This window comes from Streptomyces sp. P9-2B-2, assembly GCF_030406865.1.
In the GTDB taxonomy this organism is placed as follows: Bacteria; Actinomycetota; Actinomycetes; order Streptomycetales; family Streptomycetaceae; genus Streptomyces; species Streptomyces platensis.
In genome coordinates this window covers 7,085,625-7,546,997 of sequence record NZ_CP129126.1, presented here as the reverse complement: position 1 = coordinate 7,546,997, position 461,373 = coordinate 7,085,625, and the positions used below count along the sequence as shown (strand labels likewise).

At 71.0% G+C, this 461,373-nt stretch carries 388 protein-coding genes, 2 tRNA genes and 30 pseudogenes (2 of these 420 running past the window's edge); 197 read left to right on the top strand and 223 right to left on the bottom strand.

Annotated elements, in window-relative coordinates; genetic code table 11:
- The 3 genes in view from QT196_RS33185 to QT196_RS33175 are tightly spaced (at most 15 nt apart) and all read left to right on the top strand, a layout consistent with a single transcriptional unit that may run on beyond the window.
- Positions 1–285, top strand: the 3' end of a protein-coding gene (locus tag QT196_RS33185) for an aldehyde dehydrogenase family protein (protein ID WP_266732280.1). It extends 1,185 nt beyond the left edge of the window; only the last 285 of its 1,470 coding nucleotides appear in the window; the start codon falls outside the window, past its left edge; its stop codon occupies positions 283–285.
- On the top strand, positions 282–1,856 hold the full coding sequence (locus tag QT196_RS33180) for an amino acid permease (protein WP_266732278.1): 1,575 nt from the start codon (positions 282–284) through the stop codon (positions 1,854–1,856). Before QT196_RS33185 ends, QT196_RS33180 begins: the two co-directional genes overlap by 4 nt.
- 15 nt (positions 1,857–1,871) lie before the next feature.
- A complete protein-coding gene (locus QT196_RS33175) occupies positions 1,872–3,434 on the top strand; it encodes a GMC oxidoreductase (protein WP_266732276.1) in 1,563 nt (520 codons plus the stop codon).
- Positions 3,435–3,731: 297 nt separating this feature from the next.
- Here QT196_RS33175 and QT196_RS33170 read toward each other — a convergent pair.
- Positions 3,732–3,819 (bottom strand) — tRNA-Leu (locus QT196_RS33170).
- Positions 3,820–3,924: 105 nt separating this feature from the next.
- Between QT196_RS33170 and QT196_RS33165 the strand changes: the two genes are divergently transcribed.
- Positions 3,925–5,259 (top strand): DUF2254 domain-containing protein, encoded by a 1,335-nt coding sequence (locus tag QT196_RS33165; RefSeq protein WP_266732274.1) that lies wholly within the window; start codon positions 3,925–3,927, stop codon positions 5,257–5,259.
- A 34-nt stretch (positions 5,260–5,293) separates the two neighbouring features.
- Here the strand turns inward: QT196_RS33165 and QT196_RS33160 are convergent, their stop codons facing one another.
- The 5 genes from QT196_RS33160 to QT196_RS33140 form a co-directional block, all read right to left on the bottom strand.
- Positions 5,294–6,883, bottom strand: coding sequence for an aldehyde dehydrogenase family protein (locus QT196_RS33160; protein ID WP_168484150.1), 1,590 nt, complete (start codon positions 6,881–6,883; stop codon positions 5,294–5,296).
- 599 nt (positions 6,884–7,482) lie between these two features.
- Positions 7,483–7,914 carry a hypothetical protein gene (locus QT196_RS33155; RefSeq protein WP_168482384.1) on the bottom strand — a complete coding sequence of 144 codons (432 nt, stop codon included), beginning with the start codon at positions 7,912–7,914 and terminating at the stop codon, positions 7,483–7,485.
- 797 nt (positions 7,915–8,711) lie between these two features.
- Positions 8,712–9,089, bottom strand: coding sequence for a DUF6415 family natural product biosynthesis protein (locus QT196_RS33150; RefSeq protein WP_168482383.1), 378 nt, complete (start codon positions 9,087–9,089; stop codon positions 8,712–8,714).
- 286 nt (positions 9,090–9,375) lie between these two features.
- Positions 9,376–10,569 (bottom strand): helix-turn-helix transcriptional regulator, encoded by a 1,194-nt coding sequence (locus QT196_RS33145; protein ID WP_290356249.1) that lies wholly within the window; start codon positions 10,567–10,569, stop codon positions 9,376–9,378.
- 108 nt (positions 10,570–10,677) lie between these two features.
- Positions 10,678–11,319, bottom strand: a complete 642-nt coding sequence (locus tag QT196_RS33140; protein ID WP_168482381.1) for an HAD family hydrolase — start codon at positions 11,317–11,319, stop codon at positions 10,678–10,680.
- Positions 11,320–11,380: 61 nt separating this feature from the next.
- Between QT196_RS33140 and QT196_RS33135 the strand changes: the two genes are divergently transcribed.
- Complete coding sequence (locus QT196_RS33135; protein WP_290356248.1) at positions 11,381–11,707, top strand: hypothetical protein; 327 nt, start codon at positions 11,381–11,383, stop codon at positions 11,705–11,707.
- A gap of 23 nt (positions 11,708–11,730) precedes the next feature.
- On the opposite strand, the gene QT196_RS33130 is transcribed toward QT196_RS33135, so the two are convergent.
- Positions 11,731–12,117: a chorismate mutase gene (locus QT196_RS33130; RefSeq protein WP_290356781.1), complete on the bottom strand. Its 387-nt coding sequence runs from the start codon at positions 12,115–12,117 to the stop codon at positions 11,731–11,733.
- Between the two features lie 475 nt (positions 12,118–12,592).
- On the opposite strand from QT196_RS33130, the gene QT196_RS33125 reads away from it, so the two are divergent.
- Together QT196_RS33125 and fdhD are read left to right on the top strand one after the other, a co-directional pair.
- Positions 12,593–13,900, top strand: coding sequence for an FAD-dependent monooxygenase (locus tag QT196_RS33125; protein WP_290356247.1), 1,308 nt, complete (start codon positions 12,593–12,595; stop codon positions 13,898–13,900).
- A gap of 322 nt (positions 13,901–14,222) precedes the next feature.
- Positions 14,223–15,125 carry a formate dehydrogenase accessory sulfurtransferase FdhD gene (fdhD, locus tag QT196_RS33120; protein ID WP_168482379.1) on the top strand — a complete coding sequence of 301 codons (903 nt, stop codon included), beginning with the start codon at positions 14,223–14,225 and terminating at the stop codon, positions 15,123–15,125.
- Between the two features lie 33 nt (positions 15,126–15,158).
- Here fdhD and QT196_RS33115 read toward each other — a convergent pair whose 3' ends face one another.
- A complete protein-coding gene (locus QT196_RS33115) occupies positions 15,159–15,602 on the bottom strand; it encodes a MarR family winged helix-turn-helix transcriptional regulator (protein WP_266732262.1) in 444 nt (147 codons plus the stop codon).
- A 135-nt stretch (positions 15,603–15,737) separates the two neighbouring features.
- Between QT196_RS33115 and QT196_RS33110 the strand changes: the two genes are divergently transcribed.
- Together QT196_RS33110 and QT196_RS33105 are read left to right on the top strand one after the other, a co-directional pair.
- Positions 15,738–16,679: a zinc-binding dehydrogenase gene (locus QT196_RS33110; protein WP_266732260.1), complete on the top strand. Its 942-nt coding sequence runs from the start codon at positions 15,738–15,740 to the stop codon at positions 16,677–16,679.
- Positions 16,680–16,937: 258 nt separating this feature from the next.
- Entirely contained in the window at positions 16,938–18,884 is a 1,947-nt protein-coding gene (locus tag QT196_RS33105; RefSeq protein ID WP_290356246.1) for a sialidase family protein, read from the top strand.
- 80 nt (positions 18,885–18,964) lie between these two features.
- Here the strand turns inward: QT196_RS33105 and QT196_RS33100 are convergent, their stop codons facing one another.
- On the bottom strand, positions 18,965–20,026 hold the full coding sequence (locus tag QT196_RS33100) for a bile acid:sodium symporter family protein (protein ID WP_290356245.1): 1,062 nt from the start codon (positions 20,024–20,026) through the stop codon (positions 18,965–18,967).
- A 233-nt stretch (positions 20,027–20,259) separates the two neighbouring features.
- Between QT196_RS33100 and QT196_RS33095 the strand changes: the two genes are divergently transcribed.
- The 5 genes from QT196_RS33095 to QT196_RS33075 all read left to right on the top strand — a co-directional run bounded on the left by QT196_RS33095 (position 20,260) and on the right by QT196_RS33075 (position 26,257).
- Positions 20,260–21,123 (top strand): LysR substrate-binding domain-containing protein, encoded by an 864-nt coding sequence (locus QT196_RS33095; RefSeq protein WP_290356244.1) that lies wholly within the window; start codon positions 20,260–20,262, stop codon positions 21,121–21,123.
- A 254-nt stretch (positions 21,124–21,377) separates the two neighbouring features.
- Positions 21,378–23,204, top strand: a complete 1,827-nt coding sequence (locus QT196_RS33090; RefSeq protein ID WP_211117481.1) for an AMP-dependent synthetase/ligase — start codon at positions 21,378–21,380, stop codon at positions 23,202–23,204.
- A gap of 108 nt (positions 23,205–23,312) precedes the next feature.
- On the top strand, positions 23,313–24,383 hold the full coding sequence (locus QT196_RS33085; protein ID WP_290356243.1) for a hypothetical protein: 1,071 nt from the start codon (positions 23,313–23,315) through the stop codon (positions 24,381–24,383).
- A 41-nt stretch (positions 24,384–24,424) separates the two neighbouring features.
- Positions 24,425–25,258 carry an aldo/keto reductase gene (locus QT196_RS33080; protein ID WP_168482374.1) on the top strand — a complete coding sequence of 278 codons (834 nt, stop codon included), beginning with the start codon at positions 24,425–24,427 and terminating at the stop codon, positions 25,256–25,258.
- A 207-nt stretch (positions 25,259–25,465) separates the two neighbouring features.
- Positions 25,466–26,257: a VOC family protein gene (locus QT196_RS33075; RefSeq protein ID WP_168482373.1), complete on the top strand. Its 792-nt coding sequence runs from the start codon at positions 25,466–25,468 to the stop codon at positions 26,255–26,257.
- Positions 26,258–26,393: 136 nt separating this feature from the next.
- On the opposite strand, the gene QT196_RS33070 is transcribed toward QT196_RS33075, so the two are convergent.
- Positions 26,394–27,290: a class I SAM-dependent methyltransferase gene (locus QT196_RS33070; RefSeq protein ID WP_168482372.1), complete on the bottom strand. Its 897-nt coding sequence runs from the start codon at positions 27,288–27,290 to the stop codon at positions 26,394–26,396.
- A 114-nt stretch (positions 27,291–27,404) separates the two neighbouring features.
- On the opposite strand from QT196_RS33070, the gene QT196_RS33065 reads away from it, so the two are divergent.
- The 3 genes from QT196_RS33065 (at position 27,405) to QT196_RS33055 (ending at position 30,972) form a co-directional block, all read left to right on the top strand.
- On the top strand, positions 27,405–28,484 hold the full coding sequence (locus QT196_RS33065) for a DUF1266 domain-containing protein (RefSeq protein WP_168482371.1): 1,080 nt from the start codon (positions 27,405–27,407) through the stop codon (positions 28,482–28,484).
- Positions 28,485–28,561: 77 nt separating this feature from the next.
- The gene (locus QT196_RS33060; RefSeq protein WP_266732245.1) at positions 28,562–29,941 is read left to right on the top strand and encodes a deoxyribodipyrimidine photo-lyase; all 1,380 of its coding nucleotides are present in this window, start codon (positions 28,562–28,564) and stop codon (positions 29,939–29,941) included.
- Positions 29,942–30,027: 86 nt separating this feature from the next.
- Positions 30,028–30,972, top strand: coding sequence for a YihY/virulence factor BrkB family protein (locus QT196_RS33055; protein WP_168482370.1), 945 nt, complete (start codon positions 30,028–30,030; stop codon positions 30,970–30,972).
- Between the two features lie 12 nt (positions 30,973–30,984).
- On the opposite strand, the gene QT196_RS33050 is transcribed toward QT196_RS33055, so the two are convergent.
- Complete coding sequence (locus QT196_RS33050) at positions 30,985–31,296, bottom strand: 4a-hydroxytetrahydrobiopterin dehydratase (RefSeq protein ID WP_168482369.1); 312 nt, start codon at positions 31,294–31,296, stop codon at positions 30,985–30,987.
- A gap of 273 nt (positions 31,297–31,569) precedes the next feature.
- On the opposite strand from QT196_RS33050, the gene QT196_RS33045 reads away from it, so the two are divergent.
- A complete protein-coding gene (locus QT196_RS33045; RefSeq protein WP_266732242.1) occupies positions 31,570–32,385 on the top strand; it encodes a helix-turn-helix transcriptional regulator in 816 nt (271 codons plus the stop codon).
- Between the two features lie 22 nt (positions 32,386–32,407).
- On the opposite strand, the gene QT196_RS33040 is transcribed toward QT196_RS33045, so the two are convergent.
- The 3 genes from QT196_RS33040 to QT196_RS33030 all read right to left on the bottom strand — a co-directional run bounded on the left by QT196_RS33040 (position 32,408) and on the right by QT196_RS33030 (position 34,412).
- On the bottom strand, positions 32,408–32,821 hold the full coding sequence (locus QT196_RS33040) for a nuclear transport factor 2 family protein (protein ID WP_168482367.1): 414 nt from the start codon (positions 32,819–32,821) through the stop codon (positions 32,408–32,410).
- A gap of 323 nt (positions 32,822–33,144) precedes the next feature.
- Positions 33,145–33,807 carry an HAD family hydrolase gene (locus QT196_RS33035; RefSeq protein ID WP_168482366.1) on the bottom strand — a complete coding sequence of 221 codons (663 nt, stop codon included), beginning with the start codon at positions 33,805–33,807 and terminating at the stop codon, positions 33,145–33,147.
- A gap of 107 nt (positions 33,808–33,914) precedes the next feature.
- Positions 33,915–34,412 (bottom strand): lamin tail domain-containing protein, encoded by a 498-nt coding sequence (locus tag QT196_RS33030; RefSeq protein ID WP_168482365.1) that lies wholly within the window; start codon positions 34,410–34,412, stop codon positions 33,915–33,917.
- A 697-nt stretch (positions 34,413–35,109) separates the two neighbouring features.
- On the opposite strand from QT196_RS33030, the gene QT196_RS33025 reads away from it, so the two are divergent.
- Both QT196_RS33025 and QT196_RS33020 read left to right on the top strand, forming a co-directional pair.
- A complete protein-coding gene (locus tag QT196_RS33025; protein ID WP_168482364.1) occupies positions 35,110–35,574 on the top strand; it encodes an SseB family protein in 465 nt (154 codons plus the stop codon).
- Between the two features lie 288 nt (positions 35,575–35,862).
- On the top strand, positions 35,863–36,912 hold the full coding sequence (locus QT196_RS33020) for an acyl-CoA desaturase (RefSeq protein ID WP_168482363.1): 1,050 nt from the start codon (positions 35,863–35,865) through the stop codon (positions 36,910–36,912).
- On the opposite strand, the gene QT196_RS33015 is transcribed toward QT196_RS33020, so the two are convergent.
- Both QT196_RS33015 and QT196_RS33010 read right to left on the bottom strand, forming a co-directional pair.
- Positions 36,842–38,254, bottom strand: a complete 1,413-nt coding sequence (locus QT196_RS33015) for an amino acid permease (RefSeq protein ID WP_266732237.1) — start codon at positions 38,252–38,254, stop codon at positions 36,842–36,844. The two genes, QT196_RS33020 and QT196_RS33015, sit on opposite strands and share 71 nt — an antisense overlap.
- A gap of 85 nt (positions 38,255–38,339) precedes the next feature.
- On the bottom strand, positions 38,340–40,472 hold the full coding sequence (locus QT196_RS33010) for a phage holin family protein (RefSeq protein WP_266732991.1): 2,133 nt from the start codon (positions 40,470–40,472) through the stop codon (positions 38,340–38,342).
- Positions 40,473–40,741: 269 nt separating this feature from the next.
- Between QT196_RS33010 and QT196_RS33005 the strand changes: the two genes are divergently transcribed.
- Positions 40,742–41,521 carry an MBL fold metallo-hydrolase gene (locus tag QT196_RS33005; protein WP_290356242.1) on the top strand — a complete coding sequence of 260 codons (780 nt, stop codon included), beginning with the start codon at positions 40,742–40,744 and terminating at the stop codon, positions 41,519–41,521.
- A complete protein-coding gene (locus QT196_RS33000; RefSeq protein WP_168482361.1) occupies positions 41,521–42,156 on the top strand; it encodes a VTT domain-containing protein in 636 nt (211 codons plus the stop codon). Before QT196_RS33005 ends, QT196_RS33000 begins: the two co-directional genes overlap by 1 nt.
- A gap of 55 nt (positions 42,157–42,211) precedes the next feature.
- Here QT196_RS33000 and QT196_RS32995 read toward each other — a convergent pair whose 3' ends face one another.
- The 3 genes from QT196_RS32995 to QT196_RS32985 form a co-directional block, all read right to left on the bottom strand.
- Positions 42,212–43,435, bottom strand: coding sequence for an MBL fold metallo-hydrolase (locus tag QT196_RS32995; protein ID WP_290356241.1), 1,224 nt, complete (start codon positions 43,433–43,435; stop codon positions 42,212–42,214).
- Between the two features lie 82 nt (positions 43,436–43,517).
- On the bottom strand, positions 43,518–44,732 hold the full coding sequence (locus tag QT196_RS32990) for an aminotransferase class I/II-fold pyridoxal phosphate-dependent enzyme (protein WP_290356240.1): 1,215 nt from the start codon (positions 44,730–44,732) through the stop codon (positions 43,518–43,520).
- A gap of 127 nt (positions 44,733–44,859) precedes the next feature.
- Positions 44,860–45,309 (bottom strand): GNAT family N-acetyltransferase, encoded by a 450-nt coding sequence (locus tag QT196_RS32985; RefSeq protein ID WP_290356238.1) that lies wholly within the window; start codon positions 45,307–45,309, stop codon positions 44,860–44,862.
- Positions 45,310–45,444: 135 nt separating this feature from the next.
- Between QT196_RS32985 and QT196_RS32980 the strand changes: the two genes are divergently transcribed.
- The 3 genes from QT196_RS32980 to QT196_RS32970 all read left to right on the top strand — a co-directional run bounded on the left by QT196_RS32980 (position 45,445) and on the right by QT196_RS32970 (position 48,728).
- Positions 45,445–46,926 carry a bifunctional phosphatase PAP2/diacylglycerol kinase family protein gene (locus tag QT196_RS32980; RefSeq protein ID WP_266732227.1) on the top strand — a complete coding sequence of 494 codons (1,482 nt, stop codon included), beginning with the start codon at positions 45,445–45,447 and terminating at the stop codon, positions 46,924–46,926.
- 226 nt (positions 46,927–47,152) lie between these two features.
- Entirely contained in the window at positions 47,153–48,331 is a 1,179-nt protein-coding gene (locus QT196_RS32975) for a CapA family protein (RefSeq protein WP_168482357.1), read from the top strand.
- 37 nt (positions 48,332–48,368) lie between these two features.
- Positions 48,369–48,728: a VOC family protein gene (locus QT196_RS32970; protein ID WP_168482356.1), complete on the top strand. Its 360-nt coding sequence runs from the start codon at positions 48,369–48,371 to the stop codon at positions 48,726–48,728.
- Between the two features lie 144 nt (positions 48,729–48,872).
- Here the strand turns inward: QT196_RS32970 and QT196_RS32965 are convergent, their stop codons facing one another.
- Together QT196_RS32965 and QT196_RS32960 are read right to left on the bottom strand one after the other, a co-directional pair.
- Positions 48,873–49,796 (bottom strand): NADP-dependent oxidoreductase, encoded by a 924-nt coding sequence (locus tag QT196_RS32965; protein ID WP_266732223.1) that lies wholly within the window; start codon positions 49,794–49,796, stop codon positions 48,873–48,875.
- A 109-nt stretch (positions 49,797–49,905) separates the two neighbouring features.
- Positions 49,906–50,652 (bottom strand): helix-turn-helix transcriptional regulator, encoded by a 747-nt coding sequence (locus QT196_RS32960; protein WP_266732221.1) that lies wholly within the window; start codon positions 50,650–50,652, stop codon positions 49,906–49,908.
- A gap of 88 nt (positions 50,653–50,740) precedes the next feature.
- Here QT196_RS32960 and QT196_RS32955 point away from each other — a divergent pair, with 88 nt between their 5' ends.
- Complete coding sequence (locus QT196_RS32955) at positions 50,741–51,886, top strand: aminotransferase class I/II-fold pyridoxal phosphate-dependent enzyme (protein WP_168482353.1); 1,146 nt, start codon at positions 50,741–50,743, stop codon at positions 51,884–51,886.
- A gap of 79 nt (positions 51,887–51,965) precedes the next feature.
- Here QT196_RS32955 and QT196_RS32950 read toward each other — a convergent pair whose 3' ends face one another.
- The gene (locus QT196_RS32950; protein WP_266732219.1) at positions 51,966–53,993 is read right to left on the bottom strand and encodes a DUF5107 domain-containing protein; all 2,028 of its coding nucleotides are present in this window, start codon (positions 53,991–53,993) and stop codon (positions 51,966–51,968) included.
- 108 nt (positions 53,994–54,101) lie between these two features.
- Positions 54,102–55,007 (bottom strand): arginase family protein, encoded by a 906-nt coding sequence (locus QT196_RS32945; RefSeq protein ID WP_266732217.1) that lies wholly within the window; start codon positions 55,005–55,007, stop codon positions 54,102–54,104.
- Between the two features lie 108 nt (positions 55,008–55,115).
- Here QT196_RS32945 and QT196_RS32940 point away from each other — a divergent pair, with 108 nt between their 5' ends.
- Positions 55,116–55,451, top strand: a complete 336-nt coding sequence (locus QT196_RS32940; RefSeq protein ID WP_266732215.1) for a DUF6204 family protein — start codon at positions 55,116–55,118, stop codon at positions 55,449–55,451.
- Here QT196_RS32940 and QT196_RS32935 read toward each other — a convergent pair.
- The 4 genes from QT196_RS32935 to QT196_RS32920 form a co-directional block, all read right to left on the bottom strand.
- Complete coding sequence (locus QT196_RS32935) at positions 55,432–55,845, bottom strand: glyoxalase superfamily protein (protein WP_168482349.1); 414 nt, start codon at positions 55,843–55,845, stop codon at positions 55,432–55,434. The genes QT196_RS32940 and QT196_RS32935 overlap by 20 nt on opposite strands.
- Before the next feature lie 13 nt (positions 55,846–55,858).
- Complete coding sequence (locus QT196_RS32930; protein WP_266732213.1) at positions 55,859–56,431, bottom strand: GNAT family protein; 573 nt, start codon at positions 56,429–56,431, stop codon at positions 55,859–55,861.
- 106 nt (positions 56,432–56,537) lie between these two features.
- Positions 56,538–58,022, bottom strand: a complete 1,485-nt coding sequence (locus tag QT196_RS32925; RefSeq protein WP_266732211.1) for a CoA transferase — start codon at positions 58,020–58,022, stop codon at positions 56,538–56,540.
- A gap of 28 nt (positions 58,023–58,050) precedes the next feature.
- Positions 58,051–58,944, bottom strand: coding sequence for a DUF2867 domain-containing protein (locus tag QT196_RS32920; RefSeq protein ID WP_266732209.1), 894 nt, complete (start codon positions 58,942–58,944; stop codon positions 58,051–58,053).
- Between the two features lie 45 nt (positions 58,945–58,989).
- Here QT196_RS32920 and QT196_RS32915 point away from each other — a divergent pair, with 45 nt between their 5' ends.
- The 3 genes from QT196_RS32915 to QT196_RS32905 all read left to right on the top strand — a co-directional run bounded on the left by QT196_RS32915 (position 58,990) and on the right by QT196_RS32905 (position 61,189).
- A complete protein-coding gene (locus QT196_RS32915) occupies positions 58,990–59,628 on the top strand; it encodes a TetR/AcrR family transcriptional regulator (protein WP_266732207.1) in 639 nt (212 codons plus the stop codon).
- 143 nt (positions 59,629–59,771) lie between these two features.
- Positions 59,772–60,959: a cytochrome P450 gene (locus tag QT196_RS32910; protein ID WP_290356237.1), complete on the top strand. Its 1,188-nt coding sequence runs from the start codon at positions 59,772–59,774 to the stop codon at positions 60,957–60,959.
- 35 nt (positions 60,960–60,994) lie between these two features.
- Positions 60,995–61,189, top strand: coding sequence for a ferredoxin (locus QT196_RS32905; protein WP_085922650.1), 195 nt, complete (start codon positions 60,995–60,997; stop codon positions 61,187–61,189).
- A 115-nt stretch (positions 61,190–61,304) separates the two neighbouring features.
- Here QT196_RS32905 and QT196_RS32900 read toward each other — a convergent pair whose 3' ends face one another.
- From QT196_RS32900 to QT196_RS32880, 5 genes are all read right to left on the bottom strand, one after another.
- Positions 61,305–63,119, bottom strand: a complete 1,815-nt coding sequence (locus tag QT196_RS32900) for a CocE/NonD family hydrolase (protein WP_290356780.1) — start codon at positions 63,117–63,119, stop codon at positions 61,305–61,307.
- Between the two features lie 208 nt (positions 63,120–63,327).
- Positions 63,328–64,260, bottom strand: a complete 933-nt coding sequence (locus tag QT196_RS32895) for an LD-carboxypeptidase (protein WP_290356236.1) — start codon at positions 64,258–64,260, stop codon at positions 63,328–63,330.
- The gene (locus QT196_RS32890; RefSeq protein ID WP_290356235.1) at positions 64,257–66,272 is read right to left on the bottom strand and encodes a prolyl oligopeptidase family serine peptidase; all 2,016 of its coding nucleotides are present in this window, start codon (positions 66,270–66,272) and stop codon (positions 64,257–64,259) included. The genes QT196_RS32895 and QT196_RS32890 overlap by 4 nt, the downstream gene beginning before the upstream one ends.
- 43 nt (positions 66,273–66,315) lie before the next feature.
- Positions 66,316–67,680: a M20/M25/M40 family metallo-hydrolase gene (locus QT196_RS32885; RefSeq protein WP_290356234.1), complete on the bottom strand. Its 1,365-nt coding sequence runs from the start codon at positions 67,678–67,680 to the stop codon at positions 66,316–66,318.
- Entirely contained in the window at positions 67,673–68,506 is an 834-nt protein-coding gene (locus QT196_RS32880; RefSeq protein WP_168482340.1) for a M55 family metallopeptidase, read from the bottom strand. The genes QT196_RS32885 and QT196_RS32880 overlap by 8 nt, the downstream gene beginning before the upstream one ends.
- Positions 68,507–68,965: 459 nt before the next feature.
- Between QT196_RS32880 and QT196_RS32875 the strand changes: the two genes are divergently transcribed.
- From QT196_RS32875 to QT196_RS32865, 3 genes are all read left to right on the top strand, one after another.
- Positions 68,966–69,769, top strand: coding sequence for a PucR family transcriptional regulator (locus QT196_RS32875; protein ID WP_248001414.1), 804 nt, complete (start codon positions 68,966–68,968; stop codon positions 69,767–69,769).
- Positions 69,770–70,010: 241 nt separating this feature from the next.
- On the top strand, positions 70,011–70,886 hold the full coding sequence (locus QT196_RS32870; RefSeq protein ID WP_168482338.1) for a serine hydrolase: 876 nt from the start codon (positions 70,011–70,013) through the stop codon (positions 70,884–70,886).
- Between the two features lie 403 nt (positions 70,887–71,289).
- Entirely contained in the window at positions 71,290–72,225 is a 936-nt protein-coding gene (locus tag QT196_RS32865) for a class I SAM-dependent methyltransferase (protein ID WP_168482337.1), read from the top strand.
- On the opposite strand, the gene QT196_RS32860 is transcribed toward QT196_RS32865, so the two are convergent.
- The 3 genes from QT196_RS32860 to QT196_RS32850 all read right to left on the bottom strand — a co-directional run bounded on the left by QT196_RS32860 (position 72,216) and on the right by QT196_RS32850 (position 76,080).
- Complete coding sequence (locus QT196_RS32860; protein ID WP_266732193.1) at positions 72,216–72,539, bottom strand: alpha/beta hydrolase; 324 nt, start codon at positions 72,537–72,539, stop codon at positions 72,216–72,218. The genes QT196_RS32865 and QT196_RS32860 overlap by 10 nt on opposite strands.
- 67 nt (positions 72,540–72,606) lie before the next feature.
- On the bottom strand, positions 72,607–75,054 hold the full coding sequence (locus QT196_RS32855) for an MFS transporter (RefSeq protein WP_290356778.1): 2,448 nt from the start codon (positions 75,052–75,054) through the stop codon (positions 72,607–72,609).
- Positions 75,055–75,636: 582 nt separating this feature from the next.
- Complete coding sequence (locus QT196_RS32850) at positions 75,637–76,080, bottom strand: SRPBCC family protein (RefSeq protein WP_168482336.1); 444 nt, start codon at positions 76,078–76,080, stop codon at positions 75,637–75,639.
- A gap of 157 nt (positions 76,081–76,237) precedes the next feature.
- Between QT196_RS32850 and QT196_RS32845 the strand changes: the two genes are divergently transcribed.
- On the top strand, positions 76,238–77,284 hold the full coding sequence (locus tag QT196_RS32845; protein WP_168482335.1) for an Rv2578c family radical SAM protein: 1,047 nt from the start codon (positions 76,238–76,240) through the stop codon (positions 77,282–77,284).
- A gap of 14 nt (positions 77,285–77,298) precedes the next feature.
- Here the strand turns inward: QT196_RS32845 and QT196_RS32840 are convergent, their stop codons facing one another.
- Both QT196_RS32840 and QT196_RS32835 read right to left on the bottom strand, forming a co-directional pair.
- On the bottom strand, positions 77,299–77,658 hold the full coding sequence (locus tag QT196_RS32840) for a MerR family transcriptional regulator (protein WP_168482334.1): 360 nt from the start codon (positions 77,656–77,658) through the stop codon (positions 77,299–77,301).
- Between the two features lie 125 nt (positions 77,659–77,783).
- Positions 77,784–78,584 carry an SDR family oxidoreductase gene (locus QT196_RS32835; protein ID WP_168482333.1) on the bottom strand — a complete coding sequence of 267 codons (801 nt, stop codon included), beginning with the start codon at positions 78,582–78,584 and terminating at the stop codon, positions 77,784–77,786.
- Between the two features lie 179 nt (positions 78,585–78,763).
- On the opposite strand from QT196_RS32835, the gene QT196_RS32830 reads away from it, so the two are divergent.
- Positions 78,764–79,312: a GNAT family N-acetyltransferase gene (locus tag QT196_RS32830; protein WP_168484143.1), complete on the top strand. Its 549-nt coding sequence runs from the start codon at positions 78,764–78,766 to the stop codon at positions 79,310–79,312.
- On the opposite strand, the gene QT196_RS32825 is transcribed toward QT196_RS32830, so the two are convergent.
- Entirely contained in the window at positions 79,309–79,773 is a 465-nt protein-coding gene (locus QT196_RS32825) for a VOC family protein (RefSeq protein WP_168482332.1), read from the bottom strand. The genes QT196_RS32830 and QT196_RS32825 overlap by 4 nt on opposite strands.
- Before the next feature lie 137 nt (positions 79,774–79,910).
- On the bottom strand, positions 79,911–80,597 hold the full coding sequence (locus QT196_RS32820) for a HEAT repeat domain-containing protein (protein WP_168482331.1): 687 nt from the start codon (positions 80,595–80,597) through the stop codon (positions 79,911–79,913).
- A 387-nt stretch (positions 80,598–80,984) separates the two neighbouring features.
- Here QT196_RS32820 and QT196_RS32815 point away from each other — a divergent pair, with 387 nt between their 5' ends.
- The 9 genes from QT196_RS32815 (at position 80,985) to pssA (ending at position 92,065) form a co-directional block, all read left to right on the top strand.
- Positions 80,985–82,808, top strand: a complete 1,824-nt coding sequence (locus QT196_RS32815; RefSeq protein ID WP_290356233.1) for a 3-hydroxybutyryl-CoA dehydrogenase — start codon at positions 80,985–80,987, stop codon at positions 82,806–82,808.
- 139 nt (positions 82,809–82,947) lie between these two features.
- Positions 82,948–83,748 carry a TetR family transcriptional regulator gene (locus QT196_RS32810; RefSeq protein ID WP_211117479.1) on the top strand — a complete coding sequence of 267 codons (801 nt, stop codon included), beginning with the start codon at positions 82,948–82,950 and terminating at the stop codon, positions 83,746–83,748.
- Positions 83,749–84,304: 556 nt separating this feature from the next.
- Positions 84,305–85,642, top strand: a complete 1,338-nt coding sequence (gene ccrA / locus QT196_RS32805) for a crotonyl-CoA carboxylase/reductase (protein ID WP_266732184.1) — start codon at positions 84,305–84,307, stop codon at positions 85,640–85,642.
- 39 nt (positions 85,643–85,681) lie between these two features.
- Positions 85,682–87,694: a protein meaA gene (locus QT196_RS32800; protein WP_266732182.1), complete on the top strand. Its 2,013-nt coding sequence runs from the start codon at positions 85,682–85,684 to the stop codon at positions 87,692–87,694.
- Complete coding sequence (locus QT196_RS32795; RefSeq protein ID WP_168482326.1) at positions 87,691–88,662, top strand: CoA ester lyase; 972 nt, start codon at positions 87,691–87,693, stop codon at positions 88,660–88,662. The genes QT196_RS32800 and QT196_RS32795 overlap by 4 nt, the downstream gene beginning before the upstream one ends.
- A 5-nt stretch (positions 88,663–88,667) precedes the next feature.
- The gene (locus QT196_RS32790; protein WP_168482325.1) at positions 88,668–89,192 is read left to right on the top strand and encodes a MaoC family dehydratase; all 525 of its coding nucleotides are present in this window, start codon (positions 88,668–88,670) and stop codon (positions 89,190–89,192) included.
- Between the two features lie 2 nt (positions 89,193–89,194).
- Positions 89,195–90,400 carry an acyl-CoA dehydrogenase family protein gene (locus QT196_RS32785; RefSeq protein ID WP_266732179.1) on the top strand — a complete coding sequence of 402 codons (1,206 nt, stop codon included), beginning with the start codon at positions 89,195–89,197 and terminating at the stop codon, positions 90,398–90,400.
- Positions 90,401–90,570: 170 nt separating this feature from the next.
- Complete coding sequence (locus QT196_RS32780; RefSeq protein ID WP_168482323.1) at positions 90,571–91,218, top strand: phosphatidylserine decarboxylase; 648 nt, start codon at positions 90,571–90,573, stop codon at positions 91,216–91,218.
- Positions 91,205–92,065, top strand: coding sequence for a CDP-diacylglycerol--serine O-phosphatidyltransferase (gene pssA, locus QT196_RS32775; RefSeq protein ID WP_211117478.1), 861 nt, complete (start codon positions 91,205–91,207; stop codon positions 92,063–92,065). The genes QT196_RS32780 and pssA overlap by 14 nt, the downstream gene beginning before the upstream one ends.
- Positions 92,066–92,160: 95 nt before the next feature.
- Here pssA and QT196_RS32770 read toward each other — a convergent pair whose 3' ends face one another.
- The gene (locus QT196_RS32770; protein ID WP_290356776.1) at positions 92,161–93,309 is read right to left on the bottom strand and encodes a glycerate kinase; all 1,149 of its coding nucleotides are present in this window, start codon (positions 93,307–93,309) and stop codon (positions 92,161–92,163) included.
- A 206-nt stretch (positions 93,310–93,515) separates the two neighbouring features.
- Here QT196_RS32770 and QT196_RS32765 point away from each other — a divergent pair, with 206 nt between their 5' ends.
- Complete coding sequence (locus QT196_RS32765) at positions 93,516–94,028, top strand: NUDIX hydrolase (protein WP_290356232.1); 513 nt, start codon at positions 93,516–93,518, stop codon at positions 94,026–94,028.
- Between the two features lie 40 nt (positions 94,029–94,068).
- Positions 94,069–94,878: a nucleotidyltransferase domain-containing protein gene (locus tag QT196_RS32760; RefSeq protein ID WP_290356231.1), complete on the top strand. Its 810-nt coding sequence runs from the start codon at positions 94,069–94,071 to the stop codon at positions 94,876–94,878.
- A gap of 16 nt (positions 94,879–94,894) precedes the next feature.
- On the opposite strand, the pseudogene QT196_RS32755 reads toward QT196_RS32760, so the two are convergent.
- The 8 genes and pseudogenes from QT196_RS32755 to QT196_RS32720 all read right to left on the bottom strand — a co-directional run bounded on the left by QT196_RS32755 (position 94,895) and on the right by QT196_RS32720 (position 104,894).
- A pseudogene (locus QT196_RS32755) lies at positions 94,895–95,724 on the bottom strand (IS5 family transposase).
- Positions 95,725–95,917: 193 nt separating this feature from the next.
- Positions 95,918–96,451 (bottom strand): methylated-DNA--[protein]-cysteine S-methyltransferase, encoded by a 534-nt coding sequence (locus QT196_RS32750; protein WP_290356774.1) that lies wholly within the window; start codon positions 96,449–96,451, stop codon positions 95,918–95,920.
- A gap of 19 nt (positions 96,452–96,470) precedes the next feature.
- Positions 96,471–97,943, bottom strand: a complete 1,473-nt coding sequence (locus QT196_RS32745; protein ID WP_290356230.1) for a DNA-3-methyladenine glycosylase 2 — start codon at positions 97,941–97,943, stop codon at positions 96,471–96,473.
- 164 nt (positions 97,944–98,107) lie between these two features.
- Positions 98,108–98,635, bottom strand: a complete 528-nt coding sequence (locus QT196_RS32740; protein WP_266732172.1) for an O-acetyl-ADP-ribose deacetylase — start codon at positions 98,633–98,635, stop codon at positions 98,108–98,110.
- Positions 98,636–98,664: 29 nt separating this feature from the next.
- Entirely contained in the window at positions 98,665–100,293 is a 1,629-nt protein-coding gene (locus QT196_RS32735) for an ISAzo13 family transposase (RefSeq protein ID WP_168476530.1), read from the bottom strand.
- 167 nt (positions 100,294–100,460) lie between these two features.
- Positions 100,461–101,873, bottom strand: a complete 1,413-nt coding sequence (locus QT196_RS32730) for an NAD(P)/FAD-dependent oxidoreductase (RefSeq protein WP_290356229.1) — start codon at positions 101,871–101,873, stop codon at positions 100,461–100,463.
- Between the two features lie 49 nt (positions 101,874–101,922).
- A complete protein-coding gene (locus QT196_RS32725; protein ID WP_290356228.1) occupies positions 101,923–102,849 on the bottom strand; it encodes an inositol monophosphatase family protein in 927 nt (308 codons plus the stop codon).
- A 179-nt stretch (positions 102,850–103,028) separates the two neighbouring features.
- Positions 103,029–104,894 (bottom strand): gamma-glutamyltransferase, encoded by a 1,866-nt coding sequence (locus tag QT196_RS32720; RefSeq protein WP_290356227.1) that lies wholly within the window; start codon positions 104,892–104,894, stop codon positions 103,029–103,031.
- Between the two features lie 245 nt (positions 104,895–105,139).
- On the opposite strand from QT196_RS32720, the gene QT196_RS32715 reads away from it, so the two are divergent.
- Positions 105,140–106,099, top strand: coding sequence for a hypothetical protein (locus tag QT196_RS32715; RefSeq protein ID WP_168482315.1), 960 nt, complete (start codon positions 105,140–105,142; stop codon positions 106,097–106,099).
- A 37-nt stretch (positions 106,100–106,136) separates the two neighbouring features.
- On the top strand, positions 106,137–106,901 hold the full coding sequence (locus tag QT196_RS32710; protein ID WP_168482314.1) for a Sir2 family NAD-dependent protein deacetylase: 765 nt from the start codon (positions 106,137–106,139) through the stop codon (positions 106,899–106,901).
- Positions 106,902–106,952: 51 nt separating this feature from the next.
- Here QT196_RS32710 and QT196_RS32705 read toward each other — a convergent pair whose 3' ends face one another.
- From QT196_RS32705 to QT196_RS32695, 3 genes are all read right to left on the bottom strand, one after another.
- Positions 106,953–108,071 carry a protein-L-isoaspartate(D-aspartate) O-methyltransferase gene (locus QT196_RS32705; RefSeq protein WP_290356226.1) on the bottom strand — a complete coding sequence of 373 codons (1,119 nt, stop codon included), beginning with the start codon at positions 108,069–108,071 and terminating at the stop codon, positions 106,953–106,955.
- A 337-nt stretch (positions 108,072–108,408) separates the two neighbouring features.
- Positions 108,409–108,567: a hypothetical protein gene (locus QT196_RS32700; RefSeq protein WP_168482312.1), complete on the bottom strand. Its 159-nt coding sequence runs from the start codon at positions 108,565–108,567 to the stop codon at positions 108,409–108,411.
- A 163-nt stretch (positions 108,568–108,730) separates the two neighbouring features.
- Positions 108,731–108,988 carry a hypothetical protein gene (locus tag QT196_RS32695; protein ID WP_168482311.1) on the bottom strand — a complete coding sequence of 86 codons (258 nt, stop codon included), beginning with the start codon at positions 108,986–108,988 and terminating at the stop codon, positions 108,731–108,733.
- 459 nt (positions 108,989–109,447) lie between these two features.
- On the opposite strand from QT196_RS32695, the gene QT196_RS32690 reads away from it, so the two are divergent.
- From QT196_RS32690 to QT196_RS32680, 3 genes and pseudogenes are all read left to right on the top strand, one after another.
- A complete protein-coding gene (locus tag QT196_RS32690) occupies positions 109,448–110,683 on the top strand; it encodes a helix-turn-helix transcriptional regulator (RefSeq protein ID WP_290356225.1) in 1,236 nt (411 codons plus the stop codon).
- Positions 110,684–110,879: 196 nt separating this feature from the next.
- A complete protein-coding gene (locus QT196_RS32685; RefSeq protein WP_168482309.1) occupies positions 110,880–111,230 on the top strand; it encodes a hypothetical protein in 351 nt (116 codons plus the stop codon).
- 102 nt (positions 111,231–111,332) lie between these two features.
- A pseudogene (locus tag QT196_RS32680) lies at positions 111,333–112,576 on the top strand (IS701 family transposase).
- A gap of 114 nt (positions 112,577–112,690) precedes the next feature.
- Here QT196_RS32680 and QT196_RS32675 read toward each other — a convergent pair.
- A pseudogene (locus QT196_RS32675) lies at positions 112,691–113,520 on the bottom strand (IS5 family transposase).
- A gap of 101 nt (positions 113,521–113,621) precedes the next feature.
- Here QT196_RS32675 and QT196_RS32670 point away from each other — a divergent pair.
- The gene (locus QT196_RS32670; RefSeq protein WP_266732154.1) at positions 113,622–114,806 is read left to right on the top strand and encodes an IS701 family transposase; all 1,185 of its coding nucleotides are present in this window, start codon (positions 113,622–113,624) and stop codon (positions 114,804–114,806) included.
- A 305-nt stretch (positions 114,807–115,111) separates the two neighbouring features.
- Here QT196_RS32670 and QT196_RS32665 read toward each other — a convergent pair whose 3' ends face one another.
- The 4 genes from QT196_RS32665 to QT196_RS32650 form a co-directional block, all read right to left on the bottom strand.
- A complete protein-coding gene (locus QT196_RS32665; protein ID WP_168482307.1) occupies positions 115,112–116,287 on the bottom strand; it encodes a protein-L-isoaspartate(D-aspartate) O-methyltransferase in 1,176 nt (391 codons plus the stop codon).
- Between the two features lie 224 nt (positions 116,288–116,511).
- A complete protein-coding gene (locus tag QT196_RS32660) occupies positions 116,512–116,727 on the bottom strand; it encodes a hypothetical protein (protein WP_266732152.1) in 216 nt (71 codons plus the stop codon).
- Between the two features lie 163 nt (positions 116,728–116,890).
- Positions 116,891–117,148, bottom strand: a complete 258-nt coding sequence (locus QT196_RS32655; protein ID WP_168482305.1) for a hypothetical protein — start codon at positions 117,146–117,148, stop codon at positions 116,891–116,893.
- The gene (locus tag QT196_RS32650; RefSeq protein WP_168482304.1) at positions 117,145–117,324 is read right to left on the bottom strand and encodes a hypothetical protein; all 180 of its coding nucleotides are present in this window, start codon (positions 117,322–117,324) and stop codon (positions 117,145–117,147) included. The genes QT196_RS32655 and QT196_RS32650 overlap by 4 nt, the downstream gene beginning before the upstream one ends.
- Positions 117,325–117,665: 341 nt before the next feature.
- Between QT196_RS32650 and QT196_RS32645 the strand changes: the two genes are divergently transcribed.
- The 5 genes from QT196_RS32645 to QT196_RS32625 all read left to right on the top strand — a co-directional run bounded on the left by QT196_RS32645 (position 117,666) and on the right by QT196_RS32625 (position 121,900).
- On the top strand, positions 117,666–118,343 hold the full coding sequence (locus QT196_RS32645; protein WP_323139132.1) for a DUF5753 domain-containing protein: 678 nt from the start codon (positions 117,666–117,668) through the stop codon (positions 118,341–118,343).
- Complete coding sequence (locus QT196_RS32640; protein WP_168482302.1) at positions 118,340–118,549, top strand: DUF397 domain-containing protein; 210 nt, start codon at positions 118,340–118,342, stop codon at positions 118,547–118,549. Before QT196_RS32645 ends, QT196_RS32640 begins: the two co-directional genes overlap by 4 nt.
- Positions 118,550–118,649: 100 nt before the next feature.
- Complete coding sequence (locus tag QT196_RS32635) at positions 118,650–119,924, top strand: transcriptional regulator (protein ID WP_266732149.1); 1,275 nt, start codon at positions 118,650–118,652, stop codon at positions 119,922–119,924.
- Between the two features lie 388 nt (positions 119,925–120,312).
- Positions 120,313–120,786 (top strand): cupin domain-containing protein, encoded by a 474-nt coding sequence (locus QT196_RS32630; protein WP_266732147.1) that lies wholly within the window; start codon positions 120,313–120,315, stop codon positions 120,784–120,786.
- Between the two features lie 676 nt (positions 120,787–121,462).
- Positions 121,463–121,900: a GNAT family N-acetyltransferase gene (locus tag QT196_RS32625; RefSeq protein WP_168482300.1), complete on the top strand. Its 438-nt coding sequence runs from the start codon at positions 121,463–121,465 to the stop codon at positions 121,898–121,900.
- Positions 121,901–121,924: 24 nt separating this feature from the next.
- Here the strand turns inward: QT196_RS32625 and QT196_RS32620 are convergent, their stop codons facing one another.
- Positions 121,925–122,926: a TIGR03842 family LLM class F420-dependent oxidoreductase gene (locus tag QT196_RS32620; protein ID WP_190838270.1), complete on the bottom strand. Its 1,002-nt coding sequence runs from the start codon at positions 122,924–122,926 to the stop codon at positions 121,925–121,927.
- Between the two features lie 11 nt (positions 122,927–122,937).
- Positions 122,938–124,344: a dihydropyrimidinase gene (hydA, locus tag QT196_RS32615; RefSeq protein ID WP_266732142.1), complete on the bottom strand. Its 1,407-nt coding sequence runs from the start codon at positions 124,342–124,344 to the stop codon at positions 122,938–122,940.
- A gap of 384 nt (positions 124,345–124,728) precedes the next feature.
- Between hydA and QT196_RS32610 the strand changes: the two genes are divergently transcribed.
- Positions 124,729–125,613, top strand: coding sequence for an ABC transporter substrate-binding protein (locus QT196_RS32610; protein ID WP_168482298.1), 885 nt, complete (start codon positions 124,729–124,731; stop codon positions 125,611–125,613).
- Positions 125,614–125,726: 113 nt separating this feature from the next.
- Here the strand turns inward: QT196_RS32610 and QT196_RS32605 are convergent, their stop codons facing one another.
- A complete protein-coding gene (locus tag QT196_RS32605; RefSeq protein WP_168482297.1) occupies positions 125,727–127,040 on the bottom strand; it encodes an aspartate aminotransferase family protein in 1,314 nt (437 codons plus the stop codon).
- Positions 127,037–127,879, bottom strand: a complete 843-nt coding sequence (locus QT196_RS32600; protein ID WP_266732139.1) for a nitrilase-related carbon-nitrogen hydrolase — start codon at positions 127,877–127,879, stop codon at positions 127,037–127,039. The genes QT196_RS32605 and QT196_RS32600 overlap by 4 nt, the downstream gene beginning before the upstream one ends.
- A gap of 192 nt (positions 127,880–128,071) precedes the next feature.
- Here QT196_RS32600 and QT196_RS32595 point away from each other — a divergent pair, with 192 nt between their 5' ends.
- A complete protein-coding gene (locus QT196_RS32595) occupies positions 128,072–128,503 on the top strand; it encodes a MarR family transcriptional regulator (RefSeq protein WP_168482295.1) in 432 nt (143 codons plus the stop codon).
- 142 nt (positions 128,504–128,645) lie between these two features.
- Positions 128,646–129,035: pseudogene (locus QT196_RS32590) on the top strand (isochorismatase family protein); the annotation flags it as partial.
- Positions 129,036–129,109: 74 nt separating this feature from the next.
- Here the strand turns inward: QT196_RS32590 and QT196_RS32585 are convergent.
- Positions 129,110–130,543, bottom strand: coding sequence for an amidase (locus tag QT196_RS32585; RefSeq protein WP_248001692.1), 1,434 nt, complete (start codon positions 130,541–130,543; stop codon positions 129,110–129,112).
- A 226-nt stretch (positions 130,544–130,769) separates the two neighbouring features.
- A complete protein-coding gene (gene ggt / locus QT196_RS32580) occupies positions 130,770–132,602 on the bottom strand; it encodes a gamma-glutamyltransferase (protein ID WP_168482293.1) in 1,833 nt (610 codons plus the stop codon).
- A gap of 229 nt (positions 132,603–132,831) precedes the next feature.
- Between ggt and QT196_RS32575 the strand changes: the two genes are divergently transcribed.
- On the top strand, positions 132,832–133,575 hold the full coding sequence (locus QT196_RS32575; protein ID WP_266732136.1) for a hypothetical protein: 744 nt from the start codon (positions 132,832–132,834) through the stop codon (positions 133,573–133,575).
- Positions 133,576–133,636: 61 nt separating this feature from the next.
- On the opposite strand, the gene QT196_RS32570 is transcribed toward QT196_RS32575, so the two are convergent.
- Both QT196_RS32570 and QT196_RS32565 read right to left on the bottom strand, forming a co-directional pair.
- On the bottom strand, positions 133,637–135,541 hold the full coding sequence (locus tag QT196_RS32570; protein WP_266732976.1) for an APC family permease: 1,905 nt from the start codon (positions 135,539–135,541) through the stop codon (positions 133,637–133,639).
- Between the two features lie 407 nt (positions 135,542–135,948).
- Positions 135,949–136,686, bottom strand: coding sequence for an SDR family oxidoreductase (locus QT196_RS32565; RefSeq protein ID WP_168482291.1), 738 nt, complete (start codon positions 136,684–136,686; stop codon positions 135,949–135,951).
- Positions 136,687–136,905: 219 nt separating this feature from the next.
- Here QT196_RS32565 and QT196_RS32560 point away from each other — a divergent pair, with 219 nt between their 5' ends.
- From QT196_RS32560 to QT196_RS32540, 5 genes are all read left to right on the top strand, one after another.
- Positions 136,906–137,541: a class I SAM-dependent methyltransferase gene (locus QT196_RS32560; RefSeq protein ID WP_168482290.1), complete on the top strand. Its 636-nt coding sequence runs from the start codon at positions 136,906–136,908 to the stop codon at positions 137,539–137,541.
- Positions 137,542–137,667: 126 nt separating this feature from the next.
- Positions 137,668–139,986, top strand: coding sequence for an MMPL family transporter (locus QT196_RS32555; RefSeq protein ID WP_168482289.1), 2,319 nt, complete (start codon positions 137,668–137,670; stop codon positions 139,984–139,986).
- 77 nt (positions 139,987–140,063) lie between these two features.
- Positions 140,064–141,035 carry a non-homologous end-joining DNA ligase gene (gene ligD, locus QT196_RS32550; protein ID WP_168482288.1) on the top strand — a complete coding sequence of 324 codons (972 nt, stop codon included), beginning with the start codon at positions 140,064–140,066 and terminating at the stop codon, positions 141,033–141,035.
- A 134-nt stretch (positions 141,036–141,169) separates the two neighbouring features.
- Positions 141,170–142,315 (top strand): glutathione S-transferase C-terminal domain-containing protein, encoded by a 1,146-nt coding sequence (locus tag QT196_RS32545; protein WP_290356223.1) that lies wholly within the window; start codon positions 141,170–141,172, stop codon positions 142,313–142,315.
- Between the two features lie 125 nt (positions 142,316–142,440).
- Positions 142,441–142,740, top strand: a complete 300-nt coding sequence (locus QT196_RS32540) for a hypothetical protein (RefSeq protein ID WP_168482286.1) — start codon at positions 142,441–142,443, stop codon at positions 142,738–142,740.
- A 34-nt stretch (positions 142,741–142,774) separates the two neighbouring features.
- On the opposite strand, the gene QT196_RS32535 is transcribed toward QT196_RS32540, so the two are convergent.
- Entirely contained in the window at positions 142,775–144,103 is a 1,329-nt protein-coding gene (locus QT196_RS32535) for a PLP-dependent aminotransferase family protein (RefSeq protein WP_290356222.1), read from the bottom strand.
- 121 nt (positions 144,104–144,224) lie between these two features.
- Here QT196_RS32535 and QT196_RS32530 point away from each other — a divergent pair, with 121 nt between their 5' ends.
- The 3 genes from QT196_RS32530 (at position 144,225) to QT196_RS32520 (ending at position 147,477) form a co-directional block, all read left to right on the top strand.
- The gene (locus QT196_RS32530) at positions 144,225–145,037 is read left to right on the top strand and encodes an alpha/beta fold hydrolase (RefSeq protein ID WP_290356220.1); all 813 of its coding nucleotides are present in this window, start codon (positions 144,225–144,227) and stop codon (positions 145,035–145,037) included.
- A 232-nt stretch (positions 145,038–145,269) separates the two neighbouring features.
- Entirely contained in the window at positions 145,270–146,874 is a 1,605-nt protein-coding gene (locus QT196_RS32525; RefSeq protein WP_290356219.1) for a CocE/NonD family hydrolase, read from the top strand.
- A 147-nt stretch (positions 146,875–147,021) separates the two neighbouring features.
- A complete protein-coding gene (locus QT196_RS32520) occupies positions 147,022–147,477 on the top strand; it encodes a pyridoxamine 5'-phosphate oxidase family protein (protein WP_266732127.1) in 456 nt (151 codons plus the stop codon).
- 21 nt (positions 147,478–147,498) lie between these two features.
- Here the strand turns inward: QT196_RS32520 and QT196_RS32515 are convergent, their stop codons facing one another.
- The 5 genes from QT196_RS32515 to QT196_RS32495 form a co-directional block, all read right to left on the bottom strand.
- Positions 147,499–148,362, bottom strand: a complete 864-nt coding sequence (locus QT196_RS32515; protein WP_168482282.1) for an amino acid ABC transporter permease — start codon at positions 148,360–148,362, stop codon at positions 147,499–147,501.
- Positions 148,359–149,003, bottom strand: a complete 645-nt coding sequence (locus QT196_RS32510; protein WP_290356218.1) for an amino acid ABC transporter permease — start codon at positions 149,001–149,003, stop codon at positions 148,359–148,361. Before QT196_RS32510 ends, QT196_RS32515 begins: the two co-directional genes overlap by 4 nt.
- A 19-nt stretch (positions 149,004–149,022) precedes the next feature.
- Positions 149,023–149,952 (bottom strand): glutamate ABC transporter substrate-binding protein, encoded by a 930-nt coding sequence (locus tag QT196_RS32505; RefSeq protein WP_266732125.1) that lies wholly within the window; start codon positions 149,950–149,952, stop codon positions 149,023–149,025.
- Positions 149,953–149,966: 14 nt separating this feature from the next.
- On the bottom strand, positions 149,967–150,710 hold the full coding sequence (locus QT196_RS32500) for an amino acid ABC transporter ATP-binding protein (RefSeq protein ID WP_168482280.1): 744 nt from the start codon (positions 150,708–150,710) through the stop codon (positions 149,967–149,969).
- 174 nt (positions 150,711–150,884) lie between these two features.
- Positions 150,885–151,325 (bottom strand): DUF6278 family protein, encoded by a 441-nt coding sequence (locus QT196_RS32495; protein ID WP_168482279.1) that lies wholly within the window; start codon positions 151,323–151,325, stop codon positions 150,885–150,887.
- 202 nt (positions 151,326–151,527) lie between these two features.
- Between QT196_RS32495 and QT196_RS32490 the strand changes: the two genes are divergently transcribed.
- Positions 151,528–153,342 carry an SGNH/GDSL hydrolase family protein gene (locus QT196_RS32490; RefSeq protein ID WP_290356216.1) on the top strand — a complete coding sequence of 605 codons (1,815 nt, stop codon included), beginning with the start codon at positions 151,528–151,530 and terminating at the stop codon, positions 153,340–153,342.
- Positions 153,343–153,414: 72 nt separating this feature from the next.
- Here the strand turns inward: QT196_RS32490 and QT196_RS32485 are convergent, their stop codons facing one another.
- The 8 genes from QT196_RS32485 to QT196_RS32450 form a co-directional block, all read right to left on the bottom strand.
- Entirely contained in the window at positions 153,415–154,200 is a 786-nt protein-coding gene (locus QT196_RS32485) for an exodeoxyribonuclease III (protein ID WP_168482278.1), read from the bottom strand.
- Between the two features lie 38 nt (positions 154,201–154,238).
- Positions 154,239–154,880: an MBL fold metallo-hydrolase gene (locus QT196_RS32480; protein ID WP_168482277.1), complete on the bottom strand. Its 642-nt coding sequence runs from the start codon at positions 154,878–154,880 to the stop codon at positions 154,239–154,241.
- A gap of 20 nt (positions 154,881–154,900) precedes the next feature.
- Positions 154,901–156,184, bottom strand: coding sequence for a 4-carboxymuconolactone decarboxylase (gene pcaC / locus QT196_RS32475; protein ID WP_168482276.1), 1,284 nt, complete (start codon positions 156,182–156,184; stop codon positions 154,901–154,903).
- Between the two features lie 308 nt (positions 156,185–156,492).
- On the bottom strand, positions 156,493–156,882 hold the full coding sequence (locus QT196_RS32470) for a transposase (protein WP_356948490.1): 390 nt from the start codon (positions 156,880–156,882) through the stop codon (positions 156,493–156,495).
- Positions 156,883–157,050: 168 nt separating this feature from the next.
- Entirely contained in the window at positions 157,051–157,467 is a 417-nt protein-coding gene (locus QT196_RS32465) for a YeeE/YedE thiosulfate transporter family protein (RefSeq protein ID WP_109893874.1), read from the bottom strand.
- On the bottom strand, positions 157,467–158,123 hold the full coding sequence (locus tag QT196_RS32460) for a YeeE/YedE thiosulfate transporter family protein (RefSeq protein ID WP_168482275.1): 657 nt from the start codon (positions 158,121–158,123) through the stop codon (positions 157,467–157,469). Before QT196_RS32460 ends, QT196_RS32465 begins: the two co-directional genes overlap by 1 nt.
- 2,640 nt (positions 158,124–160,763) lie before the next feature.
- On the bottom strand, positions 160,764–161,168 hold the full coding sequence (locus QT196_RS32455) for a hypothetical protein (RefSeq protein ID WP_168482274.1): 405 nt from the start codon (positions 161,166–161,168) through the stop codon (positions 160,764–160,766).
- Between the two features lie 12 nt (positions 161,169–161,180).
- A complete protein-coding gene (locus tag QT196_RS32450; RefSeq protein WP_211117474.1) occupies positions 161,181–162,221 on the bottom strand; it encodes an aldo/keto reductase in 1,041 nt (346 codons plus the stop codon).
- A gap of 144 nt (positions 162,222–162,365) precedes the next feature.
- Here QT196_RS32450 and QT196_RS32445 point away from each other — a divergent pair, with 144 nt between their 5' ends.
- From QT196_RS32445 to QT196_RS32415, 7 genes and pseudogenes are all read left to right on the top strand, one after another.
- Positions 162,366–163,196: a helix-turn-helix transcriptional regulator gene (locus tag QT196_RS32445; RefSeq protein ID WP_323139131.1), complete on the top strand. Its 831-nt coding sequence runs from the start codon at positions 162,366–162,368 to the stop codon at positions 163,194–163,196.
- A gap of 142 nt (positions 163,197–163,338) precedes the next feature.
- Positions 163,339–163,731 (top strand): hypothetical protein, encoded by a 393-nt coding sequence (locus tag QT196_RS32440; RefSeq protein ID WP_290356215.1) that lies wholly within the window; start codon positions 163,339–163,341, stop codon positions 163,729–163,731.
- Positions 163,697–164,269 (top strand): GNAT family N-acetyltransferase, encoded by a 573-nt coding sequence (locus tag QT196_RS39450; RefSeq protein WP_356948506.1) that lies wholly within the window; start codon positions 163,697–163,699, stop codon positions 164,267–164,269. The genes QT196_RS32440 and QT196_RS39450 overlap by 35 nt, the downstream gene beginning before the upstream one ends.
- Positions 164,169–164,465: pseudogene (locus QT196_RS32430) on the top strand (transposase); the annotation flags it as partial. The gene QT196_RS39450 and the pseudogene QT196_RS32430, both read left to right, overlap by 101 nt.
- A gap of 17 nt (positions 164,466–164,482) precedes the next feature.
- Positions 164,483–164,632 carry a hypothetical protein gene (locus tag QT196_RS32425; RefSeq protein WP_290356214.1) on the top strand — a complete coding sequence of 50 codons (150 nt, stop codon included), beginning with the start codon at positions 164,483–164,485 and terminating at the stop codon, positions 164,630–164,632.
- Positions 164,629–165,357 carry an IS3 family transposase gene (locus tag QT196_RS32420; protein ID WP_356948505.1) on the top strand — a complete coding sequence of 243 codons (729 nt, stop codon included), beginning with the start codon at positions 164,629–164,631 and terminating at the stop codon, positions 165,355–165,357. Before QT196_RS32425 ends, QT196_RS32420 begins: the two co-directional genes overlap by 4 nt.
- Before the next feature lie 182 nt (positions 165,358–165,539).
- Positions 165,540–166,517: pseudogene (locus QT196_RS32415) on the top strand (transposase family protein).
- 446 nt (positions 166,518–166,963) lie between these two features.
- Here QT196_RS32415 and QT196_RS32410 read toward each other — a convergent pair.
- From QT196_RS32410 to QT196_RS32400, 3 genes are all read right to left on the bottom strand, one after another.
- The gene (locus QT196_RS32410) at positions 166,964–167,458 is read right to left on the bottom strand and encodes a hypothetical protein (protein ID WP_159475483.1); all 495 of its coding nucleotides are present in this window, start codon (positions 167,456–167,458) and stop codon (positions 166,964–166,966) included.
- Between the two features lie 912 nt (positions 167,459–168,370).
- Positions 168,371–168,529 (bottom strand): hypothetical protein, encoded by a 159-nt coding sequence (locus QT196_RS32405; RefSeq protein WP_211117471.1) that lies wholly within the window; start codon positions 168,527–168,529, stop codon positions 168,371–168,373.
- A 926-nt stretch (positions 168,530–169,455) separates the two neighbouring features.
- Positions 169,456–170,325, bottom strand: coding sequence for an alpha/beta hydrolase (locus tag QT196_RS32400; protein WP_168482272.1), 870 nt, complete (start codon positions 170,323–170,325; stop codon positions 169,456–169,458).
- Positions 170,326–170,647: 322 nt separating this feature from the next.
- Here QT196_RS32400 and QT196_RS32395 point away from each other — a divergent pair, with 322 nt between their 5' ends.
- Positions 170,648–171,160 carry a CGNR zinc finger domain-containing protein gene (locus tag QT196_RS32395; protein ID WP_248001410.1) on the top strand — a complete coding sequence of 171 codons (513 nt, stop codon included), beginning with the start codon at positions 170,648–170,650 and terminating at the stop codon, positions 171,158–171,160.
- A gap of 745 nt (positions 171,161–171,905) precedes the next feature.
- Here the strand turns inward: QT196_RS32395 and QT196_RS32390 are convergent.
- On the bottom strand, positions 171,906–172,676 hold the full coding sequence (locus tag QT196_RS32390; RefSeq protein WP_168484132.1) for an MBL fold metallo-hydrolase: 771 nt from the start codon (positions 172,674–172,676) through the stop codon (positions 171,906–171,908).
- A gap of 86 nt (positions 172,677–172,762) precedes the next feature.
- Between QT196_RS32390 and QT196_RS32385 the strand changes: the two genes are divergently transcribed.
- Positions 172,763–173,374, top strand: a complete 612-nt coding sequence (locus QT196_RS32385) for an ABATE domain-containing protein (RefSeq protein ID WP_290356211.1) — start codon at positions 172,763–172,765, stop codon at positions 173,372–173,374.
- Between the two features lie 268 nt (positions 173,375–173,642).
- Here QT196_RS32385 and QT196_RS32380 read toward each other — a convergent pair.
- The 5 genes and pseudogenes from QT196_RS32380 to QT196_RS32360 form a co-directional block, all read right to left on the bottom strand.
- Positions 173,643–173,872 (bottom strand): annotated as a pseudogene (locus QT196_RS32380) (carboxylase); the annotation flags it as partial.
- Positions 173,873–173,879: 7 nt separating this feature from the next.
- Positions 173,880–174,070, bottom strand: a pseudogene (locus tag QT196_RS32375) (IS701 family transposase); the annotation flags it as partial.
- A gap of 411 nt (positions 174,071–174,481) precedes the next feature.
- A complete protein-coding gene (locus QT196_RS32370; RefSeq protein ID WP_168482268.1) occupies positions 174,482–175,462 on the bottom strand; it encodes a polysaccharide lyase in 981 nt (326 codons plus the stop codon).
- Positions 175,463–175,836: 374 nt separating this feature from the next.
- Positions 175,837–176,739, bottom strand: a complete 903-nt coding sequence (locus QT196_RS32365) for a dihydrodipicolinate synthase family protein (protein ID WP_290356210.1) — start codon at positions 176,737–176,739, stop codon at positions 175,837–175,839.
- Positions 176,739–177,536, bottom strand: a complete 798-nt coding sequence (locus QT196_RS32360) for an aldolase (RefSeq protein WP_290356209.1) — start codon at positions 177,534–177,536, stop codon at positions 176,739–176,741. Before QT196_RS32360 ends, QT196_RS32365 begins: the two co-directional genes overlap by 1 nt.
- A 171-nt stretch (positions 177,537–177,707) precedes the next feature.
- On the opposite strand from QT196_RS32360, the gene QT196_RS32355 reads away from it, so the two are divergent.
- Complete coding sequence (locus QT196_RS32355) at positions 177,708–178,280, top strand: XRE family transcriptional regulator (protein ID WP_168482265.1); 573 nt, start codon at positions 177,708–177,710, stop codon at positions 178,278–178,280.
- A 1,148-nt stretch (positions 178,281–179,428) separates the two neighbouring features.
- Positions 179,429–179,565, top strand: a pseudogene (locus QT196_RS32350) (IS3 family transposase); the annotation flags it as partial.
- A gap of 266 nt (positions 179,566–179,831) precedes the next feature.
- On the opposite strand, the gene QT196_RS32345 reads toward QT196_RS32350, so the two are convergent.
- The 3 genes and pseudogenes from QT196_RS32345 to QT196_RS32335 all read right to left on the bottom strand — a co-directional run bounded on the left by QT196_RS32345 (position 179,832) and on the right by QT196_RS32335 (position 183,198).
- Positions 179,832–181,700: an Ig-like domain repeat protein gene (locus QT196_RS32345; RefSeq protein WP_290356207.1), complete on the bottom strand. Its 1,869-nt coding sequence runs from the start codon at positions 181,698–181,700 to the stop codon at positions 179,832–179,834.
- A 457-nt stretch (positions 181,701–182,157) separates the two neighbouring features.
- Positions 182,158–182,304: pseudogene (locus QT196_RS32340) on the bottom strand (IS256 family transposase); the annotation flags it as partial.
- A 402-nt stretch (positions 182,305–182,706) separates the two neighbouring features.
- On the bottom strand, positions 182,707–183,198 hold the full coding sequence (locus QT196_RS32335) for a transposase (RefSeq protein WP_290356206.1): 492 nt from the start codon (positions 183,196–183,198) through the stop codon (positions 182,707–182,709).
- Between the two features lie 2,086 nt (positions 183,199–185,284).
- On the opposite strand from QT196_RS32335, the pseudogene ureA reads away from it, so the two are divergent.
- From ureA to QT196_RS32305, 6 genes and pseudogenes are all read left to right on the top strand, one after another.
- Positions 185,285–185,581: pseudogene (ureA, locus tag QT196_RS32330) on the top strand (urease subunit gamma); the annotation flags it as partial.
- Positions 185,582–185,649: 68 nt separating this feature from the next.
- Entirely contained in the window at positions 185,650–186,012 is a 363-nt protein-coding gene (gene ureB / locus QT196_RS32325) for an urease subunit beta (protein ID WP_168482263.1), read from the top strand.
- Positions 186,005–187,762 (top strand): urease subunit alpha, encoded by a 1,758-nt coding sequence (locus tag QT196_RS32320; RefSeq protein ID WP_168482262.1) that lies wholly within the window; start codon positions 186,005–186,007, stop codon positions 187,760–187,762. Before ureB ends, QT196_RS32320 begins: the two co-directional genes overlap by 8 nt.
- A gap of 55 nt (positions 187,763–187,817) precedes the next feature.
- Positions 187,818–188,492 (top strand): urease accessory UreF family protein, encoded by a 675-nt coding sequence (locus tag QT196_RS32315; protein WP_168482261.1) that lies wholly within the window; start codon positions 187,818–187,820, stop codon positions 188,490–188,492.
- 42 nt (positions 188,493–188,534) lie between these two features.
- Positions 188,535–189,230 carry an urease accessory protein UreG gene (gene ureG, locus QT196_RS32310; RefSeq protein ID WP_290356205.1) on the top strand — a complete coding sequence of 232 codons (696 nt, stop codon included), beginning with the start codon at positions 188,535–188,537 and terminating at the stop codon, positions 189,228–189,230.
- Entirely contained in the window at positions 189,227–190,021 is a 795-nt protein-coding gene (locus QT196_RS32305; protein WP_290356204.1) for an urease accessory protein UreD, read from the top strand. Before ureG ends, QT196_RS32305 begins: the two co-directional genes overlap by 4 nt.
- 354 nt (positions 190,022–190,375) lie before the next feature.
- Here the strand turns inward: QT196_RS32305 and QT196_RS32300 are convergent, their stop codons facing one another.
- The 8 genes and pseudogenes from QT196_RS32300 to QT196_RS32265 form a co-directional block, all read right to left on the bottom strand.
- Positions 190,376–190,885 (bottom strand): hypothetical protein, encoded by a 510-nt coding sequence (locus QT196_RS32300; RefSeq protein ID WP_168482258.1) that lies wholly within the window; start codon positions 190,883–190,885, stop codon positions 190,376–190,378.
- 506 nt (positions 190,886–191,391) lie between these two features.
- Positions 191,392–192,633 (bottom strand): PP2C family protein-serine/threonine phosphatase, encoded by a 1,242-nt coding sequence (locus tag QT196_RS32295; protein WP_168484131.1) that lies wholly within the window; start codon positions 192,631–192,633, stop codon positions 191,392–191,394.
- Between the two features lie 576 nt (positions 192,634–193,209).
- On the bottom strand, positions 193,210–193,800 hold the full coding sequence (locus tag QT196_RS32290) for a DUF5994 family protein (RefSeq protein WP_168482257.1): 591 nt from the start codon (positions 193,798–193,800) through the stop codon (positions 193,210–193,212).
- 289 nt (positions 193,801–194,089) lie between these two features.
- The gene (locus tag QT196_RS32285; RefSeq protein ID WP_168482256.1) at positions 194,090–194,506 is read right to left on the bottom strand and encodes a YjbQ family protein; all 417 of its coding nucleotides are present in this window, start codon (positions 194,504–194,506) and stop codon (positions 194,090–194,092) included.
- Positions 194,507–194,611: 105 nt separating this feature from the next.
- Positions 194,612–194,884 carry a hypothetical protein gene (locus QT196_RS32280; protein ID WP_168482255.1) on the bottom strand — a complete coding sequence of 91 codons (273 nt, stop codon included), beginning with the start codon at positions 194,882–194,884 and terminating at the stop codon, positions 194,612–194,614.
- Between the two features lie 568 nt (positions 194,885–195,452).
- Positions 195,453–196,143 (bottom strand): annotated as a pseudogene (locus QT196_RS32275) (ribonuclease BN).
- Positions 196,144–196,198: 55 nt separating this feature from the next.
- Positions 196,199–196,684, bottom strand: coding sequence for a transposase (locus QT196_RS32270; RefSeq protein WP_290356202.1), 486 nt, complete (start codon positions 196,682–196,684; stop codon positions 196,199–196,201).
- A complete protein-coding gene (locus QT196_RS32265) occupies positions 196,606–197,244 on the bottom strand; it encodes a transposase (RefSeq protein ID WP_290356201.1) in 639 nt (212 codons plus the stop codon). The genes QT196_RS32270 and QT196_RS32265 overlap by 79 nt, the downstream gene beginning before the upstream one ends.
- Positions 197,245–197,882: 638 nt before the next feature.
- On the opposite strand from QT196_RS32265, the gene QT196_RS32260 reads away from it, so the two are divergent.
- The gene (locus QT196_RS32260) at positions 197,883–198,191 is read left to right on the top strand and encodes a transposase (RefSeq protein ID WP_168477819.1); all 309 of its coding nucleotides are present in this window, start codon (positions 197,883–197,885) and stop codon (positions 198,189–198,191) included.
- Positions 198,188–199,060: an IS3 family transposase gene (locus tag QT196_RS32255; RefSeq protein WP_168478147.1), complete on the top strand. Its 873-nt coding sequence runs from the start codon at positions 198,188–198,190 to the stop codon at positions 199,058–199,060. Before QT196_RS32260 ends, QT196_RS32255 begins: the two co-directional genes overlap by 4 nt.
- Positions 199,061–199,097: 37 nt before the next feature.
- Here the strand turns inward: QT196_RS32255 and QT196_RS32250 are convergent, their stop codons facing one another.
- Both QT196_RS32250 and QT196_RS32245 read right to left on the bottom strand, forming a co-directional pair.
- The gene (locus QT196_RS32250; protein WP_290356200.1) at positions 199,098–200,570 is read right to left on the bottom strand and encodes a tetratricopeptide repeat protein; all 1,473 of its coding nucleotides are present in this window, start codon (positions 200,568–200,570) and stop codon (positions 199,098–199,100) included.
- A gap of 149 nt (positions 200,571–200,719) precedes the next feature.
- Positions 200,720–201,676, bottom strand: a complete 957-nt coding sequence (locus QT196_RS32245; protein WP_266735611.1) for an IS481 family transposase — start codon at positions 201,674–201,676, stop codon at positions 200,720–200,722.
- A 181-nt stretch (positions 201,677–201,857) separates the two neighbouring features.
- Between QT196_RS32245 and QT196_RS32240 the strand changes: the two are divergent.
- Positions 201,858–202,630: pseudogene (locus QT196_RS32240) on the top strand (transposase); the annotation flags it as partial.
- Here QT196_RS32240 and QT196_RS32235 read toward each other — a convergent pair.
- Positions 202,564–203,244, bottom strand: a complete 681-nt coding sequence (locus tag QT196_RS32235) for a LysR family transcriptional regulator (protein WP_290356199.1) — start codon at positions 203,242–203,244, stop codon at positions 202,564–202,566. The pseudogene QT196_RS32240 and the gene QT196_RS32235 sit on opposite strands and share 67 nt — an antisense overlap.
- A gap of 147 nt (positions 203,245–203,391) precedes the next feature.
- On the opposite strand from QT196_RS32235, the gene QT196_RS32230 reads away from it, so the two are divergent.
- Both QT196_RS32230 and QT196_RS32225 read left to right on the top strand, forming a co-directional pair.
- A complete protein-coding gene (locus QT196_RS32230) occupies positions 203,392–204,354 on the top strand; it encodes an NADP-dependent oxidoreductase (RefSeq protein ID WP_168482253.1) in 963 nt (320 codons plus the stop codon).
- Between the two features lie 112 nt (positions 204,355–204,466).
- Positions 204,467–204,640, top strand: a pseudogene (locus tag QT196_RS32225) (IS5/IS1182 family transposase); the annotation flags it as partial.
- 27 nt (positions 204,641–204,667) lie between these two features.
- Here the strand turns inward: QT196_RS32225 and QT196_RS32220 are convergent.
- Entirely contained in the window at positions 204,668–205,393 is a 726-nt protein-coding gene (locus tag QT196_RS32220) for a nitroreductase (protein ID WP_168482252.1), read from the bottom strand.
- A 102-nt stretch (positions 205,394–205,495) separates the two neighbouring features.
- On the opposite strand from QT196_RS32220, the gene QT196_RS32215 reads away from it, so the two are divergent.
- The 3 genes and pseudogenes from QT196_RS32215 to QT196_RS32205 form a co-directional block, all read left to right on the top strand.
- A complete protein-coding gene (locus tag QT196_RS32215) occupies positions 205,496–206,089 on the top strand; it encodes a TetR/AcrR family transcriptional regulator (RefSeq protein ID WP_290356197.1) in 594 nt (197 codons plus the stop codon).
- 204 nt (positions 206,090–206,293) lie between these two features.
- Positions 206,294–207,271: an IS481 family transposase gene (locus QT196_RS32210; RefSeq protein ID WP_168478185.1), complete on the top strand. Its 978-nt coding sequence runs from the start codon at positions 206,294–206,296 to the stop codon at positions 207,269–207,271.
- A 793-nt stretch (positions 207,272–208,064) separates the two neighbouring features.
- Positions 208,065–208,621, top strand: a pseudogene (locus QT196_RS32205) (IS5 family transposase); the annotation flags it as partial.
- Between the two features lie 14 nt (positions 208,622–208,635).
- Here QT196_RS32205 and QT196_RS32200 read toward each other — a convergent pair.
- The 3 genes from QT196_RS32200 to QT196_RS32190 are packed head-to-tail and all read right to left on the bottom strand — an operon-like array spanning position 208,636 to position 211,562.
- Positions 208,636–209,136, bottom strand: a complete 501-nt coding sequence (locus QT196_RS32200; RefSeq protein ID WP_290356196.1) for a hypothetical protein — start codon at positions 209,134–209,136, stop codon at positions 208,636–208,638.
- A 27-nt stretch (positions 209,137–209,163) separates the two neighbouring features.
- Entirely contained in the window at positions 209,164–210,792 is a 1,629-nt protein-coding gene (locus QT196_RS32195; RefSeq protein ID WP_168476530.1) for an ISAzo13 family transposase, read from the bottom strand.
- Between the two features lie 53 nt (positions 210,793–210,845).
- Positions 210,846–211,562, bottom strand: a complete 717-nt coding sequence (locus QT196_RS32190; protein ID WP_290356195.1) for a Vps62-related protein — start codon at positions 211,560–211,562, stop codon at positions 210,846–210,848.
- A gap of 675 nt (positions 211,563–212,237) precedes the next feature.
- Between QT196_RS32190 and QT196_RS32185 the strand changes: the two genes are divergently transcribed.
- Complete coding sequence (locus QT196_RS32185; protein WP_290356193.1) at positions 212,238–212,882, top strand: LysE family translocator; 645 nt, start codon at positions 212,238–212,240, stop codon at positions 212,880–212,882.
- Positions 212,883–213,128: 246 nt separating this feature from the next.
- Here the strand turns inward: QT196_RS32185 and QT196_RS32180 are convergent.
- A pseudogene (locus QT196_RS32180) lies at positions 213,129–213,269 on the bottom strand (alcohol dehydrogenase); the annotation flags it as partial.
- A gap of 99 nt (positions 213,270–213,368) precedes the next feature.
- On the opposite strand from QT196_RS32180, the pseudogene QT196_RS32175 reads away from it, so the two are divergent.
- Positions 213,369–213,605: pseudogene (locus QT196_RS32175) on the top strand (LysR family transcriptional regulator); the annotation flags it as partial.
- Between the two features lie 203 nt (positions 213,606–213,808).
- On the opposite strand, the gene fxsT reads toward QT196_RS32175, so the two are convergent.
- The 3 genes from fxsT to QT196_RS32160 all read right to left on the bottom strand — a co-directional run bounded on the left by fxsT (position 213,809) and on the right by QT196_RS32160 (position 217,367).
- On the bottom strand, positions 213,809–215,878 hold the full coding sequence (gene fxsT / locus QT196_RS32170; RefSeq protein ID WP_290356192.1) for an FxSxx-COOH system tetratricopeptide repeat protein: 2,070 nt from the start codon (positions 215,876–215,878) through the stop codon (positions 213,809–213,811).
- Positions 215,879–215,930: 52 nt separating this feature from the next.
- Positions 215,931–216,287 (bottom strand): hypothetical protein, encoded by a 357-nt coding sequence (locus QT196_RS32165; RefSeq protein WP_168482246.1) that lies wholly within the window; start codon positions 216,285–216,287, stop codon positions 215,931–215,933.
- A gap of 351 nt (positions 216,288–216,638) precedes the next feature.
- The gene (locus tag QT196_RS32160; protein WP_290356191.1) at positions 216,639–217,367 is read right to left on the bottom strand and encodes a TetR/AcrR family transcriptional regulator; all 729 of its coding nucleotides are present in this window, start codon (positions 217,365–217,367) and stop codon (positions 216,639–216,641) included.
- Between the two features lie 89 nt (positions 217,368–217,456).
- Here QT196_RS32160 and QT196_RS32155 point away from each other — a divergent pair, with 89 nt between their 5' ends.
- Together QT196_RS32155 and QT196_RS32150 are read left to right on the top strand one after the other, a co-directional pair.
- Complete coding sequence (locus QT196_RS32155) at positions 217,457–218,317, top strand: SDR family oxidoreductase (RefSeq protein ID WP_168482244.1); 861 nt, start codon at positions 217,457–217,459, stop codon at positions 218,315–218,317.
- 533 nt (positions 218,318–218,850) lie between these two features.
- A complete protein-coding gene (locus tag QT196_RS32150) occupies positions 218,851–221,130 on the top strand; it encodes a serine/threonine-protein kinase (RefSeq protein WP_266732045.1) in 2,280 nt (759 codons plus the stop codon).
- 139 nt (positions 221,131–221,269) lie between these two features.
- Here the strand turns inward: QT196_RS32150 and QT196_RS32145 are convergent, their stop codons facing one another.
- The 8 genes from QT196_RS32145 to QT196_RS32110 form a co-directional block, all read right to left on the bottom strand.
- On the bottom strand, positions 221,270–222,526 hold the full coding sequence (locus QT196_RS32145; RefSeq protein WP_168482242.1) for a protein-glutamine gamma-glutamyltransferase: 1,257 nt from the start codon (positions 222,524–222,526) through the stop codon (positions 221,270–221,272).
- Between the two features lie 845 nt (positions 222,527–223,371).
- Positions 223,372–224,139, bottom strand: coding sequence for a hypothetical protein (locus tag QT196_RS32140; RefSeq protein ID WP_290356190.1), 768 nt, complete (start codon positions 224,137–224,139; stop codon positions 223,372–223,374).
- 806 nt (positions 224,140–224,945) lie between these two features.
- Positions 224,946–226,613, bottom strand: coding sequence for a DUF6531 domain-containing protein (locus QT196_RS32135; protein WP_290356189.1), 1,668 nt, complete (start codon positions 226,611–226,613; stop codon positions 224,946–224,948).
- Positions 226,614–226,638: 25 nt separating this feature from the next.
- Positions 226,639–227,337 carry a hypothetical protein gene (locus QT196_RS32130; protein ID WP_168482239.1) on the bottom strand — a complete coding sequence of 233 codons (699 nt, stop codon included), beginning with the start codon at positions 227,335–227,337 and terminating at the stop codon, positions 226,639–226,641.
- Between the two features lie 32 nt (positions 227,338–227,369).
- Complete coding sequence (locus QT196_RS32125) at positions 227,370–227,684, bottom strand: hypothetical protein (protein WP_266732030.1); 315 nt, start codon at positions 227,682–227,684, stop codon at positions 227,370–227,372.
- A gap of 76 nt (positions 227,685–227,760) precedes the next feature.
- Positions 227,761–228,060, bottom strand: a complete 300-nt coding sequence (locus tag QT196_RS32120; protein ID WP_168482238.1) for a WXG100 family type VII secretion target — start codon at positions 228,058–228,060, stop codon at positions 227,761–227,763.
- Between the two features lie 133 nt (positions 228,061–228,193).
- On the bottom strand, positions 228,194–228,751 hold the full coding sequence (locus QT196_RS32115; RefSeq protein ID WP_168482237.1) for a DUF3291 domain-containing protein: 558 nt from the start codon (positions 228,749–228,751) through the stop codon (positions 228,194–228,196).
- Positions 228,752–229,094: 343 nt separating this feature from the next.
- On the bottom strand, positions 229,095–230,657 hold the full coding sequence (locus QT196_RS32110) for an alkaline phosphatase D family protein (RefSeq protein ID WP_290356188.1): 1,563 nt from the start codon (positions 230,655–230,657) through the stop codon (positions 229,095–229,097).
- Positions 230,658–231,415: 758 nt separating this feature from the next.
- Between QT196_RS32110 and QT196_RS32105 the strand changes: the two genes are divergently transcribed.
- Positions 231,416–231,562: a hypothetical protein gene (locus QT196_RS32105; RefSeq protein ID WP_168482235.1), complete on the top strand. Its 147-nt coding sequence runs from the start codon at positions 231,416–231,418 to the stop codon at positions 231,560–231,562.
- 91 nt (positions 231,563–231,653) lie between these two features.
- Here QT196_RS32105 and QT196_RS32100 read toward each other — a convergent pair whose 3' ends face one another.
- Positions 231,654–232,703, bottom strand: coding sequence for a hypothetical protein (locus tag QT196_RS32100; RefSeq protein ID WP_266732024.1), 1,050 nt, complete (start codon positions 232,701–232,703; stop codon positions 231,654–231,656).
- Between the two features lie 347 nt (positions 232,704–233,050).
- On the opposite strand from QT196_RS32100, the gene QT196_RS32095 reads away from it, so the two are divergent.
- Entirely contained in the window at positions 233,051–233,260 is a 210-nt protein-coding gene (locus tag QT196_RS32095) for a DUF6243 family protein (RefSeq protein WP_030069632.1), read from the top strand.
- A 623-nt stretch (positions 233,261–233,883) separates the two neighbouring features.
- Complete coding sequence (locus tag QT196_RS32090; protein WP_168482233.1) at positions 233,884–234,717, top strand: PIG-L family deacetylase; 834 nt, start codon at positions 233,884–233,886, stop codon at positions 234,715–234,717.
- Positions 234,718–235,102: 385 nt separating this feature from the next.
- Here the strand turns inward: QT196_RS32090 and QT196_RS32085 are convergent.
- Positions 235,103–235,216: pseudogene (locus QT196_RS32085) on the bottom strand (transcriptional regulator); the annotation flags it as partial.
- Positions 235,217–235,227: 11 nt separating this feature from the next.
- On the opposite strand from QT196_RS32085, the gene QT196_RS32080 reads away from it, so the two are divergent.
- A complete protein-coding gene (locus QT196_RS32080; RefSeq protein ID WP_168482232.1) occupies positions 235,228–235,629 on the top strand; it encodes a RidA family protein in 402 nt (133 codons plus the stop codon).
- Between the two features lie 146 nt (positions 235,630–235,775).
- Here QT196_RS32080 and QT196_RS32075 read toward each other — a convergent pair whose 3' ends face one another.
- The 3 genes and pseudogenes from QT196_RS32075 to QT196_RS32065 all read right to left on the bottom strand — a co-directional run.
- Positions 235,776–236,759 carry a glycine betaine ABC transporter substrate-binding protein gene (locus QT196_RS32075; RefSeq protein WP_168482231.1) on the bottom strand — a complete coding sequence of 328 codons (984 nt, stop codon included), beginning with the start codon at positions 236,757–236,759 and terminating at the stop codon, positions 235,776–235,778.
- Positions 236,759–236,943, bottom strand: a pseudogene (locus QT196_RS32070) (ABC transporter permease); the annotation flags it as partial. The gene QT196_RS32075 and the pseudogene QT196_RS32070, both read right to left, overlap by 1 nt.
- 110 nt (positions 236,944–237,053) lie before the next feature.
- Positions 237,054–237,274: pseudogene (locus QT196_RS32065) on the bottom strand (ABC transporter permease); the annotation flags it as partial.
- Between the two features lie 206 nt (positions 237,275–237,480).
- Between QT196_RS32065 and QT196_RS32060 the strand changes: the two are divergent.
- Positions 237,481–238,599 carry a hypothetical protein gene (locus QT196_RS32060; RefSeq protein ID WP_168482229.1) on the top strand — a complete coding sequence of 373 codons (1,119 nt, stop codon included), beginning with the start codon at positions 237,481–237,483 and terminating at the stop codon, positions 238,597–238,599.
- 188 nt (positions 238,600–238,787) lie between these two features.
- Here QT196_RS32060 and QT196_RS32055 read toward each other — a convergent pair whose 3' ends face one another.
- Positions 238,788–239,177: a helix-turn-helix domain-containing protein gene (locus tag QT196_RS32055; protein ID WP_168482228.1), complete on the bottom strand. Its 390-nt coding sequence runs from the start codon at positions 239,175–239,177 to the stop codon at positions 238,788–238,790.
- A gap of 122 nt (positions 239,178–239,299) precedes the next feature.
- Between QT196_RS32055 and QT196_RS32050 the strand changes: the two genes are divergently transcribed.
- Complete coding sequence (locus QT196_RS32050) at positions 239,300–240,133, top strand: enoyl-CoA hydratase/isomerase family protein (RefSeq protein WP_168484129.1); 834 nt, start codon at positions 239,300–239,302, stop codon at positions 240,131–240,133.
- Positions 240,134–240,270: 137 nt separating this feature from the next.
- Here the strand turns inward: QT196_RS32050 and QT196_RS32045 are convergent, their stop codons facing one another.
- The 5 genes from QT196_RS32045 to QT196_RS32030 all read right to left on the bottom strand — a co-directional run bounded on the left by QT196_RS32045 (position 240,271) and on the right by QT196_RS32030 (position 247,773).
- A complete protein-coding gene (locus tag QT196_RS32045; protein WP_266732967.1) occupies positions 240,271–243,645 on the bottom strand; it encodes a pyruvate carboxylase in 3,375 nt (1,124 codons plus the stop codon).
- Between the two features lie 80 nt (positions 243,646–243,725).
- A complete protein-coding gene (locus QT196_RS32040; RefSeq protein ID WP_290356187.1) occupies positions 243,726–245,942 on the bottom strand; it encodes a SpoIIE family protein phosphatase in 2,217 nt (738 codons plus the stop codon).
- A gap of 241 nt (positions 245,943–246,183) precedes the next feature.
- The gene (locus tag QT196_RS39445) at positions 246,184–246,303 is read right to left on the bottom strand and encodes a helix-turn-helix domain-containing protein (protein ID WP_323139129.1); all 120 of its coding nucleotides are present in this window, start codon (positions 246,301–246,303) and stop codon (positions 246,184–246,186) included.
- 8 nt (positions 246,304–246,311) lie between these two features.
- A complete protein-coding gene (locus QT196_RS32035) occupies positions 246,312–247,214 on the bottom strand; it encodes a VCBS repeat-containing protein (protein ID WP_248001404.1) in 903 nt (300 codons plus the stop codon).
- Positions 247,215–247,494: 280 nt separating this feature from the next.
- Positions 247,495–247,773, bottom strand: coding sequence for a type II toxin-antitoxin system Phd/YefM family antitoxin (locus QT196_RS32030; RefSeq protein ID WP_168482226.1), 279 nt, complete (start codon positions 247,771–247,773; stop codon positions 247,495–247,497).
- Between the two features lie 123 nt (positions 247,774–247,896).
- Between QT196_RS32030 and QT196_RS32025 the strand changes: the two genes are divergently transcribed.
- The 15 genes and pseudogenes from QT196_RS32025 to QT196_RS31960 all read left to right on the top strand — a co-directional run bounded on the left by QT196_RS32025 (position 247,897) and on the right by QT196_RS31960 (position 272,657).
- Complete coding sequence (locus tag QT196_RS32025) at positions 247,897–248,757, top strand: thioesterase domain-containing protein (RefSeq protein WP_266732014.1); 861 nt, start codon at positions 247,897–247,899, stop codon at positions 248,755–248,757.
- A gap of 115 nt (positions 248,758–248,872) precedes the next feature.
- The gene (locus tag QT196_RS32020) at positions 248,873–249,529 is read left to right on the top strand and encodes an ATP-dependent Clp protease proteolytic subunit (RefSeq protein WP_248001403.1); all 657 of its coding nucleotides are present in this window, start codon (positions 248,873–248,875) and stop codon (positions 249,527–249,529) included.
- Between the two features lie 49 nt (positions 249,530–249,578).
- Complete coding sequence (locus QT196_RS32015; protein WP_323139128.1) at positions 249,579–249,944, top strand: hypothetical protein; 366 nt, start codon at positions 249,579–249,581, stop codon at positions 249,942–249,944.
- Positions 249,945–251,097: 1,153 nt separating this feature from the next.
- Positions 251,098–251,310 (top strand): annotated as a pseudogene (locus QT196_RS39440) (acyl carrier protein); the annotation flags it as partial.
- 118 nt (positions 251,311–251,428) lie between these two features.
- On the top strand, positions 251,429–257,386 hold the full coding sequence (locus QT196_RS32010) for a type I polyketide synthase (RefSeq protein WP_290356186.1): 5,958 nt from the start codon (positions 251,429–251,431) through the stop codon (positions 257,384–257,386).
- The gene (locus QT196_RS32005) at positions 257,383–262,944 is read left to right on the top strand and encodes a type I polyketide synthase (protein ID WP_290356185.1); all 5,562 of its coding nucleotides are present in this window, start codon (positions 257,383–257,385) and stop codon (positions 262,942–262,944) included. Before QT196_RS32010 ends, QT196_RS32005 begins: the two co-directional genes overlap by 4 nt.
- Entirely contained in the window at positions 262,941–266,129 is a 3,189-nt protein-coding gene (locus QT196_RS32000) for an amino acid adenylation domain-containing protein (protein WP_290356184.1), read from the top strand. Before QT196_RS32005 ends, QT196_RS32000 begins: the two co-directional genes overlap by 4 nt.
- 85 nt (positions 266,130–266,214) lie before the next feature.
- On the top strand, positions 266,215–266,979 hold the full coding sequence (locus QT196_RS31995; protein WP_290356183.1) for an alpha/beta fold hydrolase: 765 nt from the start codon (positions 266,215–266,217) through the stop codon (positions 266,977–266,979).
- A gap of 52 nt (positions 266,980–267,031) precedes the next feature.
- Entirely contained in the window at positions 267,032–267,250 is a 219-nt protein-coding gene (locus tag QT196_RS31990; RefSeq protein ID WP_290356182.1) for an MbtH family protein, read from the top strand.
- The gene (locus tag QT196_RS31985) at positions 267,247–268,236 is read left to right on the top strand and encodes a class I SAM-dependent methyltransferase (protein WP_168482219.1); all 990 of its coding nucleotides are present in this window, start codon (positions 267,247–267,249) and stop codon (positions 268,234–268,236) included. Before QT196_RS31990 ends, QT196_RS31985 begins: the two co-directional genes overlap by 4 nt.
- 219 nt (positions 268,237–268,455) lie before the next feature.
- A tRNA-OTHER gene (locus QT196_RS31980) sits at positions 268,456–268,527 on the top strand.
- A 243-nt stretch (positions 268,528–268,770) separates the two neighbouring features.
- Positions 268,771–269,898, top strand: coding sequence for an FAD-dependent monooxygenase (locus tag QT196_RS31975; RefSeq protein ID WP_266732002.1), 1,128 nt, complete (start codon positions 268,771–268,773; stop codon positions 269,896–269,898).
- A 356-nt stretch (positions 269,899–270,254) separates the two neighbouring features.
- Positions 270,255–270,710 (top strand): annotated as a pseudogene (locus QT196_RS31970) (oxidoreductase); the annotation flags it as partial.
- A 147-nt stretch (positions 270,711–270,857) separates the two neighbouring features.
- The gene (locus QT196_RS31965; RefSeq protein ID WP_266732000.1) at positions 270,858–271,832 is read left to right on the top strand and encodes an AraC family transcriptional regulator; all 975 of its coding nucleotides are present in this window, start codon (positions 270,858–270,860) and stop codon (positions 271,830–271,832) included.
- Positions 271,833–271,928: 96 nt separating this feature from the next.
- Positions 271,929–272,657, top strand: coding sequence for a DUF6333 family protein (locus QT196_RS31960; RefSeq protein ID WP_266731998.1), 729 nt, complete (start codon positions 271,929–271,931; stop codon positions 272,655–272,657).
- Positions 272,658–272,717: 60 nt separating this feature from the next.
- Here QT196_RS31960 and QT196_RS31955 read toward each other — a convergent pair whose 3' ends face one another.
- Positions 272,718–273,920: a hypothetical protein gene (locus QT196_RS31955; protein WP_266731996.1), complete on the bottom strand. Its 1,203-nt coding sequence runs from the start codon at positions 273,918–273,920 to the stop codon at positions 272,718–272,720.
- 499 nt (positions 273,921–274,419) lie between these two features.
- Between QT196_RS31955 and QT196_RS31950 the strand changes: the two genes are divergently transcribed.
- Positions 274,420–275,346 carry a nuclease gene (locus QT196_RS31950; RefSeq protein WP_168482215.1) on the top strand — a complete coding sequence of 309 codons (927 nt, stop codon included), beginning with the start codon at positions 274,420–274,422 and terminating at the stop codon, positions 275,344–275,346.
- A 31-nt stretch (positions 275,347–275,377) separates the two neighbouring features.
- Here QT196_RS31950 and QT196_RS31945 read toward each other — a convergent pair whose 3' ends face one another.
- Positions 275,378–275,839, bottom strand: a complete 462-nt coding sequence (locus QT196_RS31945) for a MarR family winged helix-turn-helix transcriptional regulator (protein ID WP_168482214.1) — start codon at positions 275,837–275,839, stop codon at positions 275,378–275,380.
- Between the two features lie 82 nt (positions 275,840–275,921).
- Between QT196_RS31945 and QT196_RS31940 the strand changes: the two genes are divergently transcribed.
- Together QT196_RS31940 and QT196_RS31935 are read left to right on the top strand one after the other, a co-directional pair.
- Positions 275,922–276,293, top strand: coding sequence for a VOC family protein (locus QT196_RS31940; protein ID WP_168482213.1), 372 nt, complete (start codon positions 275,922–275,924; stop codon positions 276,291–276,293).
- Between the two features lie 3 nt (positions 276,294–276,296).
- Entirely contained in the window at positions 276,297–277,265 is a 969-nt protein-coding gene (locus tag QT196_RS31935; RefSeq protein WP_266731992.1) for a DNA-3-methyladenine glycosylase 2 family protein, read from the top strand.
- A gap of 47 nt (positions 277,266–277,312) precedes the next feature.
- Here QT196_RS31935 and QT196_RS31930 read toward each other — a convergent pair whose 3' ends face one another.
- The 7 genes from QT196_RS31930 to QT196_RS31900 form a co-directional block, all read right to left on the bottom strand.
- The gene (locus QT196_RS31930) at positions 277,313–277,885 is read right to left on the bottom strand and encodes a hypothetical protein (protein WP_168482211.1); all 573 of its coding nucleotides are present in this window, start codon (positions 277,883–277,885) and stop codon (positions 277,313–277,315) included.
- Positions 277,882–279,003, bottom strand: a complete 1,122-nt coding sequence (locus tag QT196_RS31925) for an ROK family glucokinase (protein WP_168482210.1) — start codon at positions 279,001–279,003, stop codon at positions 277,882–277,884. Before QT196_RS31925 ends, QT196_RS31930 begins: the two co-directional genes overlap by 4 nt.
- Positions 279,004–279,232: 229 nt before the next feature.
- A complete protein-coding gene (locus tag QT196_RS31920) occupies positions 279,233–280,042 on the bottom strand; it encodes an ATP-binding cassette domain-containing protein (RefSeq protein WP_085927837.1) in 810 nt (269 codons plus the stop codon).
- Positions 280,039–281,106 carry an ABC transporter permease gene (locus tag QT196_RS31915; RefSeq protein ID WP_168482209.1) on the bottom strand — a complete coding sequence of 356 codons (1,068 nt, stop codon included), beginning with the start codon at positions 281,104–281,106 and terminating at the stop codon, positions 280,039–280,041. The genes QT196_RS31920 and QT196_RS31915 overlap by 4 nt, the downstream gene beginning before the upstream one ends.
- Positions 281,103–282,116, bottom strand: coding sequence for a sugar ABC transporter substrate-binding protein (locus QT196_RS31910; RefSeq protein ID WP_229894367.1), 1,014 nt, complete (start codon positions 282,114–282,116; stop codon positions 281,103–281,105). Before QT196_RS31910 ends, QT196_RS31915 begins: the two co-directional genes overlap by 4 nt.
- Positions 282,117–282,298: 182 nt before the next feature.
- Complete coding sequence (locus QT196_RS31905; protein WP_290356181.1) at positions 282,299–283,303, bottom strand: sugar ABC transporter substrate-binding protein; 1,005 nt, start codon at positions 283,301–283,303, stop codon at positions 282,299–282,301.
- A 211-nt stretch (positions 283,304–283,514) separates the two neighbouring features.
- Positions 283,515–284,291: a GntR family transcriptional regulator gene (locus QT196_RS31900; protein ID WP_168482207.1), complete on the bottom strand. Its 777-nt coding sequence runs from the start codon at positions 284,289–284,291 to the stop codon at positions 283,515–283,517.
- Positions 284,292–284,548: 257 nt separating this feature from the next.
- Between QT196_RS31900 and QT196_RS31895 the strand changes: the two genes are divergently transcribed.
- Entirely contained in the window at positions 284,549–284,923 is a 375-nt protein-coding gene (locus QT196_RS31895) for a VOC family protein (RefSeq protein ID WP_168482206.1), read from the top strand.
- A gap of 27 nt (positions 284,924–284,950) precedes the next feature.
- Here QT196_RS31895 and QT196_RS31890 read toward each other — a convergent pair.
- The 4 genes and pseudogenes from QT196_RS31890 to QT196_RS31875 all read right to left on the bottom strand — a co-directional run.
- Positions 284,951–285,163: pseudogene (locus QT196_RS31890) on the bottom strand (hotdog domain-containing protein); the annotation flags it as partial.
- A 25-nt stretch (positions 285,164–285,188) separates the two neighbouring features.
- Positions 285,189–286,016, bottom strand: a complete 828-nt coding sequence (locus QT196_RS31885) for a transporter substrate-binding domain-containing protein (RefSeq protein WP_168482205.1) — start codon at positions 286,014–286,016, stop codon at positions 285,189–285,191.
- Between the two features lie 299 nt (positions 286,017–286,315).
- Positions 286,316–286,975 (bottom strand): bifunctional 4-hydroxy-2-oxoglutarate aldolase/2-dehydro-3-deoxy-phosphogluconate aldolase, encoded by a 660-nt coding sequence (eda, locus tag QT196_RS31880; RefSeq protein WP_168482204.1) that lies wholly within the window; start codon positions 286,973–286,975, stop codon positions 286,316–286,318.
- A gap of 435 nt (positions 286,976–287,410) precedes the next feature.
- Entirely contained in the window at positions 287,411–287,860 is a 450-nt protein-coding gene (locus QT196_RS31875; RefSeq protein ID WP_168482203.1) for a ribonuclease domain-containing protein, read from the bottom strand.
- Positions 287,861–288,200: 340 nt separating this feature from the next.
- On the opposite strand from QT196_RS31875, the gene QT196_RS31870 reads away from it, so the two are divergent.
- From QT196_RS31870 to QT196_RS31855, 4 genes are all read left to right on the top strand, one after another.
- Positions 288,201–288,827 carry an XRE family transcriptional regulator gene (locus tag QT196_RS31870; RefSeq protein WP_168482202.1) on the top strand — a complete coding sequence of 209 codons (627 nt, stop codon included), beginning with the start codon at positions 288,201–288,203 and terminating at the stop codon, positions 288,825–288,827.
- 34 nt (positions 288,828–288,861) lie between these two features.
- Positions 288,862–289,053 carry a DUF6126 family protein gene (locus QT196_RS31865; RefSeq protein ID WP_290356180.1) on the top strand — a complete coding sequence of 64 codons (192 nt, stop codon included), beginning with the start codon at positions 288,862–288,864 and terminating at the stop codon, positions 289,051–289,053.
- A 159-nt stretch (positions 289,054–289,212) separates the two neighbouring features.
- On the top strand, positions 289,213–291,900 hold the full coding sequence (locus tag QT196_RS31860) for a beta-N-acetylglucosaminidase domain-containing protein (protein WP_290356179.1): 2,688 nt from the start codon (positions 289,213–289,215) through the stop codon (positions 291,898–291,900).
- A 205-nt stretch (positions 291,901–292,105) separates the two neighbouring features.
- On the top strand, positions 292,106–292,786 hold the full coding sequence (locus tag QT196_RS31855; protein ID WP_168482199.1) for a transcriptional regulator: 681 nt from the start codon (positions 292,106–292,108) through the stop codon (positions 292,784–292,786).
- 96 nt (positions 292,787–292,882) lie between these two features.
- Here the strand turns inward: QT196_RS31855 and allB are convergent, their stop codons facing one another.
- The 3 genes from allB to QT196_RS31840 form a co-directional block, all read right to left on the bottom strand.
- A complete protein-coding gene (gene allB, locus QT196_RS31850; protein ID WP_290356178.1) occupies positions 292,883–294,226 on the bottom strand; it encodes an allantoinase AllB in 1,344 nt (447 codons plus the stop codon).
- Positions 294,227–294,384: 158 nt separating this feature from the next.
- Positions 294,385–295,932 carry an NCS1 family nucleobase:cation symporter-1 gene (locus QT196_RS31845; protein WP_290356177.1) on the bottom strand — a complete coding sequence of 516 codons (1,548 nt, stop codon included), beginning with the start codon at positions 295,930–295,932 and terminating at the stop codon, positions 294,385–294,387.
- 51 nt (positions 295,933–295,983) lie between these two features.
- On the bottom strand, positions 295,984–296,772 hold the full coding sequence (locus QT196_RS31840; protein WP_290356176.1) for an aspartate/glutamate racemase family protein: 789 nt from the start codon (positions 296,770–296,772) through the stop codon (positions 295,984–295,986).
- 267 nt (positions 296,773–297,039) lie between these two features.
- Between QT196_RS31840 and QT196_RS31835 the strand changes: the two genes are divergently transcribed.
- Positions 297,040–297,840, top strand: a complete 801-nt coding sequence (locus QT196_RS31835) for an IclR family transcriptional regulator (protein WP_168482195.1) — start codon at positions 297,040–297,042, stop codon at positions 297,838–297,840.
- Between the two features lie 142 nt (positions 297,841–297,982).
- On the opposite strand, the gene QT196_RS31830 is transcribed toward QT196_RS31835, so the two are convergent.
- A complete protein-coding gene (locus tag QT196_RS31830) occupies positions 297,983–298,273 on the bottom strand; it encodes a DUF5955 family protein (RefSeq protein WP_168482194.1) in 291 nt (96 codons plus the stop codon).
- Between the two features lie 343 nt (positions 298,274–298,616).
- On the bottom strand, positions 298,617–300,512 hold the full coding sequence (locus QT196_RS31825; protein ID WP_290356175.1) for a serine/threonine-protein kinase: 1,896 nt from the start codon (positions 300,510–300,512) through the stop codon (positions 298,617–298,619).
- A 302-nt stretch (positions 300,513–300,814) separates the two neighbouring features.
- On the opposite strand from QT196_RS31825, the gene QT196_RS31820 reads away from it, so the two are divergent.
- The 5 genes from QT196_RS31820 to QT196_RS31800 all read left to right on the top strand — a co-directional run bounded on the left by QT196_RS31820 (position 300,815) and on the right by QT196_RS31800 (position 306,310).
- Entirely contained in the window at positions 300,815–301,039 is a 225-nt protein-coding gene (locus QT196_RS31820; protein WP_168482193.1) for a hypothetical protein, read from the top strand.
- A gap of 158 nt (positions 301,040–301,197) precedes the next feature.
- Complete coding sequence (locus QT196_RS31815) at positions 301,198–301,776, top strand: nucleotidyltransferase family protein (RefSeq protein WP_290356771.1); 579 nt, start codon at positions 301,198–301,200, stop codon at positions 301,774–301,776.
- Positions 301,777–302,054: 278 nt separating this feature from the next.
- Positions 302,055–303,683, top strand: coding sequence for a malate synthase A (gene aceB / locus QT196_RS31810; protein WP_290356174.1), 1,629 nt, complete (start codon positions 302,055–302,057; stop codon positions 303,681–303,683).
- A 142-nt stretch (positions 303,684–303,825) separates the two neighbouring features.
- A complete protein-coding gene (locus tag QT196_RS31805) occupies positions 303,826–304,746 on the top strand; it encodes a MurR/RpiR family transcriptional regulator (RefSeq protein WP_290356173.1) in 921 nt (306 codons plus the stop codon).
- Positions 304,747–304,861: 115 nt separating this feature from the next.
- Positions 304,862–306,310, top strand: a complete 1,449-nt coding sequence (locus tag QT196_RS31800; protein ID WP_168482191.1) for an APC family permease — start codon at positions 304,862–304,864, stop codon at positions 306,308–306,310.
- 50 nt (positions 306,311–306,360) lie between these two features.
- Here QT196_RS31800 and QT196_RS31795 read toward each other — a convergent pair whose 3' ends face one another.
- Positions 306,361–307,026: a transposase gene (locus QT196_RS31795; RefSeq protein WP_290356172.1), complete on the bottom strand. Its 666-nt coding sequence runs from the start codon at positions 307,024–307,026 to the stop codon at positions 306,361–306,363.
- Positions 307,027–307,269: 243 nt separating this feature from the next.
- On the opposite strand from QT196_RS31795, the gene QT196_RS31790 reads away from it, so the two are divergent.
- The 4 genes from QT196_RS31790 (at position 307,270) to rocD (ending at position 312,303) form a co-directional block, all read left to right on the top strand.
- Positions 307,270–308,664: a glutamine synthetase family protein gene (locus QT196_RS31790; protein WP_290356171.1), complete on the top strand. Its 1,395-nt coding sequence runs from the start codon at positions 307,270–307,272 to the stop codon at positions 308,662–308,664.
- Positions 308,654–309,802, top strand: coding sequence for an amidohydrolase family protein (locus QT196_RS31785; RefSeq protein ID WP_168482189.1), 1,149 nt, complete (start codon positions 308,654–308,656; stop codon positions 309,800–309,802). Before QT196_RS31790 ends, QT196_RS31785 begins: the two co-directional genes overlap by 11 nt.
- Positions 309,799–310,974: a M20 family metallopeptidase gene (locus QT196_RS31780; protein ID WP_266731961.1), complete on the top strand. Its 1,176-nt coding sequence runs from the start codon at positions 309,799–309,801 to the stop codon at positions 310,972–310,974. Before QT196_RS31785 ends, QT196_RS31780 begins: the two co-directional genes overlap by 4 nt.
- Positions 310,975–311,055: 81 nt before the next feature.
- The gene (gene rocD / locus QT196_RS31775) at positions 311,056–312,303 is read left to right on the top strand and encodes an ornithine--oxo-acid transaminase (protein WP_266731959.1); all 1,248 of its coding nucleotides are present in this window, start codon (positions 311,056–311,058) and stop codon (positions 312,301–312,303) included.
- A 25-nt stretch (positions 312,304–312,328) separates the two neighbouring features.
- Here rocD and QT196_RS31770 read toward each other — a convergent pair.
- Positions 312,329–312,454, bottom strand: a pseudogene (locus QT196_RS31770) (FAD-dependent oxidoreductase); the annotation flags it as partial.
- Positions 312,455–312,527: 73 nt separating this feature from the next.
- Between QT196_RS31770 and QT196_RS31765 the strand changes: the two are divergent.
- Both QT196_RS31765 and QT196_RS31760 read left to right on the top strand, forming a co-directional pair.
- Complete coding sequence (locus tag QT196_RS31765; protein ID WP_168482186.1) at positions 312,528–313,082, top strand: TetR family transcriptional regulator; 555 nt, start codon at positions 312,528–312,530, stop codon at positions 313,080–313,082.
- Positions 313,083–313,113: 31 nt separating this feature from the next.
- A complete protein-coding gene (locus QT196_RS31760) occupies positions 313,114–313,989 on the top strand; it encodes a chitosanase (RefSeq protein ID WP_266731955.1) in 876 nt (291 codons plus the stop codon).
- A gap of 124 nt (positions 313,990–314,113) precedes the next feature.
- On the opposite strand, the gene QT196_RS31755 is transcribed toward QT196_RS31760, so the two are convergent.
- The 8 genes and pseudogenes from QT196_RS31755 to QT196_RS31720 all read right to left on the bottom strand — a co-directional run bounded on the left by QT196_RS31755 (position 314,114) and on the right by QT196_RS31720 (position 320,500).
- Complete coding sequence (locus QT196_RS31755) at positions 314,114–315,535, bottom strand: nucleobase:cation symporter-2 family protein (RefSeq protein WP_266732962.1); 1,422 nt, start codon at positions 315,533–315,535, stop codon at positions 314,114–314,116.
- Positions 315,536–315,837: 302 nt separating this feature from the next.
- Positions 315,838–317,241 (bottom strand): 8-oxoguanine deaminase, encoded by a 1,404-nt coding sequence (locus QT196_RS31750; RefSeq protein ID WP_266731953.1) that lies wholly within the window; start codon positions 317,239–317,241, stop codon positions 315,838–315,840.
- Positions 317,242–317,430: 189 nt separating this feature from the next.
- A pseudogene (locus QT196_RS31745) lies at positions 317,431–317,607 on the bottom strand (purine permease); the annotation flags it as partial.
- Between the two features lie 85 nt (positions 317,608–317,692).
- The gene (pucL, locus tag QT196_RS31740; RefSeq protein WP_168484121.1) at positions 317,693–318,616 is read right to left on the bottom strand and encodes a factor-independent urate hydroxylase; all 924 of its coding nucleotides are present in this window, start codon (positions 318,614–318,616) and stop codon (positions 317,693–317,695) included.
- An 88-nt stretch (positions 318,617–318,704) separates the two neighbouring features.
- The gene (gene uraH, locus QT196_RS31735; protein ID WP_266731951.1) at positions 318,705–319,136 is read right to left on the bottom strand and encodes a hydroxyisourate hydrolase; all 432 of its coding nucleotides are present in this window, start codon (positions 319,134–319,136) and stop codon (positions 318,705–318,707) included.
- Complete coding sequence (uraD, locus tag QT196_RS31730) at positions 319,133–319,642, bottom strand: 2-oxo-4-hydroxy-4-carboxy-5-ureidoimidazoline decarboxylase (protein ID WP_266732959.1); 510 nt, start codon at positions 319,640–319,642, stop codon at positions 319,133–319,135. The genes uraH and uraD overlap by 4 nt, the downstream gene beginning before the upstream one ends.
- A gap of 211 nt (positions 319,643–319,853) precedes the next feature.
- Positions 319,854–320,234 carry a helix-turn-helix domain-containing protein gene (locus tag QT196_RS31725; protein WP_168482181.1) on the bottom strand — a complete coding sequence of 127 codons (381 nt, stop codon included), beginning with the start codon at positions 320,232–320,234 and terminating at the stop codon, positions 319,854–319,856.
- Entirely contained in the window at positions 320,231–320,500 is a 270-nt protein-coding gene (locus tag QT196_RS31720; RefSeq protein ID WP_168482180.1) for a hypothetical protein, read from the bottom strand. The genes QT196_RS31725 and QT196_RS31720 overlap by 4 nt, the downstream gene beginning before the upstream one ends.
- Positions 320,501–320,634: 134 nt before the next feature.
- Here QT196_RS31720 and QT196_RS31715 point away from each other — a divergent pair, with 134 nt between their 5' ends.
- From QT196_RS31715 to QT196_RS31695, 5 genes and pseudogenes are all read left to right on the top strand, one after another.
- Positions 320,635–321,477, top strand: coding sequence for a TIM barrel protein (locus QT196_RS31715; RefSeq protein ID WP_168482179.1), 843 nt, complete (start codon positions 320,635–320,637; stop codon positions 321,475–321,477).
- 30 nt (positions 321,478–321,507) lie between these two features.
- Positions 321,508–322,403 (top strand): annotated as a pseudogene (locus tag QT196_RS31710) (2-hydroxy-3-oxopropionate reductase).
- A gap of 311 nt (positions 322,404–322,714) precedes the next feature.
- Positions 322,715–324,172 carry a catalase gene (locus QT196_RS31705; protein WP_290356767.1) on the top strand — a complete coding sequence of 486 codons (1,458 nt, stop codon included), beginning with the start codon at positions 322,715–322,717 and terminating at the stop codon, positions 324,170–324,172.
- Between the two features lie 460 nt (positions 324,173–324,632).
- Positions 324,633–325,376, top strand: a complete 744-nt coding sequence (locus QT196_RS31700) for a hypothetical protein (RefSeq protein ID WP_290356170.1) — start codon at positions 324,633–324,635, stop codon at positions 325,374–325,376.
- A gap of 108 nt (positions 325,377–325,484) precedes the next feature.
- Positions 325,485–326,021, top strand: a complete 537-nt coding sequence (locus QT196_RS31695; RefSeq protein ID WP_290356168.1) for a GNAT family N-acetyltransferase — start codon at positions 325,485–325,487, stop codon at positions 326,019–326,021.
- 9 nt (positions 326,022–326,030) lie between these two features.
- Here QT196_RS31695 and QT196_RS31690 read toward each other — a convergent pair whose 3' ends face one another.
- From QT196_RS31690 to QT196_RS31675, 4 genes are all read right to left on the bottom strand, one after another.
- On the bottom strand, positions 326,031–326,366 hold the full coding sequence (locus QT196_RS31690; protein ID WP_168482176.1) for a sulfurtransferase TusA family protein: 336 nt from the start codon (positions 326,364–326,366) through the stop codon (positions 326,031–326,033).
- Complete coding sequence (gene nadC, locus QT196_RS31685) at positions 326,363–327,238, bottom strand: carboxylating nicotinate-nucleotide diphosphorylase (RefSeq protein WP_168482174.1); 876 nt, start codon at positions 327,236–327,238, stop codon at positions 326,363–326,365. Before nadC ends, QT196_RS31690 begins: the two co-directional genes overlap by 4 nt.
- Positions 327,239–327,570: 332 nt before the next feature.
- A complete protein-coding gene (locus tag QT196_RS31680) occupies positions 327,571–327,792 on the bottom strand; it encodes a hypothetical protein (protein WP_290356167.1) in 222 nt (73 codons plus the stop codon).
- On the bottom strand, positions 327,792–327,998 hold the full coding sequence (locus tag QT196_RS31675) for a hypothetical protein (RefSeq protein ID WP_266731939.1): 207 nt from the start codon (positions 327,996–327,998) through the stop codon (positions 327,792–327,794). Before QT196_RS31675 ends, QT196_RS31680 begins: the two co-directional genes overlap by 1 nt.
- Positions 327,999–328,267: 269 nt before the next feature.
- Between QT196_RS31675 and QT196_RS31670 the strand changes: the two genes are divergently transcribed.
- From QT196_RS31670 to QT196_RS31660, 3 genes are all read left to right on the top strand, one after another.
- On the top strand, positions 328,268–329,329 hold the full coding sequence (locus QT196_RS31670) for an XRE family transcriptional regulator (protein ID WP_168482167.1): 1,062 nt from the start codon (positions 328,268–328,270) through the stop codon (positions 329,327–329,329).
- 14 nt (positions 329,330–329,343) lie between these two features.
- Positions 329,344–329,922 (top strand): HD domain-containing protein, encoded by a 579-nt coding sequence (locus tag QT196_RS31665; protein ID WP_168482165.1) that lies wholly within the window; start codon positions 329,344–329,346, stop codon positions 329,920–329,922.
- A 102-nt stretch (positions 329,923–330,024) separates the two neighbouring features.
- On the top strand, positions 330,025–330,405 hold the full coding sequence (locus QT196_RS31660; protein ID WP_168482164.1) for an MmcQ/YjbR family DNA-binding protein: 381 nt from the start codon (positions 330,025–330,027) through the stop codon (positions 330,403–330,405).
- Between the two features lie 76 nt (positions 330,406–330,481).
- On the opposite strand, the gene QT196_RS31655 is transcribed toward QT196_RS31660, so the two are convergent.
- Positions 330,482–332,131, bottom strand: coding sequence for an AMP-binding protein (locus QT196_RS31655; RefSeq protein ID WP_168482162.1), 1,650 nt, complete (start codon positions 332,129–332,131; stop codon positions 330,482–330,484).
- Positions 332,128–333,831, bottom strand: a complete 1,704-nt coding sequence (locus tag QT196_RS31650) for an AMP-binding protein (protein WP_290356166.1) — start codon at positions 333,829–333,831, stop codon at positions 332,128–332,130. The genes QT196_RS31655 and QT196_RS31650 overlap by 4 nt, the downstream gene beginning before the upstream one ends.
- Positions 333,832–333,900: 69 nt before the next feature.
- On the opposite strand from QT196_RS31650, the gene QT196_RS31645 reads away from it, so the two are divergent.
- A complete protein-coding gene (locus QT196_RS31645) occupies positions 333,901–334,800 on the top strand; it encodes a LuxR family transcriptional regulator (protein ID WP_290356164.1) in 900 nt (299 codons plus the stop codon).
- Positions 334,801–334,899: 99 nt separating this feature from the next.
- Here QT196_RS31645 and dmpI read toward each other — a convergent pair whose 3' ends face one another.
- Together dmpI and QT196_RS31635 are read right to left on the bottom strand one after the other, a co-directional pair.
- On the bottom strand, positions 334,900–335,130 hold the full coding sequence (dmpI, locus tag QT196_RS31640; RefSeq protein WP_266732956.1) for a 4-oxalocrotonate tautomerase DmpI: 231 nt from the start codon (positions 335,128–335,130) through the stop codon (positions 334,900–334,902).
- Between the two features lie 125 nt (positions 335,131–335,255).
- Positions 335,256–336,185, bottom strand: coding sequence for a LysR family transcriptional regulator (locus QT196_RS31635; protein ID WP_290356163.1), 930 nt, complete (start codon positions 336,183–336,185; stop codon positions 335,256–335,258).
- Between the two features lie 118 nt (positions 336,186–336,303).
- On the opposite strand from QT196_RS31635, the gene QT196_RS31630 reads away from it, so the two are divergent.
- Both QT196_RS31630 and QT196_RS31625 read left to right on the top strand, forming a co-directional pair.
- Entirely contained in the window at positions 336,304–336,939 is a 636-nt protein-coding gene (locus QT196_RS31630) for a GNAT family protein (RefSeq protein WP_290356162.1), read from the top strand.
- A 4-nt stretch (positions 336,940–336,943) separates the two neighbouring features.
- Positions 336,944–337,222: pseudogene (locus QT196_RS31625) on the top strand (GNAT family N-acetyltransferase); the annotation flags it as partial.
- A gap of 88 nt (positions 337,223–337,310) precedes the next feature.
- Here the strand turns inward: QT196_RS31625 and QT196_RS31620 are convergent.
- From QT196_RS31620 to QT196_RS31590, 7 genes are all read right to left on the bottom strand, one after another.
- Positions 337,311–337,880, bottom strand: coding sequence for a DinB family protein (locus QT196_RS31620; RefSeq protein ID WP_290356161.1), 570 nt, complete (start codon positions 337,878–337,880; stop codon positions 337,311–337,313).
- An 84-nt stretch (positions 337,881–337,964) separates the two neighbouring features.
- A complete protein-coding gene (locus QT196_RS31615; protein WP_290356160.1) occupies positions 337,965–339,224 on the bottom strand; it encodes a GNAT family N-acetyltransferase in 1,260 nt (419 codons plus the stop codon).
- A gap of 97 nt (positions 339,225–339,321) precedes the next feature.
- Entirely contained in the window at positions 339,322–340,563 is a 1,242-nt protein-coding gene (locus tag QT196_RS31610) for an XdhC/CoxI family protein (protein WP_266731922.1), read from the bottom strand.
- 38 nt (positions 340,564–340,601) lie between these two features.
- Positions 340,602–342,059 carry an NCS2 family permease gene (locus QT196_RS31605; RefSeq protein ID WP_290356159.1) on the bottom strand — a complete coding sequence of 486 codons (1,458 nt, stop codon included), beginning with the start codon at positions 342,057–342,059 and terminating at the stop codon, positions 340,602–340,604.
- A gap of 268 nt (positions 342,060–342,327) precedes the next feature.
- Complete coding sequence (locus QT196_RS31600) at positions 342,328–344,739, bottom strand: molybdopterin cofactor-binding domain-containing protein (RefSeq protein ID WP_168482144.1); 2,412 nt, start codon at positions 344,737–344,739, stop codon at positions 342,328–342,330.
- Positions 344,740–344,744: 5 nt separating this feature from the next.
- Positions 344,745–345,341: a (2Fe-2S)-binding protein gene (locus tag QT196_RS31595; protein WP_085923897.1), complete on the bottom strand. Its 597-nt coding sequence runs from the start codon at positions 345,339–345,341 to the stop codon at positions 344,745–344,747.
- Positions 345,332–346,219 carry a xanthine dehydrogenase family protein subunit M gene (locus QT196_RS31590; RefSeq protein WP_168482139.1) on the bottom strand — a complete coding sequence of 296 codons (888 nt, stop codon included), beginning with the start codon at positions 346,217–346,219 and terminating at the stop codon, positions 345,332–345,334. Before QT196_RS31590 ends, QT196_RS31595 begins: the two co-directional genes overlap by 10 nt.
- 260 nt (positions 346,220–346,479) lie before the next feature.
- Between QT196_RS31590 and QT196_RS31585 the strand changes: the two genes are divergently transcribed.
- From QT196_RS31585 to QT196_RS31575, 3 genes are all read left to right on the top strand, one after another.
- Entirely contained in the window at positions 346,480–348,147 is a 1,668-nt protein-coding gene (locus QT196_RS31585) for a PucR family transcriptional regulator ligand-binding domain-containing protein (protein ID WP_168482137.1), read from the top strand.
- A gap of 307 nt (positions 348,148–348,454) precedes the next feature.
- A complete protein-coding gene (locus tag QT196_RS31580; RefSeq protein ID WP_248001398.1) occupies positions 348,455–349,327 on the top strand; it encodes a hypothetical protein in 873 nt (290 codons plus the stop codon).
- Positions 349,328–349,721: 394 nt separating this feature from the next.
- Entirely contained in the window at positions 349,722–350,597 is an 876-nt protein-coding gene (locus QT196_RS31575) for a hypothetical protein (protein ID WP_248001397.1), read from the top strand.
- 18 nt (positions 350,598–350,615) lie between these two features.
- Here QT196_RS31575 and QT196_RS31570 read toward each other — a convergent pair whose 3' ends face one another.
- Positions 350,616–351,311, bottom strand: coding sequence for a GntR family transcriptional regulator (locus QT196_RS31570; RefSeq protein ID WP_290356158.1), 696 nt, complete (start codon positions 351,309–351,311; stop codon positions 350,616–350,618).
- Positions 351,312–351,485: 174 nt separating this feature from the next.
- On the opposite strand from QT196_RS31570, the gene QT196_RS31565 reads away from it, so the two are divergent.
- Positions 351,486–352,325, top strand: coding sequence for a (2Fe-2S)-binding protein (locus tag QT196_RS31565; protein WP_290356157.1), 840 nt, complete (start codon positions 351,486–351,488; stop codon positions 352,323–352,325).
- A 255-nt stretch (positions 352,326–352,580) separates the two neighbouring features.
- Positions 352,581–353,666 carry a DUF2637 domain-containing protein gene (locus tag QT196_RS31560; protein ID WP_290356156.1) on the top strand — a complete coding sequence of 362 codons (1,086 nt, stop codon included), beginning with the start codon at positions 352,581–352,583 and terminating at the stop codon, positions 353,664–353,666.
- A 39-nt stretch (positions 353,667–353,705) separates the two neighbouring features.
- Here the strand turns inward: QT196_RS31560 and QT196_RS31555 are convergent, their stop codons facing one another.
- Complete coding sequence (locus QT196_RS31555; RefSeq protein ID WP_356948489.1) at positions 353,706–354,071, bottom strand: ATP-binding protein; 366 nt, start codon at positions 354,069–354,071, stop codon at positions 353,706–353,708.
- 382 nt (positions 354,072–354,453) lie between these two features.
- Between QT196_RS31555 and QT196_RS31550 the strand changes: the two genes are divergently transcribed.
- On the top strand, positions 354,454–357,588 hold the full coding sequence (locus tag QT196_RS31550) for a glycoside hydrolase family 38 C-terminal domain-containing protein (RefSeq protein ID WP_290356155.1): 3,135 nt from the start codon (positions 354,454–354,456) through the stop codon (positions 357,586–357,588).
- Between the two features lie 404 nt (positions 357,589–357,992).
- Here the strand turns inward: QT196_RS31550 and QT196_RS39435 are convergent.
- A pseudogene (locus QT196_RS39435) lies at positions 357,993–358,226 on the bottom strand (chaplin); the annotation flags it as partial.
- 268 nt (positions 358,227–358,494) lie between these two features.
- Between QT196_RS39435 and QT196_RS31540 the strand changes: the two are divergent.
- A complete protein-coding gene (locus tag QT196_RS31540) occupies positions 358,495–359,583 on the top strand; it encodes a M20 family metallopeptidase (protein ID WP_168484114.1) in 1,089 nt (362 codons plus the stop codon).
- Between the two features lie 204 nt (positions 359,584–359,787).
- Here the strand turns inward: QT196_RS31540 and QT196_RS31535 are convergent, their stop codons facing one another.
- Positions 359,788–360,183, bottom strand: a complete 396-nt coding sequence (locus tag QT196_RS31535) for a nuclear transport factor 2 family protein (RefSeq protein WP_168482125.1) — start codon at positions 360,181–360,183, stop codon at positions 359,788–359,790.
- A gap of 93 nt (positions 360,184–360,276) precedes the next feature.
- On the opposite strand from QT196_RS31535, the gene QT196_RS31530 reads away from it, so the two are divergent.
- Positions 360,277–360,720, top strand: coding sequence for a MarR family winged helix-turn-helix transcriptional regulator (locus QT196_RS31530; protein WP_168482123.1), 444 nt, complete (start codon positions 360,277–360,279; stop codon positions 360,718–360,720).
- Positions 360,721–360,813: 93 nt separating this feature from the next.
- Here QT196_RS31530 and QT196_RS31525 read toward each other — a convergent pair whose 3' ends face one another.
- The gene (locus QT196_RS31525) at positions 360,814–362,442 is read right to left on the bottom strand and encodes an ISAzo13 family transposase (RefSeq protein WP_168476530.1); all 1,629 of its coding nucleotides are present in this window, start codon (positions 362,440–362,442) and stop codon (positions 360,814–360,816) included.
- Between the two features lie 54 nt (positions 362,443–362,496).
- A pseudogene (locus tag QT196_RS31520) lies at positions 362,497–362,972 on the bottom strand (hypothetical protein); the annotation flags it as partial.
- 1,381 nt (positions 362,973–364,353) lie between these two features.
- Between QT196_RS31520 and QT196_RS31515 the strand changes: the two are divergent.
- Positions 364,354–365,097, top strand: a complete 744-nt coding sequence (locus tag QT196_RS31515; protein WP_248001395.1) for a helix-turn-helix domain-containing protein — start codon at positions 364,354–364,356, stop codon at positions 365,095–365,097.
- 189 nt (positions 365,098–365,286) lie between these two features.
- Here QT196_RS31515 and QT196_RS31510 read toward each other — a convergent pair whose 3' ends face one another.
- The gene (locus tag QT196_RS31510) at positions 365,287–367,029 is read right to left on the bottom strand and encodes a pyruvate dehydrogenase (protein WP_290356153.1); all 1,743 of its coding nucleotides are present in this window, start codon (positions 367,027–367,029) and stop codon (positions 365,287–365,289) included.
- A 172-nt stretch (positions 367,030–367,201) separates the two neighbouring features.
- A complete protein-coding gene (locus QT196_RS31505; RefSeq protein ID WP_290356152.1) occupies positions 367,202–368,458 on the bottom strand; it encodes a protein phosphatase 2C domain-containing protein in 1,257 nt (418 codons plus the stop codon).
- A gap of 308 nt (positions 368,459–368,766) precedes the next feature.
- Here QT196_RS31505 and QT196_RS31500 point away from each other — a divergent pair, with 308 nt between their 5' ends.
- Complete coding sequence (locus QT196_RS31500) at positions 368,767–369,249, top strand: DUF456 domain-containing protein (protein ID WP_211117465.1); 483 nt, start codon at positions 368,767–368,769, stop codon at positions 369,247–369,249.
- Between the two features lie 4 nt (positions 369,250–369,253).
- On the opposite strand, the gene QT196_RS31495 is transcribed toward QT196_RS31500, so the two are convergent.
- From QT196_RS31495 to QT196_RS31480, 4 genes are all read right to left on the bottom strand, one after another.
- The gene (locus QT196_RS31495) at positions 369,254–370,963 is read right to left on the bottom strand and encodes an AlkA N-terminal domain-containing protein (protein WP_290356151.1); all 1,710 of its coding nucleotides are present in this window, start codon (positions 370,961–370,963) and stop codon (positions 369,254–369,256) included.
- A gap of 112 nt (positions 370,964–371,075) precedes the next feature.
- Positions 371,076–372,251 carry a ribosome small subunit-dependent GTPase A gene (gene rsgA, locus QT196_RS31490; protein ID WP_168482115.1) on the bottom strand — a complete coding sequence of 392 codons (1,176 nt, stop codon included), beginning with the start codon at positions 372,249–372,251 and terminating at the stop codon, positions 371,076–371,078.
- Between the two features lie 364 nt (positions 372,252–372,615).
- The gene (locus QT196_RS31485; protein ID WP_211117464.1) at positions 372,616–373,143 is read right to left on the bottom strand and encodes a DinB family protein; all 528 of its coding nucleotides are present in this window, start codon (positions 373,141–373,143) and stop codon (positions 372,616–372,618) included.
- 113 nt (positions 373,144–373,256) lie between these two features.
- A complete protein-coding gene (locus QT196_RS31480) occupies positions 373,257–374,780 on the bottom strand; it encodes a long-chain fatty acid--CoA ligase (protein WP_168482113.1) in 1,524 nt (507 codons plus the stop codon).
- Between the two features lie 210 nt (positions 374,781–374,990).
- Here QT196_RS31480 and QT196_RS31475 point away from each other — a divergent pair, with 210 nt between their 5' ends.
- Together QT196_RS31475 and QT196_RS31470 are read left to right on the top strand one after the other, a co-directional pair.
- Entirely contained in the window at positions 374,991–377,636 is a 2,646-nt protein-coding gene (locus QT196_RS31475) for a SpoIIE family protein phosphatase/ATP-binding protein (protein WP_290356150.1), read from the top strand.
- 129 nt (positions 377,637–377,765) lie between these two features.
- Complete coding sequence (locus QT196_RS31470; RefSeq protein ID WP_168482108.1) at positions 377,766–378,251, top strand: hypothetical protein; 486 nt, start codon at positions 377,766–377,768, stop codon at positions 378,249–378,251.
- 148 nt (positions 378,252–378,399) lie between these two features.
- Here the strand turns inward: QT196_RS31470 and QT196_RS31465 are convergent, their stop codons facing one another.
- Positions 378,400–379,674, bottom strand: a complete 1,275-nt coding sequence (locus QT196_RS31465; RefSeq protein WP_248001394.1) for an alpha/beta hydrolase — start codon at positions 379,672–379,674, stop codon at positions 378,400–378,402.
- Between the two features lie 36 nt (positions 379,675–379,710).
- On the opposite strand from QT196_RS31465, the gene QT196_RS31460 reads away from it, so the two are divergent.
- Complete coding sequence (locus tag QT196_RS31460; protein WP_168482106.1) at positions 379,711–380,295, top strand: helix-turn-helix domain-containing protein; 585 nt, start codon at positions 379,711–379,713, stop codon at positions 380,293–380,295.
- Between the two features lie 72 nt (positions 380,296–380,367).
- On the opposite strand, the gene QT196_RS31455 is transcribed toward QT196_RS31460, so the two are convergent.
- Entirely contained in the window at positions 380,368–380,823 is a 456-nt protein-coding gene (locus QT196_RS31455) for a DUF4118 domain-containing protein (RefSeq protein ID WP_248001393.1), read from the bottom strand.
- A gap of 293 nt (positions 380,824–381,116) precedes the next feature.
- Here QT196_RS31455 and QT196_RS31450 point away from each other — a divergent pair, with 293 nt between their 5' ends.
- Together QT196_RS31450 and QT196_RS31445 are read left to right on the top strand one after the other, a co-directional pair.
- A complete protein-coding gene (locus tag QT196_RS31450) occupies positions 381,117–383,087 on the top strand; it encodes an amino acid transporter (protein WP_290356149.1) in 1,971 nt (656 codons plus the stop codon).
- 127 nt (positions 383,088–383,214) lie between these two features.
- Positions 383,215–384,015 (top strand): maleylpyruvate isomerase family mycothiol-dependent enzyme, encoded by an 801-nt coding sequence (locus tag QT196_RS31445; RefSeq protein WP_290356148.1) that lies wholly within the window; start codon positions 383,215–383,217, stop codon positions 384,013–384,015.
- Between the two features lie 108 nt (positions 384,016–384,123).
- On the opposite strand, the gene QT196_RS31440 is transcribed toward QT196_RS31445, so the two are convergent.
- Positions 384,124–384,345, bottom strand: coding sequence for a hypothetical protein (locus QT196_RS31440; protein WP_168482101.1), 222 nt, complete (start codon positions 384,343–384,345; stop codon positions 384,124–384,126).
- Positions 384,346–384,527: 182 nt separating this feature from the next.
- Here QT196_RS31440 and QT196_RS31435 point away from each other — a divergent pair, with 182 nt between their 5' ends.
- Positions 384,528–385,298: a TetR/AcrR family transcriptional regulator gene (locus tag QT196_RS31435; protein ID WP_290356147.1), complete on the top strand. Its 771-nt coding sequence runs from the start codon at positions 384,528–384,530 to the stop codon at positions 385,296–385,298.
- 27 nt (positions 385,299–385,325) lie between these two features.
- Here QT196_RS31435 and QT196_RS31430 read toward each other — a convergent pair whose 3' ends face one another.
- A complete protein-coding gene (locus QT196_RS31430) occupies positions 385,326–386,516 on the bottom strand; it encodes an acyltransferase (protein ID WP_248001391.1) in 1,191 nt (396 codons plus the stop codon).
- Complete coding sequence (locus QT196_RS31425; protein WP_290356146.1) at positions 386,513–388,903, bottom strand: glycosyltransferase; 2,391 nt, start codon at positions 388,901–388,903, stop codon at positions 386,513–386,515. Before QT196_RS31425 ends, QT196_RS31430 begins: the two co-directional genes overlap by 4 nt.
- A gap of 654 nt (positions 388,904–389,557) precedes the next feature.
- Between QT196_RS31425 and QT196_RS31420 the strand changes: the two genes are divergently transcribed.
- Positions 389,558–390,283 carry a transcriptional regulator gene (locus QT196_RS31420; RefSeq protein ID WP_248001389.1) on the top strand — a complete coding sequence of 242 codons (726 nt, stop codon included), beginning with the start codon at positions 389,558–389,560 and terminating at the stop codon, positions 390,281–390,283.
- Between the two features lie 87 nt (positions 390,284–390,370).
- On the opposite strand, the gene QT196_RS31415 is transcribed toward QT196_RS31420, so the two are convergent.
- Positions 390,371–391,909: a nucleobase:cation symporter-2 family protein gene (locus QT196_RS31415; protein ID WP_266731882.1), complete on the bottom strand. Its 1,539-nt coding sequence runs from the start codon at positions 391,907–391,909 to the stop codon at positions 390,371–390,373.
- A gap of 389 nt (positions 391,910–392,298) precedes the next feature.
- Here QT196_RS31415 and QT196_RS31410 point away from each other — a divergent pair, with 389 nt between their 5' ends.
- From QT196_RS31410 to QT196_RS31400, 3 genes are read left to right on the top strand one after another with little or no spacing between them, the layout of a single operon-like run.
- A complete protein-coding gene (locus QT196_RS31410) occupies positions 392,299–394,683 on the top strand; it encodes an FHA domain-containing protein (RefSeq protein ID WP_290356145.1) in 2,385 nt (794 codons plus the stop codon).
- A 16-nt stretch (positions 394,684–394,699) separates the two neighbouring features.
- Positions 394,700–395,428 (top strand): hypothetical protein, encoded by a 729-nt coding sequence (locus QT196_RS31405; protein ID WP_290356144.1) that lies wholly within the window; start codon positions 394,700–394,702, stop codon positions 395,426–395,428.
- Positions 395,425–396,468, top strand: coding sequence for a serine/threonine-protein kinase (locus tag QT196_RS31400; protein ID WP_168482092.1), 1,044 nt, complete (start codon positions 395,425–395,427; stop codon positions 396,466–396,468). Before QT196_RS31405 ends, QT196_RS31400 begins: the two co-directional genes overlap by 4 nt.
- A 44-nt stretch (positions 396,469–396,512) precedes the next feature.
- On the opposite strand, the gene QT196_RS31395 is transcribed toward QT196_RS31400, so the two are convergent.
- Together QT196_RS31395 and QT196_RS31390 are read right to left on the bottom strand one after the other, a co-directional pair.
- Positions 396,513–397,601 (bottom strand): hypothetical protein, encoded by a 1,089-nt coding sequence (locus QT196_RS31395; protein WP_168482090.1) that lies wholly within the window; start codon positions 397,599–397,601, stop codon positions 396,513–396,515.
- Between the two features lie 213 nt (positions 397,602–397,814).
- Positions 397,815–399,146: a streptophobe family protein gene (locus tag QT196_RS31390; protein ID WP_211117462.1), complete on the bottom strand. Its 1,332-nt coding sequence runs from the start codon at positions 399,144–399,146 to the stop codon at positions 397,815–397,817.
- Between the two features lie 373 nt (positions 399,147–399,519).
- Here QT196_RS31390 and QT196_RS31385 point away from each other — a divergent pair, with 373 nt between their 5' ends.
- Together QT196_RS31385 and QT196_RS31380 are read left to right on the top strand one after the other, a co-directional pair.
- Entirely contained in the window at positions 399,520–400,794 is a 1,275-nt protein-coding gene (locus tag QT196_RS31385; RefSeq protein ID WP_290356143.1) for a DUF6777 domain-containing protein, read from the top strand.
- A gap of 263 nt (positions 400,795–401,057) precedes the next feature.
- Positions 401,058–402,200, top strand: a complete 1,143-nt coding sequence (locus tag QT196_RS31380) for an Ig-like domain-containing protein (protein ID WP_290356142.1) — start codon at positions 401,058–401,060, stop codon at positions 402,198–402,200.
- Positions 402,201–402,283: 83 nt separating this feature from the next.
- On the opposite strand, the gene QT196_RS31375 is transcribed toward QT196_RS31380, so the two are convergent.
- Positions 402,284–403,342 carry an aldo/keto reductase gene (locus tag QT196_RS31375; RefSeq protein ID WP_168482080.1) on the bottom strand — a complete coding sequence of 353 codons (1,059 nt, stop codon included), beginning with the start codon at positions 403,340–403,342 and terminating at the stop codon, positions 402,284–402,286.
- Between the two features lie 174 nt (positions 403,343–403,516).
- Entirely contained in the window at positions 403,517–405,574 is a 2,058-nt protein-coding gene (locus QT196_RS31370; RefSeq protein WP_266731865.1) for a phosphocholine-specific phospholipase C, read from the bottom strand.
- A gap of 226 nt (positions 405,575–405,800) precedes the next feature.
- On the opposite strand from QT196_RS31370, the gene QT196_RS31365 reads away from it, so the two are divergent.
- The gene (locus tag QT196_RS31365; RefSeq protein WP_290356141.1) at positions 405,801–406,703 is read left to right on the top strand and encodes a class I SAM-dependent methyltransferase; all 903 of its coding nucleotides are present in this window, start codon (positions 405,801–405,803) and stop codon (positions 406,701–406,703) included.
- An 80-nt stretch (positions 406,704–406,783) separates the two neighbouring features.
- Here QT196_RS31365 and QT196_RS31360 read toward each other — a convergent pair whose 3' ends face one another.
- From QT196_RS31360 to QT196_RS31325, 8 genes are all read right to left on the bottom strand, one after another.
- The gene (locus QT196_RS31360; RefSeq protein ID WP_168482075.1) at positions 406,784–408,079 is read right to left on the bottom strand and encodes an MFS transporter; all 1,296 of its coding nucleotides are present in this window, start codon (positions 408,077–408,079) and stop codon (positions 406,784–406,786) included.
- Complete coding sequence (locus tag QT196_RS31355) at positions 408,076–409,269, bottom strand: PLP-dependent cysteine synthase family protein (protein ID WP_290356140.1); 1,194 nt, start codon at positions 409,267–409,269, stop codon at positions 408,076–408,078. Before QT196_RS31355 ends, QT196_RS31360 begins: the two co-directional genes overlap by 4 nt.
- A gap of 750 nt (positions 409,270–410,019) precedes the next feature.
- Entirely contained in the window at positions 410,020–410,472 is a 453-nt protein-coding gene (locus QT196_RS31350; RefSeq protein WP_290356139.1) for a hypothetical protein, read from the bottom strand.
- 166 nt (positions 410,473–410,638) lie between these two features.
- On the bottom strand, positions 410,639–411,193 hold the full coding sequence (locus QT196_RS31345; RefSeq protein ID WP_168482070.1) for an ATP-binding protein: 555 nt from the start codon (positions 411,191–411,193) through the stop codon (positions 410,639–410,641).
- 140 nt (positions 411,194–411,333) lie between these two features.
- The gene (locus QT196_RS31340; protein ID WP_290356138.1) at positions 411,334–413,487 is read right to left on the bottom strand and encodes a xanthine dehydrogenase family protein molybdopterin-binding subunit; all 2,154 of its coding nucleotides are present in this window, start codon (positions 413,485–413,487) and stop codon (positions 411,334–411,336) included.
- A 66-nt stretch (positions 413,488–413,553) separates the two neighbouring features.
- Complete coding sequence (locus QT196_RS31335) at positions 413,554–414,549, bottom strand: xanthine dehydrogenase family protein subunit M (protein WP_168482067.1); 996 nt, start codon at positions 414,547–414,549, stop codon at positions 413,554–413,556.
- Positions 414,546–415,139: a 2Fe-2S iron-sulfur cluster-binding protein gene (locus QT196_RS31330; RefSeq protein WP_168482064.1), complete on the bottom strand. Its 594-nt coding sequence runs from the start codon at positions 415,137–415,139 to the stop codon at positions 414,546–414,548. The genes QT196_RS31335 and QT196_RS31330 overlap by 4 nt, the downstream gene beginning before the upstream one ends.
- Before the next feature lie 108 nt (positions 415,140–415,247).
- Positions 415,248–415,634, bottom strand: a complete 387-nt coding sequence (locus QT196_RS31325; RefSeq protein ID WP_168482062.1) for a hypothetical protein — start codon at positions 415,632–415,634, stop codon at positions 415,248–415,250.
- Between the two features lie 239 nt (positions 415,635–415,873).
- Here QT196_RS31325 and QT196_RS31320 point away from each other — a divergent pair, with 239 nt between their 5' ends.
- The gene (locus QT196_RS31320) at positions 415,874–416,692 is read left to right on the top strand and encodes a lipase family protein (RefSeq protein ID WP_266731856.1); all 819 of its coding nucleotides are present in this window, start codon (positions 415,874–415,876) and stop codon (positions 416,690–416,692) included.
- Positions 416,693–416,853: 161 nt separating this feature from the next.
- Here the strand turns inward: QT196_RS31320 and QT196_RS31315 are convergent, their stop codons facing one another.
- Positions 416,854–417,243, bottom strand: coding sequence for a VOC family protein (locus tag QT196_RS31315; RefSeq protein WP_266731854.1), 390 nt, complete (start codon positions 417,241–417,243; stop codon positions 416,854–416,856).
- 597 nt (positions 417,244–417,840) lie between these two features.
- On the opposite strand from QT196_RS31315, the gene QT196_RS31310 reads away from it, so the two are divergent.
- Positions 417,841–419,034, top strand: coding sequence for a serine hydrolase domain-containing protein (locus QT196_RS31310; RefSeq protein WP_168484102.1), 1,194 nt, complete (start codon positions 417,841–417,843; stop codon positions 419,032–419,034).
- Positions 419,035–419,143: 109 nt separating this feature from the next.
- On the opposite strand, the gene QT196_RS31305 is transcribed toward QT196_RS31310, so the two are convergent.
- Complete coding sequence (locus QT196_RS31305) at positions 419,144–419,959, bottom strand: alpha/beta hydrolase (protein ID WP_266731852.1); 816 nt, start codon at positions 419,957–419,959, stop codon at positions 419,144–419,146.
- 36 nt (positions 419,960–419,995) lie between these two features.
- Here QT196_RS31305 and QT196_RS31300 point away from each other — a divergent pair, with 36 nt between their 5' ends.
- On the top strand, positions 419,996–420,616 hold the full coding sequence (locus QT196_RS31300; protein ID WP_168482053.1) for a TetR/AcrR family transcriptional regulator: 621 nt from the start codon (positions 419,996–419,998) through the stop codon (positions 420,614–420,616).
- Between the two features lie 281 nt (positions 420,617–420,897).
- Complete coding sequence (locus tag QT196_RS31295; RefSeq protein WP_042160019.1) at positions 420,898–421,149, top strand: hypothetical protein; 252 nt, start codon at positions 420,898–420,900, stop codon at positions 421,147–421,149.
- A 29-nt stretch (positions 421,150–421,178) separates the two neighbouring features.
- On the opposite strand, the gene QT196_RS31290 is transcribed toward QT196_RS31295, so the two are convergent.
- The 6 genes from QT196_RS31290 to QT196_RS31265 all read right to left on the bottom strand — a co-directional run bounded on the left by QT196_RS31290 (position 421,179) and on the right by QT196_RS31265 (position 427,602).
- Complete coding sequence (locus QT196_RS31290) at positions 421,179–422,507, bottom strand: hypothetical protein (RefSeq protein ID WP_290356761.1); 1,329 nt, start codon at positions 422,505–422,507, stop codon at positions 421,179–421,181.
- 226 nt (positions 422,508–422,733) lie between these two features.
- A complete protein-coding gene (locus QT196_RS31285) occupies positions 422,734–424,164 on the bottom strand; it encodes a cellulase family glycosylhydrolase (protein ID WP_290356136.1) in 1,431 nt (476 codons plus the stop codon).
- 188 nt (positions 424,165–424,352) lie between these two features.
- Positions 424,353–425,075 carry a methyltransferase domain-containing protein gene (locus tag QT196_RS31280; RefSeq protein WP_266731841.1) on the bottom strand — a complete coding sequence of 241 codons (723 nt, stop codon included), beginning with the start codon at positions 425,073–425,075 and terminating at the stop codon, positions 424,353–424,355.
- Entirely contained in the window at positions 425,072–425,740 is a 669-nt protein-coding gene (locus tag QT196_RS31275) for a DUF2064 domain-containing protein (RefSeq protein WP_266731839.1), read from the bottom strand. Before QT196_RS31275 ends, QT196_RS31280 begins: the two co-directional genes overlap by 4 nt.
- A complete protein-coding gene (locus QT196_RS31270; RefSeq protein WP_266731837.1) occupies positions 425,737–426,456 on the bottom strand; it encodes a glycosyltransferase family 2 protein in 720 nt (239 codons plus the stop codon). The genes QT196_RS31275 and QT196_RS31270 overlap by 4 nt, the downstream gene beginning before the upstream one ends.
- A gap of 84 nt (positions 426,457–426,540) precedes the next feature.
- On the bottom strand, positions 426,541–427,602 hold the full coding sequence (locus QT196_RS31265; RefSeq protein WP_168482043.1) for an NAD-dependent epimerase/dehydratase family protein: 1,062 nt from the start codon (positions 427,600–427,602) through the stop codon (positions 426,541–426,543).
- 331 nt (positions 427,603–427,933) lie between these two features.
- Between QT196_RS31265 and QT196_RS31260 the strand changes: the two genes are divergently transcribed.
- Complete coding sequence (locus QT196_RS31260) at positions 427,934–428,938, top strand: PP2C family protein-serine/threonine phosphatase (RefSeq protein ID WP_168484101.1); 1,005 nt, start codon at positions 427,934–427,936, stop codon at positions 428,936–428,938.
- A 7-nt stretch (positions 428,939–428,945) separates the two neighbouring features.
- On the opposite strand, the gene QT196_RS31255 is transcribed toward QT196_RS31260, so the two are convergent.
- From QT196_RS31255 to QT196_RS31225, 7 genes and pseudogenes are all read right to left on the bottom strand, one after another.
- Positions 428,946–430,133 (bottom strand): 4-hydroxybenzoate 3-monooxygenase, encoded by a 1,188-nt coding sequence (locus QT196_RS31255; protein ID WP_168482042.1) that lies wholly within the window; start codon positions 430,131–430,133, stop codon positions 428,946–428,948.
- On the bottom strand, positions 430,130–431,002 hold the full coding sequence (gene pcaD, locus QT196_RS31250) for a 3-oxoadipate enol-lactonase (RefSeq protein WP_290356135.1): 873 nt from the start codon (positions 431,000–431,002) through the stop codon (positions 430,130–430,132). The genes QT196_RS31255 and pcaD overlap by 4 nt, the downstream gene beginning before the upstream one ends.
- Positions 430,999–432,462: a 3-carboxy-cis,cis-muconate cycloisomerase gene (gene pcaB / locus QT196_RS31245; protein ID WP_290356758.1), complete on the bottom strand. Its 1,464-nt coding sequence runs from the start codon at positions 432,460–432,462 to the stop codon at positions 430,999–431,001. The genes pcaD and pcaB overlap by 4 nt, the downstream gene beginning before the upstream one ends.
- Positions 432,463–432,523: 61 nt before the next feature.
- Positions 432,524–433,186, bottom strand: coding sequence for a protocatechuate 3,4-dioxygenase subunit alpha (pcaG, locus tag QT196_RS31240; RefSeq protein WP_290356134.1), 663 nt, complete (start codon positions 433,184–433,186; stop codon positions 432,524–432,526).
- The gene (pcaH, locus tag QT196_RS31235; protein WP_290356133.1) at positions 433,186–434,085 is read right to left on the bottom strand and encodes a protocatechuate 3,4-dioxygenase subunit beta; all 900 of its coding nucleotides are present in this window, start codon (positions 434,083–434,085) and stop codon (positions 433,186–433,188) included. The genes pcaG and pcaH overlap by 1 nt, the downstream gene beginning before the upstream one ends.
- Positions 434,086–434,242: 157 nt before the next feature.
- Complete coding sequence (locus QT196_RS31230; RefSeq protein ID WP_266732947.1) at positions 434,243–435,004, bottom strand: CoA-transferase; 762 nt, start codon at positions 435,002–435,004, stop codon at positions 434,243–434,245.
- 201 nt (positions 435,005–435,205) lie between these two features.
- Positions 435,206–436,006 (bottom strand): annotated as a pseudogene (locus tag QT196_RS31225) (CoA transferase subunit A); the annotation flags it as partial.
- A 175-nt stretch (positions 436,007–436,181) separates the two neighbouring features.
- Here QT196_RS31225 and QT196_RS31220 point away from each other — a divergent pair.
- Positions 436,182–437,873: an IclR family transcriptional regulator C-terminal domain-containing protein gene (locus QT196_RS31220; protein ID WP_290356132.1), complete on the top strand. Its 1,692-nt coding sequence runs from the start codon at positions 436,182–436,184 to the stop codon at positions 437,871–437,873.
- A 16-nt stretch (positions 437,874–437,889) separates the two neighbouring features.
- On the opposite strand, the gene QT196_RS31215 is transcribed toward QT196_RS31220, so the two are convergent.
- The 3 genes from QT196_RS31215 to QT196_RS31205 all read right to left on the bottom strand — a co-directional run bounded on the left by QT196_RS31215 (position 437,890) and on the right by QT196_RS31205 (position 442,433).
- Positions 437,890–439,566, bottom strand: a complete 1,677-nt coding sequence (locus tag QT196_RS31215; protein ID WP_266731824.1) for a CocE/NonD family hydrolase — start codon at positions 439,564–439,566, stop codon at positions 437,890–437,892.
- Positions 439,567–439,735: 169 nt separating this feature from the next.
- Entirely contained in the window at positions 439,736–441,088 is a 1,353-nt protein-coding gene (locus QT196_RS31210; protein ID WP_290356131.1) for an MFS transporter, read from the bottom strand.
- 205 nt (positions 441,089–441,293) lie between these two features.
- Positions 441,294–442,433: a YihY/virulence factor BrkB family protein gene (locus QT196_RS31205; protein ID WP_266731820.1), complete on the bottom strand. Its 1,140-nt coding sequence runs from the start codon at positions 442,431–442,433 to the stop codon at positions 441,294–441,296.
- Positions 442,434–442,451: 18 nt separating this feature from the next.
- Here QT196_RS31205 and QT196_RS31200 point away from each other — a divergent pair, with 18 nt between their 5' ends.
- Positions 442,452–444,095 (top strand): acyl-CoA dehydrogenase family protein, encoded by a 1,644-nt coding sequence (locus tag QT196_RS31200; protein ID WP_266731818.1) that lies wholly within the window; start codon positions 442,452–442,454, stop codon positions 444,093–444,095.
- Between the two features lie 183 nt (positions 444,096–444,278).
- Here the strand turns inward: QT196_RS31200 and QT196_RS31195 are convergent, their stop codons facing one another.
- Positions 444,279–444,701, bottom strand: a complete 423-nt coding sequence (locus tag QT196_RS31195) for a hypothetical protein (protein WP_168482029.1) — start codon at positions 444,699–444,701, stop codon at positions 444,279–444,281.
- Positions 444,702–444,969: 268 nt separating this feature from the next.
- On the opposite strand from QT196_RS31195, the gene QT196_RS31190 reads away from it, so the two are divergent.
- Together QT196_RS31190 and QT196_RS31185 are read left to right on the top strand one after the other, a co-directional pair.
- Positions 444,970–446,259, top strand: a complete 1,290-nt coding sequence (locus QT196_RS31190) for a GAF domain-containing protein (RefSeq protein WP_168482027.1) — start codon at positions 444,970–444,972, stop codon at positions 446,257–446,259.
- A 241-nt stretch (positions 446,260–446,500) separates the two neighbouring features.
- Positions 446,501–447,361: an LLM class flavin-dependent oxidoreductase gene (locus QT196_RS31185; protein WP_266731813.1), complete on the top strand. Its 861-nt coding sequence runs from the start codon at positions 446,501–446,503 to the stop codon at positions 447,359–447,361.
- A 150-nt stretch (positions 447,362–447,511) separates the two neighbouring features.
- On the opposite strand, the gene QT196_RS31180 is transcribed toward QT196_RS31185, so the two are convergent.
- From QT196_RS31180 to QT196_RS31165, 3 genes are all read right to left on the bottom strand, one after another.
- On the bottom strand, positions 447,512–448,306 hold the full coding sequence (locus tag QT196_RS31180; protein ID WP_290356130.1) for a hypothetical protein: 795 nt from the start codon (positions 448,304–448,306) through the stop codon (positions 447,512–447,514).
- Positions 448,307–448,313: 7 nt separating this feature from the next.
- Positions 448,314–449,192 carry a radical SAM protein gene (locus QT196_RS31175; RefSeq protein ID WP_290356129.1) on the bottom strand — a complete coding sequence of 293 codons (879 nt, stop codon included), beginning with the start codon at positions 449,190–449,192 and terminating at the stop codon, positions 448,314–448,316.
- A gap of 1,012 nt (positions 449,193–450,204) precedes the next feature.
- Positions 450,205–450,399 carry a hypothetical protein gene (locus QT196_RS31165; RefSeq protein ID WP_290356128.1) on the bottom strand — a complete coding sequence of 65 codons (195 nt, stop codon included), beginning with the start codon at positions 450,397–450,399 and terminating at the stop codon, positions 450,205–450,207.
- Between the two features lie 118 nt (positions 450,400–450,517).
- Between QT196_RS31165 and QT196_RS31160 the strand changes: the two genes are divergently transcribed.
- The 14 genes from QT196_RS31160 to QT196_RS31100 all read left to right on the top strand — a co-directional run.
- Positions 450,518–451,342 carry a helix-turn-helix transcriptional regulator gene (locus tag QT196_RS31160; RefSeq protein WP_290356126.1) on the top strand — a complete coding sequence of 275 codons (825 nt, stop codon included), beginning with the start codon at positions 450,518–450,520 and terminating at the stop codon, positions 451,340–451,342.
- Positions 451,339–451,533, top strand: coding sequence for a DUF397 domain-containing protein (locus QT196_RS31155; protein ID WP_290356125.1), 195 nt, complete (start codon positions 451,339–451,341; stop codon positions 451,531–451,533). The genes QT196_RS31160 and QT196_RS31155 overlap by 4 nt, the downstream gene beginning before the upstream one ends.
- 297 nt (positions 451,534–451,830) lie before the next feature.
- Positions 451,831–452,520: a class F sortase gene (locus QT196_RS31150; RefSeq protein ID WP_168482023.1), complete on the top strand. Its 690-nt coding sequence runs from the start codon at positions 451,831–451,833 to the stop codon at positions 452,518–452,520.
- A 155-nt stretch (positions 452,521–452,675) separates the two neighbouring features.
- Complete coding sequence (locus QT196_RS31145; protein WP_168482021.1) at positions 452,676–453,275, top strand: GNAT family N-acetyltransferase; 600 nt, start codon at positions 452,676–452,678, stop codon at positions 453,273–453,275.
- A gap of 92 nt (positions 453,276–453,367) precedes the next feature.
- Positions 453,368–453,451, top strand: coding sequence for a putative leader peptide (locus QT196_RS39430; protein ID WP_350257049.1), 84 nt, complete (start codon positions 453,368–453,370; stop codon positions 453,449–453,451).
- 212 nt (positions 453,452–453,663) lie between these two features.
- Positions 453,664–455,361 (top strand): nitrite/sulfite reductase, encoded by a 1,698-nt coding sequence (locus tag QT196_RS31140; RefSeq protein WP_168482018.1) that lies wholly within the window; start codon positions 453,664–453,666, stop codon positions 455,359–455,361.
- Positions 455,358–455,546, top strand: coding sequence for a hypothetical protein (locus QT196_RS31135; RefSeq protein WP_148591000.1), 189 nt, complete (start codon positions 455,358–455,360; stop codon positions 455,544–455,546). Before QT196_RS31140 ends, QT196_RS31135 begins: the two co-directional genes overlap by 4 nt.
- The gene (locus QT196_RS31130; RefSeq protein WP_290356124.1) at positions 455,543–456,244 is read left to right on the top strand and encodes a phosphoadenylyl-sulfate reductase; all 702 of its coding nucleotides are present in this window, start codon (positions 455,543–455,545) and stop codon (positions 456,242–456,244) included. The genes QT196_RS31135 and QT196_RS31130 overlap by 4 nt, the downstream gene beginning before the upstream one ends.
- Positions 456,245–456,264: 20 nt before the next feature.
- A complete protein-coding gene (cysC, locus tag QT196_RS31125; protein ID WP_085923821.1) occupies positions 456,265–456,798 on the top strand; it encodes an adenylyl-sulfate kinase in 534 nt (177 codons plus the stop codon).
- The gene (gene cysD, locus QT196_RS31120; RefSeq protein ID WP_290356123.1) at positions 456,795–457,730 is read left to right on the top strand and encodes a sulfate adenylyltransferase subunit CysD; all 936 of its coding nucleotides are present in this window, start codon (positions 456,795–456,797) and stop codon (positions 457,728–457,730) included. Before cysC ends, cysD begins: the two co-directional genes overlap by 4 nt.
- A 2-nt stretch (positions 457,731–457,732) precedes the next feature.
- Complete coding sequence (locus tag QT196_RS31115; protein ID WP_290356122.1) at positions 457,733–459,088, top strand: GTP-binding protein; 1,356 nt, start codon at positions 457,733–457,735, stop codon at positions 459,086–459,088.
- 212 nt (positions 459,089–459,300) lie between these two features.
- Positions 459,301–460,410 (top strand): aliphatic sulfonate ABC transporter substrate-binding protein, encoded by a 1,110-nt coding sequence (locus QT196_RS31110; RefSeq protein WP_168482010.1) that lies wholly within the window; start codon positions 459,301–459,303, stop codon positions 460,408–460,410.
- Between the two features lie 41 nt (positions 460,411–460,451).
- Positions 460,452–461,258 (top strand): ABC transporter ATP-binding protein, encoded by an 807-nt coding sequence (locus QT196_RS31105; RefSeq protein ID WP_266731804.1) that lies wholly within the window; start codon positions 460,452–460,454, stop codon positions 461,256–461,258.
- Positions 461,245–461,373, top strand: the 5' portion of a protein-coding gene (locus QT196_RS31100) for an ABC transporter permease (protein ID WP_168482005.1). Its footprint extends 780 nt past the window's final position; only the first 129 of its 909 coding nucleotides appear in the window; its start codon is at positions 461,245–461,247; its stop codon lies off the right edge, out of view. Before QT196_RS31105 ends, QT196_RS31100 begins: the two co-directional genes overlap by 14 nt.

The following is a 461,373-nucleotide window of genomic DNA, read 5'->3' as shown; positions in this document are numbered from 1 at the left end:
CGCGACGAGGAAGAGGCGGTCTCGCTCGCCAACGACACGGTGTACGGGCTGGCCGGGGCGGTGTGGACGCAGGACAGCGAGCGGGCCCACCGGGTCGCCGCCCGGCTGCGCGCGGGCACGGTGTGGATCAACGACTTCCATCCGTATGTGCCACAGGCGGAGTGGGGCGGGATGAAGCAGTCCGGCGTCGGCCGCGAGCTGGGGCCGGCGGGGCTGGCCGAGTACCAGGAGGCCAAGCACGTCTGGCGCAACACCGCGCCACGGCCCCAGAGGTGGTTCGAGTGACCGGCCCCGAGTCCCCCCGCCCCGGCACCCGGGCCGACGGTTCGCACGACGACGACTCGCTCACCGAGCTCGGCTACAAGCCGGAACTCAAGCGCACCCTGGGCAACTTCCACACCTTCGCCGCCGGCATCAGCTATATCTCCATCCTGACCGGCACCTTCCAGCTGTTCTACTTCGGAATCGCCCACGGCGGACCGGCGTACTGGTGGTCCTGGCCGATGGTCTTCGCCGGACAGCTGATGGTGGCGCTGTGCTTCTGTGAACTGGCCGCCCGCTATCCGGTGGCCGGCTCGGTCTACAACTGGGCCAAGAAGCTCGGCGGCCCGCACATCGGCTGGCTCGGCGGCTGGATGATGGTGACCGCGACCATGGTCTCGCTGTCCGCGGTGGCGCTGGCCTACCAGGTGACGCTGCCGCAGATCTCGTCGTGGTTCCAGTTCATCGGCGACGGCACCGGGAAGTCCGCGGCCGAGAACGCCGTCCTGCTCGGCACCGTGCTGATCGCGTTCACCACGCTGGTCAACGCCTTCGGCGTCAAGCTCATGGCACGGATCAACTCCGCGGGCGTGGCGATCGAGCTGATCGCCGCCATCGTCCTGATCCTGCTGCTCGCCGCGCATGTCACCCGCGGCCCCGACGTCGTGACCGACACCTTCGGTCTGGGCGCGGGCGACAACCTCGGCTACTTCGGTGCGTTCCTGACCGCGTCGCTGGCCTCGGCCTATGTCATGTACGGCTTCGACACCGCCTCGTCACTCGGCGAGGAGTCCAAGGACCCCGGCCGCAACGCCCCCCGCGCGATCCTCCGGGCGCTGATCGCGTCCTTCCTCATCGGCGGTCTGATCCTGCTGTTCGCCCTGATGTCCGTGCCCGATCTCCAGGCCGAACAGCTGAAGGTGGACGGTCTCCAGTACGTGGTGCTCTCCACGCTCGGCTCGACCATCGGGCAGATCGTGCTCTGGTGTGTGGTCATCGCGATCACCGTGTGCGAACTGGCGGTGCACACCGCCGGTATCCGCCTCGCGTTCGCGATGGCCCGGGACAACAACCTCCCGGCCGCCTCCCTGCTCGCCAAGGTCAGCCCGCGCTTCCAGACGCCGGTGCTGCCGGCCGTCATCATCGGGCTGGTGGCGATCGGCATCCTCGTCATCAACGTCAACCAGCCGCAGATCTTCTCGGTGATCACCAGTATCGCGATCATCATGATCTATCTGGCCTATCTGTCGGTCACCCTGCCGATGCTGATCCAGCGGCTGCGGGGCAACTGGACCCCGGCCGAGGGCAAGTTCTCGCTCGGCAAATTCGGCATCCCGGTGAACATCCTGGCGGTGTGCTGGGGCATCGCGATGTCCCTGAACCTCGCCTGGCCGCGTGCCGCCGTCTACAACGCGACCGGCCCGCAGCACTGGTATCTGCGCTGGGGCGCCTTCCTCTTCATCGGCGTCGTGGCGCTCGGCGGCTTCGCCTACTACTGGTTCGTCCAGCGCAAGAAGACGGGCGTCCTCGCCATGCACGCCGCCGTCCACCCGGACCGCGGCACCCCGGGCGACACCGGCAACCCCACCCCCTGATCTGGAGACGGCACGATGTCCCAAGAGGCTCCTGTGGACGAGTTCGACTATGTCGTGGTCGGCGGCGGCACGGCCGGCGCCGTCGTGGCGGCCAGGCTCAGCGAGGACCCGGCGGTCACCGTCTGCCTGCTGGAGGCCGGCCCGTCCGATGTCGGCGACGAGAACGTGCTGCGCCTGGACCGCTGGATGGGGCTGCTGGAGTCCGGCTACGACTGGGACTATCCGGTCGAGCCGCAGGAGAACGGCAACAGCTTTCTGCGGCACGCCCGCGCCAAGGTGCTCGGCGGCTGCTCCTCGCACAACTCCTGTATCGCCTTCTGGACCCCGGCCGAGGATCTCGACGAGTGGGCCGCGATGGGCTGTACGGGCTGGAGCGCGGCCGACTGCTTCCCGCTCTTCCAGCGGCTGGAGAACAACGACGGCCCGGGTGACCACCACGGCCACGACGGCCCGGTCGTCCTGCGCACCGTCCCGCCCGATGACCCGTGCGGAGTGGCTCTCCTGGAGGCGTGCACGGCGGCCGGCATTCCGACCGCGGCCTTCAACACCGGCAAGACCGTCATCCGGGGCGCCAACTGGTTCCAGATCAACTGCCGCCCCGACGGCACCCGTTCCTCGGCCTCGGTGTCCTATCTCCACCCCGTCATGGGCACCCGCAAGAACCTCGACGTACGCACCGGCCTCCAGGCCAGGCGCCTGAACTTCGACTCCTCACGGCACTGCACCGGCGTGGACTACCTCGCCCCCGACCTGATCCACACCCGCACCGTCAATGCCCGCCGCGAGACCGTCGTCTCCTGCGGCTCCATCGACTCCCCCAAGCTCCTGATGCTCTCCGGCATCGGCCCGGCCACCCATCTGCGCGCCACCGGCATCGACCCGATCGTGGACTCCCCCGGCGTCGGCTCCAGCCTCCAGGACCACCCGGAGGGCGTGATCATGTGGGACGCCAAGCAGCCCATGGTCCGCTCCTCCACCCAGTGGTGGGAGATCGGCATCTTCGCCGACACGGAGCCGGGTCTGGACCGCCCGGACCTGATGTTCCACTACGGCCAGGTGCCCTTCGACATGAACACCTACCGCCGCGGCTACCCGACCTCGGAGAACGCCTTCTGCCTCACCCCGAACGTCACCCGCGCCCGCTCCCTGGGCACCGTACGGCTGCGCACCCGCGACTTCCGTGACAAGCCCAGGGTCGACCCGCGCTACTTCACCGATGAGCACGACATCCGCGTGATGACCCACGGGCTCCGGCTCGCCCGGGAGATCGTCGCCCAGCCCACGATGGCCGACTGGGCGGGCACCGAACTCGCCCCGGGCCCCTCCGCCCGTTCCGACTCCGAGCTCCTCGACTACATCCGCACCACCCACAACACCGTCTACCACCCCGCCTGCACGGTCCGGATGGGTGCCACCGACGACCAGGCCACCCCGCTCGACCCCCAGCTGCGGGTCAAGGGCGTGACGGGTCTGCGGGTGGCCGATGGTTCGGTGATGCCGTTCCTGCCGGCGGTGAATCCGTGCATCACGACGATGATGATCGGGGAGAAGTGCGCGGACATGATGCGGAGCGCATGACCGGGGCAGGCAAAGACCTACGAGGTGGGCTCCCTTCGCCGGCATTGTCCGGATCAGGTGCTTGGGGGTCGCCGTCCGGTCTTACGACCTTTCGGCCTCTCAGCCCGACCTTTCCTCTTGTCCTCGGCGAGAGCCAGAACTCCCTTCCCCGAGGCCAGTCCGGTCGAACTCCCTCGCTCGCCCCGTAGGCCGGTCTTCAGGATACTCCCAAACAAAGGGTATGGAACAGGCAATTTGGACATCTCTTGCCCCGCTCCCCGGAAATGCAGAAAACCCCTGCTCAGCAGGGGTTTTCGTTGGTGTCCGAGGGGGGACTTGAACCCCCACGCCCGATAAAGGGCACTAGCACCTCAAGCTAGCGCGTCTGCCATTCCGCCACCCGGACTAGGTGTGATCTTCACGGGGCGTTCCCCGCGGCGACATGGACAACAATACCAAGGTTTCGGAGTGCCCTTCACCTGCATATCCGCTGCCCACATAACCTCGTTTTATGGGCAATGAGGGACAAGTCGCGCATATCACTGGTCCCCGCAGGCCACGTGCGCTGTCGCCGCTACGGGAGCATCTGCGGGACACCTTCTGGTTCGCGCCGTCGGCGGGGCTGGTGTGTGCCGGGCTGCTGTGGTGGGGTGCGTCGACGCTCGATCTTGAGATCGTCGCGCTGCTCCAGCGGGAGAAGGCGTACGCGGCACTGCGGGAGCTGGTCTCGATCGCCGAGGACACCAGGACGATCGTGACGACGATCAGCTCGGCGATGATGACCTTCATCGGGGTGGTCTTCAGCATTTCGCTGGTCGCGGTGCAGATGGCCAGCGGTCAGCTCACCCCGCGGGTGGTGCGGATCTTCATCCGGAGCCGGATCAGCAAGCTCACGCTCAGCGTCTTCCTGGCGACCTTCCTGTTCTCGCTGCTGGTGCTCACCTCGTACGAGAGTGAGACCGACATCCGGCGGGTCACCTCGGTGCCCGTGGTGCAGAGCCTGCTGACGATGGTCCTGGTGGTGCTCAGTCTGGTGCTGTTCATCGCGTATGTGTCGGCCACGCTGCGGCTGATGCAGGTGGGTCCCGTGGTCGACCGGATCACCCGGGAGACGCTGCGGATGCTGGCGCGGCAGGGCACGGGCAAGGAGGGCTCGGAGGACGGCGGCTCCCTGGCGGCCGAGACGGGGCGGGTCGCGCACACCGGCCGGGCCGGGGTCGTACGGGATGTGTATGTGGCGCGGCTGGTGCGGGTGGCACGGCGGCAGGGGGTCGTGCTGCGGCTGCTGCCGCGGATCGGGGATTTCGTGCTGCCGGGGACGCCGGTACTGGCCGTGCACGGCGAGACGGTGCCGCCCCGGTGGGCGTTGCGGCGCACGGTGTCGGTGGGGGTGGAGCGCACCTTTCACCAGGATCTCGGGCTCGGGCTGCGGCAGTTGTCGGACATCGCGCTGCGGGCGCTGTCGCCCGCGGTGAACGATCCGACCACGGCCGTGCAGTGCCTGGACCGGATCGTGCAGATCCTCGCGGCGGTGGTGGGGCGACCGCTCGGGGCGGTGCACCACCGGGACCGCCGGGGTGCGGTGCGGCTGGTGCAGAACGTTCCGGCCTGGGCCGATCTGGTGGACCTGGGGCTGACCGAGATCCGGGCGGCCGCGCCGCACAGCCCGCAGGTCACCCGGCGGATGCTGGCCGGGATCGACGATCTGCTGCGGCTCGCACCGGAGCCACGGCGGGAGCCGCTGCTGCGGCACCGCACGCTCCTGCTGCAGGCGGTGGAGCGCGCGGTACCGGCGGCCCCGGACCGGCGGTTCGCCTCGTCCCCCGACCGGCAGGGGATCGGCTGACGCCGGTCCTGGGCGCCGGCTACGGCATCACCGGCTACGGCATCAGGTGGTAGTCGGGGAAGTTGCCCGGCAGACGTTCGGGCTCCGGGCCTTCGGTGACCGCGCGGACGAGGAGTTCTCCGCCGACGAAGGCACCGCTCCAGGAGTTGCCGAAGCCGCCGAAGAGCTCATCGCGGTCGCCCCGGGAACGCGGTTTGCCGTGGCCGACCTTGAAGGCGCGGATCTGCGGTGCGAGGCGGTCGTAGGTCTCCTGGTCGTCACAGGACAGGCTGGCCACCAGGGCGCCGTTGCTGGCGTTCATGGCGGCGAGGAGCTCCGCCTCGGTGTCGACGAGGACGAGGGTGTCGACGGGGCCGAAGGGCTCGGCGTGGTGGAGCGGGGAGGACGGGGGCGGGGCCAGGAGCGTGGTGGGCGGGAGGTAGGCCGAGGTGTCCTGGGACGGCAGGAAGTGACCGTCCGCCAGGCTGCCGCGGTGCAGGGGGACCGCGCCCCGGGAGATCGCCTCGTTGGTGAGGTCGGCGAGTTCCTTGGCCTTGGCGGCGTTGATCAGCGGGCCGAAGTCGAGTTCGGGGAGCGGATCGGCGGGGTCGGCGACGGCCAGGGGGTGGCCGAAGCGGACGCTGCGGACGGCCGGGAGGTAGGCGGCGAGGAAGTCGGCGAAGGCCTCGCGCTGGACGACGAAGCGGGGGTAGGCGGTGCAGCGCTGCTTGGCGTAGTCGAAGGTCTTGCGGAGCAGCGGCGTCAGGGCCGGCCAGTCGGTGAAGTTCCAGATGCCCCAGGTGTTGAGGCCCTCTTGTTCGAGGATATGGCGTTTGCCGAGGTCGGCGACGGCGGTGGCGACCCGGGCGCCGGTGTCCCGGCCACCGACGAACGACACACAGCCGATCTCGGGCGAGCGGACCAGCGAGGGTGAGAGCTCCTTGCCGCTGCCGCTCACGAGGGTGGCCGGGACGCCCTCCCGGGCGGCCAGCGCGCAGGCGAGGGTGAGACACACCAGACCGCCGTCGGTGGGCGTCTTGGCGATCACCGCGTTCCCGGCCAGCGCCTGCACCAGCATCGCGTGGATCAGGACCGACATCGGGTAGTTCCAGCTGGCGATGTTGCTGACCGGGCCGGGCAGCGGGGTGCGGTCGACGAGCATCCGGTCGATCTCGTCGACGTACCAGCGGACCCCGTCGATGGCCCGGTCGACGTCCGCCTGCGCGAGCTTCCAGGGCTTGCCGATCTCCCAGACCAGGAGCAGGGCGAGCAGTTCACGGTGCTCGGTCAGCGCGTCGAGGGTGGCGGAGATCCGGGCCTTGCGTTCGGCCAACGGGACCTGACGCCAGGCCCGGTGCTGGTCGAGGGAGGCGCGTACGGCATGCAGCGCGGCGGCCGCGTCGAGCCGGGGCGGGCCGGCGACCGGGCTGCCGTCGACGGGGCTGGTGGCGGGCAGCGGGTGGCCGTCCGGATGCCAGGTGGCGCCCCAGAGGTTGAGGGCCTGGTCGTCGCGGAACGCCTCGGGGGCCACGGCCAGGCTGCGCTGCCAGGCGTCCTGCCAGGACGTACCGGGCTTGAGTATGAGCGTCGGGGCGGGGCGATCGCTCCGCGCCGGGTCGGCGGGGGATGCGGGGGTGGTGGCCATCATGTGTCTCCGCTCTCGGTGCACGGCCGGAGGGGCAGGGTGGTGGCGCTCGGTCGGCTCCCGGAGGAGCTGTGTTACTGGACGGTAGTGGGCGCGGCGACACTGCGAGACGGTCCGGCGTCAGGTATGGCGAGTGTCACTCCGCTGGGGCGGCGGGGCCAGCTGGGTGAGGCGACCGTGGGGCCGGACGGTCAAGGAGGAGCTGCGCCATTCTTCGGGTGGAGCGTGCCCCGGGGCGGCCATCGAGGGGCCTCCGGGGGTGGTGCGTCATGGCGGGAACGCCACGACCCTCGTCACCAGGAGCCGCGCTCTTCGGGGTGGGCCCTGCGCGCCGCACCGGAGACGAGGACGCCCACGCGGATCGTTGCCGCGCGGGCGCTGCCATGCCGTCCGGTGGGACGTACGGGGCTCAGCCCGCCGCCGGTCCCGCTGCTTCCGCCGTCGCCTCTTCGTGCGTACGGTCGTCGATCGCCCGGTGGTGGCGGACGACCTCGCCGATGATGAAGGCGGCCCCGGGATTCGTAGCGAAGCCCCGAGCGGAATGGTGCGACGAAAGTGCCCCGTCCGTTCGCCCGGGCGGGACCCATTTCGGGGCAGGACTAAGCCGGCTGCAACTGCTCCATCACAGACAGGCCCGTGCGAGCGAGCACCCCCTCGGCCTCGGCCATCAGCGCCGGGTCCGTCAACCGGAACGCGCCGACGTGCACATTGACGTGGCCATAAACGGACTTGGCTGTGGTCCCCTGAGGCTGCAAATTGCGGACCGACTGGTGCACGTCCAGTTCCCAGCTGGCCGTCGGGATGTTGAGCTGCCCCCGCTTCGGTGTCACCCGGGCGCTCCAGCCGAGGCAGGCGAGCCAGGAACCGTATGCATTGGGGCCCTTGGGGCCGTAACCGCTGGGCTCGTGGCGTGCCGCCACATCCATGAGCGACGGAGTGCCGTCCACCAGGTCAGGCCGCAGGACCACCCCGAGAACGGCGTCCACTCCACCCTCACCCGATTCGGCATACGCGACGATGCACCGGCCCATCGGTCCATTGTGCAGCTCTGACCAGCGGTGCAGTAGCGGAAATACCGTAACCCGACTGGTGTCGGACATGCCCCGTGCCATGTGTGCTCCTCCTTGGAAGGCCCCGCGCCAGTCTTCCGGCGCGGGGCCGATTCACCTACTCGATCAACGGGCGTGCCAGATGATCAGTTGTCGCCACAGCCCTGCGAGGGGTTCCCCTCCTGGCCGTCAGAGCCGGAACCGGTCTCGCCCTGCGAGTTCTCCTCATCACCGTGCTTGACCACGTCGAGGCGGTACCGCATGCTGCACCTCCAGGTGCTTGATCGGCGCGGGGTCCATCCCCGCGTCGGTGTGCACTTGCGGGGCCTCCAGCGGAGGCCCGACCCGTCCCGGCCGAGCAGTCCGGCCAAGGAAGATTCGGCCGGGGCGGGGGTCTTGGGGCCGGCCACCGCGGTGAGGTGCGCGGCGGCCGGCGGGCCCGCGGCGCCGACGACGGGGGACGTCTACGCCGCGGGGTCTCAGGGGCGAAGCCGTCTCGGCTCGCCGGGGGAACGAACGCCGGCGCGTCGTGCGAGCACGCGTGCGACGCCGTCTGGGATTGATGGCCCGGCCGGGAAATGGGCGCAGGCACCGCAGCACGTGACCGTCCTCGCGGGCCCGGTCGCGGTGTCGACCTCCACGACACGCAGGTTGAGGGTGGAGCCGCAGGCGCACTGGCTATCCACAGCCGTCACCACCCGCGATGCTGCCGACGACAATCACGAAGGAGATCGCGACGAGCCACGTCCAGTACACGAGGATGCGGCGCTGGCGGGGCGTCACGGGGCCGTCGCCGCGGTGTGCATGGCCAGCAGGTACTGACAGTCACGGGCGGTGCCGGCCACCTGTGAGTGGGCCGCGAGCGTGTCAGGTCGTAGCGACTGTCCCGCCCGCTCGGCGATCCCGACCAGCCGGGCGGCCACCATGTGCGTGAGACCGCTGTCCTGCGGCAGCCGGGCCTGATCCGCACGCACCAGAGGGAGAAGGAGCGCGATGTGCCCCCGCAGGTCCTCCTGTGCGGCGGCGAGTTCGTCCAGCTCGGGCCGGGCGGCACCAAGGCTCAGCGCCCGACGGATCGTCGCGCTGATGGTCTCGGCGTCGATCGGAAGAGTGGGTGCAAGCCGCTGTTCGGCGCCCGGTTCGGCGCGCGAAATCACTGCGGCCTCCGGTCCCGGTGCGACAGACAAGCCACGATGAACCAGACGCGAATGCCGCCACGATCATCGACCGGAGTGGCAACTGACCCAGCTGGCGTGAGAGTGCTGTGAGCTGCGCCGCACCAATAGCACGCCTCGCCATGCAGCCGGACGATACTCACGTCGGGGTCTGCAAGCGGGATGTCAGGCGGAGCGTTCGTTACAGTCACGGTCTCTCCCTGCCGGTGGGCTCAGGAAGAGACTCGCCCCACGGGTACCCCTCAAGTACCCCTGTGAGGGGTACCTCTCAGGCACCCGCCCCGGCGTGACACCACTCGGCGAAGTTCGACAAGCTCTCAGCATCCGCGCGCTTCAGCCGACGCAGAGTGGCCGCGTCCTCCCGAACCCACCGATGTTCCCGGGCGTGCTGCGGAGCAATCCGACGCGCTACCTTCAGCGACTCGAACGCCGCATCCGGCCGGCCTGACCACAGCTGCGCCCGTCCCAGCTCGATATAGAAACCCGACCGCCGCTCGGCCGGCAGGTCCCGCGGTGGCGCCCACTCGCGTGCCAACTTCAGTGCCCTGCCCAGGTGGTCATCCCCGAGGCTGACCGCCACAGATACCTCGTGGATGCGGACACTGTCCGGGCCGAAGGCCGTGCCGCTGTACACGCCCTCCGCAACCTCATCGCCGAGGACGCGTGCGGCGTCGAGGTGCGTCTCTGCCGAGTCGCCGTCACCAGCCCTGCCCGCGATCACAGCAGCACGCATGTGCAGGGCGCCACGGGCAGCAACGGCCTCCGGCGCCGAAGTCCTCAGCGCCTGTTGGTCCACGGCGAGTTCGAGGGCTCGCAACCCAGCAGCATGCGCCCTGGCGGCAAAGAATGTTTCCGTCCGAACATACGCCGTCGTCGCGTCCACCACCGGGTCGTCCGCCTGCTGGGCAGCCCACCGCATCACGTCGATCAGGCGGGCCGACAGGTCTCGGGCGCCATACTTATAGGCGACCGCGTCCGCGGCCCGGCATGCGTCCACCAACAACCGGGCGACGGCGGGGCGGTCGCCCGGTGCTGCTCCCTGCAACGCACGGCACAACTCAGCCAGCAGATCCGGCACAGCACGAGCCACGCGCACATACTGTGCACCGAGCCGCCACGCGACGACTGAGGCGACCGCCTCAGTGAGGGTCGGCAGTGAGCGGCACGGCCCGTCGCCGGGTACGTCATAGGTCGCAAGTACCGAGGAGAGCCCCGGCATGGCCCGGTGTACGCGCTCGTCGGGGCGCTCCTTGTCGGGCAGCAGACGGGCCGGGTCGATGTCGAGCGCGTCAGCGATGGAATCCAGGACGGCGTCGGATACGCCGCGTTCACCGCGCTCGATCTTCCGGATGGTGCCCAGACCGACGCCGGCCGCGCGTGCCAGGTCGGCCTGGGTGAGGCTGGCGATGCGGCGTTCGTAGGCGATGCGGGGGCCTACCCCGCGATACACGATGCTGGGCATACTGGTCTCCGTTCGGTGCAGCCACTCCGAAACGTACCCGCGCCGTCACGGTCCGGGAACGCAGACGGCCCCGCCCGCATCTCGTGGGCGGGGCCGTCCCGTTGACGCCTACAGGGAGTGCACCACGTCCACCAGGTCTGTCAGGCTCGTGACTCGGGCGTCAGCAGCCTGCGCGTCCTCGCTGTCCGCCCACAGATGCCCGAGCGGGCCACGGCGCAGGTGGGCCGTACGGAGCCCGGCGCGAGCCGCTGGCAGCACGTCATTCTGCGGGTGATCGCCGACGTACAGCACCTCGCCCGCCGGGACCTGAGCCAGCTCGATGATGCGCGTGAAGAACGCCTCTGCCGGCTTGGCCACGCCCCACTCCCCAGACGTCGCGACGGCATCCACCGGCAAGTCGAGGGCCCGCAGCAACTCGCCGGCCCGCACCGTCTGGTTGCCGGCCACGACAACACGAACCCCGGCGCGTCGAAGAGCAGCCAGCGCTGGACGGACGTCGGGGTACAGGTCCGACTCTTCCAGGCACTCGCCACGGCCTGCCCGTTCCATCGCTACCCGCTCAGCCTCCACATTGATGCCCGGACGGACGAGCCGGAGCGCATCGGCGTTGTCCCGGCCCTGCGCCACGACCGCTCCGACCAGAGCCGACAGCGTGTGCCTGTGCACGCCGAGCCAGTCGGCCCACGCGCCCCACCCGCGGTCATCGCTGATCAGCGTCTCCCCAATATCAAAGGCAACTGCACGGATCATGCGAGCAGCCTACGGCCCGATCTGTGTGCGCTTGCCGGCCCCCGGCCATAGGATTCGCCCCATGGCGACCACCTGCGTCTCCGACGCCACCGCCGAGTCCAACCGTGCGATGCGCGAATTCATGGCCGCCCGCACCGGACGCCCCCTCTTTGCGGAGGAGCAGGACGCTTACGAACGGCTGCTCGCAGCGTGGGCCGCCGCGAGTGCGACGGCCCATACCTGTCAGGCCTCGACGATCTCCTTCGCCCGCCCGCGCCAGCGACGCCACCGAAAATGCGCCAGCAACGCCTTGACGGCCTGCAAGAAATCTTCGAGCAGGCAATGCGTAATCTCGGTTGGCGCCCTTTGGGAGTCGGAAGACTCGGCGAAGTTCGCCTCACAAAGTTGATCTCCCAGGTGTCTCCCAGATGATCACTCAGCGGGAGCTTGAGCCTCTTCGCTCCGCTCATCGTTGCTGGTAGAAGCCTGGTGAGCGATGGCTTTGTGGTGTCGAACCACTTCTCCGATGATGAAGTTCAGGAACTTCTCGGCGAAGGCCGGGTCCAGCCTGGCGTCCTCGGCCAGCCGGCGCAGCCGCTCGATCTGCGCGGCCTCCCGGGCCGGGTCGGCGGGCGGCAGGCTGTGCCGGGCCTTGAGTTCGCCGACCTGCTGGGTGCACTTGAAGCGCTCGGCGAGCAGATGCACCAGGGCGGCGTCGAGGTTGTCGATACTGCCGCGCAGGTAAAGCAGCCGCTCACGGGCCGCCTCGTCGGCAACGGAGGCCGCTTCGCCGGCCGCCGGTGCGGTCCCTTCGCTCATGTGCGTCTCGCCATTCATGGTCGGTCCGGTGCCCGGTGCGGTGTCCTGCTTCGGGTACGTCATGCCTGATCGGCTGCACATTACCCGGATGAAGGCCGGTGACCTGGGCTGGTCTCGCAGATCGGACCGAATGGCCGGGGTCGGGACGGGCGGTGACTGCGCTACGCCCGGTAGCGGGATCCCCCACAGATCCCGCCACCGGGCCGATTCGCGCGGGGCCACGGCAATGGCCGGCCCCGGATGCGGGGCGCTGATCCGTCCCCGGCTCAAGCACCTACCCACACCGGGGCCCGGCCATCCCTCCGTCTTCCCTTGATTCGTGCTGTTCTTTCCTGCTCTGCCGTCCGGGGGCGACCCGCCGCCCCGCCGCACGCATCCTGTCCGGCCAGGGACAACTCCTGTGAGAATGTGCCCCGTCGACCGCAGCGCGCCGACCGACCACCGGCCGCCGGACAGTGCAGGGGGCACGCACCGTATGAACACGGATCACATTCGGATCGCAGGGGCCGAGGTCGCCGTCGTGGGCGGCAGTATCGCCGGTTGCGCCACGGCACTGGCCGCGCATCGCGCCGGCGCGGGCCGGATCACCGTCCTTGAGCGCACCACCGGGCGCCTCGCGGACCGCGGCGTCGGCCTGGCGGTGCACAACGCCCGTTACGCCGAACTCGCGGCCGCCGGCTACCTGGACACCGCGATGCCGTGGGTGCAGCTGACCACCCGCCGCTGGTACCTCCGCGACGGCACCGCGCCACTCGGCCACCGGCTCGGCGTCCTGCCCTTCCCGTTCCGCTCGTACTGCTGGGGGCCGCTCTGGCGGGAGTTACGGCGGAGGCTTCCGGAGGACACCGTCTTCCGGTCGGGCGTCCGGGTGGCCGGGGTCAGCGAGGCCTCGGACGGCGCCACGCTGCGGTTCGACGGCGGCGAGGGCGGGGGCAGCGACAGCAGCGGCACGAGCGACGGCGTACGGGACCACGCCGGCCGCCGTACGGAGCGTTTCGACCTGGTCATCGGTGCGGACGGCTATCGCTCGACGGTCCGTGCCGCCGCGTTTCCCGAGGTACGGCCCGACTACGCCGGCTATCTGGCCTGGCGCGGCGCCATCCCCGCCGAGCGGCTGGCGGAGCTCGACCTCCCCGGCCTGCCGGCCACGCCCTGGGCGGTGGAGGACTGCATCTACGTCGTCTTCCCCGGCGGCCACGTCATCATCTACCGCATCCCGGACGGCCACGGCGGCCACCGCGCCAACTGGGTCCTGTACACCGCCCCGCCGGCCGGCCTCGACCTGGCTTCGGCCTCCCCCACCAGCCTGCCGCCCGGCACCCTCACCGACGCCCTGCACCGCCATCTCACCTATGTGGCCGATGAGTTGTTGCCGCCGTACTGGGGCGGGCTGATCCGGCTGACGCCCCGTGAAGACTGCTTCATCCAGCCCATGTACGACTTCACGGCGCCGCGCTACACCGCCGGCCGACTGCTGCTCGCGGGCGATGCCGCCACCGTCGCCCGCCCGCACACCGGCGGCGGCGCGGTGAAGGCGCTCCAGGACGCCGCCGCCCTGGAGGCCGCACTGCGCGCCGTACCGGAGCGGCCGGATGCGCTGGACGCGTACGGCGCCGAGCGTGGGCGGACCGGCCGGGCGATGGTCGAGCTGGGACGGCGGCTGGGCCGGTTCCTGGTGCAGGACTCCCCGGACTGGCGGACGCTGGACCAGGCCGGGCTGGCGGCGGCCTGGGCCACGGCCGATGGCTCGGGCGCGTTCGGCGGCCGCGAGCTGAAGAACTGACGCCACGTCGGCACGAGGGGGTCAGGCCGCGCGGGCCCGGCGACGGCCGCCGACGAGCCGCGGATTCGCCAGGGGCGCGCGGCCCGTACGGCCGGAAAGGCCCGCCCCGGGAAGCGATCCGCAGGCACGCGACTACGGCGCGTACACGCCCCCTACGCGGCGCACCACCGCACCCGCCAGGTGCAGGAGAATGCGAACGTCAAGGTCACCTCGCCCGCACGGCACCGGTGGCCCACGGCGATCCGTATCAGGGGCCGCTCCGGCCCTCGGCACATACAGCACCGGGACCAGGCCGGACCGGTGCGGACGGGACTGATCAGACATGGGACGGGTCACCGAGCGACGCCGCGTCATCCGCATCCGCGACGGTGCCGTGAGCACCCGCCCGGACACCCTCGTCGCCGAGGAGCCGATGGAGATCCGGGTCGGCGGCAAGCCGCTGGCGATCACCATGCGCACCCCCGGTGACGACTTCGCGCTCGCCGCCGGCTTCCTCGTCAGCGAGGGCGTCCTGGCGAGCGCCGACGAACTGGCGAACATCGTCTACTGCGCGGGGGCCACCAGTGGGGGCACCGCCGGCCCGGACGAAGCGGAGAGCGAGGGCGGGAGCGGAGGCGGGAGCAACAGCTACAACGTGGTCGATGTCCGGCTCGCGGACGGGGTTCCGCTCCCGGACATCAGCCTGGAGCGCAACGTCTACACGACCTCGTCGTGCGGGCTGTGCGGCAAGGCCAGCCTGGACGCGGTGCGCACCACGGCCCACTGGACCCTGGACACGTCCCCCGACACCCCGGTCCGGATCGCCCCGGAGACGCTGAGCGCCCTCCCGGACCGGCTGCGGGCGGCCCAGCGGGTGTTCGAGCGGACGGGTGGTCTGCATGCCGCGGCGCTGTTCACGGCGGACGGTGAGCTGCTCGACATCCGGGAGGACGTGGGGCGGCACAACGCCGTCGACAAGATCGTCGGGCGGGCGCTGCAACAGGGGCGGCTGCCGCTGTCCTCCGCTGTGCTGATGGTCTCCGGCCGGGCGTCGTTCGAGCTGGTACAGAAGGCGGTGATGGCGGGCATTCCCGTGCTGGCCGCGGTCTCGGCGCCGTCCTCGCTCGCCGTCGATCTGGCCGTCGAGACCGGGCTGACCCTGGTCGGGTTTCTGCGCGGCAGCTCCATGAACGTGTACGCGGGTGAGCACCGGATCGCCCTGGACGCGGCGGCCCCCACGGGCTGAGGCGGGCGCCCGGCACGGCCCGGCGGCCACGCGTCACCCCGCCGGCAGCGCGATCCGGGTCAGCAGCGCGATCAGCTGCTCGCGTTCGGCGGGGGTCAGGGCCGCGGTCAGCTCCGCGTTGGCCTCGTCGCCGAGCTGCTGGGTGCGGCGCAGCCGCCGGCGGCCGTCGGCGGAGATCTCGACGGCGTTCTTGCGCCGGTCCTTGGGGTCGGGGGTGCGGGTCACCAGCCCGTCCTGCTGGAGGTCGTTGACGATCGCGACCATGTCCTTGGGGTCGATGGCCAGCGTCCGGCCGAGCTCCGCCTGGGAGACCGGGCCGAGTTCGTCGACCGCCGAGAGAACGGCGTGATGCATCATCCGCATGCCTTCGGCGGCCAGCGCGTCGGCGACCAGGCGGTGACCGCGGGCGGCGGCGCGGCCCAGCAGCCAGCTGGGGAGCGCGCGGATACGGCTGGGGGCGTAGGGGGTGTCGGCCATGGGGCCACCGTACCGAGAACCCATTGGAGAACCCAACGAAAAACCATTGGAGTACCCAATAATTTAGGGCTATCGTTGGGCCACCCAATGAAGCTCGCCGGTGCTCACCGGCCGACACACCTGGAGGTGCTGCGCATGCGCCGCGTCCGATTCCATTCCTACGGCGGTCCCGACGTGCTGCGGGTCGAGGAGGCGGCGGCGCCGGTGCCCGGCCCGGGTGAACTCCTGGTCCGTACGGAGGCCATCGGCGTCACGCTGCCGTGCGTACGGCGAGTGCGCGGCGACGGCAACGGCGGCGGCGACCCGCTGCCCGCCATGCCCGGCGGCGAGATCGCCGGGACGGTCGTCGCGCTCGGCCCGGACGTCACCGGCTTCGCCCCCGGCGACCGCGTCACCTCGCTCACCCTCACCGGCTCGTACACCGAACTCGCCCTCGCCCCGGCCTTTCTGGCGAGCCGGATACCGGACGGGGCGAGCGCGGTGCAGGCGGTGGCGCTGGTGCGCGGCGGGCATGTCGCGCTCGCCGCGCTCAGCACCGCCGCACCACAGGGCGCCGAGTCCGTACTGATCACCGGCGCGGCCGGCGGCGCCGGGCATCTCGCCGTCCAACTGGCCAAGCTCCAGGGGGTGCCACGGGTGGTGGCCGCCGTCAGCTCGGCCGCCAAGGCGGAGTTCCTCCACGAACTGGGGGCCGATGAGGTGGTGACCTACGGCCAGGAGTCCTGGGGCACGCCCGTCGACATCGTGCTGGACGGTGTCGGCGGCGAGCTGCTGCCGCGCGCCCTGGCCGCGCTGGCCCCCGGCGGCCGGCTGATCTTCTTCAACTCCGGTGGCGGCACGGTCCCGGCGTATGAGCTGCTGGCGGGCGCGAAGACGATCACCGGGCTGACGATGCGCCACTTCTCCACCGTCCACCGGGAGCTGTACGAGGAGCACCGGGCCCAGCTGTGGGAGCTGACGGGCTCCGGCCGGCTGCGGGCCGCCGTCCATGCCGAACTGCCGCTGACCCAGGCCGCCAAGGCGCACGAGATCATCGAGGCCAGGGCCAACCTCGGAAAGGTGGTGCTGCGGCCGTGAGGCCCGGCGGGCGCCTGCGGCACATTCGGGGCACCCGGCCCACGCGGCACTCCCGGCCCCCGCACCGCAGTCGGCGCTCCCGGCGCACCCGGCGCAGTGCCTGCGGGCCGGGAGAGTGAATTCCGGCTGCGGCACGGAGAACCGACGCACGCTCCTTGTCGCGGTCCGCACGCGGCAGTAGCTTCCGTCGCGATGCACACATAGGACGTGGGATGTCCTGATGACCCGACGCCGATGCCTCGAAGGGCAGGCCGGACCATGACGTCAGTTCTCCGCGCACACCCCAGCCCCCGCAGCAGACCCCGCCGCCGCGCCGCGGCCCTGCTCGCCGCACTGACCGCCACAGCCCTCGCCCTCCTGCCGGCCGCCCCCGTCCATGCCGCACCGGACGGCGCGCCGGGCGCCCCCGCCGGCGGCTTCGACCAGCAGATCCTCTTCAAGGCCGCCCAGGACCCGGGCTACTACTGCTTCCGTATACCGGCCGTCGTCCAGTCCGCGCGGGGCACCCTGCTCGCCTTCGCCGAGGGCCGACGGCACGACTGCGGCGACGCGGGCGATATCGACCTCGTCCTCAAGCGCTCCACCGACGGCGGCCGGACCTGGGGGCCGCTCCAGGTCATCAACCACGGCAACGGTGACACCCACGGCAACCCGGCGCCCATCGTGGACCGCCGCACCGGCCGGATCGTGCTCGCCGAGACCTACAACAAGGGCCGCAACGACGGCCTCAGCTGCGACGTCCCCTGCGATCGCACCCCGCACCTCCAGTACAGCGACGACGACGGCGCGACCTGGTCCGCGCCCCGGGACCTGACCGCAAGCATCCGACCGCCGCAGTGGAACTCCTGGTACGCCACCGGGCCCGTGCACGGCATCCAGCTCACCCGTGGACGGCACGCGGGCCGGCTGGTGTTCAGCATGAACGCCGAGAGCTACGCGGACCACCGGGTCACCGCCAACCATGCCGCCCTGATCCACAGCGACAACGGCGGCGCCTCCTGGAAGGTCGGCGCGCTGGACAGCTGGCCCGTCGCCGCCGACGGGACGTTCCGTCAGAAGCCCTCGGAGATGACCCTCCTGGAACGCTCCGACGGCTCCATCTACGTCAACGGACGCGAACAGGACGGCAGCGACCTGGGCCATCGCACCGCGGCGGTCAGCCGGGACGGCGGCGACTCCTTCGCCGCACCGTTCCGCGCCCTCCCCGACCTCTACACCCCGATGGTGCAGGGCTCGGCGCTCCGTCTGCCGCATCCGCACAGCGGCCGCGCCCGCACCCTGTTCGCGGCCCCCGCCGACCCCGACCGGCGCCGGACCATGACCATCCGTTCCTCCTACGACGAGGGCCGCACCTGGGAGGGCGTCGACCGCGGCGCCCGGGTCACCACCGACTGGTCCGGCTACTCCGATCTGGTCGCCATCTCCCCCGAGGTCACCGGCCTGATGTACGAGGGCGGTGCGGTCGACGCGCGGGACGAGATCCGCTTCGCCCGCTTCACCGAGGACTGGCTCGGCCCCCGCCGCGCCCCGGATCCCACGACCCGCGACACCGCCCCCGGCGCCCGGCCGGCGCTCGTCCTGGGCGGCGTCCGCGGCACCGACGGCCGCTTCGGGCAGGCACTGTCCTTCGACGGCACCGACGATGCGGTCCGCCTCCCCTTCCGCCGCGCCCTGCCCCTGGGGACCCACGACTTCACCGCCGGCCTGTGGTTCCGCTACGCCGCCACCACCGGCGAACAACCGCTGCTGTGGATGGGCGGTGTGGGCGCCAGGGCCCCACAGGTCGCCCTCTCGGGCGACCCCGCCCATCACCGGATCGTCGCCCGCCTCACGGCCGTCAACGGCGCCCAACCGGCTGCCTCCGCCCAGGCGGTGACCAACTCCGCCTACAACGACGGCAGTTGGCATCATCTGGCGCTACGCCGCAGCAGCGGCCGGCTGCTGCTCACGGTCGACGGCGGCGAGACCACCGTCGCCCCCGATGTCCCCGGATCGGTCAGCCGCGGCTCGGTCTTCGGCGTACACCTCGGCCAGAAGCCCGACAGCCGCCTCCAGTTCACCGGCGCACTGGACGAGGTACGCGTCTACCGACGAGCCCTGACCGACACCGAACTGTCCCGCGTACGCACCGAGAACGCCCCGGCGAACGTCCCCCTGGTCCTCGGGCTGCCACTGGACCGGGTACACGGGGCCGCGAAGAACTGATCAGCACGGAGCGAGAAAGCCGGGGCCCGCCGGGACGCGAACGCGCCGGGCGGGCCCTGCGGCCGGTCCGGCCTGACGCCCTACCGCCGCCCCCCACTCACCCCCACCTCCCCCGCGGCCGCCGCCGGGCTTCCCCCAACGCCGCCCGCCACCATCGGCTCCGGTCCCGCGGAAGCCGCGAAGCGCTTTGCGAGGACCGCGCACACCATCAGCTGCATCTGGTGGAACACCATCAGGGGCAGCACCGCGAGGCCGGCCTGGGCGCCGAACAGGACGCTGGCCATCGGGAGGCCCGCCGCCAGGCTCTTCTTGGAGCCGGCGAAGGTGATCGCGATCCGGTCCGCCCGGTGGAAGCCGAGCCGCTTCGAGCCGTACCAGGTGGCGGACAGCATCACCGTGAGCAGGACGGCCTCCACCCCCAGCAGGCACAGCAGCCGCGGCGCGGAGACCTGGTGCCAGATGCCCTGGACCACACCGGCGCTGAAAGCTGCGTAGACGACGAGCAGGATCGAGCCGCGGTCCACCCGGCCGAGGGCCTTCTTGTGCCGGGTGAGCCGGTCGCCGATCCACCGCCGCAGCAACTGCCCGGCGAGGAACGGGAGCAGGAGCTGGCAGACGATCGAGACGAGTGATCCGGCGGAGAAGCCGCCGCCGTTCCCGTGCAGTACCAGGCCCGCCAGCAGCGGTGTGACGACGATGCCGACGAGGCTGGAGAACGAACCGGCGCAGATCGCCGCCGCGACATTGCCGCGGGCGAGTGAGGTGAAGGCGATCGAGGACTGGATCGTGGACGGCACCAGGCACAGGAACAGCAGGCCGGTGTAGAGGGTGGGCGGCAGGACCTGGGGAACCAGTGCGCAGGCGGCCAGGCCGAGCACCGGGAAGAGCACGAAGGTGCAGGCCAGAACGGTGAGATGGAGCCGCCAGTGGCGCAGGCCGGCCATCGCCTCGCGGGTCGAGAGCCGGGCGCCGTAGAGGAAGAAGAGCAGCGCCACGGCTCCGGTGGCGGCTCCCTCGGCGACGGAGGCGGCCGGCCCGCGGGCGGGCAGCAGCGCGGCCAGGGCGACGGTGCCCACCAGCGCCAGGAGGTAGCCGTCCACGGGCAGCCGGGACGGGAGCTTGGGCAGAGGGGGGCGGCGCATGGTCTCTCTTCGGTTCGGTCGTTCGGCGGCTCGGGGCGGGCACCGGGCTCGGGGGCACGGGGCTCGGGGCACGGGGCACGGGGCACGGTGGCCGGTGCGGGCTCCTCCAGGGTGCCGTGGCCTGCGGCCATCGGGAACCCCGCTTACCGTGGTCACTGTGATGCCGATCCGCGATAAGCGCCGTAGGGGCCGTAGGGGCCGCAGCCCCAGGGGCCGGCCAGGAACGGAGAGCCGTGTTCGAACCCGCCCAGTTGCGCACCTTTATCGCCGTGGCGCAGACGCTGAGCTTCACCCAGGCCGCGCACCGGCTCGAGCTGCGGCAGTCGACGGTGAGCCAGCACGTACGGAAGCTGGAGGAGGCCGCCGGGCGCCGGCTGTTCGCCCGTGACACCCATGCCGTGGAGCTGACCGAGGACGGCGAGGCGATGCTCGGCTTCGCCCGCACGATCCTGGAGGCGAACGAGCGCGCCGCGAGCTTCTTCGCGGGTACCCGGCTGCGCGGCAGGCTCCGCTTCGGCGCCTCCGAGGACTTCGTGCTGACCCGGATGCCGGAGGTCCTCGAAGAGTTCCGGCGGGAGCATCCCGAGGTCGATCTGGAGCTGACCGTCGAGCTGTCGGGGACCCTGCACGAGCTGCTGGCGGCCGGCCGGCTGGATCTGGTGCTCGCCAAGCGGCGTCCGGAGGACTCGCACGGACGGCTGGTCTGGCGCGACCGGCTGGTGTGGGTGGGGGCCGAGCGGCTGCGCCTCGATCCGCAGCGGCCGGTCCCGCTGGTCGTCTACCCGCCGCCCGCGCTGACCCGCGCCCGCGCGCTGGAGGCGCTGGAGCGGGCCGGCCGGGAGTGGCGCATCGCGTGCACCAGCGGAAGCCTGAACGGACTGATTGCCGCAACCAGGGCAGGTCTGGGCGTAATGGCACATACGAGGGGCATGATCCCGCCAGGTCTGGTCAAGATTCAGCCACGTGCCGGACTTCCGGAACTGGGCGGCGTGGATTTCGTTCTTGTGTACGGACAGCGTGACCGCGCGGCGCGGGGCCCGGCGGAGGCACTGGCCGACGCGATCCTCGCGGGCGGCGACCGCCTCCAGCTCCCCTGATCCGCGACGGCGTTCCGGACAGGTCGGCCGATCCGCTGTCACGTGCAGAGATTTGGTGCAGATATGGTCCCGGCGCCGTGATCGTCCGGCGTTGAACCAGCTGAGCCGTGTCCGTGCTTCTCCGGAGTAACCCGATTTCTCCAGTTGGCCGTTTCCTGTGCTGCCGCGTTCGCCACGTGGTACGGCTCTGCCGGATGCCGTCACGGTGGGGTACGGTCGCGGCCTTGTGAGCAACACCACGAGGAGCTGGGTCATTGCGCGAGTTCACCGTCCCGCCTTTGGCGACCGCGCCCCGGGTCGGCGGGCTGGCGGACGCTGTCTACGAGCATGCCGAAACCGATCCCGATCGCGTCGCCCTGGCGCGTAAGGACGACGCGGGGAACTGGCAGAACATCACCTCCGGACACTTCCGGGACGAGGTTCTCGCCCTCGCCAAGGGCCTGCTGGCCCAGGGCGTCCGGTTCGGCGACCGGGTCGGCATCATGTCGCGCTCGCGCTACGAATGGACCCTGTTCGACTTCGCGCTGTGGTCCATCGGCGTCCAGTCCGTGCCGCTGTATCCGACCTCGTCGGCGGAGCAGGTCTTCTGGATGCTGCACGACGCGGGCGTCTCGGCCTGTCTGGTCGAACACGAGGACCATGCGATGACCGTCGGCTCGGTCATCGACCGGCTTCCGCAGCTGCGCAAGCTGTGGCAGCTGGACGCCGACCCGGTGGCCGAACTGACCGCGGCCGGTACGCATATCGAGGACGATGTCGTCCACCGCCACCGGATGGCCGTCACCCCGGACGCCACGGCGACGATCATCTATACCTCCGGCACCACCGGCCGCCCCAAGGGCTGTCTGATCACCCACGCCAATTTCATGGCCGAGTCCGACAACATGGTGCTCCGCTACGAGAAGGTCTTCCACTCCAAGCCGGATGACGAGGCGTCCACCCTGCTCTTCCTGCCGCTGGCACACGTCTTCGGCCGGATGGTCCAGGTCGCCGCGATCCGTGGCCGGGTCAAGCTGGCCCACCAGCCCGAGCTGGCGGCCCGTGCGCTCCTGCCCGACCTCCAGACCTTCCAGCCCACCTTCATCCTGGCGGTGCCGTACATCTTCGAGAAGGTCTTCGCCGCGGCCCGGCGCCGGGCGGAGGCGGACGGCAAGGTGGGGCCGTTCGACAAGGCCGTCGAGATCGCGGTCCGTTATGCCGAGGCGCAGGAGCACAAGGCCTTCGGGACCGGTTCCGGACCCAGCGCCTCACTGCGGATGCAGCATCAGTTCTTCGACAAGGTCGTCTACAGCAAGGTCCGGGCGGCGATGGGCGGCCGGGTGCGGCACGCGATGTCGGGCGGCTCGGCGATGGAGCGCCGGCTCGGGCTGTTCTTCGCCGGCGCCGGGGTGCGGATCTTCGAGGGCTACGGCCTGACGGAGAGCACCGCGGCCGCCACCGCCAACCCGCCCGAGCGGACCCGCTTCGGCACCGTCGGCACCCCCGTCCCGGGCACCACCGTGCACATCGCGGAGGACGGTGAGATCTGGCTCTACGGCGGACAGATCTTCCATGGCTACCACAACGACCCCAAGGCGACCGATGCCGTGCTGCACGACGGCTGGTTCTCCACCGGTGACCTGGGCGCGCTGGACGAGGACGGCTATCTGACGATCACCGGCCGCAAGAAGGAGGTCCTGGTGACCTCCGGCGGCAAGACGGTCTCGCCGGTGGGCCTGGAGGAGCGGGTGCGGGCGCATCCGCTGGTCGCCCAGTGCATCGTGGTCGGCAACGACCGGCCGTTCATCGCCGCGCTGGTGACCCTGGACCCGGAGGCGGTCACCCACTGGCTGGCCATGCGCGACAAGCCGGAGATGCCGCCCACCGACCTGGTGCGCGACCCGGACCTGGAGACCGAGATCCGGCGCGCCGTGGTCGCCGCCAACACCCTGGTCTCCCAGGCCGAGTCGATCCGTACGTTCCGGATACTGGCCAACCAGTTCAGCGAGGAACACGGGCTGCTGACCCCGTCGTTGAAGCTCAAGCGCAAGGCGATCGAGACGGCCTACACGGTCGAGGTGGACGCGCTGTACCAGACGTGACGGGTGGGGCCGTGGGCGCCGGGTGACGCCGCGGGCTCCCCCGTCCGGCGGAGTGGGATCGTCCGCCGGACGGACGCCGCCCGGGCCGTCGGCGGCGAGGCTCCTGCCATGGATAACCGCCGTCTCACGCTCCTCGGCCGGATCGCGGTCGTCGCCTGCGTCCCGTACCTCACGCTCAAGCTGCTGTGGGTGCTGGGCTTCGACCTCGGCGTCCTGGACACCCACCGCATCGGCCGCGCCGCCTGGGTGTCGGCCAATGTCGTCACCTTCCTCCTGGACGCCGTCGCCGCCGTGGTGGCCCACACCCTCACCCGCCCGGCCGGCCTCCGTACCCCGGCCTGGCTGCTGGCCTTCCCGTTGTGGATGGCGTCCGGACTGCTCATCCCGCTGATGACGGGGCTCGCCGGTGGCAGCGTGACCGCCCTGGTCACCGGCGCCGCCAACCCGCTGACCACCGGCAACTTCCTCGCCCCGTGGGTCTTCGGCGTGGTCTACGGCGGCTTCACCGTCGAGGCCGTCACCCTGCTCGGTGCCTTCGTGCTGTACGCGCATCAGCGCTGGGGCGGCATGCTGCGCCGTCCGCTGCACGCGCTGCCGGACACCGGCACCCGGGCGCTACAGCGGATCTTCGTGGTGCCCGCCGCGGTGCTGCTCGCGGCGCTGGGCACCGTGCACGTGCTGTGGGGCGCGGGCTCGACGTTGGGTGTCGCGGCGGCCGATGTGGCCGCCCGTACGGTCATCGGCTCCGCGTCGGAATGGGCCGCCGGCCTGCTCTCGCTCGCGGGCGCGGCCGGGCTGCTGCTCCTGGTACTGCCGGGCCCGCTGCCCGGGCTCCGGGTGCGTACGCCGCTGTTCCTGGCCTGGTGCGGCAGTGCCGCGGCGTTCGCCTGCGGCGGCTGTCTGTGGCTCGGGCAGGCGGTGACCGACGGCCTCTGCCCCGGCGCCGCCGCGGTCCCCGAGGGGCTTCCGGGCCTGGTCGGCGCCCTGGAGCTGTGCGCCGGACTGGTGGTGCTGTGCGCCGGGTCGTTCGCGCTCTGCGAACTCACCGCCGCGACCCGGGCCACACCCGCGTCCGAGGGCGCCCACGCGGCCCCGCCCACGGGGCGTGCCCGGGAACACTCCGCGTTTCGGGCATCCCGTTCCGCCGCACGGGAATGTGTGTCGGCGGATGATCGTTGACATCCCTGAAGAAGAATGCCGACGTAAGGATCGATCCCCTCGTGAGCAAGGTTCCGTCCATCAAGCTCAACAACGGCGTCGCGATGCCGCAGCTCGGCTACGGCGTCTGGCAGGTCGAGGACGAGCAGGCGGCCACCGCCGTCGGCCAGGCCCTGGACGCCGGGTACCGCAGCATCGACACCGCGATGATCTACGGCAACGAAGAGGGCACCGGCAGGGCGCTCGCCGCCTCCGGCATCGCCCGTGACGAGCTCTTCGTCACGACCAAGCTCTGGAATGCCGACCAGGGCCACGACGCGACGCTGCGCGCGTTCGACACCTCCCTCGCCAAGCTCGGCCTGGAGTACGTGGACCTGTATCTGATCCACTGGCCGCTCCCGGCCCGGGACGCGTACATCGAGACCTACCAGGCCCTGGAGAAGATCTACGCGGACGGCCGCGCCAAGGCCATCGGTGTCTCCAACTTCCTGCCGGAGCATCTGGAGCGGCTGATGGGCGAGACCTCCGTCGTCCCGGCCGTCAACCAGATCGAGCTGCACCCGCAGTTCCCGCAGGCCGCCACCCGTGCCTTCCACGCCCGGCACAACATCGTCACCGAGGCCTGGTCGCCGATCGGCCAGGGCAGGGGCCTCCTGGAGCACCCGACGCTGGTGGAGCTCGCCGCCAAGCACGGCAAGAGCCCGGCCCAGGTCGTGCTGCGCTGGCACGTCCAGCTCGGCAATGTCGCCATCCCGAAGTCCGTCACCCCCTCTCGTATCGCCGAGAACATCGACATCTTCGACTTCGAGCTGGACGACGCGGACCTCACCGCGCTCGCCGGCCTGGACACCGGCACCCGCCTCGGCCCGGACCCGGTCGCCTTCGACGTGGTCTGACCCGCCACTCGGGTACGACTCGGCGCCGCCCGGCTGTTCCGGGCGGCGCCGAGTCGTACCCGAGTGGCGGGCTCGGCGGACGGCGGTGACTGTGGAGGGTGAGTGTGGGGTGGCTCCCGAGGCGTGCCGACCGGGGCCGCGACCCCTCCGCGTTCCGCTCCTCCCGTATGCCTGAACGGCGGGAGGCGCCCCATCGAGGAGGCCTTGATGCCTGAAGTCACAGCTCCCTACCAGCCCGGGACGCCCTGCTGGATCGACCTCGCGGCCCCTGACCAGCAAGCGGCCATCGACTTCTACTCCCAGGTCTTCGGGTGGACCGGAGAGATCGGGCCCCCGGAAACCGGTGGCTACGCGGTCTGTGAGCTCAACGGCAAGCCGGTCGCCGGAATCATGGCCGCGGTCGAGATGGGCGGCCAGCCCGCACCGCCGACCGTGTGGACCACCTACCTGGCGGCCGCCGACGCGGACGCCACCTCCGAAGCGGTCCGGGGGGCCGACGGCACGGTCCTGATGCCGGTCATGGACGTGATGACGCTCGGCCGGATGTGCATCGCGGCCGACCCCACGGGAGCGGTGTTCGGCATCTGGCAGCCCAGGGACTTCGCCGGCGCCGGCATCGTCAACGAGCACGGCGCGCTGATCTGGAACGAGCTCAACACCACCGACCCGTCGGCCGCCGCCGCGTTCTACAAGTCGGCCCTCGGCGTCGAGAGCGCCCCCATGGAGGGCGCCGACAACTACTACGCCCTCCAGGTGAACGACCGTCCGGTGGGCGGTATGCAGCCGATGTCCGAGCAGATGCCGGCCGACACCCCCTCGCACTGGCTGGCGTACTTCTCGGTGGCGGATGCCGACGCGACGGTCGAGAAGGTGACCGCGGCGGGCGGCGCGGCGCTGCAGCGGCCCTTCGACATGATCGCCGGCCGGATGGCCGTGGTGAGCGACCCGCAGGGCGCGACGTTCGCCGTCATCACTCCCAAGCCGATGGATCAGGGCTGATCCGAGAGCCAGTGAATCAGGGCTGCTCCGAGCCGGCGCGGACCGCCGCTTCGGACGGCAAGTAAGCGCGCGGGCGCGGCGGTTGCCGGGTGGTGGGCCAGGGCCTTTCCGGCCCCTGGCCCGCCGAACCGGCCCGCTACGCCCGCGCCGTGTGGACGGTCTGCGCCGACAGGAAGAAGGCATCGGGGCGGCGGGTGATCCCGGCGGCGTCCTCGGGGTCGGTGAGGCGGGCCAGGGCGGTGCGGTCGTCCTCGTCGAGGCGGTCGCCGTACATCTCGCGCGCACGGCTCAGGGTGGTCACGACGTAGGCGCGGGCGTCGGCGGACAGCGGGGCCGGCAGATCCAGCAGGAAGCTGCGGGTACCCGGCGCGCGCAGACCGGCGTCGGCGAGGAAGGCGGGCCAGTCCTCGGTCTCGTCGACGGTGTCCGGCAGCGCCGCCCGCATCTCGCTGAACCACTCCTCACCGGCCGCGTCGAGCCGGGACTGGAGCCCCGGGCGGCCGATGCCGAGGTCGCGCGGCAGAAAGCGCGGGGTGAGGCCGCCCTCGGCGAGGGCGAGCAGTCCGCCGGGCCGCAGATGACCGGCCAGGGCGGCGACCGCGGCACGCTGGTCACCGACGTGGTGCAGCGCCTTGCTCGACCAGATGAGGTCGGCGCCGCCGAGGGCGTCGAGTCCGTCCGGGACCTCGGCGAGCTGGGTGTGGACCCGGTCGGCGAGGCCCAGGCGCGCGGCCCGGTCGCGGGCCCGCTCCAGGAGTGCCCCGGTGGCATCCACCGCCACCACCTCGGCGTCGGGGAAGGCGCGGGCCAGCAGACAGCTGACGACGCCCGGACCGCTGCCGATGTCGAGCACCCTGCGCACTCCGCCGGGGGCAGCGGTGGCCGCCTCGCGCAGCCAGGACGCGGCCTGTTCGTAGAGCGGTGTGTACAGCTCGGCGCCCCGTTCTAGGTCCGGGCCGAGCATCTCCCAGTCGGGGTGGACGCTGTCGTGCCGGTGGTGGTGCCCGGGGCCGGGACGGTCGTGGTCGCTCATACGTCGAGCCTCCGTGACGGGTGGTGCGCGTGCAATCCTGCGGGCCGGCGGCCCCACGTTCCCCCGGGAGCAGGGGTGATCGTAGGGTCTTGGCCTGTGGCTACTCCGGGATGGATGCCGCCGACGGATACCGAGCGGCGGCTGTGCGAAGCAACGGCGCGTGGGGACTGGGACGGTCAGGTCGCGGCGATCGCCGGTGAGGATCTGTATCTGGCGGTACCCCAGCAGGGGCAGGACCCGCTGCCCGTCTACGACGACCCGGCGGCGGGTGCGAAATGCATTCCCGTCCTGACCCGCGGCATGCTCCCGCCGTGGCAGCCGCAGCAGTTCTTCGACCGGGTCTCGCTGGAGGAGCTGGCGCAGGACTGGCCGAACGACAAATGGCGGCTCGCGGTGAACCCCGGGACGCCGTGCGCCGCGTATCTCGCCGCGTCCCCCGGCCACCGCGCCGGCTGGCTGCGGTTCCGCGCCCAGGTCGGGGTGCGGCCCGGCGGGCTGCTCGTCACGCACTACGGGAGTGCGCTGCACGGCCCCGTCGCGCAGGGGCTGGCGTGCGGTGCGCCGATCGCGGTGCACCACAGCGTGCCGTGGAATGAACTCGGCACGGCCTTCCTCGACCACGCCGCGGACGCCCAGACCCTGCGCGACCAGTGGTCGGTGACCGATCCCGCCAGCTGGCAGCAGCGGCTGGACCAGCTGCTGGGCGGGCAGTTCGTACCGGCGGAGACCGAGGCGGCGCTGCGGGCCCGGGCCCGGGATGCCGGGGCCCCGGAGGACGCGGCCGGCGAGAAGCCGGAGACCGCGGGGTCCCGGGACGCCGCGGAATCGCCTGCCGTTCCCGAGCTGGTGACCCGGTACGAGGAGCGGTTCCGCGCGGACGGGCTGCTGCCGGCCGACGGCCGGGTGGTGTCCCTGGTGGCGCTGGACCTCGCGCATGCGGTCAATCTCGTCCGCTGGGGCCTGGGCGCCCGGCTGTGCGCACCGCCCCAGGCCGAGCAGGCCGTGCAGCAGGTCGCCGCGCGGGCCCGGGAGGCGTACGGCTCGTGGGAGGAGTTCGCCGCGGGCTATGCGCTGGGCCGGATGCTGGCGTTCGACAACGGCTGGTTCGGGCCGCAGTACGCGGAGGCGGTGCATCTGCACCGCGTGCTCACCCAGGACCCGTCCTCGCCGTGGCGCGGGCTGCCCTTCTCCTGACGGGCGGGGCGCCCGGCTGACGGGCGGGCGCCCTCGAACGCCGCCCCGCGCGACGCCGTTCGGTGTAGACGTAGGGCATGGATGTAGCGATCTGCCTGTTCAGCTCCGATCTGCGGCTGCACGATCAGCCGGTGCTGCATGCCGCGCTGCGCGCCGCGCGCCAGGTGGTACCGCTGTTCGTCGTCGACACGGGCATCGCCGACGCCGGGTTCGTGGTGCCCAACCGGGCGGCCTTTCTGGCCGAGGCGCTGGCGGATCTCGATACGGGGCTGCGCGAACGGGGCGGTCGGCTGGTCATCCGTACGGGGGACGTGGTCACCGAGACCTGCCGGGTGGCGGCGGAGGCCGGGGCCGGGGAGGTGCATCTCGCGGCCGGGGTGAGCGGCTATGCGCTGTCCAGGGAGCGGCGGTTGCGGGCGGAGCTGGCGTCGGCGGGGCGGGCGCTGGTGGTCCATGACGCGGTGATCACGGCGCTGCCGCCCGGCGCGGTGCTGCCCGCCGGTCCGGGCAAGGACCACTTCGCGGTCTTCACCCCGTACTTCCGGCGCTGGCAGGCGGCGGGGCGGCGGTCGGTGCTGCCCGCGCCCCGCTCCGTACGGGTGCCCGCCGAGGTGCGGTCCGAGGAGCTGCCGTCCGCACGGGTGCTGTGCCCGGACGGCACGCCGTCGCCCGCGCTGCCGGAGGGCGGTGAACGGGCGGGGCGCCGCCGGTTCGGGGCCTGGCAGCGGTCGGGCATGGCCGACTACCAGGACCGGCAGGACGATCTGCCGGGCGACGCCACCTCGCGGCTGTCGCCGTATCTGCACTTCGGGTGCTTGTCGCCGGTGGAGCTGGTGCACAAGGCGGCCGGCCGGAGCGACGCCGGTGCCGAGGCGTTCGTACGGCAGCTGGCCTGGCGGGACTTCCACCATCAGGTGCTGGCGGCCCGTCCCGACGCGGCGCGCGCCGACTACCGCGCCAGGGGTGACCGCTGGCGCTTCGACCGCGCCGAGGTGACGGCCTGGAAGGAGGGCCGTACCGGCTATCCGGTGGTCGACGCGGGAATGCGGCAGCTGCTGCACGAGGGGTGGCTGCACAACCGGGCCCGGATGCTGGTGGCGAGCTTTCTGACCAAGACGCTGTATGTGGACTGGCGGGTGGGCGCGCGGCACTTCCTGGATCTGCTGGTGGACGGCGATATGGCGAACAACCAGCTCAACTGGCAGTGGGTGGCCGGCACCGGCACCGATACCCGGCCCAACCGGGTGCTGAATCCGCTCGTCCAGGCCCGGCGGTTCGATCCCCGGGGCGACTATGTACGGCGCTGGGTGCCGGAGCTCGCGGGTCTCGCGGGCGCGGCGGTGCACCGGCCCTGGACGCTGTCCGGGCCCGAGCGGGCGGCGTACGACTACCCGGATCCGGTGCTGGACCTGGCGGACGGGCTGGTGCGGTTCAAGCGGGCCCGCGGGCTGGACTGAGCGGGGCACCGGCCGGCCGTGTGGCGTGGGCGGCGTCCGGGACGGGAGATGATGCAGGGCGGACCGACGGAAAGGACGGATACGACATGGGCGGGAGCGGTATGCGCCGCGGGCTGGACTCGACACAGCTGGACCGGGCACTCGGGGCGGCGGGGCCGAGGAAGCCGGCCGCGCTGCCGACCTGGGCCCAGATCCGTACCGCGCTGCGCCGTACGCCGCTGTCCGTGTGGCACGACGATGTGACGGACTGGGCCGCGAGCCTGACGTACTACTCGGTGCTGGCGCTGCTGCCGTCGCTGATCGTCACGGTGTCGCTGATCGGTCTCGCCGATCCGCCGGCCACCGAACAGCTCATCAACCAGATCAGTTCGATCGCCCCGGCCGAGTCGGGCCCGACCGTCCACCGGGCGCTGGTCGGGATGGCGCACCAGCAGACCGCCGCGTGGGTGGTGCTGGGCGGCGCCCTGATCAGTGCGCTGTGGTCGTCGTGCAGCTATCTGGCGGTGTTCCGCCGCGCACTGCACGCCATGCACCGTACGAAGGACGACCGGCCGCCGTGGCGCAAGGCGCCGCGCATCCTGTTCACGGCGCTGCTGCTGATGGCGCTGCTGATCAGCAGTGCGGTGGCGCTGCTGGTGAGCGGCCCGATCGCGACCGCGCTGGGCCGGGCCGTGGGGCTCGGCGAGGCGGGCGAGGCGACCTGGAACCTGCTGAAGTGGCCGCTGCTGCTGCTTCTGGCCACGGTGCTGGCGATGGTGCTGTTCCGTTCCGGGCCGCCCAGTTCCCGCGGGGTGCGCCGGGCGGCCCCCGGCGGTGTGGTGGCCGTGCTGCTCTGGCTGATCTCCTCCGCCGGATTCGCCCTCTATGCCTCGTACGTCGGCACCTTCAACCGGCTCTACGGCTCGCTCGCCGGGCCGGTGGTGTTCCTGATCTGGCTGTGGTTCTCCCACCTGTCGCTGCTGTCCGGCGCCCAGTTCAATGTGGAGCTGGCCCGCGCGGGGCGGGTGGTACGGCCCCGCAGCGGCAGCTGAGCGGCTACGGGGTCAGCGCACCCCGTGGCCCGGCGCGATGTCCTCGATACGGCGGGCGAGCCCGAAGTCGAGGTGGGTGACCCGGCCGCCGATGCTGTGGGTGTTCACCGCGATGCCGACCCGGTTGTAGCCCAGGGTGAGATCGGCATGGTGCCCCAACTCCTCCTGGATCTGCGCGATATGGACGACCATGGCGACGGCCGGGACATGCCCGTGGAAGAGATAGTGACGGCGCAGCGAGTCCCCCTCCACGGACCACCCGGGCAGCTCCGCGAGGCGCCCCTCGATCTCCTTGTCACTGAGCGGTTCCACCTGAGCATTCATCACTGCTCACCTCTCGCCGTGTGGGCCGGCCGCCGAGGAGCCGGCTTCCGATACGTCGCGCGGTCCGGGCAGCCCCCCGCTGCCGCGGCGGCCGCGCCGATCCCAGCGTGTCACGCCGGGGCTCCTTTCGCGCGTATCGGCGGCGCGGCAGGCACCTCTCCCGTAGGGGTGGGGGCCCGCCGCCGTAAGGATGGCGTCCGCCCCTTGGATCCCCACCCTCCCGTAGGGGTCGGCCGGCTCGCCGCCTCCCACCCCTCGGCTACCGTCCCTCCCATGACAACTGCTGCGGCGTCGTCGCCGGAGACGACCACGGGTGTGGGCGCGCTGTTGCGCGAATGGCGCGACCGGCGCCGGATCAGCCAGCTGGAACTGGCGCTGCGCGCCGACTCCTCCGCCCGCCACATCAGCTTCATCGAGACCGGCCGCTCCCGCCCCAGCCAGGAGATGGTGCTCCGGCTCGCCGAACATCTCGACGTCCCCGTACGGGAGCGCAATGCCCTGCTGATCGCGGCGGGCTATGCCCCGACCTTCCCCGAGACCCCGCTGGACGACCCGTCGATGACCGCCCTGCGCGCCGGCATGGAACGGCTGCTGACCGGCTACGAACCGTTTCCCGCGCTGGTCGTCGACGGGACCTACCAGGTCCAGGCGGCGAACCGCGGGATCACCATGCTGCTGGCGGGCATCGCTCCGGCGCTGCTGGAGCCGCCGCTGAACGCCATGCGGATCACCCTGCACCCCGAGGGCCTGGCCCCGCGCATCCGCAACTACCGGGAGTGGCGCGGCCACCTTCTCTCCCAGATGGAGCGGCAGTTGGCCCTGCTGCGCTCCGCTCCCCTGCGCGCGCTCTACGACGAGGTGAGCGCCTACCCCCTGCCACCCGGCGGCCGCGAATCGGCCACCGCCGGCGCACCCGCCCCCTTCGCCCTCCCCATGCTGATCGAGCACGAACACACCGTGCTGTCCTTCGTCTCCACCATCGCCACCTTCAACACCCCCATGGATGTGACGGTCTCCGAACTGGCGGTGGAAACCCTCCTGCCGGCCGATCCGGAGACAGCGGCCTATCTGCGGAACGCGGAGCTATAGGGGGCTGCTGCCACCAACGGACTCACACACCCGGCACCCGGTCCAGGAACCCGAGGACGGACCGGATCCGCCCGTCCTCCCCCAGCCGCACCACATCGAACCCGGCCACCGGCGCCGCCCCGTCCGCCACACTGACCAGCTCCCACCCGAACCGCGCGATGTCGTGGTGCCCGTCCACCTCGCCCACCTGCCGGAACACATAACCGGGGAACTGCGCATGCGCCCCACCGATCACAGCCACCAGCCCGTCCTGCCCCGCAACATCGGCCAGCGGATCGGTATACGTCACCTCCACACCGAACGCCGCCTCCACGGCCTCGCCCAACGCCCCCTCCTCCCGCGCATTCCACGCCTCGAAGTACCGTGCAACAGCCGCCGCATATCGCTCCCCCACAACGGACGTCCGCTGTACAACGCGCCCCTGATCCTGCGTCATCTCTAACTCCCCATTCCTCCCAGTACGCGCCGCCTGCTGCCTAAAGGCATCGCGGCCTGACACCGGTTCACGGGCCGGAGTGCGCCGGCCCGTGAACCGATGCCTTCACCTTGCCGGGCGGTGGGGTGAGGGTCGATTACCCGGGAGGTAATAACGGAGGGACCGGCCCCTCCGCCGGGCCTCGGGCACCAGCGGCGGCCCTGCCGTGGCGCGGGCGAGGCCGCACACCACTGGATCCGGCCGTGCGTGCAGAGCCGTTAATCAAAGATCCCCCGCCGCGATCCGTTCGGCACGCGACCGGCTGTACGGATGGGCGACGACAGTCAGTGCCCTCGCCCGTTGAACTGCGCGATGGCCTCAGGCAGTTCCAACAGCGTCTCGATACGGAACGTGGGCAGCTCGCGCGCCTCCGCGGTGTTCCACTGGATGGTGGCCCACGGGCCTCGGTGAACGAGCGCCGTGTGCATACCCGCGGCCACAGCCGGGCGAAGGTCGTTGTCCACGCGGTCCCCGACATACAGAATCTGATCGTTCTCGAAGGGAACCACGTCGGCCACACGCTCGAAGAAGAGCAGATCGGGCTTGCTGGCTCCCCAGTCATCCGACGTACCGATCAGGTCGACGTCGTCGGCGAACAAGCGGCGGAGGATCCCGCCTGCCCGTACGGTTTGGTTCCCAGCAATGCCAAGCCACAGGCCCTCGCCGCGCAACTGCCGCAGGGCGGGCCGTACATCGGAGTAGAGATCTGACTCATCGAAGTGTTCCGGCTGGCCCGCAGCGGCGCGGGCGTCCCGCTGCTCGTACAGGTCAAACCCAGGCCGGAACTCCTGGAACACTTCGCGGTAGTCCCGCCCCTGTGCGATGACCGCGCCGAACATCGCCGCGAACGTATGCCGCGGCACCCCGAGCCAGTCAGCCCAGGTCCCGTATTCCCGCGTCTCGTCGACCAGGCACTCGCCGACGTCGAAGACCACTGCGCGAATCATGCGGACACCCTACTGAGCGGCTCGCGGGCCGGCCTCGCTGGGCGGTGCTGCGTGCACGGTGACGCACCATCACCTCTGCACAGGAGGCGGGCCCGCACGCCACTCGCTCAGCGGTGATAGCGGATGTAGCCGTCGCCGTCGGAGTCCGATCCGCTCTTCGTGTAGGAGTGGACATCCGAGCGGCTGCCGGAGGGCTTGTACAGGTAGATCGTGTCGCGGTCGTTGTTCCACAGGAAGTTGCAGTTGTCGCGGTAGACCACGTTGTACCGGTCGGAATCGGTGCCGTGGCCACCCCGGAGCTTCACATAGTCCCCGGGCTCAAGGTAGTGGCTGGCGGTGAAGGTGAAGCGGTTTCCGGTGGCGTCCTTGACGACGTACCCCTTGAGGTTGATGGTCGCCGACGACGAGTAGTTCTTGATCGTCAGGTACTCCTGGTGAGTGTTGCCCGAGGAGCATCTGTTGGAGTCCCGACCGGGCGCGTCGTACTGGACCCCCCGGATCTTCAACGCCGAGTGGTACTCCGCAGCTTGAGCCGGCGCGGCGGCAAGAAAGGACAGCGCGCCGGCAAGGACGGCGGCAGCGGCGACAGCAGGACGCTTACGCAAGAGAGATCCCCTCCACAGGTCTGATGAACTCGTGTTGCATGTGGAGGACTTGCGAAGGGATGCGATGGTTGCACGCTGAACAACATCGACCGAACATGACCGGAAGGGATCATTCAGTCCCCGCCCCGCCTTGGAAGGCAGGGCCCGAACCGACAGGAAGCGTCAGCCCTCAACACCGGGAGACGGTCGCGGGGGCCGAGGCCGAAGGGCGGACGTCAGCCCGACATACCCGGCCAGGGCCAATGCGCCGCGTGCCATGTAGTCGAGCCACAAGGAGGTGAGTTCGGCGACGTCGGCCACCCCCACGACTCCCCACAGGAAGACGAGCGCAGCGGTGCTCGGCGCGGCCGGACCGGCCGGTATTCGTGCAGGTCAGAGTGCGGAGCTGTGGTAGCCGCAGGATCCGGTCCGAGGTTGCGGAGTCGTCTTTCGGGTGACCGTCGGGGCGGGGTCGGGCAGGCCCGTCAGGCGGTCGGTGAGGGCTCCGTCTCTCCCTGTTACCGCTGCTCACTTGCCGTCCCGCCGCATCGCTGGTGGTGGACGTTGCGTAGAACGGGGGGCGGCATAGCCTGGGGGGTATTGCCGCGCTTGTCCCGGTCTCGTGCCGATGGGCGGCATCCGGCGGCGACTGCGGCAAACCCGGGTCCGCCCGTGCCGAGCGGGTGGTCGGTGAGCAACGCCGACGAGAGGACACGCCATGAGCACCCCGACACCCGACGAAAACGCGCCCCCGAGCGAGGCATCGTCCGCCGAGGGAGCGCGGTCCGCGACGGAGGCGGATACCCAGGCCGCCCTGGTCGAGCTCGCGAACAGCATGGCCCTGCTGCCGCAGGCACCGCCGGCCGAGGGCGAGGAGCCGCGTCCGGAGGGTGCTGTCTCGCTGCCGGTCATCGAGCAGGACGGCAATCGCTACATCCCCGTCTTCACCACCGAGGACGCGCTGGTGGCGGCCGGGGGAGATCCCGGCGCGGCGCTCAGCATCCCCGTAGTCGAGCTGGCCGCGAACTGGCCGGCGGACGATCTGTGGCTGGCGGTCAACCCGTCCACCGAGGAGGGCCTCGCCCTTCCCCCGGACCTGGTGCGGGCACTGCCCGTCTTCAGCCAGGCCGGTGCGGAGGGGGGCGGCGGGGCCGGAGAGCCCGGTGGGGCCGCGGGAGGATAGGAGCGGCTCCGTTCTGAGCAGTCGCAGGGTTCCCCGAGGCCGGGAGCCCGTGAGATTCCCGGCGACGATGCCGTGACGGCCGCGTGGAGAACGACCACGTGACACCCACGCCGCGCCCCACCAGGTGATACCCGCACCACAACCGGCCAGGTAGCACCCGCACCACCCCCCGCCAGGCGACAGCCCCCTCACAGGCCAGCCGCACCCCCTCAGGTGGCGCTAGCCCCCCGGCCGGGGCGGGGGTCGACCGGCTGTTGGGGTGGGGGCCGGGTCGGAAGACTCGGCGGTATGACGACGAGGGTGGAATTCGAGTGTGCGGCGGCCGGTTCGGTGGGGGGCTCGGGCAGTGACTTCGCGCGGCTGTCGCGGCGCGTTGTGGCGGCGGGGCTGTTGGAGCGTCGGCCCGGTTATTACGTGGTGCGGCTCGCGCTGGTGACGGTGGGGTTCGCCGGGGGGTGGGGGGCGTTCTTCGCGCTGGGGGACAGCTGGTGGCAGATGGTGGTGGCGGCGTTCCTGGCTGTGGTGTTCGCGCAGGTCGCGCTGGTCACCCATGATGTGGCGCACCGGCAGGTGTTCCGGCGGCGCCGGCCGAGTGAGATCGGCGGTCTGCTGTTCGGCAACCTCGGGGTGGGGATGTCGTACGGCTGGTGGATGAACAAGCACACCCGGCATCACGCCAACCCCAACCACGAGGAGCTGGACCCGGATGTCGCGCCGGACATCCTGGTGTGGTCACGGGAGCAGGCGCGGGTCGCCAAGGGGCTGCCCCGTTTCATCGGCCGCTATCAGGCGCAGCTGTTCTTCCCGCTGCTGACGCTGGAGGGGTTCAACCTCCGGGTGTCGAGTATCCGGGCGCTGCGGTCGCCGACCATGAAGCACTGGGGCAGCGAGGCGGGGCTGCTGCTGGCGCATATCGTGCTGTATCTCGGCGCGCTGTTCCTGGTGCTGTCACCCGGTAAGGCGCTCGCCTTTCTGCTCGTCCACCAGGCGCTGTTCGGCGTCTACCTGGGGTGCACGTTCGCGCCGAATCACAAGGGGATGCCGACGCTGACGGGCGGCGCCCGGCCGGATTTTCTGCGCCGTCAGGTGCTGACGTCGCGGAACATCCGGGGCGGGGCGCTGATCGACTTCCTGCTCGGTGGGCTCAACTACCAGATCGAGCATCATCTCTTCCCGAGCATGCCGACACCGCATCTGCGTCGCGCGCAGGTCATCGTGCGGGCGTACTGCGCCGAGATCGGTGTCCCGTACCACGAGACGGGGCTGGTCAGGTCGTATGCGGAGGCGCTGCGGCACTTGCGGCGGGTCGGCGAACCGCTTCGTGGTCAGCGGGCGTAGGCGGAACCGTCGCGGCCGCCGCCTGCTCCTGGCGCGCGGTACGGCGGGCCGCCATCCAGGCGTAGACGAGGATGCCGGCGAACAGGAAGAGCACGCCCTGGTAGATCGCGGCGTAGCCGGCGCCGGCGACGAGCCAGAAGGTGAAGCCGAAGGCGGTCAGTGCGAGGGTCAGATCGCGGGCGAAGCGGGCCGGGCGGACCTTGTCGCGGCGGCCGCTGAGCAGGAAGTAGACCTGGGCGCCGGCGGCGAGGAGGTACGGGACGGTCGCCGAGAAGGTGGTGATCAGTACCAGGATCTCGAAGACGCCGCCGGAGCCGATCAGGTAGTTGAGCACCGTGAGGGCGCTGGCCAGCACCCCGGCCGCGATGACGCCGAAGGTCGGCACCCCGCGCCGCTTGGTCAGGAACGGTGCGGGGAACAGCCCGTCCTTGGCCGCGGCGTACGGGGACTGGGCGCTCATCAGCGTCCAGCCGTTGAGCGCGCCGATGATCGAGACGACGGCGGCGATCGCGACGACCGTGCCGCCCCAGTGGCCGCCGAACATCGCGTTCACCGCGTCGGAGAACGGCGCCTGGGACTTCACCAGCTTGTCGTGGGCGACGGTGCCGAAGACGGCGACGGTGCCCAGGAGGTAGACCACGGCGGAGCCGATGGTGCCGAAGACGGTGGCCCGGCCGACGTTCCGCTCCGGGTCGCGGACCTCGCCCGCGCTCATCGCGGCGGACTCCACGCCGACGTAGGAGTAGAGCAGGATCGCGGCGGCCGCGGACATCCCGCCGAGCGTGCTGCCGCTGCCCTCGTGGAACGAGCCGAGGTTGGCCGGGTCGAAGAAGAACAGCCCGACGACGGCGATGAAGAGCAGCGGGATGAACTTGAGGACGGTGGAGACCGTCTGGACCAGGCCGACGTAGCGGGTGCCGGCGAAGTTGGCGATGGCCGGCAGCCAGAGCGCGCCGAGGGTGATCAGGAGGTCGGTGGTGTCGGAGGGACGGCCCGGCAGGAGCACATGGACGTAGCCGACGATGGCGACCGCGAGGGCCGCGTTGCTGACCCAGGTCATGGTCCAGTACGACCAGGCGGAGAGGAATCCGGCGAAGTCGCCGAACGCCTCGCGCGCGTAGACGTAGGGGCCGCCGGTGTCCGGGTGGCGCTCGGCGAGCCGGCCGAAGACCAGGGCGAGGGCGACGGCACCGATGGTCAGTACGCCGAAGGCGACGAGGCTGACGGTGCCGAACGGGGCCACCGATGCCGGCAGCAGAAAGATGCCGCCACCGATGATGTTGCCCATCACTAGGCAGGTGGCGGTTCCCAGACCGAAGCGGCGGGTGTGCCGGTCGTTCATGGCGTGGAGGGCCTCTCGTCGTGCGCTGTGCACCCGGGGTTACCGAGCGGAGTTCATCGTCGGCGATCGGTGGCGTCCGCCAAAATCAGCGGGATTTGTCCTGTGCGGCAGGGTCCTGGGGTGAAAAACCTTCGGGGGGACGCACCCCGTGCCGGAGTTCGTCCGCGGCGGGTCCGAGGGGCAGTTGGGGCCCGTCGGCCTCCCCCAGCCAGCGGCGCAGCACCCGGTGCACCTGTTCGGCGCCGGTCAGCGGCTCGCCGTCCGGGGCCGGCGGGGTCAGCTCGGCGGGCCACAGCAGGAAGGGGTGGCTCTGGGCGCCGCCCAGTCCGCCGTGCGAGCCGATCTGCTCCTCGAAGGCGTGTACCGCCCCGGTCGCCGGGTCGCAGGCGGAGTTGACCATGAGGTCGGCGACATGCGGGAAGCGGTCGGTACGGCGTACCGCGTCGGCCGCGCCGTCGCCGAACGGTGCCAGCGGGTCGGCGCCGATGAGGTGTCCGGTGTCGAGATGGTGCTCGGCACCGGCCGGGCCGAGCACCACCGGGCCGTGCACCGCGGAGCGGACCAGCAGAAAGCCGATGCCGGGGTGGTTGGCGAGGGTGGCGAGCAGGGCGGGGTGCCGGCGGTCCAGTTCCTCACGGGTGATCCGGCCGGGCACGTCGGGGAACGACACCAGACCGAGGTTTCCGGAGGCCAGCACGAGGGGGTGGGAGGAGCCCGGCCCGGCCGTCCGCTCCTGGCGCCGCCCCGCCGTCTCCTCGGGGCGGTGCAGTGCGGCCCGCGCCGCCGCCCTGGCCTCGGCTCCGCTCGGTGTACGTCCCGCGCGGCGCGGCACCGGCAGCCCGCATCCCGCGCGGACGAGATCGCCCAGGCTCAGCCCGTAGCGCTCCAGGAACGTCGGGCCGTGGCTCTGGCCGTGGTCGGAGAGCACCACGATGCGGTACGGGCGCGGTGCGTGCCGGGCGGCCCCGGCGATCAGTGCGAGGGCCCGGTCGAGGCTGCGCAGGACCTGGAGCGCGTCCGGGTGGGCGGGGCCGGAGTGGTGGGCCACCTCGTCGTAGGCGACGAGGTCGGCGTAGATGGCGGTGCGGCCGGCGAGCAGGTCGCCGATGACGGCGGCGACCACCACATCGCGTTCGACGACCGTGGCGAAGGCCCGGATGACGGGGTAGAGGCCGCCGCGTTTGACGCGCGGCCGTTCGCGGCGGAAGCGGGTGCGCAGCGACTGGACGATCTCGCGGACGATCTCGGCGACGAAAGAGACGGCGGTACGGGTCGCGTTGGCCGGGTCGGAGAAGTAGGCGAAGTAGCCGGCCCGGGAGCGGTTGTGCTTGCCGCGCCGGGCCGCCACCGACATCACCAGGGCGACCTGGTCGGCGCCGCCGCTGAAGAGGTTGCCGCGGCTGGCGCCGTCGTAGGAGAGCAGTCCGCCGTCGCCGGTGCGCGCGATGGCGCGGCGCTGGAGTGCGGCGGCGCTGCTGGGCCGGTTGCTGACGAGGACGGTGCGGGTGTCCTTCTCGTACCAGCGGAAGGCGGGCAGGTCCTCGTTGCTGCCGTGCAGGAGGGCCAGCTGGCTGGCGCCGGTCTGGCTGGACCAGTCGGTGCGCCAGGGGGTGAGGCGGTGGCTGTCGCCGGTCCAGCGGGCGAGGGTCGGCATCAGCGGCCGCTCGCCCCGGACGGCCTCGCGCAGCAGGTCGTGGCCGACGCCGTCGAGCTGGAGGAAGAGTGTGCCGGGGGTGGCCGGGCCGGCGCCGGGGCGGGCCCGGCGGCCGCGGCGGCCGGCGAGCCGGACCAGCCGTCGGTGGTAGGCCTCGTCGTTGCGTACGGCGAGGAAGGCGGAGGTGGCCGAGGAGGCGGCGGACATCGCCGCCGCGACGATCACCGCGGTCTCCGGTGCGGCCTGGCCGCGCCCCTCCGGGATCAGGTCGAGGGCGAGCAGCAGCAGGGAGCCGTTGAGGAAGAAGACCAGCAGTCCCAGGACGAGCGCCGGCACCAGTAGCAGGGCACGGACGAGAAGCGGCCACACCAGGGCGCTGAGCAGGCCGAACGCGCCGGCGCCCAGTGCGGCGGTGACGGCGGTGCGGGTGAGGCTGTCACCGCCCGCCGACTGGAGCCGGAAGTCGGGCAGCAGCCCGGCGAGCACGAGCAGGGTGAGGCTGGACACGAACCAGACCGCGAGCACCCGGAACAGGGCACCGCTGAGCGCTTTCCACCTCGGCATCCGCACGCCGTGCCACCTCACCCTCCGGCCCGCCCCGGCGCTACGGGCCTGCCGCCAGCATGGCACCAGGTACCGGGGGAAGGTCAGGGCGAGAGGTGCGCCCGGTCGGCCGCTCCCCCGTCGGCCACATTCCGGGCCGGAGGGTGGAGGATCGAGAGGACTGCACACGGGAAGCAGTCCGAAAGCAGACGAGAAGCAGGAGAACCGCACACGGGAAGCGAGACAGCCGCCCGGGGAACGGGCCGGTACGTCGGGACGGGAGGTGCTCGGTGTCGGTGGAGGTCACCTGGTGGGGGCATGCCACTGTGACGGTCGAGGACTCCGGGGTGCGGGTGCTGACGGATCCGCTGTTCGTGCGGCGGCTGGCCCATCTGCGGCGCCGGCGGGGCGCGCTGCCGCCGGCCGAGGCCGCGCGGGCCGATGTCGTCCTGGTCTCGCATCTGCACGCCGACCATCTGCACCCCGCCTCGCTGGCCCGGCTCGCGCCGGGCACCCGGCTGGTGGTGCCGCGCGGGGCGACCGCCGCGGTGCCGGGGCTCCGGCGGGTGGCCGCGGCCCGGGCGCTGCGGGTCACCGAGCTGCGGGCGGGCGAGGAGTGCGCGGCCGGTGCGGTGACGGTCCGTGCGGTGTCCGCCGCGCACGACGGGCGGCGGCTGCCCTACGGACCGCGCCGGGTGCCGGCGCTCGGCTATGTCGTGCGGGGTGCGGCCCGGACGTACTTCGCGGGCGACACCGGGCTGTTCGAGGAGATGGCGGCGGAGGTCGGGCCGTGCGAGGTGGCGCTGCTGCCGGTGGGCGGCTGGGGGCCGTTCCTCGGGCACGGGCATCTCGACGCGCGGCGGGCGGCGCAGGCGGCGGCGCGGCTGGCACCGCGCTGCGCGGTCCCGGTGCACTACGGCACGTACTGGCCGATCGGGCTGGACGCCGTCCGGCCGCATGAATTCCACGCCCCGGGCCAGGAGTTCGAGCGGCAGCTCGCGCGGCTGGCGCCCGAGGTGACGGTGCACCGGCTCGGGCACGGCGAGTCGGTCCGGCCGGAGGTCGTGTGATGACGCTCGTCGGTGAGCTGGTGCGGAGCGTGCCGCCGGAGTCGACACAGCAGGTCGTCGGTTATCCGTCGTTGTTCCTGCTGGTGGTGCTCGGGTCGCTGGTGCCCGTGGTGCCGACGGGGGCGCTGGTCAGCTCGGCGGCGGTGGTCGCCTTCCATCACACCGCGCCGTTCGCGCTGCTGATGGTGTTCGCGGTGGCGTCGTGCGCGGCGTTCCTCGGCGATGTGGGGCTGTACGCGCTCGGGCGGCGCGGCAGCCACTCCCCCCACGGGTCGCGCTGGCTGGCCCGGCTGCGCGCCCGCGCCGCACCGGAGCGGCTGGCCCGGGCGCAGCACCAGCTGCGGGAGCACGGGGTGCTGGTGCTGGTGCTGTCCCGTCTGGTGCCTGCCGGGCGGATCCCGGTCATGCTGGCGTGTCTGCTCGCCGCGATGCCGCTCCGGCGGTTCATCCGTGGCGACCTTCCGGCGTGTCTGGCGTGGGCGGCGACGTACCAGCTCATCGGGCTGCTGAGCGGTTCGCTGTTCCCCAGTGCCTGGCAGGGCGTGGCCATGGCGATCGCGCTGACCGTGGTGCTCGGGGCGGCGCCGGCCGTCTGGCGGCGCATCCGGCCGGCCCGCGGCGAGGACGGGTCGTAGGTCCCGTCGTCCACGGTCCCGTCCGCGGCCCGCCCGTTCCGCTCGGCGGCGGCGCTCAGCCTGCGGCCAGCACCCGGGAGGCGCCGACGGGCAGGTCCCAGAGGTCCTCGCGGGGGCGGCCGGTGGCGGCCCAGGCGGCGCGGACCCGGTGCAGCGGTTCCAGGGGCGGCTCGCCGGAGAGCAGAAAGGTCGACCAGTGCATCGGGGCCAGGGCGCGGGCACCCAGGTCCTGACACGCCTTGACCGCCTCCTCCGGGTCGGTGTGCACCGGCCGCAGCATCCAGCGCGGGTCGTAGGCGCCGATGGGCAGCAGCGCCAGGTCGATACCGGGGTAGCGGCGGCCGATCTCCTCGAACCAGTGGCCGTAGCCGGTGTCCCCCGCGAAGTGGATCCGCCGCCCGTCGGGCGCGGTCAGCAGCCAGCCGCCCCACAGGGAGCGGCAGGTGTCGGTCAGGGTCCGCTTGCTCCAGTGGTGGGCGGGGACGAAGTCGAAGCGTACGGGGCCGCCGGGGGCGGGCAGTTCGACCGCTTCCCACCAGTCGAGGTCGGTGACCTGGGTGAAGCCTCGTCGGCGGGCCCAGGGCGCCAGTCCGCCGGGCAGCAGCAGCGGGGTGTGCCGCGGCAGCCGTTTGAGGGTCGGGGCGTCGAGGTGGTCGTAGTGGTTGTGGCTGATGACGACGGCGTCGACCGGCGGCAGGTCCTCCCAGCGGACGCCCACGGGGGTGACCCGCGCGGGCGTGCCGAGGATCTTCCGGGACCAGACCGGGTCGGTCAGTACGGTCAGCCCGCCGACGCGGATGATCCAGCTGGCGTGCCCGGCCCAGGTGAGGGCGAGGGTGGTGGGGCCGGCGGCCGGCATCGGGCCCGGTGCGAAGGGGAGTTGCTGGATCTCGGGGAGTGTCTCGGGGGGCGGGCGGAGTTTGCCCTCCCGGGCGATCCGGGCCAGGGCACGGACGCCGGGCAGCGGCGCGGTCAGCCGGTCGGTGAAGTCGCGTGGCCAGGTGCGGGGTTCGCCCAGCGGGCGGGGTGGGGCGAGCGGGGGCGGGGTGGCGTGCGGGACGACCGGCGAGTCCGCGGTGGTGTGCAGGGGGACCGGCCCCTCGGCGGTGGTCTGACCGGTGGCCGGGCCCGCGGGGTGGGCGGCTCCCCCGGCCGCTCCTCGGGCGGCTCCCCCGGCCCCTCCCCCGCCCGTTCCGCCGCCGTCGCCGGGCGCGGCGGGCGGGAGTCGTTCGGTGTCGGAGGGCTGCTCGGCGAGGGAGCGCTCGGTCTGTTCGGTCATCGAGGGGCTCCTTTCGGTGGACGGAACCGGGGCGGAGTGGGGGCGAGGTGACGGCGCCGGCGGACGCCGGGCGGTGGCGCGGTCAGCCGTCCGCGGACGCCGTGAGTCCGGCCAGGGCGCGGGACAGCGCGGTCAACGCCTCGGTGATGTGCGGGAGTTCCAGCGGATCGGGGGCCGCCAGGGCACGCCGTCGCTGCTCCCGGTCGGCGCCCAGCAGCGCCTCGGCACCGAGCCGTACCCGCAGGGCGCCGGGCGCGTCCCCGAAGCGGTGTCCGCCGCGCGCCGCCCAGGGCGCCAACTTCCGCTCCAGCGCGTGCGATTCCACGATCCCGCGGGCCCCGAGGGGGCGGCGCAGCGGTTCGAAGTCGGCGTACAGATGGCTGCCGGAGTGCGGCGGACGGCAGACCGCCCCGGCCTCGGTGACGATGTGGTGGAGCGCCGCCGCGAGCGTGCCGTACACCCGGGCGACGGTGGCCGTCCGGGCACGCACCTCCTCGGGCTCGCCGAGCGCATGGGTGACGGCGCAGGCCAGCGGCCCCGCAAGCGGTGTACGGGACGCGGCGAGCGCGTCCAGCACCGCGGCCTGGAGGGCGGCGCCCCGGTCGGTGCCGGGGAAGCGGGCCAGCGCGGCGGGCCAGGAGGCGGGCACCAGCGTGGCCCGCAGGTCGGTGAGCACCACGACCCCGTCGGGCAGCATCTCGGCGGGGCTGACCACCACGGTGTCATGCGGATCGTGCAGCAGATCGCGGCGGGTCTCGTCGCTGATGACCCAGAGCCCTTCGTCCGCCGCCGCCTCACAGACCTCGTGCAGCTGTTCCGGCGCGGGGCAGGTGCCGGTCGGGTCGTCGGCGACGGACAGGACCAGCACGCGGGGGCTGTCGCCGTCCATCCGGGCCCGGCGGACGGTCTCCAGCAGCGCGAACGGGTCGGGCACGCCGCCCGATTCCGCCGGTACGGGGGCGTGGTGCACCGGCCGGCCGAGCAGCCGGGCGGGGGGTGCGTACGACGCGGAGCAGGGCCGCGGCAGCACCACCGCCCCGCCGGCCGCCGCGTACAGCGCGAGGAGCAGGGCCGGCGCGCCGGGGACGGCGAGCACCCGGTCGGGGGTGGTGGCCAGGCCGCGGCGTTCCCAGTAGCCGCAGGCGGCGGTGCGCAGCGGGGCGGCGCCGCCCAGGGGTTCGGCTTCGGTGCGGTCGGCGGCCGCGGAGAGGTGTGCGGCGAGTTCCGGGAGGACCGGCAGGCCCACCGGCGGATCCGGGTCCGGCTCGTGCCGCGGATCCCGGGCGGTCCGCTGCATCCGTACCTCCACTCCACGACGGCGGGTCGATCATGGGCCCATCACATGAAGGGCGGCACCGTCCACCTTGGCAGATCACGGGGGTGGCGACGGGGGGCGACACGTCAGCGGAGGGTGGGACCGGTGCTCAATCCGCCGGGCGTAGCGGCGGCGCCGCGTAGCGATGCACCGTCACCATCTCGCCGCCGCCCCAGTCCTGCCGTTCGGTGGTGCGGCGGCGCCAGCCCAGCCGCTCATAGAGGGCCAGGGCCGCGGTGTCGGTGGCCTTCACCTCCAGTACGGGCCGCAGGCCGCGGGCCGCCGCCTCCGCCCCGACGGCGCGCAGCAGCCGGCCGCCGAGGCCCGCACCGCGGGCGGCGGGTGCGACATAGAGCCGGCTGACCTCGGCGCCGCACAGCGCCGCATGACCGGCGACCGTGCCGTCCGCCTCGGCGACCCAGGCGGCGGTCAGCCCGTCCGGGGTCAGCCAGCGCGCCGGGTCGTCCGGCCAGTGGTGCGGATAGCCGCTGTGGGTGTGCACCTCGGCCAGGACGGCCACACAGGCGTCGAGGTCGCGGTCCTGGCGTCTTCTGATCATCCGGGCATGGAAGCACAGCCCGCCGGGGCCCGGCAGCCCGTGGGCCGCCCGGGCCTGGAGGCTCCGCGGCGCCGCGCGCGGGCCTCCGCGGCGGGATCCTGCCTGTTCCAGGCGGTCTGGGGTACAAGGTGGCGCATGCGATCGCTACTGACCCATCTCGACCGGCGGACCTTCGACCTGATTGCGGCGCGCGAATGGCCGGGCGCGCAGCGGGTGCTGCCCCGGCTGACCCGGAGCGCCAATCACGGGCTGCTGTGGTTCGGCCTCGCGGCCGGTGCGGCCGCGCTGGGAAGCCGGCCCATGCGCCGGGCCGCGCTGCGCGGAGTGGCCTCGCTGGCCGTGGCATCGGCCACGGTGAACACCCTCGGCAAGCGTTCCGTACGGCGGCAGCGCCCGCTGCTGGAAACCGTGCCGGTGATACGGCAACTGCACCGCCAGCCCATCACCTCCTCCTTCCCTTCCGGGCACGCGGCCTCCGCGGTGGCCTTCGCGACCGGTGTGGCCATGGAGAACAAGTGGTGGGGACTGGCGCTGGCGCCGGTCGCCGCCTCGGTGGCGTTCTCCCGCGTCTATACGGGCGTGCACTATCCGGGTGATGTGCTGGCGGGGGCCGCGCTGGGGGCCGGGGCGGCGTTCGCGGTGCGCGGTTTCGCACCGACCCGCTCCCAGCTGGCGCCGCCCGCCCGGCCGCGCACGGAGGCGCCCGCGCTGCCGGGCGGCCGCGGTCTGGTCGTGGTGGCGAACCAGGGCTCCGGGCAGCGTTCCGGCCCCCGCCCGGACCGGGCCGAGGAGGTGTACGGGGTGCTGCCGCAGGCCGAGGTGACGGTGTGCGGCGACCCGGACGGGCCGTCGCTGGACAAGGCCCTCGAAGATGCCGCCGAACGGGCCAGATCGCTGGGGGGTGCGCTGGGCGTGCTCGGTGGGGACGGCACCGTCAACGCCGCGGCGGCGGTCGCGGTACGGCACGGGCTGCCGCTCGCGGTGCTGCCCGGCGGCACGCTGAACCACTTCGCGTACGACCTGGGCATCGAGACCTATGCGGAGGCGGCCCGCGCCGTGGAGACCGGGGAGGCCGTCGCGGTGGACGCGGCGCGCTTCCGGGCCGGGCCGCATCTGGAGGGGCGGCAGTTCCTCAACACCTTCTCGATCGGCGCGTATCCGGAGCTGGTGCGGATCCGCGAGCGGTGGGCGGGCCGGATCGGCGCCTGGCCGGCCGGGGTGCTGGCGGCCTGGGAGGTACTGCGCACCGCCGAGCCGCTGACCCTGCGGATCAATGGCGAGCGGCGCGCCGTATGGCTGCTGTTCGTCGGCAACTGCCAGTACCGGGGGCTGGGGTTCGCGCCGGTGCGGCGGCACGATCTGGCGGACGGGGTGCTCGATGTACGGGTGGTGCACGGCGGCCGGCTGGCCCGCACCCGACTGCTCCTCGCGGCCCTGTCGGGCACCCCGCGCAGCACCCCGGTGCTCGGTGAGGCGCGGCTGTCCCGGCTGCGGATCAGCGAAATCCCGGCGGACACCACACTGGCCTTCGACGGCGAAGTGGCCCACGCACCGAGCGAGTTGACGCTGGACAAGCACAAAGAGGCGCTGACGGTCTATCGTCTGCTGCCCGAATGATGGGACCTCACGCTCACTATTCGGGATGACGGGTGTGACCGGATCGCCACGCCGAGGGGCGGCCGCAGGACGGTGCGGGCGGCCGCCCCGGCGACGACCGGGAGCGCCGCCGCGCACCGCCCGCCCAGCCCGACCACGGGGGGCCACCCTCTCCCCATCCCTCCGACGGCCCAGCCACACCCCCTCCCCGGCAGATAAATCCTATTAATCCCGATATGCATGGGGCGTGACCCCTCAACGACGCCTGGCCGCGATAGCGGCGCTGACCTTCCTGGCGGTGGGCTGCGGAACCCAGCAGTCCACCGGCCCCGCCCGCTCCGCGCCGTCCGCCTCACCCGGCGGCGCCCGAGTCTCCGCCGCGGCCGGCTTCACCCTCCTGGCCACCGGCGACGTACTGCCGCACGGCGAGATAATCCGGCGCTCCGGCGACGACGCGCACGGCGACGGCCATGACTTCCGTGCCATGTTCGCCGGGGTGAAGCCGGTGGTCTCCGGCGCCGACCTGGCGATCTGCCATATGGAGACGATCTACGGCAGGGACGGCGGGCCGTTCACCGGCTACCCCAGCTTCAAGTCCCCGCCCCAGGTCGCCGCCGCCCTCAAGGACGCCGGTTACGACTCCTGCTCCACCGCCTCCAACCACACCCTCGACGACGGCGCGGACGGCGTGCACCGCACCCTCGGCGCCATGGACGCGGTCGGTCTGCGCCATGCCGGCTCGGCCCGCTCCGCCGCCGAGGCCTCCCGGGTCACGCTGCTGCGGGCCGGTCCCGCGAAGGTCGCCCAGCTCTCGTACACCTACGGCACCAATGGCATACCCCTGCCCAGTAAGGCCCCCTGGACGGTCAATGTGATCGACCGCGAGAAGATCCTCACCGATGCCCGCGCGGCCCGCCGGGCCGGTGCGGACGTGGTGGTCGTCAGCATCCACTGGGGCACGGAGTGGCAGCAGCCGCCGGACGAGCAGCAGCGCACCCTGGCCCGCGCACTGACCGCCGCCCGCACCGGCGGACGGCCCGACATCGATCTGATCCTGGGCACCCACGCGCATGTCCCGCAGCCCTACGAGAAGGTCAACGGCACCTGGGTCGTCTACGGGATGGGCGACCAGCTCGCGGGCCATATGTTCAACCACAGCGACCAGCCGGACGGCCGCGGCAACCAGAGCTCGATGGCCCGTTTCACCTTCGCCGGTCCGACCACTCCCGGCGGACGCTGGACGGTCCGCAAGGCGGAGTTCCTCCCCCAACTCACCGATGTGAACGACGGCTTCCACGTCGTGAACCTCAACGCGGCGCTGACCGACCGGCCCGGACGCAGCGACTACGCACGGGCCCGGGACAGCATCCGGGAGATCGTGCTGTCGCGGGGCGCGGCGAAGAGCGGTCTGATGATGGCCAAGTGATCGCGTCCCGGCAGGTCCCCCAACTAGGGTGGCCCGTATGGACATTCTGGGGACCTCATTGCGGGTGTGCGTCGGTGATCTCGATTCCGCGATCGGCGTCTATGAACGCCTGACCGGCGCCGAGGCGATCCGCTTCCAGCGCGGCGGGGTGGCCGTCGCGGCCGTCGGATGCTTCTTCCTGATGAGCGGCCCCGAGGCGGAGTTGTCGGTGCTGCGCAAGATCACGGCAACCCTCGCCGTCAAGGACGTCGACGAAGCGGTGGCCGACCTGAAGGCGGTCGGCGCCGACATCATCGCCGGCCCCCTGCCCACCCCGATCGGCCGCAACCTGGTCGCCCGCCACCCGGACGGCTCGGTCTTCGAGTACGTGGACCGGAGGCAGGACGGGGAAGAGTAGGGCCGGATCAGGCAGGACGGGCCTGAGGGCCCGGGGCGGCCGTCGGCCCCACACCGCCAGGCGTGCCCCACCGATCCGCCTCGATCCGTAGGACACGCCCCGGCGGCCCCGCACCACCCCTGGCCGGGGGGTGCGGACCGGACTTCAGGACACGTCCAGCACGATCTTGCCGCGGGTGCGGCCCGTCATGCTCTCGCGGAAGGCCTCGGCCGCCTCGGACAGCGGGAAGGCGGACGCGACGGGCACGGTCAGCTTGCCGGCGTCCGCGAGGGTGCCGAGGGCGGTCAGGTCGGCGGTGTCCGGGCGGACCCACACCATGTGGCCGCCCTTCGCCTTGACCTCGCCGTCGGCGATGGAGGCCGCCCGGCCGCGGTCCTTGAGGAGTTCCTGCGAGACGTCCACGACGCCGCCGCCGACGAAGTCCACGGCCGCGTCGACGCCTTCGGGGGCGAGCTCCCGGACCCGGGCGGCGAGGCCGTCACCGTATGTGACCGGTTCGGCGCCCAGGGACCGCAGGAACTCGTGGTTGCGCTCGCTGGCCGTGCCGATGACGCGGGCTCCCCGGGCGACCGCGATCTGGACGGCGAGCGAGCCGACACCGCCCGCGGCGGCGTGCACCAGAACGGTCTCGCCGAACGCCACCCCGACCCTGTCGAGTGCCTGATAGGCCGTCAGCCCGGCGAGCGGGAGCCCGGCGGCCTGCTGCCAGGTGAGCGACGCCGGCTTGGGTGCCAGGGTCCGGACCGGTGCGGCGACCAGTTCGGCGAAGGTGCCGTGCTGCACCTCGTCCTTGCGGACATAGCCGATGACCTCGTCACCGACCGCGTACTCGGTGGCGTCCGCGCCGACCGCCTCGACCACGCCCGCCACGTCCCAGCCGGGGATGAGCGGGAAGTGCCCGTCCATCATCGGGTCCAGATAGCCCGCGAGGATCTTCCAGTCCACCGGATTGACCCCGGCCGCCTTCACCCGGACCAGGAAGGAGTCCGGGCCCACCTTCGGATCGGGCTGGTCGGTGTAGGTGAGGACTTCGGGGCCGCCGTAGCTGTTCGCGATGATTGCCTTCATGATTCGTGACAACGCGTGACGACCGGGGTTCATTCCGGGTCGCGTGGACGGTCACCGAAATGGCGTACGAGGCGTGCGGGGCCGGGGCGGACCGGCTCGGCCCAGGGGATCAGTGCCGGTCGCGATGGGCACCGGGGGTGTGGCCGAAAGCCCGGCGGAAGACATCGATGAAGGCGCTGCTGGAGGCCCAGCCGCAGCGGTGTGCCACGACGGTGACGGGGGTGTCCTCGGCCAGCAGGCGCAGGGCGTGGTGCAGACGCAACTGGGTGCGCCACTGCGGAAAGCTCATACCGAATTCGGCCCGGCAGAGCCGGGTGAGGGTGCGGTCGCTGACCCCGGCGGTGGCGCCGAGTTGCGCCAGGGTCCGGTCGTCGGCCGGGTTGACGCGGAGCAGGGCGCACACCGCGGTCAGACGCGGATCGGTGGCGGCGGGCACGTGGAGCGGCTGCTCGGGCGAGTGGCGGAGCTCGTCGAGCAGGACGGCCCTTAGGCGACGGCGTTCGGCTCTGGGGCCGTCGGCCCGCTCGGTGTAGGCGAGGATCAGCTCGCGCAGCAGCGGGCCGACCTTGAGAACCGCGGGCCGGTCCAGGCGCAGCGGGTTGTCCCGCACCGGCAGGCCCACCAGGTGGAGGTCGGTGTCGCCGTGGGCACGGTGCTCGTGGACGGTCCCGGCCGGGATCCAGAGGGCCCTCGTGGCGGGGGCGATCCAGCTGCCGGCCTCGGTGGTGACGGACAGGACGCCGCGGCCCGCGTAGACGATCTGGTGCTCGTCATGGCGGTGCGCGTCGACACCGGTACCGGCGGGCAGCGGCCGCAGGCCCGTGACCAGGCGCGGGGGATGGCGGTTTTTCGGCATTGCTCGGCAATTTATCGGAAGCGGACGCCTTCCCGCCCGGCCGATCATCGAGGAACGACGGCAGACCGGACCACCTTCAGGAGTCCCCATGGGCAACCTCTCGATCCCCCCGCTCACCGAGCTGAGAAGGCGCCGGAGCGCGAAATGGCGTACCTTCCCGGACGACGTACTGCCCCTCCCTGTCGCGGAGATGGACTTCCCACTGGCGGAGCCGGTCGCCGCGGTCCTCCATGAGGCGGTCGCCCGGTCGGACACCGGGTATGCGGCGCCGACCCGCGAACTGGCGGCGGCGGTAAGCGATTACGCCCGGCGCAGCTGGGGCTGGCGGATCGATACCGACGGGGTGCGCACCGTCGCCGACGTCGGGATCGGTGTCGTCGAAGTGCTGCGCCGTGTCGTCAGCGCGGGCGACCGGGTGGTGATCAGCCCGCCGGTGTACGAGCCGTTCTCCTGGTGGATACGGGAGGTCGGGGCCCATGTCGTGGAGGCGCCGCTGATCGAGGGGCCAGGAGGTTGGCGGCTCGATCCGGACGCCCTGGAACGGGCTTTCGCCGGCCACGCCACGGCGTATGTGCTGTGCAATCCGCACAACCCCATGGGCCTCGTGCACCGGCGCGAGGAGCTGGTAGCGCTCGCCGAGCTGGCCGACAAGTACGGCGTCCATGTGCTGTCCGACGAGATCCATGCCCCGCTCGTCCTGCCGGGTGCCGAGTTCGTGCCGTTCCTGTCGGTGTCGGAGGAGGCGAGGCGCTGGGGATTCTCGTTCCTGTCGGCCAGCAAGGGCTGGAATCTGGCCGGGCTCAAGGCGGCCGTCGTCGTCACCGCCGATCCGGGGCCGAAGCGGTATGTCGACCGGCTGTCGCCCCACTCGCTCTATCGCACCGGGCACCTCGGCGTGCTCGCCACGGTGGCCGCGCTCAACGACGGTGGCCCCTGGCTCGCCGATGTCCTGGAGGCGCTCGACCACAACCGGCGGCTGCTGGCGGACCTGTTGGGGAAGCTGCTGCCCGACGTGCGCTACCGGCAACCGCAGGCGGGCTTTCTGGCCTGGCTCGACTTCCGCGCGCTCGGCTGGGGCGACGATCCCACCTCGCATCTCCTCGCCGCCGCCCGGGTCGCCCTCAACGCCGGTCACCGTTACGGCCCTTCCGGCAACGGCTTCGCGCGGCTGAACTTCGGCTGCGCGACGGAGACGCTCACGGAGGCTCTGCGCCGGATCGCCGCGGTCTCCTGAGAGCTGGACGAGCGGCGCGGGCGGCCGGTGGCGTGACGGCGACAGTGCCCTCCGCCGGGCCCCGGGAGCCGTCCACCCACTACACCGGCCGCATCCGGTACTCGTAGCGCTCCGGGAGCGGGTGCGCGGACCGGGCCGCGGCGCGGACCTCCTCGGTGACCGGGCCGCCGCCCGCGACCAGTTGCTCGGCGATGGCGTACCAGGTGTCGCCGAGCACCTCGTCGCCCTCCCGCAGACCGGCGATCTCGAAGCCGGCCTCGAAGATCTCCCGGGCCGCGGCCGGCTTCCCCTGGGCGAGGAGCACCTGTGCGGTCAGCAGCCGGTAGCGGCCGTCGGCCGGGTCGGCCGGGCGCAGGCCCGCGAGCAGCTGCGCGGCCTCCTCGGTACGGCCGGCCGCGAGCAGCGCGGGTACCGCCTCCCGGGCGAGCGCCGGCAGCACCACCCGCCAGGCCCGTGCGGCCGGGTCCGGGGCCGAGGCCGCCCGCGCCGCTTCGGCACAGGCCTGCGCATACCGGTCGGCAGCGCGGGCCGGCTCGCCCGCCGCGGACTCGGCGACGGCCAGGCAGTACAGCGGCAGACAGCCGGCGCCGTGCCCGAGGGCCCGCTCCCAGCTGCGGACGGCCTGGGCGCGGTCGCCGGCCTGCCACTGGGCGAGCCCCAGGTGGTAGTCGATGGACGGGCCGGGCGGTGCGGACTCCAGCAGATCGCGCCAGGCCGGCGCGGTCAGCACCGGTCCGGGCACCGGGCCGCCGACCGGCAGGTCCCCGGTTCTCAGCAGTGTCAGCCATGGCTCCTGCTCGGCGCCCAGGGTGGCCGGGCCGAAGGGCGTACCGGGCAGGTCCAGCCCCGTGCGGGCCGCCTCCAGTGCGCCCCAGCCGGAGCCGGTGGTCAGCGTCTCCTTCGGTTCCTGGTCGGCGTACGGCAGCCAGGCGGCGTAGGCGGCCTCGACCTCCGCCCGGGGCAGGGCGGCCTCCAGCCGGGCGGCGACCTCGTCGCGGGCCGCGCCCCAGTCCGCGCCGTGCACCGCCGCGGGGTCGGTGGCCAGCGGCCCGTACGCCTCCAGCCAGCTGAACTCGCCGCCGGCGTCCAGCGGCACATGCTCCAGCTGGGTACGGGCCAGCCCGGCCTGGATCTCGGCATAGCCGCCGCTGCCCGGTTCGGTGAGCCACTGCTGCCAGCGCCGCCCGGCCCGCCCCGCGCCCCACAGGAAGAGCTTGCGGCCGCGCAGGGCGTCGGTGGAGGTCTGCACCAGACCACGGCCGTCGGCGTCGAGGGAGGTGACCCAGCGGCGGGTGCCGTCGGGCACGTCGTAGAAGTAGTCGGCGGGGTGGGTGCTGCGCAGCGGGTAGCTGCGGTCGGTGCCGTCGGTGCCGGGGACCGGGACGCGGCGCAGGGTCCGTTCGTAGCCGAAGTGCCAGGCCGCGTCGGCGGGGGCCAGGACGCGGGTGCGCTCCCCTTCGGGCACCGCGGTGTTGGACCACCAGTAGACCGGCACGGTGTGGTGGTGCGGATTACGGATGCGTACGCCCACATGGAGGAAGTCGGAGCCCTCGGGCAGCCACAGGTCCACCTGGAAGGGCAGATCGCGCAGCCGCTCCCACTCCCACAGCCGCAGCATCTCCCCGCCGTCCGGCGCCGGGACCCGGGCGGCGTGCAGCGGGGCGCAGGAGAGTGTGGTGTGTCCGGTGGCGCCGATGTTCCACTCGATACCGCCGGAGAACCAGGCGCCGTTGAGGGCGAAGGCCGCGGGCTGCAGCACCGGGTTGCGGTAGAGGAGTTCCCGGTCGGTGGGCTTGTGGTGCAGGGAGTGGACCCGGCCGCCGAGACCGGGGAGGACGGTGGCGCGCAGCCGGTCGTTCTCCAGGACCAGCGCGTCGAGGTCGGTGGGGCGGCGGGAGCGGCCGTAGCCGTCGCGCAGTGGGGCGGGCAGGATCGAGCGCAGCGGGGCACAGCCGATCTGCCGGGCCATGTCGGCCGGCAGTCCGGCGTCCTGGGGGACCTCGATGTGGTGCACGTCCTGACCGGCCCGCAGCGCGGGGAGCGGGCTGTCCGGGCCGAGGGGGGCGGCGGGGAGGGTCAGGGTGGTGCGTCGCACACTCGTGGCCACGGCTGCCTCGCAATGCTGGACCGGGCCACCTCGGCTGCGGCGGCCTCCTGTTGACCATGGAACCGCGCGAGCGCCGCTCTGCACAGGGTCTCTCGGGGCCGGGCGAGGTCAGGGTTGCGCAAAGACACTCTCAAGGAGATCGGCGAGCAGCGCCGCGCCGGTCCCTTCCGGGTCGTGGTCCGGGTCGTAGATGGTGACGTTGATGCCGACACAGCGCGGCGAGGCGGCCAACGGGGCCAGCAGCGACCGGAGTTCACCGGTGAGCAGGCCGCCGGGGTCGGGGCTGTCGACGGCCGGCATGACGGACGGGTCGAGGACATCCGCGTCGAGATGGATCCAGAAGCCGTCGAGCGGGGGGTGCTGGAAGTGGGTGAGGACGTCGCGGGCCACGGCGTCCGGGCCGCGCCGCCGGATCTCGCCGACGGGGGCGTGGCTGATGCCGAGGCCGGTCAACTCCTCCTGGTCCTCGTCCACATCGCGGATGCCCAGGACACATACGTCCTCGTCGCGGACGTACGGCCGCAGCCCGTCGAGGTCCGTGAGGTCCGCCTGGCCCCGACCGGTGATCTGCGCCAGGCCCTCCCCGGCCGCGGCCCCGACCGGGCCGGAGACCGCCGCGTTGCCCGGGTGGCGGAAGTCGCCGTGCCCGTCGAGGTAGGCGACGCCGTAGCGCCCCAGCCGGCGCAGCGCCAGCACCGCGCCGAGCAGGATGCTGCAGTCCCCGCCCAGCACCACCGGGAAGTCACCGCTGCTCACATGCCCCTCTATACGGGTCGCGAGCCGGCCCGTGTAGGCGGCGAGGGCGGCGGCGTTGAAGTTGCCGTCGCCCTCCTTCCAGTCCCCGAGGTCGTAGCGCGGCGGCACCACCACACCGCCCTCCAGCGCACCGAGCCGGCGCAGCAGTCCCTGTTCGCGCAGTGCGCCGGCGAGCTTGTAGCAGCCGGGAACGGTGCCGGGCGCGGGCGGTCGCAGTCCCAGGTTGGAGGGGGCATCGATCAGTACGGTTCGGCGCATGCCGTGATCATCACACGGCCGCCCGGAAAATTGGGAGGCCCGGCGGGATGCGGCGAAATAGCCTGGCACTTCGGCTCATTGACACGGCAGAAAGAGCAGACGGCACCCATGGCGACCCAGCACACCTACCGAGTGATCGTCCGCGGCAAGTGGGACGGTCTGACGGCCGAGTCCCGGACGAAGCTGCTGGCCAAGGCGGACGCGCAGGGCCTGGACCGGTTCACGTTCACACCGGAGGGCTCGCTGGCGTACGACACCCCGCTGCACGCCTTCAGCTACCGCTTCGTCATCGTCTCGGACGCGGCGGACGGCGAGGAGATGGCCGCCGCGCTCGCCGAGGACAAGGCGGAGACCGCGCTGCGGGCCGCCGGGCTGGGCTACCGCGACCTGCGGTCCACGGCCACCGACATGGACACCATGAAGATCAACCGCAAGTCCCGCTAGGCGGGGCCCCGTCGGACGGCTGCGCGGCGGCGCCCGGTTCGTTGAAGCGCAGCCGGTTCCCGAAGGGGTCGGTCAGCGTGAGCGAGGTCCCGATCTCGTCCTGCTCCAGACCGGGCCGCAGATACGGGTAGTGCTTCCCGGCGAGCTCGGCGTGCAGGGCGCGCACTCCGGTCAGCTCGGTGTAGATCGTGGAGCCGGGCGTCGCGTCGCCGTGGTGCTCCGACAGGTGCAGCACGAGGTCACCGCGCGAGACCTGTGTGTAGAGCGGCATATCGGGCGCGAAGCGGTGCTCCCAGTCGACCGTGCAGCCGAGGTAGTCGACATAGAACTCATGGGCCTTGGCGACGTCGAAGATCCGGAAGACCGGCACGGTGCGCCGGAAGTCGATGCTCATGCCGGACATCGCATCACACCGCACCGACATCGGCTCGTCCCTCCCGCCCGGAGACCATCTCGGCGGTGATCGCCCAGCGCTCGTGGTCGCGCCAGGCGCCGTCGATGAAGAGGAAGTCCGGGGAGAACCCCTCCAGCCGGAACCCGGCCCGCTTGACCAGGGCGATCGACAGTTCGTTGGCCGGCTGGATGTTGACCTCCAGCCGGTGCAGCCCCAGCTCGGTGAAGGCGCGCCGGATCACGAGCCGCAGGCCCTCGCTCATCAGCCCGCGGCCGGCGGCGTGCGCAAAGGCGCCGTAGCCGATCGCGCCGCAGCGGAACGCGCCGTGCACGATGTTGTTGATCGTGAGGTAACCGGCGATCCGGCCGTCGGCCCGCTCACAGATCAAGAACCCCTCGCGCTGCGGCTCCTGGAGCCGCAGCAGATAGCTGTCGTACGCGGCGTCCGTGGTGGGCGGGAAGAGCCAGGGGCGGTGCAGTTCCGCGCTCTCCCGCGCCAGCCCGGTGAACTCTGCCCGGTCGGCGGCGGTGAAATGCCGGATACCCACCCGCGGGCCGCGCGCGAGGTAGCGGTCGTTGCTCGTCATCGGCAGATCGTACGAAGGGTGGCCGCGGCAGGCCAGCCGGCCGGGCGGCGCGCCAGGGCCGGTCGGGCTGTCCAGGCCGGTCCGGCCGTCAGAGCCGGTCCGGCCGTCAGGGCCCCTCCCGCCACACCGGTGCGTCCGTCCCGCACAGTCCGGGCGGGGTCGCCCAGGTGGCCGGTGCGCCGGTGAAGGAGACGGGCGGGAGGGCGTGGCGGAGCCGGCCCGCGGGGCTGTCGGTCTCGCGGAGGTGGGCCGCGGGATCGTAGGCGGCGCCGGGAGGCCGCGGCCCGGCCGTCCGCTCGCGGTCGGGCGACGCCAGGTCGTGCGTCAGCCAGCGCGCGGTGCGGGCCAGGGAGAGGGTGGCGAGGGTGGCGCCGCCGGTGCGGCTCTGGTCGGTCAGGGCACGGAGCACCGCCGCGGCCAGGAGATAGCCGGTGCCGTGGTCCAGGGCCTGGGCGGGCAGCGCGCCGGGCGTGCCGCTGCGCTTCGCTCCGCCTCTGCTCTCTTTTGAGTCCTCGGATGCAGAGCCCGCGCCCGCTTCGACGGCGGCGATTCCGGTGGCCACCTGCACCAGGCTGTCGAAGCCGCGCCGCCCGCCCCACGGCCCGTCGTCGCCCCAGGCGGAGAGCCGGGCGACCACCAGGCCGGGGCGGCGGGCGGCCAGTGCCTCCGGGGTGAGGCCGTAGCGGTCGAGTGCGCCGGGCCGGTAGCCGGTCACCACGACATCCGCACGGGCCAGCAGTTCCTCGAAGTCCGCCCGGCCGCCGGGCGAGCCGAGGTCGAGCAGCGTGGACCGCTTGCCGAAGCCGGTGTCGCTGTGCGCGTCCTGACTCTCCGGCAGCTGCGGGGCGTCGATCCGCAGCACGTCGGCGCCGAGCAGCGCCAGTGTGCGGGTGGCGACCGGCCCGGCGATCACCCGGGTCAGATCGAGCACCCGCAGCCCGGCGGCCGGCCGCACCGGGTCTCCGGCGAGCGGCGGCAGCACCCGGGGCGGGGCGGCGCCGCCGAGCGGCCCGAGGGTCAGCAGCGGCGCGGCGGCCGCGGCGGCGCCCTGGGGGTGGGCGGCCCAGGCGTCGGGGGTACGGGCGGCGACGGCCAGCCCGCCCGCGGCGTAGACGGTCTCCTCGATCTCCGCGGCGCGGCGGCCGGCCAGTGCGGTCTCGACCTCGGGCACCCCGGCGCCCTCGGGGAGGTCCAGTGCGCGGAGCAACCGGGCGCGGTGGTGCGGGTAGTTGGCATGGGTGCGTACCCAGCCGTCTGTGGTGCGCCAGAAGCGGGAGAGCGGGGCGAAGTTGACCGGAGCCCGGCCGTCGATGCGCAGATGGCGTTCGCTGACGAAGGCGGTGGCCACCGCGCCGTCGTCGACATGTACGGCGGGCAGCGGGCCGCCGTCGCGGCGGGCGGCGAGTTCGGCGGCCGCGAGTGCGCAGACCGCGACCGTGGCGCGGGCCAGGGACATCGCCGGGAGCCTGGCCGGCAGCAGACCGGGCGGGCCGCCGTAGCTGATCCGTTCCGTCAGGGCCGGGTCTCCCCCGAGCGCCGACCAGGCCTGCTCCGTACCGCTGTTGTGCCCATCACCGTGTCGTTGCCCCATACAGGCAGTGTCGCACCAGCCGCCCGCGTCACCCCCGGGCCGCCGCCCGCTCCCCCGCCGTCGGTGCGGCGAGCGCCAGCCGGCGGTGGAACCGGCGCAGCATCAGCCGGGCCATGAAGGGGTGGACACGGCGTACGACGGCGAAGTAGAGCCGCCCGGTGGTGCGGTGGAGGCGGACGACCGTGCCGAGGGTGACCCGGCCGTCCGCGACCAGGACCGAGGCCCGGAAGTCCAGGTGCCGGGCGTCCTCGCCGAGCAGGATCTCCGTGTCCGTGCGCCCGGCGACCGGGAAGGACGCACCGCGCAGCACGCCTTCCCATGCCTCCGGTTCCTGCGGCATACCGGGCAACAGATCCATCTGCCAGGCGTCCTGGAAGTCGGTACGCAGGAAGGCCCGGTGCGCCAGCCGGGCCGCGGCGGGGAGTTCGACGGCCCGGGGCCGGTCCCAGAGCAGCCGGTTGAACAGGCGCACCCGCGGGGACCGGCGGACCGGGGCCGTCACCCGGCCGGTGGCGGCCCGTTCGATGTTGTCGAAGATCTCCTCCACGACGGTGTCGTGCACGGCCCGGAGCGCCAGTGACCACAGCACCGCCCTGGCCGGCCGGGGCCGGCTCTCCAGGACGTGCTCGACCCGGCAGCTGTCCGGCCCCAGGGGCCGGACGGCGATCTCGTGCCAGCCGTCCTCGCCGCCGGTGAAGCCGAAGCGGATACGGCGGCCGGGTTCGTACGCCGTGACGCGGTAGCGGATGAAGCCATGCCCGCCGTCGGCGCCGACACCCAGGGGGCGGTCGAAGCGCATCGGCGGCCAGACCGGCGTGGGGAAGAGCGGATCGTCCGCGGCGCCGAGCCGGTCGAGCAGCGCGCCGACGGCAGCGGCCGGGGCGTGGACGGTGCGGGCATGAACATCGCGGACGGTACGCACAGGGCACCTCCATACGGTGGCGTATGTTTGACCATACGGTACCGTATGGATATGGCGCAGCAGCGAGTGAAGGCCCCCCGTGGCAGCAGTGCACGACCCCGGCTGACCGCCCGGGACTGGGCCGATGCGGCCCTGGCGGCCATGGGCGAGGGCGGCCTCGCCGCGGTGGCCGTGGAGCCGCTGGCCGCCCGGCTGGGCACCACCAAGGGCAGCTTCTACTGGCACTTCAGCAACCGGGACGCCCTGATCGAGGCCGCGCTGGAGCGCTGGGAAGAGGTCGGCACGGAGGCCGTGATCACCGAGATGGCGGACGAGCCCGATCCCCGCAGACGACTGCGCCGACTGCTCACGCGAGCCACCTCCCGGGCCGCCACGGACCCGCTGGAGGTCTCGCTGCTGGCGAGCGCGGCGGATCCACGGGTGGCCGCCGCGCTCGCCCGGGTGACCGACCGGCGTATCGGCTATGTCGCCGCGCTCTTCGCGGCGCTGGGCTTCCCCGAGGGCGAGGCGCGGGACCGCGGCCTGCTGGCGTACACCGCCTACCTCGGCCACGCCCAGCTCGGACACGCCGTCCGACAGAGCCTGCCGGCCGAGGCGGCACACGACCGCTATTTGGACGGTGTGATCAACACCCTCGTACGGCCGCGGGACGGAGGCGATGAAGCCGAACATGTCGCATTCTGAACGAGGTTGGCCGAACTGCGCGTAGACATGCCCGGTATCCGAGGCATGAGGTGAGATCGGCGCGGCGAACACGGTGCGCCACAGCGTTGCCATCTCACACACGAGCAACTCGAGCCACTTGAGACTCGTACGGGAGGAATTTCGTGACCGAAGCCATCCCCTACTTTCAGAACCGCACCTGTCCCTACCACCCGCCCGCCGCCTATCAGCCACTGCGCGAGGCCGGCCCGCTGAGCCATGTCACGTTCTACGACGGCCGGAAGGTGTGGGCGGTCACCGGCCACCCCGAGGCACGGGCGCTGCTGACCGACCAGCGGCTCTCCGCCGACCGGCAGAACCCGGCCTTCCCGGTCCCGTTCGAACGCTTCGCGGCCATCCGCCGGGTCCGGACACCGCTGATCGGGGTCGACGACCCGGAGCACAACACCCAGCGCCGGATGCTGATCCCCAGCTTCAGCCTCAAGCGGACCGCCGCACTGCGGCCGGAGATCCAGCGGATCGTCGACGGGCTGCTCGACCGGATGCTGGACCAGGGCCCGCCCGCCGAGCTGGTCTCCGCGTTCGCCCTGCCGGTCCCGTCGATGGTGATCTGCGCACTGCTCGGCGTCCCGTACGCCGACCACGAGTTCTTCGAGGAGGAGTCCCGCCGTATCCTGCGCGGCCGGTCGGCCGAGGAGGCGGAGGACGCCCGGCTGAAGCTGGAGGAGTACTTCACCGGGCTGATCGCCGCCAAGGAGAAGAAGCCGGGCGACGGGCTGCTGGACGAGCTGATCGAGGACCGGCTGCGGACCGGCGCGCTCACCCGCGACGAGCTGGTCCGGCTCGCCATGATCCTGCTGGTGGCCGGTCATGAGACCACCGCCAACATGATCTCGCTCGGCACCTTCACCCTGCTGGAGCACCCCGAGCAGCTGGCGCAGCTCAAGGCCGATGAGACTCTGATGCCCGCCGCCATCGAGGAGCTGCTGCGGTTCCTGTCGATCGCGGACGGTCTGCTGCGGGTGGCGGCGGAGGACATCGAGATCGGCGGACAGGTCATCCGCGCCGACGACGCGGTCCTGTTCCCCGCCTCACTGATCAACCGGGACGAGGCCGCCTATCCGGCACCGGACGAGCTGGACCTCGACCGTTCGGCCCGCCATCACGTGGCGTTCGGCTTCGGGATCCACCAGTGCCTGGGGCAGAACCTCGCCCGCGCGGAGATGGAGATCGCGCTGCGCTCGCTGTTCACCAGGATCCCGCAGCTGCGGCTCGCCGTACCGGCCGCCGAGATTCCGTTCAAGGACGGAGACACCCTGCAAGGCATGATCGAACTGCCGCTGGCCTGGTAGCAGCCAGGACGGCAGACCAGAGAAAGGGGTCCGGAATGCGGATCGCGATCGACACCGACCGCTGTATCGGCGCCGGCCAGTGCGCCCTGACCGCGCCGGGGGTCTTCACCCAGGACGACGACGGCTTCAGTGCGCTGCTGCCCGGCCGCGAGGACGGCGCGGGCGACCCGCTGGTGCGGGAAGCCGCCCGCGCCTGCCCCGTGCAGGCCATTGCGGTCACCGACGATTAGCAGCACCCCCGCGGACGACCCGGCTGACGCGCGCGGCCCCGGCTGACACCCGGCGCCCGAGGCGCGCCCGAGCCGTCCGCCCCTCCACTTGTCCCTACGGCATCCACCCCATCCGCTACCGCAACACCCCTTGGGTGACGGGCAGTTCGAGGACCCCGGTGTCCCCGGGCGTACTGGTGACCGTCACCGGCTTCACACCGCGATTGCCGACATAGGCGTCGTCGCTCGCGGCGATCACGAAGCGCAGTCGGTGCCCCGGCTCGTAACGGTGCACGATGCCCGGCAGTTCCACGGTGAACCGCCGGGTCACATCGGGCACCCGGGCCGGGGCCACCAACCGGTGCACCAGCGTCTTCCTGCCGTCCGGCGCGACATCGTAGAGCTTGGCGAACAGCACCAGCTTGTCCGCCGCGTCCGCGGACCGCTGTGCCCGCCCGGCCTGCGGCGAGGCGACCTTCAGCGTCACCTTCGGCGCGCCCACCACATCCAGCGGCCCGCCCGCCACCGGCTGTGACGTCCAGCCGAGGTAGGTGCCCCGGGCGTCGTACGGCGCCACGTCCGGCAGCCCCAGCAGCCCGGACAGCGAACTCTCCGAGTGGCTGGTGGCCATCCGCAGATTGCGATACGTCCGGCTGCCGCGCGCCACCGCACCGCGCCGCGCGACGAGCTTGCCGTCCCCGGAGAGATACAGCCGCCGGGTGCGGCCCGCCGGGAAGGCGGGCGAGGTGGCGTAGGCGGACCCGGCGGTCGCCCAGTCCCGGTGGTAGGCGAAGGCCGGCCCGGTGCCGGTTGCCGTCCGGTGCCGCAGGTAGTGGCCGAACCACGCCAGGACGCGCCGGCCGACGTAACTGGTGTCCAAGTTGCCCTGCGCCAGGTTGAGTTCACCCTGCACCGGCTTCTTCATCCCACCGCTGTGGCCCCATTCCTGCCAGATCATCTTGACCGGGGTGCCCTGCGCGGCGAGGGTCCGGTAGGTCGCGGCGGCCTCGTTGAGGTTGAACAGGCTGTCGCGCTGGCCCTGCACGAGCAGCGTCGGCGCCTGCACCGACGGCAGATACGAGACCGGGGAGACGCTGCGCGCATAGCGGAGCACGGCGTCGGTCTGCCGCGCCGGGTACTTCCCGGAGTCCAGCAGCCGCTTGGTCTCGCAGGCCCGCGCGACGAAGTGCAGACAGCCGGAGCCGCCGGTGCGCGACGGGTCGAACTGCGGATGCAGCAGCCCCTGCGCCTCGCCGATCAGGAAGAACCCGTTCGTCCACTGCCACTTGTAGGCACCGGGCAGCGGGCCGGTGGCGCCGTGGGTGCGGCCGGCGTTGTTCGGGTCCAGGGAGTAGGAGAGGTCGTTCCAGGTGATGAGCGGGACCAGCGCGTCGACCCGGTGGTCGACGGCGGCGGTGGCCAGCTGGATCGCGCCCCCGTAGGAGCCGCCGATCATGCCGACCCGCGGATCGCGCGCCCCGTCCTTGGCGACGTAGTCGAGACGTGTCCCGTTGTCGGCCGTACGGGCGCCGGCCAGCAGGTCGACCAGCCCGCTCGCCGCCCGGCCGTCGATGCCGGGGTCGTCGAGGGAGATCGGGCAGCCGGTCTTGCCGAAGCCGAGCCCGGAGTAGGCCAGCGCCACATAGCCGCGGGTGGCGAGGGCCTTGGCGAGGCCGTCGGTCGAGCCGTCCTTCTTGCTGCCGCCGAAGCCGTTGGTGGTCAGCACGGCGGGCGCCGGGTGGGCGGCGTCGGCTCCGGCCGGGCGGTAGACGTCCGCGTCCACGGTGCAGCGGCGTTCCCCGGTCTGGACGGTGACCTTCAACGCGGTGACGGTGTACGGGTCGGCGGCGGCCACCGCGGGGGCGGTCAGGAAGAGCGGCGCGGCGAGGGCGGAGCCGGCCAGCAGGGCGAGGGACCTGCGGAGCGCGGGGCGGGACACGGCTCGGGACACGCTGGGCACGAGGACCTCCACACAGGTCGTACCAACCAGTCGGTAGCGGCGCGCTCATGCTGTGACACGGGTAGCGGCAAGTCAACGCTCCGGACCCGCGTCGTGGTTAGGACGTGCGTTCAGTGCCGTCTAAAGGTGAGAGGCGCCGTGGAGACCCCATGAGGCCCTGGACGGTGGAGGGGTGACCTGCCGTCAAACAGGTGCGCGCTCACGCCGTTGCCGGTGCCTCGAAGGTCAGTGTGCCGGCCGTCGCGTCCAGCTCGGCGGGGATGCCCAGCGGCACGGTCAGCGCGGAATCGCCGTGTCCGAAGCCGAACTCCTCGGCCACCGGCACCCCGAGCCCGGCCAGCCGGTCCACCAGCACCTCCCGCACCTGCGCGTAGGGCCCGCAGCGGGCCCAGGAGCCCAGGACGACTCCGGCGACCCCGTCCAGCCAGCCCGCCCGCAGGAGTTGGGTGAGCGCCCGGTCGATGCGGTACGGCGGTTCCCCGACGTCCTCCAGCAGGAGCAGCCCGCCCGCCGCGCCCTGCCGGGCCCGCGGGGTGCCCAGATCGGTGGCGAGCATCGCCAGACACCCGCCGAGGGTGATCCCGCGGGCCCGGCCCGGCACCAGCGGCCGGGCGGTCGGCGACACCAGGGTGCGGACGGTCTCCGGCGCGAACAGTGTGCGCCGCAGATGGTCCCGGGTGGCGTCGTCCTTGAGGAAGACCTCACCCGCGACGGCCGGTCCGTGCAGGGTGGACACCCCGGCACGCACCGCGAACGCCTCGTGCAGCACCGTCACATCGCTGAAGCCGATCAGCGGTTTGGGGGCCGCGGCACGGAGCGCGTCCCAGTCCAGCAGGTCGACCATCCGCTGGGCGCCGTAGCCACCGCGCGCCGCGAACACCGCCTTCACGGACGGATCGCACCACGCGTCCTGGAGATCGCGGGCCCGCTCCTCGTCGGAGGCGGCGAGATATCCCAGGGTGGGATGGGTGCCGCGGGCATGGGGCGCGGCGACCGGGTCGAGATCCCAGCCGCGGAGCACATCCAGCCCGCGGTCCAGCCGCTCCGCCACGAGCGGGCCGCTGGGCGCCACCACCGCCACCCGGTCACCGGGCCGCAGCCGCGCTGGCCGGACCGGCCGGGCCGCCGTCATCCGCGCAGCTCCAGCGTCGGCACATCGCCGCGGGTGATGCCGAAGGTCTGCATGTAGAGGGAGAGTTCGGCCTCCACGGCGCGCACGATGGTCTCCGCGCGGCGGAAGCCGTGGCCCTCGCCGGGGAACGGCAGATAGGCGTGCCGTATGCCGCGCCCGGCGACCGCCGCGAGGAACCGGTCGCACTGCGTGGGCGGGCAGATCACATCGTCCAGGCCCTGGAGCAGCAGGAACGGCGCGGTGATCCGGTCCGCGCGGTGCAGCGGCGAGCGCTCGCGATAGCGGTCGGGCACCTCGGCGAGCGGTCCGACCAGCGACTCCAGATACTGCGACTCGAAGTCATGGGTCTCGCCGGTGGCCCAGCCGGTCAGGTCCAGGATCGGATAGCTGATGGTGCCGCAGGCGTAGAGGTCGGTGGCGGTCAGGGAGGCGGCGGCGGTCCAGCCGCCGGCGCTGCCGCCGCGGATGGCGAGCCGGGCGCGGTCGGCGGTGCCCTCGTCGGCCAGTGCGCGGGCGACGGCGGCACAGTCCTCGACGTCCACCACTCCCCACTGGCCGCGCAGCCGCTCGCGGTACTCCCGGCCATAGCCCGTCGAGCCGCCGTAGTTGACCTCGGCGACGCCGATGCCCCGGGTGGTGAAGTAGGCGATCTCCAGGTCGAGCACCAGCGGGGCCCGGCCGGTGGGGCCGCCGTGCGCCCACACCACGAAGGGCGGCAGCTCCCCGTCGGGCGCGCGGTGGTCGGGGTTGTGCGGCGGGTAGATGTGGGCGTGGATGTCCCGTCCGGCGGGGCCGGTGAAGGTGCGGCTCTGCGGCCGGGGGTAGTAGGCGGGGTCCAGGACATCGGTGTGCCGGCAGGCCAGTACCCGGGCGCGTCCGGTGCAGGTGTCCAGCTCGACGATCTCGTACGAGCTGTGCGGACCGGCGGCGATGCCGACGACGCGGCTGCCGTGCACGGCGAGGCTGGGCGCCCATTCGGTCCACGGGCCCGCGGCGTCGACCAGTTCGCCGCTCACCGGGTCGAGGATGCCCAGGGAGGTGGCGCCCCGGCCGTGGATCACCGCGAGGGTGCCGTTGTCCAGGGGCAGGAACCAGCGCTGGCCGACGGTCCACAGCGGCCCGCCGAACTCCTCCTGCCGGGACGGGCACAGACCGCAGCGCGTCGCGTCACCGCCTGGGCCGAGGCGCTGTAGCTCCCACCAGCCGCTGACGTCCGAGACGAACAGCAGTGAGCCGTCGGCCGCCCACTCGATCTGGGCGACGGACTCACCAGCCGCACCGCCGTGCGGCGCGCCGGGGCCGAGGTCGCCGGCGAGCGGCCGGATGTCCTCGAACTCGCCCTTCCCGGTGACCTGGGCGACCATCGCCAGGGTGCCCTCCCAGGGCATGCGGGGGTGGTCCCAGGCCAGCCAGGCGACCTTCCGCCCGTCCGGGGAGATCCGCGGACCGGTCACGAAGCGATGCCGGTCGTCGCTCAACTCCCTTACGGACGCCCGGTGTTCGGCGGCGGACCCGTCGAGCGGCACGGCCACGATCACCCGGCGCACATCGGTCGGCCGGTCGCCGGTGAACTCCTCCAGGACGCACCAGACCTCCCCGAGTTCGGGGCGCAGCACCGGGTCGGCCCAGCGCAGCCCGTCACCGGTGCCGGAGTGCGGGGTGAGCGGGCGCGGCGCCTCGTCGCTGTCCGGTGCGTAGGCGTACAGCCGCTGGTCGGCGAAGTTGCTGAAGACGACCAGCGGTCCTCGCTCGGTGACGGCACCGGCCCAGGGCTGGCCGCCGTACTCCAGCACCCGGCTGCGGACGTTCCAGGGCGCGGGCAGCACCGACTCCTCGGTGCCGTCCGGCCGCCGGCGGACCAGCGCCCGCCGGCCGCCCTCGCCGGGCCGCGGCTCCGTCCACCACACCTCGTCGCCGACGACCCCGACAAAGGCCGGCCGGCCGTCGTGCGCGGCGACCATCCGGGCATCTATCGGGGACGTCCAGCCGCCGTACGGAGCCGTGGTCACCATGCTTCGTTCCTCTCCACCACCGGTCGGGCAACGCGTCGGCCGGTCAGACCGCGCGCAGAAAATGATCGAGCACCCGGACCCCGAAATGCAGCCCCTCGACCGGAACACGTTCGTCCACCCCGTGGAAGAGCGCCTGGTAGTCGAAGCCCTCGGGCAGCTTCAGCGGGGAGAAGCCGTAGCCGGCGATGCCCAGCCGGGAGAACTGCTTGGCGTCGGTTCCGCCGGACATGCAGTACGGCACGACCTGGCCGGCCGGGTCGAAGTGCTCGATCGCGGCCCGCATCGCGGCGAACGTCGGGGAGTCGACCGGGGCCTCCAGCGCGACCTCGCGATGGTGGTATTCCCAGCTCACCCCGGGTCCCGTGAGTGCGTCCATGGTCGTACGGAACTCCGCCTCGCCGCCGGGGGCCACCCGGCCGTCGACATGGGCGACGGCGGTCCCCGGGATCACATTGACCTTGTAACCGGCCGCCAGCATCGTCGGATTGGCGCTGTTGCGAACGGTCGGCTCGACCAGTTCGGCGGCCCTGCCTAGCCTGCTCAGCAGCGCGTCGACGTCGAAGTCCGGCGCGTCGACATCGGTGTCGACGCCATACAGCGCGGCGAGTTCACGGAGCGCGGCCCGCACCGTCGGGTTGAGCCGGACCGGCCACTCGTGCGCGCCGATCCGGGCCACGGCCGCGGCGAGCCGGCTGACGGCGTTGTCGCGGTTGACCTTCGAGCCGTGCCCGGCCCGCCCCCGGGCGGTCAGCTTCAGCCAGGCGGTGCCGCGCTCCCCCGCCGCGACCGGGTACAACTGCCTCCCGTTGCCGGCGTGGAAGGTGAAGGCCCCGGACTCGCTGATGCCTTCGGTGCAGCCCTCGAAGAGCCCGGGGTGCCGGTCGGCCAGGAAGCCGGAGCCGTCCTCGGCGCTGGCCTCTTCGTCGGCGGTGAAGGCGAGCACGATGTCCCGCCGCGGCCGCACGCCGCTGCGGGCCCACTGGCGGACCGTGGCGAGCACCATCGCGTCCATATTCTTCATGTCGATGGCGCCGCGGCCCCAGACGACCCCGTCGCGGATCTCCCCGGAGAAGGGGTGCACGGTCCAGTCGGCGGGCTCGGCGGGCACCACGTCGAGATGGCCGTGGACCAGCAGGGCATCGGCCGTGGGATCGGTGCCCTCGATACGGGCGACCACATTCGTACGGCCCTTGCTGCGCTCCAGCAGCGTGGGCGCCAGTCCGGCCCCGGCCAGCCGCTCGGCGACATACTCGGCGGCCGGGCGCTCCTGACAGGCGCCGTCACCGGCGTTGCTGGTGTCGATCCGGATCAGCTCGGAGGTGAACCGCACCACCTCGTCGAGCGCCTGCTGGTCCACGCCGGGGTCCTGCCCGGTCCCGGGCTGCCCGGCGAAGTCCACCTCAGCCATATTGTTCCTCCACGGCAGACGACACGACGGTGGTCACCGCCTTGAAGCACCGGATGGCCTCGTACATGTTCTGACCGGTGTACGCGATGCGGCGCTCCCCGCATCGTTCCACGCCCGGCACGCAGGTGGCCGCGCCCACCAGGTGTTCGGCGTCAAATTCCAGCTCGAAGCGGAACGGGCCGCGCCGGGACGGTTCCTGACGCACCGCCAGCGCCGCTCCCTTATGGGCGGCGGCCCGGATCTCGGCCGCGGTACGGGCCGGCGGCCGGCAGACCGCCGCATAGCGCGACACATAGTCCTTGACCGCCACCCCGGGCGCCTGCGGGGCGTAGCCGAGGGCGTCCTGGCAGGTGCGGTCGTCGCCGGTGACCAGCACCACGGGGACCCCGTACTCGGCCACCACCAGGGAGTTCAGATAGCCCTCGCTCGCGCGGGTGCCGTCGACCCAGACGCCGGTGAGGGTGTTGGCGAGGTAGGTGTGCGCGAGGACGCCTTCGGTGCCCGCGCCGGTGTGGTAGCCGACGAAGGCGATCCCGTCGACGTCTCCGTGCTGCACCCCCTCGACCATGCTGAGCGATTTGTGCCGCCCGGTGAGCATCTGCGCGCGCTCGTCGAGCTGTTCCAGCAGCAGATTGCGCATCGTCCAGTGCGCCTCGTTGACCAGCACCTCGTCCGCGCCGCCGTCGAAGAATCCGGCGATCGCCGCATTCACGTCGGACGTGAACATGTGGCGGCAGCGCTCCCACTGGGGTGTTCCCGGCAGCACATCTGCCGGCCAGGTCACGCCCGTGGCACCTTCCATGTCCGCGGAGATGAGGATCTTCACCTGCACCAGTCCCGTCGCAGCTAGGGGGCGGTACGCACGACACCCGATGTCGTCCGGTCCCCAGTTTCGGCGATCCCGGACGGCTTGCCCAGCCTAACCAGGGCTCTCGGCCTGACGCCCCATCCGGCACCTTCCAGGACTGCCCTGTTGTGGCCAACACCACGACTTCTTCATCTCAGCACCACGATTCCTTCCAAGCGGAAGCTGGGGGTACGCTCGTCTCCCACCGCATCTCGCACAGTTTCTGTCGCAAAGCGGAAGGACTTCCGACGGAATCCGTAAGGACTTCTGAACGAGTTCTGTCAGCTGCCGACGGCACATGCCAGGTGAGGTACAACAGGCCGGACCAGCTTCCCACGCAAGGAAACCGAGGCAAGAATGGTGAGCGAGGCACTCAATGGCGTCCGGTTACCGCAATGCGGTGACACCCGAGCCGACAGCGAAGGCCAACTCGCGATCTTGACCGAACTGATCGCGCAGTCCCTTTGCGATCGCAACCCGAGCTTCAAGGAAGTCATCGAGCGGGGCGGTCACCAGCAGGTGGCCCGGCTGATCGAGGACGTGTTGCGGTCCGGCCGTCCACTGCCCGAGAAGGTGCGCGCGGTCATGCTGCGCACCGACACCGACATCCATCTGGTGGCGTCCGCGCTGGGCGACTGCCTCGTCAGTGCACCGGGCGAACCGCCGGGTCTGCTGATCCCCGCGTCGCTGGCCGACGGCAAGAGCGGCCGGGCCCGGCTGAAGGGTGTCCTGCGCCATCGCGCCGCGGTGGTCGGTCACGCGGTGCCGCCGGCGGAGGCCTCCTCCTCGGTACGTGCCGCGACCCGGCTGCTGGATCTGGCGTCCGCGCACGACGGCCCCGAGGCCGGAGTGGTGTTCGTCGACGACCACCTCTCCTCGCTCGTCCTCCTCCAGGACGAGTCGCTGACCCACACCCTGATCGCCCGCCGTCTGCGCCCGCTCGCGGGGCTCACGCCGGAGCGGTGCGAGCGCCTGGAGGCCACCCTGCTCGCCTGGCTCGGCGGCATGGGCGCTCCGGAGGTGGCGAAGGCGCTCAGCATCCACCCGCAGACGGTCCGCTACCGGATGCGCCAGCTGGAGAAGCTGTTCGGCGCCCGCCTCCGGGACCCACGGACCCGCTTCGAGATCGAGATGGCCCTCCGCAGCCGCCAGCTGATGGCCGCCACCCGACGGCGCCGATCGGCCGCCACCCGCCGACCACGCGCCGCCCCCAACCCCCGCAAGGCCCTGCCACGCCGCTAGCGACCTGCCCGGATTCGCCCCTGATTTTGGCGAATCTCACACTCGGAACCCACCCCACAAATACGGACAAACCACCCATCTCGCCCGGGGTGCCCCACCCCCGCCACGTATCGTCGCCGTGACCCATGAAGCGGGACACCGGCCGGCCGCACGGCCGCGGTGACCCGGCAGCGCCGGTCGTACGAGGCCGGCCGCCCGACGGCACAGCCTCCGATACACAGCGGGACAGGACACCACCTCCATGCACGGATCACGCATATCGACCTGCGCACGCCGCGGGCTGGCCGCGGTCGTGGCTGCCGGATCGCTGCTCACGGTGCTCACCACGGCGACCCCGGCCGCGGCCGGCTCCGCCAGCACGCCGGTGGACGGCTCCAAGGTCGTGTGCACCTCGCAGCAGCCGGGCCTGGCGCCCACGCTGTCCGAGGACATCGCCGACGCCCTCCACGGGCGGGAGGGCGCCTCGGCGCTGGCGATCTACGACCGGCGCACCCGGACCCACTGCGAGTTCCAGGCCGGCGCCCACTTCGACTCGGCGAGTGTGGTGAAGGTCACGGTGCTCGCGGCCCTGCTGCGGCAGACCCAGGAGGCGCACCGCAAGCTGACCCCGCACGAGGCGCGGCTCACCACCGCCATGATCACCAAGTCGGACAACGACGCGACCACCGCGCTCTGGCGCCGGGTCCGCCCGGCCGGTGTCCAGCACTTCCTGTCCCTGGCCGGTATGCGGCACACCGTCCCCGGCCCGCACGGTGCCTGGGGCCTCACCCAGATCACCGCCGGTGACCAGCTCAAACTGATGGAGCTGCTCACCACGGACAACCGCGTACTCACCGCCGCCTCCCGCGGCTACGCCCTCGACCTGATGCACCGGGTCGTCCCCGACCAGCGCTGGGGTGTCCCCGCCGGTGCCCCCGGCGGCACCTCCGTACACGTCAAGAACGGCTGGCTGCCGCGCAAGACCAACGGCTGGCGGGTGAACAGCGTCGGCACCTTCAACGGCCACGGCAACGACTACGGCATGGCCGTCCTCTCCACCGGCAGCCACACCATGAACGACGGCGTGACCACCGTCGAACGCGCCGCCCGCGTCATCCACCGCGACCTGACGCACTGACCTCCGGCCCGGCGGGGTCGGGCGGGTGGCGGGGTACGGGGCGGCCGGGAAGCCGTGCGGCAGACGGCCATTGGCGCCTATCAGGGTGTCGACGAGCTCGTCGGTCCGGTCCCCGTACCAGCCGGTGAAGTCGGCAGCCGTCGCACCGCTACTGCCATGGCTTCCCCATCCCCCTTGTTTCCGCGGCGGATTCCTCCGGGAGACCGGGGCGGAAATCCCTACGGGCCGCCCGTGCAGGGGCTGTTGACCGGGCGGACGAGCCGTTCGCGAGCCGCACTGCGGGCATCCGGCCGCGGTCGGCGCCGCTTCCGCCGTCCGACGCAGCGGTACGACTTTGCACTCCCCCGGGTGACCGGCACCCCGAACGGCCCCGTACGGGACGGGTCCGGGATATCAACGCCGCATGAGCGAGACCGTGCAGCCACTGGTCCGGCAGGCGTACGCGCCGCCGGCTCACCAGCCCACACCGCACTCCGGGAGGAATTCGGCGCCAGGCCGCGTCAAGGCAGACCTGGAGGGCGTGCCCGAGACGGCGTTGTGGACGCTCCATCACCGTGCCGCCGAGGCCGCCCGCCCGGACACCGTGCTGCCCGATCCACGCGCCGTGCAGCTCGTCGCCGAGATCGCATTCCCCTTCCAGGAGCGGCTGGGCGCGGCCCGGCCCTGGATGGCGCAGGCCGTCGCCCTGCGGGCCCTCGGGTTCGACCGCGCGGTGCGCGCGTTCCTCGCCGAATTCCCGGACGGCACCGTGGTCGCTCTCGGCGAGGGCCTGGAAACCCAGTTCTGGCGGGTGGACAACGGCCGGGCCCAGTGGGTGACCGTCGACCTGGACGACCCGTTGGCGCTGCGGCGGCGCCTGCTGCCCCACGGCGAGCGGCAGCGCCTGGTGGCCTGCGACGCCCGCGACAGCCGATGGATGGCGGGCATCGATCCCTCGCGCGGCGTCCTGGTGACCGCGCAGGGGCTGCTGATGTATCTCCAGCCCGCGCAGGTGACCCGGCTGATCGCGGCGTGCGCCGATGCGTTCCCCGGCGGGGGGATGGTGTTTGACACCGTCTCCCGGCGGTTCAGCACCCGCACCCACACCCGCGCGAAGCGGTCGGGCGGCCATCGGCTGCCCCCGATGCCCTGGGGCATGGACGCGGCCGACCGGAAGCAGCTGTGGCAGGCCCATCCGGCGATCAGTGAGGTGTCCGAGGTGCCGCTCCCCAGGGGCCGCGGCTTCCTCGGCCATCTCGCTCCGTGCGCCGCGGCCGTGCCCCTGCTCCGCACGGACCGCCCGCTCATCACCAAGCTGCGTTTCGGTGCGGCCCCCGCCTCCCTTACGGGTCAGCCCTGACGGTGCCCGTGCACCCCGTCGAGAAAGGCGTGCACCCGCTCCGCAAGCCGCTCCGGGTATTCCCCGTTGATCGCGTGGGAGGCCTCCGGCCAGATCTCCACGGTGCTCTCGCGCAGGGTGCGGGCGCGGGCCGCGGCCTTCCCGGCGTCATGCACGATGCTCTTCCCGGCGATCAGTGCGAGCACGGGGACGCCGATCGAGCGCAACTCATTCGCACCAGGTAAGGCCGGGGCCGGGAAGCTGACCTTGAAGTCCCGCATCCCGGAGGCGATCAGGCGGCCCTCGATGTGCTCGGAGCGACAGCCGCACTCCATCTCCCCTGATGGCAGGCGTATATGACGTGACGTCAGAGTCACTGCCGTCCGGCCGACCGTCGCCCGTTCAGTCCTCGTGCCCCAACTGGAGGTCGCGTTCGGTGCGGCCGCCACCGGCGACCTGGAGGACGGTGGCCACCGGCGGGTATCCGGCGGCGATGACGGTGTACTCGCCGGCCGACAGATCCACGAAGCGGAACAGTCCGTCGGGCCCGGTGGTCGCGGTGTCGACGACGTTCCCGGCGGCGTCCAGCAGGGTGACCCTGGCGTCCTCGACGGGGCGCCCGCCGCCGGCCCGTACGGTCCCGCGGAGCACCGCGCCACCGGCGAGTTCGACGTCCTGGCGGGTCTCCCGGGACGCCTGGACGGTCACCGGCAGCGCGGCGGGGCGGAACGCCGGGGCGCTGGAGGCCAGGGTGTACTCACCGGCCACCAACTCCCCGATGACATAGCCGCCTTCGCGCCCGCTGCGGGTGGTGGCGACGACCTCGCCGCGTACATCGGTGAGGGTGACCATGGCATCCCGTACGGGGGTGCCGTCGGCGGTGGTGACGGTGCCCGCGAGCCGACCCGCGCCGCCGAGCACGACATCCAGCTCGACCGGCCGCTCGCCGACGGTGACGGTGACCGCCTGCGGCTGATGGCCGCCTGCCGCCGCGATCAGCACATAGGAACCGGCGCCCGGTGTGCTCAGCGCGTACCGGCCGTCCTCTCCGGTGGCACCGCGGCCGATCTGCCGGCCGGCGACATCGATGAGGGTGAGTGCGGCGCGCGGCACGATGCTGCCGTCGTGGTGCTGGACGGTGCCGCAGACCGGGAGGCCGGCCATGGCGGTGGCGTGTCGGTTGGCGGTGTGTCGGTTGGCCGCGTGGCCGTTGGGGGTGGGTCCGCCGGCGGTGTGTCCGTTGGCGGCGTAGCTGTGCGCGCGGGCATAAGAGGCGCCGGCGTCCGGAGAGTTGACGGCGGTCGGGTCCGGGGTGGTACGCGCCTGCGGTACGGGGGTGGGGTCGGCCGGGTCGCCGTACGACATCTGCGGGGACGGAGTGGCCTGCGGAGCATGAGGGGCGTGGGACACCAGGGGTTTCTCTTTCAGGAAGAAGGCGAGCACGAGGCCCAGGACGAGCACCGGCACGAGGTAGACGAAGATCCTTGGCATGGCGTCCGCGTACGCGGCGAGCGAGCTGTCGCGCAGCGAGGCGGGCAGCGCACGCAGCAGTTGCGGGGTGATCGACTCCGGATCGGGCAGCTGTGCCGACGCCGGCCGACCGTCGAGCCGGCGGGCCAGCCGGTCGGCGAGGAGGATGCCGAAGAGGGCCGCGCCGACGCTGCCGCCGATCCGCCGAAAGCAGAGGTGGGCGCCGGTCGCGGTGCCGGGTTCGGTGGCGCGTACGGAGTTCCGCACGGCGAGCACCAGCACCGGCAGAACGCAGCCGATACCGAGGCCGAGGAGGCCCGTCCAGAGGCTGAAGTCCGCCCGTGTGGCGCCCTGTTGCATCCGCGAGAGCAGCCACATCCCCGCCGCCGCCATCGCGCACCCCAGGACCGGGAAGGCCCTGTAGTGGCCGGTGCGGCTGATGAGTTGGCCGGAGACGAGGGAGGCGACGACGATGCCGCCCAGCAGGGGCAGCATCAGCAGCCCGGACTCGGTCGCCGTGGTGCCGTCGACCCGCTGGAGGAAGGTCGGCAGATAGCTCAGGGAGGTCGGCAGACAGCTGGCGGCGCCGAAGAGCGCGATGGCGACGGCGGCGCCGACCAGGCCGGTGACGTGGAAGACCGCGTCGCGGAACAGCCGCAGCGGGATGAGCGGTGCGGCGGCGAAGTACTCGACTGCCAGGAACAGCAGGGCGGTGCCGAGCGCACCGGCACCCAGGCCGAGGACGACCCGCGAGTCCCAGGCGTAGGTGCTACCGCCCCAACTTGCCAGCAGGACCAGGAAGATGGAGAACGCGGCGAGCAGCAGCGCCCCGGCGATGTCCGGCCGGCCGCGCCGCGCGGGCCGGGGCAGCTTCCGCACACAGGCGATGACCAGGAACGCCAGCACGCCGAACGGGACATGGAGGGAGAAGCACCAGCGCCAGGAGGCATGGTCGACGCAGAAGCCGCCGATCAGGGGGCCGGCGACGGCGGCGAGACCGAAGGCGGCACCGATCAGGCCCATGGCGCGGCCGCGGGCCCGTGGCGCGACGATGTCGGCGACGATCGCCAGGACGCCGATGATCAGTCCGCCGCCACCCACGCCCTGGACGGCCCGGAAGGCGATCAGTTCGTCCAGAGTGCGGGACCAGCCGGCCAGCGCCGAGCCCGTGGTGAAGAGGAGCAGGGCAAAGAGGAGGGCGGACTTCCGGCCGAAGTGGTCACCGAGCTTGCCGTGGAGCGGCAGTCCGAGGGCCGAGGCGAGCAGGTAGGAGGCCACCACCCAGGACATCGCGCCCTGACCGGGCAGCTCACCGACGATCTTCGGGAGCGTGGTGGCGACGATGGTCTGGGCGAGGGCCGCGAGCAGCAGCGCCGACATCAGGCCGACGAAGACGAGACGGGTGCGGCGGGGGCTGACCGGGGCCGGCGCGCCGGGGCCGGGCGCCACGGGCTCGGCGCTCGCGGTGGGAGCCGGGCCCGGAGCCGGTGCCGGAGCCCGGCCCGGAGCCGGGATCAGCGCGGGAGCCGACTTCGAAGCCGCAGAAGCCGGACTCGGAGCCGGCCTCGGAGCCGGACGCGAAGCCGCAGCCGCAGCCGCAGCCAGGCCCGCATGCGAAGCCGCTTCCGCTTCCGGTGCCGGTCCCACATCCGCACCGGATACGCCCGGATCGGTTCGCCCGACCCGCTCGCCCAAGGTGGTCCCGCCCACGTGCTGCTCCCCTCGTCACGCCTGTTGCCGCCCAAGTTCTCGCATTGGGCGACAACACGGTTCAAGCGCGGCAAAGGGGTGCGGGCGGGGCGGGACCGGACGTCAAGTACGGTGCCCGGGACGCCTATTGGGCTCCCATCAGGGCTTTCCGTACCGAAGTGCTCCGGCGGGCCGCACACTTCGGTTCACCGGAAACCACCCGAACCGGTGAGTGTGACGGCATGCATGCCGGGTGACGGAAGTGACTGCCGCTCACTTCTCCACGTGGGCGGCGAGGTTGGCCAGCAGGGTGTCGTAGATCCGGCCGAGCCCCTTGGGGGCGAAGGTCCGCTCGAAGAAGCCGCCGATACCGCCGGCGCCCTGCCAGGTGGTGGTGACGACGACCTTGGCGCGCCGCTCACCGGCCGGGGTGACGACCCAGGTGGTCACCATCGAGGAGTTGCGGTCCTTCTCCACGAGCTGGCCGTCGGTCGGCTCGTCGATCTCCAGCAGGCAGTCGCGCACCCGCTTGCTCGTGGCCTGGAGCTTCCAGTGGACGAGGGTGCCCTTGCCGTCGCCGCCCTCGCGGACCTCGTACTCGCTGAAGTGCTCGGGCAGCAGCTGCGGGCGCGTGCCGGAGTAGTCGGCGAGCGCGTCGAACACGTCCTCCGGGTCCGCCGCGATCTCGCGCTGCGTGATGGCCTCGACCTGCCCCATGTGTGTCTTCCTCCAGTACTCGGCTGCCGGTCCTGCGATGCGCCGCCAAGCCAACCACCCCTCGGCGACGCGCCCAAATTCGGGGCCGCCGAGCCGCAAGGGAACATCTGTTCTATTATGACGAACGGGGGCTCGGCAGGATCCAGAAGGAGGCCCGATGCGCTGGGACAATCTCGGCGAAAGCCCGTCCGCGCTGTTCGGCGCGGATGTGGTCAGCCGGACGATCGACACCCCCGAGTTCCAAGGGATCACCTTTCACGAGGTGCGCGCCCGCTCGATCGTGAACCGTGTCCCGGGCGCCTCCCGGATGCCGTTCGAATGGACCGTGAACCCCTACCGCGGCTGTAGCCACGCCTGCGTCTACTGCTTCGCCCGCAAGACGCACAGCTACCTCGACCTGGACACCGGCCAGGGCTTCGACTCGCAGATCGTGGTGAAGGTCAACGCCCCCGAGCTGCTGCGCCGCGAGCTGGCCGGGCGGCGCTGGCGCGGTGACCACATAGCCATGGGCACCAACGTCGACTGCTATCAGCGCGCCGAGGGCCGCTACCGCCTGATGCCCGGCATCATCGAGGCCCTGCGCGATCACGCCAACCCGTTCTCGATCCTCACCAAGGGCACGCTCCTCCTGCGCGATCTGCCGCTGCTCCAGCAGGCCGCCGCGGTCACCGACGTCGGCATCTCGGTGTCCGTCGGCTTCCTGGACCGCGAGCTGTGGCGCACGGTCGAGCCCGGCACGCCTGCCCCCGACCGCCGGCTGGACGTGGTGCGCACGCTCACCGCGCACGGCATCCCGTGCGGTGTGCTGATGGCGCCGGTGATCCCGTTCCTAGGGGACGCCCCGGACCAGCTGCGGGCCACGGTCCGGGCCATCGCGGAGGCCGGCGCCGGGTCCGTCACCCCGCTGGTGCTGCATCTGCGGCCCGGCGCCCGCGAATGGTTCATGGCGTGGCTGGGGCAGCACCACCCGCATCTGGTGCGGCGCTACACCACGATGTACGGGGACGGCGCCTACGCCCCCAAGTGGTACCAGCGCCGGATCACCCGCCAGGTCCATGAACTCGCCGCGGAGTACGGCATCGGGCCCGCCCGGTCCGGCGAGGCCCGCCGGATCCCGCCGCCGGACGCCGCTCCCGAACCGGCCGGAAGTCCCGGCGACGAGGCCCACCACCCCGGGGAACCGACCCAGTTGACCCTGATATGACCCGGACGCGGCTCTCAGGCGGGGGTGCCCGGCACCGGCTCCAGGGCCCGCGCCAGCCGGTCGCGGACCGCTGACTGCGCGGCGATCCGCTCCTCGATGACGGCGAGCCGCGCCCGGGCGATCCGCAGCCCCTCGGGTGAGGGCGCTGCGGTGGTCATATCGCCGTCCAGGCAGGGCGAGAAGCAGTGGACGTCGGCGAGTGTGAGCCCGGCTGCCAGGAGGTGGAGGATATTGCGGACCCGTACGGCCGCGCGCTCGTCGTAGACGCGATAGCCGTTCGCCATCCGCTCCGAGGCGATCAGCCCCTCGCGCTCGTAGTTGCGCAGCGCCCGCGGCGACGCCCCCGTGATCTGCGCCAGCTCCCCGATCCGCACCGGCCCACCTCCCCGTCCGGCACCGTTTCTACCAGGACGGGGCCGGACGGCCGGGCCCCGCCCCGGTCCCACCTCGCCGGTCGGCCGACCACCGCTCAGCCCACCACCACTCAGCCCACCACCAGTCAGCCGACCACCGCTCCCCCGTCGACCGGGAGGACCACCCCGGTCACGAACGACGCCTCCGGCGCGGCGAGCCGGGTGACGGCCCAGGCCACCTCCTCCGGACTGCCCACCCGTCCCATGGGCGTGTGCGCGATCTGCCACTCCCGTAGGGCCTCCCGCTGTTCCGGGGACCATCCCTGATGCCGGGCGATCGGGGTCTCGATCGCCCCGGGCGCGACCGCGACCACCCGTACGCCGCGCGGCGCCAGCTCCACCGCCCAACTACGGGTGAGGAGTTCGAGGCCGGTCTTCGTCGCGGCGTAGACACCGTTGCCCGGCCAGCCCCGCTGACCGACCGAGGTGCTGATGTTGACCACCACCCCGCCGGTCCGCTCCAGAGGAGGAACGGCCGCCTGGGTCAGCAGTACCGGCGCGACCAGATTCGTCGCCAGCAGCGGCCCCATCCCCTCCTTGGTGAAGCTGCCGAGCGCCCCGCTGCCCACCACCGCGGCATTGTTGACCAGCACATCCAGCCGGCCGAACGTCTCGACCGCGTGGCTGACGAGCTCCTCGGGCACCCCGTCCGCGGTGATGTCGGCGGCGTACGGCACGATCTCGCCGCCCCCGGTACCGGCCCCCGCCGCCGTCTCCGCCAGCGGCCCGGTCCGGCGCCCCACCGCCAGCACCCGCGCCCCCTCCGCCGCGAAGGCGTGCGCGATGGCCCGCCCGATGCCGGTCCCCGCGCCGGTGACGATCACCACCCTGCGATGCGTTCCGGACCCGCGCGGCCCGGAGTTCCCTGCCTGTTCCAGCTGTTCCATGCCGCGAGTCTCGAACCCTGCCCCCTGGGTCAAGGTCAAGCGGCTCCCGCGCTCCCCTCCGCAGAATTCCCCTTGAGGGCCCCCTGGGGCCAGGCCCTAACCTCTCCCCCATGAATCGGACCGAGAGGACTTCCGGACGCGCCCCCACACAGCCGCCGCCCCCCGTACGGGTACGCGAAATGACCGCAGCCGATATCGAAGCGGTCTCCGCGGTGCGGGTCCACGGCTGGCAGACGGCCTACCGCGGGCTGATGCCCCAGGCGTATCTGGACGCGATGAGCGTGACGGCGGACACCGAGCAGCGCCGCTCATGGTTCGCGCGCCGGTCGCCGGAGGTCTCGGACCTGGTGGCCGAGCGGAACGGCGACGTCGTCGGCTGGGCATGCGTCGGCCCGGCCCGCGACCCCGATATCGCCCCGGGAGCAGCGGAGTTGCCCGCCCCCCGGCCGACCGCGGGCGAACTCCTCGCCCTCTACGTCACCCCCACCCTGATCGGCACCGGCATCGGCCACACCTTGCTGACCGCCGGCACCACCCGCGCCCGGGCCCACGGCTTCCACACGCTCTACCTGTGGGTCGTACGCGGCAACACCCGCGCCCAGCGCTTCTACGAACGGGCCGGTTTCACCCCGGACGGCGCCGAGGAGTCATCCGACGTGGGCGGCAGCAGCGTCCCGGAACTGCGTTATCGGCGGTCGCTGGTCGGTGGGGGCGGAACGCCGCCCTAGTGCACACAGAACTCATTCCCCTCCGGGTCCGTCATGATCACCCACTCGCCGCCCGGTTCCTTGATGTGGCGCTCCACCCGGGCGCCGAGGGCACGGAGGCGTTCGACCTCGGTGTCCCGTTCGCCCGTGGGGCCGTGCAGGTCGATGTGCAGGCGGTTCTTGGCTGTCTTCTTCTCCTCGGGCGGGACGCGGTTGAAGAGGAGTCGGCGTCCCAGGCCCGTGCCGGTCTCCGGGTCGTACCGGTCGTCGGGGTGGCGTACGGCCGCCGCGTCCCGCCAGGCGCGCCGGTCGTGGTGGTCGAGGAGGATCGCGGGCGGGATGGCGCCGAGGTCGAGGAGCTTGGCGATGAGAGTGCTGTGGTCCTCGAGCTCGTAGTGGAGGGCGGCCGCCCAGAAGTCGGCCTGGGCGTGCGGGTCGTGGGCGTCGACGACGAGCTTCCAGTGCAAGGGCGTTGCGGTCATGGTCACCACTTATAGACCCCGGCACTGACAATCGGGGGCCGGCGCGGCTCGGCGTCCTTGTGTCGCGGGGCGGGCCGATCGGCTCACCCCGGCGCCCGCCTACGCCCCGCCCGCCACGCTTACGCCCGGCCCGCCGCCTACGTCCCGTCCGCCGAGGCCCCTTCCACCTCGCCCCCGCCCGAGGCCGCGCCCTCCGGCGCCGCACCGTCCCCCGCCGGGACCTCCTCATGCACCCCGAGCCGCGCCAGGGACGCCGCCGCGGCGGCCGCCAGGCGGGGGTGGGTGACGGCGGCGGTGAGGACGGGGACGGCGCGGCGGTCGCCGAGGGCGCCGAGGCCCTCTACGCAGGCGAGTGCCACCCGCCAGTAGGGGTTGTGCGGGGTCAGCAGCCGTTCCAGGGTCGCGATGAGCGCGGGGACGGACTGCGGGGCGCGGAGTTCGGCGAGCAGCCGGACCGGGTGCAGGGCGTAGGCGGTACGCAGCGGGTTGGTGGCGAGCGCGGCCGCGGCGCGGGCGGTGCGGGGGTCGCCGAGCCGGCCCAGCGCATGTGCGGCGGTGGCGCAGCGCACCGGTTCGCGGTAGTTCAGTAACAGCACGAGCGTCTCGAAGGCCCGCTTGTCGCCGGCGCAGCCGAGGACGAAGGCGGCGATCTCCCGGGCCCACAGCGGACGTTCGACGGCGACCAGCATCCGGGCCAGTTCCTCGCGTCCGGCCGGGGTGTTCTTGCGGGCCAGCCCGAGCAGCCGCTCGTAGGCGACCAGATCCTGTGGGGAGCGGAGTTCGGCCCGCACCCGGTCGGTCAACTCGTGGAATTCCTCTTCCATTTGCCGCTCCCCTCCCGCCGGGCCGCCCCGGTTCCCGCGACGTGGCCCGCGCCACAGCCTAGTGACCCCTGCTACCCCTGGCGCTCTGGTTACTCACCGGTTAACCTGCTGGAACGAGCAGCACCACTGCTCGGGCGGCCTGGTGACGCAGCCGCCACAGAGTGAAGTCGGTTCGGCACAGCACGACACAGTACGGAGCACACGGCAAGGCCCCGGGACAGGGCTCTCGCCGCAGCTCCCGCACCGCCGGCGCTGCCATGGCGCTGCGGCTCCTCGCGGCCACCCTGCCGCATTTCTGCCGCGGTGATCACAGGCCCCGCGCCCGCGGATACCCCTCAGTCGTCACTTCTCCCCTGCCCTCAGGGGAACACCCTCAGGAGTCTCGCGATGGGCCCTCAGTCCACCCCTGATCTCTCAACTCAAGCCTCTTCGCCGTCCCTTTCCACCGTCGCCGTCGTCGGTCTGGGCACCATGGGCACCGGTATCGCCGAGGTGCTGACCCGGGCCGGCCGCGAGGTCATCGGTATCGACACCGACGAAGCCGCCGCCCGCCGTGCCGTCTCCGCCCTCGAAACCGCGACCGCCCGCGCCGTGCAGCGCGAGCGGCTCACGGAGCGCGAGCGCCAGGACGTTCTGGCCCGGTTCCGCACCTTCACCGATCTCCAGGCCGCCGCGGACGCCGATCTCGTCATCGAGGTGGTCCCCGAGGACTACGAGCTCAAGCGGCAGGTCTTCGCCGCGCTGGACGCCGTGGTCCGGCCGGACACCATCCTGGCCACCGGCACCAACGCACTGTCGGTGACCCGGCTGGCCGCGGATTCGCAGCGCCCCGAGCGGGTGCTCGGTGTGCACTTCTTCAACCCCGCACCGGCCATGAAGCTGGTCGAGGTGGTCTCCTCGGTGCTCACCGCGCCGACCGCGGTCACGGCCGTCACGGAGCTCGCCCGCGACCTGGGCAAGGACCCGATCGCGGTGGGTGACCGCCCCGGCTTCGTCGCGGACGGCCTGCTGTTCGGCTATCTGAACCAGGCCGCGGCGATGTACGAGTCCAAGTACGCCACCCGCGAGGACATCGACGCCGCCATGAAGCTCGGCTGCGGCCTGCCCATGGGCCCGCTGGCGCTGCTGGACCTGATCGGGGTGGACACCGCCCGTACGGTCCTGGAGGCGATGTACGCCGAGTCCCAGGACCGGCTGCACGCGCCCGCGCCGATCCTGGGCCAGCTGGCCGAGGCGGGGCTGACCGGCCGCAAGGCGGGCCGCGGCTTCTACTCGTACGACGCCCCGGGCAGCGCCACGGTCGTGCCGGACGCGGAGAGCCCAGCGGCCGCCGACGAGCGCGCCGGCGGGCGTCCGGTCTCCGGCGTCGGCGTGGCCGGTTCCGGGACGATGGCGAGCGGTATCGCCGAGGTCTTCGCCAAGGCGGGCTACAAGGTCGTGCTGGCGGCCCGCAGCCTGGAGAAGGCCGAGAAGGCGAAGGCCCGGATCACCAAGTCGCTGGGCCGCTCGGTGGACAAGGGCCGGATGACCGCCGAGGCCCGGGACGCCGCGCTGACGGCGATCACCCCGGCCGGGTCGCTCGACGCGTTCGCCGACGTGGACCTCGCGGTCGAGGCGGTGGCCGAGGATCTGGCGGTCAAGCAGGAGCTGTTCAAGACGCTGGACAAGGTCTGCAAGCCGGGCGCCGTCCTGGCCACCACGACCTCGTCGCTGCCGGTCGTGGCCTGCGCCCGCGCCACCTCGCGCCCGCAGGACGTCATCGGGATGCACTTCTTCAACCCGGCGCCCGCCATGAAGCTGGTCGAGGTGGTCCGTACGGTCCTGACGGCCGACGACGTCCACGCCACCGTGCGGGCGGTCTGCGCCAAGGTCCGCAAGCACCCGGTGGACTGCGGCGACCGGGCCGGTTTCATCGTGAACGCGCTGCTGTTCCCGTACTTGAACAACGCGATCAAGATGGTCGAGGAGCACTACGCGACGCTGGACGACATCGACGCCGCCATGAAGCTCGGCGGCGGCTACCCGATGGGCCCGTTCGAACTCCTCGACGTGGTCGGCCTGGACGTCTCCCTGGCCATCGAGAAGGTGCTGCACGCCGAGTTCCGGGACCCGGGGCTGGCCCCGTCGCCGCTGCTGGAGCACCTCGTCGCCGCCGGCTGCCTCGGGCGCAAGACCGGCCGCGGCTTCCGTGAGTACGCCGCCCGGCGCTGACGCGTGGCGGCACCCCCGCCCGGCGGGGGGAGGAGGGTGGGGTGGACTGCTGGAACCCGAAGGCGGTCCACCCCCGCTCACCGGGGCGGAGGTGGCACCTCATGCCGCAGGTCGCGTAAATATGCAGTACCGTCCCCACATGTCCCAGCCCGCTCGCACGCAGCCCTCCGACCCCGACGCCGCCACCCCCGGTACCCGCCGAGCGGCCGCGCAACGGCTCAAGATGCGCCGTGAATTGTCGGCTGCGGCGATGGAGCTGTTCGCGACCAAGGGCTATGAGGCGACGACGGTCGATGAGATCGCGGCCGCCGCGGGCGTCGCCCGGCGGACCTTCTTCCGCCACTTCCGCTCCAAGGAAGAGGCGATCTTCCCCGACCACGACGACACCCTGGTCCGCGCGGAGGCCGTCCTGGACGCCGCCCCGCCGCACGAGAACCCGCTCGACACGGTCTGCCGCGGCATCAAGGAGGTCATGCGGATGTACGCGGCCTCCCCGGCCGTGTCGGTGGCCCGTTACCGCCTGACCCGTGAGGTCCCCACGCTGCGCGAGGCCGAGATCGCCTCGGTGGCCCGCTACGAGCGGCTGTTCACCCGCTACCTCCTGGGCCACTTCGACGAGGGCGCACACCGCGAGGGCGACGACGATCCGCTGCTCGCCGAGGTCGCGGCCTCTGCCGTGGTCACCGCGCACAACCATGTGCTGCGGCGCTGGCTGCGGGCCGACGCCCAGGGCGATGTCGAGGCCCAGCTCGACCATGCCTTCGAGATCGTCCGGGAGACCTTCGGCGCCGGTATCGGCGCGGGCCGCCCCGGCGGCGAGGAGACCCCGTCGGCGGCCGTCTCCCGGGAGGGCGAGGTACTGGTCGCGGTGGCCCGTACGGACGCCCCGCTGGACGAGGTCATGCGCACCATCCGCAAGGCGATCAAAGAGCGCAAGTAACGGCCTTCCGGCCGGAGCAGGACCCGAGCGCGGCCCGGCGCCCATGAGCTGACCGGGCCGCGACCCGGATGGCGTAACGCCCCGGGTGCACACGCTCCGCACATTTCCCCTCTCTTTGCGTCACCTCCAGGCTTCCCATCGGCCGTCTTTTGCTCATGCGTGCCGACGAGATGACATCTGAGAGAAATTCTTGGCACTCAGTGTCTTGTCGCCTGGCACGCGGTGTCATACGTTGAGGGTGTCCGGGCGGCCGGCGTGCTGAGATCCCACGCGCGCCGGCTGTCCCACCAGCCCTATGTGGCTGTCCGCCCGGATGCCTGCGTCACAGGCACTCCCAGCTGCCGCTGGGCACCGCGCTCACCAAGCGCTGCCACGGCACCGCGGCCGACGGCTCTGCGACCCCCGCAGAGGCGGCGGCAACGGCGCCACCCCGGCCGAACCGACGGCACCACCTCCGCACCACCCCCGACGTTCCCCCCAAACCGTTTCCCTCAACGGTTCCCCGAGCTCACCACCGCGGCCGAGCCGGGGAGGCCCCAACCGCCGGAGGCACCCCGTGAACGAAATCCTGGACGCAATCCTCGCGCCTGACACCACCAGCGCCGACTTCGCCGGCCTGACCATCCCCGAGTCCTACCGCGCGGTGACCGTGCACAAGGACGAGGCCGAGATGTTCGCCGGCCTCGAAAGCAAGGTGAAGGACCCCCGCAAGTCGCTGCACCTCGACGAGGTGCCGGTGCCCGAGCTGGGCCCGGGCGAGGCGCTGGTGGCCGTCATGGCCTCCTCCGTGAACTACAACTCGGTGTGGACCTCGATCTTCGAGCCCGTGTCGACGTTCGGGTTCCTGGAGCGCTACGGCAGGCTCTCCCCGCTCACCAAGCGGCACGACCTGCCGTACCACGTCATCGGCTCCGACCTCGCGGGCGTGGTCCTGCGCACCGGCCCCGGTGTCAACGCCTGGGGCCCCGGCGACGAGGTCGTCGCGCACTGCCTGTCCGTCGAGCTGGAGTCCTCCGACGGCCACAACGACACCATGCTCGACCCCGAGCAGCGGATCTGGGGCTTCGAGACCAACTTCGGCGGCCTGGCCGAGATCGCGCTGGTCAAGTCCAACCAGCTGATGCCCAAGCCCCAGCACCTGAGCTGGGAAGAGGCGGCGTCGCCCGGTCTGGTCAACTCGACCGCCTACCGCCAGCTCGTCTCGCAGAACGGCGCGGCGATGAAGCAGGGCGACAACGTGCTGATCTGGGGCGCGAGCGGCGGACTCGGCTCGTACGCCACCCAGTTCGCACTGGCCGGCGGCGCCAACCCGATCTGTGTGGTCTCCTCGGACCAGAAGGCGGAGATCTGCCGGAAGATGGGCGCCGAGGCGATCATCGACCGCAACGCCGAGGGCTACAAGTTCTGGAAGGACGAGCACACCCAGGACCCCAAGGAGTGGAAGCGCTTCGGCAAGCGCATCCGCGCGCTGACCGGCGGCGAGGACGTGGACATCGTCTTCGAGCACCCCGGCCGCGAGACCTTCGGCGCCTCCGTCTACGTGACGCGCAAGGGCGGCACCATCGTCACCTGCGCCTCCACCTCGGGCTACAACCACGAGTACGACAACCGCTACCTGTGGATGTCGCTGAAGCGGATCGTCGGCTCGCACTTCGCCAACTACCGCGAGGCGTGGGAGGCCAACCGTCTGATCGCCAAGGGAAAGATCCACCCGACCCTGTCGAAGACGTACACCCTCGAAGAGACCGGGCAGGCGGCGTACGACGTGCACCGCAACCTCCACCAGGGCAAGGTCGGCGTGCTGGCCCTGGCCCCCGAGGAGGGCATGGGCGTGCGCGACGAAGAAATGCGCGCCAAGCACCTCGACGCCATCAACCGGTTCCGGAACGTCTGAGGCAACTCGGACTGCGGACCACGAAGATACGGGCCTGATATGACTGAGCGTCAGAAGGATCGTCCGTGGCTGATGCGGACGTACGCCGGCCACTCCACCGCCGAGGCGTCCAACGAGCTGTACCGTCGCAACCTCGCCAAGGGCCAGACCGGCCTGTCGGTCGCGTTCGACCTCCCGACGCAGACCGGTTACGACCCCGACCATGTCCTCGCCCGCGGCGAGGTCGGCCGGGTCGGGGTCCCCGTGTCCCACCTCGGTGACATGCGACGGCTGTTCCAGGACATCCCGCTGGACCAGATGAACACCTCGATGACCATCAACGCGACGGCCATGTGGCTGCTGGCGCTGTACGAGGTGGTCGCCGAGGAGCAGGGCGCCGACATCTCCAAGCTGTCGGGGACGACGCAGAACGACATCGTCAAGGAGTACCTCTCGCGCGGGACGCATGTCTTCCCGCCGGGCCCCTCGCTCCGGCTGACCACCGACATGATCACGTACACGGTGGCGCACATCCCCAAGTGGAACCCGATCAACATCTGCAGCTACCACCTGCAGGAGGCGGGCGCCACGCCGGTCCAGGAGATCGCCTACGCGATGTCCACCGCGATCGCGGTGCTGGACGCGGTGCGGGACTCCGGGCAGGTGCCGCCGGAGAAGTTCGGTGATGTCGTGGCCCGTATCTCGTTCTTCGTGAACGCCGGCGTCCGGTTCGTCGAGGAGATGTGCAAGATGCGCGCCTTCGGCCGCATCTGGGACAAGATCACCCGTGAGCGCTACGGCATCGAGAACGAGAAGCAGCGCCGGTTCCGCTACGGCGTCCAGGTCAACTCGCTCGGCCTGACCGAGGCCCAGCCGGAGAACAACGTCCAGCGGATCGTCCTGGAGATGCTGGCCGTCACCCTCTCCAAGGACGCCCGCGCCCGCGCGGTGCAACTCCCGGCCTGGAACGAGGCGTTGGGGCTGCCGCGCCCCTGGGACCAGCAGTGGTCGCTGCGTATCCAGCAGGTCCTGGCGCACGAGAGCGACCTGCTGGAGTACGAGGACATCTTCGCCGGCTCGCATGTCATCGAGGCCAAGGTGGAGGCCCTGGTCACCGACTGCCTCGCGGAGATCGAGCGGATCCAGGAGATGGGCGGCGCGATGGCCGCGGTGGAGTCCGGCTATCTCAAGTCGCAGCTGGTCTCCGCGCACGCCGAGCGGCGGGCCCGGATCGAGGCCGGCGAGGAGAAGATCGTCGGCGTCAACTGCTTCGAGGGCACCGAGCCCAACCCGCTCACCGCGGACCTCGACACGGCCATCATGACCGTCGACCCCGCCAACGAGGCACGGGTCGTCCAGGCGCTGCACGAGTGGCGGGACAACCGCGACGAGGCGCGCGCCCAGGACGCCCTGTCGGGTCTGAAGAAGACCGCGGCGGGCGACGGCAACCTCTTCGCGGCCACCCTGGAGTGCGCACGCGCCGGTGCGACGACCGGCGAGTGGGCCTGGGCGCTGCGGGACGTCTTCGGCGAGTTCCGGGCCCCTACGGGCGTCTCCAGCGCCCCGCTGGCGGTCGCCGCCGAGGCGGGCAGCCTGCTCGCCGAGGTCCGCGAGAAGGTCGCCAAGACGGCGGCCGAGCTCGGCAGCGGCAAGCTGCGGCTGCTGGTCGGCAAGCCCGGCCTGGACGGGCACAGCAACGGCGCCGAGCAGATCGCCGTACGGGCCCGCGACGCCGGCTTCGAGGTGATCTACCAGGGCATCCGGCTCACCCCGGAACAGATCGTCTCGGCCGCGGTCGCCGAGGACGTGCACTGCGTGGGCCTGTCGATCCTGTCCGGCTCGCACGCCGAGCTGGTGCCGGACGTGCTGGCCCGGCTGCGCCGCACCGGCGTCGACGACATGCCGGTCATCGTCGGCGGCATCATCCCCTCCGCCGATGCGACCGCGCTCCGGGAAGCCGGAGTGGCGGCCGTCTTCACCCCCAAGGATTTCGGTATTACGGAGATCATCGGCCGTATCGTCGACGAAATCCGGAAAGCGAACCAGCTCGACCCTCTGGAGGTCCCCGCATGACCCAGGCGAACCGCCCGCCCGGCGGCCGGCCGCGCCGCTCCTGCCTCGCGGTCCCCGGCAGCAACCCGCGCTTCCTGGAGAAGGCCCAGGGCCTCCCGGCCGACCAGGTCTTCCTGGACCTGGAGGACGCCTGCGCACCGCTCGCCAAGGAAGGCGCCCGGCACCACATCGTCGAGGCGCTGAACGAGGGCGACTGGACCGGCAAGACACGGGTCGTGCGGGTCAACGACTGGACCACGCACTGGACGTACCGGGACGTCATCACGGTCGTCGAGGGCGCGGGGCAGAACCTCGACTGCATCATGCTGCCGAAGGTGCAGGACGCCCAGCAGATCGTGGCGCTGGACCTGCTGCTGACGCAGATCGAGAAGACCATGGGCTTCGAGGTCGGCCGGATCGGCATCGAGGCGCAGATCGAGAACGCCAAGGGCCTGGTGAACGTCGACGCGATCGCCGGTGCCTCGCCGCGCCTGGAGACCATCATCTTTGGCCCGGCCGACTTCATGGCGTCCATCAACATGAAGTCCCTGGTGGTCGGCGAGCAGCCGCCCGGCTATGGGGCGGATGCGTATCACTACATTCTGATGCGCATTCTGATGGCGGCACGCACCTACGATCTCCAGGCCATCGACGGTCCGTACCTTCAGATCAAGAATGTTGACGGCTATCGCGAGGTCGCCGGCCGCGCCGCCGCCCTCGGATTCGACGGCAAATGGGTGCTGCACCCGGGTCAGGTCGAGGCCGCCAACGAGGTGTTCTCGCCCTCCCAGGAGGACTACGACCACGCCGAGCTGATTCTGGACGCCTACGAATGGCACACCTCGGCGGCGGGCGGAGCCAAGGGTTCCGCGATGCTCGGCGATGAAATGATCGACGAGGCGAGCCGGAAGATGGCGCTGGTCATCGCCGGCAAGGGCCGGGCCGCCGGCATGATCCGCACATCCAAGTTCGAGGCCCCGGAGGCTTAAGCGCGATGCAGTTCGGCCGCACCTATGAAGAGTTCACCGTCGGCGATGTGTACAAGCACTGGCCGGGGAAAACCGTCACGGAATACGACGACCACCTCTTCTGTCTGCTCACCATGAATCATCACCCGCTGCACATGGACAGCAACTACGCCGAGCAGACCACCGACTTCGGAAAGAACGTCGTCGTCGGTAACTACATCTACTCCCTGCTGCTGGGCATGTCGGTGCCCGACGTCTCCGGAAAGGCCATCGCCAATCTGGAGGTCGAGTCGCTGAAGCATGTGGCGCCCACCTTCCACGGCGACACCCTCTACGGCGAGACGACCGTGCTCGACAAGACCCCGTCCCGTTCCAAGTCGGACCGCGGCATCGTGCACGTCGAGACCAAGGGATACAAGCAGGACGGCACCCTGGTCTGCGTCTTCCGGCGCAAGGTCATGGTCCCCACGGCCACGTACATCAAGGAGCGCGGCGGCGAGCAGCCCGGCCGCCCGGAGCTTCAGGCCCCGCCGGCCAAGAAGGAGAAGTAGCCATGACCCGTCTCGCGCAGACCGAGGGCCTGACCGACATTCAGCGGGAAATCCTCTCCACCGTCCGCGATTTCGTGGACAAGGAGATCCTGCCGGTCGCCACCGAGCTGGAGCACCGCGACGAATACCCGTCGCAGATCGTCGAGGGCCTCAAGGAACTCGGCGTGTTCGGGCTGATGATCCCCGAGGAGTACGGCGGTCTGGGTGAGTCCCTGCTCACCTATGCGCTGACCGTCGAGGAGATCGCCCGCGGCTGGATGAGCGTCTCGGGCATCATCAACACCCACTTCATCGTGGCGTACATGCTCAAGCAGCACGGCACCCAGGAGCAGAAGGACTATTTCCTTCCGAAGATGGCGGCCGGTGAGGTCCGGGGCGCCTTCTCGATGTCGGAGCCCGCACTGGGCTCGGATGTTTCCGCCATTTCTTCCAAGGGTGTGCGGGACGGTGACGATTACGTCCTGAACGGCCAGAAAATGTGGCTGACCAACGGTGGTTCGTCCACCCTCGTCGCGGTGCTCTGCCGTACGGACGAGGGCCACCCGGAGGGCACCGCGCCGCACAAGTCGATGACGACCTTCCTCGTGGAGAAGGAGGCCGGCTTCGGTGAGGTGCGCCCCGGCCTGACCATTCCGGGCAAGATCGACAAGATGGGCTACAAGGGTGTCGACACCACCGAGCTGATCATGGACGGGCTGCGGATCCCGGCCGATCGGGTGCTCGGCGGCGAGACCGGACGTGGCTTCTATCACATGATGGACGGCGTCGAGGTCGGCCGGGTCAACGTGGCCGCGCGCGGCTGCGGTGTCGCCCAGCGCGCCTTCGAGCTGGGTGTTTCGTACGCACAGCAGCGACACACCTTCGGCAAGCCGATCGCGCAGCACCAGGCCATCCAGTTCAAACTGGCAGAAATGGCGACAAAGGTCGAAGCCGCCCATGCCATGATGGTTAACGCCGCTCGCAAAAAGGACTCGGGCCAGCGAAACGACCTCGAAGCGGGCATGGCGAAGTACCTGGCCTCCGAGTACTGCAAGGAGGTGGTGGAAGACGCGTTCCGTATCCACGGTGGCTACGGCTTCTCGAAGGAGTACGAGATCGAGCGCCTCTACCGCGAGGCCCCCATGCTCCTGATCGGTGAAGGTACCGCCGAGATCCAGAAAATGATCATCGGGCGACGGCTACTGGAGGAGTACCGGATCCAGGGGTGAACATCCCGTTTGTGCCACTTTGGCCTAGACGAAGATCACACCCCGTCATCGTTCTTCGGCCACGGATTGGCTCTGGCTCTTGGCCAGTTGCCGCTCGTAACCGATAGCATCCATGGAAAGCCGCCGTCCCCCGTATCCAAAAGCGGCATCCTCCGCTACGAAGGTCATCCATGCCCCACAGCCAATCCTCTGCACAACGCGGTCGCGTCCGCCTCGCGCGCGGAGCGTCGCCGTGGCTCCTGCCGACCGTTGCCACGGCAGCGGTCAGCCTCGCCCGGTCTCGCCGGTCGGGTCGCTGGGCCGCCGTTGCCGTGCCCACCACCGCACTGGCGGCGGGCATGCTGTGGTTCTTCCGCGACCCCGAGCGGGAGATCGCTCAGGGCCGGGTCATCTCTCCGGCTGACGGCGTGGTGCAGAGCATCATGCCGTGGAAGGACGGGCGCACCCGCGTCGCGATCTTCATGAGCCCGCTGAACGTTCACGTCAACCGCGCGCCGCTGGCCGGCACGGTGGCGTCCGTGGAGCACATCCCCGGTGGATTCGTTCCGGCGTTCAACAAGGAGAGCGAGAACAACGAGCGGGTGGTCTGGCACTTCGACACCGAGCTCGGCGACATCGAGATGGTGCAGATCGCCGGCGCGGTGGCCCGTCGTATCGTCCCCTACGTGCCCCAGGGCACCAAGGTGGAACAGGGTGAACGGATCGGCCTGATCCGCTTCGGCTCGCGGGTCGACGTCTACCTCCCGGAGGGCGTCGAGGCCGCGGTCGAGGTCGGCCAGGCCACCACAGCGGGGGTGACTCGCCTTGACCGTGATTGATCCCGAAACACAAGCCGGCTGGGCGCCCGAGACCGATGAGGACGAGGACGACATGCCGCTGTCCACGCGGCTGTCAATAGCGGACACCCTCACCCTCGGCAACGCGATCTGCGGCTTCATGGCCGTGTACTTCACGACCACCGGGGTCCTCATCCCGCATCTGACGGGCAACGAGGACGGCGGGATGGCCCGGCACAGCGCCGCGATGGCCGTGATCCTGATGCTGCTCGCGTCGATCTTCGACCTCTTCGACGGGCTGGTGGCACGCAAGCTGCGGGCCTCGGCGATGGGGGCCGAGCTCGACAACCTCTCCGACCTGATCAGCTTCGGTCTGGCGCCCGCGTACTTCGTCGTGACCTGGGGCATGGTCGCCCAGGACGCGCACCAGCGGGTGTCGGTCGTCGCGGCGGTGGTGGTGCTGCTGGCGGTGGTGCTCCGGCTTGCGCGGTTCTCCTGCGTCACGCTGCGTGACGGCATCTTCCAGGGCATGCCGAGCCCGTTCGGCGCCCTGACCGTCGTCGCCATCGTGCTGCTGGAGCTGCCGTTCCTGCCGACGCTGCTGGCGATCATCGGAGTGGCCTGGCTGATGGTGAGCCGGGTCGAGTACCCCAAGCCGCGGGGCCGCCTCGCGGTGGCGATGCTCAGCTGGATCGTGCTCAGCATGGGCATGCTCGCCGCCTGGGCCCTGGACGCCCCCGGCGGTCAGCTGCTGCTCCAGACCGGCTGCGCGCTTCAGGTGGTCATGGGCGCGATGATCCCGCTGTTCGCGACGGCCCGGAGGGTCAACACCTTCCGCGACAACCGCCGCGAGTCGCGCGCGGAGTCCCGCGCCGCACAGCTCCCGTAACGGAACACAGAACACGCCGCGGGCCCCGAGCGAATCATTCGCTCGGGGCCCGCGGCGTTCGTGCTGGGTGCGGCCCGCCGGGGCCGCACCGGGCCTCAGACCAGGAAGTCCCGCGCCAGCCGCTCCGCCGCCCGCTCCAGCAGCGGGCCCGCCTCGGCCATACAGCGGGCCGGGTCCGGCTCCAGATCCGTCAGGGCGTAGGCCCGCCGGATACCGGCCGCGGCGAGCGCCTCCTGGGGCAGCTGAAGCCGGCCGCAGACCGCGACCACGTCCAGACCGGCCGCGCGGGCCGCGGCGGCGACCCCGGCCGGCGCCTTGCCGTGCAGGGTCTGCGCGTCGAGCGAGCCCTCGCCGGTGATGACGAAGGTGGCCCGCGCCAGCGCCGGGGCGAAGCCCAGGACGTCCAGCATCACGTCGATGCCCGGCCGGAAGGCCGCGTCCAGGCCGACCAGCGCGCCGAAGCCGATACCGCCCGCGGCGCCCGCGCCCGGCGCCAGGGCGTGTTCCGCGGCCTCGGGGCCCACCGCACGCGCCAGTACCTCGGCGTAGTGCGCCAGGGACGCGTCCAGGGTGGCTACGTCCTCCTCGCTCGCGCCCTTCTGCGGGCCGTAGACCGCCGGGGCGCCCTTCGGGCCCGTGAGCGGATTGTCGACGTCGCTGGCGAGCACGATCTCGGTCTTGGCCAGCCGGGGGTCCAGCCCCGACAGATCGGCGGTGGCCAGGTCGCGCAGCGGGCCGCCGCCGGGGGCGACCGGCTCGCCGTCCGCGTCCAGGAACCGGGCGCCGAGCGCCGCGAGCATCCCCGCGCCGCCGTCGGTCGTGGCGCTGCCGCCGACGCCGAAGACGATCGAGGTCGCGCCCGCGTCGAGGGCGGCGAGCAGCAGTTCGCCGGTGCCGTACGTGGTGGCCGTCAGGGGCGCGAAGACGCCCTTGGGGAGGTGCTGGAGTCCGGAGGCCTCCGCCATCTCCACCACCGCGGTGCCTCCCCCAGCTACCGCTGGGGGTGCCCCCACGCGCAGCGCGAAGGTGGCCGTCACCGGCACACCGGTGGGACCGGTCACCTGCACCCTCTGGGGCGCGAATCCAGCGGCGACAGCCGCCTGTGTCGTGCCGTCGCCGCCGTCCGCGACCGGGACGGCCGAGACCGCCAGCCCGGGAACCGCGCGCCGCAGACCGGCCGTGACATGCCCGGCGACCTCGACGGCCGTGAGCGAGCCCTTGAATTTGTCCGCGGCGATCAGCACATGTGCTGTGGATGTCCTTGATGCGTCCGCCACCGTGTTTCCCCTTGCTTTCGAACGGGCAGTCGCGCCGCTGTGACCTTATCCGGCACGCGCCACGGCGAACAGGGCACACCGGTCAGCGGTGCCGCCGAGCGCCCCCGGTGTGCGCCCCTCGAAGATCGGCCGGGCGGGCGCGGCCCCGGACCCGCGCCGTCTAGGCTCGCGCCGTGACGACCATGGACTACGCCACCTATATCGCCGGTCTGCCCCGTGTGATCGCGGGCGCGGCTACCCTCTTCCGCGACGCGGAGGGCCGGCTGCTGCTCGTGGAGCCCAACTACCGCGACACCTGGATCCTGCCCGGCGGCACCGTCGAGTCGGACGCCGGCGAATCGCCCCGGCAGGCCGCCCGCCGCGAGACCGCCGAGGAGATCGGCCTGGACATCGAGCCGGGCGCGCTGCTCGCCGTCGACTGGGTGCGCGGCAAGGACCGCCCGCCGCTGGTGTCGTACCTCTACGACGGCGGGGTGCTGGACGCCGCGCAGCTGTCCGCGATCCGCGTCCAGGAGTCCGAGCTGCTGTCCTGGCGCATGGTGCACTGGGACGAGGCCCAGACGCTGGTGAACCGGGAGATCGCGCTGCGTGTCGGCGCCGCGCTGAAGGCCCTCGCGGCCGGCCGTGGACCGGCAGAACTGGAGGACGGTGTTCCGCCGAACGGGTATGACGGCCCGTCGAAATGAGGTGGACAGCGGGGCGGCCGTGCTCCTTAGGCTGACCGCCATGGACGCCATCGCAGCCAAGATCGCACAGGTGCCGGGAATCGTCGGCGTGATGCTCGGCGGAAGCCGGGCCCGGGGCACCCACCGGCCGGACTCCGACTGGGATCTGGGGGTCTATTACCGGGGTGCGCCGGACCTGGCGGCACTGGAGGCGCTGGCCGCGGAGGTGACCGGCGGTCCCGTCGAGGTGTACGGGCCGGGGTCCTGGGGCCCCTGGGTCAACGGCGGCGCCTGGCTGGAGCTGCCCGATGGCCGTCAGGTGGACTGGATCCTGCGGGACGTCGACCGGGTGCGGCAGGTCTGGGACGAGTGCTGCGCCGGCCGCTTCGAGATCGGCGTACAGGCCGGTCACCCGCTCGGCTTCTGGTCCCCCGCCTATCCGGGCGAGGCGGCGCTGGGCCGGGTGCTCGCCGACCCCGCGGGCGAACTGGCCCGGCTCCGGCAGGAGACCCAGGACTATCCCGAGCCCCTGCGCAAGGCACTGACCGGCGGCGCCGTCTGGGACGCCGGGTTCTCGGTGGCGATGGCCGGCAAGTCGTACGCGGCCCGGGACGTACTGCACTCGGCCCTGTGCCTCTCCCGCGCCGTCGGCTACCTCGTCCAGGCCCTGCACGCCCACCACCGCACCTGGTGCCTCAACGAGAAGGGCGCCCTCGCCGCAGCCGCGGCCCTGCCGGACACCCCACCCGGCTTCGCCGCCCGCGCCACCACCCTGCTCGGCGAACTCGGCCGCACGGAGGAGGAGTTGGGCCGCTCGCTGGAGGAGGCGGAGGAGCTGGTGGCGGAGGTTCGAGGGGTTACGGGGGGCTAGGAGTTGTCTTCAAATGTCACGCCCACATCAGGAGCGATGCGAGGGTGACGGCTGCCTGGTAGGACTCGGTGGTCTTGTCGTAACGAGTGGCGATGCCGCGCCATTGCTTCAAGCGGTTGAAGCAGCGTTCGACCACGTTGCGCCGCTTGTAGAACTGTTTGTCGAAGGCCGGCGGGCGCCCGCCACGGCTGCCGCGCCGGAGCCGGTTACGGATCTGGTCGGCCCGTTCGGGAATGGTGTGGCCGATGCCCCGCCGCCGGAGCCAGGTCCGGATGGCCCGGGAGCTGTAGCCCTTGTCGCCCAACACGTGGGCGGGCCGGACCCGTGGCCGTCCCGGACCGAGCCGGGGCACCCGAATCGCCTCCATCACGGCCGTGAACTGGGTGCAGTCGTTGGTGTTCCCGCTGGTGACGGTGAAGGCGAGCGGCCGGCCGACGGCGTCGCAGGCCAGGTGAATCTTGCTGGTCAGGCCACCTCGGGAGCGTCCGAGTGCCGGACTGCGGAGCCCCCTTTTCGGGCCCCGGCGGCGTGCTGGTGGGCGCGGACGACGGTGGAGTCGACCGACACGAGCCAGTCGATGTCCCCCGCCGCATCCGCTCTCGCCTGCGCGGCCTGGAGCATCCGCTCGAACGTGCCGTCCAGAGCCCACCGGCGGAAGCGGGTGTGGAGCGTGGCCCACGGGCCGTACCGCTCGGGCACATCCCGCCAGGCCACCCCGGTGCGAAACTTCCACACGATCCCGTTGAGCACCGTGCGGTCGTCCAACCGCTTCCTGCCACGCAACGACTCGGGCAGCAGCGGCCGGACGAACTCCCACTCCGCATCCGACAGTTCATGGCGACGTATCACCCGCCCATGATCCATCACTCAAGATCATTTGAAGACACCCCCTAGGGCGGGGGCCGCGGAGCGAGGCATCGGCCCGGCGGGGCCCCGACCCGCCGGAGGCCCGTCCCGGCTCGGGCCCGTCCCGGCGGATGCCTCGTCCCAGCTCAGGCCGCGCCGACCGGGACCGGCAGGAGCGCCATCAGCCGCTTACCTACGCCGGGAAGAGCGTGTCGGCCTTGCGCTCGAAGGTGAGCAGGCGGCGCTTGCGGTCGAGGCCGCCGCCGTAGCCGGTGAGGCTGCCGTTGGCGCCGACGACGCGATGGCAGGGGACGATGATGCCGACCGGGTTGCGGCCGTTGGCCAGGCCGACCGCGCGGGACGCCGACGGGGTGCCGAGCCGCTCGGCGAGCTGCCCGTAGGAGAGGGTCTCGCCGTACGGGATGGTGCACAGCGCCGCCCACACACGGCGCTGGAAGGGTGTGCCGCGCAGGGCGAGCGGCAGGTCGAAGGTGGTCAACTCGCCGCGGAAATAGGCCCGGAGCTGGGTGATGGTCTCGGCGAACGGGGGCTCGTCGGGGTCCGCCGGATCGCCGAAGGTCTCCTGGGGCGGGCGGTGGCGCTGGTCGGTCATGTAGAGGCCGCTGAGGGACTCTCCGGTGGCGACGAGGGTGAGCGGCCCCACCGGGGTGTCGTCCAGGACGGTGTGGGTGACGGGGGCGGTGGGTTCTGGTGCGTGCACGGTCATGGCTGTCATGGCTGGCGGCTCAGTTCGTCGGGAGGTGGTTGATGGGGTGGTCGTCGGTCGCCCAGAGGTACTGGACGGCGTATGCGCGCCAGGGGCGCCAGAACGCGGAGTGCCGGATGAGAGCCGCCGGGGTGTGCGGCAGGCCGAGGCCGGCGGCCGCGCGGCGCAGACCGAGGTCGGCGGGGGTGAAGGCGTCCGGGTCGCCGAGCGCGCGCATGGCGATGCACTCGACGGTCCAGGGGCCGATGCCGGGCAGCGCCGCGAGCTGCGCCCGGGCGGCGTCCCGGTCGCTGCCGACGCCCAGTTGCAGCGCACCGGAGCCGAGGGCGGCGATGACGCCGGTGAGGGTGGCCCGGCGGGTGCGGGGCATCGCCAGCTGCTCCGGGTCCAGTCCGGCGAGCGCGGCGGCGGACGGGAAGAGATGGCTGAGGCCGCCGTCCGGGTCGTCGACCTGTTCGCCGTGCGCACGGACCAGCCGTCCGGCGTGGGTGCGGGCCGCCGCGGTGGAGACCTGCTGGCCCAGGACGGCGCGGACCGCGAACTCGTCCGCGTCGACCGTGCGCGGGACCCGGCGGCCGGGCGCCTTGTCGACGAGCGGGGCCAGCCGCGGGTCCTCGCGGAGCAGCCCGTCGACGGCTTCCGGGTCCGCGTCGAGGTCGAGCATCCGGCGGCAGCGGGCGATGGCACCGGCCAGATCGCGCAGATCGGTGAGGGAGAGGCGGCAGTCGATGTGGTCGGGGCGGGGCGAGAGGGCCACGATGCCGTGCCCGTAGGGGAGGTGCAGGGTCCGGCGGTAGGCGCCGTCCCGCCACTCCTCGACGCCGGGGACCGCGGTGGCGGCGAGATGCCCGAAGAGGTTGTCGGGGTTCAGCGGCTGGCGGAAGGGCAGCCGCAGCGCGAGCGCACCGGCCACCGTCGCCCTCGGACCTGGCCGGGCGCGCTGCCGCAGCTCCGTAGGGGACAGTGCGAAGACCTCCCGTACCGTCTCGTTGAAGGTGCGGATGCTGGCGAACCCGGCGGCGAAGGCGACGTCGGCCATCGGCAGTGCGGTGGTCTCCACCAGGAGCCGGGCGGTCTGCGCCCGCTGGGCCCGGGCCAGGGCGAGCGGCCCGGCCCCCAGCTCGGCCAGCAGCTGCCGCTCGGTCTGCCGGGTGCTGTAGCCGAGCCGCGCCGCGAGGCCGGGGACGCCCTCGCGGTCGACGATGCCATCGGCGATCAGCCGCATGGCGCGGGCGACGAGGTCGGCCCGCTCGTTCCACTCCGGGGACCCCGGGCTGGCGTCCGGGCGGCACCGCTTGCAGGCCCGGAAACCGGCCTGCTGGGCGGCGGCAGCGCTCGGGTAGAAGCGCATGTTCTCCGGCTTGGGAGGCACCACGGGGCAGCTGGGACGGCAGTAGATACGGGTGGTGAGCACGGCCGTGAAGAACCAGCCGTCGAAGCGGGCGTCCTTGGACTGCACGGCCCGCAGACAGCGCTCGGTGTCGGTGTGCATGACCTCAGGATTCCTCACCCGGAGCGCTCCGGCTGGCGAGAATCCGACATCAAGGTGGGGTGACCAGGGGTGACCGGGGTGACCAGGGCGGCCTGTCGCCCCGCCCGCCGTGAGCCCGGCCCGCCCGCCGTGAGCCCGGCCCGCCCGTCGTGAGCCGCCCCGACCTATTCCGCCAGGGCCGTCTCGTATGTCTCCCGGGCGCGGTCGTCGAAGACCACGAAGCGGATCTCGTCGAAGGCCTCGGGGGACGCGGCGACCGCGGCACGGACGGTGGCGACGGCGGTGCGGGCCCCGTCGGCGAGCGGCCAGCCGTACACGCCCGTGGAGATGGCCGGGAAGGCGACCGTCCGCGCGCCCAGGTCTTCGGCGACCCGCAGGGACTCGCGGTAGCAGGAGGCGAGGAGCTCGGAGCGGTCCTCGCTCTTCGCCCACACGGGACCGACGGTGTGGATGACCCAGCGGGCCGGCAGTCGGCCGGCGGTGGTGGCGACGGCCTGGCCGGTGGGCAGACCGCCGCCGTAGTGCGCGGCGCGCAGGGCACGGCACTCGTCGAGGATCTCCGGGCCGCCGCGCCGGTGGATCGCGCCGTCCACTCCCCCGCCGCCGAGGAGGGACGAGTTGGCGGCGTTGACCACGGCGTCCACGGCTTGTTCGGTGATGTCGCCCTGGATGAGGGTGAGGGAGGTGCTCATGAGGGACGACCCTAAGGGCCTGCCGATCATTAACACGTCGTCTTGATCTTGCTGTTGGGGGCGCTGTCGAGGGCGATGACCTGGGCTTGGAGGGTTGCGAGTGCGGCGGGTGGGGTGGTGGCCGGCGGGACGTTGATGCCGTGTGCTTCGAGTAACTTCTTGATCTTCAGCAGGGTGCGGTGCATGGCAGTCCGGCTGCTGTTGAAGAGCACGGCGAGGGGTTCCGCGGCCAGGTTGACGCGTAGATGGAGCACGGTGGCCACGACCTGGTCGGCGAAGGTGAGGCGGGGTGGGCGTCCGCGGTGGGTGTCTCCTTCCGCAGCCAGGGTTTCGATGAGGTGCTGGAGCTGGTGTGGGGCCAGGCCGGTTAGCGCGGGATCGGACAGCAGTGCCGGCTTCCACTGAGGCGTCGGTGGCTGACCGTTCCGCGCTGCTGGGATAGCCGGGGTCGGCCGGGGATGCACGGCATAGTTCCAGTCGCCGTGGAAGTTGTGCCGGGTCAGCGGCAAGGCCGCCATCTCCGCGTCGCCGACCCCAATACCGGTGGGATAGGTATTGGTGTCCAGCTGGGCCTTCACGCGTAGTCCGGCGCGGGTGGTGGTCGCGGCGATTGATTCGAGGATGACTTCGTGGCTGGTCAGCGGGCGGCCGCGCCAGTTCATGGTGATGTGCGAGAAGAGCCGGTGCTCGATCTTGTTCCACTTCGATGTGCCCGGCGGCAGGTGACAGACCGTGATGGCCAGGCCGGTCTCAGCGGCCAGGCGGGCGAGGTGCAGTTTCCAGGCCCGGGTGCGATAGCCGTTGGAGCCGCCCGCATCGGCGGTGATCAGCAACCGGGAAGCCTGCGGATAAGCGGCCCGACCCTGGTCATGCCACCAGCGGCGGATCGACTCCACCGCGAACGCGGCGGTGTCATGGTCAGTGCCGACGTTCACCCAGCCGGTGTCGGCCGCCAGGTCGTAGATGCCATAGGGGATGGCCTTGCCCAGCTGCGGATCGGCGAAGTCATGCACTCGCACCAGCACCGGATCGCCCGTCGGCCGCCACGAACGGCCCGGATTGCGGAAGTCACCGACCAGCTCCTTCTTCTTCGTGTCCACGCTGATCACCGGCTGGCCGGCATCCCGGTGACCGCGTGCCTGCTCGTTGAGATACCGGAACTGGGTATCCCGGTCGGCATGCTGACTGCCCTCGAGCGTCTTGGCATTGGCCTGCAGCCGGAAGCCCTCCTGCCGTAGCAGGCCGGCGACGGTGTCGGCGCCGACCCGGTGCCCCTGGCGGGTCAGCTCGGCCGCCAGCATGCGGGTCGACTTGGTTGTCCACCGCAACGGCGACATCGGATCCCCGCGCTCGTCCGGCTCGACCAGACTCAACAGAGCAATCCGCAGTCCAGGATCGAGGTCCGCGACGCGTTTGCGCCCGCCGCCCGGCCGCCGCACCCGCCCCACCAGGGATTCGCCCGCCTCCAGGTCGGACATACCCCTGCGGATCGTTGTCTCGCTCACTCCAGCCGCCCGGCCCACGGCCCGGATGCCGCCATGGCCCAGGCTTCGGGCCTCTGCGGCCACCAGCAACCGCCGCTGTCGCTCGTCCAGATGCGGGAACAACACCGCGAACTTCACGGCAAGTTGATCACGAGTCTCGTCCGGGATGCGCATACGCCATCAACGAGCACCAACCTCGAAAGCAACACCTTGATGACCGGCAGGCCCTAAGGGCTGTCCCGCCGGATCTCCGGGAACGACGAGCGGGGCGGCCGGGGACGCCGGAGAGCCTCTGCTCCCCGACCCCGCAGCCCCTGCCGCAGGACCGAACTGCCCCTCGCTCAGCGGTGGTTGGCGCGCAGGCGGCGCCAGACCGTCTTGGCGGCGTAGTGGCCGGACATGCCGTGGACGCCGGGGCCGGGCGGGGTGGCCTGGGAGCAGAGGTAAATGGCGGGGTGGGCGGTCTCGTACGGGACCCGGGCGAGCTTGGGGCGGATGAGCAGGCGCAGGCCGGCAGCGGAGCCGGTGTTGGTGTCGCCGCCGACGTAATTGGCGTTGCGGGCGGCGATTTGGGGCGGGCCGGCGACCGCGCGGGCCAGCACCAGGTCGCGGAAGCCGGGGGCGAAGCGCTCGATCTGCCGCTCGACGACCTCGGTGGCGTCGCCCTCCCAGCCGTTGGGGACATGCCCGTACGCCCAGAAGGTGTGCTTGCCCTCGGGGGCCCGGGTGGGGTCGATCAGGCTGGGCTGAGCGGTGATCAGGAAGGGGACGGCGGGGTCGTGGCCGTGGGTGGCGGCGTTGAGCGAGGCGCCGATCTCGCCGCTGGTGGGGCCGATGTGGACGGTGCCGGCGCGGTGCGCCTCCTTGGCCGTCCACGGCACCGGGGCCGACAGTGCGTAGTCAATCTTGAAGACGCTGGGGCCGTACTTCACGTCGCGGTAGGCGTTGCCCAGTCCGGCGATCCGGGCGAGCGCGGTCGGTGAGGTGTCGAAGACGTACGCGCGGGCCGGCGGCAGGTCGTCCAGGCGCTTGACCTCGAAGTCGGTGTGCACCACGCCGCCATGGGCGCGCAGCAGACCGGCGAGCGCGTCGGAGATGGCCTGGGAGCCGCCGCGCGGGACCGGCCAGCCCTTGTGGTGCGCGGCGAGCGCGAACATCAGGGCCATACCGGAAGTGCCGATGCCGCTGAGCGGGGCGTTGGCGTGCGCCCCGAGGCCGGCCAGCAGTCCGCGGGCCTTCGCGCCCCGGAAGCGGCGGTTGAGGAGGCTGACCGGCTGCATCCCGACCAGGCCGAAGCGGGCGTACGTCACCGGGTCGTGCGGCAGACCGAGCCACTGGGTGCGCAGGAAGTCGTGGGCCATGGTGTCCCACTTGCCGACGAAGGGCGCCACCAGCCTGCGGTAGGCGCCGGCGTCCCGCGGGCCGAAGGACATGGCGGTCTCGCCGACGGAGTGGGCGAGCACGGCGGCCGTGCCGTCCGGGAAGGGGTGCGCCATGGGGAGGTCGGGGTGCAGCCATTCGAGGCCGTAGCGGTCCAGCGGCATGGCGGAGAAGGCGGGCGAGCCGATGCCGGTGGGGTGCACCGCCGAGCAGGGGTCGTGGCGGAAGCCGGGGAGGGTCAGCTCCTCGGTGCGGGCGCCGCCGCCGATGGTGTCGCGGGCCTCGAAGATCTCCACGGACATGCCGCGGCGGGCCAGTTCGGCGGCCGCCGTCAGGCCGTTGGGCCCCGCTCCGATCACCACGGCATCGAGCATCCTCGGCACCTGCGCCACTCCCCTCACGTCCGGCCCTCGACGTCGAGGGTCAGTTGGCGGCTGCCAGCAGTCCGAGGATACGCCGCGCCGTTTCGGCGTCCCGCGCCGCGGTGAAGGGCAGCGCATTGCCGCCTTCGATACGGAACGGCTGCCCGGCGACCGTGCCGCTGGCGCCGCCCGCCTCATGGACCAGCAGCAGGCCGGCCGCGTGGTCCCAGGCGTTCTCCCAGCTGAAGGCCGTGGCGTCGATCTCGCCGCGGGCTATGTGCAGATACTCCAGGCCCGCCGAGCCACAGGGGCGCGGGGCGATACCGCCGGTCTCCAGGGTGGCGAGCACCCGCTTCTGCTCGTCGTCGGTGAAGTCGTAGTGGGACGTGGCGACATCGAGGACCGCACCGGAGGACGGGCTGCCGGCCTGGAGCGGTACGCCGTTCAGCCGGGCGCCGGCGCCGCGGCGGGCGATGGCCATCAGGCCGAGTGCGGGCGCGTACGTCCAGGAGGCCAGCACCTCGCCTCGGTGGGCGAGCGCGACGAGCGTGCAGAAGCCGGGGTCGCCGTGCACGAACTGGCGGGTGCCGTCGACCGGGTCGACGATCCAGACGGGAGCGTCACCGTGCAGCGCGTCGAGCACGCCCGGGTCGGCGTGCACCGCTTCCTCGCCGACCACCCGGGAGCCGGGCAGCAGCGCCGTGAGCGAGGCGGTGAGGTGCTCCTCGGCGAGGCGGTCGGCGACCGTGACGAGGTCGTGCGGCCCGCTCTTCTCGACGATGTCCTCGGCGGCGAGCTGCCGGAAGCGGGGCATGATCTCGTCGGCCGCGGCGCGGCGGATGGCGGCCTCGACGGCGGCCCAGTCCAGGGCCGAGAGGTCGAGCGACGGGCTCTCCTGGGCGGGGGCCGGGGTCGCGGCGGGCGGGGTGGCGGCAATCGGGGTAATCGCGGTCTCTCCTGCATCTTGGGTACGAAGTGCTTCGATCATGTGTCCATCGAAACACGAGCCACTGACACGACGGCTGGACTCCAGGTGAATTCCGGATGCCGCGGCGGGCACGGCCGGGCGCGGGGCCTCCGGGGCGCACCGGAGGCGCACCGCGCCGGGCCGCCGGGGCGCACCGGAGGCCCACCCAGGCCCACCCAGCCACGGCCCGGCGGAGCGCCTCAGCGCCCGACCGCGTACCCCTGCATCCCCCGCGGATTCGCCGCCGCGGACAGCACCCCGGACTCCGGGTCCCGCGCCACCGCACACAGCCGCCCCTCGGACCAGGCGTCACCCACCGTGACGCGGTGACCACGCCGGCGCAGCCCGTCGATGGTCCCGTGGCCGATCCGGGACTCCACGGTCACGCTCCCCGGACGCATCCCGCGCGGGAAGAAGGAGCCGGGGAAGGAGTCGTTGTGCCAGTTCGGGGCGTCGACGGCGCCCTGCAGGTCGAGACCGCCGCGGACCGCCCCGCGCAGCGCCACGGCCAGGAAGAAGTGCACCTGCCACTGGTCCTGCTGATCGCCGCCCGGCGTCCCGAAGGCCATCACCGGGACCCCGTCGCGCAGCGCGAGGGACGGGGAGAGGGTGGTGCGGGGGCGGCGCCCCGGGGTGAGCGAGTTGGGCAGGCCCTCCTCCAGCCAGGCCATCTGCAGCCGGGTGCCGAGCGGAAAGCCGAGCGCCGGGACGACGGGGTTGGACTGCAGCCAGCCGCCGGACGGGGTGGCGGAGACCAGGTTGCCCCAGCGGTCGACGACATCGATATGGCAGGTGTCGCCGCGGGTGGCACCGTTCCGGTCGATCTCGGGCGCCACATCCCCCGGTACGCCGCCGGACCCGGCCGCCCCCGGCACCCCCTGCGCGACGGTCGGCTCGCCCGCCCCGCGCCCGGAGGCACCCCGCGCGTCGAAGCCGTCCGCGCCCGCCGCGGCCGCCACCGCGTGCTTGCTCAGCCGCGGGGCGCGGCCGTCCGGACTGCCGGGGCACAGCTCGTACGAGGCGCGCTCGCCGATGAGGGCCCGGCGGGCGGCGTTGTACCCGTCGCTCAGCAGGGCGCCGAGCGGCACCTCGGCGGCGTCGCCGTACCAGGCCTCGCGGTCGGCCATCGCCAGTTTGCCGCCCTCGATGAGCAGATGCACGTACTCGGGGCTGCCGTACGCGGGCAACTCCGGTGGCAGCAGGGCCAGTTGCTGAAGGAAGGCGGGGCCCTGGGACCAGCCGCCCGCCTTGGCGACGGTCCAGCCGTTCCAGTCGTGGGTGACGGGCGCCTCGTAGGTGGCGGAGAAGGCGGCCAGATCGTCGCCGGTGAGGGTGCCCGCGTGGCGTTCGCCGGTGGTGTCCATGGCGGGGCGGGCCGCGAAGCCGGCGAGGGCCTCGCCGATGAAGCCCTCGCGCCAGATGCGGCGGGCGGCCTCGACCTGCGCCTCGCGGCCGGCCGCGGCGGCCTCCGCCTCGGCGGTCAGCCGGCGCCACGTGGCGGCCAGCGGGCGGTTCCTGAGCAGCCCTCCGGGGGCGACGGGCCGGCCGTCGGGAAGGTAGATCTCGGCGGAGGAGATCCACTCCGTCTCGAAGAGTGCGCGGACCGTCTCGACGGTCTCACCGATCCGCTCGACGGCGGGATGGCCGTGCTCGGCGTAGCCGATGGCGTACCGCAGCACCTCGGCGAGGGACTTGCTGCCGTGGTCGCGCAGCAGCAGCATCCAGGCGTCGAAGGCGCCGGGGACCGCGGCGGCGAGCGGTCCGGTGCCGGGCACCAGGTCGAGACCGAGTGAGGTGTAGTGCGCCACGCTCGCTCCGGCCGGTGCCGGGCCCTGGCCGCACAGCACCCGCACGGGCCCGTCCGCGGGCGCCAGAATGATCGGCACCTCACCCGCCGGTCCGTTCAGATGCGGCTCCACGACATGCAGCACGAACCCGGCGGCCACCGCTGCGTCATAGGCGTTTCCGCCGTCCTCCAGGACGGCCATCGCGGACTGGGACGCCAGCCAGTGCGTGGTGGAGGCCATGCCGAAGGTGCCTTGGAGGGTCGGGCGGGTGGTGAACACGGTGGCTCCTCTGTGCTGCGGTGAGAGCGGTGCGGGGCGGGCCGCTCGGGCGCCGGCGGCCCGCCCCTCGTGATCGTACGGAGGGGCCAGGGAGACGGCGGGCGCCATACGGGGATCGCCGGTGCGGGCCATCGCGGACCGGCCGGGCGGGCGCCCGTCCGGGGCATGGCCGTAGGCTCGGGCCATCACGGGCCAGGCAGTCGCCAGGCACCCGTAGTCCCCCCCGGAGAAGCGAGGCGACACCCGTGAAGCGCACCACGCTCCCCCGCTCGGCAAGCGGCGTCCGCTGGGACGGGCTGGCGCTGGGCGTCGACGGACCGGGCCGCCCACCGCTGCGGGCCGAAGTCGCCGACGGGCGGCGGCTGGTGCTCTTCCAGGGCGACCAGGTCGTGCTGCTGGCCCGGCAGCGCGTCACCCATCGCGGGGTGCATTACGCGCGCACCGGCCGGTACACCTCGCCGGTACCTCCGTTGCGCGCCGAGGCGGCCCGTGCGTACCAGGAGAGCTGCCCGGACGAGGACGCCTGGCTCGCCCGGTGGGCGCATCACTTCGCCACCGCGCTACGGGAGAGCGCCAACGGGCCACTGCATGAAGGGGATTGGCAGCTCACCCGCGGCCTTCCCCCCAGGTGGGACATCACCCCGAACTGGGCACGGCTGCCGCAACACGACCCGGCCATCGGCCACATCACCTGGTTCGGCCACCGCGATCCTGAGGAGGACGCCCGTGACATGCTGCCGCTGCGTCCGCTGCCCGGCCCTGGCACCGCGCGGGTGAATGCCTACCGGCGCCAATACCGTGAGGGCGTACTGCCTCCCGTCCTCCTCTGGTGGATGAGCGGCCTCGACACCTTTCTGGTGCTGGATGGTCATGACCGTCTGGCGGCCGCGCTCGCCGAGGCCGGCCGTCCGCACGTCCTCGCCCTGGCCCGGGAACTCCCGGACCAGTGGGCCACCCGCTATGCCCAGCCCCTGATCAGCCACCACGAGGACCACATCACCGGCCTGGAACGGGCACACGCCGAGTGCCCCCCGCTCGCCGAAACCCTGACCCGGGCGGCCGACCGCCGACTGGGACAGCAGTTGCACGAGTTGGTCACCACCCCGGACCGGACCCGCGCCTGGCCCCTTCCCGGCGGCGCCCCCGCCTGGGACGCACTCGCCCGCCGGCACGCCCCCGGCTGGCACCCCGACACCGATAACTGACAAGACGGCCGGCCCACGGACTGCATACGCTCACCCCATGACCGGTATCGACCCCACCCCCGACCAGCCGCCCCACCGCCCCCTCGTCGCGATCCTCTCCGGAGCGGGTATCTCCACCGACTCCGGGATTCCCGATTACCGCGGGCCGAACGGGCTGTGGCGGCGGGACCCGGAGGCGGAGAAGCTGGTCACCTACGACGCGTACATGGGCGATCCGGAGATCCGGCGGCGGTCGTGGCGGATGCGGCAGGAGAGCCCGGCGTTCCGGGCCCGGCCGAATGCCGCGCACGAGGCGGTGGTCAGGCTGGAGCGCTCCGGGACCCCGGTGCGGGTGATCACACAGAACGTCGACGGGCTGCACCAGCGCGCCGGGATGCCCGACCGCAAGGTGCTCGAACTGCACGGCACGGTACGCGCGGTGACCTGCACCCGCTGTCATGCCCGGTCCTCGATGGAGGAGGCGCTGGCGCGGGTGGCCGCGGGCGAGCCGGATCCGGCATGCCTGGTGTGCGGCGGGATCCTGAAGTCGGCGACGGTGATGTTCGGTGAGCGGCTGGACCCCCAGGTGCTCGGTACGGCGCTGGGCGTGGCGAAGGCGGCGGAGGTCTTCCTCGCGGTCGGTACGACGCTTCAGGTACAGCCGGCGGCCTCGCTCGCGGGGGTGGCCGCAGAGCACGGCGCACGCCTGATCATCGTCAACGCCGAGCCGACCCCGTACGACGAGCTCGCCGCCGAGGTGATCCGCGAGCCGATCGGCAGTGCACTGCCCCGGCTGCTGGCGGGGCTGGCCGAGGGCGCATGAGCGAAGGCCCCGCCCGTGCGCCACGGGGGCAACACACGGACAGGGCCGGTCTCAAAGAGCCCAGGAGTCGCCCGGGTCGTCCAGCCACACCCGTTCACCCTCGGCGGTCACCGTCAGGCCGAACCGGGTGTGTTCAGGCTTTCCGTGGTGGACCCACCATCGGAACGCGTTTTCCACCTGTTCCCAGAGCCGGCGTGGACCTTGTTGCCAGACGCGGGCCGTCCTCCCGTCGCGGAACATCACACACGCCCATGAGTCGTCGCTCAGGCTGTAGAACCAGACCGGCCGCGCGCCATCGCACTTGTTCGCCACGATGAACGAACACTGGGGAACACGGAGGCCCATGGCGAACCGCTCCGGCCCGAATTGCTCCCCGACGAACTCCGCTTCGGTGATCGTCGCGGCGGACTCGATACCGTCCGCCACGCTCCCCTTGACGTACTCGGAATGAGGGCGGGGGACGAACCGCTGGGACCGGAGCTTCATGAACTCCGCGGGGCCGGTGAACCTACCGGACGCGCTCTCTCCGTCCGGCGCGACCACCAGGCGGGCCACCGCGTCGGCATGGCTGTAGTTCGTCCCCCACGGCGCCACGATGACCCCGCCGGGCCGGCATTGCTCCACCCACACGAACGGGATGGACCGGAGGCCACACGTAGCGATCACCCGGTCATACGGCGCCCCTTCCAGGTAGCCCTGGAACCCGTCGCCGTGGACGACCTGGAGGGGCATTCCCAGCCGCTCCACCGTCGCCATGGCGGCCGTGGCCACCGCCCGGTCCACCTCCACCGTGGTCACGCACCCCGGCCCCGCACGGTGGGCCATGAGCAACGCATTCCAGGCGGTGGCGGTGCCGATCTCCAGAGCCTTGTGGCCGGGCTGGAGGTCCAGGTCTTGGAGCATCCGGAAGACGACCGAAGGCATGGACGCGGAGCTGGTCGGAACGTGGCCCGGTTCGGTGCCGGAGTGCTTCCCGTCGTCCCACTGGGTGACGATCGGTACGTCGGAGTCCGCGAACTCCTGCCACTTGACGGGATCTTCCGCCTTGGACACGGCCACGCTCCGGCCGGCCTCCATGTCGAACGGCCACATGAGGTCCGGCAACACGGTGGAACGGGGAACGGCCGCGTACGAGGGCGCCCAGTCGGAGGAAAGGGCCCCTGAAGACATGAGGACGCGTCCCCAGCCCGTCAAGGCTGGGACGCCCCTTGTGTGCGTCGGTGGTCACCATTCAGGCAGCCTTGGGCGGGTTGGGGGCACCTGGGCCGCCGTCAGGGGACGGGGGCTGATGCGGGCCGGGGTACGGCTTCCCCGGGAGCTTGTCGCCACCGTCGTTCGAAAGGATCAAGTCCACTGTTCCTCCAGTTGCTCGCGGTGATTGTTTACCCGTCCGGCTGTCGCTGTCCTTGGGCCAGACATCCGGGGCCTGGCCCGCCCCCCTGTCGGGATCACTCAACAACGCGGGGGACGCCGGAATGGGCATCCGGCAAGCGGGCGGAGTCTGGGGCTAGCCGGCATCCGGCTTGCCGTGGATGCGCTCCCGCATCCGGTCCAACAGGTCGGCCTTTTCGGTGCGTTGCTTGCCCGCGTTCCGGTCGTCCTTCGCCACGGGGCTGGTCGGCTTCATATCGCCCCGCGGTTTGCGGGCGCCAAGCGGCCTACTCACTTCGCGCCACCTCCCTTCGGGGCACGCGCACCGGTCTCCACCGGTACTTCGTCGTGTTGCGGATGGCGTCGGAGCAGGACCCGACAGTCCACGGCCCGGGTCTGGTCACCAGCCTTTTCGGCCGCCTCCAACTCCCGTTCCAGATCGATGCACTTCGTGCAGGTCACGGCATGCCCCGCTGCCGTGCGCGCTGGAGCTTCGCCAGGGCCTGGAGCTGTCGCCCTTCGCATTCCGTGCCCGGTCGCAGACGGCCGTACGCAACGTCCCAGGAAAGGCCCGTGGGCCGTTCCAGGTCGACCTTCAGGCCCTTCACGTCCCGCACCACGGCCACCATGTCGGCGTCCCGGTCAAAGACGACAGTCCCCACCGTGACCTCTTCGGGTGATCTGAAGGACGCGGGTTGCGTCTCAGTCGTCGTCATTCCCGTACCTCTCTTCCGTGTGGATGACCCGCGATTACGGCGTTACAGCTCCGGACGGTCAACGGGAGCCCGTCCCGGCGCGCCGACTCCCTCTCCCGGTCGCAGGGCACACGTCGCACCCAGGAACGGCGACGGGTTCCAGCTCCGGACCGGCAGACATCACCACGATCGGGGCGCGATCAGCGGCAGCCATCACGCACGCTCCACAACCCGGCCAGAGTGCGCTCCATCAGGGCACGACTCGGCTTCACGTACGGGTTATGCGGCGGCGCCGACGCGTCCAGGTGCCACCGTCGTCTCTCCCACCGGAGGGCCGTGGTGTCCAACGGCGTCAAGGCTCCGCCTTCCGCTGCTTCCGCGTCTCTGCCCGGGTCACCTGCCATGACGGCCAGCATTCCGGCCCCCGTGTGCTTCCGGAGCGGCCTGCGTGTATGCCTCTGTGTAGGCCAGACTGGGGTCATGACTGGGGAGACCATCCCGGCGATGATCAGACGCCTCCGCAAAGCGCGCGGCTGGTCACAGGATCGCCTGGCGGAGAAGCTGAACGAAGTTGTCCGCGATCTCCCCACGCTGGGGCTGAATGCCTCCCTGGGTCGCCAGGACGTGTACCGGTGGGAGGCAGGGAAGCGGACACCGCGCGAATGGCTGCCGGTCCTGGCTACCGTCTTAGGGGTGTCCAGGGAGGAACTAGAGGCAGCAACGGCTGTAGAGGAAGCGACCGCCCCACCCGAACCGCGCACGGTGGACGACTTCCTCCCGCCGGGTGATCCGTTCGCCCCGCTGGTCAACGGTCTTGGCTGGCGGATCGGGCAATCCACGGTGGTGGACCTGGCCAACCGGGTCCACGGTCTTCGACTGGCGGACGATGTGGTGTACGGACGTGACCTGATCGGGCGCGCACGCCGTGACCTGAGATCCGCGGTGGACCTGTACCGAACGACCAGGCACACAGAAGCCGTTGGGCGGGATCTACTCCGAGGGATTGCGGAGCTGGCCCAGATTGTGGGTTGGGTGGCCAGTGACGCCGGAGAGTACGCGGAGGCGGAGAAGGTCTACCGCCTGGGGCTCTCTGCCGCGCAGAAAGCCGGAGATGGCACCCTGGCGGGTCAGCTTCTGGGCACGCTCGCTTACCAGGTCGCCAACCAGGGTGATCCCCGTAAGGCCGTGGATATGGCCGTGGCCGCCGTTGACGCCGCCGGGCCGGACGCTCCGCCCCGCGCACGCGCGCTGTTCCTGGACCGCGTGGCGTGGGCACACACCAGGGCCGACCGCCCTCAAGAGGCGATCCGGGCACTCGGCCAGGCCCACGAAGCGCTCGCGGATGAGCGCGGCGCAGATGAACCAGACTGGACTTACTGGGTGTCCGTGGAGGAGCTGGAGGTCATGGATGCCAGGGTCTACACGGAGCTGCACAGGCCGCTCCGCGCCGTTCCGCTCCTGTCCCAGGTCTTGGACCGCTACGACGCCACGCACGCACGAGAGTTGGCGCTCTACCTCTCGTGGTTGGCGGTGGCCTATGCGGACGCCAACGAGCCGGAGGAAGCGGCAGCCACCGCTGAACCCATGCTGGCTCTGTCCACTGGTGGAGCCTCTGAGCGAACGGCCGACCGAGCGCGGGTGGTTCTTGAGAGCTTGAAGCCCTTCCGAAAGGTGCCGGAGGTGGCGGCGCTCCTCGGGGAGTACCCCGTCGCCTGAGACCCGGACATGATTGTGCCCCCTCCTGGATGCCCAGGAAGGGGCCGTGACGCGTCGGGCCCAGGGCCCGGGTGGTCAGAATCTGAGGAGCTTCGCCAGGGCCCAGGGCCCCCCTTTCGGCCCTCCGCCCGGCACTCCCCGGCGGCGTACCGGATGCCGCACTCCGCGCCGGCCAGATCGAGCCTAGGGTGGTCCGATGCCGCTTGTGGAAGTTACCTATGCGCCAGGTGTCGCTGAATCGAAGCTCCAGGAACTGGGGTCGGCGCTGCCGCACCTGGTGTCCAAGGCCGTGGAGTGTCCCGAGGAACCGTACGACGGGGCCTTGCAGCCGGGCGATGTGGAGATTCGCTTCCGGAGGCTGGGTCCGCTGGACCGGAGCGGTTTGGAGGTGGTGATCGAGGTGAGGTCCAAGTGGTTCGAGAGCAGGGCCGCCAACCGCCAAGAACGCGTGGACAGGCTTCACCAGGACGTCAGGACTGCGACCGGACTCCGCGACTTCGGCGTTTACTTGGCACTCCCGTCAGCTGCGTGGTCACAGGGAGACTGAAGCAGCTCAACCCAGCTCACCACAAGATCAATTATCCGACACGTCCCCTAGTACTCCAGTCAGAAATCGTTGCCTGAGCTGGTCGGTTTCGTTGTTCCGGGCATGGTGGGGTTGGACGAAGTTGACTTGTGGGCTGGGGAGTTGGAGTCGGTGCTCGCCCGTGTGGCAGGCCGATTCTCTCGGGTGGATCTGCGGTGGCGGATGCGGGACTACGTGCGCGGTCTGCTGGCTGCGGTGGAGCGGAAGAACGGCTGGCAGCTCGCCGAGTATGCAGGTCACCGCGGACCGGCCGGCTTCCAGCATCTGTTGAACGGTGCGTCCTGGGACGCTGACGCAGTCCGCGACGACCTCAGCCAGTACGTGGCCGAGCGGCTCGGCACCCCGGATGGGGTGCTGATCGTGGACGACACCGGTTTCCTGAAGAAGGGCACCGTCTCTGCCGGCGTGCAGCGGCAGTACTCGGGCACGGCCGGCCGCACCGAGAACTGCCAGATCGGAGTCTTCGCCGCCTACGCCTCGCCCAAAGGCAGGGCGCTGGTGGACCGGGAGCTGTATCTGCCCAAGTCCTGGACCGCGGACGCGGACCGCTGCCGGGCGGCCAAAATTCCTGACAGCCGTGGGTTTGCGACCAAGGGGAATTGGCCCGCGCGATGATCCTGCGGGCTCTTGCTTCACCTCTCCCGATCGCCTGGGTGACGGGCGACTGCGCCTACGGACAGGAATGGCGCATGCGCCGCACCCTGGAAGAGGCCGGCGTCGGCTACGTCCTGGCGGTGCCGAAGTCCCAGCAGCTGCATGCTCCCTTCGGACGGATCGACCAGGCCATCGCCGATGCCCCCGACCAGGCATGGGAACGACGTTCCTGCGGAGACGGCGCCAAAGGCCCGCGCCTTTACGACTGGGCAGCCGACCGCCTGCCGGTGATCGATGTCTTCGATGGCGACCGGCCCACCCATCAGCGGTGGGTGCTGGCCCGCCGCAGCCTGGGCCGACCGGACGAGATCGCCTACTACCTTGCCTACGCGCCCAACGGCACCAGTGTCGCCGACCTGGTCCGGGTCGCCGGATCGCGCTGGGCGATCGAGGAAGCATTCCAGGCCGCGAAGAACGAATGCGGCCTCGACCAGTACGAGGTCCGCCGCTATCCGGGCTGGTACCGGCACATCACCCTGGCCATGCTCGCCCACGCATTCCTGGCCGCCGTCGCAGCCCAGACCACCGAAAGGGGGGCCGCAGAAACGACCCCACCAGCACCATCCGCTTCACCGTGGCAGAAGTCCGCAGACTCCTGGACGCTCTGCTGCCCCGACCCATACCCCGCCACGGACCAGTCGTCCATGCCCTGAACTGGTCCCTCTGGCGCAGACGGCACCAAGCCGTCGCCCGCCACTGTCACTACCGAAGAAGAACCAGCTCAGGCAACGATTTCTGACTGGAGTACTAGGAGTTGTCTTCAAATGTCACGCCCACATCAGGAGCGATGCGAGGGTGACGGCTGCCTGGTAGGACTCGGTGGTCTTGTCGTAACGAGTGGCGATGCCGCGCCATTGCTTCAAGCGGTTGAAGCAGCGTTCGACCACGTTGCGCCGCTTGTAGAACTGTTTGTCGAAGGCCGGCGGGCGCCCGCCACGGCTGCCGCGCCGGAGCCGGTTACGGATCTGGTCGGCCCGTTCGGGAATGGTGTGGCCGATGCCCCGCCGCCTGAGCCAGGTCCGGATGGCCCGGGAGCTGTAGCCCTTGTCGCCCAACACGTGGGCGGGCCGGACCCGTGGCCGTCCCGGACCGAGCCGGGGCACCCGAATCGCCTCCATCACGGCCGTGAACTGGGTGCAGTCGTTGGTGTTCCCGCTGGTGACGGTGAAGGCGAGCGGCCGGCCGACGGCGTCGCAGGCCAGGTGAATCTTGCTGGTCAGGCCACCTCGGGAGCGTCCGAGTGCCGGACTGCGGAGCCCCCTTTTCGGGCCCCGGCGGCGTGCTGGTGGGCGCGGACGACGGTGGAGTCGACCGACACGAGCCAGTCGATGTCCCCCGCCGCATCCGCTCTCGCCTGCGCGGCCTGGAGCATCCGCTCGAACGTGCCGTCCAGAGCCCACCGGCGGAAGCGGGTGTGGAGCGTGGCCCACGGGCCGTACCGCTCGGGCACATCCCGCCAGGCCACCCCGGTGCGAAACTTCCACACGATCCCGTTGAGCACCGTGCGGTCGTCCAACCGCTTCCTGCCACGCAACGACTCGGGCAGCAGCGGCCGGACGAACTCCCACTCCGCATCCGACAGTTCATGGCGACGTATCACCCGCCCATGATCCATCACTCAAGATCATTTGAAGACACCCCCTAGTACTGCAACGGTGTTTGCCGTGACGGTTGGACAGGCCGGTCGTTGGGCTGGTCATGGGTGGGGACCTTGCTGATGCCATGGTGTGGGCCGGTGAACTGGACGCTGTGCACGAGCGGTTCGTGCACAGGTTTTCCAGGTCGGAGCCGCGGGAGTCGGCGCTTGCGTATATGCGGGGACTGATCGCTCCGCTGGAGCGGAAGAACGGCTGGACTCTGGCCGAACAGGCCGGTCATGCCGCTCCGGACCGTATCCATCGGCTGCTGAACCGGATCGAGTGGGAAGCTGATGAGGTCCTTGAGGATGTGCGTGACTACGTTGTCGAGCACCTCGGCGACCCCGAGGCTGTGCTCATCGTGGACGACACGGGCTTCCTGAAGAAGGGGACCCGTTCGGCGGGGGTGCAGCGGCAGTATTCCGGGACCGCGGGACGGACGGAGAACTGCCAGGTCGGTGTCTTCCTCGCCTGTGCAGCCGGTGGCGGCCGGACCCTGATCGACCGCCGGTTGTATCTGCCCACCTCCTGGACGGACGACCGCGAACGCTGTCGCAGGGCCGGTATCGACGACGAGGTCGGCTTCGAGACCAAGGTCGTTATGGCGAAGAAGATGGTCCGCCGGGCGATCGCCGACAAGATCCCGTTCCGGTGGGTGACGGCGGATGCCGCCTACGGCTTCAGCAAAGGCTGGCGCCATGAGCTGGAGCAGGCCGACGTCTTCCACGTCATGGCCACCACCCGCCACGACACCGTCGTCACCCGCTGGGCCCTGGACCATCCCGTCCACGACCTGTTCACCGGCCTTGCGCGGCAGAAGTGGAAACGCCGCTCTTGCGGACGCGGCGCCCATGGACCGCGGGTGTTCGACTGGGCGCGTGTCGAAGTCCGTCCCTGGCACCGCGAGGACCGTCGGCACTGGGTCCTCGCCCGTCGCAGCGTCAGCCGGCCGGAGGAGCTCTCTTACTACATCGCCTACTGCCCAGCCGGTGCCACCCTGGACGAGTTGATCCATATCGCCGGCAGCCGGTGGGCCGTCGAAGAATGCTTCCAGACCGCGAAGCAGGAGTGTGGCCTGGACGACTACCAAGTCCGCCGCTACCCGGGCTGGCACCGCCACATCACCCTGGCCATGGCCGCCCACGCCTGCCTGACCGTCCTGCGGGCCCGTGCACTCGATGCCGGGAAAGCAGAAACGGATCCTCCCAGCTCATCCACCTCAGCCTCGCCGAGATCAGACGCCTGATCACCCGCCTCACCCACCGCCAACCCCCACCCGTCGACCACATCCTGCACTGGTCACACTGGCGCCGCAGACGCCAACACCAAGCCCGCACCAGCCACTACACACGACGCGGCCACAGCCCATAGAACTGCCCACCCATCAGCACAAACACCGTTGCAGTACTAGCGGGTGTCTTTCGGATCACCGTCCAGCGGCCCCGACCCTGATCCGCCGGACAGGCCCTGGTCCTGAGCAGCGTGGCCCAGCCGGACATGACAAGGGCCCCGCCCATGCGCCACGGGGGCAGCGCACGAACGGGGCCGGTCTCAAAGGGCCCAGGAGTCGGCCGGGTCGTCCAGCCACACCCTTTCGCCCTCGGCGGTCACGGTCAGTCCGAACCGGGTCCGGTCCGGCTTTCCTCGGTGGACCCACCATCGGAACGCCTTCTCCACCTCGTCCCAGAGCCGGCGGGGACCTTGTTGCCACACACGGGCCGTCTTCCCGTCGCGGAACTGCACGCACGCCCAAGAGCTGTCACTCAGGCTGTAGAACCAGGCCGGCCGTGCGCCGTCGCTCTTCCCCGCCACGACGTACGAGCACTGGGGGACACGGAGCCCTATGGCGAACCGCTCCGGGCCGAACTGGTCCCCGACGAACTCTGCTTCGGTGATCGTCGTGGATGACTCGTCGCCGTCCGCCACGCTCCCCTCTACGTACTCAGAATGCGCCCGGTGGACAAACCGCTGGGACCGGAGCTTCATGAACTCCACGGGGCCGGTGAACTTCCCGGACGCGCTCTCTCCATCCGGCGCCACCACCAGGCGGGCCACTGCGTCAGCGTGGGTGTAGTGCGTCCCCCACGGGGCCACGATGACCCCGCCGGGCCGGCACTGCTCCACCCACGCGAACGGGATGGAGCGGAGGCCGCACGTGGCGATGACCCGGTCATACGGCGCCCCTTCCAGGTGGCCCTGAAACCCGTCGCCGTGGACGACATGGAGGGGGATTCCCAGTCTCTCCACCGTCGCCATGGCGGCCGTGGCCACCGCCCGGTCCACCTCCATCGTGGTCACGCATCCCGGCCCCGCACGATGAGCCATGAGCAACGCATTCCAGGTGGTGGCGGTGCCAACCTCCAGCACCTTGTGGCCGGGCCGAAGGTCCAGGTCCTGGAGCATCCGGAACACCACGGAGGGCATGGACGCGGAGCTGGTGGGGACGTGGCCCGGTTCGGTGCCGGTGTGCTTCCCGTCGTCCCACTGGGTGACGATCGGTACGTCGGAGTCCGCGTACTCCTGCCACTTGGCGGGATCGTCCGCCTTGGAAATGGCCACGCTCCGGCCGGCCGCCATGTCGAACGGCCACATGAGGTCCGGCAACACGGTGGATCGGGGAACGGCCGCGTACGAGGGGGCCCAGTCGGAGGAAAGGGCCCCGGAAGACATGAGGGCACGCCCCAGCCCGTCCAGGCCGGGGCGCTCCTTGTGTGCGTCGGTGGTCACTGGTCAGGCAACCTTGGGCGGGTTCGGCTGACCCGGGCCACCGTCTGGGGACGGAGGCTGATGCGGGCCGGGGTACGACTCCCCCGGCAACTTGTCGCCACCGTCGTTCGAAAGGATCAAGAACTTCACAGTTCCTCCTGTGCTCTCTCGGTGATTGTCCACCCGTCCGGCTGTCGCTGTCCGTAGGCCAGTCGTCCGGGGCCTTGCCCACCCCCCTGCCGGGGTCACTCGACAACTCGGAGGAGCCGGAATGGGCATCCGACAGGGGGCGGAGTCCGGGGCTGGTCGGCATCCGGCTTGCCGTGGATGCGCTCCCGCATCCGGTCCAACAGGTCGGCCTTTTCGGCGCGTTGTTTGCCTGCGTTCCAGTCACCCTTGGCCACGGCGCTGGTCTGCTTCATGTCACCCCGCGGCTTGCGGGCGCTCAGCGGCCTACTCATTTCGCGCCACCTCCCTTCCGGGCACGCGCCCCGGCCTCCACGGGTACATCCTCGTGTTGCGGGTGGCGTCGGAGCAGGACCCGACAATCCACGGCCCGGCTCTGGTCACCGGCCTTGTCGGCCGCCTCCAACTCCCGTTCCAGATCGGCGCACTTCGTGCAGCTCACGGCATACCCCGCATCCGTGCCCGCTGGAGCTTCGCCAGGGCCTGGAGCTGCAGTCCTTCGCGCTCCGTGCCCGGTCGCAGACGGCCATAGGCCGCTTCCCAGGTGAGGCCCGTGGGCCGCTCCAGTCCGACCATCAGGCCCTTCACATCCCGCACCACGGCCACCATCTCGGCGTCCCGGTCGAAGACGACGGACCCCATCGTGATCTGTTGGGGCGACGTGTAAAACGCGAGTGGTGCCTCCGCTCCGATCACTCCCGTGCCTCCCTTCCGTGGGGGTGGCCCGCGATGACGCCGTTAAGGCTCCGGACCTCCAGCGAACGGCCCGCCCGCCGGGCCACCTCCCGCTCCCGGCCGCAGAGTTCGCACACATCGCACCTCTGCACCGGGACGGGCTCCAGCTTCGGGCCGATCAACATTCGCTCAGTCACCGGAACCCCTCACTCTGTGCGTCTGGTTGGTGACAAGAGTGGAGTAGAAATCGGTACTGTGAGGAGAGATTCAGCGCCCAACCTGGGCGTTGGGCATGCCGGCATGTGCGTATGCCGTTGACCGGCGCAAATGACGCGACGACCGCACGTGACCAGGTCAATGGGCAGGGGGAGCTATGGACCGTACCGGGGGCGCACCGGGGGGCGCAGAGGACTCAGACGACCCACGCAAGCAATTCGGTGAGGAGTGCCGGAGTCACCGGGAGCTTTACCCGCAAGGGCCCCTGAGCCAGACTCAACTGGCGAGGTTGACCCGCACATCCAAAAGCACCATCAGCCGTGTGGAGACGTTTGTGGGGCCGGTGCCGGCCGATCTCCCGCCCCTCTTGGATCAGGTCTTTTCGACGGACGGCCTGTTCAAGCGGCTGTACGAAGAGATCATGGCCCAGTCCTTCCCGGAGCACTCCCGAAAGCGAATGAAGCTGGAGCCCCGGGCGATAGCGATTGCTGAGTGGTCGCCGACCGTCGTGCCCGGACTCCTCCAGACGGCGGGCTATGCATACGCACTCTTCCGGGAGGGTGACCCACGGGCCAGTGAGGAGGAACTGGCGAAGAAGGTTCAAAAGCGCATGGCCCGCCAGGACGTACTCAGTGGAAGCTCACCGCCGGACTTCTCCGTCATCATCTGTGAGTCCGTGCTTCGGCGGAACGTCGGGGGCCCGGAGGTCATGCGGGAACAGCTTGCCGCGCTGCTCCACCACGGTGCCCAACCCACCACCGTTTTGCAGGTGCTTCCGCTCTCCGCGGGGACTCACGGGCTGATGGACGGATCCATGTCGATTCTGACCACCGCCGATGGGCAACCCGTGATCTACACGGAAGGCATCAGGTCGGGCGCGATCATTGATGAGCCGTCAACCGTGCGCCACCTCTCCCGGTCTTACGATGTACTCACCGCTGCAGCCCTGGCGCGTGACGTGTCCACCTGCATGATCCAAAAGCTTATGGAGGCATCGTGACTCCCCTGACTCACCCCTGGGTCAAGTCCAGCTACAGCAGCCAAGATGGCGGCAACTGCGTGGAGTGGTCCCCGGCGCATGTCGGCGTCCACGGCACCGTTCCCGTCCGGGACAGCAAGGACCCCAACGGACCGGCCCTGACGTTCGAGCCGTCTGCGTGGTCAGCGTTCGTCACCGGCGTACAGGCAGGGGACTTCCGCGCGTAGGCGCGTACGCCGAAACGCAGACGCCCCCTCCCGGATACCCAGACGCTGTTGGCAAATCCGGGGCCTGCGTGACGACGGCCTGTACGACCCCGATTGGGTAGTGCAGGCCGTCGTCGTGTTCCTGAACCGGCTGGAGTTCGTGGTCGAGACTTTGCGGGCCGCAGTGAAAGAGGGCGCCGAGACGGCCGGGGACTGGCTGGCGGCACTGGCGGCACCGGAGTGGCTCGACTGTTATTCGGCCCGGCCGGAGGACAGCCGTTCCCCCTCCCGGTGGGCCGCCCGGGTCGCGCACGGCGACCAGTGGAAGCAGAAACCGCGCGAATGGCTGCCGGTACTGGCTACCGTCTTAGGGGTGTCCAGGGAGGAACTAGAGGCAGCAACGGCTGTAGAGGAAGCGACCGCCCCACCCGCACCGCGCACGGTGGACGACTTCCTCCCGCCCGGTGATCCGTTCGCCCAGCTCGTCGACGGTCCCGGCCGGCGGGTCGGGCAATCCACGGTGGTGGACCTGACCAACCGGGTCCACGGCCTCCGGCTGGCGGACGACGTGGTGTATGGACGTGACCTGATCGGGCGCGCACGCCGGGACTTGAGATCCGCGGTGCACCTCTACCGAACGACCACGCACACAGAAGCCGTTGGGCGGGGTCTACTCCGGGCGATTGCGGAACTGGCCCAGATTGTGGGTTGGGTGGCCAGTGACGCCGGGGAGTACGCGGAGGCGGAGAAGGTCTACCGCCTGGGGCTCTCTGCCGCCCAGAAAGCCGGAGATGGCACCTTGGCGGGTCAGCTTCTGGGCACGCTCGCTTACCAGGTAGCCAATCAGGGTGATCCGCGTGAGGCGGTGGATATGGCGGTGGCCGCCGTTGACGCCGCCGGCCCGGACGCTCCGCCCCGCGCACGCGCGCTGTTCCTGGACCGCGTGGCTTGGGCACACACCAGGGCCGACCGCCCTCAAGAGGCGATCCAGGCACTGGGCAAGGCCCACGAAGCGCTCACGGATGAGCACGGCGCGGACGAACCAGACTGGACTTACTGGGTGTCCGTGGAGGAGCTGGAGGTCATGGACGCCAGGGTCTACACGGAGCTGCACAGGCCGCTCCGCGCCGTGCCGCTCCTGTCCCAGGTCTTGGACCGCTACGACACCACGCACGCACGAGAGTTGGCGCTCTACCTCTCATGGTTGGCGGTGGCCTATGCGGACGCCAACGAGCCGGAGGAAGCGGCAGCAACCACTGAACGCATGCTGGCTCTGTCTACCGGCGGGGCCTCTGAGCGAACGGCCGACCGGGCGCGGGTGGTTCTTAAGAGCTTGAAGCCCTTCCGAAAGGTGCCGGAGGTAGCGGCGCTCCTCGGGGAGTACCCCGCCGCTTGAGACGCGGACATGGCTGTGGCCCCCTCGCTTGCGCTGGAAGGTGGAGATGGCCTTCTCCGCGTTCTCCCCCTTCTCCGACCAACGGGCAATGGCGTACACGGGGCTGTCCAGGAAGGCTCCGACGCCGCGATCACATCGGCCACATCAAAATCATCTCGCCTGTGACCGGTTAGGGGACAACCCTTAGTTGATCTCCATCGCCTGCCCTCTTCGAGGTGTCCGACCTGTCGTTGGCTGCCCGGTGTACGGCTGGCGATTGCCCGGGCGGGACGCCTTGGTTCCGGAGGTGCGCGTTGCCATTACAGCAACAATAGTTGCAGTCCCGGGCACGGTGGTCGCAGCCTGATGCTCGGCCACAGGCCGTCGACAACAATGAGGAGGCCGCACGATGACCACCCACGCAGGCGTCGGATCCGCACTGAGCGCAGACGGCAACGGGACGCTGGGCAACCGCGTCCACCACGTTCGAGCTGGCGAGTTGGACGGCCATGCCGCCATCAGTGGCGGCACAGTCGGCTCGAAGAAGCTCTGGATGGGCCTGGTAGAGAATGCGCCGTTGAGTGCAACGGACAACCACCATCACGGCGAGTCCGAGGCGGGGATCTACGTGGTCAGCGGTCACCCCGTGTTCGTCTTCCACGACGGCATACAGGAGGTACGGATCTCCGCCGACCCTGGTGACTTCCTGCTCGTCCCCCCGTTCGTCCCGCATCGCGAGGAGAATCCCGACCCGAACGAGCCCGTGGTCGTCGTGATCGCACGGACCACGCAGGAGCCGATCAAGGTCTCCGTGCCCGAGCTGTACCAAGTCAAGGAGACAGGCACACGGCAGGAAGAAGACGTGGCCCGATTGATCGGGTGAAGCACCCTCGCCCCGTTCCCAACACTCCAGCCGAACTCCCACCGTGTGGGATGGTCGGTGCTGGCTCCACCGTCACTCACGGAGGAGCCAGACGCGGCGACCCCGGAAGTGCGACTCGTGCGACCGGGGTCACGCGAACTCCCCGCCGGAGACCGTACCGCCCCGGGCAGGCTGCCGCGCCCCATCCCGCCTGGAGATCATTTACAGGACAGCCCTTAGGCCCGCGGAGAATTCGCCAACATGGCGGGACGCCCCGTCATGGAGGGTTCCTCGTCTGCGGTGCGGGCTGGTACGGGCTGGGCGGGAAGCGTCAGCGGGTGAAGGTGCAGCCGACGGCGCCGGGTTCCGGCGGTAAGCCGGAGGGAGCCCCCGAGGGCCGGTGTGAACGCGCCGTGGCACCTTCCGCGGAAGCCAGGGAAACCTGCCGCCCGGTGGGCAGCCGGGAGCACGAACGCCGACTGATCTCCCGGCTGCCCACCGAGGACCATCCAAGGCCGGGGTTGCCCTCCGGATCCCGCGACGCCGCCGTGGCTCGTCGGCGCACCCACCCCCGAGCCTGGCGTACCCACCCCCGCGCCGGACCGGCCATGGTCCCTTCAGGGCGCGCCGACATGCCTGGACAGTGTCCGGCGGATCATCGGATGGGCTGTTAGCTCGCGTGCGAGGATGGGCAACCATGATCGATATTGATTCGTTGCGCGAGGAGGATCGCGCCGCCTGGGAAATGCTGGCGCGCGGTTACAAGGCGTTCTACCGCACCGTGGTACCGGACGACGGGTATGAGGAGACTTGGCAGCGGTTACGTCGTGGCACGGAATTCCACGGCGTCGGCGCCTGGTCAGACGGGAAACTGGTCGGCATCGCGCACTATCTGTTCCACGCAACGTTCTGGATGGAAGACAGCTGCTATCTCCAGGACCTCTTCGTCGACGAAGCGGCGCGCGGCCAGGGCGTGGCGCGGATGCTGATCGAGAAGGTGGCCAGTGTGTCTCGGGAGCGGGGGGCTTCGCGCCTGTACTGGACCACTCAGGAGAGCAACACCGCAGCCCGCGCTCTGTACGACAAGGTGGCGAGCTTCAAGGGATTCGTACGCTACGACTACCCCCTGGCTTAAGGCCCGGGTGCACACCAGGCCCGTTCAGTCGGCGAACGCGGGAAGGATCTCTGCTCCGTAGGCGTCGATGGTGGATTCCTTGGCGTCGTGCATGGCGTAGAGCGCGAACTGGTCCACGCCCAGGGCCTGGAGCTGCCGCAGCTTGTCGAGATGTGCGGCGGCCGGGCCGAGCAGGCAGAAACGGTCGATGACCGCGTCCGACACAAAGCCCGCGTCGGGGTTGCCCGACCGGCCGTGGTGGGCGTAGTCGTAGCTCTCCCGGGACGCGATGTACGCGGTCAGCTCGTCCGGCACCATGCCGGAGTGCTCGCCGTAGCGTGCGACGAGGTCGGCGACGTGGTTGCCGACCATGCCGCCGAACCAGCGGCACTGCTCGCGGGCGTGGTCCAGGTCGTCGCCCACGTAGGCCGGTGCGGCGACACAGATCGTGACGTCGGCCGGGTCGCGGCCGGCGTCCACCGCGGCCTTCCGCACCGCCTTGATCATCCACTCGGTGAGGAAGGGGTCGGCCAACTGGAGGATGAAGCCGTCGGCCAGCTCACCGGCCATGGCAAGGGCCTTGGGCCCGTAGGCGGCCATCCACACCGGGAGCTTGCCGTCCTTGATCCAGGGGATCTTGATCCGGTGGTCGCCGACGTACGCCTCCCGGCCCTCGGCGAGATCGCGGATGACGCCGATCGACTCGCCCAGCCGGGCCAGGGTGTTGGGCGGGCGCCCGGCCACCCGCATCGCGGAGTCGCCGCGCCCGATGCCGCAGACGGTGCGGTTGCCGTACATCTCGTTGAGGGTGGCGAAGGTGGAGGCGGTGACCTCGGGGGTGCGGGTGGAGGGGTTGGTGACCATCGGGCCGACGATCATCCGCTCGGTGTGTTCCAGCACCCGGCTGTAGATGACGAACGGTTCCTGCCACAGAACGGCCGAGTCGAAGGTCCAGCCGTAGCGGAAGCCGTTGCGCTCGGCGCGGCGCATCAGGGACACAACGGCGGAGGCGGGCGGGTCGGCCTGTAGGACAACTCCGAAGTCCACAGCGGCGCTCCTTAAATGAGGTACTGGCAGGTGCCACGCGGGATGTACTGGCCGTGTCCCGCACGTCCGGTGAACTCCCGCCGGTCGAGGACGAGTTCGCCCCGCGAGAGCACGGTTTCGACCTGCCCGGTGAGGCGTTTGCCCTCGTACGGTGAGTAGTCGACGTTCATGTGGTGGGTCTCGGCGGAGACGGTCTGCTCGACGGTGGGGTCGTAGATGACGAGGTCGGCGTCGGAGCCGGGGGCGAGGGTGCCCTTCTTCGGGTAGAGGCCGAACATCCGGGCCGGGGTGGCGCAGGCGATCTCGATCCAGCGGCGGCGGCTGATCCGGCCCTCCACGACGCCTTGGTGGAGGAGGTCCATCCGGTTCTCCACGCCGGGCATCCCGTTGGGGATCTTGGAGAAGTCGCCGCGGCCCAGCTCCTTCTGCCCCTGGAAGCAGAACGGGCAGTGGTCGGTCGAGACCACCTGGAGGTCGTTGGTGCGCAGCCCGCGCCACAGGGCCGCCTGGTGCTCCCGCGGCCGCAGCGGCGTGGAGCACACGTATTTGGCGCCCTCGAAGTCCGGCTCGGCGAGGTTGTCGGTGGACAGGAACAGATACTGCGGGCAGGTCTCACCGAAGACGTTCAGCCCCTTGTCGCGGGCCTGGGCGATCTCGGCGAGGGCTTCCTCGGCGGAGACGTGCACGACGTAGAGCGGGGCGCCGGCCACCCGCGCCAGCTGGATGGTGCGGTGGGTGGCCTCGGCCTCCAGGAGGACCCGGCGGACCTCGCCGTGGTAGCGCGGATCGGTGCGGCCCTCGGCCAGCGCCTGTTCGACGAGGACGTCGATGGCGATGCCGTTCTCGGCGTGCATCATGATCAGCCCGCCGTTGCCGGCGGACTGCTGCATGGCGCGCAGGATCTGCCCGTCGTCGCTGTAGAAGACGCCGGGATAGGCGGTGAAGAGCTTGAACGACGTCACACCTTCCGCGACGAGGAGGTCCATCTCCTTGAGGGTGTGCTCGTTGACGTCCGAGAGGATCATGTGGAACGCGTAGTCGATGGCGCACTGGGCGTCGGACTTGGCGTGCCAGGCGTCCAGGCCGGCGCGGAGCGACTTGCCGCGGGACTGGACCGCGAAGTCGATGAGGGTGGTGGTGCCGCCCCAGGCCGCGGCGCGGGTGCCGGTCTCGAAGTTGTCGGAGGAGAAGGTCCCGCCGAAGGGGAAGTCCAGATGGGTGTGCGCATCGACGCCCCCTGGGATGACGTATTTCCCGGTGGCGTCGAGGACGCGGTCCGCCATCCCGGTCCAGCCGTCCGCGGTGTGGCTGCCGTGTGCCGCGAGGGCGGCGACCCGGCCGTCCTCCACCAGGACATCGGCGTGGACCTCATCGGCGGCGGTGATCACCAGTCCGCCCTGCACGACCGTACGGCTCACAATCCTGCTCCCTTCCACACCAGCGACATCGGCGGCACGGGAAGGCGGAGCTCGACGCGCACCATCCCCCTGGCAGGTCTGCTCCGCTGACGCCACGCCACAACCGGTCTACACCCGTAGATCACGGTCGAGAAGGAGACCGTAGAAGCATGTCACCCACGGTGGCAATACCGTGACCGCTAATCAGCGGAGACGTTCGTGTTGCGCCGACGATCAGCTGGACGGTTCAACGCGGGGCACGGGCGAGGGGCGCGTAGTACCCGCGGGAGGGGTGCGGGAGTGACGCGTTGGGCAGGTATGCGCCGAACCGGCGAGCGAACCCGGCGGGCGAACCCGGCGGGCGGCCCGGCATTCTGACGGACGAAGCGGAAAGGCGGCGGGTTCATGGACCAGAGCACACCGTGGGAGTTCTCCGACGACCGGGGGCGCCTGGCGGTGGCCGGCGACCGGCCGCTCAGGATCGTGGCGTACATACAGGCGGGGGCGACGCTGTGGGACCACGGCATACGCCCCGTGGGGCTCTTCGGGTCCCAGCACGACGGCGCCGCCCCCGACCCCGCCAAGGCCGGTGAGCTGCCGCTCGCGGAGATCGGCTATCTCGGTTCGGGCGGCACGCTGCACCCGGACACCCTGCTGGAGGCGGCACCGGACCTCGTGGTGGCCGTGACCTATGACGGCGAGCAGGTCTACGGGCTGGAGCAGAAGACCGCCCTGGAGCTGGAGGCGCATGTCCCGGTCGCCACCGTCGCGGTGGGCCCCGGCCGCAGCCTGGCGGGGGTGCGCGAGCGGTTCGCGGCGCTCGCCGGTTCGCTCGGCTGCGGCGAACCCCTCGGCCAGGCACGGGAGTTGGACGCCGCGGAGGACGCCCTGCGGCAGGCGACCGGCGGCGCCGTACGGCCGCGGGTGCTGGCACTGTCGCCCGCGGGACCGGAGCGGGTGCATCTGGCCCGGCCCAGCTCCTGGCCGGATCTGCGGGCGCTGACCGAGCACGGGGTGGGGCTGCTGGAGCCGGCCGCGGGCGCCGGGGTGAACTGGTCCACCGTCGGCTGGGCGGACGCCGCGGCGATGGCGCCGGACATCGTGCTGATGGACGTACGGGCCAATGCCGCCCGGCCCGAACAGCTCCGGTCCGACGCCCACTGGCGCGCGATCGAGGCCCGGTCCCGGCTGCTGCCGTGGAATCCGGAGGCCCCGTGCAGCCGGCGCGCCCACACCCGCTTCTTCACCCTGGTGGCCGACACGGTGCGGGAGACCGCCGGGACCGCCTGAGGCGTTCATACGTTACGGCCCGGGACCGCGTCATCCGGCCCGGCGCTCCCGCGCGGACGCCGACCGGGGGCCGGGGCCTCGCGCCTGACGAAACCCCGGCCACGGCCGTGCCGCTACGCCGGAGCCAGCTGCCCCTGTGCCTCCCGCAGTGCGTCCGCCAGCAGATCCGCGCCTTCTTCGGCCTCCGCGATGGTCAGCGTCATCGGGGGTGCGATGCGCAGTGAGGCGCCGCCCTGGCCGCCCTTGCCGATCAGCAGGCCGCGTTCGCGGGCGGCTTCCAGGACCAGGGAGGCGGCCTCCGGCGAGCGCTCGTCGGTGCCGGGGCGGACCAGTTCGAGGCCGATCATCAGGCCGCGGCCGCGCACTTCCCGGACGAGATCGAGACCGGCCGCGACCGCCCGTAGCCGCTCGATGAGCAGGCCGCCGACCCGCCGGGCGTTGCCCTGGAGGTCGTGTTCCAGGAGGTAGCCGAGGTTGGCCAGGCCAGCGGCCATGGTGACCGGGCTGCCGCCGAAGGTGGAGATGGAGTTCGCGGAGAGCGAGTCCATCACCTCGGCGCGGGCCACCACCCCGCCGATGGACATCCCGTTGCCGATGCCCTTGGCGAAGGTCAGCATGTCGGGCGGGCCGTTGTCGGCGTGTGCCTGCCAGCCCCAGAAGTGGTCGCCGGTACGGCCCCAGCCGGTCTGCACCTCGTCGCTGATCCAGAGGATGCCGTGCCGGGCGAGCACCTCGCGGAACGCGGCGTACAGGCCGTCCGGCGGCATGGTGAATCCGCCGACGCCCTGGACCGGTTCGGCGATCAGCGCGGCGACGCCGCCCGCGGTCTGCTGGAGCATGTCCTCCAGGTCGGCGACGCAGGCCGCAATGTACGCATCGTCGCTCAGCCCGGCGTACGGGCCGCGGCTGCGCACCCCGCCGTGGACGTACAGCGTCTGGAGGGGCGAGAGGCTGGTGGGTGACCAGCTCTGGTTGCCGGTGATGCCGACGGTGGAGAAGGACCGGCCGTGGTAGCTGTTGCGCATCGCCAGGATCTGGTTGGAGCGGCGGTACGTGGTGGCCAGGAGGAGCGCGGCGTCGTTGGCTTCCGTACCGGAGGTGGTGAAGAAGACCCGGGCGTCGGGGATGCCGGAGAGCGCCGCGATCCGCTCCGCCAGCTCGACCATGGGGCGCGAGAGGTAGAGCGTCGAGGTGTGGATGATCCGGCCGGCCTGTTCGGCGACGGCCTTGGTGACCTCGGGCAGCGCGTGCGCCGTCATGGTGGTGAGGATGCCGCCGAAGAAGTCGAGATAGCGGTTGCCCTCGGCGTCCCAGACGTGGCGGCCCTCGCCATGGGTGAGTTCGAGGGGCCGCTCGTAGTAGAGGCTCAGCCAGGAGGGGAGGACGGATTGATGGCGGGCGTACAGGCTCCCGGGGTCGTGGGTCATGGCTGCACCAGCCCGTCGTAGGCGTCGGGCCGTCGGTCGCGGTAGAAGGCCCACTGCTGCCGGACCTCGTCGATCATGTCGAAGTCGAGGTCGCGGATGACCAGTTCCTCCTTGGAGTCACTGGCGACCTCGCCGACGAACTGGCCCCGGGGGTCGACGAAGTAGCTGGTGCCGTAGAAGTCGTTGTCGCCGTACTCCTCGACGCCGACCCGGTTGATCGCCGCGATGAAGTACTCGTTGGCGACCGCCGCCGCGGGCTGCTCCAGCTGCCAGAGGTAGGCGGACAGACCGCGGGAGGTGGCGGAGGGGTTGTAGACCAGCTGGGCGCCGTTGAGGCCCAACTGCCGCCAGCCTTCGGGGAAGTGGCGGTCGTAGCAGATATAGACGCCCACCTTGCCGACTGCGGTGTCGAAGACCGGCCAGCCGGCGTTCCCCGGCTTGAAGTAGTACTTCTCCCAGAAGCCCTTGACCTGCGGGATGTGGTGCTTGCGGTAGCTGCCCAGGACCGTGCCGTCGGCGTCGATGACGGCCGCGGTGTTGTAGTAGAAGCCGGCCTGCTCGACCTCGAAGACGGGGACGACGATGACCATGCCGGTCTCGCGGGCCAGGTCCTGCATCCGCCGGACGGTCGGCCCGTCGGGCACCGGCTCGGCCCAGCGGTAGTGCTCGGGATCCTGGACCTGGCAGAAGTACGGGGCGTTGAAGACTTCCTGGAAGCCGATCACCTTCGCGCCCTGCGCGGCGGCCGCTCTGGCGTACTCCTCATGCTTCGCGATCATCGATTCGGTGTCGCCGGTCCAGGTCGCCTGAACCAGTGCGGCACGCACAACATCGGCCATGAGCTGCTCCTTTGTCGATGCGTCAGCCTGCGCCCGCGCATGATCTACGCCGCGATCTACGCGTGTGGAGGCGACCGTAAGCCCCGTCACGGACCGTGGCAAGACCATCTCCACCGTGGCGCGTCCGGCGACGCAGCGCAGAATCGACAGGGAAACTTGTAAGTTTCCCTGTCGATCTCGTACGCTGGACAGATGCCGGAAAAGAACGTGGAACGCCTGGCGACGGACCTCGGCGCGGCCGTCGCGCAGCTCATGCGGCATCTGCGCGCCGCCTCCCCCCAGGGCGAGCTCACCCCGACCCAGCGGGCGGTGCTCTCCCGGATCCACACCGGCGGTCCGGCCACCATCGCGGCGCTGGCCCGCGCCGAGCTGGTGCGTCCGCAGTCCATGCGGCTGACCGTCGGGGCGCTGGAGGAGCGCGGCATCCTCGACCGCAGTCCGCATCCGACGGACGGTCGGCAGGTGGTCTTCTCCCTCACCGAAGAGGGCCGCCGGGTGATCGGCGCCGTGCGCCAGGCCAAGCACAACTGGCTGGCGGAGGCCCTCGCCGACCGGCTGACCGCGGAGGAACGGCAGACCCTGGAGACGGCGGCCGGGCTGATACGGCGGCTGATGCCGGAATGAGCGAGACCGTCACCGGCGCGGGTGCCGCGGCCGCCACGACGGGCGCGCCGGGCGGTTCCGGTGCGTCCACCGAGGGCTCCGGCCACGCCTTCGGCGCCCGGCTGATGACGCCGCTGCTGCTCGGCTCGCTGCTCAATCCCCTCAACTCACCGGTGGCGCCCCGGGCCGTACGGAGCACACGCGGCCGGCCGGCGAGCCGCCCGCCGACTGGGCGGAGCTGGTGCCCGAGCTCGATCGGCAGCCCGGCGATGTCACCGTCTCCAAGCAGAGCTGGGGCGCCTTCCACGGCACGGACCTGGACCGGGAGCTGCGAGAGCGCGGGGTGACCCAGATCGTCCTCGGCGGCATCGCCACCAGCATCGGGGTGGAGTCCACCGCCCGTGCCGCGTACGAGCACGGCTACCACGTCACCCTCGCCACCGACGCGATGACCGACCTGGACGCCGACGCGCACCGCAACAGCGTGCAGCGGGTCTTCCCGCGGCTGGGCGAGACCGGTACGGCCGACGCGATCCGCACGCTCCTCGGCTGAGGTTCAGTGCCGGGCCCGGTCCCCGCACCCGGCCCCGCCGTCCGCCCCCGGCCCGGCGCCGTCCGCCCCGCGGCTCAGGGGCGGACGCCGCCGTGCGGCGCCGGATGGCCGGCCGGCCGCCGCTCGTGCCAGCGCAGATCGTCCTGGAGCTGGGCGGCCAGTGAGATCAGCTGCGGCTCGCCGTGGGCCGGGCCGAGCAGCTGGGCGCCGAGCGGCAGGCCGTCGGTGCTGAACCCGGCGGGCACGCTCACGCCCGGCCAGCCGAGGACGTTCCACGGCCAGGCGTACGGGCAGGCGGCGATCATGGCCTGATCCGTACGCCAGCCGCTGAGCTTGGCGAGGGTGCCGATGCGGGGCGGCGGGGTGGCCGTGGTCGGCGTCAGCAGGACGTCGTAGGGGCCGAACAGTGCGCCGATCCGGCGCTGTTGGCGCCGCTCGGCGGCGCGCGCCCGGCGCAGTACGGGTCCGCCGAGCAGCCGGCCCATCCGCGCCGCCTCCCGCGTACGGCGGTCCAGCAGCGAACGGTCGGGGACCCGGTCCGCCCACTCCCCCACCCCGGCCGTGGCACGCGGGACGAAAGCCAGCCCGACCAGCCCGTAGTCCGGCTCCGCCTCCTCGACGAAGTGCCCGAGGCGGGCCAGCGTGCGGGCCACACCGGTCACCGCGGCCCGGACGTCGGGGTGCAGCGGTTTGGGCGTGAAGGTGAAGGCGGCCTTCCAGGAGAGTGCGATCCGCAGCCGTCCCGGGTCGCGGCCGGCGGCCTCGCGGGCGGCGATGGCGGGCGGCCGGTGCAGATCGCCGTCGTGGTTGCCGCTGGCCACGTCCAGCAGCAGGGCCGCGTCCTCGACCGTACGGGCCAGCGGGCCGATGCCGGTGATCCCCTGGAAGGACTCGGGGTCCGGCCAGGTGGAGATGCGGCCGCGCTGGGGTTTGATGCCGACGAGGTGGGACCAGGCGGCGGGGATCCGGACCGAGCCGGCGCCGTCGGTGCCGAGGGCGGCGGGGACCAGCCCGGCCGCGACCGCGGCGGCCGAACCGCCGGACGAGCCGCCCGGGGTGTGGGCGAGGTTCCACGGGTTGCAGGTGTTGCCGAAGGCCGGGCCCTCGGTGAACGGCCACTGGCCCAGTTCGCAGGCGTTGGTCTTGCCGACGATGATCGCGCCGGCCGCCCGCAGCCGCCGGACGACCTCGGCGTCGCGCTCCTTGGGCGGGAATTCCCCGGCACAGCCGAACGCGGTCGGCTCGCCCGCCACATCGGTGTCGTCCTTGACCGCGACCGGCACCCCGAGCAGCGGCAGCCGTTCCCCGGCCGCCAGCCTGCGGTCGGCCTCCGCGGCCTCCGCGAGCGCCGCCTCGGCCCGTACCCGCCGGAAGGCGTTGACGCTGCCCTGGGTGGCCTCGATGCGCTCCAGCGACCGCCGTACCAGCGCGGTCGAGGTCACCCGGCCCTCGGCGAGTGCCCGCGCCTGCTCGGCGAGGCCTTCCAACTCGCCCGCCGTGGCACCGATGTGCCGGACCGGGACCTGCCCGGTCTCGCTGTCCTGGCTCTCGTCAACGCTCACGCTGCGTGCCCTCCCTGGGACCGCTCATTCGAACGAACGGTCCCAGGAGGCTAATCGCCTCCGCCGTGGCCATCAACGACGCCGCGCGGGGCGGTACATCGACGACACACGGACGGCACACAGCCGTCCGTCCGTGTCGGCGGTGTGACACCCGACTCCCGTGCCGCGGGCGTTACGAGCGGTGCACGACCCGCGCCGAGCCGCCGCCGCGCCGTACCTTTTCGGCCGCCGCCAGCCAGCGGCCGTCCGGCAGCCGCTGGACGCCGGTCGCCGCGCCGATCTCCGGGTTCTCCTTGAAGGCATGGCCGAGCGCTTCGAGTTGCCGGCGGACCGGGCTGTTCCACAGACCGGGTTCGAGGTCGGTCAGGGCCGCGTTGCGCTGGCTGGCCCGCGGCGCGGCGATGGCGTCGACCAGCGGCATTCCGCGGTCGAGGTGGTTGACCAGGGTCTGGAGCACGGTGGTGATGATGGTCGCGCCGCCGGGCGAGCCGAGCGCGACCACCGGACGGCCGTGCCGCAGCACGATCGTCGGCGACATCGACGAGCGCGGCCGCTTGCCGGGGCCGGGCAGATTCGGGTCATGGACGGACGGGCTGGCCGGCGCGAAGGAGAAGTCGGTCAGCTCGTTGTTGAGCAGGAAGCCGCGGTGCGGCACGACGATGCCGCTGCCGCCGGTCTGTTCGATGGTCAGGGTGTAGGCGACGACGTTGCCCCACTTGTCGGCGACGGTCAGATGGGTGGTGTTCTCCCCCTCGTACGTCGTCGGCGCGGCCCGGCCGGCAGCGGCGCAGCGCGCGGGGTGGCGCGGGTCGCCGGGCGCGAGTGGGCTGGTCAGCGCCTTGTCGTCGTGGATGAGGCAGGCGCGGGCGTCGGCGAACCGCTGGGAGGTCAGGCCCTTGGTCGGGACGTCCTCCTGTGCCGGGTCGCCGACCCAGCGGCCGCGGTCGGCGAAGGCGATCCGGGCCGCCTCGATGTAGCGGTGCAGGAACTGCTTCTCGCTCAGCCGGGAGAGATCGCTCTTCTCCAGGATGTTCAGCGCCTCGGCGACGCTGGTGCCGCCGGAGGAGGACGGCGCCATGCCGTAGACGTCCAGGCCGCGGTAGCCGGTGCGGGTCGGCGCCTGGCTCAGCACCCGGTAGGCGCGCAGATCGCCCGCGGTCAGATCGCCGGGCCGTACTGTGCGCGGGGAGCCGGCGCGCACCGGCGGTGTGCGGACCGTGCGGACGATGTCCCGGGCCAGCGCACCGTCGTAGAGCGCGCCGACGCCCCGGTTCGCCAACTCGCCGTACGTACGGGCCAGATCGGGGTTCTTCAGCGTCGAGCCGACCACCGGGAGCTTGCCGCCGGGCAGGTAGAGGCGGGCGGTCGCCGGGAAGTCGCGGAAGCGGGCCTCGTTGTCGGCGGTCTGCTGACGGAACGTCTCGTCGACCGTGAAGCCGCCCGCGGCCAGCCGCTGGGCGGGCCGCAGTACCTGGCGCAGGGACCGGCTGCCCCACTTGCGCAGGGCCGTGTCCCAGGTGGCGGCGGTGCCCGGGGTGCCGACGCTCAGCCCGCTGGTGACGGCGTCCTCGAACGCGAGGGGCTTGCCGTTCTCCAGGAAGAGATCCTTGCCGGCGGAGCGCGGGGCGGTCTCCCGGCCGTCGAGGGTGCGTACGGTCCGGGTCCGGGCGTCATAGGAGACGAAGTAGCCGCCGCCTCCGATGCCCGCGGAGTAGGGCTCGGTGACGCCGAGCGCGGCGGCGGTGGCGACGGCCGCGTCGACGGCGTTGCCGCCCTTCCTGAGGACCGCGATACCGGCGGCCGAGGCGTCCGGGTCGACGCTGGAGACGGCCCCGCCGTGGCCGACGGCGACCGGAGTCTTCTCCGGTGTGGCGGTGCGGGCGCCGTCCCGGTCGGCGGCGGGCCGCGCGGACGCGGTGGTTCCGGCGGCGGCCGGGACCGCCACCAGGGAGCCGGCCAGCGCGGCGGCCGCTCCCAGGACGGTGAGGCGTCGGGCTCTGGTCATACCGGGGTTTCCTCCCAGAGGTGGGCGGGGGGCGGCAGGGGCCCGGAGCCTACTCGCGGCAACAGCCCGCCGACAGAGGGCATTTCGGGCACGGAGGCCTTCGCAGGGGCGGGGATCAGCCACACCTTTCCGTACGGATCAGGTATGCCCGTACGGACCGGGACAAGCCGTCCCAGCCCCCCGCCCCGCCCTCGAACACCCACCCGGAATGCCGCTACGCTCCCCGGCCATGGACGACACCCTGCTGCTCCTGACCGTGACGGCCGCGGCCCTGATCGTGGGCCTGGCGGCGGGCTGGGCCGTGCAATCCGCGGTGACCCGCCGGAAGCTCACCCGCGAGCAAGGCTTCTTCGGGCTGCCGGACGGTTCGGAGTGTGTGCTGGTCACCCACCGGGACAGTTCCTCGGCCCACTGGAGCATCCCGCGCCATGACGCGCTGGCGCTGCTGGGGCTGGCCGGGGTCATCGAGAGCTGCGGGGCGCATCCCGAGGTCGCCCCGCACGACACCGGCCTCCAGGGCTTCGGGGCGCGTACCGAGTTCTGTATCGGTGACCCGACCGCGCACCGCCGGCTGGCGGCCCACCTGGCCAATCTGCTGCCGGGGGTCGCGGTGCACCCCGGTGACGAGGCCGGGATGGACCGCGCCACCTTCACGATCGGCGGCTCGGCGTACCGGATGGAGCCCGGCGCGGTCGAGTATGTGCTGCTGGCCCGGCTGACCGCCGGTGAGGGCGACCGCCCGGTGTTCCTGGCGGCCGGCCAGCGTCCGGTCACCCACCGGGCCGCGGTCCGCCACCTGGTCCGCAACCGGGCCAAGCTGACCCGTAAGCACGGCGCCGACGGCCAGTTCTGTCTGCTGCTGAAGGTGGTCAATTCGCAGGCGTACGGACCCGATGTCGTCGAGCTGGTCGCGGATGTCACCAAGGCCGCGCTCACGGCGCCGGAACCGAAGGGGCACCGGGCGGCGGCCTGAGCCCGCGAGGATCACGGTCCGGGCCGCGCGCCCTCGCCCGGCCCGTGCGGCACCGGACCTGCTACGTCTCCCCCGGCTCCTGGCCGGTCGGGAGCCGATAGGGCACATTGGCCACCGTCACACCCGGCGTGAACAGCAGCCGGGCCTTCAGCCGCAGGGCGCTCTGGTTGTGCAGCGGCTGCTCCCACCAGTGGCCGACGAGGTATTCCGGGATCACGACCGTGACGGCACCGCCCGGATACCGCGCACAGACCTCCAGGACAGCGTCGATCACCGGCCGGGTGAAGTCCCGGTAGGGCGAGCTGAGCACCTGGAGCGGTACGTCGATGTCATGGGCGTCCCACTGCTCGCGCAGCTCCCGCACATCGGCGGGGTCCACGGCGACGGTCAGCGCCGCCAGCGAGGTGGGACGCATCGCGCGGGCATAGCCGAGGGCCTTGAGGGTGGGCGCGTGCAGCGAGCTGACCAGCACCCGCACATGGTTCCCGGCCGGCTCCCAGGGCCGGTCGCCGGGTGCGACCGCCAACTCCCGTTCAAGGCGCCGGTAGTGCTGGTGGATACCGCGCATCCCCAGGAACAGCAGCGGCATGGCGATCACCACGATCCAGGCGCCGTGCAGGAATTTGGTGATCAGGACGATGACCAGGACCACCCCGGTGAGCACCGCGCCGACCGCGTTGATCGCCTGGGAGCGCCGGTGCCGGGCCCGCTCCCGTGACGGCAGCCCGGGTTCGGCGAGGACGGTCCGCCAGTGCCGGACCATGCCCGTCTGGGAGAGCGTGAAGGAGACGAAGACGCCGATGATGTAGAGCTGGATGAGACGGGTGAGCTCCGCGTCGAACAGGATGATCAGCCCGATGGCGGCCAGCGCGAGCAGGATGATGCCGTTGGAGAAGACCAGCCGGTCCCCGCGGTTGTGCAGCTGACGGGGCACGAACCCGTCCTCGGCGAGGATCGACGCCAGCATCGGGAAGCCGTTGAAGGCGGTGTTGGCGGCGAGGATCAGCACCCCGGCGGTGAAGGCCTGGAGCAGGTAGAAGAGCGTGTCGAGGTCGCCGAAGGTGGCGCGGGCGATCTGGGCGAGCGCGGTGGAGGTCGGGGTGTCCGGCGGCAGCCCGAGTTCGGTGGGCTGCACCGCGACATGCACGTCATAGAGCATCGCCAGGATCGTGATCCCGCCGAACATGGTCACCGAGAAGAACCCCATGACCAGCAGCGTGTTGGCGGCATTGCGACTCTTCGGCCGGCGGAAGGCGGGCACCCCGTTGCTGATCGCCTCGACCCCGGTCAGCGCGGTGCAGCCGGACGCGAAGGCACGCATCCCCAGCAGCACCAGCGCCAGGCCCGTGTAGGGCGAGACGGCGTGCAGCGGCAGGTCAGCGGACTCGGCACGGATGCTCGCACCGGTGGCCATCCGTACGGCCGCGACCGCGAACATCAGGTAGATGAAGAAGACGAAGCCGTAGGTGGGCACGGCGAAGACCCGGCCCGATTCCCGTACGCCGCGCAGATTCATCAGGGCCAGCAGGGCCACGAAACCGACGGACAGCGCCACGTCGTGGCCGCCGAGGGACGGAATCGCGGAGGTGATCGCGGCTACGCCGGACACCACGGACACCGCGACGGTCAGCACATAGTCCACCACCAGCGCGCTGGCCGCGGTGAGCGCCGCGTTCCGCCCGAGGTTCTGCGCGCTGACGCGGTAGGCCCCGCCGCCGCCTGGATACGCGTAACAGGTCTGCCGGTAGGACGCCACGACCACGACCAGTACGAGCACGATGGCCGCCGCGGCGTACCAGGTCAGATGGAGCAGGGCGACCCCGCCGAGGCCGACGACCAGCAGGATTTCCTCGGTGGCATAGGCGACCGAGGACAGCGGGTCGCTACAGAAGATCGGGAGCGCCAGGCGCTTCGGCAGCAGCGTCTCACCGAGCCGCGCACTGTCCAGCGGACGGCCCACCATCATCCGCTTCGGCCTGAGGAAGGGGCTCACAGTCGGACAAACTAGGGGCCGCCCGGCGGCGGGAGAGGGAGGCTCGCGGGTCCGCGGCGCAGCGCGCCCGGTGCCCCCGGCGGCGTCCGCCGGCCGGCGGGTGCGGGCCGGTGGGTCCGGCCACGGGTGAGACCGGTCACCCGATGCGCCGGAAGCCGATTCGATCGTTTATCGTTCAATTGGAAGCGCGTGCCGTCGCGACGGCGCCGCAGGGCCCGCCGCCGGGAAAGCCGGCCACCGCCGCACGGCAGCAGGCCGGGAGGCCGCCCCCGTCGGCGCCCGCGCCCCCAAAGACCGCCCCGGCCGAATTCCCCCGTTCGGCCGGGGCTTCCCCTTTACCGGGGCAGGCCTCTCAGCGTCGGCTTCCGGGCCCGGACCTCTCAGCGCAGATGCGACGCCCCGTTGACGTCCAGCACCGTGCCGGAGGACCAGAGCGCCTCGGGCGAGGCGAGATAGTGGACGGCGGACGCCACATCCCCGGGCGCGGCGACCCGGCCGAACGGGCTCTGCTGCCGCACGTCCGCCGTGAGGCGGTCCGCGACCCGCTCGGTTTCCACGAATCCCGGGGCGACGGAGGCCACGCCGATGCCGTACGGCGCCAGGTGCACCGCCAGCGACTGCCCCATCGCGTGCAGCGCCGCCTTGGCCGCGCCGTACGCCGGGTGATCCGGCTCGCCGCGGAACGCGCCGCGCGAGCCGATATTGATGATCCGCCCCGCTGCCTCCCGCTCGATCATGTTCCGCGCCGCGCAGTAGCTGACATGCGCGGCGCCCAGCAGATTCACGTCCACGACCTGCCGCCAGGCACTCTGCCAGTCCTCGAACGAGGTGCGGTCCAGGGGGTGGGCCACATTCGCGGCGGCGTTGTTGACCAGCACATCGACGCCGCCCAGCCCGTCCACCGCCGCGTCCACCAGCGCCGCCGCCCCCTCGGGCGTACTCACATCCCCCTGCACCAGCACATGCCCGCTCCCGGCCAGCCCCTCGTACGCCTCCTCCGCGGCGGCCCGCCGCGACGCGTAATGCAGCGCGACCCGGTCCCCGTGCGCGGCGAAGACCTCGGCCACCGCCCGCCCGATCCCCCGCGACGCCCCGGTCACCAGCACCGCCCGGCTCATCGGCCCTCACCCGCCGCGACACCCGTACGACGGCAACAGCCGGAACACCCAAGGGACATACGGGGCTCCACAAGCGCCCTGAACTGGTTCATCAACAGATCGGTCCTCACGTCGCATCGGCCACAAACGGTCGAAGGAAATCGTAAGGAGCCGGGGAAGCGCTGGGGTGGGGGGATGGTTCCGAAGCGGGCTGCGAGGGGCTGCCCCTACAGTCGGCAGATGCCCTTCGACCACAACGACCGTTACCACCGTCTGCTGTTACGGCAGTTGCCGCGGGACTGCCGTACCGCCCTCGACGTCGGGTGCGGGACCGGCCGGTTCGCGCGGCGACTGGCCGGGCGGGGGATCGAGGTCCATGCCGTCGACCGGTCGGCCGATGTCCTCGCGCGGGCCCGGGCCGCCGGGGAGGCCGCGGGCGGGGGCGGCCTGCCCCGTTACGAGCACGCGGATCTCACCCGGCTGAAACTGCCCGACCGGCACTACGGGTTCATCTCCTGCCTGGCGAGCCTGCATCACATGCCCTTCGACACGGTCACCGCACTGCGGCAGGCGCTGGCGCCGGGCGGCGTGCTGGTCATCCTGGGCTGCTATGCGGAGAGGTCGGCGGCCGACTGGTGGTGGGGTCTGGCCGCGTCGCCCGTGAACGCGGTGGTCCGGCTCGCCGTCGCGGCCTCGGAACGGCTCCGCCCGGCCGGTACCGCTCCCCTGAAGGCGCCCATCGCAGCGCCCGACATGCCGCTGCCCCGTATCCGCCGGGAGGCCGCCGCGCTGCTTCCCGGGTGCCGGATCCGGCGGCTGCTCTTCTGGCGCTATCTGCTGGTGTTCCGCAACGAGGCGCCGCCCGCGGGTGCTTGACGCCGGGGGACGCACCCGTTCGGCCGACACCCGTATTCCCCGGTGGGCATGCCGCGGCGGCGGAACCGGCGTTGACTGCTGCATGTCCGTATGTGCCAGCAGCGCCGGCCCGCATCGGGAGCACCTATGTCGTTTCCGAGGAAACCGAGCGGGGCGGCCGCGCCCGGTGCGTCCGGCGGCAAGGGGGCGCTGCGCCGGATCGGCGAGTGGTGTGCCCGGCACTGCGTCATCGTTCTCGTGCTGTGGCTGGTCGCCCTGGCCGGGCTCCAGCTTCTCCAGCGGACGTACGGCGGGGAGTACTCCGACGATTTCGCGCTGCCCGGTGTCCAGTCGACGCAGGGGCGCGAGGTGCTCCAGAAGCACGAGCCGAAGGCCGGGGGCTACAGCAGCCAGGTGGTGCTGCACGACGCGGCCAAACCGCTGACGGACTTCCGCGACGACATCAACAGCGCCGTCACCGCGCTCGGCAAGCTGCCGGACGTACTGTCCGCGCAGAACCCGCTGCCGCCGCCCGGCGCCCCGCCCGCCAAGCCGCCGCCAGGGACGCCGAACGTCGGCCCGCTCTCCACCGACGGCCGGACCGCGTACATCACCATGCGGTTCAGCGTGCAGCCGTCCACGCTGAAGCCGGACTATCTGAACGGGGTCGACTCGGCCGTGCGGCCGCTGCGGCAGGCGGGCGTGGAGGTGGAGTACGGCGGGCCGCTGGGCGAACTGGCCCGGCCGGAGCCCGACGACCGGACCAGCGAGGCGATCGGCTTCGGGGTGGCGATCCTGGTGCTGCTGGTCGGCTTCGGGAGTGTCCTGGCGGCCGGGGTGCCGCTGCTGACCGCGCTGATCGGCGCGCTGTGCGGGCTGGCCTGTCTGGGGCTGATCGCCGCCGTCTTCGTCTTCGCCACCGTCTCCCCCACCCTGGCCACGATGATCGGCCTCGGTGTCGGTATCGACTACGCGCTCTTTCTGCTCACCCGGCACCGGCAGAACCTGATGGACGGTGCGGACCCGGTCACCGGCGCGGGCCGGGCCGTGGCCACCAGCGGCCGGGCGGTGCTGGTGTCCGGCTGCACGGTCATCATCGCGCTGATGGGGCTGTGGGTCTCGGGCGTCTCCTTCATCGGCAAGCTGGGGGTGGCGGCGGCCATCACCGTGGTCTCGGCGGTGCTCGGCGCGCTGACCCTCGTCCCGGCGCTGCTCGGGCTGATCGGCCGCCGTATCGACCGGCTGCGGGTCCGCCGCCCGATCGCCGAGACGGACGCCGGACCGGGCGAGGAGGCACAGGGCACCTGGCACCGGTACGCGCAGCGGGTGGAGCGCCGCCCCTGGTGGTATCTGGCGGGCGGGGTGCTCATCGTGGTCGTGCTGGCCATTCCGGTCTTCTCGATCCAGCTGGGGCACATCGGCGACGGCGCGGACCCGAAGTCGTTCACCGACCGGCGCGCCTTCGACCTGATGTCCTCGGCGTTCGGCCCCGGCTCCAACGGGCCGCTGACCCTCGTCATCGACGAGACCGCGGTCCCGCAGGCGGACCGCGCGATGCTGGCGACGCAGGCCGGGAAGGTGCTCACGGATGTCCCGGGCGCGGCCTTCATCACGCCGCTGAAGGCCACCCCGGACGGCGCGGTGCTGACCGGGACCGCCTACTCCACCCAGGCCCCGCAGAACGCGGACACCACGGATCTGGTCAACCGCCTCAAGCACGACCTGCTGCCGGCGGCCGTGAAGGGGACCGACGCGCACGGCTATGTGACGGGCACGACCGCCGGCCAGGTGGACTTCCTGGACATCGTCGCCAGCCGGCTTCCGCTGATCATCGCCGTGGTCGTCGCGCTCGCCTTCCTCATCATCCTGGCCGTCTTCCGTGGCGTGCTGATCGCGGTGAAGGCGGCGGTGCTCAACGTGCTGTCGATCGCCGCCTCGTACGGGGTGGTGGTGGCGGTCTTCCAGTGGGGCTGGGGCGGGCCGGCGCTCGGGGTCTCGGGCACGGTGCCGATCGAGAGCTACGTCCCGATGATGATGTTCGCGATCGTCTTCGGGCTGAGCATGGACTACGAGATCTTCCTGCTGTCACGGGTGCATGAGGCGTGGCTGCGCACCGGAGACGCGAAGGCGAGCGTGGCGCATGCGCTGGAGATCACCGCCCGGGTGATCACCTGCGCCGCGCTGATCATGGTGAGCGTGTTCGCCGCGTTCATCATCAGCGACAACATCGTGGTGAAGATGCTGGGCCTCGGGCTGGCGGTGAGCGTTCTGATCGACGCCACCGTGGTCCGGCTGCTGCTGGTCCCCGCGGTGATGACGCTGCTGGGCCCGGCCGCCTGGTGGACGCCCCGGTGGCTGGACCGGATCATGCCGCATGTCCAAACGGAGGGCGAGGAGCAGCTTCCCGCGCAGGGACCGCCGCGCGGGGACGCCCCGCGGACCGGGACCCGGCCGGGCGGCGGCTGACCACCCCGGCGGGACCGCCCGAAGCCCCGGCGGCCTGCCGATCTGCGAACGCCCCCGTCTCGCCCGATCATCGAACCATGGCCCCGTCCGCCGAGCGTGGCTCGGCCTCGTACCCCGTGATCCGGCCGATGCTGGCCACGGTCGGCCCGCTGCCTGCCGGGCACGAGGAGGCGGCCTGGGCGTTCGAGGCCAAATGGGACGGGGCGCGCTGCATCATCAACACCTCCGGTGACGGCACCGTCCGGCTGGTCACCCGGGCGGGCAACGAGGCCACCGGCACCTACCCGGAGCTGGCGCCGCTGGGTGAGCAGCTGCGGGGCCGGGCCGCGGTGCTCGACGGTGAGGTGGTGGTGCTGGACGCGCGCGGCCGGCCGGACTTCGGGCTGCTGCAGCGCCGGATGGGCGTGGTGAACCCGCGCCGCACGGCCCGGCTGGCCATGGAGCACCCCGTCCACCTCGTCCTCTTCGATCTGATGTATCTGGGCGGCTCGCTGCTCGGCTCGCCGTATTACGAGCGCCGGTCCCTGCTGGCCGGGCTGGGGCTCCGCGGCCCGAACTGGTCGGCGCCCGGGTATGTGGAGGGCCATGCGCAGCAGGTGTGGGAGGCCTCGTTGCAGGCCGGTCTGGAAGGGGTGGTGGCGAAGCGGCTGAGCTCGGCGTATCTGCCGGGTGTGCGGTCACCCGAGTGGCGCAAGACGAAACATCTGCTGACCCTCGACGTGATCATCGGGGGCTGGACGGAAGGCCATGGCGGGCTGGCCGGACTGCCCGGTTCCGTGCTGGCGGGCGTGGCGGAACCCGCGGGCCTGCGCTACGTCGGCTCGGTGGGCTCGGGGCTGTCCGACCGGGAGCGCCATGAGCTGGCGCGGTATCTGGGGGTGATCCCGCTGGACCGGTCGCCGTTCCTCAATGCGGTGGACGTGCAGGGGGCGCACTGGGCCGAGCCCCGGCTCGTCGCCGAGATCACGCTCACCGGCTGGACCTCGGCCGGCCGGCTGCGGCACCCGATCTGGCACCGGCTGCGGCCCGACCTCACCCACCTCGGCTGAGCGGGGCCGCCGGTGAGCCGGGCCGCGGCGAGAAGCCGGGTGCGCCGGGCGGCTGACGCGGGGGGATACCCGCCCCCGTCCGGGAAGGCTCGCCCTGAGCACCCGGAGCAAACCGCAGACGGAAGGAGTCGGTGATGCCTCACCCCGACGCCGGCAACAACGGCGGCCCCACGGAGGGCGCCTCGGGCGCCACCACCGAGGGCAACGTCGCGTACGGCAGGAAGCCCTTCAAGCGCTCCAAGAGCCACTTCGCGGACCGCATCACGGCGGACGGCCGCGACGGCTGGCCGGTCGAGGCGGGCCGCTACCGGCTGGTGGCCAGCCGCGCCTGCCCCTGGGCGAGCCGCGCCGTCATCTCCCGGCGGCTGCTCGGCCTGGAGGACGCGATCTCGCTCGCCATCACCGACCCGCTCCAGGACGACCGCAGCTGGCGCTTCACCCTGGACCCGGGCGGCCGCGACCCGGTCCTCGGCATCCGCTTCCTCCGCGAGGCCTATGACGCCCGCGAGAAGGACTACCCCGGCGGGGTCAGCGTCCCCGCCGTCATCGACGTCCCCAGCGGGCAGCTCGTCACCAACGACTTCCAGCGGATCACCCTGGACTTCGCGACGGAGTGGACGGCGCTGCACCGGCCCGGCGCTCCCGATCTGTATCCGGAGCCGCTGCGCGAGGAGATCGACATCGTCATGGCGGGCGTCTACCGGGACGTCAACAACGGGGTGTACCGGGCGGGTTTCGCCACCGGGCAGAGCGAGTACGACGCCGCGTTCCGCGATCTGTTCCGGCGCCTGGACCTGCTGTCCGAGCGCCTCCTCGACCGCCGCTACCTCGTCGGCGACACCCTCACCGAGGCCGACATCCGGCTGTTCACCACGCTGGTCCGCTTCGACGCCGTCTACCACGGGCACTTCAAGTGCAACCGGTTCAAGCTGGCCGAGGACCCGGTGCTGTGGGCCTACGCCAAGGACCTCTTCCAGACGCCCGGCTTCGGCGACACCGTCGACTTCCATCACATCAAGCACCACTACTACCGGGTACACACCGGCATCAACCCGACCGGCGTCGTCCCGGCCGGGCCGGACCTCTCCGGCTGGCTGACGCCGCACCACCGCGAGGAGTTGGGCGGCCGCCCGTTCGGCGACGGCACCCCGCCGGGCCCGGTGCCGCCGGCCGAGGAGGTGCCGCCCAGCGGACGCCCCGAGCACCTGCTGACCGGCGGCTCCGGACCTGCGCCCCGGCCACCGGAATCCGGCCCCGGCGCCCGGGCCGTGAGATCCTGAGAACACAGGGACAGACACCCGCCAGCGGTGCACCGGGGCCTCCCGCGGACGCGCCGAGCACCCGGACTCCCGGTTCGCCGCCGCGCGCCACCCGCCCCACGCCCTCCATGCGAGGAGTGAGCCCGATGAGGATGGTCCTGACGGCCCGGATACCGACCGAGACCGGCAACGAAGTCATCCAGAACGGCAGTCTGCCGAAGATCATGGAAACCGCCATCGCCGCCCTCCAGCCGGAGGCGGCCTACTTCACCCTCGACGGCGGTGAGCGCACCGCCTACTTCTACTTCGACATGAAGGAGTCGTCGCAGATGCCGACGCTCCTGGAAGCGTTCTTCATGGACCTGCACGCGAAGGTCTCGCTCCAGCCGGTGATGAACACGGCGGAACTGCGCACCGGTCTCGGACATCTGATGAGCGGCACCTGATTCGCGGCGCCTGAGCCGCCCGGCCCGGCACCCCTCACTCCGCCCCGGTGTCCTCCGGTGCCCCCTGCGCCAGCCCGGCCAGGACGCCGAGCGCCTCGGCCAGGACGTCGACGGGCGGCGAGGCGAGCGCCAGACGTACGGCGTTGGGCACGTGGCCCGAGCCGATGGCGAAGGCTCCGGACGGGGTGACGGCGATCCCGCGGCGCGCGGCGGCCGCGACGAAGGTGTCGGCCCGCCACGGCTCCGGCAGCTCCCACCAGCAGTGATACGCCTGCGGATCGGCCCGGACCCGGAAGCCGGCGAGCCGTTCGGCGGCGATCCGCTGCCGTGCCGCGGCATCGCCGCGCTTCTCCTCCTCGGCGGCCGCCGCGGTGCCGTCCGCCATCCAGCGGGTGCCCGCGTCGAGCGCGAAGCGGGAGGCGGTCCAAGTGCCCGTGCGCAGGGCCGTCGCGAAGTCCTGTGCGGTGCCTTCGGGCACGGTGAGGAAGCCCAGGGTGAGTCCGGGCGCGAGGCGTTTGGACAGACTGTCGATGACCACGGTGCGCTCCGGCGCGAGGGCGGCGAGCGGGGGCAGGTCGTTGCGGAGGAATCCGTAGATCGCGTCCTCGATGGCGTGCAGGTCCAACTCCCGCAGTAGTGCGGCGACTTCCGCGCGCCGGTGGGCCGGCATGGTGAGGCCCAGCGGGTTGTGGAGGGCGGGCTGGAGGTAGACGGCGCGCAGCGGAGGGGCGGCGCGCAGCGCCTCGGGGGTCAGGCCGTGCTCGTCCATGGCGAGGGGCACGAGGGTGATGCCGAGGCGGGCCGCGACGCCCTTCACCACGGGGTAGGTGAGCGATTCGACGCCGAGCCGCTCCCCGGCCGGGACCAGTGCGGCGATCGCCGCGGCCACCGCTTGCCGGCCGTTGCCCGCGAAGAGCAGCTGCCGGGGATCGGGGGCCCAGTCACCACGGGCGAGATGCGCGGCCGCGGCCTGCCGGGCCGCGGCCGTGCCGACGGCCCCCACCGGGCGGAGCGCGGCGGCCATCGCCTCGGGACGCAGCAGCGGGCCCAGGCTCTTGGCGAGCAGCGCGGGATGGCCGGGCAGCACCGGGAAATTCAGCTCCAGGTCGACCCGGGCCTCCCCCGGCTCGGCGAGCGCGGGGTCCACCGCGGGCGCGGCACTGCGGACGAAGGTACCCCGGCCGACCTCTCCGACCGTCAGCCCGCGTCGACTCAATTCCCCGTAGACCCGGGCCGCGGTCGAGCTCGCGATCCGCCGGTCCCGGGCGAACCGGCGCAGCGGCGGCAGCCGGTCTCCCGGGCGGAGGCGGCCGGCGGTGATAGCGGCCGCGAGGTCATCGGCGATCGCGCGATAGTCGTCCATCGGTCACTCCCACGAGGCACTGCCCACAACATTGCACCGAGTACATTTTTTATATTGCACCGAGAGATTGCCCTCTCTAGCATCGAATCGTCAAGCCGCAACAGAGGGGATGGACGGTCCAATGGGTTCGGTCATGTGCGAAGAGATCACCGTGGGATACGAGGACGAGGGCAGCGGTGCACCGCTGGTGCTCGTACACGGCCACCCCTTCGACCGTTCGATGTGGCGCCCGCAGACGGAGCACTTCAGCCGGGCCGGATGGCGGGTGATCGCGCCGGACCTCCGCGGCTACGGGGAGAGCACGACCGTCCCCGGCAAGACCCCGCTGGAGACCTTCGCCCGCGACCTCCTCGCCCTGCTCGACCGGCTCGGGATCGAGTACTTCGTCCTCGGCGGCCTGTCCATGGGCGGCCAGATCGTCATGGAGTGCTACCGGCTCTTCCCGGAGCGGATACGGGGCCTGGTGCTCGCCGACACCTTCGCCGCCGCGGAGACCGAGGAGGGCAAGGCCGCGCGCCACGCCATGGCGGAACGGCTGATCCGCGAGGGCATGTCCGGCTACGCACAGGAGGTGCTGGCCAACATGGTGTCCTGGCACACCCTCACCCACCGGCCGGACGCCGCCGCCCACGTCCTGGCGATGATGAAGGCCACCGCACCCGAGGGCGCGGCCGCCGCCCTGCGCGGCCGCGCCGAACGCCCCGACTACCGGGAACTCCTGACGCGGGTCTCCGTACCGGCGCTGGTGGTGGTCGGCACCGAGGACACCTATACGCCCGTGAGCGACGCCCGCGACCTGCACGCACGGATCCCGGACGCCACCCTGGCGGTCATCGAGCAGACGGCCCATCTGCCGAACCTGGAGCAGCCGGACGCGTTCAACGCCGTACTGGCACAGTTCCTCGACTCCCTGCCGCAATCGGCCGCCGAGTAGCGGAGTTCTCACCACCGGGGCCGCAATCCGCCGGGCGGTGGGCTCCGGGGTACACCCCCTACCGCACACCCCGACTCCCCCTGGACGCACCGGCGTTACTCAGCCGTAACCTACCGATGGGTTACCAGAGGTAAGGAGCGGACCTTACTCTCCAGTCACATTCGGGCGTGCCGTGCGCCCCACCTGTCCCCGGACAGCGCACGGCCGCCCGCATCGAGATCTGGAGCAGAAGATGACGCCCTCCCGTATGACGCCGCGCGTCGCGATCGGCACCGTCTCCGCGGCCGTCCTCGCCGCCACGGTTCTTACCGGCGCACCGGCCACCGCCGCGGCGGCCACCCCGGAATCCGCCCCCACGACGGCGACTTCGGGCGGCTCGGCCTCCCTCCGGTTCGTCGACATCGAGGGCGACGGCGGTATCACCCTCAAGGCGAACGTCTTCACCCCGGCCGGCGCCGACGGCACCCGGCGCCACCCCCTCATCGTGCTGCCGACGAGCTGGTCGATGCCGCAGGTCGAGTATCTGGCGCAGGCCAGGAAGCTGGCCGAAGCGGGCTATGTGGTCGTCGGCTACAACTCCCGCGGGTTCTGGCAGTCCGGCGGGGAGATCGAGACGGCCGGCCCGAAGGACGTCGCGGATGCCTCGAAAGTCATCGACTGGGCGCTGGCCCACACCCCGGCCGATCCGCAGAAGGTCGGCATGGCCGGGGTCTCGTACGGCGCCGGGATCAGCCTGCTGGCGTCGGCGTTCGACAAGCGGATCAAGGCAGTTGCCGCGCTCAGCGGCTGGGGCGACCTCATCGACTCGATCTACAGCGGCCGGACCCAGCACAAGCAGGCGGTGGCGATGCTCGGCGGCACCGGCGCCCTCACCGGACGCCCCAGCCCCGAACTCCGCACGATCCTCAAGAACTTCCTCTCCGGCGATCTCAGCAAGGAAAAGGAAATGATCGAGTGGGGGCGGAAGCGCTCCCCCAGCACCTACCTCGACAAGATCAACCACAATGGCGCCGCGATCATGCTGGGCAACGCCTGGGGCGACTCCCTCTTCCCGCCCAATGAGTACGCCGACTTCTACGAGAAGCTGAAGGGCCCCAAGCGGCTGGAGTTCCGCCCGGGTGACCACGCCACGGCCGAGGGGCTCGGACTGTTCGGGCTGCCCAACGACACCTGGACCAACACCAAGCGGTGGTTCGACCACTACCTCCAGGGCGCGGACAACGGCATCGACCACGAGTCACCGGTCCTGCTCAAGTCCCGTTCCACCGGCGCGTACGAGGGCTACAAGAGCTGGCGGGACGTACCGTCCGCACACCGGAAGATCGAGCTGACCGGCGGCCAGCGGATCCACACCAACTGGGACTCCGGCGCCAACGGCGGGCTGATCTTCCTCTCCAGCATGATGGACCAGTTCTTCCGGCTGCCGCCGATGGCCTCGATCCCGCTGCTGCCCCGCCCCCTCGCCGCCGTCTGGCAGTCCGAGCGCTACGACACCGGACAGCGCGTCCGGGGCACCACCCGGCTGCACACCACCCTGACCAGCACCGCCGAGAGCGGCACCGCCATCGCCTACCTCTACGACGTGGGCCCGCTCGGCCTCGGCAGACTGGTCACCCATGCGCCGTACACCTTCCATGGCAAGACCCCCAACCAGCCCTTCGGCGTGGACCTGGAGCTGTTCTCCACGGCCTACGACGTACCGGCCGGCCACCGTCTCGCCGTGGTCGTCGACACCGTCGACCCGCTGTACATCGAGCACAACCCGTCCGGCGCCCGGCTGGAGTTCTCCTCCCCGGCGGATGATCCGTCGTATGTGTCGGTGCCGGTGCGCGACTAGGAACCCGGCGACGGCGGGGCGCCCACAGCGGCGCACCGCCCGGCCCGGATGCCGGGCGGACGAGGTCCGTTCACGCCGGTCGTACGACCTGGGACGTACCGCTCAGGCCCGAGGCGGCCACGGCGCCTGATCGCTAGCCTCCGATGCGTGACGGATTACCCACCGGCGCGCGACGCCGGTCAGCGGAAGCGGGATGCGCTCAGGCGGCTGGAGACGGACGAGGACGCGTGGGTGTCGTCGGCGTCCGGCGAGGGCCCGCCCCGCCTCGTGCCGCTGTCCTTCGTCTGGCATGACGAGCAGCTGTGGATGGCGACCAAGGCCAAGAATCCGACGGTCCGCAATCTCCGGGCGCAGGGGGCGTGCTGGGTCGCCCTGGGCCCCACCCGCGATGTGGTGCTCATCGAGAGCACGGCGGAGGTGATCGCCTCGGACGGTCTGCCGGACGGCGCCGGGGAGGCGTTCGCCGAGAAGCTGGGCTGGGATCCACGGGGCCGCGATACCTGGGTGTTTCTTGCGTTCCGGCCGCGCCGGATGCTGGTCTGGCGCGAGGTGAACGAGCTGGCGGGGCGGGAGTTGATGCGGGACGGGGTCTGGCGGGTGTGAGGGGCCGGCCGCCCCTGGACCTCAGCCCGTCGGTCGATGGCCCCCCGGCAGCAAGGTGCCCGGTTCCGGTGGGGCCACCTCGACCGCCTCGACCTTGGGGTTGCGCCGCTGGCGTTTGGAGACCCAGTTGGCCAGCCAGGACAGCAGCATGCACATCCCGATGTAGATCGGCGAGATGATCATGACGACGGGGATGAACGGCAGGTCGTAGTCGAGGTTGGACGCGATGAGCTTGCCGGCGTGCAGGAACTCCTCGTAGGTGATGAGGAAGCCGAGCGAGGTGTCCTTCAGGGCGACCACCAGCTGGCTGATGATCGCCGGGAGCATCGCCCGGACCGCCTGCGGCACCAGGACATGCGTCATGACCTGGGTTTTGCGCATGCCCAGGGCGTAGGCGGCCTCCCGCTGGCCGCGGTCGACGGAGTTGACGCCGGTACGGAAGACCTCGGCGAGCACCGAGCCGTTGTAGAGGGTCAGTCCGGCGACCAGGGCGGGCAGCGGCTCCACCTTCAGTGCGACATAGATGAAGAAGATCATGACCAGGACGGGCATCGCCCGGAAGAACTCCACCAGCAGGGTGCTCACCCAGCGGGCGATCCGGTGCTCGGAGAGCCGGCCGGTCGCGAGCACCGCGCCGAGCGCCACCGAAAAGACCGCCGCGAAGCCGAAGGCCTTGAGGGTGTTGCCCAGGCCCCGGAGCAGCAGATCCTGAATTCCCGTGTACGTGAAGGGAGTCCACTTCGCCGCGACGAACTGGCCGGTGGCGAAGAGGAGGTAGATGATCCAGGCGATCAGCGCGAGGATCACCAGCGTCCCGCCGAGACCGTAGAGCCGGTGCCGCTGCCGGGTCCGCGGGCCGGGGACGTCGTAGAGAGCGGTGGTCATCGGGCGACTCCGAAGCGCTTCTCCAGCACGTTGAAGATCGCGCTGATGGTCAGGGTCACGAGCAGATAGCCGACGGCGATCCAGACGAAGGTCCAGATGATGCTGTAGCCCATCTCGTTGAGCGGCTTGTAGACCCCGAGCAGCTCGACGACGCTGAAGGCGCCGGCGATCGCGGAGTTCTTGGCGAGCGCGATCAGCGTGGAGCCGATGGGCGGGATGACGGACCGGAAGGCCTGCGGCAGCACGATGTCACCGAGGGTCTGCGGAAACGTCATACCCAGGCTGCGGGCCGCCTCGCCCTGCCCCACCGGCACGGTGTTGATGCCGGAGCGCACCGCCTCACAGATGAAGGCGGAGGTGTAGCAGCCCAGCGCGAGGATGGCGAACAGCTTGAAGGGCAGCACCAGGCCGAACCGCGGCAGCCCCAGCACCACGGCGAAGAACAGCAGCGTCAGCGGCGTGTTGCGCAGCACCGCCACCCATGCCGTGCCGAAGGCCCGCAGCGAACCGACCGGTGCGACCCGGAACGCGGCCATCAGGAAGCCGAGGGCGAGGGCGAGCAGGGAGGCGTAGACGGTGAGTTCGACGGTGCCCAGCAGGCCCTCCCCATAGAGGGAGAGGTTGTCCAGGAGAACGTTCATCGGTCCGTTCCTTGCCGGCTCAGGTCGCCGGGTAGCGGTCGATCGGGGGCGGCTTGGGCGCGGGCACTCCGGACAGGCCCAGGGTCGCGTCGTACGCCTTGCGCCAGAGGCCGTTCTTCTCGGCCGCGGCGAGGGCGTCGTCCAGCGCGAACCGCAGCGCGTTGTCGCCGCGGGGGACGCCGATGCCGTACGGCTCCTCGGAGAACAGCTTGCCGACCACCTTCAGCTCATCGGGCACCTTGGCGGCGTAGCCCAGCAGGATCGCGTCGTCCGTGGTGACCGCGTCGACCTGGTAGGTGAGCAGGTTGTCGACGCACACCGAGTAGGTGTCATATGCGACCAGGATCGCCTTGGGGTACTCGGCCTGGATGCGCTGGTACGGGGTCGAGCCGGCCGCCGAGCAGACCCGTTTGCCGGCCAGGTCCTGCGGTCCCCTGATGTCCTTCTCGTCGGCGCGCACCAGCAGCGCCTGGCCGGCCATGTAGTAGGGGCCGGCGAAACCCACCAGCTTCTTGCGCTTGTCGTTGATGGTGTAGGTGCCGACGTAGAGGTCGATCTGGCCGTTCTGGAGGGCGGTCTCGCGGTTGGCGGAGGCGATCGTCTTGAACTCGATGGTGTGCGGCGGGAAGCCGAGCGCCGCGGACATCATCCTGGCGATCTCGATGTCGAAACCGGCGTAGCGGCCGGAGGCCGGGTCCCGCTCGCCGAGGTAGGGCTGGTCCTCCTTGACGCCGATGACGAGATGGCCGCGGCGCTTGGCCTTCATCCAGGTCGGGGACTCGGGCAGGGAGAAGTTCCTGGCGACCGGGTAGTGGGGCAGTTCGCTGCCCGTGGGGCCCTTGACCGGCGGGCTGCCGGCCCGGCCGCAGCCCGCGAGGGCCAGCGCGAGCACGGCGAGCGCGAGCGCCACGACGGCGCGGCGCAGCGGCGAGGAGTGAGTGTGCGGCATCGCGGCGCCCCCGTTCAGTGCTTGAGGATCTTGGAGAGGAAGTCCTTCGCCCGTTCGCTGCGCGGCGCGGTGAAGAATTCCTCGGGGGTGCGGTCCTCGACGATGCGGCCGTCATCCATGAACACCACACGGTTCGCGGCGGAGCGGGCGAAGCCCATCTCATGGGTGACCACGACCATCGTCATCCCGTCCCGGGCGAGCCGGCGCATGACTTCCAGCACCTCGTTGATCATCTCCGGGTCGAGGGCGGAGGTCGGCTCGTCGAAGAGCAGCGCCTTGGGGTCCATGGCGAGGGCGCGGGCGATGGCGACGCGCTGCTGCTGGCCGCCGGAGAGCTGAGCGGGATATTTGTCGGCCTGGGAGGCGAGTCCGACCCGGTCCAGGAGTTCGCGGGCGTGCCGGGCGGCCTCGTCCTTCTTCTGCTTCCGGACCTTGACCGGCGCCAGCATCACGTTGGCCAGCACGGTCTTGTGGGCGAAGAGGTTGAAGGACTGGAAGACCATGCCGACTTCGGCACGCAACTGGGCCAGCGCCCGGCCCTCTTCGGGCAGTGGTCTGCCGTCCAGCTCGATGCTGCCCGACTCGACGGTCTCCAGGCGGTTGATGGCCCGGCACAGAGTGGACTTCCCGGACCCGGAGGGCCCGATGACCACGACCACCTCCCCGCGGCCGACGGTGAGGTCGATATCCCGCAGGACATGGAGTTTTCCGTAGTGCTTGTTGACCCCGCGCAGTTCAATCAGCGCATCACCGGCCATATGCAGACCTGCCCACTCTCATCCGTACAGCGGAGAGCCCGCAACCTACCGGGGCCTGTGGGGCACTTCTCCACTGACACGCACGTATGCGCGGAGATGGGCGGATAAATCAGGGTTACCGATGAACGTCCCGCGGACGCGGAACGGGTGCTGTCAGACCTCCTGACGCCGGTCTCAGCTCTCCGAGACCTCGGCGTAGACCTGGGACAGTTCGGGCGCGCCGGTGTCGGCCCAGTCATGGCCCGCCGTCACCACATCGATCTCCCGCCCGGACGCCAGCCGGACCACCGGCTGCCCGTCCGGCCAGACGTGCCACACCGCACCGCGCACCGTGCGGACCAGCACCGTGCCGAGGTAGAGGCCGGCGTCGTTGCCGAGCCAGGGCAGCACCTCCGGATCGTCCCGCCATACGGGCTGGAGCTGGTCGAGCAGCTCCAACGAGCGTACGGAGTCGTCCAGTTCCACCCCCGCCGTGGCGGCCTGGGCCCGCAGCAGCTCGCACTCGGACAGCAGCTCGACGACGCTCTCGGGATCGGCCCGCACCGACTCCGCGAGCGGTACGGACCGGTGCGCCTGCTGACGCTTGCGCCACTTGTCCAGAAAAGACATGTTCATGGTGTGCAGGGTCCCACCCGACCCACGGACGGGGCCACAGGCGCGCGGCGCCATCGTGCCCCGTTCGTCACCTTGACGCTCCCCCTCCGTCTTCCTACCTTCATGGCGCTCGGATCGGATCTGCAGGATCCGCAGGAGCCCCTGCCCCTCGGATCGCAGCGCACCACCCACCCGTTGGCGCCACCCGGAGGGATACGGACCGATGCGTGTACGACGATGGGGCACCGCCCTGACACTGCTGCTCACCGCGGCCGCACTGCCGGCCACCGGCCCAGGCACGGCCACCGCCGCACCGGCCGGCCCGGCCCGGCCCTCGCCCCGCCCCCTGCCCTTGGCCAGGCACTTCGACAACCGGGCGGTCAGCGACAACTCCGCCCCCGGCGCGGCCGACTTCGATGGTGCGGGCCGTTCGCTGTCCGCCCAGGACCTGGCGGCGGCGGGCTGGTCGCCGGGGAGTGCGCTGACCCTCGACGGCACACGGCTCGGTCTGCCGCGGACGGCGCCCGGCGCGCCGGACAACGTGGTGGCCGACGGCCAGGCGGTGGCGGTCCGCGGCCGGGGCGAGGCGCTCACCTTCCTGGTCGCCGGGACGGGCGGCACGGCCGCCGGCACCGGGACCGTGCACTACCGGGACGGCTCCCGCAGCGGCTATGAACTCACCGCGCCCGACTGGCGGTCGGGGCCGCTGAGCACCAAGGCGGTGGCACTGCCGCACCTCAATGCCCCGGACGGGCAGGCGGCCGGACCTGCCCGGCTGTACGCGGTGACCGTACCGCTGCGGGCTGGTCGGGAGGTGGCCTCGGTGGTGCTGCCCACGACGGACGGGGCGGCGGGCGCGCTCCATGTGTTCGCGGTGTCGGTACGCGACACCGGCCGCCGCACCGGGAGTTGGGCGGCGAGCACCGCGGGCTACCGGGCGGTCGGGCCCTGGACGGACCGCACCCTGCGGCTGGTCGTGCACAGCGGCGCGGGCGGGCCACGGGCACGCATACGGCTCGCCAACACCTTCGCGGGCGCCCCGGTGGACATCGGGGCGGCCAGCATCGCGGTACGCGGCGCGGGGGCGGCGGCGGACCGCGGGCCGACACCGCTGACCTTCGGACGGCAGACCGGGACCCGTATAGCGGCCGGGGCCGAGGCGTTCAGCGATCCCGTGGACTTCACCGTGCCGGCCGGCGCCGATCTGTTGGTGAGCATCCATCTGCCGGGGACGGTGACCGCGGCGCCGGTGCACCAGGAAGCGGCCCAGTTGTCGTATCTGAGCGCGGCGGGCAGCGGGGACCGCACCGCGGACGCCGGGGGAACGGCCTTCCCGGAGACGATGACCGTCTGGCCGTTCCTGACGGGGGTCGACGTCGAGGGCGGTCCCGGCTCGATCGTGGCGCTGGGCGATTCGATCACCGACGGGGTGAAGTCGACGAGCGGCACCAACCGGCGCTGGCCCGACGTCCTCACCCGCCGCTTCCAGGCGCAGCACACACTCCCCCGCTACGGCGTGCTCAACCACGGCATCTCGGCGAACCGCATCGTCACCGACCGCTATCCGGGCGACGGGGTCAGCACCGACACCGGCGGGGTCAGCGCCCAGCACCGGCTGGAGCGGGATGTGCTGGCGCAGCCCTCGGTGCGGACCGTGGTGGTCTTCGAGGGCATCAATGATGTGCGCTGGGGGACGTCATCGGACGAGGTCATCGCCGGTCTGCGGGCCCTCGCGCGACGGGCGCACGAGCGGGGGCTGCGGGTCGTGGCGGCGACCATCGCGCCCTGTGAGGGCTACCCCGACTGCACCCCGGCCGTGGAGGCCCGCCGCCAGGCCGTCAACGCCTTCCTCCGGGCCGACGCCGGCACCGTCTTCGACGCGACCCTGGACTTCGACGCCGTGGTCCGCGATCCGCAGCGGCCCCGGCGGATGCTGCCCGCCTACGACAGCGGCGACCATCTCCACCCCGGCGACGCGGGACTGAAGGCGCTGGCGGAATCCGTGGACCTCCGGAAGCTGCTGCCGGGGCGGCGCTGACGCGGCGCTGCCCGTCACACGGACGGCGGGCGGCAGACCCCGGGGGCACTCCCCCGGGGCCTGCCCTTCGGCTCAGCCTTGGACGTCGAGATCCACCACGACCGGGGCATGGTCCGAGGCGCCCTTGCCCTTGCGCTCCTCGCGGTCCACATAGGCGTCCGAGACGGCCTTGGCGAACGGCGCGTTGCCGTAGACCAGGTCGATGCGCATCCCGCGGTTCTTGGGGAAGGCGAGCTGGCGGTAGTCCCAGTAGGTGTACGGACGGTCGTACTTGAGGGGCCGCGGGACGACGTCCGACAGGCCCGCCTCGCGCAGCGCCGACAGGGCGGCACGCTCGGCGGGCGTGACATGGGTGGAGTCCACGAACACGGCCGGATCCCAGACGTCCTCATCCGTCGGTGCGACGTTGTAGTCACCGAGGACGGCGAACGGGCGGGGGCCCGCCGCGTCCTCGGCGACCGCGTTCTTCAGCGCCTCGAACCAGCCGAGCTTGTAGGCGTAATGCGCATGGCCGACCTCGCGGCCATTGGGGACGTACACCGACCACACCCGGGCCGGGCCACAGGTCGCCGAGACGGCCCGCGGCTCCTGCACCCCGTCGTACTCCGGGCCGCCGGGGAGGCCCATGACCACGTCGTCGAGCCCCACCTTGGACAGCAGGGCGACACCGTTCCACCGGCCGTTGGCGTTGACCGCGGCCTCATAGCCGAGCTCGCGCAGCTCGTCGTGCGGGAACTGCTCGGCGGTGCACTTGGTCTCCTGGAGGCACAGCACGTCCGTGCCGGAGCTCTCCAGCCAGGCCAGCAGCCTCGGGAGGCGGGCGGTGATCGAATTGACGTTCCAGGTCGCGATGCGCATGTCTGTAAACCTACAGCGAGGGTCTGACAGTCCGGCCGTCAGCCGAGTGCGGTGCCGGTGCCGGGCGCGAGCCGGCCGTGATCGGTGCCGCCCAGCTTGTCGATCATGGAGTCGTAAATCGGCCGGGCGTGGTCCTGGAGCAGGCTGTCGTGAATGTCGATGGCCCGCGCGGGCGCGACCTCCCGGACGTAATCAATCACCTCGGCGACCTTGTTCCAGGGGGCGTGCACGGGCAGCAGGAGGGTGTCGACCGTACGGCCCTCCGGGACGGTGAGGGCGTCACCCGGGTGGAAGACCGCGCCGCCGTCGATGAGGAAGCCGACGTTGGTGACGCGCGGGATGTCGGGGTGGATGACGGCGTGCAGCTGGCCGTGCACCTCCACCTCGAACCCGGCGGCGGTGAAGGTGTCCCCCTCGCCGACCGTGTGCACCCGGCCGGGGAACGCGGCCGACAGCTGCTCGGCGACGCTGGCCAGCGTCCAGATCTCGGCCGCCGGGTTGGCCTCCATGCCCGCCCGCAGCCGGTCCTCGTTGAAGTGGTCCATGTGCTCATGGGTGACGAGGATCGCGTCCGCGCCGACGGCCGCGTCCGCTTCGCTGAAGACACCGGGGTCGATGACGAGGGCCCGCCCGTCCTTCTCCAGCCGGACACAGGCGTGCGTCTTCTTCGTGAGTTCCATGGGGCCATCTTGCCCCGCCCTCACGCCTCCGGCGTGGTCTCCTCCCGGATCACCCGCTGGGCGACGGCGAACGCGGAGTTGGCGGCCGGGACACCGCAGTAGATGGCGGTGTGCAGCAGCACTTCCTTGATCTCCGTGGGCGTGAGGCCGTTGCGCAGGGCCGCCCGGACGTGCAGAACCAGTTCGTCGTGGTGGCCGCGGGCGACCAGCGCGGTGAGCGTGATGATGCTGCGGGTGCGGCGGTCCAGGCCCGGCCGGGTCCAGGTCTCGCCCCAGGCGTAGCGGGTGATGAAGTCATGGAAGTCGCCGTTGAAGTCATCGGCGTTGGCCTCGACCCGGTCGACATGGGCGTCGCCGAGCACCTCGCGGCGGACCTTGATGCCCGCCTCGTAGGTGGCCCCGCGGTCCAGCGCCGGCTGCGCGTGCCCGGACTCTATGGCGGCGGGCGGCGCCTGCGGGGGCGGCGGGGGCGCGAGCTGCGGCTTGGGGGCGGCCGCACCGAGGGCGTTCTGACCGCCGGGACCCGGCTTGTCGTGCCAGGCGGTGCTGAAGTGCCGGATGAGAAGTTCGGTGACGGCCGCGGGCTGCTCCACGGGCACCAGGTGCGACGTGCCCGGCACCAGCGCCAGGCTCGCGTCGGGAATCCCGGCGACCAGGCTGCGGGCGTCGGTGGTCGGCGTGACCTGGTCCTCGGAGCCGACGACGACGAGCGTGGGCACTCCGACCCGGCCGAGCGAGGACCGCACGTCGTACGAGGCCAGCGCCTCGCAGGCGGCGATATAGCAGCCGGGGTCCGTGGTCCGCACCATCTGGACGGCCCACTCGACGATCGCGGGCTGGGCACCGGCGAAGCCCTGGGTGAACCAGTGCTCGGGCGCGGTCCGGGCGATCGGGTCGAGCCCGTTCGTACGGATGACCACACCGCGCTGGCGCCAGGCATCGGCGGTGCCGTAGCGCGACGAGGTGGACACCAGCGCCAGCGAGGTGACCTGGTGCGGGCGGGTGAGCGCCAACTGGGTGCCGATGGCTCCACCGATGTTGCACCCGGCGTAACCGAACCGGTCCACCCCCAGGGCGTCGAGGGTGGCGATCAGCCGGTCGGCCAGCTCGGCGATGGAGGCCGCCGCGTGCGCGGGCGACCCACCATGCCCGGGAAGGTCGAAGCGGATGACCCGCCAGTGGCGGGTCAGCTCAGGGATCTGCCGGTCCCACATGTGCCAGGTGGTCCCCAGCGCGGCACCCAGGACGAGTACAGGAGCATCGTCGGGGCCGTCGATCCGGTGCTGCAGGGTCTTCTCACTCACCCGGCCACGCTACCGACTCTTTGACGCGATCCTTACACCCGGGTCAGGAAGAGCCGTCGGATCGTGACCGCCGACCGTGCCCGAAGCAGGGTTTGCGCAGGTCAGAGCCTCAGCGTGGAGACGACGTCGACGATCGCGTGCCCCGGCTTGCCGTAGCTCACCGTGATCTGCTGGTACGGATGCGGTGCCTTGCTCGTGATCAAGGCCGGGGTCTTCTGGCCCGGAGAAGCGGCGTTGCGGGGTGGGCGCGGACAGCTCACTCACGCCTTGCACGCTCTCAAATCTCACAACAGCCCCTATAAGGGGGGTCACGGCTGTATGGCTCTGACCAGGTGAAACACCTCGCGGGCGGCGTAGCGTTTGAGGCATCGGACGATTTCACGTCGGGTCTTGCCCTGTTTGATGCGGCGTTCGTAGTACTCCTGGGTGCGTGTGTCGAAGCGCAGGCGGGTCTGCACGACCCGGTGGAAGGCGGCGTTGGCCTGCCGGTCGCCGCCGCGGTTGAGGCGACGGTACTGCCGGCTGCCCGAGGAACGCTCGATCGGACTGACCCCGCACAGCGCTATCAGCATGCGCGGAGTTACGCCGGCCGCGGTGAGCATCTTGGCCGTCGCCGCGGAGGAATTGCGGGCCACGTCGGCGAGGAACAACGGGACGTGGCGCGGGCCGAGCATCTCCAGTCGCTTGGTGCCGAGCACGGGCACGAGGGAGAGCCGTATGTGCGTCGCGTACTTACTCTGTACGAGCTGCGCTTCCGGTTGGGCTTGATCACGTTGTCAGATGTGCACGGGCTGCCGGAGACCGTCGGGGGATCGCCAAAGTGAGAGACCCAAGCTGCATAGCTCGTGTCGGTGTGGGGTGCTGGGTTACAGCCCGCAGGAGCCGCGGTCGAGGTGGAAGTACCGGGCGTTGGCCCAGCGGCACAACCGGATACCGACGATGACGCCGACGATGGTGATCAGGGCAGGTAGGTATCCGCTGGCGACCTGGATGATCGGGATTGCCGGGCACCCGCCTGAGATCGCCCAGCCCGTACCGAACAACACCGCACCGGGGATCACGCCGGCGTGGATGCGTCCCGGGGTGCGGCGGACCCGCAGCAGAGCGAACGCGCACACGAGGATCACCACAGCACCCGCGAAGGAGAGGAACATGCGCAGGTCCTGGAAGGTGAACATGCGGTTCAGCTCAGCGAAGTCGCCGAAACCGATGTTGGTGACGGTGTAACCGAGAGCTAGTCCGGTGATGATGTTGGCCAGCAGAATCGCGCCCCGAGTACGCATCAGATCACCTTCCACAGCAGGAACGACACCGCGACGGCGGTGCCGAAGAACACGGCGGTCGCGACGAGGCTGACCGGCCGCAGCCGGCCGCAGCCGCTGAGTCCGTGGCCGGAGCTGCACCCACCGGCCAGCCGAGTGCCGAAGCCGACCAGAACACCTCCCACGAACAGCATGGCGACCATGGTGGTCGAATCGGCGGTGACCAGGTCCCGAAAACCGGGGCCCATGTCGAAGCGAAGGTGGAACCGCCCGGAGGCGACCGCGGCGATGAACCCACCGAGGAGGATCGACATCAGCAGGGCAGCCTGAGTGACCAGCGGGGCCGGGCGCAGGCTCGTGGCTGCCGGACGCTCACTCGCTGCCGATTCGGTGTCGGCTTCCAGTGGCTGCGACTTCTCGTGCGGAGCCTGCGGCACGGTGGACGCGCCGGTGCCGGTGCCGAAGTGCTCCGCTGTGGCTGCGGCAAGCGCCTCGGCCAGAGCTTGATCGTCGGCGAACTCCTCGTCCATCCGTTCGAGCTCGCGTTCGCGACGCCAGTGCAGCACGCGATCCCACGCGGCCGACACCCCGAGAGACCGATCAGTGATGAGGGTGTGGTTGATGGTGACCAGAGCGAGCCCGATAGCGCCCGCCCACCAGGGCCAGTAGGTACTCATGCGGGTCCTCTCATCCAATCGGCAAAACGAGCCCACCAGCCGCGCTTCGGGGCGGGCGCGTGCCGTGATTGTCGAGCGAGGCTGTCTGAAGGTCGGCCGACCTGTGGGGGCGGTGACGGCCGGTCATGCCAGACATCTGCTGGTGGAGGTGTGGCTCCGAACTGGGCCATGGCTTCCGGTGTCGCGGTTCCAGGCCCCGACTGTGACTGCTCATGTGGCTGGGTCGGTGCCGGCTGAGGCCAGGACGCGGGCTCCGGTGACCCCGGAGTGGGTCGTGGCGGCGGGGACTGTCGAGGGGCGGCCGCCGCGCTGGTGGCGTTGGATCGGCCCGCCTCGGTCGGCGCTTCGAGGTGTCGCGCGCTGGCTCCGTTGGGCAGCAGGCTGATCGGCACGCGCTCGCCGGTGAGTGACATCTGGTAGCGGGCACAGCCGAGCCATTGATCTGCGCTGTCGCAGTAGTACTCGCGCCAGCCTTGCAAGCTCGCCTTAAGTAGGGGGAAAAGGGGGCATCCTGCGGCGTGTGAGCAACCCACGTTGCTCCCTCCTGACTGGCGTACCACCCGTTGGGGGAGAGCGGTTACTGTTCTCGATTCCTGCCCACCCTGGCCCGGTCGACGGCCTGAAAAGCAATGCGGTGGCGGGCAGCGACAGAAGGCGCTGTGCCTCCCTTTCTCGACCGGGCGAGATGCAACCATCGTTTCGGTGTCCGGAGCAACTCTGGGAATTTTTTCAAACAGGTCACCTGGCACCACTTAGTGAGATACTCTCCGCGACGGATATGCGGCGCCTGCCTCTCATGTCCGGATTTTTATGACCGCCGGCTAGGTAACTTGGATCGTGATTCGGCTTCATGAGGACGGCCCGGACCGGCGCAAGGAAGCTGCTTCTGAAGGAGTTGTAAATTCTGGAGTTCCTTGTGGTGATGGCGTGAATATCGTGGATCTCAAGCGAAGAACCAAGGAGGTAATCGTGTGCCAACGTGCCGTCTGTCCGTCGTGCCGGAAGTTGACCTTTGAGGGTTGCGGGAGGCATGTGGACCAAGTACTCATGGGCGTACCAAACGCCCAGCGGTGCATGTGTGAGCCTGCGGAACGCAAGCGTGCGCGCCCAGTAAAGGCGGCGACTCGAACGGGATCGGCACCAGCCCGACAGGGCGAGTCGTCGCGACGCACACGCGCTCCTGGCGCCCCGGGGAGTCCACCGGGCCGGTCGAGGGGCGGCTGGTGGGCTCGGCTCATCGATTGGGTCAAAAGCCCGGCCTGAGGTAATCATCCGAGTGTGCTTGCTTTCGGTCCCTTGAGCCCAAGGCGTGGATTGTTGGGCCATGAGAACCCCGATTTCAGAACTCCGGGGTGCCAAGTGACGCCGAGCACGGAGCCAGCACCGACACTCGCGTCTCGCGACGAACGTCATAGGCGCTCTGCGTAACAGCATCCGCTTCTTCTGATGACCTCACCCTCATCCACTTTCTGCGGACCCGCTGCACCGAAGAATGGCGGAGCGCCATGATGCTCCGGATGTAGAGATGATGCCCCGGATGGAAAACTGCCAGTCGCGCGTCGCCGACGTGAATGCCGGGCAGACCGTCGTGGACGCGTGCGAGAGGGCGAATATCCTGGCCGCCGGTGCCATCCGACGGCCTCTGAGGGATTCGCTACTGACGGCAGCCCGTGTGCCACTGCCACTGGGACGCCCGGGCTGTCGTATGTGCGCGGGAGCGGGCCGGCACGGGGGGGGCCACCCCGCTCCTGCGATCGGCGCCCGCGCACCTCTCCATGAGGGTGAGCGCCTCGCCCCTCGTGATCGGGTCACTCCTTCCTGCGCGCCATGTCCCTGAAAGACTTCTCTCGCACATTCCTCGTCCGGTTCTCCCCACGGCGGCGTGACGCGGCAGGTCGCCATGGTCGGCACCTTCCCGCACACCGCCTCGGGCGCCGCAGCGTCAGCCTCGGTTACACAGAGCGGGATCTCGGCGGACCCAGGAGCAGGACGTGCAGGGAACTCTTGCGCCGCCACAGCCACTTGTCATCGAAGAAGTTGTCCAGGATCTTCCTCTGAAGTCGGCACGTGCATAAGGGTGTTCGCCACGCCAGCGGTCTTCAGTCCGTCGTCGGATCCGGGCAGTCCGCTGGGCTGGCGGTGTCCGCGATCGCCTGCCAGTTGTCGACGCAGGCGATGCGCGGACGGGTCATCGGCGCGGCAGCTAACTCGCGCCTGTTACCTCAGGGCACCGCTGCATCATCCAAGTAGCGATTGCGCGTCAAAATTGTGGAGTCGGCGTGATGATCTGTGGTTTTCAGCAAGATCGGTGCCAAGTGGTTCGCTGAGGTGCGGATCAGGGGGACGGGAGCGGCGTGCATGGCGGGTACCCGGCGTCCTGCGGTCATCGCGCAGGAACAGAGGGGCGTGGACTACGCGTACGCGTGCCTCGAGCAGCGGCAGTCACAGGACACGGCGACCGCTGCCGTCTACCGCGCGCACAACGAAATGCCGGTACCCGGCGCGTCAAGCGGACAAGCCGACGCCCGGGCACGAGGCGATGATCCGCTGGTGATCATGCGGGTCAGCGTTCACGGCGGCGAGTCATTCCTCATCGGGCGACAGCCTGTGTGGAACGACGAACGCGATCTGGTGGTCGTCTCATCCGCTGCGCAGCAAGCCATCGAGTGGCGACTGGCGACCAAGGAAGATCCCGGCGACCTGCTGCTGCGGCGAAAACTGGCCTTCCAACGCCGCAAGCCGCGGACCGTGACGAACTACCTCGACGAGCTCGTACTGCGGCAGTACGACGTCGAGCTGGACGATGGAGCAGCGACCGAGGAACCCGCACAAGCCGACGTGTCGGACGTCCCGCCCGAGGAAGGACCGGGTTCCGCAGCCGGAGCGTACCCGGAAGAGGATTCCGCGGCTCCGTCCCTGGAGGCGCTGCTCCTGGACGACCTGGACCTGCCTCGCGACGGGGCCATGCGCGACATCGTCGACACGGTGCAGCGCGAGCAACTGCTGCTGGTGGCCCATCAACGGCCCGGCGCTCTGGTCATCCACCCGGGGTCGCCTTCAAGAGTGGCGGGCGGGGCCACTGCCCGCGCCGGAGACTGTGATCGCGGTGGCGATCTCCTCGATGTCAGCAGGGGTCAGCTCCAGCGAGCCCGCTCCGATCCAGCCGTCCACCTGGGCGGCCTTGCGCGCGCCCACGATCGCTCCGGTGATGCCGGGCCAGGCGAGCACCCAGGCGATGGCCACCTCGGCCACGGTGCGCCCATGGCGTTCAGCGATCGGCCGCAGCGCCTCGGCGAGCTGGAGGTTGGCGGTCAGGTCGGTCGTGAAGTCGTGGTGGGCGGTCCGCCAATCCTCGGCGGGCAGGCCGGCCACGCGCTCGGCGGAGAAGGCCCCGGTGAGCAGGCCGGATTGCAGCGGCGAGTAGACGATCACGCCGGTCTCGTGTGCGCGTGCCCAGGCAATCTCAGCGGCGGACGACCGGTTGATCGCCGAGAACGGCGGCTGGATGACGTCGACGTGGGCGATCTGCTCGGCCGCCTGGAGCAGGTCGGGCGTGTGATTGGAGAGCCCGATCGCCCGTACCTTGCCTTCGGCCTTCAGGTCGGCCATGACCTGCCAGTACTCCTCCAGCGGCGTGGCGTTGGGCGACACCGCTCCGAAGCCGCCACCGGCGTACTCCAGCGATTCGCCGGTGTCGGGATAGTGCACCTGGTACAGGTCGATGTGGTCGACGCCCAGCCGCCGCAGCGAGTCATCGAGCTCGCGGCGGACGCTGGCCGGCTTCATGATCCGCCGAGGCGCGGCCGACGGATTGCCCGGGTCCCAGACCAGGCCGACCTTGGTGAAGATGTACGGGCGATCGGCCTGCGGCAGGCCGGCGATGGCCTTGCCGACCAGTTGCTCCGAATGGCCCAGGCCGTACACCGCGGCGGTGTCGATCCAGTTGACGCCCGCGTCCAGCGCGTGACGGATCGCGGCGACCGACTCGGCGTCGTCCGTGGCGCCCCAGCTGAAGGTCCAGCCCGAGCCCGACACGGCCCAGGAACCGAAGCCCAACCGGGTAATCTCCATGCCGGTACGGCCAAGCATGACAGTCATAAGTGATGCGCTCCCGTGAATCGGAATGCCGGAACCGTTCCGGCGGATTCAACTCTCGGCGTTCCACGCGAGGTCAGGCAGTGCCCGGCGCTGCCTAGGCACGTCATGACCAGGCACACCTAAAACCAGAAAATAATGGAACAAATGATCTTCGACCGACGCGCCGAGCTGGGTGAATTCCTCCGATCGCGCCGCGCCCGGCTTCGCCCCGAGGAGTTCGGCCTGACCTCCTACGGACGGCAGCGCCGGGTCCCCGGGTTGCGCCGCGAGGAGCTGGCGCAGCTGGCCGGGGTCAGCGTCGACCACTACGTACGCCTGGAGCAGGGCCGGAACCTGCGGTTCTCGGGGGAGGTCCTGGACGCGGTGGCCAAGGCCCTGCGCCTGAACCCGGCCGAACGGGAGCATCTGCACCTGCTGGCGCGCCCCGTCCCGGCTGCCGCCGAGGAAACCACCGGCAGCCCGCCGCTGCGCCCGGGCATACACAGCCTGCTCTCCGCGATCAGCGACGCCCCTGCCTACGTGGTCGACCACAGGACCGACGTGCGGGCCTGGAACCGGCCGGCCGCTGCGCTCATCACCGACTTCGGCGAACTGCCCGCCGCAGAGCGCAACATGGCCAGGCTGGTTTTCCTCGACGACGGCGTGCGCGACCTGTATGTCGACTGGTGGGCACGGGCTCGCGACGTGGTGGCCTTCCTCCGGCTGGACATTGCGCGCCCGCCCGGCCCTCCTGCCGCCCAGGCCCTGATCGAGGAACTGTCGGCCGTAAGCCCAGAGTTCGGCCAGATCTGGGCGGAGCACGACATCAAGGCCCGGGAGCACGGTAGTTACCGGTACCGGCATCCCCTGGTGGGCGAGCTCGAATTGACCTACGAGACTCTCCGGCTGCCCGGCCACCCCGACCTCGCCCTGATCGTCCACACGGCCGATGAGGGATCGCCCTCCCAGGAAGCACTCCGCATCCTGACCCGCTAATCCCCGTATTTCGGTACCCATGCCGAGGGCGATACGGATGTCTTGGCAAGGGGTAAAGCTTACGACTTGGTGCGCGATAACACTGGCCGTATCTGAGAAACGAGGTGGTAGCGCTTGGCGGCCTGGTGTTTGGATGCTCGGCGTGACTTCTGTGGATCTCGATGATCGCCGTGAGCGGGCGCTGTTGGACCAACTTGAGCGGTACTACGACGCGGTGCCGCGCCATGGTGCTCGCGTGGAAGATTTCGGGCCGCTGACCTTGTTCGTCCAGGAAGGGCAAGGGTGGCCGTTCTACGCACGTCCGGCTCGGGGATGGTCGGGTGCGGTGAGTGTCGCCGACGTGGCCCGAGTGCGTGTCCGGCAGCGTGAGCTCGAAATCCCGGAGAGTTTCGAGTGGGTAGCCGAGACCACGCCTGCGCTGCGTGCCGCGGTCGAGGAGTCAGGGCTCGTGGTTCACGAGCACCCCTTGATGGTGCTCGACCCGGGCTCGTCGGCGCCCGCTGTGGACGAGCCCGGGTCGAGGACCTGTCGGTGAGGACCTTGGGCCCGGACAATCCGGCGTTGCCAAGCGCGCTGGCTGTGCCGCATCTCGCCTTCGCGGAGCCCGGAACCCGTATCGGCTCGGCGGGCGCGGCGGAATTGGCAGAAACGGTGCGGGACCGATCCGGCGACGGGTCGGTGGATCGCGTGGTTGCACGCATCCGGGCAGGTCTGACTGTGGTTGCCGCAGCGGTGGAGGACGGACGGCGCTGTGCGCGGGCCGGCATCAGCCAGTCGGGGCGGTCAATGAGATCGTCGGTGTCGGGACGCTGCCCACCGCTCGCCGTCGTGGCCTTGGGCTCGCGGTCACTGCGGCGCTTGTGGCCGACGCGCGATCACGAGGCGTGGAACCCGTCTTCTTGTCTGCAGGCGACGAGGTGGGCTTGATCCGCTTTGACGGACATCAGAGATCAGGGGTTCTGCCCCGGGAGGATGTCCATCATGGAGAGCATGGGGAAGAAGAAGCCTCGGCCTCGCCGTTCGTTCACGCCGGAGTTCAAGGCCGAGATCGTCGAGCTGTGCCGGCGCGGTGACCGCTCGGTCGGTCAGATTGCCAAGGACTTCGATCTGACCGAGACGGCAGTACGGCTGTGGGTCAGCCAGGCCGAGGTCGACGCGGGCGAGCGCGAAGGCCTGACCAGCAGCGAACGCGAGGAACTGGCCGCGCTGCGGCGAGAGAACCGCCGACTGCGCGAGGACGTCGACATCCTCAAGCGAGCCACGGCTTTCTTCGCGAAGGAGACCCGGTGACGGTGCACCCGTTCATCGAGGCGGAGAAGCAGAGCGGCCACAACGTCAAGCGAGCGTGTGAACTGCTGAAGGTCTCCAGAACCGCCTTCTACGCCCGCCGCACCAGTACTCTCCCGGCCCGCGGGCAGCCCGCGACGCCGAGCTGACCGAACAGATCACGCAAGTCCATGAGCACTCGCGCGGCACCTACGGCTCCCCACGTATCCACGCCGCACTGAAGCGTGAGGGCTCCGGATGCGGCCGTCGCCGCGTCGCCCGGCTGATGCGGGCCGCCGGGCTGCAGGGCCGGCACCGCAGACGGCGGCACCCGACCACGATCCCCGATCCACGAGCTGCCGTGCGGCCCGACCTCGTTGTCCGGGACTTCCGGCCCGACGCAGCGGCCCTCGACGCTCGCTGGTGCGGCGACATCACGTACATCCCGACCGAGGAGGGCTGGCTCTACCTGGCCACTGTCATCGACATCGCCTCGCGCCGGGTGGTGGGCTGGGCGACAGCCGATCACCTGCGGACCGATCTGGTCGCCGATGCTCTGAAGGCCGCCTGCCGGCAGCGTCGCCCCACCCGTCCGGTGATCTTCCACTCCGATCGCGGGTGCCAGTACACCAGTCAGCAATTCGCCTCCCTGGCTGACCAGTTCGGCATCCGGCTGTCGGTCGGCCGCACCGGCCAGTGCTGGGACAACGCGCTCGCCGAGTCGTTCTTCGCCACTATCAAGCGAGAGTTGCTCGGCACTGCCGCCTGGCCCAGCCGGGCCGCCGCCCGCACCGCGATCTTTGATTTCATCGAGGGCTGGTACAACTTGCACCGACTACACAGCAGCCTCGGCTACCGCAGTCCCGCCGAATACGAGACCGCACTCGCAGCCTGACCACCACACCAATGGTGTCCGTCAAAGCGGAACAAGCTCAGAGGACGTCGCCCGGATCTATGCCCGACTCGGCTTCCGGCGTATCGCGACCGCATTGATCGGTGGGCCTGCCGAGTAGCGAGTCCGCTACCAGAGGCGCTGTCAGCCGTGACGTGACAACGGCCGTGCGGGTTGAGCGGATTGTGGCATCCGCCTGGGCCCGTGCGGCCTTGTCTCATCCTGCCTGCTGCGGTCTGTCCCGCGCCCATCTCGTCGGTTTGGTCGAGGAGTTGGCCGCTCCGTGGACCGCGCGCTGCGACTCCGCGCGGCACGACCGGCGTGGTGGGCAACGGCTGCGGGCACCCGGTGCCGGTCCGCAGCACCGGCTGGTGTTCACCGACCGTGTGCTGGTCACGTTGGTCGTTCTGCGCTTTCAGCTCCCGCACGTGGCCCTCGCCGAGCTTTATGGAGTGGACCGGACCACCGTCACCCGTGCGGTGCACGAGATCAGGCCGTTGCTGGCCACCCGCGGCTTCGCCGTCCCCGATCGGCCTGGGGTGCGGCTTCGGACGTTGGCGGACGTGTTCGGCTAGGCCGCCGCGGAGGGCGTCCGGCTGCGGATCGACGGGACCGAGGTTCAGGTCCGACGACCAGCCGCGCACCGACCCGGGCGCCGGGTCTTCGTGTCCGGCAAGCGCAGACAAAACACGGTCAAGACGACCACGATCAGCGACGGCCAGGGCCGGACCCTGTGGTCAGGTGCCGACCGTCCCGGCCGGATGCACGACCAGACCGCCCTGCGCACCGACGGCATCGCCGAACACCTCCGCCTCCATCCGGACGTCACAGTCGAGGTCGACGAGGGCTACCGAGGTCTCGCCAACGAGTTCCCCCATCAGGTCAGCGCGCCGCCACGCAAGCCTATGGAGGACGTTCCCGAAGGCAAGAAACTCGCATGGCGCGAGGCTCGACGGCGACAATCCTCGCGGCGGATCTGCGTGGAGCACGCGAACGCCGAGCACAAGCAGTGGCGACCGCTCCAGCGGTACATCGGCCGACGCGAGCACTATGCCGAGACCCACCACACCGTCGCCGGCTTGGTCTCCGACCGCGCCGCCCGTCGGGCCACAGTCCGACGGGCGAGTACAGAGATCGTGCTCGCCCGGCAGACTGCCGGCTGATCACCCACCAGCCGAACCACCAGGCCCCACGCCCGAATCTCCATCGCGCACCAAGCCGTAAGTCCGCTTCCACAGCGGATCGGTACGGCCGAAGCAGGCCGCGTGAACGGCGTCCGCTGTATCCACCAGCGCCTCGGTCCGGCCGACCCCGTACGGATGCGCTCTCGGCACCGTGGCCGTGGCCGAAGCGCCTGCCGCATCGGCCACGGCCGGTCCGGTGCCATGGCCGATGCCGACGGCTCTCCGTGGCGCTCTGGTACGACGTGGATGACCGTTACCGGCCGGACCGTGGCCACTCCCGTGGCACAGGCCGGACAGCACGGTCCCCCCAACGCACCCCCGTCGAAGTCGGGGGTGCGTTGATGTGCTCTGAAACCACGCGCTGGGCGAAGTACAGGGCGCCTGGAGGGTAGACGCCGACTTTCGCCGCCGGTGCCGTGCCGGACTCAGAGGTCGGGGTTCTTGCCCTCGGCCGTCTGCTTGATCCGATCGATTTGAAGCCTGGCGAAATCGGCGTAGGGCTGGCCTTCCCGAAGGCCCTCGCTCGCCACACGGATCAGGGACCCTCCGAGGCGCATAAAGATCTCGGTGTTCCGTCCGGTGAAGGCATCGGTCTCATCCGCGCCCGCCGAGACCTTTAGCGGCTTCGCCCCGGCGCCGGATTTACGGCGCTCCTTGGCCACCAGGCTCTTCATCGCGAACTTCACATCGTCCGGGGTGCGGAAGGCGTAGATGGTGAAGATGACCTGGCCCTCGCCCGCTACCTGATCGATGTGCGACGTGCCGAGGGCTGTGAAGCCGCCGCACTTCGTCCCCGTGTCGTCCTGGCAGGTCTTCACGGACTCGGTATGTTCAGGGATGCTGACGCCGAATCCCTCCCAGTCCTGAGGGGCACTGCCCGTGTCCACCAGGGCCCTGCGAACCTGGTCCTCGGTCAGCACGACCGGCACCTCCGGCTGCCCGCCACCACCGGTGACAGCGCCCGCGCCGTCGGCGCCATCGGTGGCCCCCGGGCTCCCGCCGTCGGCACCTCCGCACGCCGTGAGCGCCGCTACCATCGCAGCCCCGACCACAATCCCCCGTGCCACCCTGAACACCGTCAACCCCTCTGCCCAACAGATCATTTGGCATGCACCCAACCGCATGGATGCCTCGACTGCCAAGTCCCACGGCCGGGACGGTCACCGCGGCACGCCGTGCAGTACCACTCAAGTTGGTCCAACAGCGCCCGCTCACGGCGATCATCAAGATCCACAGAAGTCACGCCGAGCATCCAAACACCAGGCCGCACTGCCCGTAACCCGGTACCAATGGAAGCCGAAGAGACACAGCAAGGCATCGTTGCAGGTCAGAGGGCATTTCGAGGTCAGCAAGTCAGCGCAAAGTCAGCATCGGCGGCGCTACGCCGGGAAACGGGCCGACTCCCGGGGGTCATGCGGCACGCCGTGGTCCAGACCTCCGCAGCGTCCGGGGTGGAGACCCGATGCCAGTTGTGGCACCACACTACAGCTACCTCTGGAGGTCTCCAATCCCCATGGGGCGAGCCAGAGTTGAGTGACTTCGCTTCCAGGCTGGCGGCCCTCGGAACGTCAACAGCAACAGTGAGACTGCGGGAAATCCGAGCTTCAATCGTGAAACCACGGAGCACGAACCACACGCACAACGGCGAGCACGGAGGGCTAGAAGGTGCTGCCGCGACTCCCTCGCACCCCTGCCCGGCGCCATGGCCGCCGAAGTCCGCCGGGTCATCCGCCGTGGGATCTGCTGCGCTCCTGCCACCTCCGCGCACTGAAGGGCACGACGGCTGGGCGGTCGGGTCCTTCAGTGTGTCGCGAGGAGCCGCGCGGGGGCCGTCAGCGGACGTCCTTCACGCCGAAGTGGGTGCCGAGGGCGAGGCCGATGGCACTTTGCATGCCTGCGTACATCTCCATGCCACGGGCGCTGACGATGTCCCCAACGAGGAGAGCCAGTTCGCCAAGTACTCGATCGTTGAGGTAGACGTGCAGCGGCATCGCGGGGACCGTCGGCCCGAGAGCCTGCGCCCCTATCTGGAGACTCTCAATGTCATCAAGCGCACCAGGACAGCGGACGGCTGACGCGAACGCTTCTCGCACGTCCGGGCCACTCCTGACGTCGTCCCTGTGTGCCATCAAGCGAGACCGAGAGGTACGGGGCACCTCTCTCGATGTATTCCGCCCCCGCGGAGTGCGCTTGGGAACTGGCGGCCTTCGGCGACGAGCAGTCCGATCTCGGTCGCCTGGCCGTACCTCTCGGCCTCGACGACCCCACGCCCGTCCTTGCCCTCGTCGACCGACCAGATCCGACAGCCGAGGGCCGGCTTCACCTGTACTGGATCATCCACTTGCTCGCTGACGCTGCGCTCAGCGCAGATCCCGTCGTACGGGAGCGGGCGGCTGCGCGGCTGTCCGTGTGCCGGAGGACATGGAAGCCGTCCTTGCGTGAAGCTTTCCAACGGTCCCCCTCCTTCCGCATGGGGATGACTCCGGCTGCGGCCAGGACGGGCTTCCACACATCTGGGTTGAACATATTTGCGCGGATGGCCTTGCCGTGTTTTGTAGTGCCGACGTCTCGAAGGAGGCGGTCCAGGCTGTCGCTGAGCCGGGTGCAGTTGGCACACCGGCGTCGGGAGGTGGCCCGGCGGGTGTCCAGGCGCCCACCGTGCCCTTTCCGGTTCCTGCGGCCGGGCGCGCGTCCGGCACCCCGCCGGGATGTGGTGCGGTGGTGAGGGCCAGCAGAGCGCGCGTGCAGCTCCCGGCCCCTGACCCCCGTTGCATAAGCCGTGTCCAGGATCCGCGGTGAAGGCCCGTTCACCTCCGTCCCGCCGGCCACGCAGACGACGTGACACGGTGATTGAGATTCCGTTGCCGGCTGCGGCGGCAGGGGTGTGGTGGGCCGCAGCCGCCCCGCTCCCGGCGCGTCAGTCGAGGACGCGGGCGAGGAAGCCGCGGATGTGCTCGGTGATGGTCTGGAAGTGGCTCTCCAGGGCGAAGTGCCCGGATTCAAGCAGGTGGATCTCGGCGCGGGGCAGGTCCTGGGCGAATGCCCTGGCGCCGTCGGGGCCGAAGATCTCGTCGTTCGCGCCCCAGACCGCCAGCAGCGGGACCTGCGAGTCGCGGAAGTACTGGTGGACCTGCGGGTAGAGGTCCACGTTGGTCGGGTAGTCGCGGAAGAGCTTGAGCTGGATCTCGTCGTTGCCCGGGCGGTCCAGCAGCGCCTGGTCGTGGACCCAGTTGTCGGGGCTGACCAGGCTCGGGTCAGCGACTCCGTTCACGTACTGCCAGCGTGTGATCTCGGGTGCCAGGGCGCCACGCAGGGGGGCTTCGGTGTCCGGTCCGGGCGCCTGTGCGTAGGCGAAGACACCGTCCCAGAAGGGCTTGACGAAGCCCTCTTCGTAGGCGTTGCCGTTCTGGGTGACGATCGCGGTGACGCGGCCGGGGGCTCGGAGGGCGAGCCGCCAGCCGATGGGAGCGCCGTAGTCCTGTACGTACATCGCGAACCGGTCGATGCCCAGGTGCTGGAGCAGTCCGGAGGTGACGTCGGTGAGGGCGTCGAAGGTATACGGGAAGTCCTGCAGGGCCGGCATCGCGGACTGGCCGAACCCGATGTGATCGGGGGCAATGACGTGGTAGCGGTCGGCGAGCGCCGGGATCAGGTGGCGGAACATGTGCGAGCTGGTCGGAAAGCCGTGGAGGAGGAGCACGGCGGGCGCCTTGGGGTCGCCGGCCTCCCGGTAGAAGACCTCGAGATCGTTGACAGTGGCGGTGCGGTGGTGAACTCCGGAGACCATGCCTCTAACTCCTAAATCTTGCTTTAATGGTTACACATTCAGTCGAGCATGATCGACCTAACTTGTCAAGCAACTTTTATTGGTTAGGTGACCTGCGGTCGGGGGTGCCGCCGGGACGACGGGACGTGGCCCGTCCCAAGCCTCCGCCGTCAACGGTCGCCAGCCAGCACAGCCCCCCTTCGGGCCCCTCCCTGCCCCGGACGCCGACCGTCCGGCCGGCGCAGCACCTCGACCGAGGAACCTGACGAAATAGATCCGCTTCTCTCGTCAGAACGCGCCTATGTAACCTGGCAAGCGAATCAATATGGTTAGGAGTTGCGAGGTGGCCGATCGAGAACAGCAGGACACCCTGCTGGAGCTCCTCAACACCACACCGGTGGTCAACGGCGCGGCCCAGGACCAGCTCGCAGACCCGGAAGCCGCCAGGTCCTGGCAGCTGGCCCACGGCGGCAGCGGCACCACGGACGAGCTCCGAAGCCTCGCGCAGGCGCGCGACGCCCTGCAGGACGTGGTGCGCGGCAGCCGGCCCGCCACGTCGCTGGCCCCGCTCCTGAAAGACGTCACCTGCCTCCCGCACCTCTCCTCTGCGGGGGTGTCCTGGGAGCTGGACGCGCCTGCGGAGCGCCGGATGGCGGTAGAGGCGGTCATGGCGTGGAGCGCGCTGCAGGAGGCGATGCCCGGTCGGCTGCGGCCGTGCGCCAACCCGGAGTGCCGACTGTTCCTCCTCGACCGCAGCAAGCCCAACAAGGCCCGCTGGTGCTCGATGGCCCTCTGCGGCAACCGCATGAAGGCAAGGCGCCACTACCAGCGCACCCGCGACGCAGCAGCCGAGTGACTCCGGCGGAACGTGCCGGCCAGCGCGTCTGGGGGAACGACCGTGATGGCGAGGACGTCGCGGCGCACACGTGGTTCCAGGCTGCGCACCATGACCGAGGGCTGTCCCGCCGGCGCGACACCGGCGCAATGGTCACACCCATGCCGGCCCCGCCGGCTGGCCGGCGGTCCTGCGGGCTGCGCGCCCGCAGGATGACCGCCAGAGCGGCCTGGCGGCGAGCGACGAACTGGTCGATCCACACACGTCTCAGGCCAGCGTGTCCGCCGGCGCCGCAGCCCGGGGACGAGCAGCCAGGCCGTCACCGTCTCCCCGCACATCATCCGCAGAGGGCCACCCAGTCTTCCACCGCGCACCGCCCCGCATGGGCCGCGCCGAGGCGGCCACCAAGGCCACGCGGGCTTCCCCGGCAACAGCCCGGCCGGCCACCGTGACCCGGATGCCCCGGAACCAGCCAGACCGCCACGCAGATTCCCCATCAAGGCGGAGTGAGGGCGAGTCCCGTCTCGGCGAGGCATCCGTCGATCAGGTGCGGTCGGTAGCGCAGGCAGCACCGGCGCAAGCGTCCGGGTGCGCTGGTCGATCTCGGCCTTGCGGTGGCGGCGGCGTTTGGTGAACGACCGGTCAATCTCAGCATGCCGAGTCTCCGGCCCGCAGGGCCGTGAGCCACTGATGTCGGCGGCCATGTAATTCCCCAGCGGACGACCGGGTCTCGTTGCACGGAGACTTCGGTGCGCGTGCCAGAGACTCAGGCCGCAGCTATCTCCAGGCGGTCCAGTAGCCCGGCCGCCGTGAAGGCGTCGACCAGGTGGGTGCGGCCCTCGGTGAAGTGGCCCCAGCTGTCGAAGTGGACGGGGACCACACGGCGGGCGGCGAGAATGGTGGCGGCCTCGGCGGACTGAGCGCTGTCGAGGGTGAGCAGGGCGCCGTCGAGCAGAGCGGTGCGGGCGGCGCCGGAGAAGAGGACAGCGGTATCCACGGGAGCGAAGCGATCGGCAACCTGCTGGACCAGGTCCAGTGAGGCGTTGTCGCCGCTGACGTAAACGGTGGGCAGGTCGGGGGCAGTCAAGACGAATCCGATCACCTCGCCGGTGACGGGTTCGCAACCCTCGGGTCCGTGCTGGGCGGGGGTAGCGGTCACCGTCAGGGTGCCGCCGTCGGGGCAGGGCAGTTCCACGGTGTCCCAGGGGGCCAGGCCCCGGGCGGTGCCGCCCAGGCGGTCCGCGCCGCCGCGTGTCGTCAGGACCAGCGGGATGCCGGCCAGTAGTGCACGGCCGGAGTGGTCGAGGTTGTCGGGGTGCTGGTCGTGGGAGAGCAGGACCACGTCGACCGGAGCGAGTTCGGCGGGGTCGACGGCGGCGGGCGCGGTCTTGGTGAGGACGTGGCCGTTACCCCGGGGGTACTCACCGGGGGCGTCGAAGGTGGGGTCGGTAAGGAACCGCAGCCCGCGGTACTCGATGAGGGCGGTCGGACCGCCGAAGACGCTGACGGGGGTCTGTTCGGTGTGCGTACTGGTCATCATTTCCTCACGGATGGGGAGAAGGTTTCCCGTGAGGCGAAGCTAGCTCAGCCTCACGGAGAAACGCAATGCTTAACATGAGATCCATGAAGGAGACCCCGACCGGCGAGCCCGCCCACTTCGCCCCGCCGCCCGCACCTGGCGCGGAGCAGTACCGCGCGCTCGACTTCGCCAACACCTCGCTCGCCCTGCCCGGCGGCCAGTACCTGGACCTGCTCGGCTCGCCCGAGGCGGCGACCCGGTGGCTGGTCGAACGTGACCTCGCGCCGACTGACACAGAGCTGCACGAGGTGTGCGCGGCCCGGCTGCGTGCCCTGCGGGATCAGGTGCGAGCACTGCTCGCGTCCCGGATCGGCGCCCTCCCCGCGCCTGACGGGGCACTGCGTGCCGTCAACGACGCACTGACCTGCGCTCCCACAGCCGCGGTGCTGCGCTGGGACCCCACGCTGGGCCTGCACCGGGTCCAGGAGCATCCCACCGACCAGATCGTCGACCACGCCCTCGCGGTCCTCGCCACCGACGCCGCCGACCTGCTCACCGGCCCCGATGCCGAACGGCTGGCCGCCTGCGACTCGGATCCCTGCCAGCGCTACCTGCTGCGCACCCATGCCCGCCGCCACTGGTGCTCGGTGCGCTGCGGGGACCGCGCCCGCGCAGCCCGCGCCTACGCCCGCCGCACGCAGGCCAACAGGGGCTGAACCCAGTCCCAGCACGGCTCAAGTGATCAGGCATGTTGACGTACTGGAATCCGGCAGAGCGCATAGGGACCGCCATGCCACCGTGTGCGGTCTCCTCACACCAGCCAGCTTGTTCAGCCGTCCGCCGACAGCCACGGCGACGGGTGCCAGCAGCAGCCACACCGCCAGCTCCGGCCGCGGCCCGACCGCGGTTGCCAGGACCGTGCCCGGCACACCGGTCGCCACCGGGGCGGTGAGGGTTCCCTGGCCGTATGGGCCGCATGCTCCGCTCGACCAGCCGTATCTCGACGTGACTGACGCCGTCGGTGATGCCGAGCGCGCTGATCGCAGCCCGCGCGGCGGGGGCGACCACATCGAGGAGCGGGTCGGCGGCGTCAACCGAGTGCGCCAGCTCCTGGAGAACGGAGCCATGCCGACGGTCTTGCGGGTGACGGCGACCACGGTTGCGTGCCCCTGGTAGGTGACGCAGTCGACGCTGACCTGCGGCCCGTCGAGGTGTAGAGGCTCAGGCCAGCGCCGTCCCTTTGGGGGACCGGGTCAGTCGCTGCAGGGTGCAGAAGGCGTGCGCAACGGAGACGAGGTGACGTGCTGGTGCCAGCCCCTCCAGGTGCGGCATTCGAAGTGGGCCAGGCCCAGGGCCTGTTTCATCTCCCGGTAGTCGTGCTCGATGCGCCGGCGCAGTTTCGCGGCGCGCACGGGGATGGCTCCCGGACCACCGCCTACAAGCGCCGCATGGAACTCGCGATGAGCCGGTCGGCCACGCATCGGCCGCAGATCTCGTGTCGTCACTGTCTCCTTGCTCCGCGTACTCGAAAGCGGAGAGCCGGAGTGCAACGGTTCCCCCGCCGGCCGCTGCGCACCGCAGTGCTGAGCTGGGAGAACGCTGATCGGAGCTGTGTGCGGGGGCGCTGGTCTGTCAACGGCTTCGTGCAACCGGCCGTCCGTGGGGATCCTTCCGCCTGGCCGCTGTCGGGCGAGCGGGGTTGAGGGCAGCTGAGAACGCATCAGCCCTGTCTCGTCGTCCGACCGCGGGCCCGGGAATGTGGAAGCCCCGCCGCTCCGGAGGAGAGGGCGGGGCCGAGGACCGGAGCCATGCGGGACGGCCGGTCAGTGCGGTGCGACCTTGGCGTAGGAGCTGGGGCCCTCGACGGTGCGCACCGCGTCGTCGTAGACCACGATCGGGCCGGTCGCGGCGGTGTCCTGCTCGTAGCTGCTCTTCTTGAACGACTTCCAGCCGGGATGGTAGATGCCGAGCTTGAAGTACGGGCCGACCTGGGCCTTGTAGTCGGTCGGGCCGCTGTAGTTCACCACCTGCCGCCCGCCCTTCCACAGCTGGGCCAGCCCGGCGGCGGTGTTCGACCACTTGGCGTGCAGCACGAAGTCCGTCCACTTCCCTGGGGTGATGGCCCCCAGGTCGATGGTCTTGTGGCCCGATCCGGGCCCTTTGGAGACGCCGCTCTGGGTGTTCCAGTTGATTTTCATCCGCCAGTGCCCCCCGGACACCGACAGGGACACCGGGGGACCGCCGTCACCGTTGCCTGGGGTCTTGCCGGGATCGATCAGGACGGCGTGCCACTGGGCCAGGATGCTGGACTGCGGGTCGGCCTGCCAGTTGGACGGCAGGTAGATGCTGAAGCCGTACCAGTTCTCCGAGCCTATCGGCACCGAGCCGCGGGAGACCTCCGAGCGGAAGCTGCCCAGCTGGTGCGGCACCGTCATCTGCAGCGCGTGGCTGCCCTCCCTGGCTGGCGGGCTCGGCGAGCTCACCTGCCGGATCAGGCTTTTCGGCTGGGTCTCCATCGCGGCCAGGGAAGTCTGCCCGCGCTGCTGGGCGGCCGTGTCGTTGATGGTCGGACGCCAGCCGTTGTCGGCGGCCCGCTCGAACCCGTCGTAGAGCGCCCCGGCCGGCTCCAGCGGGTCCGGTGTCTTCTGCCCCTTGTGCTGCTTCCCCTGGGCCGACGCGCTCGGCTTCGAGGAGGCGTTGCCGGTTGAGCCGGAGCCCCCGCACGCCGAAACTGTGAGCCCTATGGTCGTGAGGGCGGCGACCGCCAGCACCATCCTGCTGCGTTTCCGTACCGTCTGTTTCATCTCTCTGCCTCTCTGTCGGCGTGCCACCGACTTCTGGTGTGATGCGCTCTGCTCACAGCGGATCTCTGCCGGGCGCCTTCGTCCGTGCGGACCGTAGCGGTGAATCTTGTGACTTCTTTGGGAGGCAAACAGCGGCGGTCAGATCTGATCGCCCGACTCGGATGTCACTGGACGTGGCTTGTCACGACCGCCGTCACTGGTCTCTACCGTGAAGGTGACAGGAGGGGGTCTGATGGGTTCGCTGTTCGAGGAGTTGGACGCCCGCGAGGCGGCCGCCCGGGTGCGGGTCGAGGAGCTGGAAGCCGAACTCGCTGAGCCGTCCGGGAAGCTGGAACTGGCCCGGGAGGGGCTGGGGCGTCTGCGGATCGCGCGGATCAGACCGGAGCGGAGCCGATCCGGTCAAGCAGCTTCCGGAGCTCTTCCGTCTCCGTCTGAGGCAGGGGCAGCAACGGTGGCCGCGGTGGGCCGACCGGGCGGCCCGTCAGGTCGAGCCCTGCCTTGATCGCCCGTGGCAGCCCCTGCCCGACGATGAACTCCAGGAACGGCAGCAGGGTTTCGAGGAGGGTGTCGGCCCGCGCGTCGTCGCCCTGCCGCACCACGGCGTACAGGTCGAGGCACCACTGGGGGACGAGGCAAGGGGCGGCGGTGCACCAGCCGGCCGCGCCGGAGCGGAACGCGTCGAGCACGACCGGGTTGTTGCCGTTGTAGACCGACAGGGCGCCGTCGGACATCTCGCGGATGGCGCGGAAGCGGGCGACGTCGCCGGAACTCTCCTTGACCATCGTGAGGTTGGGGATGGAGCGGGCGATCCGGACGACGGTCTCCGGAATCAGGTCGACGCCGCTGGTTCCGGGGTTGTTGTAGAGCATGACCGGAAGGTCCGTCGCCGCCGCGACGGTCGCGAAGTGCCGTTCCAGCTCGTCCTGCGTCAGTTTCCAGTACGTCTGGGCCAGGACCATGATCGCGGTGGCGCCGTTGTGGGCGGCCACCCTGGCGCGGCGCACGGTGGTCTCCGTGCTCCAGTGCGAGACCCCGACCAGCGTGGGCACCCGGCCTGCCACGGTCTGCAGGGTTGTCGCGCAGACAGCGTCCCACTCGTGCTCCTGCAGATACGCACTCTCGCCCGTGCTGCCCAACGGGGCGACGGCATGGCAGCCCGAGTCGACGAGTTCGGTGGTCAGGTGGTGCAGTGCGGTGAGGTCGGGTTCACCGGTGGTGGGTGAGAAGGGTGTCACGGGGTAGGCGATGACGCCGCTCAGGGGCGGGGCGGTGGGCATCAGATCTGCACCTCGTTCGTCAGGCAGTCGGGGTGGTTGCGCAGCGCCCGGCGGGCGTAGTAGGCGAAGTTGGCCTGGTCGCGCCGCGCGGTGGAGGTCCAGTCGTGGGCCTCACGGGCGAGCTCCGGGGGCAGCGGCTGGACGGTTCCCGCGGACATGGCCAGGAGTTGGAGGCGGGCGGCGCGCTCGATGAGGACCGCCAGGTTGCACGCCTCTTCGACGGTGGCGCCGGTCACCAGCTGGCCGTGGTGGGCGAGCAGGATGGCCCGCTTGTCGCCGAGGGCGGCGGAGATGATCTCGCCCTCCTCGTTGCCCACGGGGACGCCCGGCCAGTCCTTGAGGAAGGCGCAGTCGTCGTACAGGGGGGTCGCGTCCATCTGCGAGACGACCAGGGGGACTTCCAGCATGGCGAGGGCGGCCGTGTGCAGGGAGTGCGTGTGGATGATGCAGTTGACGTCCTCGCGGGCCCGGTAGATCCAGGAGTGGAACCGGTTGGCGGGGTTGGGCATGCCGTCCCCGTCCAGGACGGTCAGGTCCTCGTCGACGAGCAGCAGGTTGTCCTCGGTGATCTCGTCGAAGCCGAGGCCGAGGCGCTGGGTGTAGTAGGTGGCCGGTTCCTGGCCGCGGGCGGTGATCTGGCCCGCGAGGCCCGAGTCGTGGCCGCGGTCGAAGAGGGCGCGGCAGGTCAGGGCCAGCTTCTGCCGGGTGGTCAGCTTCGAGTCGGTGAAGTGTGCGCGCATCTGCTGTTCGGCGCGGTCGACCAGGGTGTCCTTGGTCTCGCGCAGGGTGGTTGCCATGTCTGCTCCTGTTCGGGCTGCCGGGAGTTCCGGCGGATCTCGTTAGGAAACTTAGGCCACTATATGACACAAGGTTTCATCCGCCAAGAGGCGCGACCGGCGAGAGGTCATACTGAGACCCGTCCCGCCGGGAAACCGGCCCGCGGATGGTGGCGCGAAAGGCAAGAAAAGGTGATCAATCGGGTTCGGCAGCTGCGCAAGGAGCGGCTGATGACGCTGGAGGCTCTCGCCGAGCGCGCCAGTGTCACCAAGAGCTATCTGTCCAAGGTCGAACGCGGCCAGAGCGTCCCGTCCATCGCCGTCAGCGCCGCCCTCGCCCGCGCCCTGGACGTCCCCCTCGACACCCTCTTCGCCGACACGGACCAGCTCTCCGACATCACCGTCACCCGGGCCGGCGAGCGGCAGCGGCTCACCGGCGACGAGGAGCCCGGCTCCCGGTATGAGGGCATCGCGTTGCAGGCGAGCGCCAAACAGATGGCACCGTTCATGCTGTATCCGCCGCACGACGCGGGGCCGGTGCCGTTCCGCGACCACCCCGGCGAGGAGTTCCTCTTCGTCCACGAAGGACGAGCCGAACTCCTCCTGCCCTCAGGCTCCATCGAACTCGGACCGGGCGACTCCGCCTACTTCAGAGCCACACTCCCCCACAAGGTCCGCTCGCTCAGTACGGAGCGGGCCGCGCTGCTACTCCTGGTCTGCGACGACCGGACCGGGCCCGACACACCGCACCCGCACCTGCCGTGAGCGCCGCTCCCCATGCGGGCGGAGACCGCGGCGACGACGGGCTCCGGGCTGAGCAACACCCTGTAGCCCTGCGGGACATGCGCCACAGCACGGCGCATTCACCAGGCCCCTCGCGTCCGGCACGCCGACCTCTCCCGCCTCAGCTGCAGAGGCGACGGGTACCACGAAGGGCAGTACGGGTACCACGAAGGGCAGTGATGTGATCGTCGCCGAGCCAACGCAGGATCGTCACCCCGCCCCTCCACAGCCCCGGGGCCTGGCAACGGCCGCCCTCCCGAGCGGCACCGACAGACCTACCCCCAGCATTCGGATAGCTGACGCCGAGATCCGGACCATGCACGGACCAGCGCTCTCCCCACAACAGTCACAACCACCATTACAGCAGGTCAGCACCGCTATGAGCGGTGATGCGCCATAGAGAAGAGGTAGACCCAATTCCGACAACGACGCATACCGCACCTCGCCGAGGCATTTGATCGAAGGCCAGGGCGGCGGGTCTCAACCCGCGTAGGCGACTCGGTCGAGGGAGGACGATAAGGTCCACACCCGCAATTTCCGGCGCAGGCAGGAGCGGGCCACCCTTCCATCTTCGGAGACCCCCAGATCACGCTGCGAACACAGCGGTCTCCGGTCCCGCCTCAGGGGTTCCGATATCCCCGAATCGATGCCGGCGCCTCTCATGCAGCGCGCGGACATCGAACGCACTCAGGCTGCAAGACGTTCTCTGCATGCCCCTTTGTGACGCAACTCCAGCGCATCCGTGTAGCCATCCCAATGACACATCCAGGACACCAGATGACCCTCAAGACAGACATTGACGGCGGCCGACTTCGAAATTCGAGCCCACCCAGCATCTCACCCACTAGGCGATCCACTCCCTGATTCACGCCATGCGATGTGGGCAACATGACGCGCCATCAGGTTCACCTGACGGTACGTCACCAAAGTCAGCATCGAGTCAGCATGCACCCTGCCAGAGGTGGCGACAGACGGCGACACATGCACATGCCCCAATTCGCTCCGCATCACCCCTGACCTGTATCGATGCTGGCCAACCCGCTACACCCGCAACGTTGCCCCAGACCCGGTGCCAGTGGAAGCCGAAGAGGCAGGGCCCCGCGAGGCCCGGGCCGCAGGACACCGGGGCGGAGCTGGCCCGGCTGCGGACCGAGAACACCCAGCTGCTCACAGCCGAGAAGGAGTGGTCGCTCGCGCGCGAGATCCTGCGCCGGGCAGCGGCCTGTTTCGCGAAGGAGATGAAGCGAAGACCTGCCGCTGGGACTATCAAGGGACTGAAAGCGGAGCCCCCCGGGGCACCCTCCGAGCGCAGCTCGCGAGCGCGGAGTCGGGTTGTTCTGCCGCCCTTCCTGCGCCGTGGTCTGCCGATCACCGTGCCGATGCTGGAGCCGCCCTCACGGCCGGAGCCCCGCCTCTGGAATCCACGCGTGTCGCCAAACCCCTCGACTGGTCGGCCGGCTCGTCCAGTCGGGCCACGGCGTGTTTCTCCCGTCGCAGCAGATCAGGTGACGTGGGGTTTCGGAGCCGACGAGGTCAGCTGGGGAGGGGGATGAACAGCAGGATGCCGTGGTCGGTTGCGGCGGTGTAGCAGGAAGTGCCGGGGAAGGTGGCGGTGTAGAAGGGGGTGGCGATGGCGAAGACGGGGACGACGGCGTTGTGGATGGTGGCGGTGCCGTTGGCGTCGGTGACGGCGGTGCCGAGGTTGACCGGGCCGAACAGCGTGGTGGCGGTGAAGGTCACCGGCTGACCGGCCACCGGCATCCCCGAGGTGGTCGTCAGGGTGGCGCTGAGGGTGGGGATGTAGAACTCGGGCAGCGGGGTCAGACGGAGCCGGATCGTGCCTGGCTGCGCGGTCAGCTTTGTGGGGGTGCGGTTCACGGTGACGGGGGTGCTGGCGTTGGAGTCGGTGAAGCAGCTGTCACCGCCGTAGGCGGCGGTGAGGGTGCCGGTGGTCAGGGCGGTGGTGGTGAAGCAGGCCTGCCCCGATGCGTTGACGGGGACCACCTGGGTTTGGCCGTTGGGGAGGGTGAAGGTGACCGTGCCGGTCGGCACCGTGGTGGTGGCTGGTGCCGGGGTGATGGTGGCGCATACCGTCACGTTCTGACCGCAGGTGGAGGGGTTCGGCGTCACCGACAGCGTCGTCGTGGTGGGGTTGGAGTTCACGGTGACGGGGGTGGGGTTGCCGTTCACGGTCGCTGTGAACGTACCGGCGGTGTAGGTGTGGGTGGTCTGCCCGCTCCCGGTGGCGTCCAGGGGGACGGTGACCGTGGGGCTGCTGTCCCCGAAGTTCACCACCGCTGTGCCGTTCGGAGTCCCCCCGGAAATGCTGAACGTCACCGGTTGCCCGCACACCGGCGCCGCAGGCGAGGTCGTCACCGTCAACGGCGAGATCTCCGTCACGTTGGCCGAATTGGCGTTGGTGACGTAGACGTTGCTGTTCGGCGCCGCCGCCACCGAGAAGGGGAACGCGCCGACGGGGACGGTGGCCAGGACCGTGTTCGTGGCGCTGCTGATCACCGTCACATTGTTGGAACTGCTGTTGCCGACGTAGACGTTGCCGGTCGGCGCCACCGCCACCCCGAACGGGCCCCCGCCGGTGGGGACGGTGGCCAGGACCGTGTTCGTGGCGCTGTCGATCACCGTCACGTTGTTCGAAACGGTGTTGGTGACGTAGACGTTGCCGTTGGGCGCCACCGCAATCACTCCCGGGACCGTGCCGGCGGGGACGGTGGCCAGGACGGTGTTCGTGGCGCTGTCGATGACCGTCACGTTGTTCGAGGTCTGGTTGGCGATGTAGACGTTGCCGTTCTGCGCCACCGCCGCCGCGCCCGGGAAACCACCGGTGGGGAGGGTGGTCAGGACGGTGTTCGTGGCGCTGCTGATCACCGTCACGGTGTTCGCGTTCCGGTTGGCGACGTAGACGTTGCCGTTCGCCGCCACCGCCACCGCGTCCGGGACCGCGCCGACAGGGACGGTGGCCAGGACCGTGTTCGTGGCGCTGCTGATCACCGTCACGTTGTTCGAAGTGCTGTTGGCGACGTAGACGTTGCCGTTCGGCGCCACCGCCAGTGCGAACGGGCCCCCGCCGACGGGGACGGTGGCCAGGACCGTGTTCGTGGCGCTGCTGATCACCGTCACGTTGCTCGAGCTCTGGTTGGTGACGTAGACGTTGCCGTTCGGCGCCACCGCAATCATGGCCGGGCCTGAGCCCGCGGGGACGGTGGCCAGGACGGTGTTCGTGGTGCTGCTGATCACCGTCACGTTGTTCGAATTGGCGTTGCCGACGTAGACGTTGCCGTTCGGCGCCACCGCCACCGCCAGCGGGCTCGTGCCCGCCGGGATCGTCACCGTGGAGAACGCCGCACTGAACGGCGCGACCGCAAGCCCCCGTGCAGCGGCCACCTCGGATCCACCGGCCGGTACAACCGGCCGAACCCCGCCGGCTACCGCCGGAGCTCCCCACCAACCCGTAATCGGTTCCATGACAAACCTCTCTCAGCTGAGAGGGCCGCCCAAGAACTCCCACCGGGGCCCGCGTCGTACAGCGCCGGAATAGGCGAACCGGATCACCGCTTGCACACCGGGACAGAGAGAGGACACACCGACAAGTACCACGCACCGGCGCACCGCAGGGGTTGCCCATCTCTCCCCGGAGAGATGGGCAACCCACCGGAAAACGGTCCCCACCATTAACCCGAAATGGCCAATAAAACACCACCCTATTGACCCGACTATCACCCGGACAGACCAACACACAGCCCCACCCGGGCACATCGTTGGAGAGGACGAACTGGCGCGCAATGTGGCCCGGAACGTGGAGCTGAGCAGGGGGACGAGGTGAGGCGCGTTGACCGCCCGCCCGCCACCGCTGTTGGGCGGACTCGACGAGCTTGAAGACCACGGCCAGGGCTGCGGTGCCACGGGCCCGCCGCCGGACGGTGGAGAAGGTCGACTCGATCGGATTCGTGGTCCGCAAGGGGATCCAGTGCTCGGCCGGGAAGTCGAAGTCTCCCCAGCGGGAAGGTGCGCCTCCTTCCGGCAGGAGTGATCCACAGGCGTCGACCTTCGCTCCGCTGGTACCAAGCGCCGCGTCCCGGGGGCCGACAAGTCCCTGACTGCGGCTCCCGCCGAGGCGGGAGCATGGAGCGGGCCGCCGGCACCCGGCTCCGCCCACTCCGCGTAACCGGCCAAGCGTCCCGCCGATCGATTTGCCCACGCGACATCCGGCCCGTCCGCCTGGAAGGCTCGGCACAGATGACGGCTGTCTTGCCGGGTGCTGGGATCCAAATGAGGTCGGCCGGTGTCGGGAAAAGACGGCCCACAGGGGCCGTCCCCGAACGCAGGAACCCCCGCCGGCAAGCCGACGGGGGTTCGGGTTCCTCACCTCTCACGCGGTATCACACTGCCCCTATGACGGAGGTGATGGCTGGGTGGGCCTGACCAGGTGGAACACCTCTCGGGCGGCGTAGCGTTTGAGGCATCGGACGATTTCGCGTCGGGTTTTGCCCTGCTTGGTGCGGCGTTCGTAGTAGTCCTGGGTGCGTGGGTCGAAGCGCAACCGGGTCTGCACGATCCGGTGGAGGGCGGCATTGGCCTGCCGGTCGCCGCCGCGGTTGAGGCGACGGTACTGCCGAGCGCCCGAGGAGCGTTCTACGGGGCTGACCCCGCACAGCGCGGCGAAGGACGCCTCACTGTGCAGACGTTCCGGGTTGTCCCCCATCGTGATCAGCAGAGTGACGGCTGTGTCCGGGCCGATGCCCACCACGGTGAGCAGCTGCGGGGCGTGGCGTTCCGCGAGCCGGGCCAGGCGGCGTTCCAGGTCCTGGATCTGGTCGGTGAGCTGCTGGATTCGGTGGGCCAGCAGGCACAGGGTGATGCGGGTAGCCCGCAGCACCGCCACTTCACCGCCCTCCTCGTTCTCGCAGTCCTCGGCGAACCGTGCGCAGGCACGGAAGAGTTCCGGGTTGCCCAGCCCGGCCAGCTCTTCCCGCAGATTCGGGTCGGCGGCAACGAGGACGGCCTTGAGCTGATTGATCGCCTGGGTGCGGGCCTTGACCGCCGCCCCTTGGTGAGTTTGTACATCCGGGCGATCTGCACTGGTCCGTCGCCGGACTTGGCCCGGGCGCGTGCCCGCCCGCTCAGCACCGCCCGGGCCGCGTTCTGGGCATCGAGCGGATCCGACTTGCCGCGCTGACGGCGGTCGGTCCGGTCGGGCCGGTTTACGTCGAGCACTTCCACGCCCTGGGCCAGCAGGTAGCGGGACAGGGCCCCCGAAGGAGCCGGTCCCCTCCACTCCGGCCCGCCGCACCGTGCCCATCCCTCTGGCCCACTTGAGTAGTTCGCGGTATCCGGCCGCGGTGGCCGGGAACTCTTCGGTACCGGTCACCGCCCCCACCAGGGAGAGCACGGCAGCCACATGAGCATCCCGGTGCGTGTCCACTCCGAGGACCACCTCCCCCGTAGGCCGGCGTCGGCGAGTACGCGGGGTTAAGGACGTATCGGTCATGTTCGTTCGCCTTCCGACCCGATGGCGCATCGCGTGGCCGGCACCGGACCGCGCGGGCGGTCAGAACTGTGACAACGCCTATTGGGTCGGCAGGCCCCTATCGGGACACACCCGGCCGGCCCGGTGCCAGCAACGCACCATCCCCGATCAGCGGTCGACACAGCGTGAGTAAGACACCGCGGTCAGAGTTCTCATGAGTCAGAGCCCGGCCCGGGACAGCACCCACCAATCCTCCCGGAATTCACGACCCCTTGCCCAAGCCCGCAGAGCATTCTCAATCCCAGCTCAAGGAACACCCTGAATCTGCCCCTGACCGTCCACAACGGATCACAAAGGTCGACATCACGATCGGCCCTCGGGAACACCAGCGGCGCCGGCGAACGACAGCGCCTCGGCCCCGACCACCGGACGCGGACCAGCACGCTCCCACAGTCAGCGACCTGCTGGGGGCGGCCGGCGGAACCGGCGTACCCGCGCCAAGCGTGGAAGGCCGCTCGCGCCGAGCGCTCCGGCACATGGTCATTGACCACCTCCAGGCACACCCCGACGAGTCATTCATCGCCACCCGGATCAACCGCATCATTGATAGGTCCTCAGGCACCATCGCCAACGCCCCAGCAGGCTCGTCAGTCTGAGAGTCGCCGAGCAGGTCAGAGACCGGCCACGCAGGTTCTGGCTCGCCGACTCGGCCATGAATAACACCCCAAAGCCGCCCACCGACACCGGCGCGGCCGCGCCCCTCACACCATGCGGAGCGCACCCGGCCCCCTCGCTCCCCCCACGCCGCGACGCCCACCCGGTCTTCGCTCCCGATGAGAAGCGGGTACCAGCGCGATACCGTGGACCACATCCACTGTTCGTGTTCGCACTGTTGCCGACCGACATGGCGCGGGATCAGGCCAATGTGCGATCCGTGCCTTGCAGCCCGCTCGACTGCCTTGGCTCCCGTTCCGTCAGTCAATCAACGACCTCACCAGGCACGGCAGTAAGCGGTGTCGGCACGAGACCATCTATTTCTGGCCGCAATCGCCTTGCCGGTGTCATGGGCAGAGGGGCGCTGGTGGCTACTGTGAGGCGCTGTTTGAGACACCGAAGAGTGCACGGGGGCGCGGCTATGGCCGTCAGCGGTGACAGGGATCAGCATCGGGGCGGACCGCGGCTCCGATGCTCGCAGGGGCAGGTAACTCATTTCCGCGCTACGGCCAGCGCGGGATCAGTGCGCCTCCCAGACCGTCCAAGCAGATGCCAATGCCTGCCGAGGGCGTCCGGTCTCCGGACGGAAAAATCGGCCGCGATACCTGCCAGCGGACGCGCACCCGACCAGAACCAGCAACGAACTACATGACTCAGTAGCGGAGTTGGAGTCCCCGAGCCCGGTTCGTGGGATGACCGTCTTCGGTGCCTGATTCGAAAATCCATCCATCCGGGTATCCGCTGTGGCCCTATGGCGGGCGCGGGACGAATGACAAGGTGATTTCGGGTGCATCTGAGCCCCCATGAGCAGGAAAAAATGCTCATTTACGTGGCGGCCGACGTGGCGGCGAAGCGCCGGGCGGACAGCGTGCAGCTCAACTATCCCGAGGTGGTCGCGCTGATCAGCGTGCACATCATGGAGGGCGCGCGCCGCGGGACGCCGGTATTGGATCTGGCCGAATCCGGGGCCAGGCTGTTCACCCCCGGTGAACTGATGGAGGGCGTCTTCGAGATGGTCAGCGACCTGCAGGTGGAAGCGACCTTCCCCGACGGGAGCAAGCTCTGCACCATCCGCAAGTTGGTCGACCGCAGCCTCGTGGGGATCCATTCCTCCGTTCCCTGCTCCGGCTCGGCGCGCAAGGGGGAGTGACCATGGTTCCTGGAGAGATCAAGTTCGGTGACGGCGACATCGTCCTCAACGAGGACAGGACGGTGGTGACGCTGCACGTGAAGAACGCCGGTGACCGGCCCATTCAAGTCGGCTCCCACTACCACTTCGCGGAGGTCAATCCCTGCCTGGAGATCCGGCGCCGCTTGGGGGAGCCCGTATCGCGTGACGCGGCGCGGGGGCTGCGGCTGCACATCGCGGCGGGCACCTCGGTCCGTTTCGAGACCGACTGCGACGACTATTTCGCGTTCGTGCCGCTCGCGGGCAACAGGGTGGTGCCCGGCCTGCGCGGCGAAACCGCGGGGCCGGTGGACGGCAACGGGATCTGGGGGCAGGACGATGAGTAAGCACTCCGAGCGCACGGGGCCGCTCTCCCGCGAGAAGTACGCCGAACTGTTCGGCCCGACGACCGGCGACCGCATCCGGCTCGCCGACACCAATCTGTGGATCGAGATCGAAAAGGACTACTCCGGCGGGCCGGGCCGAGCGGGAGAGGAGGTGGTCTTCGGCGGCGGAAAGGTGATCCGCGAGTCCATGGGGCAGTCACTGCGCAGCCGCAGGGACGGGGCGCCCGACGCCGTCATCACCGGCGTGGTGGTCGTCGATCACTGGGGCATCATCAAGGCCGACGTCGGCCTGCGCGATGGGAAGATCGTTGCCCTGGGCAAGGCCGGTAACCCCGACATCATGGACGGTGTCCACGACGACCTTGTCATCGGACCCGAAACCGAGATCATTGCGGGCAACGGCAAGATCCTTACAGCGGGCGCGGTGGACACGCATGTGCACTTCGTCGACCCGCAGGTCATTCCCGAGGCACTGGGGTCCGGTGTCACCACTCTCATCGGCGGCGGCGCCGGCCCCGGCGAGGGAAGCAAAGCCACCACCGTCACCCCCGGAGCCTGGTACCTGGCCCGGATGTTCGAGGCACTGGACGCCTACCCCGTCAACATCGGCCTGACCGGCAAGGGCAGCACGGTCAACGAGGAGTCGATGCGCGACCAGCTGCGCGCCGGGGCCTTCGGATTCAAGATTCACGAGGACTGGGGAGCCACCCCTGCCGCCATCCGTGCCGCGTTGCGGGTGTGCGACGAGAGCGGCGCCCAACTGGCCCTGCATGCCGACAGCTTGAACGAAGCCGGCTACGTGAACAGCACTCTGGACGCAATCGGCCGCGACCACAGCATTCACGTGTACCACGCCGAGGGTGCGGGCGGCGGGCACGCGCCGGACATCATCACGGTGGCCTCCCACAACAATGTGCTGCCGTCCTCGACCAACCCGAGCATTCCGTACACGTACAACACCCAAGAAGAGCATCTCGACATGCTCATGGTCGCCCACCACCTCAACCCGGATGTCGAGGAGGACGTGGCCTTCGCAGAGTCCCGGATCCGGCCCACCACCATGCTCGCCGAAGACGTACTGCACGACCTGGGCGCGATGTCGATGACGTCCTCGGACGCGCAGGCGATGGGGCGCGCGGGCGAGACGATCCTGCGCACCTGGCAGCTCGCACACACGATGAAGGAACGCCGCGGCGCCGACCCCCGCGACCACGGCGCCGACAACCACAGGGTCCGCCGCTACATCGCCAAATACACCATCAATCCGGCGATCACCCACGGTGTCGGCAATCTCATCGGGTCGGTGGAGAGGGGCAAGCTCGCCGACCTGGTGCTGTGGGAGCCGAAGTTCTTCGGTGTCCGGCCGCACCTGGTCATCAAGGGCGGACAGATCGCCTACGCGCAACTGGGCGATGCCAACGCCTCCATCCCCACCCCTCAGCCCGTGCTGCCACGCCCCGTCTACGGCGCGGTCGGGCGGGCCCCCGCCTCGCTCTCCTTCAACTTCGTGACACATATGGCTCTGGACGACGGGTTGGTGGAGCGGCTCGGCGTGGCCAAACGGTTCCACCAGATCGAGAGCACCCGGTCCGTCACCAAGGCGCACATGAAGGAGAACAGCGCGACGCCCGACATCGAGGTCCACCCCGACACGTTCAAGGTCACCATCGACGGCACCGACGTCAAACAGATGGCCGAGGAGGACGAACTCAAGGTTCTCCCCCTGGCCCAGCGGTACTTCCTCGTCTGATGGATGCACCGATGGATGTATCGAGCCCGCCGAACGGTCACCGTAGGGGGGCACGATGAGCCGGGCGGCACTGCTGGTGCTGGCCGACGGCCGGTTTCCCGCCGGAGGCCATGCGCACTCCGGCGGGGCCGAGCCGGCCGTGAAGGCCGGGCGCATCAAGGACGCCGAGAGCCTGGAGAAGTTCTGCCGCGGGCGGCTGCACACCGCCGGGCTGACCTCGGCGTCCCTGGCCGCAGCAGCCGCGGCCGGCTGCGACCCCTTGGCTTTGGACGAGGCGGCGGATGCACGAACGCCCGTACCGGCGCTGCGGCTTACGGCACGGCGGCTGGGACGGCAGATGATGCGGGCCGCCCGTGCCACCTGGCCCTCGGCCGAGCTGGACGAGCTGGCCGCGGTCCGGCCGCGCGGCGCCCACCAGCCCATCGTCCTGGGTCTGGCGGCCCGGTCGGCGGGACTGACCGCGCTGGATGCGGCGTATGCAGTCGCGTACGAGAACGTGAGCGGCCCGGCCACCGCCGCCGTGCGCCTGCTCAGCCTCGACCCCTTCGACGCCACCGCCGTCCTCGCCCACCTCGCCGCCGACCTCGACCACATCGCCGCGCGCGCTGCCGAGGCCGCCGAACGTGTCCCCCTGGAGGGAACCGACGCCCTGCCCGCCGCCTCAGCACCACTGCTGGACATCACCGCCCAGCAGCATGCCACCTGGCCGGTGCGCCTCTTCGCCTCCTGACTGACCCAACGCCCCTCACACCCGCACCACCCGGAGCCTGCTATGCATCTCGACCATGCCGAGACCTTCCCCGAGCGCCACACCTACAGCGCCGCCGACCCGGTACGCGCCGACGGGCGCCGCCGCGCACTGCGCATCGGTCTGGGCGGGCCCGTCGGCACCGGCAAGACCGCCACCGTCGCCGCGCTCTGCCGCGCACTGCGCGATGAGCTCTCCCTCGCCGTCGTCACCAACGACATCTACACCCGCGAGGACGCCGAATTCCTGCTCCGCGAGGCCGTCCTGCCCGCCGAGCGGATCACCGCCGTCGAGACCGGCGCCTGCCCGCACACCGCCATCCGCGACGACATCTCCGCCAACCTCGAAGCCGTCGAAGACCTGGAGGAACAGGTCGGCCCGCTCGACCTCGTGCTGGTCGAATCCGGCGGTGACAACCTCACCGCCACCTTCTCCAAGGGCCTGGTCGACGCCCAGATCTTCGTCATCGACGTCGCCGGCGGCGACGACATCCCCCGCAAGGGCGGGCCCGGCGTCACCACCTCCGACCTCCTCGTCATCAACAAGACCGACCTCGCCCCCTACGTCGGATCCGACCTGGAGGCCATGGCCCGCGACGCCAAGGCCCAGCGCGGCGAACTCCCCGTCGCCTTCACGGCGTTGAAGAGCGAGAACGGCGTCGCGCCGGTGGTGGATTGGCTTCAGAGGCAGCTCGCCGCCTGGACGGCCGGGGCGGCGTGACAACCATCGACGCTGCCCCGGTCCCGGGGGTCCACTCCACCGCGCACATCGTGGCCGTCCCCGACCCACGCGGCGGCACCGCCCTGCCCGTACTGCGCGGACGACGGGCCCTCGTCCCTCGCCACATGCGCACCGCAGGACCGTTCGCCCGGGTCGTCCTCACCGGCTCCATGAGAGCCCCTCATGGCGGCGACCAACTGCGGCTCCGGGCCGAGGTGCGAACCGGCGCACAGCTCAGCCTCGGCACGGTTGGCGCCACCCTCGCTCTGCCCGGCCCGCGGGGCGGGACCGCCACCAGCGATGTACTCCTCCGCGTGGAAGACGGTGCGGAACTGCACTATCTGCCGGAACCGCTGATCTCCGCCGCACACAGCGATCTGGAGACGACCACCCGCGTCGAACTGGCCCCCGAAGCACGGCTGGTCCTGAAGGAAGAACAGGTCCTGGGCCGCACCAACGAACCCTCCGGACGGCTCCGTACCCGCCTGACCGTACGGCTGGCCGGGAAGCCCCTGCTGGATCAGGAACTCGCCGTCGGCCCCGGCGTTCCTTCCTGGTCAGGACCGGCCGTTCTCGCGGACTACCGCATGACCGGACAACTCCTCATCGTCAGCCCGGAATTCACCCACCAGCAGCCCCCACCCCAACTCCTGCCGACCGACCCCGGCGAGGAGGGCGAGGCCGCCCTCACCCCCCTCGCCGGCCCCGCAGTCCTGATCACGGCGGCAGCAGCCAACCACGCCACGCTCCGCCAGCTACTCGACCGGGGTCACGAGGTCATCACCCCGTAGCCCCAACCTCGGTTCAAGAACATCCCGGCCGTGGAACGCGCTATGACAAGTGAGCCTGACGCGCCTCTTCTTCGTGTTCGAAACGAACGCACCGAGGGCCACTCGCCCAACGCGGGAAGCCTGAGGGCATGGTCCCGCACCGCTTCGTGCGGGGCCCAGGGTCAACGATCGCTCCCGCCCCATACAGAACAGGTCGTCGGGTGTGCGCCGTGTGGGGCTCCGGGCGGTCGGGGTGGCGCCGGAGCGCGCCTGTGGGGTGGGCATCGGTAACGCACGCACGCATCCCGCTCGCCAACCACTTGCGCATGGCTCGACAGGTTGGGCAGGAGCCGTCGGTTTCGGAAGTCGTCGCTGTCAGTCGACGATCTGATTGGCGGGGACGTCGCAGATCAGATAGGGGATACGGGCCTCGCAGACGTTGCAGGAGTGGGCGGTCCAGGAGTTGATGGCGCCCATTCCGTGCCATGGCCGCATTTTGAGGTTGTCCGCTTCGGGGCCGACAAAAACCATCTCGCTCATGCGCAGATACTCGACGGACTTCCATTCAAGTCGTTTTCCGCCCAGCCCGAGCAGAAGTTTGATGGCTGAGCACCGCCTACCCACGTCCTCAGGCGCAATATGCGTGCCCAGGTCAACTTTCTCGCCCCGAATGGTCACCCAGCCCCGGTGGGTGACGGGAATCGTTGGGTTCACCGACTCCCAGGCTCCTTGGTGATAGCTGATGCCGCCGAGGTGCTTTTGCTTGATCCACGGAACCAGCGGCTGGTTCTTCCGACCCCCACTGGAGGCGATGAGGAAATATTCGCGCCCGCCGATTCTTGCCTCCAGCACCCCCATCATGAAAGCGGCGTCAGGGTCCTTCATCAGCTCTTGGTCTTGCCTGAGGTTGCGGTCGATCGTGAGGAGGACATTGCGCAGCGGCGCGCTGTCGGTGACTTGTGGGATGCCGTGCAGCAGATTCCCCTTGCCCTTGTCTTTTTTGTTCCTCGGGAAGTCGTCTGCCCAGGCCAGCGCGAGGTCACCACCAAGGAGGGCTGCAGCGGCGCCCAGAGTTTCGCTCGATCACGGTGCTCGCTTCCCGACATGCGGGTGTCTGGTGAGGCCCTACGTCGCACTGCGCCGACCCTGCCGCCCTGCGGGCCTGCTACGTCGAGGAGAGGAAGCATCCGTTGGGGTTGTTGTTGGCCCTGTGCCGCCGGACGCCCCGGGGAGTGGGGTGGGCACAGGGCCGCCGGCCGGTGAGGGTGGCCGGGACATGGGGCACGGAACGGATCGCACCCGCCCTGAGGGTCCTGCTTTCGGGCCGCAGTGTGTGGGCGCCACGCCCGCGATGCTTCGGTGTTCCGCCGCATGGTCGTGCGGCTGTCGGCTCACTCCAGGACGGCGAGGTGGTCGGCGGCGCCCCCGCGCCACTCGATCAGGAAGAGGGTCGCATCGTCACTGGTGCTCCCGCCCCGCTCCTGTTTCAGGGTGTGGGAGAGCGAGCGCACCACCGCCCGCACTCCCTTCTCCGTGCGCTCGATGCGGTTGACCCAGTGGATCAGTTGTTCCTCACCGAACTGCTCCTCGCCGGTTTGGTGCTCCTCGATCAGGCCGTCGGTGAAGCACAGCACCCGGTCGCCGCGTTGGAGCATCTGCTCACTGATCTGGGGCTCTTCACCGCCGAAGCCGACCGGCAAGGTGGTCAGGCTCTGCAGTTGCCGGACGACCTGGCGGTTGCGGATCAGCAGCGGTGCGGGGTGGCCCGCGTTGACCCATTGCAGGTGGCCCGTTGTGATGTTGAGGCGCATCATCTGCGCGGTGACGAAATGGTCGGGCCCGAATTGCTCGGCGATGGCCCGGTCCATGAACGCGTAGATCTCGGACAGGCCGATTTCGGCGCGTCTGGCGTGCCGGTAGGCGCCGATGGCGACGGTCGCCATGGTGGCGGCATCCAGGCCGTGGCCCATCGCATCGACCATGGCCACGTGCAGGATGTCCTCGTTGAGGGCGTAGTCGAAGCTGTCGCCGGCCACGTTGTAGGCGGGTTCCAGGATTCCCGCCACCGCGACCTGCGGGACGGACATCGCCAGCGGCGGTAGCAGGGACCACTGGATCTCCGCGGCCAAGCTCATCGGTTCGCGGCGCCGGGCGAGGAAGAACTGGTCGGTGTAGCTGTGCTTGGTGACCAGCATGTCGGCGACGAGGCCGGCGAGTCTGCGCAACAAGCGCCGGTCATCGTCATCGACGGTGTCCAGGGTGAGGGCCAGCACGCCCGCCTGGTCGCTGCCGTCCAGCAACGGCAGATACATCCGAACGCCGTCGTCCTGCGGTACCTCGACAGGGGCCCCGTACAGGAAGGCCGTGCCCGCGTGCGAGTCACTGATCAGCTCGGGCCGGCCGACGGTCAGCCGCCTGCCTGGCAGGGGCACCAGCAGCAGCTGCGCATAGTCCTGGAGGAGAATCGAGACGTTACGGCCGCCGACCCTCGCCACCTCTTCCGCGATCAGCGGGGCGATCAACTGCGGCGGCATCTCGTGCGCCCGATCCAGCAGCACCCCCAGCAGTCGCTCGCCGAACCCTTCCGACCGGTCCACCGCGCCCGTGCCCGCCGGCCGCTCACCTTCCGCCATACCCATGCCCTTTCACCAAGCAGCCTCATGCGCCATCACCCGCTGGACCGGCTGTCTCCAACGGGCCAGTCACCGGGAGGCCTGGCCTTCGACTCCGGTGGCTCGGCGTCGGTAGCACGGTGCACGGGTCTGGATAAGGGCGAGGGGAAGGTGAGCCGGCCCGCGAAGGCTGAGCGCAGGCGGGAAGCAACGAGGCCCTGCCGCGCTCCAGGGGTCGAAGTGTTCGAGTCCGTTACGGCCCTTGGGCTCCCCCCGCTCGGTGAGGATCCGGAGCACAAGTTCACCCCTGCTCGGCGGCCGCCGGCCGCACAAGGACCCACTGGCAGAACCCCCTCACGCGACTGTGCACACGGGCTCCTGAAACCACCGTGATCAACTCGGACAGCGTGACCCGTCCAACCGGGCCAAAGGGCTCATTGAGCCAGTGGCGGCGTTTCGGACTCCTTCAGGGCACCTGGCTGAACGGCGTGCGGTGGAAAGGCCCGGATAAGAGATAGCCCCAGGCTGTTGGCCTGGGGCTTTCCTCCGGAGCGGGATGCGGGATCGACGTCGCGCTCGCGATGACTGACACGACGCTCAGATACCTCTCGTCGTATCTGGTACCTGAGCAATGACTGCTCGGGCGGGGGAACGTGAGGTCGGCAGGCCTGCTCCATGGCCGCCTTCGGAGTCCCAGACCGAGACCAGGGACAGTTCCATCTCCTCCGCGATCCGTCGTTGCTCCGCTTCGTTCATCAGGGCGCTCGCGGTGAGGGTGCCCAGCGGATCGGCGGCCTCGGTCATAAGCCGGGCGGCGGTGGCCGGGCTGGTCTCCGGAGGGATCACCAGCAGGTCCCAGCGACCGACGGTGTAGGAGAGCAGCAGCAGCTTGTGGGGATCTTGCTCGGCCTTGAACCAGCCGACACCCACCACATGCCCGGCGACGGGCACGTTCCGCGGGATGACCGGCCAGAAGGTGGGGTTCACCGTGACGTGGGTGATCCGCCCCCACAGCGGGTCGAGGACCGCCGTCAGTGCGGGAAGTTCCGCCGTGAGGTCACGGGAGCGGGGCCACCACGCACCGTCGAGCAGAGCTGGAGCGGTGCCGGCCGGTGCCAGCATGAGTCGCAGGGGCAGCGAGGAGGTCCGCCCTTCGACCGCCGGCGTATACGGAATGGTCGTGGTCATGACGCGGACCTTGCCCCGGGCCAACCACACCGGCCCGGTGTCGTGAATCGCCGAAAACGACACGAGCGTGGAAGCCGGTGTACGAATTGCCCTCGGTAGTCCCAGCTTACTCCTGGTAAGGCTCACCGGGCCGATCCGGAGCGACGAGGTGAACGGCCCAGGAGACCTTGGAGCAGGCAGCCCGAGAATTGCGAAGAGGCAGCGCCTCCCGTGCGGGCAACCGGACACTCTCGTGCGACATCGGCTGCCAACGGGGGCGGCCAGCCGCAGGACCGCGTGGGTCGTCCGGTCAGCCGAGGAAGGACAGCCGGACCTGGCGCTCGGGGCCATCCCGGTCGGTGTTCACCAGTACGACGGCCTGCGAGGCCCCCAGCTCCAGCTCGCCATCGACTACGGGCAACGTGGCGTGGGGTGGGACCAGAGCCGGGAGCACGTGGCCGCTGCCGTGGCCTGGACCACCGTGGCGGTCCCCCCAGCGGTCGTCCGCGGGAAGAATGCCGCGGAGGGCTGCCAACAGGTCATCGTCACTGCCCGCGCCGGTCTCGATGATGGCCAGGCCGGACGTCGCGTGGGGGGTGAAGACGTTCAGCAGTCCGTTTCGTCCATGAGCGGCCTCCCGGAGGAACGCGGAGCATGCGTTCGTCAGGTCGTGCATGGTCTCAGTGGCGCCGGTGGTGATCGTGCGGGTGGTGAAGGTGCCAGCCATGGTTCACCGATACCCGCCGCGGAGGCACGGCACTAACGGCCAGATGGGTTGTTCCTCTGGCCTCCGCCTGTGGTCGAAAGGTGCGGACGCCGCCTGAGCACGGCGTCAACCGTGCTCGTCTTCCTCGGCCTCCATGCGCCGGATGCCTTGGTGCGTCAGCGTGACCATGGCCGGAGTATTGCCCGCGGTCCAGTCGACCGTGATCAGGTCCTCGCCCACCAGGTACGTGCAGGCGGCAGCCAGATCCTCTGCCGGGAGCGCGAGATCTTGCGCCAGCTTGGCCCCGGTGACCCCCAGAAGGCGGTTGCCTTCAGTGGCCTCGTACAGAGCCTGCATGATCTTCTCGCGGTACGCTTTCCGCTCGGTCAGTGATGCCATGACTGCTACCTCTGGGAGAACCGCGTCGCGCTACCGAGGGGCGGAGAGATGACCGGCCAGGCCCACCGCCGGCCTTCCGGCTCCGGCAAGGACGGGAGCGCTCGAAATGCCCCGACCTGTTCACCGTACTCCGGGCGGCGGTCCACCGAATCCACGCGAGACCAGGCGTTCGTGGAGGCGGGCCGTGCGCCGCTTGGACCCCTCTGCCGACACTGACCACGACCGTCGCGTTGGACCGCGCGCCGACGGCCTCGAGGAAGCCGCAGGCGCCCTCCTCGTTGCGCCCCGCGCGTATACGGGCCGCAACGGTCGCAGACCAATACCCGGAAGGACCGGGCAAGGGCCTCGCGTACAGCGCGCCAGCTGTGACCGCCGCTCATCCCCCGTGGGCCAGGACCAGCGGCTCGCCGCGGCCGAAGACGTCGTACGCCGGCCCGGCTCCCCGCACATGGACTCGCGACACGGTTCGGCCAGGGAGCCGTACGGCGGGCTGTCCGCGCGGGCCATCCGCCCTTCCAGCCTCGGCGCGGGCGCGGATGGCGACTTCAGCGGCAGCCGGTCGGTCTTTTCAACGGTGTCGGTGCTGAAGAACCAGTCGGCCGACCAGCGCACCGCCGAACACCACCACGCCCACACCGACCAGCCAGGACTGGACGACCAGGACGGTTCCGATGGCGCCGTAGGTGACGGCGCTGGACGCGATCAACGGCGAGAAGACGAGCCGGGAGAATCCCCGGAGACCGATCAGCCCGATCACCGTAGCCACTGCACCGGGCAGCAGGGCGCCCCAGCCGACCCGCCCACCGAGCAGCATCCGCTGCGACCACCAGAAGAACAGCACAGCGCTCAGCAGTGCGGCCGACGTGAGAGTCAAAGACTGTCGCCACAGCGTGGTGGTGGCGGACATGAAGAGGTACCCGACGAGTACGACGAGCCACAGCACATGCCGCCACCGGGCATACCAGCGCGCCGGCGAGAGCTCCCAGACCCTCTCGTAACCCGTCTGCACCGCCGACCCCAACGACAGACCGAAGGCAGCAAGGGCGGCAAGGCCGAACGCGGTCGTCGTCCGTGCGGCCTGGAGACCACGATCAGCAGTGGCACCAGCGTGAGAAACCCGAGCGCCGCGAAGCCCAGTGACCGCGACCCCAGCTCCAGCTCACGGCCCGTCTCCATCCGCGCCCGACCGGCGAATGCCGGATCACCTGGCGCAGCTGTCCGAACGGAGAGGGACGGCTCGCGGCTCCGGAAGGCTTCATCGGTGTGCCTGCCGACAGGACGGCCGACGATGTCGCCGCAGTCTCACAGACGCCCCTATGAAAGGAGGCCGGTGGATACCGGTCTGACCAGGTTGAAGACCTCGCGGGCGGCATATCGCTTGAGGCATCGGATGATCTCACGACGGGTCTTGCCCTCCCGGGTGCGGCGTTCGTAGTACTCCTGGGTGCGGGGGTCGAAGCGCAGCCGGGTGAACACGATGCGGTGCAGGGCGGCATTCGCCTGTCGGTCGCCACCGTGGTTGAGCCGGCGCGAGTTCCGGCGGCCCGAGGAGTATTCGATGGGGCTGACTCCGCACAGGGCGGCGAAGGACGCCTCGGTGCTCAGCCGCTCGGGATTGTCTCCCATCGCGATCAGGAGGGTGACGGCGCTGTCCGGGCCGATGCCCACCGGTGTGAGCAGCTGCGGGGCGTGGCGTTCGACGAGCCGGGTCAGGCGCAGATTCAGCTCTTCGATCTGCCGGGTGTGCTGCTCGATGCGCTGGGCGAGCAGGCGCAGTGTGATGCGGGTGGCCTGGGGCACGGTGTCCTCGTCGTCCCCGTCGCTCGGGCTGAGGCGTGCGCAGGTGCGGAACAGCTCGCGGTTGCCCAGGCCGGACAGTCGTTCCGCAGGGCCGGGTCGGCGATGACCAAAACGGCCTTGAGCTGGTTGATCGCCTGGGTGCGGGCCTTGACCGCTGAGTCCTTGGCGAGTTTGAACATCCGGGCGCTCTGCACCGGACCGTCGCCGGTTTTGGCCCGCGCCTTGGCGCGACCGCTGAGCACGGCCCGGGCAGCGGCCTGCGCGTCGAGCGGGTCCGACTTCCCGCGCAGACGGCGGGCCGTGCGGTCGGGCCGGTTCACTTCGTACACCTCGACGTGCTGCGCCAGCAGGTAGCGGGACAGGCCCGCTCCGAAGGTGCCGGTGCCCTCCACGCCGGCCCGGTGCACCGTCCCCAACTTGCCGGCCCAGGCCAGCAGCCCCCGGTATCCGACCGCCGTGGCCGGAAAGGGCTTCGTGCCCAGGACCTGGCCCAGCGGGCAGAGCACTGCGGCGACATGGACCTCGCCGTGCGTGTCCACCCCCAGGACGACCTCCCCCAAGGTGGGAGGATCTGTGCTGGTGGCCGAGCTCTTGCGTTTTCCGGATGTCATGGCGGTTCGCCTCCCACGTGCTGACGTGCTGGATGGCTGGCACCTGCCTGGCTGGGCGGTCTGGACTGTGATGGCGCCTGATCAATGGCAAGGCCCCTATGGGGACACACCCTGTGGCTCGGTGACAGCAGGCACCATTGCGCAACGGCAGTCGACATGCCCGTGACGAGGCACTTCGGTCACTTATCTCATGAGTCAGACCCCCGTCCAGAACGGTGCTGCACCACCGTCCCACTGACGCCGGCACAACCGCATGACCCGACCACTCCCGAGAGGCTTCGTCCGAACCAGCGCTCAACCTGGTCTCGACGGACTGACGATGAGTCGGCTCCCCGTTCACTCATGACCGGCATTGACGGACAAGCTCCGTAGCTGCTGCGCGAGTTCCTCGCTCGCTCCCCCAGCTCCTCCGAGAGGCAGGCGCCGCCCTGGGCTGTGTCCGGTCCTCGCCGAGCCGCCCAGGTCGTCGCACGACGACTCGTGGCACGAACGGGTACCGCCCGCCTTCGTCGTCGACCGATACCTGGGCTTGATGCGCTTTGACGGACATCTGAGATCAGGGGTTCTGCCCCGGGAGGATGTCCATCATGGAGAGCATGGGGAAGAAGAAGCCTCGGCCTCGCCGTTCGTTCACGTCGGAGTTCAAGGCCGAGATCGTCGAGCTGTGCCGGCGTGGTGACCGCTCGGTCGGTCAGGTCGCCAAGGACTTCGACCTGACCGAGACCGCGGTGCGGCTGTGGGTCAGCCAGGCCGAGGTCGACGCGGGCGAGCGCGATGGGCTGACCAGCAGCGAACGTGAGGAGTTGGCCGCGCTGCGGCGGGAGAACCGCCGGTTGCGGGAGGACGTGGAGGTCCTCAAGCGGGCGACGGCTTTCTTCGCGAAGGAGACCCGGTGACGGTGCACCCGTTCATCGAGGCGGAGAAGCGAGACGGTCACAACGTCAAGCGCGCGTGTGAACTGCTGCAGGTCTCCCGAGCCGCCTTCTACGCCCGCCGCAGTGGCAGGACCGGTCCGCGGGCGGTCCGCGATGCCGAGCTGACCGAGAAGATCGCCGAAGTTCACGAGCGGTCCCGCGGGACCTACGGAGCCCCGCGAGTCCACGCCGCCCTGCAACGACAGGGCGAGGACTGCGGCCGACGCCGCATCGCCAGACTGATGCGCAACGCCGGGCTGCAGGGCCGGCACCGCAGACGACGGCAGCTGACGACGATCCCCGACCCGCGGGCCACGTCCCGGCCCGACCTCGTCGTCCGGGACTTCGCCCCCGACCCGGACGGCGTCGACACACGCTGGTGCGGTGACATCACCTACGTTGCCACCGAGGAGGGCTGGCTCTATCTGGCCACCGTCATCGACATCGCCTCCCGCCGCGTCGTCGGCTGGTCCACCGCCGACCACCTGCGGACCGAACTGGTCGCGGACGCTCTCACATCCGCCTGCCGCCAGCGTCGTCCCACCCGGCCAGTGATCTTCCACTCGGATCGTGGATGTCAGTACACGAGTCAGCAATTCGCCACCCTGGCAACGGAGTTCGGCGTCCGCCTGTCCGTCGGCCGCACCGGGCAGTGCTGGGACAACGCGCTCGCCGAGTCGTTCTTCGCCACCATCAAGCGGGAGTTGCTCGACACGGGTTCCTGGCCCAGCCGGGCCACCGCCCGCACTGCGATCTTCGACTTCATCGAGGGCTGGTACAACTTGCACCGACTACACAGCAGCCTCGGCTACCGCAGTCCCGCCGAATACGAGACCGCACTCGCAGCCTGACCACCACACCGATGGTGTCCGTCAAAGCGGAACAAGCTCAGGGGCAGCTCCGGCGTCCGTCGGCTTCCAGACCGTAGATGCGCAGCTCGTGCCAGGGGATGGCGTGAGCGCGAGTCCGAACCAGGTGCAGCAATGCCGCATTGTCGCCGGCATCTGCGGCCTGGCGAGCGAGGCGCTCGGCCTCTGTCTGGTCCCCTGCTGACTCCCGTATCACTGCCAGGTCTCGGAGGGCGGTTACGTCGCCAGCTCTCGCCGCCTCGCGAAACAGCCGTTCAGCCCTTTTCTGGCCCCCCGCCCTTGTTTGTAGCCGGGCCAGGGCTCGGAAGGCAGACACATCACCGATGTCCGCAGCCTCACGGAACAGGCGCCTTGCCTCTTCCAGGTCCCCTGCTTGCTCTCGGACCACGGCCAGATTTCGGAGTGCGGAGACGTCGCCGCCTGTCGCTACCTCACGAAGGAGTTGTTCCGCCTCCTCCAGCCTCCCCACCTCGGACAGAAGTCGAGCCAGCTCAACTCGTGCATCTGCACCGCCAAGGTCCGCAGCCTCGCGAAAGAGTTGTTCCTCCTCCTCGAGCTTCCCTGCCTCGGACAGCAGTCGAGCCAGCTCAAGTCGTGCATCTGCACCGCCCACGCTCGATGCTCGGAGATACAGCTGAGCGGCGTGCCGCAGCCGCCAACGATGCGCTGCTGCCTCAGCAAGAGAGTGGAGATCCTCAGGGCGATGGGTATTGCGGACCGCTGCCTGCCAAAACTGCTCAGGTGGCACGACGGTGCGACGACTTACGCGAGCATGCTGCGCGAGAGCATCGGCGAGTCGGTAGTGGGGCCGGGCATTACCGAGATCGCCGGATTGGCGGATGAGGGGGCTGATGCCACGTCGGCAAGCCGTTGCGTAGTCCACAGCTTGCTCCAGCCAGTCCTCGCCCATGCCTTCCAGTTGCTGGTCGGTCAGGTAGCCAGATGCAGCCGCCTCCAGTAGCCCGAGCGGCAAGTCCGGACCATGGCCGAGTCGTCGGGCATCCATGGCCGCCGTGACTAGGGCCCATGCAGCAGGGGGCGCGTTTCGGTAGGTCTCAACCAATTGGTCATAGGCGCTTAGGTAATGCTTGGCAAGGTCAGTCACGTTGGCCAGGTACTGGGCAACATGTCCCTGCTCTGCGTGCTCGGCCGCCTGCGCCAATCGGGGATCGTCCGCAGCAGCGTCATGAAGAGCCTGCACAGCCCGTTCCGTAAAGGCTTCAGGAACACGAATTATATGCCCGACCATCAGAGCACGGGCTTGAGCATGCGTGTCTTCGTCATCTGGGAGAGATGGAGCCGTGAGTGCTTGCCAATACTCTGGCCAGGTTGTGCCCAGAACCAGGACAGGAGCACGCTCCGGATCCCGAAGTAGGGTGCGCAGCTTTGCAGCGACCTGTTCGCCCAGCGAGTTGGTGGGCGTGAGGAGATAGTGCTGGGTTTCATTGAGCCACACGACGGTGCGCGGTCCGACCTCATCCAGGCCGGCCAAGGCAGCCTCCGGCCGACTTGGGTCGACGGGATGCCACAGTCGCCACCCACGGGGAAGCTTCTTGACAGCCTCCCAACAGGCCCGCGTCTTGCCCGTTGAAGATTCCCCCACCAACACCGCCAAGCTGCTGGTGCCACTGAGAGCTGCCACTAGGTGTATTGACCTGGAGCGTTGTTCACGCGGCTGATGGGTGGCTGGCCTGCGAGTGCGGTGTGGCACCGGTGGTGGTTGTAGTGGTGCAGGAACCTGTCCAGGGCTTCGGTGCGCTCAGTGTTGCTGGTGTAGGGCCGAATGTAGGCCCACTCGTCGGCGAGGGTTCGGTTGAAGCGTTCGACTTTGCCGTTGGTCTGCGGCCGGTAGGCGCGGGTGAGCTTGCCTCTTGCGCCGAGGCGGGCGAGGGCGTCGCGCCAGGCGAAGCTCTTGCGGTAGGGCCAGGCGTTGTCGGTCAGGACACGTTCGATGTGGTCGATGCCCACGGTCTTGAAGAACGCGGCGGCCCTTTCGAGGAAGGCCGCGCAGGTGGGGGCCCTCTCGTCGCTGTGGATCTCGCTGTAGGCGAGGCGGGTGTGGTCGTCGACGGCGGAGTGGACGTAGTCGAAGCCCATGTTGCTGCGGGTGGCGCGACCGGCTTGGCGGCCGAGGACTCTGTGTCCGCCGCCGTCGGGGATCCGGCCGAGTTTCTTCACATCGACGTGGACCAGTTCGCCGGGGCGGTCGCGCTCAAAGCGGCGGATGACCTGCCCGGTGGGCCGGTCGAGGAAGGCCAGGCGGCCCAGACCGTGGCGAGTCAGGACGCGGTGCACGGTGGAGGCGGGCATCCCCAGAATCGGGCCGATGCGGGCCGGTCCGAGCTTGCGGCTTGTGCGGAGGTGGCACACGCGCGCTTCGTCGGCTGTCGAGGTGCGGTGCGGGGTCCTGTGCGGACAGCTGGAGCGGTCGCGCAGTCCCGCTTCGCCTTCCGCCATGAAACGCCGGACCCACTTGTGTGCTGTGGTGCGTGAGACACCCATCTCCGCGGCCACATGGGCCACAGGGCGGCCGGCCCGGACGCGGTCGACCAGCAGCCTCCTGCCGTGAACGGTCAGCCGGGCATTACGGTGGGACACGAAGACCTCCGTCGTGTGGTGAAGCCTAGACACCTCCACCACACCGGAGGTCTTCGCCATTGATCAAACCGAGCAGCTGTCAACAAGGCTCGTGATCAATACAACTAGGGCGCGTATCGAGTCGTGATCAATCTGCCGGATTCGCCCTCGCGATGAGGTCTGGACCGGTAGATCTTCTGACGTGACGCGAGTGCAACTGACAGATGTGGAGTGGGAGTTCATCGGGCCGTACCTGCCGATCGGCGAGTACGGCCCGTATCCCGAGCGGTTACGGCAGCAGTTCGAGGGTGTGATCTGGCGGTTCAAGACCGGCGGACAATGGCGGGAGATGCCACAGGAGTTCGGCGCCTGGTCGACCGTCCACAACCGCTTCCGCCAGTGGCGTGACGCCGGCGTCTTCGAGGCCCTGCTGGAGGGCCTGATCGCGGAAGCGGCAAAGCGGGGTGAGGTGGACCTGTCCCTGGTCAGCATCGACTCCACCACCGCGCGTGCTCACCACGACGCCGCCGGAATGCACCTGGGCGAGGAGGTCCTCGACGCCTTGGAGAAGGCTGCCGCCGAGACAGAGAAGGCCAGGTCAAAAGGGGCAGCTTCGAAGCACAAGACGGACAGGACGCCGAGATCGACCCCGAGCAGGAGAAGCGACGACGCATCCGGCGTCGGCGAAAACTCCGGCTGAAGACCGCCCTCCTGGGACGCTCCAGGGGCGGGCAGACCAGCAAGGTCCACCTCGCCGCCGACCGCAAGTGCCGCCCGCTGGCGTTCGTGCTGACCGCGGGCCAGGCCGCGGACAGCCCGCAGTTCATCCCCGTGCTGGGGAAGGTACGGGTCCGCGGCCCCGTCGGCCGCCCCCGCACCCGGCCGGACGCAGTCGCCGGGGACAAGGCCTACTCCTCCCGCGGCAACCGGGCCCACCTGCGAAGACGCGGTATCAAGGCAGTGATCCCAGAGAAGATGTGGGGATGGGCGCACAGGTCGTTGAGGGTGAGCTGTGCCGAGCGTCCCAGGTCGGAGTCGGCGGCGACGACGGCCACGAAGCGGGCGGTAAACAGCCTTGCGGTGTGGATGTCCACGGGCGGAGGACCCATCGCACCGACGTCGAGGTCGATGGTGCCGTCGCGCAGGAGGTCGGGCTCCTTGGAGTTCTGGGCCAGGAAGCGGAGTTGTACTCCGGGAGCGTTCGCGGTGACCCGGCGGAGCAGCCGGGGCGCACGGATCGGCACGAGGGCGTCGTTGAGGCGGATGGAAAAGGCACGCTGCCAGGATCGGGGGTCGCCGTCGGCGGTGTCGGCCCGCAGTTCGGCGGCAGCATCGAGCAGGGCTTTGACGCGGGACGCCGAGCGCTGCGCGAACGGCGTGGGGACGAGGCCCTGACCGGCCCGGACGAGGATTGGGCCGTTCATCGCGCGTCGCAGCCGGCCGAGTGCCCTGCTGGTTGCCGGTGCGGACAGGTGCAGCCGTACTGCGGCCTCCGCGACGCTGCCGGTGTCCATCAACGCGTCGAAGACGCGCAGGAGGTTGAGATCCAGGTCCTCGCCACAGCCGCCCCCTCCGTGCGTTTGATGCAATTATTCCCTTACGAGAGTGCATTGGGAATTATGCCCGGGGTGACGGAAGCTGGTCCTCGGGGGGGGAACGTCTCTCGACAGGCCATCGCTCGCGCGGCCCTCCCTGCGGGCGCGGGCCGGCCTCAATCAGGACCGGAGTTGAGAACCATGCCCAGGATCGTGCGCCCGACCGCCTACGGCACGCCCGAGGTGCTCGCCGTGACCAGCGTGGCAGTCCCGCGAGCCGCCGCCGACGGCGTCGTCGTCCGGGTCCGGGCCGCCGGGGTGAACCCCATCGACTGGAAGCTCTACAGCGGCGCGTTCCACGCCGTGGACGACGACCACAAGGACGCCGCCGGAATCGCCGCCTCGATGCCCTCGATCGGTCTGGAGTGCGCCGGCGTCGTCACGGAGGTCGGCGCGGAGGTCACCGGGGTGGGCATCGGCGACGAGGTCATCGTGTATCCGGTGACGGCTGCCTACGCCGACTATGTGACCGCCCCGGCCACGTCGGTCTTCCGCAAGCCCGCCGGCCTCGGCTGGGCGGAGGCGGGGTCGCTGATGCTGACCGGCACCACTGCGGTCCACGCGCTGGAAGCGGCGGGGGTGGGCGCCGGCGACACGGTCCTCGTCCACGGCGGGTCCGGTGGGGTGGGGTTGATGGGGGTGCAACTCGCCGCCGCTCGGGGGGCCACGGTGATCGCCACCGCCGCGGTGCGCAATCATCCGCTGCTGCGCGACCTCGGCGCCACTCCTGTCGCATACGGTCCCGGGCTCGCCGACCGGGTGCGCGCCGCCGCACCGCGGGGCGTCAGTGCCGCGGTCGACTTCGCCGGCACCGACGAGGCACTCGACGTCTCGCTGGAGCTGGTGGCCGACCGGCAGCGGATCGCCTCCATCACCGGTTCCCCACGACGCGAGGAAGCCGGCATCAAGCTGCTCGGCTACGGGCCGGGACAGGACGCCGGCACCGAAGTCCGCGCAGCCGCCCGCCGCGACCTCGTCGAGCGCGCCGGCTCCGGGGACCTGCGGGTCGTCGTGGCCGCCACCTACCCGCTCGCCGAGGCGGCGCAAGCCCACCTGGCCGGCCTCGCGGGGCATGGACCGGGCAAGCTCGTCCTCACCCCCTGAACATACGTGGGCCCGCGCGCCGAGCCTCCCGACGTGGAGCTTCATCCGGCCGTTGTCCTTCACCCCGATGCTGACCTTCGCGGTCGGCCCCGCCTCCGCGAGGTGCTTCCGTGCCGACAAAGCCTATGGATCCCGCACGAACCGCTCCTACCTGCGCAGGCGCAGGATCGGGTGCACCATCCCGGAGAAGGCCAGCCAGGTTCGCAACCGCGAGAAGCGCGGATCCCGGGGTGGCCGACCACCGACCTTCGACAAGGACGACTACAAGGAACGTCACGCGGTGGAGTGCGGGATCAAACTTTCGCGGTGGACTCTAGGTGTGGAATGTGGTGGTTGCCTCCAGGGCCGCCCTGCCGGTCGCGACGCGGTTCACCGGCGCGTTCTCGTCGGGGTAGCCGAAGGAGATCCCCACGAGCAGCTTGCCCTCATCCACTCCGAGTTGGTCACGGACCGTGTCGGCGTAGAAGCTGAGCAGGCCCTGCGGGCAACTGGCCACGCCGTAGGCGGTCATGGCCAGCAGGAGTGTCTGCAGATAGGCGCCGGTGTCGGCGGCCAGCCGCGGCCCGCCGTCGCCGGTGACGAACAGGAACGCGGCATGGGGCGCCCCGTAGAAGCCCAGGCTCTCCGCGTCGTAAGCCGCGCGGGCCGGGTGGTCGTCGGGGCCGATGCCAAGCGCTCCGTACAGGCTGGCTCCGAAGGCGGCCCGCCGTTCCTGGTGGACGGGTGCGTACATGCCCTCGGAGTGCGGGTAGTCGGCCGTGACGCGTCGCTCGGCGTGGGCCGTTCGCAGGGCGTCGGCCAGACGGTCTCGCCGTGCGCCGCCGACCACCTCGACCCGCCACGGCTGCGCGTTGGAGTTGGACGGCGCGGCGCCGGCAAGGGAGAAGACCCCGCGCAGAGTGTTCTGGGGCACCGGGTCGGGACGGAATGAGCGGGTCGCGCGGCGCCCGCGGATCAGCTGCTCGGCATACTCCCACTTCTGTGCCCCGCCGGTGGGCGCCTCGATCGGGTGTGTCCGGGTGAAGACCGGTCCGCTCATGAAGCTCTCCTCAGGATCACTTAAGTAAACACAAGCGTTTACCTGAAATTGCACTATAGCCAGCCACCCCTCCCGAAGTAAACGGGAACGTATACTTACGCCATGAGCACGATGACGACGGCGTCTCGGCGGCAGGGGCGCGGAGGGCGGGAGCGCATCCTGGCCGCCGCGGCCGGACTGTTCGCAGCCCAGGGGATCAACGCGACCGGCATGGAGCAGATCGCGGAGCGGGCGCCGGTGTCCAAACGCACCCTCTACGCGCACTTCAGGACCAAAGACGAGCTGGTCCTCGCCCACCTCAAGGACCTCTCCTCGACAGGGCGCACCCTGGAGGGCGTGCTGGCGCGCGAGGACATCCCCGCCAGGGAGCGAATCCTCGCACTGTTCGACCCGCCCCCGGCCGGCACGGATCCCGTGCGTGGATGCCCGTTCATCGACGCCGCCGTGGAATTCCCCGACCCGCAGAACGCGGTCCACTCCTACGCCCGCGAACGGAAACTGCTGATGGTGCGGCTGGTGGCCGACCTGATAGCGGAACTGGGCTGCCGCGAGCCTTCCGTCCTCGCCGAGCAGCTCGTGACCCTCGCGGACGGCGCCGCCAGCCGCGCCATGGTGCTGGGCGAGGCGAACTACGGCCGGCACGCACGGACAGCGGCGGAGATCCTCCTCAACAACGCGCTGCCGACCACAACCTGACCGGCCCCGCCTGGTCGCCCGGTATGCCTGGCGCCTGATGCGAAGATCCGTACGCTCGACCGAGAAAGGCAAGGCAGGCGGGACTTTCCCCACAGGCCCTAGTTGTACTCGGCCATGAGGTTGGTAACTCGCGTCGGTAGTTGATCAAGAAGAGACCTCCGGGCGTAGTGGAGATGCCTGTCTTCACCACAACCGGAGGTCTTGATGGCCCACGCTAATGCCCGGCTGAATTTTCACGGCAGATGTCTTCTGGTGCGCCGTGTCGTCCACGACCGGCGTCCGGTGGCCCATGTGGCCAAGGAGCTGGGAGTCTCGCGGCAGTGCGCCCACCGATGGGTGGCCCGTTTCAAGGCCGAAGGCTTCAACGGCCTGCACGACCGCTCCAGCCGCCCCGACACCTGCCCGAGGCGTACTCCCGCACACGTCGAGGCCGCAGTGCTCAGCGCACGACGCGTCCACCGACGGGGGCCGGACTTCCTCGCTGCCGAAACCGGCGTCCCCGCACGGACGGTGAGCCGCATCCTGCGCCGCCATCACATGCCTCGCCTGGCCTCCTGCGACCCTCTGACCGGACAGCCCATCCGAGCCGAACGCCGCAGCCACACCCGCTACGAACGCGCCCGGCCCGGTGAACTCGTCCACCTCGACGTCAAAAAGATCGGACGCATCCCGGACGGCGGCGGCTGGCGGGCCCACGGCCGCCAAGCCGGCAAGACCTACGCACAAAAGCAGGCCCGGATCGGCTACGACTACATCCACGCCGCCGTCGACGACCACTCCCGCCTGGCCTACGCCGAGATCCATGCAGATGAGAAGGCCGACACCTGCGCCGGCTTCCTCACCCGCGCTGCCGCCTTCTTCGCAGTCCGTGGCATCGACCGCATCGAACGCGTCATCACCGACAACGCCTGGGCATACCGCAGGAGCACCGCATTCCGCCAGGCCGTGGCCGACCTCGGTGCCCAGCAGCGCTTCATCCGCCCCCACTGCCCCTGGACCAACGGCAAGGTCGAACGCTTCAACCGGACCCTGCAAACCGAATGGGCATACCACCAGGTGTTCACCAGCAACACCGAACGAGCCCAGGCCCTGGCGCCGTGGCTGACCTTCTACAACACTCGACGCCGACACACCGCGCTCGCAGGCCAGCCCCCGATCAGCCGACTGTCACCAAAGTCATGACCGAGTACACCTAGTGGCCGCTCCGTGCGCGGAGTTTCATCTGCGGGCTCTGCGAGCGTGAAGCGCCCACCATCGGAGGAATGCCGAGAGCAAGGCACCGAACGGGGATCCAATTGGCTGGCTTGCCCAGCCGATTCGACCCGAGGATGTCCCCATGCATCGTGCCCTTACAGCGGTTGCCTTGTGCGCCGGGACCGTTGCTCTCACGCTCGGAAGCGCGGGATTCGCCAACGCGGACGCTTGGATCTTCCCGCGACAGTGCCTGGACGGGGGCGGGCAGGTTAGGCAGATCGAGCCCGGGCTGGGCACCTGCGTCGGCGGGACGTACGACGGCACCGAGGTGCGAGAGCGAGCCTGAGCCCATTCGATTCCACCGTGATCGCATCGCCCCGCCGAACTGTTCGGCGGGGCGGCGTCACTGTGCTCCTGGCGACCGTGAGTGGTCGCCAGGAGCACAGTGACGCCCGGTTAACGGCGCCTGGGCCAACCGCGGTTGAGCACCGCCCAGTGCGTACAGATGCGCGCACGCCGGCTGCGCGCCCTCTACGAACAACGATCTCTTCGCCGGAGTGCACTGATCCGACCGTCCGGCCGACGCCCGGAAAAGCACATCGGCCGCACGGCGCGATCGAGCGGACACATCCGGAGGCTTGTCCAGGCGAGTTCCGCTCCGGCAGCCCGCGTCCAGCCACTCGCCGGCCGCGTCAACACGTGCTCGCGTACGCGGGTTGGCCCCGGGTGCCCGGATCAGGCTCCTCGTGGTCCTGCTCCCCGCACCCGCGGAGATGTTCCGCACGCCGCCGGGGCCCGGCGGCGGCCGGCACGGGTACCGGGGCGACGCCGATCTCCTGCCTGGCATCGGGACGATGAGGCGATCGGCCGTTCACGGGTGGACTCACCACGAAGATCCATCTGGCGAGTGACGGAGGCTGCCGCCGTGGCCGTCCTGATCACACCGGGACAGTGGGGTGACGCCCCTCAGACGATCCCGGTCCTGGACCGCGTCCGCGTCCCGCGACCAGCCGGTGGACACCCGCGGACGCGCCCGGACCACCTCTGCGGAGACAAGGCATACAGCTCCCGCCGCAACCGCCGCTACCTGTGGGGACGGCAGATCCGGCACACGGTCCCCGAACGCCGGGACCAGCAGGCCCACCGCCGACGCCGTGGCAGCGCAGGCGGCAGACCCACCGGATTCACCGGGACCGGTACGCACGCAGGAACGAAGTCAAACGCACCGTGAACGCGCTCAAGGGCTTCCGCGCCGTAGCGGCACGGTTCGACAAGCGGGCGTACGTCTTCCAGAGAACGGTCACCGTCGCAGCAATCCGTCTCTGGCTCCGCTCATGAGCGCCGGACACCCGTTAGGAGGCGATGGTGCCCTTCAGGTGCTCGGGGATGTTGGATTCGGGCACGCCGAAGGGCCGGGCCTTGGGGTCTTGCTCCTTCTTGACGCCGTCGATGAGGACGGTGGCACCGGACGCGCCGGGGAACTCGGTGAGGACGTGTTCGTTGAGGTCGAAGGGGAGGCCGCCTTGGCCTACGACGTCTCCGTTCTTGCGGATGGCCATGATCTCGTGCCGGGGGGACCACAGCGCGGTCGAGGACCTCGGGGGCGTGGACATGGCCCAGGTGTGCTGCTCCTCCTTGAACGTCGTGACTTCGCTCCGGCTGGTGTAGCCCATTTCGACGGTCACGCTGGTCTCGGCAGACGCGGAGAACGCCTTGATCCCGATGCCCGCGGACGCGGTGACTGAGATGCTGGTGCGCTCGCTGAATTCCTCGCCCTTGGTCTTGGACACCCCCGTGGTGACCGCCCGGGAGTTATCCTGCTGGGTCGTCCCTTGCGAGTTGTTGTAGAACATCTGCCGGCAGTAAGGGCCTGCCGATCATTAACACGTCGTCTTGATCTTGCTGTTGGGGGCGCTGTCGAGGGCGATGACCTGGGCTTGGAGGGTTGCGAGTGCGGCGGGTGGGGTGGTGGCCGGCGGGACGTTGATGCCGTGTGCTTCGAGTAACTTCTTGATCTTCAGCAGGGTGCGGTGCATGGCAGTCCGGCTGCTGTTGAAGAGCACGGCGAGGGGTTCCGCGGCCAGGTTGACGCGTAGATGGAGCACGGTGGCCACGACCTGGTCGGCGAAGGTGAGGCGGGGTGGGCGTCCGCGGTGGGTGTCTCCTTCCGCAGCCAGGGTTTCGATGAGGTGCTGGAGCTGGTGTGGGGCCAGGCCGGTTAGCGCGGGATCGGACAGCAGTGCCGGCTTCCACTGAGGCGTCGGTGGCTGACCGTTCCGCGCTGCTGGGATAGCCGGGGTCGGCCGGGGATGCACGGCATAGTTCCAGTCGCCGTGGAAGTTGTGCCGGGTCAGCGGCAAGGCCGCCATCTCCGCGTCGCCGACCCCAATACCGGTGGGATAGGTATTGGTGTCCAGCTGGGCCTTCACGCGTAGTCCGGCGCGGGTGGTGGTCGCGGCGATTGATTCGAGGATGACTTCGTGGCTGGTCAGCGGGCGGCCGCGCCAGTTCATGGTGATGTGCGAGAAGAGCCGGTGCTCGATCTTGTTCCACTTCGATGTGCCCGGCGGCAGGTGACAGACCGTGATGGCCAGGCCGGTCTCAGCGGCCAGGCGGGCGAGGTGCAGTTTCCAGGCCCGGGTGCGATAGCCGTTGGAGCCGCCCGCATCGGCGGTGATCAGCAACCGGGAAGCCTGCGGATAAGCGGCCCGACCCTGGTCATGCCACCAGCGGCGGATCGACTCCACCGCGAACGCGGCGGTGTCATGGTCAGTGCCGACGTTCACCCAGCCGGTGTCGGCCGCCAGGTCGTAGATGCCATAGGGGATGGCCTTGCCCAGCTGCGGATCGGCGAAGTCATGCACTCGCACCAGCACCGGATCGCCCGTCGGCCGCCACGAACGGCCCGGATTGCGGAAGTCACCGACCAGCTCCTTCTTCTTCGTGTCCACGCTGATCACCGGCTGGCCGGCATCCCGGTGACCGCGTGCCTGCTCGTTGAGATACCGGAACTGGGTATCCCGGTCGGCATGCTGACTGCCCTCGAGCGTCTTGGCATTGGCCTGCAGCCGGAAGCCCTCCTGCCGTAGCAGGCCGGCGACGGTGTCGGCGCCGACCCGGTGCCCCTGGCGGGTCAGCTCGGCCGCCAGCATGCGGGTCGACTTGGTTGTCCACCGCAACGGCGACATCGGATCCCCGCGCTCGTCCGGCTCGACCAGACTCAACAGAGCAATCCGCAGTCCAGGATCGAGGTCCGCGACGCGTTTGCGCCCGCCGCCCGGCCGCCGCACCCGCCCCACCAGGGATTCGCCCGCCTCCAGGTCGGACATACCCCTGCGGATCGTTGTCTCGCTCACTCCAGCCGCCCGGCCCACGGCCCGGATGCCGCCATGGCCCAGGCTTCGGGCCTCTGCGGCCACCAGCAACCGCCGCTGTCGCTCGTCCAGATGCGGGAACAACACCGCGAACTTCACGGCAAGTTGATCACGAGTCTCGTCCGGGATGCGCATACGCCATCAACGAGCACCAACCTCGAAAGCAACACCTTGATGACCGGCAGGCCCTAATTGACCCGCCGTTCCAGCGTGTAGAACGGGGAGTTGGTGGCCTGCCAGTCCGGCGTCTGGCTGGGGTCCTTGATGACGGTGCAGGGTACGGTGACGGCGCGGTCGATGACCTTCAGCGTCTCCTGCTCCGGGACGCTGTGGGAGGTCATGACAGGCAGTTGCGGCCCGTTGTTCTTGACGATGACCGCCGGCAGGTCCAGGACATAGACAGCGCGACTCGGCTTGTCGGTCGGATGCTGGCCGGCGACAAAACCGTCCAGGCCCAGAATGAGCCGCTCGGTGCTGTCGTGCGGATACTGCGGCGCGTCGATCGCCCACATCCCCACACTCATGTGCGCGCCTGATCCGCCGTCGTCCCAGATCGAAGACCCGATCACCGCCTCCCGGACGTAGCTGCGCCCCCCGACCGGGGTCTTGCGTACGCACACGTAACTGTTCCGGTTGGGCTTGTCCCAGCCCTCGACGAACACGTCACCGAGAGAGACGTACCCCTCGGGCGGGATCGGTCGCCACACCGATCCGTAGGCAGCCGCTCCTGACGCCCGGTCCTCCCAGATCAGTGTGAAGTCCGTCGGGGACTTGAGCATCTGATCGCTCGCGTTCACGCCCCGGGCCAGGATCGCCGTGCTCTGGCGGTCCAGGCGGGGCTGGTAGTACGGCCTGCCGACGTGGGCCAGGATCCTCCAGCCCTGAAACGCGTCGCCGAGTGACATGGCCGGACGCAGGGCTCCCGACATAGCCTTGGGAGCCACTCCCCTGCTGACGTTCCCGCATACTCCTCAACTCCCGTTCCACAGCCGCAGTGCCGGTCCGGCCGGCTCAGGCGGATGGACGGTGCTCAGCAGTAGGAGCTCCCGCCACCAAGGCGGGCCACCAGGTTCCGGGCGGGCGGTGCCGTCGTCCAGACCAAGGACGACCCTGGATCAGGGCGTGGACGCCTCAGCGCTCCAGTAGTGCCCGCAGCCTCCGCGCGCCGCCGCGGACGTACCCCCCACCTGCCGGACAGCCGCCGTACGGAATGGGGATCAGCGCGAGATCGCCAAGTACCGACTGTCCGAGCGCCACCCCACGAGTCCACGAACCCACCTCCATCACGACGCTGTGACGCCACCAGAGGTAGCAGCACCCACTGGCAACGCCCCCCATCGAGGCACAAGGATCTGCCCGGCCGATCACGCGGAGACCGCCGACGCGACCGTGGGCGATCCGGCTGCAGTCGTTGATGTCGTCGGCCGGCTGGAGTCTGGGTGCACGGAGACACCGAACGGCAGGGCCGTATCCTGAGGCAGGTGATGCAGGCACTGCCGATGCGTCGCAGCCGCCCGTCGCAGCCGGGCGCCGCCCCACTCCGGGTACCGGGTACCCGGCAAATGATCGGGAGTTGACCGGTGATCAGTCTGGCCGCAGTGGGGGGAGTGGCCCTGGTCGAACTCCGCATGGCTTTGACTCCGGGACCGAACATGATCCACCTCGCCTCTCGCGCGATCACCCACGGCCGCAGGGCGGGCCTGGTCAGTCTGAGCGGGACCGCCGTGGGATTCCTGTGCTACTTGGTGGCTGCGGCCGCGGGCCTTTCCGCGCTTTTCGCCGCCGTGCCGCTGGCGTTCACGGTGGTCAAGCTCGCTGGGGCCGCCTACCTGGCTCACTTGGCCTGGGGCATGCTCAAGCCCGGTGGCCGCTCGCCCTTCGCTCCGGCCCAGGACCTGCCTCCGGTCTCTGACGCCCGCCTGTTCTCGATGGGGCTCCTGACCAACCTGCTCAACCCCAAGATCGCGCTCTTGTACGCCGCTCTTCTGCCCCAGTTCATGGATCCGCAGGCGGGCCCGGACTGGGCGCAACTGCTCCAGCTCGGCGGTGTTCAGATCATGGTGGGGATCTCCGTGAACGCTCTGATCATGCTGGGCGCAGCACGGGTGTCGGGGTTTCTGGCCGCCCGGCCCCGCGTGATGACCGCTCAGCGGTTCGCGTCAGGCGGCTTGCTCGGCGTCTTCGCGCTGCGCACCGCCCTGTCCCGTACGCCTGTCTCGACCTGAGCCATGTCAGCGCGCCTGTGACACCGGCCCTACTGGGATCAACGGGACACGTCACGGAGATCGCCGACGCGATCGTGAGTGATCTGGCTGTTCTCATCAGCAGCGCCCGGACGTTCACCGCCTCGTCCCAGGGCCGTCATGGGGCCCCGGGACGTGGCCGGGGCGGGGCCGGGGCGGGGTTTGGTGACGGGAAGCAGTAACCGGCCGGGCCCCGATTGGCTTGGTTCACGTCAAACAGCAGCAGTTGCCGCTGAAGACTTCGGCCGCGTAGGGCGCCACACCGGCGGCGAGGACCTCGACCACCACCTCACCGCTACCGGCCTCGGGGTCCGGCACCTCCCGCACCGCGAGTGGGGCGCCGAACCGCGTCAGAACTGCTGCTCGCACGTGATGACCTCCGTGTTCGTCCGCTCTTGAGATCAACACTAGGAGCGGGACGAGCATGCGGGAAGCGATGATCTCGCACCTGTGGTATGCGTATGACGCATGGACATCTCCAGCACGGGACTGCGGGTCCTGCGGCAGATCGCCGAGTCCGGCAGCTTCACCGCGGCGGCCGCCCGACTCGGATACACGCAGTCGGCCGTCTCACGCCAGGCCGCCGCCCTCGAACACAACGCCGGCACCACCCTGTTCGAGCGCCGCCCGGACGGGGTACGACTCACTCCCGCCGGGTTGACCCTGCTGCGGCACGCCCACACGATCCTCGCCTCGCTCGCAGCGGTCGAGCGTAACGGCCGCCGGCAGCCGGCCTTCTCGCCGGGGACGCCCGCGTCCCCTGGCCATCATGGAATCGCACATCCCACGTGCGTCCCACGCGTCAGCCGGATCAGCGCCAAGACCTGTCCGGCGGATCATGATCCGAGCCGGAGTCGGGTGAGGACGACACCGCCGCGGCCCGGCGCATGGGGTGGCCGACGCCTGGGTCAGCCGTCGGCCGGGATCGTGCCGAGACGGTCGGCGGTGTCATCGTCCAGCCGGACCAGGGCGTCTCGCGCGATCTTCGTCAGGGGATGCGTCTCGCCGAGCAGGCGTTCACAGTCGAGGGCCGCCTCCCGGAGCAGGGCGAGGGCCGGTTCGGTGTCTCCGGCGGTCGCGCGGGCGCGGCCCAGGTTGATCCGGAGGATGAGGGTGCGTATGTGGGTGTCCCCGGACTCCCTTCTCCGGGCGGCGAGGGTGGATTCGTAGAGCGGCACGGCCTTGTCCAGGTCGCCGTTCTTCTCGTACGCGAAGGCGAGGTTGTTCGCGACGGTGAGGGTGTCGGGGTGTTCGGGGCCGAACAAGCGCCGACAGTCCGCGAGAGTCCGTTCGTAGAGGGCGATCGCGTGGTCGAGGTCGCCGTGCGACTCGTAGGCGTCGGCGAGATTGTTGCGGGTCCCGAGGGTGTCGGTGTGGTCGCTGCCCTGGGCTCGCTCGACGGCGTTCAGTGTGTCTTCCAGCAGCGCGATCGCCTGTTCCGGGTCGCCGGACTCGGTGAGCCAGTGCGCGAGGTGGGCCCGACTCGTGAGGGTCTGCGGTGCCGCTTCGCCGAGGATCAGTCGTTGGGCCCGCTCCGCACGGCTGAGATGGATGAGGCCGCGGGCGACGAGCCCCTGGGAGGCCAGGAAGAGGCCCGCCTCGCGCAGGAGGGCGGCGGTGGTCTCGTCGTCGGTGTCGGGAAGGGCTTGGTCGGCCAGGGCGTCGATGTGCGGGACCAGTGCACGCCAGGCGGGCCAGACATCCGGGTCGTCGAGGGTGTTCTGGGTGTCCGGGAGAGTGACGCCGAGGCAGCGGACAGCGTCGCGGCGGGCGTGTTCGATGTCCTGCGCCTGGCGGTGCGGATCGGACGCGTCGGGGGTGCGGGCGACGCTCTGCACCAGGCGGTGCACGGTGACCGTTCGGGAGGTCGTCTTGATCATGCTGTACGCGGCGAGGCGGGCTATGGCCCTCTGTACGGCGGGAGGCCCGCCGAGAGCGGCGAGAACGCCGCGGGGGACGGCGTCGGGCGCGAACCAGGCGAGGGTGCGCAGGAGGTGGCCGGCCTCTGGAGTGCCGGTGAGTCGGTCGAGTGTGACCCTCCAGATGCGGCTCATTGTCCGTTCGGGGGGCCGCCCCTCCTCGCCGTCGCGGAAGATGTCGGCTGGGTGGGCGGCGAGCAGGCGCAGGTAGGCGCGTGGGGTGATGTCGGCTTCGGCGATGTAGGCGCCCGCCTGTTCCAGGGCGAGCGGCAGGTGCCCCAGTTCGTCGCAGAGTTCGGCGCCGCCCTCCATGTCCCGGGAGCCGCGAGCACCGGCGACGAGAGTGAGGAGGTCGAGGGACTCCTCGGGGTTCAGCGTGTCCAGGCTGACCAGCGTGGCCTTGTCGGTCCAGGGCAGTGAGAGCCGACTGGTGAGCAGGAACCGGCCGTGACGGGCGCGGGCAATCAACGGCGCGACGTCCGCGGGGTCGTTGACGTTGTCCAGAATGAGCAGCCAGCCGGTGTGCGTGGCGAGCCATTGCAGGGCGAACTCGACGAGCGCGCCTGTGGTCAGCGCCTTCGCCTGGGCGGGGCGCAGGGAGACGCCGAGGGAGGCCAGTCCCCGCTGGACGGAGGCCGTGCTGTCGGCAGTGATCCACCGTACCGGGCTGTGACCGTGCGGTCTGGTGTGGGCCCAGTGGACGGCGAGGGCGCTCTTGCCGACGCCGCCGAGACCGCTGACCGCTTGGACGAGTGCGGTGCCGGGCGTGGCGAGGGCGGCATCGAGGAGCGCGAGGTCCTGGGCGCGGCCGACGAAGTTACCGGCGGGGAACGGTAAGTTGCCGATTCCCGACGGTGCGTCGGTGTCGGCGGCGGCCTGGAGGACCTCAGGTGGCAGCACAGTGGTGGAGTTGTCGGTGTAGACGCCGGTCACGGCGATCCCGCCGTGGGTGGCGACGGCGTCTCCCGTGTCCATGGCCAGTTGCCAGGTGGGGGCGGGCCGGTCGGCGCCCTCTTCCTCCGTGTCGTCCACGTCGCGCTGGTGTTCCGCACCGCTCATCGCGTTCCGCCCGTCGTCGTGGGTGAGTGACTGCAGTGGCGCGGGCCGGGCCTCATGTGTGCTTGGTACCGCTGACGCCCTCACTGCCGGCGCCGTCGGCCCTGGCGGCACCGGTGTTCTGGGCGGTCGCCGATCCGTTGCCGCCGGCGGGACGTATCACGCCGGACACCGCCTGACCGCCTCGCGTCGCGACGGCGTCGCCGGTGCGCTCGGCCCGGTCGCGTGCGCCGGAGCGGGGCGTGCCTCCGGCGAAGGCGGCCCAGAGGAGGGCCGCGATGCTCGCCGCGCCCTGGATGGAAGCTCCCACGAGTTGCCCGGTGTTCGGGCCGTTCAGCAGCCAAAAGAGGGGCGTCGAGACGACGCCCGCCACAGCCACGAGAATGATCACTACTTTCCGGCCCTGCGACATAACGCTCTGCCCCTTCTGACGCCGTTCACCGGCCGGAGGCTGCCACCACACGGTGCAATACGTCCGGCACTGAGGGTAACGCGCAAGCGGGCCGGCTTAGTTCCGGACGCCAGGACTCGGCCGCCACGGGACAGCCGCACCTCCCCGTGCAGCCGGGCTCGGTGGCAGTCCGGGGTGGCCCGGAGCCGTGCGGCCGACTGCCGGCACAGGCGCAGTTTGATGCGTGCGTCGTGGATAGGGGGATGCCAGCCGGAGCCGTGCGATCGCCCACGGCCTCGTCTCGGCGGACCTCGCTTGGTGAATGGTCTCTGCTCGCGACCCTCGACCTGCCCGAGGGCGACTGACGGAGCATCAGTCCTGTGGCGTGCCGCCGTCCGCCGCCAGGCGGGTGAGCCACTCGCGCAGCAGGCGCTGCTCGGCGTCGCTCAGGACGTCGGCGTCGTCGGGGAGGGCGGCACGCAGCGCGCGGGCCGCTGGGGCGGGGCCGGACTCCGCGGCGGGGACCGTCGGTTCGGCGCGGGTGACGGCGGCGACCATGGACTCGCGAAGGACGGTCAGCAGCGCCGGATTGCGGTGTTCTGCGGGGGTGGAATGCCAGGTGGTGACCCCGCCTTGGCCGGTGGCCTGGATGATCTGGGCGGCCAGTTCCTCGTCGACCCGCAGCCATCCCGCGGCCGCCAGCCGACGCACCCGACCGCGGAGGATCTCCAGGCCCGCGCGGTGCGCCGCGTCCGACCGCGAGCCGGTGGCCCTGTTCATCACGGCGAACAGCTCGGGGCGCGAGACCCCGAACTCCACCACCATGTCCCAGCCGCGGCGTAGCTCCTCCACCGGGTCCTCCGGCGCGGGGTCGAGCTGCGCGCGCTTGCTCTCCAGGAACTGCGCATAGCCGTGCTCGGCGACCGCCTCCAGTAGCCCGCCCTTGTCGCCGAAGTGGCGGTAGATGGCCGGCGGCTGCATCCCGGCCGCGGCGGCGACCGCGCGGGTGCTCACCGCGTCGGGACCGCCGCTCTCCAGCAACTCGATGGCCGCCTCGATGATGCGCCGGCGGGGGCTGTCGGGGGTGTCGCGGAGGGGCATGTATCGATGATATCGGAATCTCGCTTCCATCGTTAGTTTCAATGTTATCGTCGAAGTGATTCCATTGGAAACATCACTTGGAGAACCCCGTGATCATCGTGACCGGAGCCACTGGAAACCTCGGCCGCCGCACCGTCGAGCGCCTCCTGGAGCGCCTCACCGCCGACCGCGTCGGCGTCAGCGTCCGCGACCCCCGCAAGGCCCAGGACCTCGCCGCCCGCGGCGTCCGCGTCCGGCAGGGCAGCTTCGACGACCCCGCCTCACTCGCCCACGCCTTCGAGGGCGCCGATCAGCTGCTGCTCGTCTCCCTCGACCGCACGGGCGAGGAGTGCGTCACCGGCCACCGTGCCGCGATCGACGCCGCCGTGAAGGCCGGAGTCGGCCGCATCCTGTACACCAGCCAGATGGGTGCCGCCCACGACTCCCGTTTCCCGGCATGCCGTGACCACGCCCAAACCGAGGACCTGCTGCGCGCCACCGGCCTGCCCTGGACCGCGCTGCGCAACGGCTTCTACGCCGCCAGCGCCCTGCAGTTCCTGGAGTCCGCCCGCCGCACCGGCGACATCGCCCTCCCCGCCGACGGCCCCGTCGCCTGGACCGGCCACGACGATCTCGCCGAGGCCGCCGCGGCGATCCTCACCGACGAGGGCCGCTTCGAGGGGCCCACCCCGCCGCTCACCGGCCCAGCGGCGCTCGACTTCGACGCCGTCGCCGGGATAGCAGCCCAGGCCACCGGGCGGCCCTTCACCCGCACCGTCGTCCCCGGCGACGCCTTCCACGAGCAGGTCCTGGCGCACGGCGCCCCCGCCCCGATCGCCGACCTGATGCTGAGCATCTTCGCGGCGGCACGGAATGGTGAGTTCACCGCCGTCGACCCGACCCTGGCCGAATTGATCGGTCGAGAGCCCGCCACCTTCCGCACCCTGCTGGAGCACACCTGGGCCGAATAAACCCGGTGGAGCACGCACCCACCGCCATGTGCGCCGTCCTCGGCCCCGTACCCAGCACACCCGCCAGCTCGACCGGGTGCAGAATCAGATCGACGCATATCGCCGCGGTCAAGAAGGCGTGCGCCCACAAGGACGCACAGGCGAACGCACCATGGCCGCCCTCTGCACACCGCCGTAGACCGCTGTGCACGGTTACGCCTACGCAGCTTGGGAGTCAGGGCCCGACCAGGTGGGAGCCTGCTCGGGCAGCGCCCCTTTCGCCAACCCTAGGGCGGCCTCGGCCCGGCCATGGTGATCTGATAGCGCGGCGCATCTCCGCGGAGGCGGAGCAGACTTGGACTTGCGCGGAGTCGGCGCCAGCCGGAACGGACTTCCTCTTGGCGGGGCATCGTCGTGTGCGGCACCGGAGCAACCCTGGGATCCTGTTCGTCGCCCGCTGTGCTCTGCTGTACTCCCCTGCGGCTAATTTGGGTGCGGGCAGGTACGCAGGCCCGTGGTGGCAGAGGTGCACGAGGGACGGGAGGTCGGGAAGAGTGTCGCTGCGCGCAGGTGATCCAGCCGAAATCGGCGGCTATCCGCTGGAGGCGCGACTCGGCTCGGGTGGCATGGGCACGGTCTTTCTGGCCCGTACGAGTTCGGGTCGTCCTGTCGCGATCAAGCTGATCCACCCGCAGTTCGCGGCGGACGAGGAGTTCCGCCTCCGCTTCCGGCAGGAGGTGGCGGCGGCAAGGCGAGTGAGCGGCGCGTTCACCGCTGCCGTGGTCGACGCCGCCCCTGAGGCCGAGCAGCCGTGGATGGCGACGACCTACATCCAGGGGCACACGCTCGCCCGGCGCATCGCCATGAAAGGCCCGATGAGCGGAGCGGAGCTGCGGAGGCTCGCCATCGGGCTGGCGGAGGCGCTGCGGGACATCCACCGGGTGGGGGTCATTCACCGTGACCTGAAGCCCTCGAACGTCGTGCTCTCGCCCGAGGGCCCACGCGTCATCGACTTCGGCATTTCGCGCGCCGTGGACCAGCAGACGCTGACGATTACAGGGCGGGTCATCGGTACGCCGCCCTTCATGTCGCCGGAGCAGTTGCAGGCGCCGCGCGATGTGGGGCCGCGGTCCGATGTCTTCTCGCTGGGGACGCTGCTGGCGTACGCAGCGACGGGCCACGGGCCCTTCGACGCGGACAGCCCGTACATAGTTGCGTATCAGGTGGTGCACGGGGAGCCGTCGCTGGAAGATGTGCCGGTGGCCTTGCGCACGGTCGCCGAGTCGTGCCTGGCCAAGGAGCCCAACGGGCGCCCGTCGGCGGACGAACTCCTCATACTGCTTCGGGACCTGCCGACCGACCTCGACCAGATCGACGCGAGGGGAGTTGGCGCGGGCCGCACCCGTGACATGGCCACCGAGCATCACTTCGCGACGCCGGCCACCCCGACGCCGGCCACCCCCACACCGGCCACCCCGACGCCGGCAGCCCCGACCACCATCCCGGCCGGTCCCGATACGGGGAGCGCCGACACCTCCGTCGGCCGCCGATCGCGTCTGCGATGGCGTCCCGTGTTCGCGGCCGCGGTCGCGATCGCGGTGGCAGCGATCGGTGGAGGAGTCGCCGCACTGACGGCGGGCGGCTTCGGGGGGAACAGCGGCGGCGACAAGGGCAACAGCCTTGCAGCGCCGGGTGCCGCACTTCCGGACGGCTTCGAGCCGTGGCACAAGGCCGTGCCCGGCGGTCGCCCGGACATCCCCGACGAGCTGCGTTGCGTCGTGCGCGGCGACGCGCTGTTCTGCGGGGGCGGCAGTGTTGTCGCGGCCCGTATCAGGGCCAGGGACGGCTCGCGGGTGTGGACGGCGAAGAGCCCCGGCGTCCCCGTCAACGGCGTGCACCTGGTGGGCGCCACCGACGACACGGTGCTCGGTTACCGCTTCGCCGCCCAGGACGCCCCGCAGGGCCCTCCGAGCGAGGTGGTGGCCCTCGACGCGAACAACGGACGGGAGCTGTGGTCCGTGCCGTCCGGCGCCCAGTCGACGGCCGTCACGGGTCGGACCCAGGACGCCATGGTGGTCGGTTCCGACGTCGTGACGGTCGACGCTTCCAACTCCCGCTTTGAGGCCCGCAACGCGCACAGCGGTCAGGTCACATGGACGTCGCCCTTCCCAGCGGGTACGCAGTGCGCTCCCGTCCTGGTGCGCCCACAGCTCGTCGCGATGTGCGCGAAGGATGCGGAGGTGAATGCCTTTTCAGTGCGCCACCCCACCCTGTACCCGGTCGACCGCGCCTCGGGGACACTGGGCAGGCCCATCGCGGTCAACGGCCCCGCCGTGCCGATAGGCGTCGCCAACGGCAGGCTCGTACTCCTGCAAGTACACATGGAGGGAACGGATCCGGCCGGCTACAACGGGGTGGCGCAGGTCGACCCGGCCTCGCGGAAGGTCACGTACTCCCGACTGGCCCAGACATACGAGGGGACGCCCGGCATGGCGGACAGCACCGTATATGTGAGCGGGCAGACCGGTCTCGTCACCGCACTCGACCCCGCGACCGGCCGGAAGAAGTGGTCACGGCAGACTGGCGTGGAGGGCGCGTCGGGTCCTGGTGCGGGAGCGGACGCAGTGTATTTCAGCTCGGCCACCGGCCGGGTGGTCGCGCTGTCGCCGGACGACGGCACATTGCTGTGGACAACAGATCCGCAGGTCGATGGTTTGACGGGCGAGCAGGGTGCAAGCCCACGGGTGACTCTTGCGGGGCGTGCGGTGATCGTGACCGCGGCCAAGAACAGCGTCTTCGCTTTCGACGCGCAGAAGCCGCCGAAGTCGGGCTGACCCGGCGGCCGGACGGCGGCAGGGCTGATGCTCAGCGGTGCGTGCTGCGCCCGTCGTCCCGGCCTGCCCTCAGATGACCGCCGGCGTGTGGCGGGCCGGGCAGGAGGGCCGGGTGCCCCGGCCCTCCTGCCCGGCTCTGTTACTGCCAGCCCTGCTTCACCTCGGCGGGGGCGGTGTTCCAGCTCTTGGGTATGAACGTGACGACGTAGGCTCCGCGGTCGAAGTCCGCGTACCCGGCGGACCAGTTCCGGAACTTGCTCTCGTACACGTTCATGGGGCCCATGCCGCCATTGGGCGCGTGATAGTGGTTGGCGTGGGTCCAGATGGTGTTGTCGGCATCCGCTTCTGCCTGAGCCCCGAACCAGCCGTAGTCGAAATTGACCCAACTTTCGCCAGGTTTGGCGGGACTACGCGGAATGTTCCTGTCCCTCGACATGTCGACCAGGCCTGTGCCCTGGCCGGGGCGGAAGGCATCCGGGTCGCCGTACTTCCTCTTGTCGGAGGAGCCCCGCTGGTCCTGTCCGCTCCAGAAGTGCTTCGAGTAGACCACCGCCTTCATCTTGGATGGGTCGTAGTTGCCGCCGTCCCTTTCCTTGAAGGACGGCGTATTCCTCAGCGCCGAGTAGAAGTTCGAGCGGCTGTCCTCGTAGAGCAGAGCGTCGTTCTTGTTCGTGAGCTCTGTCTTGAGGTGGTCGATGTAAGTCCCCTCGTCGTGGGCGTTATCCAGGGCCTTGTTCATGACGGACGCCACCTCACGCGCCCGCTTGAAACCCTTCCCCTCGTCGAAACTGTCCTTGGCGATACGTCCCTCGAACTCCGCCTGCGTCTCGTTGGGTCGTGGCCTGCTGTTTTCCAGGTCGTTCTTGTACTTGTTCTCGTCGAAGTTCGCGAACGCCAGTTTGTTCGTCGGGTAGGGGCCCGAATTGACCCAGGTGACGCCGACGCAGCCGTAGGACAGCTGCTCTCGCTGCTCTTCGGTCATTTGCTGTTGGTTGCCGCCGCGTTGACTGTAGACCTGCTGCCATTTGCGTATGTAGTTACTGACGACCGTAGTGGCCCGGCCCCCGTAGGCCCGGTATGCGTCAGGCATCCGGTTGAGCGGCTCGGCGGGAGGGGTCACCCTGTCGTCGGCGGCGTCGGGGGCCCGGAAGAGCGCACTGGCGCTCGGCGGTAATTCCGTCGGGGAATTGCCAGGTTGACCCGCAGTCAGAGCCCTTTTGTTCAGTGCGTTGATGTTCTTGACGTCCTCCGCCGTCAGGTCGTGCGTTTCGGCGTAGGACCCCTCCCATTCCCCGTCGCCGCCGCTGTCGGCATGACTGACCGACGGCATGACTCCGGCGGTGCACAGCACCACACCCACAGTGGCGATGGCGAGTAAACTCCGGCGTTTGAACATGGAAATCAGTAACTCCCTTGTGGTGGATTCTCGTGAAACGGGGTATGCGAGCGAACGACGCAATGAGCGGTTTGCGGTAAACAGCCGCTCCGGACCTCAGCCGCGCTGTCCTGGGTCGCTGTGCCGGCGCCCGGATGGAACGCCGCCACGAGGCGGAAGGAGATGCGGCAAAGGCGGGAGATGGCGGTGGCGGTGCGGTCGTCGCCGGTCATGACCTGGTGGCCGGCGGGCCGCCCGGGTCGGGCGGCACCGGTGCCTCGCTACATCAGCGTCGCCGCCGAGGGGACAACGCGGGCCCGGGGGCGACGGGGGTCGGGGCGGCCGCCTGGGCTCCCCGGGCGAGGGGCAGGGCGGGGGCCGCGGTGACGGCGACGGTTGGGAGAGCACGGAAAGCGGTTGGGCGTATCACGTATCGGCTCCTGGATGAGTGATCAGGTTGATACGAGCAGTGATCATGTCGCCGCGCCGGCTCCCCGGCAATGTCGCGGTCTTAAAGTCGGCCAATCTGTCACGTAGGCCTTATCTGGCCATGCAGAAGCCGGCCCACAGCGGATACCGGGCCTTGGCGGGCGGTTGCGGTGCGACGTCGGCGAGGCGGTCCGGAGACCAGGGTCGACAGGGGCTTGGGTGCGCCCGCCTTCGGTGCGGGGAGGAGCCGCGGTGCCATCGAGGGCTGTGCCTCTTGGCGTCCGTAGGGACGGCCGGTATCCGAGGGGTTCGCCCTTGCTTTCGGGCCCTGCGGTTCTCCCGGCCGCCGGCACTACGGTGCTGGAGCGCTGATCGGGCAGTGCGGCCGTCGCACTGCCCGATCACGCGTCGCGGAACGCCCCGGCGCGGGCGAGGGGTTATGGCTCGATGGTGAGGGGCTTCTCGGCGCGCAGATCGCTGACGAAGCCGTCCTTGACGGCGCGGATCCAGTAGGCGTGCGTACGGGCCGCAGGGGGGATGTCGGAGTCACGCTCCAGCTTGCGGTCAGTCGATGTGGCGCGGACCGGTACGTCGCGTTGGAACGTGTAGGGATGCCACAGTCCGATCTCGCTGCTGTAGAAGGGCTTTCGCTCCATCAAGAGGACCTGGTCCGGATGGTCCGCGGCCGGCTTCCAGGTGACGCGGACGGTGTCCGCGTCGAGGCGGTCGACAGACGTCATCGCCGGTGCCTTGGGAATCACCGAGGTGGCGGCGGGCTTGAGGGCGTCGCTGTGGATCGTCCGCGGTACGGACGGGTCATAGTGCTCCGGGTTCTCCAGCTTTCCCGTGACGCGGAGCGTGGTGGGGCGCTGGTCCGCGCCCGCGCACGCATCGACCTGGGTGACCTTGCGCCAGGCGCCGGAGACTCTCACGTCGTCCTCCGCTTGGATCTTCAGCCCGCGCGCGGCGCCGCCGACGGCCCCGCTCACGGAGTAGGCGTAGCGGGAATCGTGGGAGCGGACTATCTGGTAGCCGCACCGGTCGAGGGCCGCGGCACGCGCGGTGATCGCCGACCGTAACGACGGCGCGTCGCCGACGGGTCCGGCGGGGGACGATGAGGCGGCCGTGGCAGCGCCTGCGTTCGAGGCGAGGGCCCCGAGACTCAGCGCGCACGTGGCGATGACGGCAGCGATACGAGAGGGCATGCATCCTCCGGTGACATCCAGGCAGAGCCGCTTGGCAGTTGGCGTGCTGGGACCACCCCAGCCGCCTGTCGGGCCCGGGCACGGAACGTCTCCGATGCAGAACACCTCGGAGGTGCCGTGGGCCCTGATCGGGGTCACCGATCAGAGCTGGACGCTACCGGCCGTCAACAGTCAAAGCCAAGTAAACGAGAAGCAAAGCAGAGGTTTCGCGTCAACTTGCTTCATCTGACGCCCGGTTGTCCGCCCACGGTGATGCTCGCAGGCGCGCACCCCAGAAGCCGGGCGGACACCGGCGGGTCAATCCCCTGCGAAGGTCGGCGATCGGATGAGGCGCGTGAAGCATCTCCATATGCCCCTGCATTCCCTCAACGGCCCATACAGGTAAGCGGCTTGACGTGATGAAGTCACCTATCCGCAGTGCCAACGGAGCCTCAGGACCACTGTCCGTATCGAGAATTCGTGTGACCTGGACCAATCCGCTCCTCAACTGCCGTTATTTGACACGCCGAATGACGGACCCGGCGGCACCGGACATTCCAACTCACCGGATATGTACGGCCCATATCGTGATGTCACCTCAATTCCGGCACAGGGGGGCACATTAGGGGGTGCCCATGCCTGCCGTTTCACCCGCCTGTCACACTTTGAGGGCAGGCTGAACCACTTCCGAAATGGACACGTGGTCACCAGTGATACCTATGCCGCACCGCCCCGGGGAGATTCATGACGCGCCGATGGTCGCTTATCACCACGATCGCTGTATTGACCGTCGCGTTGGCCTTTGTCGTCGTCCAACTAGTGCGCGGTCAGGGGGCCGAGGAGTCCGGGAAGAAGCAGGCCGGGCCGGGCCCGGGTGCCGACGCCGGGTCGCTGCGCGGGATCGGGTGGTGGCCCCTGCACCGGTCCGGCACCGCGAAGGCGGGTGCGCACGACGCCGTCGTCAAGGGCGGCGTGCAGTGGACCGACGGCCCCGGGGGCGGCGCCCCGTCGACGCGGTAGCCGCCGGAGTGCAGCAGCGTGGTCGGGGTGCCGTCCTCCAGGCGCTCGACGGTGACCTCGTTGCCGTTGCGGTCGTGCCAACCGCTCAGCCAATACAGGCCGTTCTCGTCGTCGGGGTGATCCGCGAAGGTCCGCACAAGACCCGTGTGCGGGTCGGCGACGCGATAGGTGGCTCGGTCCTCGGTGCCGGTTCCCGCACGGGCCAGCGGGAGACGCGGACCTTCCTCGGGCAGCACCCCCTCGTGCTCGCCCGATTCGGCACCGGGAAGCCCCGCATAGAACAGAATCGACCCGTCCTCACGGGTCCATGACACCCGCCCCCGCTCGTTGACCTCCAGGCGCTCGTCGAGGGTGGAGGCCCAGGAGGGGCCGAAGAACTGGCCGTAGCGGTAGGACGACAGATACGTACGGGAGACCGCGAGCGGCAGGATGCCGGGCAGCGCCAGATCGGTCTGCTGCAACAGCATTTCGCCGCTGGCCACATCGACCGGGTCGGTCGCACACTTGCGCTTGTCGACGCCGCGGCCGGTGAAGCGGGAGCCCGGCGACTCGACGGAGTTGGGTTTGACGTTCTTGAGGGCCGAGCCGATCCCCTTGACGCCCTTGAGGAGCGCGCCGCCGCCCGCGACCAGGCCGACGACGCCGAGGACGATCTCGCCGATGTCCCAGTCGCCGGTCTCGGCCATGATCGACATATTGATGCCCAGTGATGCCGCGCCGGCGACGACGGCGCCGATCGTCAGGGCGATGCCGAGCCCCTGGAGGCCGGGTATCAGCAGTGCCAGCACGCCGAGCACGGCGCTGATGATGGCGAGGGCCTTGCTGAACGCCTTTTTGATCTTGTCCCAGAGGCTGTAGCCGTCGACGGATTCGTCGCGGGCGTCGTCCAGTTTCCCGGCGGCGACGGCGGCGTCTTCCTCGCGGACCTGGCGGGCGTCCTCGGCGAGCATGCGGGCGGCGTCGAGGTCGGCCTGGGCGTCGTCGGCCTGCGCCTGAGCGCTGGACTGTTTGCTGTGGGCCTCGTCGAGGGCGCGGCGGGTGCTGGCGCGGGCCTCCTTGTCGTCCGGCGGGTGCTTTTGGCCGTCGAGGTGGCTGATGTCGGCGCCGGCCGCCTTGACCACGTCAGTGGCGGACTCGAGGCGGTCCTTGGCCTCGCGTCCCTTCTCCAGGGCGTTGTCGGCGTTGCGCTGCTGATCACGCAGCGAGTGGACGTACGTGTCCAGGGCGCCGGCGGCCTGGTCGTAGGAACTGTGCAGCTTGCGTACCTGGTTGGCCAGGTCGCCCAGCTTGTCCCGGAGTTTGTCCATCGTCTTGCCCTCGCCGACCTGGTTGTTCTCCAGGCCGGAGACGAGGGGCAGGGCGTCGCCCGCGTTGTCGGCGACGGAGCGGTACTGGCGGGCTAGATCGCCGAGCATGTCCGCATCGCCGGGGGTCGGGTCGTCCGAGAACCCGAAGACGTCTTCCCAATCGGACACCGCTGGACGCGCCATGGCCGCGACCTCACTTTCCCTGTTCTGCGTCGGTCGTGTCGGCTGCGTCGCTCGTGTCGGCCTGGCCGTCGAAACGGAGCGACTCCGCGATCGCGTCGAAGACCTCGTAGAACTGCTCCGCCAGATCCACGTTGGGAGTGGAGCTGGCGATCACCAGGTAGTCGTGGGTGTGGGGCACCGGAACGAGGGTGTGCCGCACCGCGGTGGGAACCCGCTTCCCCTGGTAGTTCACGTCCTCGACGCGGGAGATCCGCCCGGCCGCCCCGGCATGCGGCAGTTCCACCAACTCCACCTCGCCGGGCGGCAGTCCGGTGCCTTCCGCCTCGGTGCCGAGCTGCACGCCGGCGGCCATGACGAGGTCCGCCAGATCCTCCGACTCCCCCTCGGGAACGGTGATCCGCAGCACCACCGTCGTGGCGCTGAGCACCAGCGGCCCGCTGCCCGCGCGGAGAATCCTGATCATTCCCGAGGCTCGCAGCGCACCCTGCGCATGCGCCTCGCGGGCGATGCGCCGGGTGTTGCGGATCAGCCCGTCCACCTGCTCGCGGGTGAGCTGGGGGGCCTTCTCCACCTGTGCCTCGATGCGGCGGCGGATCGACGCGTCCCGCGTGCTCGGGTCGAGGTCGAGATGCCACCACGAATCGGGGAACCTCAGGCTGTATTCCGCGGGCGCGGCCGCCTCCGGCTGCTCCGTGGTCGGTTCCGACATGGCGCTGTTCCCTTCGGCGCGACGTTCCTCCGTCACGCGTCCTGCTGGTCTTTGTCCAGCGACTTGATGGTCTCGTCGTCCGTCTGCGTGAAGTTCTCGACGATCGTGTCCGTGTTGTCGGCGAACGTCTTCACGTTGTCGTGAACCCGCTCGTGACCCGCCACCCACGCCTTGTCGAACGCGTCGAGGGCGTCCGCGAGCGTGCTGTCGCCGGCCAGGCTCTTGAAGTCCCCCGCGCCGCCGGTGGCGTTGTAGAGCGTCGCGGAGTTCCCGATCAGATCCCCGATGTTCTGGAGCTCCTTGACGGTGTCCTTCAGGTCCTGCACAGGCACGCTGATGTTGCCCATCGGTGTCTCCTCTCTTGTCCCAGCCGCCCGGCCCCGCCCTCACAGGGAGAGCGGGGCCGGACGATGCCGGGGAGCTTCAGCCGATGGAGCCGGACGTCTGGTCGTCGGTGTCGACGAACGCGTCGGCGACCTGCTTGATGAACTCGCTGACGCCCTGCAGGCCCTCGATCGCCTTCTCGGTCCCGTTCTTGTACTCCTCCCAGTACGGACGGAACTTGGACTCGGAGCCGGGGGTGGCGTAGGCCGCCTCGACCATCTCGTCCATCTTGGTGTTGGCCTCGTGGAGGCTCTGCTGCATCAGTTCCTTCTGGTTCTGCAGCCAGGTCGACGCCTCCCGCATCTCGTCCGGGCTGATCTTGATGTTGCCGCCGGCCATGCCGATTCCTTCCCTCGCTGCGTATTGCCGCGGCCGTCGGGGCCGCACACACGGGGCTGTACGGGGCATCTGCCGAAGCGGTTCACGCCTGTTGCACAACGGTGACGAAGCACCCGGCGACCCGCTGACCTTGTCAGCGAACCTGGTCGCTCTTCGGCCCGGTGCCTTTGATCCTGGCCGGAGTTCCGTCCGGGGCGAACGAGTGGTGGAAGGTGAAGGCGTGTGGCGCGGAGCCGTGGTCGTGGAGGTGCTCCAGCCCGGCAACCCCGTCCTGCCAGGCGGGTATCGCGCCGTCGGAGACCCACCAGCACACGTAATTAGGGTGTTCTGGCCTTTCGAACCAGTCGTAACGCCTGTTCAGCGCCGCACGGTGCAGACCGGTGTAGACGGCGTCGAAGGCGGGGCGCAGGTCGGTCCAGAGTGAGAGGGTCGCGGCCAGGGCCGTGGTTTCCACCGTGCGGCCTTTCCCGTACCAGGCCGGAACAGCAAACTCTCCCCATGCACCCCAGTCCGCGTCGAACAGTGTGCCTCGGCTGTGGTCTGCCGGTTCAGCATGAGCGATATATCCGGGGTGCTGGCCGATCTCCCGGTAGACGGCCTCACCAATCTCGTAGAACTCCTGCGTAAGACGTCCGGGATCGGCGAGAGGTGACTTCAGGACGCCGAATGTGTACAGAGCAAGATGGGGCATGCGTCTCTCCCTGGTTGGGGGTGCCTGGTGCGGACCCGGTTCGGTGGCTTACGCATGGGGGCGAGAATTCGTGGGGCGTGACCGACTCATCCCGTCGCGGGTGGCCCAGCCTGAAGGAATCCCCGTGCGGCCGTGGGCGACCACCGAAGACCAGGTGAAGGTAGCTGCCTCTGCGAGCCCTGTCGAAGTTGCGATTTCCCTGTCCAAGTGGCCTCGTGCACAGGCTTTTCCGGGAATTCGGGCGGTGGCGCTGCCTGAGGACAGTTGCGGTAACTCGCCTGGGAGGTCTCATGGGACGGCCCGTCCACCAGGGCGGTGGACGGGCCGTGGAGTAGTTGGGTTCTCAGCGCTGCGGGTCGATTCCCACGGAGTAGAGCACCTTCCCATCGATGTCGCGCAGCCGTACGGTCATGACCTCGGACGAACTGTCGATGTCGACCTCGCCGAAGTACTGGTACCCGTACGCCGGATTGTTCTGCACGGCGTCCGGGGCGAGGGCCTGGAAGCGCACCTGGGGGCCGAAAGTGCCGTCGAGCCTGTTGGGCTGGTCCGCGACGATGGCGTTGAGCGGGCCGGAGACGAACTCCCAGAACGGCGTGAAGTCCTGGAAGGCCGCCTTGTCCGGGTCGTAGTAGTGGGCGGCGGTGTAGTGCACGTCCGCGGTGAGCCAGACCGTGTTGGCGATGCGCCGCCGGTGGATGAAGGACAGAACCCGGGCGATCTCCCCTTCGCGGCCCAGCGGAGCGCCGCCGTCGCCCTGCGCTATCGCCTCCTGGGCGGCGCCGTCCGGCACCACGAGCGCCAGCGGCATGTCCGCGGCGATCACCTTCCAGGTCGCCCGCGAGGCCCCCAGCTCACGCTCGAGCCATGCGACCTGCTTCGCGCCCAGAATCCCGCCGTCCGTGGCGGATCCGGCGTTCGCGCTGTTGGCGTCCCGATAGGAGCGCATGTCGAGTACGAAGACGTCGAGGAGCGGCCCGTAACGGATGACCCGGTGGACGCGGCCGTCGCCGCTGGGCCCCGTCTCGATCGGCAGATACTCGAAGAGCGCCCGCCGGGCGCGAGCGGCGAGGACGTCCACGCGCCGCTCGGTGTAGCGGGTGTCGGTGAGCACTTCGCCCGGATACCAGTTGTTGAGGACCTCGTGGTCATCCCACTGGTTGATCTGCGGAACGGCCGCGGCAAAGGCGCGGAGGTTCTCGTCCATGAGGTTGTACTTGTGCTGGCCGCGGAACTCGGCCAGGGTCTCGGCGACCTTGGACTTCTCCGGGGTCACCAGGTTGCGCCAGATGCGGCCGTCAGGGAGGGTCCGGGCCTCGGGGATCACGCCGTCGGCATACCAGAAGTCGCCACTGCACAGGAAGAAGTCCGGGTCGCGCTCCGCCATGGCCCGGAAGATGCGGTAGCCACCGGCGTCCGGGTTGATGCCCCAGCCCTGGCCGGCCAGATCGGCGGACCACACAAAGCGCACATCGTCGCGGACCGCGGGCGCCGTGCGCAGCCGGCCGGTCGCGGGCTCGCCCTCGAGCGAAGCGTCGCCGGGGTCGGCGAGCCGCACCCGGTAGTGGACGTCCCTCCCGGCGGGCACCCCGGACAGCTTGACCTTGCCCGTGAAGTCGGTCTCGGCCGTGAGGACAGGGCCAGGTATGGTCACCGACCGCGCGAAGTCGGGGCGGGTGCTCACCTCGACCGCCATCCGGGCGGGCCGGTCGGCCCGGGTCCAGACGACGCCCCCGTGCGCGGTGACGTCGCCGGTCTGCACTCCGTGGGTGAGGGCGGGACGCCCGCTGCGGACGAGGGCCGGCGCGGCGAGAGCGGGTCTGGCGTTCGCGAGGGCGGCGGGCAGGGCGACTCCGGCGCCCAACATAAGGCCGGATCGCAGGAGTTGGCGTCGCTGGAATGTCATGGTCAGTGCTCCCTGGGTGGCTCGACGGCACGCATCTGCATGACTCGCGCATGTCTACTCCCCCGCGGGAGCCGGCACCCCTCGGCTCGGTGAATGGGCTGGGGCGCCGGGCCTAACTAGCCAAGCCGGCGTCGCCAGACTCAGGGCTCCGACATAGCCTTGGGAGCCACTCCCCGATTCGGCTGGAGGCCCAAGGACACGGGTTACTACCTGTGCCAGCTGGCCCCCAGCGCGGCAACCAGAACGAGCACAGGAGCATCGTCGGGGCCGTCGATCCGGTCTGCAGGGTCTTTCTCACTCACCGGCCCCGCTACCCGGCCTCTGACGCCTTCCCCTGACGCCCGGGTCAGGAAGCGCCGCCGGAGTGTGCCCGCCGGCCACACCCGAAGCGGAGTTTGCGCAGGTCAGGGCCTCACCGCCTAGGCGACGTAGACAACCAGATAACCGAGCTCGTCGTAGCTCACCATGATCCGCAGGTATGGACGCGGGTGCCTGTCTCGTGATCAGGACCAGGGCGTCTACCGGCCCATCAAAGCGGCCTTGCAGGGTGTGTCGATATCTCACTCACCCCCTTCGCGCTCTCAGATCTCACCAACCTCGCCTGGCTCGGCGGAAATGCCACCGCGTGGCTGACAGGCTCCGGCACCGCAGCGCCTTACCAGCCCATCGGAGCGCTCCTCCGTCCCGACCAGCTGTGGCCCGGCCTCGACCACACCGCGCCGCCGTTCTGCACCCGTATCGCCCCCATCGCCGTCCTGGTGCTCGCACTCAACCAGGCCGGCATCACTACCAGGCTCAACGCTTCCACCCCGGTCATGCAGTTGCTGGACGGCCGCGGTGGCATCCCGCGCGATCGACTGGACGGCGTGCCGGCCGATGTGCCGCGTCTCGTCGGACGTGACTGAGCGCACAAGCAGCGGTGCGGGCCTCGGTCCCAACCGGTGCGGGTGTCGCGACTTCGGCGCCCGCACCGGATGGCCACCGCGTATCCCGTTTTCAGGGGCAGCCCAAAGCAGTGAGCCTCGACGTCACGACGGCCAGATGGTGCGAGGTCGCCCAGGCTCGCCACTCCGTCCCGCCGCCTGCTTTCGCCCGCTGCCGTTTCGCACATTCCTCAAGACGAGCGTCTCCCCACGACGTACCCGCGCCGGTGGGCGGCCAGTAGGGCGAGGAGACCAGGTCACGGCTGAGGGTGAAGAAGTCGTCGTTGCCGGGACGGGTCTTTGGATAGACAAAGACCTGCCAGTCTGCCGCCGTGGTGTAACGCATGTTGGGATGCGGAGCCCCACGAGCCTGCAGCGGCATTCGCGGGTGCGTCACACCGAAGTCGCCGAAGTCAGGCACTTCTCCACGCCACTGGTCGCGCACCTGCTTCCAGAGAAGCGCATCTTCCCTCACTACCGCCGTTGCTCGTCCGCGCGGGAAATTCGTCAGATTGACCGGGAAGGCGCCGGCAGCCACGCACTCATGGCGCCAAGGCCACTGCGTCATGTGCTTGAGCGTGTCCAGCACCTCAACTGCCAGTGCCGTCCTTCCGCCCCGAGAATGCACAGGCCCAGCGTCAATGATCAGATCTATTTCCTCCGGCGCAGCACGGAGTGTGCGGAGCATCTCGCGTACTCGCTCATCGTCCGGGCGGCGTTCTTGTGCGTCACGAGCCGACGAGATGCGTAAACAACCGCCCTGCTGGTGCCACGCCATCACCGCACGAACCTCGGCGAGCGTCTCGTCGGTATCAGTACCTCTGAAGACCGGGCACATCGCGACCTGTCGCCAGCTCAGCGACTCGCCGACCCTCACCATCGGACCGCCCACATCGCCCTTGAGTACCTGCGCTGCCGGCAAGGCTCCGCAGTCGACCGTGAGGACCATTCCATTCGGAACATCCTCCATGGCACGCTCACAGAAGGTCTCCAGAAGATCCCGAACGTCGCAGTCGGGCACAACCTCCATCACCGGACGAATCTGGGACTGCACCTCCGCCGACGCATGCCCCAGTGCCAGAAACTCCCCCGCCTTGCCCTTGAGAATGGGAACGTAGGCCACCGGCTCCCCCAAGCACAGCACGCACTCAACCAGTTGACGTACCAACCACTCTTCTCAGAATGACGCATCATTCCCATACCCGACAGAGTCTCGAATCAGCCATTCCGGCTCAAAGTGGGGTGAACGCCGCGAGGTCGGCCTCATCCCGTACACCGGAGCACACAACGCGGCAGCGAAAAACTTGGTGTGCGGGGCCGACGGAACCAGGTAATGTCCGTGTCATGTTCTTCCAGACGCCGATTTACGAGTGAGAGCGTGATGGGCCCCTGCTGACGTCCTTCGTCGTCGCCGCGCCCGTCCCCCACCGATGAATCCGTAGATCACTTCACATCATTCCGGGAGAACCCGTGAGCAAGAACATCAACAACCCCGTGGGCATGGGCGGCGGCCAGCGCAAGAGGCTGTCCCGCGCCGAACGGCAGAACAACGGTCCGCACCGCAACCTCGACCGCCAGGGTGCCGCCGACCAGAAGGCGGAGCTGGTGCGCAAGATGCGCGAGAAGGCAGGCGCAGCCGAGGGCGCCGGGCAGACGGGCGACGACACCGCACAGAGCTGACGCACCGCCGCCGCAGGGCGGCACCGCACGGGGCAGGGCCCGGACCGCGACGCGCGGTCCGGGCCCTGCTGCCGCATCGGGGCCCTGCTGCCGTACCGGGCGCGGCCGCTCCCGCTCAGCTCGCGGCCGACCACCCGCGCCTCAGCCTGCCACCCGGGACAGCCGCAGATTCAGCAGCCCCGTCACCGCCACCACCCCGGGCTGCACCAGCAGCGTCACCACCAGCGCGTTCCCCGTGCCCCCAGCCCGGCCGGCAGCAGACTGGGGAGCAGGTCCACGAACCCCAGGGTTGATGATGCTTTCCGCGCCTCCGGTCGCCTAACTGCGCGGTCAGGCGGATGCACTCGCCCGGGAGATCCGCGAGGTCGATGTGCGTATCCAGCGTACGAACCGGGAGGTCGAGCTGTCCTCGCTCGCGTGGAAACCCGAAGCCTGGAAGGCCACCGCCGCGCCGGGAACATCCAGGCCGGTCGGCACGGTTGCATCGACCGAGGGACCGGCGCCGCACGGGCGGGGAAAACGGAGACCACAAGGTCGTCCGCCCCACCAGGATCCGGTCCCCAGGGTCGCGGTACACCCGCCGCGCACTGGAACAAGACGTATTTCTGCAGGAGGACTGTTTCATGACTGGCCGGCCCTTGACGCTCATGGCAGTGCACGCCCACCCCGACGACGAGGCCACCGGAACCGGAGGGGTCCTGGCGCGGTATGCGGCGGAGGGCATCCGCACGGTTCTCGTGACGTGTACCGACGGCGGTTGCGGTGACGGACCGGGGGGTGCCAAGCCGGGCGATCCCGGGCACGATCCGGCGGCCGTCGCCCTGATGCGCCGTCAAGAACTCCAGGCGAGCTGTGAAGCCCTGAAGATCAGCGATCTGGAAATGCTGGACTACGCCGACTCCGGGATGATCGGCTGGCCGAGCAACGACGCCCCCGGATCCTTCTGGCAGACCCCCGTGGAGGAAGGCGCCGCCCGACTCGCGGAACTCATGCAGCACTACCGACCCGATGTGGTCGTCACCTATGACGAGAACGGCTTCTACGGCCACCCCGACCACATCCAGGCCCACCGCATCACGATGGCGGCGCTGGAGATGACCGCGCTGACGCCGAAGGTGTACTGGACGACGATGCCCCGCTCGATGATGCAGCGGTTCGGGGAGACCATGCGCGAGTTTCAGGAGGACATGCCGGAGCCGGATCCTGCCGAGGCCGCCGCGATAGCCGAGATCGGCCTCCCCGACGATGAGATCACCACGTGGGTGGACACCACTGCATTCAGCGGTCAGAAGTTCGACGCACTGGCCGCGCACGCCAGTCAGGGCGAGAACATCTTCTTCCTCAAGATGGGCAAGGAACGGTTCGGCGAGCTGATGGGCATGGAGACCTTCGTACGTGTCCAGGACCCCACCGGCGCAGCCGTACCCGAGAACGATCTCTTCGCCGGACTGCGCTGATCCGCCCGTCCGACCGAGGCCCGGAAAAGCTCATCGGCCGCACAGCGCGATCGGGCGGACACATCCGGAGGCTTGTCCACGCGAGTTCCGCTCCGGCAGCCCGCATCCAGCCACTCGCCGGCCGCGTCAACGCGTACCCGGGCCCGGAGCCCCGGGCCCGTCCGGATCGGGCTCCTCGTGGTCCTGCTCCCCGCTCGTGCGGGGAGCAGTCGGCTGCGCAGGCCGACGAAGGAACCTGCTGAGACCATTCCCGCGACGCTGAGGGGGCAGCCCGGTGATGCCCGACCCGAGGTCCTGGGTGGTCTGCTCCCCGCGCTCGCGGGGATGGTCCCACCGAGACGAGCCGGGCACCGCTCTGCGCCACGAGGATGTCGCTACGTGCCCGTCAGGCGTCGAAACGGCCGCGTGCACTCTCGATGTGACCGAGGTGCTGGTGGGTCCAGCCGCATATGGCGTCGACCGCGGTGCGCAGGGCCCGGCCCGGCTCGGTGAGCCGGAAGGGCGAGCACCGTGGCCACCATTGATGTCTTCCACTACAACGTGCCGGCCGAGAGCGACTTCGGCTACTCACAGGCGATCAAGTCCGGCGAGCTGATCCACGTCTCTGGACAGCTCTCGTTCGATGAGGCAGGCGAGTTCCTCTACGCGGGCGACTTCACCGCCCAGCTCAAGCAGACCTACGCCAACATGGACAAGGTCCTGGACCACTACGGCACCACCCGGAACCAGGTCGTCTCGCAGACCCTGTACGTGGTGAACCTGCGGCAGAATGCCGCGGCGACGGCGGAGGGCAACCTGGGGTACTTCGGCGACCACCGCCCGGCCAGCACGGTCTTGGGCGTCACTGAACTGACCTTGCCCGGCCAGGTCATCGAAATCAGCTTCGTCGTCGACACGAAACTGCCCGCTTGAGGTCTCCTCCTCGTACGTCCCACAGCCCTCTGGGGGCTCCGTTCGGCGACGGCTTCCTGGCGGTCGCCGAGCAGGAGGCCCGCCAGGAAGCCGGCCGCGCAGGGCGCTCTCCTCCTGCTCGTCGGAGGCTCGTGCGCATCCGTCTGTCAGCCTTCCCGGATGAAGCCCTCCCGCACCAGCCAGTCCTTCGCCACCTCGTGCGGGTCCTCTCCGTCCACGTCCACCCGTGCGTTCAGCCGCTGGGCCTCCGCCCCCGTCAGCCGCTTGGTGATCGGGGTGAGGAGGTCGGCGATGGCGGGGTACTTCCTCATGGTGGCGCTGTTCATCTCGGGTGCGGCGTTGTAGTTGGGGAAGAAGTGCCGGTCGTCCTCCAGCACCTTCAGCTTGAGTTGGGGAATGCGGCCGTCGGTGGTGGCCGCCACGCCGAGGGCGCAGGCCGCGCCCTCGGCGACCTGGGTGTAGACGACGCCGTCGTCCATCTTTTTGAAGTTCCCGCGCCGGAGGGCGAATCCGTACGTCTTCGCCACGCCCGGCAGGCCGTCCTCGCGCAGCGAGAACTCGCTTCCGCCGCAGATCGTCGCCGCGCCCGGGTCCTTCTTCGTCAGACGTGCCACGTCGGAGAGTGTGCGCAGCCGGTACTTCTGCGCATTCGCCTGGTTCGCGACCAGCGCGTAGGTGTTGTTGAGCGGGGCGGCATGCAGCCAGGTGATGCCGTTGCGGCGGTCCTCCTCGCGGACGGCCTTCCACTGCTCGTACGGGTCGACGACCCGCTTGGTGTGACCGAGGTAGGTGATCCAGGCCGTGCCGGTGTACTCATACATCCCGTCCGCCGCACCGGACTTGACCGCCTCGCGGGCACCGATCGAGCCCTGGATGTTCGTCCGGTCCAAGACTTCCGCGCCGGCCGCTTTGAAGACCAGTCCCATGATCTGGCCCAGGATGATCTGTTCGGTGAACTCCTTGGAAGTCACGGTCAGTTGGGCGCCGTCCAGCGGTCTCCCCTTCCCGATGGAGCCGGGCTGCACCGAGTCGGCCAGCGGGCTGCCGCTGGTCAGTCCGCAGCCGCTCAGCCCTGCGGCGGCGAGCAGCAGGGCGCCCGCGACGGCCGTCCGTACCTGGGCCAGGCGCATCAGTCCACCTCCAGGCCGCGTGGGCGTAGCAGCAACCCGACGGGCGTCCCCGGCCAGTCCATGATCAGCGGCATGGCGACCGTCAGTACGAAGCCGAGCACCGGCACCGGCATGCGCTGGTGGGTGATGCCGGAGGGGCCGGCGTCGCGGTTCGGACGGTCAGCACGAGCGCGGTCCGTACGCCTGGTGCGGCGGAGCGCCACAGCCGGCCGGTCGGGCCCGGCGGATCGGGCGGATCCGCCGGGGCCCGCGGCGCCGGATGTCGGGGAGGTCGGTTCGACGATTTCGGCAGAGTCAGCCACGGATCCCCCGTGAGAAGGTGAGCCGTCCGATCAGCACGTACCCGGCGTCGAACGGCAGGACTGGGACGACGATTCCGAGCGTCCCCGACAGTACTTCGTTGAGCGTGTTCGCACTGCCAGGCTGGAGATCCCGCGCAAGATCTGGTTGCCAGGCCCGGGCCCTGAGGCACAGGCCGCGATCGCCGCGATGCTCATCAGCATCTGGGTCCTCATCTACCGCACCGAGTGGGCGGGAAACCTCGCGTCACCACGACCGCAAGCATCCTCACCGTCCCCTCCCTGGCTCTCCTCAGCCTGCTCGTCCCGGTCGTTCGGCGTGATCCGGCCATTGCGCGTGAAACATCCCCGTCCGCCGATACCAGCAGCCGATGATGAGCGGCCGGCGGGGCCGAACCCGTCGCGACGAAGGGGGCTCCTCCATGAGACCAGGCCGCAGCAGAGCCATGGCCGCCACCGCACTCGCACTGGGAGCGCTGCTCACCACGGCGCTTCCGGCGACCGCCGCGGAAGGCCGCGGCCAGGCCTCCCGCTGCACCCCCGCCCTTCATGTCCTCGACCGGCTGCCGGGCACCGGCGCCGGGTCCTGGGGCAGCGAAAGCGTCAACGACTTCGGCACCGGCGGCCTGTCCGTCGGCCGGTCCGCAGGGCTTCCTGCCTACTGGACGGGAAGCACCGTGCACCGCGTCCCGCTCCCGTCCGGGTACGACAGCGGCTCGGTCGCCGCCGTCAACCACCGCGGCCTCATGGTGGGCAGCATCCGGGGCCCGGTGGGTGTCGCCGCCTTCAGCTACCGGGCCGGTGCCTCGGCTGTACGCATCCTCCCCGGCGGCACCTACGCCGCCGACGTCAACGACCGCGGGACCGTCGCGGGCGGCAACGACAGTTCGGACACCGCCTATCTCTGGAGCGGCGCCACCATCACCCGGACCCTCACCGTCAAACCCGGGCACACCCATGTACGCATACGCGGCATCAACTCCCGTGGAACGGTGATCGGACACTCCTGGTACTGGGACGGCACGAGCGAGGTGAGCGGCAGCGTCGGGCTGGTCTGGCCCGGTGGCACCAAAGGTCCGGGACGGGATCTCAAGCCCATCGAGATCAACAGCGACACGGACTGGTACCCGTCCGCCATCGACAACCACGGACGCATCGTCGGTGAACGCACCTACGCCCACCAGGACCTGGCTGCCGAGACCTACTGGGACGCCCCCTACACCAAGGACGGCATCCACATCCCGGGACTCCCCGCTCACGAGGGCAAGGGCTGGCTCAACGACATCAGCCCCAGCAGCGGCGTGGCCGTCGGCACCGCGATGTTCCCGTACGGCATCCCGCCGACCACCCCCATCGACCAGGCCCAGATCTGGCCGGGCTCCGGCCCCGTTCGAGCCCTCCCCGGCCTCGCCCCCGACGGCCCGGCCGGCGCCGAGGCCATCAATGACCAGGCCAGGGCGGGAGGTTGGGCCTACGACGGCGATCCCTACGACGGCGCGGGCACCCCGCACCCGGTGATCTGGACATGCGCTCTGGCCTAAGGGCCGTCCAGCAATCCCCGGTGGACGCATTCGACCCGTACCTGGGCGTCGAGTTCGAGGCCGGGGGAAAAAAGCGCCGGCCGCAGCGTGAGATGGCGACATCGGGGCCGCAGGCTGGAGGGCCCGGACGCCGAACTGGTGCCTGGTGCGAGTCAGTTCAGGACGAGGGGGCTCCCGGGCACGCCTTCTCAGCTCTGAACGCGTTGGTCATAGTCCCTTTGGTGCGCCCGGATCTCGTCCGCGTGGTTGACCGTCCAGTCGTACAACCGGCCGAACGGCTCCCGCAGGGATTCGCCGAGCGGGGTGAGGGAGTACTCGACCCCGACCGGAGAGGTGGGCAGCACGCGGCGCACAACCATTCCGTTGCGCTCCAGGCGGCGCAGGGTCTGGGTCAAGACCCGTTGTGTCACGCCCTCAAGACGGCGCTTGATCTCGTTGAACCGAGTGGGCTTGTCAAGGACTGCCATCACCATCATCGACCACTTGTCAGCGATCTGGTCGAGGATCGGGCGGCTGGGGCAGTCGGACCGGTAGACGGGGTCGATGCCGGCGTCGGCGCCGGTTTCAGAAGTGGCCATGTCGGTATCCTCCGCGATCCTTGCGATGCCGAAAGTGCGTTATTGACGCCGGTCGCCCACCATCGCACCGTAAGTATGCGTCAGGAACCTAGATGCATACCAGGTACCGATCGGAGATCTTCATGAACCACGACGCCTACGCGACCCTGCGGGTGAGCCTCGAGGAGGGCATCGCCCGCGTCACCCTCGACAACCCACCGGTCAACGTCCTGAACGTCGCCCTGATGGCCGACCTCCGGCACCTGCTGACCACGCTGCGGGACGACGACTCGGTCCGGGTGATCGTGTTCGACAGCGCCAGCCCGGAGTTCTTCATCGCCCACGTCGACATGACGCTCGTCGACACGCCGGACGCCTTCGACACGCTCGCGGTTGACCTTCCAGACGGCGTCAACGTCTTCCAGGCTCTGGGGGAGCTGCTCCGGCACCAGCCCCAGGTGACTATCGTCAAGCTTGCCGGGATGGCGCGCGGCGGAGGGGCGGAGTTCGTCACAGCCGCGGACATGGCGTTCGCGGCGATCGGTCGCGCCGGCATCGGCCAGATCGAGGCTCTCATGGGCATCGTCCCCGGTGGAGGGGGCACGCAGTACCTCGCCGGCCGGGTCGGCCGCCATCGCGCCCTGGAGGCGGTGCTGGGCGCCGACCTCTACGACGCCGAAACCGCGGAGCGCTACGGCTGGGTCAACCGGGCCGTTCCCGCTGACGAACTCGACGGCATCGTCGACCGCCTCGCCCGCAACATCGCCGCCCTGCCCGAGGGTGTGATCGCGGCGGCCAAGCGCGCCATCGTCCCCGAGGACCTGGCCGAGGGGCTCCTGCGGGAACACGACGCCTGGGCGGGCCAGTTCGTTCGCCCCGCGGCCGAGCGGTTGATCCGCGGCGGACTGGCCAACGGCGCCCAGACCCGTGACGGCGAGCGCGAACTGGAGGGCCTGCTCCGAGGGCTGGCCGGATAAGGCCCTCGCGGCGAACCGCGAGGGCCGGGGCAAGCCCCGCTACACCTTCCGGACCCAAGCCGTTGACCAGGCACCACACCCAAGTCCGGCGGGCGTACTAGCGGCGCCCGTGCTCGCCCTTGTTCGTGAGAGGCGATTCAGGCGATGTCGACAAGGAGATCGCCTCCCTCCACCTGCTGGATCTGGTTGATGGCCAGCCTGGCCACCCGTCCGGCCTTCGGGGCGGTGATCGCGGCTTCCATCTTCATTGCCTCGATGGTGGCCACTGTGGTGCCGGCCGCCACCTCGTCGCCCTCGGCCACCGCGAGCGTCACCACTCCGGCGAACGGCGCGGCGACGTGGCCCGGCTTGGTCCGGTCGGCCTTCTCCGTCACCGGTACGTCGGCGGCCGCTGCGGTGTCGCGTACCTGGATCGGCCGCAGCTGGCCGTTCAGGGTGGACACCACGGTGCGCATACCGCGTTCGTCGGCCTCGCCGATGGCCTCCAGCTCGATCAGGAGCCGTACGCCCGGCTCGAGATCGATGGCGTACTCCGTTCCGGAACGCAGGCCGTAGAAGAAGTCCTTGCTGTCCAGCACGCTGGTGTCGCCGTAGGCCTGACGGTGGGTCTCGAAGTCGCCCGCCGGCCCGGGGAACAGCAGCCGGTTGAGCGTCGCGCGGCGGTCCTGCTCCAGCCCCGTGTGGTCGTCCGCGGTCAGTTCCTGCACGGGCCTGGGTTCGGCGCGGCCTTCCAGCGCCTTGGCGCGGAACGGCTCCGGCCATCCGCCGGGCGGGTTGCCCAACTCGCCGCGGAGGAAGCCGATGACGGAATCGGGGATGTCGAACTCGTTGGGCGTCGCCTCGAAGTCCGCCGGCTTCACCCCGGCGCCCACCAGGTGCAGCGCCAGGTCCCCGACCACCTTGGACGACGGGGTCACCTTCACCAGACGGCCGAGAATCCGGTCGGCGGCGGCGTACATCGCCTCGATGTCCTCGAAGCGGTCCCCCAGGCCGAGCGCGACTGCCTGCGTACGGAGGTTGGAAAGCTGTCCGCCGGGGATCTCGTGGTGGTACACGCGGCCGGTCGGCGAGGCCAGGCCCGCCTCGAACGGCGCGTAGATCCTGCGGACGCTCTCCCAGTACGGCTCCAGGTCCCCGACCGCCTTCAGATCCAGCCCGGTGGGCCGTTCGCTGTGGTCGGTCGCGGCCACGATCGCCGACAGCGAAGGCTGCGACGTGGTGCCGGCCATGGAGGCCACCGCACCGTCCACCGCGTCCGCGCCGGCCCGGATCGCGGCGAGGTAGGTGGCCAGCTGGCCGCCCGCGGTGTCGTGGGTGTGCAGGTGCACCGGCAGGTCGAACTCGCGGCGCAGGGCCGAGACGAGCTTCTCGGCGGCCGGCGCGCGGAGCAGCCCCGCCATGTCCTTGATGGCCAGGACGTGGGCGCCGGCGTCCACGATCTGCTCGGCCAGGCGGAGGTAGTAGTCGAGGGTGTAGAGCCGCTCGGACGGGTCGGACAGGTCGGAGGTGTAGCACAGGGCGACCTCGGCGACGGCCGTGCCGGTCTCCCGTACGGCGTCGATGGCGGGCCGCATCTGCCCGACGTCGTTGAGCGCGTCGAAGATCCGGAAGATGTCGATACCGGTGGCCGCGGCCTCCTGCACGAAGGCGTCGGTCACCTCCGTCGGGTACGGCGTGTAGCCCACGGTGTTGCGGCCGCGCAGCAGCATCTGCAGGCAGATGTTCGGTGCTGCCTCACGGAGTGCGGCCAGGCGCTCCCAGGGGTCCTCGGCGAGGAAGCGGAGGGCTACGTCGTAGGTGGCGCCGCCCCAGCACTCCAGGGACAGCAGTTGCGGCATCGTCCGCGCCACCACCGGGGCGACGGCGAGCATGTCCTTGGTACGGACCCGGGTGGCGAGCAGTGACTGGTGGGCGTCGCGGAAGGTGGTGTCGGTGACCCCGATGAACGGTGACTCGCGCAGCCACCGGGCGAACCCCTCCGGGCCGAGCTCGGCGAGCCGCTGCCGGGAGCCGGCGGGCGGTTCGACGGCGGGCAGGGGCGGCAGTTTGGTGCTCGGGTCGATCAGCTCGGGCCGTGCGCCGTGCGGCTTGTTCACCGTCACGTCCGCGAGGTAGGTGAGCAGCTTCGTGCCGCGGTCGGCGGAGTGGCGCGCGGTGAGCAGGTGCGGGCGCTCTTCGATGAAGGAGGTGGTGACCCGCCCGGCCCGGAAGTCCGGGTCGTCGAGCACGGCTTGCAGGAACGGGATGTTCGTGGCCACGCCGCGGATGCGGAACTCCGCCACGGCGCGGCGGGCCCGGCCGATGGCGGTGTTGAAGTCCCGGCCCCGGCAGCTGAGCTTGACCAGCATCGAGTCGAAGTGGGCGCTGATCTCCGTACCGGCGTGCGTGGTGCCGCCGTCCAGGCGGATCCCCGAGCCGCCCGGCGACCGGTAGGCGCTGATCCTGCCGGTGTCCGGGCGGAAGCCGTTGGCGGGGTCCTCGGTGGTGATACGGCATTGCAGCGCGGCGCCGTGCAGCGCGACCGTGTCCTGTGTGAGGCCGAGATCGGGCAGCGTCTCACCTGCGGCGATACGCAGCTGCGCCTGCACGAGGTCGACGTCGGTGACCTCCTCGGTCACCGTGTGCTCGACCTGGATGCGCGGGTTCATCTCGATGAAGACGTGGTTGCCGTCACGGTCGAGCAGGAACTCGACGGTGCCCGCGTTGCGGTAGCCGATCTCCCGGGCGAACCGCACGGCGTCGGCGCAGATCCGCTCGCGCAGCGCCGGGTCGAGGTTCGGCGCGGGCGCGAGTTCGATCACCTTCTGGTGCCGGCGCTGCAGCGAGCAGTCACGCTCGAAGAGGTGGATGACCTCGCCCTGCCCGTCGGCGAGGATCTGCACCTCGATGTGCCGGGGATCGACGACGGCCTTCTCCAGGAAGACGGTGGGGTCGCCGAACGCGGACGCGGCCTCGCGGGCCGCCGCCTCGATGGACTCACGCAGCATGCCGGGGTCCTCGACGCGGCGCATACCGCGCCCTCCGCCGCCGGCGACCGCCTTGACGAACACGGGGAAGCCGATGTCGTCGGCGGCACGGACCAGTGCGTCCACGTCGCTGGAGGGCTCCGAGGAACCGAGCACCGGTACACCGGCCGCGCGCGCGGCGGCCACCGCGCGCGCCTTGTTCCCGGTCAGTTCCAGCGTGCTCGCGCTCGGCCCGACGAACGTGATGCCCGCTTCCTCGCAGGCACGCGCCAGGTCCGGGTTCTCGGACAGGAACCCGTAGCCCGGGTAGACCGCGTCCGCTCCCGCCCGGCGCGCAGCACGGACGATCTCCTCCACGGAGAGGTAGGCACGCACCGGGTGTCCCGGCTCGCCGATCTCGTGTGCTTCATCGGCCTTCAGCCTGTGCAGGGAATTGCGGTCCTCGTGCGGGAAGACGGCAACGGTTTTCGCGCCCAGCTCATAGCTTGCGCGGAACGCGCGAATCGCGATCTCACCACGATTGGCCACCAGTACCTTGCGGAACATGTTCGATCCCTTCAGCCTGCCGTTGACCGACACCGTAGTTTCCTCGACGGGCAGGTCAGCCACCGGGCCCTCACCCTCACTCATCCGGGCACCGACGGCAACGGCTGCTCCGTCCAGATCGTTTTGCCGTTGCGCACATAGCGTGTGCCCCAGCGTTCGGTGAGTTGCGCAACGAGGAAGAGGCCGCGGCCGCCCTCGCCGGCCGCGGCCGGCTCCGCCGACAGTTCCCAGGTGGCCACCTTGTGTGCGGCCAGGCAGCGGGTGCGGGCGGTGAGCAGTGCGATGTCATCGCCGGGGCGATCGGGCAGCAGCGCGTCCTCCACCGCCTTGCAGAGGTCTTCCAGGGAGCGGGCGGGGTCGCTCAGCGCCCCGCGCAAGAGCTCCAGTCCCTCGTCGACGTCCCGGCGCCGGACCGCCAGGAGCCCGTCGGTGTAGAGGGCGAGCAAGCTGCCCTCGGGCAATTCCAGCTCGGCGGCTTCGAACGGCAGCCCGCCGAGACCGAGCGGTGGGCCGGCCGGCAGCTCGGGGAAGTCCACCCGTCCGTCCGGTGTCACCACCGCGGGCGGCGGATGACCGGCGCGGGCGAGGGCGCAGTGCCCGCCGACCGGGTCGTAGACCGCATACAGGCAGGTCGCGCCGACGACCTGCGGGGCACCTTCGTCGGTCGCCTCCTGCTCGGCGGCCAGCCGGTCCACGAGGTCGTCCAGGTGGGAGAGGACCTCGTCCGGGGGCAGATCGAGGTTGGCGAGGGTGTGGACGGCGGTACGCAGCCGGCCCATGGTGGCCGCCGCGTGGATACCGTGGCCGACCACGTCGCCGACGACGAGGGCGACCCGCAGCCCGGAGAGCGGGATGACGTCGAACCAGTCGCCGCCGACACCGGCGGTGGCGTCGGCCGGCAGATACCGGTGGTCGATCTCGACCGCCGGGTGCTCGGGCACCTCGCTCGGGAGCAGGCTGTGCTGGAGCGTGATCGCTGCCTGGTGCTGCTGGGTGTAGCGGCGGGCGTTGTCGATGCAGACGGCGGCCCGGGCGGCGAACTCCTCGGCCAGCGTCAGGTCGTCCGCCTCGAACGGCTCGGGCCGCCGCCACCGCCACAGGCTCACCACGCCCAGTACGAGACCACGCGCGACCAGCGGCACGACGATGAGCGAGTGGACGCCCAGCTCAAGGACCCGCTCGACCTTGTCCGGGTCGAGGGAGGACCGGCCGGGGGCGGACTCCAGGACCGGTTCGAGGACGGGGCGCCGCTCGTCCAGACATCTGGCCTGCGGTGCCCCCGCTGGAAAGTGCATCGTGTGACCCACGGGATACATCACCCGGGAAGCCTCGGGTGAGATGCTCCGGACCGCTGCCCTGACCATGAGGGCCGACGCCTCCTGGCCCGGTTCTTCACCACGGGTGACCGGTTCCAGCAGGTCGACGGAGACACAGTCCGCGAGGTCGGGGACCGCCACCTCGGCCAGCTCGCGCGCCGTACGCTCCACGTCGAGGGTGGTGCCGATACGGGCACCGACGTCGTTGAGGAGCGCCAGTCTCCGGCGAGCCCGGTAGCGGTCAGTGACGTCCTCGATCATCTGGGTGACGCCGAGAACCCGGCCCGCGGGATCCTGCATCCGGAAGGCCGACACCGAGACGACCAGCTCCCGGTCAGGGTCGTGCCGCAGGCGGCAGGGCTGCTCGGTGAAGATCAGCGGATCCCCCGTTTCGAGCACCCGTCGCAGTCGCGCCTCCACGGTTTCCGCGTCCCGGCCGATGACGAAGTCGCCGATGCGCAGCCCGCGGTAGTGCGCGGCCGGGATGCCACCGAACCGTGCGATCGCCCGGTTCACCCGCAACAGGCTCAGGTCGGGGGCGAGCACCGCAAGACCGATCGGGGACCGGCGGAACATCCCGTCCAGGACTGACCGGTCGGTCTCCCACTGGATCACCCGCTCCGCGGGCCCCCCGACGAGAAACCACTCGATGCCGCTGTCCGCCCGCACCACCGCCCGGACCCGGCAGCCCAGCTCCACCCGTCTGCCGCCGCGGTCCCGTACGGGGATGACCCCGAACCAGCCCCCAGCACTCACGCAGGCCGCCACCGCGGCCATGACGACGTCTTCATCCCGCGGGTCGAGCAGCACCTCGCGCACCGGCCGCCCCAGTACGTCCTCGGGCGCGTAGCCGAGCAGCGCCTCGGCACGTTCGCTCCAGCCGACGACCCGCCCCTTGCCGTCCAGCACGGCGGAGGCCGAGCGACGCACGGCGAACGGATCGTCCGGGGCCTCACTGAACGTCGTCACCGGTGTGTCCATCACTTACCACTCTCGTACCGACCCGGTGCGACTGCGCGTCGGCGCCGCAGGTGATGCCCCAGCCGGTGAGCTGGGGAGCGCAGAGCGCAGCCAGCAGGACGCGATGCGGCAGCGGGCCGTCAGCCCGGGGTGGTGTGGCCTCCCGACATCCCCATGCCGTGGGCCCGCCCGCAACGCGCCGTCTTCAGCCCACCCCGACCGGTGCGCACGACGAGGCCACAGCCGCGATGCTGTGGCCTCGTCAGGGTGGGTGCGGCCGCAGCGCCCGCGGACCGCCCTCGTTCCATGTCCGCCGCCACCGCTGCACCGACCGGACACTGACCCGCAGGTCCTTGGCGTTCAGCGCACTCGCCTCGCCCATAAGGACGGTTAGAACAGATCGCGGTACTGGTTGAAGCCAGAGCCAACCTTCACCCGGGACCTGAACGGCGACGACGCCTTGCCCGTGCCGTGGTACAGCCACAGGTTGCCCTTGGGATCGCGGGCGAGGAGGTCGCTGCGGCCGTCGTCGTCGACGTCACCCGTGGCCACCAGCTTGTTGAACTGGTTCCAGCCGGGACCCACCTTCACACGGGACGCGAACGGCTTCCGCAGATCGCCCGTGCCCTTGTACAGCCAGAGGACGCCCTGCTTGTCGCGGGCGACGATGTCCGGCTTGCCGTCGCCGGTCAGGTCGCCCTGACCGGCGATCTGGGTGAACTGGTTCCAGCCGGGGCCGACCTTGGCGCGCGGTGCCAGCGAGCCGTCCGCCTTGGTCTGAAAGCGCCACAGGACGCCCTGCTTGTCGCGGGCCAGCAGGTCGGGGTGCTTGGCGCCGCCCAGGGTCCCGGGGGAGAAGACGACGTTGTACCGACCCCAGCCGGTGGCCACCTTCTTCAGGCGCCCGTTGCGCCAGAGATTCAGCGCGCCGTCGTCCATGACGTGGTACGCACCGTCCTGGTAGCCCGTCAGATCGGGGTCGATCGACACCCCGTACCTGAAGTGCGGCCAGACGTAGGCGCCCGACCGTTCGTCGAAGCCGCCCTTCCCGTCGGGCATGTAGACGTACATCTGGCCCGACTGCAGGATCCCGGAGAGGAGGAAGGACGGCGCGGCCGGGGTGGGCTTGTGCTGCCCGGCCGCGGCGGAACTCCGGGCGACGTTCTGCGCCGGACCGGTGGTCGCGGGAGCGTCGGCCAGAGCGGCATCGGTGGTGGCACCGAACAGGACGGCGGTGATCGCCGTGGTGACGAGACGCGACAGGGCGCGTGCACGCCGGGAAGACCGGGTCACGTATGACTCCATGAGGTATGCAGAATCAGGCGGTGCGCTCCGCATAGGTGTGCGGAGCGCCCGCATCATTGTCCGGGTCTTCGCACGTCCGTCCCAGTGCTTTTTGCGGTGGGGCGCGGAATGCCGAATTCCGCCCGGAGGGCACTGCGAAAGGGCGGCAACCCCGTTGGGGATGGCCGCCCTTGGTGCCCCTCTGCGGGACATCCGCACCTGGTCTCAGGCCGACGGCCGGCGGTACATGTTGGCCGGCGCAGCAACCCGCAGCCGGAGACGGGCTCGTCTAGGACCCGTAGGGACTGTCGTACCTGGCGATGAGGCCGAACTGGCTCTGGTCGCTGCTGGAGGTCGGTACCTCGGACATGAAGGACACCGTGCCGATGACGCGTTCCGATGCTTCTTGTGCCGCGGAGTCCAGCTGTTCCAGCTCCGCGGCCGACACGAGGGCGACGAGCGGCTTGCCGTGGCGGGTCACGACCACTCGCTCCCCGCCGTAGACGACGCGGTTGATCAGTTCTGCGAGTTCGGCCCGGGCTTGGGTCACCGGAATCTCATAAGCCATACCAGCCATCTTAGAGTCTGTACATCCTGTACAGTTGATGTTGAACGCTCGCGCCGGGGGACGCACAGGCACACCGTGGTCCCCATCGGCCGCTAGGCACGTGATCGACAAGGAGCTGGTGAAGTGGGCGGTAGCCTGGTCTGCTTGAGGGCGTCTGGTGGGCGGCGCGCTCTGGTCTTCATCCATCCCGCGAGCGGGTCGGCCGCCTCGTTCCGCGCGCTGCTGCCGCACTTGAGGTCGGACTGCTCCGTCTATGCCTTCCACTCGCCGGGCATCGACCCTGACCGCCCTCGGTCCATCGAAGGCATTGCGAAGGCCTACCTGGCGGAGTTCCTGAGCGCGGACTCCCGCTCCACCCCCGTTTTTGTCGGATGGTCCTTCAGCGGGCCGGTCGCGGTGGAGATGGCGCGTCTTGCTGAGGAAGCGGGGGTCAGTCCGGCCGGCGTCATCCTCCTGGACAGCGCGACCCACGAGGTCCTGGGAGAGCGAACGACTGACCTCGCCACGGAGGTTGGCGGACTCTTCGGGATCGACATGTCCCGGGCTCACGCTCCGACAGTCGACGAACTCCTTGACCACGCGGCGGCCCTGATCGCCGTTGCGAGTGACACGCCGGGGCTGACGGGCCAGGATCTGCGCCCCTTCTGGGACGTCTACAGCTGGCATCAAGGGATATTCGACGAAGGCTGGCGGGCCAGTCCGTGTCGAGCGCCGCTTCTGGTGATCCGGGCGCGTGACGAGACCGGCTGGAATTCGACATCGGAATGCCTTGGATGGTCCGAGGTGGTCAACCGTCCTGTGTCCGTGGCCTGGGCCGGAGGTACGCACTACACGATGATGGACGACAGCCGGCTGGCGGACATTGCGCTCATCATCGAGCAGGCCGGCGATCAGTGGGGTGCCGGGCCAGGCCCCCTCGACGTATCCCCTGATGTGCCTCGCAATGCACCACACGATGGGGCTTCCCCTGTCGGCAAGGTGTGAGCTCCGGTCCTCAACCGGCCGCCGATTTGAGTGCTGTGCAGGAAGTCGCTCGCCCCGATTCGCTGTTTCTCCTTCTTGATTCCGTGTAACCCATTCTCATCAACAGGACGGTATCGTGAACTCGACGTGGAATTTTGCAGACTCTTATGCGCGACTGCCCGAGGCTGAGGCGCGATATGTGATTCCGCGTTTTGTGGAGCGCACCTCGCAGGGGGTCCGTGAGTACGACCCGTATGCCAAGCTCTTCGAGGAACGCATCATCTTCCTGGGCGTGCAGATTGATGACGCTTCGGCCAACGACATCATGGCGCAGTTGGTGTGCCTGGAGTCGATGGACCCGGACCGGGACATCTCCCTCTACATCAACAGCCCTGGCGGCTCATTCACCGCGCTGACGGCGATTTACGACACCATGCAGTACATCAAGCCCGACATCCAGACAGTCTGTCTTGGGCAGGCGGCCTCGGCTGCGGCCGTTCTGCTGGCGGCGGGAGCCCCCGGAAAGCGGATGGCGCTGCCGAGCGCTCGTGTGCTGATCCATCAGCCGTACACCGAGACCGGCCGCGGCCAGGTGTCCGACCTTGAGATCAAGGCGAACGAAATCCTGCGTATGCGGGCGCAGATGGAGGAAATGTTCGCCAAGCACTCCAGCACGCCGATCGAGAAGATTCGTGAGGACATCGAGCGCGACAAGATTCTCACGGCTGATCAAGCCCTTGAGTACGGGATCGTGGACCAGGTTGTGGTGCCACGCAATATCCACATGAGCTGAGTCTCCCACTGGTTAATCGGCCAGCCCCTCCGGCGCCGGAGGGGCTGGCGTGGCGGCATGGTCAGAAGACGAGTGCAGGCAGGCGGTTGCGTCCGTGATGTTCCCCGAGGGTCCCAAGATTCCAGCTCTCACCGAAGCCGAGAGCCAGGTCGTTGATGCCTATCTGGCTGTCCTGAAACGGCTCAGCGGCGTTAATCCCACGCAGACGACGGGGACTTACACGGCGCTCAGAGCAGCGCAGGCGCTCGTGACCGAGTCACGGGCACTGCGGGACGCCCTGTCGTTGATGTTCGAGCGGCAGGAGAAGCAGATTCACGTGCGGACCATGGAGACGGCGTTGCGCTCTCTCGATGGGGACCGCTTTCAACCCCGGCTGGGGCCGTCCTCGGGAGAGACGTCGGCCGACGGCGGGTGAGGACTGTGGGGCGAGAGGTCCGTGACTGCCGGCGCGTGCGACGCGGTGGCCGGCGGCGTCGGAGTCGTCCCGCACCGTACTCGGCGTGCGCCGGACCCGCCCCGCGTCGGGGCTCACCCCGTGCCGGGCTCGTCCTGCGTGAGAGTTAGGGCTTGCGGGGCGCGTAGTGCGCGGCATTCGTCGTGGACGGAGTTCACCGGGATTGCCTGTGCAGATAGCCGGCCGAAGCGCGACCGCAGGGTGGGTCGGAGTTTTGACTCGTTCAGGGTTGACTGATTCTCACTCTTCGGGTTAGAAAGAAGATGATCTTCGTCGGCAGTCTCTGAGGCTGCACCAGGCGAACTGATCCAGCACTGGTATTAGTGGTTCGATTTTCTACCATTCCCGCAATGCGGGTGTTTGAGCCCCGTAATGCGGGTGCTTTGAGATAGGGCGACCGGCCTTGCGTGCGGTCGCAATCGGCGATGGATTCCACCTGTCGCCATGAACGGGGGATACAGGAATGAACACCGTCGGTGTGATAACGAAACCGCCGAGGCTCGCTTTGAGGGAAGACCTCGCGACGCTCGGCCCGCCCAGGGGCGGGACGCCCGCCGGCTGACGGCGTAGCGCTGAGGCCGACAACCGCCCGCGCTCACACGCACGCACACCCACAGTCGAACGTGGCACGAAGCAGCAAGTCGGCACCTGCCGGCCTTGGTTGCCCGCCGCCACCATCCATCATCGCCCTCCATTCATCACTGTCGCCACGCCCTGCCATGCCGTGCAGCCGCGCCGCGCAGTGAAATGCGGTGCGACGCGACGTGGTGCGCAAGAGGCTCCCTCATTCACGGCCCATGACGCCGACGATCGATCCATATTCTTTCGTTGCGGCGACGCGCGGGATTCGTGCGCTTTCGCATGCCCAGAATTCTGACCAGGTCGATCGGATGGATCGCCATCCAGCCAAGGTTGACTAAATTCCACTCCACAGGCTAGAAATGCGTTGATCTTCGTTGGCGGCCTCGATGCCTACGCCGGCGTGCAGGTGATCTTTTTCCAGTTCGGGCTTTGTGTGCCCGCAATTCAGGTTCTTTAGGACAGGGCGCCCGTTTCATCTCGGGTCGCATTCATCGAGAGCTGCTGTCTCGCTTCATGAAATTGGGGATGTTGAATGAAGACCGCCGGTGATATCGCGGGCTGGCTGCGGCAAAAAATCGCAGAAGAGCTGGGGGTGGCGGTCCGTGAGGTCGACACGGCCACTCAGTTCCGGGATCTGGGCATCGATTCCGCCGGGATGACCGCCCTGACCGCGCAGCTGTCGGTGCAGCTGGGTAAGCCGCTCTCCCCCACTGTCGCCTGGCACTTCCCGACCATCTCCGACCTGGCTGAGGCCCTCGCCGGCGAGCAGGACGCGTCGGGACGTCCGGCGAGAACGGCTGGGCAGACGACGGCGGGAACGCCTGCTGAGGGCAGCGCGGTACCCGTCCGACGAACCCATAGCCGTGGTGGGTCTCGCGTGCCGGTTCCCGGGCGCGCCGAATGCGGAGGCGTACTGGGATCTGCTGCGGTCCGGGACCGACGCGGTGACCGAAGTGCCGCCGGAGCGCTGGGACTCCGAAGCGCTGTACGACCCGGATCCGTCCATGCCGGGGAAGATGAGCACCCGCCGTGGCGGGTTCCTGTCCGGCGTGGACACCTTTGACCCGCAGTTCTTCGGGATCTCTCCGCGCGAAGCCGCCCAGATGGATCCCCAGCAGAGGATCGCCCTCGAGCTCGCCTGGAGTTCCCTCCAGGACGCCGGCATCCCGCCCGCGTCACTGCGGGCCGGCAGCACGGGTGTGTTCCTGGGGACCTTGTGGAGCGATTACGCACGGCTCGCCGGGCGCGATCTGGAGGAGATCCAGCAGCACACGGCCACCGGCCAGGAGCCGAGCATCGTGCCGGCCCGGGTGTCGTACACCCTGGGCCTCCAGGGGCCCAGCATCGGTGTCAACACCGCCTGTTCGTCGTCCCTCGTCGCGGTGCACCTGGCCTGTCAGAGCCTGCGTTCCGGTGAGAGCGCCCTGGCGCTCGCCGGTGGTGTCAACCTGGTGCTCGCGCCGGAGAGCAGCGCGGCGATGTCGAAGCTCGGAGCGATGAGCCCGCACGGCCGGTCCGCGGCGTTCGACGCCTCCGCCGACGGATACGTGCGGGGCGAGGGCGGCGGCATCGTGGTGCTCAAGCCGCTCTCCGCGGCGCTGGCCGACGGGGACCGGATCCACTGTCTGATCCGTGGCAGCGCAGTCAACAACGACGGTGCCAGCAACGGCCTCACCGCACCCAACCCGTCGGCGCAGGAAGCCATGCTCCGTGCGGCCTGTGCACGGGCCGGTGTCGACCCGCACGGCATCCACTACGTGGAGGCGCATGGGACCGGAACACGGCTGGGCGACCCGATCGAGGCGCACGCGCTCGGCACGGTGCTGGGCGCGGGCCGGCCCGCCGGGGCACCGCTGCTGGTCGGATCGCTGAAGACCAACATCGGCCATCTCGAAGCGGCGGCCGGCATCGCCGGACTGATCAAGGTTGCGCTGTCGATGCGCCACCGCTCCATCCCACCGACTCTCCACCACGAGCGGCCGAACCCCGACATCGCCTTCGACGCGTTGCGGCTGGCCGTCCCGACCGCTCTCACCGACTGGCCGGCCGGCGACGCCAGGCCCATGGCGGGGATCAGCTCCTTCGGGTTCGGCGGCACCAACTGCCATGTGATCGTGGAAGGGCCGCCCACCGGCAGCGCACAGATTCTGCCGCTGTCCGCCGGGACGCCCGAAGCGCTGCGGGAGGCCGCGGGCGCGATGCTCGACGCGGTGGCGGACGCTCCGTCGGGCTCCGTCGCGGACTGGTGCGCGACCGCCGCCCTGCGCCTGAGCTCCCACCCGTACCGGGCGGCGGCGACCGTCCGCACCAGGGGCGAGCTGCGGGACGCATTGGCCGGCATCGCCTCCGGTGGCATCGGCTCCGCGGTCGGGAAGCCGCCTCGTCTCGCCTTCGTGTTCTCCGGGCAGGGCTCGCAGTGGTGCGGCATGGGGCGGGACCTGCTGCACACCGAGCCCGTCTTCCGCGAGGCACTGCGGGAATGCGACCGACTGATACACGCCCGCACCGGGATTTCCGTCGTCGAAGAGTTGCGCCGCGAGGACGGCGAGTCCCGACTGGACGGGACGACGGTGATGCAGCCGGCCGTATTCGCCGTGCAGGTCGCCCTTGCGGCGCTGTGGCGCTCGTGGGGCGTACAGCCGGACGCCGTGGTGGGGCACAGCCTGGGTGAGGTGGCGGCGGCCCATGTGGCGGGCGCCCTGTGCCTGGAGGACGCGGTACGGGTCGTCTGTGAGCGCAGCCGGCTGATGAGCCGGATCGAGGGTATGGGCGCCGTGGCGGTGGTCGACCTCCCCTTCGCCGAAGTGGAGAGCCTGCTTGCCGACCGCCCCGGCCTCTACCCCGCCGGCGCCAACAGCACCCGGAGCTCCGTCGTTTCCGGAGACGCCATCGCGCTCGACGCGTGCCTGGCGGAGCTGAGCGAGCGCGGTGTCCGGTGCCGGCGCGTGAACATGGGAGTCGCGTCGCACAGCGGACAGTGCGACCCGCTCCTGCCCGAACTGCGCGAGGCGCTGTCCGATGTGCAGGCATCACCGGCCGCGGTTCCGGTCATGTCCTCGGTGACGGCGGACTTCGTCGACGGGCAGGCGCTCGGCGCCTCCTACTGGGTGCGCAACCTGCGGGAACCGGTGCTGTTCGCCCCGGCGGTCGAGCGGCTGCTCGACGCGGGGTACGACCACTTCCTCGAAGTCAGCCCGCACGCCGTGCTCACCAGCTCGGTGGAGGCCGTCGTCGAGGAGCGCGGTGTGCCGGCCCGGTCGCTGGCCTCACAGCTTCGTGGACGGGATCCCCGCGAGGTCCTGCTGAGCACTCTCGGCGAACTGTACGGCGCCGGCCGCGACATCAACTGGCGCCCCGTCTACTCGGCGGACCTACATCTCGTCGAGCTCCCCGCGGCGGCGGACCGGCTCGCCGTCCCTGTGGCGGAGGACCGGCGGGTCCGTACTCTCCCGCTGAGCGCCCACTCCCTCCCGGCGCTGCGTCAGCTGGCCCGCGATACGGAGACCCGCCTCGCCGGGCCGGCGCATATCGACCTCGACGACCTGTGCCACACCGCGGCCCTCCGGCGCGACCACCATGAACACCGTGCGGCAGTGTCGTTCGCCTCGTCCGGGCAACTCGCCGCGCAGCTAAGAGAGTTCGCTGCGGAAGGTTCGGCGGAAGGACTGGTGGCCGGCAGCGCCCTGCGCAGGACGAACGGTCCGGTGTTCCTCTTCTCGGGCCAGGGCGGGCACACCGCCCGTATGGGCTGTGAGCTGTTCGCCCACGAGCCGGTGTTCCGTGACGTCATCGAGCGGTGCGACCGCTGGCTGGCCGAGAAGGCGGGCTGGTCTCTGATCGCCGAGCTCCAGGAGCCGGAGGGCTCGTCCCGGATCGACGAGACGGAGATCACTCAGCCCGCCCTGTTCGCACTCCAGGCCGGACTGGCCGAACTGCTGCGGTCCTGGGGCATCACGCCCGCCGCGGTCATCGGGCACAGCGCCGGCGAGATCGCGGCCGCCTACTGCTCCGGGGCCCTCACGTTCGAGGACGCGCTCCTCGTCGCGCTCCACCGGGGCCGCATACTCCAGCGGGCCACCGGCAGGGGCCGGATGGCCGCGGTGGGCCTGGGGGAACGGGACGTCGAGGGCCTGCTGGCCAGCCGGGCGGGCAAGGTGTCCATCGCCGCCGTCAACGGCCCCCGCACCACGCTGCTGAGCGGCGAGACCCACGCCCTCCAGGAACTGCTCGACGAGCTCGACCCCGCCGTCTTCCGGCGGATGCTCCGCGTCGGCTACCCCTCACACAGCCCCCAAATGCGCGTGTACCAGGAGGAGCTGGGCCGCCTGTTGGCTGACATCCGGCCAACGGCGGGTGACATCCCCCTGTTCTCCACCATCGACGCGGATTTCCGCCCGGGGACGTACTTCGACGCCGCCTACTGGGTCCGGACCATCGCCGAGCCTGTGCGGTTCTCGGCGGCTGTCGAGACGCTCGCCGCCGAAGGACACCGGTCGTTCGTGGAGCTCGGGCCGCACCCCGTTCTCGTGGCGCCGACGTCCCAGTGCCTGGAGCAGACCGGCCAGGAGGGCCTCGTCGTTCCCACCATGCGCCGGGAAGCCGGTGAACAGCAGGCCGTTCGTGAGGCGGCCGGCACCCTCTGGGCCCACGGGTATGCCACCGACTGGAAGGCGGTACATTCCCGCCCCGGCCGGCTGGTGACCACCCCGGACTATCCGTGGCAGCGGGAGCGACACTGGCTCACGCCGGCGCCGCTGACCCGGCGCGACGCCGCCACCGGAAGCCTGCTGGAACTGCTGGCGCGCGGTGACGTGTCCCGGGTCACCGACGAGATCACCCGCCAGGGCGACCTGACGGACGTCGAACTGGGTTTGCTGCCCAAGCTCCTCCAGCGGCTCGCGCCGGCCGGCACCGGGACCCCGCACGGGTGGCTGCACGACCTCGTCTGGCGCGCGAAGCCGCTCGGGACCCCGGCGAAGTCCGCCGGCTCCGGCAGTTGGATCGTGCTGGCCGACGATCCGGAGGGACCACTCGCCGGTTCCGTGTCGCGGGCCCTTCGCTCGGCCGGGCAGGAGTGTGCGCTCGTCCGCAGCGTGTCGGAGCCCGAGGAGCTGTCGGCGGCGCTGCGGCGGGCCGCTGCGGAAGCGGCCGCTCCGTGCCGCGGGGTGCTTCTGCTCGCCGGTCGGGATCCGGAGGCGGGTCCGGAGGAGGCCATGACACGCGGCCTCCGTCCGGCCCTGGCCACCGTCCAGGGGCTGGCCGCGTGGCAAGGGCGTTCCGTACCGAGAATGTGGCTCGTCACCTCGGGCGCGCAGCCCGTGGGCGAGTGGTCCGCCGAGGCAGACATGGCCCAGGGCGCGCTGTGGGGCTTCGGCCGGGTCGTCGCGCTGGAGCACCCCGAGCTGTGGGGCGGCCTGGTGGACCTCGCCCCCGGGCAGGCCGGCTCGGCGGCAGCGGCCGACGCGCTGGTGAAGGAGCTCCTCGCCGGTGACGGTGAGGACCAGGTGGCGTTCCGCGACGGCAGCCGCCATGTGGCGCGGCTGGCCCCCGCCCCGGAGGACTCCGGGGCCGCGCAGCGGACCGCGATCCGCCCGGACGGCGGCTATCTGGTCACCGGCGGACTCGGGGGGCTGGGTCTTGTGGTCGCCCGGTGGCTTGTCGCGGAGGGAGCCCGGCACCTGGTGCTGCTGGGCCGTCGCGCACCGGACGCGGACGCTGCCGCCACCCTCGCCGAACTGACCTCCCTCGGTGCCACCGTGGACGTGGTGCAGGCCGACGTCACCCGGGCCGAAGACGTGGAGCGCGTGATCGCCGGGTTCGGGCGGCAACGGCCCCCGCTGCGTGGTGTCTTCCACGCCGCCGGCGTGCTCGACGACGGAACCCTGCTCCAGCAGGACTGGGACCGTTACCGGGCCGTCCTGGCTCCCAAGGTCATCGGTGCGCACCACCTGGACCGCTGCACCCGGGACCTGCCGCTCGACCTCTTCGTGCTGTTCTCCTCGTTCGTCGCCGTCCTCGGCTCCCCGGGGCAGGCCAACTACGCGGCGGCGAACGCCGCCCTGGACAGCCTGGCCCACCACCGCAGTGCGCTGGGGCTCCCCGCGACGAGCGTCAACTGGGGGCCGTGGGAAGGCGTCGGCATGACCGACTCGGCGGCCGCCGCACGGTACCGCTGGAGCGAGCGCGGAGCCCGGACCATCCGCCGTGACGAGGGCGCCCGCCTGCTCGACCGGGTGCTGGACCGGTCCGCGCCCCAGGTAGGTGTGTTCTCGGTCGACTGGGACGTCTACCACGACTGGCTGCACCCCACGGCCAACCGCGACCTGCTCGCTCTGGTCCACACCGCGGCCGCCGGGGCGCAGAACACCGGGGACGACGAGGACACCGTTTCCTCCCTGGCCGACCGGCTGGCCGCGCTCGACCCGAGTGACCGGATGGAGCACCTGGTCGCTCACCTGGCCGCCAAGGTGGCCGACATCGCGGGCTTCGCCGCGGACCACGCCGTGGACCCCGAAACCGGCTTCTTCCAGCTCGGCATGGACTCGCTCATGAAGCTGAAGCTGGTGACCCGTCTGCGGGCGGAGCTGGGTGACCGGCTGACCCTGCCCGGGACGCTGCCCTTCGACCACCCCACCTGCGCGTCGCTCGCCGCCCACCTGCTCGACGAGCTGGCGCTGGCCCCGGGCCACCCGGCACAGCCCGACGAGGACGGTGTCGAAGAGCTGATGGCCGAGGTGGAACGGCTCACCGCCGACGAGGCGGCCCGGTATCTGGACCAGCTCACCACGGAGAACCAGCCCGAAGGGGGCCAGAACGCATGAGTAGCATCGCCGACCGGATCGCGGCACTTCCCGCATCCCAACGGGCCCTGCTGGAAGAGCGGTTGCGACAGCAGCAACGCCCCGCCGCCCCGGCTCCCGAACCGATCGCCGTAGTGGGCATGGGATGCCGTTTCCCCGGCGGGGCAAACGATCCCGAGACCTTCTGGAACCTGCTCAGATCCCGGACGGACGCGACGTCCACCGTGCCCGCCGGCCGGTGGGACGCCGAGCGGCTGCACGACCCCGAAGCGGCCCGGCCGGGCACCGTACGGTCCAAGCGCGGCGGTTTCCTCGACAGCATCGACACCTTCGACGCCGAGTTCTTCGGCATTCCCCCTCGGGAGGCGGAGACCCTCGACCCCCAGCACCGGCTGCTGCTGGAGGTCGCCTGGGAAGCCCTCGAACACATGGGGCAGGCGCCCACGGCGCTTCAGGGCACGCAGACGGGCGTGTTCGTCGGCATCGGGATCGATGACTACAAGCTCCTGCAGACGGCCGACCTGTCACGGATCGACGGGCACATGGGGACCGGAAACCTCTTCTGCGCGGCCGCCGGGCGCCTGTCCTATCTGCTGGGCGTGCGCGGACCGTCCCTCGCCGTCGACACCGGATGCTCCTCGTCCCTGGTGACGGTCCATCTGGCGATGCAGAGCCTGCGCTCGGGCGAATGCGATCTCGCGCTCGCCGGGGGCGTCCACCTCATGGTCGCCCCGGACATGACGGTCTACCTCTCCCAGGCCGGAGTACTGTCGCCGGAGGGGCGCAGCCGCGCCTTCGACGCCTCGGCCGACGGCTACTCCCGCGGCGAAGGGGCCGGGATCATCGTCCTCAAGCGGCTCTCCGATGCCCGGGCCGCCGGGGACACGGTGCTCGCGGTGCTCCGGGGATCCGCCGTCAACCACGGGGGACGCGGCAGCGGGCTGACGGTTCCCAACGGCAGCGCCCAGCAGGACCTGATCAGCAGCGCCCTGAAGGCGGGGCGGATGGAGCCGGCCGACGTCGACTACGTCGAAACCCACGGCACCGGCACGCCGATCGGCGATCCCATCGAGGCGAACGCGCTCGGCGCCGTCTACAAGCGAGGACGCTCCCCGCACCGTCCGCTTCTGATGGGCACGGTGAAGACGAACGTCGGCCACCTGGAGGCCGCGGCAGGCATCGCCGGACTGATGAAGGTGGTGCTGTCGCTGCGCCATGAGGAGATCCCGGCCCATCTCCACCTGCGGGACCGCAATCCGCAGATCGCCTGGGACGATCTCCTGCTCGACGTCCCCACCGAGGCCACGCCGTGGCCTCGGCGGGACCGGCCCCGGGCAGCCGGCGTCAGCTCCTTCGGGATCGGCGGCACCAACGCGCATGTGATCGTGGAGGAGGCTCCGGCCGTCTCCGCGCCGCCGGCCGCTCCGCAGGACCGGTCACATCACCCCGTCGCGCTTTCGGCCCGGACCGAGCCCGCCCTGCGGCACATGGTCGAGCGCTACCGGCTGCACCTCGAAGGGCACCCGGACGCGGTCTGCGCGGACGTGGCGCACTCGGCGAACACGGGGCGCGCCCACTTCGCCCACCGTGCCTTCTTCGTCGCGTCGGACACCGCGGATCTGACCGCGCAGCTCTCCTCCTGGCAAGCGCCGGGAGCGCCTGCCGCGTCCCGCGCCCCCGGCCGCGACTTCCGCACCGCGTTCCTCTTCACCGGGCAGGCGTCGCAGTACTTCGGTATGGGCGCCGGGCTGTACGCCGATCAGCCGGTGTTCCGGCAGGCGATCGACACCTGCGCCGAGCTGCTGCGGGACCGGTACGGCTGGTCGCTGACCGAGGTCCTCTACGCACAGGACGGCGACCGGTCGCTCATCGACCGCACCGAGTACGCGCAGCCGGCCCTCTTCGCGGTGGCCTATGCGCTGGTGTCCCTGTGGAAGGCGTGGGGCATCACACCCTCCGTCGTCCTGGGCCACAGCGTCGGCGAGCTCGCAGCCGCCTGCGCCGCCGGCATCCTGCGGCTGGAGGACGCGCTGCCGCTGGTCGCCGAACGCGGTCTGCTCATGGCGAAGCTGCCGGGCGGCGGCGCGATGGCCGTCGTCACCGCGGACGAGCCGACCGTGTCGGCGCTGATCAAGACCTACGCGGGGCTGAGCGTCGCGGCGGTGAACGGCCCGCTGCAGACCGTGGTGTCGGGGCCCGCCGACAGCGTGGCGGACCTGCTCGACGCACTGGGCAAGGACGGTGTCGGAACCCGTCTGCTCAACACCTCGCACGCCTTCCACTCCGCGCTCATGGACCCGATGCTGGAGCCGTTCGGCGCCCTGGCGGACGGCGTGGCGCACCGGAAGGGCACCGTTCCGGTCATCTCCACCGTCACCGGTGAGCAGGTTCACGGCGACGACTTGGCCCGCGGCGGGTACTGGAACCGCAACGCCCGCGAGGCGGTCCGCTTCCTCCCCGCCGTCCGGACGCTGCTGGAGCGGCGGTTCGACGCGGCCATCGAGATCGGCCCGGACCCCGTCCTCACCCGCCTGATCGCCAAGCAGGGCCTGGACCCCCGCGCGGACCGGCTCTGGCTGCCCTCCCTGTCCCGGCACACCGACGACTGGCAGCAGATCCTCCAGACCCTGGGGAGCCTGTACGCGGCCGGCGCCGACATCAACTGGCACGCCGTGGACGCCGGGTTCACCCGAAGCCGGGTACCGCTGCCCAGCTACCCGTTCGAACGGAAGCGTTACTGGAAGGACACCCGGAGCACGCGCGGCACCCGCCCGGCGGGCACGTCCGTCTTCCCGGGCACCCGGCTGAGCTCACCGGCGCTGCGCGACACGGTGTTCCAGACCCGGTTCACGGCCGACTCCCCGGCATTCCTGGCCGACCACGTGCTCTTCGGTGCGGTGGTGGTTCCCGCGGCGTCCCACCTGGCCATGACGCTCTCCGCCGCCGTGCAGGGGCGGGCGGGCTCCGGCGCGCTGCTGGACGGGGTCTCTTTCCCTCAGGCGTTGACCGTGGACGACGCCGAGCGGGACGTACAGCTGCTCATCGAGGGCGACGACGGTGCGGCCCCCCGGGCCTTCCGCGTGGTCAGCGCCCCTGCGGGCACGACGGATCAGCGGGCCTGGACGACCCATGCCACGGGAACGCTGCGCGTCTCGCCGGCGCCGGGGACGGCAGTCCGGACACCCACGCACCACGAGCTGCCGGGGCGGCCGGGCGAGCGCCTCGGCGGGGCCGATTTCTACGCCGCGATGCGGGAGAACGGTGCCGAGCTCGGGCCCGGCTTCCGTTACATAAGCGAGGTCACGCGCCACCCCGGCGAGGTCCTGGTCCGGATGCTCCCGCCGGAGCAGAACGACCGGGACGGTCGCTTCCTGCTGCCTCCCGGACTGGTCGACTCATGTGTCCAGGCCGTGGTCGCCCTGGTCTGGGCCACCCGGCCGGACGAGGAGCTCGGCGTACGGGTTCCCATCCGGCTGGACGCCCTGAGGTTCCACACGGCGCCGCCCACCGCGCCCCTGTGGTGCCACGTTCAAGAGCGCCCGGACCAGAGCCCGGACGGCGACACGGTCGTGGCGGACCTGCTGCTGTGCGACGAAGTGGGCACCGCGGTTCTGGAGATGGAGGGTCTCTGGCTGCGCCGCGTACCGGCCGACGCACTGCTGCGCCGGGACACCGCCGTCATCCGGCAGCCCGCCTGGGAAGCCACGGACGCCGTGCCGGTCCCCGGTGACGGAACCGCGCTCGACGCCCCGTGGCTGGTGCTGGCCGACCGTCGCGGCGTCGGCTCCGCGCTGGCCGCACAGCTCCGGACCCGCGGACACGAGGCCACCGTCGTCGAGGCCGGTGCCCATGACGACACGAACCTCAGGACGCTGGTACGGGAACGCACGGCCGGCGGCAGCCCGTTGAACGTGGCCTTCCTCCCGGGCCTCGACGAGCCCGACGACGAGCCGACCGCGGAGTCCCTTGAGCAGGCCCAGGGAATGGCCTCCGCTGCCCTGCTGACCGTGCTCCAGGAGCTGAGCAGCGCCGGGCGTGCCGCACGGGTCCTTGTGGTGACCCGCGGAACGCAGTCGCTCTCCGCACATCCCGTCCGGGTCGTGCACGCCCCGCTGTGGGGCCTGGCGGCCATCGCCGGAGCCGAGAACCCCGACGTACGCTGCGTACTCGTCGACCTCGACCCGGACGGACCGGCGGTGCGGAACGAGGCCGAAGCGCTCTGCGCCGAAGCGCTCGCGGCCGACGGCGACGACCGGATCGCCTTCCGCGGCGGCCGACGGCATGTCGCCGGGACAACGGGAACGGCACTCCCGGAACGCCCCACCGCAGCCGGGGAATGGGTGCGGCCGGACGGCACCTACCTGATCACCGGCGGGCTCGGCGCGCTCGGTCTGCACACGGCCGACTGGCTGGTGCGAGGCGGTGCACGACATCTCGTACTGATGGGGCGCCGGGCTCCCTCGGAGGCCGCCGCCCGCGCGGTCGACCAGTGGAAACGGGCCGGGGTCCAGGTTGCCGTACGCCAGGCCGATGTCGCAGACTTCGAGGCCGTGCAGCAGGTGCTGGCCGAGGTGGCACGCGCCATGCCACCGCTGCGCGGAGTGGTCCACGCGGCCGGTGTGCTGGACGACGGCAGCATCCCGCGGCAGAGCGCTCAGCGGCTGCGCTCGGTGATGGCTCCCAAGACGCGCGGTGCGTGGAACCTGCACCTGCTCACACGGGACGCGAAGCTGGACTTCTTCGTCCTCTACTCCTCCGTGGCCGCCCTCATGGGCTCCCGTGGCCAGAGCGGCTACGCCGCCGGCAACGCCTTCGTCGACGCCCTCGCCCACCACCGGCAGTCCCTCGGGCTGCCCGGGACCAGCGTCGCATGGGGGCCGTGGAGCGGCGACGGAATGGTCGCGACCCTTGACGCACACGCCGAACGCCGGGTGCGGGAGAGCGGTTTCGGCATGCTGGAACCGGGCCCCGCGCTCCGGGCGCTGGAGGACGTGTTGCGGGCCGGCGTCCCGCACGCGTACGTCTACGCCGGTGAGCCGGCCGGTGCCCGAGCGGCCGGTACGGGACGGAGCGGCGGTCCGCGTGGGGAGATCTCGTCCCCGGCCGGACAGTCCGTCTACGACCGCCCCGCCGGCTTCGGGCCCGCGCTCGCGCCGAGGAACGAGACCGAGGCCAGGCTCGTGGCCATCTGGGAAGTGCTGCTCGGCATCCACCCCATCGGTGTCGAGGACGACTACTTCCACCTGGGAGGCGACTCCATCACCAGCCTGCGGATCATCAGCCGGGCCAAGCAGGCGGGCATCCGGCTCACCGAGGCCGACCTCTTCACCCACCCGACGGTGGCGGAGCTGGCGGCCACGGTGCAGACCGTACCCACACCGGACGACAGCGGGCCGGGCGAGAGCGGTGCGGCCACGAACACACCGCGCGGCGCCGCCGTTCCCACCACGCACCTGGCCGAGGACGACCTGGCGCGGCTGCTGTCCCGCATCGGGTCCGCCGAGGCCGGGGCGCCCGACACCGCGGCACGACACGTCGATGTGGCCAGCGACAGCAACACAGAAAGGCGGAGCCGATGACCACGCGCATCGAGGGGGTACATCCCCTCTCCCCCCTGCAGCAGGGCCTGCTGTACCACACCATCCTCGACCCGGGGACGTCCTTCTACGTCGACCAGGTGATCCAGACGCTCGACGGCGATCTGAACGCCGAGGCCCTGGAACAGGCGTGGCAGCGGGCGGTCGACCGGCACACCATTCTGCGGTCCTCGTACCACTGGGAAGAGATCGACGAGCCCGCTCAGGTCGTGCGCGCCTCCGGCACCGCGCACATCGAGCGGCACGACTGGCGGGACACCGGCTCCGACGACGCCGTCCAGGAGCGGCTGGAGGACTTCCTGCGCACCGACCGGCGCCGGGGGTTCCAGCTGGACCGCCCGCCCCTGTTCCGGCTGCATCTCCTCCGCGTCGCCGAGCAGCGGCACCTCTTCGTCTTCCGCTATCACCACATCCTGCTCGACGCCTGGTCGGCGCTGATGCTGCTGGAGGAGGCGCTGTCCTCCTACGACGACCTGGTGCGGGGCCGGCAGCTGCCCTCCCGGCCCGTGCGGCCATACCACGACTACGTCGACTGGATACGCCGCCAGGACATGAGCCGGGCCGAGGAGTTCTGGCGCACCGAACTGGCGGGCTTCCGGCCGGCCCCGCTGGCCGTGACCGGCCCGGAGGGCGACGACAACGCACGGGCCGAGACCGGCTCGGACACCGGCCGGGAGAACCCCGAGGTGTCGCTGGTGCTCGCGCGGGAGACCGGCGAGGCCCTGCGCCGGCTCGCCCGCGAGCACCGGCTCACTCTCGGCACCGTGCTCCAGGCCGCGTGGGGCCTGCTGCTCAGCAGGTACACCGACCAGCAGGACGTCGTGTTCGGGATGACCATGACGCACCGGCCGGCCGAGCTGGACGGGATCGAGGACACCCTCGGGCTGTTCATCAACACGCTGCCGTTGCGGGTGCGGCCGGCCCCGCACCGCCCGTTCGCCGCGTCGTGCGCCCAGGTCCAGGGCGCGCAGACGAGGATGAGGGAATTCCTGTCCAGCCCCCTGGCGGATGTGCAGCAGTGGAGCGATGCCGAACCGGGTGCGCCGCTGTTCGACAGCATCATGACCATCCTCAACGTGCCGCGGATCGGCAACCTGGGACGCCGTACCGGCGAACTCGACGTCCGAGGTGGCGAATACCGCTATCACACCAACTATCCGCTGGCCGTTCTCGTCATCCCGGACGAAGAGATCACCCTGCGCATCGGCTACGACAGGAGCCGCTTCGACGCGGCTGCCGTCGAGCGCATGCTGGGCCATTTCGCCACGATCCTGGAAACAGTGGCCACCGACTTCACGCTCCCGGTCGGCCGGATCTCCCTGCTGACCCGCGAGGAGCGGCAGAGGATCGATGCGTCGAGCGCCGGCGAGGCGGTGGCGCCACCCGGCCTGTGCGCCCAGCGGCTGTTCGAGGAGCGTGCGGAACGCACCCCGGACGCGACGGCGGTGACCTTCCGGGGCACGTCCCTGACGTACGGTCAACTCGACGCGCGAGCGAACCAGTTGGCGCATCTCCTGGCGGAGCACGGCATCGGGCCGGAGTCGCGGGTCGGGCTCTGCCTGGACCGCTCGGTCGACCTCGTGGTCGCGATGCTGGGCGTCCTCAAGGCCGGCGGCGCGTTCGTACCGCTCGACCCCGCCTACCCCGAGGACCGCCTCGACTTCATGAGCCGGGACGCCGAGCTGTCCCTGCTGCTGACCAGCAGCGCGGCACAGCGGCAACTGCCCCGGCTCGCCGTCCGCAGCCTCCTGCTGGACGAACAGACCGAGGCGCTCGACCGGCACAGCACCGAGCCCGTCTCCAGCGGCGTCCGGCCGGACAACCTCGCGTACGTCATCTACACCTCAGGGTCCACCGGGCGTCCCAAGGGAGCGCTCATCACCCACGACGGCCTGGTGAACAGCTGCCTCGCACAGCAGGACGCGTTCGGCACCGGCCCCGAGGACCGGGTGCTGCAGTGGGCGTCCCCGAGTTTCGACGCCTCGGTCTTCGAGGTCTTCCTGGCGCTGGGCGCGGGCGCGGTCCTGTGTCTGGCCCCCCAGGAGGAGGTCATTCCCGGCCCCGGGCTGGTCGACCTGCTGGCCCGCGAGCGCATCACCTGCCTGGTGATGGCCCCCTCCGCGCTCGCCGCCCTCCCGCTGGAGGCGCCCGCACGGCTGCCCGGGCTGCGCACCATCGTGCTCGGAGGCGAATCGGTAACCACCACGCTGCTCGACCGCTGGTGCACCGGGCGGCGGATCTTCAACGTCTACGGGCACACGGAGACGAGCATCTGGGCCACGGTCGAGGAGTGCGCGGCGGACGGGCGTCCCCCGTCGGTCGGCAGGCCGGTCCGGGGCATCCAGGTACACCTGCTCGACAGCAATGGGCAGCCGGTCCCTGACGGAGTCCCGGGTGAGCTCTACCTCGGTGGTGTCGGAGTCGGCCGTGGCTATCTGAACCGGCGCCGGCTCACTGCCGAGCGCTTTCCGGCGAACCCGTTCTCCGGCGTCCCCGGCTCCCGTCTCTACCGGAGCGGCGACCTGCTGCGCAGACGTCCCGACGGCCGGCTCGACTTCGTCGGCAGGGTGGACGGACAGGCCAAGATCCGGGGCCTGCGCATCGAGACGGGCGAGATCGAGAGCGCCCTGCGCGAGCACCCGACCGTGAAGGACGCCGCCGTCATGGTGCGCGCCGGGCTCGGCGGAGAGGACACCGACCAGAGGCTGGTGGCCTACCTGTTGCTCCGGCCCGGTGACGAGCGCCCGGCAGAGGACTGGCGCCTCTTCCTGCGCACGACACTTCCGGACTACATGGTGCCCAACTCCTTCGTCACGCTGGACTCCCTTCCGCTGACCTCCAACGGCAAGCTGGACTACGCGGCCCTGCCGGAGCCCGGACGGAGCGTGCCGACCGACGGACGGACGGCGCCGCTCACCCCCTTGGAGAGCCGGATGGCCGAGCTGTGGGCCCAGACGCTCGGACTGGACAGCGTCGGCGCGCACGAGGACTTCTTCGCCCTGGGCGGCAACTCCATCAAGGCCACCCGGATCGCCTCCCGCATACGCCAGGAATGGCAGGTGGAGTTCTCCGTGCGCACGGTGCTGGAGAGCGGAACCGTCGCCGGCTGCACAGCCGCGCTTGGCGAGCTCCCGGCGCATTCTGTGCCCGAGCCGTCGGCGACCTGAGCCCCGTCCGCCTCCCTCGAAAACCGCCGATCGCATTCCCGGCGAGCGCGCCGAAATGAGCGCCGTTCACTCTCGAAAGGACCACATGAGCATCACGGTTGATGAACCGGGTGTGCTGTTCCCCTTCGGTGTCCCCGATCCCGAAGCGCCCGTCCGAGTCTTCTGCCTGCCGTACGCGGGCGGTGGCGCCGGCCTCTACCGTGCCTGGAGCCGGCGTGCCGTACCGGGCGTGGAGTTCGTCCCGGTGCAGCTGCCGGGGCGGGAGAACCGGCTCCACGAGCCGCCGGAGCACGACTTCGACACCCTCACCGAGCGCCTGGCGCATGCGATGGCTCCGTGGACGGGCGAGCGCTACGCCCTCTTCGGGCACAGCATGGGCGGTCTGCTCGCCCACGAACTCACTCACCGGCTGCACGAGTTGACCGGGCGGCCCGCCGACCTGCTCGCCGTGTCCGCCTGTGCGGCCCCTGATGTGGAACGCCCGGCCTGGCGCATCCACGACCTGCCGAGAGAGGAATTCGTCGCGGAAGTGCGGCGGCTCAACGGCACCCCGCAGGAGGTGTTCGAGGACGAGGATCTCCTCGACCTGTGCCTGCCGCGCATCCGCGCCGACTTCTCCGTACTGGCGAGCTACCGGAACCGGCAGCGAACACCGCTGGCCGTTCCCGTCACGGCGCTGTGCGGAACCCGTGATCCGCAGGTGCCCACGTGGTCGGTGGAGACCTGGCGGGCGCACACGACCGGCGACTTCCGGCTGCACCTCGTCGACGACGACCACTTCTTCATCCACCGTCACGAGCAGGCCGTATTCACGCATATCACCGATGGGCTGCACGAGGAACTCACGTGATGCGAGGAATTCTCCCGCTCCCACTGCCCGCACAGGAAGCCGGAAACCGAATATGAGCAATCCCTTGGACGAGCCGGACGGCTCGTTCCTGGTGCTGATGAATCACGAGGCCCAGTACTCACTGTGGCCGGAATTCGCAGAGATTCCCGATGGGTGGACGGTCGCACATCCGAAGAGCGACCGGCAGACCTGCCTGGATTACATCGAACAGCAATGGACGGATATGCGTCCGAAGAGCTTGGTGAACGACATGACAGGGGATGCGGCATGAACAAGGCTGGTGCGACGATATCCGAGGTGTACAACCACGCCCTGGCAGCTTCGGCGATCAGTGCGGCATGGGAAGTTGGTGCCTTCGACGCGCTGCGGGAGTCCGGCCCCCTGGACGCCGAAGCGTTCGCAGCCGAACGGGGCCTGGACGTCGCCTCGATGCATGAGCTGTTCCGCGCTCTGGCCGCGGCGGATGTCGTCACCCGGGAGGGCGTCAAGGTCCGCCCCGGCCCGAACTTCGACGACGCGGACCGGTCCAAGTCGCTGTTTCACTGGATGACCCGAGGCTGCGGCGAGCTGTTCAACACTCTCCCGGACCTGATCCGGGTGGAGAACCGCGAGGGTTCCTTCTACCGGCGTGACGCGGCGGCGATCAGCGTCGCCTGCCGCGAGATCAACGCCGAGTGGTGGGACCCCGTCTTCCAGCCGGTGGTGAACGGCCTGGACTTCACCTACGTCGCCGACCTGGGCTGCGGCAGCGGCGAGCGGCTGATCAAGCTGGCCAAGTCCAGGCCGGGCGTGCGCGGGCTCGGCATCGACGCCGCCGACGGGGCCATCAAGGTCGCCACCCACGCGGTGGCGGAAGAGGGCCTTTCGGACCGCATCAGCATCACCCAGGGCGACGCCACCAAGCTCGAACCGCGCGCCGAGTACGCGGGAGTCGACCTGCTGACCTCGTTCATGATGGGACACGACTTCTGGCCGCGGGCCGAAGCCGTCGCCTCCCTGCGGCGCATCCGCGAGGTCTTCCCCGACCTGAAGCACTTCCTGCTCGCGGACGCGACGCGGACCACGACGTACACGGACAGCGAGATGCCCGTGTTCAGCATGGCCTTCGAATTCGCCCATGCCGTGATGGGCGACTACCTCCCCACGCTGGAGGAGTGGGGACCGGTCTTCGAAGAGGCCGGCTGGCGCCTTGCGGGCCAGCACCCCATCTCCGTACCGGCCGACAGCGTGATGTTCCACCTGGTCCCCGCCAGCTGACCTACCACCGCCGCCCCCGTGCCTCCCCCCGAGGCACGGGGGCGGTCGCACCTCAGAAGCCCTAGCCGTCCGCGGCGCCGCAGCCGCACCGGCGATTGGCGACCGCGTCGAGCCCATCGAAGCGGGCCGGGTTGCCGGCTGCGACGGACGCGTGGTCATGACAGGCCGGGCAACCCTGTATGATCATGATGCAACTTCGGTGCACAGCACGGAAGTCACGCGTCTGTGGTCCAAGGAAAGACGTCCGCCAGCCGGCGGGAAATGCAGGTGCAAGGCCTGCCGGGCGCTCCACACAAGGGTCCCTGCCTCATTTGAGGCAGGGACCCTTCGTCATTCCGGCACTCGGACACCATCAAGCGCGCCACCCCACACCACGCACCGCCTCGGCTCAGCGGTGAGAGCAGCCTCCGGAGCACCCGTCGAAGGCACCGCGTCAATCACTTGCCGAGAGCGGATAGTCGCCTCCCGATCCGGATAGGGCGAAGCGTCCGCAGTTCTTAGGGTTTCGAAGAACTCAGCGCTCAGGAGGCATATATGGAGAGCTATCGCGGTGCGCGGACGGCCTTGATCGTAGGCGCGGGCATGACCGGTCTCACCGCGGCGTCGGCCTTGGCACGCAGGGGGTGGCAGGTCGAGGTCGCCGAGATCGGCGCGGCCGGAGCGACATCCGGCTGGGGGTTGTGTCTGACCGGTCCTTCGCTCCGTGCGCTGGACGAGCTGGGGCTGGCCGACCCGTGTCTGGCCGCGGGCTACGGAATGAGTGTGATCACGCAGGTGGATGTGGACGGCGAGCTTGCGGGCGAGGTGCGGTTGCCACGTCTGATCGGCGCCGAGCGGCCCGCGATGGTCGGCATGGCGCGCCCCGCGCTGTACCGGACGCTGCGCGAGCAGGCCGATCGGTGCGGCGTGGTGGTGCACCACGGGCTGACCGTCGTTGCGGTGGACCAGGAGCGGGAACAGGTCCGCGTGCAAATGTCGGACGGGACGCCCCGGCGGGTCGCGCTGCTGGTGGGTGCGGACGGGATCCGCTCGTCCGCACGGCGTCTGCTGGGCCTTGAGACCTCGGTCGAGTACCACGGGCAGATGGTCTGGCGGGCGCTGGTGCCCCGCCCTCCGTGGGCCACCGGGATCTATCAGTTCGCCGGGAAGGTCAATACGGCGGGGCTCGTGCCCATCTCGGCCACCCAGGCGTACGTGTTCCTGACGGAGAACGGAGTGGAGCGAAGCATCCTGCCTGACGTCGAACTCATCCCGCGCTTACGGGAGTTACTCAAGGTCTTTCCTGGCCGGGTGGCGGAGATCCGCTCCCTGATGGGCGGGGCCACGTCGGTGGTACGTCGCCCGGTGCTGACGGCGTTCTTGGACGGTGCCTGGAACCAGGGCACCGGCGTCGTCATCGGTGACGCCGCGCACGCACCCGCACCCCAGATGGCCAGCGGCGCGGCCCTGGCCATCGAAGACGGGGCGGTGCTGGCCCAGGAACTCGACTGTCACACGTCGATCGACGCAGGGCTCGAGGCGTTCGTCAGCCGGCGCGCACAGCGGTGCCGGACACTCGTGGAGACCTCGGTGGCGATCGCCGACCTGGAGCAGGCGCAGCGCCACGACGAGGCGTACCCGCTGGTCGACGCCTGTCACCAGCAGATGGCCGAGCCCGCATGACCATGACCATGCCGCGGGCACAGCGCGTCAGCCACCCGCTGCGAACGAGGGACGGCGCACGGCGCACGAGGAGCGTCGGACGCCTACGGCGACTTCCCGAACCTGAGCACGGGGCCCCAAGACGGCCCGGATGTTCCCCGACGGCCACATGGGCAAGGGCCCGGTGCCGCCCCACCACCGTCCTCAACTTGCTGCCACAGCACAGCAGTTGATCTACACAGCCCGAGAGAGCCCACCATGGAAAACAACAGCCTGATCACCCACCTGCGGCACATCGATGTCGCCATGCCCAACTTCGCCGAGCAGCGGCAGTTCTACACCGAGCTGTGGGGACTGACGGAGACCGCAGGCGACACCACCTGGGGTTCCGGCTCTCGGACACCATGTGCCTCGGCAGCCGCGGCGAGATCATGTGGTTTCTGCGGTGCCACACCTTCCACCACAGCTTCGGCATCGTCCGCGGACCGCACGCGGCCTTCCACCACGCCTCCTTCGAGATGCGCGGCATCGACGAGTTCATGCGCGGCACCGGCCGGATGCGGCGCCTGGGCATCGAGCGACTGTGGGGACCAGGGCGGCACCGCGCCGGTGACAACACCTTCAGCTACTTCCTCGACCGGGCCGGAAACACCGTCGAGTACACCACCGAGATGGAGGTCCTGAACGAGGACACCTGGCACCCCCACCTCTACGACCTTCGCGAGCCCGCCAACGCGGATCAATGGGGCACGGCCAACGAGATGGACGAGTTCATCGCCGCCAAGTCCCATAACGACGTCGACTCCGGACTGTTCGTGGCCCCGCCGGTGTGAGCACGCCCACGAGGGAACCGCGTCGGCCGTGGACGCAGGACCTCAGGCCAAACCCCCGGACGGGCCAGCAGCAGCGGTGTCACACTGTCAGCAGGACTCGGCCGCCCGCACCCCACGCCGTGGTGGCCGCCCCAGGGAGGTGAACGCGTGCCGGCTCCGCTGCGCAACTTCCTCATCACCAAGTCCAGCAACCCCGTCGACCTCTTGAACGCCGCAACCCGCCTCTTCGGCGGCTCCATCTCCACGTCGCCGCTGGACGGCCTGTGCAGGGGAGAGCACGAACTGCGCGGGGTGGCCGCGCGCGACTTCGCCGTCGGCTACTTCGCCTCGCCGCTCGACGTACGCGTCTCCTCGGCGGGAGGACGCAGCTCCTACTTCGTCAACATCGGTGTGTCCGGCGCGATCGCCGCCTCCTGCGGCGGCCTGCACACCACCCTCGACACCGCCACAGCCGGAGTCGTCAACCCCGGAGACACCCAGGAGCTGCGCCCCGCACGCCCCACCCCTTCACGCTTCCTGGGCGTTCGGATCGACGCCGCCCTCGTCGACCAGGAGTTCACCGCACTGACCGGGCGCCCGCCGGTGTCCACCGTCCGCTTCGACTTCGCCCTCGACCTGGTCAAGCCCAAGGGCCGCGCCGTACTACTGCTGGTCCGCTCCCTCCTGGAGCAACTGGACTCGGGAGACCCGCTGTTCCAGCGTGCCGAACTCCAGCGCAGCCAACTGCGCTGCATCGTCACCGCGCTGCTCCTGGCCCAGCCCCACTCGCACACCGGCGAGCTGCGAGACGGTCCGCAACCCGGCCACCCGCGCTCCTTGCGCGCAGCTCTCGCGTTCATCGAAGCCCACCTCACCGAGCACATCACCCTCGGCGACCTCGCCACAGCCGCCGACTGCGCCCCGCGGACCCTCAGCTCCGCGTTCCGCGACCGGCTCGGCCTGTCACCCATGTCCTACGTACGCAACCTGCGGCTGGACCGGATCCGTCAGGACCTCCTCACCACCACCGACAACGTCGGCACCATCGCCTACCGGTGGGGCGTCTCCCACCTGGGCCGCTTCGCCGGCGACTACCACAGCCGTTTCAACGAGCTTCCCTCCGCCACCGCAGCCCGCCGGTAACAGCACCGTCTGCCGGGCCGCACCATCAGGTCGATCAAGAAGCGGGGCAGCCTATCGGCCCGGAACGGATCGTCACACACCGATACCTTGTGCCCCATGCCTGATAACCCGTTCTGGACGCTGCCGATGGACCACATGACCACCGGCAGCGGAACCCGTTACGAACTGACCGTCCTCCAGCCGCCGTTCACCGTGAGCACGGCAGAACTTCCGCCCAACGATCCCGCCCAGGCTGCCGCGTTCGCCCGCTCGCTGGACACGATCGACGACGTGCTCGAAGACCTCGGCACCTGCAAACAGCGAGACACCCATACGGTCAACACCCGGGCCGATCTGGACGTCGTTCAGGTCGGGGTGTGGGGCAACCTCATGTCGATCTCCGAGCCGGCGTTCGCGGACGACGGCAACGACATGCCGCTGCTCGCCGAGGCCACCCGACTGCGCAAGCGATTCCCCGACGCGCGGATCGTGGGACGGGTGGAAGTCCACTGTGGTGCCGAGCACACCGAAGACCTCGTATGGCTCCCGGACGGCACCATGTTCCACGCCTGCGGGTGGCCCGGCGACGAACCCTTCGTCGTCGCCGGGGACCCCCAGGCCGTGATGACCGCCCTCGGTATCACCGCGGAACTCCTCGACGAGCTCGAGGTGTACTTCGACCTGGACGACGAGCCGGACCAGAACGACTGGGGCGCGCTCGCCACTGTGTGCCTCGGGGACGCCGACCCGTGGGGCAGGTCCGACTTGGACGCGTCAATACTGCGGGTGCGGCACAGCGAGTCCGCCACCAGCCACATGGAATCCCTTTACTTCATCACTGGCTGATGGCCACTCAATTCCAGTTGCACATCGCGGCGTTGATGGGGCTCGGCTCCGCTGCTGTGGTCAGCCGCGTCCGGCGAAATTCTGTCCGACGCCGAGTTGGCGCAGGTCGGTGAGGACCTTGGGGTCCTGGGCGTCGAGCCAGTCGCACAGTTGGCGGAAGGAGACCAGGCGGACGTCCTGGTGCTTCTCGTCGGTGATGTGCTTGATGGCTTCCTCGACGGCGTCCATGTAGATGCCGCCGTTCCACTGTTCGAAGTGGTTGCCGACGAAGAAGGGGGCGCGGTTGGTCTCATACGCGCGTTGGAAGCCGGCTATGTAGGCGTCGGCGGCCTGCTTGCGCCAGCGGGGGTAGTTGGCCGGGGGGCCCTTGGTGGAGTTCTGGGACTGGTTGTAGAGCATGTTGTAGTCCATGGAGAGGACTCCGGCGGGGAGGTTGCCGAAGGGTATGGACTGGAGGGGGAAGTCCCAGATGCCCTGCTTCTTGGTGGGCCAGATCTGGAGGCCGCCGGGCGAGCTGGCGTCGTAGCGCCAGCCGCGCTTCTTCGCCGTGGGCAGCAGGTTCTCCTGGCCGAGCAGGCAGGGCGTGCGGGCGCCGACGAGTTCCTTGCTGTAGTCGAAGGGCAGCGGGTCGAGGTCGGTGAAGCCGGTGTTCGTACGCCACTTGGTGACGAAGTCCATGGCCTGCTGTATTTCGGAGTCCCACTGGGTGGGGGTCCAGTGGGCGACCGAACCGCTGCCGGTGCCGCAGAAGTGCCCGTTGAAGTGCGTGCCTATCTCGTGGCCCTCCAGCCAGGCCGCGCGCACGTTCTTCAGCGTCAACTTGATGTGGTCATCGGTGAGATAAGGGATGTCGGAGGCGCCGACGGGGTTGTTCGGCGGGCGATAGAGGCGCTTCTTCGATTCGGGCAGCAGATACAGCCCCGAGAGGAAGAAAGTCATGGAGGCATTGTGGTCGCGGGCGAGCTTGCGGAATCGGGGGAAGAGGCCGTTGCCGACCTCGCCCGCCCCATCCCAGGAGAAGACCACGAACTGGGGCGGCTTCTGGCCGGGCTTCAACCGCTCCGGCTGGGGCGGCTGATGGGGCTGCTTTCCGGTGTACGCGGTCGAGCCGTCGCCGATCGGCTTGCCCTTCGCCGTCTTTCCGTCCTCGCTTCCGACCTTGCCGGAGGCCGACGAACCGGAGAGGGAACAGCCCGCTACGGACAGAGCCGCCGCCGCTCCCACCCCGAGTCCGAGCATTCCTCGCCGACTGTAATCACGCATAACGGTGCCCATCGCATTTCGTTCGAAGTTCTGGTGTGGGGGACCACCGGAGAAGTGGGACGCCCAGAGGGGAGGGAGGGGGAGGCGGATGCCGATTTCCGCTTCGACCCCGGAAAGGAGGATTCTCAGAGGAATCTCAGTGGAGTAATGCGGGCGGCCTGGTCCGCCCCTTTTCTGTCTTCGCAGCCGTTCTGGCGCGAGCGTCGTTGTGCGGCGTCAGCTTCTGCATGCCGGTGCTCCCCCGTGCGATGGGCGGGGCGGAAGGCTGAAGACTCAGCGACCGCAACCAGCGCCCTTGGATGCCCCTGACTCTCACGGAGATCGCTAGTGCACCGGTAACGCCTCACTAACAGCCGATGCACATACGCAGCCTGCGCCGCTTTTGTACTGCGGGCTCATGTCCGGCCGTGCGGAGTTGCAGCTCCGGAGGCACGGCGTGACGCTGGGTGGAGGCCGGAGGGAGAAGACGCCGGAGGCGTACGCCGGAAGGACAGTAGCCGTGACCGACCCTGTACAGATCCTGTGGACACCTGCCGGGACGGCCATGCCGTCGCTGGGCTCGCGCGCCCTGGTCGACGTACACGACGGGGATACGCCGTCCATCAAGATGCCGGTCCGCATGCTGTCCGTCGACACTCCGGAAACGACGGCGGATACGGCTGAGCAAGCCGAGCGGGTCGACAAGGAATTCAAGCAACTGGCCGCCTGGATACGGGAGGGCATCGCGCCCCTCTCCGATGACCTCGCCGAGTTCCTGTTGCCGAAGATCGAGACGGGGCACGCGGGCAGCCTGCAATTCGCCCAGGGTACGGCGGCAGCCGCGTTCAACACGGAGAACATCAAGAAGAGGCTGGCCGAGGGCAGGAAGCCCGGCAAGGAACGCAGCATCTTCATCCGCACCGCCGACGCCCAGTTCGACGACAACAACCGCCTGCTCGCCTACCTCGCGCCGAACTACTCGAAGAAGGAACTGGCCGACCTGCCACGGGAAAAGAGGCCGACCTTCAATCTCGATCTCATTGCCGAAGGATGGGCGGCGCCTTTCATCATCTACCCCTCCATCCCCGGCGAACTCGACCTTCCCCTCCTCCTCCGGGCCGCCGACAAGGCGGTCAAGGGCAAGAAGGCCATCTGGAAGGACCCCAAAACCCTGCTCGCCTACGAGTACCGGGCCATCGAGAAACTTCACGACGTGACGAAGAAGAAGGCCGAGGGGCAGGAGTGGGAGCCTGGCGAGGCGTTCTCCTGGCGGACGAGGTACTGCGTGGATATGCGCAATCGCGAACTGCACGGACCGGAGGACTACTTCCGCGTCCCGCCGATCTACCGGCTGTGGCTCTGGCCGCAGGACGTGAAAGAAGCCCTCGGTCAGCTCAATCTGACTCCGTCGCGAAGGCTCGCGGGAGCCGACAGCCGCGCACGCTGAGATCCCCAGTGCCGCCCACCCCGTTGCCGCGTCATTCCTCCAGGGCTGCCGCGATGCGGTCGAGGTCGGTGAGGAGCGCCGTCATGCGCTCTGGCGGGATCGCCTGCACCATGCGCTGTTCGACGGCGTAGACGGCGGCCTGGACCGCGGTCAGGCGTGCATGACCTTCGCCGGTGAGGTGGGCGGGCCGGGCGCGGCCGTGGTCGGCGGTGGCGGGGCGGGTGATCAGTCCCGCTTCCTGAAGGCCCCGCAGGACGACGTGTCCGGACTGCCGGGTGACGAAGGTCGCGCGGGCGAGGTCGGCGTTGGACATGCCGGGGTGCAGGGCCAGGAGTTCGAGGGTGGCGTACTGCGGCACGGTCAGTCCGTGCTCGCGCAGGACCTTGTCCATGGCGCCGCGCAGGGCGGCCTGGGCGCGTTTGAGCAGGTATCCCGCGTGCTGGGTGACGTCCTTCGCGGGATGGGGCGGCTCAGGTGGCGTGGACTCCTTCATGTCAGCATTTTGACATACGCGGACGCGCGGCCTTAGCGTCAGAGATGTCAAAGTCCTGACATTCGAGGAGTGAGGAAGACCCATGTCTGCCACCATCGACGGCCCCGACTTCGTGGCCCTGCAAGTCCGCGACGTGGACGCGGCAGCGGCCTTCTGCGAGCAGCACCTGGGCCTGCGCCGGGCCGCGGTCTCGCCGCCCCACGCGGTCGTGTTCGACACCGAGCCGACCCCGTTCGCCGTCCGTGAGCTGCTCCCGGGCATCGACCTCGCCGATACCGCACGGCCCGGCCTCGGCGTGGCGATCTGGTTCCGGACCGCCGACGCTCACCAGCTTCACGACCAGCTCGCCGCCGCCGGGATCAAGATCCTCACCCCCATGGCGAACAGCCCCTTCGGGCCGATGTTCTCCTTCGAGGGCCCCGAGGGCTACACCCTCACCGCACACGGAGGCTGACCGGTGGCCGCCGTCTCCCTCACCCCCGCCGGGCCCTTCTCGCTCGCCGCCGGCCTCCGGTTCCTGAAGGGCTTCACCCCCGCGCGCCATCACCACGCGGCCGACGGGATCCTCCGCCTTGCTTTTCCCGCCGATGACACGACGTCCGTCGTCGCGGCCACGGTCCGGCAGGCGGTGGGGGCAGACGGCGCCACAGGCACGGTCCAGGCCGAATTCACCGTGCACCCCGGCACCCCGGCACCTCCGGCCCAGGCGCAGGCGCAGGCGGCGACCGCCGGGCCCGCGGCCGACGCAGCCGTGCGGGCCCAGCTCGCCCGCATCCTCTCCCTGGACGTCGATGGCACCGCGTTCCCCGCCCTTGCCGCGGACCCCGTGGTGGCCGGGCTCATGGCGGACTACCGGGGGCTGCGCCCGGTGTGCTTCCACTCGCCCTATGAAGCCGCGGCCTGGGCCATCATCGGCAACCGCATCCGCATGACCCAGGCAGCCGCCATCAAGGCCCACATCGCCCGGCGGCACGGACACCGGATCCACCTCGCAGGCCAGGCCCTGTACGCCTTCCCGGCCCCCGCCGCGCTGCGCGCCCTCACCCACGTGCCCGGCCTGACCGACATCAAGATGCGGCGACTGCACGCGCTGGCCGAAGCGGCACTCGACGGAGAGCTAGACGCAGCCCGCCTGCGCGCCCTGCCCGCCGACTACGCCCTCGCCGAACTGCGCGCCCTGCCCGGTATCGGCCCGTTCTCCGCCGAGCTCGTGCTCATCCGGGGAGCGGGACACCCCGACGTCTTCCCGCGCCACGAACCACGCCTCCACCAGGCCATGGCCACCGCATACGGGCTCGACGCCGCAGCAGCCAGCGACGTCGCCCAACTGGCCAAGATCGCCGACGGGTGGAAGCCGTACCGCAGTTGGGTCGCCCTCCTGCTCCGCACCCGCGCCCAGGACACGGGCCGGCCGGGCGACGCGTGACGGTGCCGCGTCACCGTTAGCCGCGTCGATTCAGAACTTCACGGTGTTCAGAACTTCACGGTGGAGACCGTGTAAACCACCGGATGTCCCGGCTCGTCATAGCTGACCATGATCCGCTGGGAGGGGTGCGGTGCCCGGTCCGCGGTCGTCGTGCCGGCCCAGGGGCCGTCGCCGCCCAGGTTCCAGCCGACCTTGGCCGCCTGGCCGGGCGGGATGGTCGTCCGGTCCTTCTTGAGGGCTTCGGTGCTGGTGCCGACGGCCGCGAGGTAGTGCTCCAGGCCCCACTCGTTGGTGCGGAACTGCACGAACAGGGCGCTGGTCTGCCAGGAGTTGGTCTCGTAGTAGTAGACCGGGGTGGAGCCGACCGGGACCGGGACGTTGTAGATCCGCTGCTGGACCTTGGAGGGGAAGGCGTTGGTCAGGCCGGTGGCGGCAGCCTCCAGTTCCTTGCCCTCGCCGCTGTCGCGGCTCTGCTCGGCGGAGATGACGATGTAGCCGGCCGGGATCGCGATCAGCAGGAAGACGATCAGCGCCATCAGCACCGGACGGCGGCGCTTGGCGCGCGGCGGTGCGGGCGGCTGGTGGTCGTCGTGCACGGAGTGCAGATCGGTGTCGGTCATCGGCGGCCGGCCCGTTCATAGCGTTCGTGGCGCTCGACGCGGCGCCGGTTGGCGCGCCGGAAGCGGCGGGCCACCAGACGGGCGAGGTCGGCGGCGCCGACCATGCCGGCCTCGGGACCCAACTGGGCCTTGGTGATGGTGGCTTCGGGGCGGTAGCCGCGGCCGGTGAGCTGGCGCCGGAAGGCGTCCCTGGCCGGGGCGATCAGCAGGTCGTCGGCGGCGCTGACGCCACCGCCGATGACGAAGCAGGACGGGTCGAGGGCAGCGGCGAGGTTGGCGATGCCGACGCCGAGCCACTGGCCGATCTCCTGGAGGAGTTCGACGCACATCGCGTCGCCCTCCCGGGCCAGCTCGGTGATCAGCGGCCCGGTGATGTCGCCGACGCGGCCGCCGACCCGCTCGATGATGTTGTACGCGACCGGGGAGTCGGCGGCGGCCAGCTCACGGGCCTCGCGCACCAGGGCGTTGCCGGAGCTGTACTGCTCCCAGCAGCCGCGGTTGCCGCAGGGGCAGCGGTGGCCGCCGGGGACGACCTGCATATGGCCGAATTCACCGGCCACGCCGTACTTGCCGCGCTTGACCGCGCCGTCCTCCAGGATCGCGCCGCCGATGCCGGTACCGAGCGTGATCATGACGAGGTGGTCCTGGCCGCGGCCGGCGCCGAAGCGCCACTCCGCCCAGGCGGCGGTGTTGGCGTCGTTGTCGACCATGACGGGGACGGCCAGGCGGCCGGCGAGACGGTCGCGCAGCGGTTCGTTGCGCCAGTTCAGATGCGGGGCGAAGAGGACCTTGGAGCGGTCCGCGTCGACCCAGCCGGCCGCGCCGATGCCGACCGCGTGGACGTCGTGCCGGTCGGAGAGGTCGAGCACCAGCTCGGTGATGGTGTCCTCGACGACCTTCGGGCTCTTGGACTTGTCCGGCGTTTCGGTGCGGACCTTCTCCAGGATGGCGCCGTCGGCGTCGACCACCCCCGCCATGACCTTGGTGCCGCCGATGTCGATGCCGACGGTGGGCACCCTGGGGGCGGTCAGCAGCGAGCGCCGCTCGCGGGTGCCGACCGTGCGCAGCACGGTGGCTCTGGCGGATCCTCGGTGCACCCGGTCCCGGTACATGCTCATCGACCCACCTCTTCGCCGGTACTCCCACACTGCCCGAAGGGCGTGGGTGGTGCCCCCATGCGGCTGCTGCGTGCTCGCAAGAGTCGTCTCGTCCCTGCGGGTCTCGGGAGGCCGGGGCCTCGATGTGCTGGTTCGCTGCGATTGTGCATCACCCGCACCGTTCCGCGCACCGCGACGGAGAGTGACGCGCCCCGCGCGGCCCGGGGGCCTGCGCGGGGCGCGGTGAAGATCACTCGGGCCGGTGACCGCCGGGGAATTCCGGTGTCGCGGTGCGGGCCAGCTCATGACTGAGCTGTTCCAGCTCGCTGCCGCCCGCCATTTGGCGGGTCAGCTCCTCCAGGGCGATCTCCGATTTGGCGTGGCTGCCGGCCATCGTGCCCCGCTTGAGCAGGACGAAGCGGTCGCCGACGAGATAGGCGTGATGCGGATTGTGGGTGATCAACACCACGCCGAGTCCGGCGTCCCGGGCGGCCGCGACGTACTTGAGGACGACGCCGGACTGCTTGACGCCGAGCGCCGCGGTCGGCTCGTCCAGGACGAGGACCTTGGCGCCGAAGTAGACGGCGCGGGCGATGGCGACGCACTGCCGCTCACCGCCCGAGAGGGTGCCGATGGGCTGGTCGACATCGCGCAGGTCGATGCCCATCCGCAGCAGCTCACTGCGGGTGGTCTCGCGCATCGTGGTGACATCGAGCCGCTTGAAGGGGCCGACGCCGGTGGTGGGCTCCGAGCCGAGGAAGAAGTTGCGCCACACCGGCATGAGGGGGACGACGGCCAGGTCCTGGTAGACGGTGGCGATGCCGCGGTCCAGGGCCTCGCGCGGGGAGGCGAGGGTGGTCTCCTCCCCGTCGATGGTGAAGGAGCCGGCGTCGTGCCGGTGCAGCCCTGCGATGATCTTGATGAGGGTGGACTTGCCGGCACCGTTGTCGCCGAGCACACAGGAGATCTCTCCCGCGTGCACCTCCAGCGAGACGCCTTCCAGGGCCCGGACGTTCCCGTAGTACTTGCTGACGTCGGTCAGCTCGACCAGCGCTGTCATGCCTTTTCCTCCGCCCGCTTGCGGACCCATGCGTTCAGGAGCGTGGCGAGCAGCAGCATCGCGCCGAGGAAGAACTTGTACCAGTCCGGATTCCACTGCGCGTAGACGATGCCCTTGCTGGCCATGCCGAAGATGAAGGCGCCGACGGCGGCACCGATCGCCGAGCCGAAGCCGCCGGTCATCAGACAGCCGCCGACCGCCGCGGCGATGATGTAGAGGAACTCGTTGCCCACGCCGTCGCCGGACTGGATCGCGTCGTACGAGAACAGCAGATGCTGGCCGGAGACCCAGGCGGCGAAGGCGACGCCCATGTAGAGGCCGATCTTGGTCTTGGTGACCGGGACACCCACGGCCCGTGCGGCGTCGGCGTTACCGCCCACCGCGAAGATCCAGTTGCCGACGCGGGTGCGCAGCAGGATCCAGGTGGCGACCGCGACCAGCGCCAGCCACCACAGGATGGTGACCTGGATGTCCACACTGCCCAGGGTCAGATGCGAGGCGAAGAGCGTACGGGCCGAGTCGAAGCCCTCCATGTCGGCGATGGTCTTCGTCGAGACCGTGCCGCTGATCAGCTTGGTGAAGCCGAGGTTGAGGCCGGTCAGCATGAAGAACGTGCCGAGCGTGATGATGAAGCTGGGAAGTTTCGTACGGGTCAGCAGCAGGCCGTTGAACGCCCCGATGGCGAGGGTGACCAGCAGCGACGCCCCCACACCCACCCAGGTGTTGGCGGTCAGCTGGTAGCTGACCATCGAGGAGATCAGCGCCGAGCTGACGACCATGACACCGGCCGACAGATCGAACTCCCCGCCGATCATCAGCAGCGCCACCGGCACGGCCATGATGCCGATCGTCGAGGACGCGTAGAGCACGGTGGAGAGGCTGGCGGCCCGCAGGAACGGCTCGGCGACGATCGAGAAGAAGATGAAGACCGCGGCGGCACCGACGACGGAGCCCAGTTCGGGGCGGCCCATCAGCCGTCGGGCGAGGGAGCGGTGCAGCAGCCGTTCGTCGCCGCTCTTGGCCGGACCGGCCGGTGGCAGGGGTGGTGCGTCCGTGTGGCTCATCGGGTCCCCCGCTTCGTGTAGTCCTCCAGTGCGGCGGCGTCCTTCTTGGTGATCACCTGGGGCCCGGTGAGCACCGGCTTGCCCCCGCCGAGGACGTCGGAGTTGTACTTGTAGAGCCAGAGCAGGTCGACGGCCTGGTAGCCCTGGAGGTAGGGCTGCTGGTCGACGGCGAAGCCGAGGGAGCCGTCCTTCAGGCCGGTCGCGACCTGGGCGTTGAGGTCGAAGGTGTCGATCTCGGCCTTGCTGCCGGCCTGCTCCTTGGCCTTGACGGCCGTGGCGGCGAAGGGGGCGCCGAGCGTGACGACGGCGTCGAGCGCGCTGTCCGACTGGAGCTTGGACTCGATCGAGGACTGCACATCGGGCATGTTGGTGCCCTCGACATACAGCTTCTGAAGATCGCCCTTGAAGGTCTTCTTGGCGCCGTCGCAGCGCTGCTCATGGCCGACATTGCCCTGCTCGTGCAGGACGCACAGGGCCTTCTTGCGGCCGCGCTTGTTCAGCTCCTCGCCGACTGCCTCGCCCGCCACCGTCTCGTCCTGCCCGATGTGGCTGAGCGCCCCGAACGCCTTGGACTCCTCGGCGCCGGAGTTCACCGTGATCACCGGGATGCCGGCCTTCTCGGCCTTGGCGACGACATCCTTCATGGCATTGGGCTTCGCCAGCGAGACGATCAGCCCGTCGACCTTCTGGTCGATGTAGGACTGCACCAGCTGGCTCTGCCGCTGGGCCTCCTTGTCGTGCCCGTAGACGAACTTGATGTTGTCCTTGACGGCGGCCTGCTGGGCGCCGTTCTGCACGATGTCCCAGAAGGTGTCGCCGTCTCCCGAGTGGGTGACCATCGCGAACGTCCACCTGGGGGTGTTCACCGCGGCCTTGCCGCCGGCTGCCTTGGCGGCCCGCTCCTGCTCGGCGCGCAGACCTCCGGTGCTGCTGCATCCCGCCAGGGAGGCGCCCAGCGCCGCCGCCAGCACGGCGCCGATGACGCGTCCCCTTCTCCGAACCCGTGCCACGAGGACTCGCCCTTCCCGCTGATCTTGCCGTGTCGGCTGCGTTGGTTGTATTCGCTGTCCGGCCGGTCCGGCCGGCCGCTGTGTGGTGTGGTCCACCGGTACCGGCCGGCCGGGACCGACCGGCCAAGTATCCGTGACCGGTGATCTGTCCCGGTTCATGGGGTCCCGTCTTCCCTGAGGCGTCACCGGGTGCCTCGCCCGGTGTACTCGGTGAGCTTGGGTACGTCCTTCTCGGTGACCAGGGCGGGCCCGGTGAGCACCGGCTTGCCGCCGCCGAGGACATCGGCGTTGGTCCTGTGGAGCCAGAGCAGATCCACCGCCTCGTAGCCCTGGAGGTAGGGCTGCTGGTCGACGGCGAAGGTGAGGTCCTTGGCCTTGAGCAGCTTGACGACGGCGGAGTTCAGATCGAAGGTCGCGATCTGCGCCCGGCTGCCGGCCTCCTCCTTGGCCTTGAGCGAGATCGCCGCCATCGGCGCACCGAGCGTGACGATCGCGTCGATGGACGGGTCGGACTGGAGCTTGGCCTCGATCGACGACTGCGAGTTCGGCGCGTTGGTGCCGTCCACGTCGAGGTTCTCGACCGTTCCGCGGAAGCCCTTGCGGACACCGGCACAGCGGTCCTCCAGCGACACATTGCCCTGCTCGTGGATGACGCAGAGCACCTTCTTCGCCTTCCGTTCGTTCAGCTCGTCGCCGACCGCGCGGCCGGCCACCGACTCGTCCTGCCCGATGTGGGTGAGCGCCCCGTACGCCGCGGAGAACTCGCCACCGGAATTGACGGTGATGACGGGGATGCCGCGCGCCACGGCCTTGCGGACGGCCGCCTTGACGGCGTGCGGCTTGGCGAGGGTGACGATCAGCCCGTCCACCTTCTGATCGATGTACGACTGGATCAGCGCGGCCTGCTGGGCGCCTTCCTTGTCGTGCGCGTACAGGAACTTCACCTTGTCCTTGGCGGCGGCCTGCTGGGCGCCGTTCTGCACGATGTCCCAGAAGGTGTCGCCGTCGCCGGAGTGGCTGACCATGCCGATGGTCATGCGCGGGGTGGCGGCGTCCTTGCCGGCGGCGTCGGGGTCGCCGGCGGAGCCGCACCCGGTGGCGAGCGCGGCGGTCGCCAGTAAAGCGGCTGCGCTGCGCACAGCGACGCTGCGGACAGTGAGGGGGCCAGTCGTACGCACGCCGTTCATCGTGGGACCGCCTTTTCTCCCGGCCGCCGGAATGCGGCTGGAGAGGTTGTAACGGCGCGCGCGGAGCCACGTCAATGGTTTGTCAGAACATTCTGACGAATGCAGGTCGCGAGGGGCCTACAGAACGGAACATTTCAGGCAATACGGCGCGCCCGGCCGTGCTCAGGCGGACGGAAATGACCGGTCCGGCGGTGGGCAGCGCCCGCTCCGCTCAGGGCCGTACCAGCAGCTGGAACTCGAAGGCGTAACGGGACGCGCGGTAGACGTGCGAGCCGAATTCGACCGCGCGCCCGGTGTCGTCGAAGGTCGTCCGCTGCATCGTGAGCAGCGGGGCACCCTCGGGCTCCTCCAGCCGTGCGCCCTCCTCCACGGTCGCGGCACGGGCCCCGACGGCCTGCCGGGCGCTGTGCAGGGTGATCCCGGCCGACCGCATCAGGCGGTACAGACCCGTCTCCTCCAGCTCGGCGGTCCTCAGCTCGATCAGCCCGGCGGGGAGGTGGTTGCGCAGATGCGCCACGGGCTCGCCATGAGCCAGCCGCAGCCGCTCGACCAGCGCGACCTCCGCCCCCTCGGCGATCCCCAGCGCGGCGGCGACCTCGGCATCGGCCTCGGTGGTGGTGTTGAGCAGCACCCGGGTGGCCGGCTTCTGCCCGGCCGCCTCCAGGTCGTCGTAGAGGCTGCTCAGCTCCAGGGGGCGCTTGACCTGGCTGTGGACGACCTGGGTGCCGATACCGCGGCGGCGCACCAGCAGGCCCTTGTCGACCAGCGACTGGATCGCCTGCCGCACCGTCGGCCGGGACAGGCCGAGCCGGCCGGCCAGCTCGATCTCATTGCCGAGCAGACTGCCGGGCGCCAGCTTCCCGTGCTCGATCGCGGCCTCCAGCTGCTGGGACAGCTGGAAATACAACGGGACCGGACTGGTCCGGTCCACGCTGAACTGGACGGGGCCGTCGGCGCCCAGGGCTTGTTCCGTATCGCGTTTCCCCACCTCGCGAGCGTATCCGCCCCGGCAGATGACGGGAAGTCCGGAGGTCACATTGTCCGGACAAGACGGATCCCGGCCGGTCTCCCCGCCGGCCCGCACGGCCGGGAACCGGGACGCGGCGCGTCCGGTCGCGCCGTACGCCGTCCCGTACAGACCGTCCCCTACGCCGGAATACTGGGCCGCGCACAGCCGTGACCGCACACCACGGGCCGGGCGGCCCCGCCCGCGTCCCGACCAGCCGCATGTCCCGGAGGAGCCCCATGCCCATTCGCCGCGTCGTCCCCGACATCCACTCCGACGACCTGGACGGAAGCCGTACGTTCTACGGCCTGCTGGGGTTCGAGGAGGTCATGAACCTGGGCTGGGTCATGACCCTCGCCTCCCCCGCCAACCCCACCGCCCAGCTCATCTTCATGACGCACGACAAGACCGCCCCGGTCACCCCCGACATGAGCATCGAGGTCGACGACGTGGACGCGGCCTACGCCGCCGTCCTGGCCGCCGGCGCACCGATCGTCCGGCCGCTCCAGGACGAGGAGTGGGGCGTCCGCCGCTTCTTCGTCCAGGACCCCAACGGCCGGGTCGTCAACGTCCTCGGCCACCGGCCGTCGGCGGGCGACACCGGCAGCGACTGAGCTGCCGCCACCGACGCCCGGCGCACCCTACGCCTCGGCACCGCCGCCGCCCGCGGGCCCGTTGAGCGTCATCGCCGTCCCCTGCGCCACCACGCACACGGCCTGCCGGCGGCCGGCCTGGACGACCTGGGCGCGGGCCCGCAGCGTCCGGCCGAGCGCCGGGCGCACGTACTGGATGGAGAAGCCGCCGGTGACGATGGCCGGGCCCAGGGCCGTGGCCGCGGCGAAGGTGAGGGTGTTGTAACGCACCAGCCGCCCCGGCCCGCTACTTCATCCAGGCGTCCTCGTACTTCCGGTACGTCCCGTCATGCGTGGCGAGGTGAACCCACTGGTCCACATACGCCTTGAACTCGTCGTCGCCGCGGGGCAGGGCATAGGCCTTCTCGGAGAAGGTGAAGGGCTTGTCCGGGTGGAGCGCGCAGAGTTCGGGGTGGATCTTGGCCTGGTAGCGGGTCTCACCGGCGTCCGTCATCATCACATCGGCGCGACCCGCGATGATCTCGTCGAAGATCGTGGTGTTGTCCGGATGGACCGTGAGAGTGGCCCGGTGGATATGGGCGCGGGCGAACTCCTCGTTGGTGCCGCCCGGGTTGACGATGACGCGCGTGCCGGGGCGGTCGATCTGCGCCAGCGTCCGGTACTTGTCCTGGTCCGTGCAGCGCACGAGGGGCGTCTTGCCGTCGGTGCGGGTGGGTTCGCTGAAGTACACCGAGCGGGCGCGCGGGAGGGTGACCGAGACCCCGCCCATGGCGATGTCACAACGGCCGGCCGACAGATCGCCGACGAGCCGGGCCCAGGTCGTGGCCACGTAACGCGGGGTGGCGTCGAGGCTCTTGGCCAGATCCCCGGCCATCTTGATGTCCACGCCGCTGTATTTGCCGGTCGCGGGGTCGCGGTACGTGAAGGGGCGGTAGTCGCCCGTGGTGCAGACGCGCAGCACTCCGCGCCGGGGGACGGCATCGAGGGCCGAAGTCTTCCCGGCGGCGGGGGTGGTGGCTCCTCGTACGGCGGCGGGGCTGTCCGAGGCCGCCGGGGCGGCGGCGGTGACGGCGAGCAGACAGGCGAGGGCGGAGAGCGTGGCGGCGCGCTTCATGGGGGCTCCTGTGACTCCGGTACGCGGCGACTCGGTCGCATGATCGAAGCGCTCAGAGTGGCAGAGGCCGGGGCGCGGGTGAACCCCCCGATCGGCCCGTGGGATGGCCCGTGGATGGCCCGAGGGGGCTGGGGCGGCGGCACACCGACGCGCCGTCAGTCCTCGTACGGCACGCGCGCCGCCGGTCCGTCCGCTCGGGGGCCGGGGGGGGCCGTCCGCTCAGGGGCCGGGAAGGCAGCGCGCCGACGACGCACCGTCAGCGGCTCCTACCGCACCGCACGGCGTCGCCGCCGGGCCGCTCAGAAGTCCGCGGTGCCGCGGATCGTCGGGCGGTCCGGGGCGGCCTCCTCCAGGCGGGTGAGGAGATCGGCGGCGCGCTTGGCAACGGTGTCACGGTCGCCGTCGGAGAGCGCCGCGCCCATGCCGACGGCGACGGCGCCCGCGGCGATCCACTCCGGCGCGCTGTCGACCGTCACCCCGCCCGTCGGCAGCAGTGGCACCTGCGGCAGCGCGGCACGGACCTCCGTCAGCCAGGCCGGGTCGTACCCCGAGGCGGGGAACAGCTTGAGCGCGTCCGCCCCGAGTTCCAGCCCGCGGACCATCTCGGACGGCGTCGACACCCCGGAGAAGACCGGGATGCCATAGCGGTGGGCGGTACGGATGACCTCGGCGTCCAGGCTCGGCGAGACCAGGAAACGGGCACCCGCGTCGACCGCCATCCGGGCCGATACCGCGTCAAGGACCGTGCCGGCGCCGATGACCGCGTCGTCGCCCAGCTCCCGGGTGAGCGTGGTGACCGCTTCCAGGGCGAAGGGGGTGGTGAGGGATATCTCCAGGCTGGTGATGCCCGCGGACAGCAGAGTATCGGCGGTGGCGCTGGCCTCGTCATAGGTCCGGCTACGGACGATGGCGAAAACACGCTGCGCCAGTGCGGCCCGGGTGATTTCCCAGCGATACACGGCAGTTCGCCGTCCTTCCTTGTCTCCGACGCTCCATGCCGCCACGCCTTGACCTACAGCGGATACGGCATTTTCCGGGGCGTGCCGCAGCAGCTGACCGCACATGGTCTTATTCCGCCGATGCCCGCCCGCTCCTCGTTTTCACCGAAACGCTACCGGGAGCCACTGACAATCCTCTCTCGGGGGTGCGCCCCGTGCGCCCCTTCTGCCGAGAATGGGGAGAAGAGGGAGGTCGCAGGGGGCGCACGGCACAGGCGCGCAGCAGGGCCGCACAGCACGGGCGGACAGCACGACGGCGGCCGGGGTGCGTGTGCACCCCGGCCGCCGCGGGTTCCGGGTCACGGGCTCAGCCGGCCCGCCACCCCTGGTCTTCTGTTGTCCTGTTGCCCTGTTGTCGTGCGCCGGCCGGCCGCTCGGCCCGCCGGTCCGTCGGCTTCAGCAGCCGCGGTCGACGAGATCGAACGTCTTGTAGTGGTCGGCGGTGTAGTAGTCCTCGCTCTTCTTCTCGCCGGCCACGATGCGCCGCGCACCGCGGTCGGGCGAGCCCGGAGTGACGACGGTGAACTCGTGGTAGTAGCCGGTGCTCTGGGACGGCAGGATGCCCTCCCGGTTGTCGAAGACCGTGCCGTCCTTCGGATACGGGTAGGGCCCGCCCTTCTCGATCAGATCGAGGGTTTCGTGGGCCTGCGAAGGCAGCTTGGAGTAGCAGACCTTGCCGACGTCCTGGACGTGCACGGACGCGACGTGCGCCGTCGTGGCGTACGAGGTGGCCGCGTGCGTCGTGGCGACGGCGGGGGTGGCGGTGACCGCGGTCCCGCCAATGAGAAGGGCCGAAGCGAGGGCGCCTACGGCGCCGAACCTGGTGATCCGTGGGGGGATTCTCATGCCTTCCAGAATGACGCGCGTAGACATGACTCTGTCAATCCCAACAGGCGGAAGTTTCCCGCGAGTTCACAACCCCGCCCCACCAACTCCCGCAAATTTCCGCATATCAGGGACTGCACTTGCGCGGGACGGCTTGCCTCGGGCCTCTCGGGAGGGAGCCGGTGCCGGAGTCAGGGGCGGGCCGGGGGGGGGACCGTTCCCGTCGGCGCGGATCAGCCGCACCACGATCGTGCACGTCGACCAGTCAAGGCCGGGAGCCGCCGCAGTGGCAGGCCACGCGCCACCTTGCCTCTGAGGCAAATCTTTTGCCCGTGAGGCGAAAGGTCGCTATACCGGGGATATGACCGAGCTCCCCGACGAGCCCGCCGGCGCTTCGCCGGATGAGCTGTCCACCGTTGCGCCGCGCCTGCGTGACCTGCGGCAACGCAGTGGTCTCACGCTGGAGACCGCGGCCCGGCTGGTGGGGCTCTCGCCCGCGCATCTGTCGCGGCTGGAGACCAATCAGCGCCAGCCTTCGCTGCCGATGCTGCTGGCGCTGGCCCGTACCTATGGCACCACGGTATCCGACCTGCTCGGCGAGACCGCTCCGGAGCGGGACCCGATCGTGCGGGCCGGGCGGGCGGAGCCGTCGGAGGCCGGGGGCTGGACGTACTGGACCGCGGGCAGTGCCGGGCGGGCGATGCAGGCGCTGCGGGTGCTGGTGCCGCAGCGGGCGCAGGGCGATCTGGTGCGGGTCCATCCGGGCGAGGAGTGGCTGTACGTCCTCAACGGGCGGCTACGGCTGACGCTCGGCGCGGCCGTGCATGTGCTGGAGCCGGGGGACGCGGCGCACTTCGACTCGCTGACGCCGCACCGGATCGCCGCCGCCTCGCCGGGCGGGGCGGAGCTGCTGTTCGTCCACACGCTCCTCCAGAGCGGGGCCGCCGAGCTGTGCCTCGGCGATGACACCAGGCGCCGCGGGCTGTGAGCCCCAGGCACCGTTTTTGAGGGAAGGATCCACCGTGGTGCCCGATCAGACCGTTCCTGCCACTCCCCCGTCGTCGGAAGCGCTCGCCGAGGCGGTGCCCGACCGGAAGTACGTCGAGAACAAGCCACCGCGCGGGCTGTATGTGCGGGTGTTCATCTACGTCATCGCGACGCATGTGCTGCTGGCGATGATGAGCCTTGTGGTGATCGCCGCGAACAACCAGTAGGGGGCGCCCCTGGGCGGGCGCTCCCCGGAGCGTGGCAACGTCCATCACTTCGGTCCGAAAGTCCATTGCCCCGGTGGGGTGGCCAGGTGAAGCCTGCTGGCGCGAAGAGGTCGCACGACTCCCGTTCCTGAACCTCGCCGCACCGAGGAGGACCGAAGGATGCACCGTACGCGCACCGCGGCGGCCACCGCGCTGGCCATGGCCCTGGCCCTGATCCCCCTGACGGGCATGGCGGGGCCGCCGGGCTCCGGAGCGAAGGCGGGGCGGGACGGCGCCCGGGACCGCCCCGGAGCCGCCGCCTCCCGGACCATTTCGCCCACGCCCCGGTCCGTCCGGAGCCGGTCCGACCAGGTCGCCATCACCCCGGCCGTGACCGTCGTCGCCGGGCCGCGCGCCGACGCGGCGGCGCTGACGGTCGTCGAGAAGTCGCTGAAGGACGCCGGTGCGCAGCGGGTGGGGCGGGCCGAACGTGCGCCGGGTGGCGGGCAGTTGTCGGTGTATGTGGACGGTCCGGGAGCGACGCGGGCGCTGGCGGAGCTGGGCGCGCCGGACGCCGCCGGTCTGCCCGCCGAGGGGTATGCGCTGGCCGTCGGTGCGGGGCGGATCGCGCTGGCCGGCAAGGACGCCGCCGGGACCTACTACGCGGCCCAGTCGCTGCGGCAACTGCTGCCGCACGCGGAGCGGTCGGGCGCCCGGGTGCCGGGCACCGTCGTACGGGACTGGCCGGCCACCCCGCTGCGCGGCGTCATCGAGGGGTTCTACGGCACCCCGTGGTCGCACCGGGCCCGCCTCGACCAGCTGGACTTCTACGGTGCGCACAAGATGAACCTGTATGTGTACTCGCCGAAGGACGATGCCTATCTGCGGGAGAAGTGGCGCGATCCGTACCCCGCGGACCAGTTGGCGCAGCTCAAGGAGCTGGTGGACCGGGCGCGGGCACGGCATGTGGAGTTCACCTATGCGCTCTCCCCGGGGCTGTCCGTCTGCTACAGCTCCGACGCGGATCTCCGGGCGCTGACCGCCAAGTTCGCGACGTTGTGGGACATCGGGGTGCGGACCTTCGCGGTGCCGTTGGACGACATCAGTTACACGGACTGGAACTGTGCGGCGGACAAGGACCGGTTCGGGACCGGCGGCGGGGCGGCCGGTGCCGCGCAGGCGCATCTGCTCAACCGCGTCAACCAGGAGTTCATCGCCCGGCATCCGGGCGCCGAGCCGCTCCAGATGGTGCCGACCGAGTACTACGACGTGAAGCCGTCACCGTACAAGAAGGCGCTGGCCACGCAGCTGGACAAGGATGTGCTGGTGGAGTGGACGGGGGTGGGGGTGATCGCGCCGACGATGACCGTCGCCCAGGCCCGGCAGGCCCGGGAGGTCTTCGGGCACCCGATCCTGACCTGGGACAACTACCCGGTCAACGACTATGTGACCAACCGGCTGCTGCTCGGGCCGTTCAACGGCCGGGAGAAGGGGCTGCCGGAGCAGCTGGCGGGGATCACCGCGAATCCGATGATCCAGCCCGCGGCGTCCAAGCTCGCGCTGTACACGGTGGCGGACTACGCGTGGAACGACTCGGCGTATGACGCCCGGACGTCCTGGGGCGGGGCGATCGAGGAGCTGGCCGGCGGTGACGCCCGTACGGCACGAGCGCTGCGGGCCTTCGCGGACGCCCATTACGCCTCGTCGCTGAACCCGCGGCAGGCGCCCGAACTGGCCGCCGCCATCGAGAAGTTCGGGAAGGACGGCGAGGCGCGGCGGCTCGACGCGGTGCTGCGGAATCTTCAGGAGGCACCGGCGGTGCTGCGTGACCGGCTCGCCGACCGGGGTTTCGTGCAGGACAGTGCGCCGTGGCTGGACGCGACCCGGGCCTGGGGCGTCGCGGCCCGTACGGCGCTGCGGCTGATCGAGGCGACCAAGGCGGGCGACGGCGCGCGGGCCTGGCAACTACGGCAGCAGATACCGGAGTTGGTGCGGACCGCCAGGTCGTTCGTGTATGTGGACATGACCGGGAAGCGGATTCCGGTGCTGGTGGCGGACGGGGTGCTGGACACCTTCGTCGAGGGCGCGGTGGCCGCGCACGACCGGGCGCTGGGCGTCACCGGCCGCCCCGAGGGCTCGACGGATCTCTCCGTCTACCAGGACAACGCGGTCTCCCGTATGACCGACGGCGATGACGCCACGTACTTCTGGAGCGGCGCGGGGCCCAAGGCCGGTTCCTTCGTGGCGCTGGATCTGCACGCCGAGCGTCCGTTGGGGACCATCACCCTGGCGATGGGCAAGAGCGGCAGCCCGGACGACTATCTGCGGCACGGTGTCCTGGAGTACTCGTCGGACGGGAAGAGCTGGCAGCGGCTGGCCGCGTTCGACGGGAAGGCCGAGGTGCGCGTCGAGCCGCCGGCCGGTGTCCGGGCCCGGTACGTGCGCGCCCGGGCCACCCAGGCGCAGGACAACTGGCTGGTGGTGCGGGAGTTCGCGGCGGCCGGGGCCGACGCGGGCACGGTGGCCGGTGGCCCGCCCGCGGCGGAGGGCAGTGCGCTGCGGTCGGCGGCGGACGGCGATCCGGCGACCGTCTATCGCGCGGCACGGGCGGCGCAGCCCGGCGAGGCCCTGGAGTTCACGCCCGAAGCGCCCCGCGCGGCGCGGTCCGTGGTCGTACTGCGGCCGCAGGGCGCGCCGTCCGGGGCGGCGGGGGTCGAGGTCCGTACGGGCGGCGCCTGGCGCGCGCTCGGCACACTGTCCGGCGCCTATACGCGGCTTCCGGCCGGTGACGGCGCGGTCGAGGGTGTCCGGCTGGTGTGGCGGGACGGGACCGCGGCGCCCGAGGTCAATGAGGTGGTGGTGCGCTGAGGGGCGGCCGATGGGGACGGGCCGCGTGGTGCGTCCCGTAGCGCCCGGTGCAGGGGGGACGCGGCACGCCCGGCGGTGTGCCGCGTTCCCTTTTCGCGGCGACGGCGGTTCGCCCGTCGGCGTCGCGTCATCTCCCCCGCGGCGGCGGCCCCGCGCCCTAATCTGAGGTGCTGGCCACCGCCCTCGCCCCGGAGGAGACCGACTCATGGCCCGAACCGCTCCCGATGCCCCTCGTCCGACCGCGGCCGTCGTGCTGGACGACGCGGTCCGCGCGCTCGCCCCGGACTCCGCCGCCAACCGGCTGGTCTCGCAGATCGAGGCGGGTGCGGCGCCGCGCTCCGTGTTCGCCACCTTCGCCCTCGAACAGCACCAGGTGATCGCCGCCGACCGGCTCAGCTTCCAGCATCTGGCGCGGCGGGCGGACGGTGACCCGCCCGTCGCCGACTTCTTCGATCTGCTCGCCCGGGGCGAGGCGCGGGCGCTGAGGCAGCTGGCCGGGCTGGCGGACGCCTGTGAGCTGACCGAGCGGCAGATCGCGGACTACCAGCCACGGCCCGGCTGCCAGGCCTATCCGTCCTACGCGGCACGGCTCGCGCTGGGCGGCGAACCGGCCGATGTGGCGATCGCCCTGACCGCCAACTTCGCCGCCTGGGGCGGCTATTGCGCGACCGTGGCGGCGGCGATGCGGGACCGCTACGGCTTCCCCGAGGCTGCCCGTGGCTTCTTCGCCCTCTTCGCCGAGCCGGCCCCGGCCGTCGAGGAGAAGGCGCGCGAGGCGGTCCAGCACGGCCTCGACACCGGCCAGGCGCAGCCGGCCACGGCGCATCGCTACGGCCGCCTCCTCCAGGCATACGAGCTCATGTTCTGGCACTCCGTCGCCGACTGAACCGGCCGGGCGCCGGCGCGCCAGGGCCCGGTACCCGGCTCCGTCAGCCACTCAGCTCGTCATGCCGCGCGACCAGCCGCCGCATACCGTCCGCGGTCATGGGCGGTGCGGCCGTTCGAGCAGCTCGCCGGTGGGTTCGGCGAGGGTGCTGCCGTCGTTGATCCGGCGGCCGCGCAGCCAGGTGGACCGTACGACGCCGTACAGGGTCTTCCCCGCGTAGGCGGTGATCTTGTTGCGGTGCTGGAGTGCCTGCGGGTCGACGGTGAAGGTCTCCTCGGGGTCGAGGACGGTGAAGTCCGCGTCCCGGCCGGGCTCGATGGCGCCCTTCCGGTCGAGGCCGACCAGCGCCGCCGGTGCGGTGGCCATCCAGCGCACCACGTCGTCGAGGGTGTGGCCGCGCTCGCGGGCCTCCGTCCAGATGGCGGGCAGGCCGAGCTGGAGGGAGGAGATGCCGCCCCAGGCCGCGCCGAAATCGGCGGTCTTGAGGTCGGCGGTGGACGGCGAGTGGTCGGAGACGATGCAGTCGATGGTGCCGTCGGCCAGGCCCTCCCACAGGGCGTCCTGGTTGGCGGCCTCGCGGATCGGCGGGCAGCACTTGAACTCCGTGGCGCCGTCCGGGATTTCCTCGGCGGTCAGGGTCAGGAAGTGCGGGCACGACTCGACGGTGATCCGGACGCCCTCGCGCTTGGCGGCGGCGATCAGCGGCAGCGCGTCGCTGGAGGACAGATGCAGGACATGGACCCGTGCGTCGAGCCGCTGGGCGAGCACGATCAGCCCGGCGATGGCGTCGTTCTCGGAGATCCGCGGGCGGGAGGCGAGGAAGTCGGCGTACTTGGGGCCGTGCGGTTCGGGGGCCTCGTCCAGGTGGCCGGGGTCCTCGGCGTGCACGATCAGCAGGCCGTCGAAGCCCGCGATCTCGCCGAGGGCGGCGGCCAGTTGCCGCTGGTCGACCTCGGGGAACTCGTCCACGCCGGAGGGCGAGAGAAAGCATTTGAAGCCGAAGACCCCGGCGTCGTGCAGCGGACGCAGATCCTTGACGTTGCCGGGGATCGCGCCGCCCCAGAAGCCGACGTCGATATGCGCCTTGCTGCGGGCGACCGCGCGCTTGGTGTCGAGGTGGGCGGCCGTGGTGGTGGGCGGGAGGCTGTTGAGCGGCATGTCCACGAGGGTGGTGATCCCGCCGGCCGCGGCCGCGCGGGTGGCGGTCCAGAAGCCCTCCCACTCGGTGCGGCCGGGGTCGTTGACGTGGACGTGGGTGTCGACGAGGCCGGGCAGCAGGACGTCGTCACCGAAGTCCTCGACCCGCGCCCCGGCCGGAGCCCGGTCGTCGTACGGCAGCACCGCGGCGATCCTGCCGTCCTTGACGACGACGGACGCGGCGCGCGTGCCCTCTGGGGTGACGACGCGCCGGGAGCGCAGCACCAGCTCTGTTTCGGACACCCGGTCCCCTCCTCGTAGCTGTTCTCATCGTGGCGTGCGGGCGGGTGGGGTGCACGGCCGCCGGGGTGGCCGTGCCCTCCGGAGCGTGCTCTGCACGCTCGGACGCCCCACCCATTCAACAATCTGTTGAACGAGTCTTCACTCCGGACCCCGGCCCGTCAAGACCCTTCGGCCGGTACCGGCACGACGACCGCCCCAGCCCCCTCCGACGCCACCGGCTCCCCCACCACAGCGGCGCTGACCTGCGACGGGATGATCTCCTCCGGGATCGGACCGGCGCTCACGGCAGACCGGTCGCGGCCCGGGAGCAGGGCGTAGAGCCCGCCGGCGAGCCCCATTCCGAAGACCCAGGAGAACGGCGCGACCACCTCGAAGGCCGGGACCAGGGCGAGCGCGGCGGAGACCGCGGCGGCCGGCAGGAAGGCGAGCACGGCCCGCGGGTTGTAGCCGCGCCGGTAGTAGTACGCCCCTCGGGCATCGGCCGAGAACAGTGCGTCGACATCGATCCGGCCCCGGCGCAGCAGGTAGTAGTCGACGAGCAGGATCGCCACCAGCGGGCCGAGGAAGGCGCCCAGCGCCCCCAGGAAGTACTGGATCACCAGCGCCGAGGAATACAGCTTCCAGGGCATGACGACGACGGCCAGCACCGCGGTGATCATGCCGCCGCGCCGGAAGTTCAGATACTTCGGCGCGAGATTGGCGAAGTCGTAGGCGGGCGAGACGAAGTTGGCGACGACATTGATGCCGATGGTGGCGACGATGAAGGCCAGCGCGCCGATGACGGTGACCACCGGGTTGTCGATCTTCTGGATCACCTTCACCGGGTCGTAGATCGCCTCCCCGAAGACCGAGATGGTGCCCGCGGTGACCAGCACGGCGACCACCGCGAAGGCGGTGAAGTTCACCGGCAGCCCGATCAGATTGCCGCGCCGGTAGGAGCGGTGGTCGGGCGTGAAGCGGGCGAAGTCCGCGTAGTTGAGGACCAGGGTCAGGAAGGTGGCCACGGTCAGACTGACCGCGATGAGGCTCTGTTCGAGCTGCGCGGAGCCGCTGAGCCCGGTGAGACTGTGGGTCAGCGAGATGTCCCCGCCGGCCTTGACGACGAGATACACGGCGAGCGCGAGCACCACGAGCCAGACCACCGGGCCGGTCGCGAAGTCCTGCACCTTGCGGATGAACTCCATCCCGCGGGTCAGCAGCACGGCCTGCAGCCCCCACATCACCATGAACGCGATCCAGCCCAGGGTGGACAGCCCCAGCACGGAGTTGTGGTGATAGACCTCCAGGCCCGGCGCGAGCTGAAGGGTCAGCAGGACCACGGCGGTCGAGGCCAGCCAGGTCTGGATGCCGTACCAGGCCACAGCCATGATCGCGCGCAGCAGCGCGGGGATGTTGGCGCCGTAGACACCCCAGCTCGCCCGGGCGAGCACCGGATAGGGAACGCCCGTCCGGTGTCCGGCGTGGCCCATGCGGTTCATCAGCCAGTAGACGATCGAGATACCGGCCAGCAGCGCGATGAACACCTCCCAGGCCGGCAGACCCAGCACGAACAGGCTGGCGGCGAAGGCGTAATTGCTGATCGCGTGGGTGTCGGACATCCACAGCGCGAAGATGCTGTACGTGCCCCATTTGCGCTCGGGGGCCGGCGCGAGGTCCTCGTTGAAGAGGCGCGGGTCCGGCGGTGGGGGCTTCGGGGTGGTGGTCACGTGTCCTCCCAGGCAGATTGGGTGGAGCTCGGGAACTACGGGAATTATTTGTCAGATGCCTGACGTCTGTGCCGAAAATGCGGTGTGCCGCGAGGAGCCCTGAGCGCGCCCCGTCGACAGATGGGCGCTCAGCGGCCAGGAGCCGATGGCTTTCGGTCGGGGCGGCGCGAAACTCCGTCCCGTACTGGTGGTCAGCCCGAGGCCGACAACCGCCTCCGCGAACTTCACCGCCGCGGCGACACCGTCCACCACCGGCACACCCAGCGCCGCGGCGACCTTCTCCTGGAGCCCGGCCATCCCGCCGCAGCCCAGACAGATCACCTCGGCGCCGTCCCGGACGGCCTCCCGGGCGGTCTCGATGATCACCTCGACGGTGCGCTCCGCGTCCTCCTCCAGCTCCAGGACGCCGAGCCCGGTGCCCCGGACCGCGGCGCAGCGCTGGAGCAGCCCCGCGGTCAGCAGCCGGTCCCGGATCTGCGGTACGGCACGGTCGAGGGTGGTGACGATGCCGTAGGCGTGGCCGAGCATCATCGCCATCTGGGCGGCGCTCTCGGTGATGTCCAGGACGGGTACGTCCAGCAGCTCCTGGGCACCCTCCCGGCCCGGCTCGCCGAAACCGGCCATGACCAGCGCGTCGAAGGACAGGTCGAGGGTGGCGAGCCGGTCCAGGACGGCCGCGGCGCTGAGATAGCCCTCGAAGTGGCCCTCGATGGACTCCGGCCCCCAGAGGGGTTCGGTGGCGATGATCTCGGTGCCCGGGGCGGCGGCTGTGGTGGCGGTGGCGCGGATCGAAGCGGTCATGGAAGCCGTGATGTTCGGGTTCATGACGAGAATGCGCATGACACTCCAGCGATTTGGAGGATTCCACAGAATGGACAGTATGTTTCGCGCAGCAGAACGTAGCTACGGTCACTGGCACCGTCAAGGGATCGGGGCTAGGTCTGTGCCCGCCGGCGACCTCCACGGGACAAAGCGGGCCTGACCGGCGGGAACGGGTGTGCGAGAGTCCCTGTGTCAACGTAAGGGGACCGGTAGGCTTCTCCGGTCGGGCCCGGCGCCCGCACGCCCCAGCCGAGACCGGTCTGACCCGCCCGAAAGGAACGCTCCGTGCCGTCGTCCAGCGCCAGCCCCTCCGCCGCCGAAGCCAAGCCAGGCGCCAGCGGCGGCGTCCAGTCCCTCGAGCGCGCCTTCGACCTGCTGGAGCGGATGGCCGACGCCGGCGGCGAGGTAGGCCTGAGCGAGCTCTCCACCAGCAGCGGGCTGCCGCTCCCCACCATCCACCGCCTGATGCGCACGCTCGTCGCCTGCGGCTACGTCCGCCAGCAGCCCAACCGCCGCTACGCGCTGGGCCCCCGGCTGATCCGGCTCGGCGAGAGCTCCTCACGGCTGCTGGGCACCTGGGCCCGGCCCTTCCTGGCCCGCCTGGTCGAAGAGACCGGCGAGACCGCCAATATGGCGCTGCTCGACGGCGACGAGATCGTCTATGTCGCCCAGGTCCCGTCCCGGCACGCGGTACGGATGTTCACCGAGGTCGGCCGCCGGGTGCTGCCGCACTCCACCGGCGTCGGCAAGGCCCTGCTGGCCCACCACCCCGCGGAGGAGGTCCGCGCGCTGCTCGCCCGTACGGGCATGCCTGCCGCGACCGACAAGACGATCACCGACCCGGACCGCTTCCTGGAAGCGCTCGCCGACGTCCGCCGCCTCGGCTACGCGGTCGACGACAACGAGCAGGAGATCGGCGTCCGCTGCCTGGCGGTGCCGGTGCCCAACTCCCCCACCTCGGCGGCGATCTCCATCTCCGGCCCGACCGGCCGCGTGACCGAGGCGTCGACGGACAAGATCGTGCCGGTGCTTCAGGACGTCGCGGCGCAGCTGTCGGTGGCGCTCGCGAATCAGTCGCCGGCGTAGCGGGACCCGGCACATCCCCCGCGGGCCGGCAGGCGGCGTACGGCGCCGGTCCGCGCACGACTGCCGCGGCGCGCACTCCCCGTCCGCGAGCCCGTGCGGCGCGCCGGCGTGCCGGACTCCGGTCCGGGCCGCGCGGTGGCGGTCATCGGGCGCGCGGCAGCTGCCCGAAGCGGTCAATGCCCTCGCGCACCTCTGCCAGCGCGGGCGACAGCGCACTCACGGAACCGACGGCCCCGGCGATCAGCAGGAGCGAACGGCGCAGCCGGGGTACCTCGGGCATCCCGTGACTCACCATCGCGTCCAAGGCGGCCAGCTCGTCGTCGGCGGCCACCCGATCCGGTAACTCCCCTGGAAGTACGGCCAGTTGGCGGCGCAGCCGGGCCACTGCCCCGCGCAGTTCCTGAACCCGTGGGTCGCCCTCGACCCCGGTCACTCGTCGGTCCTTCTGAAGCTGTTCCACAACGACGGCGTCCTCCAAAGCCGTTGCCCGTTCCGCAATGCCGGACAGTTAACGCCACTCTGCGCTGATCGCGCCATACGGAGAGCGAAAAAACCGGATCACTGGGTGAATCGGGTGGGTGTGGCGGGGGGCTGAGGGGGGATTGGCCTGGGCTTGGGCAGCCTTGGCGTGACGGGGCCGTATTTTTTCCCCGCCGCCCACCCCCCTTCGGGGGGTGGGCGGGTGTAGTGACGAGGGTGCCCACCCCTGATGGGGCGGGGGAGGAGGTGGGGAGGCGGTGGGGAAGAGACACCCCGCCGCCCGCCGTCCTACCCCCTCAGGAGTCCTGCTCCGGCTCCACCGCGTTGCGCCATACCCGGACGTCGATGGTCATGTAGCTGCTGGGGTCGGACTTCGGGGCGTAGCCCTTGAAGGTGATCAGGGCGACATGGCCGTACTTGGTGGTGAGGCACATCTGGGCGCCCTTGGAGAGCTGCTTGGTCAGGATGCTGTCGGTGAACCGGGTCTCGTTGCGGCAGGTGGCGAGCGTGCCCTCCTGGCCGGCGTTGAGCAGCACCAGCTTGCCGGTCTCGGTGTCGACCTCGTCGTCCGTGTACGGGTTGTCCGTGTACGAGAAGTCGATGTCCGTGTCGTTGTCCGAGTTGGTCGGATGGACCGGCTCGTCGGCCAGCGAAATGTGGTAGTCGTCGGGCAGGTTGATGGTCTTGTAGTCGACCGGGGTCGGGTCCTGCGCCGGGGCGTCGTCGTCGCCGTCACCGGGGCTCGCGGTCGGATCCGCGGCGGGTGTCGGCGAGGCGCCCTTGTTCGCCGTCTTGCTGTCGTCGGCGGCCTGGTTGTCCTTCTTCTGACCGTCGTTCTTCATGACGGTGTAGACGGCGGCGCCGCCGGCGCCCGCGAAGGCCAGCAGACAGACCACCACCAGGGCCGCGATCAGCCCCTTGCGCTTCTTCTTCGGCGGCTGCGCGGCGGGCACGGGGGCGGTCGGGCCGGTCATCGCCGGGCCGTTGGCCGTGGGCCCGGTGGCCGTCGGGCCCGTGGCCGTCGGCGCACCGGCTCCGGCGGCGGTCGGCGCGTAGGACGCCGGGCCGAACCCGGGCGGCGGGGTCTGCGGGTGGTTCAGCGCGGTCGGCACCGGCGCGACCGGCGCCGCGGGCTGGGTCGGCGGCTGCGGCGGAACCGGCGGCTGGGCCGGGGCGCCCGCGGTCGGCGCCTCCAGCGGGGGCGGCGGGGTCTGTGCGGGCGCGGGCGCGGCGGCGCGTGTGGTGATGTCGGCGGCGACGGCGGTGGGCAGCCATTCCTCGGGGCGGCGCAGCTGCGTCTGCCCGGAGGCGGCGCCGCACAGCTCGATCACCTCGGCGACGGACGGCCGGTCCGACGCGTCCTTGGACAGGCAGCGGGTCACCAACTCCCGCAGCTCATCCGGGAGTCCGGTCAGGTCCGGCTCTTCGTGGACGATGCGGTAGAGCACGCCGTGCGAGGTGCCCTCGCCGAACGCGGGGGTCCCGATGGCCGCGTAGGCGGCGACCTGGCCGAGCGCGAAGACATCGGTGGCGGGGCTGATGGTGCTGCCCGCGGCCTGCTCGGGCGCCATGAAGGTGGGGGTGCCGACGGTGACGCCGCTGCTCGTCAGGGACGTGGCGTCGGCGGCGCGGGCGATACCGAAGTCGATGACGCGCGGGCCGTCGGCGGCCAGCAGCACATTGGACGGCTTCAGATCGCGGTGCACGATGCCCGCGCCGTGGATGACCTGAAGCGCCTCGGCGATCCCGGCGACCAGCAGCAGCACGGTCGGCACGGGCAGCTTGCCGTGTTCGGCGACCGCCGCGGCGAGCGAGGGGCCGGGGACGTAGGCGGTGGCGAGCCAGGGGCTGGGGCCTTCGGCGTCGCTGTCGATGACGGGCGCGGTGTACAGGCCCTGGACGCGCTGCGCGGACTGCACCTCCTGCTTGAAGCGGCGGCGGAACTCCGCGTCCTCGCTGAACTCGGGGCGGATCACCTTGATGGCGACCGGCCGCCCGCCGGGCGTGTAGGAGAGATAGACCTTGCCCATACCGCCGGAGCCGAGCCTCGCGGTGAGGCGATAGCCCGCGATCGCCCGTGGATCGTCGCCTTCCAGCGGCTGAAAGATTCCGGACACGCCTGAACTGTTCACCACTACTACTGTCCCCCGGTCAGAAAAAGGCCCGCCACGTCGGCATGACGACCACAACATCCGCAACGGGGCAGAACCTTATCCGGCCAGGCGCCGCACGCTCACATCGCCGGTCGGCGAACGGCCGCCTTGTCCGAAGAGCCGCTTTCGCGACGGGTTTTGGCGTCCGAGGCGACCCGGCAATGGCCCGGAATCGGCCCTGGCTCGCGGTGCCCAAAAATGGCCTGATGACGCGTCGGCACATACGTTCCCCCAAACCCCCTTTGGTGTGGGCACGCAGGATCCGATGCGTATGGCGCGGCACGATGGAGCATTCTCCCTTTCAAGGAAATATCCGGCATATCACTGGATCGGAGATTGCCATGGAGTCCCACTCCGGCCCCGGCACCGGCTCGAACCCCCGCCGGGTCAGCGTCGTCCAACTCATCTGCCGCGCGTACGGCCTGTCGGACGCCTCGGAAATCACGATGGAGCACATAGACCGCTATGTCACCGAACGCCGGCGGGCGGAGGAACAGACGCACCACCTGCGGGACCGGCTCCGACCGCACATTCCCCGGCCACGGGCCGCCGGTGACGCGGCCTGACCCGGTCGGCCGCGCCCCAACGGGCCGCGCAGCGGGGTGCCATGAGGTAAGCAGTCCCCATGGCACCGACGACACCGGAAGACCCGCGAGAACTGCCGCACCACGCCCGGCCGGACGCCCCTGAGGGGACGCGGAGCGCCGGGCGGCCCGAGGGGAGGGTGGCCGGTCTGCTGCTCGCCGCGGGCGGCGGGCGGCGACTGGGGGGACAGCCCAAGGCACTGCTCGAGCACCGGGGACGGCCGCTGGTCGAGCACGCCGCACGGGCCCTGCGGGACGGCGGCTGCCACCCGGTACACATCGTGCTGGGGGCGGCCGCCGCTTCCGTGCGTGAACGGGCCGAGCTGGCGGCGTACGGCCTCTCGGAGAACCCGGACTGGACCCGGGGGATGGGCACTTCGCTGCGGGCGGGACTGGCCGCTCTGGCGGAGTCGGGGGCGGATGCGGTGGTGGTGTCCCTGGTGGATCAGCCGGGCATCGGCGCCGCGGCGGTGGCGCGGGTGGTGGCGGCGTACCGCGGGCGCGGCTCGCTCGTCTCCGCGGCGTACGGCGGCCGGCGGGGGCACCCGGTGCTCTTCGGCGCCGACCGCTGGGCGGACATCGCGGCGACCGCGGAGGGCGATCGCGGTGCGCGGGCCTACCTCCAGCGGCATGCGGACGTCCTCACCCTCGTCGAGTGCTCCGATATCGCGGAGCCGTACGACATCGACACGCCGGAGGATCTTCACCGTCTGGAGTGAGAACGGGCACCGGCGGGCACTCGGCGGGCCGGGGGTGGGAGTAATGGAGAGTGACCGGTGTGGCACCGAGAGCCATTCGATCACCACTTCTGTCGAGCCGGAGAATCTCGACATCAACAAACCATTGAAGTTCCGCGATAAGGAAACTAGTCTCCACTGGTCAGAAGCGCCCTGAACCCCAGTCGGCGCCCGCGACCGTACCCGGGAGCCCGCGGCACCCCGTGCCGCCCGGCGTTCCGGCGGCCGCCGGGCACCGCCGCTGAATGGAGTGACAGCTCATGTCCGCACCAGCGCCGTCCCCGCTGGCCATCGCCGAAGTCGACCCCGCGCACACCCCCGAACGCCAGGGAGAGGTCCTCACCGACGCCGCGCTCACCTTCGTCGCCGAGCTTCACCGCCGGTTCACCCCGCGCCGCGACGAGCTGCTGGCCCGCCGTGCCGAGCGCCGCGCCGAGATCGCCCGGACCAGCGCGCTGGACTTCCTCCCGGAGACCGCGGCCGTCCGCGCCGACGACAGCTGGAAGGTCGCCGAGGCGCCCGCGGCGCTCAATGACCGCCGGGTGGAGATCACCGGCCCCACCGACCGGAAGATGACCATCAACGCGCTCAACTCGGGCGCCAGGGTCTGGCTCGCCGACTTCGAGGACGCCTCGGCGCCGACCTGGGAGAACGTCGTCTCCGGGCAGCTCAACCTGATCGACGCCTACGAGCGCCGGATCGACTTCACCGATGCCGCGTCCGGCAAGTCGTACGCCCTCAAGCCCGCCGAGCAGCTCGCCACCGTCGTGATGCGGCCGCGCGGCTGGCACCTGGACGAGCGTCACCTTCAGTTCGAGGGGCGGCCGGTGCCCGGCGCCCTGGTGGACTTCGGGCTGTACTTCTTCCACAACGCCCGGCGCCTCCTCGACCTCGGCAAGGGCCCGTACTTCTACCTGCCGAAGACCGAGTCGTATCTGGAGGCCCGCCTATGGAACGAGATCTTCGTCTTCGCCCAGGACTATGTCGGCATCCCCCAGGGCACAGTGCGCGCCACCGTCCTGATCGAGACCATCACGGCCGCCTACGAGATGGAGGAGATCCTCTACGAGCTGCGCGACCACGCCTCGGGCCTGAACGCCGGCCGCTGGGACTACCTCTTCTCCATCGTCAAGAACTTCCGTGACGGCGGCGCCAAGTTCGTCCTCCCGGACCGCAACGCGGTCACGATGACCGCTCCGTTCATGCGCGCCTACACCGAACTCCTCGTCCGCACCTGCCACAAGCGCGGGGCGCACGCGATCGGCGGGATGGCGGCCTTCATCCCCAACCGCCGCGACCCGGAGGCCAACGAGCAGGCCCTCACCAAGGTCAGGAACGACAAGGACCGGGAGGCCGGCGACGGTTTCGACGGCTCCTGGGTCGCCCACCCCGACCTGGTCCCGGTCGCCCGTGCCTCCTTCGACGCGGTGCTCGGCGACCGGCCGAACCAGAAGGACCGGCTGCGCGAGGACGTCTCGGTCTCGGCCGCCGACCTCATCGCCATCGACTCCCTCGACGCCAAGCCCACCTACCAGGGCCTGATCGACGCGGTCCAGGTCGGCACCCGTTACATCGAGGCCTGGCTGCGCGGCCTGGGTGCCGTCGCCATCTTCGGCCTCATGGAGGACGCCGCGACCGCCGAGATCTCCCGCTCCCAGATCTGGCAGTGGGTCGACGCCGGGGTCGTCTTCGAGAACGGCGAGAAGGCCACCGCGGACCTGGTGCGCACGATCGCCACGGAGCAACTGGCCGCCATCCGCGCCGAGATCGGCGCGGACGCCTTCGCCTCGGGCAAGTGGCAGCAGGCCCATGACCTGCTGCTGAAGGTGGCGCTGGACGCGGACTACGCGGAGTTCCTGACGCTGCCCGCGTACGAGCTGCTGGGCTGATCCGGCCCGGCGTACATCCCGGCTGTGCCGCGGTTCCCCTCCGGAACCGCGGCACAGCGGTGTTTTCGCCGCCACCCCGCGGCACTGTGGGTGCCCCGGCACGGTGTGGTGTCATGTGATCACCAAGTGGAGAGGCAGTCGGATGGATCGTCGGCCAGGAGATCAGGGTGCGCCGTCGGGCGCGCGCGGGGACGCGGGCGCGGGCCAGGAGTTGGGGACGACGGTGGCCGAGCGGCTGCGGCGGGTCCAGGGCTCCCTGTCGCCCGCGGAACTCAAGATCGCTCGGGCGCTGATGGCGCACTACCCCGCGGCGGGCCTGGAGTCGACGTCCGGGCTGGCCGCGCGGGCGGGGGTGAGCCCGCCGACGGTGGTCCGCTTCGTCGCCCGGCTCGACTTCGACGGCTACCGGCAGTTCCAGCAGTCGCTGCGGGACGAGGTGCAGGCACGCCGTGCCTCGCCGCTGACCCTGCGGCCGGTGGTCAGCGAGAGCTCGCCGACCTCGGAGCTGATCGAGGCGGCGGAGGAGGTCGGCCTGGGGGCGCTGGGCCAGACCTTCGCCGCGCTGCCGGAGCAGGAGTTCGACCGGGCGGTGGAGCTGATCTGCGACCCGGCGAAGCGGATCGTGAGCTTCGGCGGGCGGTTCTCCCGGCTGCTGGCCGAGTACCTGGATCTGCATCTGCGGCTGCTGCGGCCGGGCACCCAGGTGCACATACCGGCCCCCGGCCAGGACGGCGGCTTCCGGGTGGATCTCGGGCGGCGGGAGGTGTGTGTGGTCTTCGACTTCCGGCGCTATCAGCGCGACACCGTGGAGCTGGCCCGTTTGGCGCATGAGCGCGGCGCGCGGGTGGTGCTGTTCACCGATCCGTGGCTGTCGCCCGCGGCCGAGTTCGCCGATGTGGTGCTGCCGGTGCGGGTCGAGGCACCCAGTCCGTTCGACAGCATCGTGGCGCCGGTGGCGGTGGTGGAGACGCTGGTGGCCGCGGTGCATGTGCGCCTGGGGACGGCGGCCGAGGAGCGGATGCGGGCCGCGGAGGAGGCGTCGGGCGACCGCACCATGGAATGAGGGCGGTGAAATGAATATTTCATGCCCACCCATTGACGCGCTCCCTGCAACGTATGTTTCATGACGGGACTCGGGCTGCTGCGGACGCAGCCCCGTCTCCTCCTCGGAGCGCCCTGTGTCGAATCCCCCTCGAACACGCAAGCTGCGCTTGTGGGAAGCGCTGACCCTCTCCGTCGGTCTGATGGGACCTACGCTCGCCATGGGCCTCAACGGAGCCGGAGTGGCAGCCACGGTCGGCAAGGCCGTCCCGCTCGTCTTCCTTCTCGGTCTGCTCGGTGTCGGCCTGGTCGCCTACGGCTTCTGGCGGCTGACCCAGCACTTCCACCAGGCCGGTTCCGTCTACGCCCTGGCCGGGGCCACCATCGGCCCGCGCGCCGGTTTCTTCGGCGGCTTCGCCCTGCTGGGCACCTATCTCGCCTTTCTCGTCTGCACCCTCGCCGCGACCGGTGTCTTCGCGCAGGCCTTCCTGCACGCGCTGGGCATCCACTCCACCGGCCCCTGGGTGGCCGTCGCGCTCCTCGCGGCCGTCGGCGTCACCGCGCTCAACTCCCGCGACGGCCGCACCACCGCCCGCACCCTGCTGATCGTGGAGGGCATCGGCATCCTCGCCATGCTGGTGCTCGCCGCCGTCGTCATGGGGCGGGCCGCCACCGGGTCGGCGCCCCGGCACCAGAGCCTGGACCTGTCGGTGTTCAGCGCCGACGGCACCACGTACGGCGCGGTCATGACGGCCACCGTCTTCGCCTTCCTGTCCTGGGCCGGGTTCGAGGCGTGTGCGTCGCTGGGTGAAGAGACCGACGATCCCAAGCGCAACATCCCCCGTGCGCTGGCCGGCAGTGTGCTGCTGACCGGTGGCCTCTACGTCCTGATGATGTTCGCCCAGACCATCGGCTTCGGCACCGACGCCCAGGGCGTGCGCGAGTTCGGTGCGGCCGAGTCGGCCCTGTCGTCGCTCTCCGGGCAGTACATCGGCACCTGGTTCGCGCTCGTCATCGCCTTCACCGCGGTCGCCTCCGCCTTCGCCGCTGCGCTGTCCTCCTCGGCGGCGGCCGCCCGTATGGTCCAGGCGCTGGCCCGGGACGGCTTCGGGCCGCGCGCCCTCGCCCGCACCCACCCCGTCACCGGTGCCCCGACCACGGCGCTGCGGGTGTGCGGCGCCGTCGCGGCGGCGCTGGCCGCGGTGATGTACGGGACCGGAGCCGGCGCCTTCGACACGTACTACTGGTACGCCACCCTCGGCGTGCTGTGCGTCCTGGTGGTCTACGCGGTCGCCGGCGTCGGGGTGATCGTCTTCACGCTCTCCGGCCGGGGCCGTATCCCCCGCTGGGAGCTGGTGGTGCCGGTCGCCGGGCTGGGCTATCTGGGCTTCGTCTTCCTCCAGCAGTCGACCGGCCAGCGCGCGCCCTACACCTACTTCCCCTGGATCGCCGCGGCCTGGTGCCTGGCCGGTGTCGCGGTCGTCCTGTTCGCCCCCTCTCTCACCCGGCGCATCGGCGCCCGGCTGGCCGGCGAGCTGGTCGCCGACGCGCAGCTGCCCGACCCGAACCGAAAGGTGCCCTCTTGAAACCTCCCCCTCATAAGCGAGGGGAATTCCTAGCTCACTTTGCCTGACGCCTAGCAGGTGGCAGGGCTTACAAGATCAGCACTAGCCGGGTTGAGACCAGCCGGGACCAACATCACGCGGGCGGAGTTCTTATCCCGTGGCCGGGAGGCTCCGCATGCGGTGCAGGTATACGTTCGTTCGGAAAGGGGCAGTGCGTGCTTGGCTCTCGCTCCGCAGTCTGCGCAATCCATCGTGGTGTGTGCCGGGTGCACCAGGTGCACCTTCCGCGCGTGCTTACGGCCCATCTCGACCAGCGCGGCCTTCGTCGCACTGATCGCGGCATCCGCCGCCTTACGGGCCATGGTGGTCTTGGCGAGGAACTTCGGCTTGAAATCCTCCACCGCCAAAGCGTCGTGGTCGGCCACCACGCGCTTTGCCCACTTGCGGCCGGTGTCCTGCCGCTGCCGGGCCACCCTCTTGTGGACCTTCGCCCGGGACTTGCCGAAATCGCGTATCAGTTGCTGCTGCGGCACCGAGGCTCCCTCACCCAGCCACGGGATGCGGGCACGGGCCTCGGTCAGCATCGCGGACAGTTGCACCGAACCGCACGTCTGCCTGTCCTCGGGATGCGCACGGTTATGCGCATAGAGAGCCTTCGACTTGGCGACGCACTCATTCCACACCCACCGACACCGGTCGCACTCCGCCAGCAGCAAAGCGTTCGCAGTCGACGACACACGCAACCGCAAGGTGTACCGGGCACGCCCGGTCTCCCCCCCACGTCTGTGCTGCTGTCGTCACGAACACCAACCTACCTGGGAGATACGACAGTTGAGGCCCGGATCACAAACGGGCCACCCTCACCATGCCCCCGGAGGACGCCGTATCGCCCGGCGGAGATACGGCTTTCGCTGCCCTGCTCCGCAGGAGCTTCGCTTCCTCCCCCGGCCCAAGCCGGGGGTATCCACGAAGGAGAACCAATGACCCTGGTGCACACGAAGGGGACGGGGCCGGGACTCCTCGGTCCCGCCGCCCCCTGCCCCTCCCCCGCCCTCCGCACCGCACCCGAGGACTCCCCGATGACCGACGCCGCCACCGTCTTCGTCGCCACCTGCGATCTGGCCGGGCAGGTACGGGGGCGTGCGGTGCCCGCCTCGGACCAGGCCTCCGCGCTGCGCACCGGCACCGGATGGGTCCCGGCCGATCTCGCGATCTCCGCGTTCGGCCCGATCGCGCCCGACAACGTCTTCGGTTCACGGGGCGACCTGCGGCTGATCCCGGACCCGGCCACCGGCGTCGACATCCCGGCGGACGGGGACGCGCCCGCGCAACGGCTCTACCTCGCCGACCAGACCCTGCCCGACGGGGAACCCTGGCCCTGCTGCCCGCGCACCTTCCTCCGCAACGCGGTCGAGGAGCTGCGCGAGCGCACCGGGATCGAGGTGGTCGCCGCCATCGAGCATGAATTCGTGCTCGGCGGACTGCCGGCGAGCCCGCCGTTCTCGCTCCAGCGCTTCCGCCAGGCGGAGCCCTTCGGCTCGGACCTCGTACGGCTCCTGGAGCAGGCCGGGTTCCAGCCGGAGAACTGGCTCCCGGAATATGGGGACGGCCAGTTCGAGATCACCCTGCGCCCCGGTACCGCGATGGCCGCCGCCGACCGCGCCGTCCTCCTCAAGGAGCTGGTGCGCGACCTCGCCCGCCGTCGTGGCCTGCCGGTCAGCTTCGCGCCCCTCCTCGCACCCGACGGGGTGGGCAACGGCGTCCATCTCCACTTGAGCCTGCGGGACGCCGAGGGCCGTCCGGTCCTCTTCGACGCCGCGCGGCCGGGCCGCCTTTCGGCGCTCGGCGCCCGGTTCTCCGCCGGCATCCTGCGCCACACCCCGGCGCTGACCGCCTGGACGGCGCCGAGCCCGGTCTCCTTCCTCCGGCTCACCCCGCACCGCTGGAGCGCCGGCGGGATCTTCCTGGCCGAGCACAACCGCGAGTCGCTGCTGCGGATCTGTCCCACGACCCAGCTCGCCGGGTCCGATCCCGCCGCCCAGTTCAACCTGGAGTACCGCGCGGCCGACGCCACCGCCAATCCCTGGCTCGCCCTGGGGGTCCTGCTCCGCGCCGGGCTGGAAGGGCTGGTCCGCGACTACGACGAGCCCACGGTGTGGCCGGAGGACACCGACGCCGCGGTGCTCGACGGGGTCCCCGCCCTCCCCTCCTCCCTCGAAGAGGCCCTGCACGCACTCGAAGCGGACGAGGTCGTGCGGTCGTGGTTCGACCCGCGGCTGCTCGCCACCCATCTGTCGGTCAAGCGGACCGAGCTCGCGCAGCTGGCCGGGCTGGACGAGGCCGCACGTATCCGGAAGGTTGCCGATGTCTACTGATGCCCTGGCGGCGGCGCTCGCGGAACTGCCCCTGGTGGACCACCATGTCCACGGCGCGCTCCGCGACGACGTCGACCGCGCCGGACTGGAGCTGATGCTCACCGAGTCCGACCGTCCGGTCCCGCCGTGGATGACCCAGTTCGACTCGCAGCTCGGGTTCGCGGTGCGCCGCTGGTGCGCCCCGGTGCTCGACCTCCCCGCGCACTCCGCGCCGGAGGTGTATCTCTCCCGGCGCCGCGAACTGGGCGCGGCCGAGGTCAATCGCCGGCTCCTCGCGGCCTCGGGCATCGACCACTATCTGCTGGAAACCGGGTACGGCGGCGCGGAGATCCTCGGCACCGACGAGATGGCCCGGGTCTCCGGACGCCCCGTCGACGAGATCGTACGGCTGGAGTCGGTGCTGGAGGACGTGGCCCGCAGCGGTGTGGCCGCGGCCGACCTGCCCGAGCGGTTCCGCGAGACCCTCGCCGCACGGACCGTGGACGCGGTCGGCCTCAAGAGCATCGTCGCCTACCGGTTCGGCTTCGACTTCGACCCCGCGCGGCCGTCCGACGACGAGGTGACCGCGGCGGCCGGGGCCTGGCTGGCCGAGTGCGCGCGCACCGGAACCGTCCGGGTCAGCGACCCGGTGCTGCTGCGCTTCCTGCTGTGGTCCGGCGTCGACCGGGGGCTGCCCATCCAACTGCACGCCGGATACGGCGACCCGGACGTGGAACTGCACCGCTGCGACCCGCTGCTGCTCACCCGGTTCATCAGGAATGTGCAGCCGCACGGCGTCGACCTGTTGCTGCTGCACTGCTACCCCTTCCACCGCAACGCCGGCTATCTGGCGCAGGTCTTCCCGCATGTCTTCTTCGATGTCGGGCTCGGGGTGAACTACACCGGGGTGCGCTCCGACGCCGTGGTCGCCGAATCGCTGGAGCTGGCTCCGTTCGCCAAGATCCTCTTCTCCAGCGACGCCTGGGGACCACCCGAACTGCACCATCTGGGCGCACTGTTGTGGCGGCGCGGCATGCTGCGGGCGATGGCGCCATGGGTCGGCAGCGGCGAATGGGACCTCGATGAGGCGATCCGGGTGGCCCGCATGATCGGCCATGACAACGCCCGCCGGATCTACGGTCTGGAGGGCGGCGCATGAGCAGCGATACCGCCCTCACCGCCCTCGCGGCGCAGCTCGAACTGGAGCTGGACGGCGCCGTCGAGCTGCGCCATCAACTCCACGCCCGGCCCGGGCTGTCCGGCGACGAGGCCGCCACCCGCGAGCTGGTGCTCGCCGCACTGCCCGGCGGGCACGCCGCCACGGAGGTCGCCGGCACCGGAGCCGTGGTCCGCGTGGGTGGCGGCGGTCCGGCCATCGCCGTACGCGGGGAACTCGACGCCCTGGCGGTGCACGAGGAGACCGGGGTGCCCTGGGAGTCCCGGAACCCGGGGGTGATGCATGCCTGCGGTCATGATGTGCATCTGGCCGCGCTGGTCGCCCTCGCGCGGGCGGTGGACCGGATCGGCGGCCCGGCCCCGCTGCTCGCCGTATTGCAGCCCCGCGAGGAGACCTATCCTTCGGGCGCGCAGGACGTCACCGAGGACGGGATCCTCGACCGGGAGCAGTGCCGGGCGGCCGTCGGGGCGCATGTCCAGCCGCTGCTGGCGGCGGGCACCGTCGCCTGCACCCCGGGTGGCGTCAACGCCTCGGCGGACGAGTTCACCGTGACCGTCCGGGGCGACGGCGGCCACGCGGCCTACCCGCACCTCACCCGCGACCCGGTCGTCACCCTCGCCCATGTCGTCGTCGCCCTGCAGAGCCTGGTGAGCCGCGAGACCGACCCGATGTCCTCCGTGGTGCTGAGCGTCACCACGCTCGCCGCCGGAACCGCGGCGAATGTCGTCCCCGGCTCCGCCGCGGCGGGCGGCACCCTGCGCGCGATGCGGACCGCCGACCGCGAGTTCCTCCATCAACGGCTGCTGGAGACCGCCGAGTTGGTGGCTAGGGCGTACGGCTGCACCGCGGACGTCCGGATCACCCGGGGCGAGCCGGTGCTCGACAACGACGCGACACTGACCGCCGCGACCCAGCCGCTGCTCGCCTCCCTCGGACTGAAGGTCGCCACCGATCTGCGGTCCGCGGGCGCGGACGACTTCTCGTACTTCTCCGCGCGGATGCCCGCGCTGATGCTGTTCGTGGGGACGCACGGTGGCACCGAGCAGCTGCACTCCCCGACGTTCCTGCCGCCCGACGAACGGGTGCGGGACGTCGCCCACGCCCTGCTCGCGGGCTATGTGGCCGCCGCGGAGCAGTTCATCCCACGGCCCTGACACCCGCCACGAGCGCGGCACCGCCCGCACCTCCCACATCCCCCCTCTCGCACCCGCACCACTCAGGAACGAGGAACACCCATGACCGCCACCGGCACCCCCGGCGACCTCCCGCTCACCCCCGAGGCCCGGCAGCACCTCGACCTCGCCGAGACCGCCACCGCCCGCAATTACCAGCCGCTGCCGGTGGTTCTCACCTCCGGCCAGGGCGCATGGGTGACCGATGTCGGCGGCCGCCGCTACCTGGACTGCCTGGCCGGCTATTCGGCGCTCAACTTCGGCCACGGCCACCCCCGGCTGCTGGCCGCGGCCCGGGAACAGCTCGAACGGCTCACCCTGACCAGCCGCGCCTTCCACAACGACCGGCTCGGCCCGTTCTGCCGGGACCTCGCCGAACTCGCCGGGATGGACCTGGTGCTGCCGATGAACACCGGCGCCGAGGCCGTGGAGACCGCGCTGAAGGTGGCCAGGAAGTGGGGCTACGAGGTCAAGGGCGTGCCCGCGGACCGCGCCAACATCATCGTCGCCGACGGCAACTTCCACGGGCGTACCACCACGATCGTGAGCTTCTCCTCGGACTCCGTCGCGCGGGACGGCTTCGGCCCGTTCACCCCCGGCTTCCGGTCCGTGCCCTACGGGGACGCCGACGCGCTGGCGGCCGCGGTCGACGAGCACACCGTGGCGGTGCTGCTCGAACCGATCCAGGGCGAGGCGGGCGTGGTGATCCCGCCGCAGGGGTACCTCCCGGCCGTGCGCGAGCTGTGCAGCCGGGAGAACGTCCTGTTCGTGGCCGACGAGATCCAGTCCGGTCTCGGCCGCACCGGCACCACCTTCGCCTGCGAAGCGGAAGGCGTCACCCCGGACCTGTACATCCTGGGCAAGGCCCTCGGCGGCGGCATCGTGCCCGTCTCTGCCGTGGTCGGCCGTCGCGAGACCCTCGGTGTCATCCGGCCCGGCAACCACGGCTCGACCTTCGGCGGCAATCCGCTGGCCGCCGCCGTCGGACACGCCGTCGTCGAACTGCTGCGGACCGGCGAATACCAGGCGCGAGCCACCCGGCTCGGCGAGCAGCACCGCAAGCGGCTCGAAGGACTCATAGGCCACGGCGTCCGCGCGGTCCGCAGCCGCGGGCTCTGGAGCGGGATCGACATCGACCCGCAGCTGATGTCGGGTCGCGAGGCCTGCGAACGGCTCCTGGCCAGGGGCATCCTCGCCAAGGACACCCATGGCTCCACGATCCGCCTCGCCCCACCCCTGGTCATCGAGGCCGACGAACTCGACTGGATGGCCGAACAGCTCGCGGAGGTGCTCGCCGCGCCCCGCGCCTGAGGCGATCCGCCCGGCGGCGCTCAGCCGCGGGGAGGCGGTCGGCGCGTTCGAAAACCTCGACCGACCAGCCGCTCCTGCGGAGGAAGAGAGCGGTGGCGAGCCCGCCGATGCCGCCGCCGACGACGGCAGCCGTACGCGGTGTCCGAATCATGGCGGCACGCTACTATGTCCGTAGTAGATCGGCACTACAAACATAGTAAAAACGCACGACGAAGGGCGTTCGGGTGGCACGACGGCGGGATCAGGTGCTGGACGCGGGGATCCAGGTGCTGGGGAGCGAGGGGGCGCGGCGGCTGACGTACCAGGCCGTCGACGCCGCGGCAGGCGTCCCGTCCGGCACCACCTCCAACTACTTCCGCAACCGGGCGGCCCTGATCGACGGCATAGTCGACCACCTCCAGGTCCTGGAGCGCCGCGACTGGGAGAACTTCGCCGCGGCCGCCAACCCGGCCGACGCCGGCGAACTCGCCGACACCGTCACCCGGTTCCTCCAGTACGCGACCGGACCCGAGCGGGCCAGGACCGCCGCCCGCTTCGCGCTCTACCTGGAGGCCACCGCCCGCCCCGAACTCCGCCCGGCGCTCACCCGCGGCCGGGAGACCGTCGTCGGCTGGGGAGCGGAGTGGCTGGAGCGCTTCGGCTCGCCGGACCCGCGCCGGCACTGCGAGATCCTCTTCGACTACATGGACGGCGCCGCCTTCCATCAACTCGCCTTCCCCGCCGAGGACTTCGACCCGGGGCCGGGCATCCATGAACTGCTGCGCGGACTGCTGGACTGAACCCCACCGCGCGCTCCGACCGGAGGACGCCATGCACACCCGAGCGAAAGGCCGGGCCGTGCCCGGACCCACCACCGCCTGTCTCTCCCTGGGCCTCGTTCTGATCACCGTGGCCACCGCAGGCGCCTGCACGGTCCCGCCGGATGCCCCGCCCCGTACGGCCCCGGGCCACCACGTCCGGCACACGGCGCGCGCGGTGACGGGCCTGGACGACCCGGCGAAGAAGGAGATCGCCATGCAAGTGGTCTCCAGTGCGGAAAACTCCTCCCTGGACTGGCGGGCCCAGTACCAGTACATCGAGGACATCGGTGACGGCCGGGGCTACACCGGCGGCATCATCGGCTTCACGTCCGGGACGCACGACATGCTCGAACTCGTCGAGCTCTACACCTACCGCAAGCCGGACAACGTCCTGGCCGGGTACCTCCCCGCCCTGCGTGCGGTGGACGGCGGCGACTCGCACGAGGGCCTCGACCCCGGCTTCCCCGAGGCATGGAAGAAGGCCGCCCGGGACCCCGCGTTCCGGACGGCCCAGAACGATGAGCGGGACCGGCTGTACTTCCGCCCCGCGGTCGAGCGGGGCAAGGCCGACGGCATCGGGGCACTGGGCCAGTTCGCGTACTACGACGCACTCGTGGTGCACGGCGAGGGCGACGACCCGACCGGCTTCCCCGCCATCCGCAAGCGGGCCCTGGCCAAGGCCGAACCGCCGTCCCGGGGCGGCGACGAGAAGACCTACCTCAACGCCTTCCTCGACGCCCGGGTGTGGGCGATGCGGCAGGAGGAGGCGCACCGTGACACCAGCCGGATCGACACCACGCAGCGGGTGTTCCTGAAGGACGGCAACCTCGATCTGCACACCCCGCTGAACTGGAAGGTCTACGGGGAGCGTTACCACCTCGGCTGACCTCGCGGGCCGCCCCCGCACCGCCACCCGGGACCGCCCCCCGGGCCGTCACCCGCACCGTGCCCGACGGCCCGTAGAGAAGCGCCGGATGCCGCTCCCCTACAGGCCGTCGGGCCGCCCGGCGTCAGTGGGCGGGCGCCGCCGCGGGCGCCGGGTCGCCGTGCCCCACCGCCACCGGATCGTCCGCCGTGGTCGCGTCCCCGGCGTCCCCCTCCGCCGCCTTCCGGCCGAAGTGGTTGAAGGCGAGGTTGAGGGCGATGGCGACCAGACAGCCGGTGCTGATGCCGGAGTCCAGGACGACCAGCAGGTCCTTGGGGAGGTGGTGGTAGAAGTCCGGGGCGGCGATCGGGATCAGGCCGATGCCGACGGCCGCCGCGACGATCAGGGCGTTGTCCCCCTTCTCCATCGCGGCGGAGGCCAGTGTCTGGATGCCGCTGGCGGCCACCGAGCCGAAGAGCACGATGCCGGCGCCGCCGAGGACCGGCAGCGGGACCAGCGAGATGACCGAGGCGGCCACCGGGCACAGGCCGAGCACGATCAGGATCAGACCGCCGGTCGCCACGACGAAGCGGCTGCGCACCTTGGTCATCGCGACCAGGCCGATGTTCTGGGCGAAGGCGCTGTTGGCGAAGCCGTTGAACAGCGGGCTGAGGGCGGTGCCGAGGGTGTCGGCGCGCAGCCCGCCCTCGATGGTGCGCTCGTCCGCCGGGCGGCCGACGATCCTGCCGAGGGCGAGCATGTCGGCCGTCGACTCGGTCATACAGACCAGCATCACGATGCACATACTGACGATCGCGGCGATGTCGAACTGCGGGGCACCGAAGTGGAACGGCGTCGGGAAGCCGACCAGTGACGCCTGGGAGAGCGCGGAGAAGTGGGTGATGCCGACGGGTATCGCGATCAGGGTGCCGGCGATCAGCCCGAGCAGGATCGCGATCTGCTGGAGGAAGCCGCGCAGCACCCGGCGCAGCACCAGCACGATCACGAAGGTCAGCGCGGCCATCCCGATGTTCGTCAGCGAACCGTAGTCCGGGGCCCGGTCGTTGCCGCCCTGGGACCAGTTGAACGCCACCGGCAGCAGCGAGACGCCGATCAGGGTGATGACGGTGCCGGTGACCACCGGCGGGAAGAACCGTACGAGCCTGGAGAAGTAGGGCGCGACGAGGAATCCCAGTACACCGGCGACGATCACCGCGCCGAAGATGATCGGGAGGGCGTCGCCGGGGCTCTGCGCCTTGCCGATGGCGACCATCGGTGTGACACCGGCGAACGAGACACCGTTGACGAACGGGAGCTTGGCGCCGACCTTCCAGAAGCCCAGGGTCTGGAGGAGGGTGGCGATCCCCGCGGTGAAGAGGCTGGCGCCCATCAGGAAGGCGGTCTCGGTGGCGCTCAGCCCGCAGGCCGGACCCACGATCATCGGTGGGGCCACCACACCCGCGTACATCGCGGCCACATGCTGGAGGCCGCTGGTGAACATCTTGAAGGGCGGGAGGGTCTCATCGACCGGATGTTTCCGGTCCCCCTCCGACTGCTGCCCGGTCATTGCGGCCACTGCGGGCCTCCTTCGTTTTCTGCGTCGCCGGGGGCCGGCGAGGCGAGGCTGTCACGGAGGGCGTGCGATGTGGTGCGTACTGCGGGAAGTCGCCTGGTGAGCGTGGTGGGCCGGGCGCGCTTGTGACGCGTGGACGGTGGTGGCCGTTCCAACCGGCCCCGGGGGTACGGGAGTTCCCGTACCCCCGGGGTCCGGCGCTTGTGGATCCCGCTCGGATCCACAAGCCCGGCCGGGAGCCGTCCCTCCCGGCCGAGTCAGGGGTGTGCGCCGGTCGCGTGACCGCGCCGTGGGGGTCAGCCCTCGGCGGCGATCCGGGCCAGGCGCTGGGCCTCCGCCCGCGCGGTGCGGGCGATGGTGTCCTCGTCGACGGTGCTGAGGTGGTTGTCCTCGACGACCGGCCGGCCGCCGACGAGGGAGAGGGTGACCGGTGCGGCGGCGCCGAAGACCAGCGCGGTGACCGGGTCGGCGATGGAGGAGTGGCCGAGGCCGTCCAGCTTCCACAGCACGAGGTCGGCGAGCTTGCCGGCTTCCAGTGAGCCGATCTCGGCGGTCCGGCCGAGGACCTGCGCACCGCCGTAGGTGCCGAGCCGCAGCGCCTTGCGGGCGCTGAGGGCGGCCTCCTTGTGGGCGCCGAGGCGGTTGATGAGCAGGGCGTTGCGCAGCTCGGTGTGGAGTTCGCCGGATTCGTTGGAGGCGGTGCCGTCGACGCCGAGGCCGACCGGGACGCCGGCCGCGAGCAGGTCCGGGACGCGGGCGATACCGGCCGCGAGGCGGGCGTTGGAGGACGGGCAGTGCGCGACGCCGGTGCCGGTGCGGGCGAAGGCGGCGATGTCGGAGTCGTTCATGTGGACGCAGTGCGCCATCCACACGTCGTCACCGAGCCAGCCGGTCGACTCGAAGTAGTCGGTCGGGCCCATGCCGAACAGCTCGTGGCAGAACTTCTCCTCCTCCACGGTCTCCGAGCCGTGGGTGTGCATCCGTACGCCCTTACGACGGGCCAACTCGGCGCCCTGCCGCATGAGTTCGGTGGAGACGGAGAACGGCGAACAGGGCGCGGCGGCGATCTGCACCATCGAGCCGAAGGAGGCGTCGTGGTGGGTGTCGATGGCCGCCTCGGTCGCCAGCAGGGCGCCCTCGGTGGTCTCCACGGCGAAGTCCGGGGGCAGCCCGCCGTCCTTGACGCTGCGGTCCATGGAGCCGCGGGCCAGGGTGATCCGGGCGCCGATCTCCGCGGCGGCCGCCAGCTCCGCGCCGACGAGGTCGCCGGAACCCTGCGGGAAGACGTAGTGGTGGTCGGCGGCGGTGGTGACACCGCCCCTGACCATCATGCCGAGCGAGCCCTGGGTGGCCGCGGCGAGCATCGGGGCGTCGATCCGGGCCCAGGTCGGGTAGAGCGCGACCAGCCAGTTGAACAGGTTGTGGTCGGTGGCCAGGCCCCGGGTGAGCCACTGGTAGAAGTGGTGATGGGTGTTGATCAGGCCGGGGGTGACCAGATGTCCGGTGCCGTCGATCCGGCGGACCACGTTCGCCAGCCCCTCGGGGGCCTTGCCCGCGCCCAGCGACTCGATGACCTGGTCCGCGACGACCACATGGCCGGTGGCGTACTCGGTGTCGTGGGCGTCGACGGTCGCGATGGCGCAGTTCTCGATGACGAGGCGCTGCGTCGCCGCGCTGTCAGGGGATGCCGGTGCAGCCATGGTGCGGTTCCTTCTTTCGGTACTGGCGGTGGGCACGGCATGGCCCTAGGGGATTTGAGTGCCGGAGCCGGACGAGGCGGCTGACAGGACCGCTGCCCGTGGGCTGCTCCGGGTGCCGAGATGGTGGAAGAACAGGTTGAGCGCGCCGGCGCGACGACATTCCGGCGGGCGGACGCGGGTCCGGGTCCGGCCCGCGGTGTCCAGGCCGACGGCCTGGCCGATGATGAGCGGAGGGGTGACGACACCGGCGTACATGGCCGCGATGTGCTGGAGCGCGGCCGGTACGAGCCGTCTGGCCGCCGGCTTCTCGTCCACCGGATGGGCCGGGGACGGGGGGTGGTGCGGGTCGTACGAGTGCTGTGCCATGGGTCGTTCCCCTCAGGATGTGCGTTCCCCTCCCCGCTGCGGGGTGGGGAGGGGAACGCACGGCACGGCGTTGCGTCGGAGCCGCTCAGAGGTTCGTCAGATCCACCGGGATCTTGGGCTCGACACCGTCGCGCAGAACAGTGGCTTCGATCAGGCCGTACGGGCGGTCCGCCGCGTAGTAGACAGCTCCTTCGGCGGTATCGTTCTTGAGCCCGAACGGCTCCAGATCCACCAGGAAGTGATGCTTGTTCGGGAGCGAGAAGCGGATCTCGTCGATCTCGGAACGGTGATTGATGACGCGCGACCCCATTTGGTACAGGGTCTGCTGGAGCGAGAGGCTGTAGGTCTCCGCGAAGGCCTCCAGCATGTGCTTCCTGACCTGCTCGTACGAACGCTCCCAGTTCGGCATCCGCTGCGCGTCGTCGGTCCAGTTGAACCGCCAGCGGCCGGACACCTCGGTGGCGAGGATGCGGTCGTAGGCCTCCTTGAGGGTCGTGTACTTGTCCTTGATGTAGCCCCAGAACTCCGAGTTGGTGGAGTTCATCACCACCAGGTCCTTGAGCCCGGAGATGACCTGCCACTGCTCACCGTCGTAGGTGATCTCGGTCAGCCGGGTCTCCTGGCCCTTGCGGACGAAGGAGTGCCGGACCTCGTCGGCGCCGATGAAACGGGAGTTGGCGTCGGAGCCGGCGATCCGCTCCCAGGCGTACTCCTCGATCCGGATGCGGGCCCGGTGGATCGGCTCCTGGCTGGTGACGAAGTGCCGGGCCAGGTGGATGCCGAACTGCTCGGCCGACTCGATCCCGTGCTCCTTGGCGAAGGCGTACACGGTGTTCTTGGTCGTGTCCGTCGGCAGGCAGTGGGCGTTGGAGCCGGAGAGGTGGACCTCTTCCAGGTCGCCGGAGAGCGACACGGAGACGTTCAGGTCCTTGATGTGGTGTGTGTCGCCGTCGCGGGTGATCTTGACGACGCGGTTCTCCGCTTTGCCGTACTGGTTCTGGCCGAGCATCACAGGGCGGGCCGGGCGGGAATCGGCAGCGCGGGCCGGGCGGGAATCGGCAGCGCGGGCCGGGCGGGAATGGGCAGTCATGTCGGTGCTAGCTCCCTCGGTATACGGAGTAGCCGAACGGGTTGAGCAGCAGCGGTACGTGATAGTGCTCGCCCGGCTGGACGGCAAAGGTGATTGCCACCTCCGGGAAGAACGCTCCGCTGTCCCTTACGCGGGGGGCGTCCTGCTGTTCCTCGGCTTGCTGGTGTGTGCTGTGCTCTTTTGCGGCGCTGTGCCTGTCAGAAACGAAGTACTCCTCGACGGCGAAGTCGAGGCGTACATGGGTGGTGCCGGCCGGCAGGTCCGGCAGGTCCTTGCAGCGTCCGTCCGCGTCGGTGGTGGACGCGCCGTGGGCGGTCCAGGCGCCGTCGCTGCCGGAGCGCACCGAGAGCGTGAGGGCGACGCCCTCCGCGGGGCGGCCCACGCTGGTGTCCAGGATGTGGGTGGACACCGACGTCGGTGCGGCCGTCTCGCTGCTCATGCTGCGTCTCCTTCTGCGTCCGCGATACGGGTCAGACGAATGCGGTTGATCTTGCCGAGTTCGGCACGAACGATCTCTCGTTCCTGGTCCGGCGTGTTGCCGATCCGGTGCCGGACCGCGTCCCGCATCTGCTCTCCGGTGCGGCCGGAGGCGCAGATCAGGAAGACATGCCCGAACTTCTCCTGGTAGGCCAGGTTGAGTTCGAGCAGCTCCGCCTTGAGCGCGTCGGAGGCGCCCGCCATACCGCTCTGCTCACGGTGTGAGGTCGGGTCGCCCGGCTCGGGCCGGCCTATGGGCGGGTGCCCGGCCATCGCCTCGGCCAGATCCGCCGCGGTCAGACCGGCCATGGCGGCGTCGTTCGCGGCGAACAGGGCGTCGGTGGTGGCGTAGGGGCGCCGGGCGAGTATCCGCTCGCCCCATGCCCGGCTCGCGCACACCTCGTGCAGTGCGGTGCGCGCCGTGGCGTCGTCCGCGGTGTTGAACCGGGTGAGCCCCGCCGGGGGCACGGGGGTGTCCCCCGTCGAGCGTGGTGAACTCGAAGACACGGGAAGCCTCCGTGGCCTGGTGGTGCTGGACAGCTCTGCTTGGCTGGAAACAGCTAAGACCCCCGGCAACAACACGTCAACACTTTGTTGAAAAGTCGGCGACACAAAAGCCGCCGTCCGGTGCTGCGGGACGGCGGCTGCGGCGGCCGGGCGGGGCCGTGACCGACCGCCCTCAGTCGGCGTCCTTCGCGGCATTCTCCCTGTTCAGGTAGTTGTAAACGGTGAAGCGACTCACCCCGAGCGCACTGGCGACCGTCTCCACGCCGTGCCGGACCGAGAAGGCGCCGCGGGACTCCAGAATCCGCACGACGGACTGCTTGGTCTTACGGTCCAGCTCCGCCAGCGGCACCCCGTGCCGGCGCTGGAGCTCGGCGAGGATGTGGTCGAGCGAGTCCGACAGATGCGGGAGCCGTACGGCCACCCGGTCCTGCCCCTCCCAGGTCAGGATGACGTCGTCGCCCTCGGCCAGGTCCGGCGCGACCATCTGGCCACCCATCGCGTCGACCAGCGGCTTGACCGCCTGGACGAAGGGGTGGTCGGCGGAATCCGTCATGTCGCGTCCCCCTCGCCCGGGCCGGCCTCGCCGATGACATTGACCTGCAGGGAAACCCGGGTGGCACCCGCTTGCAGGGATTCGCGCAGCAGCGCGGCCACCGCACCGAGCACCTGCTCGGCGTCCCCCTCGGCCGTATTGCCGAACGGCCCGACGTCCACGGCGTCCAGCTCGGCACCCGTGACGACATCCCGCGCCACCACCGCATGCGCCGGCGCCTCGTCCAGGTCGAACGGCTCCGTTGTGAACTCCACTCTCAATCGCACGCCGCTCAACCTACGCGCGGTTCGGCCCGGCCACCAGAAATTGCCGCGGGGCCCCCTTGACAGCCTCCGAGCCCGCCAGGCAGTGTTCCATTAAGCAGAAAAACAGTTCCACTATCCGGAAGGGCGCCGCCGTTATGGGTTTCCCGGACACGCGCTTCAACGTCAATCTGTCGATCCTGTTCACCGAGCTTCCGCTGCTGGAGCGGCCGGCGGCCGCGCGGGCGGCGGGCTTCACCGCCGTGGAGCTGTGGTGGCCGTGGGTGGACGCCCCGGTACCGGAGCAGGCGGAGCTGGACGCACTGCGCGACGCGCTCAACGACGCGGGGACCCGGCTGGTGGGGATGAACTTCTACGCCGGACAGCTGCCCGGCCCGGACCGCGGCGCGCTGTCCGTTCCCGGCGAGGAGTCGGCGAAGTTCCGGGCCAATGTGCCGGTGGCGGTGGAGTTCGCCCGCTCGCTGGGCTGCACCGCCTTCAACGCCCTGTACGGCAACCGCGTCGAGGGTGTGGACGCGGCCGAGCAGGACCGGCTGGCGCTGGAGAACCTCACGTACGCCGCGCGGGCCGTGGCGGAGGTGAACGGGACACTGCTGATCGAGGCGCTCAACGCGCCCGAGTCGCCGGACTGCCCGATCGTCTCGGCGCCGAAGGCGATCGAGGTCGTGGACGCGGTGAACGCGGCTACGGGCCTGGACAACGCCCGCTTCCTGATGGACCTCTACCACCTGTCGATGAACGGTGAGGACCTGGACGGGGTCATCGACCGCCACACCGCCAAGACCGCGCATGCGCAGATCGCCGACAACCCCGGCCGCGGCGCGCCCGGCACCGGTGACCTCGACCTCGCCGGCCTGCTCGACCGCCTCCTCAAGGCCGGTTACGACGGCTGGGTCGGCCTGGAGTACAAGCCCGGCGACCGCCCGAGCGCCGAGGCCTTCGACTGGCTCCCGGCCGACCGGCGCGCGGCGCACTCCTGACACCTCGTAAGCGCTTCGAAAGAGACACTCATGAGCAATCTCCCCAAGGTCGCGTGGATCGGTCTGGGCATCATGGGCTCGCCCATGGCCGAGAACCTGATCAAGGCCGGTTACCCGGTGACCGGCTACACCCTGGAGGCCGACAAGCTGGAGCGGCTGGCCAAGAACGGCGGCAGCGTGGCCGGCTCGATCGCCGAGGCGGTCGCCGACGCCGACGTCATCATCACCATGGTCCCCGCCTCCCCCCAGGTCGAGGCCATCGCCTACGGGCCCGAAGGCATCCTGGCCCACGCCCGGCGCGGGGCCCTGCTGATCGACATGTCCTCGATCACCCCGCAGACCTCCATCGACCTCGCCCACGCCGCCGCCGACCAGGGCATCCGGGTCCTGGACGCCCCCGTCTCCGGCGGCGAAGCCGGCGCCATCGAAGCGGTCCTGTCCATCATGGTCGGCGGCGACCAGAGCGACTTCGACGCCGCCCGCCCCTCCTGGAAGCCCTCGGCAAGACCATCGTGCGCTGCGGCCCGCACGGCTCCGGGCAGACCGTCAAGGCCGCCAACCAGCTCATCGTCGCCGTCAACATCCAGGCCTGCGCCGAAGCCGTCGTCTTCCTGGAGAAGTCCGGCGTCGACCTGAGCGCCGCCCTCGACGTGCTGGGCGGCGGACTGGCCGGCTCCACCGTCCTGGCCCGCAAGAAGGACAACTTCACCACCCGCGACTTCCGCCCCGGCTTCCGCATCGACCTCCACCACAAGGACATGGGCATCGTCACCGACGCCGCCCGCACCGTCGGCGCCGCCCTCCCCGTCGGCAGCGTCGTCGCCCAACTCGTCGCCTCCCTCCGCGCCCAGGGCGACGGCGGCCTCGACCACTCCGCCCTCCTGCGCGGCGTCGAACGCCTCTCCGGACACACCACCGGCAACTGAGTCCACGGCGGCGCAGCGGGCTCCCGCCTCGAGGCCCTGCCCGCCGACCCATGAGGAAGCCGTCCCCATGCGGCGACCCGGCCCCCCTGGAGGCCCGGGTCCCCCTGACGCTTCCCCTCCGCTTCCGGGCGGCGGCCGCGCCGACACTTGTCCTGTCGCGCCCAGGCGTGGCCGCCGTCCGGAACACCCCTGGGCACTTCCAGGTTGTTTCAACAAACTGTTGACGTTTGGTCGGAGCGCTTCTTACGCTCCGACATGCGGAAGCCAAACTCCGCGCTCTCGTACGGAAGGTCACCATGTCGAAGCCCACGCTGACGTCGCGCTTTCTCACTACGGAGGCTGGCGCCCCCGTCGCCGACAACCAGAACTCCGCCACCGCCGGCGTCGGCGGCCCGATCGTCCTCCAGGACCAGCATCTGTTGGAGAAGCTCGCCCGCTTCAACCGCGAGCGCATCCCGGAGCGTGTGGTGCACGCCCGTGGCTCCGGGGCGTACGGCTACTTCGAGGTGACCGACGACGTCACCGGCTTCACCCACGCCGGCTTCCTCGACACCGTCGGCAAGCGGACCGAGACGTTCATCCGCTTCTCGACCGTCGCCGACAGCCTCGGCGGCCCGGACGCGGCCCGTGACCCGCGCGGCTTCGCCCTGAAGTTCTACACCGAAGAGGGCAACTACGACCTCGTCGGCAACAACACCCCGGTGTTCTTCATCAAGGACCCGATCAAGTTCCCCGACTTCATCCACTCGCAGAAGCGCGACCCCTTCACGGGCAAGCAGGAGCCGGACAACGTCTGGGACTTCTGGGCACACGCCCCCGAGGCGACCCACCAGATCACCTGGCTCATGGGCGACCGCGGCATCCCGGCCTCCTACCGCCACATGAACGGCTACGGCTCGCACACCTACCAGTGGACGAACGCCGAGGGCGAGGCCTTCTTCGTCAAGTACCACTTCAAGACCAACCAGGGCATCCGCTGCCTGGACGCCGGACAGGGCGCCGAGCTGTCCGGCTCGGACCCGAACAGCCACCAGACCGACCTGCTCCAGTCCATCGAGCGGGGCATGTACCCCTCCTGGACGCTGTATGTGCAGATCATGCCGGCGGCCGAGGCGGCGGACTACCGCTTCAACCCGTTCGACCTGACGAAGGTGTGGCCGCACAGCGACTACCCGCTTCAGCGCGTGGGCCGCCTGGTCCTGGACCGCAACCCCGACAATGTCTTCGCCGAGGTCGAGCAGTCCGCGTTCTCCCCGAACAACTTCGTGCCGGGCATCGGCCCGTCCCCGGACAAGATGCTCCAGGGCCGGCTGTTCGCCTACGCCGACGCCCACCGCTACCGCCTGGGCGTCAACCACACCCAGCTGCCGGTGAACGCCCCCAAGGCGACCGAGGCCGCCAACTACGGCCGGGACGGCCTCATGGCGACCAACGGCTACGACCGGTACGCCAAGAACTACGAGCCCAACTCCTACAGCGGCCCGGTGCAGACCGGCCGGCCGCTCTCCGCCCCGCTCGCCGTCGCCGGGCACGTCGGCACCCACGAGGCGCCCGCGCACACCAAGGACGACGACTTCTTCCAGGCCGGTGAGCTCTACCGGCTGATGTCGCAGGACGAGAAGAAGCGCCTGGTGGACAACATCGCCGGCGGCCTCTCCCAGGTCGGCCGCGACGATGTGATCGAGAAGAACCTCGCCCACTTCCACGCCGCCGACCCGGACTACGGCAAGCGCGTCGAGGCCAGGGTCAACGAGCTGCGCGAGGACTGACGGGAGGTCAGTTCCTCGTGCATCCGTACCAGCGGCCTGTTGAGGGGTGGTCGCCGGTACGGAGAAGGAGAGCGAGCTCCGCGGCATACGGGAGCACGCAGTGCGGTGGCAGCGCTCGCCCGACAGGAAGGGCGAGCCCGCTCCCCCGCCGCGGAGCCCGCCTCCTCCACCCCCAGACTCCGTCCGGCGGTGCGATGTCCCGTCGCGCCCGATTGCCCGCGCTGCCGGACGGAAACCACTACAGGGCCCGGCTCCGTACGGTCACGGAAGCCGGGCCCTGTCGCACCACGGCCGACCTTTCGCACCGCGCCGCGCTCCCTCCGCGCGCCCTGACTCCCCGGCGTTCTCCCCCACTCGGCACCCACCGCCGCAATTCGGCCCCCGGCACCCGACTTTGGAGGGACCATGGGGGCAGCAGCAGATCCGACCTGTCTGCCGCCCGACCTGCCAGGAGTCGACCATGGCCGACAGCGTGCCGGTGCGGTGCCCCACCTGCCGCCGCGAGAACGCCTTCACCCCGCCCACCTTCCCGTGCGCCTGCGGGGCCCCGCTCACCATGCCCGTACTGCGCGGCGGGATTCCCGTCGAGATACTCCACCGCACCTGGCAGGCCTCCTGGGTGGAGGTGCGCTGCGAGGTCTGCGGCCGGCAGGACGAGTGGCCGGCGCCGGAGTCCGGCTGCGCCTGCGGCACGGTCGTCCGGGTCCCCGTCACCCCGGCCCCCACCCTGCCGCCCCCGAACTTCCCGTCCGCCGGCCCGCCCGCGCCGAAGCCCGCCCCACCACCGGCCGCCGACCCTCCGCGCACCGTCCTGCGGCCCGCGTTCCGCCCGGTCACGATCCGGACGGCCCGCGACTGCGTCACGGCCGCCGAGCAGTATCTGAAGTGGCTGGGCTACGCCGATGTCGCCCGCACCCAGGAACGCACCGCCTCCGGCGTCGACCTGCGCGGCACCGGCGTGGTCGCCCAGGTCGACCCGACCACCCGCGCCACCAAGCTCCGCGAGATCGAATGCGTCTGGCTCAACGGCCTCAACGACTCCGCCATAGCCGTCTTCTTCTCCCTCGCCGGCTACGCCCGGGACGCCCGCACCCGCGCCGACGACCTCCACATCCCCCTCTTCGTCATGGACCTCACCGGCACCCCCCAACCGGTCAACGACCCTGCCGACGAGCTGATCAGGTATGGGGCGGCGGGGCGGTGAGGGGATGGCCGGGGCGATGGTCGCCGACACCCGCTGGGCCGCCGTAGCCCCCACCAGCGACAACAAAACCCGCTCGCCCACCACCTCGGAACCGGCGACACTGGTCGCGTGATCATCCAGGTGCCCGCACTCGACGAACTGCCCGCACTGCGCGCCATCGAGCGAGCGGCCGGGGAACCCTTCCGCGGACTCGGCATGGCGACGGTCGCCGACGACGAACCGCCGCCGCTGGAGCTGCTGACGGAGTTCCAGCGGGCGGGGCGGGCGCTCGCCGCGTACGAGGAGGCAGGGCCGGGCGGCGGGCTCCGCGGCCCGGTCGCCTACCTGCTCTGGGAGCCGGTCGACGGCTGCACCCATATCGAGCAGGTCTCGGTCCACCCGGACCAGGCCCACCGCGGCATCGGCCGGGCCCTCATCGACCGGGCGGAGCGGGACGGCGGCCACGTCGCGCTGACCCTGACCACCTTCACCGAAGTGCCGTGGAACACCCCGTATTACGCCCGGATCGGCTTCCGGACACTCCCCGAGGCCGAACTCACCCCCGGCCTACGGGCGATCCGCGCCCATGAGGCAGCACTGGGGCTGGACCGCTGGCCGCGGGTGGCGATGCGCCGGGAGGCCGACTGGGAGGGCGTGGAGGGCTGATACGGCTGGTCAGGACTCCGTGTCCGCGCTCGGCCGGTCTGTGCGCCAAGGTGCGTCGGGGCGGGTGGGGCGGGCGTCGGCGGTGAGCTGGAGGGCGTAGACAGTGCCGTCCCGGTCGTCGTGGACAGGTCCGAGATAGTGATGGCCGGTCATATGGCACCAGGCCGGCAGATCGAGCGGAGCTGCCGGATCGGTCGCGATGACATGCACGACCGTGCCGGGCTCGGCTTCGGCGATCGCGGCCCGCAGTCGTAGGAGGAGGGCCACACAGAGCAGGCCGGTGCCGTCGACGGTCAGGCCCGCTGCCGGTACGGGGCCGGGGGCCGTCGGGGACGTGTCCGTCATGCGCCGGGTGTCCCGGTCAGCAGCATGCTGAGGTCCAGCGCCGGTGCGCTGTGGGTCAGCGCGCCGATGGAGACCATGTCCACGCCGGCCTCGGCGATCGGCCGCAGTCGTTCCGGGGTGACTCCGCCGGAGGCTTCGAGGACGACTCCGGCGCCCGGGGCGATCTCCTCCCGGGCCCGGACGACCTGCCTGATCTCGGCGATCGTCATGTCGTCGAGCATGATCCAGGGCACCCGCGCACGCAGCGCTTCGACCGCTTCCGCCACGGTCTCCACCTCGACGTCGATCAGCGTCTCCCGGCCCTCGGCCGCCATACCGGCGCGGACCGCGTCGATCGCCGTGGTGACGCCGCCGGAGGCCGCGAGGTGGTTCTCCTTGAGCAGCACCATGGCCGAGAGGTCGAGCCGGTGGCTGGTGCCGCCCCCGGACGTCACGGCGTACTTGTCCAGGGCCCGCAGCCCGGGGGCCGTCTTGCGGGTGTCGAGGACTTTGACGTCCAGGTCGGCGACCAGGTCCGCGTACTGCTTCGTCAGCGTGGCGATGCCGCACATGCGCTGGAGGAAATTCAGCGCGGTGCGCTCCCCGGTGATCAGGCTGCGCGCCTCGCCGGTGAGGCGGACCACGGTCCGGCCCGGTGGGACGAGCGTCCCTTCCGGTACCAGTTCGTCCACTGTCACCTCGGGGTCGAGCTGGCGGAACACCTCGGAAACGGTGGGCAGTCCGCTGATCACCCCCGGCTGCTTCGCGATGATCTCGGCCTGCGCACTCAGCCCCGCGGGCACACTCCAGCGGGTGGTGACATCGTCACGGCAGCCGTCCTCGGCAAGCGCGCGGGCGACGGCGTCGCGTACCGCTAACGCAGGGAAATCCATTGCTCCTCGTTTCTGTGTGTGCGGTGCGCGCGAGCCATCGGGCTCGCACACCGCACGGTCAGGCAGGGCGGTGGTGGAGTCTGGAACTCCGTTACTCGATAAAGGAGTTGAGGACGTCTTGCTCAGCGGTTACGTCCCCGAACCGACCCGTCGGTGCTTCGATTTCAGAAACACTACGCCCCCTTGGGTGATTTGAGAATCGAAACACCGAAGGGGGTGCGGGATCACGCCGACCCTGACCACTCAGCGAGGTGCCGTGGAACACGCCGCACTACGCCCGGATCGGCTTCCGGGCACCCCCGGGGCCGAACTCACCCCAGGACTCACCCACTTCATCGCCGGTCGTTGTCCGCGATTCGCTGATCCCGCGTCCGGGTCACCCGCAACTCGTGGAGATTCGGCACCGGCCACTCCCGGCACCCGAAACTCCTGAGATAGAGAACGCCTCTCCGGATATCGGTGACAACAGCAATGCGGCCGGGCGCGTACTCCACCTCGTCGCCGACATCCGGCACGCGATGCTCGGCAGGCCGGGGGCAGACGGAGTCATTCATCACGCCGCCCCTTCCTGCGCGGCTTTCCGCTTCGCAATGGCCTGTTCCAGCTGGATGGCGTACAGCTCCACCTGTCCCGGGTCCATGACCAGGAGGGACGGCTCTGTGTCACCTTCGCGGTGATGAATGGTCACGGGCAGCGCGGCCTGCTGAGCGCGCGGGTCGTAGGTAAGGTCCCGACGATCGATCGTGACGTGTGAGATCACGGTGTTCCTCCTAGTCAAGGGCCAAGTGGAGAGCCCCGCTCACCCTGTCGGGTGAAGGTTCGTACGGAGCCCGGGGCGCCTGTGTGGACTGCGGCCCGGCCGAACAGACGGCAACTACTGGGCAGGGAACGGCCTTGAAGTTGCACATCCCGAACGTAGGGTCGCGGCCGGTGCGATAGGACTGACCGCGGGTACGTGTCAGGCAGTGGATCGCACTCGGGGGCTTCATGGCAGCCAGACCATCCGCGAAAAATCACGGGACCACAGGCATGATCGCGGGATTTGTGCTGCGCTTGACCAGGGAATCGATCCCGCTCACACAAGCGGGAATGGCTGAGGCCCTCGGTGTTGATCTCGGAACCGTTCAGGGGAGGGAGTCCGGGCGTCGTCCCCTGGCCAATATGAAAGCCGGGGCACTCCTTGATCTGCGGCGCCGGTTATTGGCCCTCGGCGCTGACCAGACGGCTCTTGGCCTGCTGGATGCCGCCATGGATGCCGACCGGATCATCGGCGCGGCGCTCGATCCGCCGGAACAGCCCGAGCTCCATCCGCTCGCCGGATGGGTACACACCCGCGATACAGCCCACATGATCGCCTGGGCCGTGAACGGGACCCCGCCACCAGCACTGCGTCGGCCTTCTCCCTCCAGGCGCGGCCCAGTAGCCGGGGCTCCCCTCATGGGCACGCAGGAACGGAACGCATTCTTCTCGCACTTGAGGAGTGCGGTCGAAAGGGCCGAGAAGACAGGCGACGGCCGTGCTTTGCTCCACCGGCAGGCGCTCTACCTCACCAGCTACGACTGCAGTTCAGAGGCCAACTCCTGGACCGCGCACGCCCTTCATGCCCGGCGGGGCCTCGTCGCCGTCCAGGGAGGCTCACCGCGCTGGGCAGGAGCCCGCTCCACCGCTACCGCACTCGCCCGCCGTGGCGACCCCGTGCCCCTGCTGGACTTCATCGACCGGTCGATTGCCGACGACGACGCGGCGGAGGCCGCGAACCTCAACTACTGGGCTTACTGGCTGGGTGCTCTCAGGGAGCCGCAGCCCAGCGACGCGTTCATGGACGATCGCGCTCTGACCGGCTGGGACCCGGTGACCCTTCTTCGGGGGCTGGCCCAGGGATTTCACGAATCACCAGGCTATGTCGACCTGTACGCCCACTCCCTTTGGGCCTTGCTGACGGCTCACAGGTGGTTGCCGCAGGCATCGCCCGCGCTCGCCCGCACCCTCGCCGGACGCGTCGCGCGGATACTCGAAACGGGCTCGATCTCCCTGCGATCCCGGCGCGAACTGAGCGCCGTGCATTACGTTCTACGCGATCAGAAACCTTGATACCGGAGGGCACCATGGCCGACGAGAAGAGCTGCGCACGGGGCACGACGGGGTACCTCCTGGAGTTGGGGATGCTCAAGCGGGCCAAGCGGTCCGGCTGGTGGATCGCCGGAGTCAAGGACCCCGAGAGCATCGCCGAGCATTCGTTCCGGGTGGGCATCATCGGCGCGGTGCTGGCCATGATGGAAGGGGCCGACCCGGCGAAGGTCGCCCTGATGTGTCTGTTCCACGACACCCAGGAAACCCGCGTTGGCGACATCCCGCACATCGGTCGGCGCTACCTGGAAGCGGCTTCGAACGAGAAGGTCACCGCCGACCAGGTTTCTGCTGCGCACCCCGCTGTCGCCTCCGGAGTCCAGCGCGTCGTCGAAGAGTATGAGAACGGCGACTCGCTTGAGGTCGTGGTTGCCCACGATGCCGACAAGCTCGAATGCCTCGTACAGGCCGTCGAATACCGCGAGCAGGGATGCAGCATCGTTCAGAATTGGATCGACACCAGCTTGGCGAGTCTCAAGACCGCGTCGGCGCAGGCTCTCGCGGAGGCCGCCCTGAACATGTCGTCGATCGAGTGGCAGCAGACGTATCTGCGCTGACGGGTGCTTTCACCGTCCCGGCTGCACCCAGGATGCGGCCGGGACGGAACGCAGCGGTGCGGCCGACGAGGGAGCCGGCCCCCGGCCCGGGAGAATGTGCGGATGATCGACGCGAATGCCCTGCGGGCCGTCTGCCTGGATTTCAACGGTGCGACCGAGGAATTCCCCTTCCCACGGCACCCTGACGTGTCCACCTTCAAGGTCGGCGGCAAGATCTTCGCGCTGACGACGCTGACAGGTATGCCACTCACGGTGAGCCTCAAGTGCGAACCCGAGCTGGCGGAGCGGCTGCGGGCGGCGCACCCCGAAGTGGTGCCGGGCTATCACCTCAACAAGCGGCACTGGAACACCGTTTCCCTGGACGGGGACCTTCCCGACCGGTTGGTGCTGGACATGATCGAGGACTCGTACGACCTGGTGGTCGCCTCGCTGCCCAAGGCTCAGCGCCTGCTGCTGGACTGGCCGGGAGAGCCGCGGGCCTGAACGGCGTGCGCGGCCGCCGGTCCGGGAGCCGCAGCGGCCCCCACGGTGAGCCCGCGCCCGGCACCCCGGCGCGGGCTCACCGCGGCACCCGCCCCACCCCCTTCGCCAGCTCCTCCGCCAGCCGCTCCCGCAGCTCGATCTTCCGGACCTTGCCACTGACGGTCATCGGGAAGGCATCGAGGATCTCCAGGTGGCGCGGCACCTTGTAGTGGGCGAGGCGGGAGCGGCAGTAGGCGGCCAACTCGTCGGGGGTGAGCGGGTCTTCGGGGTCGCGGAGGAGGACGCAGGCGGCGATCTCCTCGCCGTACTTCTCGTCGGGGACGCCGACGACCTGGACGTCGGCGATCTTGGGGTGGGAGTAGAGGAACTCCTCGATCTCGCGCGGGTAGACGTTCTCACCGCCCCTGATGATCATGTCCTTGATGCGGCCGACGATCCGGACGTAGCCGTCGTCGTTCATCACCGCGAGATCGCCGGTGTGCATCCAGCGGGCCGGGTCGATGGCCTCGGCGGTGCGCTCGGGTTCCGCCCAGTAGCCGAGCATCACGCTGTAGCCGCGGGTGCGCAGTTCGCCGGGGGTGCCGCGGGGCACGGTCACCCCGCTCGCCGGATCGGCGACCTTCACCTCGATGTGCGGCAGCACCCGGCCGACGGTCGCGGTGCGGTGGGCGAGGTCGTCGTCGCGGCGGGTCTGGGTGGAGACCGGTGAGGTCTCGGTCATGCCGTAGCAGATGGACACCTCGGTCATATGCATCTCGGCGACCACCCACTTCATCACCTCCTCGGGGCACGGGGAGCCCGCCATGATGCCTGTACGGAGCGAGCTGAGGTCGTAGGAGGCGAAGTCGGGGTGGTTCAGCTCGGCGATGAACATGGTGGGGACGCCGTAGAGAGAGGTGCAGCGTTCGTCCTGGACGGCCTGGAGGGTGGCGGCGGCGTCGAAGGCGGGGGCCGGGATGACGATGCAGGCGCCGTGCGAGGTGGCGCCGAGGTTGCCCATGACCATGCCGAAGCAGTGGTAGAAGGGCACCGGCAGACACACCCGGTCGTGTGCGGTGTAGGCGAGGGTCTCGCCGACCCAGTAGCCGTTGTTGAGGATGTTGTGGTGGGAGAGGGTGGCGCCCTTGGGGAAGCCGGTGGTGCCCGAGGTGTACTGGATGTTGACCGGGTCGTCGGCGGTCAGCTCCGCTTCGCAGGCGGTGAGCCGTTGCGGCGGGACGGTGGCACCGGCGGCCAGCAGTTCGCCCCAGGTGTCGTCGCCGAGGTAGACCACCTCGCGCAGCGCCGGGCTCTCGGCGCGTACCTGCTCGATCATCCCGCGGTAGTCGCTGGTCTTGTGGTGGGTCGCGGACACCAGGACGCTGATGCCGGCCTGCCGCAGGACGTAGCCCAGCTCATGGACGCGGTAGGCGGGGTTGACATTGACGAGGATCGCGCCGATCCGGGCGGTGGCGTACTGGACGAGGACCCACTCGGCGCAGTTGGGCGCCCAGATGCCGACCCGGTCACCCTTGGCGACGCCCTGGGCGAGCAGCCCGAGCGCCACCTCGTCGACCGCGCGGCCCAGTTCGGCGTAGGTCCAGCGGCGGCCGCTCGCCACCTCGACCAGCGCCTCGCGGTCGCCGAACCGGGCGATGGTGCGGGTCAGATCGGTGCCGATGGTGTGGCCGAGCAGCGGCCGGTCAGCGGTCCCGCAGGCGTACGACAGCTCCTGCTGCTGGCTCATCGGTGGTTCTCCTCCCAGTACTCGGCGCCGCCGTCGCCCTGCGCGGTGCGCTCGCGCAGCTCGATACGGCGGATCTTGCCGGAGACGGTCTTCGGCAGGTCGGCGAACTCCAGCCGCCGGATGCGCTTGTAGGGGGCCAGCACCTCGCGGGAATGCTCGAAGATCAGCCTCGCGGTCTCCGGGCCGGGCGACCACCCGGCCGCCAGCACCACATACGCCTTGGGGACGGCCAGCCGCAGCGGATCGGGGGCCGGCACCACGGCGGCCTCGGCGACCGCCTCGTGCTCCAGCAGTGCGCTCTCCAGCTCGAACGGGGAGATCTTGTAGTCGGACGCCTTGAAGACGTCGTCGGCGCGTCCGATGTAGGTGATCCAGCCGTCGCGGTCGCGGCTGCCGATATCGCCGGTGCGGTAGTAGCCGTCGGCCATCGCCTCCGCGGTGCGTGCCGGGTCCCCGTGGTAGCCGGTCATCAGGCCGACCGGCCGGGCGGAGAGGTCCAGGGCGATCTCCCCCTCGTCGCCCGGTGCGCCGCTGACCGGGTCGAGGAGGACGACGTCGAAGCCGGGGGTGGGGCGGCCCATGGAGCCCGGCTTGACGGTCTGACCAGGGGTGTTGGCCACCTGGACGGCGGTCTCGGTCTGTCCGAAGCCGTCCCGGATGGTGACGCCCCAGGACTGCCGCACCTGCTCGATGATCTCCGGATTGAGCGGTTCACCGGCCGCGACGATCTCCCTCGGCGGCCGGCGGAGCGCGGACAGATCGGCCTGGATGAGCATCCGCCAGACGGTCGGCGGGGCGCAGAAGCTGGTGACGCCGGCCCGGTCCATCTCCGCCATCAGCCGGGCCGCGTCGAAGCGGGTGTAGTTGTGGATGAAGACGGTGGCCTCGGCGTTCCAGGGCGCGAAGAGATTGGACCAGGCGTGCTTGGCCCATCCGGGCGAGGAGATGTTCAGGTGCACATCGCCGGGCCGCAGACCGATCCAGTACATCGTCGCGAGATGCCCGATGGGGTACGAGGTGTGGGTGTGCTCGACGAGCTTGGGGCGGGCGGTGGTGCCGGAGGTGAAGTAGAGCATCAGGGCGTCGTCCGCCCGGGTGGGCCCGCCCGGCTCGAAGGTCTCGGGGCTGTCGTACGCGTCCTCGTACGCCAGCCAGCCGTCCGGCGCACCGCCGACCGCGATCCGGGTGTAGTCGCCCGCCACGTCGGCGAACTTCCCGGTGTCCGTGGCGCGCACGAGGACATGCCGGGCCCGGCCGCGGTCGATCCGGTCCGCGAGGTCGGCGCGGCCCAGCAGCGGGGTCGCGGGGATGACGACGGCACGCAGCTTCATCGCGGCCAGTGCGGTCTCCCACAGCTCGGCCTGGTTCCCCAGCATCACCACGAGGCGGTCGCCGGCCCGTACCCCGTGGGCGGACAGCCAGTTGGCGGCCTGGTCGGAGCGGCGGCGCAGGGCGTCGAAGCTCAGCCGGGTCTCGCCGCCGTCCTCCTCGACGATGTGCAGCGCGGTGCGGTCGTTGCCGTGGGCGATGGTGTCGAACCAGTCCAGCGCCCAGTTGAAGTGCTCCGGGCGGGGCCACTGGAACGCCGCGCGGGCCGCGCCATAGTCCTCCCGGTGCCGCAGCAGCAGATCCCGCGCCGCCCGGAACTCCTCGGTGGCGGCCGGCGCCCGACCCGTCGCACCGGATTCCGTGTCCGTCATATGTCCTCCTCATTGCCGCACCGCTGGCTGCCATCGTGTAATCAGTGGCCCAGGTCTCACCACCCCCGAATGGGGGGAAGCGGAGGTTTCGGCGTGCGGCGCGAGCCGGGGGCGAACGAGACGGCGGATGTACGGGCGGCGCTGTCGCGGCTGCGGCGGGACAGCGGGCTGCCGGTGGCGTTCGGCGGTCTGCGGGCCGGTGCGGGGTGCTGTCGCATCAACGAACTGGCCGGTACGGAGACCGCGGTGCTGCGCGGTCTGGACATCATGCGGGGCAACGGGCTGGGCGGGAAGGCCGTGGCGCTGTCCCGCCCGCTCGCGGTCACCGACTACAGCGCCTCATCGGTGATCAGCCATGAGTACGACGCGGCGGTGGCCGCCGAGGGGCTGCGCTCGGTGCTCGCCGTACCGGTGATCGTCCGGCGCCGGGTGCGCGGTGTGCTGTACGGGGCGCTGCGCCGCCCGGTACGGCTCGGCGACCGCCCGCTCTCGGCGGCCATGGAGGTGGCCCGGGAACTGGAGCAGGCACTACTGCTCCAGGACGAGGCCGCACGGCTCCTCTCGGTGTCACTCCCCCAAGCTCTTGATGAGCAGGGGGGACCCCCATCCACCGCCGGCGACCCGGCCCGCTGGGAAGAGGTCCGCGAGGCACACGGCGAGCTGCGCGGCCTGGCCCAGCAGGTCGCCGACCCCCTGCTGCGACAGCAGCTCCTGGCAGCCTGCGGGCGCCTCGCGACAGCCTCCTCCCGTCGCCCCGGCACGGACGGCTCGGCCCCCGCCCTCGCACCACGCGAACTGGACGTGCTGGCCTGCGTCGCGTCCGGCGCCACCAACGCGGAGGTGGCGGACCGCCTGGGCCTCCGCCCGGAAACCGTGAAGAGCTACCTCCGCTCCACCATGCGGAAGTTGGGCGCCCACACCCGCCTCCAGGCGGTGATCGCGGCCCGGCGGGCGGGGGTGCTGCCGTAGGGGGGCGGCCGGGTGCTGCCATGGGGTGGGCGGGGAGCCACATGGTGGGCAGGCGCCCCGGCCCTCCCCCGTGAAGGCCGGGCCGCCCGCCCCCGACGGCTACTTGTCGGCGGTCAGGGTGCCCGCCGCGCCCCAGCTGTCGGTGGGGACTTCCTGGATCCAGACCGTCACGGTCTCGGCGGGGATGCGGTACGCGTCCACGAACGCGTCGGTGATCTGCTTGACGAGCTCCCGCTTCAGCTCGACGCTGCGCGGGCCCTGCTGCACGGTGACGGTAGGCATGGTGGAACTCCCTTGTGGAGAAAGGCCGTTGGGTAGGCAGGAACGCAGAGGTTCACGGCGTTACCCGGCCTGGGGATCCCGGGTTTTCCCCGGGTTTCCGGTGGTTGACCGGCGTGACCTCAGTCCATCGCGAACGGCTCGTGCGACCAAGAAGCGGATCGTGCACACAGCGATCACCGATCGAGATCGAGCGCCTCGTTCCCGTCCGGTGCCGCGCAGGCCCGCAGCAGCGGATCCACTCCGGCAGGCGGGTCGGTCCGGCGCACCGCGAGTGAGGTGGTGAGCTCCATGCCCGGGTCGCGGAACGGGCGGAAGGCGACCCGGGGAGTGCTCAGCCGACGGGCGTGCGAGGCGTAGACGACGGTCCACAGTCCGTCCGCCGGGCCGCGGGCGCCGATCGCGGTGAGGGTGTCGTCCAACGAGCCGTAGGCGGGGCCCGGTACGGGGACGAAGCCGGCGTCATGGCAGGCGCTGACGACCAGGCCGACCAGGGCCCGGTTGTTGCGGCGCGCGGTCAGCACCAACGGGACGGGCCCGAGGTCGGCGAGCGCGACCGGGCCGGGTGCGGCGGCCAGGGGGTGCCGGGCCGGGACGACCGCCACCAGCGGGTCCTGCCACACGGGGACGAAACGCAGCCCGTCCCGGCCGGTGTCATCCGGCTCACCACGGAGGAACGCGGCGTCCAGCTCACCGGACGCCACCCGGTCGAGCCGGTCCCGGGCCCGTACGGCCACCAGCTCCACCCGGGTCTCCGGGGCGAGACCGGCCAGCGCGTCCAGCACTCGGTCCAGGTGGGCGCCCAGGCCCGTACTCGTCCCCAGGCGCAGGGTGGCACCCCGTCCGCCGGTCAGCTCGGCGACGGCGGCACGAGCCCGCTCCTCGGCGGCGAGCAGCGCCCGCGCCTCCGGCAGGAACCGCTCGCCGACGGCCGTCAGCCGCACCTGGCGGGCCGACCGGTCGAACAGCTCGGCCTGCAACTCCCGCTCCAGCCGCCGGACCTGCTGGCTCACCGCCGACTGCACGATGTGCAGCTGCTCCGCCGCCCGCCCGAAATGCAGCTCCTGCGCCACCGTGACGAAGTACCGCACCTGCCGCAGCTCCACGCCTCTCCCCTCCCCACCGGCCCACTCCCCCGGGCCCGGCCGTTCCCCTCGCTCCGGACGGCGCCCCCGGCCGGACAATTGCCTTGCCGCGATCCCACCGCCCGGACATCATCCCTCCATGATCGATGCCACCGCACTCTCCGAGAAGCCGGTGCTCACCGGCCCCCGGGTCCGTCTCGCCCCGCTGTCCATACGGCATGCGGCCGCCTTCCACACCGCCTGCCAGGACCCCGAGACGCGCCGGCTGACCGGCAGCCACCATGACTTCACGCTGGAGGAGTTGCAGAGGTGGTGCACCGGCAGCGCCGACCGCGCGGACCGCCTGGACCTCGCCATCGAGGACCGCGAGACCGGTGACTTCCTCGGCGAACTCGCCCTGAACGAGATCGATCCCCCGAACGCCCACGGCAGCTTCCGGATCGCCCTCGTCCCCGACGCCACCGACCGCGGCATCGGCAGCGAGGCGATCCGTCTGCTGCTCGACTACGCCTTCGACCGGGTGGGCCTGCACCGCGTACAGCTGGAGGTCTACGACTACAACCCGCGCGCCCGGCACGCCTACGAAAAGTGCGGCTTCGAGGTGGAGGGCCGCCTGCGCGAGGCCCTCTTCTGGGACGGCACCTGGCACGACGTACTGGTGATGGCGGCGCTTCGGTCGCGGCGGGGCGGGGGCGGGGGCGGGGACACGGGCACGGACACCGACGTGGAAGCGGACTTGGACGTAGACGTGGACTTGGGCACGATGCGGCCATGACGACGTGATTGCCGCCGCCGGATATCAGACCTGGCCGCGGTCTGTGGCTCATCTGAGTGTGCTGGTGGCGCCGGGGCGGCGAGGGCGGGGGCTGGCGCGGGTCGTGGCGGCTGCGGCGGTGGCGCATGCGCTTGAGGGCGGGCTGCTTCCGCAATGGCGGGCGCGGGTGTGTCCGTCGAGGCGGGTGGCGGTTGCGCTGGGGTTTCAGGATTTGGGTGGCCAGCTCAGCGTCCGCCTCGACGAAACGGTCTCACCGGTCCTGGCCGGTGAGACCGCCGTCTGAAGCAGGCCGGCGGCCGTCACACCGCCGCCAAGAGGCCCCCCGGCCCCGGCCGTCCCCTCACTACCGCGACCGGCGCCGGTCGCGTGCGCTACTGCCCGACCCGGCCGTCGACGCATTCCCGCAGCAGGTCGGCGTGACCGCAGTGGCGGGCGTACTCCTCGATCCGGTGGACCCACAGCTCGCGGACAGGGTTGTTGTCGTGCCCCACCCGCGCGCCCAGATCCGGATGCTCGGCGAACGCCGCATCGGTGGCCGCCTGTTCGCGCGCGAGATCGGCGAAGGCGCCGTCGACCAGCTCCTGTTCCGCCACGGCTCCCTCGAAGTCGCCGTCATCCGCGCCGTACAGCTTCGGTGCCGGTTCTCCCGGCACGATCCAGTTGCGCCAGTCCCGCTCCACCTCGGCAAGATGGCGGACCAGCCCCAACAAGGACATGGTCGACGGCGGCACCGAGCGGCGCGCCAGTTGCTCCGGGTTCAACCCGTCGCACTTCATCCGCAGAGTCAGTCGGTAGCCCGTCAGGAAGTCCTGCAAGGTCGCCAGCTCACCGTCCGGGCTGACGCCGTCTTTGTCGCGGGGGTCCTCGTCGGGGTCCGCCCACATGTCGGGGTAGACGCTGGCCTTGCTCCACCGCTCAGGTATGTCGCTCACCGTGGTCATGATTCTGAGCGGTGGTCCGGCTGGCAAGCAATTTGTTGCGACGGGCCGGTTCCCCGGCCCGCGCGCCCTGGAACAACGACGAGCTCAGTAGTTCTCCCCGGTGAACGGAAGTCGCTCGGTCGCCAGGGCGGCGTCCAGGTGGCGGGCCGCGTGCGGGGTGTGTTCGGTGGCGAGGCCGGCGTGGACGAAGTGGCGCAGGGGGGTGGCGCCGAGGTAGCAGGATGCCAACTCCCTTACGTCCAGGGAGAGGTCGGGGGCGTCGGTGGTGGGGTGCCAGGTGGCGCCGTCGGGGCCGGCGGTCAGGCGGAAGCGGCCCGCGTTGGCCGGGAGGGCGGGGTCGCGCAGGTCGAGGACGAGGTCGACGGGGGCCGCCCAGGAGCGGGTGGTCAGCGCGGCGCGGACGTCCACGAGCCGGAGCCACAGGGAGGGTTCCTGGCCGGTGACGCGCACCTGGTCGCGGTCGGCGGCGAGGTGCAGGAGCGGGTCGTCGGCGGGGCGGGCCGGGATGCGTACCGTCGAGGTGAGGTCGATCGAGGCGAGGTAGGACCACAGGGCGGCGGCCACGGGGGCGGACTCCGCTTCCAGTTCGTCGACGAGGACCACTCCGGGGCGGTTCTCGCCCGGGCCGCGGGTGCGGTAGATCGCATAGCCGGCGGGTACCTCGCCGGGGTCGCCCAGCGCCACCACCCGCGCCGCGCCGAAGCCGTCCCGGTCGTCGCCGCCGCGCGACCCGTCGAGGTCCAGCACATGGTCGCGCCACCATGCCGCGTCGCGGGAGAATCGGCCGGCGCGCTGCGGCAGGGTCGCGTCGTAGCGCGGGGCGAGCACGGCGGGCGCGTCGGCCGGATCGAGCAGCCGCAGCGGGCGGCTGTCGGGGGTGATGCGCAGCGCGAGCGGGCGCGAGGAGTCGATCTCGATGCGGTACGACTCGGTGGCGGCGCCGTAGCCGAAGCGGCCGTAGATGGCGCTCTCGGACGGCCAGAGGCAGGACACCGGCCGCTCCTCGGCGGCGCAGCGGCGCCAGAGTTCGTCCAGCATCCCGGTGAGGATTCCGCGGCGCCGGTGGGTGGGCGCGACGGAGACGAAGTCCAGTGCGGCGCAGGGGAGTTGGCCGCCGGGCACGGTGAGGGTGACGCGGTGCGCACCGGCCACCCCGCTCAGCCGTCCGTCGTCGTAGGCACCGATACGGGTGCAGGCGCGCAGGGTCTTGCGGAAGTACTCGCGGGTCTTGTCGGCGGGCTTGAGGTGGAAGGCGAGGTAAACCAGGTCCAGGGCCTGGTCGAGGTCGGCCTCGGGGATGTCCCGGAGGGCCGTGGTCGCGCGCGCGTCGTCGTCACTGGTCACCGGGGGACGCTAACCCGGCGCCCGGGGAGCTTCACCTTGTTTTTACGGCGGGGTCGGGGCTGCCCTCAACTCCCCGCCCCCTCAACTCCCCATCCCCTCAAGCCACCGACCCGATCCGCCCCAACGTCCGCCCCGTGTCGTGATGGATGGGCGTATGCGCGCCGGTCAGCGGGATGCCGGTGCCGCCGCGGCGGTTGGCGACGATTTCGGCGGCGATGGAGAGGGCGGTTTCCTCCGGCGTGCGTGCGCCGAGGTCGAGGCCGATGGGTGAGCGCAGGCGGTTCAGTTCGAGTTCGGTCAGGCCGACGTCCCGCAGCCGCTGCTGGCGGTCCAGGTGGGTGCGGCGCGAGCCCATCGCGCCGACGTAGGCGATCGGGAGCCGGAGCGCCCGCTCCAGCAGCGGTACGTCGAACTTGGCGTCGTGGGTCAGGACGCAGAGCACCGTGCGGGAGTCGAGCTGCTGGGCGTCCAGGTAGCGGTGCGGCCAGTCGACGACGATCTCGTCGGCGTCCGGGAAGCGGGCCCGGGTGGCGAAGACGGGGCGGGCGTCGCACACCGTGACGTGGTAGTTGAGGAACTTGCCGACCCTCACCAGCGCGGCGGCGAAGTCGATGGCACCGAAGACGATCATGCGGGGTGCGGGGACCGCGGACTCGACGAGCAGGACCACGGGCTGGCCGCAGCGCGAGCCGCTCCGCTGCGCGCCGTCGTCGCCCTCCGCTTCCTCTCCGGGCGCGAAGCCCGTGCCGATCTCCAGGCTGGTGGTGCGCCCGGCGTCCAGCAGGGCGCGGGTCTCCTCGACCGCGGTGTGGTCGAGGGCGGGGTGGCCGCCGAGGGTGCCGGTGTGGCTGCCGTCGGCGCGCACCAGCAGGGCGCGGCCGAGGAGCCCGGCGGGGCCCTGGACGACCCGGGCGAGCGCCGCCGCCTCTCCGGACGCGGCGGCGGCCAGCCCGGCGGTGAGCGTGGCGGCGGTGCGGTCCGCCCGCTCCCCCGCGAAGCCGCCGTCGCCGGTGGTCGCGGGGGCGCTCGTCCTGATCGGCTGGACGAGGATGTCGATGATGCCGCCGCAGGTCAGGCCCACGGCGAAGGCGTCCTCGTCGCTGTAGCCGAAGCGCTCCAGGACCGGCTCACCGGTCTCCAGCGCCTGTTGGCACAGTTCGTACACCGCCCCCTCCACACATCCGCCGGAGACCGACCCGATCGCCGTGCCGTCACTGTCGACGGCCAGCGCGGCCCCGGGCTGGCGGGGCGCGCTGCCATGGGTGGCCACCACGGTGGCCACCGCGAACTCACGGCCCTGCTCGACCCACCGGTGCAGCTCTGCGGCGATGTCCAGCATGTCGGTCTCCTAACGGACGGGGGGCAGCTGGCAGGCGGTTACTTGACGCCCAGCCACTGCTCGATCGGATGGAGCGAGAAGTAGACGACGAAGACGGCGGTCAGCACCCACATGAAGCCGCCGACCTCGCGCCACTTGCCCTGCGCCGCCTTGATGGCGGCGTAGGAGATGACACCGGCGCCGACGCCCGCGGTGATGCTGTAGGTGAACGGCATCAGGGCCACGGTCAGGAAGACCGGGATGGACACCGAGCGGTCGCGCCAGTCCACCTGGCCGGCGGCGCTCATCATCATCGAGCCGATGACGACGAGGGCGGCCGAGGCCACCTGGGCCGGGACGAGCTGGGTGAGCGGCGTGAAGAACAGGCAGGCCGCGAAGAACAGGCCGGTGATGACGGACGACAGGCCGGTCCGGGCCCCCTCGCCGACACCGCTCGCCGACTCGATGAACACGGTCTGACCGGACGAGCCGGTGATGCCGCCGATGGCACCGCCCGCGCCGTCCACGAACAGCGCCTTGGACAGGCCCGGCATCCGGCCCTTGTCGTCGGCGAGCTTGGCCTCGGTGCCGACGCCGATGATGGTGGCCATGGCGTCGAAGAAACCGGCCAGCACCAGGGTGAAGACGATCATGCCGACGCTGAGTGCGCCGATGGAGCCCCAGCCGCCGAACTCCACATGACCGAAGAGGCCGAAGTCGGGCATCGCGACGGCGCTGCCGGTCAGGTCCGGGGGCGTGCCGCCCCAGTCCTTGGCCGTCAGCCCGCCGATCCTGGTGGCGGCGATGGACAGCACGCTGCCGACGACGATGCCGATGAGGATGGCGCCGGGCACCTTGCGGGCCTGGAGCATGAAGATCAGCAGCAGCGTCACACAGAAGAACAGGACCGGCCAGCCGGACAGCTGCCCGGTGAGGCCGAGGGTGACCGGGCCGCCCTCCCCCTTGCCCACGAAACCGGCCTTCACCAGGCCCAGCAGCGCGACGAACATCCCGATGCCCATGGTGATCGCGTGCTTGAGCGCGAGCGGGATGGCGTTCATGATCATTTCGCGCAGACCGGTCACCACCAGCAGGCAGATGACCACGCCGTACACCACACACATCCCCATGGCCTGCGGCCAGGTCATGTTCGGGACGACCTGGGCGGTCAGCGCGGCGGAGACGTTCAGTCCGGCCGCGAGCGCCAGCGGCACCTTGCCGATGAAGCCCATCAGCAGCGTGGAGACCGCCGCGGCGAGCGCGGTCGCGGTGACCACGCCGGCATGCGCGAGGGTGTGCTTCTCCACGTCCGGTGTCGAGAGGATCAGCGGGTTGAGCAGGAGGATGTAGCACATCGCCATGAAGGTGGTGATGCCGCCGCGCACCTCTTGCGCGACCGTCGATCCTCTGTCGGATATGTGGAAGTACCGGTCGAGCCAGGAGCGGCCGGCGGGCTGACGTGAGCCGGCGCCCGCGTCTTCCGCCGTCGTCCTCGGCTCGGTGGACTGCTGGGTCATGGTGCCTTACTCCCAAGGTTCACAGGGGCACTCGCACCAGGTGCGAGATTTGGGATGGATCTTCGGCTGCACGACCCGGGGGACGGCCCGAGACGAATCAGGGGTGCTGCACCGGCGGACCGGAGCAGCGACTGCGTACTGCGTCACTGCGTCACTGCGTTACTGCGGGGGTCCGGTCTCCGGGCGGTACGCGGAGGAGGACGGACAGGGACACCCCTGACACGCACCGCCCGGAGGCCGGTGTCCGAGGTCGCCCCCGGACGGCTCGCTATGTGCCGGTGAGGTGCTCGGGTCGCACCGGCGTCTTGTTGAGCTCCAGCCCGGTCGCGTTCCGGATCGCCGCGAGGACGGCCGGGGTGGACGACAGGGTGGGGGCCTCGCCGATACCGCGCAGCCCGTAGGGGGCGTGCTCGTCGGCGAGTTCGAGCACATCGACCGGGATGGTCGGTGTGTCGAGAATCGTGGGGATGAGGTAGTCCGTGAAGGAGGGGTTGCGCACCTTCGCGGTCTTGGGGTCGACGATGATCTCCTCCATCACCGCCACGCCCAGGCCCTGGGTGGTACCGCCCTGGATCTGGCCGACGACGGACAGCGGGTTGAGCGCCTTGCCGACGTCCTGGGCGCAGGCCAGCTCGATGACCTTGACCAGGCCGAGTTCGGTGTCCACCTCGACGACCGCGCGGTGGGCGGCGAAGGAGTACTGGACATGGCCGTTGCCCTGGCCGGTCCGCAGGTCGAAGGGCTCGGTCGGGCGGTGCCGCCACTCCAGCTCCAGATCGACCGCCGCGTCCTCCAGGACGTCCGCCAGAGTCGCGAGCACCTCGCCGCCGTCGGTGACGACCTTGCCGCCCTCCAGCAGGAGTTCGGCGGTGGCCCACGCCGGGTGGTACGTGCCGAACTTGCGCCGCCCGAGGTCGAGCACCTGCTCGCGGACGTGCTCACAGGTGTTCTTGACCGCGCCGCCGGTGACGTACGTCTGGCGGGAGGCGGACGTCGAACCCGCCGAGCCGACCTGGGTGTCGGCCGGCTGGATGGTGACCTGCTGGACCCCCAGCTCCGTACGGGCGATCTGGGCATGGACGGTGACACCGCCCTGGCCGACCTCCGCCATCGCGGTGTGGACCGTGGCGACCGGCTCGCCGCCGACGACCTCCATCCGCACCCGGGCGGTGGAGTAGTCGTCGAAGCCCTCGGAGAAGCCGACGTTCTTGATGCCGACGGCGTAGCCGACACCGCGGACCACGCCCTCGCCATGGGTGGTGTTGGACAGCCCGCCGGGCAGCGCCCGGACATCGGCGCCCGCACCGGCCGTGAGCCACTGCTGCTCGGGCGGGAGCGGCATCGCCTTGACGCGGCGGAGGAGTTCGGCGACCGGGGCCGGGGAGTCGACCGGCTGGCCCGTGGGCATGAGCGTGCCCTGCTCCATGGCGTTGAGCTGCCGGAACTCGACCGGGTCCATCCCCAGCTTCTTGGCGACCTTGTCCATCTGCGCCTCGTAGGCGAAGCACGCCTGGACCGCGCCGAAGCCGCGCATCGCGCCGCAGGGCGGGTTGTTGGAGTAGAGCGCGATGGCCTCGATGTCGACGTCCTCGACGACGTACGGGCCGACGGCGAGCGAGGAGGCGTTGCCGACCACGGCCGGGGAGGCGGACGCGTAGGCGCCGCCGTCCAGCACGATCCGGCACTTGAGGTGGGTGAGCTTGCCGTCCTTGGTGGCGCCGTGCTCGTACCAGAGCTTCGCCGGGTGCCGGTGGACGTGTCCGAAGAAGGACTCGAACCGGTTGTAGACGATCTTGACGGGCTTGCCGGTGCGCAGCGCCAGCAAGCAGGCGTGGATCTGCATCGACAGGTCCTCGCGGCCGCCGAACGCGCCGCCGACGCCGGACAGCGTCATCCGCACCTTCTCCTCGGGCAGGCCGAGGACCGGGGCGATCTGGCGGAGGTCGGAGTGCAGCCACTGAGTGGCGACGTAGAGATCGACACCGCCGTCCTCACCGGGCACCGCGAGTCCGGACTCCGGGCCGAGGAAGGCCTGGTCCTGCATGCCGAAGACATACTCGCCGGAGACGATGACATCGGCCTTCTTGGCGGCCTCGTCGGCGTCGCCGCGGATGATCGGCTGGCGGTGGACGATGTTCGGGTGCGGGACATGGCCCACGTGGTGGTCGTCGCGGTTCTCGTGGATCAGCGGGGCGCCCTCGGCGGTGGCGGAGGCCTCGTCGGTGACGACCGGCAGCTCGGCGTAGTCGATCTTGATCTTGGCGGCGGCGCGGCGCGCGGTCTCCGGGTGGTCGGCGGCGACCAGCGCCACCGGCTCACCGTGGTGGCGCACCTTGCCGTGCGCGAGAACCGGGGTGTCCTGGATCTCCAGGCCGTAGTTCTTCACGTCGGTGGGCAGGTCGTCGTAGGTCAGGACGGCGTAGACACCCGGGGTCGCGAGGGCCTCAGCGGTGTCGATCGACCTGATCTCGGCATGGGCGACGGTGGAGCGCAGGGTGAAGCCCCAGAGCATGTCCTCGTGCCACATGTCCGAGGAGTAGGCGAATTCGCCGGTCACCTTGAGGGTGCCGTCGGGCCGCAGCGTGGACTCGCCGATACCGGCCTTGGTCTGGCCGCCCTGGGTGAGGTTGGTGGGGGTACGGCCCGGAGCGGTAGCGGCTCGTGGCGGTGTGCCGGTCATGATGCTCAGGCCCCCTGTCCGGCGGTGCGGTTTTCGCCGCGGGCGGCCGCCAGCCGGACCGCGTCGAGGATCTTCTCGTAGCCCGTGCAGCGGCACAGGTTGCCCGACAGCGCCTCCCGGATATCGGCGTCCGACGGGGAGTCGTTGCGCTCCAGCAGCTCGTCCGCGGCGACCAGCAGGCCCGGGGTGCAGAAGCCGCACTGGACCGCGCCGGCGTCGATGAACGCCTGCTGGATCGGGGCGAGTTCGGCCTGCTCGCCGGTACGGGAACCGGCGGGCCGGGCCTGCCACTGCTGGGCCTCGTCGAGGCCGGTGCCGCAGACACCGGAGGCACAGCCGCCCTCGGCGCGCTGCTTGGCGAAGTCCGCCAGACCCTCGACGGTCACCACGTCGCGGCCCTCCACCTGGCCCGCGGCGACCAGACAGGAGCACACCGGCACACCGTCCAGCCGGACCGTGCAGGAACCGCACTCGCCCTGCTCACAGGCGTTCTTGGAGCCCGGCAGACCCATCCGCTCCCGGAGGACGTACAGCAGGCTCTCGCCTTCCCAGACGTCGTCGGCCTCCTGGCGGCGGCCGTTGACGGTGAATGTCACGCGCACTGTGCGCTCCTCTCCTTGCCGCGGTAGGACTCCCAGGTCCAGCCGAGGGTGCGGCGGGCCATGATGCCGACCGCGTGCCGGCGGTACGCGGCGCTGCCGCGCACATCGTCGATCGGGTTGCAGGCGCCGGCGGCGAGCTGCGCGAACTGCTTGGCGACGGACGGCGGAATGGTGTTGCCGGACTCCCAGAAGCCACCCTCCTCCAGCGCCGCGGCGAGGAACTCCTCGGCCTCGCGGGCCCGTACGGGGGTGGGCGCGGCGGAACCGATGCCGGTGCGGACCGTACGGGTCTCCGGGTGCAGCGCGATACCGAAGGCGCACACCGCGATCACCATGGCGTTACGGGTGCCGACCTTGGAGAACTGCTGCGGTCCGTCGGCCTTCGGCAGATGCACCGACCGGATCAGCTCGTCGGGCTCCATGGCGTTGCGCTTGACGCCCACGTAGAAGTCGTCGATCGGGATCATCCGGCGGCCGCGTACGGACTCGACCTCGACCGCACCGCCCGAGGCGAGCAGCGCGGGGTGCGCGTCGCCGGCCGGGGAGGCGGTGCCGAGGTTGCCGCCGACGCCGCCGCGGTTGCGGATCTGCGGGGAGGCGACGGTGTGCGAGGCCAAGGCCAGGCCCGGGAGTTCGGCCCGCAGGTTCTCCATGATCCGGGTGTAGGAAACGGAGGCACCCAGGCGCACGGTCTTCTCGCCGACCTCCCACTCGCTCAGGTCACCGATGCGGTTCAGGTCGAGCAGGTACTCGGGGCGGCGATGGTCGAAGTTGATCTCGACCATCACGTCCGTGCCGCCCGCGATCGGCACAGCGGTAGGGTGCTCGGCCTTGGCGGCGAGCGCCTCCTCCCAGCTGGCGGGGCGAAGGAAGTCCATGGTTGGCCTCTTCTACGAAATCGGTCGTTCGTTACTCATGGTGAGGACGCTGCGCTCACATCGCCATGGAGCCGTTCATGTCTCGTTAACGGTTGAGCCTTAGTGAACGCGCCCCGGACCCGCCGGGTGCAGTCACCGAAACCATGAAGCGGTTGGCTGGCCACGGCACCCGTCTTGTAGATTCGAACGAAAGACGAGGCTCTGAAACCTCGCGGCATTCCACCGGCAACACCAGACAGCAAAGAACGGCGGGCGAGGTCATGCGGCTCCGCGCACTCCTGGACACCCCCTCCCTGGGCCTGCGGCTGCTGGGGGGCGAGGACGAGCTGGACCGCACCGTACGCGGCGTGATGACCACCGACCTGCGCGACCCGAGCCGCTACCTCTCCGGCGGCGAACTGGTGCTGACGGGCCTGGCCTGGCGCCGCGCCCCGGAGGACAGCGAGCGGTTCGTCCGCATCCTGGCCGCCGCCGGGGTCGCCGGGCTCGCCGCGGGCGAGGCGGAGCTGGGCTCGGTCCCGGACGACCTGGTGGCGGCCTGTGTCCAGCACCGGCTGCCGCTGTTCTCGGTCGTCGAGGACGTCTCGTTCGCCTCCATCACCGAACATGTGGTCCGCCAGGTCTCCAGCGAACGGGCCGGTGACCTCGCGGCCGTGGTGGACCGTCACCGGCGGCTGATGACGTCGGGCCCCACCGGCGGCGGCCCGGAGGTGGTCCTGGACCTGCTCGGCTCCGACCTGGATCTGCGGGCCTGGGTGCTCTCCCCCACCGGACGGCAGATCGCCGGGTCGTCGCTGGCCGGCGCCGGGCCCGAGCTGTCCACCGAACTGGCCGCCCGGCTCGCGGGGGAGCATCTGGCGGCCGCCCGCAGCGGCCGCCGCGGCCCGCACCGCGTCACGCTGGAGGGCGCGGGCGGCACGTTCTCGCTGTTCCCGATCCGCCACGACGGCCGTGACCTGCGCCAGACCCTGCTCAGCGACTGGCTGCTGGCCGTCGAGGCGGACGCCGGTGACTGGCCCGAGGAGCGCCTCGACCTGCTGCACGGCGTCACCCAGCTGATCGCCGTGGAACGCGACCGGCGCGACGCGGCCCGTACGGTCCGCCGCCGGCTCGCCCAGGAAGTGCTGGAGCTCGTCCAGACCGGCGCACCGCCCGCCGAGATCGCGGCCCGGCTGCGGGTGGCGGCCCCGGTGCTGCTGCCCGGACTGGGCACCGCGCCGCACTGGCAGATCGTGGTGGCCAGGGTCGAGTGGGAGGACGGCGACGTCCCCGGCGGCCCGGTCGCCCAGAGCCTGCTGGAGGAGGTGCTGGTCGACCCGGGCACCTTCGGTCCGGAGCCCTCCGACCGGATCGCGGTGGCCCACACGGGCGACGAGGCGGTGGCGCTGGTGCCGCTGCCCGTCCCGGACGAGCCCGGGGACTCCTCGGCGGCCGGTCTGCACGCCGCGGAGCTGCTCTCCGTCATCCAGGCGCCGCTGGGCCGCGGTCTGGCGGACGACGGGCGGCTGACGGTCGGCGTGAGCGCCTCGGTGCACTCGGCGGAGGGGCTGCGCGGTGCGCTGGAGGAGGCCCGGCACGCCCGCCGGGTCGCCGCCGCCCGTCCGGGCCGGGTCTGCGCCGCCGGGCACGAGGAGCTGGCCTCGCATGTGCTGCTGCTGCCGTTCGTGCCGGACGACGTCCGCCGGGCCTTCACCGCCCGCCTCCTGGACCCGCTGCGCGACTACGACCGCCGGCACCGCGCCGAGCTGATCCCCACCCTGGAGGCGTTCCTGGACTGCGACGGCTCCTGGACCCGCTGCGCCGGCCGCCTCCACCTGCACGTCAACACGCTCCGCTACCGGGTGGGCCGGATCGAGCAGCTGACCGGCCGCGATCTGTCCCGCCTGGAGGACAAGCTCGACTTCTTCCTCGCACTGCGGATGAGCTGACGGCGGCAAGGCGCCGGGGCGCGCCCCGGCCCCGCCCGGCCGGGGCGTCCACGGGCCCGATCCCGTCGGCCCGGGCTGCGCCGTTCGGGGTCATCCGATCGGGCGGCATCCCGTTCACGGCGGACGGGCGCGGGCCGGCGCAGCGCCGCAGGGCGCACCCGATCAGCGCCGCGCCCCCTGCCGGAATCGCGCACCAAGTGATTGTGAAAACATTCACTCGCCCCCTTGGCCCCACGACGGAATCCGTGCTGAGATTCGCCCACGGTCTTGCAACTTCCAGCTCAATGGCGCGCTAGGGGAGGGCAATGTGGCGGATACCGCCATGTCAGGATCCGCGGATCCCGTGGATCCCGTCAGTTCTGCGGAGCCGGTACCGCTCGCGGTACCAGGACCCGCATCCGCACCGGAGGAACCGGCACACGGCACGGTCGAGGGGGACAGCCCCCTCGACCGTGCCGTTTGGCGACTGCGCTCCCGCGGCTGCTGGGACGACGCGGCCGCGCTGCTGGAACCACACGCCGTCCGTCACGCCCCGTCGGCGCTCCGTCGCGCCGCGCTCCTGGTGGAGCGCTGCATGTTCACGGCCACCGGCTGGGCCGCGGCGGAGGACGCGCTGCGCAGCGCCGAGGCCCTGGCGAGCGGCGACGACGAGCGCGGCGGCGCGGCCTGCGAGCGGGGCCATCTCGCCTACGCCGCCACGGTCCTGGGCGTCCGCGACCGGGCCGACGAGGCGCGTTCGGCGCTCGGCCGGGCCGCCGCGCTGCTGGCGCCCGCCGCGCCCGGCCGCCCGCAGCTGGACTTCCGCCGCGGGCTGATGGCCGAGCACGTCGCCGACAGCCCGGACGCGGCACGCGCCGCCTACCGCCGCGCGCACGCCGGCGCCACCGCGCACGGCGACACCCTGCTGCTGTCCTTCACCTGGCGCCATCTGGCCGGGCTGGCGCTGCGTGACGGCGAAGTGGCGGAGGCCCGGCACGGTTTCGCCGAGTCGCTGCGGATCCGCGAGGAGCTGGGCTTCCTCATCGGCACGGCCCCGGCCCTGGCGGCGCTGGCCGACGCCGTCCCGGACACCGACGCACCGCGGCTGCGCGCCGAGGCCGCCCGGCTGTTCCGCCTCATGGGCGGCGTCCCCACCTGGCTCGCCGACCATCTGTCCACCGCCGCCGTCACGGCGACCTAGGACGGTCACCGGCAAGCGCGGACTACGGCCAACCACACGCCGACGGCAAGTGGTTGGCCGTCGTCCGTTTGTCACCGCCCTGCACCTTCTCCTCGCGCCGTCAACCCCCCTTCGTCGGCCATGCGCCCTCGCGCTGCGAATGGCCGGATCTGGACGGTCCCCGCGGCGGATCGGCCGGGTCGCGGTGGTTGCCAGACGCCCCCGCGGTCGACGAGCCGGGGGAACCATGAGGTGGGACCATGGGCGGAAGCCGGGGGCCGGGGTGTTCCATCACGCCCCACAGGCCCCGAGAATGGCCGCAAGTCGCACTGTGAGGCGGCGGCAGGGACTTGGATGCTGGTCCGGGACCAGCTGGGTCCCCACCCACTGGCACAGCCTTGACAGGAGGCCATAGATGACAGCAGGAGTGACGAATACGACCGCTGGAACGGACTGGGGCAAGGCAGATTTCGAGGCGATTTACAACTGCCCGGATCCCCGTCGGTACTTCACCACACTGAACCCGCTGGACTACCAGATTCCGCACCACGGCCAAGCGGTCTTCCGCGCCGTGGCCGAGACCCTCCAACGGCACCGGAGCGACCGCCCGCCACTGAACGTCGTCGACCTCTGCTGCTCGTACGGGGTCAACGCCGCACTGCTCAACCACCGGCTGTCCCTCTCGGACCTCTACGGCCACTACGCCGCGCCCGGTGCCGGCATGCCGACCACCCGCCAACTCCTCGAAGAAGACCGCACATTCTTCGCCACCCGGCGGAACGAGGCGCCCTTCCGGATCACGGGCATCGACGCGGCGGACCGCGCGGTCGCCTATGCCCGGGCGGTCGGTCTGCTCGACCACGGATTCGCGGAGAACCTGGAACTCGACGAGCCGAGCCCGGAGCTGCGGCGGGTCCTGGCCGGCACCGACCTGATCACCGTCACCGGCGGCGTCGGCTACATCACCGCGCGCACCTTCGGCCATCTCTTCGACCATGTCTCCACGCCGCCATGGGTCGCCGCGTTCGTCCTGCGCACGGTGTCCTACCAGCCCGTCTCCGCACTGCTGGCCCGGGCCGGCCTGGTGACGGAGAAGCTCACCACCCGCACCTTCCGGCAGCGCCGGTTCGCCGACGGCGGCGAGCGGAAGGCGACGTTCGACGCGCTGGCCGACCTCGGCCTGTCCACCGCGGGCAAGGAAAGCGACGGCTTCTACCACGCCGAGCTCTATCTCTCCCGCCCCGCCGCCGACGTCGCGGCGCTGCCGATGGAGGAGCTGCTCCCCGACTGAGCTGCGGAACGGCACCCCCTAGTGCGGGTGCCGGGCCACCGAGACATGCTCGCGGGCGATCCGCTCGACGACCGCGTACTCCTGGGCCACCAGGGCGTCGAGCAGCGCCGTGTGCTCGGAGGCGTCGGCCAGCAGCTCGGCCGTACGCAGCCGGTAGCCGCCGGCCGGACACTGGGCGCGGCGCAGCAGATCGCCGGCGACCTCGGTGAGCCGGCGGTTGCCGGTGAGCGACATCAGGGCCACGTGGAAGGCGTGGTCGGCCTCGGCATAACCGGCCCGGTCCCCGCGGGCGGCGGCGGCCACACCCGCCACGGCGAGCGGGCGCAGCTCCTCCCAGCGCTCCGGGGCCAGCGCCCGCGCCAGCCGGATGATCGCGGGCACCTCCAGCATCCTGCGGACCTCGGCCAGCTCGGCGAGGTCACGGGAGCTGCACTCGGCGACCCGGAAACCGCGGTTGGGCACGACCTCGACGGCACCTTCGGACGCCAGCTGCTGCATGGCCTCGCGGACCGGGGTCGCGGAGACGCCGTAGCGCTCGGCCAGCGCGGGGGCGGAGTAGACCTCGCCCGGGGTCAGCTCCCCGCCGGCCAGCGCATGGCGCAGCGCGGCCAGCACCTGGCCGCGGACGGAGTGCCGCCGGGGCGCGGTGGGACCGGGCTGCGCGGGCACCCACGCCCGCACGACCGAGTCCTGTTCCACTGTGCCCTGTTCCATGACGGATCCTCCTGACGTATCCCAGCACCATAGGCGGCACGGGCCACAGTACAAATCCGTGCGCCGGTCCCGGAACCTCGCCGGACCTCCGGGACTGGCGCCGATCGAACACGGGTAGACCTTCGGGTAAGGTAAGCCTTACCTGCTAACGATCGCGATTCGGTGGTCTCCCCCATGACTTCTGTTCTCGCCGCCCCGGCCACGGCCCACCCCGTCGCCGAGGCCTACGCCCGGCTCTCCGACGCATTACCCGGGCTGCGGGTGACCACCTGGCACACGGCACCGCCCAGCGGTGACGGCTGGGTCTGCGCGGCCGGGCTGGCGGCCGGCGGCGAGACCCTCGACGCCTTTCTCGCCTGGGACGAGGCACAGATCATCCGCGACCACGGCCGCCCGGCCAGGCCGGACGTGGTCGCGAGCTTCGCGCTGCACCGCTACGCCTGGCCGGCCTGCCTGCTGATCACCGTCCCCTGGTTCCTGCACCGCCGGGTCCCGCGACTGCCCGTCCAGGACGTCTCGATGCGACGCGAGCCGGTCCGGATGTCGGCGCGCATCAGCACGTTCGCCTGCCTCCCGGACGATCCGGCAGCGGCACTGCCCGGCGCCCGGGTGGTACCGGACGAGGAGGCACTCCGCACGGAGGTCCGGGCCGCGGTGGCCGGACACCTCGGACCCGTCCTGGAAGGCTTCCGCACCCGGATGCGACGCGGGTCCCGGGCGCTGTGGGGCATGGCATCCGACGAGATCATCGAGGGCCTCTGGCACGTGGCACAACTCCTGGGCGAGGAACCGCGAGCGCTGGCCGCACTGGAACGCCTACTGCCCGGCGCCACCGCCCCCTACGTCGGCAGCGCAGGATTCCGCACCCTGACCGCCCCCCAGGGCGAACCCCTGACAACCCGGGACCGCGCCAGCTGCTGCATGTACTACACCCTGCGCCCCGACGACACCTGCCTCACCTGCCCCCGCACCCGCGACGAGGACCGCGTCCAGCGCCTCACTGCGGGCACCTGACGGACGCTCAGGGGCTCGACGTTTCGCGCCCCTCCCTGAGATGTGGCCTCACCGGCCGTCGGACGTTGCAGACCGCGCGCCCCTGCCGCCCCGCCCTGCCATTCGAACTCAACTCCCCCTCAACGAATGCAAGTTCGACCCCCGGTGGCTCCATCACACCCCTTGGCGTCTTCTTGTTCCGAATGCCTCGGTTACCGGGGTGGGGTCCGTCAGGATGTCGCGCGAATCGCGTACCCGAGGCAAAGGGATCCCAGAATGAGAATGACCGATATATCGCTGGACTGGCTGGTTCCCGGCGCCCTGCTGCTCGTCGGTGTGTTCGCGGCCGCGGCGCTGGTGGTGCGGGGGAAGCGGGCGGCGGCGCGGTCCGGCGGTGAGGACTCCTGGGAGCGCAGCGAGGAGCGACGCCGCCGTAAGGAGACCGTCTTCGCTTCGGCCTCCTATCTGCTGCTGTTCTGCTGTGCGGCGGTCGCCGCGGCGCTGTCCTTCCACGGGCTGGTCGGCTTCGGCGTGCAGAACCTCAACCTCTCCGGGGGCTGGGAGTATCTGGTGCCGTTCGGGCTCGACGGGGCGGCGATGTTCTGTTCCGTGCTCGCCGTACGGGAGGCCAGTCACGGCGATGCGGCGCTCGGCTCCCGGATGCTGGTGTGGACGTTCGCGGGCGCGGCGGCGTGGTTCAACTGGGTGCATGCGCCGCGCGGCCTGGGGCACGCGGGCGCACCGCAGTTCTTCGCCGGGATGTCGCTGTCGGCCGCGGTGCTCTTCGACCGGGCGCTCAAGCAGACCCGCCGGGCGGCGCTGCGTGAGCAGGGCCTGGTGCCGCGGCCGCTGCCGCAGATCCGGATCGTGCGCTGGCTGCGGGCGCCCCGCGAGACCTTCGCGGCCTGGTCGCTGATGCTGCTGGAGGGCGTACGGACGCTGGAGGAGGCGGTCGAGGAGGTCCGCGAGGACCGGCGCGAGAAGGAGCAGAACCGGCACCGCCGGCGCGAGCAGGGCAAGCTCGACCGGGCCCGCATCAAGGCCATCAACCGGCAGCACCGCAGCTGGGGCCTCGGCCGGGCCGGCGGGCGGCAACTGGCGGTGTCCCAAGCGGCGGCCGCGGAGGTGGCCGGCCCGGACCCCGCCATAGCCGGTATCTCCCAGCCGCTGCTCACCGGAGAGTCGCCGCTGCGCTCCCGCCCGGCTCTCAAGGCCGTGGCAGGCGCTGAGGCGGAGGGTGCCGGGACTCCGGCCGGGCCCCCGCGGACCGTGGATCTCACCGCCGAGGACGACACCCAGACGATTCCCCGTCTGGACTCCCTCGAGGAGAAACTCGCCGAGATCGAACGGCAATTCGGCTGACCGGTGGCGGACCGCGCCGGCCGACGCCTCGCCCATGGGTCAGGCCGGTCCGCCGCCCAGCTCGAACCACACACTCTTCCCGAGACTCTCGGTGCGTATCCCCCATGCGTCGGCTAAGGAACGCACCAGCATCAGCCCCCTGCCGGAGGTCCCGTCGGTGGTCGGTGGGCGGGGCTCTGGGCGTCCGGGGACGAAGTCCCGGACCTCCACCCGCAGCCGGTCGCTGACCCTGGCGGTGACGACGGCACCGCCCTCGGCATGCACCAGGGCATTGGTGACCAGCTCGCTGGTGAGCAGCGTCGCGACCTCCGCGAGCTCGCCGCCCCCCGGCACCGTCCAGCGGCTCAGCAGCTGGCGCAGCTCCCGGCGCACCTCACCGACCGCCTTCAGATCCGCATGCCGCACCTTCCGCTCCAGCACTCGTGGCGCTCGCGCGGTGGTCCCCCCGTTCCGGCCCCCCTCGGCCGTTTCCTGCGTTCTGTCCCGTTCCTCGCGCCGCACAGGCTGACGCATTTTCTCCCCCGCCCCCAACGAACCTCGGCGCTCTGCCTCGAACAGCCTCACGGTCAGCATGCCCATCCGATCTGCCGCCATGCTTCCGCGCGCCACGTCGCGGGAGCGCCGCCCGCGCGCCGGGTGCGCCGGGCGGGGCCCAGTGGGTATGCCTGACCCCGAGCCTGTCGCGAAACCCCGGCCGCACCCGGACACGAGCGAGCACTCCCCCGGTTGCCGCCGGGGCAGCCCGCCCGCGCCCCGGGCGTGGGCAGTACGAGCGTGAGGAGCCGCTGTGCACGACGACCGACTGCTGGTGGAGGGGCGCCTGGAGCGGGCGCTGGGGCAGTTCATCAGGCCTGCGCAGTACGCGGCGCGGGTGCCCCTGCGGCTGGCCGTCTGGCACGCGCCCGGAGAACCGGTACCGGTGGACGAGGCGCTGCGGGCCACGTACGAGCCGTTCACGGCGGGCGAGCCCTGGGGGCCGCCGTGGTCCACCAGCTGGTTCCGGCTGGCGGGTGAGGTGCCGCAGGAGTGGGCGGGGCGGCGGGTGGAGGCCGTCATCGATCCCGGTTTCAGCGGCGACGGGCCCGGCTTCCAGGCCGAGGGGCTGCTCTACGACGGCGACGGGGTGCCGCTCAAGGGCATCCATCCGCGCAACCGGCACCTCCCCGTCGGCGCGCCGGTCAGCGGCGGCGAGGAGGTGCGGCTGCTGCTGGAGGCCGCCGCGAATCCGGCGGTGCTGCGGGACTTCCGCCCCACCGACCTCGGCGATGTACGGACCGCTCCGCACCGGCCGCTGTACCGCTTCGCCTCGGCGGACCTGGCGGTGCTCGACGAGACCGTCTGGCAGCTGATCCTGGACATCGAGGTGCTGTCGGAGCTGATGTACGAACTGCCCGCCGACGGCGCGCGCCGGCACGAGATCCTGCGGGCCCTGGAGGACATGCTGGACGCGCTGGATCTGCACGACGTCGGGGGCACGGCGGCCGCGGGGCGGGCAGCGCTGGCGGACGTCCTGAGCCGCCCGGCCACCGCGAGCGCCCATCGTGTCTCGGCCACCGGGCATGCCCATATCGACTCCGCCTGGCTGTGGCCGCTGCGCGAGACCGTACGCAAGGCGTCCCGCACCTTCGCCAACGTCACCCAACTCGCCAAGGAATACCCGGAGTTGACCTTCGCCTGCTCGCAGGCGCAGCAGTACGCCTGGGTCAAGGAGCACCAGCCGCACATCTGGGAGCGCATCAAGGAGGCCGTACAGGAGGGCAACTGGGCGCCGGTCGGCTCGATGTGGGTGGAGTCCGACGCCAATATGCCCGGCGGTGAGGCGCTGGCCCGGCAGCTCGTGCACGGCAAGCGCTTCTTCCTGGAGGAGCTGGGGGTGGAGACCGAGGAGATCTGGCTGCCGGACTCGTTCGGCTACACCGCCGCCTTCCCGCAGCTGGCCCGGCTGGCCGGTGCGAAGTGGTTCCTCACGCAGAAGCTGTCGTGGAACCAGACCGACAAGATGCCGCACCACACCTTCTGGTGGGAGGGCATCGACGGCACCCGCGTCTTCACCCACTTCCCGCCCGTCGACACCTACAACTCCCGCTTCCACGCCCGCGAACTCGCGCACGCCGCCCGCAACTTCGCCGAGAAGGGCCGCGCCACCCGCTCACTGGTCCCCTTCGGCTGGGGGGACGGCGGCGGCGGACCGACCCGCGAGATGCTGGAGCGGGCCCGCCGGCTGCGGTCCCTGGAGGGTTCACCCCGGGTCGAGATCGAGCCGCCGGCCCGGTTCTTCGAGGCCGCCCATGAGGAGTACGGGGCGGCGGCGCCGGTCTGGTCGGGCGAGCTGTACCTGGAGTTCCACCGCGGTACGTACACCTCGCAGGCGAAGACCAAACAGGGCAACCGGCGCAGTGAACATCTGCTGCGCGAGGCGGAGTTGTGGGCGACGACGGCGGCGGTACGGGCGGGCGCCGACGCGTCGTACGCCTACCCGTACGACGCCCTCGACCGCCTCTGGAAGACCGTACTGCTGCACCAGTTCCACGACATCCTGCCGGGCTCGTCCATCGCCTGGGTCCATCGCGAGGCCCGCGCCACGTATGCGGCGGTCGAGGCGGAGCTGACCGGGATCATCGAGACGGCGCTCGGGGCGCTGGAGGGCTCCGGGCCCGTGGCGGCCGACGTGCCGACGGTGTTCAACGCCTCGCCGTACGCCCGGGACGAGATCGTCGCCCTGCCGGCGTCGGACCCGGAGTCGGACGGGCCGGACGCCGTCGCGGTCCATGTACCCGCCCTGGGCTCGGCGCCCGTCCGCCCGCCCGGCCCGGACTCCCCCACACCACCGCCGCCGGCCGTACGGGCGGAGACCGGCGCCGAGGGCACTCTCACCCTCGACAACGGCCTGCTGCGGGTACGCGTCGATGCCGACGGCCTGCTGACCTCCGTACGCGATCTGCACGCCGGACGGGAGGTGCTGGCACCGGGCGCCCGCGGCAATCTGCTCCAGCTGCACCCCGATCACCCCACCCAGTACGACGCCTGGGACCTCGACCGGCATTACCGCCGCCGGCACACCGATCTGACCGACGCCGAGTCCGTGGAGCTGGCCACGGCCGGGCCACTGTCCGCGACGGTCCGGGTGACCAGGGCGTTCGGCGCGTCCCGGATCACCCAGGAGCTGACCCTGCGCGCCGGCTCACACCGACTCGACATCACCACCGACATCGACTGGCACGAATCGGAGAAGGTCCTCAAGGCCGCCTTCCCGCTGGATGTGCACGCCGAACGGTCCACCTCCGAGATCCAGTTCGGCCACGTGCACCGCCCCACCCACGCCAACACCAGCTGGGACGCGGCCCGTTTCGAGATCTGTGCGCACCGCTGGCTACGGGTCGCCGAGCCGGGCTACGGCGTCGCGCTGCTCAACGACTCGACGTACGGCCATGACGTGACCCGCACCCCGCACCCCGAGGGCCTGGGCACGACGGTACGGCTGACCCTGCTGCGCGCACCGCACAGCCCCGACCCCGAGGCCGACCAGGGCCCCCACCGCTTCACCTACGCACTGCTGCCGGGCGCCGGAGTCGGGGACGCGGTCGCCGGGGGCCTGGCACTCAACCTGCCCCTCAGGACGGCCGACGCACCGCCCGTCCCCCCGCTGATCCGCGTCGACCACCCGGCCGTCACCGTCGAGTCGGTCAAGCTCGCCGAGGACCGCAGCGGCGATGTGGTGGTGCGGCTGTACGAGTCCCACGGCGGCCGGGCCACCGGCACCGTCTCCCCCGGCTTCCCCGTGGCACACGCCACCGTGACCGACCTGTTGGAGCGTCCGCTGCACGAGGAGGAGGAAGGCCCGACGTCCGATGTGGCGGTCGAGCTGCGCCCGTTCCAGATCCTGACCCTGCGGCTCCGGCCGCAGCATCCGCCCGCCGGGTGAGCCCGGGCGTTCGGTCCGGACCGGCGGCGGACCGGACGTGAGGGAAAGCGCCGGACAACGCGCCGGCCGGGGCCCCGTGGAACGGGACCCCGGCCGTGTGCCGGTGAGCATGCGTGCTCGTGGAGTGCCTCCACACCGCGCGGTTCGGGCCCTTATCGGCGTCAGCCGGGTCCGCGGCGCAGTGCACGCACGCTTGCAACGATCAGATGATCCAAGCGAGCGGCCTAGCGCTCGACGTCGACCAGGCCGCCACCGCCGGTGTGCACGCCACCGGACGGCTTGTGGTGGTGGTGCTTCTTGGCGTGGTGCTTCTTGACGTGGTGCTTCTTCTTGGCGTGCTTGACGTGGTGGTGGTGCGTGACGTGGTGGTGACGGTGCACCTCCACCCGGCGGTCGATGTGACCGTTGAGGCAGGTGTTACCGAAGGCCGGGTTCAGCAGCCCCACGATGTTGATGGTGTTGCCGCACACATTGACCGGAATGTGGATCGGGACCTGAATCGCGTTGCCCGACACCACTCCCGGCGAATTGGCCGCGCCGCCGGCCGCGCCGGCGTCTGCGTACGCTGCCGACATGCCCCCCAGGGCGGTGCTTGCCGCAAGAGCGGCCATAGCAGTCACCCGCGTGATCCGTGACATAAACAATCTCCCGATCGCTCCAAGCGGCTCACTGCCGCTTCCTGTTACTTCCCTTCGGCGCGTACGGCCCCATCCTTAGAGAGTTTGCTAACATTTCACTCTTTTCGGGGATAAGTGTGGTTTAGAGACCGCGTGGTGAGGTCAGGGGCATCGGCCAAACCCTGGGCCAGAAGCGAGGAAGCGGGCAGCTGAGCCCGTTCCGGCACGGCGTTCGACGTACCCTTGCCGCGTGACGCCGCACAGGACCGTCGACGCAGACATCGACGCGATGATCGAGGACCTCAGGACGCTCGTCGAGGTCGAATCCCCCTCCCGCGATCTGGATGCCTTGCGGGCGTCGGCCAAGGTTGTTGCCGCCGTCATCGAGCGACGGCTCGGCGGGCAGGCCGTCCTCATCGAGAGCGAGGCCGGGCCGCACGTCCACTGGTCCGGCGGCGGCGATCCGGCGGTTCTGATCCTCGGTCACCACGACACGGTGTTCCCGCTCGGCACGCTGGCGCGCCGCCCGTTCACGGTCGCGGACGGGCGGGCGACCGGCCCCGGAGTCTTCGACATGCTCGGCGGGCTGGTGCAGGCGATCCATGGTGTGGCGATGGCCGAGGACCGGTCGGGCATGGAGATCCTGGTGACCGCAGACGAAGAGGTCGGCTCCCACTCCTCCCGGGCTCTCATCGAGGAGCGCGCCCTCGCCTGCGGCGCCGTACTGGTGGGTGAGGGTGCCGCGGAGGGCGGGGCCCTCAAGACCGGCCGTAAGGGCTGTGGCACGTTCCATGTCGCCATCAGGGGCCGGGCGTCGCACGCGGGCCTGGAACCGGCGGCCGGGGTCAATGCCCTGATCGAGGCGGCGCACCAGGTGCTGGATATCGCGGCGCTCGGCCGGCCCGACATCGGCACGACCGTGACCCCGACGGTCGCCGCCGCGGGCACCCTGGACAACGTCGTGCCCGCGGAGGCGGCCGTCACCGTCGATGTCCGGGTCGAGTCGGCCGCAGAGAAGGAGCGCATCGAGGCCGCCTTCGCGGCACTTGCTCCGCATCTCGACGAGGCCGAGATCACGGTGACCGGCGCCGTCGGCCGGCCGCCGATGCCCGAGTCGGCGGCGGCCGGGCTCTTCGCGGTGGCGCAAGAGTTGCTTCCCGGGATCGAAGCCGTGGCCGTCGGTGGCGGAAGCGATGGCAACTTCACGGCCGCGCTGGGGGTGCCGACCCTCGATGGCCTGGGGGCGGTCGGAGGCGGCGCCCACGCCGATCACGAGTATCTGGTGATCGACGCCATGGCCGAGCGGGCACAGCTGATCGCCGGGCTGGTGAACGCCCTTCAGCACCCGGAGCGGAGCGGGGCCGTCCGCGCGCGGTGAGGGAGCGGGCGGGCTAGGGCGTGTCTTTTGGATCAGCCCGGATCAGGCCGCGGCGTCTGGTGCGGTGCATCGCAAGGCGGAGCCTTTGCCGCGTACTGGGCGTACTCGGGTGAGGCGACAACGCCGCGAGGTGCCGTGCCAGACGTCGCGGCCCCGGGGTGATCCGAAAGACACGCCCTAGCGGCACCGATCGCGGGCCGGAGCTCAGCGGGCGCTGCCCATGTTGCGGTCGGTGTCGGCGCCCTGGAGCATCAGGGTGGTCTCCTCGATGCGGCGGAAGCGACCGTCGGGCGCGAAGTCGGCGAATACATAGACCTCCATGCGCACGGTCGAGCCGTCCTTCTTCGTGATGTCGACGGTGTGCCGGTCGGCGTACTTGCTGCCGTCGTACAGCTCCTCGTGGACCTGGACCTGGCCGCCGGCGACGAGGGTGCGCAGGTGGGTGATGTGCTCGACGAACCCGGCGCGGTCGATCCACTCCCCGTCCGTGCGCTGGCGGTACTCGGGGGCGAAGTGGCGGTCGGCGGCCTCCTGCACGGTGATGTCGCGGGCGAAGAGCAGGTCGTTCAGAGCGGCTTCGATAAAACCGGTGCGCGTCATGGGAGTCCCCTCAAGAAAGCAGTGCGTGCGTCGCGCACGCATCTCCTGCACTGTAGCAGCAGACGCGTGCGTTACGCACGCTATTCTGGTGAGGTGGAGAACGAAGTAGGACATGAGATCGCAGCGGCGCTGGGCATCCTGCTCAGGCGCACCACCCGCACACAGCTGCACCAGCAGCTCACCGAGGGCATGGGGGAGGCGGTGGACGAACTGACATACCCGGTCCTCAGCGCACTCGCCCGGACCGGCCCCCGCAGCGCCGCCGACCTGGCGCCCGACGCCGGGGTCGACCGCTCCGGTGTCACCCGGCGCGCCTCACGACTGGAGGCCGCCGGCCTCGTCCGCCGCGAGGCCGATCCCGCCGACCGGCGCGCGCAGTTGCTCGTCCTCACCGCGCAGGGCGAGCGCATGGTGGCCGAGCTGCGGGAGCGGCTGGCCGCGCACATCATGGCGAGCCTGTCCTCGTGGCCACCGGGTGAGGCGGAGGCTTTTGCCCGTCAACTGCGCCGTTTCACGGTCGACGGGCCGTTCGGGTAGGTGGCGGGCCCCTGACCCGCAGCCCTTTAGGGCTGTCGCGTAATCCGTGCGCCCGTCAGGGATTACGGGACAGCCCTTAGGGCCTGCCGATCATTAACACGTCGTCTTGATCTTGCTGTTGGGGGCGCTGTCGAGGGCGATGACCTGGGCTTGGAGGGTTGCGAGTGCGGCGGGTGGGGTGGTGGCCGGCGGGACGTTGATGCCGTGTGCTTCGAGTAACTTCTTGATCTTCAGCAGGGTGCGGTGCATGGCAGTCCGGCTGCTGTTGAAGAGCACGGCGAGGGGTTCCGCGGCCAGGTTGACGCGTAGATGGAGCACGGTGGCCACGACCTGGTCGGCGAAGGTGAGGCGGGGTGGGCGTCCGCGGTGGGTGTCTCCTTCCGCAGCCAGGGTTTCGATGAGGTGCTGGAGCTGGTGTGGGGCCAGGCCGGTTAGCGCGGGATCGGACAGCAGTGCCGGCTTCCACTGAGGCGTCGGTGGCTGACCGTTCCGCGCTGCTGGGATAGCCGGGGTCGGCCGGGGATGCACGGCATAGTTCCAGTCGCCGTGGAAGTTGTGCCGGGTCAGCGGCAAGGCCGCCATCTCCGCGTCGCCGACCCCAATACCGGTGGGATAGGTATTGGTGTCCAGCTGGGCCTTCACGCGTAGTCCGGCGCGGGTGGTGGTCGCGGCGATTGATTCGAGGATGACTTCGTGGCTGGTCAGCGGGCGGCCGCGCCAGTTCATGGTGATGTGCGAGAAGAGCCGGTGCTCGATCTTGTTCCACTTCGATGTGCCCGGCGGCAGGTGACAGACCGTGATGGCCAGGCCGGTCTCAGCGGCCAGGCGGGCGAGGTGCAGTTTCCAGGCCCGGGTGCGATAGCCGTTGGAGCCGCCCGCATCGGCGGTGATCAGCAACCGGGAAGCCTGCGGATAAGCGGCCCGACCCTGGTCATGCCACCAGCGGCGGATCGACTCCACCGCGAACGCGGCGGTGTCATGGTCAGTGCCGACGTTCACCCAGCCGGTGTCGGCCGCCAGGTCGTAGATGCCATAGGGGATGGCCTTGCCCAGCTGCGGATCGGCGAAGTCATGCACTCGCACCAGCACCGGATCGCCCGTCGGCCGCCACGAACGGCCCGGATTGCGGAAGTCACCGACCAGCTCCTTCTTCTTCGTGTCCACGCTGATCACCGGCTGGCCGGCATCCCGGTGACCGCGTGCCTGCTCGTTGAGATACCGGAACTGGGTATCCCGGTCGGCATGCTGACTGCCCTCGAGCGTCTTGGCATTGGCCTGCAGCCGGAAGCCCTCCTGCCGTAGCAGGCCGGCGACGGTGTCGGCGCCGACCCGGTGCCCCTGGCGGGTCAGCTCGGCCGCCAGCATGCGGGTCGACTTGGTTGTCCACCGCAACGGCGACATCGGATCCCCGCGCTCGTCCGGCTCGACCAGACTCAACAGAGCAATCCGCAGTCCAGGATCGAGGTCCGCGACGCGTTTGCGCCCGCCGCCCGGCCGCCGCACCCGCCCCACCAGGGATTCGCCCGCCTCCAGGTCGGACATACCCCTGCGGATCGTTGTCTCGCTCACTCCAGCCGCCCGGCCCACGGCCCGGATGCCGCCATGGCCCAGGCTTCGGGCCTCTGCGGCCACCAGCAACCGCCGCTGTCGCTCGTCCAGATGCGGGAACAACACCGCGAACTTCACGGCAAGTTGATCACGAGTCTCGTCCGGGATGCGCATACGCCATCAACGAGCACCAACCTCGAAAGCAACACCTTGATGACCGGCAGGCCCTTAAGGCCGGGGGATGTTACGCAAGTTGGAGCGGGCCATTTGCAGCATGCGGCCGACTCCGCCGTCCAGCACCATCTTTCCGGCCGACAGGGCGAAGCCGGAGACCATCTCGGCGCTGATCTTCGGCGGCTGGACAGGGCGTTGGGGTCGGTGACGATGTCGACCAGGGCCGGGCCCTTGTGGAACGAACCGATCACCCGGCGGCGGCCGTTGGGGGTGAGGTAGCGGGCGGCCCAGACGTTGCACATACCGGTGTCGACGGTGAAGACGGCGTCGTCGGCGGCCTCTTCGTCCAGGACGGAGGCGACGTACTCGGGGTGGATCGGGGTGTGCTTCTCGACCTTGCGGGTGTAGGCCTTGACCACGCCTTCCAGCGCCTCGGCGTGCTTCTTCAGCATCCGGTCGAGGAACTTACGGTTCTCCTTCGGCCGGACCTTGGGGATCAGACCGCGCAGCGTCTCCCGGACATCGCCCCAGGGGGAGTGTGGAGGCATGAGAAAGCCCCGCCTACCTGCGTTCGGTACATGGGGCTAAGGCACTTCTCTGACCGGTGTTGGTCACGCCGAGTTGCGGTGCGCGGCTCAGCAGGAGCGCGCGCCGCAACCAGGGTTCTGACAGACGATCCAGGTGGTCATATTCCCGTCGGTCTCGGTGTACGTGTTACCTGACCCACAGACCGGGCACTGCGGTCCGGCCGTGGGTGCCAGATTGGGTTCAATCTCCCCGACGGCCGTTTGGGTCGGCGCGTCGGGACTGGGCGCTAGGCAGAGCATTGCTACCTCCTCCTTGCCCCTCGTGCGTGATGGTGTATCCGCAGGAGTGGCATTCCTGGACGTGTGTTCCGTCGGCTTTGATGTTCGTCGTGTGGTACTCGGGCGGGCATCCGTGTTTCGCCATCGTGGGGAGCATCGGGCCTCCGTTGTGAGCATGGGGTCGACTTCTGACCACTCTCCTCTCAGCGACATGCGTACGGCCGCGGGTTGGCGCATCTCACCCAGAAGGGGGGCTTGCGAACCCGCCCCGGGTATGCCGACCAAAGCGAACCCGGGACGGGGGTCTGAGGGAGGTCGCCCGGCGCCGAGGGGGACCGGGCGACCGCTTCGCGCTCCCCACTGCGTCGCCGTGGTACCGGAACAACGGGGGCTTTCACGGGGGTGACGTAGACCTCCGTGAGGAGCGCGCCCGGCGGTGCTAGGCGCCGGGGGTTTGGTGGGAGCGTCGCCAGTAGACGACGCGACCGAAGCTGGGGAAGTCGGCAATGTGGAAGCCGCCCTTGTGCCGGTGCTCTCGGCTGCACCGGACCCACGTCGGGGCCCCGCCCGGCCGGGGAACTGGCCACGATGCACGCTTCGCACACTGCCGCCGCCTCATTGCCGCCCCGCCCACTTGCAGCAGTCGCACGGGACGGGGCAAGGCTTGATGGCCTCCGACGCCGGTACGAAGGTGACACCCGGGATCGTGTAGGGACGGACGAGGGCTGTGTTCAACAGGACGTCGTCCGGCCGGTCGTGCTGCGGCTCGTGCTCGCCCGACGTCATTCGGACCGCCTTCGCCGCTCGCACTTGGTCGCGTGGAGGTGCAGCTCCTCCGCTGCAACCGCGGACGCCGCGTAGTCGTTGCGGGCACGGGCGTCGTCCCGAACCCTCACCCACGATCGGCAGTCCAGGCAGTCCGGGCTGGGATCCGGCGGGCCCCGAGCGGGTCGGGCAGGTGTTCCGCCGGCGTCAGGTCTCTCTGTCGCTCGGTCATGCTCTGAAGATCGGTCGCCACACGGGACGTTGGTATGCCCACACCGGGGACGTACCGGCCGCTGTGTCGCTATCGTCCTAAGAGGCCCAAACGTCCCGGGGAGGAACCTTGAACAATGCGCTGCGCGACGCTATGACACAGGCCGGCATCAGGCCCCGGCAGCTGGCACGTAAGGTCGGGGTGGAATGCAAGACCGTCGAGCGATGGCTGAGCAACCCTGAGCGCTCCCCGCGGGAGACCACACGGGAGGACGTCGGCCGTGAGCTAGGAGTGGACCCCGTGACTCTGTGGCCCAAGTCGGTTGTGGCTTCGCGCGTCAAGACCGGGCACGACCGAGAGATCGTGGCAGCGTATCCCTTCCGCAGCGCCGCTCCCACGTCACTGTGGGCATCCCTTATCGACGGAGCATCCCAGAACCTCACGTTCGCCGGCTACACGAACTACTTCCTATGGCAGCAGCATCCGCGGCTCGGGGCGCGCCTGGCGACGAAGGCGAAGCTGGGTGCACGTATTCGCTTCCTCGTCGGCGACCCCGAGTCGGACGTGACGACGAAGCGGGAAGAGGTGGAAGGCGTTCCGCTGACCGTCAGTACCCGCATCAAGATCACGCTTGATGCGCTGACGAAGATGGGGCCGTGCGACGGCGTGGAGGCGCGCTTCAGCGATCAACACATCGCACTGAGCGTCTTCATGTTCGACGATCAGATGCTCGTCACGCCGCATATTGCGTCGCTCCTCGGCGACGAGTCCCCCATGCTTCACCTTCGCAGGCTGGAAGATGACGGCTTGTACGACCGGTTTGCGGGCCATGTGGCAGCGCTGTGGGAAGACGGCCGGCCGGTAGAGCTGTAGCAGGACCGCAGCAGAACGGGTCATCCCGTGCTCACTGACAATGTGGCCGACAGGGAGAGCAGCCTCCAGAGCGCCGGGCGCTTCGTCTCCGTCGTACTTCAGATCGTCGGCCACCTCGAAGCACGGCTTTCCGTCTGCCGTATCCCGCCGACCGGCGCGCGCAGTTGCTCGTCCGCACCAAGCAGGGCCCTAAGGCCGGGGGATCTTCCGCAAGTTGGAGCGGGCCATTTGCAGCATGCGGCCGACTCCGCCGTCCAGCACCATCTTTCCGGCCGACAGGGCGAAGCCGGAGACCATCTCGGCGCTGATCTTCGGCGGCATGGACAGGGCGTTGGGGTCGGTGACGATGTCGACCAGGGCCGGGCCCTTGTGGCGGAAGGCGTCGCGCAGGGCGCCGCGCAGCTGCTTGGGCTTCTCGACCCGGACGCCGTGGGCACCGGCCGCGCGAGCGATGGCCGAGAAGTCCGGGTTCTGGTTGGTGGTGCCGTACGACGGCAGACCGGAGACCAGCATCTCCAGCTCCACCATGCCCAGCGAGGAGTTGTTGAACAGCACCACCTTCACCGGCAAGTCATATTGCACCAGGGTGAGGAAGTCGCCCATCAGCATCGAGAATCCGCCGTCGCCCGACATCGAGACGACCTGCCGTCGCCGGTCGATGAACTGGGCGCCGATCGCCTGCGGGAGCGCATTGGCCATCGAGCCGTGGCTGAACGAACCGATCACCCGGCGGCGGCCGTTGGGGGTGAGGTAGCGGGCGGCCCAGACGTTGCACATACCGGTGTCGACGGTGAAGACGGCGTCGTCGGCGGCCTCTTCGTCCAGGACGGAGGCGACGTACTCGGGGTGGATCGGGGTGTGCTTCTCGACCTTGCGGGTGTAGGCCTTGACCACGCCTTCCAGCGCCTCGGCGTGCTTCTTCAGCATCCGGTCGAGGAACTTACGGTTCTCCTTCGGCCGGACCTTGGGGATCAGACCGCGCAGCGTCTCCCGGACATCGCCCCAGACGGCCAGGTCGAGCGTGGTGCGGCGGCCCAGGTGTTCGGGCCGCACATCGACCTGGACGATCTTGACGTCATCGGGCAGGAACGCGTTGTACGGGAAGTCCGTGCCGAGCAGGATCAGCAGATCGCATTCATGGGTGGCCTCGTAGGCCGCGCCGTAGCCGAGGAGTCCGCTCATCCCCACGTCGTAGGGGTTGTCGTACTGGATCCATTCCTTGCCGCGCAGCGCATGTCCGACCGGGGACTTCACCCGCTCGGCGAACTCCATCACCTCGGCGTGCGCGCCCGCCGTGCCGCTGCCGCAGAACAGCGTGACCTTGTCGGCCTCGTCGATCATCGCGGCCAGTGCGTCGAGTTCGGTGTCTCCGGGGCGTACGGACGGGCGCGCGGTGACCAGGGCGTGTTCGATGGCGCGCTCGGGGGCCGGTTCGGCGGCGATATCGCCGGGGAGGGAGACGACCGCGACGCCGCTCTGCCCGATGGCGTGCTGGATCGCGGTCTGGAGCACCCTCGGCATCTGCCGGGTGCTGGAGATCAGCTCGCTGTAGTGGCTGCACTCGACGAACAGCCGGTCGGGGTGGGTCTCCTGGAAGAAGGTGGTGCCGATCTCGCTGGAGGGGATGTGCGAGGCCAGGGCGAGGACCGGGGCCATCGAACGGTGGGCGTCGAACAGGCCGTTGATGAGGTGCAGATTGCCGGGGCCGCAGGACCCGGCACAGGCCGCGAGGGAGCCGGTGAGCTGTGCTTCCGCCCCGGCGGCGAAGGCGGCGGTCTCCTCGTGCCGGAGCTGGATCCAGTCGATCGCGGAGTTCCGGCGGATGGCGTCCACCACCGGGTTCAGGCTGTCGCCGACGACGCCGTAGAGCCGTCGCACCCCTGCCCGCACCAGGATGTCCACGAACTGCTCGGCCACGGTCTGCTTCGCCATGTCGCTGTCGCTCCTTCGACGGGTGTGCGGCGGGTGAGTGACGGCCCGCGACGCGGTGGGCCCCGTGCCGTGAACCTCCAGGGCCTTGTCCCATGTACCCATGGGGCGCCCGGGGCCGCCTCCGCTGCGCCGTTCCTTCCCGCCCGCGCTCCGGCTCCGCGTCTGCCCGTCGCTACGCCTCCCACACCCCGACGGCCGTACGGTCCTTCAGGTGGCCCGCCACCCGAAGTTGCGCGGCGGCGAGGAAGGCCACCAGTCCCGGAGGCTCGGCGGCGGACCACTGTCCGGCCAGCCGGGCGGCGAACGCGGGCACCTGCTGGAGCGGCTCGGCGAGACCGGCGCTGCACAACAGCAGAGTGTCGCCCGGACGGGCGAAGGCCGTCCGGAAGAGGAACGGTTCGGACCGGTCCGGGCCGTCGGCCGGTGACCGGCCGGCGGCGGAACGCGGCCGTCCGCCGGTGCCGTCCACTCCCCCGTTGACGGTCAGGTCCGGCACCGCGGGCTCCAAGTCCTCCCAGGCGCCGTCGCGGAGCCGGAAGAGGCCGCCCGCGCCGATGCCGAAGAACACCCGGGTACGGCAGTCCGGGTCGGCGGGCAGCAGCAGACAGCGCAGCGCGGGCGGGTACCGCTCCGCTGCGGCGTCCGGCTCCCGGGACCGGCTGCGCAGTCTGCCGTAGCTGCGGTCGGTGAGCCGCTGCAGCCCGGATTTGAGGGCGCTGCGGTGGTCCGTACGGATGTCCTCCGCCAGTCGGGTGTAACTGCGGCCGACCGCGCTGCCGATCCGGGCGCAGGCCTCGTGGGCGGCGCGATGGGCGCCCTCGCCGGCGGGCCGTCCGGTGGCGACGGCGACCAGGATCAGGGCGTGCCGGCCGGCCCCGAAGCGGGCGGTGAGCAGTGCGTCGCGGCGTACGTCACCGCGGTGCCGGGCGAGGTCGCCGCGCCGGGACGCGGCGAGCAGGGTCAGCGAGCCGTACCGGGCGCCGTCCAGCGCGGTGTCCGGCACCAGTTCGTCGAGGGCCGCCGGGTCGGCGGCGGGCAGGGTGCCCAGCTCGGGTTCGGACGGTGACGGGCGGTCGGCCGGGAGGCCGGTGCGGGCCGGTGCGGGGGTGTCGCCGGGCGCCTCGGGCGCGGACGGGGCGGACGGCCGGGCGGGGGACGCCGGCCGGGGGCCCGTGGCCTGGAGCGGGATCGGCGCCGACGGGGCGGACGCCGGGCGGGCCGGGGGCGGCTGGGGTGCCGGCGCGGGCCGCCGTGGTCTGGCGACCGCCCGGAGCGCCGAGGCGACCCGGTCATCGAGGGTGTCCGGGGCGTCGGACGGCCCGGCATCGCGCACCGGGGCGCGTCCCGGGGCGTCGTCGCCGCCTCCCTCGCCGTACAACTGCCGCCACCAGTCGTCCTCCTGGCCGCACCCGGCCCCCTGCTGGTTCATGCGCCGTATTGTCCCTGCGCGGCCGCCCCCTCAACAGGGCGCGAAAGAGCGTCCACCGGGCGGTCGGGCCCCTAAGGGTGACCGGGCGGGGGGCGGTGATCAGCTCATGTCATCGGAGGGGGTGGCCGGGTTGACGGGGGCGGCGGCCGGTTCGGCTCTGCGTGACGGGTGCGTCCTGTGCTCCGGCCCCGTACTCCGCCCGCCCGCCGGGAAGCGCTTCCGGGCCGCTTCCGGCACGCTGGGCCCATGAGAGTGTGCAGCGTACGAGCCGTCACGGGGCGTGCGCCCGCCGGGAGTGAGGCCGGCGCGTGAGTGTGTGGCAGCTGGTCGCGACCGGTCTGGTGATGCTGCTCGGGCTGCTCGGAGTGCTGGTGCCCGGCATTCCCGGGCCGCTGATCGTCTGGGCGGGCGTCATGTGGTGGACGCTGTCCGAGAAGTCCGGGCTCGCCTGGGTGGTGCTGATGTCCGCCACCGCCGTACTGCTGCTCAATCAGGTGGTCAAGTGGCTGCTGCCGGCCCGCGATCTGCGGGCGGTGGGCACGCCGTACCGGGCCCTGTTCCTGGCGGGGGTGGCCGGCATCGTGGGCTTCTTCGTGATCCCGGTCATCGGGGGTCTGCTGGGCTCGGTCGGCGGTCTCTACCTGCTGGAACGCATCCGGCTCGGCAGCCATGGCGACGCCTGGGCCTCGACCCGTACGGCCCTGCGCGCCATCGGGCTGAGCGTGCTGGTCGAGCTGTTCGCCTGTCTGCTGGTCGTCGGCGCCTGGACCGGTGCCGTGGCGGCGGGCTGACGCGTCACCCGGCGCGGGCGGCCAGGGCGTACGGGGGTGGCTCCGGCGCCGACGACTCCCCCGGCCCGGACGTCTCGCGGGGCGTGGGCATCTGGCCCGGCTCACCGGGCCGCCACCACCCGGCGGCCTCGCCCAGCCCAGGAACCTCACCCGGCCCCGGCATCACGCCCGTCGGCAGCAGCCCCGCGCGCCAGAGATGGTGCAGGGCATAGGCGCCCCAGGGCCGCCAAGCGGCCGGGCCCGCCGGACCCGGGCCCGCCGTCCCGCCCCGCTCCGTATCCGCCTCCCCCGCCGTCCCCACGTCGGGGTCGCCCAGCGCCCGCATCCTGAGGTACGCGGCGGTGCGCGGGCCGACGCCGGGCAGGGCGGCCAGGGCGCGTTCGGCGGCGTCGCGGTCCGTGCCCGCGTCGAGCGTGATCGCGCCGTCGGCGAGTGCGGTGCACAGGGTGCGCACCGGCTCCGCGACCTCCGGGCCGGTCAGTTCCCCGGGCGCCGGGAAGAGATGGGTGAGCCCGCCGTCCGGCACGTCCAGCGGTTTGCCGTACGTCCGCACCAGCGCGGCGGCGCGTTCCGGCGGGCCGCCCAGCACGGTCCGGACCGCCAGTTCCTCGGGGTCGGCGGCGCCGGGTGACCGCAGGCCCGGCCGCTCGGCCACCAGCGGGCCGACCAGCGGATCGGCGCCGAGCCGCTCGGCGACCGCGTACGGGTCGGCGTCCAGGTCGAACAGCCGGCGGAGGCGCTGGACGGCCGTCGACAGATCCCGCAGGTCGGTCAGCCGCAGCCGGCACTCCAGCCAGCCGCCCTCCGTACCGCGTGCCGCCGGGCACACCAGGCCCGCCGGTGGCCGACGCCGCCGGCGCGGCCCGGCCGGCTCGTCGACCTCGGCGATACCGCTGCCATGGGTGAGCCGCAGCGTACGGCGGTAGGTGCGCCCGCCGTGGGGGCCGCGGGTCTCCTCGACCCCCGGCACCGCCCGTACCTGGAGGAAGTCGAAGATCTCGGCGAACGCGTACGGTCCGCGGTAGGCGAGCCGGAGCGGAATGCCGGTGGGCGCGGAGCGGCTTGCGGAGCCGGATTCCGGGCCCGTCGCGACTCCGGGACCGGTCGGGACTCCGGGACCGGCCGCGGCGGTGTGGCGGGCGGCGGCACCCCCGTTCCCGGCCGCCGCCCGCAGTTCACTGGGCGTGCCCGCGTAGATCTCCCGGATCGTGTCGTTGAACTGCCGGATGCTGGCGAAACCGGCCGCGAACGCCAGCTCGGTGACCGGCAGTGCGGTGGTCTGGAGCAGCACCCGCGCGGTGTGTGCCCGGCGGGCCCGCGCCAGCGCCACCGGTCCCGCGCCGAGTTCCGCGGTCAGCTGCCGCTGCACCTGGCGCGGGCTGTAGCCCAGCCGTCGCGCCAGCCCGCCGACGCCCTCCCGGTCGACCACGCCGTCCCCGATCAGCCGCATGGCCCGGCCGACCAGGTCGGCGCGCACATTCCACTCGGCGGACCCCGGTACGGCGTCCGGCCGGCAGCGGCGGCAGGCCCGGAACCCGGCCGCCTGCGCGGCGGCGGCCGACGGGAAGAACCGCACATTCACCCGCTTGGGAGTGACCGCGGGACAGCTCGGCCGGCAGTAGATACCGGTCGTCACCACGGCGAAGAAGAACTCCCCGTCGAACCGCGCATCCCGGCTGGTCACCGCTTCGTACCTGGCCTCGTCGTCCCTCACGCCCCCAGTCTGCGCCGGGCGCGAGGCGCTGGGCTGGCGGAAATCGGACGTGGCGTTGGAGGTGGGGAGGGCACCCCCGGACGGCCCCGGGCGGCCCTCCCCACCTCCTGTCTCACCGCTGCGGACCCCGCTTCCGCTCCATCAGATGCCGGCCCAGGGCCTGCTTCTGCTTCCAGTCGCGGCGGATCTCGGCACGCATCCGGGCGTCCGTCTTGGCCACGATGCGCTGGTTCTCGCGCTGTAGCTTCCGGTAGCTCTCCAGCCGCCGGGCGGGCAACTCCCCGCATTCGACGGCATCTTGGACGGCGCAGCCCGGCTCGGACCGGTGTGCGCAGTCGTGGAAGCGGCACTCCTCGGCCAGCGCCTCGACGTCCGCGAACGTCCGGGCGAGCCCGGACTCGGCGTCCCACATCCCGACGCCGCGCAGCCCGGGGGTGTCGATCAGCACCCCGCCGCCGGGCAGCGCCCGCAGGTCCCGGGTGGTCGTGGTGTGCCGGCCCTTGCCGTCCCGGTCGCGGATGGCCTGGACCCGCTGCAGGCGCTCCCCGAGCAGGGCGTTGACCAGCGTGGACTTGCCCGCACCGGACTGTCCGAGCAGTACGGACGTACCGCCCGCGAGCACGGCGGCGAGCACATCGATCCCGTCGCCGGTCTCCGAACTGACCGCCAGCACCGGCACCCCGGGCGCCGCGGCCTCGGCGTCGTCGAGGAGATGCGCCAGCCCGGCCGGGTCCCCGGCCAGGTCCGCCTTGGTCAGCACGACCACCGGCTGCGCGCCGCCCTCATCGGCCACTGCGGAGTCGTGCAACGGCCCCGCGTCCCCCGCGCCGGACATCGCCAGCGCGAGGAACCGCTCGATCCGCCCGAGGTCCAGCTGGTCCGCGAGCGAGACACAGATGACGATGTGGTCGATGTTGGTGGCCAGCACCTGGCCCTCGGACCGCTTCGACGAGGTCGACCGCACGAACGCCGTCCGGCGCGGCAGCAACGCCCGTACGACACCGTCGACATGATCGCCGCTGCGTCCGTTCTCCAGGTCGAGCACGGCCCAGTCGCCGGTGCACGGCACCCGCATCGGGTCACGGGTCGCCACCAGCGCGGTGTCGGCCAGAACGGTCCGGATGCCGTCGCCGTCCGCCACGACGGCGTCCACCCGCCCGCGGTCCACACGGACGATACGGCCGGGCACGAGCCCCTGCCCGGCAAAGGGGGTGAAGCTCCGCGCGAATCCGTCGTCCCAGCCGTAGGCGGTCAGCGGGTGCGCAGTGGAGAAATCGAGGTCGAACAACGGGATGGCCCTTCGAGAAGGAGCGGTCCCGGCTGTGCGCGCGATACGCGTGCGAAGAAGTGAGGTCGAGTCAGCCGGAGACCACAGGGAGGAAGTTGATGATCTTCTGGATGCGGGCAGCGCCCTGCGCAACGACAGTCATCAGTACTCACCTCCGCGCATCTCAACAGGCCAGGGGGACAGCCTCAGGCCGTCCGCTCGAACGCTGCGACTGTAGACCGGCCCCGCACCACGGCGCCAACCATTTTTCCGGCCCGGTTTTCAGCGGTGCGCCACGGCCGCCCGGACGGCGCGCCCGGGCAGCCGTGGCCGTCATCGCTCAGCGGGGTCCGGCGATCCCTTCGTCCCTCGAAGCCCGCCGCCCTCAGGCGCCCGTGACGCCGTCGATGCGCTCCCGGAGCAGGTCCGCATGCCCGTTGTGGCGTGCGTACTCCTCGATCATGTGGACCAGGATCCAGCGCAGGGAAACGGTCTGATCGCCGACGAACCCGGCCTCCCGCTCCGAAAGCCTGCCGGAGTCGTCGAGCGATGCGGTGGCGATCAGCTCACGGCTCCGGGCGACCTCCGCGCGCCAGTCGGCCAGCGCCTCGTCGATGCCGCGGTCCGGGGCGAGGGTGAACCCGTCGCCCTTCTCCGCCTCGTACACCGGCGGTATGTCCTGGCCGGCGAACACCCGCTGGAACCAGTTGCGTTCGACCTCCGCCAGATGCTGGACCAGGCCCAGCAGTGTCATGGTGGACGGGGCCGCCGAGGTCAGTCGGACCTGCTGGTCGTCCAGTCCCGCGCACTTCAGCGGGAGCGTGGCACGGTGAAACTCCAACCAGTTCTCCAGCATGGCGCGTTCATCGGCGTGCGGGGGCGGAACGAGCCGCCCGTCCGGTGTCATTCCCATGCTCCCCAGCCTCGCACGGACCACTGACAATCGGCGTGGAGCGGCGGCACGGACGAGCGGCCCGGCGCAACGGCGGGGGCGCCTCCGAAGTAGGGGCCCGGCCGACCGCCCGGTCACCCGGCGCGCAGGGCCTTCTTGAGGATCTTGCCGGTGGGCCCCTTGGGCAGTTCGGCGACGATGCGGATCTCGCGGGGATATTTGTACGCGGCCAGCCGTTCCTTGCAGTGGGCGGTGAGATCCTCGGCGGTGGCGGCCGCGCCCCGCTTGAGGCTGACCACGGCGACGACCTCCTCGCCGAGCCGGTCGTCGGGGCGGCCGATGACCGCGGCCTCGGCGACGGCGGGGTGGGTGTGCAGGACCTCCTCGACCTCGCGCGGATAGACGTTGTAGCCGCCCCGTATGACGAGGTCCTTCTTGCGGTCGACGATGAAGAAGTAGCCGTCCTCGTCGCGGTGGCCGAGGTCTCCGGTGTGCAGCCAGCCGTCGCGTAGCGTTTCGGCGGTCTCCTCGGGGCGCCGGTAGTAGCCCTTCATGACGTTGTGGCCGCGGACGAGGATCTCGCCCACATGCTCGGGGCCCGGCGGCAGTTCGGTGCCCGATGCGTCGACGACCCGGACCTCGACGCCCCAGATCGGCTTGCCGATCGAGAGCACCTTGCGCTGCTCCGCGCTGATGTTGAAGGTCGCGGTGCTGGCCGTCTCGGAAAGCCCGTAGCCCTCCAGGATCACCACACCGGGGAACTTCTCCTCGAAGGCGCGGATCACCTCACCGGGCATCGCCGCACCGCCGGAGACGCCGACCCGCAGGGCGCCGAGGTCACGTTTGCCGGTGTCGGCCTGCAAGAGGGCCGCGTACATGGTGGGGACGCCGGCGAAGACCGTGCAGCGGCGCCGTTCGAGGGCGTCGAGGACCGCGCCGGTCTCGAACCGCGGCACCAGGGCGAGGGTGCCGCCGTGGCGTACGGCCATGTTGAGGACGCTGGAGAGGCCGAAGACATGGAAGAGCGGCAGCACGGCGAGGCCGATGTCGTCGGGGCGGAACCCGAACAGCTCACCGGAGACGGTGCAGTTCATATGGAGCTGGAAGTGGGTGAGCTCGGCGCCCTTGGGGCGGCCGGTGGTGCCGCTGGTGTAGAGGAGCACGGCCGTGTCGTCGGCGCTGGTGGGCGCCATCTCGCCGGTGTCGTCGGCGGCGTACAGCTCGTCGTACGGACGGGTTCCGGCGATCCGCCGGTCGCTGCCGGGCGGGTGGACGACATAGGTCCCGACGCCGCCGGCCAGCTCCGCCCCCTTGACCGTTTCGGCCGCGAACTCCTCGTGGGCGATGAGGAGTTCGGCCTCGGAGTCCTGGAGGTGGTAGGCGATCTCGGGGGCCTTCAGGAGGGGGTTGAGCGGGACCATGACCAGCCCCGCCTTGAGGATTCCGTAGTACGTGAAGAGGAACTGCGGCACGTTGGGCAGCTGGACGGCGACCTTGGCGCCCGGCCGGAGACCGAGCCCGCGCAGGGCGGCCGCCACCCTGCCGGACACCTCGTCGGCCTGGTCGTAGGTGACGGTCAGGTCACCTATGTGGCACAGGGGTTTGCCGGGGTGGGAAAGACGGGACTCCCGAAGGGCGGTCGCGAGATTGAAGGTCATCCGGGCTCCTGGCGTGCGGCGGCTCGTACCACGGACTGCATCGGACGCGCCGAGCATAGAGAGCGGCTGAGCATTGCTCAATAGCGCGTACGCAGGATGCCGCGGCGGCACCACGGGCCACCCGTCCGAGCGCCGTGCGCCGCCCGGGCCGAGCACCTGGCGCCGCACGGCCGAGCACCCCACAGGGGAGCACAATGCTAAATATGGGTCATGACGGAAATTTTCGGGCGAGAAGGTGACGATGCACCGGCGTCACCACGCTCCCCGGGAACGCGCCCGCGCCCGCCGCTGAACGGTCGTCGCGCGGGCCGGGTGTCCGTACGGCAGCTCGCCCGCGCGGTGCTGCTGGGGATCGTGGCCGTCCTGGCACTCGCCTTCCAGGCCCCCGACGGGAGTGCCCGAGAGGGCCGTCAGCTCGTGGCCGCCGGGGCTCAGACCTCCGCCCAGGCGCCGGACACCCGTACCGCCGCACGCGCCGCCCACCCCCCGCAGCCCCGGGAAGCTGCGGCCCCGGAACGGACGGGCGCACAGGGAGAGGACCAGTTTCCGGTGCTGCTCGGCACCGCCGCCGGGGTCCTGCTGCTGGTGGCCGGCGGGGCGGCCCTGGTGGGGTGGCGGCTGCGGCGGCAGACGGGCGGGGTGCGGCCGGCCGAGATGCGGCAGCGGTACGACCACCATGACGCGGTGCTGCACGCCGTACGGGAGGGCGTCCTGATCCTCGGCAGTGACGGGCGGCTGCTGCTGGCCAACGACGAGGCCCGGCGGCTGCTCGAACTGCCCGCGGACGCGGAACGGTGCCCGGTCGCGGACCTCGGGCTGGAACCGCAGCTGAGCGCGCTGCTCGCGTCGGGGCGGGCGGCGACCGACGAGGTGCTGCTGGCGGGCGACCGGCTGCTCGCCGTGAACGTCCGGCCGACCGCCCCGCGCGGCCGGCCCGCCGGGACCGTGGTGACGCTGCGGGACACCAGAGAGCTGCGGGCGCTGGCCGGCCGGGCGGGCGTGGCCCAGGAACGGCTGAAGCTGATCTACGACGCGGGGCTCCGGATCGGCGCCACGCTGGACGTGGGGCGGACCGCCGAGGAGCTGGCCGAGGTCGCGGTGCCCCGGTTCGCCGATGTGGTCACCGTCGAGCTGCTGGAGCCCGTGCTGCGCGGCGACGAACCGACCGTCGGGGCGGGCGCCGAACTCCAGCGGATGGCGGTCAAGGGGGTCTCCGAGGAAATGGCGATCTACCGGGTCGGCGAGGTGATCCGCTATGTGTCCGGTACGCCGATGGCGACGGGTCTGGCGAGCGGCCGGCCGGTCCTCGTCGGCGACCTGACCGCCTCGGACGCCTGGCGACAGCAGGACCCGGACGGCACCCAGCGGGTCCTGGACTCCGGTATCCGCTCGCTGATCACCACACCGCTGCAGGCGCGCGGCGTGGTGCTGGGGCTGGCCAATTACTGGCGGTCCGGCGCCTCCGGCACCTTCGAGGAGGAGGATCTGGCCTTCGCCGAGGAGCTGACCGCACGGGCCGCGGTCGCCGTGGACAACGCCCGCCGCTACACCCGCGAGCACACCACCGCCGTCACCCTCCAGCGCAGCCTGCTGCCGCAGACCCTGCCCGAGCAGTCCGCGCTCGCGGTCGCCCACCGCTATCTGCCCGCGCACGCCGGGGTCGGCGGCGACTGGTTCGATGTGATCCCGCTGCCCGGTGCCCGGGTCGCGCTGGTCGTCGGCGATGTCGTCGGGCACGGTCTGCACGCCGCCGCCACCATGGGCCGCCTGCGGACCGCGGTCCACAACTTCTCCGCCCTCGACCTGCCGCCCGACGAGCTGCTGAACCACCTGGACGAACTGGTCACGCATATCGACACGGATGAGGCGCGGGCGGCCGGCCTCGGGGCAGGCGCTGGCGCCGACCCCGGCACCGGCACCGGCACCGGCGGCAGGGGGCTCCTCGACGGCGCGGGGACGTGGGCCGGCGGCAGTGAGGGCGACCACGACGGGGTGCCGGGGCGCACCGGCATCACCGGCGCGACCTGCCTGTACGCCATCTACGATCCGGTCACCGGCCGGGTCACCCTGGCCACCGCGGGGCACCCCGCCCCGGCCGTGATCGGCCCCGCCGGCACCGTCTCGTTCCCCGAGGTGCCCGTCTCCCCGCCCCTGGGCCTGGGCAGCAGCGTGCCGGTGGAGACCGCCGAGCTGACGCTGAGCGAGGGCTCCCGGCTGGTGCTCTACACCGACGGGCTGGTCGAGAACCGCGACCGCGATATCGCCACCGGTCTGGAGCTGCTCCGTACGGCGCTCGCGGCCGGGGCGGACCATACCCCCGAGGAGACCTGTACGGCGGTCCTCGACGCGATGCTGCCCGCCCACCCCAGCGACGACATCGCGCTCATGGTGGCCCGCACCCAATTGCTGGACCCCACACGGGTCGCCGAATGGGAGGTGCCCTCCGACCCGGCGGCCGTCGCCCCCGTACGGGCGGCCTGTCTGCGCATGCTGGAGTCCTGGGGCCTGGCGGCGATCGACTTCACCACCGAGCTGATCCTCAGCGAACTGATCACCAACGCCATCCGCTACGGCGCCCAGCCGATCCGGGTCCGGCTGCTGTACGACCGCGCCCTGATCTGCGAGGTCTCCGACGGCACCAGCGCCTCCCCGCATCTGCGCCGCGCCGCGACCACGGACGAGGGTGGCCGCGGCCTGTTCCTCGTCGCCCAGTTCGCGCACCGCTGGGGCACCCGCTACACACCGGGCGGCAAGGTCATCTGGACCGAACAGTCCCTCGACGGCGACCGCCCGGAGCCCGGCCCGGACGCGACCGAGGACGTCCTCGACCAGTGGGACGACGTGCCGGCACTGTGAGGGGGCGGGGTCCTGGGGCGGCGGTCCGGGTGCGGGGTCCCGTCCCTCCCCCACGGCTTGCCGGATGCAGCCCCCTCACCCCCTGGTTAAGCTCGTGGAAGGGGCCGACGGCTGATCTTGGAGGCTCCCATGGTGCAGTTGCCCGAAGCGCGTGATCTGGCTCCGCGGCTGGCCGTTGGCGCGTTCATCCTGGATTCCGGGCTGACGCTGCTGCGGGCCGACCCGGCGACCGCCGAGGGCGTGCACGGGATGGCCCGGGTGGCCTATCCGTTCCTGGACAAGATGCCCGCCGAGCAGTTCACCCGGCTGTTGGCGTGCTCCGAACTCGCCGTCGGCGGTGCGCTGCTGGCACCGTTCATCCCCACCCGGCTGGCCGGACTCGCGCTGACCGGGTTCTCCGGCGGACTGGTCGGGATGTATCTGCGGACTCCCGGCATGCGGAAGCCGGGGGGCGTGCGGCCGACCCAGAACGGCACCCTCTTGGCCAAGGACGTCTGGATGCTGGGCATCGGCCTCGGATTCCTGGGCGCGGCGAGCCGCCGACGCCGGGCCGCGGCCCGCCGATACCGGCGCGCGACCCTCTCCCGGCGCCACAGGTGCTGGTGCCGCGGCTGAACGTCACCCGGCCCGCACCCCGTACGAGCCCCTCGACCGGCCGGGGCCGCCGGGCAGGCGCCGGCCGCCACCCGGTCTCCCCTCCCCCACTCCGGTCTGCCCTCCCCCACTCGGCGGCCTGCCCTCCCCTATTCCGCTCCGCCCTCCCCTACTGGCGCACCAGCCAGGCCGCGATCTCGTCGACCACCGCCGGGTCGACATGGCCCGGGTGCGTGTATTCGGCCGGGGTGGGTTGGCCGCTGCCGGAAAAGAAGAGGTGGTTGACGTCCTGGTGAATCCGGATCGCCACCTCGGGCCGGTGCGCCAGGGCCTCCTGCCAGCGGATCAGGTCGTCGGCGACGGTCACTTGGTAGTCCCGCCCGCCCTGGAGGATCAGCATCGGGCAGGTCAGTCGGGCTGCCGTGGCCACCGGGTCGTAGGCACGCAGATCGAGCCAGTAGGCAGCGGAGAGCCCCAGGGGCAGCAGATGTGACGGTGTGTCAGGGGTGAGTTCCGGCCCGGCCACCAACGCGGCCTGCCGTATGAGCGCCGACACCCACTCGTCCGCGCTCGGCCCGGGGGCGAGGTCCGCGAGAGAGCGGGCCACCCGGACGGCCGCCTCGTGCATCGGCTGCGTGTCCGCGGCGAGCAGCACCAGGCCCGCGATCGACGGGTCGGCGGCGGCGATCCGGGGCGCCACCTTGCCGCCCATGCTGTGGCCGAGCAGATGAACCCGGTCCGGGGCCACCTCGGGTTGCTGCCGGAGCAGTTGGACGGCGGCGAGCGCGGGTGGCAGGTACTCGTCGGCCATGGTGAAGTCCGAGGGCAGCCGGTCCGGGTGCGCGAAGGTCGCCTTGTCGAAGCGCAGCACGGCCACGTGCCGGGTGGCGAGCCCCCAGGCGAGGTCCTTGAGCGGCTTGTTCGGGCCGCTGCTCTCGTCCCGGTCGAACGGTCCGCCGCCGCTGAGCAGCACCACGGCGGGCCACGGGCCGGGGCCGGTGGGCAGGCTGAGTGTGCCGGGCACGGCGAGCGGCCCCGTCCCGAGCATGACGTCCCGTTCGGTGAACCGGTCCTCGTCCGCGTAGTGCGGTGGCTGCCACTCGGCGGCACTGTGCGGATCGAGCCGCAGTCCGTGCAGCAGGCCGTCATCGCCGACCGATGCGACCACGGTGAAGCGGCCGTTGGCGCAGGTCACCGGGGTGCGTACGCGCACCAGGCCGGCCTCGCCGGGCTCGGTCACCGGCTCCTCGACCGCCCTGACCCCGCCGTGCCCGGCGGCCTCGGCCGCCCACGCGAGCCGCAGCGCCTCGGCGGGGACCGCGGCCCGTAGTGGGGGCGCGAAGAACTCCACGGTCTCGTCGAAACTCTCCGCCCGCAGCAGCGCGGCGAAGTCCCGCGCCACTTCCAGCGCCCTGCCATCTCTGCCGTCAGCATCCATTCTCATGATTGAGAAAGGTAGCAGCCATGAGAAAGTTGAGGCATGGACTCCCTGGAGCTGCTCGCCCACCCCATCCGGCTGCGGATCGTGCATGCGATGGGCGGTGGACGGCTTCAGACCACCGCCCAGCTCTGCGCACGCATCCCCGAAGCCTCCAAGGCCACCGTCTACCGGCACATCGATCTGCTGGTGGGCGGCGGGATCCTGGAGGTGGCCGAGGAACGCCGGGTGCGCGGCGCGGTGCAACGGCACTACCGGCTGCGGCAGGACCGGGCCGTGATCGGCTCCGAGGCGGTCCGGGCGCTCACCCCCGACGACCATCGGCAGGCCTTCGCCACCGCGATGACCGCCCTGCTGGCCGAGTTCAACGCCTACCTCGACCGCGAGGGCGCCGACCCGGTGGCCGACCTGGTGGGGTATCGGCAGCATGCGCTCTGGCTCAGCCCGGCGGAGCTGGAGGAGATGATCGCCGAGCTGCGCGCGGCCATCGCACCGCGCCTGGCCCATCGGCCGAGCCCCGAGCGGGCGCAGTACCTGCTCAGCCCGATCCACTTCCCGGTGGAGGTCCCCCAGCGGGAATCCGAGGAGTCGTCGGCCACCGGCACCGATCAGGAGCCGGGCACCTGACCGACCGGCCCCTCAGTCAACCGACCTCCGCCGCACCGTCCCTCAGCCGACCGGCCTCCTCCGACCGGCTCGTCAGCTGGCCGGCCTCCGCCGCACCGCCCGTACGGCGGCCGCGCAGCCCGCGCCCGTGGCGGCCGCGAGGAGGAGGATGATCAGGCTCGTCCGGTCCGGGGTATGGAAGGCCAGTTCGGAGTGCTGGTGGAGGACGAAGCCGTCGTAGAACATCCAGGACGCCAGGGCCGCGACGGGGGCCAGGGCCGGGCGGGTGCGGAGTGCCACGGCCAGCGTCAGCAGGGCGAAGAGGGCCAGCACGGCGGATGTGTGGGTGGTCTCGCCGGTCAGGTGCAGGGCGGTCACCAGCAGCGCCGCCCCGACGGCGCCGAGCGGCAGCGCGAGGTCACGGGCGAGGGTGCGGTCCGGGGGCACCCGGTGGGCCGGCTGTGTTGACTGCGGCCTGACCTGGGGGAACTGCGTGGTGTGGGGACGGTGTGGGCGGAGCCGGGGCGCCGGGCGGTGAAGGGTGGTCATGGGGAGCACCTCCTGCTGCGGCCCCGTGCGGCGGACCGGTGTGGTGGTCCGGTGGATCCGCGGTGGACCCTTGCCGCCAGATTGCGCCCCGGGGGCGCGGCGGGAGCGCCGTGGCGCAGTTCTTAACGTCCTGCGTACGGGCGATGGACGCTTTCTGACACCGTCTTGACGTCAGCGGGTGAACCGGGCGATGTCGCCAGACGCGGGGTGGGCCGGGGCGCCGCTCACACGGTGATGCATACTCGCTGCTCGTTGCCCGAACCGAAGACCGATGATCGGCAGGACGTACCCGCATGACCAGTGTCCAAGCGGACCCGGAGTCTCCCGCCGCCCCAGCCTCCCGACGGTGGCGCGGCTGGCTGCTGGACGGGCTGAGCAGTCAGGCCGCCCGCCACCCCGGGCCGCACGGCACCCCGCCGGCCGAGCACAAGGGGCACTCCTGGTGGCGGGTGATGTGCCTGACCGGTGTCGACTACTTCTCGACCCTGGGCTACCAGCCGGGTATCGCGGCGCTGGCGGCCGGGCTGCTGTCGCCGTTCGCCACGCTCGTGCTGATCGCGCTGACGCTGCTCGGCGCGCTGCCGGTGTACCGCCGGGTCGCCAAGGAGAGCCCGAACGGCGAGGGTTCGATCGCCATGCTGGAGCGGCTGCTGCCCTGGTGGGCGGGGAAGCTGCTGGTGCTGGTGCTGCTGGGGTTCGCGGCCACCGACTTCATCATCACGATGACGCTGTCGGCCGCGGACGCCTCGGCGCACGTCGTGGAGAACCCGTTCGCCCCTCCGCTGCTGCACGGTGCGAATCTGTGGATCACCCTGGTGCTGCTGGCCGCCCTGGGCGCGGTGTTCCTCAAGGGCTTCCGTGAGGCGATCGGCATAGCCGTCGGCCTGGTCGGCACCTATCTGGTGCTGAACGTCGTCGTCCTGGCCACCTCGGCCTGGCAGGTGCTGTCGCACCCCGTGGTGATCGACAACTGGTGGGGCGCCATGACCGCCGCGCACTCCTCGCCGCTGGCGATCGTCGGGGTGGCGCTGCTGGTCTTCCCCAAGCTGGCGCTGGGCATGTCCGGCTTCGAGACGGGCGTCGCCGTCATGCCACAGGTCCAGGGCGATGCCGCGGACACCGCGGCGCACCCGGCCGGCCGGATCCGCGGCACCCGCCGGCTGCTGACCACCGCGGCGCTGGTGATGAGCGGCTTCCTGCTGCTGTCGAGCCTGGCCACCACCCTGCTCATCCCGCAGCGCGAGTTCGAGGCCGGCGGCTCGGCCAACGGGCGGGCGCTGGCCTACCTGGCGCACCAGCACCTCGGCGAGGCCTTCGGCACCGTCTACGACCTCTCCACCATCGCCATCCTCTGGTTCGCCGGTGCCTCGGCGATGGCCGGACTGCTCAACCTCGTCCCGCGCTATCTGCCGCGCTACGGCATGGCCCCGGAGTGGGCGCGGGCGGTGCGCCCGCTGGTGCTGATCTTCCTGGCCATCGCCTTCGGCATCACCGTCCTGTTCAACGCCAGCGTCGATGAGCAGAGCGGTGCGTATGCGACCGGTGTGCTGGTGCTGATGCTCTCGGCGTCCTTCGCCTCCACCGTCGCCGCCCGCCACCGCCGCCACCGGGCGGCCGCCATCGGCTTCGGCGCCATCACCGTCGTCTTCGGCTACACCCTGATCACCAATGTCATCGAACGGCCGGACGGCCTGAAGATCGCCCTGCTGTTCATCCTCGGCATCCTGCTGACCTCGTTCGCCTCACGGGTGCACCGGGCCTTCGAACTGCGCGCCGTACAGGTCGGCTTCGACGGGACCGCACAGCGGCTGATCGACGCCGCGCTGGCGGCCGGGCCACTGCGGGTCATCGCCAACGAGCCCGATGAGCGGGACGAGGCGGAGTACCGGGAGAAGGAGTACAGCCAGCGCGAGGAGACCCATATCCCCGACGGGCGGCCGGTGTTGTTCCTGGAGGTCACCGTCCGGGACTCCTCGGACTTCACCACGGACCTGCACGTCCAGGGCGAGGAGCGGTACGGGGCACAAATACTGCGGGTGGAGGGCGCCGGTGTGGCGAACACCATCGCGGCCGTCCTGATGCAGCTGCGCGAGCACACCGGCGAGGTGCCGCATGTCTACTTCAACTGGACCGAGGGCCATCCGCTCAGCCATCTGCTGCGCTTCCTGGTCTTCGGCGACGGCGAGGTCGCGCCGGTCACCCGGGAGGTGCTGCGCCGCGCCGAGCCCGACCCGGCCCGGCGGCCCCGGGTCCACGTGGGCTGACGCGCCCCGGCCGGTGCCCGGCGACGCGGGCGGGGCCCCGGCTCCCCCGCCCGCCGCCTGTGGCAGGCTGCGCACAGATGCCCGGCCGTTCAGGTCGCCGGGCCGGAGAGATCGGGAACCACCGGCCATGCACACCTCTCACCCCGCGGGCCGGGCCGTCGGTCCCGCCGAACACCGCGCCGCCGTCGCGACCGAGACCGCCGCCTTCGTGGCGGCGCTGGACGGCGTGGACCTGACGGCACCCGTACCCGGCTGCCCGGATTGGACGCTCCGCGACCTGGTCAAGCACGCCGGGAGCGTGCAGCGGATGTTCTCCGTCCTGCTGCGCCGGCTGGTCCAGGAACCGCCGCGCAGCCGGGAGGTGGAGCTGCATCTGCCGACCGCGGAGGACGGCTGGGCCGACTGGCTGTCGGCGAGTGCCGCAGTGGCCGCGGACGCCTTCGCCGACACCGACCCGGACGCCCCGATGTGGGCGTGGGGCGCCGATCAGCACGCCCGGTTCTGGATGCGGCGGATGCTCTTCGAGACGCTGGTGCACCGCACGGACGCGGAGCGCGCGCTCGGCCGCCGGCCGGTGATCGACCCCGCGCTCGCGACGGACGGCGTGGACGAGTTCCTGACGAACCTGCCGTACGCCACGTTCTTCGCGCCCCATGTGGCCCGGCTGCGCGGCGAGGGCGAAACCCTCCGCTTCCGGTGCACCGACACGGACGGCGACTGGCTGATCCGCCTGCGGCCGGACAGCTTCGGAGTCGAGCCCCGGACCGGGGAGGACGCGGCAGCCGCCTCCGCCGACGCCGGTGTCCAGGGCACGGCGGCGGATCTGCTGCTGCTCCTGTACGGGCGCCTGGACCGCGGTTCGGACGCCGTCGAGACCGTGGGCGATGAGGAGCTGCTGACGCGCTGGTTCAGCAACTCCGCTTTCTGAGGCGGGAGTTGCCGGTTCGTGGGTCTCCGCGGACCGGCACCTCGCCCCTGTGGGCCAGCTGTTCATCCCGGCCCCTCTTCCGAAGGTCACCCACGGAATGCCGGACGGTCAGCTCCGTCGGCCGAGTGCCTTCGCCCGGGTGTGGGACCAGCCCGTCAGCAGCGCGCCGACGGCGACCAGCGCCAGATGTACGGCCAGCGTGACGGTGAAGCCCCCGTCGAGCCAGCCGAGGAATCCGGTGTCCGTGTGGTCGAAAGCCAGCCGGATCGCGCCCTGCGCGAAAAACACCGTCACGATGGCGCCGGCGATCTGAAAAATGTCGTACTTCATAGGTCCCCCAAAAGTGCTGTCGGTCGTGCGCTGCCGATAGGCCCTCTGTAGCCCCCGTTCCCCCTGCCCTCCCTGTTCCCCGAGGACGTTACGAACGTATCATTCGGAAAACCGTCATTGGCCGCTGAATTGCTGCGGAATTCGATTTACGTCACACAATTCAGGGAATCGGGAGGGGAATCGTGCGTGCGGAAAAGGGGCGCTCGGGAGGGCCGGTGTGCCGGATGTGCCGTACGGTCCTCCCGTCGGCGGGGCGCGGTCGGCCGGCGCTCTACTGCTCGCGCAGCTGCCAGGCCAAGGCGTACCGGCGGCGGAAGCAGACGCCGGTCCCGGCGCCCGAGCGGCCGGTGGCGCAGGCGCCGTCGGGCAAGCGGCTGCGGATCGCCGAGGCGCTCTGGCGGATCGCCGCCGAGCGGGGGCTGCACGCGGCGAGCCTGCGAGAGGTCGCGGCCGAGGCCGGGGTGTCGTTGCGCGCGGTCCAGTACCACTTCGGGAGCAAGCACCGGCTCCTGGTCGACGCGCTGCATCTGCTGCACGCGGAGAACGAGCGGATCGCCCGTTCCCGTATCCCGTTCGATGCCACGGAACCCCGGAGTCTGCTGCGGGCGGTGCTGGACGAATTCCTGCCCGTCGACGCTCAGCGTGCCACCGCGCTGCGGGTGTTCGCCGCGTACTACGCGCGCAGCCTGACGGACCCCGACCTCGCCACGGTCTTTCTGCCTGCCGAGCAGCCGCTGGAGCGGCTGGTGGCGGAGCTGATCTCGGTGGCGCGGGCCGATGGGCGGACCGCGCCCGGTCTCGATCCGTGGCGCGAGGCCGATCTGCTGGTCTCCGGCGCGGTGGGGCTGGGCAGTGATGTGCTCCACCGGCGCCGCTCGCTGGACGAGGTGCGCCGCACGCTGGACTATCACCTCGATCGGATCTTCGCCGGAGACCGGCGCGCGGGGCGCTGATCTCCGGCGAAGGTGACGGGGCCGCCGTCACCGGGTGGCCGGCTCCGGATAGAACTCCCGTGGCCGGCCGCGGTGGTCCTTGAGCCGGCCGAGCAGGCTCGCCGGATATTCGATGAGCCAGTAACTCGCCGCCGCCACGGGCACCGCCACCAGGAACACGATGAGCAGGGCCGGGAGGAAGCCCGACTGCCCTGTGGGCAGCAGGCCGGCGTTGTGGAGCTGGAGCATGACCGGCTCGTGCCAGATGAAGAGGCTGTAGCTGACGAGTCCGGCGGCGGTCAGCCAGCGGGCCGTCAACAGGCCCTGCCAGAAGGTCTGTTGACGTACATGGAGAGTGCTGAAGAGCAGCAGCACCCATAGGGCCGAGGCGATCGGGTGGTAGAAGGTGAAGGTGAAGTTCTCCGGGCCGGAGTCCAGGGAGAGCGCGAACAGTCCGGTCAGGGCGAGCGCGGCCAACGGCAGGGCGGTGCGCGGCCCGAGGCGGGCCCGGTCACCGAGTGCGGCGGTCACCACGGCCAGCCCCATCCCGGCCGCGAAGCCGCCGAAGCGGGCCTGCGGGCCGAAGTACACCACCCAGTCGGTGTGCGGCACCCCGAAACGGTAGTGGGCGACGGCGATCCAGACGAGCGGCACGGCGTACAGGAACAGACATCCCGCCGCGCACACCGCCACCCTGGTACGGCGCCGGCGCAGCGGACGGCAGGCACGGACCGCCGGCGGCCCGAGCGCCACCAGGACGAGGTAGAAGAGCACCTCCAGCGACAGCGACCAGGTGGGGCCCAGGGTGTAGAAGATCCGCTGCTGGTCGAAGACATGGGTGAAGGTGAGGTGCTCGACCAGGTCGCGCCAGTTGCCCGGCAGGGTCGGATTGCGGGTCGCCCAGACGACCAGCACCGCCAGGAAGTACAGCGGCAGGATCCGGATCGCCCGCCGGAAGAGGAACAGCCGGGCGGGCCGGGTCGATCCCCCGTCGAGGGCGGCCCGGGCGTACGACAGCGTCAGCAGATACGCCGACAGCACGAAGAAGAGGTCGATGACTTCGAGGGAGAAGAGGGCGCCGAGGACCGGGTTGTCGACCGGCGGGTGGCTGCCCTGTGCGTCATAGCGGAAGTACTGCTGCCAGACGTGGAAGGCGACGGTGCTGAGCGCGGCGAGCCCGCGGAAGCCGTCGATGGCGCTGGCCCGGCCGCGGCCCTGAGCGGTGTCCGTACGGCTCATCGGCGGGCCACCGCCTTCGCCCCGGCGGCCCGCGGGGTGACCCTCCACTGCCGGTCCCCCAGTGCCTCCTTCAGATGGGCCTGCCGGGCCACCATGTTCTTGAAGTGGCTGTAGAAGAAGGTCGAGACGAGGAGATAGGACCAGAACCAGCGGCCGCGGGAGCGGAGTTCGGGGACCGCCAGCCGCCAGGCGAAGAGTGCCTGCACCGGCCCGGCCGCCATGGTGAAGAGCACCGCGAGTACGCACACCGGCACCGCCCAGTCGAGCCGGTGCAGCCCGCCGGCCTTCCAGGCCGAGTACAGCAGGATGGGCAGGATCTGGAGCGTCAGCCACGGCTGCACCTCGCGCCAGCCCAACAGGACGCAGAGGCCCAGTTTCTGACGGGCCGTGAAAACCGGGGAGCGCAGGCTGCGCCACAGATGCCGGAGCGAGACCTGGAGCCAGCCCTGTGCCCAGCGGGAGCGCTGGTTCCACAGCGCCTTCAGGGTGGTGGGCGCCAGTTCGCGGGAGATGAGGGTGCGGTCGACGGCGAACCGGGCGCCTTCGCCCAGGGCGCGCAGGGTCGAGTCGATGTCCTCGGTCAGCATCGAGCCGTGCATCCGGATCCGGGCGAGCAGATCCGTCCGCCAGAAGCCGTTCGAGCCGCCGAACACGCCGAAGCCGTACAGCCGGGTGCGGCCCGGGTGGCTGACCGCGTAGATCGCCTCGAACTCCACCGCGACCAGCTCGGCGATCCGGGAGCTCTCGCCGTTGCGGATCACGCAGTGCCCCTGGACGACGTCATGGCCGTTGGACAGCCAGTGCCAGGCGTCCCGGAACGCGGTCCGGGCCGGGTGGTGGTCGGCGTCGAAGATGCCGACGAACTCGCCGCGGACCCGGGTGACCGCGGCGTTGATGTTCTGCGCCTTGGAGGTGCTGCCCGCGACCGGCAGCAGCACCAGCCGGGGGTCGCGGGCGGCGATCTCGCGGAGGGTGTCCTCGACGGGCAGCGGATGCGGCGTGTTGTACGCCAGCAGGATCTCCAGCTCGCCGGGGTAGTCGAGGCGGAGGAACGACTCGACGGTCTCGACGAGGGTCGCGGCCTCGTTGGGCAGATACGCGGCGATGACGGCGCTGGCGGGCGGGTACGGCGCGCCGGGTGTCTCGGGCCGGGCGGCCGCGTCGAGGGAGAAGAGGCACTCCAGGACGATCAGCAGCGCGGACAGCACCAGTCCGGCCACCACCACCCAGTACATCGCGGAGCCGAGGTCCCAGCCCAGTGCGTATGTCTGGAGGTAGAGCGCGAACGGCACCGCGACGCCGAGCAGCAGGGCCAGGACCGGGGAGAGCGCCGAGAGGGCGGGCCGGACCAGCGCGCTGAACGACGGGCGGCGGTGGCGGTGCGGGGTGCCGCGCATCCAGGGCGCGTACCGCACCGGGCGCAGATCCCGGTGGCGGAGCGCCTCTTGGACCGCGTCCCGGGCCTGGCCGGCGGCCCGGTCGCCGTCCGCGCAGCCGGCCAGCGGCAGCCAGCCGATCGCCGGGGTGAGCCGGACGTTCTCGTCCGCGACGATGAACCGGGTACCGGCCACGGTCGCGGCGAACTTCTCCAGCCCGCGGCGGGCCGTCTCCTCGTCGACTCCGGGCAGCAGCATCAGCAACTGGCCGTCGTCGTCCCAGCCGAGCCGGTCGCAGAAGCTGCCGAGCCGCTCCGCGACGCCCGCCAGCCGCTCGGCGACCTCACGGCGTATTCGCGGTCCGAGCCGGGCCTCCAGGGCGGCCATCTCGGCCACGCCGACCACGGCGAGCACCCCGCCGTTGCGGGCGGCCTCGGGGCGCCGCAGTTCACGGTCGAGCTCGTCCAGGAAGTGCGCGTGGGAGTACAGGCCGGTGCGCGGGTCCCGTGGCAGGTTCTCGACCGGTACGGGGACGCGGCGGAGCTTGGCCTCGATACGGGCGGAGAGTTCGTCCGGGTCGGAGGCTTCCGGAACGCAGTCGTCGGCGCCGTGGCGCAGCAGGTCCGCCGCTCCGGCGGGTTCCGGGCCGGCGGTGACCATGAGCAGCGGCAGCGCCCGGCCGGCGGGGACGGTGCGGACCTCGCGGATCACGTCGAGGCCGCTGTCGTCGTGGGCTCCGGGTGCGCCCCGTTCGTCGAGGGCCACGATGGCGTCCGGGTGTGCCTGCCCCATCCGCCGGTCGACCTCGCCGGGCGGGGCGTGGCTGACCTCGTGGCCGGTGGCGCGCAGGGTCCTGGTGAGGCGCTCCAGGCGGGGTCCGGGGGCGCCGACCACCAGCACGTGCCCGCCGCCGCGGGAGCCGTCGGCGGGGGTGGTGGGGGCGGCGGGATCCGCGGTGTCGAGCAGGGCCGTGGGGGAGCCCTGGGAGGTGGTGCGGTGCGAAGTGAGCACCTGGTGATGTCCTTTCGTGCAAGGAGGCATGCGAAAGCGGGCCCGGGCCGCGCCGCGTCGGCGGCAGCGGTCCGGACCTCTAGCCGGCTGTCAGATGCATGACAGGTACACAGATCGCGGTCGCTCTTCGGATCCGTCTCCCGGGGGGACGGACGCGGGCGCGCGGGCGCACGGCTGCTAAGGCAGGCTCCAAGCCTCGGAACGCGTGGGCGCGTTCCAGCACTGATCGCATATGTGGGGTCCCATCCTGATCGGATTGTGGGGGAGGACCGGATGTCGGGTGTGCCGTCGGCGAGCCCCGCACGGCGGTGCCCGTCGACCGCTTCAGCCTCGACGAGAACGGTGACACCACCCCTGCTTCTGCGTAACGCTCTGATTACGTCCCGCCGTCCGCACGGTCTCAACGCATCGCTACCACCCGGTAAGCACCGGGGCTTCGGCTATACCCAGTAAGCGCGTTGCGTCGCGAAATCGGACAGATAGCGCACATCTCCCACCGGCGCAGGCGCGCGACCTCGCTCACCTTCGAGTCGCAGGGGAACTGTAGATTCGTACCTATCAACGATCTGTTAATCTGCCCGCTCCTGGATGTTCCTCCATGCCCTCTCCCCCCAAGCACCCCTCGTTCGCCGGGTGCAGCGAGGTGTCCCGTACGTGTACAGCACTCCCTTCTCCCCCGCCGAGGCCAGATCCGCGCGGGCCCGGGTGGGCCTGAGTACGGCTCAGGTCGCCCAGTCCATGACGGCATGCGGTACGCCGGTCCGCCCCGAGCTGGTCGAGGCCTGGGAGTACGGATCCCAGATGCCGTCCGAGGCGCAGCTGTTCGTCCTGGCCGATGTGCTGTGGTGCCCGCCGACGACGCTGATGGGCGCCGAGCCGCGGACCCTGGCCGAGCACCGGATGGCCCGCCAGCTGAGCGTGGAGCGGCTGTCGCAGCTGATCGGGATGGACCCGGCCCTGTACTGGGCGGCCGAGTCGGCGCGGCAGTGGAGCGGCGACTACCGGCAGACCAAGGCGCTGGTGGAGGCGCTGGGGCTGTCGCTGCGGAAGCTGATCGGGGTGATGGGCCGGGACGAGGAGCTGTCCGGGCTTCTGCGGGCGGCCATCGACGGGCGCTGGAAGTCGCATGTCGGGCCGGTCACCAAGATCACCACATTGAACAAGACGCGGGTGAGCGACGCACTGCGCACGATGCACGGGGAGTTCGCGGAGTTCTCCGAGCGCTACATGGGGCATGTGGTGGCGCGCAACGACGACTCCCGGCTCAAGGAGGTCGCGGCCGAGCGCTCGGCGTATCTGCGCCGGCTGGTGGACCACTTCTGGGAACTGATCGGGGATGCGGGCGAGGCGCCGCCGTTCAACACGGTGCCGACATACTGAGGTAGGCCGGCGCGGGCACCGGCGGAAAAGCGGGCGGGGAGGGGACCGGACATCCGGTTCCCTCCCCGCCCGTGGCCGTTGGCGGACTCAGTGGCCGGGTATCCCCCAGTCCGGTCCGCCCTGCGGGTGCTGCGGACCCGGAGTGTGGGGCGGGCCCGGGTGGTGGTGCGCCTGCGGGGTGTACAGGGCCGCCGGAGCGGGCGCGCCGAACGGCTCGGGCGCTTCCGCCGGTTCGTCGCCCTCGATCTCGTCCCAGTCGATCTCCATGGTCTTCCGGCGGGTGAAGACGTTGAAGAAGAGGTTCAGCAGGACGGCGGTCAGGCTGCCCAGCGTGATACCGCTGTTGAGGACCGCGCGGACGTCCTCCGGCATCCGCGTGAAGAACGGCTCGACCGCGTTCGGCAGCAGCGCGGCGGCGAGACTGACCGCGAGGATCAGGGCGTTGCGCTCCTCCCGCAGATCCACCTTGCCGAGGATCTGGATGCCGACCGCGGCGACCATGCCGAACATCGCGATAGCGGCACCGCCGAGCACCGGATGCGGAATGGCGGCCACCGCACTGCCCGCCTTCGGCAGCAAGCCCATGACAATCATGAAGCCGCCGGCCGCGACCACCACGAACCGGCTCATGACCTTCGACATCCGCACCAGGCCGATATTCTCGGCAAAAGCCACGTAGGGGAAGGAGTTGAAAACTCCGCCGAGGACGGTGGCGACACCGTCGGCGCGCAGCGCATTGGCGACGGTGGCGTTGTCGACCTTTTTACCGGTGATCTCCCCGATGGCGTACACGTCTCCGGTGGTCTCCACCATGGTGATCAGCATGACGACGACCATGGCGATGATCGGGAACAGCTCGAACTTCGGCATTCCGTAGTGAAAGGGCGTGCTGACGCTGAACCAGGCGGCACTCTTCACGCCGCCGAAATCCACATCGCCGAGGAGCCAGGCGACGCCGGTGCCGGCGACCAGGCCGAGCAGTACGGCGAGGCTGCTCAGGTACGACTTCCCGAACCGGACCACGACCAGGATGAAAAGCAGGGTGCCCAGCGCGTAGGCGAGGTTCTTGGGGTCGCCGTAGCCGGGGTGGCCGATCAACTGCGCGCCGCCGGCCGCGTCCTTCAGCCCCTGCGGGATCAGGGTGAGGCCGATGACGGTGAGGATCGTGCCGATGACGATCGGCGGGAAGTACTTCACCAGCTTGCTGAAGAAGGGCGCGAAGAGGAAGGTCGCTATGCCCGCGGTGATCACCGCGCCGTAGACGACCAGCAGACCGGCGGTGCCGCCGCCCGCGCCCAGCCCGATGGCGATCATCGGGGAGACAGCGGTGAAGGTGACGCCCTGGACCAGCGGCAGCCTGGCACCGATCTTCCAGACGCCGAGGGCCTGGATGATCGAGGCGACACCGCAGGTCAGCAGGTCCGCGTTGATCAGATAGACGAGCTCCTCGCGGGACAGTCCCAGGGCGTTTCCGAGAATGATCGGGACGATCACCGCTCCCGCGTAGAACGCGAGGACGTGCTGGAAACCGAAGAGGGTGAGTTTGCCGACGGGGAGTACCTCGTCGACGGGATGAGCCCGCTGCTGGGAGAACTGCTCGGGGTCTTGTCGGGAGACTCGTGCCATCTCTGCCTTGCCTTCAGGAGGTAGGTGAATAAGAAGGGACCGGCCCGTCGTGTCCCGGAGGACGGACGAGCCGGCTGGGTCTTACAAAGCCGACGTTCAGCGGTGTTACCGACACCACGTAGCCCTGCACCGCGCTGTGCGTCCCGGGTTCCGCAGGACTTCTTTCGACCAGCGCGGCAAATTCCGGCATTTCCATGGAATTTGCAGGTGGGACCAATCGGAGCGTTCACCCTAGTTGACCTGTGCCCTTTCTCGCGAGTAACCGGCCGTATTCGCTCGCATAAAGGGTGATCATGCCCCGAAATACCGTTTTGAGAAGGGGACTTTGTCTGCCGCGGGCGCTCCCGCGCCGACAGGCGGAGCCCGGCTCGCGGCCGTAGCATTTTGGTATGGCTGAGCGGCAGGATGCGCCCACCGCGCCGGAACTCGTAGTCGAGTCCGACGGCAGCACCCAGGTGATGAGCCCCAGCCGCATCTACCACGTCGGACGGGACCCCGCCTGCGAACTCGTGCTGCACGACGCCCGGGTTTCCTGGCACCACGCGGTACTGCGGACCAAGTCGGGCCACTGGACGGTGGAGGACGAGGACAGCACCAACGGCACGTTCACCGACGGCCGGCGGGTGCACGAGAGCGGTGTCGGGCCGGGCACGGTGATCCGGTTCGGCAACCCCGCGGACGGTCCGTGTGCGGTGCTCTCCAAGGCGTCACCACCGCCGCCGCCCACCCCGCAGGCGCCCGCGGCACCGGCGCCACCGCCGACCCGCGTCGAGCGGCCCTCCGCCGTCTCGCACCCGGCCGGCACCCATACCTTCCGCCAGCCCAGCTCCGTACGCCCGCTGCCCGCCGCCCGGACCACCCGGATCGGCCGCGCCCCCGAGAACGACCTGGTCGTCGACGACCTCTCGGTCTCCCGCCGGCACGCGGAGCTACGGGCCGGTGCCGAGGGCTTCGAGATCGTCGACCTGGGCAGCCACAACGGCACCTACCTCAACGGCCAGCCGGTGGACCGGGCACCGATGATCCCCGGCGATATCGTCGGCATCGGCCACTCCGCGTTCGCCCTGGTCGGCGACGAACTCCAGGAGTTCATCGACACCGGTGAGGTGTCGCTGGACGTACAGGATCTTGCCGTCCGGGTCGACAACGGCAAAAAGACGCTGATGGAGCAGGTGTCCTTCCCGGTGGGCGAGAAGACGCTGCTCGCCGTGGTCGGACCCAGCGGCGCCGGCAAGTCGACACTGCTCAACGCGCTGACCGGGCTGCGCCCCGCGGACGACGGCACGGTGCTCTACGACGGCCGTGACCTCTACCGCGACTACGCCGAGCTGCGCCAGCGCATCGGGCTCGTCCCGCAGGACGACATCCTGCATCTCCAGCTGACCGTGCGCCGGGCCCTGAGCTACGCCGCGGAGCTGCGCTTCCCCGAGGACACCGCGAAGGCCGAGCGGCAGGCGCGGGTCGACGAGGTGATCCATGAACTGGGCCTCGACCAACGGGTGAACCAGCCGATCCACAGCCTGTCGGGCGGCCAGCGCAAGCGCGTCAGCGTGGCCCTGGAGCTGCTGACCAAGCCGTCGCTGCTCTTCCTCGACGAGCCGACCTCCGGTCTCGACCCCGGGATGGACCGCTCCGTGATGCATATGCTGCGCGGGCTGGCGGACGACGGCCGTACGGTCATCGTCGTCACCCACAGCGTGCTGAGCCTGGACGTCTGTGACCGGCTGCTGGTCCTGGCGCCGGGCGGCACCATCGCCTACTACGGACCGCCGGAGGAGGCGCTGGCCTACTTCGGGTTCCAGCAGTGGCCGGAGGCGTTCGAGGCCTTCGAGAACGACAAGGAACGTGACTGGGCAGGGCACTTCCGCGCCTCGCCCGAGCACCGGCGCTATGTCGCCGCGGACTCCCATCAGCCCACCCGCGCCCCAGAGGCCCCGGCGGGCCCGGTGGCCGCACCGAAGGCGCAGAGCTGGGGCAAACAGCTGCACACGCTGGTCCGGCGCTATGCGGCGGCGCTGACCGCCGACCGGACCTTCCTGATCATCATGGTCGCGCTGCCGTTCGTGATGGGAGCGATGGCGCACGCCCTGGCCGGATCCGCGCTCACCCAGGACTCGGCGGTCAACGCGCTGCTGATCCTGTGCGTCGGCGCGGTGCTGACCGGCGCCGCCAACGCGGTGCGGGAGCTGGTCAAGGAGCGGACCATCTATCAGCGGGAGAGAGCCGTCGGCCTGTCCCGCTCGGCATATCTGATGTCCAAGGTGCTGGTGCTGGGCGCGATCACGATCGTCCAGGCCGTGGTGCTGACCCTGGTGGCGCTGATCGGCGTCAAGCTGAACGCGCCGGGCGGCAAAGGGGTGTTGCTGCCACCACTGATCGAAATCGCCCTCGCGGTGGCACTGTTGGCGTTCACCGCCATGATGCTCGGCCTGTTCGTTTCCGCGCTGGTGCGGAAGGAAGAGGTCACCATGCCCCTGCTGGTGCTGCTCGCGATCGTCCAGGTCGTGTTCTGCGGTGCACTGCTCAAACTGAACGGTGTGCTGGTGCTGGAGCAGCTGGCGTGGCTGGTGCCGTCCCGGTGGGGGCTCGGGGCCATGGCGGGCACCATCGATCTGCACCACATCATGCCGCAGGGGACCGCGGACCCGCTGTTCCAGCACAAGCCGGGGATCTGGCTGCTGAACATGGGCATGATGATCGTGCTCTCCCTGCTTCTCGGATTCGTGGTCGTCAAGCTGCTGCGGCGGCACGAGCCCGAGATCATGCGCAAGTAGCGCCGAGGAGCCGCCTGTGACCTCGCCGGAATTCCTCCCCAGCCATGTCGTCCCTCCGGAAGGTATGGCGACCTGGTCGGCACCGGACACCACCCGGCCGTCCGCACCGCTCGATCCGCTGCTGCCGGTCCAGATCATCGACCGCCGCGGCGACTGGGCGCTGGCGCTGTGCTCCAACGGCTGGTCGACCTGGGTCGACGGCCGGCTGCTGCTGGCCGTCCCGCGCGAACCGCCGGCCGCCGAGCAGGGCGCCGCCCGGACCGCGGACCCCCGCCCGCTGCTGGGCGCCGCGGAGGGCGAACTGAGCCGGTACCGGAAGCTGATCGAGGAGCTGGCCGCCGGGCAGCTGGACGGCGAGTCCTTCACCCGGCGCACCCGCGGCACCCGGCTGGGGATCGTCGTGGACGGCGATGCGGTCTGGCTCTACGACGCCCGGCACGAGCGGTGGTGCTACTGCGACGGGGTGTCGCTGGAGACGTACGCGGTGACGGCGGGGCCGTCGTCCCGGTCCGGGGAGCGGCCCGGGGAGCGGCCCGGGTCCACGACGGGCCCGGAGACACCGGACGCGCCGGGTCCGGTGGCGGATCCACCGGCCCCCACGCCCGCCGCCGCCCCCGGACCGGCGCCGGACCCCGGGGCGTCGGGCCCGCCGGAGGGGCCGCCCCAGGACCCCGCCGCGACCCGTGCCCTGAGCCCCGGCGAGCGGCCGCCCCCGCCGCCGAACCCCGTGGGTGAGATCCGGTGAACGGTGCGCCACCCGGCCGGCCTCAGGACCACTCCACCGCTCCCGACTCCTCCGGGCTGCGCGGGCGGCAGATCGCCGAGTATCTGCTCCAGGACGAGATCGGCCGGGGCGGGATGGCGGTGGTCTACCGCGCGGAGGACCTGCGGCTCGGCCGTACGGTGGCGGTGAAGCTGCTGGCGCCCGAACTCGCCCGGAACGACACCTTCCGGCAGCGCTTCGCCCATGAGTCGCGGGTCGCCGCGGCGATCGACCACCCGCACATCGTCCCGGTCTTCGAGGCCGGGGAGACCGAGGGCGTGCTCTACATCGCGATGCGCTACGTCCAGGGCCGGGACCTGCGGGCGCTGCTCGACCGCGACGGACCGCTGTCGCTGGAAACCGCATGCCGGATCGCCCTCCAGGTGGCCTCCGCGCTGGACGCCGCCCATGCGCACGACCTCGTGCACCGGGACGTCAAACCGGGCAACATCCTGATCGCCGAGGGCACCGACAGCGACCGCCCCGAGCACGCCTATCTCACCGACTTCGGGCTGACGAAGAAGTCCCTGTCGCTGACCGGGTTCACCAGCGTCGGCCAGTTCGTCGGCACGCTGGACTATGTGGCACCCGAGCAGATCTCCGGCCGCCCGGTGGACGGCCGCTGCGATGTCTACAGCCTGGCCTGTGTGCTGTTCGAGATGCTGACGGGGGCACCGCCGTTCCGCCGCGACGACGACATGGCGCTGCTGTGGGCGCATCAGTACGATCCGCCGCCGGCCATGACGGAGCTGCGGCCGGATCTGCCGGAGACCGTCGACGCGGTGTTCGCCCAGTCGCTGGCCAAGGCACCGGAGAACCGCTACGAGACCTGCCGGGGTTTTGTGGCGGCACTGCGCGCGGCCGGCCGGGCCACCGTCCCCCCGACACCGGCCGGCACCCCGCAGGCCCATCCCATGACCCAGGTCGACGTCCCCGCGGACCCGGGCGGCCGGCGCAGCGCGGCACCCCCGCCACCGCCGCGCTGGGCGACACCGATGTTCCCGGGGCGGACGGGGCCCTGAGCGGTGCCGCCTCGCTGCTGACGCGGGCGTGACATCTGACGAAACTAGGAACGGGTGGCGGTCGCGCAGCCGTTGTCCGGGGCCGTCGTTCCATTGCTCGTGTCGATCGGCTTGCTGCGGTCGTATGGATCGACGCGGTGGGCGTCGGCGGGCTGCTCGTCGGCCGTGCCGAAGGGCGGCACGAAGTAGCCGGTCGGGGCGGAGCAGCCGCCGTTGGTCATGTCGAGGGCGTACGAGACGAGGGACATCGTGCCCGGTTCGGTGATGACCTTGGCCGGGTCGTCCCAGTTCATCACCACCTTGCGCCGCACGATCGTACGGATGACCTCGGCGTCCCGCCCGCCGTCGGCTGCCGGGGTGACCGGGTACACGAAGGTGACGTCCGCCGTCACCTCGACCGCCCCCCGTTTCCCCTTCCGGTACGTGAGTCGACCGCGCGTCTTGACCACATCACCGACCAGCCGGGCCTGCTCCGTCCGGAAGCGGCTGAACAACAGCAGCGGGTTGGTCTCGGGCGAGGGCGCCGTCGACGACAGGGCGGTACGGAGATACTCCTGGACGTCCTTCTGGTGCGGGTTCAACAGCGCGATCGCCTTCGCGGGCCGCTCGCCGCGCAGCACGCGGGAGTCGAGCCCCGCGGCCACCAGGAAGTCCCGGCTCTGCCGCAGCGCCCGCTCGACCTGGGCGGCGTCCATCCAGCCGGTCGCCTCGGCCGGTGGCACCGTGATCCCCGCCGCTCCGTCAGCCCAGCGGACGGCAGGCGAACCCCGGAAGGGTTCAGCGAGGGTAGGGCGCAGATTCGGCCCGGCGCCGGGCGCCTCCCGAGGGGCTTCCGACTCGGCGGCCAACGGCGTCCCGTCCCGCTCACCGGCGAAGCCACCGACCCAGCCGACCACCTGCTCAGGGAAGAGCCCCACGCCCAGGAGGGCCACGGCCGCCACCAGCCCGGTGATGTACCAGCCTGTCCTGCGCCGGGGCCGGGCCGGTGTGTACGTACGCCAGCCCGACGGCTGCCCGCAGCGCTCCCGCAGCCGCCGCTCCACCTCACGGGCGCGCGCCGACGGCTCCACGGGAGCCTCGGCCGCACCCGCCACCGATTCACGGAGGAACCGCTCCCACTCCTCTTCCGACACGGACGACCCGTCCTGCCCCCCAGCCCCGTTCACACCGCACTCCCGTTCTCGCTCAAAGGCTCGATGCCCGATGGCTCGATGCCCGATCGCTCGATGCCCGATGGCTCGATCGCCGCATGATCGCATGAACATGCCACCGGCCTGCCGGGGCGGTGGGTGAGGTGCCGGGCCGCCGCACTGGGCGACGCCGATGTTCCCGGGGCGGACGGAACCCTAGGGGCCGTCCGACTCCCGCCCCCCGCGCGGCTCCCGTACCTCACCCGGATGCCGTACGCCCCGCGCCAGCAGGCTGCCGAGGAAGCCGGTGACCAGTCCCCAGACGAGGCCCACGCCCACCAGCCGGAGCAGCTGGGGTTCCAGGGTGACCTCCCCGCCCAGGTCGCCGCCGAGGTCGCCGACGCCGATCACGGAGAGCCCGTAGTGGGCGGAGATCCGGGTGAGCAGTCCGACGACGAACAGGGTGAGCGCCAGCGCCACGGCCATCTCGACGGCATGCCGCCAGGCCGGCAGCCGGGCCGGGGAGCGGACCGCCGCGGTGAAGGCGGCGGCGAGCAGCACCACGGCCGCCACGGCCACCAGCAGCCAGGCCCGGCCGTCCTGTTCGGCGAGCGAGCCGAGGTCGAGGGTCCGCTGTCCGTGGGTGCGGAGCACCTGGTCGAGGGCGTGCGGCAGGGGCAGTCCCAGGGCCTTGTCGACATGCCCCACCCAGGCGCCGCCGGTGCCGATGCCCAGCGCCATCCAGGCCACGTTCGGCAGCCCGAGGAAGATGACGGCGAGGGTCTCGGCCGGGCGGTCCTTGGTGATGAGCTCGACGATGCCGACGATCAGCCCGATCACGGCGTAGGCGAGCAGCGTCAGCACCATCGCGTGGGCGGGGGGCCGTACGGAGCCCTGGTAGTGCAGCAGCCGGGGCGAGAGCGGGGCGCGCCGGGAGACGAGGAAGGTCAGCGCGAGCAGCGCCAGCACCCACAGCAGCCCGACCCCGAGCGTCGCCGCCACATCGGCGCGGAAGCCGACGGTGGGGGTGGCGCCCAGCTCGGATCCGATCTGCTCGGCGAGGTCGTTGCCCACCGAGATCCGGAAGCTGTGCCGGGCGGCGAGCGTGAGCAGCAGCAGAAGGACCAGCCAGCACACCGCCGTCCGGGCGATCCGGGCGAGCAGCTCGCGGGTGCCGGCCACCGCCCGGTGGCGCAGCGGCAGCAGGAAGCCGAAGGCCAGCACCAGCGCTCCAGCGAGGGTGACCGACAACGGGACGACGTCGAGCGCGGCATTGGCCTCGGCGATGACCCCGGCGTCGCCGGAGAGCCCCACCGAGCCACCGGCCGCGACGAGCACGGTGGCCGCGACCACGGACGGGAAGGCCCCGCCGGGGAGGTCGGTGGCGCCCGCCGCCCACAGGCCGATGGCGGCGACCACGATCATGGTGACGAGGGCCGCCACGGCCGCGCCGAGCGCTTGCGCCCAGGCCCGGATGGCGGGCGGTGCGCCATGGGAACGCACCGGGCCCGGGGAACCGGCTGACGCGGGGCCTCGCATCTGGCTCAACCTCTCTTCTGCCGGGCACGGGACCGCGGTACCCACGGTCCGCCCGGAGTGGCGCATGCGCCGACGGGCGACAGGCGACGGAAGGTGCTTCCCGGTGCCGTGGAACACGCAATTCCATGCATTTACCGCAGGGAAGGCACGCACGCACCACCGTAAGCACCGACGTGCCGCCCCGCTTGCGGACGGCGCGACTCCCGGACACACAATGTCCTTGACCTAGACAAACCGGGCAAAATTCGCATAGCCGGATGGCCCACACGCGTCGGAAGAGGCACCCGTGACATCTCCACCGCCGCCTGACAGCCACCCGACAGGACCGCCGTCGGGCCCGCTCTCCGGTACGCCGTCCAGCCCCGGGCACGAGCCGACACAGGTGGGCTCCTGGCCCGGGCAGGCACCGCCGGAGGAGCCCACCCAGCCCGGCTACCGCCCGCCGCCGGGCGGCCCCGGCGAGGGCGGCGGAGGCGGCGGGGGTGGTGGCGGAGGCGGCCGCGGCGGCGGGGGCGGCGGCGCCGGCGGGCCCTGGTGGCGGTCCGCCCCGCGGGTCGCGATCATCGCGACCGCCGTGGTCGTGGTGGTGGTCCTGATCGTCATCTTCACCCGTCCGGGGGGCGGCACCAGTGAGGTGTTCGCCGAACCGGCCGCTTCGACGGGACAGGACCCGGTCACCAAGTCGTCGGCGAAGGAGTCCTCCCCCACCCCGTCCGCCACACCGAAAAAGCCGTCCGGCGGCGGCAACAGCGAGTTCTCGGGCGCGACACCCGGCCTCTACGGCGGGACCGAGAACAGCGCGAGCTGCGACGTCGAGAAGCAGATCAGCTTCCTGACCGGCGCCCCCGCGAGGAATCAGGCGTTCGCCGGCGTCCTGGGCAAACAGCCGGGGGACGTCCCGTCCTATCTGCGGACCCTGACGCCCGTTCAGCTGACCTATGACACCCGGGTCACCAACCACGGCTTCAAGGACGGCAAGGCCACCACCTTCCAGTCGGTGCTCCAGTCCGGCACCGCGGTGATGGTCGACTCGTACGGGGTGCCCCGGGTGCGCTGCAAGTGCGGCAACCCGCTGACGCCGCCGACCGCGCTCAAGGGTGATGTGAAGACGGTCGGCACCAAGTGGCCCGGATACCAGTCCTCGAACTCGGTCGTCGTCGCGCCCGCAAAGTCCAAGATCAAGGAATTCACCCTGCGCGACCCGCAGACGGGCAAGTGGTTCAAGCGCCCCGAGGGCACCACCGGCGCCGAGGACCGCACGACGTCCGCACCGGCCGAGACCCCCAGCGGTCCCGCCTCGTCCCAGCCCCCGCCGGGCCAGTCACCGCCGCCCACACCCGGGTCCACCGAACAGCCCACCGGCGGCACCGGCAACTCTCCGACGGAGACCGGCGGCGGGACCGGGCCCACCGGCGGCACGACCGAGACGTCGAACGGCGGCACCACCAACGGGGAAACCACTACCGGGACCACCAACGGGAACACCACCGGCGAAACAACCAACGGGAACACCACCGGGAGCACCACCAACGGGAACACCACCGGGGAAACCACCACCGGGAGCACCACGAACGGGAGCACCACCGGCGACAACACCACCGGCGGTCAGTCGAGCCAGGGCGGGGCCACGGGCGGCGGCTCACCACCGTCCACCTGACCCCCGGGCGGTACCGGGAGAGACGAAGCGGCGGGCGACCGGAAGGCCGTCCGCCGCTTTTTCACGTTTCCGATATCGAACTGTGTCCTGGAAATCCGGTGCACCGAACAACCACCCGAGCAAACAGACCCTCTGGATAGGCGGCGGGTCCCCCAGGCAGCCCTTGACGGCCACCCCGTGACGGGGCCGGGATCCGCCGCTGCCAGCTGTTCTGCTTCGGAAGGATCCCCGTGCTCGCCGGACCACGTCGCCACTCTGCCCGGTTGATACCCGCCCTGACCGCGGCTGCCGCGCTGCTGACCGCGTGCGGCGGCGGCGCCGATGCGTCGAAGGCCGACCAGCCGGCCACCAAGGTGACCGTCACCCCGGCCGCCGGAAAGACCCCGGCCAAGCTCGGCTCCCAGATATCCGTACGGGCCGACGGGGGCAAGCTCACCTCGGTCGAGGTCGAGAACGACAAGGGCGGCAAGGTCGCCGGAGAGCTCTCCGGCAACGGCGCGGCATGGAAGTCGGACGGCAAGGTCATGCCGGACACCATGTACACCGTGCGGACGAAGGCCAAGTCCGACGGGGGCAAGGAGTCCTCGGCCACCTCGAAGTTCACCACGGAGGAGGCCGGCAAGGTCAACAAGCTCACCAACACCCCGTCCGGCGGGCAGACCGTGGGCACCGGAATGCCGGTCTCGATCCTCTTCGACAACCCGATAGCCAAGGACCGGCAGGCCGAGATAGAGCGGGCGCTGAAGGTCACCACGCAGCCGAAGGTCGAGGGCTCCTGGGGCTGGGTCAAGGACTACTCCGGCAAGGACCGGATCGACTGGCGGCCCAAGGACTACTGGCCGTCCGGCACCAAGGTCTCCGTGAAGGGCGCGCTGTCCGGCCTCAACTCCGGTGACGGCGGCTGGTTCGCCCGGGACTACAACTTCGGCTTCACCATCGGCTCCGACCACAAGGCCGTCATCGACGTCCCCTCGCACACCCTGACGATGTACGAGAACGGCAAGAACGTCGGCAGCATCACCGGCTCCGCGGGCTCCCCGCAGGACCCGACCCGCGGCGGGGTGCACACCGTACGCAGCAAGAACGCGGCCGAGACCATGGACTCCGCCACCATCGGCCACGGCAGCGAGTGGATGCTGGACTCCAAGTGGGTCACCCACCTCACCGCGTCCGGGACGTTCCTGCACTCCGCCCCGTGGAACAAGCAGCTCGGCCAGGTCAACAACAGCCACGGCTGCTTCGGCATGAGCACCTCGGACGCCAAGCGGGCCTATGACTTCCTGACGATCGGCTCCACAGTCGAGGTGAAGGGCACCACCAACACCAACCAGACCGATGTCGGCAACGGCCTCGAGGTCTGGCAGGAGAGCTGGCAGCAGTGGCAGCAGCGCAGCGCGCTGAAGTGACCCGGCCTGCACTCCCGCGCTGAGCGCAACGGACGCCGCCGCCTGACTGTTCAGGCGGCGGCGTCCGTCGTAGGTGCGTCCGGTCAGCGGATCTCGCTCGCCGTACGGCGGTGGGTGGAGCGCCGGTCCTCGATCTCGGCCCAGCGGTCGCCGTAGACGTTCTCGACCACGCCCGGCTGCCGCAGGAAGTCGTGCGGGAAGCCCAGCGGCACCTCGCTGGTCCGGTCGAGCCGGTCCAGCGCGTCGGCGTCCAGGGTGACGTCGACGGCGCCGAGATTGTCGCGCAGCTGGCTCTCCTTGGTGGCGGCGACGATCGGAATGATGTTGCCGGGCCGGCTGCGCAGCCATGCCAGGGCCACCTGCGCGGGGCTCCAGCCGCCCTGCTCGGCGACCTCCAGCACCGCGGTGAGGGTCTCCTCCTCGCGGTGGTCCGGGGTGGCGCCGTCGTCCGCGGCGGCCAGCCGGCCGGTCTCCCCGCGGCGGTACTTGCCGGTGAGCTTGCCGGCCGCGAGCGGCGCCCAGGCCAGCACGGCCAGATCGAAGGCGCGGGCCTGCGGCAGCAGTTCCCGCTCCGGCGTCCGCTCCAGCAGGTTGTAGCGCAGCTGCGAGCCCGCGAACGCGGTCCAGCCGCGCAGCTCGGCAAGGGTGTTGGCCTGCGCGATCTCCCAGGCGGGCCAGTCGGACACGCCGATGTAGAGCACCTTGCCCGAGCGCACCAGGTCGTCGAGCGCCCGCATGACCTCCTCCACCGGCGTGAAGTTGTCCCGGGCGTGCACCCACAGCACATCGAGGTGGTCGGTGCGCAGCCGGTCCAGGCTCGCCTCCACCGACCGGACCAGGTTCTTGCGGTGGTTGCCCGCCGCGTTCACATCGCCCTTGTGGGTCGCGCAGGTGTACTTGCTCGCCAGGACGAAGCGGTCCCGGCGGCCTTCCAGCAGCTCCCCGAGGATCCGCTCGGAGGCGCCGCCGGTGTAGTTGTTCGCGGTGTCGATGAAGTTGCCGCCCGCGTCCGCGTAGGCGTCCAGGATCCGGCCGCTGGAGTCCTTGGCGCCGCCCGAGCCCCCGTCGTCGCCCATCGTCATGGCGCCGAGGCTCAGCTCACTCACCCGCAGACCGGTCCTGCCGAACAGTGTGTAGCGCACGAGGTTCCCTTCGTTCAGCGACAGCCGTTCAGCGACAGCTGTAGGTCGTGCGCCCACGCTAGGAGCTGGAGTGCGCTCCAGGGCAAGCCACGGCGCCGCGGGCGGGGCGCGGACGCCGTGCGGGCCGGGGCCGGCGCCCGTGGGCGTGCCGGTCCCGGCCCGTTGGTGGGCGGTTCAGCCCGTGATGATCGCCGGGTCGCTCACGCCCGGCTCCCCGGTCTCCACATGGCCGGCGAACCGGCGCAGGAAGGCGGGGTCGGTGTCGGAGGTGACCGACAGGTCGTACCAGCGCTTGCTGGCCCGCAGGTCGAGCGACTTCTTGACGGTGGCGCCCGCCCGGACCGGGTAGGTCTCGGCGGGGCCGCCGTAGGCCTGGGTGACGGTGAGGTGGCAGTCGCTGCTGCCGGGGTTGGTCAGGGTGAGTTCGACGCGGCCGGCCGTCTTGTCATGGCGGGCGGTCACCTCGGGCCCGGCCTTCTTGCCGTTGCCCTTGAAGGTGCGCAGGAAGCCGTTCGGGCCGTAGACGGACAGGTCGTAGACGTCCTTGGAGTAGGACGTGTTCCAGGTGTCGGAGATCTTCTTGCCGGCCTCCGTGGTGTACGTCCAGGGGCCGTCGGTGCGGTTGCCCCCGGTGACGGTGAAGCAGGCGCCGGCCTTGTCGCCGCTCTTGAAGGTGAGGGTGAAGCGGCCGGTGGAGGGCGTCGCGGAGCCGTCGACGAGCGGCTCGTACGGCAGCGGGCGGGCGGGGCGGGAGCCCGCCTCCTGCTTGGGCAGCACGGGGTTGGCGGGCGGCTTCGCCACAAGTCCCTTGTGACGCTCCTTGTCCGGCGGCTGGTAGCCGTCGGTGGCGGGGAGCGAGGCCGGCTTGGTGTTCTCCAGGCCGAAGTCGAAGGCGGAGGTCAGATCGCCGGAGATGGCGCGCCGCCAGGGCGAGATGTTCGGCTCGTGCGCGCCGAACCGGCGCTCCATGAACCGGATGATGGAGGTGTGGTCGAAGACCTCGGAGCAGACGTAGCCGCCGGTGCTCCAGGGGGAGACGACGAGCATCGGGACACGCTGGCCGAGGCCGTAGGGGCCGGCCGCGAATTTGGCGTCGCCGGAGAAGTGGTCGAGCGTGGTGTCCACGGTCGACTTGCCCTGGTCGGCGGAGGCCGGCGGGAAGGGCGGGGCGACGTGGTCGAAGTAGCCGTCGTTCTCGTCATAGGTGATGAACAGGGCGGTCTTGCTCCACACCTCGGGGTTGGAGGTGAGCGCGTCCAGCACCTGGGAGATGTACCAGGCGCCGTAGTTCGCGGGCCAGTTGGGGTGCTCGGTGAAGGCCTCGGGGGCGGCGATCCAGGAGACCTGGGGGAGCTTGTCGGCCTTCACGTCGGCCTTGAGCAGGTCGAAGTAGCCGTCGCCCTCCTTGGCGTTGGTGCCGGTGCGGGCCTTGTCGTAGAGCGGGTCGCCGGGCTTGGCGTTCCGGTACTGGTTGAAGAAGAGCAGCGAGTTGTCGCCGTAATTGCCGCGGTAGGCGTCCTCGATCCAGCCCCACTTGCCGTCCGCGTCCAGGCCGTCACCGATGTCCTGGTACATCTTCCAGGAGATCCCGGCCTTCTCCAGCCGCTCCGGGTACGTCGTCCAGCTGTACCCCAGCTCCGCGTTGTCGAGGACCGGGCCGCCGCCCGAGCCGTCGTTGCCGACGTGGCCCGAGTACATGTAGTAGCGGTTGGGGTCGGTGGCACCCATGAACGAGCAGTGGTACGAGTCGCAGACGGTGAACGCATCGGCGAGCGCGTAGTGGAACGGGATGTCCTTGCGGGTCAGGTGGGCCATCGTCCCGGCCGTCTTCGCAGGTATCCAGTTGTCGTACTTGCCGTTGTTCCAGGCCTTGTGGCCGCCCGCCCACTCGTGGTCGAGGCCCTCGATGAACTGCATGCCGAGGTCCTCGGCGTCCGGGTGGTAGGGCAGCACCTCTTTGTCGCCGTCCGGCTGGTGCCAGACGGACTTACCGCTGTCGAGGACGAGCGGGCGCGGGTCACCGAAGCCGCGTACGCCCTTCATCGAGCCGAAGTAGTGGTCGAAGGAACGGTTCTCCTGCATCAGGACGACGATGTGCTCGATGTCGTTGATGGATCCGGAGCGTCGCTTGGCGGGGATGGCTGCGGCACGGGCGATGCTGCTCGACAGGGCCGAGGCGCCCGCGGTGGCGCCGGCGATCTGGAGGAAACGCCGCCGATTCAATTCAGGCATGGGCTGGGGAACCTCTTCAGATGTGGGGGAGTTGGCGAAATGACGGTACTGGTGTGCGGTTGTGTGAGGCGTGGTGCGAAACCACGGTCAGCAGAGTGTTCCAAGAGGAACGAGTGCCAGGGAAGGGGGGGTGTCGCAGGTATGACACATCGCCGTACGCGCGACGAACTCCCTGGTCGGGGAGGTCGCACAGCCACCTGCGGGGCATTTCGAACAAGGGGGATCAATGGGACAGGGTGACGATCAGCGCGTGGCCGGGGACGACGGGACACCGCCTCCCGACGAGATCGCTGCGGGCAACGCCGAACAGGCCGAGGCCTGGAACGGGGACGACGGACGGTACTGGGTCCAGCACCGGGAAAAGCAGGAGGCGAGGTACCGCTGGCTCACTCCGCGGTTAATGGCGGCGGCCGGGATCCGGGCGGACAGCCGGGTGTTGGACATCGGATGCGGCAGCGGCGGTACGAGCCTGGAGGCGGCGCGGGCCGCAGCCGCCGGATCGGTGCTCGGCGTCGATGTGTCGGCGCCGATGCTGGCCGAAGCCCGGAAGCAGGCTGCGGGGTCCGGACTGCCGCAGGTCACCTTCGAGCGAGGGGACGCACAGGTCCATCGCTTCGAGGACGGCGCCTTCGACGTCGCGATCAGCCGTTTCGGGGTGATGTTCTTCGCCGATCCGGAGGCGGCATTCGGAAATATCGCCCGAGCGCTGCGTCCGGGCGGACAGTTGGCGTTCCTGTGCTGGCGGAGCCTGCGGGACAATGCCTATCTGACCGTGCCGATGGGCGCCATCGCCCCGTACGTGCAGCTGCCGGAGCTTGAGGTGCCGGGTGCTCCGGGCCCGTTTTCGCTCGCCGACGCCGACCGGATCAAGAAGCTGCTGGACGGCGCCGGATTCGACGAGATCACGATCGGCGCCGTCGACAAGCCGCTGTGGATGGGGACCGATCCGGACGACGTGGTGGCCTACCAGCTCGGTATGCCGGGGTCGCGGGCGATGCTCGCCGAGGCAAGTGCGGAAGCGCGGGCCAAGACAGTGACCGCGCTGCGGGATGCGCTGGCCGAATATCAGGGCCCCGACGGTGTCACGCTCGGCAGCGCGGCCTGGCTGGTGACGGCTCGCCGAAGATGACCGGCTCAACATCCCGGATCCGGCGGTAGGCCGGGCAGTGGCCACCCCACTCCTCGTGGACGGGGTGGCCACCGGGTCGCTCAGCCCATCGCCGGCGCCGGGGAGGCGGCCGGGGCCAGCCGTCCCGTGCGGTGCAGTCCGTAGAGGGCGGCACTACAGGCCAGGCCCAGGACCGGGAGGGCGATCCAGGGCAGGGCGGGCAGTCCGGCGGACCGGGAGGCGTCCAGTGCGGCGCCGGTGAGCAGATTCCCGAGGGTGATGCCGATACCGCAGATGGTGTTGTAGAGCCCGTAGTGGGTCGCCACCAGGCGGTTACCGGACAGCCGGACGATGGTGTCCATCTCGAACGGGTAGGTGATCATCGTGCCGAGGGCGAGCAGCAGCGCACAGAGCGCGGGCGGCACGGCCGCGAGGGCCCAGCGGCCGGGGCCTTCGGCCGGCACCGGCAGCGCCGTGGCGGCCAGCAGCGGGACGAACGCCAGGCCCATGGTCAGCAGCCCCCGGGCGAGGGCGCGGCCCGCGGTCATCCGGGCCTTGCACCAGCGGGTCACCCTGGTCTGGCCCAGGATGGTGCTCAGCCCGGACACCGCGAACAGCCCGGCCACCGCCGCGGTGCCGAACTCCCCGTCGCCGCCCAGCCGTCGCACCTCCAGCGGCAGCGCCAGATAGACCTGGAACGACAGCACATAGGAGCCGATCATGGCGCCGGAGAACAGCAGGAACGGGCGGTTGGCCAGCACGCCCCGCCACGGGGACGGCTGACCGGCCTCGCGGCGGCCGCCCCCGTCGGGTGCGGACTCGTCCCCGCGGGCCGGCAGCGCGCGGATCTGCACCAGGCTCAGCAGCGCGAAGATCCCGGCCGCGACCAGGCAGGTGACCCGGAAGTTGACGCCGGTGAGCACCATCCCCACCAGCGGGCCGAGCAGGATGCCCGCCTGGTAGAAGACGTTGAACAGCGCGAACGCCTCCAGCCGCCGGTCGCCCGCCGCGGCGGCCAGATAGGCCCGGACCGCCGGGTTGAACAGCGCGCCGGCCAGTCCGGTGGCCGCGGACGCCGCCAGCAGCGCGGACAGTGAGTCCACCAGCCCGAGCGTCGCGAAACCGAGCGTCCGCAGCACACAACCGGCCACGATCAGCGGCTTGTAGCCGAACCGGTCGGCCAGTGCGCCGCCGACCAGGAACATCCCCTGCTGGCTGAAGTTACGGACCCCAAGCACCAGTCCGACCAGCCAGCCCGCCAGGCCGAGCGTCCCGGACAGATGCGCCGCCAGATACGGCATCAGCATGTAGAAGCCGAGGTTGATGGTGAACTGATTGACCATCAGCAGCCGGGCGCTGCGCTCGTAGGAACGGAACTGGGTGAGCATGCCGGTCACCGGGCCTCCCCCGCGCCCTGGGCGGACGCCTCGCCGGGGTGGTCCGCCGGGGTCTCGCCGGGGCGGTCCGCCGTGCCGGACGGGCCGAGCGGATCGACGACCCGGGCGCACCGGCTCCAGGCGGTGACCTCCCGCTCCCCCAGCCGGCTCAGGGTCTGCGGCCCGTCGGCCGGCGGGGCGTCGAGCAAGTGGTGGTCGGCACAGTACTGGTCGTCGTACACCGTGCTCAGATAGCGCTGCGGTCCGTCGGGGAAGACGGCCGCGATACGGGTGCCGGCCGGCTCGGTCCGGCTCAGCCAGCCGGCGACCAGCGCGACCGCGCCGACGCTCCAGCCGCCGGTGGCATAGTGCGAGGACGCCAGCGTCCGGCAGGCCCAGACCGCCTCGGCGGGGGCGACCCAGTGCACCTCGCTGAACTGGTCGTAGGCGACATTGCGCGGATAGATGCTCGATCCGAGCCCGCGCATCAGCCGGGGACGGGCGGGCTGTCCGAAGATGGTCGAGCCGATGGTGTCGACGCCGACGAGCCGCAGCTGCGGGTAGAGCTGGCGCAGCACCCGGGACACCCCGGCGGAGTGCCCGCCGGTGCCCACACTGCACACCAGGACGTCGATATGCCCCAGCTGGGAGGCGAGTTCGAGGGCGAGCGGCAGATAGGCGGTGGTGTTGTCGGGGTTGTTGTACTGGTCCGGGCACCACGCGCCGGGGTGCGCCGCGAGCAGCGCGCGCACCCGGTCGCGGCGGGCCTGCTGCCAGCCGCCGGTGGGATGCGGCTCGGCGACGATCTCGACCTGGGCGCCGTACGCGGTCAGCAGCCGGGTCATCGAGGACTCCAGACCGGGGTCGGTGACCAGGCTGACCGGGTGGCCGTAGACCATGCCGGCGAGTGCCAGGCCGAGGCCGAGGGTGCCGCTGGTGGATTCGATGATCCGGGCGCCGGGCCGCAACTCACCGCGGGCCCGGGCGCGTTCGACCATGTGGAGTCCGGGCCGGTCCTTGATGCCACCCGGGTTGCGGCCTTCGAGCTTGGCCCAGAAGCCGCGGCCGGGCGGGGTGAGCGGCTCGGAAATGTGCAGGACGGGGGTGTTGCCGACCAGGCCGGGGATGCCGGAGGCGGGAGCCGGGCCGGGTGTCGGGGAGGCGGGGGAAACGGGAGAGACGGAGCGGGCCGCCGTGGGCAGAGAGTGCATGATTCGCTCTCGTTCGGTGGTGGGGATATACGGGCGCTCAGCTCGCGCCGGCCGGGGTGGCCGGACGCGACGGCGGGCTCCTATATCCGGCACCGGCACAGGGCGGCGAGGGTGGCCCGGCCGCCGCGGGCCGGTCTGAACCGCCCGGCCCCGCTCCCCGCCGCCGGGGGCCGTCCCGCCGCGAGGCGCACGGCCCCCGCGAGGACGGCGGGCACCGCGGCGCCCCCCGCCCCGGCGGCCGGGCGGCCCTGCGGGAGATGACCGGACGGGCCGGGCACACACGTGGAGTCGTGGTGCCCGGCGTCCGTCCCGCCGGTCACCTGGGTGGGCACTTGAGCGGGCGCGGCGGCCACGGGCGCGGACCGGCCCGACGAGACCGCCACCGGAGCAGGCGCAGGGTGATGGCCCTTGGCACCGTCGGCGCACGGAAGCACCACGGCCAGCAGCCCGGCTACCAGGAGCAGGAGGACGGCGGGTCGGCGCCGGTATAAGCGGGCGTCCCTCAGGAGACGGGCACCACTCAGTGAGCGGGAACCACTACGGAAGCGGGCGCCGTCACGAGGGCGGGCGCCACTACGGGAGCGACCACCGCTATGGGAGCGGCCGCCACCACGGAAGAGAGGACGGAACAGAAGGCACAACGGAACGCGGAACGGCACAGGGCCTCCGGGAGACTGCCGCCGCGCCGGAGCGGAACACGCGGGCGGGCAGGCGGCATCGGCAGGGGAGCGATCCGGAATCGGCCGGAATCTAGACCTGCTGCACCACGGAAGCTGTTGCGCTGCGCAAGGGTGGAAGGGCGGCACGGGCGCCCGCGGACGCACCGGACCGGTCCGGTGCCGGTGGCTGCCAGGCACAGTCCGCCGAGGGAGTGGGGCACGGCAGCGTCGGGGCGGCGCCCTGCTGCGGCAGGCCCGACACACACAGCTCGTCGGAGTGGTGCTCGGGGTGCCCTGGGTGCTCCGGCAGCTCACAGTGACCGCTGTGTTCGGGGGCGAGCCAGGCGCCGGAGTCCGCGGTGGCGGCTGCCGCCACCGGTACGGCGTTCACGAGATGGCCCTCGGCGCTCTCCGCCCGTGCCCCGTGGGCGACCAGCACACTGATCAGCACGGCGGCCAGCCACAGCACATGAAACGGAACCGCTGAACCGCGGTTCCGCATCCCGCTGTTGGCCGGCCCGCGGGCCGTCCTGACCGTTGCCATACCGCGATCGTAACCGCGGCGGCCGGCCGTCGCCGGTAACCCCGCGCCCGCAGGCGCATATCAGTCATCGGGCGAGGCGCGACAGCGGTGGGTGTCAGCACCTCGCCCCTTCGTTGACGGTCCTTCGTTGGCGATGCTTCGTTGACGGCGCTTCGTTGGCGGGGTGTCAGACCAGCGACGCCTCGGACGAGGCCGCCGGGGTCTCGGCGGCGGTCTCGGCGACGGCTTGCCGCACGGGCTCGACGAGCGGCTCGACCGGTACGGGCGGCGGCACCGCCGGCCGGCCCTTCGCGTCGGGCACGCTGCGCAGCGGGGTGCGGCTGGTCAACGGCGACTTGCGGGCCGCCTCGACCCGGCGGGTGAACCAGATGACCTTGCCGTCCGGGGTGCCGCAGGTGCCCCAACTGTCGCTCAGTGCCGCCACTCCGGAGAGCAGGCCGCCGCCCGCGCTGAGCAGTTTCGGCAGGCGCGGCCCCTGGTCGGCGACGGAGGCCGTGAGGTGCCGGCCGGTCCAGCGGAGTTCGACGACGCACGGCGCGTCCGGGCCGATATGGCGATGGACGTTGGTCAGGAGTTCCGCCACTCCCCGGCACACGGGCGGGATATGCAGCTCCAGATCCCAGTACCGCAGGTGCGCGGCCAGAATCCGCTGGATCTGCGGCACGCGCTCCGCCGAAGCATGCAGTTCGACCGTGTAGTGCCGGTCGCCGGGAAGTGTCATGTCGTGGCTCCTCACCGCGAGGCTCACGCCCTTCACCTCGTTGGACCAACGAACCCCGAAACACGAAGAGTGAGCATTAATCACGTATGGGTCATTTGTCATGGTGGCCCCGCATGGCGGGTTCCGCAACTGATCTTGGTTTAGCGGAGTCCGCCGGCCCGGCCCTCACCCGGTCGGTCCAACAGCCGCGGCAGAACCTTGTCCGGGGTGAGCGGGAGGTCGCGGAACCGGACTCCGGTGGCGTGCCGGACGGCGTTGGCGAGGGCCGCCGCGGTGCCGACGATGCCGATCTCCCCGATGCCCTTGCTGCCCATGGGGTTGAGGTGGGGATCCTCCTCCTCCAGCCAGTGCGCCTCGATCAGCGGCACGTCGGCGCAGGCCGGGACGTGGTACGAGGCCAGATCGCACTCGGCGAAGTCACCGAACGCGGGATCCAGCACGCTGCCCTCCATGAGCGCCATCCCCAGCCCCATGGTCATGCCGCCGATGAACTGGGAACGCGCCGTACGGGAGTTGAGGATGCGGCCGGCCGCGTAGACGCCCAGCAGCCGCCGCGTCCGGACCTCTCCGGTGACGGTGTCGACCTGGACCTCGGCAAAGGTGGCGCCGAAGGCGTGCCGGGCGTACGGGGACCCCTCCGCCGTCTCCCGGCGGGTGTCGGCGGCGGCCGTCAGCCCGTCGGCCGGGAGCGGTCCGACGTGGTCCCGCAGCCGGTGCCGCAGCGCCGTACAGGCCTTGTGGACGGCCCAGCCCCAGGACGCGGTGCCCGCGGAACCGCCGGCCAGCATCGCGGGCGGCAGATCGCTGCTGCCGATCTCGATCCGGATCCGCTCCTCGGGCACCGCCAGTACACCGGCGGCGAGCTGCGCGAGCACGGTGCGGGCGCCGGTGCCGATGTCGGTGGCGTTCACCCGGATGCGGTAGCTGCCATCGGTGGCGGCGTGCGCCTCGGCGGAGGAGGCGGCGATGTAGACCGGGTAGGTGGCGGACGCGACGCCGGTGCCCAGCAGCAGATCGCCCTCGCGGCGGACTCCGGGCCGGCGGTCCCGGGGCAGCCAGCCGAAGCGCTCCGCGCCCTCCCGCAGACAGCCGACCAGTTGGCGGCTGCTGAAGGCGCGGTCGCTGTCCGGCTCGGTGTCCGGCTCGTTGCGCATCCGCAGGTCGACGGGGTCGATGTCCAGGAGGACGGCGAGTTCGTCGACGGCCGACTCCAGGGCGTACATCCCGGGGGCCTCGCCCGGCGCGCGCATCCAGGAGGGCGTCGGTACGTCGAGCGGGACGACGCGGTGCACGGTGCGGCTGTTCGGCGAGGTGTACATGACGCGCCCCGGGACCGCGGCCTGCTCGACGAACTCCATGACGGTGGAGGTGTGGGTGGCGGCCTCATGGGCGAGGGCGGTGAGGACGCCGTCGTCGCCCGCGCCGAGGCGCAGCCGCTGGACGGTGGGTGCGCGATGGCCGACGACCGCCGGCAGCTGCCGGCGCGGCAGGGACAGTTTGACCGGGTGCCCGGTTTGGCGGGCGGCCATCACGGCCAGGACGACCTGGGGGCGGGGCGTCCCCTTGGCGCCGAAGCCGCCGCCGACGTGCTCGGAGATGACGGTGACCTCGCTCCGGTCGAGCCGGAACAGCGCGGCGAGGTCCTCACAGACCCGGGTGGCGCCCTGGCTGGAGTCGTGGACGGTCAGATGGCCGTCGCTCCACCAGGCGGTGGAGGCGTGCGGCTCCATGGGGTGGTTGTGCAGCGGCGGCACGGTGTACGTGGCGTCGAGGGTGACGGGGGCGGCGGCGAACGCCCCCTCGAAGTCGCCGCGTTCGCGGGTCCCCGGATAGCCGCCGTTGGCGGTCTCCGCGTCGTACATCCGGGGATGACCGGCGGTCAGCAGGACGTCGTGCGCGGCGGTTTCGTAGCGGACGCGGACCACCCCGGCGGCGGCGCGGGCGGTTTCGAGGCTGTCGGCGACGGCGAGGGCGACGTACCAGCCGCGGTGCGGGACCCGGTCGTCCTGGAGCACCCACAGCGTCGGCTCGGCGGCAGCCGCGAGGCGGGGCGCGTTCTCGTGCGTCAGCACCGTGTACACCCCCGGCAGGGCGAGCGCCGCCGCGGTGTCCACGGCGGTCACCCGGCCGCGGGCGACGGTCGCAGGCACCGGCCAGGCGTAGGCGCAGCCCGGCGGGGTGTGTTCGGCCGCGTACCGGGCGGTGCCGGTGACCTTCTCCCGGCCTTCCCGGCGGACGAGCGGGGCGCCCAGGGGGTACGGGAGGGGGCCGAGCGGGAACGAGTCGGGGCTCATGGCGCGCGTCCTTGGATCGGGGGCTGGGGCGGAGGGGGCAGGGGCGTCCTGGTGGTCGTGGTGTGGTCAGTGGTCGTCGTCGGGGGCGGCCAGTCCGGCCAGTACGCCGACGGCCAGATTGCGGGCGAGGGTGACCTTGAAGCCGTTGTCGCGCAGCGGCCGGGCGGCGCCGAGTTCGGCGTCGGCGGCGCGGGCGAAGGTGTCCTCGGTGGCGGGCGCACCGCGCAGCACCTCTTCGGCGGCACGGGCACGCCACGGCCGGTGCGCGAGCCCGCCGAACGCGAGCGCCGCGTGCCGTACGGTGCCGTCCCGCACCTCCAGTACGGCGGCGACGGAGGCCAGGGCGAAGGCGTACGAGGCGCGGTCGCGGGCCTTGCGGTAGCGCGAGCGGGTGCCGGGGGCGGCCGGTGGGAGCCGGACGGCGGTGATCAGTTCGCCGGGCAGGATCTCGGTGTCCCGCTCCGGGCTGTCACCGGGCAGCCGGTGGAAGTCGGTCACCGGCACGGTGCGCTCCCCGCCGGGGCCGTGCAGCAGCACCTCGGCATCGAGGGCGGCCAGCGCCACCGCCATGTCCGACGGCTGGGTGGCGACGCAGTGGTCGGAGTGGCCCAGTACGGCGAGATCGCGGTGCACCCCTTCGCGGGCCGGGCAGCCGGTGCCCGGGGCGCGCTTGTTACAGGGCTTGCTGATGTCCTGGAAGTACAGGCACCGGGTGCGCTGCAGCAGATTGCCGCCCGTGGTCGCGATGTTCCGCAGCTGCCCCGAGGCACCGGCCAGCAGCGCCTGCGACAGGACCGGGTAGCGGTCGCGGACGGCGGCCGCCGCGGCGAGATCGCTGTTGCGGACCAGCGCGCCGACCCGCAGTCCGCCGTCCGGCAGCTCCTCGATCCGGTCGAGCGGCAGCCGGGTGACGTCGATGAGCAGCCGCGGCGTCTCCACGCCCAGCTTCATCAGGTCGACGAGGTTGGTGCCGCCGCCGAGAAAACGGGCGCCGGGCTGCCCGGCCGCGGCCCGTACGGCCTCCTCCACGCTGGTCGCCCGCAGATACCCGAACGGTTTCACCGCGCCGCCTCCTGGCCGCCGGCCCCGCCGCTGACGTCCCGGACCGCTTCGACGATCCGCGGATAGGCGCCGCAGCGGCACAGGTTGCCGCTCATCCGCTCGCGGATCTCGTCGTCGGTGAGCTCGACCGGGGTGCCGGGGTCCGCGGTGGGCGGGGTGACGTGAGACGGAAAGCCGGCCGCCACCTCGGCCAGAGCCCCGACGGCCGAACAGATCTGGCCGGGGGTGCAGTAGCCGCACTGGAGGGCGTCCCGCTCCAGGAAGGCCTGCTGAAGGGGGTGCAGCCGCTCCTCCTCGGCGAGGCCCTCGACCGTGGTGATCCGCCGCCCGTCCTGTGCCACCGCCGGCAGCAGACAGCTGTTGGCGCGCCGCCCGTCGACGAGCACCGTGCACGCGCCGCACTGGCCGTGGTCGCAGCCCTTCTTGGCACCGGTCAGACCGAGGCGTTCACGGAGCAGGTCCAGAAGCGTGGTGCGGTGGTCCACGGTCAGCGTCTGCGTCACCCCGTTGATGTGCAGCACCAGCGAGGACTGGTGACCGTCCGCCGACGGCGCTCCGCCGGGCTCCGGCGGATGAGGGTTGGACTCCACTCGCTCATGCCTTTCCGATCCGGGCCGCGGGGGCGGCCGCCGTGCGCCTGGGCCATGTCCTGCGCCGTGACCGTGGTGGCCTCGCCGCCTCGGAAGCGCCTGCGACCGCTAACGGGTCTCCAGCCGCAGCTCGACTTCCTTCTCCTGGTCACCGGCGGCCGTCCCGAGGACATGGACGGCGAACGCGGACTCCAGGCCCTTGCGCAGCTGGTCGACCGCCCAGTAGCCGCCCTGGAGGCTGACCATGACGGGCGCGGTCAGCCGGCGCGGCTCGGCCGCGGCCTTGCGCTCACTCACGTCGAAGGTCGAGGTCCACACGGTCGAACCCGCTCCGGCCACCTCCTCGGGCACATCGTCCGCCGCCCGGTCGGAGCTGAAGGTGGTGCGCAGCGCGCTGAAGACGGCGTGCGCGTCCTGCGTCGCGCAGCTCTCCAGCTCCACCATCACCTCGGCCGATACATGTTTCGCATGTGACGCCTGATCCGCGCTGTTCACTGTGGGACCTTCCGTTGTGGGCCTTCCTCCGGGGGCTGAACGCTTCCAGGCTCGCCCGGCGGCCCGGTGTGTGCGACCGGAGGCACGAACGAGTGGTTTGAACGGGCGGCACCGGCATGCCACCCGATCGGGAGATTACGCTGTGTAGTCAGCGCAAGCGTTCTGTGATCGGAGCGGTCTCAGGCGCAGTGCTCGGCCCTCGCAGCAGCCATCGCCGACCCCAGCCAGAGGAGCCCTCGTTGACCAGTGCCACGATCGACCAGAAAGCCACCGGCTACACCGTCCGCCATGCGCTCTGTATGGCGCGCGCCTCCGAGCTCGCCTACCAGGACGAGCAGACCATCGAAGCCACCGCCCGGGAATGGGGCTTCGACCGGGTGCGCCACCACCACACCACGTTCCGCCCGCCGTTCCCGCTGGAGGACACCCAGGCTTACACCTTCGGCGGGCACAGCATGATCATCACCAGCTTCCGGGGCATCGAGCCGGTGAAACTGCGCGACTGGCTGTCCGACGCCACCACGCCGCCGTGGCCCGGTCCCGGCGGCAAGGGCTATGTCCACTACGGCTTCGGGGAGGCGCTGGAGTCCGTCTGGCCGCAGGTCCGCGCCGCCATCGACGCGTTCCGCGACAACCGCCAGACCGTGTGGTTCACCGGCCACAGCCTCGGCGGGGCACTGGCGATGCTGGCCGGCGCGCGGCTGCATTTCGAGGAGCCGCATGTGACAGCCAACGGTGTCTACACCTTCGGCCAGCCCCGCACCTGCGACCGGCAGCTGTCCAAGGAGTTCAACACAGCCTTCTCCGACCGCATGTACCGCTTCGTCAACAACAACGACATCGTGCCGCAGCTCCCCCCGGAGCCCGCCTTCCACCACGTCTCCGCACTGCGCTACATCGACGCGAAGGGCGCCCTCCACCACACCATGCCGCTGCTCAGCGGCCTGGTCGACCGCGCCCAGGGCCTCACCGCCGACCTGCTCGCACCCGCCTCCGACGGCGTCCGGGACCACTTCATGGCCGCGTACGTCAACGCCTTGGAGAAGAACCAGAACTGATCGGTGGGGGTGGCAGGTGGGTGCCGGCTGGCGGGCAGCGGGGCGGGCGGGACCGGACGGGGCGGGCGGCGGTCCGGGCGGGGCCGGCCGCCGTCCCATACCGGCCGGCCACCGCCCTGGTTGACCGGTCGTCTCCCGTCCTGGGGCCGCCGCTTCCCCGGTCAGACCGGCTGGGTGAGGTTGACCGCGTTGCCGTCCGGGTCCTGGATATGGGCGACCCGCTGCCCCCAGGGCATGTCGTTGGCCTGGCCCCGCACCGTTCCGCCGAGCGGCCCGACCCGGTCCAGAAGCGCATCGACGTCCTGGACGCCGATGCTGAGCAGGATCCGGGTCGGGGTGCCGGTCTCGACGTTCTGGTCCGTCACGATGCCCAGCTCCGAGCCGCCGACCCGCAGCCCGACGAAGAAGGCCGGGCCCTCCTCGGGCACCCGGGTGAACTCCTCGGCGCCGACCAGCTCACGGTAGAAGGCCTGGAGTCGGTCGAGGTCAGGGGTGACGATGATCGGCTGGACGGTGGCGGGGGTGGGGGCGGCGGGTGAGGTGGCAGACATGGCGTCCTCCGGGGGTGTGGTCTGTGTGGTCGGTGAGGTAGACCGCGCCCGGCCTGCCGATTCATCGGTCGGGGTGGGAGGAATGCGTCGGCGTCCGGCGTGATGAAAGGTACGCCGGGCGGGCGTCATGTGCCCGGGCGGGCGTCACGTGCCCGCGCCGCCGCCTCGGTCGTCGTCATCGGCACGCTCTCCATCCCCCTCGCCCCACGCTCTCCCCCGCCGTCACGACGGCCATGGCACGAGCCAGGCAGCCGACGGCTCGTCGCCCCCGGCGGAATCCAGCCACGCGCCAGCCCTCCCCGGACCGCTCGCCGCGCCCCTCCCCCGCCGATGCCGGGCCCGGACCCACCGGTCACCAGTCGCCCACGTATCGCCGCTGAGCTGCCGAAACGGTCCCGGCGCCGCATCCGCCGTGCCGCGCGTGCCCCCGGCCGACGGCTCGCCAGGCCTCCCCGCGCCCCCGGACACGCGCCGCTGAGCCGTCCGGCCGCACATCGTTGCCACGGGCATCGACCTGGACGGATCATCCGTACGGAACGCCGTACGCACGTACGGAGGCACGGGATGACCGCACCGGGACGACGCGAGGAGACCACCGTGGAGCCAGCCACCGTCAGCGGCCACTGCGCACCGGAATTCGCCGGCGTACGGGACGCGTTCGAGCGGAACTTCAGCGAGCACGGCGATGTCGGCGCGGCGGTCTCGGTGACGGTGGACGGCGAGGCGGTGGTGGACCTGTGGGGCGGCCACGCGGACGCGGCCGGGACCCGCCCCTGGGAGCGCGAAACGCTGGTCAATGTCTACTCGACGTCCAAGGGAATGACCGCACTGTGTGCCCATCTCCTCGTGGACCGGGGCGAGTTGAACCTCGATGCGCCGGTGAGCCGCTACTGGCCCGAGTTCGGGCAGGCCGGCAAGGAGGACATACCGGTGCGCTGGCTGCTCAGCCACCGGGCCGGTCTGATCGCGCCCCGTGAGCCGCTGCCCGCCGGGCACGCGTACGACTGGGACCGGGTGTGCACCGTCCTTGCGGCCACCCCGCCGTGGTGGGAACCGGGCACCGCGCAGGGCTATCACGCGGTGACCTTCGGATATCTCGTGGGCGAGGTCGTACGGCGGATCACCGGGCAGTCCCTCGGCGCGTTCCTGCGCAGCGAGATCACCGGGCCGCTGGGGGCTCGGGTGTTCATCGGCACCCCTGCCGAGGAGCACGCCCGCTGCGCCGACATGGTCGGGCAGCTCGACGAGGCGCGTCTCGCCGAGCAGTTCCCCGGTGCGCCGAGGCCGCCGTTCCGGTCGCTCGCCGACCATCCGCTGGCCGTCGTGATGCTGGCGCTGACGTATATCCCCACCGGCGATGTCAACAGTGCCGCCTACCGGTCGGCCGAGATCCCGGCGGGCAACGCCCATGCCGGTGCGCACGGGCTGGCCACGGTCTACGGCGCGCTGGCGGCCGGCACGCTCGTGCGGCGCGGCACCCTGGAGGCGATGCGCCGGTCGCAGAGCCGGCCGGGTGAGCGTGATCTGACGATCGATGCGCTCGCGCCGGCGGGGTACGAACACCGCTGGGGACTGGGCTACATGCTCAACCACCAGGGCCAGGCGGGTCCCAATCCACGGGCGTTCGGACACGGTGGCGCGGGCGGCTCCTTCGCCTTCGCCGATCCGGAGAACCGGCTGTCGTACGCGTACACCATGAACAAGTACGGCGGTGGCACGACGGGCCAGGACCCGCGCAACGCCGGGCTGGTCAGGGCGGTGTACCGGGCATTGGGACAGAACCGGAGCTGAGACCGGGCCTGCCTGCCAGGCCTGGGCACCGGGCCCGGGTTCTGTCTCTCCGCTCATGGCCGGAGGGACAGAACCCAGTAGTACAAGGCCACGCCGTCGGCAGGGTTGCTCATCGGCCAGTGGCGAGGCCGTTGAGCAGATGGCCGAGCTCCGTCGGGGCCTGGAGGTGGGCCAAGTGCCCCTGACCGGTGAGTACATGGACTTCGGCACGGGTCGCACGGGTGACGCGCTGCCGGACGTCATCGAACGACGTGCCGTAGGGGGCCGTTCCCTGATTGCACTGGCCGACGATCAGGTCGACGCGGTCCGCCCGGCGTGCCAACTCGTCCGGTGGCGCTGCCGCGTTGAGCGCGGCGAGTTCGGCGTGCGCCGGTCTACTCAGACGCTGCAAGTCCGCCCACGCTTGGGGGTCGGCCCGCAGGGTCTCGATCTGCGCCGCATCGAGGCCGGCGATCTGCCGGTTCACGATCTCGACGGTGGCGTCCCAGTCCGCCTTGCCTTCGGCGGCCTTCAGGTCCGGCAGTACGTGACTGCCGAACGGCCGTATCACCGGCTCGTAGGCGATCACCTGGCGCAGTGCGCGGTCGTTGGCGGCCAATAGCGCGATCAGGCCGCCGTAGCTCCAGCCGAAGAGTGCCTGCGGGCCCGCGCACTCGTCGAGGATCAGGCCGAGGTCCTCGACCTCCGTACGCAGCGAGTAGCCGTCGGTCAGCGGCCCCGAGGGGGCGCGGCCCCGGCGGTTGACGACCGTCACCGACGGCCAGGCGTCGACGGCGGTCGCGACATGACGCCACGCGTGTGCGTCGCTCATGGCGCCCGGGACGACGACGAGACCGGGAGCGTCCGGGTCCCCGTACACATCGGCCGTGACCCAACTGCCCCCGCCGACCGACCACTTCTTCTGATTCTGAAACGTTTGCTCCATAAAGTGATTATGGAGCAAACGCTCTACAATGCAAGGGTGTCCCAACCAACCCGTGGACGACCACGAGCCTTCGACCGCGACCGCGCGATCCTCGAAGCCGCCCGCCTCTTCTGGCGGCGCGGCTACTCCGGGACCTCGACCCGCGACCTCACCGCGGCCCTCGGGCTCTCGACCTCCAGCCTCTACGCCGCCTTCGGCAGCAAGGCCGGGCTGTTCGAGGAAGCGGTGCGGACCTACGCCGAGCGCTACCGGGAGATCTACCGGCAGGCCGTCGCCGAGAAGGATCTCCGGACCGTCATCGACCGCCTCCTCATCGACTCGGTCGACGAGTTCACCCGGCCCAATGACGTTCATCCAGGCTGCCTTCTCAGCAGCGCCGCGATGACCGACAGCACGAGCACGCTCGACACCAGTGCCCACTACGCCGAACTGCACGGCTGGAACGAGCGGGCCCTCCGCACGCGCATCGAGCGAGCGGGGAAGGACGGACAACTCGTCGCCGGGACCGACGCAGCGGCCCTGACCGGACTCGTGCAATCCGTCGTGCACGGATTGTCCGTGCGTGCCAATCTCGGCACGACCCGCGAGGACCTGCTGACGACGGCGCAGCTCGCGCACGAGCTGCTCTGCCGACAGCTCACCTCGCCGACAGCCTGACCTCTGGCCTCTACCCCCTGGCAACTGGGTTCCGTCCCTCCTGATCATGATCGGAGAGGCAGGACCCAGTGCGTCGGCGGTTCGTCAGTCTCAGCAGGCCCCTCGCGGCGACTGCCGGGCCCCGATACCTACATCGCGCCTGGTCACGAGCCCCCCGACGACCTCTCCGCGGCCCGGAAATCTGCGCCCGCCATCCCCGTGGCCGAGCGCGATAATGGGAGGTGCGGCATGCATCCGGTCCTGGCGGGAGCGCCGTGGCCCGGGGAAAGGGTGTGGTGATCATGGAACGGGACACCGAGACGGTTCACGAGGCGTATGCGTTCGTCTGTCTGCACTGCGGACACGGCTGGGAAGAGGAGTACGAGATCCGGCACACCACGGATCTGGCCGGCCACCGGCGCGCCGACTACTTCACCCGGGGCGTCCGTGTCGCCTCCCCGCTCACCCGCGCCGACTGCCCCTCCTGCAACCGCGGCCCGATCCGGATCCTGCGCCCCGGCCGGGTGAACTCGACCCGCCCCTACCTCGCCTGATCCCCCTTCCGCGATGCCCTGACATAGCGTCACCAGCCGGTGTAGAGAAGGTGGTTGAGCAGGAGTGCGAGTACCGCCTGGGCGGTCAGCCAGGCCCGCTGACGGGTCGCGGGCAGCAGGGCGCAGGCGGCGGGCAGCCAGGCGGCGAACGGGAGCCAGATCCGTTCGGTCTCCGCCTTGCTCATCCCGGAGAGGTCGGCGACGAGCAGGGCGAGCAGCGCGGCCAGTACGAGGAAGACCAGCCGGTCGGCGGGGTCCCGGAGCGGCCCGGCGGACGGGCGGAGGCCGCGCCCGGCGGTGCGGGCCGCCGCGAGGGTGCGGCGCAGCGCGGCCACCGTCGCGGGCCCGATGATCAGGACGGTGCAGGCGAGATTGCCCCATACCCAGTAGGCGTACGGGCGGACCGCTGCGGCGCCCTGGTAGTAGCGCTCGACCAGCAGGAGGTACCCCTCCCACCAGGAGAAACCGGCCAGGGTGAAGGCGACGGCGACGGCTGCGGCGCCGGCCGCCACGAGGGGCAGCGGGCGGGCGGTCCGGGTGAGCCACAGCACCGCGGCGGCGATCAGCGCGATCAGGGTGAGCCCGTAGGAGAGATAGCAGGTCAGGCCGAAGAGGAGCCCGGAGGCCAGGGCGGCGGCGGCCGGATGGAGGGTGCGGCGGGTGGCGGCGAGGGCGAGCAGCGCCAGCGACCAGGCGGCGACGGCCGCGAAATAGCCGTCCGCCGAGGTGCCCACCCAGACCGCCGACGGGACCAGCACGAGGAACGGGGCGGCCCGGCGGGCGAGCGGCTCACCGGCGAGCGCCCGCACCGCGATCAGCACCGCGGCCACGGCGGACGTGCCGACGATCAGACACCAGAGGCCGGCCCAGCCGCCCCCGCCCAGACCGATACGGTCCAGACCGACGAAGGTGAGCACGGCGGCCGGCGGATGCCCGGCGACATGGGCGGGCCAGTGGTCCGGCGCGTTGTTGAGGATGTGGTGGGTGAAGTCGCGCAGCGCCGGCCCGAGGTCGTCGAAGCGGTCGATGACGGTCAGGTACTCGTAGGCGGTGGTGAGCCGGCCGGCTATGCCCGTCCGCCAGCCGTCGATCATCGCCAGCGCCCCGGTCCAGGCCAGGGAGCCCGCCCAGCCCAGGACGACGAGGCGCCGCCAGGGCAACCGGGCGGCGAGCGGCGGCCCGTGGACGATCACGAGGATGGCGATCACGACCGCGGCGGGGGTACCGGGCCCCAGATGCGGGGACCACGAGGCGTACAGCGGGGGCCAGTTGACATGCAGGCTGCCGTTGGCGCGCTCGATGACGGTACCGACGACGACGGCGGCCACCACGAGCAGCGCACCGGCCGCGGCGGCCATCAGATCGAGGCGGCGCCCGGCGCGTTCTTCCGAGGTCACACGGGGGGTTGCACAGGAGGTCACGCCCGCACGTTAGGCGCCGGCGGGCGGCAACGGGCGGCTGGCGGCCGGGGCGTCATCGATCCGTCAGATTTGGCGGACGGATCGATGGCGCACCGGCACACCGGGTCCCGTCTTTCCCCTCAGTCGAGGCAGAACCAGAACTCCCCGACCCGGCAGAGTGCGGCTACCTCGGGCTGATCGTGACCCGGTAGGTGGCTCCGGCCCGGCCGTGGGTGCGTACGGTGATGGTTTGGTCGTGGTCGTGCCAACTGGCCTTGATACCTTGGATGTTGATGCGGTAGCCGTGTGGGTAGGTGTCCCTGGGCACGGTGATCCGGGTGGGGCCCTCGGCGTTGTCGCGGGTGCGGAAGGTGAGGGTGTAGGTGCGGGTGGCCGGGGCGTACGTGAAGTTGAGCGGGTCGCCTGCGACGGCTGGTGCGTATGGCTGGACGAGTAGCTGGGCGTTGGGCTTCGGGGCGCCTGTCTGGTCGAGGAAGCAGTAGCCGCCGCCCCGGCACCACTGCCACCACGTCCAGCCGCTGGAGAAGCGGTCCATGGAGGCCGTCATGTCGGTGACGAACTGGCTTGCGTGCGGCACGTAGGGGTTGCCGCCCCACTCCCCCACGATCACCGGCATGCGGTGACGGGTCGGGTAGTCGCTGATCGCGGCCTCGAAGGCGGGGACGAAAGTGCCGTTGGGGTCGTAGTCGGCGCCGGTTTCCATCGCGGTCTCGTAGAAGTGCGGGGCGTAACCGGCGTGCGGGTCGTCGATGTGGCCCATCCGGGTCGGGACGCCGAGGCCGACGATGACGGTGGGTTCGACGAATACCCATGACCGGTGGTCGACCAGGCGGATCGCCCGGGCAAGGCGGTTCCACAGCTCGGTGAGTTCGGTGGCCTCGAAGCGGGCCGCGGCGGCGGGGAGGTCTTCGCCTTCGAGAAACTTCGCGAACGGCTCGTTCATCAGGTCGTAGCCGAGCAGCGCCGGGTGCCTGCCCAGGGCGGCGGCGACCGTCAGCCACATGCGGGCGTGCGCGGCGCGGAAGTCGGCGTCCTTGTACAGGTGGTCGAAGGCGGTCTGTACGGAGGGCTCGAAGTACTCGGAGAACCAGTCGTCGGGTATCGGCTCGAACGGCAGCCCCTCATCGCGGGTGGCCCAGTCGGGGATGCCGCGGGAGCCGAAGTGGGGTCCGTATACGTCCTGGTGGGCGTCGAGGATGACCTTGATGTGGTAGCGGTCGGCCCAGTCGAGGATGCGGCGCATCTTCGTGAGGTAGCCGCGGTCGTAGTGCCCGGGGGTGGGTTCGAGGTCGTCCCAGAAGAACGCGAGGCGCGCGAGGTTGAAGCCCCGGGCGGCCATGTTTTTGAGGTCGCTCTCGTGGATGTCGGCGAACGCGTGGGTGCCTCGGCTGTTCTTGTCGGCGAGGTTGAAGCCGCGCCACTGGAGCGCGCGGCCCCGGCCGTCGGTGATGAAGGTGCGGTCACCGACCGTGACCCGGTCAGGGGCGCGGTCGGGGGCGCGGTCGGGGTGGGCCTGGGCCTGCGCGGGGAGGACGCCGAGCAGGAGCGCGGCCACGGCGAGGGCGGTGGGGGCGACGCGGGAGGTCAGGCGCATCCAGGAGACCCTTTCGAGGGTGGCTGCTTGGGCGGCGTGCTGCCGGCCGGCCGGATGCTACTGGCGGGTGCGTCAAGTTCCCAGGGATGCGCGGGGGTTGGCCGGAGTTGGCGGGGTTTTGGCACCGGCGCGGCCGAACGGGTTCGGTGCGCCGGTGCGGAAACCCCGCCTCGAACGTCTCGCGCTCCTCACCAGCCGCCGCGCCGCAGCGCCACGAAGCAGCGTTCGGTGTCCGGGGACTGGGCGGTCGGGTGCGGGGCGGTCCACTGTTCGGTGGGGGTCCAGGGGGTGGCGGAGGCGTAGCGGAGGAGCGCGGGGGTGCCGACGCGGGCCCAGGGGAAGTGGGCGTCCGGGGGGCGGGGGGTGTGGGAGCTGCCCTCGACCCGGACCTGGACCCGTTCGTCGACGTCTGCCGGGGTGGTCTCCACGATGAGCAGACCGTGCGGGGCGAGCAGTTCGGCGGTGCGGGTGAGGAGGGCGTGCGGGTCGCCGCCGATGCCGATGTTGCCGTCGAGGAGCAGGGCGGTGTCCCAGGTCCGCTCTCCCGGGAGGGTGTCGAAGACCGAGCGGTGCAGTGCGGCGCCGCCGATGGCGTTGGTGCGGGCCACCGCGGCCGCGCTGACGTCGATGCCGAGGGCCCGGCGGCCCTGCACGGCGAGCGCGGCGACCAGCCGGCCGGGCCCGCAGCCGATGTCGAGGACGCTGCCCGTGCAGCGGCGCAGCGCCGACAGATCGGCGGCGTCCGGCCCCGCGCACCAGCGCTCGACCTCCAGGGGCAGCAGCCAGCCGTCACTGCGGCGCAGGAAGAGCGGGCCGCGGCCGCTGCGCAGCGCGTCGGCGTACGGGTCCGCGCCCCAGGAGACGGTGTCGCGACGGTCGGTGGGTGTCGTGGGCGACACGGTGGTGCTCATCGTGCGGTGACCGGGGTCAGCCGGGCCAGGGTGGCGGCGAAGCGGCCGGCGGGTGCGGCGGCCGCGACGTGGTGTGCGTCGTCCGCGGTGTCGACGTCGCGCAGCGGCGGCAGGTGCCGTACCCGGAGACCGGCGGCGGTCAGCCGGGCGCGCTGGGCGGCGCCGGTGCGGTCGGTGGACATGGGTACGCCGCGCAGCAGCCGGGGGTCGGGGGTGGCCAGGCCGAGCGCCCAGAAGCCGCCGTCCTCGGCCGCCCCGAACCAGGCGTCGCAGTCGTCCCAGGCGCCGGACTCCAGTGCTGGGTCGAGGAGTTGCGGGGTGACTTGGGGGGTGTCCATGCCGATGAGCAGGGTCGGGCCCGTGCTGTCGGCGAAGGCCGCGGCGAGCCGCTCGTCGAGGCCGCCGGGGCACTGCTGCCGGACGTCGAAGCCGGCCGGCAGCCAGCTTCCGGGGTGGCCGTCGAGGACGACGACCCGCCGCCGGGCGGGCATGGCGCGGACGGCCTGGAGGGTGTCGTACAGCGCGGCCTCGGCCAACTGGGCGGCCTCGTCCGGGGTGTAGGGCGGGGTGAGCCGGGTCTTGACCCGGCCGGGGACCGGTTCCTTGGCGATGACCAGGAGGGTGGTGGGGCCGGTCGGCACCGGAGAGAGTGCGGGAAGGGTCATCGGGCCGTCTCCTCCGTGCGGGGTGCGAACGGCGGCTGCTGGAGAACGGCGCGCATATCGCGCACCGCGTGCCAGGTGCCGCGCCAGGTGCCGGTGACCTTCGAGCGGCCGGTGCGCGGCCGGTAGGGCACCGCGCGCTCCTCGACGCGCCAGCCGGCGTCGGCGGCCCGGACGACCATCTGGAGGGGGTAGCCGCTGCGGCGGTCGGTGAGGCCGAGTCCGAGCAGCGCGGTGCGCCGGGCGGCGCGCAGCGGGCCGAGGTCGTGCAGGCGGAGTCCGGTGCGGCGGCGCAGCATCCGGGCCAGTACGGCGTTGCCGGCCCGCGCGTGCGGCGGCCAGGCACCGCGGCCCTGGGGCCGGCGGCGGCCCAGCACCAGATCGCTGGTGCCGTGCCGGACCGCGTCGACGAAGGGGGTGAGGAGGGCGGGGTCGAGAGAGGCGTCGCAGTCGCAGAAGCAGACGATGTCCGCGTCGGCGGCGAGCAGTCCGGCGTGGCAGGCGGCGCCGAAGCCGCGGCGCGGCTCGTGCACCACGGTGGCGCCGAGGCCGCGGGCTGTCTCGGCGGAGCCGTCGGTGGAGCCGTTGTCGACGACGATCGCCCGCCAGCCGGCCGGGATACGGGCCAGTACCCAGGGCAGCGCGGCGGCCTCGTCGAGACAGGGCAGGACCACGTCCACCGGGGCGGGCCGGGGGACGGGGGGTGGGAAGTGGGTCACGCGTTCACCTGCGTATCAGAAGCGGAAGAGGAGATTTCAGGGGTTGTTCGGGCCTGGGCGGTGGCGGCCGGGAGGGTGTGCGGGTCATCCCGCCGGGGCCGCCCGCATGCCCTCGCGGGCGAACTCCGTCATCCCCGCCGCGAATCCGGTGGCCGCGCGCCAGCCGAGGTCCTCGGCGATCCGGTGCGAGGACGCGGTGATGTGCCGTACGTCGCCGAGCCGGTACTCCCCCGTCACCACGGGCGCCGGACCACCGCACGCCGCGGCCAGGGTCCGGGCCATCCCGCCGACGGTGTGCGGCACTCCGCTGCCCGTGTTGTAGGCGGTCAGGGCGCCCGCGGGCCGGTCCGGCAGGGCTTCCAGCGCCACGACGTTGGCCGTCGCGACATCCCGGACATGGACGAAGTCCCGCCGCTGGCCGCCGTCCTCGTAGACCGTCGGCGACTCGCCTCGGGCCAGCGCCGAGCGGAAGAACGAGGCGACCCCGGCGTACGGGGTGTCGCGCGGCATCCCGGGGCCGTAGACGTTGTGGTAGCGCAGCGCGACGGCCCGGCCGCCGGTGGCGCGTGCCCAGGAGGCGGCCAGATGTTCCTGGGTGAGCTTGGTGGCCGCGTAGACGTTGCGCGGGTCGGTGGGGGCGTCCTCGCCGACCATGCCGGGCCGCAACTCGGCGCCGCAGTGCGGACAGCGGGGTTCGAACCGTCCGGCGTCCAGCTCGGCCACCGCCCGCGGACCGGGCCGCACCACCCCGTGGCGGGCACAGGTGTAGCGCCCCTCCCCGTAGACCACCATCGACCCGGCGAGGACCAGCTGCCGCACCCCGGCCTCGGCCATCGCGGCCAGCAGCACCGCCGTGCCCAGGTCGTTGCAGCCCACGTAGTCGGGCGCATCGGCGAAGTCCTTGCCGAGGCCCACCATCGCCGCCTGGTGGCAGACCGCGTGCACGCCCTTCAGGGCGGCGTCGACGGCCGTCCGGTCCCGTACGTCGGCGACGATGCGCCGCTGCTCCGGGCGCGGGGGCGGGGGTTCGGGGTGCGCCGAGGGGAGCAGCGCGTCGAGGACGACGGGTTCGTGCCCGTGCGCCAAAAGCGCCTCGACGACCTGCGATCCGATGAATCCGGCGCCGCCGGTGACCAGTACACGCATGCCGGTGACGCTAAGCGCGACAGCGGGTTCCGGCCCGTTTTCGGGACGTCGCGTCATGGGTCCGTAAGATCCGCGACCCATCCGGCGGGGGTGCTGTCCGGCCGTGCGGGGCCACTGCGATTCGGTAACAGCACGCATTCAAGGTATTTCGGTACGGCATAGCGTGCCTATGCTCAGGTCGGGGGCCGGGGGCCGCTTTCGGACATTCCGACGGCCGACGGCCCTCTTGCCCGAGCACGTCACCCACATACCGTCGGAGAACACCTTGACCGTGGAGAAGGGGGAGCAGCGGACCCGCTCCCGTGCGCTGGCCGTGCTCCCGTACGCGGTCATGGCCGTGGTCACCACGGTCGATCTCACCGCAGGCCCGGGGGTCGGCTTTCTGCCGCTGGTGTCGCTGGGCCCGGCGTTCGCGGGGCTGGTCGGCGGCTGGCAGCGGACTGCCGTGGTCGGCCTGACGGCGTTCGTGCTCTGCCTCGGTCTGGGCGTGCACAGCGGGCTGTTCGAGAGCCGGCGCGGTCTGACCGCCCTGCTGTCGGTGGCCGGGGTGACCGCGGCCGGGGTGGCAGCCGCGGTGATGCGGCAGCGGCGGGAGGCCGAACTGGCCAGCGTCCGCTCGATCGCCGAGGTCGCCCAGCGGGTGCTGCTGCGCCCGGTGCCGCGGGGCGCGGGCCCGCTGCGGATCGCGGTGTCGTACACCTCGGCGGTGGCCGAGGCCCGGATAGGCGGTGATCTGTACGAGGTGGTGACCTCGCCCGCCGGGGTGCGGATCATCGTCGGCGATGTGCAGGGCAAGGGCCTGGAGGCCGTGGAGAGCGCGGCGGTGGTGCTGGGGGCGTTCCGGGAGGCGGCGCACGACGAACCGGATCTGCCGGCCGTCGGCGAACGGGTCGAACGGGCGCTGAACCGCCATCTGTCCGGCGAACGGTTCGTCACGGCGGTGCTCGCCGAGATCGGTGACGGTCCGCGGGCCACCCTGCTGAACTTCGGCCATCCGGCGCCGCTGGTCGTCCGCCCCGACGGCACGGTCGGCTTCGCCGCGCCACCCGACCGCGCCCTGCCGCTCGGCCTCACCCTGCACGGCGCCGCCGCCCCGGTCCCCTACGAGGTGCCGTTCACCCCCGGCGACCAGCTGCTCTTCTACACCGACGGCGTCACCGAGGCGCGCGACGCGGCGGACCGCTTCTACCCCCTCGACGAACGCGCCGCGCTGCTCAAGGACCCCGACCCGGAGGCCGCGCTGCGCTCGGTGCGGGAGGACCTGGTCGAGCATGTCGAGGGGCCGCTGCACGATGACGCGGCGATGCTGCTGGTCCGCTACCGGCAGAGCCGGTGAGCGGCCTTCATATCAGCGGCAGCCCCGTGTAGTTCTCCGCCAGCTCCGCGGCGGCATGCGGCGAGTCGGCGATCCGGTCGAGCTGGGAGTGCTGAAGCCGGGTGTCGAACGGGCTCTGGTCCGGGGCGGTGTGCAGGGTCGTCGTCATGAAGGCCGAGAAGTGTTCGGCGCGCCAGACCCGGCGCAGACAGGTGTCGGAGTAGGCGTCGAGCAGCTCCGTGGCGCCGGTGCGGTGCACCTGGTCGAGGGCGCGGGCCAGGACGGTGACATCGGCGACGGCCAGGTTGAGGCCCTTGGCCCCGGTCGGCGGCACGATGTGCGCCGCGTCGCCCGCCAGCAGGACCCGCCCGTACCGCATCGGTTCGGTGACCGAACTCCGCATCGGCAGGACGGCCTTGGCGCTGAGCGGCCCGCGCGCGAGTTTCCAGGGGCCGTCGATCGCGCCGCGGGCCTCCAGTTCGTCCCAGATGCGGTCGTCGGGCCAGTCGGCGGGGTCGGTGCCGTTGGGAACCTGGAGGTAGAGCCGGCTGAGGGTCGGCGTACGCATGCTGAACAGCGCGAAGCCGCGTGCGGAGTGGGCGTAGATCAACTCGTCGTGGGAGGGCGGGACCTCGGCGAGCACCCCGAGCCAGGAGTAGGGGTAGCTGCGGGTGTAGGTACGGCGGACATCCTCCGGTACGGCCTCCCGGGCCACACCGTGGAAGCCGTCGCAGCCCACGACGTAGTCGCAGGTCAGGGTCTGCTCGCGGCCCTGGTGGTGGTAGCGGACGGCGGGCCGGGCGGTGTCCGCGCCCGTCACGGCGAGGGCCTGCGCCCCGAACAGCAGCGGTGGCCCGTCCGCGAGCTGGAGGGCGATCAGGTCCTTCACCACTTCCGTCTGGGCGTAGACCCGCACCCGGCGGCCGCCGGTCAGCGCGGGGAAGTCGAGGCGGTGGGCGCGCCGGTTCCAGCGCAGCTCGATGCCGTCGTGGACCAGGCCCTCCCGGTCCATCCGCTCCCCCGCCCCGCAGGCGCGGAGCACATCGACGGTGCCCTGTTCCAGGATGCCCGCGCGCTGGCGCCGTTCGACATAGGCGCGGTCGCGGCTCTCCAGGACGGCGCAGTCGATTCCGGAGCGGTGCAGCAGCCGCGCGAGCAGCAGCCCGGCCGGGCCGCCGCCGATGATGCCGACCGTGGTGTGCTGGGGGTGGGTCACTGCGCCGTTCCTTCCGCGGGGTGGGGTGCGGGTGCGCCGGGGCTCGGGGCCGCGGCCGGGGAGCCGTTGTCCGGGTGGACCGCGAGGTGGCCGAGGAGGGCGTCCCCTACGGGGGCGGGGCGTTCCACGTTGGCGAGATGGGCGGCGCCGGAGAGTTGCAGCAGGCGGGCGTCCGTGATGCCGTCGGCGAGTTCACGGGCGTGGGCGGGCGGGGTGGCCGGATCGTCGCGGCCCGCGACGACGAGCGTGGGGGCGGTGATCCGGGCCAGACCGGCGCGCAGATCGTAGGCGGCGAGGGCGTCGCAGCAGGCCGCGTACCCGGCGGGCGTCACCGACCGGCGCACCCCGTCGACCAGCGTCCGGGCCTGCGGGGCGTCGGCGAAGGCCGGGGTGAACCAGCGGCTGGCGGCGGATTCGGCGATCGGGCCGAGGCCCGCTTCCCGTACCAGCGCGGCCCGTTCGTGCCAGCCCGCCGGCTCGCCGAACCGGGCGGAGGAGCAGAGCAGGGCGAGCGAGGCGATCCGCTCGGGGTGGTGGGCGGCGAGCCAGGCCCCGACGGCACCGCCGAGCGAGATCCCGGCGTAGGCGAACCGGTCGATGCCGAGGGCGTCGGCGAGGCCGAGCACCAGCCGGGCGAGGCCGGGGACGCTGGTGGTGGGGGTGGGTCCGGCGCCCAGCACCTCGGCGGGGGTGCCGCCGTGGCCGGGGAGGTCCCAGCGGATGACGCGGTGGTGCCGTGCCAGGGACGGGAGTTGGGGGCCCCAGACGGCGAGGGTGGTGCCGAGGGAAGGGCCCAGGAGGAGCGGCGGGGCGTCTTCGGGGCCGTCCGCGGTGTGGTGCGGGAGCGGGGTGGCGGGCGGAGGGGTCATACGGACTCCTGTGGGTGGTGCTCGGTACGTTCCAGTGCATGGTCCACGAGGGCACCGGCGGAGCCCAGGTAGCCGGTGGGGTCCAGGAGTTGCCGCAGCCGCGACGGGGACAGGGCAGGAGCCTCGGGCAGTGCGGCCGGGGCCTCTCGCGGGGTGGCCGGGTCGCCGGGCGGGGCGGGCCGGTCGTCGCCACGGGCCGTTGGTGGTGCCTCGTGCAGCACCTCGTCCAGTGCCGCCGGGAGCGCGATGCCCCGCTCCGCGGTGCGCCGGGCCGCCGTGTCCAGGAGGCGGCGGGCCTCGGCGCGGCCGGTCAGTGCGGTGAGGGCGGCGACCAGCCGCTCGGTGACAACCAGACCGCCGGTCGCGTCGAGGTTCTGCCGCATACGGTGCGGATGGACGCGCAGCTCCGCCGTCAGTACGGCGGCGTCCCGGGCCGCGCCGCCGGTCAGCCGCAGGGCGTCGCGCAGCGGCTGCCACTCGGCGTGCCAGGCACCGGCCGGGCGTTCGTCCTCGGCGGCCAGCGCGCCGTACAGCACCGCGGCGAGGCCCGGGACCTGCCGGGCGGCGGCCGCGATGAGGGTGGCGCGCACCGGGTTGGTCTTGTGCGGCATGGCGGAGGAGCCGCCGCCACTGCCCTCGGTGAGTTCGCCGAGCTCCGTGCGGGAGAGGGTGAGGACATCGGCGGCCGCCTTGCCGAGGGCGCCCGCGGTGCAGGCCAGCGCACCGGCGAGATCGGCGACCGGGGTGCGCAGGGTGTGCCAGGGCAGGGCCGGTGCGGCGAGTCCGGTCTCGGCGGCGTAGCGGGCGAGGAGCCGGCTCCCCAGATCGGGAGTGGGCGGCGCGCCGTCGGCCTCCGCGTAGGCGTGAAAGGCCGCGAGGGTGCCGGCCGCGCCGCCCAGTTGCACCGGCAGCGCGGCCCGTACGGACGCCAGCCGGTCATGGGCGTCGAGCACCAGGCTCCGCCAGCCCGCGGCCTTGAGGCCGAAGGTGGTCGGCACCGCGTGCTGGGTGAGGGTGCGGCCCGCCATGGGGGTGTCGCGGTGCTCGGCGGCGGTACGGCGCAGCGCGGCGGCGGTGCGGGTGAGGTCCGCCAGCACGGTGTCCAAGGCGCGGGCGCAGACCAGCATCGTGGCGGTGTCCAGGATGTCCTGACTGGTGGCGCCCCGGTGGACGTAGGCGGCGGCCTCGGGGTCGCGGGCGGCGACGGCGGCCGTGAGGTCGGCGACGAGCGGGACGACGGGGTTGCCCGCGGCGCGGGCGCGCAGGGCGAGGGCCCGGGGGTCGTAGCGGTGGGTCTCGGCGGCCGCGGCGGTGACGGCGGCGGCCGCCGCCTCCGGTGCGAGTCCCAGGGCGGCCTGGGCACGGGTCAGCGCGGCCTCGGCGTCGAGCAGGGCGCGCAGATATCCGGCGTCCCCGGTGGCGGCGGCCACGGCGGAGCCGGCCCAGGACGGCGCGAGCATCCCCAAGTCGGCTGCTTCATAGGGCTGTTGGGCTGCCGGGTCCGGTGCGCTCCACGGCAGGTCATCGGTAGGCAAGGAAGACCGTCTCCTCGTGTGCGCCGTCCGCCGACCGCTGGAGCCGGATGTCGAAGCGGTACCGGCCGGGGCCGTCGGGGCGGGCGAGCAGGGTGTCCGCGCGCGCCGCGGGCAGCCGCGCGAGCAGCGGGTCGGTGGACCGGTCCGCCGCCGGGTGCCCGGGGAAGTAGACGCGGGTGAACAGGTGGTGGAGCAGACCGCGGGCGAAGACGCACACGGCGAGGTAGGGGGCGGCGTCCGGGTGCCCGGCGGAGGCGGTGGCCGGCCGGGTGTGGACGGCATAGCGCCCGTCGGCGTCGGTGGGGACCCGGCCGAAGCCGGTGAAGTCCACCCCGTTGCGGCCGAGGACCGCGCCGGTGGCCGGGTCCCGGCGCAGCGAACCGGGCGCGCCCGTACGGCCGCCGTCCGGGCCCGCCTGCCAGAACTCCAGCAGCGCGTCCGGCACCGGGGCGCCCTCCCCGTCCCGTACGCAGCCGTGCACGGTGACCGTGCCGGGGTGGCCGGCCGGGGCGATCTGCTCGCCACCGGGGAACGGGAGGGCGTAGCCGTAGAACGGGCCGATGGTCTGTGCGGGGGTCGGGGCGAGCGGCCCGGCCGGGGCGTCCGCCGTGTCGGCGGTCCGGTCGTGGCGGGTGGTGGCGCGGGGCATCAGCGGCCCTCCTCGATCCAGGTGGCGGACGGGCCGTCCAGGACCACGTCCCAGCGGTAGCCCAAGGACCTTTCGGGCACGGTCAGTTCGTGAGCGTAGGCGGCCACCAGGCGGGCGCGGGCCGTGGGGTCGGTGACCGAGGCGAGGATCGGGTCGTAGGGGAAGAGCGGATCGCCGGGGAAGTACATCTGGGTGATCAGCCGCTGGGTGAAGGCCGATCCGAAGAGCGAGAAGTGGATATGGGCCGGGCGCCAGGCGTTGTGGTGGTTGCGCCAGGGGTAGGCGCCGGGCTTGACGGTGGTGAACGCGTACCGGCCCGCGTCATCGGTCAGACAGCGGCCGACTCCGGTGAAGTGCGGGTCGAGCGGGGCCGGATGCTGATCCCGCTGGTGGGCGTACCGCCCGGCGGCGTTGGCCTGCCAGATCTCGACGAGCTGGCCGCGTACGGGGCGGCCGCTGCGGTCCAGGACGCGGCCGGTGACGGTGATGCGTTCGCCGAGCGGTTCGCCGGTGTGCTGCCGGGTGAGGTCGGCGTCGAGGTCGGTGACGTCCGTGACGCCGAAGGCGGGGCCGCCGAGTTCCACGGCCTCCGGGTCGGTGAGGTGGTCGATCTCCACCGGCGGGCGGTGGGGGTGGCGGGCGGTGCTGCTGCGGTAGGGGGCGAAGTCCCGGGCGGGGTGGTCCGGGGCCGGTGCGCCCGCCGCCCGGTCCCGTTCGGCAGCGGTGTGCCGGGCGGCGATCTCCCGGCTGATGTCGGCCTGGGTGGGGAGTTGCGGGGCGGCGGGCGCGGGCCGGGGCGGGGGTGCGGCGACGGCCGCGGGCGCCGGGGCGGGAGCGCCGTCGGACGGGGCGGGAGCGCCGTCGGAGGGAGTGGGCGGCGTGGGCGGGGTCAGGGCCATGGGGGTATCTCCCGGCGGTGGGCGGCACGGTGCGGGGCGGGCGGGGCGGCCGGACGGGGACAGCGGCGTGGCGGGACAGTAGGGGCGGTCGCTGTGGCCCCGGGGCGGCGGGGACACATCGGCGAGCACTGCGACGTCCCCGGCCGATCGGTGCGCATCAGGCGTCCTTGCCGGAGCGGTGGGGTGGTGCGTCCGCGGCGGCCGCCTTCAGGGCCCGCAGGGCGGCGAGTTCGGCGGTGGTGGGCGGGGCGGTGACGCCGATCCGGTCGGCCTCCTTGAGGTCCCAGCCGGTGGCCGCCCGGACCTGCTCGACCGTCACTCCCGGGTGCAGCTCGGTGAGGACGAGTTCCGCGGTGTCCGGGGCGGGGCGCAGTACGCCGAGGTCGGTGATGACCGCCGTCGGACCGGCGCCGGGCAATCCGAGCGCCGCCCGGTCGCCGGGGCCGGCGCCATGGCCGAGGGTGGTCACGAAGTCCAGCGTCCGGACGAAGTTGCGGCGGCTGTGCCGCAGGACCATCAGCACCTGCCCGCAGTTGGCGGCGATTTCGGGGGCGCCGCCCGCGCCGGGCAGCCGTCCCTCGGGCTTGCCGGGGCCGCGGTCAACGACGGTGGTGTTGATATTGGCGAACCGGTCGACCTGCGCGGCACCGAGGAAGCCGACGTCGATCCGGCCGCCCTGGAGCCAGTAGTTGAACATCTCCGGCACCGACACCACCGAGTCCGCGGTGTCGGCCAGTTCGCCGTCCCCGATGGACAGCGGCAGCCGGGTCGGCTTGGAGCCGAGGGTGCCGGACTCGTAGACCAGCACCAGCTCCGGATTGACCGTACGGCGGGCGAGGTTGGCGGCCGTACTGGGCAGCCCGATACCGACGAAGCAGGACCGCGCCCCCGCGAGCGCACGGGCCGCGTTGACCTCCATCAGCTCGTCGGGGGTGCAGTCGGGGGCGGTCTCGGGGGTGGAGTCGGGGGCATCCTCCGGGGCGGAGCCGGAGGCGCGCTCGGGGTCAGAGCCGGGGGCGCGCTCCGGGGAGGCGGCCGGAACGGCGGCGGCGCCCCCGGCCCCGTCCCGCTCCCCGGCGCCCGCGTCCCCCACGGCCACCCCCCGCCCCGAATTCCCCTCCCCCCGCACACACTCCGCCAGCCACCGCCCGAATGCCTCCCGGTCCCGTGCGATGCCGTCCCACTCCCGGTAGTAGGCGTTGTCCCGGACCGAGTAGCCGGCCGCGTACGACGGATGGGCGCCGCCGGGGACGAGCGCGACCGCGTCGACGACCCAGGTGGGCAGGACGACGGAGCCGGGGCGCGGTTCCAGGGTGCCGACGATCTCCTCGACGGTGACCAGGACGCGCCGGGCGGCGAGGGCCGCCTCCTTCTGCACCCCGGTCAGGCCCCACAGCTGGACGTTGCCGGCCCGGTCGGCCTGCTGTGCGTGGATGACCGTGACATCCGGGTTGAGGGCGGCGACGGCGGCCAGCTCCTCGCCGGTGAACGGGCAGACGACGGTGGAGACCGTGGGCGTACGGGCCGGGATGTCGCTGCCGCGGTAGCCGCGGAGCACCGCGAACGGGAGCCGGGCCGCGCCCGCGGTATAGCGGTTGGCCATCCCGGCGTGGCTGTGCTCGTCGATCTCCAGCGGGGCGGGCCAGCCGTGCTCGACCGCGTCCCGGAAGCGGTGCAGCGAACCGACGCCCGGATTGCCGCCCCAGGAGAAGACCAGCTTCCGGGCCGCGCCCGCGCCGATCAGCTGGTCGTAGACGACATCGGGGGTCATCCGGGCGAGCGTGAGGTCCTTGATGCCCTGACGGATGATCTCGTGCGCGGCGGCGAACGGGATGAGGTGGGTGAACCCCTCCAGCGCCACGGTGTCGCCGTCATGGATCAGCTCCGCGACGGCCTCGTGCAGGGAACGGATGTCGGCCATGTCCTCACCCTCGGGTCATCCCGGGGACTGGCCTCAACAGCCGCCCCGCAGCAGGTTGTTCGCGTAATGAACTTAAGTTCATAATGTCACCGTCCTGAGTCTGGCCCCGGCCCACGGCCCTGTCAACGGTGCGCCGGGTACGGTTCCGACGAGATCGCCGCACCAGGGAGAGGCCATGACCCACCCCGCCGCCACCGCCCCGTCAGCGCCACCGCCACCGGAGGCGGTGGGGCCGCTGATGCGCAGCCTGTCCGTGCTGCGCGAGCTGGCGACCGGCGGCGGCCGGCGGTCCGTCGGCGATCTGGTGCGCGACACCGGCCTCGCCCGCTCGACCGTGGACCGGGTGCTGAGCACCCTCACCCGGCTCGGCTACGTACGGACCGAGGGCCGGGACGCGGTGCTCGCACCGCGCCTGCTGGAGCTGGGCAACGCCTACCTCGCCGCCTCCGAACTCCCCGACCGGCTCGGCCCGCTCGCCGACCGGCTGGCCGATGAGCTGGACGAGTCGGTGTCGCTGGCGGTGCCGGACGGCGACGGGGTGCGCTTCGTCCACCAGGCGACCCGCCGCCGCGCCATGTCGCTGGCGTTCCGCATCGGCGATCTGCTGCCCGCCGAGCGGGGCGCGCCGGGCGCGCTGTTCGCGGACGGGTGGGACGAGGCGGACTGGCAGCGGTGGCGGGTGCGCCGGGCGGCCGATCCGACGGACGCGGGCTTCCCGGCCGTCCCACCACGGCGCGCCGAGGACGAAGCCGCCGACGCCGCCGCGGCCGCGGACTTCGTGGCGCGGGTGGCCGCCGCGCGCACGACCGGCTGGTCCCTGGACGATCAGCTCATCGAGCCGGGGCTGGTGGCCGTGGCGGTGCCCGTGCGGGACGCCGACGGCCGCCCGGTCTGTGCGCTCAGCGTCGTCAGCCACACCAGCCGGCTGAGCGCGGAGGCGCTGCCCGGCGCGGTACTCCCCCGGCTGCGCGAGACGGTCTCCGCCATGGAGGACGCGCTACGGGCGCCCCGCGAAGGCCCGGCCTCCGAGACGGCCCCGGGCCCGTCCCACGCCACCTGGATGCGCGCGTCCAAGCAGGAACTGGGCCCGGAATTCGTCGAATCGATGGCCCGCGGGCTGATCACCCTCACCGCGTTCGGCAGCGGCCGCGCGGCGCTCCCGCTCACCGCCGTGGCGGAGGCCACCGGCCTGGCCCGCGCCACCGCCCGCCGGGCCCTGATCACCCTGGAGCACCTCGGCTACCTCACCACCGACGGGAAGCTCTTCCGCCCCACGCCGAAGGTGCTGGAGCTGGGCTTCGCCCACCTCGCGGGCCTCACCCTGCCCGAGATCGCCCTCCCGCATCTCGCCTCGCTGGTCGAGCGGGTGCACGACTCCGCCTCGATGGCGGTCCTCGCGGGCGACGACATCCAGTACGTCGCCCGGGTCCCCACCGTGCGCATCATGAGCGTCAACATCACGCTGGGCACCCGTTTTCCGGCGTATCCGACCTCCATGGGCCGGGTGCTGCTCGCCGGGCTGCCCCCGGCCGAGCGCTCCGCCCGGCTGGCCCGCCTGCGCCCGGAGCCGCTCACCCGCCACACCGTGACCGACCCCGAACGCCTCGGCGCGCTCCTGGAAGAGGCCCACTCGGCGGGCTACGCCCTCGTCGACGAGGAACTCGAAGAGGGCCTGCGCTCGCTCGCCGTCCCCGTCCACGACCGCACCGGCCGGGTGGTCGCCGCCGTCAACGTCTCCACCCACGCGGCCCGCAGCACCCCCGACGAGGCCCGCGAGGCCCTGCTGCCCGCGTTGCGTACCGCCGCCGCCGGCATCGAGGCCGACCTGTCGGTGGCGGGGCGGTACGCGCGGATTCCGGTGCGGTGACCGCCCCGGCCCTCCCCTACGGGGTCCCCTGCGGCAGCGTCAGGGCCGACCCCGAGTGCACCGTGAGGTGGACCGGCTGGAGGTGGGTGGCCTCGACGGACGTCTCCCCCGTGCCGGGGCTGCGGGCGTAGCGCGGATGGGCGCCGCCGCTGATCTGGAGGCGTATCCGGTGACCGGCGGCGAAGCGGTGGGCGGTGGCGCCCATCGCCACGGTGACCTCCGAGGGGGTCACCCCGCTCGTGCGCACCCGTGTCAGCCCGTCGCAGATATTGGTGGAACGCCCCCGGGGGTCCACGTCGCAGAGGCGGGCGAAGACCTCGGCGTGGCCGGTGTCGGTGGCGATCCGCAGCCGCGCGGAGACCGGGCCGAGGACGTCGACCGGCTCGGTCAGCGGCGGACCGGTGAACGTCAGGACGTCGTCCCGCGCCTCCAGGGTGCCGTTGTCGCGGGCACCGGCAGTACGGGAGAGCAGCGGCCCGCCCACGGACGGGGTGGGATCGGCCGGGTCGTAGCGGAAGGACGCCAACGGGCCTTCCGCCACCGGGGGTTGGCCGCTGAGCGCGCCGTTCTCCGCGGCGAACCAGGCGGTGGTGGCGGCATTCGGCGGCCAGTCGTCGAGGTCCCGCCAGGCGTCCTCGCCGCCGACGTGGACGCGTACGGGGGTGGGGCGCAGCCCGGCGGGGTCGTCGCACAGGTGCGCGCGCAGCCAGGCGAGGCTTTCGGCGAAGACCACGGGCCAGCCCTGCTGCATCGCGGAGGTGTGCGTCCAGGGGCCGACGAGCAGCGAGGACTCACATCCGGCCCGCCGGAGCCGGGCGAACTGCCCGAAGTTCTGGCCGGCCAGCGCGTCGTGCCACCCGGCGATCAGACAGGTGGGCACGCTCAGCCCGTCCGCCGCCTCCGCCACGGACGCACCGTCCCAGTACGGGTCGTCGGCGTCCGGGTGGGTCATCGCGCCGTCCAGCCAGGGCACTTCTCCGAGGGCGGACTCATGGGCCCGGCGCAGCGGCCGCGCGCCGGTGATCTCGCGCAGCCGGCGCTGGAGGCGCAGCGCCCGCCGCGCGAGGGGCAGCATCCCCTGGTGCTGGTAGGTCATGCCGACGCCGACGGCAAGGGCGTTCTCCAGGAGGAACCCACCGCCCTCGTGGAAGAGGCCATGGGGGTCGTGCAGTCCGACCTGGATCACCATCGCCTTCAGCTCCGGTGGCGGGTCCAGGGCGAGCGCCCACTGGACATAGCCCAGGTAGCTGGGGCCGATCGTGCCGAGGTTTCCGGTGAACCAGGGCTGCTGCCGCAGCCAGGCCACCGCGGCCTGCGCGTCGGCGGCCTCGTTGCGCCACAGGTCGAACCGGCCGCCCGATCCGGCGGTGCCGCGACAGCTCTGGAGGACCACATGGAAGCCCTGTTCGGCGAAGAGCACACCGAAGAGGGGTGACCAGGGCAGGCCCCTGCCGTAGGGCGAGCGCACGAGCAGGGTGGGGAAGTCGCCCTTCGTACGGGGGAAGTAGTGGTCCGTGCGCAGGGGGCTGCCGTCCGCGGCCGGCACCTCAAGGCCCGGTTCCCAGCCGATGTCGTGCTGTTTGGCCGGGAGTCCGCGCCAGCTCGCCCGCATCATCCGCGAGGACAGCGGCGGCTTCCCGGACGGTGCGGCCCAGTGAGACCGCGGTGCGACGTCCTGCGTGTGTGGCGTCATATCTTCCCCTCACCTATTCCCGTACGTTGCACGAGAATAGTTGACGCACCGCCGCTCCGCGCAACTCCGGGCGAGGGGAAGGGATACGGGGAGGCCGGTACGCCGCGCCGGGAGCGTCGGCGTACCGGGGCGCGAGGAGGCGGTACGGAGGCGGCGCCTCCCCCTCCGTTCAGTGCTCCATACCGGCCACCTCCGGCGCCGGTACGGTCGCCGACGAGCGGCCGAGGCGCCGGGCGAGCGGCACCGAGCCGATGGCGAGCGCGCCCAGCAGACCGGCCAACGCGAAGACGGTGAAGCCGAGTTGACTGTTGGCGGACGCGGCGAGGACACCGCCGAGCCAGGGGCCGACGACCGCGCCGGTGCGGCCGATACCGGTGACCCAGCCGAGGCCGGTGGCCCGTTCGGCGGGCGGATAGACGCGATGGGTCGCCGCGTACACCATCACCTGTGCACTGAAGAGCCAGACGCCGGTGACGGCGACGACCATATAGGTGGCGCCGAGCGGCAGCCGCGCCCCGAGGAGCAGGGCGCCGGCGGCGGTCAGCAGGAACCAGAGGGCGGAGATCCTGACCGGGCCGTAGCGGTCGGCGAGGCGGCCCGCGATCAGCAGGCCGGCGATGCCGCCCGCGTTGATGATGAACAGGAAGCTGACCGAGGACGAGAGGCCGTACCCGGAGGCGCGCATCATCTGCGGCAGCCAGGTACTGACGCCGTACACCAGGAGAAGGCCGCAGAACGAGGCGAGCCACAGCAGCGGGGTGGCCAGGCGGACGCCGGGGCGGAAGAGGGCGAGGACCGAGGCGAGGCGGCCCCTGGCACCCTGGGCCGGTGCGTCGGCGAGGACCGGAGGGGCCATGCCGTAGCGGCCGGCGACCGCCGCGGCCTCGGCGGTACGGCCCTTGGCGAGCAGCACACCGGGCGACTCCGGCAGCAGGCGCAGCAGCAGCGGGGCGGCGACGAACGCGGGCAGGGCGCCGACCCAGAACACCCAGCGCCAGCCGTGCCCGGGGGCGACCGTCAGACCCAGGACCGTCGCACACATGGCGCCCGCGTGGTACGAGGTCATCAGCAGTCCGGTGGCGAGGGCGGCCCGGCCGCGCGGCGCGAACTCCATCACCATCGACAGGCAGATGGGCATCAGACCGCCGAGCCCCAGCCCGGCGAGGAAGCGTCCGGCACCGAACATGCCGGGCGTGCCCGCGACCGCGCACGCCGCCGAACCGGCGGAGAACACCAGCACCCCGGCGACGAGGACGGGGCGGCGGCCGAGCCAGTCGGTGAGGGTGCCGGTGCCGAGTGCGCCGATCAGCATGCCGAGGGTGACCCAGCTGCCGATCGTGCCGGCCACCGCGGGGGTGAGGCCGAATGCGGGGTCGTCGAGCATATGCGGCATGACGGCGCCGTAGATGCTGACGTCCATTCCGTCGAAGAAGACGGCGAGCCAGCACAGCGCCAGGACGGGCGCGACGGAACGGAAGGTGTGGCCGCGGGCGGCGGAGGGCGGGAGACCGGTGGGGGGCATGCCGATGGGAGACATGGGGACCTCGGATTCACGGATCACGGTGCGATATCAGCAGGATGTTCGCCTGGTGAACTTTCGTTCGCCGAACGGTCGGCAAGGATCATCTGCCCGGGTTCCGTGCGTGTCAATGGCTCGCGCACGGCTTCCCGTGCCGCCGCGCGCGGCGCACCTCGGCCGTATGCGGCCGAACGAGTGGCGCCCCGGATCAGCCGTCGCGGCCGTCGCCGGGGCCCCGGCCCTGGTCGCCGTCCCCGCGACCGTCACCGCCCTCGCCGTGGCCGTCCCCGTGGCCCTCGCCCCGGCCCTCGCGGTCATCGCCGCCCTCACGGCCCTCGGCGCCCGCCCCGGCACCATCCACATCGCCGCTGTCCGCCGTCGCCCCGGTCTTCGCGGCCATCCGCCGGGCGATCTCCTCGCGCGCCGCGGCCGTGGCGACTGACGGCCACACCCGGTCGAGCGAGGCATTCATCGCCGCCCCCACCAGCACCGCGAAGGCGGACACCCCGATCCACAGCAGCACGGCGACCGGCGCGGCCAGGGAGCCGTAGATCGTGGGTCCCTCGACCGTCGAGGTGAGATAGAGCCGCAGCAGGAAGCTGCCGAGCAGCCACATGCCGAGGGCGACCACCGCGCCGGGAATGTCCTCCGGCCAGGGCGAACGGACCGGTACGGAGGCGTGGTAGAGGGTGGTGAGGAAGGCGACCGACAGCAGCAGGACGACCGGCCAGTACAGCGCCCGGATGACATGCTCGCTGGCCGGCAGCCAGCTCACCACAGTGTCCGGCCCGGCCACCATCAGCGGCAGCGCGACGGCGCCGACCAGCAGTGCGGCGAGGTAGAGCACGAACGCCAGCAGCCGGGTCTTGACGATGCCGCGCCGTCCGTCGAGCCCGTACATGATCGTGATGGTGTCGACGAAGACGTTCATCGCGCGGGAGCCGGACCACAGGGCGATGGCGAAGCCGAAGGAGATGACGTCCGGGCGGCGGCCGGTGAAGACATCGTTGAGCAGCGGCCGGGCGATCTCGTGCACGCCCTTGTCGGACAGCACGGTGCCGGCGCCTTCGAGGATGCGCTGCCGGACACTTTCGATGGTGTCGTGGCCGATCCAGGCGTCCGTATAGCCGAGCACACCCAGAAGACCCAGGATCAGCGGCGGCAACGACAGCAGACTCCAGAACGCGGCCTCCGCGGCCAGTCCGGTGACCCGGTACTTCATGCAGGAGTTGACGGTGTCCTTGAGCAGGAGCCAGGCCAGCCGCCGCTTGGAAACATTGCGGTACAGCGCGCGGGCCTTGATCAGACGGCCCGCGGGCCGCTCGGTTGGTTCGTTCTCCGGCTGCACCTCCTTACCGTATCCGGCATGGCAGCCACCACTCACACGGTCACCAACCAGCCCCCGCCGCTGGTCGGCTACGACGTCTTCGCGAACGACCCGGCCCTCACCGAGGGCATCACCCGCTACATCGCCGCCGAGCGGCTCGACGAGGTACGCGAAGAACTGGGCACGCTGGGCAAGGCGGCCGGCTCCGCGCACGCCCAGCACTGGGCCGAACAGGCCGACCGGCATCCACCGGTGCTGCGCACCCATGACCGCTTCGGCCACCGCATCGACGAGGTGGAGTTCCACCCGGCCTGGCACCGGCTGCTCGGCCACGCCGTCACCTCCGGTCTGACCGGCGCCTGGTCCCGGCCGGACGGCCATGTCCGCCGCACCGCCGGTTTCATCGTGTGGACGCAGGCCGAGGCGGGGCACGGCTGCCCGGTGTCGATGACCCATGCGGCGGTACCCGCGCTGCGCGCCGAGCCGGAGCTGGCGGCCGAATGGGAGCCGCTGCTGACCTCCCCGGTATACGAGAAGGAGCTGCGGCCGGTCTCTGAGAAGGGCGGCGCGCTGGCCGGGATGGCCATGACGGAGAAGCAGGGCGGCAGCGACGTACGGGCCAACACCACCCGCGCCGAGCCGCTGGCCGCGCCCGGCGAGTATGTGCTGACCGGACACAAGTGGTTCTGTTCGGCGCCGATGTCGGACGCCTTCCTGGTGCTGGCCCAGGCCCCCGGAGGGCTCACCTGCTTTCTGCTGCCGCGGGTGCTGCCGGACGGCACCCGTAACGCCTTCCGCATCCAGCGGCTCAAGGACAAGCTCGGCAACCGCTCGAACGCCTCGGCGGAGGTCGAGTTCGACGGGCGGAGCTGGGCGCGCCGGGTCGGCGAGGAGGGGCGCGGGGTGGCGACGATCATCGAGATGGTCGCGGCGACCCGGCTGGACTGTGTCAGCGCGTCCGCGGCGGTGATGCGGCAGGCGGTGACGCAGGCCATTCACCACAGCGCCCACCGGGAGGCGTTCGGCGGCCGGCTGATCGACAAGCCGCTGATGCGCAATGTGCTGGCCGATCTGGCACTGGAGTCGGAGGCGGCGACCACGCTCGCGCTGCGGCTGGCGGCCGCGTACGACGGCGGCACCGAGCGGGACCGGCACTTTCTGCGGCTGGCGGTCCCGGCGGCGAAGTACTGGGTGACCAAGCGGTGCACGCCGATGGTGGCGGAGGCGCTGGAGTGCCTGGGCGGCAACGGCTATGTCGAGGAGTCGGGGCTGCCGCGGCTGCTGCGGGAGGCGCCGCTCAACTCGATCTGGGAGGGCGCCGGGAATGTCCAGGCGCTGGACGTCCTGCGGGCCCTGCGGCGCGAACCCGAGGCGCTGAACGCGTTCCTGACCGAGGTCGGGGCGGCGCGCGGCGCGGACCACCGGCTGGACCGGGCGATCAAGGGGATGCTCACCGAACTCGCCGACCTGGAGGGCATCGAGGCACGGGCCCGGCGGCTGGTGGAGCGGATGGCGCTGGTCCTCCAGGGGTCGCTGCTGGTGCGCCACGCACCGTCCGAGGTCTCGGACGCGTTCTGCGCCTCCCGGCTGGGCGGCGACGCGGGCGCGGCGTTCGGCACGCTGCCGCACACCCTGGATCTCGCGGCGGTGGTGGAGCGGGCCCGGCCGGTGATCGACTGCTGAGCCGCCGCCGACCCGGCCGAGGGTCGACTGCTCAGGCCCCTCCCGCCCGGCCGGTACAGGACGCGGCGGCGGCTCCCCGTCGTTTCCGGGCCGTCGGCCGCACGGAACAACGGGGACAGGGGGTTACCGCCGCCGCGCCGGTCAGGGAGCGGTGCCGCGCCGACCCGGCACCGCTCCCCGGTCTCAGGGGTCGCCGGGGCGCTCCGGCGGGTCCGCGCTGCGCCCGCGCACCGCGGCATCGATGGCCACGACGAGATCGCCGTCCGGTGCGTCCGGCGGGAACGCCACCAGCACCCCGCGCGCCTCGTAGTAGCGCAGCACCCGGCAGGCCTCGTCGGCGCCGCCCCACTCCGCACCGTGCAGCAGGACCACGAGGTCGGCGAAGGCCAGCGCGGGCAGCAGACCGCCGGTGCCGGCCACCCGGTCGAGGAGCTGCGGGGCGCCGTCGACGACATAGCCGTCGGCGGGCAGCCGCTGACGGCGGATCAGCAGGTCGACCGCGGGCAGCCGGGGAATCCCGTAGTGCTCCGCCAGCCGGGCCGCCCGCACGATGCGGGTTCCCTCGTCGGCTCCGATCACCACGACGCGCGGGGCAGCGGCCCTCATGGTGCGCCCCCTCCCCCGCACTGCCGACATCGCACGGCGGCCGATGGCATCCCCGGCCCTCACCGGTGGTTCCCCGACGGGTGTCCGGCGAACCCGCGAAGGCGGGGCACCATCGGCCGCTCCGCCAAGATTCCCGGGAACGCGTCATAGGCCACAACGGTTGCAGTCCGTTGCAGTGCGCCGGTCCGGACCTGAACAATGGCCCTTCCAGGACGGCCTGGTGACGGCACGGCGGGCAGCACGGGGACAGTGCGCAACGGAGAGCAGCGTGAGCGACAGACCGATCGACAGTGCCATCTGGTCGGCCCAGGACATCCGTGTGGCCGCCCACCGCCTCGCCACGGTCCGGGAGGCCGTGCTCGCGGGCGAGACACCGTCCGACGCCCCGTCCGACGCGCCCCGCGCGGTCATCGGTGAGTCCTGGCGCCGGGCGCGGGTCTCGGGCGTGGACCCGGACGGGGAACAGCAGCAAACCCCGCTGCCCGTCGCGGAATTGGAGCACCGCCGGCAGATATCCCGGCTGAGCCCGGTGCTGCCGGTGCTGAACGAGGGGCTGCTGGCGGCCGCCGATGCCGCGCAGCAGATCATGGTGGTCACCGACGCCGAGGGCCGGGTGCTGTGGCGGGAGGGCAGCGCGCCGGTCCGCCGGATGGCCGACCGGCTGGGCTTCGACAAGGGCGCCGACTGGCGGGAGGGCGTCGTCGGCACCAACGCCATCGGCACCGCCCTGGTCGCCCGCCGGCCGGTGCTGGTGCACTCGGCGGAGCACTTCGTCCGCAGCCACCACCAGTGGACCTGTGCCGCGGCGCCGCTCCACGACCCGCGGGACGGGCGGCTGTTGGGCACGGTGGACGTCAGCGGCCCGGCGCCCGGCTTCCACCCCACCACGCTCTCGCTGGTGTCCGCGGTCGCCCGGCTCGCCGAGGGCGAGCTGCGCACCCGCCATCACCTCACCCTGGAGCGGCTGCGGTCCAGCGCGGCGCCGGTGCTGGCACGGATCGGCGGACGGGCGCTGGCAGTCGACCCGCACGGCTGGGTGGTGGGGGTGACGGGCCTGACCCCGCCGGACCGGGTGGCGCTGCCCAAGTCGCCCGAGGTGGGGCCGTTGTGGCTGCCGCGCTACGGCATGTGCGCCCTGGAGCCGCTGCCCGGCGGCTGGCTGATCCGTATCGGGCAGCGGGAGCGGGACACCGGGCCCAGCCGGGTGGTGCTGGACGTCAGCGGCCGGGACGGCTCGACGGTCACCGTCAGCGGACCGGCCGGCAGCTGGTCGCACGAGCTGACCCCGCGCCATGCCGAGCTGCTGTTCGTGCTCGCCGCGCATCCGCAGGGGCGCAGCGCCGCCGAACTCGCCCGGGACCTGTTCGGCGACGACAGCCGCACGGTCACGGTACGCGCCGAACTGTCCCGGCTGCGCCGCCATCTCGCGAGCGTGCTGGCGCACCGGCCCTACCGCTTCGCCGACGGGGTGGAGGTGGAGCTCCGGCTGCCGCCACAGCCCGTGCATCTGCTCCCGCAGTCGCTGGCGCCCGCGGTGGCGGCGGCGCGCCGGGGCTGACGGGAGCGCCGGGCAGAGGTGGTTGGCGGGGCCGAAAGAGCGCCCGACCGGCCGGACGGAAAAACCGGATGCGGTGCCGTGCCGCCCTCTCGTAAGGTGACGGCGCTCTGAATCAGCTCTCCAGAAGGCCGTCGCAGAACGGGAGCAGCCCGCGCGTATCGCACGCGCGGAGCCGAACGAGCGGGCGACACGACAATCCGTGCTCACGCATGCCCGCATGCCCTTCTGGAGGACACCCACCATGTCCGTAGGCCTTGGCCTTCCCATCGGCGACCCCACCCAGCTGCTGAGCTGGGCCCGGCGCGCCGAAGCCACCCCGTTCAGCACCGTCGCCCTCCTCGACCGGCTGGTGTTCGACAACCCCGAACCCCTGATCACGCTGGCCGCCTTGGCCGGCGCCACCTCCCGGATCCGGCTCCAGACCGAGGTGCTGCTCGCCCCGCTGCACCGCACGGCGCTGCTCGCCAAGCAGGCCGCCACCCTCGATCTGCTGTCCGGCTCCCGCTTCACCCTCGGCATCGGTATCGGCGGCCGCGAGGACGACTATCTGGCCGCCGGCGTCGACCTCCGCACCCGCGGCCGCCAGCTCGATACGCAGATGGCGACGCTGCGGCGCCTCTGGTCCGGTGAGCCGCTCTCCGCGGACGTCGGCCCGATCGGCCCCGCCCCGGCGCGGCCCGGCGGGCCCGAGGTGCTGTTCGGCGGTTTCGTGCCCGCCGTGATGGAGCGCGTGGCCCGCTTCGGCGACGGCTTTCTCGGCGCCGCACTGCCGCCCGGCCACATGGACGGACTGTTCCGTCAGGTGGAGGATGCCTGGGACCGGGCCGGCCGTACGGGCCGGCCGCGGCTGGTGGCCCAGGTCAATGCCGCGCTCGGCCCGCAGTCGACCCTCGACCGCGCCCGCGCGGAACTGCGCGCCTACTACGCACCGCACAGCTACACCGACCACGTGGTGAACGGTCTGCTCACCTCGGGGGACCAGATCCGTGAGGCGGTGGCCGCGTTCCGGGCGATCGGCGCGGACGAGGTGATGCTCTATTGCTGGTCCCCGGACCCGGACCAGGTCGAGCGGCTGGCGGGGGCGGTGTTCCACGGCGAGTAGCCCGACCGGCCGGGCACTGTTCGGGGCCGTTCGGCGGGCGGCGCCCTCCAAGGGGGCGCCGCCCGGCGGCAGGGCCGCACTCGGCTGGCTTGGATAGGGGCACGTATTTGCGTTCCTGGCGGCTCCGTCTGGCAGGACAGCCACGTGGCCCTATCGTGTGCGGTGGTCCAGCCACGCCTGTGCTGCGTCCGCCATCGCACGGAGCCAGGACGCATCAGGTTTGCGTTCGGCGAATACACGATTCATCCGCAAGGCAGCGGCAGCGAAGGCATCAATTGCCCGCGGGTCCGCCTCTGCCCAGGCTGAGCAACCGGAGGCCCATGACTCGGCGGACTCAGCGCTGTGTCCCGTCGCGATCAGTTGCACAACCAAGCAGGCCGGGTCGATGAATGCCGCTCCGTGGGTAGGCCACGACCAGTCAACCGCCCACGTGTTCTGATCTCCGATCAGTAGATTGCTCGGGTGGATGTCGGTGTAGAGCAGCGCTTCGCCTTGAAGGAGTGCGGCCTGCGCCTCATCCTCGGCGAAGCGGTTCCAGCGGGTCTCCGGCCAGACTCGGGCAACCTCGGGTAGGTCCAGTTCCCCGATCCGGTTGAGGATGTCTACAACCACGGGGAGGTCGGCCGAGTCCGGCGCGAAGTCGGAAGCCCGCCCTTCGACCCATTCAAAGCCGAGCGCGACCCATGCGTCGTCCTCCACGTGCCATCGCAGAGCCGGGGAGACCGGATATACAGCAGAGTTGATCAGTCTTTCCCGGATGATGGAGTCGCGCCGGCCTCCAGACCGGTTGTGTACGGCCTTGACGAAGAACCGCCCCTTCTCGCACTCGATCAGGGCCGTGACATCCGAGCTGAACCCACGCGAGGTGGGACGGAAGTCCGCCAAGTCTCCTGTGTGCGGGTGGATCAGGGTCCAGAACTCCGACCCGGGGGCGTTGCGACTCATGAGCCCTTCAGTTCCTCGGGGTGCATTCACTGCCCGGGAAACCCGGGCTGCACTCGTCATCGTTGCCACCGTCGTCATCGTCATCGCCGCCACCCATGGTTGCGGCTCGGATGGAGGTGTTGGCCCGTTTCATATCGGCGCCGCTGAGGATAGTGGCCAGCGGGGACGTCTTGACGTTTCCGACACCCATCCAGCCGGAGAAGACGCACGGGGAGACGTCCCCGGTGGGGCTGATGGCCGCCCGCCCAGTACCGCACCGGCCGCAGAGGTTCGCCATGTCCGGAGCCTGCTCCTGCGCGCCTCGCCCGAAGAGCCGGACGTGATCGACGCCGATCCTGGTCACCCCCAAGCCCTCAAGGTCACTTCGCGCTTCGGCGACACGCTGCGCTTTGCCACCGTCGATGATCCCCACACGCAGTGGGATACCCAGCCCTACCGCCCGTTCGATGTTCGTCCTGGTCCGGGCGTGAGTCCGGCGGCTGGTCACTGCGTCGTGCTGCTCGGCCTGGTCCGAGTAGTACGAGGTGGCGAGGGTGAGTCCCTTGCGCTGGAACACCTCCCAGCACTCGTTCGAGACGTGTACGAGGTTGCTGTAGACCTCGACATCCAGGCCGATAGTCAGGGCGTGGTCGACCAGGTCCGCGAAGTTCGGGTGCATGGTCGGCTCGCCGCCGATGAACTGGATGTTGCGCACGCCGTAAGCCACGGCCTGGTCCAGGACGTTGAGCCAGTCCTCGCGGGTCATTGTCCCGTGGGTGCCTTCAGGCCCCGAAGCGTTGTAGCAGTGGGTGCACCGGAGTTGGCACTTGCGTGTCAGGTCCAGCCATAACAGCCGCGTGCGGGTCTGCTCGGCGGTGATGGTCTCGGTGGTTGTTGTCACAGTCATGACCCTCTCGTCGGATCGTGCACTGCCTGGTGCTACCCGTCCCCGGCCGTGCCTCAACAGGAGCCGGGACGGGGGTCTGTGGTGACGTCTCGCTGGCTGCCCTTGGACACTCCCCAGTCCGTGAGCGCGCTGTTTCCGTGCCGTCGGGCCCGATGATGAAGTGATTCGGCTGTACATCGCCGTGTGCCCATCCAGCGTCGTGCAGGTTCGAGAGCGCGACGGCGCACGCCAAGGCTTCGTCCAGGTCGGGAGACTCAGATGCCGCCCGGCACGGTGGGCGCTCGAAGGCGCCTCGTCAGCGTCAGCGGTTTCGCCAAGGCCGGTAACTCTCCACTCGGGTCTCGCACTTCGTTTTCGTGCAGGTCGCCTGGACGCGGCGGGGTGTGCGCCCAGGCGACCCCTTCCACACCCCGGCGGGTGGCGTTGCCGGCGGTGCGGGGCTCCCCGGCCCAGACCACTACACGGGGGATGTCGTGTGGCCGGGCCGGGGCGTCTATTTCCTCTTGTGCCGACGCTTCCACCAGAGCGTCCTGCCCTCCGTCTCCACGTGCGCGTAGTGGAGCCCCTTGTGCCGGTGCCTCAGCTCGCAACGCACCCACTTCTGTTCGGGCTCACAGACCTCAACTTGGTGGTAGGTGAACATCTGCACTTCGGCCCGGCTGGGCCGCAGCGATTTCCTGGCCGGGCAACGCCTTTGACGAGGGCCAGGAAACAGATGGTCAGGCAAAGGCCACATGGGCGGATTCCTCGAATACGGTGCGTCCCTTCCCCGCGCAGATGGCGCACGAATCCGGGCACGCCGGCACTTGCTCAGTGGCCGGGATGTGGATGATTCCGTCACGGGTGGCGACGAGCGGTGGATGCTCACGTTCTCCGTGCGTGTGGGCATCGACGTGGTGCCACCGCAACGCGTCCGTGCAGGCCGCGGCCAACTCGTTATCGCCTGCGCCCCATGCGCGACTCCGGCCCCGGTTCAGGGCGACGCACAGGTCGCAGCGGACGAGAAGCCGAGTCATGTGGACTTGGCGTAGACGCCGGCCGCGGCCTTCTCGTCCCTGGTCGCCAGCCGGAGCGCCCGCCTCTGGGCCGACCACTCCGTGCCGCCACCGACCGGACGAAGCTGCACCTCACCCCAGCGCTCGTCCATCACCACGCCGACCTTGGCGCGGGCCTCGTCCCACACGTAGGCGCCTTGACGGTAAGTCATCGTCGTTCCTTCCAAGCGGTCCAACCCCCCTCACCGCCCCTAGACTTGCCGCGTGACCGTCCGCTCACAAGGAGTGGCAATTTCAATTCGGGACGACTGAAAAACCCCAGGGGGAGGCATGGGACGACCGCCTAAAGAACTGGACCCAACGGCTGGTGTCGCTGAGCTGCTGGGTTCGAAAGTGCGTGAGCTGCGCAAACGTAAGGGCTGGTCTCAAGAGACCCTGGCCGGGAAGGTCTTCAGTTCGACTACCCGGATCGCCCAGGTAGAGCTGGCCACCGACCCGCCGAACGCCGAGCTGTGCCAGCGGCTGGACGACACGCTGGAGGCGGGTGGCTCCCTGATGGAGTTGCTCCCACTGGTCGGGCGATCCACGTTCGCGAGCTGGGCCGAGGTGTTCTTGGCTCGACAGGCCAAGGCCGCAAAGATCCACGAGTTCTCGCAGGTCGTTCCCGGCCTGCTTCAGACTCCTGGCTACGCCCGCGCCATGTTGGCGTCAGGCCAGCGAATCTTCTACTCACGCGACTTGGATGAGGTCGTTCAGGACCGATTGGATCGACAGGAGATATTGCGACGGGCCAAGCCACCGTGGATGTGGGCCATTCTGGACGAGTCCGCGCTGCACCACGTCATCGGCGATCGGCACGTCATGCGGGAGCAGCTTGAGTTCCTCTTGGAAGCCGGCACCAGCCCACACATCCACATCCAGGTGCTTCCGTACGAGGCAACCGTGCCCGCCGCACTGGGTGGTTCACTGACCGTCCTGGGCATGACGAGTGGCGAACAACTCGCTTACTTGGAGGGTATGCGCGGCGGTACCCTGCACGAGGGAGAGGACGCGATCCCGTACACGGTGCTCTACGATCGCCTGCACGGCAACGCGATCAGCCACGACGCGTCGGCCGCCTTGATCCGCAGGGTTCTGGAGGAGAAGTACCAATGAGCGACCAGCCGAACTGGCACAAGAGCAGCTACAGCTCGGCGAACCCCGACAACTGCATCGAGGTTGCCGACAACGATCCGACCGCTGTGCGTGTGAGGGACACCAAGCAGGATTGTCGTGGTCCGGTTCTCGCTGTCAGCCCTGCGGCATGGTCGGCGTTCACCGACTTCGCGAAGGAAACAGCCGTCTGACAAGCACAGACGCACGAGAGACGCCCCCTGAGCCACATGGCTAGGGGCGCGCTTGTTCCGCACCGCGGCTTTACCGGCCCCGGGCGAGCCGTACGACGGCCCAGGTTCCGACCATGATGATGTCGACGGCTGCCCAGAAGGCGATGATGTGAGCGGGCAGGGATGAGCCGGCGGGCTCCACGGCCTCCGGCGCCGCCACCCGTTCGGCCGACTGCTGTCGCTGGCGGGCCGGGGACCGCCTAGCGTGCCGACTGCGGGCCGCACACCTCCCGGGCACGCGGCCATGGGAGGTGAGTGATGAGCCCGCCAGGCCCGCCGGACGCGGCGCCCGGGAATCCGGCGGCCCCGCACCGGCCCCGGTGGGGCGTGCTGGCGCTGGTCGCTCTCGTCGGCCTCGGCATGGTGCGGCAGGGCCTGACCGGGGAGACGGCGGGGCCGCCGCAGCCCGGAGCCGGTTCGGCGCTCTTCCCCGGTGACCTCCCGCCCGACGGGCCCGCACCGCCGCCGCTGCCCCGTTCCGCCCCCGCCCGGGTGGCGATTCCGTCGCTGGATGTGTCGGCTCCGCTGATGCCGCTGGGCCTGGACGGGGACGGCCGCATCACGGCGCCGCCGGCCGGGGAGCCCGGGCTGGCGGGCTGGTACGCGAACGCCCCGACCCCGGGGGAGAACGGCACCGCCGTCCTCGTCGGCCACGTCGACAGCCGCAGCGGGCCCGCGGTCTTCTACGGGCTGGGCGCCCTGGAGAAGGGCCGGACGATCCGGGTGACCCGCGAGGACGGCCGGACCGCGGTCTTCGAGGTCTACGGCATCCAGGTCTTCGACAAGCGGAAGTTCCCCTCCCGGAAGGTTTACGGCACCACCGGACGCCCCGAGCTGCGGGTCCTGACCTGCGGCGGCCCGTATGCGGCGGGCTCCGGTTACGCGGGCAATGTGGTGGTCTTCGCCCGGATGACGGGATCCGGCCAGGGAGACCCGCCTGGTCGGTGACCCCGGGGGGCGGAGGAAGCCCGGCGGCCCGGCCACACCCCACGAAGTGAACCGGCGTCTCACGATCCGGGACGGTCCGCCGCCGCCCGTCCGGCCCCGCACTTCCCCTCGCCGGACCGGCACCCGCCCCGGGCCCGGTGTGATGTCCTGGCCCCATGAGCCTCACGGTCACCACCTGGCACCTCGAACAGACCTCGCCCGCCGACGCGTCCCCCGCCCAGGAGCCGCCGGCCGAGCAGGGCGTCCGGATCGCCCGCTCCGAGGTGCCGTCGCCCGAATTCAGCCGCTTCCTCTATACGGCGGTCGGCGGGGACATCACCTGGACCGACCGGCTGACCTGGCCGTACACCCAGTGGGCGGAGTTCCTCGGACAGCCGGGGGTGGAGACCTGGGTGGCGTACGAGCGCGGTACGCCCGCCGGGTTCATCGAGCTGACGGGCGCGGCGGACGGCTCCGTGGAGATCACCTACTTCGGACTCCTTCCGGCGTTCCGGGGGCGCCGGATCGGCGGACATCTGCTCGCGTACGGGATCGAGCGGGCCTGGGACCTGGCCGACCGGTGGCCGGGGCGGGCACCGACCAAGCGGGTGTGGGTGCACACCTGCAGCCTGGACGGCCCGCATGCCATGGCCAACTACCAGCGGCGCGGCTTCCGGCTGTACGAGACCACGGTCGACGAGGAGCCCGAGACGGCCGCCCCCGGACCCTGGCCCGGCGCGGGTCCGCTCACGACCGGTGCGCCCGCCGGGGAGTGACCGACAACACACTGTCTCGCGATGCGGGACAGAGGTGTCCAAATTCTGGATAACGGTGGACTGGCCGGAGAGCGGCGTGCCAGGCTTCCGTCATGTCTCGAGCTGGAATTGCCTTGGTGAGTCGGCGGCACGTCGACCTCGGCCGCATGTCCAGCGCCATTTGTCGGGCGGGCTGAGGTCGCATCCACCAGGGCCTTCGGCCCCGGGCAGCACCCAGCAGCACCGCATTTCTCGCCGTCCCCATCGTCGCGGACGCGCCGGCACCCCTTGACCCGCAGACCTCCCCGACGCGTTGCCACGCGCCGCCTTTCGGTGTGTCTGCGCAGGTCGTCGTGGTGCCCGGCGACCGGTCCCGATCCCTTGAGCCCGCCCAGAAGGACGTACACCCATGGCCGCCTCCTCCGAAGTCCCCGCAGCTGCCACGACCCGCCGCAAGGCCGGACGCCACCGCGGTGAGGGCCAGTGGGCCGTTGGCCACTTCACGCCGCTCAACGGCAATGAGCAGTTCAAGAAGGACGATGACGGTCTCAATGTGCGGACACGCATTGAGACGATCTACTCCAAGGCCGGTTTCGACTCGATCGACCCCAACGACCTGCGCGGGCGGATGCGTTGGTGGGGGCTGTACACCCAGCGCAAGCCCGGGATCGACGGCGGCAAGACCGCGATCCTGGAGCCCGAGGAGCTGGACGACAAGCACTTCATGCTGCGGGTGCGCATCGACGGCGGACGGCTGTCCGTGGCCCAGCTGCGCGCCATCGGCGAGGTCTCCGAGGAGTACGCCCGCGGCACCGCGGACATCACCGACCGGCAGAACATCCAGCTGCACTGGATCCGTATCGAGGACGTCCCCGCCATCTGGGAGAAGCTGGAGGCCGTCGGGCTCTCCACGACCGAGGCGTGCGGTGACTGCCCGCGCGTGATCATCGGTTCCCCGGTGGCCGGTATCGCGGCGGACGAGATCATCGACGGCACCCCGGCCGTCGACGAGATCCACGACCGCTACATCGGCAGCAAGGAATTCTCCAACCTGCCCCGCAAGTTCAAGACCGCGGTCTCCGGCTCGCCCCTCCAGGACGTGGTCCACGAGATCAACGACGTGGCCTTCGTCGGCGTCGTCCACCCCGAGCACGGCCCCGGCTTCGACCTCTGGGTCGGCGGCGGACTGTCCACCAACCCCAAGCTCGCCCAGCGCCTGGGCACCTGGGTGCCGCTGGACGAGGTCGCGGACGTCTGGGCCGGTGTCGTCGGCATCTTCCGTGACTACGGCTACCGCCGGCTGCGCACCCGCGCCCGGCTGAAGTTCCTGATGGCCGACTGGGGCCCGGAGAAGTTCCGCCAGGTGCTGGAGGACGAGTACCTCCAGCGCAAGCTGGCCGACGGCCCCGCGCCCGAGGAGCCGGCATCCAAGTGGCGTGACCACATCGGGGTGCACCAGCAGCAGGACGGCCGCTTCTACGTGGGCTTCGCGCCGCGCGTCGGCCGGGTCGACGGCACCACCCTCACCAAGATCGCCGAACTGGCCGCCGCGCACGGCTCGGACCGCCTGCGTACCACCGTCGAGCAGAAGATGCTGATCCTCGATGTGACGCAGGACCAGGTCGACTCGCTGGTCGCCGGGCTGGAGGCGCTGGACTTCCAGGTCACCCCCTCGCCGTTCCGGCGCGGCACGATGGCCTGCACCGGCATCGAGTTCTGCAAGCTCGCCATCGTCGAGACCAAGGGCCGCGGCGCCTCGCTGATCGACGAGCTGGAGCGGCGGATGCCGGACTTCCAGGAGCCGGTCACCATCAACCTCAACGGCTGCCCGAACGCCTGCGCCCGTATCCAGGTCGCGGACATCGGTCTCAAGGGCCAGCTGGTCCTGGACGACGACGGCAACCAGGTCGAGGGCTACCAGGTGCACCTGGGCGGCGCGCTGGGCCTGGAGGCCGGCTTCGGCCGCAAGGTCCGCGGTCTGAAGGTCACCGCCGATGAACTCCCCGACTACGTCGAGCGGGTGCTGCGCAACTTCGAGGCACAGCGCGAGGAGGGCGAGCGGTTCGCCACCTGGGCGGCCCGGGCGGAAGAGGGTGCCCTCAAGTGAGTGAGCGAGCGGCGCCGTTCTACTGCCCGTACTGCGGGGACGAGGATCTCCAGCCTTCCGAAGAAGGCCATGGAGCCTGGGAATGCCGGTCCTGCAGCCGTGCGTTCCGGCTGAAGTTCCTGGGCCTGCTGGCCCAGGGGCTGACCGGCAAGTCCCCTGCCGCACCCGACGGAGGTGAGTCGTGACCACCGCTACCACCGCAGCCGACCTGAAGCAGCTCGCCGAGCAGGCGGGCCGTGACCTGGAGGACGCGCCCGCACTGGCGATCCTCACGTGGGCCGCCGAGACCTTCGGTCCGCGCTTCTGCGTCACCTCCTCGATGGAGGACGCGGTCGTCGCGCATCTGGCCTCGCGGGCGTTCCCCGGCGTGGACGTGGTCTTCCTCGACACCGGCTACCACTTCCCCGAGACCCTCGGGACCCGCGATGCGGTGGCCGAGGTGATGGACGTCAACCTGCTCACCCTGACCCCGGTGCAGACGGTGGCCGAGCAGGACGCCGAGTACGGCCCGAAGCTGCACGACCGCGACCCCGACCTGTGCTGCGCGCTGCGCAAGGTCAAGCCCCTCGAAGAGGGCCTGGCCGGGTACGACGCCTGGGCCACGGGCCTGCGCCGGGACGAGTCGACGACCCGGGCGAACACCCCGGTCGTCGGCTGGGACCCGAAGCGGCAGAAGGTCAAGGTGTCGCCGATCGCCCGCTGGACGCAGGCCGACGTGGACGCGTACGTGGCCGAGCACGGGGTGCTCACCAACCCGCTGCTGACGGACGGCTACGCCTCCGTCGGCTGCGCGCCCTGCACCCGGCGGGTGCTGGAGGGCGAGGACGCCAGGGCCGGCCGCTGGGCCGGCAGCAACAAGACCGAGTGCGGGCTGCACGGATGACCGAGCATCAGGAGATATCCATGACGGGCGCCACGATCTGGCTGACCGGTCTGCCGAGCGCGGGCAAGACGACCCTCGCGCACGAGCTGGCCGGCCGGCTGCGCGGCGAGGGCCACCGGGTCGAGGTGCTCGACGGTGACGAGATCCGCGAGTTCCTGTCCGCGGGCCTGGGCTTCAGCCGCGCGGACCGGCACACCAACGTCCAGCGCATCGGTTTCGTGGCCGAACTGCTGGCGAGCAACGGCGTCAAGGCGCTGGTGCCGGTGATCGCGCCGTACACGGAGAGCCGCGAGGCGGTGCGCAAGCGCCACCAGAGCGAGGGCACCGCCTACCTGGAGGTGCATGTGGCCACGCCCGTCGAGGTGTGCTCCGAGCGGGATGTGAAGGGCCTGTACGCCAAGCAGGCGGCGGGCGAGATCTCCGGGCTCACCGGCGTGGACGACCCGTACGAGGCTCCCGAGTCGCCCGATCTGCGCCTGGAGTCGCACACCCAGACCGTGCAGGAGTCCGCGGCGGCGCTGCACACGCTGCTCACCGAAAGGGGACTGGCATGACCACCACCGCTGCCGTGACCGACGACCTCGACAACCCCTACGCGCTGTCGCACCTGGACGCTCTGGAGTCCGAGGCGGTGCACATCTTCCGTGAGGTGGCGGGGGAGTTCGAGCGGCCGGTGATCCTGTTCTCCGGCGGCAAGGACTCCATCGTCATGCTGCACCTGGTGCTGAAGGCGTTCGCGCCGGCCGCGGTGCCGTTCTCGCTGCTGCACGTCGACACCGGGCACAACTTCCCCGAGGTCCTCGACTACCGCGACCGCACGGTGGAGCGGCACGGACTGCGGCTGCACGTCGCCTCCGTCCAGGACTTCATCGACCGCGGTGAGCTGCGCGAGCGCCCCGACGGCACCCGTAACCCGCTCCAGACCGTCCCGCTGCTGGACGCCATCGGCAAGGGCCGCTTCGACGCGGTCTTCGGCGGCGGGCGCCGGGACGAGGAGAAGGCGCGCGCCAAGGAGCGGGTGTTCTCGCTGCGCGACGAATTCGGCGGCTGGGACCCGCGCCGGCAGCGCCCCGAGCTGTGGCAGCTCTACAACGGCAAGCACTCCCCCGGTGAGCATGTCCGGGTCTTCCCGCTGTCCAACTGGACCGAGCTGGACGTGTGGCAGTACATAGCCCGCGAGAAGATCGAGCTGCCCGCCATCTACTACGCCCACGAGCGTGAGGTCTTCGCCCGCAACGGTATGTGGCTGTCGCCCGGTGAGTGGGGCGGCCCCAAGGACGGCGAGAGCCTGGAGACCCGGCAGGTGCGCTACCGCACGGTCGGCGACATGTCCTGCACCGGCGCCGTCGACTCCGACGCGGACACCATCGAGGCCGTGATCACGGAGATCGCCGCGTCCCGGCTGACCGAGCGGGGCGCAACGAGGGCCGACGACAAGATGTCCGAGGCCGCCATGGAGGACCGCAAGCGCGAGGGGTACTTCTAACCATGAGCACGACCACGAGCGCGATCGACGCCGTTGCCGCGGGTGCCACCTCGCTGCTGCGTTTCGCCACCGCCGGATCCGTCGACGACGGCAAGTCCACCCTGGTGGGCCGGCTGCTGCACGACTCCAAGTCGGTGCTCGCCGACCAGCTGGAGGCCGTCGAGCACGCCTCCCGCAACCGCGGGCAGGAGACGCCCGACCTGGCGCTGCTGACCGACGGGCTGCGCGCCGAGCGCGAGCAGGGCATCACCATCGATGTCGCCTACCGCTACTTCGCCACCCCGCGCCGCCGCTTCATCCTGGCGGACACCCCCGGGCATGTGCAGTACACCCGCAACATGGTCACCGGCGCCTCCACCGCCGAGCTGGCCGTGGTGCTGGTCGACGCCCGCAACGGGGTCGTCGAGCAGACCCGCCGGCACGCCGCGGTGGCCGCCCTGCTGCGCGTCCCGCATGTCGTCCTGGCCGTCAACAAGATGGACCTGGTCGACTACGCCGAGCCCGTCTTCGCGGCCATCGCCGAGGAGTTCACGACCTACGCGGCCTCGCTGGGCGTCCCGGAGATCACCGCGATCCCGATCTCGGCACTGGCCGGCGACAACGTCGTGACACCGTCCGCCACCATGGACTGGTACGGCGGCCCGACCGTGCTGGAGCACCTGGAGACCGTGGCCGTCGTCGCCGACCCGTCGGACGACCCCGGCCGCTTCCCGGTGCAGTACGTGATCCGTCCGCAGACCGCCGAACACCCCGACTACCGCGGCTACGCGGGCCAGATCGCCTCCGGTGTGCTGCGCGTCGGCGACGCCGTCACCGTGCTGCCCTCGGGCCGGACGAGCACCATCGAGGCGATCGACGTGCTCGGCCAGGCCGTGGACGTCGCCTGGGCGCCGCAGTCGGTCACCGTCCGGCTCACCGACGACATCGACGTCTCGCGCGGCGACCTGATCGCCCCGACGGCCACCGCGCCGGGCGTCTCGCAGGACATCGAGGCGACCGTCTGCCATGTGGCGGACCGTCCGCTGACCGTCGGCCAGCGGGTGCTGCTCAAGCACACCACCCGTACGGTCAAGGCGATCGTCAAGGACATCCCGTCCCGGCTGACCCTGGACGACCTGTCCCAGCACCCGGCGCCCGGTGAGCTGGCCGCCAACGACATCGGGCGGATCGTGCTGCGCACGGCGGAGCCGCTGGCGCTGGACGCCTACGCCGACTCCCGCCGCACCGGCTCCTTCCTGCTGATCGACCCGTCCGACGGGACGACGCTGACCGCGGGCATGGCGGGCACCGCCTTCGCGGAGGCGGCGGAAGAGACCGCCGCGGCCGGGACGGCGGACGACGAGGGATGGGACTTCTGAGCATGCACCAGGACATGTTCGCGACCTTCGCGAAGGAGGGCGGCCGGATCGGCAGCGGCGCCCTGGGCAGCGGGCAGGGCGGAGTCGGCCGATGTGTGTGCTGACGATGCCCGGCTCCGTATCCCCCGCACCTCCTTTCCGAAGATCCACAGCTTCGCCGGGCGCGCCTTAGCGGGCGCGCACCGCCCGGCCCTCCGAGAGGACCACCTCCCGTGTCTGCCGTTCGTCACCGCCTGCTGGCGGCCGCCGTCACCGTCCCGCTCCTGATAGGGGCGCTGGGCGCCTGCGGCTACGGCTCCCAGGCCAAGAAGGACACCGCGGCCGAGGTCGCGCCCAAGGGCCCGAAGACCGACGGGCTCGATCACCTCACGATCGGCTACTTCGGCAACACCACGCACGCCACCCCCTTGGTGGGCCTCCAGAACGGCACGTTCCAGAAGGAACTGGGCGGCACCGAGGTGAAGTCCTCCGTCTTCAACGCGGGCCCCGCGGAGATCGAGGCGCTCAACTCGGGCGCCATCGACATCGGCTGGATCGGCCCCTCGCCCGCGATCAACGGCTACGCCAAGTCGCACGGCAAGAGCCTGAAGATCATTTCCGGCTCGGCCTCCGGCGGTGTCTCGCTGGTGGTCAACCCCAAGAAGGTCAAGGGTCTCGACGACCTCAAGGGCAAGACGATCGCGACCCCGCAGCTGGGCAACACCCAGGACGTCGCGCTGCTCAACTACCTGGCCGGCAAGGGTTACAAGGTCGACGCCACCACCGGCAAGGGTGACGTCACCGTCCAGCGCACCGACAACAAGGTGACGCCCACGGTCTTCCGGCAGGGCGGCATCGACGGGGCCTGGGTGCCCGAGCCCACCGCTTCCAAGCTCGTCGCCGAGGGCGGCAAGACGCTCCTGGACGAGAAGAAGCTGTGGAAGGACGGGAAGTTCGTCATCACGAACATGATCGTCTCGCAGAAGTTCCTCAAGGAGCACCCGAAGGCCGTCGAAGCGGTGCTGCGGGCCTCGGTGAAGACCAACGCCTGGATCCGCTCGCACCCGGCCGAGGCGAAGCAGGCCCTCAACGACAAGCTCGCCTCCCCGGACGTGGCCGGCAAGGCACTGCCGCAGAACGTCATCGACCCGGCGTTCAAGAACGTCGATGTCACCGATGACCCGCTGGCCGCGACCCTCCAGCAGGAGGCCGACCACGGCGTCAAGGCGGGCCTGCTCAAGAAGCCCGACCTCAAGGGCATCTACGACCTCACCCTGCTGAACAAGGTGCTCCGGGCCGAGGGCAAGCAGCCGGTCGACGACGCCGGACTCGGCAGCAAGTAGCCCCGCCCACCGCACCCGCACTCCCCCAGGAGGTGACACCGATGACGACCACCACGCTCACCAAGCAGCAGCCCGCCACGGCGGACACGGGCACCACCGTGCCGTACGCGGCCCGCATCGACCATGTCTCGAAGTCGTTCGGCCGCACCGGCGCACAGCAGCATGTCCTGGACGACATCAGCATCGACGTGGCGCCCGGCGAATTCGTCTGCCTCCTGGGGGCCTCGGGCTGCGGCAAGTCCACCCTCCTCAACCTGGTGGCCGGGCTCGACGCCCCGTCCTCCGGCGCCATCGAGACGCCGGGCGGCCGGCCGGCCCTGATGTTCCAGGAGCACGCGCTGTTCCCGTGGCTGACCGCGGGCCGCAACATCGAGCTGGCGCTGCGGCTGCGCGGGGTGCCGCGCGCGGAGCGCCGCGAGGAGGCCGAGCGGCTGCTCGAACTCGTCCGGCTCAAGGGCGCCCACGGCAAGCGGGTGCACGAGCTGTCGGGCGGGATGCGCCAGCGGGTCGCGATGGCCCGTGCACTCGCCCAGGACAGCCAACTGCTGCTGATGGACGAACCGTTCGCGGCGCTCGACGCGATCACCCGGGACGTGCTGCACGACGAGCTGACCCGGATCTGGCGCGAGACCAACCTCTCGGTCCTCTTCGTCACCCACAACGTCCGCGAGGCGGTGCGGCTCGCCGAGCGGGTGGTCCTGCTGTCCTCCCGTCCGGGCCGGATCGCGCGTGAGTGGCGGGTGGACATCCCGCAGCCGCGCCGTATCGAGGACGCCGCGGTCGCCGACCTTTCCATCGAGATCACCGAACAGCTCCGTGGGGAGATCCGCCGTCATGGCCAGCACTGAGACCAAGGCCCCGGCCACCACCGCCGAGGGGGACGGCTCCGGCGACATCGCCGGTCTGGAGGCCGGGCTCGACGCCCTGGAATCCCGGGTCGTCGACCGGCAGCCGTGGCTGCGT

Coding starts and splice junctions, on each gene's coding strand:
- QT196_RS31370 (WP_266731865.1), bottom strand. CDS start 405,574: ATGCCTGAATTGAATCGGCGGCGTTTCCTCCAGATCGCCGGCGCCACC.
- QT196_RS32830 (WP_168484143.1), top strand. CDS start 78,764: ATGACCGCAGCCGATATCGAAGCGGTCTCCGCGGTGCGGGTCCACGGC.
- QT196_RS31305 (WP_266731852.1), bottom strand. CDS start 419,959: ATGGAGCAAACGTTTCAGAATCAGAAGAAGTGGTCGGTCGGCGGGGGC.
- QT196_RS31165 (WP_290356128.1), bottom strand. CDS start 450,399: ATGACTTACCGTCAAGGCGCCTACGTGTGGGACGAGGCCCGCGCCAAG.
- QT196_RS32960 (WP_266732221.1), bottom strand. CDS start 50,652: ATGCCGAAAAACCGCCATCCCCCGCGCCTGGTCACGGGCCTGCGGCCG.
- QT196_RS33035 (WP_168482366.1), bottom strand. CDS start 33,807: ATGATTCGCGCAGTGGTCTTCGACGTCGGCGAGTGCCTGGTCGACGAG.
- QT196_RS31670 (WP_168482167.1), top strand. CDS start 328,268: ATGATCGCGGGATTTGTGCTGCGCTTGACCAGGGAATCGATCCCGCTC.
- QT196_RS31295 (WP_042160019.1), top strand. CDS start 420,898: ATGGAACGGGACACCGAGACGGTTCACGAGGCGTATGCGTTCGTCTGT.
- QT196_RS31785 (WP_168482189.1), top strand. CDS start 308,654: ATGTCTACTGATGCCCTGGCGGCGGCGCTCGCGGAACTGCCCCTGGTG.
- QT196_RS32570 (WP_266732976.1), bottom strand. CDS start 135,541: ATGATGGTGGGCCGTCCGCTGGACAGTGCGCGGCTCGGTGAGACGCTG.
- QT196_RS31350 (WP_290356139.1), bottom strand. CDS start 410,472: ATGGCAACGGTCAGGACGGCCCGCGGGCCGGCCAACAGCGGGATGCGG.
- QT196_RS31860 (WP_290356179.1), top strand. CDS start 289,213: ATGCACCGTACGCGCACCGCGGCGGCCACCGCGCTGGCCATGGCCCTG.
- QT196_RS32810 (WP_211117479.1), top strand. CDS start 82,948: ATGTCCCAGCCCGCTCGCACGCAGCCCTCCGACCCCGACGCCGCCACC.
- QT196_RS31930 (WP_168482211.1), bottom strand. CDS start 277,885: ATGACCGACACCGATCTGCACTCCGTGCACGACGACCACCAGCCGCCC.
- QT196_RS32730 (WP_290356229.1), bottom strand. CDS start 101,873: ATGCTCGATGCCGTGGTGATCGGAGCGGGGCCCAACGGCCTGACGGCG.
- QT196_RS32800 (WP_266732182.1), top strand. CDS start 85,682: ATGACTGAGCGTCAGAAGGATCGTCCGTGGCTGATGCGGACGTACGCC.
- QT196_RS32990 (WP_290356240.1), bottom strand. CDS start 44,732: ATGCAGCGGACCGCCCGGGATCCGCGGCACGAGCCGGACCCGGATCCG.
- QT196_RS32295 (WP_168484131.1), bottom strand. CDS start 192,633: ATGGCGGAAGGTGAGCGGCCGGCGGGCACGGGCGCGGTGGACCGGTCG.
- QT196_RS31805 (WP_290356173.1), top strand. CDS start 303,826: ATGGATCGTCGGCCAGGAGATCAGGGTGCGCCGTCGGGCGCGCGCGGG.
- QT196_RS31630 (WP_290356162.1), top strand. CDS start 336,304: ATGATCGATGCCACCGCACTCTCCGAGAAGCCGGTGCTCACCGGCCCC.
- QT196_RS32625 (WP_168482300.1), top strand. CDS start 121,463: ATGATCGATATTGATTCGTTGCGCGAGGAGGATCGCGCCGCCTGGGAA.
- QT196_RS31465 (WP_248001394.1), bottom strand. CDS start 379,674: ATGAGAATGGATGCTGACGGCAGAGATGGCAGGGCGCTGGAAGTGGCG.
- QT196_RS32905 (WP_085922650.1), top strand. CDS start 60,995: ATGCGGATCGCGATCGACACCGACCGCTGTATCGGCGCCGGCCAGTGC.
- QT196_RS31955 (WP_266731996.1), bottom strand. CDS start 273,920: ATGCGTGATTACAGTCGGCGAGGAATGCTCGGACTCGGGGTGGGAGCG.
- QT196_RS32515 (WP_168482282.1), bottom strand. CDS start 148,362: ATGACCACCGCTCTCTACGACGTCCCCGGCCCGCGGACCCGGCAGCGG.
- QT196_RS31140 (WP_168482018.1), top strand. CDS start 453,664: ATGGCCGCCTCCTCCGAAGTCCCCGCAGCTGCCACGACCCGCCGCAAG.
- QT196_RS32605 (WP_168482297.1), bottom strand. CDS start 127,040: ATGACCCACGACCCCGGGAGCCTGTACGCCCGCCATCAATCCGTCCTC.
- QT196_RS32865 (WP_168482337.1), top strand. CDS start 71,290: ATGAGCGAGACCGTGCAGCCACTGGTCCGGCAGGCGTACGCGCCGCCG.
- QT196_RS32690 (WP_290356225.1), top strand. CDS start 109,448: ATGACTGGGGAGACCATCCCGGCGATGATCAGACGCCTCCGCAAAGCG.
- QT196_RS32300 (WP_168482258.1), bottom strand. CDS start 190,885: ATGAAGGACCCTGACGCCGCTTTCATGATGGGGGTGCTGGAGGCAAGA.
- QT196_RS32505 (WP_266732125.1), bottom strand. CDS start 149,952: ATGCCGCACACTCACTCCTCGCCGCTGCGCCGCGCCGTCGTGGCGCTC.
- QT196_RS32110 (WP_290356188.1), bottom strand. CDS start 230,657: ATGACATTCCAGCGACGCCAACTCCTGCGATCCGGCCTTATGTTGGGC.
- QT196_RS33165 (WP_266732274.1), top strand. CDS start 3,925: ATGGGCAATGAGGGACAAGTCGCGCATATCACTGGTCCCCGCAGGCCA.
- QT196_RS33020 (WP_168482363.1), top strand. CDS start 35,863: ATGACGACGAGGGTGGAATTCGAGTGTGCGGCGGCCGGTTCGGTGGGG.
- QT196_RS31575 (WP_248001397.1), top strand. CDS start 349,722: ATGACAGCAGGAGTGACGAATACGACCGCTGGAACGGACTGGGGCAAG.
- QT196_RS31825 (WP_290356175.1), bottom strand. CDS start 300,512: ATGTTGTGGTCGTCATGCCGACGTGGCGGGCCTTTTTCTGACCGGGGG.
- QT196_RS32925 (WP_266732211.1), bottom strand. CDS start 58,022: ATGGGGCAACGACACGGTGATGGGCACAACAGCGGTACGGAGCAGGCC.
- QT196_RS33135 (WP_290356248.1), top strand. CDS start 11,381: ATGGCGACCACCTGCGTCTCCGACGCCACCGCCGAGTCCAACCGTGCG.
- QT196_RS31665 (WP_168482165.1), top strand. CDS start 329,344: ATGGCCGACGAGAAGAGCTGCGCACGGGGCACGACGGGGTACCTCCTG.
- QT196_RS32075 (WP_168482231.1), bottom strand. CDS start 236,759: ATGCGCCTGGCCCAGGTACGGACGGCCGTCGCGGGCGCCCTGCTGCTC.
- QT196_RS31290 (WP_290356761.1), bottom strand. CDS start 422,507: ATGGCCGCCGCGGCCGGTGCGCTGCTCGTGGTGGCCGCCGTCGTCGTC.
- QT196_RS31690 (WP_168482176.1), bottom strand. CDS start 326,366: ATGACGGACACGTCCCCGACGGCCCCCGGCCCCGTACCGGCAGCGGGC.
- QT196_RS31450 (WP_290356149.1), top strand. CDS start 381,117: ATGACCAGTGTCCAAGCGGACCCGGAGTCTCCCGCCGCCCCAGCCTCC.
- QT196_RS31430 (WP_248001391.1), bottom strand. CDS start 386,516: ATGAGCCGTACGGACACCGCTCAGGGCCGCGGCCGGGCCAGCGCCATC.
- cysC (WP_085923821.1), top strand. CDS start 456,265: ATGACGGGCGCCACGATCTGGCTGACCGGTCTGCCGAGCGCGGGCAAG.
- QT196_RS32815 (WP_290356233.1), top strand. CDS start 80,985: ATGGGCCCTCAGTCCACCCCTGATCTCTCAACTCAAGCCTCTTCGCCG.
- QT196_RS32125 (WP_266732030.1), bottom strand. CDS start 227,684: ATGGGCAACATCAGCGTGCCTGTGCAGGACCTGAAGGACACCGTCAAG.
- QT196_RS32885 (WP_290356234.1), bottom strand. CDS start 67,680: ATGGCTGAGGTGGACTTCGCCGGGCAGCCCGGGACCGGGCAGGACCCC.
- QT196_RS32825 (WP_168482332.1), bottom strand. CDS start 79,773: ATGACCGCAACGCCCTTGCACTGGAAGCTCGTCGTCGACGCCCACGAC.
- QT196_RS33000 (WP_168482361.1), top strand. CDS start 41,521: ATGACGCTCGTCGGTGAGCTGGTGCGGAGCGTGCCGCCGGAGTCGACA.
- QT196_RS32000 (WP_290356184.1), top strand. CDS start 262,941: ATGACCACGCGCATCGAGGGGGTACATCCCCTCTCCCCCCTGCAGCAG.
- QT196_RS31275 (WP_266731839.1), bottom strand. CDS start 425,740: ATGACCCTTCCCGCACTCTCTCCGGTGCCGACCGGCCCCACCACCCTC.
- QT196_RS32660 (WP_266732152.1), bottom strand. CDS start 116,727: ATGAGTAGGCCGCTGAGCGCCCGCAAGCCGCGGGGTGACATGAAGCAG.
- QT196_RS32935 (WP_168482349.1), bottom strand. CDS start 55,845: ATGAGCATCGACTTCCGGCGCACCGTGCCGGTCTTCCGGATCTTCGAC.
- QT196_RS32400 (WP_168482272.1), bottom strand. CDS start 170,325: ATGGTCTCCGGAGTTCACCACCGCACCGCCACTGTCAACGATCTCGAG.
- QT196_RS32820 (WP_168482331.1), bottom strand. CDS start 80,597: ATGGAAGAGGAATTCCACGAGTTGACCGACCGGGTGCGGGCCGAACTC.
- fdhD (WP_168482379.1), top strand. CDS start 14,223: ATGGGACGGGTCACCGAGCGACGCCGCGTCATCCGCATCCGCGACGGT.
- QT196_RS31440 (WP_168482101.1), bottom strand. CDS start 384,345: ATGAAGTACGACATTTTTCAGATCGCCGGCGCCATCGTGACGGTGTTT.
- QT196_RS31355 (WP_290356140.1), bottom strand. CDS start 409,269: ATGCACTCTCTGCCCACGGCGGCCCGCTCCGTCTCTCCCGTTTCCCCC.
- QT196_RS31915 (WP_168482209.1), bottom strand. CDS start 281,106: ATGAGCCACACGGACGCACCACCCCTGCCACCGGCCGGTCCGGCCAAG.
- QT196_RS33050 (WP_168482369.1), bottom strand. CDS start 31,296: ATGAATGCTCAGGTGGAACCGCTCAGTGACAAGGAGATCGAGGGGCGC.
- QT196_RS32940 (WP_266732215.1), top strand. CDS start 55,116: ATGGCGACCCAGCACACCTACCGAGTGATCGTCCGCGGCAAGTGGGAC.
- QT196_RS32260 (WP_168477819.1), top strand. CDS start 197,883: ATGGAGAGCATGGGGAAGAAGAAGCCTCGGCCTCGCCGTTCGTTCACG.
- QT196_RS31475 (WP_290356150.1), top strand. CDS start 374,991: ATGACGGAAATTTTCGGGCGAGAAGGTGACGATGCACCGGCGTCACCA.
- QT196_RS32545 (WP_290356223.1), top strand. CDS start 141,170: ATGCCTCACCCCGACGCCGGCAACAACGGCGGCCCCACGGAGGGCGCC.
- QT196_RS31985 (WP_168482219.1), top strand. CDS start 267,247: ATGAACAAGGCTGGTGCGACGATATCCGAGGTGTACAACCACGCCCTG.
- QT196_RS32290 (WP_168482257.1), bottom strand. CDS start 193,800: ATGACCACGACCATTCCGTATACGCCGGCGGTCGAAGGGCGGACCTCC.
- QT196_RS31505 (WP_290356152.1), bottom strand. CDS start 368,458: ATGAACCAGCAGGGGGCCGGGTGCGGCCAGGAGGACGACTGGTGGCGG.
- QT196_RS32735 (WP_168476530.1), bottom strand. CDS start 100,293: ATGCGCATCCCGGACGAGACTCGTGATCAACTTGCCGTGAAGTTCGCG.
- QT196_RS31210 (WP_290356131.1), bottom strand. CDS start 441,088: ATGCCCCCCACCGGTCTCCCGCCCTCCGCCGCCCGCGGCCACACCTTC.
- ureB (WP_168482263.1), top strand. CDS start 185,650: ATGGTTCCTGGAGAGATCAAGTTCGGTGACGGCGACATCGTCCTCAAC.
- QT196_RS32040 (WP_290356187.1), bottom strand. CDS start 245,942: ATGGACACACCGGTGACGACGTTCAGTGAGGCCCCGGACGATCCGTTC.
- QT196_RS32050 (WP_168484129.1), top strand. CDS start 239,300: ATGAACCACGACGCCTACGCGACCCTGCGGGTGAGCCTCGAGGAGGGC.
- QT196_RS31870 (WP_168482202.1), top strand. CDS start 288,201: ATGACCGAGCTCCCCGACGAGCCCGCCGGCGCTTCGCCGGATGAGCTG.
- pucL (WP_168484121.1), bottom strand. CDS start 318,616: ATGCTCGGCCAGAACCAGTACGGCAAAGCGGAGAACCGCGTCGTCAAG.
- QT196_RS32510 (WP_290356218.1), bottom strand. CDS start 149,003: ATGAACGTTCTCCTGGACAACCTCTCCCTCTATGGGGAGGGCCTGCTG.
- QT196_RS32890 (WP_290356235.1), bottom strand. CDS start 66,272: ATGGTGACCACGGCTCCGTACGGCGGCTGGACGTCCCCGATAGATGCC.
- QT196_RS31920 (WP_085927837.1), bottom strand. CDS start 280,042: ATGACAGCGCTGGTCGAGCTGACCGACGTCAGCAAGTACTACGGGAAC.
- QT196_RS31285 (WP_290356136.1), bottom strand. CDS start 424,164: ATGCGCCTGACCTCCCGCGTCGCCCCCACCGCCCTCGCCGTGGCCGCG.
- QT196_RS31175 (WP_290356129.1), bottom strand. CDS start 449,192: ATGACTGTGACAACAACCACCGAGACCATCACCGCCGAGCAGACCCGC.
- QT196_RS32120 (WP_168482238.1), bottom strand. CDS start 228,060: ATGGCCGGCGGCAACATCAAGATCAGCCCGGACGAGATGCGGGAGGCG.
- QT196_RS32985 (WP_290356238.1), bottom strand. CDS start 45,309: ATGATCAGAAGACGCCAGGACCGCGACCTCGACGCCTGTGTGGCCGTC.
- QT196_RS31155 (WP_290356125.1), top strand. CDS start 451,339: ATGAGCGACCAGCCGAACTGGCACAAGAGCAGCTACAGCTCGGCGAAC.
- QT196_RS32215 (WP_290356197.1), top strand. CDS start 205,496: ATGAGCACGATGACGACGGCGTCTCGGCGGCAGGGGCGCGGAGGGCGG.
- QT196_RS31905 (WP_290356181.1), bottom strand. CDS start 283,303: ATGAACGGCGTGCGTACGACTGGCCCCCTCACTGTCCGCAGCGTCGCT.
- QT196_RS31365 (WP_290356141.1), top strand. CDS start 405,801: ATGGGACAGGGTGACGATCAGCGCGTGGCCGGGGACGACGGGACACCG.
- QT196_RS32160 (WP_290356191.1), bottom strand. CDS start 217,367: ATGCCCCTCCGCGACACCCCCGACAGCCCCCGCCGGCGCATCATCGAG.
- QT196_RS31525 (WP_168476530.1), bottom strand. CDS start 362,442: ATGCGCATCCCGGACGAGACTCGTGATCAACTTGCCGTGAAGTTCGCG.
- QT196_RS39430 (WP_350257049.1), top strand. CDS start 453,368: ATGTCTCGAGCTGGAATTGCCTTGGTGAGTCGGCGGCACGTCGACCTC.
- QT196_RS31755 (WP_266732962.1), bottom strand. CDS start 315,535: ATGACCGGGCAGCAGTCGGAGGGGGACCGGAAACATCCGGTCGATGAG.
- QT196_RS32740 (WP_266732172.1), bottom strand. CDS start 98,635: ATGAGCACCTCCCTCACCCTCATCCAGGGCGACATCACCGAACAAGCC.
- QT196_RS32500 (WP_168482280.1), bottom strand. CDS start 150,710: ATGGCCGGTGATGCGCTGATTGAACTGCGCGGGGTCAACAAGCACTAC.
- QT196_RS33015 (WP_266732237.1), bottom strand. CDS start 38,254: ATGAACGACCGGCACACCCGCCGCTTCGGTCTGGGAACCGCCACCTGC.
- pcaB (WP_290356758.1), bottom strand. CDS start 432,462: ATGCTCGCGCCGTCCTGGGCCGGCTCCGCCGTGGCCGCCGCCACCGGG.
- QT196_RS33110 (WP_266732260.1), top strand. CDS start 15,738: ATGCGCCGCGTCCGATTCCATTCCTACGGCGGTCCCGACGTGCTGCGG.
- QT196_RS31565 (WP_290356157.1), top strand. CDS start 351,486: ATGACTTCTGTTCTCGCCGCCCCGGCCACGGCCCACCCCGTCGCCGAG.
- QT196_RS31780 (WP_266731961.1), top strand. CDS start 309,799: ATGAGCAGCGATACCGCCCTCACCGCCCTCGCGGCGCAGCTCGAACTG.
- QT196_RS32790 (WP_168482325.1), top strand. CDS start 88,668: ATGCAGTTCGGCCGCACCTATGAAGAGTTCACCGTCGGCGATGTGTAC.
- QT196_RS32370 (WP_168482268.1), bottom strand. CDS start 175,462: ATGAAACAGACGGTACGGAAACGCAGCAGGATGGTGCTGGCGGTCGCC.
- QT196_RS31260 (WP_168484101.1), top strand. CDS start 427,934: ATGGCCGTGGTCACCACGGTCGATCTCACCGCAGGCCCGGGGGTCGGC.
- QT196_RS32780 (WP_168482323.1), top strand. CDS start 90,571: ATGCCCCACAGCCAATCCTCTGCACAACGCGGTCGCGTCCGCCTCGCG.
- QT196_RS31790 (WP_290356171.1), top strand. CDS start 307,270: ATGACCCTGGTGCACACGAAGGGGACGGGGCCGGGACTCCTCGGTCCC.
- QT196_RS32495 (WP_168482279.1), bottom strand. CDS start 151,325: ATGAACATGTCTTTTCTGGACAAGTGGCGCAAGCGTCAGCAGGCGCAC.
- QT196_RS31460 (WP_168482106.1), top strand. CDS start 379,711: ATGGACTCCCTGGAGCTGCTCGCCCACCCCATCCGGCTGCGGATCGTG.
- QT196_RS32945 (WP_266732217.1), bottom strand. CDS start 55,007: ATGCGCCGAACCGTACTGATCGATGCCCCCTCCAACCTGGGACTGCGA.
- QT196_RS32485 (WP_168482278.1), bottom strand. CDS start 154,200: ATGCGCATCGCGACCTGGAACGTCAATTCGATCACCGCCCGCCTCCCG.
- QT196_RS33140 (WP_168482381.1), bottom strand. CDS start 11,319: ATGATCCGTGCAGTTGCCTTTGATATTGGGGAGACGCTGATCAGCGAT.
- QT196_RS32870 (WP_168482338.1), top strand. CDS start 70,011: ATGCACGGATCACGCATATCGACCTGCGCACGCCGCGGGCTGGCCGCG.
- QT196_RS32710 (WP_168482314.1), top strand. CDS start 106,137: ATGACCGGTATCGACCCCACCCCCGACCAGCCGCCCCACCGCCCCCTC.
- QT196_RS32060 (WP_168482229.1), top strand. CDS start 237,481: ATGAGACCAGGCCGCAGCAGAGCCATGGCCGCCACCGCACTCGCACTG.
- QT196_RS31975 (WP_266732002.1), top strand. CDS start 268,771: ATGGAGAGCTATCGCGGTGCGCGGACGGCCTTGATCGTAGGCGCGGGC.
- QT196_RS31585 (WP_168482137.1), top strand. CDS start 346,480: ATGCGGCTCCGCGCACTCCTGGACACCCCCTCCCTGGGCCTGCGGCTG.
- QT196_RS32165 (WP_168482246.1), bottom strand. CDS start 216,287: ATGTCGCAGGGCCGGAAAGTAGTGATCATTCTCGTGGCTGTGGCGGGC.
- QT196_RS32450 (WP_211117474.1), bottom strand. CDS start 162,221: ATGACTGTCATGCTTGGCCGTACCGGCATGGAGATTACCCGGTTGGGC.
- QT196_RS32405 (WP_211117471.1), bottom strand. CDS start 168,529: ATGCCGCTGCACGTCTACCTCAACGATCGAGTACTTGGCGAACTGGCT.
- QT196_RS32005 (WP_290356185.1), top strand. CDS start 257,383: ATGAGTAGCATCGCCGACCGGATCGCGGCACTTCCCGCATCCCAACGG.
- QT196_RS31925 (WP_168482210.1), bottom strand. CDS start 279,003: ATGAGCATGTACCGGGACCGGGTGCACCGAGGATCCGCCAGAGCCACC.
- QT196_RS32385 (WP_290356211.1), top strand. CDS start 172,763: ATGAAGGAGACCCCGACCGGCGAGCCCGCCCACTTCGCCCCGCCGCCC.
- QT196_RS31840 (WP_290356176.1), bottom strand. CDS start 296,772: ATGCGCATTCTCGTCATGAACCCGAACATCACGGCTTCCATGACCGCT.
- pcaH (WP_290356133.1), bottom strand. CDS start 434,085: ATGGCCCTGACCCCGCCCACGCCGCCCACTCCCTCCGACGGCGCTCCC.
- QT196_RS32565 (WP_168482291.1), bottom strand. CDS start 136,686: ATGAGCCGGGCGGTGCTGGTGACCGGGGCGTCGCGGGGGATCGGGCGG.
- QT196_RS33055 (WP_168482370.1), top strand. CDS start 30,028: ATGGGCGGGAGCGGTATGCGCCGCGGGCTGGACTCGACACAGCTGGAC.
- uraH (WP_266731951.1), bottom strand. CDS start 319,136: ATGAGCAGCGAGACGGCCGCACCGACGTCGGTGTCCACCCACATCCTG.
- QT196_RS31145 (WP_168482021.1), top strand. CDS start 452,676: ATGAGCCTCACGGTCACCACCTGGCACCTCGAACAGACCTCGCCCGCC.
- QT196_RS31410 (WP_290356145.1), top strand. CDS start 392,299: ATGGCTGAGCGGCAGGATGCGCCCACCGCGCCGGAACTCGTAGTCGAG.
- QT196_RS32130 (WP_168482239.1), bottom strand. CDS start 227,337: ATGTCGGAACCGACCACGGAGCAGCCGGAGGCGGCCGCGCCCGCGGAA.
- QT196_RS32750 (WP_290356774.1), bottom strand. CDS start 96,451: ATGACCGTGCACGCACCAGAACCCACCGCCCCCGTCACCCACACCGTC.
- QT196_RS32540 (WP_168482286.1), top strand. CDS start 142,441: ATGAGGATGGTCCTGACGGCCCGGATACCGACCGAGACCGGCAACGAA.
- QT196_RS32895 (WP_290356236.1), bottom strand. CDS start 64,260: ATGACGGCGGCCCGGCCGGTCCGGCCAGCGCGGCTGCGGCCCGGTGAC.
- QT196_RS32595 (WP_168482295.1), top strand. CDS start 128,072: ATGCCGGAAAAGAACGTGGAACGCCTGGCGACGGACCTCGGCGCGGCC.
- QT196_RS33040 (WP_168482367.1), bottom strand. CDS start 32,821: ATGACGCAGGATCAGGGGCGCGTTGTACAGCGGACGTCCGTTGTGGGG.
- QT196_RS32930 (WP_266732213.1), bottom strand. CDS start 56,431: ATGACGAGCAACGACCGCTACCTCGCGCGCGGCCCGCGGGTGGGTATC.
- QT196_RS33130 (WP_290356781.1), bottom strand. CDS start 12,117: ATGAGCGAAGGGACCGCACCGGCGGCCGGCGAAGCGGCCTCCGTTGCC.
- QT196_RS32460 (WP_168482275.1), bottom strand. CDS start 158,123: ATGAGTACCTACTGGCCCTGGTGGGCGGGCGCTATCGGGCTCGCTCTG.
- QT196_RS31725 (WP_168482181.1), bottom strand. CDS start 320,234: ATGACGGATTCCGCCGACCACCCCTTCGTCCAGGCGGTCAAGCCGCTG.
- QT196_RS31885 (WP_168482205.1), bottom strand. CDS start 286,016: ATGAAGCGCGCCGCCACGCTCTCCGCCCTCGCCTGTCTGCTCGCCGTC.
- QT196_RS32995 (WP_290356241.1), bottom strand. CDS start 43,435: ATGACCGAACAGACCGAGCGCTCCCTCGCCGAGCAGCCCTCCGACACC.
- QT196_RS32670 (WP_266732154.1), top strand. CDS start 113,622: ATGGGTGGGGACCTTGCTGATGCCATGGTGTGGGCCGGTGAACTGGAC.
- QT196_RS33175 (WP_266732276.1), top strand. CDS start 1,872: ATGTCCCAAGAGGCTCCTGTGGACGAGTTCGACTATGTCGTGGTCGGC.
- QT196_RS32220 (WP_168482252.1), bottom strand. CDS start 205,393: ATGAGCGGACCGGTCTTCACCCGGACACACCCGATCGAGGCGCCCACC.
- QT196_RS31510 (WP_290356153.1), bottom strand. CDS start 367,029: ATGGCGAAGCAGACCGTGGCCGAGCAGTTCGTGGACATCCTGGTGCGG.
- QT196_RS32600 (WP_266732139.1), bottom strand. CDS start 127,879: ATGGCCGATGTTGTGCGTGCCGCACTGGTTCAGGCGACCTGGACCGGC.
- QT196_RS31820 (WP_168482193.1), top strand. CDS start 300,815: ATGGAGTCCCACTCCGGCCCCGGCACCGGCTCGAACCCCCGCCGGGTC.
- QT196_RS31700 (WP_290356170.1), top strand. CDS start 324,633: ATGGCCGACAGCGTGCCGGTGCGGTGCCCCACCTGCCGCCGCGAGAAC.
- QT196_RS32490 (WP_290356216.1), top strand. CDS start 151,528: ATGCGTGTACGACGATGGGGCACCGCCCTGACACTGCTGCTCACCGCG.
- QT196_RS32725 (WP_290356228.1), bottom strand. CDS start 102,849: ATGATCGAAGCACTTCGTACCCAAGATGCAGGAGAGACCGCGATTACC.
- QT196_RS31480 (WP_168482113.1), bottom strand. CDS start 374,780: ATGACCTTCAATCTCGCGACCGCCCTTCGGGAGTCCCGTCTTTCCCAC.
- QT196_RS31470 (WP_168482108.1), top strand. CDS start 377,766: ATGGTGCAGTTGCCCGAAGCGCGTGATCTGGCTCCGCGGCTGGCCGTT.
- QT196_RS32190 (WP_290356195.1), bottom strand. CDS start 211,562: ATGTCACTCGGCGACGCGTTTCAGGGCTGGAGGATCCTGGCCCACGTC.
- QT196_RS31855 (WP_168482199.1), top strand. CDS start 292,106: ATGGCCCGAACCGCTCCCGATGCCCCTCGTCCGACCGCGGCCGTCGTG.
- QT196_RS31115 (WP_290356122.1), top strand. CDS start 457,733: ATGAGCACGACCACGAGCGCGATCGACGCCGTTGCCGCGGGTGCCACC.
- QT196_RS32285 (WP_168482256.1), bottom strand. CDS start 194,506: ATGGCTGGCACCTTCACCACCCGCACGATCACCACCGGCGCCACTGAG.
- QT196_RS32320 (WP_168482262.1), top strand. CDS start 186,005: ATGAGTAAGCACTCCGAGCGCACGGGGCCGCTCTCCCGCGAGAAGTAC.
- QT196_RS32280 (WP_168482255.1), bottom strand. CDS start 194,884: ATGGCATCACTGACCGAGCGGAAAGCGTACCGCGAGAAGATCATGCAG.
- QT196_RS33115 (WP_266732262.1), bottom strand. CDS start 15,602: ATGGCCGACACCCCCTACGCCCCCAGCCGTATCCGCGCGCTCCCCAGC.
- QT196_RS31600 (WP_168482144.1), bottom strand. CDS start 344,739: ATGACCGGCACACCGCCACGAGCCGCTACCGCTCCGGGCCGTACCCCC.
- QT196_RS31895 (WP_168482206.1), top strand. CDS start 284,549: ATGCCCATTCGCCGCGTCGTCCCCGACATCCACTCCGACGACCTGGAC.
- QT196_RS33155 (WP_168482384.1), bottom strand. CDS start 7,914: ATGGGCCGGTGCATCGTCGCGTATGCCGAATCGGGTGAGGGTGGAGTG.
- QT196_RS32855 (WP_290356778.1), bottom strand. CDS start 75,054: ATGTCGGCGCTGCTGCTCGCGGCCCTCGCCCAGACCATCGTCGCCACC.
- QT196_RS31590 (WP_168482139.1), bottom strand. CDS start 346,219: ATGGACTTCCTTCGCCCCGCCAGCTGGGAGGAGGCGCTCGCCGCCAAG.
- QT196_RS33010 (WP_266732991.1), bottom strand. CDS start 40,472: ATGCCGAGGTGGAAAGCGCTCAGCGGTGCCCTGTTCCGGGTGCTCGCG.
- QT196_RS31160 (WP_290356126.1), top strand. CDS start 450,518: ATGGGACGACCGCCTAAAGAACTGGACCCAACGGCTGGTGTCGCTGAG.
- QT196_RS32955 (WP_168482353.1), top strand. CDS start 50,741: ATGGGCAACCTCTCGATCCCCCCGCTCACCGAGCTGAGAAGGCGCCGG.
- QT196_RS32480 (WP_168482277.1), bottom strand. CDS start 154,880: ATGGAACTCACGAAGAAGACGCACGCCTGTGTCCGGCTGGAGAAGGAC.
- QT196_RS32575 (WP_266732136.1), top strand. CDS start 132,832: ATGGACGACACCCTGCTGCTCCTGACCGTGACGGCCGCGGCCCTGATC.
- QT196_RS31875 (WP_168482203.1), bottom strand. CDS start 287,860: ATGAGAATCCCCCCACGGATCACCAGGTTCGGCGCCGTAGGCGCCCTC.
- QT196_RS32610 (WP_168482298.1), top strand. CDS start 124,729: ATGGACCAGAGCACACCGTGGGAGTTCTCCGACGACCGGGGGCGCCTG.
- QT196_RS32745 (WP_290356230.1), bottom strand. CDS start 97,943: ATGCACACCGACACCGAGCGCTGTCTGCGGGCCGTGCAGTCCAAGGAC.
- QT196_RS31345 (WP_168482070.1), bottom strand. CDS start 411,193: ATGACACTTCCCGGCGACCGGCACTACACGGTCGAACTGCATGCTTCG.
- QT196_RS32525 (WP_290356219.1), top strand. CDS start 145,270: ATGACGCCCTCCCGTATGACGCCGCGCGTCGCGATCGGCACCGTCTCC.
- QT196_RS33125 (WP_290356247.1), top strand. CDS start 12,593: ATGAACACGGATCACATTCGGATCGCAGGGGCCGAGGTCGCCGTCGTG.
- QT196_RS31200 (WP_266731818.1), top strand. CDS start 442,452: ATGGCAGCCACCACTCACACGGTCACCAACCAGCCCCCGCCGCTGGTC.
- QT196_RS33085 (WP_290356243.1), top strand. CDS start 23,313: ATGGATAACCGCCGTCTCACGCTCCTCGGCCGGATCGCGGTCGTCGCC.
- QT196_RS32030 (WP_168482226.1), bottom strand. CDS start 247,773: ATGGCTTATGAGATTCCGGTGACCCAAGCCCGGGCCGAACTCGCAGAA.
- QT196_RS33160 (WP_168484150.1), bottom strand. CDS start 6,883: ATGGCCACCACCCCCGCATCCCCCGCCGACCCGGCGCGGAGCGATCGC.
- QT196_RS31610 (WP_266731922.1), bottom strand. CDS start 340,563: ATGCTGGACATCGCCGCAGAGCTGCACCGGTGGGTCGAGCAGGGCCGT.
- QT196_RS31315 (WP_266731854.1), bottom strand. CDS start 417,243: ATGTCTGCCACCTCACCCGCCGCCCCCACCCCCGCCACCGTCCAGCCG.
- QT196_RS32315 (WP_168482261.1), top strand. CDS start 187,818: ATGAGCCGGGCGGCACTGCTGGTGCTGGCCGACGGCCGGTTTCCCGCC.
- QT196_RS31760 (WP_266731955.1), top strand. CDS start 313,114: ATGCACACCCGAGCGAAAGGCCGGGCCGTGCCCGGACCCACCACCGCC.
- QT196_RS32685 (WP_168482309.1), top strand. CDS start 110,880: ATGCCGCTTGTGGAAGTTACCTATGCGCCAGGTGTCGCTGAATCGAAG.
- QT196_RS31340 (WP_290356138.1), bottom strand. CDS start 413,487: ATGAGCCCCGACTCGTTCCCGCTCGGCCCCCTCCCGTACCCCCTGGGC.
- QT196_RS32850 (WP_168482336.1), bottom strand. CDS start 76,080: ATGGGGCAGGTCGAGGCCATCACGCAGCGCGAGATCGCGGCGGACCCG.
- QT196_RS31455 (WP_248001393.1), bottom strand. CDS start 380,823: ATGACCACCCTTCACCGCCCGGCGCCCCGGCTCCGCCCACACCGTCCC.
- pcaD (WP_290356135.1), bottom strand. CDS start 431,002: ATGACCCCTCCGCCCGCCACCCCGCTCCCGCACCACACCGCGGACGGC.
- QT196_RS31560 (WP_290356156.1), top strand. CDS start 352,581: ATGAGAATGACCGATATATCGCTGGACTGGCTGGTTCCCGGCGCCCTG.
- QT196_RS33045 (WP_266732242.1), top strand. CDS start 31,570: ATGACAACTGCTGCGGCGTCGTCGCCGGAGACGACCACGGGTGTGGGC.
- QT196_RS32140 (WP_290356190.1), bottom strand. CDS start 224,139: ATGCCCTCTCGTATCGCTGCCGTCATCGCCACGTGCGCGCTGAGTCTC.
- QT196_RS31180 (WP_290356130.1), bottom strand. CDS start 448,306: ATGAGTCGCAACGCCCCCGGGTCGGAGTTCTGGACCCTGATCCACCCG.
- QT196_RS31650 (WP_290356166.1), bottom strand. CDS start 333,831: ATGACGGACACGGAATCCGGTGCGACGGGTCGGGCGCCGGCCGCCACC.
- QT196_RS31995 (WP_290356183.1), top strand. CDS start 266,215: ATGAGCATCACGGTTGATGAACCGGGTGTGCTGTTCCCCTTCGGTGTC.
- QT196_RS31230 (WP_266732947.1), bottom strand. CDS start 435,004: ATGGAGGTCAACGCGGCCCGTGCGCTCGCGGGGGCGCGGTCCTGCTTC.
- QT196_RS32630 (WP_266732147.1), top strand. CDS start 120,313: ATGACCACCCACGCAGGCGTCGGATCCGCACTGAGCGCAGACGGCAAC.
- nadC (WP_168482174.1), bottom strand. CDS start 327,238: ATGGATTTCCCTGCGTTAGCGGTACGCGACGCCGTCGCCCGCGCGCTT.
- QT196_RS31215 (WP_266731824.1), bottom strand. CDS start 439,566: ATGACGCCACACACGCAGGACGTCGCACCGCGGTCTCACTGGGCCGCA.
- QT196_RS32390 (WP_168484132.1), bottom strand. CDS start 172,676: ATGACCAGTACGCACACCGAACAGACCCCCGTCAGCGTCTTCGGCGGT.
- QT196_RS31945 (WP_168482214.1), bottom strand. CDS start 275,839: ATGAAGGAGTCCACGCCACCTGAGCCGCCCCATCCCGCGAAGGACGTC.
- cysD (WP_290356123.1), top strand. CDS start 456,795: ATGACCACCACCGCTGCCGTGACCGACGACCTCGACAACCCCTACGCG.
- QT196_RS32195 (WP_168476530.1), bottom strand. CDS start 210,792: ATGCGCATCCCGGACGAGACTCGTGATCAACTTGCCGTGAAGTTCGCG.
- QT196_RS33105 (WP_290356246.1), top strand. CDS start 16,938: ATGACGTCAGTTCTCCGCGCACACCCCAGCCCCCGCAGCAGACCCCGC.
- ureG (WP_290356205.1), top strand. CDS start 188,535: ATGCATCTCGACCATGCCGAGACCTTCCCCGAGCGCCACACCTACAGC.
- QT196_RS33100 (WP_290356245.1), bottom strand. CDS start 20,026: ATGCGCCGCCCCCCTCTGCCCAAGCTCCCGTCCCGGCTGCCCGTGGAC.
- QT196_RS32230 (WP_168482253.1), top strand. CDS start 203,392: ATGCCCAGGATCGTGCGCCCGACCGCCTACGGCACGCCCGAGGTGCTC.
- QT196_RS33065 (WP_168482371.1), top strand. CDS start 27,405: ATGCCGCCGACGGATACCGAGCGGCGGCTGTGCGAAGCAACGGCGCGT.
- QT196_RS31990 (WP_290356182.1), top strand. CDS start 267,032: ATGAGCAATCCCTTGGACGAGCCGGACGGCTCGTTCCTGGTGCTGATG.
- QT196_RS31655 (WP_168482162.1), bottom strand. CDS start 332,131: ATGAGCCAGCAGCAGGAGCTGTCGTACGCCTGCGGGACCGCTGACCGG.
- QT196_RS31680 (WP_290356167.1), bottom strand. CDS start 327,792: ATGAATGACTCCGTCTGCCCCCGGCCTGCCGAGCATCGCGTGCCGGAT.
- QT196_RS31660 (WP_168482164.1), top strand. CDS start 330,025: ATGATCGACGCGAATGCCCTGCGGGCCGTCTGCCTGGATTTCAACGGT.
- fxsT (WP_290356192.1), bottom strand. CDS start 215,878: ATGAGCGGTGCGGAACACCAGCGCGACGTGGACGACACGGAGGAAGAG.
- rocD (WP_266731959.1), top strand. CDS start 311,056: ATGACCGCCACCGGCACCCCCGGCGACCTCCCGCTCACCCCCGAGGCC.
- QT196_RS32365 (WP_290356210.1), bottom strand. CDS start 176,739: ATGCCCACCGCCCCGCCCCTGAGCGGCGTCATCGCCTACCCCGTGACA.
- pcaG (WP_290356134.1), bottom strand. CDS start 433,186: ATGCCCCGCGCCACCACCCGCCACGACCGGACCGCCGACACGGCGGAC.
- QT196_RS32760 (WP_290356231.1), top strand. CDS start 94,069: ATGGACGCCATCGCAGCCAAGATCGCACAGGTGCCGGGAATCGTCGGC.
- QT196_RS31570 (WP_290356158.1), bottom strand. CDS start 351,311: ATGGAACAGGGCACAGTGGAACAGGACTCGGTCGTGCGGGCGTGGGTG.
- QT196_RS32970 (WP_168482356.1), top strand. CDS start 48,369: ATGGACATTCTGGGGACCTCATTGCGGGTGTGCGTCGGTGATCTCGAT.
- QT196_RS32705 (WP_290356226.1), bottom strand. CDS start 108,071: ATGTCTTCAGGGGCCCTTTCCTCCGACTGGGCGCCCTCGTACGCGGCC.
- ggt (WP_168482293.1), bottom strand. CDS start 132,602: ATGACCAGAGCCCGACGCCTCACCGTCCTGGGAGCGGCCGCCGCGCTG.
- QT196_RS33060 (WP_266732245.1), top strand. CDS start 28,562: ATGGATGTAGCGATCTGCCTGTTCAGCTCCGATCTGCGGCTGCACGAT.
- QT196_RS32860 (WP_266732193.1), bottom strand. CDS start 72,539: ATGGAGTGCGGCTGTCGCTCCGAGCACATCGAGGGCCGCCTGATCGCC.
- QT196_RS31105 (WP_266731804.1), top strand. CDS start 460,452: ATGACGACCACCACGCTCACCAAGCAGCAGCCCGCCACGGCGGACACG.
- ligD (WP_168482288.1), top strand. CDS start 140,064: ATGGCCCCGTCCGCCGAGCGTGGCTCGGCCTCGTACCCCGTGATCCGG.
- QT196_RS32530 (WP_290356220.1), top strand. CDS start 144,225: ATGGGTTCGGTCATGTGCGAAGAGATCACCGTGGGATACGAGGACGAG.
- QT196_RS31415 (WP_266731882.1), bottom strand. CDS start 391,909: ATGGCACGAGTCTCCCGACAAGACCCCGAGCAGTTCTCCCAGCAGCGG.
- QT196_RS32785 (WP_266732179.1), top strand. CDS start 89,195: ATGACCCGTCTCGCGCAGACCGAGGGCCTGACCGACATTCAGCGGGAA.
- QT196_RS32795 (WP_168482326.1), top strand. CDS start 87,691: ATGACCCAGGCGAACCGCCCGCCCGGCGGCCGGCCGCGCCGCTCCTGC.
- QT196_RS32145 (WP_168482242.1), bottom strand. CDS start 222,526: ATGTTCAAACGCCGGAGTTTACTCGCCATCGCCACTGTGGGTGTGGTG.
- QT196_RS32845 (WP_168482335.1), top strand. CDS start 76,238: ATGCGCTGGGACAATCTCGGCGAAAGCCCGTCCGCGCTGTTCGGCGCG.
- QT196_RS31715 (WP_168482179.1), top strand. CDS start 320,635: ATGGGTTTCCCGGACACGCGCTTCAACGTCAATCTGTCGATCCTGTTC.
- QT196_RS32555 (WP_168482289.1), top strand. CDS start 137,668: ATGTCGTTTCCGAGGAAACCGAGCGGGGCGGCCGCGCCCGGTGCGTCC.
- QT196_RS31185 (WP_266731813.1), top strand. CDS start 446,501: ATGTCCGTAGGCCTTGGCCTTCCCATCGGCGACCCCACCCAGCTGCTG.
- QT196_RS31485 (WP_211117464.1), bottom strand. CDS start 373,143: ATGGGAATGACACCGGACGGGCGGCTCGTTCCGCCCCCGCACGCCGAT.
- QT196_RS31750 (WP_266731953.1), bottom strand. CDS start 317,241: ATGGCTGCACCGGCATCCCCTGACAGCGCGGCGACGCAGCGCCTCGTC.
- QT196_RS31605 (WP_290356159.1), bottom strand. CDS start 342,059: ATGACCCAGCAGTCCACCGAGCCGAGGACGACGGCGGAAGACGCGGGC.
- QT196_RS32200 (WP_290356196.1), bottom strand. CDS start 209,136: ATGTTCTACAACAACTCGCAAGGGACGACCCAGCAGGATAACTCCCGG.
- QT196_RS32980 (WP_266732227.1), top strand. CDS start 45,445: ATGCGATCGCTACTGACCCATCTCGACCGGCGGACCTTCGACCTGATT.
- QT196_RS32535 (WP_290356222.1), bottom strand. CDS start 144,103: ATGGACGACTATCGCGCGATCGCCGATGACCTCGCGGCCGCTATCACC.
- aceB (WP_290356174.1), top strand. CDS start 302,055: ATGTCCGCACCAGCGCCGTCCCCGCTGGCCATCGCCGAAGTCGACCCC.
- QT196_RS32115 (WP_168482237.1), bottom strand. CDS start 228,751: ATGCCCCATCTTGCTCTGTACACATTCGGCGTCCTGAAGTCACCTCTC.
- QT196_RS33075 (WP_168482373.1), top strand. CDS start 25,466: ATGCCTGAAGTCACAGCTCCCTACCAGCCCGGGACGCCCTGCTGGATC.
- QT196_RS32915 (WP_266732207.1), top strand. CDS start 58,990: ATGGATATGGCGCAGCAGCGAGTGAAGGCCCCCCGTGGCAGCAGTGCA.
- QT196_RS32055 (WP_168482228.1), bottom strand. CDS start 239,177: ATGGCCACTTCTGAAACCGGCGCCGACGCCGGCATCGACCCCGTCTAC.
- QT196_RS33025 (WP_168482364.1), top strand. CDS start 35,110: ATGAGCACCCCGACACCCGACGAAAACGCGCCCCCGAGCGAGGCATCG.
- QT196_RS31535 (WP_168482125.1), bottom strand. CDS start 360,183: ATGACGCGCACCGGTTTTATCGAAGCCGCTCTGAACGACCTGCTCTTC.
- QT196_RS32695 (WP_168482311.1), bottom strand. CDS start 108,988: ATGACGACGACTGAGACGCAACCCGCGTCCTTCAGATCACCCGAAGAG.
- QT196_RS32360 (WP_290356209.1), bottom strand. CDS start 177,536: ATGGCAACCACCCTGCGCGAGACCAAGGACACCCTGGTCGACCGCGCC.
- QT196_RS33145 (WP_290356249.1), bottom strand. CDS start 10,569: ATGCCCAGCATCGTGTATCGCGGGGTAGGCCCCCGCATCGCCTACGAA.
- QT196_RS32045 (WP_266732967.1), bottom strand. CDS start 243,645: ATGTTCCGCAAGGTACTGGTGGCCAATCGTGGTGAGATCGCGATTCGC.
- QT196_RS31940 (WP_168482213.1), top strand. CDS start 275,922: ATGTCTGCCACCATCGACGGCCCCGACTTCGTGGCCCTGCAAGTCCGC.
- QT196_RS32965 (WP_266732223.1), bottom strand. CDS start 49,796: ATGAAGGCAATCATCGCGAACAGCTACGGCGGCCCCGAAGTCCTCACC.
- QT196_RS31265 (WP_168482043.1), bottom strand. CDS start 427,602: ATGCGTGTACTGGTCACCGGCGGCGCCGGATTCATCGGATCGCAGGTC.
- QT196_RS32835 (WP_168482333.1), bottom strand. CDS start 78,584: ATGGAACAGCTGGAACAGGCAGGGAACTCCGGGCCGCGCGGGTCCGGA.
- QT196_RS31960 (WP_266731998.1), top strand. CDS start 271,929: ATGCCTGATAACCCGTTCTGGACGCTGCCGATGGACCACATGACCACC.
- QT196_RS31150 (WP_168482023.1), top strand. CDS start 451,831: ATGAGCCCGCCAGGCCCGCCGGACGCGGCGCCCGGGAATCCGGCGGCC.
- QT196_RS31280 (WP_266731841.1), bottom strand. CDS start 425,075: ATGAGCACCACCGTGTCGCCCACGACACCCACCGACCGTCGCGACACC.
- QT196_RS31620 (WP_290356161.1), bottom strand. CDS start 337,880: ATGACCACGGTGAGCGACATACCTGAGCGGTGGAGCAAGGCCAGCGTC.
- QT196_RS32090 (WP_168482233.1), top strand. CDS start 233,884: ATGACTGGCCGGCCCTTGACGCTCATGGCAGTGCACGCCCACCCCGAC.
- QT196_RS31220 (WP_290356132.1), top strand. CDS start 436,182: ATGACCCACCCCGCCGCCACCGCCCCGTCAGCGCCACCGCCACCGGAG.
- QT196_RS31645 (WP_290356164.1), top strand. CDS start 333,901: ATGGGGGGAAGCGGAGGTTTCGGCGTGCGGCGCGAGCCGGGGGCGAAC.
- QT196_RS31540 (WP_168484114.1), top strand. CDS start 358,495: ATGATCGAGGACCTCAGGACGCTCGTCGAGGTCGAATCCCCCTCCCGC.
- QT196_RS32465 (WP_109893874.1), bottom strand. CDS start 157,467: ATGCGTACTCGGGGCGCGATTCTGCTGGCCAACATCATCACCGGACTA.
- QT196_RS32560 (WP_168482290.1), top strand. CDS start 136,906: ATGCCCTTCGACCACAACGACCGTTACCACCGTCTGCTGTTACGGCAG.
- QT196_RS33070 (WP_168482372.1), bottom strand. CDS start 27,290: ATGAGCGACCACGACCGTCCCGGCCCCGGGCACCACCACCGGCACGAC.
- QT196_RS32445 (WP_323139131.1), top strand. CDS start 162,366: ATGATCTTCGACCGACGCGCCGAGCTGGGTGAATTCCTCCGATCGCGC.
- QT196_RS31445 (WP_290356148.1), top strand. CDS start 383,215: ATGCACACCTCTCACCCCGCGGGCCGGGCCGTCGGTCCCGCCGAACAC.
- QT196_RS39445 (WP_323139129.1), bottom strand. CDS start 246,303: ATGGGCGAGGCGAGTGCGCTGAACGCCAAGGACCTGCGGGTCAGTGTC.
- QT196_RS32210 (WP_168478185.1), top strand. CDS start 206,294: ATGGCCCACGCTAATGCCCGGCTGAATTTTCACGGCAGATGTCTTCTG.
- QT196_RS31195 (WP_168482029.1), bottom strand. CDS start 444,701: ATGAGGGCCGCTGCCCCGCGCGTCGTGGTGATCGGAGCCGACGAGGGA.